Origin of the sequence: Oceanobacillus locisalsi (assembly GCF_042675985.1) — a bacterium.
GTDB lineage: Bacteria > Bacillota > Bacilli > Bacillales > Amphibacillaceae > Oceanobacillus > Oceanobacillus locisalsi.
This window is the reverse complement of the sequence record NZ_JBHTKK010000001.1, coordinates 1-461,373: the sequence shown is the minus strand read 5'-3', so window position 1 is coordinate 461,373 and position 461,373 is coordinate 1. Positions and strand designations below refer to the sequence as shown.

Genomic DNA, 461,373 nt, shown 5'->3' with positions numbered 1-461,373 from the left:
TGGATTCCGCTCTCTTCCAGTCATGGCGGAATTTATATCACCCAAGCCATTGTCGGGTTTATCTTTGTGGCATTGTACTTTGTCTTATTCAGGTGGATTATCGTGAAATTCGATATTGCCTTGCCGGGACGAAAAAATGAAGAGGAGGCTAAATTATATACGAAGGAAGATTACAAGCAAGCGAAACAAGAAGGCGCTCAACAAGAACAAGCTCCTCAATATGAATCCGAATATGAAGAAAAAGCGGTCTACTATTTAGAAGGGCTTGGCGGCAAAGATAATATTCAAGATGTGACAAACTGTGCAACGCGATTGCGTGTCACAGTGAAGGACCCAGACTTGGTTAAAGGGAATGATTACTTTACAAATAATCAGATGGCGCACGGGATAGCGCAAAGCGGGCAAAGTGTACAGGTGATTGTAGGCTTGAGTGTACCGCAAGTGAGAGATTCCTTTGAAACAAAACTTTAAAAATATAGCAGGAGGCGTTATACGATGAAAAAATTTAACATTACGATTGCTGGAGGCGGAAGTACGTTCACACCTGGGATTATCTTAATGCTGATGGATTATCTGGATGAATTCCCAATAGATACGATCAAACTCTATGATAATGATGGGGACAGACAAAAAACGGTTGCGGATGCATGTGAAATTTTACTAAAAGAGCGTGCGCCGGAAGTGAATTTACTGGCAAGTACGAATCCGGAAGAAGCATTTACCAATGTTGATTTTGTGATGGCACATATTCGGGTCGGCAAATATGCGATGCGTGAACAAGATGAGAAAATTCCATTGAAACACGGTGTTGTTGGACAAGAAACATGCGGCCCCGGCGGTATTGCTTACGGCATGCGTTCGATTCCGGGTGTACTGGAACTGGTCGATTATATGGAAACATATTCACCCGACGCTTGGATGCTGAACTATTCTAACCCGGCAGCGATTGTTGCAGAGGCAACACGTAAATTAAGACCAAACTCCAAGATTTTAAACATTTGCGATATGCCGATCGGGATTGAAGAGTTAATTGCCAAAAGCTTAGGTTTATCCTCCCGGAAAGAGATGGAAGTAAATTATTATGGTCTGAACCATTTTGGATGGTGGACAGATATTCGTGATAAAGCAGGAAACAGCCTGATGCCACAGGTAACAGAACATGTCAGCAAGTATGGCTACACGATGGGCGGACAGGATATCCCTGGTGAGGAAGCCAGCTGGAACAGCACATTTAAAAAAGCGAAAGATGTCCAAGCATTAGATGCAGAGACAGTACCTAACACGTATTTGAAATACTATTTCTATCCGGATGCAGAAGTAGCGCATTCCGATAAAAACCATACCCGCGCCAATGAGGTGATGGAAGGCCGTGAGAAGTTTATATTCGGTGAATGTCAGGCAATCATTGATCGTGGAACAGCAAAAGATTCCAAGCTTGAGACCGATGATCATGCTTCTTATATCGTTGATTTGGCAAAGGCAATTGCCTTTAATACAAAAGAACGTATGTTGATGATTGTAGAAAATAATGGTGCTATCGTTAATTTTGATCCGACAGCGATGGTGGAAGTGCCATGTCTCGTTGGCAGCAATGGTCCGGAAAAAACGGTTGTCGGTGAAATTCCAAGATTCCAAAAAAGCTTGATGGAGCAGCAGGTAGGCGTGGAAAAATTAGTCGTAGAAGGGTTTGAAGAGGGATCTTACCAGAAATTATGGCAAGCCCTTACCTTATCTAAAACTGTGCCAAGTGCCAGAGTAGCGAAGGATATTTTGGATGATTTGATTGAAGCGAATCGGGCGTTCTGGCCGGAATTGAAGTAGGTTCGATTAGAAACAAGCAACATGAGTAGAGATGCTTATGTTGCTTGTTTTTTTGTGTCTTATTTTTTGTCGAAAGCAAAAGCTTATTTATCCGAAAATAAAGAATCACACATTAGAAGCCCTTTGCAACACCTCCTAAAATGCGATTCTTATCTTCCATTTCTTGCTTCGGTCTTACTCTCCAGCTACCATCAGCTCTGTCTCTACCTCAGAGAATTGCTTTATAAAGCTTTCTTCTACCTTCTTATCCGTCACAACATAATTCACGTTATCCAAACCTGTAATATTTACTGTAACGTTCTTTCCAAATTTTGAACTGTCGGCAGCTACATAGACTTCGTGAGAAAGGTCAATTATTTTTTTGCGGGCAAGAGCTTCCTCCACATTATAATCTGAAATGCCTTTCTCTATTGTGATGCCACTTGCACAGATAAAGGCTTTTTGAATGTTTAATTGATGAAAGTTAAACAAGTAATCATAGGTTACAACAGACTGTTCATTTTTTCGGACTTTACCCCCGATAACGATCAGTTCGATATGACTATTCATTAATTCGAGTATGACAGGAACAGAATTCGTAATGACTGTCAGATTTCGTTTCTCTTTAATATATTTTGCAATTTGAAAAGTCGTCGATCCACTGTCCAGATAAATGCAGTCACCCTCTTCAATGTGTGCATGACATGTTTTAGCGATGTCCGTTTTTTCATCTAAGTGGTTGATCATTCGTTCTTCCATGGAAATTTCACCGAGCTTTGGCTCTGCTAATTTGACCCCGCCGTATATTTTTTTAATTTTCCCTTGTTTGGCAAGGGCATTAATATCCCTTCGCAGTGTATCTATAGAAATTTCCATCTCTTCCTGAAGTGCCGGCATTCTCATTACTTTTTGCACCATTAGCAAATCAATCATTTTCTTTTGTCTCTCAACTGGAAGCATCTTATCCTCCTCGTGTAACGTTTGATTGGATAAATCTTTATCACGGAGAAGCGCTCATAAAACTCCCGCCTTCAAATAAAGAGAGAGAATTAATTTATTTAGGCAGGGGATAACGGGCGCTAACTCTCTGAATCACTAAGGCTAATTCAGTGGGAGAAAAGCAAAAACTCCCACTGAATGAAGTTTCGTTTATATTCAGTTTACGGATGAACGGCTATATAATCAATTATTTTTACAAATTTCACAATAAAATATGCGTATATTTAAACGTTAATAGATATAAATTATGCATGAATTATGCTTCATATAGTCAAAATTTACATATTCTTAACACGATAAGTGTTTTATCTTAATATTCTTTTTATATGATGGGGGTAACTCAGAGGAGGTGGTCTGTTTGTTGGAATTACAAAACATTGGTAAACAATTCGACCAGAAAGTTGTACTAGAAAATATTGATCTTACTATTAATAACGGTGAAATCGTATCATTGCTTGGTCCGAGTGGAAGTGGAAAGACAACCTTATTAAATATTATCTTGGGCCTGACTAAAATGGACCAGGGGAAAGTTATTTTTAATAACAATGATCTAAGTAATGTAGCGATGAAAAATCGCGGGTTTAATATTGTGTTTCAAGATTATGCGTTATTTCCGCATTTAAATGCTTATGACAACATTGTATATGGCTTACGTAATAAAAAAGATATAGCAACGGATGCTGAAGTTAAAGAATATATTGATTTCTTAGAACTGACACCGCATTTGAAAAAGAAAATTGGCGAGTTATCCGGCGGGCAGAAGCAGCGGGTTGCTTTAGCCCGAACCCTTGTGACGAAGCCGGATGTATTACTTTTAGACGAGCCGCTAAGTGCATTAGACGGGGTGATTAAGGAGTCGATTAAAGAAAGAATCAAGTCGATCGCCAAGGAATTTAATCTGACGACGATCATTGTGACGCATGACCCGGAAGAAGCTTTAACAATATCAGACAAGATCTTGATTATTAATCAGGGAAATATCTCGCAATTTGGAACGCCGTTTGAAATTATGAATCAGCCAAAGAATGATTTTGTGAAGAATTTTATTTTAAGGCAGCTTCATATAAAACGGCAAAATATCTACAACCTGTTTGGTGAAAAGTATGCATAACGCAAGACCGGAGATGCGAATGATCTTTATCATTCTTTTATTGTTATTCGTTACTTTTCTGCTGGCTCCCTTGGCTATATTATTTTTTCGCTCCTTTATAACAGAGGAGGGAATCGGGTTTTCCAATTATGCTGCTGCTTTGTCAAATAGCACATTCATCAGTGCAATAGGCAACAGCATCAAAGTCTCAGGGGCTACCGCTGTTATTACGACGACATTGGCATTTGTCTTAGCTTATGCAGTGAACTGCACGAGAATCTATCGACCTATCAAAGGGGCAGTGAAAATCGGAATCCTTATTCCGATGCTGATTCCTACGATTACGTACGGGTTTGCGATTATGTATACTTTTGGAAATCAAGGCTTATTGACAAATGTGTTTGGCTGGAATTTGTTTGAAATCTATGGATTTAACGGATTACTTATTGGATATGTCATCTATACGCTGCCGGCAGCTTTTCTCTTGATCCATAACGCTTTTCATTATGTGGATAAGAAATTTATCATCGTATCCAAGCTGATGGGCGATGGAACATTCAGAAGCTTTATGAACACGGTTTTTCGTCCCCTGCTGGGTGCTATGGGCGGAGCGTTTGTTTTATCTTTTATTCTCAGCTTCACAGATTTTGGCATACCGGCTTCTTTAGGCGGAACGTATGATGTGGTTGCGACGCAGCTTTATCAAACCATGCTGGGTTCGATTCCAGACTTTAGCCAAGGAGCTGTGATTGCTGTTTGGATGCTTTTCCCGGCGGTGATTGGCGTCATTCTGTTAAATTATCTGGAAAGATTCAATTTTCATTATGATAAGCTCAGTGAAACAGAATTAACATTGAGTAAAGCTCGGGACAGTCTCTTCGGTATGTTATCTGTTGTTTCGTTACTGGCGATGCTTTCCATATTTGTAGTTATGTTTATTGCGCCATTCGTGACAGCTTTTCCATATGATTTACGTTTTACATGGAATCATATCACAGGTGTGTTTCAGTCGAATGATCTGGTTATGGTATATAGAAATTCACTTCTTGTTGCGGTTTTAACTGCAGGATTGGGAACGATTATTGCATACGGGGCAGCACTTCTTAATGCACGTACATCGTTAAAAGGAAAACAAACGGTAGATGTGTTTTCGATGATTACCAACACAGTACCAGGTATGGTTTTAGGATTATCTTATTTATTGCTTTTTAATGACAGCAGTTTAAAAGGAACCTTCCTCATTATTGTGTTGTGTAATATCATGCATTATTTTACAACCCCGTATTTGATGGCGAAGAATGCATTAACAAAAATGAACCCAGGTTGGGAAACATCCGGAGAATTGTTGGGAGATAACTGGATGAAAACAATATACCGCGTTATCCTTCCAAACTCTGTATCTACTGTTTTAGAGATGTTCAGCTACTATTTTATCAATGCGATGGTAACCATCAGCGGTATTATTTTTCTGGTATCTGCGCAGACAAATGTAGTAGCAAGTGAAATTAATGAATTGCAGCACTTTGCCCAGTTCAATGAAATTTTTGTTCTTTCTATGCTTATTTTCTTAACGAACTTAGTTGTTAGAGGCATATCTGAAGTTTTTCAAAAAAAGATAAGCAATGAATAAAAAGCGAGGGGAAACTATGTTAAAAACGATGAAAAAATCCATGGCAGGAGCAGGAATCGGTTTAGCGTTTATTTTAGCGGGATGCGGCGCCCAGAGCAGTGATGATGTGGTCATTTATACCAATGCAGATGAAGAAGCAACCGCAGCAATGGAAACATCCTTGGATGATGCAGGCTATGAAGGGGAGTATATTTTGCAATCGCAAGGAACATCTGAATTAGGAGGCAAACTGCTAGCGGAAGGAGATCAGATTGAAGCGGATGTAGTAACAATGAGCTCCTATTTTCTGGACAGTGCGCAAGAACAAAATGATATGTTTGCAGACTTAACTTTTGAAACAGATGCATTAGAAGGGCATTCCGATTTTTATACCCCTATTTTAGGTAATACAGGCGCTATTTTTGTAAACACGGAAGTACTGAAACAACATGGCTTAGAAGCTCCGGAAAGCATTGCAGATTTAGCAATGCCGGAATACGAAGGACTTGTATCGATACCAAACATTGATGATTCCTCGACAGGGTGGTTGATGGTACAGGCGATTATTGATGAATACGGGGAAGCAGAAGGAAAAGCTATTCTCAAAGATGTAATTGCAAATGTCGGGCCGCACCTGGAAAGTTCCGGATCCGGACCAATCAGCAAGGTGCAGGCAGGAGAAGTAGCTGCAGGGTTCGGGCTCAGACATCAAGCGGTAGCGGCGAAAGATTCTGGAGCACCAATTGACTTTGTAGATCCAACAGAAGGAAATTATTCACTAATAGAAGCTGTCGGAGTTGTGAACAAAGAGGAGAATGATGAAAAATCACAGAAAGCAATGGAAATGGCAGAGGTTATTTCTACGGATGCCAGAGAAGAACTATTAACGTATTATCCAGTAGCACTTTATGAAGGAGAAACTGTGGATGACACACATGAGCCGGCACATGCAAAAACATTTGATCAGACGTTGAGTGTGGAGTTGTTGGAACAACACCAGGAATTTTTCAATTCTGCGAAATAGAGAGTTGAATTCGGTTGTTTCTATAGTGTTGAAGCACTTTTCTATACGTTAAAAAAGGAGCGATATATGTTGGAACAATATAAACTATTAACTCCCGGCCCATTAACAACAACGGATACTGTGAAAGAAAAGATGCTTTTGGACCGTTGTACATGGGACCAGGACTACAAAGAGACCACCCAGAAAATTCGTACACAGCTGCTTCAGCTTGCAAAGGTATCCGAAGATGATTATACGGCTGTTTTGATGCAGGGAAGCGGGACATTCACGGTGGAATCTGTGATGACAACAGCAATGAATAAAAAGGATAAAGCACTTATTATTACGAACGGTACGTATGGAGAGCGCATCGTAAAAATAGCTGATTATATCGGCTTACATTATAAACATTATCAAGTTGCCTACAATGCTTATCCGGATGAATGGGAATTAAAGTCTATTTTAGAGAATGACCGTACGATTACGCATCTGGTAATGGTACATTGTGAAACAACTACAGGAATATGGAATCCGCTGGAAATGATTTCGAGACTCGGAAAGGCGTATGGAAAAACAATTATAGTAGATGCCATGAGCAGTTTTGGCGGAATAGAAATGGATGTTGGTGAACTGGGGATCGATTTCTTAATTAGCAGTGCCAATAAATGTATTCAAGGTGTGCCCGGATTCGGTTTTGTGATTGCGAAACAAGACAAATTGCTGGCGTGTGAAGGGAATGCAGGCAGTTTATCTTTAGATTTATACGATCAGTGGAAGGTTATGCATAAGGATGGAAAATGGCGTTACACCTCCCCGACACATGCAGTGGCAGCATTTTCGAAAGCGGTAGATGAGTTAATTGTAGAAGGGGGTATCCAGGAAAGGTTCCAGCGTTATCAGCGTAATAACCAACTGTTGCGAAAGAAGATGGAACAGCTTGGTTTCCAAGCGTATATACCGGAGGAAAGACAGTCGCCTATTATTACGACATTTCTATTTCCGAATGATATCTTTGTATTTGAAGATTTTTATTATTACGTGAAGGAAAGAGGTTTTGTGCTTTATCCTGGAAAACTGACAGAGCTAAATACATTCCGGATTGGTAATATCGGAGAAGTGTATGAAACAGATATAGAAAGATTATGCAACGTCATTCAAGAATATATGGGAGTGGTGGTTAAATGAAAAAAATTGAAGGCATTATCTTAGATTGGGCAGGAACAACAGTGGATTTTGGCAGCTTTGCCCCTGTACATGCATTTGTAACTGTTTTTAAAAATGCTGGTATAGAAGTAACGATTGACGAGGCAAGAGAACCAATGGGATTGACAAAGATAGATCATGTCCGGGCGATACTGTCGATGCCGCGGATTTCCACGTTGTGGAAAGAGAGGTATGGACAGGAATTCACAGAACATGATGTAGAGAGCTTATATGCCGGATTTGAGTCTGCCCTGCTGGAAACTTTAGCGATCTACACAGATCCCAAGCCAGAGGTCCTGGAAACAATCGAAAAGTTTAGAGAACAAAACTTAAAAATTGGTTCCACCTCCGGGTATACACAAAAAATGATGGATATTGTTGCTCCGGAAGCGGCGAAAAAAGGGTATCAGCCGGATTTTTATATCACAGCCGATGGAACAAGCGGCATGGGAAGACCGTATCCATATATGGTTTATCATAATATGGAAGCTTTGAAATTATCTGCAGCACGGCATGTAGTTAAGGTGGGAGATACGATTCCGGATATAGAAGAAGCATTACATGCAGGCGTTTGGGCTGTTGCTGTTGTGATTGGAAGTTCGGAAATGGGATTGAGTGAAGAGGAATTTCATGCATTGTCGGATGTGGAGCAAGAGGAACGGATTGTGAAGGTGGAGAAGACTTTTATAGAGCACGGAGCTGATTTTACGATTCGGAGTTTTAGGGAATTGTTTGAGGTTTTGGAGGAGATTGATAGGGAGTTGTGAAGACGGAAGTGATATAGGTTTCTAAGATATAAAATCCTATATAACTTTCAAAATAGCTGTGATGTATTAATTTAATAAATCACAGCTATTAATACCAATTCTTCTATGAAAATAATGTATCAGTAACTACTACTTCGAGGTATTATCTATAATATTAGCAATAAACTCACGGTTCAACCATAAACACTGTTTCGTCACAACTTGTCCAGTAGGAAGTGTCACAGTATCTTTTCCATCCCTGCCTTTAGGGCGAACGTGTGCTACGCCATTAAAACCAGCTTTTGGGAAATTATTTTCTTGCCTTGTTCCTTTGCCGTACGCTTTTACTTTTAAGTCTAAACCGATTTCCATTAATCGATTCACTTCATCGTAGATACCTCTCACTTCATTATCAATAATTTGCAAAGGCATATTCCATAACCGGATGCCTTTTAGATATGGAACTCTAGCTGGATTTTCTTTTTTCGTTTCATAAAACTGAAATACCACAAATAAAAACTTGGTTGACATAAATTTTTCACGAACACTGCTTTCTTCCCAATCTTCATGTACCCATTCATCAAAGTGAATATTTTCAAAGGACATATGCTCACGAGGTAAACCATTAGGTTCTAGACGAATGGTTTTAAATTGGATATTAGCTTTAGAAAACTCCTCAATATTATCCAAACGGGTGCCTTTAATCCCTAAAAGTGCACTGATAAGTAAAGCAATAGATGATTTTGCTTTGCCATTATATTCTATTCCTAATTTGTCTGCTATTTCCATATCAGACATTCCTATATAATTTTTAAAGCGATTTTTTAAAATATCTTCAAAGCTTAATTTATGCAGTTCTTCTTTTTTGGTAAAAGAAACTAATTCTTCCTTCTTTATAATCTTTCGAATTAAGGCTGTCATATAGCTTTGTTTTAAAGAATATGCTCGTTGCATTGCTGTTATATCTGAGTAAGGTTGCGGGCGTAACTGTTTATTACTAGCACCTTTTGTACAAGCTCCTAGATAATTTGTATCTCCTTCAGACAATTCATGTGCCTTTCCGGCATTTATTTTATTGATAATCGTTTCCCAATCTTGCTTGATAATTTCTAAATCTGCCTCGGGGAAAGTGAAAAGGAAGCTTTTATATATTTGATAATCCTCACGATCTGTATTAGGAAGCCATTGATACAACATCAATAATAGCTTTTTATTTTTGTTCCAGAAGCTGGAGGTTTCGAAATTATATTGTATTTCTTCCATATAGTTAATAATATTAAGCACTAGTCTTTCTTTAGAAGACACTGTTCCATTTTTATTCATTTTAAATGGAGTGACTTTTAATTCAATGTCAAGTTCTTCAAAATCAGGAGCTGCATTAGAATTTACTTCATATCCAAAGTAGCTTTCTTCAATAATATGACCTAATCCACCCTTGGATTTTGTGTTACTCAGTCTTCCTTTTTGGTCTAAATCTTTAAAACTTTTTCCTTCAGCTGCAATAGCTTTTTCTAATAATTCTTCTTCTGTTTCATAAATCATTATTTTTTCACCTCAAAAAGAACATTAGTTCTGTATTTTATGTTATAATAAATTTAAAACTAAGTAAAAGTTGATCCTCATCATATTTTTTATTATAATTGTTATCATGTATAATGAATACCGAAAGGGTGTATAGCATGTTGAAAATTATGGAGCTCTTTGCTGGTGTTGGTGGATTTCGCCTTGGGCTGGAACAAATAAAAGGCTTTGAAGTAGTATGGGGGAACCAATGGGAACCTTCGAAAAAAAGACAAGATGCTTTTGATTGCTATGCTAAACAATTCAAGGATAAAGGTATACACTCCAACGTAGATATTGCTCATGTAAATGAAACACAATTTATAAATCAAGATATAAATCTAGTGGTTGGCGGCTTCCCGTGTCAAGACTACTCGGTTGCACGCAGTCTATCTGGAGAAAAAGGTTTAGAAGGAAAAAAAGGGGTTTTATTTTGGGAAATTACGAGGCTTGTAAGAGAAATACAACCCAAATATTTACTTTTAGAAAATGTTGATCGCCTACTGAAATCACCTTCTAAACAAAGAGGCAGAGATTTTTCAGTGATGTTGGCAAGTCTTCGAGATTTAAATTATTCTGTTGAATGGCGAGTAATCAATGCAGCAGATTATGGACAAGCTCAAAGACGCAGAAGAGTTTTTATTTTTGCTGTGCATAATAGTACAGCGTATTATAATGGCCTTTTCAAAAAGGAAAATGATTCTATCCTTCATAAAGATGGTTTTTTTGCACCTGTCTTTCCGATTGAAGAAATGTATGTAGATAAGCACCCACCAAGAGAATTTCAATTACCAGAGAACTTATTAGAAGTATCAGATGAATTTTCACAAAAGTATTTGAATGCTGGTATTATGAAGAATGGAGCAGTATACACAGAAGAGGTTATTCCGAAAACAGAATCTTTTACTTCTCTGGGAAGTATTTTACAATCTAATGTAGACGAAAGTTATTATTTAGATGATGCTGCTATTGAGAAATTTCGTTATTTGAAGGGGCCTAAACGAATTGAAAGAACTTCCTCAACAGGACATAGTTACTACTTTTCTGAAGGTGGTATGGCCTTTCCTGATGATGTAGCTAAGCCAGGGAGGACAATGCTAACGAGTGAAGGAACAAATAATCGGAGTACGCATGTTGTAGAAGATCCAGTTACCAAAAGGTTAAGATTTTTAACACCTGTAGAGTGTGAACGTCTTAATGGCTTTCCGGACAATTGGACTGATAATATGACTGAACGAATGCGCTATTTTTGTATGGGAAATGCTTTAGTTGTAGGTTTAATTGAAAGAATGGCTAAGCGTATTAAAGAAATTGAGCAAGAAGAAATAGAACAATTAAAGATTGAGTCGCAGCAATTTAGTTTGTTTGGTTAATAGGTAAATCATATCATTTATAATGAAAGGATTGCCCTCCATCATGGAAGGCAATCCTTTCAAATAGATTATTTTATTCTTTCATTTAATGCATTGATATTTATCACAGTTGGTGGCGATTGTGCTAACGTTCCATCATCAGTGGTCCTGATACAATACATTGTCCTTTTTGGAGTTTGGATAAAGTACTTTCCCAAGAACGTCACTGTTGAACAAGGTTTTATTTGGTGTGGCGATTACAACAAATGTTTTATATTATAAGAATTTATTTGTATAATATAGGTAGCTAAAAAATTAAATCTACTCAGGCAATTAGACAATTAGGTGAAAAGTATAATATAAATTAATCCATGTATAGAATAATTAGATTATAGTATAAAAATTTAGGAGTAATAAAAGTATGGCAGGTTATATTTTTACATTAGATAGTATAGATTCCCTTAAAGAAGTTGCGGAAACAGGTGTATATAGTACAAAATTTAATAATATTCCAGAAAAATATTGGAGTACTCCACATGAAGGTACTTTTGCAGATTACCTTTCGATGAAAAATGGAGATAATGTTTATTTTTTCCACAAAAGGAAAATTTATGGAATAGGAAAGTTAGTTAACATCCATAACAATTGTATTTTTTTGAATTTTCCTGGTGCTGATAAACCTGGAACAACATCTTTTGATATGATTGAGGATAAAATGATTCTTAATGAATCGAAAGAAGACTTGAAGAAAAGATTTTTATGTACATTTAAAGGTGATCCTTACTTATTTAAAAAGGGTGTAGATATGGATGAAGTGTTATCCTCAACTCCCCATGCATTTAAAATGTTGAGAGCATTATGGAAGTTGTCATTTATAAAGATCGATGAAATTGAAAACAAAGCACTTTTTGATTGCGTTCTAAAAGCCAACGAATCCATTGTTAATGGAAAATCAGGTTGCTATCAATATGATAAAAAAGTACATAAAAGAATAAAAGATATATATACAACTAATTATTTAGTCACCTCTAAAAATATTGTTAAATATGCTGAGGAAAATAATAGTATTAAACATGAAATGGCGATTGAAGCGGCTATTATCGATTATATATCTAATAATGATTCTAACAATATTTATGGGACATGGGACTACATCAGTCATCAAGTTATAGCATCTCCGTTTAAGCCGATTGATTATATGGATAAGATGGATGTGTTTGGCTATAGATATATTAAAGGTTATAAAACAATTTCAAAGTATCTAATGATAGAGATAAAAAAAGATGCTGCAAATATCGAAACTATTGATCAAGCTATGAAATATATTGATTGGATAGAACAAGAATATAGTCATGACTATAACATGATTGAAGCTTTTATAGTAGCTTCATATATATCAGAGGAAGTTGTTAAAAAGCGAGATGAAAGCGCAGTACGTTTTTATACAAAAGGAAGAAACCCAGCAGAAACATCACAATGGAAAAACTTACACTTAATAGAGTATCGATATAATAAAAAGAACAATCATATTGTTTTTAAAGAAATCGCTCCCATATAAAAAAGAGTGGAGGTATGTGATTTTAAAATCAGAACACAATTAATCAATATGAACCATTCATATACAACCTTAAATTGAAGCTAAAATAGAAGGATTTAAAAATCGGAATTCGAATATATTTTTTCTTAGACTATTTTCCTCTCAAATAGAAAAATCAGTGAAATTACCAACTCTTGAACTTTAACGAAGAGGTATTTCGGCTATTTTTGCAAAGGTATTTTTATAATAATGAAGAAGACAGTTATGTATAATTAACTACTTTATATGGGAGGGATATAACATGTCCGAAAGCAGTGAAAAATTATTAGTATCATGGAAAGGGCCTAAGACAAAGAAAAATTATTTTGTTGGGGTATTGTCTAAAAGCGATCATGCTTATGAAGTGAATTATAAATTTTTTTATAATAAAGAAGTTGTGTTACAGGCTGAAGAAGAAGGGTTTAGACCATTTGTAGGCTTAAAGGATCTAAACAAGGAATATTATAGTGAAAAATTGTTTTCGGTTTTCGAAAGAAGGTTACCAAATCAAAATCGACATATTTTTAAGAAAATCATTCATGATTATCAACTTCAAAATAGCGATGATGTAACATGGGAATATTTAAAGATTACAAAAGGAAGAACTGCTACAGATAATTTGTCATTCTTGGAGCCGGTATATATGGATCATGATAAGTTAATCTATATCGGCGAAATTGCAGGCTGGTCATATACAAAAAGTAATAATAGTCATTTAGAGGTAAATGCGCCATTGGTTTTACGAAATGATGAAAATAATACGGATGATACAGAAGCAGTTGAAGTTATTAATTCTAATAATGGAAATGCGCGCGTAGGATACATCCCTAAGCCATTCAACAAAGTTTTTAATACGTTATTAAAAAAAGATTATTTTTTATCAGGCTATGTGAGATCAATTGATTCTTATGATGGTAGACCAACCATTGCTGTAGAAAAAAGGGTATTCAGGAAAGACATTGATGCAAAATTAAATTATTTGATTCATATGAAATCTTGACTGCTTATCTATGAAGTCATATATCCTCTCACCTCCGAAACGAAAGGAGTAGAACTGATGAATATTAATGACACAAACATGCTTATCTACCAAACAGAAGAAGGCGATACAAAAATAGATGTCCGTTTAGAAAATGAAACAGTCTGGATGACACAGAAGGCAATTGCTGAGTTGTATCAAACTTTTTCACAAATATAACGCTTCATATAAAAAATATTTATAAGGAAGAAGAATTGAAAGAAGAAGCAACTTGTAAGCATTACTTACAAGTTCAAAATGAAGGCATAAGAAAAGTAGAACGGCAAGCAAAACATTACAACCTCGAAATGATCCTCGCCATTGGCTATCGTGTTCGCTCTCACCGCGGCACCCAGTTTCGTCAGTGGGCTACGGAACGTTTGAATGAATACCTTGTGAAAGGATTTACCATGGATGATGAACGTCTCAAAGATATGGGGAATTTAGGGGAAGACTATTTTGATGAATTGCTTGAAAGAATTCGTGATATCCGTGCATCCGAAAGACGATTCTATCAAAAAATCACAGATATCTATGCAACTTCTGTTGATTATACTCCTAATGCAGACGTGACAAAAGAATTTTTTGCAACGGTGCAGAATAAGCTTCACTTTGCTATTCATGGTCAAACTGCTGCTGAATTGATTAATAGTAGGGCAGATGCAGAGAAAGAGAATATGGGACTTACTACATGGAAAGGAGAAAAGGTTCGTAGACAGGACGTGACGGTGGTCAAAATTATTTGACGGAGAAAGAAATCAAATCGCTAAACCGGATTGTAACCAGATATTTAGATTATGCAGAAGATCAAGCAGAGCGCAAGAAACCAATGTATATGGCGGATTGGAAAAAGAGGCTGGATGCGTTTTTACAATTTGATGAGCGGGAAATTTTGCAGGGAGCTGGTAAAGTAGCAAAGGCCGTAGCTGATCAAACGGCAATAGAAGCATATCAGAAATATAATCAACAACGAATAGACAATGACAGCTATAGTGATTTTGATGCTTTTGTAGATAATAACTATTTAAAGAAATAAATGTTTCCAACCTCACATTTTGGAAGATTGATAAAGAAAGTTTTTATTCCTGCCCCCTTGCCAACCATGTTATAATCATCCCAACAGAAAACTTTATAATAACAGGGAGGAATAGCACACCATGAAGCTAGAACAACGCATGTTAACCCCGTTTGTCAAAGCAAAATACTTATCTGAACCCAACTATAGAAGGTATACAGCAATCATTCATTACTTATACCAGCAGCATGAGTATTATTATGGACCTCCTTCCTTACCCGAGGATATTTATAATGCCATTGTAGAGAATGACTCTCTGCAATTGTTTGAAGATTATACACAGAAACAGATGGAAGAAGACTTGAAGCAGTTAGAAGAATGGGGAAATGTAATTACCCATGCGGATAATGCGCGGGTCAGCAAGATTCAGGATTATAACAAGAGCAGGCTGCGCTATCAATGTGCGGATGAAACGATAGAGATTGAACGGATGCTGGAACGGCTGGATAATTCCATCCGGCAGATTAAGGGTGCGCTGGATTCAAAAATGGTGAGTTCGCTGGCTTCCCTTATTTTGGAGTTCCAAAATAAGGATTTGAAGGCATCCTTGAATAAGGAAGAACGGACGGCATTTCATGAGCTTTGGACGGATGTGATTAATCGTTTTAAAACGCTGCGGGAAGAGGCTTCGGATTATTTGGGGATTATTCAGAGCAGAAATATTGAAGAAGCGATGCAAAATAAAGATATCAGTGCGTTCCGGGAGAAGTTTACCAACTATTTAACGGATTTTATTGTCGCGTTGCAGGAGAATACGATTGTGATTGAGTATGCGTTGAAGGATATTCAGGCACGAAATGTTGTAGAGGATGCGATTAAGCATCTGATTCTGCATCAGAAGGAGAAGCCGCAGCTGGACGAAGAGCTGGAAGATGAGGAGATGGCGGAAATTTTCCGAATGCAGTGGGTTGGTATTCAAAAATGGTTTGTTCCGGATGCGCATGGGGAGCGTTATGTCGACTATTTGCTGAAACAGACGAATGAAACAATTAGTAAATTTATGAAATACTTGGAACAGCTGACGGAGCGGGAACAGCAAATGAAGAGCAGGAAACATGATTTTCTGCACTTGGCAAAGCTGTTTGAGGAAGAGGAAAATTTTGACCATTGCCTGCAGATGTTTGGAGCGGTAACGAATGTAGAAAAACCCCCACATATTTTCTCGGAACGGGAGCAGGAAATTTACCCGGATGAAACGATTTTGGAACAGGGAGTCGAGGAGAAAAATCTGGAGAATGCAAAAACGAGCGGGATTCGCAGGAAAAAGCAGATTGCCCTGATGGAGCCGAGTGAGGAGGACAAGCAGCTGCTGAAAGCCTTAAAGCAGAAAAAAGCGTATGAGGAAGAAGTTTTGGATGCATTTACGCAAAGAGGCAGAGTCGAATTGGCTAATTTGGAAGAAGTGGAAGGATTTATTCTGGATGCAATTCTGAATTGGATCAGTAAGGCAAATGCAGTGAAAGATAGAAGAGAGAAAACGGATAATGGTGTGACGTATCATATTGAAAAAAAGACCAATCAATTAATTACGATTCAGTCAACGGAGGGTGTTTTGACGATGGATGATTATGTGATTGAATTTGAGGTGTCGTAAATATGCAGGATACTGGTCAAAAGCAAGTGAAGGAAGAAGTACAATATGCGATTCGTCAATTACTTGAACGTTTTTGGATTACGCGAGCGGACGATGAAGAATTATATTTCCTTATTGAGGATAATGAGATGGACATTAAATCGTTTTTCCGGGACACCTTTCGTTACCGGCTGATTATCACGCATGAGCTCGCCAAACTGGAGAAAATTCCGGTGAAAACCTATAACTGGATGGGAAACAAAGAGGTGAAAGGCCAATATTCCTTCAAACAACAGCGGGATTTTGTCTTTTTCTTTTGTCTATTGGCATTTATCGAGGGGAAAGGAAGAGATGACCAGTTCTCGCTGCAAAATATTTGTGAGGCGATCCAGGCTTATTATCCGCAATCAGAGGCGCGGGAACCGGTGATTATTACTTGGAAAGAAGGTTCGGGATATAAGAATCGGCTTTCTTTAATTCGCGTGGTGAAATATGCTTTGAAAATGAAGCTGATGATAGAGGTTGACCAAAGTATTGAGGACTTTGCAGGGGATGGGGAGCATGATGTTTTGTTTGAAAGAACACCTTATGTTTCCCAATTTTTACGCCCGTTTAAGGATATTTATGCGCTGGAAAATTATGATGACTTTAAAGCTTCCCTGGCGGAGTTGAATGCAGCCCATGTCGATGGGAAGCACCGGTTTTATCGGCGTTTGTTTTTAGAGCCGGTGGTGTATCATGGAGAGCTGTCGGAAGAAGAACAAGAATATGTAAAAAGATATTATCCTGCGATTGAAAATAATATTTCCAAGTTTACAGGCTATGAATTTGAGCGGTATAAACAAAGCTATCTGCTGGTGAAAACCAAAATGGTGATGGGTGAGGCAGTGCATCCGGCGGAAAACATGTTGTCGAACCTGGTTGTCCGGTTTGCGGGATATTTACTAGAACATCAACAGGACTATACGTTTTCTTTTACCAATACAGTGGAACTTTCCAATCATGAAATAGAACGGATTGCAGCTTTATTAAAAGAGCGGGATGGCAAACAGTGGTCGAAAAGTTTCAAGGAAATGTCGTCGGAACAATTGCGAATTCAAGTGACGGATTATTTATTGAACTGGAATTTTGCAGACAGGTTGGACGATAAAACAATCCGTATCAAAGAAGGGATTTTTCGAGTGGTCGGCACATATACGGAAGCGTCGAAGGAGGAGAGTAAAGCATGAGTGAAACATTGCAGCCAGTTGCCAGATGGCAGATGCATCGTGCGAAATTATTCAGTTTTTGGTACTATCCGGATCAAGAATTTCTGTTTACAGATGGATGCGGCGTATTACGCGGTCATAATGGCAGTGGAAAATCCGTGACAACACAGAGCTTAATTACGGTGCTCTTAGATGGTGATGTCCGAAGTCATAAGTTAGATCCCTTCGGCGGCAGAGAGAGGAATATTACCGATACGGTTTTAGGCGAAGAGGGTTTACTAGGCATAAATGAGCGGATTGGCTATATTCTTCTCGAATTCAAGAAGGAAGGGCAGGAAGTCTATAAGACGATTGGTATGGGCATTGATGCCAGGCGTGGTAAGGCACAAAATAAAGTCTGGTACTTTATTGTCGATAATAAGCGTTTTGGAAATTCGGAAGGTTTCTTGAAGCTGTATAAGGAAGAAATGATGGAAGGCAGCTTAAAGAAAATCCCGTTGAATGAAAATGAATTGCGGAATTTGATTGAAAATGAATATCGATGCGGCAAGATTTTTACGAACCGCAAAGATTATGCGGATAAGGTGAATAAGCATTTATTTGGCTTTGATACCGTGGAAAGTTTTATGGGTCTGATTGATTTGCTGATTCAGATCAGAAGTCCAAAGCTGAGTGATAAAAATAGACCAGAGGGCGTGGCAGAGGTCATTAATGATTCGCTCCCGCAATTGACAGAGGCGGAATTGCGTCCATTAACCGACTCCATTGAGTCCATTGACCGGATTGAAAAGGATTTAAAAGATACGAACCGTGATTTGAAGGCGATGAAGCGGCTGAGTGATGTGTTTATCACCTATAATCAGGTGACCTTAGTGGAAAAAGCAACGGAATATCGGAAAGCAACGCAGGCTTTAAGCCGGTTAAAGGACGAAATAGCGCAAAAAGAATCGGAAATGGCAGAGAAAAATCAGCAATTAACCGATATGGATGCCAAAAGAAGAAAATTAAAGAACCAATCGGACGTGAAAAAAGAAGAATTAAATTCGCTGGGTGTCAAAGATATTGAAGAAGTGGAGGCGCGTAAACAGGAGGCAGAAACCGATTTAGCCGACTGGAAGAAGGAAATCGAGTCGTTAAATAGAAAACTGGAAGATACGATAACGAAAAAGTTGGCGGCACAGAAGAAGAAAGATGAGCTGGAAGCAGCTTTTTACCAATATGAACGCGAATTTCAAGGTTTTATCCAGGAGATGGACCAAATTGCTGTTGAAATGGACTTTTCCAAGCATCAGCAGTATATGACGCATCTTGTTGCAAATAAAGAAAACCAAAGCTATTCTTTTCATGCTTGGAAAAATGAAGCACGTAAATACGGCGACTTTTTAATGAAAATTAAACAGGAGTTGGAAGCGTATGAGAAGAAACGTGCGGAATTAACTCGGATTGATAATGACTTGGGCGATGTGCAAATGAAGATAGATGGGGAACAGGCAACGATTCAAGCGGCAAAAGAAAAAATCGAAGCGGCTGTTATTAACGTGGTAGAGGCCATCCAGTATTGGGCAGATCATGCCACCCACTTGCAGGTTGATGAACAGACGCGGGATACATTGATTGAAAAAGTGGATGATGTTTTTGACCGTTTAACGGAAGAAGACTATCTGAAGCCGCTCAGGCAGCTGTATCAAATTCGAAAAGAAGAAAATCAGCACCAGCAAGTAGCGCTCACCCATGAAATCAAGGTACTGCAAGAAAAAATCACGGCATTGCAGACAGAAATGGCAGATTGGAAAAATAAAGATGAGATTGAGCCGGCATTTGTAGAGAAGAAAAAGAAAGAATGGGATGCATTATCAGAAGCTGGCATTGCTTTTACGCCATTTTACGAGGCATTTGAATTTCATTCGTCCATTGATGAAAAAGCAGCGTTCCATTATCAAAATGCGTTGGCGGAATCAGGTATTCTGTCCGCTGTGATTGTGCAGCCGGAAGATGTGGCGCATGCGAAGAAACTGGCGACAGTGCTGGAATATGGGGAGAAACAGCCTTCCAATTTAACCCAAGCTTTAACAGCAAGTGAACATCCCCATCTGGAAGATGTGCTGACCTCGATTTCCGTAGAAGAAACGGATGGCACATATATCCTGGCAAATGGCGCGTTCCGCAGCGGACAGCTTACTGGAAAGGCCTCCCAATTAGAGGACTTTATTGTTATTGGCAAAGCGGCACGGGAGCGAATTCGTCAGGAAAAAATTCGTCAGCTGACAGCAGAACTGCAGCAATTGCAGGAAGAAGCAGATGATAAAAAGGCGCAGCTCGAATGGGCAAAACAGAAAGCGGAATATACAGAAGCGGAATATATGGATTTTCCTTCCTTGGAATCCATTGCTGCGCCATATACGGAAATGCGCCGGAGTGAGGAGAAAATACAGGAAATCTATGAGCCGCAACGCGAGAGGTTAAGCCAAGCGTACAGTGAAACGGAAGAAGAAAGCAAGCGGATTTTGGCGCAGTTGAAAGCAAAAATGGATTTCAGCTCGCTGGATTTGTCCATCGAAGCTTTTGATAACGAAATGCAATATCAGCGCGATTATGTGCAGGCGCTGAATGACTTGGAAATGGCGTTCACCAATAAAACCAATGTCCGGGTCAATCTGGAGGATTACAAGGAGCGTTGTGCGGAGTACGAAGAACAGGAAGATGATACCCGTGCAGACCTATTGGATGGCAATTCTAAAAAAGAGAAAGCAGAAGAAAGAATCAAAGCGTATGAAAATCGATTGAAGGAAATGGGTTCTGAGGATATTCGCAGGCGTATTACGGAGCTGACACAGGAAATCGATGTCCGTATTCCAAATGAGATGGAGTCGCTGCTAACCGAAGAGACGAATACGAAGCGGGATTTGGAAACAGCGAAAGATTTTATAACAGCCAATAAAGAACATGAAATTCCTTTTCGGACGGTGGTTCAGGAAGCGTGGGAAAAAGAATTCAACGAACATTATAAGCTGGGGTATATTGAACTGGACAGTGATGAGACAGAGCTTGCAGCAGTTGCCAAAGAAATCGAAGCACAGCATGGGTCGATGATAGATAAGAAACGGGAAGAAATTCAAAAAGTGACAAGCCGCTTAAACAAAGTCTTTAACGATCAAAATATCGAGCTGTTCCATTTTGATTTAGCGCTGCAGACAAAGCAATCGGATTATATGCCAGCGTATGATACCGAAGACGATGCGAAAAATGTCGCTTTAAATTTAATGCAAGGGCAAATGGAACGGATTGTGGTTACGGTAAATATTGAAGGAGAGCGCGTGCCGCCAAGATATGCCGTCAAACATTTAACCGAACGTTTGGAACGACTGAATCGCGATGTAAACGAGAAAGACCGTGATTTATATGAGCGGATTTTGGTAAACACGTTAGGAGATACCATCCGCAAAAAAATCAATTATGTGCAGCGCTGGGAAAAAGAAATGAATAAGTTTATGGAGCATGAAAATCTGATTAAATTCCGTCTCGCATGGAAACCAAAAAAACGTGAGAATGAAGAACAGCTCGATACCCTGAAATTAGTTGAGGCGTTGAAGCGAGACAGCCAATGGATTGATGTGAATGAAATCAGCAGCCACTTCCGCTCGAAAATTAAAATTGCCCGTCGCCGTTATGAAAGACAGGAGCAGAAAGAACAAAATTTAAAAGAAATTATGCGTGATGAACTGGATTACCGTAAATGGTTTGAGTTTGAAATCTACTTTACGAAAAAGCATGATAAGGAAAAGAAACTCACGCGAAATACGTATGGAGAATTAAGCGGCGGACAACGTGTGCTGGCGATGGTAACCCCTGTACTTGCGGCGCTTTATGCCAAGTATTCGGAAGCGAGCGAAGAATGTCCGCGCCTCTTCACACTGGACGAGGCATTTTCCCGGGTGGACGAGGACAATATTAATATCATGTTTGCTTATATACGCAAACTGAATTTTAATTACATCTTGAATTCGCAATCACTATGGGGATGCTATGCGTCTGTGCCGTCTCTCAATATTTACGAACTGAGCCGGCCGGAAAATCGTCCGTATGTATTAATCGAATCGTATTATTGGAATGGTCACCAAAAGGTGAGAACCGATGAACTGGAACAGGAGGAAGTTTTCCTTGGCAGTACTTGATGAAATTACAGCTATTTTTAAAGGGGAAAAGGGCTTTGAACGGCTTTTTTCCCTTTTCCTTCAAAAATATAGCAGTTATGAACGCGTGGAGAAAGGGATTTCTGTGGTATTGCAGAATCCGACAGAAGTGGAAAAACGGGCATTGTCTGGATTTATAGGGGCAGATTATTCTAAGAATAAATCCATTCGAATATCTGCTGAAAAAATGGAAAAAGCAATCTTAAAAACAAAATACGGAAAGCAATTGGAGGAAGTCTCTTTTCAGGATATTCTGGAACGCTATCATGGGAAAGTGTTAGTCAGTAATCGTGAAGTAGAAGAAGCTTTTTTAGCAGAAAGGGAGGCGTACTTTCATGCTTTCAAGGAGCAGGCAAACATAGCTTTATTCCTGCGGTTATTGGAGTGGATTACTAACACCAAGTCCAATCGGTTCTATCAGTTATATCAGCATAATCAACAGGAATTGACGGCCGTTTTGAAGCATCTCGAAAAAGCATTTTCGATGTTCCCGTTGGAGGATGATGAATACCTGGCTGTCTTTGCATCAAAAGCTGCAGGGAATCCGCATGCTTTTGATGCCGATGAAAATGAAGGAAAGCTCTTTTTATATGCACTGCAAATCATCTACACGTTTGAAAATGACGACTGGACAATAAAAGATTTAAATGCGGAAGAACGTGCGCAGATGCTGTATCACTACGGTATTATGACGGATGATCTGCTTAATTTTGTCTCTGTTTTTCAACTGGCGGGAAAAAATAAAGATGGAAGCGAAAATGGACTGCTGGCAGGAGCTGTGCAGGAACAGGCTTTTTTCCATTTGCCGTTAAAAGAAGTGGCAAAGTTGGGGGAAGCCCAATCGATTTCTGAAGTGAACCGATTGTTTGTGATTGAAAATTCTAGCGTTGCATCGCATGTAGCCAATGAGTTAATCAAGGATAATGTGGAAGAAACGATTGTTTCCGGAAATGGTCAATTTAAAATCGCCACGTTAAAATTGTTAGATATATTCGTTGCCGGCGGTGGTGTGATTTATTATAGCGGTGATTATGATCCAGAGGGCATTTTGATGGCGTATCGATTGAAGCAGCGGTATGGAGATCAGCTGGTTTATTGGAAATTTGACGTGGATTCTTATTATTTATCGAACCCGGTTAAACTGGTGTCAGAAAGACGGTTGAAGCAGTTGCGAACAGTGGAGGATACTGCGTTAGAGCCGGTTATTCGTACGTTGATGGAAGAGAGGAAGAGCGGGTATCAGGAAAGTGTTTTGATGGAGTTGGTTGGTGATATTAAAATGTGGAAGTAGCAAAAGGTAAGAAAGAGAAACGGAGGAGATTAGCTTATGAAAGCATGGAAAGTAGCACTTATTCCAGGAGACGGTATTGGGCCAGAGGTTGTGGCAGAAGGTGTAAAAGTACTTCAGGCAATTGAAAAAATAGATAGCGGACTTTCCTTTCAGTTTCAACGTTTTCCGTGGGGGTGTGAATATTACTTAGAACATCAAAAAATGATGGCGGATGACGGGATAGAACAATTACAGAATTTTGATGCGATTTATCTTGGAGCAGTGGGATACCCCGGAGTTCCAGATCATATTTCGCTTTGGGATTTATTACTGAAGATTCGTAAGGGCTTTGATCAATATGTGAACCTTCGTCCGGTGCGGTTATTAAATGAAGAACTGACTCCGATTAAAAACAAATCGGAAAAAGATATTGATTTTCTAGTTATCCGGGAAAATAGTGAAGGGGAATATGCCGGTGCCGGGGACTGGTTGTTTAAAGGGAAAAAAGAAGAGGTCGTATTGCAAACGGGCGTTTTTTCCCGAAAAGGAACCGAACGGATTATCCGATATGCTTTTGAAGAAGCACGGAAGCAAAAGAAATCGCTGACAAGTATCAGTAAAGCGAATGCATTGAATTATTCCATGGTTTTTTGGGATGAGGTATTTGAAGAAGTAGGGAAAGAATACCCAGATGTCAAAACGGAATCCTATTTAGTAGACGCGGCTAGTATGTTCTTTGTCATGCAACCGGAACGATTTGAAATCGTAGTAACTTCCAACCTGTTTGGAGATATTTTAACAGATATCGGCGCTGCGATTACAGGTGGAATGGGACTTGCGACTGGAGCAAATGTGAATCCGGAGAAAGAATATCCTTCGATGTTTGAGCCAGTTCATGGATCGGCTCCTGATATTGCCGGGCAAGGGAAGGCGAATCCGCTTGCAGCAATATGGTCTGTTGCACAGATGTTGGAGCATTTTGGAGAGGAGAAATGGGGAAATATCGTTGTTGATACGATCAAAGAGCTAATAAATGAAAATAAAGTACTTACGCCTGATTTAGGCGGGAAACATAGTACTTCTGAGGTTGGGGATTATTTTGTTGAGAAGATGATTGGGATGTTGGGTAGTAACTAGCTGTTCAAGGCGGCTCTTTAAACAGACAAATGGATAAAGATGACATGAGAAGTTATCATTTGCTTTATAAGAATTAAAATATATACGTTTTAACGAGTGTTAGGGAGGGGAGCTATCCCCTCCCTACTCGCATATTTATTTCTCAGGCTGACGGAAAACTTACTTTGGCGCCAGTTCAATTGCCTGTCTTAATGCTTCCAACATGCTTCCTTCATCAACTATTCCTTTACCTGCTATGTCAAAAGCAGTTCCATGGTCGACACTGGTGCGGATAATTGGCAGACCAACTGTTATATTTACACCAGCTTCCAATCCAAGTACCTTGATGGGTCCATGTCCTTGATCATGATACATCGCAACGACAATATCAAAATCTCCGCGTTGAGCTCGGAAAAATAATGTATCTGCCGGTAGAGGACCTTCTACATTAATGCCTTGTTCTTTGGCCAATTGAACTGCTGGAATAATTTTTTCTTCTTCTTCCCCATAGCCAAACAAACCATTTTCACCTGCATGCGGATTGATTCCGCAAACACCGATTTTTGGCTGTTCTATTCCTGCGTCTTTTAGTGTCTTATCTGCTAATTTGATGACATTAAATACACGGTCTGGTTTAATCTTTTGGATGGCATCCAATAAGCCGATATGTGTTGTAACGTGAATCACTTTTAATTTGGGAGAAGACAGCATCATAGAAAAGTCTTCTGTTTGTGTTAAATCAGCAAGAATTTCCGTGTGTCCCGGATACATATGACCGCCTTTTTGTAGTGCCTCCTTATTTAAAGGCGCTGTACAAATCGCTTGTATTTTATTTTTATTTGCTAATTGAATAGCCGCTTCTAAATATTGAAATGCTGCATCACCAGCTACTGGGGATACTTCTCCCACAGCTAAATTTTCCGGAACCAGGTCTAAATCCACACAAGCAATTTCACCGAATGATGTTTGTGATAAGTCATCATCCAGTTTTTTTGGTGTGATGGATATTTTTATATTTAAATCTTTCGCAGCGCGCTGTATTATTTTGGCGTCCCCAATAACAATGGGATGTGCATTCTGATAAACCTCTTTTTCTTGCAAGCTTTTAACGATAACTTCCGGACCGACACCTGCCGGATCTCCCATGGTTATACCTATAATCGGTTTCTTACTCATAAATCTTCTCTCCTTTCAGTTCCATCATAGCGTGATAAATAGAATCTTCTTTCCCGAACGCTCCGGCTTTTGTCACTACCAAACTATTATCTTTACCGATAAGGGATACTAATGGAATCCCGGGTTCAAGCTGTTTGATAAGATGCATCCCAATTGCTCCCAAACTTTGCGTGATAGACTTTGCTGTGTCGCCGCCAGTTAAGACAAAGCGGTCCAGCTTTGGAAGTTGTTCTTTCACATCTACGACCAATTCTGCCATTTTATCAGAGATGATTTCTCCTATTTCATTATTGGCAAATCCTTTTTCCTTTGCCAAATCCTTTACCTTTTTTCGAATATCTTCATTTGAAGGCACATAGAGTACAACATCTTTTTGATGATTAACGATTTCTATACATGTCTTGATATAATCGCTTTTTTCCATTTCCCATTGGCCCTCGAACATTTGCAAAGGATTTAACTCAATACCTTCTATCTCTTTTTGTTGGAGAGCATATTGAATTTGCGCTTGCGTTTTTTCGGATAAACTGCCACAAACAGTCATGGCTGCGCTAGAACCACTATAGTAGGTAGGCTGCTTTTTCTTTTCTATCCCTAAAACTTGCGGAAGAACTTCTGCCAGCCCTGCAGAACCTGCCCAGATAACATGGTTCGTTTCTTTTGAAAACTTCTGTGCTAGTGTCTTTAAATCTTCCTCCGTTTCTGCATCACAACAAACCATTCTAATTTCATCTGCTTTCCATGCAGTAATTTTTTTTCGAAAAGAATCATCATTGCGCTGCAAATCTTCTTTGGTAAGCAGCCCGACTTTTTCTCCTGTTTGTTGCTCAATCAAAGCTGGCAAATAAGCTTCCGTAACGGGATGCATTGGATCTTTTGCAATTTCTGTTTCCGCAAGTAACTGGCCATGAACATAGTGATAACCTTGTTTTGTTGTTCGCCCCATACCGGGAAAAGCAGGGGCAATAACGAGAAAGTCGGGATTCAATATATTGCTCATTGCTTGCAGCTCTTGCCCAATATGGCCTCTTAGAGTTGAGTCCATTTTTTTATAGACATGATTATAATGAAGTTTTTTGATAAAATTAGTTGCTTTTCTTGTAATAGAGACTGCTTGTTCTTTCGATAAGGCTCTTGAGTTTGTATCTATCACAATACCTTCGCTGAGAAGCTTTGTTTGTTCTGGAATTTCAAATAGAACAGAAGTATTAATCCCTTTTTCTGTTAATTGAATGCCGCTATCATTTGCTCCAGTTAAATCATCTGCAATTATAGCGATTTGTTTTACCAATTATAACACCTACTTTATACTATCTGATTCATTTTTGGTTTGCTTTTATATAATGGTCAGGAACCTTAACCCCTTTTTTATCCAGCCGTTTCACTAGAAAACCTACATAAAACGGAAGAAGAATTGCTGTTGTAACAACTGCTGCAGCAACTTGGACAGTTGCTAATTCTACATTGGTTGCAAAGGCTGGACTTGCAGAAGCAATCGCTGTTGGTGTAGCTACCGCATTTCCTGCAGTAGAACCTTCCGCTGCGCCAGCAATTGGATTCCACTTCATTATTTTAAATACGAAGTACCCTGCTGTACCAGTTACAAATACAGTTAATAAACCTAAAATTACACCACCTAAACCACCTTCAATGATGCTGGAAAAATCGATTCCCATTCCTAAAGCAAATGCAAAGAATGGAATAAGCACTGAACTTCCTGATTGGAAGAATTCTCTCAATTCTTCATCTAAGTTCCCTAAAATCATACCGACTAGAATAGGCAGCAATACTGATAAAAAGGAAACAAACGAGAACATCCCTTCAACAAAGCCCATGACACCGAATATCGATAACGCTACCATTGTTAAAAATGGACCATCATTTAGAGCCAATAAGGAATAAGCTGCCCGATCTGTCTTATCTCCATATTGTCCTACGAGTGCAACGTAAAGCCCTCCATTACTATTTGTCATGGCAGCGATAATGGCAATTGGAGCTAAACCAAGCCATAGTCCATTATCTCCCATCATCCAGAATGCAAGCAATCCGACAATTGCGCCTACTACCCATTTTGTGGCCAATAAAGTTGCCCCTTTACCCAGGCTAACCCCTACATTTTTAACGTTAATTTGTGCCCCGGTAAATAGTAAGAATAACGCGATTAAGGTACTGGAACCGTCTACAAACAAAGCCTGCGTAAAGTTCCCAATTCTTAATAAATCTGGAGCAAACGTATTTAATGTTGCAGCAATTAATAATGGTACAACCATCATTCCTCCAGGAATCTTTTCAATCGTTGCTTTTATCTTCATTCTTCCTCCCCCTCTGTATACTTTTGTTTTTATATGAAACAATAAAAATAAAATGAAGCGTTTGCATGATTAATAATAATACTTACTGCATAAAAAAGCAACACTTTTTTATTGATATTTTAATAAAAGCAGAAATGATGCTTTTTTATGTTGCATTATGAAACATATTTGTTTTAGCTTCTTAAAAAAAGAACCATACAACGTTCTAATCTGTTTATAAACAAAGATTAGAACGTTGTATGGTTGCTTGTTAAAATAATATACTTATTTATCATTCAGTTTTCTCCATAAAGTTGTACGATTCATTCCCAGCCTTTTAGCGGTACGTGTCTGGTTATCCTGTTCTTCTTCTAGTACTTTTTGAATCATCTTTTGTTCCATTTCTTCCAAAGTCAACCCGGGCGGTATATAAAAGCCTTTATCATAGGGGCTGTCTTCTTTTTTCATAGTTTCTTCGTTCAACACGTCATTCACATCTTCGGTTTCAATGTAATACCCGACTGCATGAATACTCAATTCTCGCATTGTTTTTTTCAGCTCTACCAAATTTCCCGGCCACTCTAAATGAGTAAGTATTTTGAGAGCATCCGGACGTATTCCCAGTGATTCATTACCAAATTCGGTATGGAATTGGGATAAATAATAAGAAATAAACGCCTCTATATCTTCTTTTCGATTACGCAATGGTTGTGTATGAAAAAAGACCGGATCTATTTTCTCAATCAATGAGAGAAGGATATGTTTCTCCTCTAATAATGACGGCGCCTTACTTTTCGACAAAAAAATGAGTTGGATGGATTCTGGACTCTGATGAAACAACTCAATCAAAAGTTTTTGATTTGTGGCAGATAAACTATCAATGTGTTCAAAAATAATGGTTCCTTTTTGAATAGTATTCCATCTATCTTTTAAGATGCTAAGATCGTTGGAATGCATTATTTCACAGTTCAAAACAAATAAAGGATAATTGTTTTCAAATTTTTGAAAGTGTATGGATTGAGCAATAGCCATTTTACCGGTGCCATATTCGCCTGAAATAAACAAGTTATCATTAGTATTTGAAAATGCATCTATTTTTCTTTTTATATTCTTGGAATAAGCGCTGTTACCGATAATAGGCCGATGGGTCATGTTTGTTATCATGCGAAGAGCGACGGGTTCATCTTGCCTTTTGTATGAACAAAAGTGTATCCCGACCATTTTGGTATTCCCGTCTGCAATAGGGAACAGTTGTAACTCTAAATAGCCATCTTCCCAATTCATACTTACCCATCGTTTTTTATTTAGTAATAGAGCCTCGCGGATGTTTTCATCGAGTTTCTTATCACGAAGCATTTTGTTAATGATTCTTTCTTTCTCTGAGGAAAGATTTGTTAAAAGAATGTTATGTTGCTGATTAATAATAACGATATCCGCTGGAATAGATTTAAGAATTTGCAGGTATTGGTTTGTTTTATATGAAACTTTCTGAAACATATTATATGTTCTTCTTGCCTCATCAAATGCATCAAAAATGGCTTCCTTACCAGATGTAATTAAAAAACCTCGTAAACCGACTTTTTGAGCTTCTTCCACTGTTACTACATCACCAATAACAATCTCATAGTTTTCTTTTTTTAAGTTATTTAATAATAACCGAACTTCATCCCGTTGATGGATAGTGAACATTTTAACATCGTAATCCAAGATATCATTTAACGTTCTTGCGCCACGACATATATTTTCAAATCCGATAAAAGCGACGGTATTTTGCGCGCCTTGTATCAATGTGAAAACGCGCAGCATATCATACCCCGTAATATCAATATGTACGACAGGAATTGAAATATTAACCTCTACTAGACTTGCTGTTCCTCCGCGACTAATAATTAGATCATACCCTTGATTTTCGGCTTCTTTAGCAAGATAAATAGCCTCTTCCAAGTTTGCTACTTTCGTTTCTAATTCAAAATCTTCCGGAATATCTAATTGTTTAATGGCTTGCGCTAGTCCGTTATATGGTGCTATTAACAAAGCTTTAATCATTTCCACACCTACTTTAATACAATCTTAAAAGTTTCATTGTAAAATAAAATACAACAGTTAAAAATAGAAAGTCATCGTGAAAAAACGTATAGTTAAAGTCGATAAAAACACAAAACAATACGGAAGAATTTCACGATGACCCAAGTATATTTTACCACAGAACTACGTACATTTCACTTTAACTGAAATAGGAAAAGGATAAATTTATTGCAGCAAAGCTTGATGGTTAAAAGTTTCTTGTTGAATTTCTATACGAATCTTCTATGGAGCAACTCCTTTATTTATTTTCAAATCAGTTTAGACTGTTCTCTCTGTCATCAGCTCGTCCTATAAAGAAACAGAAGCAAACTCCTCCTCAACCAATTCCTCCAACGAATAAACACGTTGATACGTATCTTTATATTGAATATGTGACGCACGAATTTCCGTTGGCGTCGTAACACCTGCAGCTGCGGAAATACGGAACAGACTTTCACGAAGGGTGACGAGAAAATTCAGTGCCCGATAAGCTTTCTCATCCACAACGAGGGCTTTCTGTAACTTAGAATCGGTTGTTGCTACGCCGACAGGACAACGATTGGTATGGCAAATCTGTGCCATAATACAGCCGACGGTAATCATAAATGCGCGGGCAACTTGAACAAGGTCGGCTCCCATACCGAGGATGACAGCAATCCGATCGGCTGTAAAAAGTTTTCCTGAGGCAATCAATTTAACACGATTGCGAACGCCATACTTTTTTAATGTTTGATTGGTAATAATAACTGCTGATTTGATAGGGAGGCCTACGCTGTCTGCTAGTTCTTGAAAGGTCGCGCCTGTCCCGCCTTCGGATCCATCTACCGTAATGAAATCCGGTCCAGATCCGGTTTCTTTCATATAACCGGCAATCTCTTCTACATCATGCGAGCTGCCAATGACCAATTTAATACCGACCGGAAGTCCGGTATGATTTCGAATCTGCTCAATAAAAGAGAACATCGATGGAACGTCGTCAAACTCGTTAAAACGGTTCGGGCTGTCTACTTCCTGATAAGGAGTTATATTTCGGATGGCAGCGATTTTTTCTGTTACTTTTTCTGCATCCACATGTCCGCCGCGCGTTTTGGCCCCTTGTGCGAGTTTAAGCTCAAACGCTTTGACCTGCGGGATTTCACTTTTTTCTTTTAATAAATCCCAGTCAAAGGAACCTGATTTTGTACGGACACCAAATAGCCCGGGACCGATTTGAGCAACGATATCTGTGTTTCCAGCTAAATGGTAGTCGGACAGTCCTCCTTCGCCTGTGTTCATCCAGGAACCGCCGGCCATACCAATTCCTTTGGATAGAGCGGTAATTGCATTTTCTCCTAACGCGCCATAGCTCATTGCTGACATCCCGACCGGACCTTTCACGCGGAATGGCTCCCTGCAGGAAGGACCAATAACGACGGCATGTTCATCATTTAAGAGCCATGGCTGTATTTTTTGGTCCTTTAATTTTTCTTTACGGCTCAGCAAATTATCTTCTTTCACTTCATAGACTTTCGAATCGATGCCTCTTGTATTATCTGCTTCCAGTTCTTCTTGCTGTTTGGGAAACATGGCATTTTTGATATAAAAATCTGCTTTCTCAAAATCACGGCGGGAACCGAAGCCAATCATATTTTTCTGGTATTTAGCAGGGATAATCACGTCACGGTAATCATCGCGGGAGAATGGTTTGCCGGAAGTGTCTGCGTTAAATAAATATTGTCTCAGCTCCGGGCCGGCTTTTTCCAGGGTATACCTTATTTTGCCGAGCAGGGGATAGTTTCGTAAAACAGCGTGCTGTGACTGTCGTCTGTCCTTCCAATATATGTAGCCGAACAATACGAGCGGGATGATAATAATCGCTATTATCAGCACACTTAACGCCATCAAAATATAAGTCAGTGCAGAAAATTCCATTTTTAAATATCTCCTTTCACATAAACGTATCTATCTGCATGTATAACTCTAAATATGTGCCTATATGGTATATACCCGTTTTGAAAAGGATTACACATAAGAGAGAACTTCTGTCTGATGAAATTTTTGAGCGAGGAAAGGGGGATTGGAAGCACGGAAGCCGGATTTTAAGATGAATTATCGTGGATGGATCTCTTTTTTATAAAGTGGATTATAGTTTGGTTTACGAACATAACATAATCCCTGTCTAGATGTTATAGACAGGGATTATGTTAATTCATTTCTTCCTGTTTATCCTGGCTGTCATACTGGTCCCCAATTAATCAGAACCATGACCATAATAAAGATACTGCCGATAATGTACCAGATTCCCACCAGCGGCAATGCAAATTTCAACCATTTTGTCCAAGGGATACCGGCTATTGCCAAGTTAGCCATTAATACACCGGATAAAGGGGTGATGATATTCGTAAATCCATCCCCGAGTGTGTAAGCTTGTACAGCAACCTGACGCGGGATATCCATTAAGTCGGCGAGTGGTGTCATAATAGGCATCACAATTGCTGCCTGTCCGCTTCCGGAACTCACAATAAGGTTGAAAATACCATTCCCGATAAACATAGCGATTGCTCCCATGACACTGGAAAAGGGCTCTAAAGTAACAGCCATTCCATGCACGACGGTATCAAGTACTTGCCCATCTTCTAAGATGACGACAATCGAACGGGCCATTCCGATAATGAGCGCCCCGTATAATACTTTCCTCGCCCCGTCTATAAATTCTGCTACCATTTCGTTGGACCCCATTTTTGAAATAAGAGCGGTAAGTACTGCTAAGGCAACGAAAATACCAGCCATTTCGTTGATATCCCAACCTAATTGGAAAACGCCATAGACGTAAAAAGCAATACCGGCTACAAGCACGAGTAATACAGTAAGCTGCGTGGATGTCAGCTTTCCATCTACTTCGTCCATGACTCTATCGTCGGCTTTTGGAAATGGATTATCCCGTAAAATACTTTTCTGCGGATCTTTTTTCACACGGTTAGCATACCAGGTTATGTAAGCAATCGTTACACCGACAATAATGACGTACAGCACTAAACGCATAGAAATTCCTGAGAATAAAGGAATCTGGGCAATCTCCTGCGCAAATCCGGTTGTTTGCGGATCTAAAAACCCGACTGCAAAGCCGGAGTAAGCACCTAAATAAATAATGGAAACACCAACAATAGCATCCATTCTCATCGCTCTTGCCAAGATGATACCGACTGGTATAAAAGCAATCGAGGAGTTTGCAATAATTCCCAGACCTCCGAAAATAGAAAAGAGAATGGCGACCATTAAAATTAAAAGCCATTCCCGATTTTGCGTTCGTTTAATAGTTTTCATGATTAAGTTATCAATCGCACCTGTTTTTTCAATAACAGCAAACGTTCCGCCTATGGTCAATACAAGGAATATCAAACCGGCCCCGCCAATTAATCCTTCTTGAATGGAACTGAAAATATCAATAAAATTAACAGGCTGCTGATCGATTTGACTATAGCTGTCCGGCACAATGACTTCCGTGCCATCTTCTGTTGATTCCCGCTCGTAACTCCCAGCCGGTATAATATATGTAAGAATTGCTGCGAGTAACAAAATGGCAAATAAGATAACATATGCATCAGGAAGTTGGAATGTCTTTTTCTTTTTTTGTTTTTCTTGTTGCGGCATAAGACGCCTCCTCTTAAAATCTTAAACTTGAAATTGATTATATTAGAGTTTATACATCAAAGCAATGTTAATAATTAAGAAGACTTGAAAATAAAGGGCATTTTAAAAGCACATCCATCATTATGATGATACGTAAAATAGATTGCCATGATATTTTGGACGTTGTTTATCGAAAATCATATTTATTTGAAAGAGGCAGGAGAAAACAAAAGAGGGAAGTAAAGAAAGTGAAACGATAACAAGAAGCAAGAAAGGGGAATATGATAGAATCGATAGAGATTCAATTTTCGGTGTAAAATATAATAACAGTCAGGTGGTCATCATGCAGAACGATCTTTCCCTTCTTTTTGAAGAACTCCAGGCAATGCGAGACACCTATTTTCATACAGACATTTTCAAGGCATCGATTCATAAGCGGGTTGTACCCGATAAGTGGAGTGTTGCGGAATCCATTTATCATTGTTATTTATTGTTGAAGCTTACGCGGCTGACATCTGTTTGTTATTTACCGGTGGCTCGTGCTTATATGAAGGTCTGCCGGCCTACAGTGAAGCGATATAATGTGGATATGTCCAATATATATCGTGAAAAAACAATGAAAGCACCCTTTATTTTAAAGCCAAAAATGAAGCGGGAATATACGCTTGCAGAGCTGCGGGAGCTGTTGGAAGAAGAGACAGAAAAACTAAAAAGTTGTGTTGCACAACTTACAAAAGAGCAGTGTTACTGGATCAGATATCCCGATCCTGTGCCGGCATATCCAAATGTTGTACAGGTAGTGAAGCTTTTAAGGATTCATGAAGAGCACCATTATACGGTGGTCATGGAAAGGGAGCAGAAATTTAGAGATTAATGACTGAAAATGAAAACTTTGTTCATCGGAAGGAGCTTAAAAATGATCGAATGTATTGTCCAAAATACAACAGACGCAAAGGACGCTGAAAACCTGGGAGCGGACAGATTGGAATTGGTTTCAGTTATCCGCCTCGGTGGCTTGACGCCTGCTTATAGTACAGTCAAAAGTGTACTTAACAGTGTTGAACTACCTGTACAGGTAATGGTCAGGCCTCATAATGAAGGATTTATATACACTTTTGATGATAAAGAAGTGATGAAAAAGGATATTTCCTTCTTAGATGAATTAGGTCATCACCGAATTGTAATCGGCGCTTTAACAAAAGATAAAACCGTTGATACAGCCTTTCTTGAAGATTTATTCAGGGTATTTCCCGACCTGGATGTCACTTTTCACCGTGCTTTTGATGAAATTCGGGATCAAGAAGAAGCTTACCGTACTTTGACAGCTTACCCGAAAAATATCAAAAGAATTTTAACTTCCGGGGGTGCTGAGAATTGTGCTGAAGGCGCGAATTCTCTGCGTATGCTTGTTCAATTACAGCATACATTGCAAGGACCTGTTATTTTACCGGGAAGCGGATTGAATGGAGGTAATATTCGAATATTGCATGGCGTGATTCAAGCGGATGAATATCATTTTGGAAGCGGGGTTAGAAGAAGCCATTCCTTTGACGAAAGGATTGATAAGATGAAAGTAAAAGCTGTCAGAGATATTCTAGATTGAGGGTGTATCTGCATAGAAAATAGCAGTTGATAAGATAGTAGAATATAGAAAAAATAAAGAAGGTTATGTTTGTTAACAATCAACATAATCTTCTTTGAAATTAACGTTATTTTCTTCGTATATTTAATTACACAGCCTTAACTTCCCAACCCTAATGAGAAAAGAATAATAGCAATAAGACAGCTACCAGCGGAACAAGCACAGTCATGGCACCAAATGCAGGATAAGCACTTTTATGCGTCTCCCCAGCTATGGAACGTATGGTTGTTACTGCATATCCGCCATGAGGTAAAGAATCAAGTGTTCCTGATGAAAGAGATACTGTTCTGTGTAAGGCTTCTGCATCTACTCCCATATCTAAATAATGTGGTCCTAAAATTGGTAATGCAATCGTTTGTCCTCCTGAAGATGAGCCTGTTAAGCCGGCAATAACAACGACTGCCACAGCCCCTCCAATTAAAGAATCTCCAGGGAGATCTGTCATAAAATTGACTGCTGATTCGAATGCAGGAGTAGCTTGTGCAACCCCGCCAAAACCAACCACTGCAGAAGTATTTCCGGTAGCGATTAAAGCTCCAGTCGTATCATCTCCTACTGCAGACCAGAAGTTTCTAAAGTATTTGCGATTCAATACCCAAGCAACAATGATACCGCTAAGCAAAGCCAAAATAAGAGCTGATTGTTCTAAGGAATCATGGAAAATAAATGACACGATAAGAACTGCTAATAAAGGAACGAGACTTAAAAATGGATTTGGTAAGTTCGTTCTTTTTTCCTGGTTATCTGTTTCTCTTTCCTTGAAGCTTTCTCCTTTGGAGCAGTTTGTCATGGCGTTATATTATTTCCCCTTTACTTACTAAATTTATGATTTCATGCAAATAATAAGATAGCCAATGGTGATCACATTAATTTTAGTAATCAGAAAAATATAAGGCTATCATAATGTAAGGTGAAATTAAGGATTGTGAAAGGACGTATATACTACGTTACTGTTATTATAAGAAAGGCTGGAAAATCATCAATATAAGATTCAAATTACAATCGTATAAAATGAATAGTAAAAAATAAGATATGGAGGAAAAAAATGAAAAAAAGATTTGGTTTTAAGGAATTGTTTTCTTTAATTAGTATACCTATTCTGTATGGAGGGATTTATCTGACAAATGTCCTTTTCCCAAATCCTATTACAATACAGGTGGCATACTCAGTAATAACGCTTTTACTTTTTATATGTTTGATTATAGCTTTTAGGAAGCTGCTTCGCGCGCAGTGGCGAGAATTCTGTGAAGAAGGAAAATCGAAATGGCTAATCATCATTATCGGTGCAATACTATTGCAAGTTGTGATATCACTGGCAGGATCTATTTTTCCTTCCGTGCAAGGAGAGACGAGTGCCCTTGTTGCCGGCAGGGACTATGACTTCTTAGAAGTTTCCTGGAATTTTTATTTCATTTTGTTATTTGCCAGCATAGGCCCGATTGCTATGGCTTTGATAGAAGATATGGTATTTAAACACACTTTGTTAGAGAAATTATTAAGTAATTCTAAAATTCTTAATATCTTATTGGTTCTGGTTAATAGTGTTCTATTTGGAGCAATACATTATGCTAATTTTGGTAATCGTATAATAAATACAATTCCATTTATGTTTGCAGGATTGTTTTTGAATCTGATTTACCTATGGAAAAGGAATTTATGGCATGTGTTGCTGATTCACTTCTTAAATAATTTTGTATTATCCGGGTTATCAATTATTTTCCTGGGAATTATCAGGATTTTTATATAGCAGCATGATGGTAAACAAAAGCAATTTCAGTCAAAAAGAATGAACGTGAGAAAGTATATAATTCTACGTTAAAGATATTGCAGTGTACGGCGGACGATTTTTACCACTTGTGTAATCTTTTTACCATATTTCGCTGGAGATGCATTTTTATTTTAATCAGAAATACAGGGATTTTTGAACAGGCTCTAATAGGATAATTGTGTAGTTTTATTCCAGTCTGCTTTGAAAATGCTGTTACTAAACAATGATCTATCCATAAATCCTATCTTCCAATATTTCCAACATGACAACACCGCAATTTTATGCCATAATATAGATTAATGAAATACTGGTACCTTTAATTCAGTCCAGAGAGGCTGACAAGGACAGCGCGGACGTAATGACTACTGTATGGATACTACCCTTTGAGAGGGGTGTATTCAAGTATGCATTATTAAAGAAAGCTTCTTGTCAGAAATAGGACAAGGAGCTTTTTTCTTGGTTCTATCTGACTTTTGCCGAAGTCTTTCGGTACCAGTTTCTTATATTTAATATATTGGAGGAATTGGTATGTCACAAACAGATAGAGAGTTTTCATTAGAGGCAGTGCCGCAGACACATCGGAATGGGTTTTGGAAGATTTTAGCGGTAATGCTTTCGCTTAGTTTCTTCTCAGCAAGTATGATGTCGGGAGGAACGTTAGGAACTGGGCTTACTTTTTCCCATTTCATCTGGGTGGTGTTGGCTGGTAACCTGATTCTTGGTCTTTATACGGGATCGCTTGCTTATATTGCTTCCAAGACAGGTTTGTCGACGCATTTATTAGCACGTTATGCATTTGGGGAGAAGGGTTCTTATTTAACTTCCTTTTTGCTCGCATCTACGCAAGTGTGTTGGTTTGGTGTGGGATTAGCGATGTTTGCTATTCCGGTTGCTACAGCAACAGGGTGGAATGTGTATCTGCTTATCGGTATTTTCGGGCTGTTGATGACAGTTTCGGCGATTTTTGGAATGAAAACTTTAACTATATTAGGATTTGTGGCTGTTCCAGCGATTGCTATTTTTGGCAGCTATTCCATGGTTGATTCAGCACATGAAATTGGCGGCATCCAAGGTTTATTTGCTTATGAACCGACGCAGGCAATCAGTATAGGACTGGCTTTAACGATTTGTGTAGGTTCCTTTATCAGCGCGGGCACACTTACTCCTGACTTTGCGCGTTTTGCTAAATCAGGAAAATCAGCTGTAGCAGCAAATATTATTGCGTTCTTCTTGGGAAATTCATTAATGTTTTTATTTGGTGCAGTTGGCGCAATGGCTTTTGGTATCGCGGATATTTCGGATGTGATGTTTTTACAGGGGTTGATGATCCCTGCTATTATCGTATTAGGCTTAAACATTTGGACGACGAATGATAGTGCCTTGTATGCTTCTGGTTTAGGGTTTGCTAATATTACGAAGCTTCCTAAAAAGAAAATTGTTGTGTTCAACGGGATTATCGGGACCATCGCTACAATGTGGCTATACAATAATTTTGTCGGATTTCTAAATGTATTGGGATCTGCATTACCGTCCATCGGGGCGATTATACTAGCAGACTATTATTTGGTCCGCGGCAGAAAATATACGCCTTTTGAAACAACGACGTTTCAATCTGTCAATTGGGTCGCGATTGCGGCTTGGGCAGGAGGCGTGGCGATTGCTAACTTTGTGCCGGGTATCCCGCCGATAAATGCATTAATAGGAACCTCTGTTATTTATGTGATTGGAATGAAATTGTTGCCACAAGAAGAAAAGGTCATCGCACCATTAGAAGAAAGGGTTAGGTAGTCAATGATTATAAAAAATGCAAAGCTAAGAGGAAAAGAAGGAATTTGGCATATTGTTATAGAAAATGGTAAGTTTACCGAGATAACAGAGGAATTACCGCAGTCTGGAGATACAGATATTGTCGATGTAAATGGCTCGCTGGTTCTTCCGCCTTTTATTGAACCGCATATCCATTTAGATACGACGTTAACAGCAGGGGATCCTGCTTGGAATCAGAGCGGGACGTTATTTGAGGGTATTCAGCGCTGGTCTGAACGCAAAGAAACATTAACAATGGAAGATGTGAAAAAGCGATCAAAAACCGCATTGAAATGGCAAATTGCCCAAGGAATTCAGTATGTTCGTACACACGTGGACGTGACCGATCCAGAGCTTACCGCTTTAAAGGCAATGTTGGAAGTGAAGCAGGAAATGGCTCCTTATATAGATATACAATTGGTTGCTTTTCCACAAGAGGGGATTCACTCCTATCCAAATGGAAAAGAGCTCTTGGAAGAAGCATTGAAATTGGGAGCAGATGTGGTTGGCGGCATTCCGCATTTTGAATTTACAAGAGAGTACGGTGTCGATTCAATGCGAGTGGCATTCGATCTTGCGGAGAAATACGATAAATTAGTAGATATTCATTGTGATGAAATCGACGATGAGCAATCCCGATTTGTCGAAGTGGTCGCAAAAGAGGCTTATGAGCGTGGTTGGGGAGAGCGTACAACGGCAAGTCATACCACGGCGATGGGGTCGTATAACGATGCGTATACATCAAAACTCTTCCGTTTGCTGAAGATGTCTCATATTAACTTTGTATCTAATCCGCTTGTCAATATTCATCTTCAAGGACGTTTCGATACGTATCCAAAACGTCGCGGTTTAACGCGGGTCAAAGAAATACAAGAAGCAGGGATGAATATATGCTTTGGTCATGATGATATTTTTGATCCTTGGTATCCGCTGGGAACTGGTAATATGCTGCAAGTATTGCATATGGGGATCCATGCGTCACAACTAATGGGTTATGAGCAAATTGTTAATTCGATTGACCTGGTTACCAAAAACAGTGCTAAAACACTGCATATTGAAGAAGAATATGGCATTGAAGCAGGGAAACCGGCGAATTTCATTGTGTTATCCGCAGATAATGAATACGATGTGATTCGTAAGCAAGCTGTGGTGACCCATTCTTTTAAAAATGGAAAAAGAATCGCTCATACGAAGCCAAGTGAGACATCCGTTTTGTTGAATGATGCAGAAGAGGAAGTAAACTTTGATAGATGAAAAAAGCGCAACCTCCGGAATCCGGAAGGTGCGCTTTTTTAATATCCCAACACCAAACTCCCCAGCATATACACAGAAGAAACAATCGTAATCACCGCTATAAAAATCTTTAACCGCTCCACCGGCACTTTATTAGCGATCCGTGATCCCGTTACGATCCCAATGGTGGTCCCAATCAAGCTAAACAGAATAAAGCCCTGCATATTATCAATACTCGCATACGCGAAATAGCCAAAGATAGATGGAAGAGCAATAATAACAGAGTTTAACAGCCCAACACCGACGGCAGTGCGGATATTGACACCTAAGCTTGCAAGCAATGGCACAACTAAAATCGGACCGCCTGCACCTGTTAAAGCGCAAATTGCTGCAGTCAGTACGCCCAGTAAGATAATCCATACTGGTTGTTTTAACATAAATGATTTGCTATTTTCATCTTCCCTATCTGGTTCTGCTTTGTTTTTCTTAAGTATAATCGAAAGTCCGGCAAATAGAACAAACAAATAAAGCAGCAGTTTTGCCAGCGTTTCGGAAATCAGTACGTTAACTTGCACACCGAGAAAGGCCCCGGGCAGACTGCCGATGCTTAAATAAAGTGCTAATTTGAAATCCATATATTTCAGTTTCCAGTAGGAATAGGCACCGATAACACCTGCGACGAGAAATGCCAGAAAGCTGAGTGCTAAGGAGTCGTAAACGGGCAATCCCAGAAAGCCGACATAAATAATCGGCAGCAAGAAACCGGAGACACCGGATAATCCCACCAATATCCCAATAATTAAATTTGCTATAAATACAATAAAAAACGTTAACATCGAAGCGACCTCAACTCTCTTAAAACTTGGAAGTTTATAAATCGTTTAAACAAGGAGAAGAGCGCTTCAACATGGTGTTAAACCGCTCTACTCCCTGGAAACACGATAACTAAATTTTAGCACGAACGATAAGATCGTCCATAGCTTTTTTACTTTCATATTTAATACGTTCCTCATCCAATGTGAGTACTTCTCTGTTCTTCATTAATATTTGTCCATTCACAATTACATCCGCCACATCTTTACTGTTTGCAGATTCAATTAATGTATTTGTCAGCTGATGTGTCGGTGCAATATGCGGCTGATACATATCGATTAAAATCATATCTGCTTTTTTACCAACTTCTATCGTACCAAACTGTTCATCCTGCAACATAGCTTTTGCACCGCCAAGTGTTGCCATATCCAAAATATTCTTGGATGGCATGACGACTGGATCAAAGATAGGAACGCCCCAGAAGGCACGCATTAACGATTTGAATACTTTCATTTGATCGAATAAGCTCAAACCGGAATGTGCAGCACCGTCTGTTCCTAAACCGATACCGACGCCTTTTTGCATCAGACCGGGAGATTTCGTAAACCCTTTGCCGGCATTACTGATTGGGCAATGAACAACTTTACTGTTATATTGTTGGATAAGCTCCATTTCATGTTCGGATAGAAGGATACTGTGCGCACCTAAGAAGTTTTCATCCAGCACACCTAAGGATTCTAAAAGTTCATATGGGCGCATTTGGAAATTTTCCAAGCAGTAGCTGATTTCATTCGGATATTCATTCATATGTGTCTGCATGCCTGTTCCGTCTGCCTTTGCCATTTCATAAACTTTCTGAATCAATTCAGGTGTGCATGTAATAAGCGAACGTAAGGAATACCAGACGTGGATACGTCCATCTGCCTTGCCGTGATAGGTGTCGAACAAATTTTTGCTTCTTTGGATATTTTCTTCCATAGTTGTTTTCATGGATGCAGGGATAGCGTCACCTGTATCCATCGTTGAACAGGAAAGTGCGCCGCGTAAACCAGAAGATGCTACGGCTTCAGCAACCTTATGCATGTAACTTCCGCCTGCATCAATAAAACCGGTTGTTCCGGCTTTCAGCATTTCCAAGCAGCTTAACTCTGCACTGATGGCTACATCGTCTTCTCGCAGATTACTTTCAAATGGAACCATAATCCGTGTCCAGATCATCGGATATTCATCAGAAATTCGTCCGCGCAACAGATGCTGATTCGTGTGAGTATGTGCATCAATAAGGCCGGGCATGACAAGTTTGCCTTTTCCGTTTAAGATTTCTTTTGCTTGATATATTTGCGTGGTGTTATCTTCTTCAATCGCTATGATTTTTTGGTCTTGAATAACGATATTTTGCCCGTGCTTGATTTCAAAATCAGAGGTTAATATCGAGCAATGCTTTATCAGTAAATCTGTCTTCATTTTCATTCTCCTTTGAAACCACATTGAAAAAGACTGTGTGATCAGCCTTTTTCAAAAGTTAGTTTATTTCTATTATAGTATCCAGGCAACTTGGCCTGTTCCGTTTAAAAAGCGTTTGTCACTGTTAAAAATGCTTGTGCAAAGACGGCTTGCAGCAGGAATGTTCCAGTGAATACAAATACAGCGATAATGACCATTTTCCAGCTTTGGCTCATAAAAGCTTTAAAATCAAGTCCGATTCCTGCCAGTGTACCAACAACGGTAATTGGTGCTGTAAAGGAAATCAATGATGTCCAGTAAATAATCGGTTCGGAAATCGGTGAAATCGGACTGGCTAAGAGTAAGCCGGTTAAAGCAACGTACACAACAGCAGGTATTTTTAACGGAACGAGTTTCGCGATACATATACCGATAAACGCAATGCTGGATAAAATGAGTACACCAGGGATCGATTCTACAATCGAAATATCATTTTGAAAAAAGTTTGCAATAATCGTTGTCAGGACAGATGTAAATAAAAGAGAAATCGTCCAATCTTTCATGCTCATGTTCATTGTGATACCCTGCTTTCTGCTGTTGGCGCATTTTTATAGCTATTTTGACGTCTCATTTTCGGTTCTAACCAGCCATATAATTTATTAACCAGCGGCAGTGAAATAAACAAAGTAAAGTAAATTCCGGTGATTGCTGATAACATATCACTCATTCCGGCCAACATGACGATTTGGTCTGCGTAAGCTGGATAAATGGTTGCCAAGGTACTGGAAGCAGCCGCCATCATCACACCGCTGCCGACACCGCTTGCCATTGCCAGAGCCAGCGGATGGAAGAAGTCAAAAGATGCCACAATACTTGCTAATAAACCGAGATACGTTGTGCCAATCAGAAAACCGATAATATATATAGAAAGGGAGCCCCGGGCTTCGGCGGAGTTCGCTCCGTACTTACTGCAAATGAGTCCATAATCTTTATCGCGGTTGGTTGAACTGGTTGCGCCGATGGCTTCTCTTTTTAAGCCGAGAAATAAAGCGATTGGCAGCGCAAATAGCATCGTTCCAATGGTACCGAACTCTTGAAAAACGAGTGCTGGGCCGACATTGACCAGCTCAGGAAGATTCGATCCTGCCATGACACCGATTTTTGCCATGAACGGGGAAATAGCAACCAAAACAAGCTGTGAAGCTTTTTTCGTTTCTTTCTTTTTAAGGAATCCGAGTACATCTTTTCCGAATATAATACTGATGATAATGGCAAATAGCATCGGATAAAGCACAATCAAAGCAGAACCGACACTGAATTCAATCGTTCCAATAAGTTCGGCGATAAGAACAATTCCAAATGCAATTGCATATAGCCGCCAGTTTTCTTTTAAATGTCCTATAATCGTAGTTTTTTGCTGTGCTTTTTCCATAATGTGTTTTTCCTCCTTAGATGTACTGTCAAATGCGTGCCGATACAAATAAAAAACGCTAGTAAGTTTCTTCTACTAGCGTTTCCAGGGTCGGCATATGAAAAACACAAAAAAGACCAACGTAAACAGGCAGGCGAGCACCCTTCAAAAGTTGCGCTTAGAAGGATGTATTCTATATGCAGAAAAGTGCGTGACAAGCATCCAATTTTCTGACAGCAATAAACACCTAACACCTGTTAAGATGAAAAGATAACATTTTATCTGATTGATCAATTGTGATTTTCCATAGTCAAACCATTTACGGTAGTTTGGTAGAAACTTTTGGACCATATTTCCAAATTTATATGGATAATCAAAACACGAACATTTTTTAATTTATTTCATTTAAATGTTTGTTTATTAGTAATTTACATCAATATGATTAGAATGTCAAAGGATTTTTAAGGGAATTATCGTACTAAAGTGAAGTTTAAGAAATGACTAAAAAACATTTTGGAGAGAAGCGGGGTATGATATACAAAGGCAAGTCCGCTTCTGTCATGTTCGTGAAGTGTAGGAGAACAATCACGCTACTGAAGGACAGAGCGGAACGAACGTATGGCTGCAAAACATATTTCTAATTGACGGGGTGGAAACTTTAAGTTTCTTATTTTGTTATAACCCAGATTTGTAGTAAAGTTATTGTAAGAGAAAAAATTTTCTGAGGAGGATTGGTATGTATAACGAACCTATTTTTTTAGAACCAGTATTGCAGGAACGGATTTGGGGAGGTAATAAGCTGCATACGGAATTTGGCTACGAAACACCTTATTCGCATACCGGAGAAGCGTGGGCGATTTCTGCACATCCCAATGGACCTAGTAAAATTAAAAACGGTCCGCTGAAGGGGCATACGCTCCAGGGAGCGTGGGAAGAGCATGAAGTTTTATTTAACCGGTCCGAAGCTGCCGGCGAAACGTACCCGCTTCTTGTAAAAATTCTGGATGCAAATCAGAATCTCTCCGTGCAGGTGCATCCCGATGATACGTATGCAATGGAAAAAGAGGGAGTTCCCTATGGAAAGACAGAGTGCTGGTATGTGCTGGATGCGGAACCAGGTGCAGAAATAGTCTTCGGCCATCATGCCAGGACGCATGAAGAATTGAGACAAACTATGGCAAATGGGGAGTGGGATACATTGCTAAAACGTGTTCCTGTCACTGCAGGAGACTTTGTTTATGTCCCCAGTGGAACCATTCATGCCATTGGAGCAGGTATTATGATTTTAGAAACACAGCAGAGTTCCGATATTACGTACCGCGTTTATGATTATGACCGGACCGATGAAGATGGGAATGCGAGAAAGCTGCACCTGGAACAAGCTGCTGAGGTGACCAATGTGCCTCATGAAGATCCGAAAAACGAAAGCATTCAAGAAACAATAGAGGATCTGACAGCCCGAAAACTGGTCGAGGAAAGTTATTTTACAGTTTATCACTGGGATTTGAGAGGACAGGCTGTGATAGAAAGAAAAAGCGATTTTCTGCAGGTGAGCGTGATAAAAGGGGAAGCGACCATTCAGACAGATGATCAAACATTTTCTATTGAGAAGGGAACACATTTTATTATTCCGCACACAATCAAGCAATTTTCCTTGGAAGGGGATGCAGAAATGATTGTTTCGCATCCTTAAAAGACCACCAGCTCATACTGGTGGTCTTCGCATCATCTTATATAGGTTCCATATGCCGATTACATCAGGTTAATTGCGTGGAATACAATACCAACGACAAACAAACCAAGAATCATTGTAATTGGTGACACTCTCTTCCGGAGCAGCCACATACAGAGAAGCGTCAGTAATAAACCTGCCAGGCCGGGGATTAAACTGTCTAAGTTGTCTTGTAAGGTCGTAACTTCTGTTTGGGTTAATGCCCGGCCCTCATCTTGTTGTATCAATGCCGACTGAATGCCTTCTGCCCCTGATGGCAAGTTGCCCCAATCAATATAAGCGCCCTCGCCAAGCTGGACTTCCGATACGGTTGGTGTAAAACTTACATCGACCCAGCGGTTTACTAAGGCACCAAGGATGAACATACCGAGAATGGAAGCCCCTTTTGTAATATCCTGCAGCAATCCGCCTGAAAGGTCATCGGTGATCTTTTCACCTGCTTTATAACCGAGTTCCTGTGAATACCATAAGAATCCCATCCGAACCACGTTCCATAAAACGAAGAAAAGAATAGGTCCAAGAATATTTCCGGATACTGCGAGAGAAGCCCCTAAGGAACCGAGAATCGGTCGAAGGGTAAACCAGAAAATGGGATCTCCAATACCGGCTAAAGGACCCATCATGCCGACTTTCACCCCTTGAATGGCCTTGTTTTCAACAGGTGCACCATTTGCGCGCTCTTCTTCCAGCGCTAATGTGACCCCAATAATCGGGGAAGCGACATAAGGATGTGTATTAAAAAATTCTAAGTGACGTTTGAGTGCAGCAGATCGGTCTTCTTTTGTTTTATATAATCTTTTGATTGCGGGAATCATGGAAAATGCCCAGCCGCCGTTTTGCATCCGTTCGTAGTTCCAAGAGCCTTGAAGGAATGTGGAACGCCACCAAATAGCAATACGATCTCTTTTGGATAGTTTGATTTCTTCTTGTGCCATCTTCAAATCCTCCTTCTTTTTAATAATCGTCTATGATATCGCCCAGCGGATCACCGGTGTTTCCGCCTCTGCCGCCAGAACCGCCTTGTTTTGTCAGTGCTATATAAATAAGGGCAAGTGCGACACCAATACCGCCAAAACCTACAAGCGTAATATCCGGAATGGTTGCCAGTACGAAACCAATAGCAAAGAAAGGCCATACTTCTTTAGTAGCCATCATATTGATAACCATGGCGTAACCAACAGCTACGACCATTCCGCCGCCGACTGCCAAACCTTCTGTTAACCAGTCAGGCATTGCTTGAAGCATATCTCTAACAGGAGCTGCACCAATAGCTACAATTAACGCTGCCGGAATGGCAATACGTAACCCTTGCATGCAAATGGCAATCACATGCCACATTTCAATTTTTCTAAAGTTGCCGTCCTTCGCTGCCGCATCCATCAAATGGACAATACCGGTTGCGAGTGTTCGTACGATGATGGTCAATAACAGACCTGCAACAGCTAATGGAATAGCAATGGCGATAGCAGAATTCACACCCGCTGTTCCTTGTCCCCCTAAAACGAGGATAATAGCAGATGCAACGGAGGCCAAGGCTGCATCAGGTGCTACTGCGGCTCCGATATTTGCCCAGCCTAATGCGATAAACTGTAAACTTCCGCCCAAAATAACGCAAGCTGTTACTTCGCCGGTAACCAAACCGATTAACGTACAAGCAACAAGCGGCTGGTGAAACTGGAATTCATCCAAGATGCCTTCAATACCAGCAATAAATGCTACAATAATAATGAGTATGATTTGAATCATCGTCAAATCCATGGTGGTTAATCCTCCTTTTTATCCTATAATCAGGATTACTTCTGTCTGTCTATTTCTGATTGAGCTCTCCTCAAAATATCGTCCATATTGGCTCCATGGTTGTCCGGAACTTTACGTACATCAAACTCTACACCTAATTCTTTAAGCCTTTTGAAAGCATCGATATCATTCTGATCAAATGCCAGCACTTTATCCAGTTGGACCTTACCAGTCGAGTGCGACATGGAACCGACGTTAATCGTATCCAGCGGAACACCGCCTTCCACCGCACGAAGGGCATCTTGCGGATTTTCAAACAGGAGCAAAGCCCGCTGTCCGCCAAAATGCTGATCATCTTTTGCGAGTTCAATCATTTTCTGGATCGGAACCGTATGTGCTTTTATACCTGAAGGAGCAGCTTGTTGAATCAGTTTTTTACGAAGCTCATCCTTTGCTACTGTGTCTGATACAACAATAATACGGGTGGGTGATGTACTTCTTGTCCAGGAGGTGGCTACCTGCCCGTGCAGTAAACGAGAGTCGATACGTGCTAGTACATATTCGAATGACCCTGGAGCGCCTGCACTTGCTCCTGAAGCATCAGCAGCCGGCCCTGCAGCTGTTTCCGGTTCTAACGCTTCCGGTTTTACTTTTACAGCATCTTTCGCTGTGCCGATAATATGAGCAGCTATTTCATGTGCAGTGTTCATGGATAAACGGGATGCATACGATTCAATCACCATTGCCAAGTTCAACCCGGCAACGATAGCCCATTTATCTTCCTTTCCTTCTAGCAAACTGCTGGCCTGGTTGAAAGGAGTTCCGCCCCAAAAATCGACTAAGAATAATACGTCATCTTGATTATCGAAAGAGGCGATTGCTTTTTCCATTTTTGCTCTTACATCATCAGGTCCTTCGCTAGGCATTAAGGTAACGGCTTCAGCATTTTCTTGTTCACCGAAAATCATGGCTGCGGATTGCAAGATGCCGGTAGCAAATTCACCATGCGTAGCAATGATAATTCCTACCATCTTTTTACCTCCTCTTGTTGTGAGAATGATATAACCTTGGTGAGTTTAAAAAGTAATTATTCAACAAATATGAAAGCGATTTCAAAAAAGATTAAAAATAACAAAAGGCATGAATGAAAATGGATTAAATGAAGACAGGGGTATAGTATAGCCCCTTTATGCTTCGTTTAACCACAACCTTTCACTCATGCCTGAATATGTCAGCAGCACGAAAAATAATTGCAAGGCTATCCAAACACTATATTTGAAATCGCCTTCATTTTAACGTAAAAATTACTTTTTCAACTCTCAAATAGATTATAACACGCCAATATTTCCCTTACAATAAGAATTTTTTAATGTGCTCTCTCTGAAGCAGTTTACCAGACAACCTTGATAGAATTGTTCTGAAAAGGCTAAGTTTAAGTGTTTCCATGAGCGCCTCATTATCCTTTTTTAAACACATGCTTGATATTTCGTTTCATGACGTCAAAAGCACTTAGTGATTGCACCATACGAGTTGGGTCAACGTATTCACGAATGGAGCGCAGGACTTTTTTGGAGTTCTTGGAGGAAAATGAAAATGTTCCACTCTGTTTCGTCTGAATAGCGTAACGTGGAACCCATTTTCCTTTGAACATCACAGAAGCAATGACGTAATCTACTTCTTCCCACGGAATTTGAATATACTTGCGAACGTCCCGTTTATTAAAAAATTCAAATCCTTTATCTCCAATCATAACCTTGCCGTAATCAGATATGCCTGTATGCGATGTTGCATTAATAACTAAATCGACTTTTGTATTTATAGACTGGACCATTTTCATCTCCTCCCGTCTTCTTAATGCTAATTATACACGCTTGATAGATGGAAGTAAAAAATACGGAGGACAAAGGTGATATTGCAATACAAATATCATACTGCTAGGATAAATCTAACGATAACAACGGTAAAAGGATGTGGCAGATTTGGATAAACAAACGGTATCAGAATTAACTTCTAAATATGGATTGGATGTAAAAGTGGACACTATCCGCTTTAATGAATCAGGATTGGATTTTCAAGTTGCTTACGCAGAAGATATAAATGGGATGGAATGGGTTTTAAGAATACCCAGACGGGATGACGTGATGGGAAGAACAGTGGATGAGCAGAGCGTGCTCTCCGTTGTTTATAACTATGTATCTTTTCAAGTTCCTGTCTGGACTATTTATGAAAAAGACTTGATTGCTTATAAAAAGCTCGATGGTGTTCCTGCTGGCACGATTGATCCAACTATTCAAAATTATGTCTGGGAAATGGATATTGAGAACATTCCGGAACAATTTCACCAAACACAGGGAGAGGTTCTTGCCTCCTTGCATACGGTTCCTAAAAACGCAGCGGAAAAAGCGGGCGTCCCTGTCTATACAGCAAAAGAAGCGAAGGCGTTGATGGAAGAAAGGATGGAGAAGGTAAAGAAGCGTTTTGGCGTTGCGGATGGCCTTTGGAATCGCTGGCAGACGTGGCTGCATAATGAGGAATTGTGGCCGCAAGAAACAGGACTTATGCATGGCGACCTGCATGCCGGCCACATGATGATTGATGGAGACACGAGGGTAATTGGTTTAATCGATTGGACAGAAGCAAAAGTAACCGATGTTTCCAACGACTTTGTATTTCAATATAAAGCTTTTGGCGAAGAGGCACTGGAAAAACTGATTCATTACTACAAGCAAGCAGGCGGCATTTATTGGCCGAAAATGAAAGAACATGTTATCGAATTGGATGCGGCATATGCAGTTGCTATTGCGGAGTTTGCTATGATTTCCGGTATGGATGAGTATGAACAGATGGCTAAGGAAGCGTTGGGAGTGGCAGAGTAAGATAAAGCCATGATATCAAGTGACATTTCCTTGCCCCCAGTTAAACGCAGGTAAAATATGAAAGTGTTCTCGTTTATCTCTATTTCCACAAGGGAATAGGAAAAGAAACAATAGTTAAAAAGAGGTGCTGTGTAATGGTTCAATTAGGAAACAAATCATTATTTCCCATTGGAATGGGAACCTGGCATATGGGAGATAGCCCGGCAAAACGAAAGCAGGAAATAGAAGCGCTCAGATACGGATTAGAAAAAGGTATTGAGGTGATTGATACTGCTGAAATGTATGGAGAAGGTAATTCGGAAAATCTTATCGGGGAAGCTATTCAAGATGTGAACCGAGAGGATTTTTATCTTATTTCTAAATTTTATCCGTTTCATGCACAGGAGCCAGAGTTGGAGAGGTCGCTTGAAAACTCTTTAAAGCGGTTAGGAACGGACTATCTGGATTTGTATTTACTACATTGGAAAGGCAGCACACCACTTGCGGAGACCATTGAAGCTTTAGAAAAATATGTGAAAGAAGGACGTATAGGCGCTTGGGGTGTTTCCAATTTTGATGCCAGAGATATTGAAGGAATGTGGGAGGTAAGAGGCGGAGAAAATGCTACTGCGAATCAGGTTCTGTATAATATAGCCAGCAGAGGAATCGAATATGATTTACTTCCGCTGCAGAGAAGCAGAGCGCTTCCGACGATTGCTTATTCCCCTGCTGCCCAGGGAGACACAAGAGGTGATAAAATAACCTCAAACAAAGTGTTGCAAGAAATCGCCAAAGAGCATAATGCGACTGTATTTCAAGTGATGCTGGCGTGGACGATTCGCCATGATGATGTTCTGGCGATTCCGCAATCCAGTGATCCAAAGCATATTCAGGAAAATATAGATGCTGCAAGAATCAACTTTTCCGAAGAGGAACTGCAGCAGATAGACAAAGAATTTCCTGCGCCGAAACGAAAGATGCCGCTGGATATTATTTAAGCATCCTATGTTTACTGACTCAAAGTTATTTGGTAAAAAGGAAAAAATTATCCCAATGATGTTTTGATTTATGTGAGACGGGAAGACTGTATATGTAACCAAAAAGATACAACATTTTATAGGAGGCAAATAAGATATGACATTTGTAAAATCTTATACAAACGATGAAATGTTAGAAAAAGACGTTAATAAGCTGAAAGATAACAACATTAACTCAGATAATATTTTTATCCTCTCCCACGATGATGATCGTACGGCGCGCATTGCAAAAAACACAGCAACAGCGGGTGTTGATTATAACAAGCAGGACATTGGAGACGATTTTGAAAAACAAGGTGACGAGTTAAGAGAAAAGCTTCGTGAATTGGGAATCTCTAATGAAGATGCTCATGAATACGAAGAAGATATGGATGAAGGCAAAGTATTCCTGATTGTGAAAGATGACGCAGCGAATAGTGTATTAGGTTAATTTTGTCGGTAAAAGAATCAAATAAAAAATAGTGTATAAGACAAGCTGAGTGCATTTCCCTTTTGGAAAGGGAAATGCACTCAGCTTTTTTATTGATTTCGGGGAATCTGGTGTTTAAAGGCAAGGCAAAACAGGCGCTCGGAAAATGAATTATTTTCTCTTTTTCATCAATCTGCATAAAACAACAAATTAATTTTGAAAGCGATTCGAAATATAATGATGGTAGAAGAAAAATAAGGAGGCGTCGTTATGGCAAATAATTGGTTACATTTAGAGAATAAAGTGGTTATTGTAACAGGCGGTTCATCTGGTATTGGCAGACAAATTGTTCACTCTTTTTTAGAGCAAGAGGCCATTGTATATAATGCAGATTTACAGGATAATTCAATCGATCATTCGCACTATCATTTTAAAGAAACGAATGTGGCGGATGAAGAAGCGGTTCGCAGTACAGTCACTTCTATTTTGGAAGAGCAGTCCCAAATTGATGTATTGGTGAATAATGCAGGTATTAATTTACCAAGACTATTGGTAGATGCTAAAGAAGAAAAGCCGGAATATGAAATAAACAGGAAGGACCTTGACCTCATGCTCGGCGTCAACGTAAAGGGACCGGTTCTCTTCAGTCAAGAAGTATCCCGTTATTTTATCAAAGCACAAAAAGGTGTTATCATCAATATCTCCAGTGAAGCTGGACAAGAAGGATCTGAGGGGCAAAGTGTTTACTCTGCAACCAAAGCAGCTCTGATTGGCTTTACAAGAAGCTGGGCAAAGGAATTAGGAAAACACAATATCCGTGTGGTTGCGATTGCACCGGGAATTTTAGAAGAAACTGGATTAAGAACACAGCAATATGAAGAGGCGCTTGCTTATACAAGAAATACAACCGTGGACCAATTAAATGGGGATTATTCGAAGTCCATCCCAATTCGCCGGGTCGGACAATTGGATGAAGTTGCAGATTTGGCGTGTTACCTAGGTTCTGAGAAGTCAAGCTATATCACTGGAACAACTATTAATATCTCTGGGGGGAAATCAAGAGGTTAATCCCCGGTTGGAATAGGGGAGAGGTTATGGAACTTAATAAGAAGCATTTAAAAATCGTAGAAGTGCTTATCTCAGATGATATTTCAACTGATAAACTTTCCCATATACTGGATATATCGCAACGGACGTTGTCCAATTATGTGACACAAATTAATGATTATTTTGAAGGTGCCTCTCAAATTATGAAGGAACACCATATTCTTTCCATGTTAATCTGTGATGAAAATCAATTTTTTGATCGACTGGATAGTCTGCGGCAAGAAATGAACAGCTATGAGAACGAATTAAAGGATCGCTTTGACACTGTTTTCCACCATCTATTGGATCATCAGAAGAGTACAATCGACGATATTGCCGAGGAATTGTTTCTCAGTAAAAGCGTTGTTAATAATATTGTGTCTGCGTTAAAAGAAAAACTGCAATCTTATGCCGTAGACATCAAAGGCACGCAAAATGTCGGACTGCGGCTGGAAGGTAATGAAATTTCTATTCGTATGGTGATTATTGAACAGTTTCCAGACAGTTATCAAGAGCAGCTGATTTCTGAACAGATTGAACAGCATTTATTCGATTTGAAAAAGAAATATAGATTAGATGAATCTTCTTATGCCAGGTTGAGATTGGCTGTACAAGTCACACTTGCCCGGCTTGAAAATGGCTGCTTTATCGAAGGAGACTTGGATATTGACCAGCAGGTGTTTGAATCCGCAGATTTTAAAAACATGAAAACGCTAAAAGAAGTCATCATCGATAAATATCATTTAGAAAAGCCAAATGAAGAAGTGTTCGTTATTGTTCTTCAGCTTCTGGGACGCAGAGCTTCTATAATCGATGAAATAATGAATGAACATGAGCATTCTATGCTTGAACGTATTATAAAAAATACAATCAAAGATATTAATTATTACTTCACCATTAAAATTGATGAAGCCATGTTTACTAAAGACATTCAACTCCATATCAAATATTTAATAAACCGTTTGATTTTTGGTGTGAAAGTAAATAACAACTTGATGGAGGATGTACAGCAGCGTTTTCCATTTGCTTATGAGTTATCACGGGTTTTAGCTGAAAATATTAAAAAAGAAATTAATATGGATGTGCCAATCAATGAGCTCGGGTTTTTATCCTTATATTTTAGTGTATATCTTGAACAGCTGGAGCAACAAATTAGGGATATTCAATCAGTCGCTATCATTACTAACCAAGGTTTAAGCACTTCGAAGTTATTAGCAACAAATTTACAGAAAATCTTTCATAACCAAATTGCTATTGAGGTGTTTTCTGAAGAGGCACTGGAAAAGGAAGATATTAAGCAATTTGATTTAATTGTTTCCACTGTTTGGACAAATCGTTTATTTAATAAAGTGGTTTATATTGAAAATATACTGGATACGCAATTGCTGAAATTAAAAATCGAACAATTCTTGATTTACAAAGATGTGAAGAATAAAAAGTTGTTCAATCAAAGTGTGCTTGTAGATTTTATTGAAGAAAAAGATTTTTATCACTGGGATACGGTTGATTATTATGAAGATGTTATCCGTTTTTTGGCGGAGGAGTTAATTCGTGAAGGAGCAGTCGACAGCGCATTTACGGAGCGTATTATTGCGCGGGAACAGATGAAATCGACGGTTACAGGGAAATTAGCTTTTCCTCATGTGAGCCATTATGAAAACGGTATTTTTATGAAAGTTGCGCTATTAGATAAACCGTTACGTGATTATCAGAATATCAATATCGTTATTTTATTAGCTACACCGGATCAAGCTGGAAATGAAGCTATTTTGATCAGAGTGTATGAAGAGGTTTTAGCTATGACGACAAATAGTTATCTGCTTGAGAAATTGACAGACCATACGGATTATACGTCGTTTGCATATATCTTGAATCAAGAAATGAGGAAATAACCTATGTTTTTAATCATGTTGATTATTATTTTAGCAGTCGGTTTTGTTGTTCAATATTTACTAGGTTTTGTCCAAATTAAGCATTTTACAAAACATTATACGGAACTTAGAGCAAACGGACGTGTAGCAATTGGCAGACGTCCGGCGATTATCAGGTCAGGAACCCTTGTATTATTCCAATTAAATAATAAAAATGAGATCGAAGAAGCACGTTATATGCAAGGTGTGACTGTATTCTCTAGGTTCAAGCAATTGGCAGGATTAGAAGGTAAGAAGATGAATAAGCTCCAGGAAGAAGACTTCGCTAATTACAATAAACTTTTAAAAGGTGCCATTGTGGACGCAAAGCATACGTTTAACGTGGTACAAGCTGGTGGAGAGATTGAACGCATCCCTTCTCCAATGATGAAAGCAATGAAGAGAGTAAATAATATGTTCACGAAGAAAGGGGTTAAAAAGCATGGAGTTCATAGTTAACATCGCTGAAGGATTTATCAACTTGTTCCAAACAGGGGCGGATACATTTATTGACTGGATGGGGTCAATCGTACCGTTAGTTTTAATGTTGCTTATCGCAATGAATACGTTAATTCAATTAATTGGAGAAAACCGTATTAATACAATTGCTCAAAAGTCATCAGGAAATCCGTTACTAAGGTATATGGTGCTTCCGTTTTTAGGATCGTTTATGCTGGCAAATCCAATGCTGCATTCACTTGGAAGATTTATGCCTGAGAAATATAAACCTAGTTATTTCGCAGCTGCAGGTCAGTTTGCCCATACTAGTAATGGGATTTTCCCTCATATCAACCCGGCAGAGTTATTTATTTTCTTAGGGATTGCTAATGGGGTTCAACAACTTGGCTTGCCTATGGCAGATTTGGCTATCCGTTATTTATTAGTAGGTTTAGTAATGAACTTTATCGGCGGATGGATAACAGACTTTACAACAAGTTATGTAGAAAAACAACAAAAAGTAAAACTCAGCAAAAAAGTGAATATAGAAGGGTAGGTGCAGACCATGAGTGAAAACGTAAAAATAGTTAAAGGTCCTGGTGGTTATGGCGGCCCTTTAGTCATTGGTGTAAGTGGGAAAAAAGACAAATTAATGTATGTAACAGGCGGCCACAAACCGGATATTGTCGATAAAATCGCTGAAATTACTGGAGCTACACCGGTAAATGGTTTTGAAACATCTGTACCAGAAGACGAGATCATGGCAGCTATTATTGATTGCGGCGGTACATTACGGTGCGGCATCTATCCTCAAAAGGGAATCCCGACTATTAATATTATGGCTACAGGGAAAAGTGGTCCATTAAGACAATACATTACAGAAGATATTTATGTATCGAGTGTAGGGGTAGACCAAGTAAGTACAACTAGCGAAAAAGAGAGCGCTTCGAATACAGTTCAACAAGATTCTTCGGATGAAACGGAAAAAGAGGAAGAGACAGAGCAAGAAACAACTTATTCAAAAGATAAAAAAATAATGGAAACAAAAGCAGAACAAGACAATAAGAGTTTGCTTACTAAAATAGGTTTAGCTGCAGGAAAAGTTATTAATACATTCTATCAAGCTGCTCGTGATGCTGTAGAAACGATGCTGCAGACCGTCATTCCTTTTATGGGATTTGTTGCCTTATTAATAGGGATTATTCAAGGTTCCGGTATTGGTGATTTATTTGCAAATATTATGTCGCCACTTGCAGGAAATATCTGGGGCCTGATGGCTATTGGTTTAATCTGTTCTTTACCATTTTTAAGCCCGTTACTTGGACCGGGAGGAGTTATAGGACAAGTATTGGGAACATTAATTGGTGTTGAAATCAGTAAAGGAAATATTCCTCCCAATTTAGCATTACCAGCATTATTTGCCATTAATACGCAAAATGCTGCGGACTTTATCCCTGTTGGGCTGGGTCTTGCAGAAGCAGAGACAAAAACAATTGAAGTCGGCGTACCATCTGTCTTATATTCCAGATTCTTAAACGGTGTGCCAAGGGTGTTTGTCGCGTGGCTGGCAAGCTTTGGCCTGTATAAATAAGTAGATTAATAGATTTAGGAGTGTTCCATTATGTATCAAACAACTATTAAAAGTATTGGAAATGACGCAAAAGCATTTGAAGCAGAAAAAATGATGATTTTATTTGGGGATAATGCACCAAGTGAATTAGCAGATTTTTGTTATGTGATTGATTTAGTATCTGTTGAGGAAGAGGTTACAGCAGGAGATACGTTGAAATTAGATGATGTTTCTTATCAAATCACCAGTGTTGGTGACGCGGTAAGAAAGAACTTAAATGATTTAGGACATATTACATTAAAATTTGACGGAAGTACGGAGCCAGGACAGTCTGGATCGCTTTATTTGGAGGATAAAGAGATTGTTGATGTGAAGCCTGGAAGTACGATTGTGATTGAGAAGCAATAGGTAGTTGAAAAGAGGCCCCCATAAGCGGACAGAAAGGACTGCCGTTTATGGGGGCATTTTATGTATATGTAAAGATGAAATCACTACAAAAACCAGATAATCAACCCTATGACTAAGATAAACGGGGCGTTAAGCAGATAGAAGAAGAATAACTGTATTTTACAGGGGAATATGCGCCATAATGGGGTTTGTTCATCTCCTAATTAATTGATAGTATGTAAAAGTTCGACTGAGAAAATATGCTTTTTCTTAAGTAAAGCATATGAGGCACAGAATATGTGAAAAAATGTACAAAAGGAGATGATCATATGAGATCTGAGATTTCGTCAGATCAAAATCAGAACCAAGGATCAAGCGATGATTACTCATTGGGCAGAGTCCCTGTTCACAAAAGAAACATGGGCTGGTTAAGTATTACGAATATTACATTTGGAATTGCAACAGCTATTTTCTATTTTCAAATGGGAAGTGTGATGGCCCTTCAATTTGGCGCAATTAATGCTATTATATCTGCCACATATGCCATTGTTGTTGCTGGTATCCTTGGAACATTCATTGCATATCTATCTGCTAAGTCTGGTATGAATGTAAACTTATTATCAAGGGGCGGCGGTTTTGGCTATATCGGCGCATCCTTGACCTCTTTTATTTATGCTACTAATTTTATTATGTATTGCGCACTTGAGGGATTGATTCTAGTTGCAGCTGTACACGAATTCTTTCCTGTTATCCCGGAATGGGCTCTGATTCTTTTCTTCGGCACACTTGTTATTCCTTTGAATTGGTTTGGCATTAAGCAATTAGATAAATTACAAAAATGGTCGTTGCCATTATTTTTTATATTTTTACTGGCTGCTATTATTGTAGCAGCAATGAAACCATCTCTTTATGAGGGTAGTTTTTGGACATATATGCCGGAAAATGTGCAGGTTGGTGGAACAGCCTTACTGCTCTGCATCGGAATGCAGCATGGTATTATGGGACTAACACCACTTCTAGCTTCTGATTATGCCCGTTTTCTTAAACCAAAGGACCGAAAAATTGGTATATTTGCTATCGGATTTATTCCGCAAATTTTCTGTTTTGGTGTGATGGGCGGATTGGGAATTTGGTTTGGTGTTCGTTTAGGAGAACCGAATCCAGGTGTATATATTGTTACACTTCTTGGGGTTTGGGGAGCGTTATTCACAATGATTACCCAAGTTAGAATTAATGTGACAAATATTTATAGTGGATCACTATCATTATCCAGTTTCTTTGAAAATATCTTTCACTTTAAACCAGGTAGACGTTTTTGGGTTGTTGTAACAGGTGTAGCAGCAATGGTTTTGATGCTCGCAAAAATTGTAAACCACCTTGATACAGCTATGACATTCCAAGGTGTTTTCTTATTATCTTGGGCGGCAGTTATTGTGACAGATGCTGTATTTGTGAAGCGAATTTTAAAAATTGGTCCTGGATATTATGAGGCGAGACAAGAGAATCTTCATAAATGGAATCCAGTTGGTGTGGCTTCACTTGTCATCGCAAGTGGTCTCGGAACAGTTGCTGCATTAGGTTTTATGGGGGAATTTCTGCAAAGCACGGCAGCATTTTTCGCTGCAGTACTTGCTTCTATCTTAACTGTTGTTATCGCCATGATAACGAAAGGAAAATACTATATTAAAAAAGAAGCGCATGATATTGAAAAAGGAGACTATATAGCTTGATACGTGAAACCTTCTACATGAATTTGTAGAGGGTTTTTTTCGGTGTATGGAAGGACGCCATTTATACAACATAGTTAATAAAATGTATCAGTTTCCGTGGAATATTTTGACACCCTTATGAAGACAAGTATGTATTCACATAATCTAGACACGTATCCATAATATCTTCCTGCATCTTTCCGACAATCATTAACCGTTTTGATCGAGCATCTAAATTTTTTAATTGATGTGTTAGTATAACACCTGTTAAATATTCTTCTCCGTCTTTTTTCTGTATAGAAACCATTGATTCAGGAATTTCTATTTCATAACCAAATCCTCGTTTTGTATTCGTTATTGGGCATAAAGAGACAAATCCAGTATTTGCATTAAAAAGATTCGGGGAAAGAATTAAAGCGTAACGATTACCTTTTATTTCTTTCCCCGATTGCGGTTCAAAATTGATTAGAACGATGTCTCCTCTATCCACTTTTTCAAAGTCTTGTTGTTTTCTCTGATCATCTTTAGACATATTAAAACAGTTCCCTTCCTGCTGGTCCACCAAAATCAATCTCTTCATGACTGTTTTCAGGAGAGCAATGTTGAATAAGGTCTTCTAATGTTGGCTTGTTTTTAATCGGTTCTAAAATAATTTTGTTCCCATCCTCGGTTATATTTATTTGTGTTCCGTTTTCAACCCCATGCTTCTTAGCTATTTTTTGTGGTATTCTTACACCAATGCTGCCGCCCCACTTTTGTGCTGTTGTAGACATGATTATCTCTCCTTTATGCTTGTTTGTACTCATTATATTATCTCCTTTTGAAATAGTATATATTAATATATACTGTTTAGTTCCTATTTATTCATAATCACCAAAATGGATACTATTTCATATTGTTCTCAATACCAATATTGTACAATTTAGCCCTATTTAACTTATAATTACTTATATTCAGTATCCGTTTTGACTAAAATAATCCATAAAAAGAGAGGGTTTCGGATGAATAAAAACCTTTGGCAGCAACTCTCGGATATGAAGGTAAAATATGAGCGATTAGAGAAGGAAAACCAACGACTGAAAGACTTATTAAAAAAACATCAAATCCCCTTTGAACAAAATGAGAACGAACACCCATACAAAGATCAGGAAATCAAACGAAGAATTGAAATATTTAATAGCATATTTATCGGTCGTCAAGATGTTTATGCTCATCGCCAGGAAGAACCTGATGGTGGAGCGAAATATAGCCCTGTCTATGAGAAAAAGGAGGTATCATTTGTTTACGGACATGCGGAGTCTAAGGGTGTTAAAAATACGTATAAACGTCTGACAAATCAAGTTATATATAGCCATCTTAGCGGTGAAGAGGTAGTAGGAATCTACCCACTTTTACGTAATAATACGTGCTGGTTCCTGGCGTTGGATTTCGATAAAAATAATTGGGAAAAAGAATCGCAGGCAGTGATGTCGATATGCCACTTCTATCATATTCCCGCTGCAAGAGAACGTTCAAGGTCAGGAAAGGGATGCCATATTTGGATATTCTTTAGTGAGCAAATATCTGCTGTGAAAGCTCGTAATCTCGGGTATTTCCTGCTGAGAGAGACATTGAAACGTAATCATTGGCAGCAGCTAAATTCCTTTGATCGCATGTTTCCAACACAGGATAGTCACAAGGGAAAAGGGCTTGGAAATTTAATAGCGTTACCATTACAAAAACAGGCGAGAGAAGAAGGAAATAGTGTTTTTATCGATCAAAATTTGAATGTTATTTCTGATCAGTGGCATTTTTTAAGCGGTTTGCATAAATTAGGTGAATCAGCTATAGACGATATTTTAGAAGATAGTGATACCTCTTGGGTAAAGGAAAAGCCTGCAAAAATAGAGGTTGACCCAGAAAGAATACAAGTATCTTTAAAGAATGGCATTTATATAAGGAAAGATAATAAGCCTGAGCGGTTAATGAATGAAATAATAGGTTTAGCCGCGTTTAATAATCCTGAATACTATAAAAAGCGGGCGAAACGTTTATCCACACATGATACACCTAAAATCATTGATTGTTCATGGCAAGATGGAGAAAATATCATTATTCCAAGAGGGTGCCTCCATTCTTTAAAAGATTTACTGGAAAAGAAGTCAATTAGATTATCGATTAGTGACCAATGTGATCAAGGGAAGCCTGTTTCTTGTGATTTTCAAGGTCAAATGACTTTCCAGCAAGAAGAGGCTACACAAGAATTAATGGGAAGTAACAATGGGATCATAGCTGCAACGACAGGATTTGGGAAAACCGTATTAGCTGCGTCATTAATGGCACAACGAGGAGTTAATACGTTAATTATCGTGAATAGAAAACAATTGGTTGAACAATGGAAGGAGAAATTAGCAGTCTTTCTAAATATCAATAAGAAGCAGATTGGTCAAATTGGCGGCGGTAAAAATAAACCTTCTCACTATATAGATATTGCAATGATCCAGAGTTTAAATAAAAATGAAAAAGCGAAAGAAAATTTGAATAAGTATGGTCAAGTCATTGTGGATGAATGTCATCATATTTCAGCGGTAACCTTTGAGGATGTATTAAGACAGGTTACAGCGAAGTATGTCTATGGATTGACAGCAACACCTGCCCGAAAAGATGGTTTGCATCCAATCATGAGTATGCAATGTGGATCGATCATTTATAAAGTTAGTGCAAAGAAACAGGCAAAGGTCCGTCCATTTCGTCATATTTTAATACCAAGATATACAAAATTTAAAAGTGCGATAAAAGAAGCAGATAAAAATACCGTAAATCTTGGTACAGAACTGGTGAAGGATGCAAAAAGGAATGAAATGATTTTTGATGATGTATTGAAAGAACTTGATAAGCGCTCCACACCAATTATTCTCACAGAAAGAATTGAACATGTAGAGATGCTGGAGAAGATGTTTTCTGGATTTGTGAAAAACATTGTTATTTTGAATGGAAATTTATCGGACAAAGAAAAACGGAAACAGCTGGAAAGGTTAAATGAGCTGGTAAATGAAGAGACATTGATTATCGCTACCGGAAAGTATATTGGTGAAGGTTTTGATAACGATCGGCTGGATTGTTTATTTCTTGTGTATCCTTTTTCATACAAAGGAATATTGCAGCAATATGTAGGGCGTCTTCACCGGCTTCATCAAGATAAAACAGAAGTGAAGGTATATGATTATATTGATTATCATGAGCCATTGTTAAAAAATATGTATCAAAATCGGGCTAAAGGTTATCGGGATCTTGGATATAGAGTAATGAAGGATGGAGAAAATGATACGGAGCAGATGGAGTTGTTTTAGGTTACTGCTGCTGTAATAGAAGAAATCTCATGCACTGTATTACTAGATAAATTGGAAAACAAAGTGCTTTTTGTTTTGATTAAAATAGTGTATTATATACTTAGTAAGAAAATCGGATTTTCATACTTTCGGAAGTATGGAAACATTTGAAAGGGGGAATCATATTATGGTAAAAACACTCCAAAAGGAGGAAACCATGAAACCTGAAAAGTTAACACTGAAAAAACGGGGACAAATAACGATTCCTAAAAGTATACGCGATAGTTTAGATTTACATGAGGATGATCAATTAGAAGCTGTAATTGAAGATGGAAAAATTGTCATACAGCCTGTTATTACAATTGCTAAAGATCAAACTTGGTTTTGGTCGCCAGAATGGCAACAAGAAGAACGAGAAGCTGACGAAGATATAAAACACGGACGCGTCAAAACGTTTGATAATGCAGATGATGCAATTGCATATTTACGAGATGATGAGGATTAATCATGTATCAGCTAGATATTACGAATCGATTTAAACGTGCCTATAAAAAATTAGACAATACTGCAAAGAATAATGTTGATGATGCAATTAAAATATTAATGAAAGGTCGTCCGTATCCTAAATCTTTGAGAGTAAAAAAGATGAAAGGCCATCAATTTGTTTTTGAAGCTTCACCAACAATGGGGATACGTATGACTTTTCATTATCAGAACCCTGATTATATTGTTTTACGTAATGTTGGGAATCATGATATTACATTATCTAATCCATAAAAGTTATAATAGTTGTGATAGACAACTCAGCACAGTTTAAGAATAATAATATCTAAAAATACCAAGGAAAGAGTCTAACTTTCATTTCCAATGATAAGAGAGCGCTCTCAAAGGAGCGGGGATTGAATTTGTATGTTAATAATTAATATGTGAGAGGGAGCTTATTGATGTGAAATCAAAAGGCTCCTTTTTAAAAAAGATTGTAAAAGATGTACGTATATTAAAATCTTCTTCATGTACGGTGTATGAATGTACCAATTTCTTAATGCTGTACTGCTGCAACAATATCCCCCTATTTGTCTTTTCCATCCAAATCATCTAAAATGATAACTTGGATTCCATATTCTTTAAAAGCAAAACGATGGTGATAAAAGGAGTAATTATAGATGAGTCATTTAAAAAATAAAGGCTATGCGCGGTATGATTTAATGCAGCAATTAGACTATGAAGGAATCGAAGCAGATTACCAAGCTTTATTAGATTATTTCGAGGACCTTCCTGTCGATGAATATGCAAAAGGATTAAATCGTTACAGAAGATATTCTCGTGCCCTTGTGCTGCCGACATCTGGCCAGATTGAATGGCTTCCGACACTAACGAAAAACGGAGAAGAATATTCCGCGTACTTTCAGGGGAAATTTAATCCGGAGTATACGGGATCATATCGAGAGTTTCCATGTATAGATGAGGAAATACAAGCAAATAAACTGTTAGAAAAAATTATTCTGTTTGATTACCATGAAACATTCTGGAAAGAAGAAGACCGCATTATGCCGATTCATGTTGGCGTGCATTTTGTAAAATTGTATGTAGAGAATGATTCGGATAAAGCTGTTTCTTCTCCAAACTGTTTTCACCAGGATGGGGAGCCGTTTACTTTTGCCCATTTAATCAAACGGGAAAATGTCCAAGGCGGTACAAATGCGATTGGTGTTCCGAAAGCAGCAGGAGAAACGTTTGATACAGTTAATCAGGATGATGTGATAGAAGTGTTTGAGATTACAAAACCTTTGGAGTCCTACGGCGTGGAAGATTCGGCCGTTTCGCACTATGTCAGTCCGATTGAAAAAGGAGGTGCAGAAGAAGCAGGTGTACGCTCTGTTATCTTAATTGATTATCAGCAAACGGTTGTAGCTGATGTAGATGATTAATAAAATATATTCCATATTTGAAAAACGTCATGTAAGGGCAGAAATGTCTGCCTTACATGACGTTTTTATATAGCCCTTGATATTTGAATAGGAACATCTATAATATTATTAAACTTCTAAAGCACCTGAAGAGTAGGAATAAGGAAAACATAACAAGCGAACAATCTATCCACTTATTTTTCAAGTTCCTTTTGCAAAAATGCCAGAACGGAATCTGGTAATGGAATACCTTCCTGTTCTCTTTTTTGAGCAGTATATGTCTCTATTTCACCAGGAACATAAACTCTATCCGTATTGGAAGAAGGAGCAGTTCTTCTTAACTCCTCAATCATTTGGTCCAGACGGGAAGTAAAGATATCGGCGGACACAAATTTAGATGGATCAATTGCCATAAAGAAATGTCCTAATTCCCTGTTTTTATCATATTCCCCATACATTTTAGAAACATGCGGGCCAAAAGCAGCGCCAGTAAGCATAGCAGTGAATATTTCCACAACCATTGCCAGCCCATACCCCTTTGGACCGCCAAAAGGAGATAATGCAACAACTTTACTTGGATCATGGGTAGCTTCCCCGTCGTTGTCGACTCCCCAACCATGAGGAATATTCTCTCCTTTTTCTTTTGCATTTAAGATTTTTCCTAAAGCTACGGTGCTTGTAGCAAAGTCTAATATCACAGGTTCCTCCTCATTTGCCGGGAAACCAAACGCAATTGGATTTGTACCGAAAAAGGGTTCTGCTCCGCCAAAGGGAACAACTACTTTATCTGTGTGCGTCATGGCTATGCCGATTAAGTTACTTTGTGCTGCCTGTTCAACAAAATAGGAGAGAGCACCGCAATGGCTGCTGTTTTTAACTGCTACTGCACCCGTTCCAGCTTCTTTAGCTTGTTTTATTGCTATATCCATTGCTGTTTTCGAGATATAGTGTCCGAATCCATTGTCGCCATCTAAAATACTGGTAGACGGTGATGTTTTTGTTGCTTGCAATTGAGCAGTTGGGTTAATACCGCCGGATTGAATGCGCTTAATATAGTGTTCAACGCGTAAAACACCATGGGAATCAACACCCCTTAAATTTGCGTGAACTAATACATCAGCAATTGCCTCAGCAGCTTCTTCTGTTACCCCGTGTTTTAAAAATATTTGCTTCGTTGTATGTTGCAGTTCGTTACTTAAAATCATAAAAATTTCTCCTTTCTGTTCTGGAAACGCTTAAATTTATACTAGCATACTTGTATGGTAGTGTGGTAGAATAAATTTCAGAAAGGAGAGGGAAAATGTTAAATCGGACTCCATTTAAGCATTCGACAAGGGATTTTGTTTATGATTCTTTAAGAGAATCCATTATGGATTTGGATTTGCCGCCGGGTACAGCGATTTCTGAAAAAGAGATTTCAGAAGAACTAGAGGTCAGTCGTACACCTGTGAGAGAAGCTTTCCTGAGATTAAAGGAAGATGAGCTTTTAACGGTACTTCCACAACGGGGATCATTTGTGGCTTTAATTAACTTAGACCATGTAGAAGAAGCACGGTTTCTGCGGGAACAAGCAGAAGCAGGAATTATACGTTTAGCTTGTGACATATTTCCTGACGAATATCTGAATAAATTAGAAATGAATTTAGGAGAACAGAAGAAAGCTAGAGATAATGATGATGAAAATACCTTATACATTCTTGATAAAGAATTCCATAGATTACTTGCAGAAGGAACAGATAAGCACCGAGTATGGAAAACCATTCAAAAGATGGATACGCATTCAATGCGCCTCCGGAAATTAAGTATTGAATTAAAATTGAATTGGAAGAAACTAGTTGGCCAACACGAGGCAATGGTGGAAGCAATCAAGGAAAAAGATCCGGAAAAGGGAGAAGGTCTAATTCGGGAACATCTGACAATGCTGATATATGATCAAAAAGCATTAAAAGATAGATATCCAGATTATTTCAGTTAACTAAAAAATATAAAGGGGTTACACGTCTATGTTAAAGAGATTGTTTGTATTCAGCTTGCTTACTATCCTTGTTCTCAGCGGGTGCTCATCAATAAAGGAGAGTGCTGCTCAAGAAGATGATGTGACACATTGGAAGATGACACATATTTCCGATGAAAGTCATCTTTGGCATCGCACAGCTGTAAAATTTGCCGATTTAGTAGAAGAAAAAACAGATGGAAAAGTCGTGATTGATATTTTTCCAAATAGTCAATTGGGCAGTGAGGTAGATAATATCAATTCCATCCGCTATGGGGCAACGGATGTAACCATCACGGGAGAGACATTGGAAGTGTGGACTCCAAACGCTATTATGTTAGCGATGCCATATGCATTTGAAAGTCAAGAGCATATGCGGAATGTTATTGAAGGAGATATTGGAGAACAAATTGAAGAAGATATTGAAAAAGATGTTGGATTAACGCCATTGTTTTATATGGAACGCGCTCCAAGAAATTTGACCTCTAATTATCCGATTTCTACACCGGAAGATTTACAAGGATTTAGTATGCGTGTGCCGAATGTGCCATTATTTTTAGATTCTTGGTCATCAGCTGGCGCACAGCCGCAGGTAATCAGCTTAAGTGAGGTATTTACAGGGTTGCAGCAGAGTGTGATTGATGGACAAGAAAATCCGAATGATTTAATTGAAAGTAATGGTTTTTATGAAGTTCAAAACTATTTAAACACTACCGAACATGTTCGTTCCTGGATTTATGTTGTAGCCGGTACAGAACAGATGGAAGCGCTGCCTGAAGATCAGCAGGAAGCTGTGAAAGAGGCGGCAGCAGAAGCAGAACAATATTCACAAGAATTATTTGAAGAAGAAATGGAAATAGTTCGACAAAGTCTGATCGATAATGGCATGGAAATTAACGAAGATGTTGATCAAGAAGCTTTTCGTGAGGCAATGCTACCTGCGTTAGAAGAATATTTTGATGAAGAACAGCTTGAATTGTATCAGGAGATTTTAGATGCTGCTGACGATAACGGGGGTGAAGAGGAATGAATCTGATGCAAAAAGTTGACAAGGTACTTGGTATCGTATCGATGTTGCTGTTTACAGCTTTATTACTTGTCGTTATTATACAGATTTTAAGTCGATATTTTCCGTATGATTTTATATGGACAGAGGAGCTTTCCCGTTATCTATTTGTATATTCGATTGTGACATCTGCACCGCTAGCATTGAGAAAGCAAGAGTTTATAAGAGTAGATTTACTTATTGAGAAGTTACCAGCGCATGTTAGGAAAGTATATGAAAGCGTTGTCGGTGTTTTGATTTTTGTCTTTTCCCTCGTGTTATTTATTTATGCAGTTCAGTTTACCAATCTAGGAACCGATTTTTATGCTCCTACCTTAGGTTTTTCAATGGCATATGCCTATGCGTCAGTTCCGTTACTGGCCATTTTGTTAATGATTTATTCGGTGGTGTCTATTATCGATCAGTTTCGTGATGAGCCACAGAAAGAGAAGGAGGAGCAGTTATGATGGCATTATTGCTTTTTGGGCTATTCTTTTTATTAATTGCTGTTGGCGTTCCCATTGCATTCAGTTTAAGCATATCTTCACTCGTTTATTTAATCGTTGCCGGCGTTCCGTTTACGGTTATTCCTCAAACGATGTTTGCTGGATTAGATTCTTTTGTGATGTTAGCCATTCCTGCTTTTATTCTGGCAGGTAATTTAATGAATGCTGGCGGGATTACGAATCGGATTATTGATTTCGCAAACGCTGTTGTTGGGCATATCCGAGGCGGTTTAGGATTAACAAATGTAGCTTCATCGTTAGGGTTTGCAGGTATTTCTGGAACAGCTTTATCAGATACAGCTAGTATCGGGTCTGTTATGATACCTGCCATGAAGAAACAAGGTTATGGAGCAGGTTTTTCTGCAGCAGTAACTTCCATTTCTTCAACGGTGGGCCCAATGTTACCGCCGTCTTTACCGATGATTATTATAGGTACACTTGCAGGTATTTCTATTGGAGATTTATTCTTAGCCGGAGCTATTCCAGGAGTCCTTTTAGCTTTTGGATTTTTAATTGCTACATATGCTATTTCTGTCAAACGACAGTATCCAAAGGGAGAAAAACAATCTTTTTCCGTGATTGGAAAAACATTTTTTGGTGCGTTTTGGGCGCTATTAATGGTTGTCATTATTCTCTGGGGGATACTTGGAGGTTATTTTACGCCTACAGAAGCAGCTGTTGTTTGCGTAGTTTATGCATTTGTTGTAGGGAAATTTGTTTATAAAGAATTAAAGTTAAAAGAAATTCCAAGCATTTTACTAAGCACGTTACGCTCTACTGCCTCCATTTTGTTACTTGTTGGATTTGCCAATACATTTGGATGGGTTTTAGTAAGTGAAGGCGTACCTCTGCAAATTGCAAATGGCATTTTATCACTGACGGACAATCCGATTATGGTGATTCTATTAATTATTTTATTACTGCTTATTGTCGGAATGTTTATGGAGACAATCGCAGCACTTGTGATTTTGTTCCCGGTACTGCTGCCTGTTGCAGAAAGTATTGGAATGGATCCAATTCATTTTGGAGTTGTTATGGTACTGGCATTGATGATTGGCCTGTCCACACCGCCTTTAGGTGTTTGTTTATTTGTAGCTTCCACATTTGCTAAAATACCAATCACCAGAACAGTAAAAGAATTATTACCTTTCTTTGGTGTGGCAATGCTTGTGTTGATTATAGTTGCATTTGTACCTTCTCTATCATTGTTCTTACCAAGTTTATTTGAATAAAGGATGTGTTGAAATATGAAAGCAATACAAGTTGAAAAACCCGGTCAGTTAGATATTGTAGAAGTGGATAAGCCGGTATTGGAGGATGCACATGATGTTATCGTCAACGTGAAGAATGTTGGTATATGTGGTTCAGATGTTCACATTTATCATGGCAGTAACCCGTTTACGGTTTATCCGAGAATTATAGGTCATGAAGTTTCTGGCATTGTAGAAGAAATCGGAGAAGAAGTAACGTCCTTGCGAGTAGGGGATCTGGTTGCTTTAGAGCCAATTGTTTACTGTGGAGAATGTTATGCTTGCCGGAAAGGGCAGCCGAATGTTTGTGAATCACTAGAAGTATTTGGTGTTCACCGGGACGGCGGAATGAGCGAATGGCTTAAAGCAGGGGAAAAGAATTGGCATAAAGTTTCCAACCAGGTTTCCGAAGAAGCTGCAGCGCTCATTGAACCATTAACTATTGGTGCGCAGGCTACTTTTAGAGGAGAGGTAAAAGAAGGAGAGACGGTCTTTATTATTGGCGCAGGCCCAACAGGGATTGCTTGTCTTTTATTAGCCAAGGAGCGAGGAGCCAAGGTGTTTATTTCGGATTTTAATCAGACGAGATTAGATTACGCTGCTTTCATCGGTGCAGATGTCACCATTCAGCCCAAAGAGGTGGAGGTAGCAGATGAGATTGCGAGATTGACAGATGGCGAACTGGCGAATGTTGTAATTGATGCAGTCGGACTTCCTCAAACGTTCCAACAAGCTGTTGAATCAGCATCGATTGCAGGGACAGTGGTTACATTAGGTTTTAATGAAAATCCATCTTCTATTCCTTCTTTACTTTTAACCAAAAAGGAACTAAAAGTAGTTGGATCGCGATTGCAGACACATCAATTTAAAGGTGTAATTGAAAAAGTGGAAAACGGAAATCTGGATCCAAGCCAGATTGTTTCACACCGTTATCCGATGGAGCAAATCAAGGATGCCTTTGAACTACTGGAGAACAATCCGGAAGCAGTAAGGAAAATTGTACTAACATTTTAGCAGCAGGAGTTGATGGAAAATGAGAATGACATTTAGGTGGTACGGTGAAAATAATGATTCTGTTTCCCTGGCGCAAATTAAACAAATTCCTGGTGTAGAAGGTCTTGTTTGGGCATTACATCATCGTGCGGCAGGAGAAGTTTGGCCGGAGGAAGAAATAAAAGAAGTAAAAAAGCAGGCGGATGCTTACGGTTTTCATTTAGATGTTGTAGAAAGCATTAATGTGCATGAAGACATTAAATTAGGAAGACAGACAAGAGATAAATATATTGAAAACTATAAAACAAGTTTACGTAACGTTGCTAAGGTCGGGGCAAAGGTAGTTTGTTTTAACTTTATGCCGGTTTTTGATTGGACCCGTACAGACTTATATAAAGAATTAGAAGACGGTTCCACTGCTTTGTTTTATGAAACGTCAAAGGTAGACAATATGGATCCGAACGATTTGATTGAACAAATCACGGATTCAGGCTATACGATGCCTGGATGGGAGCCAGAGCGTTTAAAGACGATAAAAGAATCCTTTCAAGCATATGAAGAAGTGGACGAGGAACAATTATGGAAGAATCTGGAGTACTTTTTAGAAGAAGTTCTTCCTGTTGCGGAGGAGGAAGGCGTCAAGTTGGCTATCCATCCGGATGATCCACCTTGGCCAGTGTTTAATCTTCCTCGGCTTATAACAAGTGAACAGGCTTTGGAAAGGTATCTAGCTATTTCAGATAGTCCTTCGCATTGTTTGACGCTTTGCAGTGGTTCATTGGGAGCAAATCCAAATAATGATATTCCGGCTATCATTCGAAAATTTCATGAGCGTATTGCGTTTGCGCATATCCGCAATGTACGCACGTATGAAAATGGAGACTTTATTGAAACATCGCATCGGACACAGGATGGGTCTGTCCCCATTGATGATATTGTCAAAGCTTATCATGAGACAGGCTTTCAAGGCTATGCCCGTCCAGATCATGGCAGACACTTATGGGAAGAAGAATGTCGTCCGGGTTATGGATTATACGATCGGGCTTTAGGTATCATGCACTTATGGGGACTATGGGATGCTTACGAACTAATGAAGAAAGAAAAGGAGTGTGAATCATCTTGTTACCAACATATGAAGGATTAACTGATAAGACAGCTGTTGTCACGGGCGGCAGCGGAGTTCTTTGTCAAGCAATGGCGAAAGAGCTTGCGCGTCAAGGTATGAAAGTGGCTATTTTGAACCGGAATGTAGAAAATGGCCAAAAGATTGTCGATGAAATTAAAGAACAAGGTGGCACGGCAATTGCAGTCGCTTGTGACGTATTAAATGAAGACAATGTCAGGGAAGCATATGAAGTTGTGAAACAGGAATTAGGGGAATGTGATCTGCTTATTAATGGAGCTGGCGGCAACCATCCAGATGCAATTACAGATAAGGAAACATTTGAAGCAGGAGATATAGAAGACAGCACGATAAAATCATTTTTTGATTTGCAATTGAACGGTTTTGATCATGTTTTTCGTCTGAATTTAGTGGGTTCATTAATCCCTACGCAAGTATTTGCGAAAGAAATGACAGAACGGGGAGGGAATATCATTAATATTTCTTCCATGGCGGCACCGGCTCCGATGACCAAAGTGCCGGCTTACAGTGCTGCAAAATCAGGAATTGATAACTTGACCAAATGGTTATCCGTCCATTTTGCTGAAGCGGGCATTCGTATTAATGCCATTGCACCAGGCTTCTTTTTAACAGAACAAAATCGAGGGCTTCTTCTGAATGAAGACGGTTCTTTGTCGGAGCGTGCAGAAAAAATTATTAGCCACACACCACAAAGTCGCTTTGGAAAACCGGAAGATTTATTAGGAACACTACTATGGCTAGCAGATAATAATACGTCTGGATTTGTCACAGGTATTACTGTTCCTGTAGATGGTGGTTTTATGGCGTTTTCAGGTGTTTAGGTTAGGAATGAAAGAAGGCTTGTGATAAATGAAGACATCTTTTATCACAAGCCTTTTTTGCTATTATGAGAAAGAAAAATACTAATTACTTTCTTCTTCAAATAGAGATTGAAAATATGCATAAACCGTATTTTCTTCATCTAATACTTTAAATAATGTTCCATCTTTCTCCGGTGGGACCACTCGGATATATTCGTTGGTAAGATAGAGGTACAGACTATTTTCATCAGAAAGGTGCATTTCTGCAGTATATTCCGGGCTGTTATCGTTATCGGTAATTCGTCCGCCATCATAAATGCGTACATCTTCAATAAGCGTTCTGGTAATCGCATTGGATTGATCCAATACAATTTCCTCTTCATTTTCTGATTGTACGGGCTTATCGCTATTTAAATGGCTGGCATCTGATTCGGTAATCGTGATGGATTCCACATGTCTCCGTTCCCCTTCCACGGTTAATTCGTCTGTTAAAACAATGGGAAGATTTGTTGGCACAGAGGTGAAGGAAATTTTAAAGTAGAAAATAAGTATAAGCAGGGTAACGATTGCAGCAGCTAGGATACTGCTGAAAATAATGTATTTTTTGGGCATGGATTCCGCTCCTTATGAATTGGAAAGTTCAAAAAGAGTTCCATTATAATGACGCATCAAGAGAAGGAGAGATTATACAGAGCATCTCTTCTTTTTTCATATGCATATTATAATATCATCTCATCAATTAGGATGTTACAAAATGAATGATAACATACTATCCATAAGAAGTAGAAAGAGGAAGATGAATGGTTTTCATTTGATATAAAAAGCGTAAAGGTCATGTTTTATTACATCGATGAAAAAATGGAGGAGATGTTTCATATATTATTTTCTAAATACTCACACCCAAACTGGAATATATCACATACCAACATCATAAAGATGTAGAGACACATTTCATCAAGAGTGGGTCTACATCTTTTTTTGCATGGCAACATGTATGGTTTATGCATAAAGAACCTATTTAAACGCAGCAGCACCCGCTTCAGATGAGAAGATTTTTAATGGATGTTTTTGACTCCTTATTTTGTTAGCGCTTTCTTTTAGTGGTGAATGGCATGGATTACATTTGAACAGAGAGGGTGTCATTTCGAATGAAAGCTAAAAACCTGACCAGAAATATCCTTATTGCATTGGTAGCTGGTGCTGTTGTCGGTATGGCTTTGACATTTGCTCCTGAAAGCTTTTTTGGTCCACTGGATAAATACGTATTAGACCCGGTTGGTCAGATATTTATTAATCTCATTATGATGTTAGTTGTGCCTTTAGTGTTTGTATCTATTGTTTTAGGAACAGCAGGGCTTGGTGATCCAGCAAAGTTAGGGAAAATTGGTATATCTACAATTAGTTTCTTTTTAGCAACGACGGCAATTGCAATTACATTAGGACTAACCTTAGCTTATCTGGTGAAACCGGGGAAAGCGGGGATTTTTGATACATCTAATCTTGGTGATTACACCCCAAGTGAAGCACCACCTATCATGGAGACCCTTATCAATATCATTCCGGAGAATCCAATCGCGGCATTGTCTGCTGGAGAAATGCTGCAAATTATTGCGTTTGCCATCTTTATCGGGATTGCTTTAGCTTATTTGAACAATAAGACAAAAGGCATTTATAACTTATTTGAACAGGCAAATGATATCTTAGGATGGCTTGTGATGTTAGTGATGCGATTTGCTCCATATGGGGCGTTTGCGTTAATTGCATCAGCAATCGCCAGTGCTGGATTGGATGCGGTTGGTTCGATGTTAAGTTATTTATTAACGGTTATTGCGGGGCTGATTCTGCATGCTTTTATTATTTATTCATTGGCTATCTGGCTATTAGGACGTGGAAATCCAATCACATTTTATAAAGGTTTCTTCCCTGCGATGACGGTGGCATTCAGTACCTCCAGTTCGAATGCAGCACTTCCGGTATCGATGAAAACCGCACAAGATACCCTTGGAGTAAAGAAAGAGATCAGCAGTTTTGTGCAGCCGCTCGGCGCAACAATCAATATGGATGGCACGGCAATTATGCAGGCTGTTGCAACGGTATTTATCGCCCAGGTATATAATCTGCCGCTGACAATGACAGAACTTTTAATGATAGTGCTTGTTGCCACCCTTGCGAGCGTCGGTACAGCTGGGGTGCCTGGAGTTGGATTAATCATGCTGGCAATGGTGCTGAATCAGGTCGGTCTGCCTGTTGAAGGGATTGCATTAATTATCGGTATCGATCGTATTCTGGATATGTTGAGAACATCTCTGAATATCACTGGAGATGCAGCATGTGCTTATATTTTATCGGAAAGAGAAAAACGGAAAATAACAAGCAAGTGAATGGATGGGAAAAGCGGAACTTTCTTCAGTGGCCTGTTTCAAGAGGAATATTATGGAAAAGCAGCGTAACTCCCTGCTGGGATTACGCTGCTTTTACTTGTAAGATATCGGTTGAAGGGCAGCATCTTATTTACATGAAAAAAGATAGTATGAACCTGACTATATAAAACACGAGGGGAAGGATCGAAATAACGATGCCAATTTTTTTTAACCGAAATAAATAGTATAAAGTTGCTCCCAAAGCCCAGACAGCAATAAGTAAAAAGAAGTCCAGACCAGAAGAATCACTGCCCCCATCAGCAATAGCTCTTCCCATAAAAAAGAAAGATGAGATGATGGTTATAAATCCCGTTATAATAAAATAAAACAAAGACGAGCGATTATTGATTCCTCTTAATTTATTTTCAGAAGTAGACTTCATGAGAAATCCTCTCCTATTCAAGTAATGAATTAAATCTTTATGCAAGATGTTAAGTGCTTTCCTACCTTTAATTGTATACCTGTGAATATGCTTTGTAAATTTATAATGTTTATGCAAATATTTTAAATAAGTCAGTATATAAATACAGAAGTATCTGCCTTCAGGTTTTTCCGTTATATTTGTAGCAGTATTCATAAAGTGTTACGGTCAAGGGGAGAATATTTTCACAGGAGGTTTTTGCTAATGAGTGGCAAGCTAGAAGGAAAAATTGCTATTGTAACTGGGGGAACTGGCGGAATTGGTAAAGCAACTGTAGAATTATTTTTAAAAGAAGGGGCTAAAGTAGCCGCCGTAGATATTAATGAAGAAAAATTGAAAGAACTTGAAAAAGAAGTCCATTCTGAAGACAATCTGGTGACAGTTCAAGCCGATGTCTCAAAAGAAGCAGATGTTAAAAATTATGTGAATACGGTAATGGATAAATTTGGCCGGATTGATATTTTATTTAATAATGCAGGAATTTTAGGAGAAGTGAAGCCTTTCTTAGAACAAACCATTGATAATTTTGATCAGGTTCTTTCGGTTAATGTAAGAGGAAGTGCACTTGGTTTATTAAATGTGCTTCCAGTCATGGCAGAACAAAAATCAGGAAGTGTTATCAATACATCGTCCATTTCTGGTCTGATAGCAACCAATGGTTTTGCTCCATACGATACATCCAAACATGCGGTAAACGGTCTCACTAAAAATGCTGCAAAAGATGTTGCGAAATATGGTGTCAGAGTGAATTCTATACACCCTTCTCAAGTGGATACGGATATGGTGAAAGACGTAGAATCTGGAATTAATGCGGAAGATACGGAAAGCGTAAAATCAGACCTTCAAGCAGCCATCCCAATGGGCAGATATGCTAAACCAGAAGAAGTTGCTAAATTAGCTTTATTCCTGGCATCGGATGATAGCGAATTTATTACCGGATCGCAATATCGAATTGATGGCGGATTAGTATCATAAGAAAATGAAAAAACGATGGGAAGTATATTTTACGCAATTAAGAAGGGGCTTTTGCATAATTAGAATAACCGGTTGTGTAATAGTCCCTTCTTAATTTTTGAAAATTTAATGGTTGGTAATCTAAAACAGATAGATGTAAATAAAGTTAAATTTACAGTTTTTGGAATACAAGCGTAAAAATAGTCCACACCTATGAAAAGGTATGGACTATTTTACGCTTACATACATAACACTACACAAAAAAATATAATTTCCATCAACAATCATATTTTTTACTTGGAATAATAAAGAGATAAACTGATTTTGGCACTTATAAGAATGGCGCTATTGCCACAAAAATAGCTCCGGATAAAGTTATGAAACCGCTGATACCAGTTATAAGAGCGTTCCTTTTTCGTCCGTCCATTAGTGCCTCTACAAATGATATAAAAAAGAAAAGTGGAATAAGAAACAAAAATATAGGAAGTACTACTGGCTGTGGATTATCAATAATAGCTGTATATATAATGAGAGCTACAGCAACTATGCCGACAATTGCTTCTAAAATTTTAAAAACAGTTTTACGTTCGCTTCTTGGTTTTAATTCGTAAAAAATCTATCCAAGAATTTTTAATAATAAATCCCTCCAGATTTACTTCAAGTCTTTTTCTTATAATTCGCTTGCCTTCATTTACAATTACTAAACGAGAATATAGAATTATAATTTTATTTCAATTAGTAGATACAGTTAATAAGTTTGTATTACAAATGCATAAAACTAATTTTGATTTAAATTAATTTTATGCATTTTATTTGCATTTAATAATCGAATAAATTTTATAATTGCTTTTTTTAAAATACAAAGACGAGCGGAATTTTCGAAAGTGTATTTTTTAAAAACCCAAATTATGCAGCTTGTTGTTGCTGAATAAGCTTAGCTTGGATCCGCAGCTAATTTGGAAGCATTATAAACCAAAGTGGGCCTATCAAAATGAACTTTCAAACGCTGAACAAGGACTTGATGTGATTGGGATGGTTAAAAATTTAAAGCAGCGTTATCAGGTAGATGGCAAACATGTCAGTTTAAAAGAACTTTATCGTCTGGCGAAACCGGCAGCTGGCAAGAAAGACATCCTTCGTTTTATTCAAACAACCCAAGCCAATGGTGTGCCTGTCAAAGCCGTATTTGTGCGTAATCGTAATAAAAAGAGCGATTGGCTCGCTATTTTGAGCACGGATTGCACGCTTGGCGATTAAGAAATCATTCGTATTTATGGAATGCGCTGGGATATTGAAGTTTTTCCAAAACAACCAAATCCCTTTTAAATCTACAAAAAGAGTTCCAAAGTCGGTCTTATGATGCCCTGATTAGCCATACAACCATTGTATTTGCAAGGTATATTGTGTTTTCCTGGCAAAACCGTTGTAACACGGATAACCGAACGCTGGGCGGCTTACTCTATGAATTATGTGATGAAATTGATGAACTGGATTGGGTTGTCGTTTTACAGCAATTAATCGAGATTCTTGATGATTCCATCCAGCATACCAATAAAGCAATACAAAAATTAATCAAAAATCAAGTACAGCAGTGGGTGGCAGGTTTACCTAACTATATCAAGGGTTATATGTCTATTTCAGTGTGCGAAAGTTGAGTTATAAATTCTATAAATTTCTGCTATAGGAAATAGTTAGACTCAAAGAATTTATTGGCTGATTATTCTCATATCTTTTTTTATTCTTCACGTATATACAGCAAGTGTTATTATTATAGCTGCAATTAATGTTAAAAAGGTAGATATGCCCGTTACTATCGCATTTCTTTTTCTTTTATCCATAAGACCTTCTACAAAAGATACAGCAAAGAAAAGCGGAATAAGATACATGAAGGAAACAATGAAAATTGCCAGAGGCTGGTCAACTAATAAAGCATATAAAATAATTAAACCTGCTAAAATTAAGATAATTGCATCCAATACCTTAAAAATGGTTTTCCTTTCATTTCTTGGTTTCAACTGAAATAAATATCTCCAGAAGTTTTCATAAGACTCAAGAAACTTTTTCATTATATCCCTCCCACGTAATAAAATTACAGTAAAGTTTACCCTGTTATTTTTCACATTAAACGCTAATATTTTCTTGAAATTATGAATTTTAATTCCCGTGATTATAGCTCTTATAAAAATTCTATGTTAAATGACATATCTATACTTATAAGTTCGGTACTGTCAATAAGTTAGTATCTTTACGCCCCACAGCATTCAATCTTATATACTCCATTTCTCCAATAAAAACCGTGCCGATAAACATTTCCTCCACCTGGACAATGACAATGAGGACATTGATCAAATAAGGGAAAATCATTTTCTTTTCCTCTGTCGGCATATTCTTCTAAGCTGATTTGAAAATCATAGGATATGATCATCCAACTACCCCCGAAGTAATTTGCGAAGAATTTAGTACATTTCTTCAGAGATGTCCAAAGATAAGTCTGGAGGAATTTGAAAATTATACGGCTTTTTTAGAGGAGATAATGTGCTCGTTTACACAAAGAGTTATATGATGATTAAAATAGTGAGGGCTGTTGCATAATCGGTTATCTGATTGCGCAACAGCCCTTAATTAGAATCATAAAGTTTAATCATAAATAATTTACTTTTTATAATATCCTTTTTTCTTCTTTCTATGGTCTTCATAAGTCATTAGGAAAACTGTTATTAAAGTAATAGAGATGGTACCAGAAATTCCATTCCAGTCCCCAGTAATCACTCTTATTAGTGCTAGAAGCACTATACCTCCTGGAATAGAAACTAAAAGATATTTTGAGAAAGTACGTAAATATTTTTTAATAAATATTCACCACCCTAATGGTCTTTATTAAATATATTTTATCATTAATTTCAGGTCATTTTCAAATATCTAAATTATAATAAAACTATGTCTTGGCTTTTCAGCCAAGACATAGTTTTATTATAATAGTCTACCCAAATAGCTTCCATAGAATAAAATTTGGCTTTATGGTTTGTATTTTTCACAAAGTTGTTCACCGGCATACTGAACAAGTCGGCTGATCCCCACCCTTACTAGGGCGGCTTTTAACCCTCCTAAACTAAATGCAACTACAGCAAACCGACTAAGCAAGATTGAGTTACCATACCACAATAGACGACAGCCTGCATAGTTTAAGTCATCTAAGTCAATATTTGTAACTTCTGCTTTCAATAGGTTACTTTGCAATTCTCGGTAGGCTTCGCTTACTTCTTGCGCAATGATTAAACTCACATTATCTAATTCAACTCGTGTATCCTCTACAGTCTCTAATAGTTCTCCGTCCACATCATAGATGTTAACTGTTACCTCGTCAGAATATAATAAACCGCTAAATTCAATTGTTCCGTACCCTAGCAATTCTTCTCCAGTTTGATCAAAATAAGCGTATATGCCTAATAATTCATTGTTTTGAGCTACTCCTGAAATTAAATATATTTCATCTTCTGAATCATCATATGAAAATGAAACTCCAGCAGTTTCTTCATTATTAAGAGAATAGCTGGTTGTGTTCCTATAAGCATTATTACTCTCTAAAATTTCTATTAAATCATTCACTTTGCTATTATTTAATACAGCCGATTCTGAACCGAAAGCATCTAAAGCTGCTTGTATTTCTTCATAATTTAAAGTCTGCGTTGCTTCTATATCCAACGCCACCATAGTATAAGGTCCAACTATTCCATCTATATTGAGGTCAGATGCTTCCTGAAACTGCTCCACGGCATCAACCGTCTCCGTCCCATAACCACCATCCACACTAATAGAGAGGTTAACTTCTTCCTGCTCATTTAACTGCTCCTGAATACGGCGGACATGCGCTCCTTCATCTCCTTCTTGAATTAAAATCGTTTCATATAATTCATCAATTTTATAAAACGTATCTGGTCCGGCAATCCCGTCTACCGTCATAAAGTTAAAATATTGAAAGTCACGTACTCCTTGTTCAGTGGTTGCACCATAATCCCCATCAGCACCGTATGGGGATAAATCTACTGTGAAATACATTAGATCTTCCTGTAATAATTCTACGCCATTACCTGAATCACCTGGACGATAAATAATATCTGCTCTTAATTGTCCTAGCGTTTCCGGTCCTGCAATGCCGTCTACTGTTAATCCTTTTCTTTCTTGGAAACGGCTCACCCAATCCATCGTTTCTGCACCATAAGTTCCATCAATTCCATGTTGCGGCAGAGCACTCGGGTTTTCTCGAACTAATTGTCTTTGCAATGTGGTGATAAACCTTCTTGGCGAACCAGCCTGTACTACTCTGTTATCAATTGTCATTTTTCATTCTCCTCTTTTTTTAGTTTTATTTTTGAGATTTCTAATAAAGTACAAAATATACTATCTGCAACAATGTTCTTTTCTGAAAGCGTTACACCATTGTTATCACCCCCCTTAAAGGCTTTTATATCGAATTTTTGGTAATCTTCTCTTTCATCATTCATTTAGAAATTTGAGGCTTTCACTATATAAAGAGAAATAAAATATAAAAAATTAAACCTCGACCTCAAAAATTTTTCATTCTTTTTAAATGGCAGTTACTTTAAAAATTTTTGAGTGTGGTATACGCCACTTTTTTATTAGTAATTTGAGATGAGATGCTTACTATATAAAGTGAAAAATACATTTAAAAAGTAAACCTACATTTCTAATTTTTTAAATTTTCTCGGGAAATAGTAGTTGAAGGAGTAGAATTCGCTAAAAAGGAAGGTGATTTTGTGCAGGTAATGTCTCTATTTCTCAAGTTGATTGAACTGTCTGGTAATTACAGACGCGGATAGAGGGATTGATAGTTTATTTTTTAAGAAAACAAAAAACTGTCGCACAATCATATAACTGAATGTGCAACAGTTCCTTTTATTGAAAATTGATTTTAAGTTAACCATAGTAGTAATATAAACTCGAAACTGCAATTGCAATGATAGTCGTTCTCTCGAATGGCTCTGATGCAAGATTAAGAGATGGCCAAGGTTTTCGTTACTACAGATGGAAATGAAGAAAAACAACCTCTTTTGAAAAATAATTAAAACGTATAGTAAAGTATCCACAAACAGAGGAAATTTATTTTTCCTTCAAACTAAACCAGCTCTACATATTGTGTGTTCCCAGTAATATAAAGCCCGCTTTTCAAACGATACATCAACGATCCATTAACGGTTAATTCCTCCACAATGGTAAAAACTTCTCCTTTGCTGACGGTAGCATATCTCGCATTCCAATCCGGTTTATCATAAACCCATAAGCTTTCTGCTACAACACGTAGTTGTTGTCCTTCTGCCGGCGGGGGCGTTCCATTATTTTGAATCTCGTTTATAAAAGCTTCCCAAGAGTTTAATAGATTTGCCGGGCAGTTCTTCCCTGTCCAATATTGATGTGTGACGATGTTATTAATTGAAATAGATAAATCATCCATTAGCTGTTGGATTAAAGTAATTGCGTTTCCTTGAGCTTCTGAAAAATCTCCATCTTGATTGACGCAAATTTCAATCCCTATAGAAGTGTGATTTCCTTCTTGACCAGCATGCCATCCGACTTCGTTAAACGGTAAATGTTGTATAGCTTGGCTGTCATCTACAGTGATGTGCCAGGATACTTGTTGCGCTTGAGCGTTTTCTCCTTTTACATACGATGCATGCATTTCTGCATCTGCTCCGATAGAAACATTAGCAGTTTCATGCACCGTGATATGAGAAGGATTGAGACTTGTTTGTGGTCGGTTGGAGTTTGATACTGGAATAATATCTTGTTTTATATCAATCATTATTTGTTCCTCCTTGCTTATGCAGTGTAGTACGTTCTAATTCCCTGATGGCTTCTGTTAAATTATGAATGCGCTTTTCAAATCGGATAAGCAAATAAACAGCAACCAGTGTTGGAAATCCAAAATTGCCTAACAGTATTGCCCAATCTGGTAAGTTATCCATAAATTATTCCTCCTTTGATAGAAAAAGAGGTTTTTCTATGGAAAAAAACAACTTTTAAGGAGAAAAATTTATTTTAATTATTATTAGCTGGAACAATTCTTTTCCAGCATGCTTTCTGTTTCATCTGTGTGATCAAATATTTTTTTGATGGTTACAGAAGCATTTACATTATTTAAAAGCAGGTCATAAATGATATCTTTTTCCATATTGTTGAGGCTGTCATTGTTCAGTAGATTGCTATAGTAGCTTGTCATTTCCCGCGATTTACAATAACATTTCATTAAAATATCAGTGTTCATAGAAAATCTCCTTTTTTCCATTTATAAATAATCTGGTGTTGATAACGCCTAAGAGCAATCTTGGAAAAACCACCAGAATTCAGGGGCTTCTCTAAACTCTACTTCCAGTAGCTTTTCAATAATTTTTAACCGTAATTCTTGTTCTAAGTCATGGCGGTTATGATAAGAAGCATTTCGGGAAGTTTGCTTAATTTTAGAATCAAAATGATTTAATAATTGTTCTATATCCTCTGTTTGGTCTGGAGCCAAATAATTCAGATTTATCATACTACCCCTCCTCTTTAGTTTGAATCGTTTTCTTTAGTTTTTTTAATATGCTTTTATGTTGCTTAGAGATATTTTGCGGAGTCGTATTAACAGATTCGGCAATTTCTTTCATCGTCATATTTTTAAGATATAATTTATCTAGTATGGCCAGCTGCTTGTATGAAAGTAATGTTAGTGCGTTGTGGAGTTTCTCATCTTCAATGTGATTTCTTATTTCATATCCATATGATTGCTCGGCAATATTCTGTGGTGTGGATTCTATAAGATCTTTCATTGTTGTTCCTTCTTGATCATGAATGTCATTATCGAGTACAACAGGGTATCGATCCTGTATTTTTCGCATTTTCTTATCGTAATCAATGCTAAAAAATTTAATCAGTTTGTTGATATAAGCTTCCTTTTGGATATGCTTATAATAGTTTTTAAAAGCTTTATTAACTTTTTCTTTATTAACAGCAGTAGGATATAAAATAGATTGCTTTAAAAGGTCATAATTATTCTCATCTTGGATAAATTTGTTTAATATTGGATTGTTAAACACGTGTGCATATTCATTTAAAAACGTTTCCATTATTTTATCTTCCTTATCTTCTTTCACCATAGATTTATCCCTCCCATAAAGTTCTTATAATAGTTAAAGAGAAAAAACGATCTTCTTTAACAACCATAATAGAACAAATGTTCCTGTTTTTCAAGAGTTGCATTATAAATATATTGTTAATTGAAGATAAAAACTAAATAGATAGGCTTTGAAGACTGAAAAATATTTTGTGAAATTTTAAAAGTATGTTTTGTTTTGAATTTATTTCTCTTTATTAAAGGGGCGTATGAAAATGCAAAGAAAAGGAAGTAATGTATAATTTCTTTTCCCGTATGTTGTAGATTTTTTAGTTTAGGTTATTACATTAACGGAAATATATAATTAACATCCCGGGGCATCAGGGAGATTCACGATTAAAATTGGAATTAAATGAAACCTAAAGCGATATGGTCTGTGATAAGGGTTTGTATGTGTTATTTCTTAGAAGCAATAGTCACATGAAGCCTTATTACTTTGATTATCGCACCTATTAGTATGCTTGTTGTGATATTTAGAGGCGAAATGAACTGAACATAGTCGCAAATGCGAGGGATGGAATTATATGTATCTTATATTGTCTTGGTACAGTTAATTTCACGAAAAAGATCTAAATTCCTTACTCCTTGTTAATTAAATTATATTCTGAATAATATAACGAATAAATGTTGATAAAATTTTTATAATACAATCATATTTTACGAGGTGCCCTATGAAAAAGAATGCTCCCTTCATCGGTTATTCGCTCATTTTTCTTGGAGTTGCTTTCATTGTAGTGGATACGAGTGCCCTATTTCATATGTATTATTTTCATTATGTATTCATCATTGTTGGTGTCGTTATTCTTTTGACATATTATCTAACAACCAGAAAAGAAAAGAGCCTGCTTTGCCGGATTGGATTCCATAAATTTGAACATGTCGGCTGGGATGATGACGTTCCATTTCGTCTGATTTATCGCTGTCAACGATGCGGTTACGAGAAAAAAGTGATAAGAAGTTCAGGTGGAGGCGGACCGTAATATTTCAAGGGAGATATTCCAACTTTCTTTTTCCTCTCATTTATAGAGGCCTTGATAGATGGAAGAAAAAGAAATGCAATGGTAACGAGGATATCGGGATTTATTACATTAATAGGAGCCATATTTGTAGCTATAGCTCCTTTTCTGTAAGGAGATGGTGAAAATGAAATATGTGAACCTTATCAAGTTAGCTACAGTTGGCGCAGTTTTCTTGGTTATTTACTTTTTTGTTTTTGATTATTTAATGGCAGGAGCGATAACGTATAGAGCCATTGTTTTGTCAATAACAGGTATCCTAATATCAAAAGGAGCCAGCTGGATATTTGGATGGATAGAAAAGCAGAGGATGACATATGATTGGTTAGAAGAGCAAAAGAGGACGCACGGTCGGATCTTAGAGAAAATGGAATGAATGTTTGGAGAGAATAATGATGAAGAAATATATGATATCGATAACCCTTATTCTGATATGCAGTGTCACACTCATAGCATGTACTGACGACGAAGATACAGCTGATAATCAAACGAACAATGACCAGGAAAATATGGAAGAAAACAATGAGGATGCACAAAATGAAAATGGTAATCAAACCAACGATAATCAAGATAATATAAATGAAAACGATCGTAATTCAGAAGAAGCTGATGAAAACACTTCAAATAACCCTTCCGATAGCACGAATGATTCGGAAACAGATGGAGATACGGAAGTGAAAGAAGATACAGAAGCAGAGGAGGATGCTTATGACTCCTATGAAAATGGAAGATTCGGATTTTCTGTTGAATATCCATCTACGTTTGAAGCAGATTATATGCCGGAAAACAATGACGGAATCGAAGTAAATGATGATACGGCCACAATTATTGCATCGGGAAGTCATGCTAGTATAACGGAAGAAGGCACTGCTTTTGTGAATGAGGTAGAATCAATTGAGCCTTATTATGAGGGAGAACTGGCAGAGGCAGAAGAGGAAGGGGAATCCATCAGTTATCAAAGACAGGAAGATGATTGGTACGTTGTTTCTTATAATGATGGAACAAATCATATTTATAAAAAATCGATTTTGGGCGATGACTATATAGCGAATCTTGTCATTGAATATCCAGCAGACTTACAAGAAGAGTATGAGCCAATGGTGGAACGGGTTTCTGATACATTTTCCATACCGTAACAGCGGTTTTGTAATGAAAATATAAGTCTGCAGGATGTGAGAGACTCCATGCTATCTTGTATATGGAGTGTTGATAGCAATTTCCTTTTACCGTTCCATACGCTTTCGAATAGCGCTTAAAACGGCTTGGTAATCATTAAAGCAATAATAATCAAAAACAGTGTATTGATCAGATGTTCATAGAAAAATAATCGCTTAGAGAGCGCGGTATATTCTGCAGGAATGGCTTCTCCCTTATGATTATTCAACAATGCTTTGATCGGCTTAGAGCTGGAAACTAATACAGTTGGACCGGAAGCTAGCGCAAGTAAAAAAAGAACCAGACTGGTCCAAAACCATCCTTGCTGGAAAAGGTATGAATTCAAAAATCCCATGCCTAATCCTGTAATAAGTAACAAGGTGCCTCCAATCATAACGAATTGATGCAGTTTATTGCGAATGGCATACGCATGCCGCAGTTCGGTCATGTTAGAAGCTTTTTTAGCAATGGGGGTCATGACAAAACCAGGCCCCATCCCTAAAATGGCAGAAAATATATGTATAAATACGAGAACGTCATAAAATGTCATTCGTGCGAGCCACCTCCAAATACAAATAGCACGCGTTCATCAATGGCAACAGCAGAGCCGTTTTAGAAAGCATGCTTTTGAAGTGTTTTTTGTTTTAGAATAAAACCTGTAATGTACGCGCCTATTAATGCGAGCAGGATTTTTACGGCAATCAGGGGAATTACAAAAATGATGGTAAACGATAAAGATAACCATAAAACTGTTACAGCGGTGATTTTTGCTTTCAATGGAATGCCCTTTCCTGCCCGGTAATTCTTAATATAAGAGCCGAAATATCTATTTTCAAGCAGCCAATGATACAGTCTTTCCGAACTTTTGGCGTAGCATGCCGCTGACAATAATAAAAAGGGCGTCGTCGGTAACAGCGGTAAAATAATACCAATGATCCCCAGACCCAGCGATAAGGAGCCACAGCTGACTAAAAATGCCTTTTTCATCGTAACACCTGCCTTCGCTTGGAATAAAATACTGCTTAAAGCAGCAGTTTATATGCCTTTCCCTAAGAAACCACTTCTATTTTACAATAGAATAGCTGTCTGTGAAGGTGCATAAAATGACTAATTTGTGTAGATTGCAAGCAGAATATTAGAAAAAGAAACAAGGCCTTGCCATAGGGCAAAGCCTTTTCAAATAGTGTTTATCACGGAGAACCGCCCGTAAAACTCCCGCTGAATGAAGTTTCGCTTTATAAAACGGCTTGATTTTCTGTTTCCTGAATCAATTCCGCGATGTCATTTTTCTCATTCATTACGGCAACTTTGGGTGTATGTTCTTTCAGCTCTTCCTGGTTTAACTGCACATAAGAAATAATAATAATCACATCATCAATCTGTACAAGACGGGCTGCTGCACCGTTCAAACAGATTTTTCCGCTTCCACGTTCGCCGGCGATAACATAGGTTTCCAAGCGTGCTCCATTGTTATTATTAACGATAGCGACTTTTTCATTTGGCAGGATATCGACAGCATCTAAAATATCAGCATCAATGGTGATGCTGCCGACATAATTCAAGTTGGCTTCGGTTACTCGTGCACGATGAATCTTACCGTTCATCATTGTTCGAATCATAGCTATCTCCTTTAATGATAATATTATCAATCAACCTGGCTTTGGAAAATTTTACAGCCAGGGATATAAAAATCTGGCCGGTAATCTGCGGCTGTTCTACTAATTCCGGATAACTGTAGACAGCAATATCCTCGACTTCTCCAGAGATGTTTTCCGTAAGGTGCGTATTGATCGTGTTCATTAAAACGGCACTGTTTCTTTCTCCGGCATCATATCTCGCCTTGGCTGTTATCAAACTTTGGTATAAATGAACAGCTTCCTGGCGTTCTTTTTCAGTTAAATAGACATTGCGGGAACTTTTGGCAAGGCCGTCGGATTCCCGGATGGTATCCACACCGATAATGCTGACGGGATGATTAAAATCAGCAACCATTTTTTCAATAATCGCCAGCTGTTGCGCATCTTTCTTACCAAAATAAGCGAAATCGGGACGGATGATATTGAACAGTTTATTAACTACTGTTACAACGCCGTCAAAATGGCCGGGACGTTTTGCGCCTTCCAGTACGTCAGCCATACGGTTGACCTTTAAAGAAATCGCTAATGGATCCGGGTACATTTCTTCTACGCTAGGGTAGAAAATATAATCAACGCCAAGCGGTTCTAACTTTGCCTGATCGCTGTCGATATCTCTGGGATAAGCATCGAAATCTTCATTTGGACCAAATTGCAGCGGGTTCACAAATACACTGACGACGGTAATATCATTGTCTTTCAAGGAGGCATTAACCATCGTTAAATGACCATCATGTAAAGCCCCCATCGTAGGCACCAGGCCGACCTGCTTTTGTGCTTGTTTGAATGTTCGCAGGATAGTTTTCATTTCTTGTATGGTTGTGATACGTTGCGTCATGGGTCTACCTCATCCATAATTTGTTTCTTGTACGTAAATTCGGGTGATGGGAATATGCCGGTCTTTACTTCTTCGCGATAGGTTGTTAATGCATCTACCCCTGTCGTAAAGTCTCCGTAGCGTTTGACAAACTTTGGTTTGCGGTCAACGCCATAGTTTAACACATCATGATAAACAAGAACCTGGCCATCTGTATCTGCGCCGGCGCCAATGCCGATAACAGGGATGGATAATTGTTTGGTAATCGTTGCTGCCAAATCACTTGGAATGGCTTCTAACACCAGCATCACAGCACCGCTTTGTTCTATCAGCTTGGCATCTTCTATTAAAGTCTCGGCGGCTTCTTTTGATGCTGCCTGAAGTTTATAGCCGGTAACACCGAAACTTTGCGGTGTCAGTCCAAGGTGGGCAACAATGGGAATACCGCTTTGTGTGCATCTTTTAATCAATGAGGCAGCATGCGCACCTTCCATTTTCAAAGCGTTGGCGTTGGTTTCTTGGTATAGAGCAACCGCGTTTTCCATATCTGTTTTATCATCGATGCCAACTGTTCCAAATGGCATATCAACGACCATAAATGTATCTGCTGCTCCCCGGCGTACCGCTTTTGCGTGGTGCTTCATATCCTGCAACGTAACCTGCACGGTGCTTTCATAGCCAAGAACCGTCATGCCAAGAGAGTCTCCGACAAGAATACTCTCTATTCCTGCCTGCTCTGCCTGCTTTGCACTTGGATAGTCGTACGCTGTAAGCATTGTCATTTTTTCCCCGTTCCGTTTCATGTTCATGAAATCATGAAGGAAGTTCACTTTTAAATCACCTACTATTTTTATTGTTCTTCTTATTATAAAATTATCTATAACGTTTCACAATGGCAAGTTATTTGTCTGAGAAAAAAGGTGGGGAATAAAAATGGATACATTTGGAGTGATTGGCCCCGGTGCTGTCGGTTCTGTCATCGGCGAATCGTTGCATAACAGCGGTTATCAAGTGACTTTTCTTGGCAGAAGTGCGGGGGAAGTTTTTGTAGAAAGAGCGGACATGCAGGAAACTGCTGCTTTTCCTGTCGAAGCTGTTTCAGAAGTGAAGAAAGCCTTTGATTATGTATTTATCACAATGAAAGGATCACAATTGGAAGGAATCATGCCCTATTTAGATCAGCTGACACATGAAGATACGGTTTGTATTCTTTGTCAGAATGGTTATGGACAGCTGGATACCTTTCCCATTCCGAATGCGTATCAGGCAATTGTCTATATTAGCGGACAGAAGAAAGGGAATGTGGTTACGCATTTTCGTGATCGTATTTTGATTCTGCCTGAGAATGCAGGAACGAAAAAATTAAAAGAAAGTATTGCAGCAAGTAATCTGGAACTTCAATTAAGCTCTGATTATCGTTACGAAGTTTGGTATAAACTGCTCGTTAATGTCGCGATTAACTCCGTCACCGCACTCAGCAGGAATACGGCGCTTATTTTACAGGACGAAAAAATACAGAAGTTGTGTAAAAGATTAATCCGCGAAGGCATCGATATTGCTGCAGCAGAGGGCGTTTATTTTTGGACGGAAATTACAGATGAAATCATGCATATCTATGCAGGGTACCCGCCTTATATGGGGACAAGTATGTATTACGATATGATAAACGAGCAGGAAATGGAAGTTGCTTATATTCAAGGCTATTTATATCAAAAAAGTAAAGCATACAACTTAGATACACCTTGTTTAGATACGGTGTACAGTTTATTACTGGCGAGTGAGATGAAAGAGTGAGGCAAAGAGGCGCGTGAAAAAAGAAAGAATAAAAAAATGGAAATTTTATATTTCTATGTTTTGTTATTTTTTCTCCGTGGTATTAGTAAGACATGATAAATAGGCGGCATCTTCCTATTGATGCTCTTAATCAAACAATAAAAAGGAGAGGAGAAACAAAATGGACGCGCCGGAACATCAGAAGAAAAAAAGCTTGGTAGAAAAAAAGATTGTTATTCCTTCTATTGTTATTATAACGATGATCAGCTTTTTATTTGCTCTGTATACCAGCGAATCCATGGAATTATTGGATAATATTTTTAATACATTAGTGGATACCTTTAAATGGGGGTATTTGTGGTATGCATTTCTTATTGTTATAGCTGCTCTGTTCTTTGCATTTTCTAAATATGGAAGGGTTGTTTTAGGTGATCCTTCCAGGAAACCAAGATATAACTTATTTGAATATGCATCTATTTTAATCGCCATGGGTCTCGGTTCAACTGTCATGCGGACAGGATTGACGCAATGGAGCGAGGTTGCGAATGATCCGCCGTTCGGACTTGATGCTGGATCCATGGAAGCGATTCTTGCCGGGAATTCTTACAGTATGTTTTTATGGACCTTCCAGACCTTTGCTGTCTTTGTTATGGTAGCACCGGCAATGGGGTACCTTTTATACGTCAGGAAGAAGCCAAGAATGCGCATTTCTGAAGCAAGTCGTACCATATTCGGTGATAAATTTACAGACGGCATTGGCGGAATCATTCTTGATGTCCTTTTTTTAGTCAGTATTTTAGCAGGAGGGGCAGTAACATTAGGTCTAGGTACACCGATTGTCACGTATAATCTGGCAGAATTGTTAAATATAGAAGTTACCTTTCCTTTCACACTCATTGTTACATTGGTATGGGTTTTAGGCTTTTCCATCAGTGCTTATGTAGGCATTGATAAAGGAATCAAACGATTGAGTACATGGAATATGTATCTTGCAGGAGCGTTCGCTATCCTTGTGCTTATTATCGGTCCTGGAATCTTTATCATGAATTTCTTTTCAGATTCCTTACGTCATTTATTCTCTAATTATATCAACTTTTCCCTGTATACCAACTCTCTGAACTTAGAGGGCGGGACGCATATTGAAAGCCATACGGTCTTTTGGTTCGCTTATAACGCAACCTGGGCTATGCTTCATGGCGTTTTTGCTGCCATTGTATCCAAAGGCAGAACTATTAAAGAAATGATATTAACGTACTTGATGGCGCCGATGCTGTTGTCTTGGATTGCAACAGGCATTCTTGGCGGATTAAGTGTTCACAGGCAAGTGACGGATACCATACCCGTCCTGGATATTGTTCAAAATCAAGGGATTGAAGCATCTATCCCGGCTGTTTTGAGCTCTCTGCCGATGTCTGCTTTTATTCTTATCTTGTTTACGGTAATTGCAACGATTTTCTTAATCACTACATTGGATTCAACAACCTATACCGTGGCAACCTATATGTCCAATCAGGATATGTCCAAATCGAGCCCGTATAAATCATTACGCATCCTGGTCGCAGGATTGATTACGGTTCTTGCTTTAACACTGATGAGTGTAGGCGGCTTATCTCCGCTGGAAGTGCTCTCGGGATTAATGGGCATACCGATTATTATTATTCAAATTCTGACGGTCTTTGCGGCTAAGAAAATGATGGATGAGGATAGAGCTTGGGTGAAAAATGTGCGGAAAGCAAGGTATGCTACTACGAAGCAAAAGGATTAAAAAAAGGCGCTTCGAAGAGAAAATGTGGCTTTCTAAATAATATGGAGCTTCCGCCAGCAGGTGCGACATGGCCCTGTGTTTCATGGAAGCTCCATTTTTCATAAATGCTAAACATAGCTTGTCCCGTTATGATATTTCTGCGCTCTTAAGATTCCAAATATCCATACATGCTGTGGCTGCTTCGATTCCTTCTGTATATAATGCGATCCCGTTGCTTGCAAGATCCGGATAAATTCGTGTGGAGAGCACTGCCTCACCATCATTTACGAACACTTCGACAGAGCAGGTATCGACAAATATATGAAATGTTACCTCGTCGTTTTTATGCAACAAACGGGCTTTATTAACCGCTTTGTGAGAAAGTTCGCCTGCATGTGTTGTATCGACGATGATTTCATTTGTTGCCAAGTCGTAGGAAACAGTTATCCGCTCTGAACCATCTGTGGATCGGCGTAAGTGTAAACCAGCTTTTCCATGATCTTTATGTTTAGGTAATGTCCATTTGCATGTTAATTCATAGCTATGCTGCAAAAGCTGATCGGTATAAAGCGGATATGTTTCATCTTCTGATAATATCTGTTTATCAAAGTGCGTATGCTTATCCCGAAGTGCAGTCAGCTCTGGAACCGGCTGAGAACGTACATAGCCATCCTTGCCAAGAGAGAGTTCGCGAGGAATTGTCATAGCTCCGGACCATTTGTCGGTCTTGGACGGAAATTCGGTGAAGGGAAAGTCCATCCAGGCGATAAGAATACGCCTCCCTTTCGCATCTTTAAAAGTCTGGGCAGCATAAAAATCGATTCCGTAGTCGATTTCGCGCTGTGATTCTGGAATGAAGATACCTTTGTCATAATCCATGCTGCCGACCATGACTGTACTTTTACCGCGATCTGTATTCATAGGAGAGGTAATCAAAACATACTTGTCTCCTAACGGGAATAAATCTGGACATTCCCACATATTGCCTTGTGTGCCATCACTTTTGGCAGCAATACCTGCATACTCCCAATCTATTAGATTGCTGGACTTATATAATGCTATGGCGCCAGCGCCACCTACAGCTGTTCCCACAACCATATACCAAAGTTCACCGTGTTTCCATACTTTTGGATCGCGGAATTCATCGCTTATTCCTTCCGGGCTTCCATTGATAATGGGATTTGCGGGATGTTTGGTAAAATGTATGCCGTCTGTCGATGTTGCAATAGCTTGTACTTCTTTTGGGTCATGTCCTTCTAAATGCCCCGTATAAAACAGTGTCATGATATCTCCGTTCATAACAGCTGATCCGGAGAAACAGCCCATTTCACTCTTTTTTTCGTCATATTCATAGGGTTCAGAAGGTGCTAAAGCAACCGGTTGATGTTTCCAGTGCACAAGATCAGTGCTTGTCGCATGTCCCCAATGCATGGGCCCCCAATCATAACTGTACGGATTAAATTGATAAAATAAATGGTATATGCCATTGTACTGGATAAGACCATTTGGATCATTTAACCAGCCTGTCGGGGCCATAAAATGATAGTGGAGCCGATAAGAAGCATCCTTCTGTGCATGTTTGGTATCTGTCACTGCCTGATTAGCGCGAGCAAGCTGTTCAGAGTGTGTTTTGTGTTGTGCCATATAGTAAGCCCTCGTTTCATTTTGGTTTTTGATTGGTACAGAAAAGATAGAAACGACTATGAAAATAATCGAGATGATGGTGCCAAAACAAAAAATGTCGTTCTAAAAACGGTATTATCGTATAGTTTACCAATTGCAGATGAAAAAGCAAAACCTCCTGCTGAATGAAGTTTCGTTTTGTGGTAATGTAGCAATATAATTATGTATTCATTTTTAGGTGAGTATGAAGAAAGAGGGATGTATTCATGCAAAAGAAAGTTTACTTGAATCATGATGGCGGTGTAGATGATTTAATCTCGCTGTTTTTATTACTGCAGATGGAAGATGTGGAATTGACCGGCGTCGGCGTTACTCCGGCAGATTGTTATTTGGAACCGGCTGTGTATGCAAGCCGTAAAATTATTGATCGTTTTGGAAAGGGACAGAATGTCGAAGTAGCGGCATCCAGTTCCCGCGGCAAAAACCCATTTCCAAAAGATTGGCGTATGCATGCATTCTTTGTAGATGCTTTACCGATACTAAATGAGTCCGGGAAGATAGAAGCCAAGCTTGCGGAAGCAGAAGCACACGAGCATTTGGTTCATGTGCTTCGTAAGAGTGAGGAGAAAGTGACGCTTGTGTTTGTTGGCCCGCTGACCGATTTAGCCAGAGCTTTGGAAATCGCTCCGGATATTGAGGAGAAAATTGACAAACTCGTCTGGATGGGCGGAACTTTCTTAGAAAACGGGAATGTAGAAGAACCGGAACATGATGGGACCGCAGAATGGAATGCTTTCTGGGATCCGGAAGCGGTGAAAAAAGTATGGGACAGTGCCATCGAGATTGACCTTATCGCTTTAGAAAGCACGAATATGGTTCCATTGACGCCAGATGTCAGAGATAGGTGGGCTGCTGAACGGAAAGATATCGGTATTGATTTCCTTGGTCAGTGCTATGCAATGGTGCCGCCGCTTGTTCATTTTCAAACCAATTCCACTTATTTCTTATGGGATGTTTTAACAACAGCAACGATTGGCAAACCCGATTTGGTAAAGAAAAAAGAAGTGAAAAGCATCGTTTATCCGAATGGCGCGAGTCAAGGGAAAACCGAGATCTCAGAAGATGGACGCCCTGTTCAGTTTGTGTATGAAGTGAAACGGGATGCGTTCTTTGATTATATTACAGGGTTAGCGAGACAGGAGAAATAAGATGAGAAGAGTTATTATTGATACCGATACAGCCGGGGACGATACAATTGCCCTTTTAACAGCCATGCACCATTTTAAAGTAGAAGGGGTAACGATTACCGGCGGGAATGTGGATTTTCATCAAGAGGTGGAAAATGCCCTGTATACGATTCAAGTCGCTCATCCGGAAGAGAAAGTTCCAGTTTATAAAGGTCTTGAGCGTCCGCTGCTTGTAACAGGACAGGAAAAACACCGGACAGTAGAAGACGTGCATGGCGATGATGGCATGGGCGGCGCGCATTTTCCAAAGGCGGAACAGCGCCCGGAAGAAGGACATGCAGTTGATTTTATTATTGAGAAAGTAAAAGAATATCCAGGAGAAGTGAGCTTATTAGCGATTGCGCCGTTGACGAATATTGCGATGGCAATCAAGAAGGATCCCTCTATTATCAAGGATATTCCGCATATTTATATCATGGGCGGGACGAATAATACATTAGGGAATATTACACCTGCAGCGGAGTATAATTTCTATGTGGATCCGGAAGCTGCAAAGCTCGTCCTGCATTCCGGCATTCCGATTACCATGGTTGGCTGGGATATGTGTATCGATTATTCTATCATGGATGATAACGACCATGCGGAAATTGCTGATTTGGAAACAGCAGGCTCTCAATTTTTTATAGATATTAATAAAGTTGTGATGCAATTTAATAAGTCTGTACATCGTCTGAATGGGACGACACATCCCGATACGCTGTTAGTAGCGATTGCGGCAGATGAGCGTATTATGACAGGGGCGCAGGATTATTATGTGGATGTGGAAACAAAAGGGGAGCTTACCAGAGGATATAGTCTGGTGGATATCAATAATCGCCTGGAGCAAGAGCCTAATGTCCGTGTTTGTGAAGCAGTGGATCGTGCGCGGTTTAAGAAGAATCTGTTAGATGTTTTAGGAGCTGTCAAATAAATAACAATGAAAAAGCCAAGTCTGTTTACAAGGACTTGGCTTTTCATCAAAAACAGCAGTTTTAATGAATAAATAAAAAGTAAATGAAGGCCCCAAGCAGGAAGCCAATAATAAACCGGATACCTCTTTTCATCATGATTCTCCTCACTCTGATGTACTGTCTTACTGTTATTGTACTAAAGAAGGCGGATGATGCAAGGATCGTAACGGTTTAGCAGAGTTTATCCCATTAAAATAGCAAAAGCACTATATACAAGCAAGAGACCCATTACCACATTAAAAGTCTTGTGATAGCGAGATAAGAAATTTTGAAGCACCGATCCGAATAGGCTCCAAGTAATCGAACTGCATATACCGATGAGACCGAGGAAAAGACAGAACAGAACATAGCTTATATAGGACTGATAATAAGGTAAAAGAAAGGTAGCCACAACTGTAATCCCATAGAGAATCGCCTTCGGATTAATGAATTGCATCAACGTGCCGATTACAAATAAATTTTTCTGCGCTTTTTCGGAAGATGCTTCGCCGCTTCCTGAACTGGTAAATGTTTTATAAGCCAGATAAAGCATATAAGAAACACCTGCGAATTTTAATGGCGTTTCAATAACAGGGAGAATTTCAATAAGGGCACGGTTGAAAAAGCTGCAAATTAAGGCAATGAGAAAGAAGCCTGCCCCTACGCCTATACAAAAAGAGAGAGTATTTCTAAACCCATAGCGGTTTGCAAAAGAGATAGCCATAAAATTATTTGGCCCGGGTGTAAAGCTGCTGACAAAAACAAAAGTAAGAAAAGGAAAAATAGGCATAGATGTATAACTCCTCCATAATCGATTCAGATTAAGGTTTATTATACATAGTTCAGATCAAAGAATACAACATGTATATTGCTTATTTTCTCAACTTTCGCACCTTAAAAAGTAGCTTCATTTCCAGTGAAACAGGAGTTGATCGTTCCTTTGTTAACTCCCTTGACAAAGAATAGAAGGTAAGGTGTCAAGCTACCGCTGCGACGGATCGTTGTATGTCGGAAAGCAGAGGGCTTGGCCGGAGCGGAAGCTATACACCATACCCTGTTCAAAAATAAAAGATGTTCTGTGTTTTCATGTGTCCGTTTCCTGATTTTTTTACTATTCTCTTTTGATGTATGTTATAATGCATATCAACACATAATTTTGCATGAAAATACATTTGTGATATAATAAATTTTTAGATTTAGGAGGCTTATCATCAAATGTCATTAGAAAAAAATTACGAATCAATCCAAAATGAACTGATTCATATCAGTAATCAATTATATGAAAACCCAGAGCTCGGAGATGAAGAATTTGAATCTATGAAGTTACTGGTTGCTTATTTAAAAAGCCATGATTTTGAAGTGGAAACAGGGGTTGTTGACCGTCCGACTGCTTTCCGCGCAGAATATACAAGCGGTAAACCCGGACCGACGATTGCTTATTTAGCAGAATATGATGCGCTTCCTGGAATCGGACATGGATGCGGTCATAATTTAATTGCTACATTTGCTGTCGGAGCAGGAGTTATCCTTCGTCAGCAGGCAGATGAAATCGGCGGCAAGGTGGTGGTTTTAGGTACACCTGCAGAAGAAACAAGCGGAGCAAAAGTACCGATGAGTGAACAGGGAACATTTGATGATATTGATGTTGCCATGATGGTGCACGGGGCGGATGTATCTTCCGAGAGCGGTCCGATGCTGGCGATGGATGCACTGCAGTTTGATTTTACAGGAAAAGCAGCACATGCAGCGGCTTCCCCAGAGCAAGGGATTAATGCGCTGGATGCGGTAATTCAATTATTTAACGGGATAAACGCGCTTCGTGAACATGTTCCGGATGATGTGCGGATACATGGTATTATCACAAAAGGAGGAGAAGCGGCGGGCATTGTCCCGGCTGAAGCTACTGCACAATTTTATATTCGTGCCAATGAACGGAAACTAGTGGACGGGCTTGGAGAAAAAGTGCGGAATATTGCAGAGGGGGCTTGCTTGATGACAGGGGCTTCTGTAGAAATTTCCAACTATGAGCTGAGCTACGATAATATGATTACAAACCAAAGTTTATCAGAAACCTTTACAAAGCATATGAAAGCTTATAGCTCCAATCCTGTTTATCCGGCTGTTCCGGCAACAGGGTCAGCAGATATGGGGAATGTCAGTCAGGTTGTTCCGTCGATTCATCCCTTTGCCGGATTAAATGAACCGGGACTTGTGTTCCATACGAAGGAATTTGCGGACAAAACGATCACGCCGGATGGGGAAGCGGCGATTCATGATGCTGTTCTAGCATTGGCACATACTGGATACGATATTATCGTCAACAAAGATTTACTACATGCGATTCAAGAAGAATTTGAAAATCGATAAGGGTGACGTCGGTTTATATCTCACTGGAACAGGTAGTTTATTTCTTTCTAAAAGCAGTAAACTGCCTGTTTTTTATTTATCAACTTAGAAAAAAGGAGCGCTTGCCATGAGTGAAAATGTAAGTACGGCGGGTGGAAATGCACAGAAACCGAAGAAAAAATGGGAATTCCCCCATGTTTTTGCGCTTATGTTTGGACTGATTATTATTACAGCAGTACTAACCTATTTTATTCCGGCTGGAGAATATGAGCGGGAAACAACCAATGTGAATGGTACAGAAAGAACCGTTGTTATTAATGATACATACCAAGAAGCAGAAGGAAGCCCTACTGGATTTTTTGAAGTCTTTCAGACCGTTCATAAAGGGATGACGCAAAGTGCAGATATTATTTTCTTTATTTTTATTGTCGGCGGAGCTTTTGGTATTTTAAATGCAACGAAAGCGATTGAAACAGGACTCGCCAATTTATCGATGAAGATGGCAGATAAAGAAATTTATCTGATTCCTGTTATTATGTCCCTGTTTGCATTGGGGGGCGGGACGTTCGGAATGTCAGAAGAAACGATTCCGTTTATTATGATTCTGGTTCCTTTAGCCATTAAATTAGGCTTTGATTCTTTAACCGGTGCTGCAATGGTAATCATCGGTTCTGGTGCAGGATTTACTGCATCCTTTATGAACCCATTTACAGTCGGGGTAGCGCAAGGAATTGCTGAACTTCCTACATTCTCGGGAATGGCTATCCGTCTTGTGATGTGGATTATCTTTGTCACAATCAATATTACGTTTGTAATGCTTTATGCGAGAAAAGTGAAGAAGAATCCGGAAAAGAGCTTGATGTACAAGATTGATAGTGATAGAAAACTAGATAATTTAAGCAGCCAGTATAATAAACTGACAGGGAGACAAAGCATTATTATTGGCTTATTAGTCGCTACAGTTATTATTTTGGCAGTCGGTGTCATTTATTTTGATTGGTTCATTTTGGAGATAGCTTCTCTCTTCTTAATCATGGGAGTGATTGCTGGTTTTGTTGGCAATCTGCGTGTGAATCAGATTGCAGAGTCCTTTATTGAAGGCTGTAAGGATTTGATTGTCGGAGCATTAGTTGTCGGATTCGCTTACGGGATTCTGGTTGTTTTAGAAGAAAGCAATACAATTGATACGATTTTATTCGCGGCATCGAATCTGGTAAGTCAGCTTCCTACAGCTTTTTCAGCGATTGGCATGTATGTGTTTCAGAGTATACTGAACTTTCTGGTGCCATCTGGAAGTGGACAGGCTGCTTTAACAATGCCGATTATGACACCATTATCTGACCTTACAGGAGTAAGCAGACAAACAGCAGTGCTGGCTTTCCAACTGGGGGATGGTATATCTAACTCCATTACACCTACAGCTGGGGTGCTTATGGCTTCGTTGGCAATTGCTAAAATTCCATGGACAACCTGGTTCCGCTGGGTTATTCCGTTGATTCTCCTGTCTTATCTTGTAGGCGGAATTATTCTTACCATCGTTCATATGTTCATTTGGATAGCATAAAAAAAGAAAGGTTATGTGCAGACAGAATAAAATGTCTGTACATAACCTTTTTTGAAGCATTAGGAAATAGAAGCTTCATAGATAGAATCGACAGCTTGTTTCAGCACTGCATCAAATTCTTCCTGAGACTGATGCACATTTAAATCCTGGCTCAGTGCTCTGGAGAAGCTGGCAATAAGTCCTTTGTTATCTTTCAATTTCGTATTGGCATCATCTGTGGAATAACCGCCGGATAGTGCAACAACACGAATTACGTTCGGGTGGTCAATTAATTCTCTATATAAATTATCTTGCGTTGGAATAGATAATTTCAGCATAACTAGTTGATCGGAGTTCAACTGATTTAAATGTTCCAGAATATTTGCTTTCAGAATTTCTTCACTATCTTCTTTAGAAGGACTGTTAATATCTACTTCCGGCTCAATAATTGGTACCAGTCCGGAAGCGATGATTTGTTTTCCGATTTCAAATTGCTGGTCTACCACTTTTTTAATGCCTTCTCTGTTGTCCTCATTTATAACAGAGCGCATTTTTGTGCCGAAAATATTGCGTTCATTAGCGCGGTCTAATGTTTCTTGTAAATCATCAATTGGTTTCATAAGTTGAACGCCGTCTGCTTCTTCTGCCAGTCCTTTGTCCACTTTTAAGAATGGAACGATTCCTTTGTCTTCTGCAAGGTAATCTCCTGTATATTTCCCTTCAATTTTCCGATCCATGGTTTGTTCAAAAAGAATAGCGCCAATAATTTGATCAGAGTTAAAGGAAGGTGACGTAATGATTCTTGTCCGCATTTCGTGGACTAAATCAAACATTTCTTCTTCACCATCATAAGTGTGTTCAGGGATACCATAAGCAGCTAAAGCTTTTGGTGTACTTCCGCCACTTTGATCCAGTGCTGCGATAAATCCTTGTCCATGTTTTACTTTTTCTAATTGATTTTCCTGCATCACTTTCACTCCTTTTTGTATTGAGCCGATATATCGGCTTGTGAAACTGTTTGAAGTAACTCCACCTTCTATTGTAGCACTAAATAATAATAGATTATAGTATTTTGCGTAGAGGAAAGATAGTTTTCATTCTATTCAATTATTAAAATAGGGATTATTATTTTGCTGATAAAGCATATCTTTACTTATTATCACGAGTAATATACAATTTATAGTAAATAAAAAATGCAATTTAAGCAATTTTTACATATTTTAGATATCTATAAATGTTCAGCAATAGTGCACAAGGCTTTTGGAATAAAAAATACTTTGAAGGTGAGGGGGTATTTATGAACATTACCTACCTGCTCTTTTTTCTCTGTATAGTCATTTGTACGCTGATAATAACTTATTGGGCGGCGAGACAAAGTAAAACAACGAATCAGTTTTATATTGCTTCCGGGAGTTTAACAGGCTTGCAAAACGGGATGGCGATTTCAGGGGATTATATTAGTGCAGCTTCCTTTTTAGGCATTGTCGGTACGATTGCAATCAATGGTTTTGATGGATTTTTATATGCTATTGGATTTTTAGTTTCTTATTTAATTGTCTTATTCTTTATTGCGGAGCCGGTACATCGTTTAGGGAGGTATTCATTAGGCGATGTGATTTGTGCACGTTTTCCAAGCTACAAAATGCGGGGAACGATGGCGGTAGGAGCTTTAATTATTTCTGTCTTTTATATGATTCCGCAATTGGTTGCTGCCGGGCTGTTAATTCGTTTACTGCTGAATATCAATTACTCTGCTTCGGTTTTAATTATCGGGATATTGATGACCATTTATGTTGTGTTTGGCGGGATGTTTGCAACAAGCTGGGTACAGATTGTCAAAACAGTGCTGCTTCTATCCGGTACATTTTTGCTTGCACTCATTGTACTTGCGCGGTTTAACTGGAGTGTTCCCAACCTCTTGGAACAGGTTACATTGCGGTCCCCCTTAGGCAATCAATTTTCATTTCCGGGGCATTTATTTAACAATCCTTTGGAAACGATTTCACTTCATCTTGCGTTAGTTTTAGGCACTGCGGGACTTCCGCATATTTTAATCCGTTTATTTACGGTACGGAATACTGTGGAAGTACGTAAATCCCTGCTAACAGCAAGCTGGATTATCGGTGCATTTTATTTGATTGCGCTTGTCTTAGGGTTAGGTACGGTTGCTTTGGTAGGGTTTGAGGAGCTGATGATGCTGGATCCGTTTGGAAATTTAGCTGCGCCATTATTAGCAGAGACGCTGGGAGGAGATTTCTTAATGGCTTTTATCGCAGCGATTGCGTTTACAACGATTGTTGCTGTTGTAGCTGGTTTGGTTATCTCTGCAACAACGGCTTTTTCTCATGATATTTATTTTCACCTTATTAAAAAAGAAAATGTTTCGGAAAAAAAACGTGTACGTGCAGCACGCTGGACAGCATTTTTCATTGGTCTGCTTTCTACCTTGTTTGCGCTTGGGTTACGGAATATGAATGTCACATTTCTGGTTTCTTTAACATTCATTGTAGCGGCATCCAGTAATCTGCCTGTGCTTTTATTTACCATTTACTGGCGACGGTTCAACCAAACCGGCGCTATCACCGGGATGCTGTCTGGTTTAATCGTGTCGCTGGTGCTTTTATTTTTGGGGCCGCATGTGATGAACCCGGATGGCGGATGGATTGCCGTCGATCCGCTGATCCCCCTTTATAATCCGGGGATTATTGCTATTCCTGCTGGATTTTTGGGTGCATATCTGGGGGCCGTGCTTTCACGGGATAAGGAAAGTGCTGTGTCGTTTTCTGCATTTTATCTGCAAGCACAAACAGGTGCCGGTATAAGGAGAGAGCGCCCGTGATGCATTTGACCATTGTTTTATTTGAACGTTTGGGTTTATTACTGGTGATTGCATTTGTTTTAACTCGCATTCCGGGTTTCCGGTCGTTGCTTTACCGTGAATTCCGTTTTAAAATGGCAGGGCTGCACGCATGCGTTTTTGGTTTGTTTGGCATTGCCGGGACATTAACAGGCGTTGTTATCGACAGTGATTTTACGGTGATCAATACCTTTGTCTGGCATGTGGAAGCAGATCAGATGGTGGTCAGTTCCAGTCTGGTTGCTATCGTCATTGCCGGGCTGTTAGGAGGGCCGGTTGTTGGCCTGGGAGCTGGAATTATTGCTGGTACGCATTTATTTTTTCTCGGCGGCATCGGTTTTCTGGCCAATAGTCTTGTTAATCCGCTGACTGGACTGCTTGCTGGGTTTACTGCTCGATTTTTTTCGCAGGAACGTGTTATATCACCGGTCAAAGCTCTTTTTATCGGTATATTTCCGCCTATTTTATTAATGCACTTATTACTTATTTTTGATTCGCAGGACAGAGCAATGATTGAGCTGGTTAATACGATTGGATTGCCTGTTGTATTGTCAAACAGTATTGCCATTGCTATTTTTACTGCCATGATAGCCATTGTGCTCAGGGAACAGGAAAATGAAGCGGCATTTGCAACAAGACAGGCTTTAACTATTGTGGAAGAAGCTTTGCCTTTTTTGAAAGAGGAAACATTTCAAAAGAAAGCGGAAGGAATCGCTGATTTGTTTTACGCCCGCTTGAAGTTGGCTGCGGTGACGGTGACAAATGAAAAAGAAGTGATGGCGCATAAGGGAATGGGGGGAGACCATCATCATATTGGAAATCCGTTAAGAACATCTCTTTCTCAGCGGGCGTTGACATCACAAAACATATTGGTCGCTTATTCAAAAACAGAGATTCAATGTACGCATAAAAATTGTCCGTTGGAATCGGTGATTATTATCCCGATGATAGAAGCGCAGCAAACTATCGGCCTGATTAAATTATATTTTCGTAAACCGCAGCATATTCGTCCGGTGGAGGTCATGCTGGCGGAAGGGCTTTTCCAATTAATTGCAAATCAATTAAAAACGATGAAAGCAGAACGGCTTGAACTGCATACCCGTGATGCAGAATTAAGTAATTTACAAGCTCAGATTAATCCGCATTTTTTATTTAATACGTTGCATATGATTGCTGCTTTGTTTCGGAAAGATCCTGAAAAAGCGAGAGATATCACGATACAATTAGCAAACTTTATGCGATTTAATCTCAAACTGGTATCTACTCATTTGGTTCCGTTAGAAAAGGAAACAGAACATGTCAAAGCATATATTGCGATTATTCAGACGCGCTTTACGGGCAGGATGCACATTCATTTTCTACAGCCGGAAGAAACTGCCCACTTGTTAATTCCGCCGTCAACGATTCAGCCGTTGGTGGAAAACAGTGTCAGACATGGGTTAGAGCATGTTTCAGAGGGAGGAAAAGTAGTAGTAGAGATGGAAAGGAAAGACGGGCGGGTTCTGATAAGCGTCCGGGATAATGGACAGGGATTTCCGGAATCTGTATTACAGCAGGCTGGAGAAGCAGTGTTGACGGAGAAGCAGCATGGCGGAACAGGTTTATATAATGTGAACCAGCGTTTAATGAATTTACTCGGTGAAGAGGCGCGTCTGCATGTGCAGAATTTATCTGCGGGCGGGAGTGAGGTTTATTTCAGTATTCCCTGCCATGAATAATAGAAAGGAAGGTTTTTCTGATGAAAATGCATATCATGATTGCGGAAGATGAGCAATTAGCACGGGAAGAATTAGTCTATTTATTGGAAAGGGAAAAAGACGTCAAACTTTTGCCCAGTGCAGAAACAGGGGATCAGTTGGTTGAACTGTATAAAGAACATGATCCAGATGTGATTTTTTTGGATGTGCATATGCCGGGCATACGCGGTGTAGCCGCTGCAAAGAAAATTATGGAACTTGCTTATATTAAACCGCCATTATTTATTTTTACAACGGCTTACGACGACTATGCGGTAGAAGCTTTTGAAATAGAAGCGGTGGATTATATGCTGAAGCCTTATGATACAGCCAGATTTCAAACAGCTATGCATCGCCTCCGCAAACGAATGCAGCAATCAGTCAGCAGTAAAGGAATGGATGCCAATCAACATATGGCTTCGTCTGCAAAACTTTTGGTTGATGATGAAGACCGAACGATTGTCTTATCTCCGGATGCCATCTATTATGCTGTTCCGCACAAACGGATGCTGGAAATTCATACCGAGGACAGGATAATTTATAGCAAAATGACACTGCAAGAGCTGGAAAAGAAATTGCAAGGACACGCTTTTTTCAGAACTCATCGCAGTTATCTGGTGAATTTAAATCATATCCAGGAGATTACGCCATGGTTTAACGGAGCAAGCAATATCACTTTAAAGGATGAAAAGCAGACTAAAATTCCCGTTAGCCGGACAGCCAGAAAGCATCTATTTGATTTATTTGGCAGCTAAGAAAGCGGATATCCATTCTTAGCTGCCAAAGTGTAATGAAGGTTTTTGCTTAAAACACGGCAACAATAATTGAGCTTGCGAAGGTGTCAACCGCTCATCCCGGGATGACAACCATTCATGCTTTCATTTGAACCGTTGAAGCAAATATCCATACGAGCATAAGCATCATCCTTTATAATGAAGAAAGCGTTTACAAAAAGGATAAAAAAAGGCGAGGGGGAATGCTGGTTTAAGATGACAAATGCAGCTGTTGAGGGTCAATTAGAAGGAAAAAATGGTCATTGAAAGAGAGAAGCTGATGAATGACTCAAAGGAGATGAAAGGTTTTCGGCACGCAGGGAAGAAGCTATTCATCATGTGCAGATGCAAGCGTGGGGCGTGCATCTAAGACTTGGAATCAGGGGGAACTTTTTCTACATGAAGAGCTGGCAGCCTGGAAACCTTTCGTTCCGATTTTCGAGGAGGATGCAGATGGGTGCAGAAAAAGAATATAAGCAGGACCCTGCAAAAGAAGTTGATTATGTACAAGTAACCGAAAGCGCGTCTTTTAAAAAATTGATGCACGATCGAAAAAAATTTATTATCCCTTTAACAATCTTTTTCCTGGTATTTTATTTCTTACTTCCAATTTTAACGTCTTATACAACTTTTTTAAACACACCGGCAATTGGTGATATTTCCTGGGTTTGGCTGTTTGCTTTAGCGCAGTTCGTCATGACGTGGGTTCTGTGCACTGTTTACGTCAAGAAAGCAGCTACCTTTGATAAGCAGGCAAATGAAATTATACGAGAGATAGAAAAAGGAGGAGAGGAACAATGAGTGCAACGGTTATAATCCTTTTTCTTGCTATTGTTCTGCTGACACTGGTTATCACATTTTTTGCTGCAAGAAAAACACAAACGGCCGGAGATTTTTATACTGCCGGCGGAGGACTTACCGGAATGCAAAATGGTTTGGCTATTGCGGGCGATTATTTATCAGCCGCATCTTTTTTAGGAATTGCCGGAGCGATTGCATTATACGGTTTTGATGGATTTTTCTACAGTATTGGTTTCTTAATTGCGTATTTAGTAGTGCTCTTCCTGGTTGCAGAGCCATTGCGTAATCTTGGGAAATATACCTTGGCAGACATGATTAATTCCCGTTTTGATGCAAAGAAAGTTCGGGGAGCAGCAGCACTGAATACCATTACAATCAGTACGTTTTATATGATTGCACAGCTCGTAGGTGCTGGCGCTTTAATACAGCTCCTTTTTGGTATTGATTATTGGATAGCTGTTCTGATTGTTGGTGTCATGATGACGATTTACGTATTATTTGGCGGTATGATTGCGACGAGCTGGGTGCAAATTGTCAAAGCTGTTCTGTTGATGGCTGGAATGGTCGTCATGGCGTTTCTAGTTTTATTAAAATTTAATTTTAATATTGGACAGATGTTTACTGACGTAAAGTCTGTGACAGCGCATGGGGAAGCGTATTTAATGCCTGGTTTGCAATATACTGAGCCGCTCAGCACCATCTCGCTTATGCTGGCATTAGTATTGGGGACGGCGGGATTGCCTCATATTCTCATGCGGTTCTTTACCGTTCGTGACGCTCCGACGGCAAGAAGTTCCGTGGTTATTGCCACATGGGTTATCGGTATTTTCTATGTACTGACATTATTCTTAGGTTTTGGTGCAGCAGCCTTTGTCGGGTTTGAAAATATTTTAGCAGCAAATCCGGGAGGCAATATGGCAGCTCCTTTACTGGCGCAAGTCATAGGCGGCGACATTCTGTTTGCTTTTATATCAGCAGTTGCTTTTGCGACGATTTTAGCCGTCGTGGCAGGACTAGTGCTTTCTGGAGCCTCCGCTTTTGCCCATGATTTATACGGACAGATTATTAGAAAAGGGAAGACGACAGAAAAAGAGCAAGTGTTAGCTGCACGTTATGCTTCTTTGGCTGTATCTGTTCTGTCCATTGTTTTAGCTTTATTTGCGCAATATTTAAATGTTGCGTTCCTTGTTTCATTAGCCTTCTGTATTGCGGCAAGCGCCAATTTACCGGTTATTCTTTACACCATCTATTGGAAAAGATTCAATACAGCAGGGGCTGTGACAGCTATGCTGACTGGTTTACTCTCCGCATTAATTTTAGTGTCGCTCAGCCCGAGTGTATTCTCTCCGGTTGAGGGAGCGGCATTATTTGTAGGAGAGCCAATCTTCCCGCTGACAAACCCGGCGCTTGTTTCGGTTCCGCTTGGTTTCCTGGGAGGATTTTTAGGTACGATGCTATCGAAGGAAACGGATAGGAGACGTTATGCAGAAGTGAAGGTAAAGGCGAATACAGGGTATAAGAGCAGTGGAGTGAGTCATTAAAGAGGGTGAAAAAGAAGCTGTTGCATAATCCGTGAATGGGTTATGCAACAGCTTTTTTGTGTCCATTATATTTTCGTTGATGAAATAAATGTTTGCTGCCATGTAATAGCACATGGCAGCTTTTCCTTTATGGTTGTTTGGAATGTTGCTGGTAACGGTGATTCTCTTATCTTCAACCATCTCCAGAAACAGTTATGAAGGCTTGCTGCTTACAGGAGGATTCGTGGTTATTTTATTTATGTTGACTATTTTTGAACAACTCGAGCGTTATAATCCAATTTCGCTGATTCGTGAAAATATGAACTTCTTGCAGGGTGCTTCCAGTTTAGGAGACTACCTGCCTGCGATGCTTGTTTCTATTTTTTTATCTTTGCTATTTATTTACTTGTCTATCGTTATTTTGAACAAGAAGAAATTATAACAGCAGACCTTGCATCGTTCATACAGTTTACGAAAGTCTTTCTAGCTGTTTGTTCAATGGTTACTATCCAGGGAATAATACCATTCACTAGACGCGTTGTAATAAGTTTTGGAGTATTGATACCGGTTTCATACTAATCTATGGTAAAATAGAACGTATGCGGCAGAAAATCTGCTGTATGCGTAAAATCCTCCTTGAAAGGAGGTGCGCTTTCCCGTGAGCAGAAAGACACGTAGAAAAGAAAAACTTCGAGAAAATTATCACAGGAAAAAGAATATGATTGAAGGTCTAGTCAACCTTTGTAAAATCATATCCCACATCAAAGACTGGTTTTCTTAATTTTCTTCCGTCATGTGATTTCACATGGCGTTTTTTTCATAAAAAAGAGCCGATAGTCAGTCAGCTCTTTTTCACACTTTCCCGTAAGCAGGGAATGTGACACGTATATTTGTTTACACCTTTATTTTAATCCAAACGAAGTCCCCTGTCAATAGGATGATACTCCCTCATTTAAAATAAAGGTTCTATTATATTATTCCCGTTATACCCTTATTTATGCCCTTATTTATATATTTTCAAGAAATAATGAAGCGACAGCAGTTTCTTACTGCTCCAAACATTAATCCATCCGAATCTTAAACATCGTTCCTTCCCCGACTTCACTTTCCATTTCTACATCCCCGCCATGTGCCTGAATAATATCTCTTGAAATGGCCAGCCCAAGTCCGGTGCCGCGTGACGTGGTACTCGTGCCGCGATAATAACGGTCAAAAATCTGGGCCTGTTCCTCTGGTTTAATCCCTTTGCCGTTATCACGGATAATAATCCCATCTTCTTGTACTTCTACAGTGACTTTCACGTCTTCATTATTGTGAATTAATGCATTGATAATAAAGTTGAGTAACGCCCGCTTCATTAGATGCTGATCAATATTCCAGGTTAATGCAGGCGCATTGCTGCTAAAGTCAATATCATGTGCCTGGAATTGCGGGTCATTCAATAAATCAATAATAATTTTTCGAACAAAACCTTCTACTCGTATGTCTTGCAGATGAAGTTCCATTTCCTGATTCCGGAGGCGCATCGTTAAGTTAAAATCATCGAGCAGCTCTTTCATATAGATAGATTGCCGTTCAATAACTTCCGCATACTCCATACGCTCTTCTGCAGAGACATCCGCATTGCTCAGTAATTCTGCATAACCGCGGATGGATGCGAGTGGTGTTTTAATATCATGCGACACATTACTGACCCATTCATTACGCATCTTCTCCAGTTTTTGCCGTTCATTTTCATGTGCCTGCAAGGTTTCAGATACGTCGTTTAAATTGGCAAACACGCGTTTAAATACTCCTGGACGCTTCATTTTTTTCGGCTCAAATTTTCTTTCTTTTAATTCACTAATCCGTTCGATAATGCGTGAAACAGGTTTGGCTAACACCGTACTGAACAGAAATCCGACAATACCAGCGATAATTAAGTCAACCACAATAATAGCTCCTAAGAACTGGGAAGCATACTTGAAAACCTGTTGCGGATCAGCCATAATAATCGTTCGTTGCTGCTGGGACTCCGGGACACCGACGATATAGCTGTATCCCTCAAATTCACTGATAAAGTAGGTGTTCATATCATCATCCATGTATTTATATTTATGAACTAATTCAAGCGGTGTATAGTGTGTAGCAGCACTATCCGGTGCGTATTCATCGGATATAACATTCCCGCCGTCATCCAGTATTTGCAGCCAGGCGCCAAAACGGGCCAGCGCATTTCTCCCTTCCTCTGAGACAGTCGGCGTACCATTTTCCATTGATAAATATTCAGAGAAGCTGCGGGTGAAGTTTTCTCCGGTATCATGTGTAATATCTTCCGGGTTTTCATTCCGTTGCGAAAATAATAATGCAATAAGTATAATACTATTCACAATGCTGACGATAAAGACAATACTAAGAATGGAAATAAGATAGCGAATGGTGAGTTTCCATTTCATGATGCATTTACTCCTTTTTCGAATTCAAAATTGCTGACGGGATGTTTACATGAACCGTTATGGATTAAAACGATACCCCAAACCTTTTACTGTCACAATATAAGCAGGTTCTGACGGGTTCTCTTCAATTTTTTCCCGCAGCCTGCGAATATGCACCATTAACGTGTTATCTGCTCCATAAAATTCTTCGCCCCATACGGTTTCGAATAAGGTTTCCTTGCTTAAAATATGTTTTGGATTGCGCAGAAAGCATGCCATTAAACCGACTTCTTTAGCGGTTAACTCTAGAATTTCGCCATCTTTGCTTATTTCCGTTTCATCCCCATTCATGGTAAAAACACCAATATTTTTGTCTGCTTGAGTTGGTGCGTGGGAACTGACAGCTTCCATGGTATATACTCCTGCCCGGCGCAGCTGTGCTTTGACACGGTAAGCCATTTCTTTTGGACTGAACGGCTTCGTTATATAGTCATCTCCGCCAATAGCCAGTCCAAGTATTTTATCGATTTCATCCGACTTTGCGGATAAAAATAGAATCGGAATACGTGATACTTCCCGGATTTTCCGGCATAAATCATAGCCTTCCCCGTCCGGAAGCATGATATCTAATATAGCCAAATCCGGTTCAAAACTGGTGAATTGCTTCCATCCTTCTTTGATAGACCCCGCTGTAGCAACTTCCGTCATTCCTTCTTTTTGAAGCGCCGTTTTCATGAGCTGACACAGGTCCTGTTCATCATCCACAATTAAAATCTTCGGTTTATCCATATGAAGTTCCCGCCTTTCTTTATTTCTATATCAAATCAGTATGTGTTTATTATTTACGAAAAAGTTGAATTATTACTATCTTAACAGGAATTGTTCAAGTATGAGACAGATTTAAACATTTTGTAAGGTTACATTGATGGCTGTTTAAGGATGAGGGGCTATAGTAAAGATAAAGTAATTCAAAAGAGGTGCAATAATATGGAGCATTTATTAAAAGTAGATAATGTCGAAAAAATATATGGAAAAGGCGCAAATACATTTCAAGCGTTAAAGAATATTTCTTTTACCATCGAGCATGGCGAATTTGTAGGCGTGATGGGGCCGTCTGGAGCAGGGAAATCCACGCTTCTCAATGTACTGGCGACGATTGATGCACCGACAAACGGTGATATTTATGTAGAGGAAGACAATATCGCCAAGATGAAGGAAAATAAATTGGCCGATTTTCGTCGGGACCACTTAGGCTTTATTTTTCAGGACTATAATTTGCTGGATTCGTTAACAGTGCGGGAAAATATTTTGCTTCCGCTTGCTGTTGCTAAAAAACCGGCAAAGGAAATTGAAGCAAAGGTCCAAGCTATTTCCCGTTCATTTGGAATAGAGGAAATATTGAATAAGTACCCATATCAGATTTCAGGCGGACAAAAACAGCGTACAGCTTCCTGCCGCGCTATTATATCCGATCCAAAGCTTATTTTTGCAGATGAACCTACGGGTGCACTTGATTCCAAATCAGCTACCGATTTGTTAGAGAGCTTGAGCAATCTGAATGAAACGCATGAAACGACAGTTATGCTCGTAACACATGATGCATATGCAGCTAGTTTCTGCAGGCGCATTCTGTTTATCAAAGATGGTGCTTTATCGGATGAACTGGTCCGTGGAACATGTACAAGAAAGGAATTTTTCCAGATGATATTAGATGAGTTGGCAGAATTAGGCGGTGATGGGAATGACGTTGTTTGATTTAGCTTTAAAAAATATTCGCAGAAATATGAAAAGCTATGGTTTATATATCGGCGCCACCATTTTCTCGATTATCATTTATTTTACCTTTGCCACGTTGAAGCATAGTGATGATATCAGCGGTTTAGCGGAAACTTCCAAGCAGATGCAGGGCATTATGAGTTCTTCAGCTTTTGTATTAATGATTTTTGTAGCTATTTTTATTCTATATTCGAATTCCTTTTTTATGAAAAGAAGGAAGAAAGAAGTTGCTTTATATTCCTTGTTGGGAGTACGTAAACGAGCTATTGGTTTTCTATTATTTTTTGAGAATATCGTGATTGGAATCATTTCGCTGGTCATTGGTGTCGGGTTGGGATTCTTTCTGTCACAGGCTTTACTATCGCTTTTATTAAAACTGATGGGCTTATCGCTTTCTGTCGGTTTTGCATTTTCCATGCAGGCAGTTATCGAGACAGTACTGGTCTTTTTCCTGATTTTCTTAGTGACTTCTTTAATGGGGTATCGTGTGATTTATCAATTTAAGCTGATTGAATTATTCCATGCTGAGAAAAAAGGAGAAGAACAACCAAAAGCACGGATGATTTCAGCTTTGGTTGGTGTTCTGTCGTTAGTTTTAGCTTACTGGCTGGCGCTGCAGGATTTAATGACTTCATCGGCTTGGCGGGTTTTAGGCTTGGCGATGCCGCTGATAATCATTGGATTAACGATTTTAGGATCATATCTCTTATTTAATAGTGTCCTTGTTTATATTTTAAATATCTTGAAAAGAAGGAAGAAATGGGCTTGGAAAGGGCTTCATCTCATGACATCCTCCCAGCTTCTTTACCGGATTCGCGGAAACGCAAAAACATTAACCATTATTGCGACGTTGAGCGCAACAACGATTACAGCGGGCGGAGCAATATTCGGAACGTATTATAATACGGATAAAAGTGTAGAAGCAGTGGCGCCTTTCTCGTTTATGTGGGAAGGGGAGAAGCAGGATATGGATGCTGATCTGGTAGAGGATGCTGTCGGCTTTGAGGCGAAGGATATCACTGTACCGGGAGAACAATATGATCAGTCCTATTATGTTATTGATGAAGAAACATTTATGAAATTAACAGAAGCGCTCGGTTGGGATATCGATGATCACGAACTGGGCAGAGATGAAGTGATGATGGTTGATCCTTTCTATGATGAACAGATGCAGCAGGGTAGAGAAGAAACTGTTGCTATCGAGGGCGAGGAGAAAAAAATCAATCAGTTTTATCAAGACCCGATTGTAAATACGCCGACATTGCCCGGACCAACTTTGGTATTGGATGATGCGTCATTTCAAGAACTAGATGGAGAAAATGCCACTTATCAAGCAGTGCAGATTGCTGATGAGAAAAACCATTTAGATCTATCGAAGGAATTGGAAGCAAATACTGATACAGAGAGATTCTCCAGTGCAGGACAAAGCTATCAAGATGCGATTGCATCTTCTGGGGCGATGTTATTCGTCGGCAGCTTTTTAGGATTGGTATTTTTAGTGGCTACTGGCAGCATCATTTTCTTTAAAATGATGACAGAAGCAGAAGAGGATAAGGATAAATATACCGTACTATATAAAATCGGTGTCTCCAAAAAAGAAATGAAAAAAACGGTCCGTTATCAGGTCGGCCTGATTTTCCTGGCGCCGCTGGTGTTGGGTTTAATGCATGGAGCTGTGGCACTGATGGCATTTTCCAGTCTGCTGCAAGCGAATTTGCTGGAGCCCGTTATTATTTGGATGGCAGCTTATACGGTGATTTATATTTTATATTATGCGGTGACAGTCAGAGGATTTAATAAAACAATCACACGAAATATTGTACAGGAGGGTTAGAATGAAAAAATTCATTTTTATACTGTTTGGTGTCGTTTTATTTGTAGCAGCCATTGTTGTTTTACTGACCGTAGATTTTAATCGGGCAGGAAAAGATAATGTTTACATTCAAGTGGACGAACCGGCAAGTACAGAAGAGGATAAACTGGACACGGGCGAAATAGCGACTACTTATTGGTATGAGCAGCCGGCTTATACAGAAGATGGGGATGAAATTGAAGTAACATTTTCTGCGCAAAAGGATTTGCGGCAGGGAGCCTATCTCATGCTTTACGTGGATGATGATAATGAAGTTTCTTCGTATGATGAGGTAAGTGAAGAGGAATTGCCGGCTGCGGTGGAAGAAGCACTGTAGTTTGGCAGAAGGGAGCCATATAAGACCCAACAAATTGGTTGGATCTTATATGGCTTTTTGAATCGTTTAGCATATGGTTCTTTACGTCATGAGAGAAACCCGATATGATGAAGAATATATGTGAATAATGAATGCGGGATTAAAGGAGAAGATTTTGTATGAAACCCAAAATCGAGGATGTTGCGAAGGTCGCGGGTGTATCCCCGACAACCGTTTCCCGGGTACTAAACGACAGAGGATATATCAGCGGCAAAACAAAAGATAAAGTATATGCAGCAATGGAAGAAATTAACTATGTGCCCAATGACCTTGCGCGTTCGTTGTATAACAAGCGCAGTTACTTGATTGGTGTGATTGTTCCTTCTACCGGCAACCCATTCTTTGGAGAATTGGTTGCTTATATTGAGAGTATTTGTGATGAAAAAGGGTATAAGGTGCTCCTTTGTAATAGTCTTCATGAAGCAGACAAGGAAAAAAAATATTGGGAAATGCTGCGCCGGAATCAGGTGGATGGGGTGATCGTCGTTACCTATAACCGTGGACTGGTAGACAAGGAACAGCAATTTCCTGCGGTTGCCATTGACCATTATTTATCTGAACATATTCATGTTGTCAGCTCCGATAATTTCCAAGGCGGGGAACTAGCGAGCAGGGAGCTGCTAGAAACAGGTTGCAAAAAGATCATTCATATCAATGGAGATGCCAATTTGGAAACACCGGCCAATAACAGGCAATATGCCTATGAAAGAGTAATGAAAGAAGCAGGCAGGACACCAGAAACGTATCATGTTGTTTCCGATGCTGCCTTCTTAGAAAGTAATATTGGTACTATTCAGCAGCTTTTCGAGGAGCATCCGGATGTAGATGGCATTTTTGCAAGTGACGATTTACTGGCTATACGTACTTTGCAATATGCCGAACATTTAGGATACAAGGTGCCGGAAGATTTGAAGATTGTCGGCTATGATGGAACCAGTCTCATACGGTCGCTTTATCCGAATCTCACCACAATTATTCAGCCAATCTATCAAATAGCTGATGATGCTGTACAAACATTAATTCAGGAGATTGATAATACATCGGATGACAGGAAAGAAAAAACATTTCCAGTTTCGCTTTGGAAAGGGGAAACAACAGGAAGTTTCACGTGAAAAAATGCTTCTTTCCCTATTGTAGAAAAAAGGTGAAATCGTAACTTATATAACTTGAAATTAATATTTTACCTTCTGGCGTTCGCTCCGGCCAACCACTCCGCTTTCCATGGGGACGGCTTCAGCTAACTTGAAAAGAAAACCGCTTTTCAAGTGGATCTTCAGCTCGCCCTGTTCCCATAGGAGTCTCCGTGGTTGGCCTGCGCTCTAGTAGGATGCTGCAGCGCATGAAAGAAATAATATCTTACTAGCGGAGGCGGACCGTTTTGACTCCTGAGGGATCAGCACCCTCTGAAGATCCACTTTTGCCAAGTGCTCTTCTTGGCAAAAGTTAGCTGAAGAGCGTGCCCCTAGGAAAGCAAAACGGTCCGCCGCAGCGGTCGCCTTACACCTTACCTTCTCATCTTTATCAGCAGATGTGTGGAAGAAACGATCTACCCTCGTTCCTATGGAATGGGAGTTACTTTTTAAAGTGCGTAAGTTGAGTAAAGAAAAAAACAAGTTTATTAATTCAATTTATATAGAATGAAAATCTGCTATAATAATTAAACAACAGAAGAAATAAGGAGTGTATCCAAGATGATAGGAGCAATTGAAGCGGGCGGGACAAAGTTTGTGTGCGCAGTGGGGAACCCGGACGGTACGATCATAGATAGCACGGCATTTCCAACAACCACACCGGATGACACATTAGCAAAAGTAGAAGCATTTTTTGCAAAACATCCGATTGAAAAATTGGGAGTAGGTGCATTTGGACCAATTAATTTACGAGCCGGCAGTGAAAATTATGGTATGATTGAAAAGACCCCTAAGATTCCGTGGCGTTATTATCCGCTGATGGAAGAACTTGAAAAACGTTTAAGTGTTCCCGTGGCCATACAAACAGACGTTGTTGTTGCGAGCATGGGCGAATATGAATATGGAATCGGCAAGCATGCCGCAAGTTGTCTTTACATAACAGTAGGTACCGGAATCGGGGCAGGACTTGTCCAGGATGGTAAAGCCTTTCAAGGAAGAAACCATTCGGAAATGGGACATGTTTTATTACAAAAACATCCGGATGATGCATTTGAAGGAGCATGCCCGAGCCACGGCTCTTGTTTGGAAGGACTGGCTGCCGGTCCGGCCATTGAAGCACGCTATGGAATAAAAGGGGCAGAATTAGCGGATGAAGACCATGTTTGGGAATTGGAGGCATATTATCTGGCGCAAGCAATCATGGATTATTTTGTGATTCTTTCTCCAGAAAAAATCATTCTTGGCGGCGGTGTCATGAAACAGGAAAAACTGTATCCGATGATTCGTGAAAAGTTTATGGAACTGTTGAATGATTACATCGAAGTAGAGGATGTAGAGGCGCTAATTGTCGCTCCGGCGTTAAATGATGAGCAAGGTGTGAAGGGCTGTATTGCTTTAGCAGCAAAATCATAAATGATTATCGAGATGGATAAATGGTTGTAGAGACCGCCTTTTATTCATCTCTTTTTATGGCCTAAAAGCAAATTATGAAAATTAATGTCAACCGGTTGACATATCGATAAAAATATAGGATGATTATACGTAAGAAATTGCTGACACCGTTTTCATTGGTTTTCATAAATATATATTAATTGAAAAGAAAGGAAGATTATCATGTTATATCAGGAAAAACACCGGCCGCAACTGCATTTTACACCAAAAGAGAATTGGATCAATGATCCGAATGGTCTTGTTTATTACGAAGGAGAGTATCATTTATTTTATCAATACAATCCGCATGGCAGTGATCATGCCAATATGAATTGGGGGCATGCCACAAGTACAGACTTGTATCACTGGGAGGAACTTGGCGTTGCGATAGCTCCGGATGAATTAGGAACGATTTTTTCCGGATCGGCAGTAGCCGATAAACATAATACCAGTGGCTTGTTTGAAAGCGATACCGGCGGATTGGTTGCTATTTATACACAGGATGGCAAAAGTCAGCAGCAAAGTATTGCCTATAGTACAGATAAAGGAAGAACATGGACAAAATATGAAGGGAATCCAGTAATTCCGAATACAAAAATAAAAGATTTCCGTGACCCAAAAGTGTCCTGGCATGAGGACAGCAAGCAGTGGGTGATGGTATTAGCATGCGGAGATCATATGCAATTTTATGGTTCACCGAATTTAATTGATTGGACTTACCTATCCTCATTTGGGAAAGAATATCCTTCCCATATTGGCGTTTGGGAATGTCCTGATTTGCTTTATTTACCAGTGGAGAACCGTTCAAAAAAAGAATGGGTACTTATTGTAAGCATCAATGCAGACGGGCCAAATGGCGGTTCAGCAGTTTACTATTTTACAGGAAACTTTGACGGCAAGGAATTTCATCCAAATGAAAAGCCGGAAGATGCATTAAAATGGGCTGATGCCGGAAAAGATTTTTACGCCGCTGTCACCTGGGATAATACAGAAGATACATACTGGATTGGCTGGATGAATAATTGGCAGTATGCAGGCGTTTCTCCGGTATCTCCTTGGCGCAGTGCTATGAGCCTGGCCCGGAAACTGTCATTATATGAAAAAGATGGCGACCTACTATTAAGACAGGAAGTAATTACGGCAGAGGGCAACGAAGAAGCTATTTCCTTCCCAGGCGCGACGATTGCATCTGGCGAGAAAGAAAGCTATGCAATTAGTGATACAGCTGAGATAGATTTGCAACTTGCAAAAACGACAGGCAGCAGCGAATGGGGCGTGACATTTACGACAGATCAGGGCGAAGCTTTTCGGTTGGAGATAGACCAACAGTCCAATGCTTATACATTCTATCGGAATCAAGGCATCACTGACTTCTCGGAAGATTTTCCGGCAGAAGTGAAAGGAAGTCTGCATAAAAAAGAAGTGAAAACCTTGAAAGCAATTGTTGACAAATCTTCTATCGAAATCTTTTTAAATGATGGTTTATTTACAGCGACGAATACGATTTATCCAGAAGGTACGATAACACAACTGGAATTATTCGCAGTGAATGAAGCAGTGCAGGTAGAAAATATCACATGGTCAAAATTACATTCTATTTGGTAATAATTAGTTGTGCGGGGGTGGATAAGCTCCCCGCACGTTTAAAAGATTTTTATACAGGTATAAAGAAAGGGTCTTATAAACATGGATTTTTTAAAGAATAGTAAATATTGGTTTTCATCGGGGTATCTATTTTTCTTCTTTATCACGTGGTCTATCTGGTGGTCATTTTATGCGATTTGGTTGAATAACAGTCTTGGATTAACGGGAACGCAGGTCGGAACCATTTATTCCTTTAATTCCTTCTTTTCACTGTTTTTCATGATACTATATGGATATGCACAGGATAAACTGGGAACGAAGAAAAATCTTGTCTGGTTACAAAGTGTTGTTCTGGTTCTGATTGCACCATTCGTTATTTATGTGTATGAACCATTACTATTAAATCACTTTTACGTAGGAGCAATCCTCGGTGCTATTTACTTAGGTGCCGGTTTTATTGCCGGAGCAGGATTTTTGGAATCCTTTACAGAAAAACTCAGCCGAAAATATGATTTTGAATTTGGGAAAGCACGTATGTGGGGCTCGTTAGGTTATGCCGTTTCCGCAATTGGTGCAGGGGCGTTAATGAGTATTAATCCGCATATTAACTTCTGGATTGCATCCGGAACAGGAATTATCTTTCTTCTGATTAATGTATTTTTCAAAGTAGAAGTTTCTCAGACAGAAGAAAAAAGCGTTTCCAATATATCGATGAAAGATATCCGCTTTCTGTTTTCGAATAAAGTCTTTTGGTTTTTAATTATTTATCTGTTCGGAACAGTCTGTATTTATACAGTGTACGATCAGCAGCTGTTCCCAGTGTACTTTGTTGACCTGTTCTCTGGAGCAGAGGCAGACGGGAATACGGTTTATGGTATTCTGAACTCTGTGCAGGTATTTGTCGAAGCGATTTTCTTATTCCTGGCGCCGTTTATTGTAAACAAAGTCGGGATTAAACGTTCGCTTGTATTGGCAGGAAGTATCATGGCTTTCCGCATCATTGGTTCTGCGATGGTAACAGGTGGATTTGGTATTTCCTTTATGAAAATGCTGCACGCAGTCGAATTACCGATTTTATTAATTGCCGTGTTTAAATATATAGCTGCAAACTTTGATGTACGGCTATCGGCAACCGTTTATCTCATCGGTTTTAAAGTTTCCAGTGAAATCGGTGTTATTATCTTCTCTGCATTTGTCGGCTGGATTTATGATTTGACCAACTATGAAACGACCTTTTATATCTTAGGTTCCATTGTTGTCATATTTGTTATCTTCTCGATTTTTGCATTGAATAACAATGATAAAGAGCAGAAAATAGATCAGCATGAATATGCGATGGCGAAAGAGTAAAGAACAAAAGCGCAAAGCGCCTGCTTAAAAACGTAGAGACTGGAGCGGCGTAACTGAGATAAAGGAATCACGGTGAGGTGACGAACCGATGATGACCTTCACCCGCGGGGCACGACGGACACGACGTCCTAGTATCGACGTTGGTCACAGGACGTGACCGTTCTTAGTCGATGAAAGTGCGACTTTAGCTCTGTCTGCGCCTATCGGCTTGCCAATCGCTAAGTCTTCTTTATCGTAGGGCACTCACGTGTTGGCTCCTAGTTTTTGGCGCTTGGAGCTGGACGTGGCCGTTTATCTGTAACCAGTTATCCACAAGCAATTAATTTTATGATTTCCTAGATAATGAAAAAGGCAATGAGCTGCTTCTACGGTTCATTGCCTTTTTTTCCATACATAAAATGATAGAGACGAAAAGAAGCGCATCCTGCGTTGTTTAGGTACGCTTTGCTTTCTTTACCCCGAGTAGAAAACAATCATTCGGGGAGTTTGCTTTCAAGTACTTCTTTTAAAACAAGCGCGTGATTATGTTCTTTATCCTTGGCGGCATATAGTAAGATAAGGTGCTGGTCTTTCTGCAACGCTTGAAGTTCAGCTAACTTCTTTAATTTTTCGTCATCATGCAGCAATTCCTCTTTGTAAGCTGCTTTAAAATCTGGAAATTTTTCAGGATCATGGTTAAACCATTTTCGCAATGAGGGCGTAGGAGTTATTTCTTTTGCCCATTCATCTAAGTTGGCATCTTTTTTGGATATCCCGCGAGGCCATACTAAATCAACTAATACACGATATCCTTCCTCGCCGGATTTTTCATAAATACGTTGTAGTGTGATAGACATTGTCAATCCTGCCTTTCCAATGATTTATTGTTGTTATTACTATAGCGTGGACATTGTTCCAACTCTATTATACTATTTCCCCGGAAATAATATAGTTAAAACGAAAGCAGGTCTATTTGTTTCGATTAGTAATAGATCTAAACAGGAACGTACTTTGCGGGAAACGTTTACAAAACACGGAGGTTATGTCACTATGTTAGTATACAAGTATTCATCGATACATAAAGGAGATATGCAGCATGAAAACATTTTATCCGAATAAGCAACTGAGTAAAGAATCGAAAGGCGAGCAAGTCCTGGCAGAGCTTAGGATGCGAATTATCTCGCGTGAAGTAAAAGCAGGAACGGTTCTTTCTGAGAATCAATTGGGAGCTTTATTTGAGGTTAGCCGTTCTCCGGTTCGTGAAGCGCTGCGTGTCTTGGCCAGTGAAAATCTTGTCCGCCCGGAGCGGATGGGCGCTTTTGTTGTAGGTATCTCTGAGAAAAATATTGAAGAAATTTATGATGTTCGTTTAATGGTAGAATCGTTTACGTTTGAACGTCTTTTGAAAATGCAGACGGATGCATTGGTTCAAGAGTTGAAAAAGATGCTGGAAATGATGAAGATTGCGATTAAATATCAAGATGTCGATGAGTTTTCCTCGCTGGATATCGCCTTTCATGAAACCATCATCAAATCCATCAATCATCACCATATTATGATGCTGTGGAATAACTTAAAGCCTGTGCTGGAGTGTCTGATTATTTTATCGATGCGTTATCGAATGATGACGGATGAAACAGATTTCGAACGGATTCTTGCTAATCATGAACTTATTGTGGAAGCAATTGATAAAAAAGAAAAGGATTTGGTGAGCTTAGCTTTTGAGCGAAACTTTCACGATGTGCAAAATCAAGTAGAGCCAATTTGGACAGATGAAGAAATGATGAAGGTCGTCAGGGAGTATAGTATGAAAAAATAAGCTATTTTTCACCAAAATAGCTTATTTTCGTTGCTTTCAAGCGGTATTATTGTGAACCATTTTTCCATCACGCATTTCAACGACATGATCTACAAAGTCCAGCATATCTGTATCATGGGTGACCATTAAAACAGTGATATTGCGTTCCTTCGAGAGCTTTTGTATCAATTGCATTACTTCTTCGGAACGTTTCGAATCAAGACTGGCAGTCGGTTCATCGGCAAAGAGCACCCTAGGGCTATGAATAATCGCCCTTGCTACAGCGACACGCTGCTTTTCTCCTCCAGATAAGGACGCGGGGTAAGCGTCTTTTCGTTTCCACATATCGACAAGCTCTAAAACCTGTTTGATTTCTTTTTTCTGTGCTTGCTTGGAAAGCGGAGATTCGGCAGTCTCCAGCATTAAATCCAGCTGTTCCTGCACGGTTAAGAAAGGAACAAGATGCGCAAATTGAAAAATAAAACCAAACTGTTTTGCCCGAATTTGACGTAGCTCTTCATTGCGCATGGCAGACAGCTCCTGCTGCTCGAAGGAAATCTGTCCGCCAGAAGCTGTCTGCAGTCCGGCAGCGATGGTCAGCAATGTACTCTTGCCAGAGCCGGAAGCGCCGGTTAAAGCAGTCATTTTTCCTTCCGGCAGTGTGATATCAATGCCTTTTAATATCTTTTCTTCTACTTCTCCATGCACGAATGTTTTTTCTACGTTCTTCATTGTAAATAAATCCATTTTACATCTCTCCTTGCTGTATAGCCTGCATTGGTTCAACTCGTTTGATTTGGATACCAGACAATGTTGCGCCGATAAAGCCGATGATGATAAAAACGAGCGAGAGCAGTCCTGTTACCGGCCAGGTTAAATGAAACGGCATCCCGCTTGGCGCCAGCAATTGGAAAGATTGACTGATGATAATGGATAATAGGAGGGAGATCACAGAGATAATCAACATCTGTGCCCACATCATTTGAAACAGTTTGCCTGTTTTCACACCAATTGCTTTTAAAATCCCATAAATGCCAAGTTTTTGCACATTAATCATGTAGAAAAAGATGGCGAATAACATCCCGCTGATAACGAGCAGAAAGATAACAATCATATCGAGTGACATCTGTTCCGCACTATAGCTTGGAATTGTATTTAAAAAATCGCTATTTGAAAAAGCTTGCAGCTCTTCAAAGGCTGGTGCTTCATTTGCGCCTTGTATATCGGAATCTGCGATAAAAGCCATTTGCATCGTATCCGTATGGAAAAAGGTACTAAAATTATTCGGGTTAATAAATGCCGCAGCTGAGTGACTGAATTTTTCATGATCGACAAATCCGGCTACAGTCAATGGCTGCTCCCATTGTTCATTGGTGATTTCATCGCCGACCGCTACTCCTTCTTCTTCAAGCGAAGCATCTAACATCACTTCGCCAGCGTCGACTTCTGGTAAGTCCATATTGTCTGTTGACGCTACATAAGCAACGCTGCGCTGTTTATCAGATGTGTCGATAAAGTTCCCCATTTGAATGGAGAAGAAAGCTGCTTCAGGCTGTGCTTCTGTTATTTCTTGCTGCTGCTCTTCTGACAGACTGGAGAAGTTATATGTTTCATCGGCATCTTCTTCCATATAAAACGTGCCATCCGGCAAATTTTTAATCAGCGAGGCATTATCTTGTGAAAGTCCGTTTGCCAGTCCGGATATAATAAAGGTTAATAAACTGATTAGAAAAATAATGGAGCCGAGGATGGTGTAACGTAATTTATTTTTCTTCATTTCTTTCCATGCCATATTCATTTTGTTTTCCCTCCTGCATCTTTCTTATATTCAGAAGTATATCGTGGGAATATGAACACAGTATGAACAGAAAATGTCATAAGGAGATGTTTTCACAGAAAAAGCGTCGAAACCCTTCACTGCATGTGATTTTGTTTTATAAAAGATGGTGTTTCAACGTGAGGGAGGAAGGGGGGATTTTTAGTATAAAGTAAAATGTGCGTAAAAAAAATAGTCGATTGATTCAACTTGTTTGGAATGCAAACATCATCAGCGGATAGAAACTGCAAGTTAAATTATATCGACTATGTTTTATTTAAAAAATTAGCTAGAGTGGTCTCCTGCAATAAACCATTAACTGGTCTGTCCCTGAACAAATTTAACAGGTAATTGATAAAGCTTATCCAATTCTGCATTTGCATGATTTATCCGTTTCATCAGCAAATCAATTAAAAGGTCGACAAATTGATCCATTGGCTGCAGGACGGTCGAAAGCTGCGGAAAATAGTTTTGGATAAATGTAGTACCATCATACCCAATTACTTTTAAATCTCCAGGAATCTCAAGCCCTAATTCCTGTGCTTTATTGAGCACTAAAATAGCTGTTAAATCGTCTGTGCAAAATATACTGTCTATATCTTTTCTGGACAAAATCTGCCGGATTTCCGTAGATTTCAGAAAAGGAGAATGATCAGGAGGAAAATGATAAACGATAGGTTCTAAATCACGCTCTTTTAAGACAGAGAGATAGCCTTCCAGCCTTTGATTGGTCGGGGAATTCGATTCGTTCGTCCCTGTGAGTATAGCAATCTTTCTTCCGCCTCTTTGATAGAGGTGCTCGGTTGCCAGCCGCCCGCCTTGATAGCTGTCACTGGAGACAATGGGAATGCCTTCTGCCAGATAACGGTCAAACGAGATAATAGGCAATTCCACATTTTGATATTCTGGAATTCCCAGATTATGCGCTCCTGCAATAATACCATCTACTTTGTTTGCAGCGAGCATCTTCAAGTAGTCCCGTTCTTTTTCTTTGTTGTCGGCACTGTCACAAAGAATCGTTTTATAACCTTTTTCGAATAGTTTTGTCTCTATTTTCGATGCTAATTCGCCAAAAAAGGGGTGAGATACAGTGGGGAATATCAGACCGATTAATTGTGTATCTTTTCCTTGCAGCGAACGGGCCATTGAATTAGGCTGATAGTTTAGTTCTTCCATGGCTTTATGCACCTTATCAATGGTTTTCTGACTAAGGTAGCCATAGTGATTAATCACCCGTGAAACCGTCGTTGCAGAAACGCCTGCCTTTTTCGCTACATCTGTCAATTTAACTCCCATGATGCTCTCACCCTTTACTTATTACTCATTCACTTCACGCAAGGTCCAGAAATCTCCATTATAATTACCTGTAAATCCCTGAAGAAAAATGCCAGTCTGCTGAGGGTTCTTCACGAAGATTCGGCTGGTCATGACACGATAACCATCATTAACAAAAACTTCGCAGACAGAACGATCTGCAAAAATATGCAATGTCAGTTTGTCCTGGCTTTTTAGTGCAGCTGTTCTGATTGAACCATAGGATTCCCCAAAAGAGATACCAACCTTACTGCGATCCATGCTTATTGTATCATGTTTTGCGTCAAATGAAATCTTCAGACTGTCTTTGTTCTGCTTATCAGCGAATAGATATAGTGCACCTGAGACACTGGCATCTAATTCAAGCTTTAACTCATACACATTTTTTTCAGGAGTATGTAATAACTTATCCTCTTCTTGTACAACACCTTGTAGTACTTTATGATTCTGACGTAATTCTTGCATTTCAGCCACAGGATTTTGATACAAGTGCTGCTCTTTCATGGTAAGTTCTTTTACGATACTCAAACAATGTGCCCAACCTTCTGTAAAACTTGGATAATCTATCTCAGGCAATCCAACCCAGCTGACACTGAGAGCACGACCATCCGGTGCATTAAATGCTTGTGTCGCATAGACATCAAATCCTTCATCGAGATTGACTAAACCAGATGGATTTTCAATAGAAACGGTCTCTTTATCAAATGATGAACCAATAACGTACATATTAGGGTAGATATTTTCGTAGGATGAAATATTTTTGTCTAATCCCTGTGGACAGAATAAGAACACGGGCTGATTATGAAGAAAGACCAGATTAGGACATTCGACCATAAACCCCATTTCTTCTGTAGTATAATCCAGCTCGCCAAGCAACTCCCAATCGATTAGGTTTTTGCTCTGGTAAGCTAATACGGCTCCTTTTTCCTCTTCTGTTTGTGCTCCAATCAACATCATATAGTGATCTTGATATCGAAATACTTGAGGATCACGAAACTCATGTGTGTAACCGGATGGCGGGCTGGTGATTAATGGATTCTCGATTTTCTCTACTTGCATTTCGGAGTTCATCCAAGCGCCGAGTTGATAGGAAAGGCGCTCCCAGTTCGCACTCCTTACATTTCCTGTATACATCAGAAAGAGCTTGTCCTCTGCCGGTATTGCGGATCCAGAATATGCGCCGTGGCTGTCATAAGCAGAATCGGGCAATAAAGCGTAATCATCCTGTTTCCAGTCAACTAAATTATCAGACACCATATGGTACCAGGACTTCACACCATGCACAGGTCCAAATGGGTAAGCCTGATAAAATAAATGCCATTTTCCATTATAAAAGGAGAAACCATTTGGATCATTTAATAACCCTGTTTTCGGTTGGATATGAAATGCCTGTTTCCAGTCTGATTTCTGGAGTTTTGCTGCAAGTATTTCTTGATAGGCGGCAGACCATTGGTGATAAGGTTTATAACGCAGCGGCGTTGTCCATTCTGTTATTAATTCCATACTTTCAACCCCTTTATTTTATGAGATGTAATTATATAAAACATATGCAATAATAAAACATATGTCAAACGTATAACATTATAATAGTATTTTATAACAGGATTTTATTAATATCAAATGAACTTTATGATAAACGATTGACATATTATATGATTATTTGTATGATGTAAAAAACGGATACGAGGGAGGAAGGAATCATGGATCACAAGCAAGTTGCAGAAGATATTCTAAAAATGCTTGGTGAAGATAATATTCAAGCTGCTGCTCATTGTGCAACTCGTTTACGATTAGTTTTAAAAGATGATAAAAATATTGATCAGCAAGGGCTCGATAATCATCCGGATATTAAAGGAACATTTAAACAAAATGGCCAATTTCAAATTATTATCGGACCTGGCGATGTGAATAAAGTATATAAAGAATTAACCGACGCAACAGGAATTGAAGAGGTATCTAAGGACGATTTGAAAGCGATGTCAGAAAATCAGAAAAAACCGAATCCTGTGATGTCATTTATTAAACTGCTATCTGACATTTTTGTGCCGATTATTCCAGCGTTAGTGGCTGGCGGTTTATTGATGGCTTTAAATAATGTGTTGACGTCTCCAGATTTATTCGGTCCAGAGTCTGTAGTGGAGATGTTTCCTGCCATAGAGGACGTAGCCAGTATTATTAATTTGCTATCTTCTGCGCCATTTGCTTTTTTGCCAATTCTGATTGGTTACTCTGCCACGAAACGATTTGGCGGTAACCCATACTTAGGTGCTGCAATGGCTATGGCCATGGTTATGCCTGAATTGGTTGATGGTTATGAGGTTGCCAATTCGATTGAAGACGGAACCATGAGTTACTGGAATATCTTTGGGCTGGATGTGGCTCAGGCTGGTTACCAAGGTTCTGTATTACCAGTATTAGCTGTATCATGGATTTTAGCGAACATAGAGAAATTCTTCCATAAACGGATGGCTAACGCATTTGATTTTACCTTTACACCAATGCTTGCGGTAATTATTACAGGTTTTTTAACATTTATTTTCGTAGGACCTGTGATGCGTTCCTTATCTGATGGATTAACAGAAGGCCTTGTTTGGTTATACCAGACTACAGGAGGATTTGGTTTAGGGATATTCGGGACATTCTATTCGGCTATTGTGATAACCGGTTTGCATCAAAGTTTCCCGACTATTGAGACCATGCTGCTTGCTGATGTAGAAACGACTGGCGGTTCCTTTATCTTCCCGGTGGCATCCATGGCAAACGTCGCACAAGGTGCAGCCTGTCTGGCAGTATTCTTTGTCACAAGGAGTCAAAAACAAAAAGGTCTCGCCTCTTCTGCAAGTGTATCTGCACTGCTTGGCGTAACAGAACCGGCAATTTTTGGTGTGAATTTAAAACTGAAATTCCCGTTTATTTGCGGAATGATTGGAGCAGGAATTGCTTCAGCATTTATAGGCTTTTTCCATGTACTTGCCGTGGCAATGGGACCAGCAAGTGTGATTGGTTTTATTTCAATAGCGCCTCATTCTATTCCAATGTTTTTAATTGGTATTGTTATCAGTATGGCGGTTGCTTTCACACTAACCTTTATCTATGGAAAGCGTAAATTAGCTGCGCCAGAAAATGATAAGAGCCCGGAAGAATCAGCTGATGAAACAAATCCAGCAGCTCCATCTGGACAAGCAGAAGAAGTAACGATTCATTCTCCAATTTCTGGAAAAGTAATCCCTTTACAAGATGTTGACGATCAAGTGTTTTCTACGGAAATGATGGGCAAAGGGATAGCGATTTATCCAGAAAAACAGCAAATCATAGCTCCTGCCGATGGAACGGTTACAGTGACGTACGACTCCAAGCATGCTTATGGAATTCATACTGTACAAGGAGCAGACATCTTGATTCATATCGGTATTGATACAGTCAATCTGAATGGGGAAGGTTTTGATTCTCAAGTAAGCCAGGATCAACAAGTGAAAAAAGGTGATGTATTAGGAACGTGTAACATCGATGAAATTGAAAAAGCTGGTTATGACCCTACGGTGATGGTTATTATCACAAATACAGGTGATTATGCTGAAGTCGCTCCGGCAGCTCAAGGAGAAGTTGTAGAAGGAAAAGAACTGTTGCGGTTAATTTCTTTTGATCCTTCATAATTCCCTGTCATGTTCCATGAAGGAAAAGCATCTAACTCTGTAAAAAAGTTAGATGCTTTATTCATTGCATAGGAAATTATAGAGCGTCCGAGCGTAGGTCTTATTCTATAATGGGTGGGAACCCCATCAGGAAAGAGTTAGCCACTCACCTGTAGCGAGTCTTGGAGGATAGGAGGTAACTGCTATCTTTAAGCGTAGACAGCAAGCTAGCGGGCCGAAAACGAATACGCTGAAGGGATAGAGCCCCGAAAACCTACAAATGGGAAAGCTGATGATGTTATAATCTCAGAAAGCAATATCTATGAATCGGTATGGCGAGATGAAGTAGATTTCCCCGGGGTCTGAGACCTTGGCACGCTAGACATCGTTAGAATATGGCAACTCGGGAGGTCCTATGGTGTCTTTCCAAAAGGGAGAGTATGGCGGACAAGTGATAAGAAAGCAAGGAAGCCAAAAGCACGATAGGAAGTCGGATGGCAGCATAGTACCGAAGAAACTGGGTAATGCCGGTGGAGGGAAGGCAATAGCCACTTCGATATCGCTCTTCTTAGGGACACAGGAACTACACACGGAGGTAGGAAAGAAATGACAACAAAACTAGGAAGAATAGCAGAATTAGCGAGGAAGCATCCAGAAATGCAGTTTACATCACTCGCCCACTTATTGAGCGAAGAAGAGCTGAAGAGATGTCACCACGGATTAGCTGGAAACAAGGCAACAGGGATTGATAAACAAACGAAATCGGAATACGCCGAGGAGCTTCGAACGAATATAGCGAATCTCGTACAAAGATTGAAACAGAAACAATATCGACCTCAGCCGGCGAAACGTGTATACATCGACAAAAGTGGTTCAAAGAAGAAAAGACCTTTAGGAATCCCATCGTATGAAGATAAAATCGTCCAGCGTAGACTGGCAGAAATCTTAAACAGTATCTATGAACAGGATTTTCTGGACAGTTCCTTTGGATTTCGACCAGGAAGGAATTGCCATGATGCGTTGAAGATACTAAATGTATATCTGGAAAACCGCTATACGAATTATGTCGTAGATGCGGATATCAAAGGTTTCTTCGATAACGTAGACCACAAATGGATGATGGAGTTTCTCCGACACCGCATCAAAGACCCAAGTTTCTTGAGAATCATTGGAAGATTTCTAAAAGCAGGGTACATGGAGGACGGAAAACACCGTCAATCGGATTTCGGTGCTCCTCAAGGTGGGAACATATCGCCAATATTGGCAAATATATACCTTCACTATGTCTTGGATTTATGGTTTGAGAAAGTGGTAAGAAAACAATGTAAAGGACAGGCATACATGGTGAGATATGCGGATGATTTTGTGTGCTGTTTCCAATATCAAAAGGATGCACAGCATTTCTATCGTGCATTAAAGCAACGATTGAAGAAATTTAATCTGGAGATAGCAGAAGACAAAACGAAAATCCTTCCCTTTGGTCGGTTCGCGAAAGAAAATGCCAAGCGAAAGGGAATATCAAAGCCGGGTACGTTTGACTTTCTGGGTTTCACGCATTATTGCAGTCAGAGCAGAGACGGAAAGCGATTTCGTGTCAAACGGAAAACCAGCAAAAAGAAGGTGCAGTCCAAGCTTACCAAGTGCAAGGAATGGTTGAAAACCAATAGAAATAAAGGAGCGGACTACATCATGGATAGATTAAAGCGCTCCCTCATAGGCTACTACAATTATTATTGTATCACAGATAATGTGGAGATAGTGGATACGTATCGTCATCAAGTCATCAGACTATTGTTTAAGTGGCTTAATCGCAGAAGTCAAAAGAAATCATTTGACTGGGAGAAGTTTGAATTATTTCTGAGGAAGTTCCCGTTACCTAAACCAAGAGTGAAAGTAAATATTTATAATCTGAGACAAGAACTGAGTTATATTCTGTAAATGATAACGAAGAGGAGCCGTGTGCGGTAGTTCCGCTCGCACGGTTCTGAGAGGGGGGCGGAGCACAATCCTGTGGGGAAAGGCTCCCTCCTACTCGACGAATTATTGCCTTGTGGATAACTATTTATAGTAAAACAGCCACGTCCAGCTCCGAGCGCCAAAAACTAGGAGATTTCACGTCGCGCCCTACGATAAAGAAGACTTGGCGATTGGCAAGCCGTCAGGCGCAGACAGAGTTAAAGTCGCACTTATGCCCTGCGGGTGAAAGTCAACATCGGTTCGTCACCTCCCCGTGTTTCCTTTATCTCAGTTGCGCCGCTCCAATCTCTACGTTTTTAAACAGGCGCTCTGCGCTTTTGTTTTGCAAATTATTATCTTTCTAGCGGTAATGTCACAGTAAAAATCGTTCCATCAGCTTCTTGATTTGAGCGGACAGTAATGGTACCTTCGTGCAATTCGACAATCGTAGCCACAATGGATAAGCCTAATCCTGTTCCTTTGACGCTTCTGGTACGTGAGGCATCTGCCCGGTAAAAACGGTCAAAAATACGTTCTGCTTCTTCGTCCGATATGCCGATGCCGGTATCTGTAAAAGTGATGAAGCAGTACTCGTCTGTGTAAGTAAGCTGGATATCAATACTGCCGCCTTCCTGGTTATATTTTAGCGCATTGGAAAGCAGGTTATCCCATACCGTATTTAATAAAGAGGGATCAGCGTAAATTTCTAAGTCAGGAAGTGTATAGCTCAACATGATTTCTTTCTCCTGAATCAGCCATTGATAGCTTTTTAACAGATTTTGAAGCTGATTGCTGATAGAAAAATGTTTCCTTTTTACAATATGCTGATTTTGATCAAGCGAAGTGAGAAGCAGAAGCTGGTCTGTCATCGTGGACAGTCTGCTGATTTCTTCGTTAATAATGGTTTTATATTGCTGCTTATCTTCTTCTAATGTTTCCTTGTCCCCGAGTAAATTCGTATATCCCTTAATGTTGGATAAAGGAGATTGGATATCATGGGAAATATTTGATATAAATTCCTTGCGCATCTGGTCATTTTCCACAATTTGTTGTGCCATCTGTGTAAAACTTGTGGATAACTCTCCCAATTCATCTTTCCGCTTCGTGTTTAACATATTTGCTTGAAAATCACCTTTCGCCAGCTGTTTGGTAGCTTGGCTGAGCCGGGAAATAGGCTTGACCAGATAATTGGTGCTGAAGAGCACAAATAAAATACTTAAGACAATGGTCAAGACAAATAGTACGCCTAGTAATAAATGGATTTCATTAAACAGCAGCTTGATATCGGGACGGATGAATAGCGCGTAAGAAGTATCCTGATAAGTTACAGGGACGCCAATCGCATTTTTTAATTCATTTGCAAAGAACCCTGTTACAAAGGTTTGTCTCGGGAAATCAGCCATGCCATGAAAGACTTCTCCATCCAGTACTTCCTGTATGTCGCTATCGGTTAGATTATTTTCCCGGAAATCTGCTCCGAAGAATTGTTCTTGGCCGTTGTTATCCACAAGGTACAGTTGATAACCGACATCCGCCATGTTTGATAAGTAGTCATTTATACTGACTTCCGGATTATTTTCAATAAAAGCAGCCATTTCTAAAGCAATTTCCGTGTTCTTTTCATCATTTTGAGGTTTCAGGGAATATTGGTAATACGTGTTTGATACGAGAAAGGCAATCACACCGCTAAGAAGCATAATGCCAATCGTGACAGCAGCAAATTTAACATAAAGGGATCGCATCATGCTGTTGTCTCCAAGCAATATCCGACACCGCGGACGGTTTTAATAGAAAAAGCAGCGGTTTGGGAAGCAAACCGTTTTCGCAGACGTTTAATATGCACATCTACGGTCCGTTCCTCACCTTCATAATCCATTCCCCAGATTTTCTCAATGAGCTGCGCACGTGTGAATACATGTTGTGGATAAGTTGCTAATAATGCTAATAATTCGAACTCCTTTAGAGGGAGTAAGAGGGTTTTATCCCCAAGCTTTACTTCATAACTGTCCAAATTGATCTCCGTTTGTCCCAATCGTATGATGTGTGTATCCGTTTCTTGATGATAGCGGCGCAACAGTGCATGAATACGGAAGCTGAGTTCGCGGGGCTCAAACGGTTTTACTAAATAATCATCTGTTCCTGCCAGAAAGCCTTCTTCCTTATCCTCAATTTGTCCCTTGGCTGTGAGTAAAATGATGGGAATATCATATTGTTTACGAATTTCTTTTGTCAGCTGAAACCCATCCATAAACGGCATCATCACATCAACAATGGCTAAATCACAAGCTGTCTTTTTTAATATGGTTAAAGCCTCCGTGCCGTCCTTTGCTTCAAAAACGAGGAAGCCTTCCTTTTCCAGTTGAATACGAACCAGCTGAAGGATATGGGTATCATCATCAACAATTAATATATTTTGCATGTAGGTAATCTCCATTCACAATAAATATTACTTAAGTTAAGCTTACAGCAGATGATAGGAAGCTGCCAATTATTCTGCTGATGCTGCCTTATGAACCGGTACGAAACGAATATGCCAATAAATCAGTCCTATTCCCAGCAGAACACTGCTAACAGAAAAGACAGGCATTCCTAAGAGGCCAAATTTCAAGTATCCGAAAAGCATCCCAATAACCAATAGAATAGGGGAACTTAGACGCAGGACGCTTGTTTCCAAGGATTTTCGCAGCATCGATTCCTTCCAGGGGAACAGTTCGATAAAGGAATTAAACCGGAAGCCGAGCCAGCCTGTTTTGGTAATATCCACAATGATGTAAATGGAAGCAAGCCAAAATAAGTACCCAGTCCAATGCGGTGCAGATACGATCAGTACCGCAATTAAGAGCGATGTGAGCTGGACAAGTGGCATCAGTACGGGTAAATTACGAAAGAAAGATTTGAAGTACGCATCGGTAAATATCATCTCATTGCTTTGCTTTTGGAACATAACCTGTGAGTTTTTCCAGAGCCGTACAGGTTTTGCAGAAGGCAGCTTGTATCCTTGCTGTCTGGTGTTAGCCAGTAAAAGATTGGCCCATTTTCCTCTTACCTGTTCATCCATTTCCGCGATTTTTAAAAAATGGGTTCCGTTGTAAGCAAGTTTATTGGTTATAACAGCAATAACAATCATATTAATAATTATCCACAATATCCACAGAAAATAAAGAGTTAAGATAATCCATGACAAACTTATCCACAGAACAAGAAGAATCATGGACGATAGTGTTCGTAATATAAAAGAAGGAATATAAATGTTTGCATATTTTCTCCATACTGTTACCAAACCAACACCGGTGAGGTAGTAAATCCATAGGTATCCTAATGATAATAAAGATAGAGAGAATAACTCGCTTAAAAAGGGTGCAGTTAAGACAAATAACAGTGTTGCGGTAAATAACATAATACTGATGGAATAAAGGATGCCATACTGGGAGATCCGTCGCAATAAAGGAATATTTCTGCTTATGAAAAGCTGATCTGCCAGATAGGTGAATAACTTTATATGATAAAATAAAAAGCTGATTGCCAATAAAATCATCCAGCCATACCAGCCGATGAATCTTAAAATAACGGGAATATCCTGCAGCCATTCCATATAGAAAAATGCTCCAATGGCAATTCCCGGAATCAATAGATAGATAAATAATGTCCAATCCAATACGAGTTTACTGGCTTCCCACATATTTTTATAATCAGACTGGAGCCGTTTGAAGAACAGTGTACGTGCAGTTCCATTCATAACGTATCCTCCTCCAGCAGTTCATAAAAACAATCTAATAGAGAAGTGTCTGCCGATTGATTTGTCGCTTCCTGTAATGCCTGTAAAGGTCCTTGGAAGATAGCATTCCCTTCTTTTAACAGAATAAAACGATCACAGAGTTTCTCTGCAGAATCAAGAACATGCGTAGACATTAACAAAGCTGCTCCACGCGCTTTCTCCTGATACAGCAGGTTGATCAGATGTTTGGTTGCGATAGGGTCTAAACCGATAAAAGGTTCATCAATGATATAAATATCCGCTTTTGTCATAAAGATGAGACAAATCAATGTTTTTTGCCGCATCCCTTTGGAAAAATGAATGGGAAGCTCATGTTCCTTGCCGGTAAGAGAGAATTTTTTAAGAAGATCATTTGCCCGCGGCTCCCAAACGGTTGCGGGCATTTCATAAGACGTCGCTGCAAGCCGCAGATGCTCCCAGAGCGTAAGGCGATCATAGAGAATCGGTTCCTCGGGGATATATGCCAACTGTTTGCCTTCTTCTAATGCAATGTTTCCATGGAAATGTTCGATGGTGCCAATGATGGACTTAATGGTCGTACTTTTCCCAGCGCCGTTTGCTCCAATTAGACCAACGATTTCGCCGGGGGTGATGGTAAAATCAATATCTTTCAGGTAATGTTCTTTTTGCTGATATCCTGCTGAATCGATATGTACCTGTAGCATGGAATCCGCCTCCGTAAATTATAGAATATGTCTGGATTTATGTATGTTGGTCCGCTTTATATTAGATATACGATAAAGAGGAAGAAAAGTTTCGTTATAGAAGAAACACTGCCTTTTAAAACCTGCTTTCCTTTATTTGTTTGCTTTCAAGTATGCATCTCTATTAAGATAGATATAATAGGAATAATTTGAAAATTAGTACGTAAGGAGGATCCTAGAATGGCAACATTTGAAGAATTTATGGAGATTGATTTACGTGTAGGTACCGTATTACATGCAGAAACGCTCGAAAAAGCGCGTGTACCGGCGATTAAATTGCGGATAGATTTTGGAGAAGAGATTGGTGAAAAACAATCTTCTGCGCAAATTACGAAACGCTATACACCTGAAGAAGTGATCGGACGCCAGGTTGTGGCGGTTGTTAACTTTCCGCCGCGCAGAATTGCCGGTTTTAAATCAGAGGTTCTTGTGGTTGGCGGCGTGGAAGAAGAGGGCGATGTGGTTTTGCTGCGTCCGGATGAACAGGTGGCGAATGGAACGAGAATTTCGTAAAAGATACTGGCTCTGATATGTATGTTAAGAACAGCAAGGAGGAGAGGTTATGTTTACAAAAAAACAACTCATCCTAGGTGGCTGTTTAGTAGCAATTGCTGCTATTCTAAATGCTGCAGTAGGGTTCTCGGAATTTGTAAATACCGCTGTTCTAGGTTTCTTCCCTCTTTTAGGCTGCTGGTTTTGGTATGATAACTATCGGCAAAAAGAAACCGAAAAAAATAACAAACGTGAATAAATCAAGTCAAATAAACAAAGAACAGTCCATTCATCTTCCTTTTTTGAAAGATAATGGACTGTTCTTATTATCTTAACTCATTCACCAGCTGTTTTACTCTTCCAGCCAATAAAATAATGTCTTTTTCAAATATGTAGGTTAAAAAGAGAGGGCAGCGTTTTCCGATTTGTTATTCACGCCCGGACTCCCCGCCAAAACACTTTCCACATAGCTTCCCCATGACTTTCAATGACATCCATATCATAATAGCTTGTTTCATACGATAACCCGTCCAATAATCCATAAAAAGCACGTGCAGTTTCTGCCGGGGTAACCTCTTCAGAAATAGCTCCGGCTTCCTGTGCTGTGGTGATTTCCTCTTTAAATGCAGATCTTGCCTGTTCTTCGCTGTCACGTAATAACGCCAAAACCCTGTCCTCGAATCCTTTTGGAGGGTAGGAAGAAAAACGATTGTAAAATTCGATGCTGCTGTCGTGATTGGCCATATCCTTCACATGTGCTTGAAAAGAGAGATACAGCTTTTCCTTGGTTGATTGACCTTCATTTTCAAAGGTGGACTTCACAAACTGCACGTAATCTGCAGCGATTTTTGTGGTTACATCAAAAAACAAAGCTTCTTTACTGTCGTAATGTGCGTAGAGGGAAGACTTTTGCAGACCGACTCGATCAGCAATCTTTGTCATAGAAGTGCCATTATAACCAAGTGTTGCAAAAAGTTCCATTCCTTCAAGTAAAATTTTTTCTTTCGTATGCATGATAATTCCCCTTTGACAAAGTAGTAATAGTAGGATAAAATCTCTTTTGGAAACGAACGGTCGGTAGGTTCTGTTATTTCTTATTATAATGCATGTCATATAAAAAATAAATACAAAACTTTTTTAAGTAGCACTGCTTCGTTTCATCATAAAGAAGTTGGAGGAAGATACTATGGGAGTACAACCTTTATTTAAAAACCGTATATTTGTGTTGCTGTTTATCGCTGGTATTTTTGGCGTTGTCAGCTTCAGCATGTTTTTGACAACCACGACATGGTTTGTAATCAGTGACAGCGGCTCAGCAAGCTCGTTAGGACTTGTATTAATTGCTGCAACTGTTCCGAGGATTATGATGATGATTTTCGGAGGAATGGTAGCGGATCGTTATAAAAAGACAACAATTATGTTTGTAACGAATTTTATGCAGGCTGTTCTGCTGTTTCTGTTATTTATATTTGTTAGTAATGATGTACTCTCTATAGGATTGCTTTTATGCATTGCCGCCGGTTTTGGAATGCTGGATGCTTTCTTTGGACCAGCCAGTTCCTCGATGATTCCTAAAATTGTTGCGAAGAGCCAGCTCCAGCGGGCCAATGCTTTGTTCCAGGGTGTGGACCAAATTTCATTTGTAGCGGGGCCGATTGTTGCTGGGATATTGATGGAATCCATCGGCGTCAGCGGAAGTTATTTTATAGCGATGGTGTTAGCTTTGCTTTCCGCAGTGATTATTTATCCGCGCTTCATTAAAGAAGCCCCTGTTGCATTGCAGGAGAAACAAAAGCCAATAACAGAAATCAAGCAAGGTCTCGCGTATATTCGCAATTCAAATTTTCTGATGACAGGACTCATTGTGTTAATCACACTGAATTTTTTCGTGTTCGGAACGTTGAATATCGCCATTCCATTTCTAGTGGAAAATTACGGGGGAACACCGCTTAATTTGAGTTATATGGAAGCCAGCCTCGGAATTGGTTTAGTGGCCGGTACAGGAATACTCAGCTCTGTCTTAGTGAAGAAGAAGGGGAAAACCTCTCTATTTGGATTATTGGGAGCATTAATTGCTTACATCATTTTTGCGATTGCTCCTAATTTAACGATGCTGACAATCGTAGTTTTCTTTATCGGGTTCTCTATGTCATTTGTATTTATTCCATTCTTTACGGCTGCCCAGGAGCAGGCGGAAGACTATATTATGGGGAGGGTAATGAGTATTATCTTTCTTGCTATGAATGGCTTCGATCCCATTTCTTATGCGCTTGTTTCCGGATTATCTGCAGCAAATATTCCAATTCAAGCCATCCTGTTAAGCTTTGCCGCCATTGGTTTGATTATTACAGCAGTGTTATTCAGTAAAGCACACACGTATAAAAATATGTAGACTGCACCCCTCTTATGTGGCATCAAACATCACATAAGAGGTTTTTTCTATACAGTCATTTCGGATTGGTACCTGCGCCATTTTCCAATAAAAAGAATAGCCAGGGTAAGGATATTAAGAAAAATCAGCTGCCCATATTTCAGTGAAGCAATGAGCTGTTGAATAAATGCTTCTTCTAACAGCATTTTTCCAGCTGTCCAGGCAAGCAATCCCGCTCCGATATAAATAATAATGGGAAACCGTTCGATCAATTTTAGAATTAATTCGCTGGCTGTTAAGATAATCGGGATACTTAAAATAATACCGGCAATAATTAATAATAAGTCACTATCAGCGATGGCAGCGATAGCCAATACATTATCCAGACTCATAATGACATCTGCAAAAATAATAATTGTGATGGCTTCCCGTAAAGAATTACCGCTTTTCATCTGACTATGGTCTTGCTTGTCTACTAATAATTTATATGCGACATATAACAGAAGACATCCGCCGATAAACTGAATAAAGGGCAATTGCAGTAAATAAATCATAATAAACACAAAGAGAATCCGAAGCCCAATAGCGCCAAATGTTCCCCAGCGAATAGCTCGTCCCTGGAGATGTTCCGGAAGATTTCGGCTTGCCATCGCAATCACAATGGCATTATCTCCGCTTAATAAAATATTGATAAGGAGAATCTGTCCGACTGTCTGTATAAACTCCAACCTATCTCTCCTTTCCCCATCAAGTCATTGGTTCAGTATATGAGCTTGTACTGAAAATCAGAACTGGAGAGAGGAAATAATGGAGAACAGGCAGAGGACACATGAAGGAGTCGTGGATACATGAAAAAATCCCTTGCTCTGTTTAAGAAAAACAAGGGATTTTTACGATATGCATATACATATTGGGAAGTCTGTCTCTTCGAAATCGCTGAAATGATGCGAAAAAATAAAAATAAATGCGGCTGAAATAAAAGATTACATCGGAGATTTTAAACTTCCCTGTCATTTGAAAATTATGTAAATAAATGAAAATGAAAGATAAAAACAAAGCCCGGTGAGAAACTAACTATCATAACGAAGGCGGGCATAAATCCCGTTTCGTCTATCTAAATCCAGTTTTAAACCTGCATAAGGATCAGCATGGAGATTGTCTTTAATCCATTCTCTTAATGCAGTAATAATTTGCTTGGTAATTAATTCCTGTTTTCCGGATGGCGTTATGATTTCTGCTGAAACACCGGAATAATCGTCATAAAATAATTCTACTTGCACATTATCCGGCTCTATTTGTTGTTTTTCACCAATGTATACACATATAGCAAGCACAATATCCTCTTCAGGAATAATAAGTTTTTGCATACCCCAAATTCCTCCTGCATATAGTTGAAAGGCTACACTTTTGTCAGCCTCTAGTAATAATGCCAATTGCATTCTATTCTACTATAAACTCCCTATAAGCATGAAGTAAGAAGTGCTTATTTAGGAAGTTTCGCATATATATTATATCACTGTCTCTGTTTCATGCACGAATGAGAGTGATGATAAAATAAAAACAGCTGTACTTAACTCGTAACAGCTGCTTCTATAATGGAAAAGGATGCTTGCTGGCAATCGATTTGAGCCAACCTTCCATAAGGAATAAGTGCTTTTGGTTCGGTATGTCCGAAAGAAACATTATATAGGACAGGAAGATCTGTCAGCCCGTTCTCTGCTAAAACGGATAATATCACTTCTTTATACGCTTCATAATGCACCTCTCCATAAGGTTTGGCAAAAATCATTCCATTTGCTTGCTGGAGTATCCCTTGGGCTGCATAATTTCTGAGCCATCTTTTTATTAATTCAGGGTCTGACTTTTCTTCCGATGTTTCCAAAAAGAGAATGCTATTCTCCCATGCTTCCGGCTGCGGCCAGATGATAGTTCCTTTCGCAAACTCAAGCACTTCGATACAGCCGCCAATAAGGTTTCCTGTGACGATCCCATTTCCTTGCAGGAGTTCATAACCTTGGTCAGGAAGCATTCTCCTGGCAATGTTTTTATTAGAAATATCCCATTCGAGAAATTCACTAGTCCATTTTTCCGGCGCGGGAATATCATCGACTGCTTTCGCTTGGAAAAGCGTGTTTTGAATGGCCTTCACCGTATAATCATCCATCGCCACATTTTCTGCAAAATCAGTCATGATTGCTGGTCCGTAAAAGGAGGATAGGCCTGCATGAAAGCAGAATAAATGAGCAATCGTCGTATCAGAAAATCCCATAAAAATCTTGGGATTTTGTCGGATAATCTCAAAATCTATATAAGGAAGAAGACGAATACTGTCATCCCCGCCAATAGTAGAGATGATTGCTTTGATTTCAGGATCAGCGAATGCCGTCATGAGATCTTCAGCGCGTGCCTCGGGATGCTCATCGATATACGTTTCTCCTTTTAAACTGTTAGGCATTGGAACGACTTCGATCCCAAATACGGTTTCTAAGCGTTCCACACCTTGCTGGTAGCGCCACCTTAAGGAGGGCTCGCCTGCTCCTCCCCAGGAGAGGCTGACAGTTGCTACTTTATCTCCGGGAGATAATTTTGGCGGCTTGATCAACATATAACATGCTCCTTTCTTTGTGATTTATAAATACTTATTCGATATACACAGATAAAATCCTTTATTTTTGCAACAACGTATTTGATGTCCTAGTTTTTTGATGCGGAATGATTTCATTCGTACCATCCTTTTGTTTTAGGATTGCTTTACGCTTACATATACTTATGATAATCTGAAAGGGATAAACAAAATACGCAAAGAATCCACTAGGGGTGCTGACAAAGCTGAGAGAGGCAAATGGCCTTGACCCTTATTAACCTGATCTAGTTTGTACTAGCGGAGGGAAGTGGTCGGGATATGCCTATAGGCAATGAACCAACCTTTTCTGCCGCTTTCTATATCAGGAGGCGGCTTTTTTGCGTGCAATCAAAGAAGGAGGAGCGCATATAATATGACATTCACAGAACGTATCCGTCAGTCTGCAGATTCGATTTGGGAAAAAAGTCATCAACATCCATTTGTACAGGGAATTGGTAATGGGACACTTGATATCGAGGCATTTAAATTTTACATGTGTCAGGATTACAAGTATTTAATCGAGTACTCCAAAGTAATCGCGATGGGGACAGTGCTTGCCAAAGATTTAGATACAATGTCCGGATTTGCTAAATCACTCGATGAGACCTTGAATTTTGAAATGGATCTTCACCGTCAATATGCCGAACGTCTCGGGATTTCAAAAGAAGCGTTGGAAGCTACCGTGCCTGGTCCTGTAACGCTCGCCTACAGCAGCAATATGCTTGCAGAAGCGCAGAAAGGTTCTTTAGCATCCTTGATTGCGGCCATTTTACCATGTGCCTGGAGTTATTATGAAATTGGACTAGAGCTGGCAAAAAAGCCTGGTGCCCTGGAACATGAACAGTACGGAGAATGGGTGAAAATGTACAGCTCTGATGAGTTTGGTTCTATTGGCAAGTGGCTGATAGAAAAATTGGACGAACTGGCAAAAGGGTGTACGGAAGCAGAGCTAGATGATTTAGAAGCTATTTTTCTAAATACGAGCCGCTATGAATATATGTTTTGGGACATGGCATATAATCGCGAAAGCTGGCCAGTGTAACCCGGTTGATTAGTTGTTCAGCTGATTGAATGATTAGAAATGATATGAGAAAGTAAAGGGGAGGTGTTTTGACATTGTGATTCATGCAGGATATCGATGTAAAGACACGCTCAAAACCAAGAAGGTAAATAGTAAAATCAAGGAAAGTTGGCGATTCAGATGAACAATACAGAGAACCCCTCCCGTATTTTAGCTAAAAGAATGGTAATTGGGATTGGTTTTGCCATTTTGTTGAGCGGTATATTGAGTAAACTCTTTTCATTTTTATTTTAAAATTGGAAAAGCATATTCATGTCGTTTTGCATGAAGGAAAGAAAATACAAATAAATTGCTGTCTTTCTTTGTAAGCGATGTTATTCAGTCAGATAAAATTCAAAAAAGTAAAAAAGTTGGATAGACAATACATGGATTCATGGTAAAATAAAGAAAAAGTACGGAAGTCGGGTGAGAAAGATGAAGCTTTGGTGGAGAAGAATAGCAGTTGTATTTATAACGATTTTAACGTTAGGAATTTACTCACCGACCAATCTGCTGGAAGTAGATGCAGATAAACGGAGTGACAGCAATATATCTTCTTCATCAGATATCGAAACAGCATCTGTCCTTAAAGAGACCACCCAATCCTATATTGTTGAAGATGCTAGACAAGCCTATCTGAAGCATCTTCAAAAAGAAGCAAAAGCATTGAGTCTGGAGAAGTTTGGACCCAAAATTACGGATAAGGTAGAGGGAGAATTTGCTGCGGTTATTTTTCCGCAAATGGAAACCATGCTGGCTGATCTTGTTGAACATGCTGAGGCATATCAAGACATAGCTATTACCGAGAAACCTTCAAAAGGTTATGGAGAACGAATGTTTAATGTTTCCAATAGCCATTCGGGTGAAACGTTGGTAAAGTTCCATGTCCGCCGTGAAAACAGACCGCTAGAAGGGCATTATTTTCATTTTCATTATCACCTGAATGCAGACGGATTTCAAAAGCATTATCCGATCGGGGATATTTATTGGGACAGAAATACTCCGCCAAAATGGAAGGCTTGAGAACAGAAGCCTGTAAATAGGTATAAAAGGAAAGACAAGGAAGCACTGCAGCACACTTCCTTGTCTTTCCTTTCTTTCTTTATAGAGGATGTTCCAAAAGTCCGATACAAATAACTCGCCTATTTATCGGGTTTTGGAACATGTACTTATAGCAATTTATTCGTTTCTTCTAAGAAAGCTCCAATCTTCCGGTCAAAAACAACTAAATCTGCGTAGTCATCTAAAGGTGTTTTTTCTTGATTGACAATGACAAGTTTGGCACCGTGTTGTTTTGCGATTTCCGGAAATTGATTGGCTGGTGTGACGGATAGCGAGGATCCTAATACAATAAATAAATCAGCTTTTTTAGCATGTTCAAAAGCAGCTGAAAAAGCATCCTCGGGCAGCATTTCCCCAAATAATACAATAGAAGGTCTGAGTATTCCGCCACAAGAACAATAATAATCTTCATTTATATAAGCAGAGCTATCATAGACTTTCTCACAGCTCTGGCAATGCAACTTTTGCAGGGTTCCATGAAGTTCATGAACGTGTTTACTTCCTGCACCTTGATGAAAGCCATCGACATTTTGTGTAATGATTGCCTGGACAAGTCCATTGTTCTCCCAATCGGCTAGAACATGATGTCCTTGATGCGGGCCGACTTCTGTAACACCAAGAACCCGCTCCCGGTAAAATTCGATAAAGTCTTCTACGTGATGATTTAACGCATCTAAACTGGCGATTTTGCTTGGATCTTTCTTTCGCCAAAGCCCCCGGTTGGTAGAGCGGAAATCAGGCAGTCCGCTTTCTGTAGACATTCCTGCACCAGTAAAAATAACGGTGTGATTGGAATCTTTTAACCATTCATGAAGCATCGAGACCCCTCCTCTTCTATATATTTTCTATTATACAGGTTGTAGCGGTGAGATGCGACTAATATTGACAGGAAAAATAGAATATGGTATTCATGTAATAGAGGTTTAGCACTCTGCGTTAGAGAGTGCTAAAAACAGGAAAAGGAGAGAGACATAATGGTAAAGCACGAGTTTAAAGCAGAATCGCAGAAGTTACTGGATATGGTTATCCATTCCATCTATTCACAGCGGGAGATTTTCTTACGTGAATTAATCTCCAACGCCAGTGATGCCATTGACAAAATTTATTATAAAGCCTTAACAGATGATTCCTTAACATTCGATCAAAGCAATTACTATATCAAACTGATTCCTAATAAAGAAAATCGAACGCTGACGGTATTGGACACAGGGGTCGGAATGACCAAAGAGGAACTGGAAGACAACCTTGGTGTCATTGCAAAAAGCGGCTCCCAAACCTTTAAATCGGAAAACGAAATTAAAGACGGTTATGATATTATCGGTCAATTTGGTGTCGGTTTTTATGCAGCGTTTATGGTTGCTGATAAGGTAACGGTACTTACACGCTCCATTGACAGTGAAGAAGGATATAAATGGGTTTCCCAAGGCACAGACGGCTATACGATTACGCCGATTGACCGTGAGCAGGTTGGAACAGAAATTATCCTTGAATTAAAAGAGAACCAGGAAGAAGAAAACTACGACGAATTTTTAGAAGAAGCCACATTAAAACAGATCATCAAGAAATACTCTGACTTTATCCGCTATCCGATTAAAATGGATGTTACGGAAAGCAAGCTGAAAGAAGGCACGGAAGATGAATATGAAGACGTGGTAGAAGAACAAACCATTAATACCATGGTTCCTATCTGGAAGAAGCGTAAGAGTGAATTAACAGATGAGGATTATATAAATTTCTATCAGGAAAAACGGTACGGATTCGATCAGCCATTGCGTCATATCCATATTAACGTCGATGGATCAGTCCGCTATAATGCTATTCTGTTTATTCCGGAACAGCCGCCATTTAACTACTACACCAGAGAATATGAGAAAGGTTTGGAGCTCTATTCAAATGGCGTATTAATTATGGAAAAATGTGCTGATTTACTGCCGGATTACTTCAGTTTTGTAAAAGGAATGGTGGATTCCGAAGATCTATCTTTAAATATTTCCAGGGAAATGTTGCAGCATGATCGTCAGCTGAAAATTATTGAAAAAAATATCCGTAAGAAAGTCAAACAGCAGCTGCTCAGTATGCTTCGTGATGAACGGGACAAGTATGAAACCTTCTTTAAAGCATTTGGCCAGCAAATCAAATTTGGTGTTTACAGTGACTTCGGCCAGCATAAAGAAGAATTGCAGGACCTGCTTTTATTCTACTCTTCCACAGAGAAGAAGCTGGTAACGTTAGAAGAATATGTTTCACGTATGCCGGAAGATCAAAAATATATTTATTATGCTTCGGGTGATTCCAATGATCGTATTGAAAAGCTGCCACAAACGGAAATTGTTGCGGATAAAGGCTATGAAATTCTTTATTTCACAGATGAAGTGGATGAATTTGCGATTAAAATGATGACACAATATCAGGATAAAGAATTCCGCTCTGTGTCTAGCGGCGATCTTGGTATTGAAGAGGAAGAAAAAGAAGAAGAGAAGGAAGAAACAGAAAGTCATCAAGCATTATTCCAAGCAATGAAAGAAGTTCTTGGTGATAAAGTAAAAGATGTACGAGCTTCCAAGCGCCTGAAATCTTATCCGGTGGTGCTGTCTGCAGATGGCGAAATTTCCTTGGAAATGGAGAAAATTATTAACGCCATGCCGGATAATCAGCAGATTCAAGCCGACAAAGTACTGGAAATCAATGTCGATCACAACATTTTTAACGCATTAGAAGAAGCACAAGGAAATGATCAGGATAAATTAGAATTATATACCAACCTGCTTTATAACCAGGCGTTATTAATTGAAGGACTTCCGATTGAGGATCCGGTGGCATTTACAAAAGATATGAGCAAAATTATGGTTTGATGAAAGAAACATCGTGTAAGAGACTGTTCTCTTACACGATGTTTTTATATCGCATCTACCAATCTGATAGCATCTCGAAATAACAGCAATATTTTTAGAAATTTTCACATTTCCAGGTTATGAAATGACAGGATTGGGGAATACAATGATTGAGTCGGAAAAAATAAATAAGAAAGAATAGGAAACACTAAAACGAAAGCAACAGGCTGTCTGCCATACAATCGTCACATTTCACAAAAAAAGTGACACGATGTCATGAAAAATATTGACTAATGACACTGTGTCATATACGATATAATTATAGACATGACAATGTGTCACATTTGGTTTTGGAGGAGCAAGAATATGCCTACATCAACATTTTTTAATTTAAACGACTCAAAACGGGCGACATTATTGCAGGCAGTTGAAAAAGAATTTGCAAGAGCTCCGTTATCGCAAGCCTCCATTGCGAATATTGTTAAGCTTGCAGGTGTTTCAAGAGGAAGTTTTTATCAGTATTTTGATGGCAAAGAAGATGCTTTTTTTTATTTATTAAAGCTTCATACAGATAAACGCCGCACTTTTTTTTTGAACCAGTTAAAGGAAACGAATGGCGACTTGATGGCGTCTATGGATAAAATTTTCCGGTTAACACTGACAGAGTTGTCGAAAGAAAAGCAACTGCAGTTTTTAAAGAACGCCATATTGAATGTCACACATGAAATTGAGGATTCATTTACGGAATTGTTTTTAGGTAAGCATGATGAAGTAGATGCCATGAATCAAGTGAAAGATTTGGTTGATTTTAATAAATTGAATATTGATAGTAAACAGGAGTTTTTCCATGTTATGCAAATTTTAACCTCTGTCACATTTCGAAATATTGTCGATCAGCTGACCAGGAATCTTTCTTGTGAGGAAGCTGTAGAGAACTTTCGCATCGAAATGAACCTGTTAAGTAAAGGTTTAAAAAATGATTGAAAGAAAGATACTAACTAAAAAATGGGGTATGATTAATGACAGTTACGATTTATGGTGCAGCATGTTCATCAACAAGGAAAGCAAAACAATGGTTTACAAAAAATGGAATTGAATATACAGAACGAAATGTCATTAGAGAACCGCTGACAGTAATGGAATTGCAAAATATTCTACGCATGACTGTCGAAGGAACAGATGAAATCATTTCAACACGTTCTAAGATTTATAAAGATTTAGATCTGGATATTGAAGCATTGCCGCTGCAGGAACTGCTGGAAATCATTCAGGAATATCCGCGTCTTTTGCGCAGCCCGATTATGGTGGATGCCAAACGATTACAGGTAGGTTATCATGAAGAAGATATCCGTCAGTTTTTACCTCGGCATACGAGAGAAAATCAATGGCTGCAATGGAGAAAGAATCATCTGCGTGTTGCAGAAAGTTAATCGGGAAATGCTTGTTCAAGCGCGTTGGTTCAGTTTTGAGATAAATATACTCGAAGAACGATTCATTAACGGGAGGGGACAATGCAATTTATTGCCAAACAGCCGTATATAAAAGTGGTCCGTGAAGTGAAAGTATTAGAACAAAAGGATACCGAAGAACAGCGCTATATGTACCTTTATGAAGACAAGATTGTTACAAAATACAGAGAATTTCCGTTGGAGAATGTAATGGATATTTCTTACCGCCTTACCGGAGAAAAGGGCATGTTGTATTTGCATACGCTTAAGGGTGTTTTTGCCTATATTATCACTTCTTCGCCAGAGCAGTTTATTGCTGCATTTAAAGAACGGACATACCGTACTACCCACCGAAATTAGTATAAAGATAAAAGAACAGCTCGAAGTTTGAAAAGACAATTGCTTTCGGGCTATTTCTTCTGCTCCCCAATGTTACCCGGACGGTTTTTCTAAGATTCCTCCGCAAATTCCGGGAAATAATATACCCGCGCTTTTATTTGCTCTGTCCCCCTCCTGCGACAGCCGAGATATGATTCAAAAATGCAGACAGGGGTATAGGTAGGCAAATAACCAAAATTCGTCCTATTTTTTTCATTGTGCATAAGCTGATGTTAGAGGTGATGGAAATGGTATATCTGAATCAGCAAAAACGCATTTATGCAGAGGATATAAAAGGTGTTTCACCTAATCAAGAAACATTTGTTTATGCACATGCAAGTGAAAGAGAACAGAAACAACTGGAGATGCAGAAAGAATCTGCAGAAGTATTGCAGCAGCTTCAGCGGGATGTTTTTGCCAAAAACCAGCAGCTGGAACGGATTGCGAAAAGGTTAACGGAAATGGATAAAAATAAAAAGTATCAGCAGCAGGGACAAGAAAAAGTATTACAACAGTTAGATGGATTGGATGAACAGATAAGAAATGAAAATAGGCAGATTATAGAAATCATGACCATACAGAAGAGTACCAAATCTGAGGCTGCTGGCATGCAACAGAATCAGCTGGCTATGCAGGAAAAGCTTGAAAAAATAGATGCAGCACAAGCTTCTATTCTGAGCAAAATGGAGAAACAAGAACAGGTCTTAGCGGACATCCAGCATCAATCCGATCAAAAAGAACAAGATATGGTTTTGCTTCAGGAAAGGGTAGAGAAACAGGAAGCATGGCTCGATAAATTACTGCGTCAGGTACAGGATTTGCGCGGAATTATTTATGAGCGTGCCGATGAAATCATCCAAAAGGTGGAAAATAGTATTCAGTTGTTTGGAAGTAAGTGGAACGTTATCCAGCGGAATGATACGAAGTCTTCCAAAGAAACGATAAAAAAGTGAGCTGTCTTATAAAAGGCAGCTCACTTTTTGCATGGTACTAATCTGTTTTATGTGTATGGTCATCCGTTGTTTTTTCCTGTTCGATATCCTGAGGGATTGTTTCTGCGTCAAATTCTGTAAAGGCTGCATCTTCTTCTGGTGTCGCAGCAAAAAACGTCCCGCCTGATACGTCTTTGACATTGTGTACAACGACAAATGCATTGGCGTCCACTTCTCGGACAATGCGTTTCAGTGCTAAGAGACGATAACTAGGTACGATGATGTAAAGTATAAAGTGCTGTCGTTCCGTATAGGAGCCGGATCCGTTGATAAAGGTGGCGCTGGATGACATGACGGTGTTAATATCATGAGCTATTTTTTTAAATTCCGGTGAAATAATCGTAACGGCTTTTTTCGAATCAAATCCGCCGATAACATAATCACTGGCCACTTTACCGATAAATAATGCAATAATCGTATACAAGGTATAGAGCGGACCGATGATAAAAACCCCGGCTAACACGATTATCGCATCCATGATAAAGGTGGTAAGCACGACATTCCATTCATAACGTTGAGCGAGCAGCCGGGCTATGGTTGATGTTCCTCCAATGGAACTGCCTGCCTGAATGATTAAACCGAAACCGACTCCCATTGTAATCCCCGCAAAAATAGCAGCTACCAAAGAATCGCCAAGAGGCTCTGTTACTATGTTTTCCGTTAAGAAGATAAATAAAGACAAGAGCGGCACATTCACCATAGTCTTGATAACGATACCTTTAGGAAGAAATTTAAAACTGACCAGCTGTAATAGGATAAAAGCAACCATCGTCACAATACCGGGGGACCACCCAAGCGAATAAAAGAGTAACAGAGCAATCCCTAAAATGCCTCCGTCTGCGATTTGGTTCGGCATTGCGAATATGGTAGTCGCCAGCGCGCAAAAAATTGTTCCGATGAGCGCAAGAACGATTTGTTTCATTTTCTCAACCTCCCAACAATAATAATAGTTTTCCCGAATAATAGAATCATAAGCATTTTTGCTTCAAGTGTAAAGAAATGAAGACGGAATAGCACCCTTTATCGCTGCATAACTGGCCGGGAACGGGGCTGCGCATACCAATGCAGTCAGGTTAATGAATTTTATAAAATTTACTCAACTTACGCAGCTAAGAATAAGTATATAAACCTTGCTGTTCCAGGATGAACATGAACTCTATTATCATGCTTGCCTTTGGTTAAAGCGTCCTTCTATTTTTGGAACAGGGTATGGTGTATAGCTTCCGCTCCGGCCAAGCCCTCCGCTTTCCGACGCAGCGATAGCATATCAGCGGTTATATTAACTTGACAACATTGGTTGATTACTCACCCTGCCATAAATCATCGTAGCGGTTGTATAAATCGACAACTAAATGAAAATTCACTTTATGAAATAGAGCTCGAGGTGCAGAATGAACGCTGCTTTTTTATAAAATACTGCAGCCTTGTGCTGAATATGCATGCTCGTGAGAATGCTACCCAATAAAGAACGGAAATGATAAAATGGAGAATGATTTATAAAAAATATATCGTATATATCAAGCAATTTTGACAGTTAAGGTGGGAATAACATGATAACGACCAGTTTTCGTGATACGTGGGCAGAAGTATCCTTGCAAGCTTTCGCATATAATGTAAATCAGTTTAAACAGCATATTCGTAAAAAAACCAGACTGATGGCTGTGGTGAAAGCAGATGGATATGGCCATGGTGCTGTGCCAATGGCGGAAGAGGCGTTGGCTAATGGAGCGGAGTATCTCGGAGTTGCTTTTCTGGATGAAGCAGTGACCTTGAGAGAAGCGGGAATTACTGCGCCAATATTGCTATTAGGTTATACAGCTCCTCATGCCGTTCGTACAGCCATAGAGCAGGACGTCACGCTGACGGTTTACTCGGAAGAGAGCATTGAAGCCATTTGTCAGGCTGCAGAATCCTTACAGAAAAAAGCGAAAGTCCATCTGAAAATAGATACAGGCATGACACGAATCGGCGTTCGTACAGCAGAAGAGGCTGTTGCTCTTTTCCAGGCGCTGGACCAGGAAGAAATAGAGGTTGAAGGAATTTACACGCATTTTGCCGAAGCAGATAATGGGGAATCAAGTGCCTATACGTACCAGCAATTTGAAAGTTTCCAGCATATTTATAACGCAGTAGAAGCAAAAGGATACTCGATTCCGATAAAGCATTGCTGCAATAGTGCCGGGACGATTTCCTATCCGGAAATGCATCTCGATATGGTACGTGTTGGTGTCAGTTTGTACGGCCTCTATCCAGAATCGCATTTAAAAAACATACTGTCGCTAAAACAGGTAATGAGTTTAAAAACAAAACCTGTATTGATTAAAAATGTTCCGGCCGGCCAATCTATCAGTTACGGAAGAACATATACAACCACAAAGGAAACAAAGGTCGCCACGCTGCCTATCGGGTATGCGGATGGTTTTTCTCGTCTTTTATCCAACCAGGGACATGTCACTGTCCGCGGAAAAGAATGCCTGATTGTCGGGCGTATTTGTATGGATCAGAGCATGGTGGATGTTTCCGAGGTAGCGGATATCCATGATAATGATACCATAACCATTTTCGGCGAACCGAGTGAAGGGTATATTTCATTGGAGACGGTTGCAGAACAAATGCAAACCATTCATTATGAAACGGTTTGTTTAATTGGTAAACGCGTACCAAGAAAATATGTCAAGTGACCATTAAGAACAGGAAGGATATCATATGACCCCTTTTACACAAGAAGTCATCAAAATTATACAGCAAATATCGCCCGGACAAGTCATGACGTATGGTCAAATTGCCCGGGAGGCCGGAAATCCGCGGGCGGCAAGACAGGTCGTCCGGGTACTCCATTCTATGAGCAAAAAGCATCACTTGCCCTGGCATCGCGTAATCAATGCAAAAGGACAACTGGCCATTCCAAATGAAGAGGCAAATTGGGAGCAGCATACTCGTCTGGAAGCCGAGGGTGTAAGGGTGAGTTCCAAGGGGTATGTCGATTTAAAGACGTATCAGTTTATTCCAAGTTGAAGTGCCTTGTTCTTTCCGGATAGTCGAGCCGGCTTCTAAGCATCTAACTGTATTTCTGATGAGGAACTAGGTATAATAGAAAGAAATAACTGTATTGAGAAAGGTTCTCGGTCCTATATATGTATGTTTTATCAGGTTTTTAGGGCATGAGAGGAGCCTGCAGTTATTCGAAGTATATTTTATTTACTCGGGCAGGCAGAGTGAATCCGTATTCCTCTGTTCCGGGACAGGGAAACAAGTCAGAAAGTGAATTTTTGAATATATATAGAATAAAAGAACACATAGGGGGATGCTTCGTGAAAATAGTTGGTATTTCCGGTTCGACAGTAGGGTCCAAAACAAGGATAGCTGTGGAACATGTATTGAAATATATAGAAAAAGAGCATACAGAGACGGAAGTGGAACTGCTTGACTTGAAGGATTATGATATCGTATTTAGTGATGGTCGTTCCTATAGCGATTATACGGGAGATACGAAAATCTTCCTTGAAAAAATCATGGAAGCTGACGGTATCTTGATTGGAACGCCTGTTTTTCAAGCATCTATCCCGGGAACGTTAAAAAATGTATTTGATCTGCTGCCAGTAGATGCATTTAAAAATAAAATGATTGCTATTACCGCTACCGCAGGGACAACGAAACATTATCTTGTTCCGGAGCAGCATTTAAAACCGATTTTGCATTATATGCATGCGTGGGTTATCCCCAAATATGTATTTGTGGAAGAAAAAGATTACACGAATCATGTCATTACCAATCAGAATGTGATTGACCGCTTAAATAAATTAGCAGATGATTTGATTCATTATGTCGATTTTTCACAGAAACATCCGGAGATCACACCATCCCTGTAAGAAGAGCCTTTCTGTTTAGCAGCTTTTGTGAACAGAAAGGCTTTTTTGCTGTTTTAAAATGCTGATAATGTCACCAAGCCATTCCTTTTTGCGAAGTATCGAGGGTGAACAGACTGTGGGCAATCAGAAATTGGGCACTGTAATAAGTCAGCATCATTACTTCATGTGCGCCGGTAAATCCGGTTATAAATGTACTCCAGGCAAGTATACTGTCGGAAATAATAAAGAGAATGCTGCCCAGAATAGCCCAGCGGTTCCCTGTCATGATTGCTGTAAAACTCATCAGCACAAGGATGACCGTGTAAGCAATAACCGGAATGATATAAGCTGTCTCCCCGCCAGCGTGGAGATGGTTCAGCAGCTGATAATCAATCCAAATAGCAAAAAGAATAAGCGGTATGGCAGAGAGGCTTTTCGGCAAAGAAAAGCGCCATTTTTTAATAAAGCCAATGATGTAAAAGATATGACCAATAAAAAACGCAGTCCATCCTATAAAGAACCATTGCAGCGTTGCATCTCCGATTAATCCAAACGCAATCCCGCCGATAATCCAGTAATGCACAGCCTTCCGTATCGGCATAGATTGTTCAAAAGCATAAATCAGAATAAGCACCATCGGAATCACTTTAAAGAAAATACTGAATGCCAATGGTTCAGATGGGGAAATAAATATATAGACAAATCCCGTCGTGAGTATCAATATGGGCAAACGATAGAGCATCAAAGCAGCCTCATTCCCTTCATTCATCAGGTTGAAATATTCAGACACCTTAATTTTATCATAGTAAAAAAAAGCTTATATAACAAATTTTTAGACAGGTGAAAGTATACTTTTTAGGAAGAAGGCGACAAAGAAAACCTGAACACGTTCTATGAAAGAACTCGCATTCAGGCTTCTTCATGGTTTGCTTCTATTGATTATTGTCTATTCCCTTTTATCTAATGCTGTATCGCTTTTTTTCTTCTTCAAATAATAGGCGCTCATCAGAGAGGCAATCGGAATAACCAGGGCGATTCCAAGTCCCGAAATAAGGATTCCAAGCATTTCATCATTAAATACTTTGGCATTTATAATATCGCCAAAAGAGTAATCTAAATCCTTAAACCAGATGAGCAGCCCCATGTACCCTCCGAAAAAGGCGAAAAATAGTGTGTTTGTGCTTGTACCGAGAATATCGCGCCCGATCCGGATACCAGCTAAGAATAAATGCTTTCTGGAAATTTCCGGATTCTGCTCATGAATTTCACGCATAGGAGAGGTAATAGAAATAGCCGTATCTACAATTGCTCCAATCGTGCTCATAATAATAACCGCTGTAGCGATTTGGATGAAATTCAAACCAATATGCACATTGAAAGCTGTTATTTCTCCAGACTCTTCTTCTCCAAGTCCATAAATCATCGATTGTTCGGTTAAAATAATGATAAAAAAGATCAAGATAACCATTGTCGCAATGGTCGATAAAAATGCGAGCATTGTTTTATTATTTACCTGATTAATGAAGAACAAGCTGACTGCACTGATAAAAGCACATGCGATAAGCGTAATAATTATTGGGTTTCCAGTTGGATCATTCATGACAAAAACAGCCATCAGCACAATAATAAAATTGATAAAGAGGGCAGCGAAAGACCGTATGCCCTTTGCACCCCCGACCCAAGCCATTAAAGCAAATAATATGATTGCCAATAATAAAAGTACATTCATAATTTAGCCTGCTTTCTCCGGATAAAGAAAATGGAAATATAGATTGTAATCGGAATCGTCAGTACAATACCGATTCCGCCGACTAAAGCACGTGTTAATTCAAGGGAAAGGTTCATCGAAATGGTGAAGCCAAGCGGTGCTGCATTTTTTAAATAAATTAACAGCATCGGTATGGACCCGCTGACGTATGCGAAAAATAAAATGTTGGTCATGGTACCCATAATATCTTTCCCGACTTCATAACCTGCTTTTTTTAATGTTTTTAAATCAATCCGGTTGTTTTTCTCAAACATCTCGAACATGGAAGCTGATAAAGTAATAGCAACATCCATTACAGCTCCTAAGGAGCCAATCAGTAACCCTGCCATGAATATGGTTTCGGGGTTCCTGGTTAAGAAGGCCATTTCTTCATAACGAAGCCCTTGTTCGCCGGTAAAATGAAGGGCTGCATAAGCAATCACCAATGAAACCACTGTACCAATCAAAGTAGCTAGAATCGCTGTATAGGTTTTTTCGTTAAATCCTGTCGCCATTAATAAGGAAAGCACGGTGAAAATAATAATGCTGATAGCGGTAATAACAGAAAGCCCGATACTCGGGTGCTGTATATAAATATCCAATGCAAATGAAAGAATAACTGCATTAACAAGCAGACTCAGCGCAGATAAAGCACCTCGGGACTTGCCGACTGCTAATAAAACAATCAGAAATATCCATGCGGTTAACACGAAATATTTATCTCGTTTAACATCTTCTGTTGCTTCGCCATCCGGAGTCAGAAATATCTCATCTCCTGCAGATAACTCATAATCCAATGCCAGAGACTGGGTATATTCATTATCAAATGCAGTTACTTCCCCTCTATCCGGCCCGTTTTTAATTTCTCCTTCAATTTGCTGTACGACACGCTCGTCTTCATTGCCGTTGACATCTGTTTGATTTTCTCTCGATGTTTCTTGAACATCGGTTATGTGAACGATTGTTTTATCATATAATTCATAATTATTGTTGATAAAAATCATTGACGCGATAAATCCAATCAGTAATAGACAGACGGTAATATATTCGGATCTTGTCCGATTTTTTAACCATGCCTTCAATGTAATCACTCCAAAGATAGGATTGTCCTATTCGTATTTCCGAAAACATATACTATAATAACACTTTTAATGAAAAGGGGACACGCTGATTAACAAAAAATTTTCGTGAACAATACCAAATGAGAATGATAACACAAAAATAATCTCGTTTCTTTGTGAGGGGGAGAAAACAACATGACTTGTTTCCTTCGTATGTATAAAAAGGCTATTTGTATGTCTTGATGTCAAAAGCGTTGGATATTTATCTCTGGTTCATGCTATGATTTTTCCAATACTTTTGACAAAAAGGAGTCTAGTTGTGTGAAAAACATGATTAAAAAATAAGAAAGCAATCGAATATGACACATGAAATATTGTCTAAGCTTTGTGGCGTTGCCAGGCAAACAATTAATCATTAGAGCTGGCTTTTAAAATATCCAGAGCGCTTAATAAAAATGTAGAAGAGGTGTTTATGTATGACGACATTTCATAAAGGGTATCGGATTATGATGAAAGATATTAAAAAAGAAGGGACTCCTATTCTAAGAAAGCGGCTGGATCCGGTGAGTCTTCCTGTCTGTGGATAGAGAGATACATGGGCATGTACCTCGGTATGAGCGAATAAAGGTCCAGGCTTATGATATCGAGGGAGAAAAGCATACCTATACTTTCAAAGGATATAGTGCTATTCTGGTGCAGCATGAAATGGATCATCTGAACGGGATTATGTTTTTTGACCGTATTAATGAAAAAACAACCTTTTTTGAATTTGCAGCAGGGTTAAAGCTTTCTTCGCAAAGGAGTTATATTACAATGAATAGACTTACTGCAATATTACAAACCGAATATAGTGTTCACCCAATTCACATCCACCCCAAACAAGGCGGATGGGCATCGCTTGCCTTTGAGGTAAAAGCAAAAGATGCTATTTACTTTTTAAAAGTATATGAAAAAAGCCGGGCCTCCACCCCAAAATTAACCGCAATGATAGATCAGTACGTTCCTATTGTTGCATGGTTAGAACAGAACAGTCGTTTGAAAGGAAAAGTCCCTGTCCCGTTAAAGACAAGGGAAGGGAATGACAAATGTGAAGATGAGGAAAATATATATCTTTTGTATCCTTTTATTCAAGGACAAACAATTGGTGAAAAAGATTTAACAGAACAGCAGGTGGAAGCATTTGCACATATGATTGCCACACTCCATTCATTTGGTGAGGAAATCCCGTTTCCCACGGAAGATCTCACAGAGCATTTTGAAGTCTCCTTTGCAAGAGAAATAGAAGAGGTGATGTATGGCAATACAGAGCAACTTCCAGCAGAATTGTATTCCTTTCTAAGTGAAAACTGTGAAAAGATAGGGACGTGGATTAAAGCTATAAAAGAGTTGTCAGAAAAACTGCAATCTGCTTCATTAGATAAGGTGCTATGTCATACGGATCTGCATCATTGGAATTTGATGCAGGCGGATGAATTGTTGTTAATTGATTGGGAAGGGCTGAAATTGGCTCCTGCTGAAGCTGATATCATGTTTTTAGCAGATAAGTCTTACTTTAAGCAATTTATGGAAATCTATCTTTCCTATCATAAAAATTATCATATCGATGAAGATGCGCTTGCTTTCTATCAGCTAAGAAGAAAACTGGAGGATATGTGGGAATTTATCGAGCAGTTGCTATATGATGCATTGGATATACATGAAAAAGAAGAAGTTATTCATCATATGAAAAATGTGATAGAAGATGACTTCTTTAATAAATGGATTTAACCTGCTCTAAAAAGGGAATAAACAAACATATTTGTAATGAAGACAGAGGGAAGTGAAGACATGTTTTTAGCTTGGAATGAAATCAAGAATAACAAGCTGCGTTTTACATTGGTGATTGGTGTATTGGTACTTATTTCTTATCTTGTTTTCTTTTTATCAGGATTGGCAAATGGATTGGAGCAATTAAACCGGGAAGCTGTTGATAAATGGGAAGCGGATGGAATCATTCTGACAGAAGAATCCGATTTGCGATTGCAGCAGTCTGTTTTATCGGAGGATGATTTTGATGGAACTGGAGCGGATGAATATACCGCGTTGTCTCAATTAAGCGCGATTGCCAGTAACGGCGATAAAAAAGAAAATGTATTTATCTTTGCTGTAGATATAGATTCCTTTATCATGCCAAATGTTACAAAAGGGCAGGCTTTTGCAGATGAGGGTCAGGTAATAGCGGATGACACCTTACAAGAAGAAGGCTTTGAAATCGGTGATGAAGTTTCTCTATCTTCCACAGATGAAACGTTAGAAATCGCAGGATTTACGGATAATGCCCGATTTAATGCAGCGCCCGTCCTGTTTACTGATCAGGATACGCTGGAGACAATCCAATATGGGGAAATGGCGGAAAGTACGGAGGATGCAGTAAATGCCTTTGTTATTCGTACGGATAACTTACATCAAGTAGAAGCAGATGAAGCGTTACAGGTCGTTGATACAGAAACGTTTATAGAGAATTTACCGGGCTATACGGAACAGAATGTAACGTTAACCTTAATGATTTATTTTCTATTTATTATATCTGCAGTAGTACTGGCAATTTTTCTTTATGTACTTACCATTCAAAAGATAAGTATTTTTGGTGTAATGAAGGCACAGGGAGTCTCCTCCAAATATTTGGCCGGTTCTGTAGTCGCGCAAACATTTTTACTCGCTTTAGCAGGTGTGATCATTGGATTGGTCCTGGCTGTTATAACAGGTTTGTTTTTACCAGCGGCTGTACCAGTGGCCTTTCATTATTCTGAAATGCTGATATATGGACTCATCCTGATTGCTGTTTCGATCATTGGTGCGTTTATCTCTGTACAGACAATTGTACGAATTGATCCGCTAAAAGCGATAGGGGGGTAAAGAAATATGGCTATTTTAGAATTGAAAAAAGTACAGAAAACCTTTGGGTCGGGCAGAACAAAAGTAGAAGCAATGAAAGAAACGGATTTTGAAGCGGAAAAAGGAGAATTGATTGCTGTTATTGGTCCCTCCGGCTCCGGGAAAAGTACATTTTTAACCCTTGCCGGCGGGCTGCAGACGCCGACAGAAGGAGAAGTAAGACTTAATGGAACAGCTTTGACAGATGTAAAGGAGAAACATCGTGCTGCATTAAGGTTGAAAGAAGTCGGCTTTGTTTTACAGGCATCCAATCTTGTCCCTTATTTAAATGTTGGGCAGCAAATGCAATTGTTGGATAAGGTGAAGAAAGGAAATATGCAAAAAGAGGAAGCAGAAGAACTTTATCAGTCTCTGGGGATTGATCATTTAATCCGTAACTTTCCGAAAGATTTATCGGGCGGAGAAAAACAGCGGGTTGCTATTGCCAAAGCACTCTATACCAATCCAAGTATTATCTTAGCCGATGAACCAACTGCATCACTCGATTCTGACCGTGCGTTTGAAGTGATGCATATGCTGAAAAGAATTACAAAAGAAAGGCAGACAGCAACGATTGTGGTGACGCATGATACGCGATTGATTGATGATTGCGATAAAGTCTATCAAATGACAGATGGTACAATGGCATTGCAAGAAAGTGCGCATCATAGGGTATAGTGATGGCAATACAGTTGAAATATCTGGAAAAAGGGATGGGTTTTTAGTAAATTACTCAACTTTCGCACTTTAAAAAGTAACTTCTCTCCCACAGGAACAGGGGTCGATCGTTTCTTCTATACATCTGTTGACAAAGGTTAGCAGGTAAGGTGTAAGGCTACCGCTGCGGCGGACCGTTTTGCTTTCCGACGTACAGGACGTACTAGTGCAGACGTTGCAACAGGACGTTGCGACTTTAGTCTGCCTAGGGGCACGCTCTTCAGCTAACTTTTGCCAAGAAGAGCGCTTGGCAAAAGTGGATCTTCAGATGGTGCTGATCCCTCAGGAGTCAAAACGGTCCGCCTCCGCTAGTGGGATGTTCAATACGGTTGAAATTGCTGACCAAATACAAGTTAGATCAGACAGAACACATTTTTCGTGGTGCATGGTAAAAATGTTCAGCAATCAGTCCTTTCTGTGCATGCAAGCTATGCTTGACATGAACAATCCATGTTGTAATGATTTGAACTGCTAAATCAACCATTTGAAACACCAGAATAATTGTTTATTTAGGCTGAAAAGTGATTACTTCATCGAACTTCAGCAAGATGTTATTTCTTCCAAACGCTGTAGCATCCTATTAGAGTGCAGGCCAACCATGGAGACTCCTATGGGAACAGGGCGAGCTGAAGATTCACTTGAAAAGCGGTTTTCTTTTCAAGTTAGCTGAAGCCGTCCCCATGGAAAGCGGAGTGGTTGGCCGGAGCGGAAGCTATACACCATATCCTGTTCAAAAAATAAAAAGATGATTGAAATCAAAGCAAGCATGATAATAGAAATCATGTTCATCCTGGTACAGCAAGAGTTATATGCTTATTCTTAGGTGCGTAAGTCGAGTAAATTAAAAATCCCATCCCTTTTGTAAAATCAATTTGTTTTCGGTGCTTTCCGGATAATAATTTGCCAATGAGGTCCGGTTTCTACATGGTACGCATTGGCAAAGGACCCCTGATTAATAGCTACCCCCAGATTATCTAATGAATTCACATACAATAAAGGTTCGCCCAGCCGAATTTCCGCAAAGGAATGTCTGTATGTCATAATATTTTTATATACTTGCTGCCGGTTATTGGCAATCGTAACTTCAAATGCATCTCCAGGCGCCACATTCATTTCTTGAAACAGTTCTCTGCTGATATTGGTCCATAGATTCCCAAAACGAATATCTAAAATATCGATATTACCGTAGACGGTATCATCTTCTTCTATATAGGCTTCTGGTTTTGTTAATTCCACAATATTATCAATATCAATGGCATTACCAACTTCTTCAAAGGTAATCGTACCTGAAGCCAGCCTTGCTCCGGTATATGCATAAATATCCCGGCCGTGGAAAGTATAGGATTCACCGGATCTGGGGAGCCGGTTTGTTTTCTCATCAATGATTCTCGCTTCCTTAATCCCGATATCTTTTTTTATATGCGTCAATGTTCCATTATCTGGCGTCACGATGTATTGATTATGCACTGTTTTCACAACAACGCTCAGCCTGGCAGTTCCTACTCCCGGATCAACCACGGAGATAAAAACAGTCTCTTCCGGCCAATACGGCAGCGTTTGATAGAGGCGGTAAGAACCTTCCCAAATATTATACTGCGGAATATCATGTGTCAGATCGAATACCCGAAGGTTTGAATCGACGGAGAGCGCCACACCATACATAGCGCTGACTGCCCCGTCGCTAAGACCAAAATCTGTTTGAATGACTAAATTTTTCCCCATTTCAACATTCCTCCTTATTATCTGTTGTTTGCAATTTCCTTGATGTTTATCTGATATTATCAAGAGACTAAAAAACCACGCCCATATCGAATAAACGATAAGGACGTGGTTGGGATTACGTGGTACCACCTTATTTTACTGTATGCTCACACATACAGCCTCTTCAAGTACGAAAGCATGAAGCTATTATACTGTGGTATGGATAACGAGTACCAAATCTCGTCGGAACCTACTCATATCGATGGATACTTTCAACACGAAGCTCGGAGGCCATTGTTCGGGTTCTTATTTTTACTTCTTTTCAGCGGCCGAAGTTCTCTGTGAAAAAATAGTTGAACCTTACTTTCCCTCTTCCACGCTTTTGATAAATGATAAATGCGAATTATTGTCATTATAAAAAATAAAAAAATAAAAAGCAAGTATTTTTAGTAAAGGGCAAAAGTTACAATCATCGGCTCTATGTAATCTATTGCTGTCGTTTTAAAATTTGACTGCTAAAAGCTATATCTGTGCATAGGATAATAAGAGAAACAAATAATTATTTTCGTCCGTGCAACAGGCAGGACAAGCATAGCAAAAGTGGACAATGCAGTTATGATAGATAAGCGTCTATTTGCGTTTCAAGCTATACAGCCTCCAAATATAATTTACATACTCTTTACATTAACAGCAAACTATATTAATAATTCGTCTCTATAATTCAAATTAAGGACTAGGAGAAAAGACGTCCAAAAAATGATAACCAATCTAAGGGGGCACTTTGATGAGCTTTAAACGGTTTACTTTATTCTTTTTTGTTGCTGCTGTCCTGTTTCTGGCAGCATGCGGTTCGGGTGATGCAGATGGTGCAAGTGATTCTGACGCTGATAATAACGAGGAGTTATCAGGTAATATTGCCATTGATGGTTCTGGTACAGTTTACCCGTTGATGGCACGTTTAGCGGAAGATTATATGATAAATGAACAGCAGGGTGTTTCGGTAGAAGTCAGTCGCGCCGGAACCAGCGCAGGATTTGAAAAGTTTTTAGCTGAGAATGGGACAGATTTTAATGATGCTTCCAGGGAAATAAAAGAGGAAGAACAAGCGCAAGCAGATGAATTGGGCATGGAAGTTCAGGAATTAAAAGTGGCATTAGATGGTTTAACCATTGTGACTCATCCAGATAACGACTGGGCAACGGAATTAACACCAGAGCAGGTACAAGGGATCTTCGTGGGTGAATATACAAAGTGGTCAGATATTGATGCATCCTGGCCGGATGAAGCTATCCAAACGTACGGTCCAAATGAAAATCATGGGACTTATGAATTCTTCTATGAAGAGATTTTAGAAGAGCAGGATTTAGTAGATGGGGTTGATCTTCAACAAGATTATTCTACATTGGTAACGTTGGTTTCCGAAGATAAGAATGCGATTGGTTTCTTCGGCTTCGGTTACTATCAAAGTAATCAAGATGCGATTAACGCCGTATCGATTGATTTTGGAGAAGGAGCAGTAGAACCTTCCCTGGATACAATTGCAGAAGATGGACCTTATGCCGATTACACACGTCCGGTATTCACATACTTGAATGTAAACCAAGCCCAAGAAAAACCGGAAGTGCTTGATTATGCAAAATATGTTATAGAAAATATCAATAATGTTGCCGGCGAAACAGGATTCGCACCAATTCCGGAAGAAGAAGTGGAGTCGCAGCTGGAAACGTTAGAAGGAATCGAATAAACAAACTGACAGATGAGCGGTGAGGTTTCACTTCTCATCTGCCTGTTATTTCACAGATGCAACATCAAAAATATAAAGACCGATCGTTAGCAGGATTTGACGATACAGTATGTTTTTCCAAAAGAATGAAAGGTGGCTTTAGAATCATGGCTGCAAATAATAAAAACCGTCTGTCTGTCAGTGAAATGATTGAACAACAAAAAGAGAAGCAGAAAATCTTTCATGCATTAGAGCGCTTCATACCAGTTCTGTTATTATTAATTGCTTCCATATCGGTTCTGACAACGGTTGGTATTGTTTATACGTTGTTTGCCGAATCGGTTGCATTTTTCCGGAATGTGCCAATTCTCGATTTCTTTACAGGGACGGTATTAAAACCGTTAAGTCAAAATCCGGAATTTGGTGTTCTTCCACTATTAAATGGAACCATTATTTCGACTGTCATAGCTATGCTGGTAGCTGGGCCGATTGGAATGATGTCGGCCATTTATTTAAGTGAATATGCCCCAGACAATGTGCGGAGAGTATTGAAACCATTATTAGAAATCTTGGCTGGCGTGCCGACGATTGTATATGGATTCTTTGCATTTACGTTTATAACGCCTTTATTGCGCATGATTTTTCCGTCCGTTGAAGCGACGAACATTCTCAGTCCGGGACTTATTATGGGTGTGATGATTATTCCCATGATTGCTTCTTTGTCTGAAGATGCGATGTCTTCTGTTCCGAATTCTATTAGAGAAGGGGCTTTAGCACTTGGATCAACGAAACTGGAGACAACGTTTAAGGTAGTTATACCAGCAGCTTTATCCGGAATTGTAGCATCTTTTGTACTCGGTATTTCCCGGGCAATAGGGGAAACGATGATTGTAGCGATTGCCAGCGGAAGCTCAAAGAATTTCTCCTTCGATATCACACAGTCGATGCAGACAATGACAGCTTATATTGTAGAAGTTGCTGGAGGAGAAGCAGCAGCAGGAACAACCATTTATTACAGTCTGTATGCCGTGGCATTAACTCTATTTGTTTTTACACTCATTATGAATCTATTAGCAAAATATATTTCACGGAAGTTTAGAGAGGAGTACTGAGATGACAACGAGATATATGGATGCTGTGCTTGTGGAGAAGCGTATGTCATCCCGTGTACGGAAAAATACAGGCTTTAGAGGCCTTTTCTTTGCCTCCACCTTATTTGGGCTGGTGGTATTGGTTGTATTGCTTGTCCGTATTTTTACGCAGGGAATAGCGTATATCAATATGGATTTCCTGATGAATCATTTGTCAACTGATGCGAGCAGAGCGGGGATTATGGGAGCTATTTTAGGAACAGCATGGCTGATGGTGGTGGTTGTTCCAGTAACCATGGTTATTGGAGTAGGAACCGCTATTTATCTCGAACTTTATGCGAAAAAAGGGAAACTGCATGCTATTATCGCCACCAATATTTCTAATTTGGCGGGTGTTCCATCGATTGTATATGGGTTATTAGGTTTGACATTGTTTGTGCGTGCGTTGGAATTCGGCAATGTTATCTTGGCGGGCGGATTAACCTTGTCATTGCTTGTTCTGCCAATTGTCATTGTAGCGGCTCAAGAAGCGTTACGGGCAGTACCAGGAAGTTTGAGTGAAGCATCCTACGGTATGGGAGCAACCAAGTGGCAGACTGTTCGCCGTATCATTTTACCAGCCGCGTTACCTGGCATTTTAACAGGGGCAATTCTGGCATTATCCCGGGCAATAGGAGAGACGGCTCCATTAACTGTACTCGGTATTCCCGCTTTATTAATTCCATTTCCATCCGGTGTTTTTGATACATTTACAGCCTTGCCGATGCAGGTATATTATTGGACGATTGATTCATCTCTGGTAGCAGAATATGCGAATTTAGCAGCGGCGACGATTATTGTATTGTTGCTTTTACTGTTTTTGTTGAACTCAATTGCTATTTTGATTCGGAATAAATTTCAAACACGTTATTAAATAGAATGATAGAAAAGTAATTTATACAAAAGAAAGGAGACGATTTGATGAGTACAGTAATGGAGAAAAAGATAAATTTAAAGCTGGTAAGAGACCATTATGAAAAGGAACCGGCAGAACCGAAAGAAGTTGTTTATGACACCAAGGGCTTAAATTTATGGTATGGGGAGACGCATGCTTTAAAAAATATTCATATGGACATCAGAGAAAAAGAGGTTACTGCTATTATTGGGCCGTCGGGGTGCGGGAAGTCCACCTACTTGAAGACATTAAACCGTATGGTGGAGCTGGTTCCAACGGTGAAAACATCTGGCGAGATAACTTATAAGGGCAAAAATATATTAGATAGATCTTTCCGGGTGGAAGATTTGCGTACCAAGGTTGGCATGGTATTTCAAAAGCCGAATCCATTTCCGAAATCCATCTATGAAAATATTGCGTATGGCCCTAAAATCCACGGCATAAAAAACAAGAAGGTACTGAATGAGATTGTTGAAAAGAGCTTGCGCGGTGCGTTTATCTGGGATGAAGTGAAAGATAGGCTCCAGGATAATGCATACGGGTTATCCGGGGGACAGCAGCAGCGTTTATGTATTGCCCGCTGCTTGGCGATTGAACCGAATGTGATTTTAATGGATGAACCTACGTCAGCATTAGATCCGAAATCAACATTGCGAATTGAAGAACTTATACAGGAATTGAAGAAGGATTATGCGATTGTTATTGTCACGCATAATATGCAGCAGGCAGCGCGTATTTCGGATAAAACAGCTTTCTTCCTACATGGAGAAATTGTAGAATATGATAAAACAAACCGTATCTTTAATCATCCGAGGGATGAACGTACGGGGGATTATATTTCCGGACGATTTGGCTGAGTGAATAAACACCAACAGAGAATGACTTGTAAGGGTCATTCTTTTTTGACGTTTTAAAATAAGTCAGATATGTTTGGATATTTTTTGAAAGGGAACATAAAAAAATAGATGAATGATAGAGAAAGGGGTTGTGAGAAATGAACGTAGTAGTTATCGGAGCAAACGGACAAATTGGAAAGCATCTTGTCAAGCAGCTTCATGAACATGATCAACATGAAGTAACAGCAATGGTTCGGAAAGAAGGACAGAAAAAAGAGTTGGAAGATAGAGGCATTCATGCTGTTTTGGCAGATTTAGAAGGCAGTACGTCTGATTTGGAAACGGCTATAGAAGGTGCAGATGCTGTTATATTTACAGCTGGATCAGGCGGAAAAACCGGTCCGGATAAAACATTGCTGATTGACTTGGATGGTGCTACGAAATCGATGGAAGCAGCAAAAAATGTCAACGCCAATCGCTTTGTTATGGTAAGTGCTATACAGGCCCATAACCGCGACAGCTGGGGAGATAGTCCGATTAAGCCATATATGGTGGCGAAACATTTTGCAGATAAGACACTCATGCACAGCGGCCTTGATTATACAATCGTCCGTCCGGGCGGATTACAAAATGAACCCGGAACAGGAAAAGTTCTCGTAGGTGAAAACCTGGAACGAGGCAACATCCCGCGCGAAGATGTGGCAGCTACTATTATTGAAGCCCTCGAAGCAAAAAATACGTATGAAAAAGGCTTTGATTTAACAGTTGGAGAAGATACTATCCATGAAGCAGTAAAGAAAATTTAAACGGTTATTTCATTTCTGTATAGATACGGGTGTTTAATAAAGTTATAAACGAACAGAAAGACGTTCTTTTTAGAAAGAGCGTCTTTTTACATAAAAATATACATTCTCATTCAGTTGTAAAAGGATATTTTTTTTAGAATAAGTACGGAAACAGGTTCAGATTGATACTTCCAAAAAACAAATAGAAAACCAGAAATTCCCCGCAGTGGCAGTCCAGAAAAAGTATTCCTCAAAAAAATAAAAAAAGTTTCAAATACCCCTTGCATTATTATACATAATGATGCATAATAATTCGATAACAGCATATTTACGAGAGGGGATTTTTTAAGTGGCAAAAAACAAGATTGTTTTAGCTTATTCTGGAGGATTAGATACATCTGTAGCGGTGAAGTGGCTGCAGGATAAATATAACTATGATGTAATTGCAGTAGCGCTGGATGTAGGGGAAGGAAAAGACTTGGAATTCGTAAAGCAAAAAGCACTGGATGTCGGAGCAATCAAATCGTATGTGATTGATGCCAAAAAGCTTTATTCCGATGAATATGTATTGCCGGCATTGCAGGCTAATCTGCTTTATGAAGGAAAATATCCGTTAATTTCTGCATTATCTCGTCCATTGATCGCCAAAATATTGGTGGATATTGCAGAAGAAGAGGGAGCTGTCGCAGTCGCACATGGGTGTACTGGTAAAGGTAATGATCAAGTGCGTTTCGACGTCGCATTTACAGCGTTAAACCCGGATTTACAGATTGTTGCACCAGTTCGTGAATGGGCTATGTCCAGAGAAGAAGAAATTGAATATGCAAAAGCGCACGAAATTCCGATTCCGATTAAAAAAGACAGCCCATACAGCATTGACGAGAACTTATGGGGAAGAAGCAACGAATGCGGTATTTTAGAAGATCCATGGGAAGAAGCGCCAAAAGATGCCTTTGATTTAACGCAAGATCCTGTGGATGCTCCGAATGAACCGCAAACAGTTCAAATTACGTTTGAACAAGGAAAGCCGGTTTCATTAGATGGGGAAAAATTGGACTTGGATGAATTGATTCTTGCCTTGAATGAAATTGCGGGCAAACATGGTGTTGGCAGAATCGACCATGTAGAAAACCGTTTAGTCGGCATCAAATCAAGAGAGATTTATGAGGCGCCGGCTGCAATGACACTAATCAGTGCACATCAGGAGCTGGAAGCATTAACTTTACCGCGTGAAGTAGCAGAGTTTAAGCCGATTGTTGAGCAGAAGCTGTCTCAGGCTGTTTATTACGGCTTGTGGTATTCTCCATTAACAGAAGCATTGCAGGCGTTTATTGAGAAAACACAGAAGCATGTATCCGGCACCGTGAAAGTAAAACTGTATAAAGGTCATGCACAGGTTGTCGGAAGAGAATCAGCCAGCTCACTCTATGATTTTGATTTAGCTACGTATAATAAAGCAGATGCGTTTGATCATGAAGCAGCTTTAGGATTTATTAAATTATGGGGACTGCCGACACAAGTACATTCTGCAGTGAACGGTCCTCAAGGCAACAAATCCATTGAGAAAGTTAAATTAGAGGTGAAGGAAGCTGTGAAACCGTGAAATTATGGGGTGGAAGATTTACAAAACCTACGAATGAACTAGTCGACGAGTATGCCTCGTCGATTCGTTTTGACCAGAAATTAGCGAAATATGATGTGAAAGGCAGTCTGGCTCACGTTGCTATGCTGAAAAAATGTGATATTATTTCGGCTGATGATGCGGACCAGATTACAGCAGGTCTGAAAAAGGTTCTCAGCAAGATTGAGGCTGGAGAAGCTGAACTGTCAGAGACGGATGAAGATATTCATATGAATGTGGAGCGGCTCCTGATTGAAGAAATAGGACAAGTGGGAGGTAAGCTTCACACCGGCCGCAGCAGAAACGATCAGGTAGCATTGGATATGCGCTTGTATGTCAGAGAAGCCGTTTCTGAGTTGATTGTACTGTTGAAGTCGGTGCAGCAGGCGCTTATTGGCCAAGCGAAGACGAATATAGATGTGATTATGCCTGGATATACGCATTTGCAGCGTGCACAGCCGGTCTTATTTGCGCACCATATGATGGCATATGTATTTATGTTTCAGCGCGATGTAGAACGTCTGGAGGACAGTTTGAAGCGGGTGAATAAGTCGCCATTAGGTTCCGGTGCGCTTGCAGGTACAACTTTCCCGGTTGATCGTGAATTTGTCGCTCAGGAGCTCGATTTCGATGGGATTTGTGATAACAGTCTGGATGCGGTCAGTGATCGTGATTTTGTAGTAGAATTCCTGTCAAACGGATCGTTAATCGGTACGCATTTATCGCGTCTTTGTGAAGAACTGGTACAGTGGTCAAGCGCAGAATTTCATTTTATCGAGCTGGATGATTCCTATACAACTGGAAGCAGCATGATGCCGCAGAAGAAAAATCCGGATGTAGCAGAGCTTGTCCGCGGGAAAACCGGGCGTCTTTACGGTAATTTGATCAGCATGCTGACGACGTTAAAAGGTTTGCCGCTCGCATATAATAAAGACATGCAGGAAGATAAAGAAGGTATGTTTGATTCTCATGAAACATTGAAAGGCGTCCTGCAGCTTTTTGCCGGAATGATTGAATCCATGGAAGTCGATAAAGAAAGTATGTATAAAGCGGTAACGAATGATTATTCCAATGCCACGGACTTAGCGGATTATCTGGTGAATAAAGGGCTTACGTTCCGTGAATCGCATGCAGTGGTCGGACAGGTTGTTTTAAACTGTATTCAAGCTGACGTTTATCTGTTGGATTTGAGCTTGGAAGAGTTTCAACAGTATTCGGCTGTTATAGAAGAAGATATTTTTGAAGCATTACAGCCGGAAACCGTTGTAAATGCCAGAGCAGCTGCCGGCGGTACAGCAAAACAAAGTGTTTTAGCACAAATTGATAAAGCAGAGAAATTACTGGAATCGTCTGATGCAGATAAGGTATAGTGAATAGGAAAGAAAAATGATTGAAGCTCTTACCCGGGTTTCAATCATTTTATTATGGAGAATTAGATAGAAGGTGTAAAAAAGCTGAAAATGGGAATATAAAGAGAGTGTGCAGATAAGCAGGAAATGGGTTTTAGGATTAAAAGCCGTACTCCTTATTAGCTTTTTGACAGCTTTATTTTATTGAAAAGGCGGTTAGATATCATGAAATTAATTGCATCAGATATGGACGGAACTTTACTTAATGAAAACGGTGAAATAAGTGAAGCCAATGTGAAAGCAATAAAACAAGCAATCAATCAAGGAATTGAGTTTATTGTAGCAACTGGAAGATCTTTTCAAGCTGCAAATATTCCGCTTCAAGCTGCCGGAATTACTTGTCCTATAGTCAGCTTGAACGGTGCAGTCACATACCAAGAGAATGAAAAAATAATAAATAGTATTCCTATGGATAAATCGGTTGCTGCGCGTATCGCTGATGAATGCAGTAAATTGGGCATGTATGTGGAACTGTTTACCAATAAAGGTGTTCTTTCAGAAAGCCGAGAACATTTCTTAGAAGTGCTTATGGACATTATGCGTCCATCAAATCCGGATGTTTCCGAGCAGGAAATGCGTGAAACAGTAGAGCAGCGTTTTCAGCTGGAGCAGGTTTCTTTTGTGGAACACTTGCAATCGGCGTTACAAGACGAACATACCGAAATCTATAAAATTCTGACGTTTGCTTTTGAAGAAAAGCAACTGGAAGATGCCAAGAAAAAGCTCCGTGATGAGACAGGTGCTGTCATCACTTCTTCAGGAGAAACAAACCTGGAATTTAACCATCCGAAAGCACAGAAAGGACTAGCGATTCAAAAATATATTGAGAATGAAGGCTGGTCGATGGAAGATATCATGGCAATCGGGGACAATTGGAACGATGCCAGCATGCTGGAAATGGCCGGTCGCGGTGTGGCAATGAAAAATGCTGCTGACCAGATTAAGAATCTGTGTCAGTATGAAACAGTAACGAATGAAGAAGATGGTGTCGCAAAAGCAATTGAAGACATGTTGGAAGACTTGGATAAATAAAGATGCCGGGCTGGCAATGAAGCAGCCCGGCATCTTTATTTTTATACGTATCATTTATGATTAATGGCGTTTGCTTAACCATAATACACCAGATTTAGCAAGTCTCGGAAGCAAGCCTGTCATTGGCTGTTTGGCCATGTTTCCAAAGCCGTCTGATTTGCCTAAAGAGCCCAACGTTCCTTTTAATTTTAACTGTTTAGGCTGTTTAGGTTGTTTTCCGTTTAAAATCGCAAGCAGAATTTCTGCGATTTGTTCCCCTTGCAGTCCGGCAAGCTGAGCGCTTGGTGAGAATTCACTCGATGCACAATCCCCTAAAACATAGACGGATGGATCTTCTGGTACCTGATAAAAGTCATTGATAACAACTTTGCCATGACTGTCTTTTTCATACGGCAGAGCTCGTACCAGCCAATTGGGCTGCACACCTGCTGTCCAGATTGTGACGTCATTTAAGTAGCATACACCGTTATTGCATACGCCGTCTTTCTCTACATATTCCACTGTTGAATGATGGATGACGTCTACTTGATTTTCAGCCATCCAATTTTCTACATAGGTTTGAATTTTACTATCCAGCGGTTTGAGCACCGTATCCCCCCGGTCCAGCAAACGGATATTTAAATCCGGTCTGCTTTCACGAATTTCCGAAGCGACCTCAATACCGCTTAATCCGGCGCCGATAACAGATACTTTACCATAAGCTTTTAAATTTCCGATTGCAACACCTGCTTTTCGGGCTTTTGCAAAGGTTTGAACGCTTTCTGTATATTCTTCAGCTCCAGTAATTCCATGATAATTGTCCTCGCAGCCTAATCCGATAACTAAATAATCGTAAGGAACAATGGAATCTTCATCTTGAATCAAAATTTGTTTATTGGCTGTATCAATTTTCGTAATTTCCCGGAAGATGTACCTCACACGGGAATCATCAGGGAAATCAACGCGGACATCATGGTCTGCAGAAGTTCCCGCGGCAATAGCATAGAACTCCGTTTTTAATGAGCGAAAAGGATTACGGTCAATAACTGTAATATGTATATCATCGGATAATGTTTGGCTGAGAAGGCCGAGCAGTGTTTTAATACCGCCATATCCGCCTCCGACAAGAACAACTCTCTTCATTGTTTACACCCCTTATTTGATTTGAAACATTTTCTCCAGATACAAGCGTAACAAATTATGAAGGCGATGTCATCAAGATTGAAGCTGTAGTATACGAACATGAAAAAGGATAATTTATTCGCAAAAATCAATTTATTGAAAGGAATAATGAATTTTAGAAGGAAAAATGAATAGCTTGCCAGTTTTTTAGAAATAATGGTACGATTAAGGGTGCTTTTATAAAATGAAACGAATCAACCGTGTTTTCATAGATAAAAAAAGAAAAGGAGTTGTATATGGCAGGAATGAAATCTATCCCATTTACAGTAGCAAAGAACGAACAATTTTTTGATCGCCTGGGAGATTATATAGGCGATGTTTTTTATGATATTTTACCAGAACAAGGTTTTGAATTGCGGGATGAACAAATTTATATGGCGTTTCAGCTGGAACAGGCTTTTAAAAATAAAAAAACGATTTTTGCGGAAGCAGGGGTCGGAACAGGCAAGACGATTGTTTATCTTTTATATGCTATTTGCTATGCCCGTTATCAGCGAAAACCGGTTATTATTTCCTGTGCGGATGAAACATTGATTGAACAGCTGGTTAAAGAAGGCGGAGACATTGATAAGCTGGAAAAAACGCTGGGATTAGAAGTGGATGTCCGTTTGGCCAAAGCACGTGAGAACTACTTGTGTATGAAGAAATTAGATCCTTTGGCTGAATATACAGAAGATGAAGAAATTCTCGACGTCTACGATGCTGTTCCAGACTTTGTTTTTGATCAAGGCATCTCGATGCAATCTTTTTATCCTTATGGAGACCGTAAAGATTACCCTTGGCTTTCAGATAAGCAATGGGAACAAATCGGATGGGATCCTTTAAAGCAATGTGCAACATGTGAATTCAGACATCGCAGTGCCCAGACATTGCATCGCGAATACTATCGCCATGCCCAGGATTTGATTATCTGTTCCCATGATTTTTATATGGAGCACGTCTGGACGAAGGATTCACGGATTAGAGAAGGACAATTGCCGCTGCTTCCGGAAGCAAGTGCGGTTGTTTTTGATGAAGGTCACTTATTGGAATTTGCCGCGCAAAAAGGATTAACCTACCGTTTTAACTACCGGAATCTTACTAACGTTTTAACAGGATACCAAGGTCAGGATGTTCGGGAAGACTCTCTGCAGTTAGCGGAAGATATTATGGCGCTCCATGATGACTGGTTTGACTATATTTCGGAGATAGCTGTCCATGTGGAAGGCTCCAGCCGTCTGGAAATCCCGCAAGATAAAAAAATGAGAGAGATGGCTGAGCGGTTAGAGAAAATGGTTCAGAAATTATTAGAAGAGCTTGTTTTTGATGCAGAGCTGTTTACCATTGATGCATATCATACCAAAATTATAGAAGAGTATTTGGAATTCTTTGCGTATGGGTTGTCGATTTTCTTGAAAGATGACGAGGGAGTTTACTGGTTAGAAGAAGATGGCGATGAAACGAGCCTGGTTATCATGCCGAGGCTGGTTGGAAATGTTCTCCGGGAAGAGGTATTCCAGAAAGATATACCATTTGTGTTTTCTTCAGCAACGCTTTCCCAAAATGGAGATTTCTCCTACCTTGCGAAGAGTCTGGGTGTAGATTCGTACAGCTCATTTTCTGTCGCATCGCCATTTGATTATGAAGAAGTCCGTACAATCAATGAACATAGTTATACGGATGATATAGAAAAATATGAAGGGATTGCGAAACAGCTTCAGGATAATGAAGGACACAGCTTGATTTTATTTCGTTCCGAGGAAGAAATGCAGGCATTTCGGAAATGGGCTGATGAACGGGAATGGTCCTTTGACTTTATATTTGAAGGCGATAATGAAATTAGTAAAATTGTTCGTGCCTTTCAGCTTAACAAATCTTCCGTTCTATGTGCACACCATTTATGGGAAGGACTGGATGTACCGGGTGATTCATTAACGCAGGTTATTATTGCATCCCTGCCATACCCGCCGGATGATCCTGTTTTTAAAGCCAAACGAAAACATGCAGAAGACCCATATGCAGAAATTGATTTGCCATATATGCAGCTTCGTTTAAAACAAGGGATCGGCCGTTTGATTCGTACGGAGCATGATAAAGGAATCGTTCATATTTGGAAACAAGATGCATTGTAAAAAAGCTCTGTCCAGTATTTTATAGCTGGACAGAGCTTTTTATATAAATGAAACCAAATCCTTTGTTTATCCGTATAAAACAGGTGAGGAGAAACGGTAACACAAGGGGGGATGGCCGATGAAGAAAAGCCTCATCACAGCTTTATTTTCACTATTAATTCTATTGTATGCCTGTTCAGATGATACATTTACCATCGACCAAGTACAAATCGATGCACAAATAAATGATAATGGAACCATATCTGTCCAGGAGCTATTTACTTATACGTTTGATGGGTCATTTGAAGGGGTGACAAGGACGATTAAGTCCGATGCAAGTGAATTTCATGCTTATTTAGCAGATAGTGCTGATTTTGATAGTGAGATGACGGTATTGGAAACAGAAGAAGATGATGGTACACAGATGGTTTATTCTGACTCGGATAATGAGACGAAGACGTTTCTGTATGAATACCGTATTTCATCAGATTCTGTCACAAAGTATCAGGATATAGCAGACATCACCTATGCCTTTTTTGATGAATCAAACGAAACAGATTTACATAATGTTTCCTTTACTGTGCACACACCGGTGAACGAGGCAAATGGGATGCACAGCTTTTTAAAGGATGATTCGGGAGGTTCATTGGAAGAGACAGCAAGCGGTATTCATTATACCAATGATTTTGTGACAGAAGGAGATGACGTTACATTCCGCATGCTATTTCCTGCTGGACAATTGGCGGCAATGGAGGTAGATAAGGATGATATGATGGAGACTTCAATCCTTCAAGAAGAAGCAGAATTGGCAGCCAAAGAAACGGAATTAGATGAAAAAACCAATGCTATTTCACCTTATATTTGGGGTGCTGCAGGTTTCTTCATTCTCGTAGCAATGGTGCTCTTTTTTAAACATCCTAACCGATATCGCGGACGAAAAGATTCGACATTATTTATCAATGCTGTTGAAAACACAGATCCGCTTTTATTGAGTTATCTCCATCGAATGCATGCAATTGATATACATGGAATAAACGCTGCATTGTTTTCTTTGCGCCGGAGAGGGGTTATCTCTTTAACAGAAGCGGATTCGGCAATCTATAACGGACAGAAAACATACCGATATACATGGGAAAAGGAAAATGCCCAGGTCAGCGAAGCAGATGGCATTTTACGTGATTGGTTATTCACAGAAAAGGATGAGAAGGGAAGTTATTTTCTTTTGGAATCTATCCAGGATGATGAAAATGTATCTGAAAAAGAGCGCCAGAAAAAAGCAGAGCAAATGCAAAAACAATTTCAATATTGGAGCAATGCGGCGCAAAAAGAAGTGCAGAAGCCGTTGAATAAATACCGGTTTGGTTTTTATACTGTTTTGTCTATATTAGCTACGATACTCGTATCCATTCTGTACTATTATCATATAACAGTCCAGCCGATTACCGATACGACTCAGCTGGTGCTGATGATTTTATTAGTTGTGTTTACAGGATTGAATCTTTTCTTTAAACGGCAGAAGTTTATATTGCCAGCACTTTATTTGTACGCAATTTTTACTTCACTGATTCTGTTTACTTTAAATAGCGGAACGGTCTGGTCTATTCTTTTCTTCGCGGTTGCCGGGGCGGTTGTATTGTGTACTCCGGCCAGTTATTGGGAGAAGGAAGTGAAGTTGTTAAAGTATGCTATCGGTCAAGCAGCCTGGATGTATAAACATGATAAATACCCTGTAAGTACCGATGTATCTCTATTACAGAAGAGGGTAGAAAATGCTATTATATTGGGTCAAGGAAAAGTCTTTGAAGAGAAGTATATGAACGACCGGGCAATCGCTCCATTAGTACTGACTTTGCCTGTTTTGCCAGCCGCTGCTTCTTTCGATGCGAGTCATATCTGGATGTATAATGTGTCTGCTGCTTCTTCTCCATCATCAAGTTCGAGCACTCCGACAGGCGGAGGAGGAGCCGGCGCTTTTTAGTCTTAGCTGGCAGAGTCTGTTTAAAAGGACCGTTATACGTTTTTTTCAAGCGTATTAACGGTCTCTTTCATGTGTAATTAAACTGATGAAGTGCGTCAGAACCTTGGCCGTCAGTCCCCAGATAGTTTTGTCATCATATTGGTAGAAGAGTTCTTCCAGGGTCCGGACGCGCCATTCATAATCCTCACCGCCGACGATAAGATGATAAGGGAAGTTATCTTCAGGCTTTATTTCCACGTGGACCTTATATTTTTGTGGCGCATTTTCTAAAAAGAAGGAAAGCGGGACGGTGAAAATATGGTCTACTTCATCCGGGTTGGGCAGGATATTTTCAATGGTCTTCAACTTTCCGATAAAAGGGTAGATGATTCTCCCTAAATCATTCACGATATAATCGAGTGGAATAGGGTCAGATATATCCTGCTCCGTAATGCCGAGTTCTTCTGTAGTTTCTCGAATAGCGGTGTGGGCAGGGTGCTTGTCCTCTTGATCGAATCGGCCGCCGGGAAAACAAACATCTCCGGGCTGACTTCTTAAGTTCATGGAACGGATTTCAAACAGGATGTGTGTTTCTCCATTTATCTCTATTAAAGGGATAAGGACAGAAGACTGTTTAAAATGCTTATGTCCCATTAATGCCGGCGTACGATCCCTTAGCTCATTTAGAATATTCTCAATCTGCATACCGTAACCTTCCTCTCCGTCATTGTTGCAGTGTAACTAACTAGGGCTGGGACGGGGCTTACTCGTCCTGTCAAAAACCATTGCAGCCCCATCGAATCCTATTGAATAACTTTTGTAATACTGCCGCTTCAAGAAATATAAGAAACTTGTTATTCCTAAGCGGAAGACAGGGCAGCAAGTCACGGCTCGATGCGTTCCGCTAACCTTTAACCTTCAGCGGGGGTTGAAAAGATTCACCGCACGGAAGGTAGTTCCACTTTGTGCTATCCTCTATTTTATTATGCTTTTCGATTACTGTCATGTATATCGATTAGGAGTTATCTGCATCACTTCTCTGTAAAAAGGTATGTAAGGAAGTTGACACTTATTCTTATAGATAAGAAGATAAGATACAAGACAGGTCATAAATAGAATCATTAAAAGGAGAGGTGTGAAAAAGATGAAACATGCGATTTATCAAATGGATATTGTACCCGGGGATCCGGAGAGTAACAGAAAACGTATCAAAGAATGGCTGGCAACCCAGGTGGAACAGGAAAAGCCAGATGTGGTTGTGCTCCCGGAAATGTGGACAACAGCATATACGTTGGAGCAGCTGGAGGACATCGCTGATTTAGATGGAGAGCCGACACGAAGCTTTTTAAAGGATTTAGCCAAACAACATCGTGTGCATATTATCGGCGGGTCTTTTGCTAATAAAGTAGATGGCGCCATCTATAACACAGCGCTCGTTGTTAATAATGCCGGAGAAGAGGTATATACGTATGATAAAATTCATCTGGTTCCAATGTTAAATGAACCGGCGTATTTAGCAGGCGGAAACAAACAAGCACATGTATTTGAACTCGATGGTGTGAAAATGGGGTTACTTATTTGCTTTGATCTCCGCTTTCCGGAATTAGCCAGGGAATTAGCCCTCGCTGGAGCAGAAGTCATTTATACAGTAGCCGAATGGCCCTCTGCACGTAAGGATCATTGGAAGGCGCTCCAACTGGCACGGGCAATCGAGAATCAGTGCTATGTTATTTCCAGTAATCGGATTGGCGACTATGATGGCGTTTTATTTTGTGGCACCTCGTTAGTGATTGATCCGTGGGGAACTATCATCAAAGAAGGGTCAGAAAAAAACGAAGAAACATTGGTAGAGACCATTACTGTTTCCAATGTTGACCGGATACGTAAGGAAGTCCCTGTATTTGCAAGCAGAGTCCCTGAATTGTATAAGGGATGGCAACAATAAAAAAGACTCCGTTATCGGTGCAGTCTCCCGAAATACAGAAAGTACAATCTGAATTTCGGGGGCAGCGCCGTTGCGGGAGTCTTTTTTAATGAATGGATTTCGTAATATTTGGCGGTTCTTTTAACTCGCCTGTACAAACGTTCTCTGTAATATGAACTTGCGATGTTTTTCCTTTATTGTTAATGAATTTAAAGACGCCATTATTAAAGTCTGTTCCAATTTCTTTGTAGAAAATCCCCTCGTATAAGTTGTGCTTGGAGCGAGTGAATTTCAAACGATATTGTCCAGGCACTTCACTGTCTTCTTGTATAAATCCACGTACCCCTTTTTCATAAATCGTGTCATCTGTACTTTTCAATGTCCGGTCCACAGAAACAATGTGAAGATCGATAAATGAAATTTCCCGGAGAAGTACGTTGACAAAAGAGCCTTTTGTAATTTCTTCCCAGCGATTTTGTGCGCTTTGCCCAACAATAATTTGGGTAATATTATATTTGTGCGCTACTTCTTTAATGGCTCTGACAGACCGTTTTTCTTTATCACGAATAATGAATTCTTCTACATCCAATTCTTCACACAGTTCTTTCCAATGCTCGACAAAACCTGATTTTTCTGCATCAAATTCGTCATAAGGAAGGGCATCTACTGTTAAAACATACAACGGACAATCCATGATTTGTGCCAGTTTATGTCCCCGGCGGATAAGGCGTTCGCCATTAGGTCCATAATAAACACATACTAAAATACTTTCGTCCATACGACCTCTGATCTTTTTCATCGTTTCTACCGCACCTTTCTTTTATAATCATTCACTTTTTGTTTCGTTTTAAACCATCTATATTTATCCGAATAGGAACCGAATTGTTTTATTATTATTTGACCTGAAAATTGAAGGATTAAACCTTCTTAATTTACCGTTTTGTAAGGAATTCGCATCCTTTAAACCGTATCATTTTAACATGTAATTTCAGATTCGTATAGTATCAGAGGAAAAATAATTGTTTTCCCATGTTTTTTGCTCGGAAATTTCCCGGCACAGCAAGGATTTTCTTTCGTTGCTAAAGTATTTGATTTTCGGGGATAGATATAAAATACTTTGAACACGCACTTGAAATGAAAATATTATACGTATATCACAACGTCAGACATGCAAACACAGTTGATTTTTTGTATAATGTTTATGTGTGGTTATGAAAAATTCATGTTTAGTGTGTGCTCCAGCAACGTTTATAAAACGAAAATGTATTCTGTGATATTTTCTAGTTTCTTTCACAGAATGAGTCTGAGTGATTCAGGGAGTGAATGTTGCTGAACTCCGGCCAAAATGAGCGTGATTGTATTCTCTGTCAGGAGGCGGGAGTTTTTACAGACAGTTCTCCATGATAAAAATATCATATTAAATTATTGACATGCTGTTTTTATCTGACTTTTTGAACAACCATTATAACACCTCGTCATGCCTTTGTTTTACTGCAAGAAAGGCTTATTGTTTTACCACGTATTTTCACAGTATGAATGTCCACGTATTTCTTTTTAATTAAGGGAAATGTTAACCGCGGAAGGAAAATGCGCATTGCACATTCAGAATGACTAAAGCTTTCATTTAGTGAAAAGCACCCGCTGGATCAAATTCTTTGTAACCAAAGTGAAATTTCATCTTTTATTCCACGCCATGACGCTTTGGGCGGTTTTAAAATATCCGTTATCATTAGATTAGCATTTTATGTGCAAAATAACCATTGTGTTGGCTGCATTTGTTTTCATAGGCAGTTAATGAATCACACACTTACATGAATAGAATGTGTGCAAATTTTCACCATAAGAACACACTACAAGAAACAATGAAGTGATAGGAGGTTCCCGTTTGTCAACTTTAGTACTGGCTATTTTTCTACCTTTTTTAGCTGCCGTCATGATACCTTTTTTATATAAATATGTGCAAAAAATCCACGTCGGCTGGTTTGTTATCCTTGTACCAACTGCTTTATTCATTTTTCTTGCTTCCTTTATTCCTGCGATTTCCGGCGGTGAAGTAATTGAGCAGACAATGCGTTGGATTCCAAGTTATGGAATAGATTTAACGGCTTATTTGGATGGGCTCAGTTTAACATTTGCATTGTTAATCACAGGAGTTGGAGCACTTGTCATCCTTTATTCGATTTATTACCTGTCACTGAAGGAACCAATTGGTACGTTCTATACATACCTTATGCTTTTCATGGGGGCAATGTTAGGTATTGTAATGTCCGATAACATGCTGGTTTTATATGTGTTTTGGGAATTAACAAGTATTTCCTCCTTCCTGTTAATCGCATTCTGGTACCAGAGGAAACGTTCCAGAGAAGGTGCCAAAAAATCATTAATTATTACAGTTGCCGGTGGTATTTCTATGCTGGTCGGTTTTATCATGGTTGGTACCATGGCGGGGACCTGGAGTATTCGGGAAGTCATTGCCAATGTAAGCATGATCAGTGGGGATGCTTTATTTATACCGGCTATGCTGCTCGTGCTGCTGGGAGCTTTTACAAAATCAGCACAGTTTCCCTTCCATATCTGGCTACCGGATGCCATGGAGGCACCAACGCCGGTCAGCGCTTATTTGCACTCGGCAACGATGGTAAAAGCAGGTATCTACCTGGTAGCCCGCTTTACGCCTGTCTTTGGAGGCGAAGCAGTCTGGTTCTGGGCTGTTACAGGCGTCGGGATATTCACCCTTTTCTGGGGTTCCTTTAATGCGGTCCGTCAAACAGACTTAAAGGCGCTGCTGGCTTATTCTACTATCAGTCAGCTGGGAATGATTATGAGTATGTTCGGCATGGGATCTGCTGCACTTTATATGGGGTATTCAAGTGAATCAGTGGTATACACAGGAGCCACTTTTGCAGCATTATTCCATTTAGTGAACCACTCTACGTTTAAAGGCGCCTTGTTTATGATTGTTGGTGTAGTGGACCATAGTGTAGGTACCAGGGATATTCGCCGTTTGGGCGGTCTTATTACGCTGATGCCAGTCACATTTACGATTGCCACCATTGGAAGTATGTCGATGGCAGGATTACCGCCATTTAACGGTTTCCTGAGTAAAGAATTGTTTTTCATATCCTCTCGGGATATTGCAGAAGCCAGTTTTTTCGGTTTAGGAACATGGGGGATGGCTATTCCGATTGTCGCCTGGGTAGCAAGTGTATTTACGTTTGTTTATGCCATGGTATTTGTGGTAAGAACGTTCCTTGGGCCATATAAAGAAGAGAAATTAGAACATCCGGCGCATGAACCGAAACCGGGTATGCTGGTTTCGCCAATTATATTAGGATTGCTTGTTATTGCTATCTTCTTTATACCGAATGTGATTGGTAACCATTTAATTACACCGGCTATGAGTGGTATTTTCCCGACATTTGCTGCAGAAGGCGAAGATTTAGGGACATACATTCATGCTTGGCATGGATTCGAGCCGGAGTTATTTATGACCATTGGGGTTGTTCTGTTTGGGGTCTTCTTGTTCCTTACCAGAAGATACTGGTCAGGAGTATACAAATTGTTTCCGGAAAAATGGTCTATTAATGTATTTTATGGTTTCGTTTTAGATCAGATGGAAGATAAATCCACAGTGATTACAAATAAATATATGACGCGCTATTTACGTGACTATATGATATATATATTTGTCTTTTTTATTTTAGCAATTGGCGGGACATTCATTATCACCGGAGCTTATCAATTTACGCTGCCGGAGAATGCTGCCATTTCCGGGTTTGAGTGGCTTATTGTACTGGCTATGATGACATCCGGAATAGCGATTCTATCTGCCAAATCAAGGCTGACTGTTATCGTTTTAAATAGTATTTTAGGTTTTGGGATAGCACTCCTTTTTGCTTTGTTCCGGGCACCGGATTTGGCTTTAACGCAAACGGTTATTGAAGCAGTTACAACTGTTTTATTCCTGGTGGCTTACTATTTCCTTCCTGAAATGGAGAAAGAAGATGCTTCTAAAAAAACGAAGAGCGTCAATTTGCTGATTGCGATTGGAGTGGGACTTGTATTTACTGTTGTTGCACTGGCAGTTCAAGGGAATAAAGCATTTGATTCTATTTCCAGCTTTTTTGAGAATTCCTATGAGCTTGCCGGCGGAAGAAACATGGTAAATGCCATCTTAGGTGATTTCCGTGCATTGGATACAATGTTAGAGGTGATTGTCCTCTTGATTGCGGGGATTGGTATTTATACAATGATTCGGGTAAGAACAGCCAAGAAGGAGAGTGATCAGATTGAAGATAAATAACGTCATTCTCCGTACAGTGGCAAAACTTGTTTTCTTTATTATATTGACGCTGGCAGTATATTTATTTTTTGCAGGACACAATGGCCCGGGAGGCGGGTTTAGCGGTGGGCTGGTACTTGCTTCCGCCCTGGTATTGTTGTTTATTGTATATGATATCGAAACCATTGAGAAAGGGTTGCCCATTGATTTTAAATTGGTAGCTGCTTTTGGAGCATTTTTATCCGTGGGGACAGGATTTGGAGCATTAGTGTTTGGAGAAAACTTTTTAACACAAGCTTTTGACTACTTTGATATTCCCTTTTTCGGTGAAATAGAATTGACAACTGTTACGCTTTTTGAAGCAGGTGTCGCGCTGGCAGTTGTCGGTGTTGTTGTAACAATCTTATTAAGTATTAGTGAGGATGAGTAATTATGGAAACGTTAGTAACCATCCTGGCAGGTGTATTAGTAACCGTAGCAACATATCTGTTGCTGTCGAAAAATATCATCCGGGTTATCATTGGAACGGCGATTTTAACGCATGCAGCCCACCTTACTATTATGACGGTTTCCGGATTAAAAAACGGTGCAGCGCCGATTGTCGGAGAAGGAGAGCCGGTAGACGCGCTTCCGCAGGCGTTAATTTTAACCTCTATCGTTATCGGTTTTGCGGTAACTGCAGTTTCTCTCGTACTTGCTTATCGAACCTATCAAGAAGTTGGAACAGATAAATTAGATAAGCTGAAGGGGGATCCGGATGAATAATTTAATTATTATGCCAATGATGCTTCCTGTTTTAACTGGTATTGTTCTTTTATTTTTAAAGCCTTATGTGAAGGTGCAGCGGACGCTGTCATTACTCGTTTTCGGAGCAAATATTGGTATAAGTATGTATGTACTGCATCTGATTCAGCAAAATGGTGTGATGCGCCTTGATTTCGGCGGTTGGGACCCGCCATTTGGAATTTTATTTGTTGCGGACAGTTTTTCAATGCTGCTGGTATTAACAGCGAGTATTGTTGCCGCCGTGTGTGTTATTTATTCTTTTTCTTCGGTGGACGCACAGTTTGAAAAGAATTATTACTATTCGTTTGTTCTTTTTCTTATAGCCGGAGTCAATGGTTCCTTTCTGACAGGAGATGTTTTTAACCTTTTTGTAAACTTTGAAATTATGTTGCTTGCTTCTTACGTACTGATAACATTTGGCGGTAAGAAACGGCAGCTTCGTGAGTCGATAAAATATGTCATTATCAATGTTGTCTCTTCCTGGATTTTTCTTGTAGCTATTGCTTATCTGTACGGAGCGGTCGGAACTTTAAATATGGCGCATATAGCAGAACGCGTTGCAGAAAACGGACAGACTCCTACAATAACGGTCATCAGTGTTGTATTCTTAACAGTATTTGCATTGAAAGCAGGTCTGTTTCTATACATCTGGCTTCCTGGATCTTATTCCGTTCCTATTACACCAGTTGCGGCGATGTTCGGTGCATTGCTGACAAAGGTTGGAATTTATGCGATGTTTCGTATGTTTACGCTGATCTTTAATCAAGAGCAGCAATTTACGCATACGTTGATTGGTATTTTGGCAGGTTTGACGTTAATTGGCGGAAGTATTGGCGCTGTTGCCTACAGAGACCTCAGGCTCATCGCTGCTTACAATGTTGTTATAGCAGTCGGGTTTATTCTGGTTGGTTTAGCTGTGTCGACGCCGGCTGCCATAGAAGGGTCTATTTATTACCTGATTCACGATATCATTATCAAAGCACTACTCTTTTTACTGATAGGTACGATGATTGCAGTAACCGGGCAAACGAAATTGAATGAAATCAGCGGACTGATTAAAAACCATCCGCTGCTTGGGTGGTTATTCTTCTTGACCATGTTATCTCTGGCCGGAATACCGCCGCTCAGTGGCTTTATCGGCAAAGTGCTGATTGGCGAAGGAGCAGTAGAAGGCGGGGCATATGTATTATTAGCTCTGGCATTTATTTCGAGTATTTTCGTTCTATACTCTCTCTTGCGTGTGTTCCTGACAAGTTTCTGGGGAGAAACAATTATCAGTAAAGACGAAGAAGTGCCTGTGAAAAAAGGGTGGATTGTTTCAACTTGTCTATTAGCTCTTGGAACGATTGCTTTAGGATTAGGAGCTGAACCGATATCCATTTATATTCAGGATGCGTCAGAGACATTATTAAATCCGCAAATCTATATCGATGCCGTATTCGGAGATAATTAACCTGCCGTTTGAATGGATATACTTTTGAATGCATATACGGATTCTGGGGCATTTTTTCTAATAAACAAGGTGGTGAGTACGGAATGCCGGCACAGTTTTTATTAAATTTTTTTATTGCAGTATTATGGACACTGATTAGTGATGAATCAGAACTGCGATTCACAACATTTGTAGCAGGATATATTGTTGGTATTGGTATCGTGTTTTTAATGCACCGATTTTTTGGAGATCGATTTTATCTTGCGCGTTTTTTTGCATTAATAAAGCTCCTGTTTATCTTTACCAGAGAGCTCATTATGTCTTCTAAACTTGTTCTCGGGCAAATTTTAAAACCAAAACTTACGATTAAGCCGGGGTTGTTTAAATATGAAACCGTTCTGCGAGGAGATTGGGAAATTACGACATTGGCATTGTTGTTAACATTGACACCGGGTTCTGTTGTGATAGAAGTAACAGAGGAAGGGGATGCCTTTTACATTCATGCGATGGATGTGGAAGAATCCAAAGAGATCTTGCTGCGGTCGATCGATTCGTTTGAAAAAGCGATTATGGGGGTGACGCGCTAATGGTTCAAGGAATGTTGACAGCCGCCTTGGTGTTTTATGGTATAGCAATTGCTATTAGTGTGTTACGTGTCATTATTGGCCCGAGCCTGCCTGACCGAATTGTTGCTTTAGATATGGTTGGTGTGACACTGGTTTCTTCTATTGCCGTTGTGTCCGTTATGCTGACAACAACTGCATTTTTAGAAGTGATATTAATTATAGCTATTTTGGCGTTTATCAGTACGATTGCCTTCTCCAAATATATTGAGAGGGGGGACATTATTGAATATCGACGCGACGATTGAGTTTATTGCTGCGCTATTTATGCTTGCCGGGTCGATCATGGCCTTAATCAGTGCGATAGGAATCATTCGTCTGCCAGATGTGTTCACACGATCTCACGCAGGTACGAAGAGTTCTACGCTTGCCGTTTTATTAACGCTTCTCGGTGCTTTTATTTACTTTGCTTCGAACCAGGGCATCTATAGTGTCCGTCTGCTGCTCGGAATTGCTTTTGTGTTTTTAACAGCTCCAGTTGCGGGGCACCTTATTACACGTGCGGCCTACCGGGCCAACGTGAAAATGGCTGACACTACAGTAGAAGATGAATTGAAAGAAGTCACAGATAAAGTACAAGAAGAAGCACAGAAAGAGCGCAGTGAATCAGGCGAAATCATTATGGAAGAAGAAAAGAAAGCAGACAAAGAGCATTCCAGTTAGGATGCTCTTTGTTTATATATGGAGGCAAATTGTGCATACTTTTAATATGAAGATAGGTTTTTAAGTATGTTTTAGAGGGTAGGTACAAAGTAGGGAAGTACGTAGGGGGTTAAAAAATGGTAAAACCAATGGTACAAGATAAAGGAGTGGACCATACAATCGACTTTTTAAAGGACGGTTATTATTATTTTTCCAAACGAATGAATGAATATCAAGAAGATGCAGTGAACTCTCGTATATTTGGAAGGAAACTGGTGATGCTGCGTGCAAGTGAAGCTGCAGAGTTAGTAAATGATGCGACCAAGTTTAAAGCGGAAAAAAGCATTTCTGAACTGTCTACCAGTTTACTGAAGGAAGAAAATGGCGTATTTTATCTGGCTGACATTGATGACCATCAAGAAAAAGGATGGTTTGAGGAAGCTTTCTCTATAGAAAAGCGTGAAGAGCTGGAGTCGATTTTTAGACAGCGTTGGGAAGAAAGAATGGAGTCGTGGAAAAGAAGTCCATCTATTGATTTTATGACGGAAATGGAAGAGATGTGGGTTATTGCTGTTTGTAACTGGATTGGAATTCCAATTCGTGCAAATAATCTAAATCAGCGGACTACAGATATTCAAGAGTTTGTTCAATTATTTTCAAAGTATGGGTTAAATCGCTTGAAAAGAAACCAGGCGAAAAACAGGATAGAAAAGTGGCTTGTCTTTTTAGTTCGTCAGCTGCGGGCAGGAAGAATTCACGTAGATGAGGAAAAGATACTTTATCACCTTTCTTGGTATGAAGATGCAGCAGGTTATATTTTACCTGCTAAAGAAGTGGTGCAGGAATTATTATTACTTATCCGGGCTTTTGTAGCTTCCAGCAGATGGGTTGTTTTCAGTCAGGCGGCACTTCTGCATCATCCGGAATTAAAAGAAAGACTGCAAAGAGACAAGGGGTATGTAGATTGTTTTATGTATGAGGTTATCCGTTATTATTCGGTTGTTCCGTTTTCTGTAGCGAAGACAAAACAACAATTTTTCTGGAAGGATATGTTCTTTCCTAAAAATCAGCTGGTATTATTTGATATATATGGGACCAATCATCATACTGAATTATGGGCCGATCCGGATAACTTTCAACCAGAACGATTTTTGGGCAGGCTGCCCGGCATGACAACAAACACATCAGATGCAGCACAGGAAAGCATCACCATGCAGTTAATGCGAATCAGCTTATCGTACCTTTTGCGGACAGATTGGGTGATGTCAGATCAGCCATTAAACAGCCAGGGAAGTGAAATCCCGGCAAGGCCTAAAAATGGGATGCGTTTAGAGTTTTACCATGAAACTTTCTATGAAGATATGTAAGAGGAGAATGGGCCTGATCTCTATAAATTATTTATAGAGGATGTTTAAAAAGTCCAATAAAAATGACACGGCAGGAAAAGGAACTTCTACTAAGAACGCCCACGTTGGTGTGGCGGGCGTAGAAGCCACCGCATCCTGCGGAAGTGCGTTAACTAGCAAATTCCAATGGGGCTGCGGTTACTCGTTCCATCGAAGAGCTTTTGCGATTACTCGCCCCACCAAAACCGTTACTCACGTATTATGAAGCACGAAGGAACTTCTGTTTTGTCCACGTCCTGTGGACAAAACAGAAGTCATCACAACACGCGTAAGTCCGTTTGGAATTTGCTAGTCGCTTTGAGCTTCCGACGCACACGATGTGCTAGTGTCGGCGCCTGAGACAACGGTTTTAATGGGGTGAGTAAGCGCAACCCCAGGACGTTGCGAACTTAGCCGACTTGGTCCTTTTTATCGAACTTTTGAACACGCACTTATAGAGATCAAGGCGCCTTATTTATTCACTCATCAAATCGCCTACAATAGAGTAGGAGTATAGACGTGCTTTGACATCATAAATTTGTGAGGTAATGATTATTTCATCTGCATCGGTTTCTTGACGGAAAGCTTCCAGCCCTTTGCGGACTGTTTCTTTATTTCCGATAATCGTTGTTTTTGGATCCAGGGATTCTTGAACAGCAGCTTTTTCTGCAGGAGTCCAGACGGCATCCATATTTTCAACAGGAGGCTGCAATTTCATTTCTTTCCCTTTTCGCAGATTTAAAAATTGCATCTGATGGGATGTTGCCAGATATTCAGCTTCTTCATCTGTATCAGCTGCAATAACATTAACACCAACCATTGCATATGGCTTTTCGAGCGCTTCAGACGGTTGGAAACGATCGCGATAAAGGTTTAATGCAGGAACGGTATATGCTGGTGCGAAATGACTGGCAAAGGAAAATGGCAACCCTTTTTCAGCAGCTAAACGCGCACTGAAATCACTGGAACCAAGTAACCAAATCGGAATATTCAAGCCTTGTCCAGGTATTGCTTTGACACGGGATACAGGGTTGGTTGAAAAATAGTCCTGCAGTTCATTCACTTGCATTGGAAATTCTTCCGGTCCGCCTTGCAGTGTACGACGCAAAGCAAAAGCAGTTGCTTGGTCGCTTCCCGGTGCACGGCCGAGCCCCAAGTCTATACGATTGGGATAAAGAGACTCTAGTGTACCAAACTGTTCAGCAATAACAAGGCTGGCATGGTTTGGAAGCATGACGCCGCCTGAACCAACACGTATCGAATTGGTGTGTCCGGCAATGTGACCGATTAATAAAGAGGTAGCAGAACTTGAGATTCCTTTCATGTTATGGTGTTCCGCAAACCAATAGCGATAGAACCCAAGTTTTTCAACATGCTGTGCTAAACGGACACTTTCCTGAAATGCCTGTCTGGCGTCTCCTTCTTCGATAATTGGTGCAAGATCGAGAACAGATAAAGGTATATTTTGAAATGTTTTGTATGAATGTGTATCCATTAAATCCCTCCTTACCTAATGAAAATAATAACGGTTTCTTGCCGCAGCGTCCAATGTTTGGACTTATAGATTAGCAAAGAACAGTTTATGGAACACAATAATGTTGGAAGAGCTTCTTTGGAAGTAATTGATATAGACAAAAGCAGAGATGTTTTTAAAAGAAATGAAGCGAAAACGATTTGCTAACCTGGCCGGAATCAAGTAAGATAGAAAAAGTAGTAAAAATGGAAATGAGGGTACATTGATGAGCAATTCATCTATCTATGGATTAACATATGAACAATTGCAGTCGTGGTTAATGGAACATGGTGAAAAACGTTTCCGTGCTGAACAAGTATGGAACTGGTTATATAAAAAACGGATTAGCCGTTTTGAGGATATGAATAATGTGAATCAGTCAACAATTGAATTGTTGAAAGAAAACTTTGTCTTGCACACAATGGATGTAGAACTTCGCCAGGAATCAAAAGACGGAACGATTAAATTTTTATTCAAACTGGCAGACGGCAATGTGATTGAAACGGTTCTGATGCGTTTTAATTATGGACTCTCCGTTTGTGTGACGACACAGGTAGGATGTAATATCGGCTGTTCTTTCTGTGCAAGCGGCTTATTGCGTAAAAGCCGTGATTTAGACAGTGGTGAGATCGTGGAACAAATTATGAATGTACAAAAACATTTGGATGATCGCCGAGAAGAGGACAGAGTCAGCCATATTGTAGTAATGGGAATCGGCGAACCGCTGGATAACTACAAGAATCTAATGGAATTCTTATATATTGTGAATGATGACCGCGGATTGAATATCGGCGCGCGTCATATTACAGTGTCAACAAGCGGAATAGCACACAAAATGTATGATTTTGCTGATGATCCGATTCAAGTAAATCTGGCAATTTCAATACATGCTCCAAATAATGAACTGCGTACACAGATTATGAAAATTAACCGAGCTTTCCCAATTGAAAAATTGATGAAGGCAGTAGATTATTATCTGGAGAAAAAGAATCGTCGTATTACGTACGAGTATATTATGCTGCATGATGTCAATGACCATAAGAAGGAAGCCATTGAACTCGCTGACTTAATCCGGGACCATCGTCATCTGGCTTATGTAAATCTGATTCCTTACAATACAGTTGACGAACACATTGATTATCAACGCAGCAGTACAGAAAATATCCAGGCTTTTTATGAAACCTTAAAAGCAGAGGGTATACAATGCGGCGTCCGTTGGGAAAATGGTGCGGATATTGATGCAGCTTGCGGACAATTACGCAGTAAACAAATCAAAAAGACAAAAGCAGTTTAATGAATAGATGAAAAACGGGAGAGGCTTACTCAAGAATGGGTTGGCTTCTTTCTTTATGGGAGGGCTATAATGAATACTTCTGTTGTAATCAGAGAAATTGAACCAAAAGATGATAAACAGGTAGAGACGATAATTAAACGTTCATTAGAAAAATACCATTTAGACCATGAAGGAACAGCTTATACCGATCCGCAGCTTTCCCGGCTCAGTGCCTACTACCAAGCTCGTCCGCTGGATAAGTATTGGGTTATAGAGCAGGATGGGGAAGTAGTTGGCGGCATAGGTATAGGCGTTTATAATGAACAGGCGTCTATTTGCGAATTGCAGAAGCTATATTTGGCTTCCAAAGCCCAGGGAAGGGGTTTATCCCGTGAACTGATGAAAAAGGCTCTGAATTATGCTTCTGTCCATTTTAAACAGTGCTATTTAGAAACAAGACATGAATTAAAAACAGCTAATCGTCTGTATGAGAAATATGGCTTTCAATTATTAAGTAAACCGCTGAAAGGGAGCGGACATAGTGCAATGAATCGCTGGTATATGAAAGATTTATCGCAGTATAACTGGCTGTAAGGTGTCTGCAGCTAAAACGGCAGGGTACTAACGTGCCTATACACTTCAAAACAGTCCCCTGATCTTGCTGTGAAAAAGAGTTTCCACTAAAAATACGGGTGTATATTCTCTTAACTATTTATGGACATATTGCGAGGCTGCAGAGCACTTCGTCAAGCCAGCCTCTATCCTTAAAAAGATCTCCTGTATGCTTGTCTGTTCCACTTCTTTTAGACGTTATTAGAACCAATCCGATTTGTTATTTATGCTTCTTATCTCCACTTACTCGGAGTCTCTCTCTTTCGATGTTCACTATCACATTAGCAAGGTAAGCATTGAACACATGTTTATAAACCTATATATTGTCTTCGTCATACTCTACAGCAACAACCATTTTACTTCTTCATCCCCAGGAAGAAGTATTTTCCTTCTATTTTCATATGCTGCCTTCACCTCGAAAGAATTAAGTTTTTACCATCGAGAACTCTGTAACAAACCCTTTGAATTTATAACCTAAATAAGTAACTAGTATAAACTATTAAAAATCGATTTTTATGATAGAAATAAGTCGATAAATTCTCCAAAAAACAATGTTTCGTTTTTTGTATACATGAAAACAATAATGTACACAAATTGAACAATAAATGTTTACATGTATACAAATGCGTGTAAGCATTGTATTTAAAGTATTTTTAAATGTGTACAAAAAAACAAACATGTAAACAATTGCTGAAATACTTGAGAAATAAACAGGATACGTTTATGCTGAATCTATAACTGATTGAATCTATCTTTATAAAAATCATCAGTTATTATAAAATGGAAGTCTTAAAAGATTATTATTCATTTTTGTTTTTATAGAGAACGAACAAAAAGATTAGCAGCTTTTTGAAAACGTCCTTTATACAAGATACGTAAAATTTGAAAGGAGAATGGAAATGACAAAATCTAGAATTGCAGCAATTGACGTCGGAAATGACGCATTAAAAGGAAACTATGGAAAATTAGAAAACGAATACTACATACCGAATGTAGTCGCTCCTGATTTAGAGGATAGACCGGTCATCGGAATTGAAGAACTCGATACAAAGGAAGTATTGGATAATATTCATATCCGTATCCACTCTCCTGCCCTATCTGAAAATAACATTGTATATAGAGTGGGAAATCTGGCTACAAAAACAACAAACTCAGAGGAACTGGATCCGGGAAGCAGTAAATCAGAAGAGGACCAGACATTAGTGATGTTACTTGCTTCTTTAGCTTTAGATGCTGTATCAAGTGAAGCATTTAAAGAGAAAAATGGCGTTTACGATGCGCTGTATACCCTAGGTACCGGTTTACCGCTCAGAGAAGTAAAAGAAGGAAAAGATGTAGGCTACCGTTCTCGTTTGTTGAGTTCCGTACATCAGGTGGAATTTTTAGTAACGCCAAAACATCAAGGGAAAAAAGTTAATATTAAATTTGATGAAGTGAAAGTGTACCCGGAAGGATTTGCAGCATATGTCAATTTAATAATGGATAACGACTTAAAAGTTATCAACAAGGAATTAATTGACAAACAAATTTTAATTCAAGATATCGGCGGGTTATCCACAGATATTGCTGTTATTCGCAATAGAAATGTGGATGACGATAAAGCTCAAGGATTTAATATCGGTGTATCTGAATCGCTGGAACAAATTCGCGAAGAAATCCGAACCAGACATGGCGTAGAGCTTGATAGCAGAAGAGATGTTGTCGATATTATCACCCGAAAGAATGACCGTAATCATATTATGGTAAAAGGCAGCCGCACCAATGTACATGATATAACAGACCACATCCTGCTGGAGATTGCTAAGAAAGAATACCGCTACTTACGGAATGTATGGAGCAAGAATTCGCAGACAGAGATTTGCTATTTTGTCGGCGGCGGCTCTGCCGTTCTGAAAGATTATATTAAAGCAATCAACAATAAAATGGATGGCTATAACATTGAATTCTTTGAAGATGAGAGTGAAAGCATCTGGATGATGGCAAATGCATACTATAAGTTAATTACCGATTTTGTACAAAAGAATGAAAAGAACGAAGAGAACAAAAAGGAAGAGAAGGTAGAGAAGGAAGAGAACACAACGAAAGCGAAATAAGGTGATCCTATGGGAAAGCAGATCGAAAGAGGACAGACAATCACATTTCGTATTCCTTCAGATACGCCTGATTACTTACTGAGACAACTGCAGCAATTGAAGGAAACGGAAAGGAGAAATTTCTCCAGCAAAATTGCAAGTTTTGTCTTAAAAGGTGTCAATGAAATGACTGTGAAAGAAAGGGAGACGGTCACTATCCCGCTTCCCGGAAAATTGACAAAGGAGCAAAAAAGCTGGCTAAAGCATGAACACTCGGAAGCTCTGGTAGGGACGATTTTGTATCAAATATTATCAGATCCGATGCGGGCAACAGCACTATTAACTTCGATGAACTCCGGCACAGCGGATATATTTAAAGAAGTGGAAGAACCGCCGGAAGAACCTCCAGAAGAAATAGAAACTGCTTCCAAACACGTGCAGGAAGAACCGCAGTCAGATTGGGGTATCATGGACGATTTAAATGCAGATGATTTAAACCTGCACCCTGACGGAGAAGATGATAAGGAAGAGGAAGAAGACCAGGATCCATTGGGCGACTTCTTCTCCAGTATGAATAAATAAGGAAAGGCTGTTTCCGATAATGACGGGAGCAGCCTTTCTTTTTTGAAAAAAATATGTTGATATACATACAAATTTGGGGATAATTCTGTGGAAATCTAAAGGATAACTTTTATTTTATCCACTCCCTGTCCACAGAGCTTTTTGTGGATAAAAAAAGGCTATAAAAAATAGCATCTAAATACTTTTATTTCTATTAAATTCAGCTATAATTGAAACTTGAGTTTAATCATAAAGAGAAATAATTTACGGAATGATTTCATGTTTGAATGACAACTGCAGAAGCAATCATTTTTCTAGTTGTCAGAAATAAGACTGCTGCAGTAAAAGAGCGTATATTGTCAAAAATAGGGTCCGTTAAAAGAAACTATATTGATCTAAAATCTTGCGTAGTCAAAAAAACTATGATATTGTTTAATACAAGATATAGGTAAAAACGAAATAATTTGATACTATATATTGTGTCTTGCTGGAACAACAACTTTATTGCTGTAATGACGAACCCTACTATAAACAGATATGCTCCACCAATAGATTGTATGCGAAATGGAGTAATCATCTATATATGGTATAGCTGACGGATTGCGTCTATAAAAATAATTCATTCGGCAAATTTGTCTCACAAGGCATTTATTATTTGGAGAACAGACGGTAAAGTTATTCTGTTGGTACATAATTATTTTTTAAATAATTGATTTGAAATAGACATAAATCATTACAGGAGGAGTAAAAATGACCATCACCATTTATCCGACATCTATTCAAGAAAAAATTAATCATGCAGCAGAAGGTTTAAATATAGACGCTGATGCCTGGATTCAAAAAGTAGACAAACAGACACAGAATGTTACTTCCACTAAAAAAGTGAATGACATCATGATTCAGACTGCTCTTGAAAATATAGATGAAGTAAATCCGGACTGGACTTATGCAGCTGCCCGGATCTATGTAGGGAATTTATATAAAGAAGCTGCAGTAAACCGCAGTTATGACGGAACTGAAAAATATGGTTCTTTCTATAATTTGGTTAAAATGTTGACAGATGAAGGTATCTATACAACTTCTTTTCTGGAAAAATACACGAAAGAAGAAATGGAGCAAATTGGCAGCTTGATTGAACCGGACAGAGATTTGTTATTTAACTATTTAGGTATTTATACAATTGCTACACGCTATTTAGCAACAGATCACCAAAAACGTGTATTTGAGCTTCCTCAGGAACGCTGGTTGATTATTGCGATGCATTTAATGCAGGATGAGCCAAAAAATAAACGGCTGGAATATATTGAAGAATCTTATTGGGCATTAAGTAATTTGTATATGACTGTGGCTACTCCGACATTAACTAATGCTGGGAAAACGCACGGCCAGCTGTCCAGCTGTTTTATCGATACAGTGGATGACAGCCTGCAAGCCATTTATGACAGCAATACCGATATTGCGAAGCTTTCTAAAAACGGCGGCGGAATTGGTGTTTATATGGGCAAAATTCGTGCACGGGGCAGTTCGATTAAAGGGTTTGAAGGAATGTCCAGCGGCGTTGTGCCTTGGATTAAACAATTAAATAATACAGCGGTTAGTGTGGATCAGCTCGGTACCCGCAAAGGTGCGATTGCAATTTATTTAGATATATGGCACCGCGATATTGAATCCTTCCTGGATTTAAAACTGAATAACGGGGATGACCGCATGCGTGCCCATGACATCTTTACAGGTGTATGTCTGCCGGATTACTTTATGGAACAGGTTGAAAACCGCGGAGATTGGTATTTATTTGATCCGCATGAAGTACGTCAGGTTATGGGTTATTCTTTAGAGGACTTTTATGATGAAGAAAAAGGAAATGGTTCTTGGCGTCAGAAATATGAAGAATGCGTAGCAAATGAAGATTTAACCAAAGAAAAAGTACCGGCAATTGAACTGATGAAACGTTTGATGCGTTCGCAATTAGAATCCGGCACACCATTTATGTTCTATCGTGATGAAGTAAACCGTCAGAATGCAAATTCGCATGAAGGTTTGATTTATTGCTCTAACCTTTGTACAGAAATCACACAAAATCAATCGCCGACTGAATTTGTGGAAGAGTTCTTAGAGAACGAAAACACGATTGTAAGAAAATATCAGTCTGGAGATTATGTAGTTTGTAATTTGAGCTCCGTGAACCTTGGAAGAGCTGTTTCCAATGATGTATTAGAGCGTCTGATTCCGATTCAGGTAAGAATGCTGGATAATGTGATTGATATCAACACATTACCAATTATGCAGGCGACGATTACAAATCATAAATATCGCGCAATAGGTCTCGGTACATTTGGATGGCATCATCTTCTTGCATTAAAAGGCATTGGCTGGGAGACAGAAGAAGCTGTTCAATATGCAGATGAGCTTTATGAACAAATTGCTTATTTAACCATTAAAAGCAGTATGGAATTAAGTAAAGAAAAAGGTGCTTATTCCGTTTATGAAGGCAGTAAATGGAGCACAGGTGCTTATTTTGACCAGAAAGGCTACACAAGCCCTGAATGGACTGCTTTGAAAGAAGATGTAAAAGAGAATGGTATCCGTAACGGTTATTTAATGGCTGTTGCACCGAACTCTACAACCGCGATGATTGCGGGCTCTACAGCAAGTATTGATCCGATCTTCCAAGTATTTTACCATGAAGAGAAGAAAGATTTTAAAATACCTGTAACAGCTCCGGGATTAGATCATAACACGTATAATATCTACCGCCGTTCTGCATATATTGTAGACCAGCGTTATTCTGTCAGTCAGAATGCAAAACGTCAGCGTCATATTGATCAGAGTTTATCATTTAATATTTATGTACCGAATACAATTCGCGCATCTGTATTACTGGACTTACATTTACAGGCATGGAGAGAAGGGCTGAAAACAACGTATTATGTCCGTTCTACATCCAATGATGTTGAAGAGTGTGAGTGGTGTCAGAGTTGAGGGCTCTTATCGCATATTTGAGCTACAGCGGTAATACAGAAGAAACAGCTGCGTATATCGGGGATTATTTAAATAAAGAGGGAATAACAGTTGAGTGGCATCGAATCGGAATCGATGCGCTCAACGACCCTGCAATGTATGACCTTGTTTTTCTGGGAACGTTCACGTGGGACAAAGGTGCCACCCCTGATGAGGTAAAAGATTTTGTTTTAGAAATAGGATATAAACCGGAAAATATGGTTATTTTCGGAACCGGCGAAACACAATTTGGCGGGGATGAATTATTCTGCAAAGCTGCTGAGAAGCTGGCTGATTTTTACGGAAGCAGTTATCCGGTCCTTAAAATTGAACAATCCCCCCGGGGTTCCCAAGAAAGTAAGGTTGAACAATGGCTGGAAGGAGTATTAAATTATGCAAAAAGTAACGCTTGAACGTGCTAAAACGTTAGAGCCCCGTTTTCCAAATAAATCTACAGGTTTATTCGGAGGCGAATCAAGTGGCATTCTGAATTGGAATGATATTGCTTATCCGCATTGGTATAAAATTTATAAAAAGCTTATCGGAAATTACTGGCAAGCAGATGAAATAAATATGTCCAGTGATGTCAAACAGTTTCCTTCTTTAACCGAGGAAGAACAGGATGCTTATTTAAAAATAATCGGGCTGTTATCGACATTGGACGGTCCGCAGACAAGAACAGCATTGTTAATTTCACTTTATGCAACGGATGCCTCTGTACAGTCTATCATGGCAGTGATAGCCCAGCAGGAAGCCGTGCATAATGAAAGTTATTCTTATGTGCTATCGTCCGTTGTTTCTTGGAATGAACAGAATGAATCTTTCCAATTAGGCAGAAAAGATGAATTGCTGTTAAAACGGAATGAACTGCTGACAGAGCAATATAATGCATTTGTGGAAAATCCGACAATAGAAAATATCCTGAAAACAATGGTATACACGTCTCTGTTAGAAGGAATGTTTTTCTATTCCGGATTTGCTTTCTTCTACCATTTGGCAAGACAAAATAAAATGGTGGGAACATCGACAATGATCAGTTATATCAACCGTGATGAGCTGGAACACGGTCGCTTTATTACAGAGCTGTTCCGTGCAACACTGGCTGAAAATCCGGAATATAATAATCGCGAATTCATCCAGTGGATTTATGACCATTTCCAAAAATCCGTTGAGATGGAAATAGAATGGTCTCATTACGTGCTTGCAGACATTGACGGCATTGATATGGACGAATTGGATGGCTATGTCAAATATAGAGCGAATAAAATGTTGCGTATGATGGGATTAGAAGAACTTTATCCAGAAAATGTGGAAAACCCAATGAAATGGATCCGTGCTTATGTGGATAATGTGGATGGAACAAAAACAGATTTCTTTGAACAAAAATCACGTCAATATACGAAAACAAGTGATTTAAACGGCTTTGATGACTTGTAAAAGTAAGCATAAAAGGCAAGTATAAAGTAAAACGTCCTGCAGGAGAAGCGGTAAGAATACGCAACCTGCAGGACGTTTTATAATGTAACCGAACAGTGAAAAGCTTCTTTTTCAACTTGTGGATAAAGTGTTGATCAGTACACATAATAAGCTGATAATTCTGGATAAACATAAGTCTTATACACAAATTTAATCATCTAATGTGGATAATTCGCCGGTGACAGCATCAACAACATGCCCTCCGCTCGTTACTTTCCCATATAACTGGTATGTTTTCGTCTGCTGATTATAGACATATACAGGTTCTGTTTCAACCTGCTTCGATAAAAGTTCCGCAGCCGTTGTGGCATCAGCTTGCACGATCTCGGCGTCTTCAAAGGATTCAAATGCTTCTAATAATGGTGTGGAGTTCATATAGTTTTCTACTTGTAATGTTTTAGGATTAATCCACAGGAGTAAGGTAGGGTAAATCACCTTTGCTCCAGTTGTGGCTGCTTCCAAATTTGCCAATAAATAGCCCTGTTCCCGTTTTATAGAAGATAAACGCCATAGCCCGCTGTCGTCCGGAAACTCCATCCGCAGCATCTTGATAATCTCTTTTACTGCTTTCTCTAATGTATCATCCGAAATGGGACGATTATTATCCTGAATCGCATTCCGATCAAAAGCTTCCTCTTCTGTAAATCTGTATTTTAAATCGATTTCTTTTCTTTCAAATTTCTCCACAGAAGGCTCTTCCCAAGTTAGAATATCATCCAGTGCTCTGTAAGAAAGGTTATTCTCTACTTCATTAAAATAGATAATCGAATTTGGATTTTGATTTGGAACAAGGAAACTGGATATGGCATAGTAGGGCTTCCAGGACGCAGTTAACTCATCAGGAATTTCCATTACTTTACAATGTTGTTCTGCTAAAGGTTGTATGATTTCATCAACTAAATTAAAAGGTTCCCATTCAATTTGGGATTCATCGGCAAATATTCCATTCACGGAAAAACTGAATAATTGTCCATCTTCATGAAAGAAAATGTCAATGGTTCCTCCGGGAAAGAGTCTGATATTATCCACAGCTGCGTGAAAAGTTATTCGTTCTTTTGATTCATCTATCAGTTTAAACTGTCTGCCGTATTCTAATCCTGTCTGATCTTCAATCCACTCAATAACAGCTTCCATGTTATCCACCTGTGGAAAAACATCAGCGGACAATGTATTTTTTTCCTCTGCAAATACAACATGTTTTAATTTTTTTGTATCAAGTTCCACAGCTATTTCGACGGTTCCGGATGGATTTATATCTGCTTCTTTTTCTGTTCCGTTTGGCAGCCAGGTCATTTTTAAATCAATCTGATTTTCCGCATGTTGAAGGAAATCATAGCTTTCCAGGTAAAAATCATCTAATTGAAATTGTTCGCGTGTTGTGTCTATTATTTCTTGTGTAGCAGGATGCATATCTCCACCTCGCTTTTGAGTTTTAGAATGATTAAAGTATAACACGCTGCTGCATCTTTCTAAAGAAATGCATGAACAGAAAGAAAACGGCTTCGAATAAGAGTCGAAGCCGTTTCGCTATTAGTTATTTAAATAATTAATAAGACCGTTAGTAATTGCACGAGCTGCACTAGATTGATAGTCCGAAGTCTGTACAACCGTTATATCATTTGGGTTTGTAATATAACCAAGTTCAATCAGTACAGATGGCGCATTGGTTTCTTCAAGTACTTTATAACCAGCCTGCTGTGTCCCTCTTGATGGTAAGGAAACAGTAGAAGACAGAGTGCTGTTTAGTGAGTTTGCTAAATCAGTATCGCTGTCAGAGTTATAATAAGTTGTTACACCGCTTACCGGGACAGCGGAGAAGCTATCATAATGTAAGCTGATAAAAGCATCCGTATTATTGCTGTTGCTAATTTGCACTCTTTCAGCCAATGAAACAAAATAATCACTGCTTCTCGTCATTATTACATTAGCACCAGCTTCTTCAAGGTGTTGAACCACATAATCAGCTGTTGATGTGACAACATCTTTTTCATAGACATTATTTAATCCGATTGCTCCCGGATCTGATCCTCCGTGACCAGGATCAATAACAATGTTATACCCGGATAGAGAGCCGGAACTGCCGGTTTGTGTTTGAGCAGCTTCTACAGATGGAGCAGTATTTTCTGTAGTTTCTTCTTCATTCCCATTTCCATCTGCCGTTAACCAAGATGCGATCCAGCCTGTTTCTCCGTCACCCAAAGAAATTTCCAGCCAATCTCCGGAAGTGGAATGGACATCAAAAGAATCTCCTTGATAAGCGTAGGATATAATCGTGTCTGATGTATCCGGACCGGAACGGACATAAATGCTGTCTGCTGAAACAGTCACTTCTCCGTTCGCATCTGCAGCATCTTCTGACGTTGTTTCGCTATCTGCTTCCAGCGTTTCTGTTTCAACGGCCGACTGTTCCTGATCGGTATTGTCAGTTGCAATAAGGTGGTGTTTTGCAATCCAAACAGGTTCACCGCCGTAATACGTTTGCACCCAACCATGCTGTTCGTTAAAAGCATTTACTTTATCTCCTTGTGTAAACTGTCCGACAAGAGAAGCGTTATCAGATGGTTCGCTTCGAATGTTTAAAACAGGAGAACTTACTTCATAACTGTTACTATTTGCAAAACTTAAACTAGGTAAGAAAAAACTGATTATCAATAATAGTGCGGCTAATAGATAAACTTTTTTAAACTTCTTTTCCATTGAATCCTCCTCTAGGTGACTAAAATGAATGACATGATTGGATATTAATAGAATAGCCTAAACATAGAAGAGTTTAAACCTGCAAGCACAAAAATAATCGAAAAAGACTAGTGCTGGATATGTTTTTAGGATTAAATAGTTATTTTTGGTAACAAAGGAGGATAAATGATTTTTATTGTGCAATAAGGACAACCATTTTGTCATCTTAGAGAGGGGGGGAGGTTTCATTTCTTATCCGCAGATGACAGCAATGTGGAAGCAGCTTTTAAGGCCCTTTTATCATTCCGGATATCTCCCGGTTTGCTGGCTTTTCCAATAACATAGCCTGCAAAATGCATTTTATAAAAGTCGCATATATACTGGAATTGCTGAATCAGCGGCAATCCTTTAATAAATGGATTATCCCCCCCGACGATAATCACATACACTTTTTTTTGAGACAGCTTCTCTCTGAAATCAGGATAATCAGCATCTCTCAAAATTTGCGACCAGCGATCAATAAATAGTTTCATTAACGCAGACATACTATACCAGTAAATCGGCGTAGCGAAAACAATGGTTTCATGCTCTAATAGCTGATCAATCAGTTTCGTATGATCATCATTTACCGGTGTAAAACCGTCTGTATCATGTCTTTGGTCAATGATTGGATAAATTGTATAATCGCGTAAATAAACATGGGTGCCCTGATTTTCAGATACAGCTTCGTAAGTCAATATTTCGGTGTTGCTGTTCTTGCGTGTGGATCCATGGAAAACAATAATGCTCATAAACATCCTCCTTCTATAATGAAGAGACAGGAGATAAGTGATAGCAGCTTGTATTCATCCTCATAGTCTGTCTGCATTCTGCTCTTACTTAAAAAAGCAATATGGTAAAGGATATGTGTGCATTTAGCCGTGTATGCATCATCTCAAAAAAGCCGCAGAAGAAAGCAACTTTCTGCTTTCTTCTGCGGCTTTTGTATATTTTTCCTGTTTAAGCTTGGAACCAAATAATACAAGTGTATTTTCGGCTCTACATACGAATCCATTTCCAAATTTCTTTCGGTGTTGCATTTTTTCCATATAAAAGAATACCTACTTTAAAAATCTTTCCTGCCAGTTTCATAAATATATAGATACTCAGTGCAATAACCGCGATAGAAATGATAATCTCCATCCAGGGCCAACTATCTAACAGGGTCAGCCGGATAAGTAATGTTAACGGTGCTGTAAACGAGATATATGTGCTCACAGTGGCAAATATCCCCTCTGGATTGCTGATAACCGGTCCAATAACCGCAAACTGCAGGAATGGCAGCATCATGACAAGTCCTTGCAGATTACCTGCACTGGAAATATCAGACATGGTCGCACCAACCCCTACAAAAATAGATGCAAACATTAGATAGCTCAAGAGAGCAATCAATACAAAGAAAATCGTTCTCGGTACAAGCAGATTTTCTACAATCGGAATATCTGTCTGCCAAATAGTGAATGGCAGTAAGATAACGATAAAGACAGCGACTTGGATAAGACCTAACAGAAAGTACCCGATGATTTTGCCTTGCATCAACTCAGAAGGTGTTAAAGAGGACAAAATAATTTCTGCAATCTTATCTTTTTTCTCTTGAGATGCGCTTTGGAAAATAGCCATCCCTGTAAAGGTAATAGAAAGCATAATGATACCAGCAAAGAGACCGGGGATAATAGTTTCCCAAGGATTTTCTAAACCAATCAGTGAATTTTCTTCTATACTGGAGGGAGTTTCTCCCTCGCCTTGATCTGTACCTTCTACAAAGGTGATCGGTTCAAGCAGCTGATTTATCTCTTGTTGGCTGAGACCGGATGCTTCTGCTTTTATCATCTGTAAAGGAGCAGTCAGGGCCTGTAATTGCCCGGGAAATAACGGGTCAGCTTCTTCACTCGTGTAAGTAGCAATCCGATTCTCTTCCAAAGATTGTTCATTAATAAATAAATATGCTGTATAAGGTTCGTTGACTTCGGTGATTTCTGACTTAAGCGTATCGGTACGCTGCACATCCCATCCAAAATTCTGTTCGCTGTTGATGGTTTCAATTTCTTCAAAAAAGCCAATATTTTCATTCACGTATACAGTCATATTTTCATCTGTATCCGCATTGTCATCTGAACCTGAAAATAAAGAACCTAAAACGAAAAATAAAATAAATATCGCTGGTGTGATGAATAAACCAATGATAAATGTTTTGTTTTTAAGATTCCGTTTTAATTCCCATCTTGCTACTTTCAAGGAATTATGCATGCTGTATCCCTCCTCCCTGAGAAATGAAATGTTGATCTGTGGCAATATCGATAAAAATTTCATGCAGAGAGATACGGTTAATATGTAACTCTTGTACATCTAACGTATCAGGCAATTGCTTTAACCATTGATGCGGTATAACTTCTTTTTGCAGATGAAGAATGGAATGATTGCCGCTATACTCAATTCGGTCAACTTCTGGAATTTTTTCTAACAGAGCAGGCGGGTTCTCTCCTTGCAAAATACATTTGAAATTGGCATATTGCTTTTTTACATCATCTAATGTGCCGTAGATCACTTTTTGACCATGCTGCATCATAAAAAGGCGATCGCACATTTGCTCCACCAGATTCATTTGATGGGAAGAAAGAAGAATGGCCGTGCCATTTGCTGCTAAAGAAGCAATTTCTTCTTTGAAAATTTCCTGGCTGACCGGATCCAGCCCGGAAAAAGGTTCATCAAGAATCAGCAACTCCGGTTCATGGAGGATGGAACCAATAAATTGAACTTTTTGACTCATTCCTTTAGAGAGCTCTTCTACGGAGGTATTTTCTTTTCCTTCTAAATCAAATTTCTTCAAATATGTTAAAACGCGTTCTTTCGCTTTATCTAAAGGATAATCCTTCAGGTCTGCAAGATATAAGAGGATGTCCATTACCTTTACGTCCTTATAAAGACCTCTTTCTTCAGGAAGGTAACCGATTTTTGATTTCGGAATAGCTTTTCCTTTCTGCTGATGAAAATGAATTTCTCCGCTATCAGGATACATAATACCCATGATATTGCGAATCGTTGTAGACTTACCCGCGCCGTTCGGGCCGAGGATAGCCATAATTTCGCCACGGTACACTTCGAAAGAAATGTCTTTTAGAGCTTCTTTATCTTTAAAAGATTTATTCAGACTATCAACTGTTAATAAAGTGTTCACGTAAATATCTCCTTTCTCATCACAAGATAAATTAAGACGTTACTGTATCTGTTCATTCTTCACTTATAGAATGAACCTGCAGCTTCTATTTCCGGCTATACTGGGTTGTATGAATGCATGCAATAACCGTTTTTGTTCGGTAAATACCGATTGAAAAATAAAATAAATACCGCATATCCGGTATAGAAACGGAAAATTCTTCTTACTTTATTGTACGAAACAATTGTGTGTATGGTTTCAAAAAAGTTTGATTATTCCTGTTGATTTTAGATGATATAGGCAAGATTTCTCAGAAAGCCATTGAGAAATACTCGTTTTAAAATACAGATATTACCTTCAACTTTTGTACACATAATGTGAATTATTTCACAAAAAATATTTACTTATAAAATACTGCATGGTATTATAAAAGTGTAATAAAGGATATCCTCTATAAACAAATGTGAAATGTTGAACAAATTATAAAGTTATTAATTTATTAAATAAGGGGAGAGAGTAAACATGATGAATTTTTTAAGAACGAACAAATATATTGCGGGTCTTTGGGTAGTTATTCGACTTTATCTTGGTTTTAGATGGTTAACTTCCGGTTGGGGAAAGATTGCAGGCGGAGAATTTGATGCAGGTGGATATTTGCAAGGAGCTCTAGGAAATCCGGATGTACAGGGATGGTGGGCATCATTTCTGGAAACTGTAGCGATTCCGAACGCTGGCATCTTTTCTGTAGTTGTTATGTGGGGAGAGGTACTGGTTGGACTTGGACTTATTTTAGGTATTTTCACAAACCTTGCTGCATTAATGGGGGTTGTTATGAACTTCTCTTTCTTACTTAGCGGAACGTTCTCTACCAATCCGCAAATGGCTATCTTAGGAATCTTCATAGCTATTGCCGGTGCGAATGCTGGAAGATATGGCTTGGATCGCTGGGTAATACCTTATCTGAAAGGAACTTGGAACCAGCGTGTAAAAAAAGAGAAACAAAGTGAAAGTTATGTTGCTTGAAACAAGCTGATGAATGATATAGAAAGTAAAAATAAGTAGAGGAGAACGGCAGGAGACCCGTTCTTCTCTACTTATTTTTTATGCACATCCTTCCATGTGAATTCTTTTCATGTTATTTACCGTAAAACTCCTGTATAATAATGTAGTGATGACAAAATGAAAGAAGGTTGTTTGTAATGTCAGCTCAGGCGCAAGCAGACTCGCAAAATGATAAGATTTTTTCGCGAGATTTTCTATATATTTGGATAGCGAACTTTTTTATTTTCTTAGGTTTTCAAATGACTATCCCTACGATACCGCTGTTTGTAAAAGATCTTGGCGGCAGTGATCAGATGGTGGGCATCATTGTTGGTATTTTTACATTTTCCGCTTTATTAATACGCCCTTATGCCGGCCATGCGCTGGAAAGCAAGGGAAGAGGATTCGTTTATTTGATCGGTTTAGGGATTTTTGTTCTGTCTGTAGGCGCTTTTGCATTTACAGCAAGTATTTTATTTTTAATTATTATTCGGATTATCCAGGGCGTCGGCTGGGGATTTTCGACGACAGCCGGCGGGACAATAGCAACAGACTTGATACCGCCTCGTAAAAGAGGAGAAGGGATGGGGTATTTCGGTTTATCCGGAAATATTGCTCTATCTTTCGGACCGAGTTTAGGCTTAACGTTAGCTGTCCTGATTTCCTATCAGCAATTATTCTTATTATGCGCGCTCGGCGGCGTCATTGCCTTTCTTTTTGCTACACGTATCCGCTATAAAAAAGTCGATCCGGCACATCTGACAAAAGTGGCGCGTTTTGACGTATTGGAGAAAAATGCATTACAGCCATCGATTTTATTATTTTTTATTACTTTTGCTTTCGGCGGAATAGCTACATTTTTGCCGTTGCATGCGATAGAAAGAGGCGTAGAAGGGATTCAGCTTTATTTCTTTATTTTTGCTGTATTTATCATGGTTTCTCGTCTTTTTTCGGGCAGGCTATATGATAGGAAAGGCCATAAATTCATTTTTCTTCCGGCCGTTATGCTTATCTTCCTGTCCATGCTTTTGTTAGCATGGCTGCCAAGTACAATGATTTTATTAACAGCGGCTGCTTTATTCGGTCTCGGGTTTGGAGCGGTTCAACCGGCATTACAAGCCTGGGCTGTCAACCGCGCTCCTGCAGACCGGAAAGGAATGGCGAACGCGACCTTCTTCTCCTGTTTTGATTTGGGGGTAGGAATAGGTGCTATTTTGTTCGGCCAAATTGCAGCAGCTTTTAACTATACATCTATTTATTTAACAGCAGCAGTCTCTATCATTATTTCGATGCTGATTTATATATTTACTGCCCTAGGAAAATCATCTGATAATGAAAAGGTGGGTTAACTGGTTTGAAACAAATAAAGGATATCAACATAAAAAATGCATTTCCTGATAAATTTTATCGTCGTGGGTTACATTATTATCAGCATAATAATGTGCACGATCTGATATATGACCATAACAGTGACGTATGGACGGCTACGGTACAAGGGACAGAAGATTATTTTGTGGAAATAAATACAAATGATCTGCAGGACGGATCGATTGATATGCAATGTGATTGTCCAGCATTTGACACGTTTGGTTATTGTAAGCATATTATAGCGACGTTACTGGCAATCCAGCGTTTTGAAAGAGACGATGTCAGACCAAAAGTGAACAATTATCGGCTGAACCGGTTTATGGAAGCTATCCGGGGCACAAGAAGCGTAACGGAAAATACTTCTTACCAAGAGCCGGTCCAGGTGGAATATATTTTAAGCTGGTCTTATCTGAAACATCTGCAGATTGAATGGAAAATAGGCGAGAAGCATCTGTACGTTGTGAAAAATGCAACTGATTTCTTGGAAAATTATTTTAAGAAAAGAGAGCATTACTTCTCTAAAAAATTTACATTTCAGCCGGAGAAGCATGTCATAGATGAAGCGGATCAAGAAATATTTGAGATGTTGTATCAAGTAAGCAAGAGTGCAGAAATATATGATGCATATGGTTATACAAAGAGGAACAATGAAAGGTACTTGACTATCCCGCCAGTGCTTGCCAAAAACTTATTGCATAAATTAAAAGAACGGAAAACGGTTGTGAAAACACAACGGCAGGAATATAAAGACATACAGATTATTGATGGGGAGCTGCCTTTTCAGTTTGACGTGATGAAAAATGATCAGCGTATATCGCTCCGGCTGCAACAAGGAAATGCCATGACCTTTTTCCCGAATTATGATTTGTTATTTTTGGATGGTGTTTTTTATTTTCCAAAAAGAGAACAAATTCCTGTATTAGAAGAGTTGGAAATGTTTCGTTTAGAAAATATTTACTTCGATGTTCCGACAGACCAGACAGATACGTTCCTCTCGGAGGTCATGCCTGCGTTGGAAACGGTGGGCGAGGTGCAGCTGGATGAACAGATCGCAGAAGAAGTTATTAAAGAACCGCTCAAAGCGAGATGTTATTTAGAGTTACAGGATGATGTGGTTATTGGAAGACTGGAGTACCATTATGGCACACATGTGATTGATCCATTTCAAGGGAAAAAAGACACTGATGTAATGTTGATCCGCGATGTCGATAAAGAACAGCTTATCATGCAGCATATCGAGGAAGCAGATTTTAGATATAACGGCAGAGAACTTTATATGTCCGTGGATGATGAAGAGGGTTTATACCATTTCTTGTATAAGATTTTGCCTGCTTTGAATCAGGACGTGGAATTGTTTCTATCCAGTGAATTTAAGAAAATGTTATTTGATTATGAACCGCAGCCAAGTACCAGCGTCCAGATGGAAAGTCAAAATAATTTATTGGAAATTGGCTTTTCTATTGATGGGGTAGATGATAACGAGATTAATCGCGTCCTGCAGGCGGTGATTGAAAAGAAACGTTATTTCCGTCTGGACTCTGGGCAGATGCTGGATTTGGATACAGAAGAATTTGCTTCGATTCAGCAGTTTTTTGACGGATTGGGAATGGATAAGGAAGATGTGCAGAACGGGCAGGTGCAGATGCCTGCATATCGCGGCGCTCAGCTGGATGAACTGCTCGATACGAAGAAACAGTATGACTCGCATTTCCGGGATTTATTAAGTCATTTGAAGTCTCCGGAAGAGCAGGTGTATGAACTTCCAGACAATCTGCAGGCGTCTTTGCGTACGTATCAGAAGGTTGGTTACCAGTGGTTTAAATCGTTAAGTGCGTATCAATTCGGCGGTATTTTGGCAGATGATATGGGACTTGGAAAGACATTGCAGGCCATTGCGTATATTACGTCGGAATCAGAAGGAAATCCGGTCGGTCCGCATTTGATTGTTGTACCGTCTTCTGTCGTGTATAACTGGAAAAATGAGCTGGAGAAATTTGCCCCGCATTTAACATCGGTTATTTTAACTGGACAGCCGGCAGAAAGGCATGAACGTATGGAAAGTTCAAAGGAGAAGGATGTCTGGATTACTTCGTATGCGACATTACGCCAGGATGTGGAATACTATCAAGATACCACTTTCCAGACACTATTGCTGGATGAGGCGCAGTATATTAAAAACTATCAGACAAAAACATCGAAAGCGATCCGCACTCTGCAAGCAACCCGGCGCTTTGCATTAAGCGGCACACCAATTGAAAATTCAATCGGAGAGCTTTGGTCTATTTTCCAGGTGATTTTACCCGGCCTGATGCCGGATCAAAAGACATTTAAACAAATGGATTCCAGCAAAGTTTCCGCAATTACCAAACCGTTTATTTTACGGCGCCTGAAACGGGATGTGCTGAAAGAGCTGCCGGAGAAAATTGAGTCGGTTCATATTTCTGAGTTAACAGACGATCAGAAGGACTTGTATGTCGGCTACTTGCGAAAATTGCAGCAGGAAGCGGCGACATCGATGCAAGAAGATTCCTTCCAGCAGAACCGGATGAAAATCTTAGCCGGCCTGACAAGGCTGCGTCAGATTTGCTGTCATCCTTCGACATTCGTAGAGAATTATGAAGGCAAATCCGGCAAGCTGGAGCAATTGATGGAAACGGTGGATACGGCAGTGAATAACGGGAAGCGGCTGCTGATTTTCTCCCAGTTCACAAGCATGCTGGAAATCATCAGCGGGCGATTGGAAGAAGCAGGGTACGATTACTTTTATTTATCCGGCGACACACCTTCCAAAAACCGTGTCGACATGAGCGAGAAATTTAATAACGGGGAAAAGGGCATTTTCCTGATTTCCTTGAAAGCCGGCGGCACCGGTTTGAATCTGACCGGTGCAGATACGGTTATTTTATATGATTTATGGTGGAATCCGGCTGTAGAAGATCAGGCTACCGGCAGAGCGCATCGATTCGGCCAGAAAAACGTTGTGCAGGTTATTCGCCTGGTGACAGAAGGGACCATTGAAGAAAAGATATATGAACTGCAGCAGCAGAAGCGCGAATTAATTGATCAGGTCATTCAGCCGGGAGAGACGATGCTTTCTTCCTTGAGTGAAGATGATATTAAAGAGTTGTTGAGTTTGTAGGGGTAAAACAAAAAGACGGTTTTTCTGCCGTCTTTTTGTTTTACTGTATTTATTGATTTAGAATAAACAGTTTTCTCGGTCTTCCTTTGGTGTATTGCCTTTCTTTTCCGGACATTTTGATAATATCACAGGACAGCAATTTTTGAACCGTCCGTTCGGCACTGCGCTTGCTGATCCGGTAAAAAGCAGAGATGTCGTGAGATGAAAAGGGCTCATTATTCCGTTCCACGATAAATTGAATGAAAAGATAGGCCAGTTCATTGTTCAGACGAGCCTGATGTACCAGTGCATGAAGTAATTTATTTGTATCAATGTTTTTATGCCGGCCGATCGGACCGATTGTTTCCTGATACGTATTAACGAGATAACTGATGCTGGATGGTTCACTTTGACAGGCTTCCAAGGCCGTATAAGCATTTTTTTGGGAAGCGAGCGGGTTCACACCTAAACCGAATGCCATACCAACCGGGCATCCTGCAAGTTCTTCCAGTTCATAAAGAAGCGGGAAGTTACGATAGCTTTCCTTCAGCACTTGAATCAGTTTCCCTGTTCCAATGATAAAATAACGATTATCTTTATCCTGTACAAGCATCGCATCATATGTTTGACAAAAATCGTCCAGACGGTTTCGGATGTTTGTATGTATTTGCAGATAGACAGATGCAGGTATTGTTTCTTTGAAAAAGAAGATTCCTGTGATAACAGAATAAGATACCGTATTTTGGGTTTCCCATGTCTGTACAACTTTTTCCAGTGTTCGAAAAATATGTTTATCCAGAATTTGTATACGCTGCACAGGCAATTTCTCATGTAAAAGTGTGCGATAAACATCATTTCTAGAGGTGAGGATAACATCTGTTTTTTGCTGGAAGAATAATTCCTTATGAAAAGCAGTTACTTCCTGACCGCTTAATAGATTATTCTTGTTGTAGCTGGTTGTGATTAACGTGTATTCTGTCGCTTCTATATCGTGCTTGAAATCAGAAGCTTGTATATCTTCCGGATAGTCTATTGACAGGCACTTTTTCTCAGAAAATTTCCCTGCATGTAAAACAGAGGATAAAATGCTATATGCATCATAATCGATATAAAGGATTGTTTGTTTGTACTTTTGGTGCGCATACGTATAATCCGTGAAAAGAAGTATGTCACACATCATAGCTCCCGCTGTCTGGTTCAGCATATCGTCTGCATCAGAAGAGATAAAAGGGAGAACGTCAATAGATGGAAGCTGTTTTGCTATTTCTTGTACCCTCTGCACAATTGTTTTTTCTCCAAAAACGCCTAGTTTGATATCCATTGATTTCCCCCTTACGCCAATATGTATTTTTTTGAAAAGGAAACATGGCTGCTTAATTTTTCAAATATTGATAGATACGGGCTCCCGCTGCCAGATGAAATTGCTGTCCTTGTCCGTTGTTTGTCCATCTGTCTGTAAGCACGACAGCCTTGAACAATCGATCCGCTGTTTGAAAGATAGCAGCATCATGTTCTGCTTCATTCAGCTCTCCCGTTTTATGACATGTTTGGATGTTTGGGTCATAAGAAGAGAAGGCCGTTAATTTACTGTTTAATTGCTGATTTCCCAAAATCGTTAAAATCTGCTCCCGGGAGTGCTGTGACAGAATATGATTGGGCTCTGTAAATAAATGAAGCAGATGCATGACATCTAAGCAGCTTGTCTTATTTTCGAGACCGAGCTTTTTAGCCTCTTCATCCATCAATTTCCGCTCTAACACCGTGTGTTTACAGCCTATTTGTTGAATAAATACATGCAAGTTCTCCCATCCGATGTAATCAATCAGTGCATTTGTTGCGGTATTATCTGAAACAATAATCATTAATTCAAGCAGCTGCTGATACGTATAAGTCTGTTTCTCGGATAAACAGGAGATAATCCCTGCTCCTCCTGCCGCATCAGAAGGGGATATATATACTTGTTTGGATAAATCAAGATGTCCCCTTTCTGTTTTGCAATAAGCGGCAGCAAGAATAAACAGTTTTATAATACTGGCTGCACGCAGCTCTTCTTTGTGATTAAAAGCAATTTCTTCTTCACCGGATTGCATCAGATAGCTAACTTTCACTGGAGGTAACGGCTTGATGGAGTCAATAGCGTTTTTTAATAGGTTAAGTGATAACATTTTATCACCTCGTTGTAATAATAGATAATTATAATATTAGGGATATTCAAAAAATAGTCAAGCAATACAATTGAACCTCTCATGACTGAAGTCACGAGATTCTTGGGAATAGAGTTTACTTGCAAGCATATTTCTTTACTCACAGCGGTTTCTCTTATTTACCAAGCTATCTCCGCAGTTCCTGCGGTTCTTGTTATTTTTACACGAAGAATTTTATTCGTAATCCCTCCGCTAAAATATTTTTGCTGGCGTTTACATATCTGTCATGGGGTGTATGACAATGAGGACATGTCCAATGTCGTATATCCAACGATTTTTTGCCATCTTGATGTCCGCACTCCGAACAAAGTTGACTGGACGGGAACCATCTGCTTATCTTCATGATTTCTCGTCCGTACCAATCCGCCTTATATTCTAATTTCGCAACAAAACTGGACCAAGATACGTCAGTTATGCTTTTTGCCAGTTTACGATTTCGCAACATCCCTTTTGTGTTTAAATCCTCCATACAGATTATCCTGTCGATACTTCACGCACCAAACCAAATGGTATTGAATCGAATAGACATATCCGCGTCCGTAATATACTTCAGACATACAAAAACACCTCTGCATACATTTTAATATATGCCATTGTTATAATGTACTTTTAAAGGAGACATATACGATAATTTATTTAAACATATGTTGGTTGTTTAACATAGCTGAAACGATATCACAAACGAAGCTGATTCATCTACACGACTAAAGTCGAGCGTATTCTCAGCTTCTCAATAAAAAACCTGAATCGGCAGGATGAACGACTTTTTAAGAAGCGGAGCACATATATTATAAATAAGAATCGGTAAAATTTTTTCATATTTGAAAATGTAATCGCTTCCTGTTTTAAGAATAATTTGACGGATATGTTACTTATATTGTAAAATTATTTCAAGCACGTAACTTTATTGTAATAAGGGGGATTTTAGATGAAGAAGAAGTGGTTAAGCCCGCTCGCACTTATTTTTGCAGTATTGTTATTATTGGCAGCTTGTGGCGGCGGCGATGACGGCAACGGAGATGATGGCGGAGCTGAAGCTGGAGATGCCAGTACAGATCCGGAAATGATTCAAATTGCTACCGGCGGCACAAGTGGAACGTATTATCCGCTTGGAGGGGAAATGGCTTCCATTATTTCTGACAATACAGATGTATCCGCAGATGCTATCTCTTCCAATGCTTCTGCAGAAAATGTACTGTCTTTAGAAAATGGGGATGTAGAAATTGCTTTTGTACAAACAGATGTAGTAGCGCATGGCGTTGAAGGGATTAATGCTTTTGATGAACCTGTAGAGAATGTACAGGCAATGGGGTCTTTATACCCGGAGACGATTCAAATCGTAACAACAGATGGCGCTGGAATTGAATCGGTAGAAGATCTGGAAGGAAAGACTGTCTCTGTCGGTGCGCCTGGTTCAGGAACATATATTAACGCAGAGCAGATTTTGGAAGTTCATGATATGACCATCGATGATATTGATGCGCAGAACCTGGATTTCGGTGAATCTACCGGCGGCATTCAAGATGGCAATATCGATGCTGCATTTATCACAGCTGGAACGCCGACTGGTGCAGTGGAAGGCTTGGCTGCTTCTGTAGATGTTTCTATTGTTCCGATTGCTCAGGATAAAATTGATGAACTTACGGATGCATACCCTTATTATGCAGCGGATACGATTGAAGAAGGCACGTATAGTTTGAGTGAAGATGTGGAAACGGTTGCGGTATTGGCAGCCTTAGCAGTGAATAGTTCCTTATCGGAAGACCTTGTCTATGAAATGACAAAATCTATCTATGATAACGCTGAGGGAATGGCGCACGATAAAGCATCCTTTATCACACTGGATTCAGCGTTAGAAGGAATTGATATCGAGGTGCATCCAGGTGCACAGAGATACTTTGATGAAGAGGGTATTGAATAATTAAAAAAAGCCGGCACCACCCGGAAAACACAGGGATAGGCTGCCGGCTATTTTTAAAGCGCAGCTTGTAAAATTAGGTGATGTTCCTATGCGGAGAAAGTGGGTGCAATTCCTCCTTTTATTCCTTTTGATTGGAGGAGGGATTGGATTTGGCGTGAATTATCCGATTCAGACAGCGTTAGTTTTTAACGACGGGGAATCAGGAGAATTGACGGCTTTTTTACCTTTAAAAGAAAATGATTATTTCTCGATTACATTCACTCACTCGATTCATTTAACAGATGTTGTGGAGAAATATAGCGTAACAGAGGATTTGATGATTGAGCAATACGAGATTATTTATGAAGAGTTTGGCATTGGTATGCCGAATAATGCAGGCGACGGGGAAGAATTTGTTTATGAGGATGGAAAATACCATATAAAAAATATGGAAAACCGATTTGAGTCGTTGAATATTCGTAACGGGGAAGTTGTTTCCAATCATCGTCTGGCATGGACAGACCAAGACCATAAAGATACCAGAGCGTGTTGTGAAGTTCCATTTAATGATTACTTTGAACCCGGAGATTGGTATAAAGTAAAGATGGATGAGATAACATTGCTGGATTATTGGAAAGGAGAGAGGATCAGTGAGTGAAAAAGAGAAAGATCAACTTACAGAACAAGAACAACAGGAATTGTTGGAGAAATATGATGCAGAATCCAAAACCAGAAATTTAAAGGGCAAACTGGCTCATATTGTCTTTTTAGGTTTAATTGCCTTTTCCATTTTTCAATTGTATACCGGGATTTTTGGTCAATTGACTGCTTATATTCAACGAACCATTCACTTAGGTTTTGCACTTTCCCTTATTTTCTTACTATTTCCGGCTGTCCGTGGGATGAGAAAGGATAAAATTCCCTGGTACGATTATATTCTCATGCTGTTATCCATTCTTGTTTGCGGTTACTGGCCGGTATATTATGATACATTAGTGCAGCAGTTTGGCGGAATTTCTGGCATGCAAATGGTTGTCGGAGGTCTCGGGATTCTGCTTGTATTAGAGGCAGCGAGACGTGCAGTAGGACTGCCGATTACCATCATTGCACTATTCTTTCTTTGTTATGCCCTTCTTGGACCAAATATACCGGGAATGTTTGCACATGCAGGTCTATCGTTGGAACAGCTTATTCAATCGATGTTTTTTACAACGGAAGGTATTCTGGGTACACCTTTGCAGGTATCGTCTACATATATATTCTTATTCCTTTTATTCGGTGCATTTTTAGTACAGACAGGGGTAGGGAATTATTTTAATGATTTAGCGATATCGATAGCCGGAAAAAGGGTGGGAGGACCTGCGAAAGTAGCAATTTTTTCTAGTGCGTTAAATGGAACCATTTCAGGAAGTTCCGTTGCGAATACTGTTACAACAGGTTCTTATACCATTCCTATGATGAAAAAGCTGGGATATCGAAAGAATTTTGCGGGGGCCGTAGAAGCGGCTTCTTCTACAGGCGGCCAGATTATGCCGCCGATTATGGGGGCTGCCGCCTTTTTGATGATTGAATTTGCAGGGGAAAGCTATTGGAATATCGCCAAAGCAGCTGCTATTCCGGCGGCATTATACTTTGCTGGTATTTGGATTATGACCCATCTCGAAGCAAAACGGACAGGGTTAATCGGGTTACCGGATGAGGAGATTCCGAGTAAAAAATCCGTTTTGAAAAAGCTTCATCTATTGCTGCCGATTGTAGCCATTGTTTATTTCTTATTTATCGGCGTGAGTGTAGAGAGGGCTGCTATTTATGGGATTGTAACGACGATTCTTGTCAGCCTCTTCCGAAAAGATACGAGAATTACGCCGGCTAAATTTATTGTTGCCTTAGAGCAAGGGGCCAGAACAGCATTAGGTGTTGCTGCTGCGACAGCATGTGCCGGTATTATTGTCGGTGTAGTGACAAGAACAGGTTTAGGCCTGAAACTGGGGAACAGCTTAGTATCGATTGCAGGTACCATTGCTACTTCACCGGAAATCCAGTTGATGCTGACATTGGTATTTACGATGATTACCTCGATTATTATCGGCATGGGTTCGCCGACAACAGCAAACTATATTATTACATCAACAATTGCTTTACCAGCCATTGTTGCATTGAATGATAATCTGGATGTAGCGATTCCAATTTTAGCTGCGCATATGTTTGTATTCTATTTTGGCATTGTGGCAGACATTACGCCTCCGGTGGCATTAGCTGCCTTTGCGGCGACCGGGATTTCCGGGGGAGAACCAATACGTACAGGAGGCAATGCTGCAAGGTTAGCTATTGCCGCATTTATTATTCCATATATGTTTGTATTGAACCCGACCCTGCTGATGATAGACGCTACCGTATTTGAGATTATATTTTCCTTTTTTACAGCTATCCTTGGAATGATAGCGATTGGTGCTGGTATGATTGGATACTGGTATCGCAGAATCAGATGGTTTGAGCGTATTTTAGCTATTGCAACCGGCCTGATGCTGATTTATCCGGAGGGGTACTCCGATACCATTGGTTTTGTATTGTTTGCTATTCAGTTAGTGATTCAATTTATGTCAAGAGATAAAAATACACAACGCAGTAAAACGCAAGTAAGTTAACGGAAATAACAAAAGGGGAAGAAGTTCTTTAAGACAAGAGCTTCTTCTTTTTTACTTCAAAAAAAGCTAAGTACCCATATATAGATTTTTAATTGCAGAGAAATGTTCGTAAAACCTCCCCCTGCATGAAGGGTCGTTTTATAATATAATTGTAAGGAATGAAAAAAACAGGAGTGCAAATGAATGGCTAAGAAATATGATTTTACAGAAGGAAGTATTGGCAAAAGCCTTTTTTATTTTTCAGGACCAATTCTTTTGGCAAACCTGTTGCAAACATCGTATCAATTTGTAGACAGTCTTTGGGTTGGAAACCTGCTTGGTGCGAATGCTTTAGGTGCTGTTGCCATCTCAGGGAGTATTTTATTTGTTGTGCTCTCGTTTATTATTGGTTTAAATAATGCTGCGTTAACGATTTTATCTCAGCAAAAGGGGAAGCAGAATGAAGAAGGATTAAAGCGTTATTTGAATGCTTTTGTCGTTCTTATGACAAGTATTGCGCTTGTACTTGGCGTATCGGGAACGATTTTTGCTGAAGTGCTGCTGCATTTATTAGGAACACCGGAAGTGATGGTAGCTGATGCCGCTACGTACCTACGAATCAATTTTATTGGGATTCTTTTATTATTTGGCTACAATTTTATCAGTACGGTGCTGCGTTCCATCGGGGACAGCAAGACGCCGCTTTATTTTGTGACAACAGCTGTATTACTGAATACCGTCCTGGATCCGCTGTTTATTCACGTATTTGGCTGGGGAATCACAGGTGCGGGCTATGCTACAGTAATATCGCAAGGTTTTTCCTTTTTAATTGGACTCTTTTATATTTTGAAAAAAGATTTAGCGCCATTTACGATACCGAGCTTGCCAAAATGGAAAGAAATTAGATTAATACTGCATATTGGCATTCCTTCCAGCCTGCAGATGGCCGTTATTTCTGCCGGGGCAGCGGCAATTATCGGTGTAGTGGCTGGACACGGAGAAGCAGTTGTTTCTGGTTACAGTGCAGCACAGCGTTTGGACAGTTTATTAATGCTGCCTGCACATGCTTTAAGTATTGCTATTTCCAGTATGGCAGGTCAGAATATCGGTGCGCAAAATTGGACAAGAGTCAGAGATGTGGCAAAGTACGGGGTGATTTATAATTTTGTTATTATGTTACTTATCGGCATTATCGTAGCCATTTTTGCTGAATTTGGTGTAAAATTATTTATCCAAGATGAAGCTTCTGTCCAGTTTGGAACCTTATACCTTCAGATTGTTGCATTATGTTATCCGTTCTTAGGGATCAATTTTATCTTGAACGGTGTTGTTCGCGCAGCAGGAGCAATGTACCCGATTTTGATATTAAATATTATTTCGTTTTGGATTCTGCGTTATCCCCTGGCTGCTTTGTTCTCCCGTCTGTTCGGTGAAATCGGTATTGCAGTCGGTGTGGGAGCAAGCTTTATTCTCAGCAGTATTGCAGCTGTTCTATATTATCGATTTGGAAAATGGAGAGAGAAGAACCTGTTTGCAGAGGCTTAAACAAGGAGGCTAATAGATGATCTGGTTCATCGGCTGTTTATCCGGTTTTATTCTAGGAGGATTCTTCTATATTTTTCAGCAATGGACAGCAATTCCTGTCTATACCTTGCTGATGAATGTTGATTATTTCCCTGTACTGGGTAAAATGTATTTGCCGGGTTGGATAGAGTTTTCCTTTCATCTGGTTGTTTCCGTGATTATTGTTTGGGTAATCTATTATGTGTTAAAAAAGAAACATCTGGAGCATAAGCTGATACCTTATTTATTTTGTAATGTCGCAATAGGCCTGTTTATTTTTCCTACAACGATGTTATCGAACAGAACTCCGGAAATAGACAATACAGGAGCATGGCTTATTTGGATTGCAGGACATATCGTATATGGCTTTTCCATATGGGGGATGCTGAGGACAGTTGAATGGTTAAAGGAGAAAAAAGGATGAAACGAAGAAGATTGCGTCATATAAAAGAATTGCTGAAATATATAGGAGTTATCGGATTTGTTTTTGTATTTATTTTTCTTTTCCTGTCTTTGCTGGTGGATAATATGAGTGACAGAGCAAATCAGGAGTCTGGAGAGTCTTACCCATCTTTAAGCCAACAAATGTGGGAGTACCAGCCGCTTGTTGAAAAGTATGCCAAACAGCACGGGGTTGAAGAACAGACCAATACAATTCTTGCCATCATGATGCAGGAGTCAGGCGGAAATGGGGCAGATCCGATGCAATCTTCCGAGAGTTTATGCGGTGAAATAGGTTGTATTGATGATCCGGAAGAATCTATTGAGCAAGGGGTCTCTTTTTATGCCTGGATCTATCAGCAGGCAGAAGAGGATGCAGCATTAGCGGTGCAAGCTTATAATTTTGGTCCGGGTTTTATTGATTATATACAGGAAACGGATGAAAATTATTCGGAAGAAGCTGCGATTGCGTATTCGCAGCAAATGTATGAAGAGGCAGGAAAAGAAAGTTCTATTTATGCCTGCCGCAGAGAGGAAGCGGAGGAATTGGACGCTTGTTATGGGGATATTTACTATGTTTCTTCTGTAATGTCCTATAAGGAAGCGATAGAAATAGAACAAGAAAATTGATATGATGACAGTATGAAAAATAATTCTCGTATTGAATTATTTTCTACATACAAAAGGTTGTCATATCTGTTTGCGTGAAAAAGGGGAATATTATCCAAGCTATTTTCAGGGTAATTAACTGATGATTATGACAATGATATGTATTCTAAAAATAAGGTGGAGGATTGATTTATATGAAAGCTATTCAAACAAGTAATGCACCAGCAGCAATTGGACCCTACTCTCAAGCAATTGAGGCGGGCGATTTTCTTTATATTTCCGGGCAAATTCCCATTAATCCGGAAACAAGTGATGTAGTGGAAGGAATTGAAGCACAAACCAAACAAGTATTAGCGAATTTACAAGCTATTTTGGATGAAGCAGGTTTGAGCTTTGCAAATGCAGTGAAATTCACGATTTTCTTAAATTCCATGGAAGATTTCGCTACCGTTAACGATATTTATGGCGCTGCATTGACAGAACCTTATCCGGCACGTGCTTGTGTGGAAGTAAGCCGTCTTCCTAAAGACGTTCTTGTAGAAATGGATCTTGTTGCATATCGTAAAGCATGATTGCCAGAAGTGCTATGGTTATTGCCTTTCCAAGAAAGGTTATACAAAAAGAAGAGCTTGCCGTTATTCATAAACGGCAAGCTCTTCTTTTATCTGCAAACGTATTTTATCAAGACATTCTTCGGCTGTCTTGCCAAATACACGTTTATTATTTACTAAGGCATATGGCCGAACGGCGCATAAACCACAATAAGACAAGCATTCATTCGTCAGAACCGATACTTCGGGGAACTCTTCCTCCAAAATCGATTCAATATCTATGGTAGTAATAACATTCCCGTCACATATTTCTACGACAACGATACCCATTGCTATCACTTTCTTTCTAAAAAATTGCTTCGTTAGTCAGTTTTAGCATAATTACAGATACAAATCAATTTTTTTACCTGGAGACCGACGAATGGGAATGGGTGCGTTTCGTATTTGGTTCATGTTCATAGCGTAACCAGGCAACAAGCATGATAAAGCCGCAAAGTATGAGCAGCAGACTTGTTGTTAAAAAGACAGATGAGAATCCCCAGGTTGCTGCAATCGTACCGCCGAGCATAGGCCCGATGATGTTGCCGAAAAAGCGTAAACTGGTGTCATAGCCAAGTACTTCTCCTTGTGTCGAAAGTGGCGCTTCTTGACGTATATAAGCGACACGGATAGGGATAACCCCTCCAAGGAACAGACCGAGCATGAACCGTAAAGTGACTAACTGCCAAATATCCGTGATAAACATTCCTGGCAGGTAGACCAGACCGGATGCGAATAACATAATAATCAATATTTTGGTATAACCATATTTATCTCCAATTCTTCCCCAGCGTCTGGTCATTAAGAGGTTTCCCACCCCTGTTGCGGAGAAGGCAATACCTGCAAAGAATGCGAGATTGACCGGTCCATGAATTTTTTCCACAAATAAAGATAAAATCGGCTGGACACTAAAGTGCGCAATCTGAACAAGAGCTGACATCAGCAGCACAATTACTAAGATTGGTTTATGCATGATGTGTTGCAATAATTCTTTGCTGGAGAATTTTTTGGTATCCGCTTCTTCTGATGAAAATTTAACTTTCATCTCTTTTACGCCAAATGTGACGAGCAATCCGGAGATGAAAATGGTTCCGGCAACCCATTTAAAAGTACTGGCGTATCCGAATATATCGGCTAATACACCGCCTAATAACGGTCCCATCAATTGGCCGGTAATGGTACCGGTCTGCAAAGTGCCTAGCACTCTTCCGGCCACTTCTTTTGGCGTTTGAGTTGAAATAAACGCTTGGGACATCGGGATAAACCCGGTTACAACTCCCATTAACAGGCGCAAAATAAATAATTGCCATACAGCGGTAGCAAAGCCCATTAAAAATACGGAAATCCCAATACCGAACGCTGACATAATCAGCAGTCGTTTTCGGCCGAAGCGGTCTCCGACTCTTCCCCAAACAGGCGCAAATATAAATGCAGTGATAAAGGTAACAGCAAAAGTTAATCCAGACCACGTCTGCACATAAGAGTCAGAGAAATTTCCCATCGACTGAATATACAAAGAAATAAAAGGTACTACCATTGTCATACTGCCGCTAATGAAAAAATTAGCAAACCACATAATCGCTAAGTTCCGTTTTACTCCTGCATGTGTATCAATAACGTTCAAACCTTCTTTCTTTTTACTTTCAAAAACTGCAGTTTCCCATAAACCTGTGTAAGATGATTCGGGTTCTTCAATACATGTGAAAAAGGCATAAGTTCTTAAAACCCATACCTTCACTATGACAATCTGCAGCCGTCCGTTTAAATACTTTCTTGAATGAAACGATAATCTTCTCAGTTATTTCCTGATCATCCAACAGAGGGTTCGGAAATACACAGAAAATCCGTTTCATTTAATTCGCTACTCCAAATATACATGAATACGAATTAAAAGAAAAGCTATCTGCTCAAAAAAATAATTCTTTAATAATCACTGGTTTACCAAGGACATGTATCATGCTTGTTTTTCGTTAAAGCGTCCTTCTATTTGTGAATAGGGTATGGTGTATAGCTTCCGCTCCGGCCAACCACTACGCTTTCCGACGTACAACTCTTTTCGATGGGACGAGTAAGCGCAGCAACGGTTTTAATAGACCGAGTAATCGCAGGTCTCAATGTTGTCAGGTTAATATGACCGCTACGGAAAAACACTACGCTTTCCGTGGGCTTGTCCTCAGCCTCCTCGGAAAAAAGAAGTTCGCTTTTTTCCTGCGGGGTCTTCACACTGCGCATTCCCACAGGAGTCTCCGTGTTTTTCCTTCGCTAGTTAGCTTTCATGTTATCTGCTAGTAGCAACTATGATTTTTTGAAATTTTATTAACCTGACAACATTGGTAAGCGCAGTCCCAACCCCAGGAGTCACGGTTTTAGCCTGCAAACCACTTAGGAGTCTGCGTGGTTGGCCTGCGCTCTAATAGGATGCTACAGCGTTTGGAAGAAATAACATCCAGATGAAGTGAGATGAATAATCGCTTTTTAGCATGAATACACAATCATTCTGGTGTTTCCAATGGTTGATTTAGCAGTTCAAATCATGACAGTATAAATCGTTCATATCAAGAATAGCTTTCATGCATAGAAAAGAATGTTAGCTGAACATCTTTACCATACACCATGAAAAATGTGTTCTGTCTAATCTAACTTTTTTGTTCATCTTTTTCATGCATAGAAAATCTCTCTAGCGGAGGCGGACCGTTTTGACTCCTGAGGGATCAGCACCATCTGAAGATGCCCTTTTGCCAAGCGATCTTCTTGGCAAAAGTTAGCTGAAGAGCGTGCCCCTAGGAAAGCAAAACGGTCCGCCGCAGCGGTCATCTTACCCTCTACCCTCACCTCCTTATCTTCAAATGTATAAAAAACGATTTCCCCCTGTTCTATAGTAAGGAAGTTACTTTAAAAGTCCGTAAGTTGAGTTATCAATACATCTAGAATGAAGTATCAAAATTAATTGTTTAAAAACATGTCATCCTTTTTTCAAAGCGTTATAATAGATAGCGATAGTTGCTCATACCAAATATCAAAAGTAAGAGAAGCACTCTTACGGAAAAAAAGACTTGTGGTAATAAGTCAAGAGAAAATCCATAAAAAATGAAAGTGATTATGGAGTTTCAAAGGAAAAAAAGACGCACTGAACTAAACCCGCACCGTCATAGGAACGATTGTTCGGGTTGGTTGAAAGGATTCAAAAGCAGTTATTTGCTTTTGAGTTACACGCTCCTTTTTGGCGTGTAGAGTTGGTGGTTGCGTAGTAGCACATCCACCAGACGCACTAATTTTCTTGCAGTCATGACAAGGGCTCTTTTGTGTTGAAATTTCGGAACTTCTTTATACTTCTTTAAGTAAAACTCACGATAGGCGGGTTCATTTCGTTGGACCGAGTTGGCAGCTTCAACTAAGTAATAACGAAGATACTGATTTCCCGACATGACGCGTGGTGTTCGTTCCGATTCATGGTCGCCTGATTGCGATTTTTTCCAGAATAGACCGGCGTATTTGGCTATCTGCGCTTGTGTTTCAAATCGATCAATTTGACCGATTTCAGCGATAATACCTGCCGCGTAAACCGAACCAATACCCGGTACACTTTTCAAGCATTGTCCTTCTGGAATAATGTCAAATAGGGATTCAATTCCTTTGTCTAACTCTTTGACCTGTTTTTTCAGTGTTTGAATCAGTTTGGCATAGGTGGCCAATACAATGTCAATGGAGTCCTGTACGACCTTGCCTAAACGATAGGAATCACGAATCGCCTTTTGGATGGATTTCGCTACTTTTTCCGGCTGACGAAAGCGGCCTTTTCCTTTCTCTTGGAGGAACGCAGCCAGTTCTTCCAGTTCCATATGAGCGATATCATCCAAGGAAAAGGATTCGGCAAACAACTCCATCATGGTCGAACCAAAAACAGAAGTATCGACTTCATTGGTCAATGTATTGCACTTGTAATAGAGATTTTCAAGGAAATGCTGCTTACACTCGGTCAGTTGTTGAATAACTTGATAACGAGAACGTGTTAAACGCTGAAGGGCAACATATTTTTCTTCCTTGATAATCGTTTTATTATAGCGTCCAAACCGAAGAAAGTCGGCAATCCGAAACGCATCGATTTTATCGGTTTTATCTTCTTCAAATAAGCCTTTAAACCGATGGATCGCCTTTGGATTTTGAACAACCACTTCCACCCCAATTCGTTTTAAATCGGCATCGTTATCTAAGAGATGCGCAGGGTGAAAGCTATACACAGATGTGGATTCCATGCCGACAATGATTTTTTCGTAATGGGATTGTCCATTAAAAGTTAAGATGTTTTCTTTAATCTGGTTCGCACCATGGATATCGTTTGGAAAAGTCGTTTCTTTTAAACGTGTGTCTTCGCTGTCCAGAAAACACACATCAAGTTTTTTAGAGCTTACATCAATACCTACAAATAAATTCACGGAAAGGACCTCCTTTCATTTAATTTTGGAATAAGCTTGGATACTGCGGGATATCCCTAGAAACAATGGTCTGGCAACAGCCTCGCGTATGAGTATTCAAAAGGTGCGTCTCTAAAAGCTGCCCCAATGTCCACTAACATTGGTATAGAAATACACCGATACAGCTTGTGTGTTTGCAGTACAACCATTGTCTGGGTCACAGTCTTTAATCGTAGTCGAACTACAGGAGGAAACAGCATATTCCCAGTTGGATCCATTCCAATTTCTATTATCCAGGGATATCCCCCAGTATCCAAGCCAAAGGTATTGAGTAATTTATTACCACATTTTCTTGGTGAACAAGAAGTAATAATTACCTTGAAAGTAATGCATTTATTTAGTTATCAAAGAGCAATTTTTTGTTCTTAAATATATAATACGAGGAGTAAACAATATGAATAAAACGTTCGTATCCGTGTGGAAGTACGTTGCGCTAAGCTGCCTGTTATTTTTCAGTATTATATTGCCTGTTTCTGCAGCTTCCAATACAACGATTATCTATGGGGAAAAGCTTAGCGAAGACCAGCGGGAAGAAGTCAGGAAAACGCTGGATATAGCAGAGGATGACACATATGAAGAACATGATGTTACTGGACAGGATTATGCTGATTTTATAGATGGAAATCCAAATGCAAATATGTATTCATCTGCAGGAATTACATTAGAATCAAGTGGAACCGGATTGGATGTAAATATTTTAACACCGGATAATATAACCGAAGTATCCAGAGAAATGTACATGAACGCTTTACTAACAGCAGGAGCGGAAAATGCTACGGTAGACGTTGTATCACCTGTTCAGGTATCTGGCCATTCTGCATTAACAGGGATTTATAAAGCCTATGATGTAGAAGGAGAAGATTTAGAACCGGAACGGATGGAGTTAGCAAATGATGAACTAGAAGTAGCAACAGATTTAGCTGATAATGAAGATGTCAGTGATGAAGATGTAAGTACCCTGTTAACAGAAATCAAAAAAATGATTGCCGAACAAAATCCGGCTACAAGAGAAGAAGTAGAGCAAATTGTTAATGAGCAGCTTAATAATCTGGAGATTCAATTGAATGACGCTGATCGGGAAATGCTGATTGACCTGGTGAATAAAATGCGAGATTTAGACATTGACTTTGGAGCGATGAGAGATCAGTTAGAGGATATTACAAATGATCTTGTCGAAAGAGCAGAAGATTTAGGTTTAGACAGAGGATTTTGGGAGCGAGTGGCGAACTTTTTTAGTGATATCTTCCGTTCTATTGCAAACTTTTTTGGTGGATAATTGTATACTGACAGGCATTGACGAAGAGTTCTCTAATCATAGAGAGCTCTTTTTAAATATTACAGAGGCAAGCAGTTGAAGTGGGAATGTCATAATGCATCCGTTTTCCCGCGTTTCTATAACAAACGTGTTACAAATGTAATAGTAAACAAGTGAAGTGTAATGATTGTCATTGACACTTAACTCCTTTGTAACTGTATTCTTTCATCTCGTATGATAGGATAGTCATTGTGAAAAAACATAAGGAGGTTATCAGATGAGAAAACTCGTAGCAGCGCTATCTGCTGGATTAATTTTAACAGGTGCAGCTGCAACAACAGTTTCCGCTGACGCAAATGAACACAAGGTAGAATCAGGAGAGAGCTTATGGAAGATTGCGGCTCAATATGATACAAGCGTGCAAAACTTACTTGATATAAATAACCTTAAATCAGAGGTGATTCACCCGAAAGATGTTATTAAGGTAAGTGAATCCGATGGTGAAGATGGGGAAGAAACAGTATACACAGTAGAAAAAGGGGACACCCTTTCAGCTATTGCAAAAGAATTTGATGTATCTGTTGATAATATTAAAGAATGGAACAACCTTTCATCTGATGTTATCGTAGTTGGTAATGAATTATCTATTAACGGAGCATCAGCTGAAGAGCCAGCGACAGAAGAAGAATCTTCAGAGGAACCAGCTGAAGAGCCAGCAACAGAAGAAGAATCTTCAGAGGAACCAGCTGAAGAACCAGCAACAGAAGAAGAATCTTCAGAGGAACCAGCTGAAGAACCAGCGACAGAAGAAGAATCTTCAGAGGAACCGGCTGAAGAGCCAGCAACAGAAGAAGAATCTTCAGAAGAACCAGCTGAAGAAGCAACAGTAGAACAAACTTCAAATGAAGATACTTCTGATTCAGAATCAGAAGAACAATCTTCCAATAATGGCTCTCCAGAAGGCGAAACACTTTCTGTAGAAGCAACTGCATATACAGCAGACTGTAATGGATGTTCTGGAGTGACTGCAACTGGGAAAGACTTAAATGCAGATCCTAATGCTAACGTAATTGCAGTAGATCCAAACGTTATTCCACTTGGAAGTGAAGTTTATGTAGAAGGCTATGGTCATGCAACTGCTGCTGATACTGGCGGTGCGATCAACGGAAACAAAATCGATCTTCACGTACCTTCTCAAGGAGAAGCTGAAGAATTTGGCAGACAACAAGTTGACGTAACAATCGTTGAATAAATGAAATAATAAAAATAGCTTAAGAGTCTCGTATACTCTTAAGCTATTTTTTTATATCTGCAAGTTTTATAGCAAAGTGATTGAAATACATAAGTGTTTAGCTGTCGTAAACCATCATCTATTTTCGATCTCTTTAGCAAAAAGTCCAAGGAGAATGTTCTGTTTTTTATTACCTTCTTAATTGTGGATTTCAGTGGTAGTGGAAGCCGGGCTTTGTTCAATTTCTTCATTATTATCGTTATGAGCATTTGAATAGCCTAAAGCCCCTACTGCTGCAATGACAAAAATGAACAAAGTAAGTAGAATCTTTCGCATGGTTCTGTACAACCCTCCATCGTATCTTAAATAATATGCAACTATCTAAGTATAGGATAATGTAAGCATCTTGGCTAGCAGGAAAAACAATTATTTTCATATATGTTCGTTAATTCTGTGAATAATAGGGGAGCGATATTTGTATGTTATAATTGAAAGGGGTTACAAAATGAAGTGATTTAAGGGAGGATGATACGAATGACCAGCCAAAATTTGGATCAATTTTTGGAATCGAATATCTCTGATTTAAAAGAAAAGGGTCTGTATAACGAAATTGATACCTTAGAAGGGGCAAATGGCCCGGAAATTATAATAGAAGGAAAAAAACTGCTTAACCTGTCTTCCAATAATTATTTGGGTCTTGCAACGCATCAAGATTTAAAAGATGTGGCAAAGCAAGCAATTGATTCGTATGGTGTTGGAGCCGGGGCAGTCCGTACCATTAATGGAACCCTTGATTTGCATATAGAATTGGAAAAGAAAATTGCTGCTTTTAAAGGAACCGAAGCAGCGATTGCTTACCAATCCGGGTTTAATTGTAATATGGCAGCGATTTCAGCTGTGATGGACAAAAATGATGCGATTCTTTCGGATGCTTTAAATCATGCTTCTATTATTGACGGCTGCCGTTTATCCAAAGCAAAAATAATTCGGTATGAACATTCAGATATGGCTGATTTACGAGCGAAAGTCGAAGAAGCGACAGGGTCAGGAGCATATAATAAAGTAATGGTTATTACGGATGGAGTTTTCTCCATGGATGGTGATATCGCAAAGCTTCCGGAGATTGTGGATATTGCTGAAGAATTTGATTTAATTACTTATGTCGATGATGCGCACGGTTCCGGCGTTACTGGAGATGGAGCAGGAACCGTAAAACACTTTGGTCTGCAGAAGAAAGTAGATTTTCAAATGGGGACATTGTCCAAAGCCATTGGTGTAATTGGCGGCTATGTAGCGGGAAAACAATCTTTGATTGATTGGCTGAAAGTCCGTTCCCGTCCATTTTTATTTTCTACAGCTGTTTCCCCTGCAGATGCGGCAGCAAGCACCAAAGCAATTGACATGTTAATGAAAAGCACCGAACTGAATAAAAAGCTGTGGGAGAACGGTGATTACTTGAAGAAAGGGTTAAAAGCGCTTGGCTTTGCTATTGGAAACAGTGAAACACCGATTACGCCTTGTATTATCGGTGATGAAAAACAAGCACAAACATTTAGTAAGCGCTTGCGTGAAGAAGGGGTTTATGCGAAGGCTATTGTATTTCCAACAGTTCCCCAAGGAACCGGCCGCGTCCGCAATATGCCGACAGCAGCACATACAAAGGAAATGTTGGATCGCGCTATCCGCATTTATGAAAAAATCGGTAAAGAAATGAAACTCATTTAAAAGAAAAGGTATGTTCATTATTTTTTGAACGACCTCTAAGGGGAGTTTTCTGAGATGAAAAAAATTTTAATAACCGGTGCTTTAGGGCAAATCGGCTCAGAATTAACGGAGAAGCTTCGTAGCACGCATGGGGAAGATAATATCATTGCTTCGGATATTCGCAGGCCGGAAAATCCGTCCGGAATATTTGAAGAAGTTGACGTGACAAGGGAAAAAGAAATTTATGAGATCGCTAAAAAATACAATGTTGACACGATTATTCATTTGGCCGCACTCTTATCAGCAAAGGCAGAGGCTTTCCCAAAGGTAGCGTGGGAAATTAATATGGGCGGACTTGTCAACGCTCTGGAAGCTGCGAAGGAATTAAATTTAAAATTTTTCACCCCAAGTTCTATTGGTGCATTTGGTCCGAGTACGCCGAAAAATAATACGCCGCAGGATACATTACAGCGTCCGACAACGATGTACGGAGTAAATAAAGTAGCTGGGGAACTTCTTTGTGATTACTATTACTCCAGGTTTAGAGTAGATACAAGAGGTGTCCGTTTCCCCGGTTTAATTTCTTATGTAACAGCTCCAGGCGGCGGCACTACTGATTATGCGGTGGAAGTATATTACGAAGCTGTTCGGAATAGGGTGTATACCTCTTACATTGCAAAAGGAACACATATGGATATAATGTATATGCCGGATGCATTGGATGCGATTATTCAGTTGATGGAGGCAGACCCCGCCAAGTTAAAGCATCGTAATGCCTTTAATATTACAGCGATGTCTGCTGCGCCAGAGCATTTTACAGCGGCAATCCGAAAGCATCTTCCTGATTTTAAAATGGATTATCAAGTAGATCCTGTCCGACAAGGGATTGCAGAGAGCTGGCCAGACCGGATCAACACGGATGCAGCCAGAGAAGAATGGGGATTTGAACCGGTATATGATATGGATGGTATGACTTCAGATATGCTGGAAAAAGTACGTGAGAAACTGAAGAAGAATAGCGCATGAAAAAATGGTGCGGTAAATCGCTATGATTCACCGCACCATTTTTAAGAAACAAAGGCTGTTATTACGCTGTTGTGTACATCTCATTTACTTGCTTTTGCAGCTTGTTATCCTGTACATATTCATCATAAGACATTTCTTTATCCACAATGCCATTCGGAGTTATTTCCATAATCCGGTTTGCAATACTGTTGATAAATTCATGGTCATGCGAAGTAAAGATAATCGAACCTTTGAATTGAACAAGCCCGTTATTCAGTGACTGGATAGATTCAAGGTCAAGGTGGTTTGTCGGCTCATCGAAAATAAGTACATTTGCTTTGGAGAGCATCATTTTAGAAAGCATACAGCGTACTTTTTCTCCCCCGGAAAGCACATTTGCTTTTTTCTTCGCTTGCTCTCCGGAAAACAGCATTCTGCCTAAGAAACCGCGCAAGAATGTTTCTGTTTCATCTTCAGGAGAGTATTGACGCAGCCAATCTACCAAGTTTAAATCCACGCCATCAAAGAACTCGGAATTATCTTTTGGAAAATAGGATTGGGAAGTAGTAATTCCCCATTTATAAGAACCTTCATCCGGCTCTAATTCTCCAGCAATAATTTGCAATAAGGTTGTATTGGCGATATCATTCTTGCCGACGAGTGCTACTTTATCGTTTGGTCTGAGAGTGAAGTTCACGTTATCTAACACTTTTACGCCATTAACGGTTTTTGATAAGTTTGATACCTGCAGCAGATCATTTCCAATCTCACGTTCCGGATTAAAGGCGATATACGGATATTTTCTGGAAGACGGTTTAATATCATCCAGTGTAATATTCTCCAGTGTTTTTTTACGAGAAGTTGCCTGCTTGGATTTAGATGCATTTGCACTGAAGCGGGCAATAAATTCTTTCAGCTCTTTGATTTTTTCTTCTTTTTTCTTATTCGATTCTTGTGCCATGCGGGAAGCAAGTTGGCTTGATTCATACCAGAAATCATAGTTCCCGACATAAAGCTGAATTTTTCCGTAATCAACATCTGCAATTTGCGTACACACTTTATTTAAAAAGTGACGGTCGTGTGATACAACGATAACGGTATTTTCAAATTGTATCAGGAACTCTTCCAGCCATTGAATAGCTTGGATATCTAATCCGTTGGTCGGCTCATCAAGAAGAAGAATATCCGGATTGCCGAATAAAGCTTGTGCCAGTAATACTTTTACTTTTTGTTCTTCTGGAATTTCTGCCATTTTTAAATCATGGATAGATTCATCGACGCCGAGGCCTTTCAGCAGGACAGCAGCATCAGATTCTGCTTCCCAACCGTTCATTTCTGCAAATTCCCCTTCGAGCTCAGCAGCACGGATGCCGTCTTCTTCACTAAAGTCAGATTTCATATAAATTGCGTCTTTTTCTTGCTTGACCTGATATAAACGGTCATGACCCATTAATACGGTTTCCAGAACAGGGTGTGACTCATAGGCGAAGTGATCCTGTTTTAGGACTGCCAGCCGTTGACCTGGAGTAATGGATACATTACCGGATTGCGGTTCAATTTCACCGGAAAGAATCTTCAGGAAAGTTGATTTTCCTGCTCCGTTTGCACCAATCACACCATAACAATTTCCCGGCGTGAATTTTAAATTAACATCTTCAAAAAGTTTCTTATCACCATATCGTAAACTAACATTGGTTACAGTTAACATTGTATATATTGCCTCCAATAAAATGAAACTTCATTCAGCGGCTATTTTGTTTTCCTGCCACCGAATGTTGGTTGAATAAATCAAGGTATGAGCATTCATTCGTTACCGCTTGTGCAACGTTTTTTCTCTCTGTTGTGAAGCGGTAAATTTATAGACTTTTACACCATGAAAAAATCATTATCAGAATTAGTTTACGTTATTTGAAGACATAATGCAAGGTAAGAGGGTTAAATCATTGAATTCTATCTTAGTATAAGCAAGAACGATATAGACCTGAAGACGTAGCTGGAAATATGACGCTGGGTTATTATCTGTAAAGGAGATAACAGGTAATATAAAGATAAGCTGAAAAAACGGAATCAACGGAATAAGATATGCATTGTCATGATTATCCTGTGCCAAATCTGATGGAAAAGAATAATCGAGAGTATAAGAATAATCCAGCAGATATGGATACCAAATCAATTCATTTTCATATAATAAATCATCGGAACAGGCTAAATAAATAAGAAATGCTTGAAATACGGGAAAATTTTCAAATTCGTGTCACCCATGAAACTTATTTCCATTTTATACGTAATGAAAAATGATAGAAAAGCTTCCGGAATAAAATCAGGCACGCAGATGCTTGCTATCTAAATATAACGTTATTTTTCAGGTCAGCTATTGTATATGAAAAAGCTTTTGTATATATTAATAAAAAGGGTATGTCCGAGGAGGGGGGACAATGAGATGAAAAGCAGGACGGTTTATTTGCTGTTTACGGATACAGGCAGTTATCTGTCACGATTGATTCATCTGTATACCCGGGAGCCTTTAAACCATGTTTCGATTGCTTTAGATAGAGAATTGACAGAAGTTTATAGCTTTGGAAGAAAACAGCCTAATAATCCATTTATCGGTGGTTTTGTGAAAGAGGATATTTCCTCACCCTTTTTAAACCAGGCCAGATGTGAAATTTATGAGCTGGAAGTGAGCAGGAAAGAATATGAATGTATTCAATCCTTTATTAAACATATAGAAATAGACAAAGAGAAGTATCGTTATAATTTTATTGGGCTGATCGGAATTATGATGAAAATAAAAATCACACGTGAGACAGCCTTTTTCTGCTCGCAGTTTGTAGCTACGATATTACAAAACGTAACAAGTCTTCCATTAACAAAAGATCCTTACTTTACCACACCGGAGGACATTCGGAGTACTCCGAGTTTAAAGCTTGTTTATGAAGGAGTATTGCTACATTATAAAGATATGGATTCTTTATCGGAAACGGAACAGCCATCATTATCTTATATTTCTAATTTGTAACTGGACGGTAAAGAATCCTAAATAAAGAAAAAGCACAAGCGCTTGATAAGGCGTTTGTGCTTTTTCTTGTCCTTTATTCAAACAAGTTTTGCATGGCGTCCATGCTAACATCTTGAATGCCGAGAGTTTCATAAGGGACAACAAGTTTCATGGTAATATTATTTGCTTCCAAATCCATATGCTGTACAGCAACATCAAAATTACCCTCTAAATCCATATCTGTTACAGCTACATAAATTTCCTGACTGTCCGGATCAATGGTTACCCATTCAGGCATTGGCAAAAATCGATCCATATATTCCATGATTTTTTTGTTTGGCAGCTCTAAAAGTCCGACAGAGATAGATTTTTGCTGTAATACCAGATCACCATTTGCCTGTTCTATTGGTTCAAGACGAACCGATAGGGGAACGGTGGAGGAGAAGACAGGAAGTTCTCCCATAAGATGGACATCCTCTTCCAGTAAAATACGATAGTGATGGTCCGACCCCTCCAGCAATTTTTCAACATAAGCATTGACTAAATTATTTAAATTCTGTTTGGTGGTCTGAATATAAAACTCCGAACTTTCTTGTTCATCTATTGTGGACTTTGGAGGAAATGCATTATTGGAAACCGGCCAAAAAACCAATGCCAGCAGCAAAAGTAAGATGACGCCATTCAAGATAAGAAGGGCGAGGAAACCGGCTTTCCATTTATTCTTTATTGTAAATCGTTTGTTGTTTGCTCTCATTGTCGTTTTCATCCCAACTTAATTAAAATATTCCAGAATGCGCTCAGCCATTACATAGTATCCGTCATAATTAGGGTGAAAATTATCATCCGCAAATAAATTTACCGTTGTATCATCGAATAAATCGTCAATTGGTACAAAGGTGCTGTTCTCATTTTGGCTGACAATTTCTCTTCCTGTATCATTCCAGTTCAGGACAATTTGATCTAATTCCGGAATGTCTTCAAAATAATTTTTAAAAGGGTTAAATATGCCTAATAGATAAATAGAAGCGTCATCATTGACAGAACGAATTTCGTCAAATATATCATTTAATCGGTCTTCATAAAAGCTTTGTTCTTCATTAAAATAATTGATTTCTAAATCCATGATATTTTCTTTTAATACGTGCATAATATCGTTTGCCCCGATGGTCATAATGACAATATCCGCTTCTTCCAGGGCATCCGTAATTTCTGGTTCTTCTTCCAGTCTTTTTAACAGTTGATCAGAACGGTTTCCACGTTTGCCAAAGTTCGTAAAATGGATATCCGTATCAAACGCTTGGAGTGTTCTGTCTAATATACCTACATAGCCGCCCTGGTTAGTACTATCTCCTACACCTTGCGTAAGTGAATCTCCTAGTGTAACGATTTCCACATCTTCATCGGAAGCAAAATCAAATGTATTCTCCAAGTCTTCATCAACAGCTATAGGGCCGCTTTCCTGTTCAGCGTTATTCCCCATAACTTCTTCACTCTCGTCTTCTGTTTCTTCTTCATCGTCGGTTTCTTCAGGCGTAATTTGTTCTCTCAGCGCATCTTCTCTTTCCCGTTGTTCTGAGTTTAATTGGAAATAAGGGAGCTGTAAAATAGCAATAACTGCAATTATAACAACAAGAAGGGAGCTAATAAGAATAAGCCATTTCTTTTTTGTCATCTTCATTATCACACCTACGTGTTCTTTTCTTCTAGTTTATGTGGAAACCAGTAAAATTACCTATGAATTTGAAAGGAAATTAAATTTCTATATAAGTTGAAGTAAAGATTTTGCCTTCTGGCATTCGCTCCGGAAAAACACTACGCTTTCCATGGGGACGGCTTCAGCTAACTTGAAAAGAAACCCGCTTTTCAAGTGGATCTTCAGCCCGCCCTGTTCCCATAGGAGTCTCCGTGTTTTTCCTCCGCTGATTACAGCATATAACAACATAATTAATGAATGATAACGTTAGAAAAATTAAAAAGATAGATTTAATAATTCAACTTATATAACTGTATATTTATATTCCTATTTTAATCAAGGATAATAAATAATAAACAAGTGAAATGAAAAACGTCTTCTAAATTTTATACTAGAAGACGTCACTGAGTTTTTATTATAACATAAAGTAAAACGTTATTCAGTGGTGGAGTTCTATCCTTTCGCTGAATGTTTGTTGAACGAATCAGACCAGTTACATTGCGATAAATATACCCATCTTTTTTCCATATGGTGTTCGATAGAAAAAAGATGGGTAGGATAACTTTTTATAATTAGCGTCCGGAACTGCGTAATGCTAAAGCGAGTTCTGTCGGATGCACGTTGGAAAGAATAAATATTTCAGATGTGACATCAGGATTTGATTTGGTAAATAAGATGGTTCCCTTATAATCTGCATTTTCTTCTGGTGCCGGTTTTCCTTCCTGCAGCCAAATCGCATCAGCGTGAGTCAGGAGTTCTGTTGTCACCTCATCTATATTTGCTGCCGGGATAACCTCATAGCCTAATTTATACAGAGGAACAATTTCTTCATCTGCAATACCGACTGTAATAATCCGCTTTTTACGAACACCTTCACTGCGGTCAAATGGAGATTGCAATAAATTTTGCACCGCTATTTCTTCAGCAGATTGCTGATTGCCCAATGATTTTCCTGTCGCTTTACCAATGGCTTGATCCAAGTCAGCTACAATATCATCGAATGCTTCCAGACCGACTGATAAACGGACCAACTCTTCCGGCGTGCCGCTTTTTGCTAACTCTTCGGCTGTTAGCTGCTGGTGTGTCGTAGAAGCTGGGTTGATAATCAGTGATTTTGCATCCCCGACATTGGCAACATGAGACCAGAGTTCTGCATTATCAATTAAAGCACGGCCTGCATCACGGCCGCCTTCAATACCGAACGTAATAACGGAGCCAAAGCCGCCTTTTAAATATTTCTTAGCAAGCTGGTGGGATGGATGGGACTCTAACCCCGGGTAGTTAATCCATTCTACTGCAGGGTGATTTTCCAGATAAGCGGCCAGTTTTTCCGCATTTTCATTATGCCGCTTGATTCGCAGATGCAATGTTTCCAATCCTTGCAGTAATAAAAAGGCGCTTTGCGGACTGAGTGCAGGACCAATATCACGTAATAACTGAACACGCAATTTCGTAATAAAAGCAGCTGCACCCAAATCCGCATATTTTAATCCATTGTAGCTCTCGTCCGGTTCGATAAAGTCAGGGAATTTCTCATTGTTCCAGTCAAATCTTCCGCTGTCTACAACAATGCCGCCAATCGTTGTACCATGCCCGCCGATCCATTTTGTGGCAGAGTGAACGACAATATCTGCACCCCAAGTCAGCGGTTTGGCAACATAAGGAGCAAACGTATTATCTATAATTAAAGGAATGCCATGATTGTGTGCAATATCAGCTACTGTTTCGACATCAAAAATATACAGGCTCGGATTGGTGATGATTTCACCAAAGATAGCTTTGGTTTTATCCGTAATCGCAGCTTCAATGGCTTTTGGATCGGTACCGTCTACGAATTTTACATCGATTCCATATCGAGGAAGCGTGTTGGCAAATAAATTATACGTTCCGCCGTACAGATTGCTGTCTGTAATAATTTCGTCTCCAGCGCGTGTAATATTTAAGATGGTCATCGTAATGGCAGCCATTCCCGAGGATACGCCTAAAGCACCGACACCGTCTTCTAATTGCGCTATCCGCTGCTCCAGCACATCTACCGTCGGATTCATAATACGGGTATAAATGTTTCCCGGTTCAGATAATCCGAATAGATTTTGCGCATGCTCTGTGTCACGGAATACATAAGAAGTCGTTTGATAGATAGGTACTGCACGAGCTCCGGTAGCAGGATCCGGAACTTGTCCTCCATGTAATAAAATCGTTTCGTCCTGCTGTACTCGGTTATTTGACATTGTATTTCCTCCCTTTTTTTGAACACACTTTTCAACAAAAATGAGCTCCCTTCTAAAATGAAGAGAGCTCTTATAAATAACTTTGAACTCTCTCTTATCTTTCAGACGATGTATCTGTAGGATGTAGCACCTGATACTTCAAGTTGCCGGGCTTCCCAGGGCCTAGTCCCTCCACCGCTCTTCATAAGAGATTCTGCTAAATATTTTGAAATTACTAGCGAGTATATAGTTTTGCAGATTAAAAGTCAAGTATTTTACTAGGGATTCAAAAAGGAAGATTCCTTGTTGGAGAAACCTTCCTTTTCTGCTGCCTGCTTCATAGAAGCTATGCAGTTATCTTCTTCTTTTCTTTTTTTCGCGGTGTATCCCGATAAATACTTACCATATAGATAACAAGGGCAAACCAAATCAGTGCAAAGGTAATCATATGGTGCACCGTAAATGTCTCATTATATAAGAACACGCCTAAGAAGAACATAATCGTCGGGGCGACATATTGCAAAAAGCCGACCATTGCCAATGGAATGCGTTTGGCACCTGCAGCAAATAGCAGTAAAGGTACTGCGGTAACGACACCAGCCCCGATGAGTAAAAGGTTATCCGGCGCAAAGAAAGGTGAAAAAGTAAATGATCCTTCCAACGGGATAAAGATTAAATATAGCAAAGCGATTGGTGCAACGACGAGTGTTTCAATTGTCAATCCGTACATAGCATGCAGGTTGACCGTCTTTTTAATCAGCCCGTAAAAACCAAAAGTGAGCGCTAATAACAGCGAAATCCAAGGGAACACACCGTAACTCAGTGTTAAATAAAGTACCCCGATTCCTGCAAGGATGAACGATAAGACTTGTCCCTTTGTTGTCTTTTCTTTCAATACAAAAACCGCTAATAAAATGCTGATTAAAGGGTTGATATAATAGCCTAAGCTAGCTTGCAGCACATGTCCATGCTGTACCGAAAAAATAAATAGAAACCAATTGATAGATATTACAATAGAAGCTGTCACAATAGCGATGGTTTTCTTTTTATCTTTTTTCAGCTCCTGGACAGTTTCCATCAGATGACGCCAATTACCTGTCACCAACACTAAGAAAACCATAAACACTAAACTCCAGACAATCCGGTGGGCAAGCACCTCACCAGCTGGAACGTGTTCAAGAAACTTCCAATAAATCGGGAAGATTCCCCATAATAAATAAGCAAGAAAGGTGATAACCGCTCCTTGTTTTAAAGATTTATCCTCCATGATACATTCCTGCCTTCTGAAAATAATGAAACGAAAATTAGGTTCAACACCAAAATCAACTATTGGAATATAAGATTAAATATGGTATGTACATCTAGCTAGCGTAGTGTTTTTCAGAGCGGTCACTAACGCATATAACGACATTTAGTTTATCAATCCTTTATTTTAGTGAAGAGTCTAAAATCAATACTAAAACTTTATAAGAAAGGAAGCAATGATTTTCGAAATAAATTAAAACAAATTTCTGAAACGGAAACATTCCCAACAGCGCAAGAATACTTTATCATAAAGGGAGAGGCACATCAGCATGTATCATCTTTATCAAGGATGGGAGAGAATATAAATGGGGAAACAGTTTAAACATATGGAAACGGCAATGATTCATGAAGGATATGATTCAAAAGCGCTTCTGGGCAGTTTGACGCCGCCGCTTTTTCAAACATCTACATTCACTTTTGATACCGCAGAACAAGGCGCAGCCCGCTTTGCAGGAGAAGAAGAGGGGCATGTCTATACCCGTGTCAGCAATCCAACCGTACAAATTCTGGAGCAAAAACTGGCAGCACTGGAAAAGGCGGAAAAAGGATTAGCTTTTGCTTCGGGGATGGCTGCAATATCTGCTGTATTAATTGCACTTACCAAAGCAAATGACCATATCATCTGCTCTTCCGGATTATATGGTTGTACCTACGGGCTGTTGTCGATGATGGATGAAAAATATAATATTCAAACAGACTACGTAGCAATGACGGATGCTCAAAGCATAGAGGATAACATTCGTCCGGAAACAAAGGTTATTTATATTGAAACACCGATTAATCCAACCATGGAAGTAATCGACCTGGAACTGGTTATCGGTATTGCTAAAAAACATGATATTTTAGTGGTGGTGGATAATACATTTTCTACACCGTATTTACAGCGTCCGTTAGAATTGGGAGCAGATGTGGTGGTACATAGTGCTACCAAATATTTAAGCGGACATGGCGATGTGATTGCAGGGTTGGCAGCAGGGGAACAAACATTGATAGACCAAATTGCTGCAACGACGCAAAAAGATATCGGCGGAGTGCTTTCCCCTTTTGATGCCTGGCTTGTTATTCGCGGGCTTAAGACATTACCGCTCCGAATGGATAGACATGCTGAAAATGCTTCGCAAATTGCAGAAAAATTAAAGCAGCATTCACAGGTGAAACAGGTATTTTATCCGGGCGATCCGGAAAATAGCGGCTATGCTATTATGAAAAAACAAATGAAATCCGGCGGTGGTACGCTTTCTTTTGAAATAAAAGGGGGAAAAGCGGAAGCTCAGGCATTTCTCAATAAATTGGAATTAATAAAAATCGCTGTCAGCCTTGGCGATACAGAAACATTAATTCAACATCCCGCTACAATGACACACGCTGTTATTCCTGATGAGCAGCGTCAAAAAATGGGAGTCACAGATACTTTAGTACGATTATCCGTCGGGATTGAGGGATGGCAGGATCTTTGGGAAGATTTGAATCAGGCTTTGACGTAGGGGGTAGAAAGCCATTCTTCCCCTTTACGTCATAAGGGTTCCTTATTTCATAGAGTAAAATGTGAGTCAGCGGGGTATAGCATATAATGGGAAGTAGAACTATGTCGTCCCCGCTGAACGAAGTGCCGTTTTGTGCTATGATTAGGTGTGACTTCCCTTTATTGGAGAAGAAGTGATAGGAGCAGGATATATGGGGTTATATTCAATAATTATCGGTTTGATGTTTGTTATAAATATTGCGCTGGCTATATCTATTATTTTTCTAGAGAGGAAGGATCCAACCTCTTCTTGGGCATGGGTAATGGTTCTATTATTTATCCCGGTTATCGGGTTTATTTTGTATTTAATTTTTGGACGGCCCATCAGCAGGAGTCATATATTTGAATGGGACCAGCGCAGCCGAATGGATGTAAAGAAAGCTGTACAAAAACAGATTCGTTCCATCGAAGACGATACATTTCGGTTAAATCATGAAGATTTAAGAAAACATCTTGATTTAGTCTATTTACATCTTCGCAATGGGGAGGCTGTATATACAGAAAATAATGGTGTGGATATTTTTACGGATGGTCATGAAAAATTTGAAGCGCTTTTAGAAGATATTGGCCGGGCTAAACAGCACGTTCATGTGCAATATTATATTATGCGGAATGACGGGCTCGGGGACAGACTTGCTAATGCCTTGATAAAAAAGGCAAAAGAAGGTGTATGTGTAAGACTTTTATATGATGATATGGGCTCCAGATCATTGAAAAAAAGCTACATAAAAAGGCTGAGGGAAGCAGGAGTTCTGGTGGAAGCATTTTTCCCTTCCAGGTTTATTATTAATTTTAAAATTAACTACCGGAACCATCGGAAATTAACGATTATTGATGGAGAAACCGGTTATATTGGCGGTTTTAATGTCGGGGATGAATATTTAGGACTGAAAAGCAAAATGGGGTATTGGCGTGATACCCATCTCCGGGTAAAAGGAGATGCTGTTCAGAGTATGCAGACACGCTTTGTATTGGATTGGAATCAGGCTTCCAAACACCAGATTTCTTATGAGGAAGAACATTTTCAGACGGTTTCTGGAGGGGAGATTGGCATGCAGATTGTCTCCAGCGGGCCAGATTCTGAATATGAACAAATCAAAAATGGGTATATGAAGATGATTATGGAAGCGGAAGAGTATATCTATATACAGACTCCTTACTTTATACCCGATGAAAGCTTGCGTGACGCTATTCGTATTGCCGTTTTATCCGGCGTAGATGTAAAAATTATGATCCCCAATAAACCCGATCACCCCTTTGTCTATTGGGCAACGATGTATTATTGCGGGGATTTGCTTAACGCAGGTGCAGAAATTTTTGTTTACCAGAATGGATTTTTACATGCAAAAACAATTATTGTGGATGGGAATATAGCCTCAGTCGGTACGGCAAATATTGATGTAAGAAGCTTCCGTCTTAATTTTGAGGTGAATGCATTTTTATATGATGTTGCGGTTGTCGAGCGATTAATTGAAGAGTTTAACAATGATTTGGCACATTCCACACAAATGACGAAAAAATTATATGAAAAACGTTCTATCGGCATTCGTCTGAAAGAATCGATATCACGTTTAATTTCGCCCGTATTGTGAAATGAAACGGGAAAGTGTCTCTGACACCAAACAACAATAAGAGAAATACTATATCTTTATAAAACAGCAAAGCAGGAGGAAAAAGAGATGAATGCAAAACCATGTTCCGCTTCAGTAGCACTAAAAACAACCCATGTACTTCCGCCGGATACGAATCAGTATGGTACTTTGTTTGGCGGGAAATTAATGGCGCATCTGGATGACATTGGCGCAATTGCGGCAGTAAAGCATGCAAATAGTCCAGTCGTTACCGCGTCTACAGATTCTGTCGATTTTTTGGCCCCCGTCAAAGGAGGGCACTATATTTCTATCGAAGCCTTTGTGACATGGACGCACCATACGTCTATGGAAGTATTTATCCGGGCAATTACAGAAGATATCCGTACAGGGACAAGAACAGCCTGTACAACGGCTTTTATGACTTTTGTTGCCATTGATGAAAGTGGAAAACCGATCGAAGTGCCGCCCGTCTATCCGGAAACAGACGATGAAAAGATGCTTCATGAAAGTGCACCGCTTCGTGCCAGCCGTCGAGCGGATCGTAAAAAGCAGTCCAAACAGCTCGCAGAATCATTTGGCACGGTTTATCGGACAGAAAAATAAGGAAGATTATAGAAAAACCGTGTACCAGTATTTTGCTTCTGGTACACGGTTTTTACGTTAAGCCTTGTCACGATAGGAATACCAATTGGTGATACCATAGCTATCTGCTGTATGCAGTTCTCTGATAACAAAATGACGTCCGGCGTTTTTATTTAAAATGGCCATATCAAGGGTGGCAAGGGACTGCTTACGATGAAGCAGATGTTGTTTTTGCTTTAGCGATTGAATTCTGCGGTGATGGATGATAGCAGTATCTTTGCTAAAACTCCGCGCCTGGACCGTTATCTGCTGCTCATCCATGGTATATCCTGCTGATTTAAATGATGCAAATCCCATGATTCCGCCAGCCAGCATAATGATGGCAGGTATCCAGATGTACGGTAAAAAGAAAATCCCGACAATAATGACAGCCAGCAATGGCATCTTGATGGACCGCCATACATAATAAGGTAAAGCTCTTTTCGGAGGATGGGTTAATTTCCTTGCAGCATATTTATACTCCGGCAGGAATTCTTCCAGAAAAGCTGCAAATGCTTTTTTACGCAGCAACGGAAAAATAATTGTGTTGGCCTCCTGACTATTATTCATGTTGGCGCTGGCAATCTCCACATATGGCCTGGCAAACCCGAGTAATTGATGAATAGGTGTTTCCTTTATGCCGACCGCTTGTATTCGTTTCAACGGAATTGTTGTTTGTTTCTTCTCTAATAGACCTCTTGTAATAAACAATTCTTTTTCATAACGCGTAATCGTAAATTTCCAATCTTTAATCACTGTATAGAGAATACTCAAAAACCATAAAAACAGGATAACAAGGATGGCAAAAATAATAATCATTTGTATGCCGAGTGAGAGTGCCAAGCGCATGGTATCATCATAAAATTGGTCCGGAATCAATGCTTCCACTTGAGAAAAAGCGGCGACGAAAAGTCCGATTAAAATTCCGAAGCTGGCTGAAGTGGAACCGGTAATAAACAGCGCCTGAAGCGTGATGGTTTTTTTAGGCAGGCTGGATTCATCCAGTTCATTTTGTTCGTTTTCAACTGCTTCCGATATTTCCGGAGAAGCGGTTTCTGAAACTTCCTTATTATATTTTAATGCATCATGCAGCATACGTCCGTCTTCCATATGGACAGCAGATAACGCTGCATCCGTAGAGGGATTATTGCCTGCTGTTTCGATGGCAACCTTTGTTAATCCGAAAATACGATGAATCACATTTTGGGATAAATCGATAGACTGGATGCGATGTTTCGATATGGTACGTTTCTTACGGACGATAATTCCCCGTTCAATACGTATCTGGTCCTCTTCTAATTGATAAGTGAAACGAAACCAAGATAAAACACTGGATAAAATAATTAAAGCACTGACAACGGCTATACCAATGACCAGATAAAACAGACCGCCATCACTGATGATAAGAACGGCAGCTGGCAAGATACCAAGGATAGATTGTTTTAAGATACGAATAATATCAAAAAGAATCGCAGCAGGATGCAGTCGTTTCGGTTCAGACATCATCTTGTTCCACCCTCGCTAATTCAGAAATTTGATCGCGCAGATTGGACGCTTCTTCTTCCGATAATGCAGGTATCTGATGCGTTGTTGCTGCTGTTGATATTTCCAAGGTTGCCAGCTTATAATTCTTTAAAATCGGGCCTTGCTGCGTATCGACATGCTGCACACGAATCATTGGTACAATCGTCCGTGTCACAATAAGTATCCCATGCTGTATGTAAATTTCCTGATCATAAACTTGATAACGCCATCTGCGCCATCTTAATTTTGGGATAAAAAATGCTGTCACTGCCCACTCTGCTATGGTAAGAACAGCCAGGATGAATACAATCCAGATTGACAGAAAATCGAACATGTTATAGACAATAATGGCCACAATAGTAATGAGCAAAGGGAGAAGCGCATAGATATGTGCTGTGAGCTGCCACGCTTTGATCGCATCGGTGGCAATTTTTACGTTAGGCTGTTCCCGCATAGTTTTCCGCTCCTTGTGTTTAGGATAGTTCTATCATACAACAAATGGGGGACGTTAAGAAAGAAGTAAGAAAAAACGCAAGAACATCCAAACGTATGGATGCATCGGTTCATCATACATTTGGATGTTCTATTTTGGATGGGCGTTAACAGCTGGTTTACTCCATTTCTTTCCCTGTTATTTCATCTGTTGTGATATATTCTTCCGCCCAGCGCTGAATATCTGTTATTACAGGTTCAAGTGCTTTTCCTTTTTCGGATAAAGTATATTCAATCCGAACAGGGAATTCTGAATAAATATTGCGTTTGACTATACCTTCTTTTTCTAACAACTTTAACCGGTCAGATAGCAACCGGCCGCTGATTGGAAGATCAGTCTCCATTTCCGAGAAACGTTTTGCTCCCTTTAGTAATTCAAAAAGAATAAGTCCGACCCAGCGTGTGCTTAACAAGACCATTGCTTTTTCAAAACGTGGACATAATTGAGTCATTGTTCTACCCCCATAGAACCATCGTGTATTTCATCATGCGTGACAGACGCATTGGTTACGAAAAGTAATCTAATAATAGGATATCATAAATAGGAAAGACAGTAAATGCAAGCCGCAATGTTGGGAGCAGGAGTGATTATTTTTGGAAATATTTTAAGCAGTGTGAAATAATAAAGGATGAAGTATTACGAAGGAAATAAAAGTGTGTGAATATGGGAGGTATATAGGAATGGTTCAGATAAAAGAACAAGAAAAGTATGCAGAATTAACATTGAAAAAAGGGGTTAATTTACAAGAAGGACAGGCAGTTATGATTAATGCCCCGATTGAAGGAGCTGCATTTACAAGGATCGTAGCTCGTAAAGCATATGAAATGGGTGCGAAAGATGTCCATATTAACTGGGTGGATGATGAACTGAGTTTGCTAAAATATGAGAATGCACCAGATGAAGTCATTGCAACATATCCGGAATGGAAAGTGAAACTGCATGATACCTTTGCAGAGGACGGGGCCGCAGTGGTAAATATCCGTTCCACCAATCCGGATTTGTTAAAAGATATTGACCCTTCCCGTGTGGCAAAAGCGACAAAAGCAGCTGCGGAAGCCATGGTTAATTTCCGTAAATATACAATGAATGACCGTATTCCATGGACGATTATTTCTATTCCTTCCAAAGACTGGGCGAAAAAAATATTCCCGGATAAATCCGAAGAAGATGCCGTTTCCAGTCTTTGGGAGGCGATTTTGAAAATTGTCCGTGTGGATCAGGATGACCCTGTGGCAGCTTGGGACGATCATAATGAAACTTTAAGAATAGCCAGGGAAGTTCTTAATAAGAAGAGCTACCAGAAGTTGATTTTTAAAGCTCCTGGTACAGACTTAGAAATAGAATTACCGGAAGGACATATTTGGAAAGGCGGTTCAGCTCAAGCAGAAACAGGCGTAACGTTTAATCCGAATATGCCGACAGAAGAGGTTTTCTCCATGCCGCATAAATATGGGGTGAACGGAACTGTATCCAGCACCAAACCTTTAAACTATGGAGGCAGCTTAATTGATAACTTCTCTTTAACGTTTCAAGACGGAAAAGTGGTTGATTATCAGGCAGAACAAGGAGAAGAAGTCTTGAAACATTTACTCGATTCAGATGAAGGGGCACGCAGGCTTGGAGAAGTTGCGCTAGTACCGGATGAATCGCCAATATCCCAATCTGGACTTATTTTTTACAACACCTTATTTGATGAAAATGCATCTTGCCACATTGCGCTTGGGAAAGCTTACCCGACGAATTTAAAAGGCGGTGCTGCGATGGATTTAGATGAATTGGACAAACATGGCGTAAACGACAGCCTGGTCCATGTCGACTTTATGATCGGCTCGGATAAAATGGACATTGACGGTATTACCAAAGACGGCAAATCAGAGCCTGTGTTCCGTAATGGCGCTTGGGCACTGGATATAAAGTAATCCAACAAACGAATAAATTAAAAAAGGGCCGCAAGATTAACTGCATCTTGCGGCCCTTTTAAAATTGTTAAGAGCTTTCCTTCACCATAAATTTATCATTCTTCACCAGCACTGCTTTAATTTTCCGATAAGTATAATCTTCGGGCAAAGCCTCTTTCAGCTCTTTTAATCCAGTTGCATCCATTTCTTCATGTTTGGATAAAACGGCGTCTTCTTCCTCCGTATTAAAAAATAAGCTCCAATTAAGCGTATACCCTTTCTGGGAGGCCTGAAAGATATGCGACTCTATCGTTCGTTCTTTTAAATCACGTATAGAAGCAATTTCGCGAATCGTTTTCCCTTTTTGCAGAAGCTCATATGATATTTGGTAAGATGGCCGGTCATCGGCATCTTTGGCTTTTCCTGCTTTTTGATAATGAATCGCTGTAGGGGCTTTGTAATCGGGATTTTGTTCTTTCCAATCTGCAACAGCTTCCAGGAAAGCTTCTCCGTATAGTTCGTATTTCTTTTGGCCTACGCCTTTTAACCGCAAGAATGCATCTTTATCCTCTGGAAGATAGCGGGCTATTTCTTTTAATGTCATATCTGAAAATAAAACATAAGGAGGCAGGTTAAGCTCCTGAGACATCGTTCTTCTTAATTGGCGCAACACTTCAAATAGATCTGCGCTGTAATCTGTTTCGCTGACACGGGGCACGTCCTGGATAAACATTGTTACCTTTTCTTTTCCGGTCAGGATATCCATTGATTTCTGGTTCAATTTTAAAGTGGGAAATTGTCCCTCTTCTGCGGATAAATATTCTTCCGCGATTAAAAAGTGGATTCTTTCTGTGATTTCCTTTTCAGTATATTTGGATAAAATACCATAAGTAGACAATTTTGATAAACCGAACTGCACCAGCTTTTTATCTTTGGAACCTTTTAAGACTTTAGCTGTCATGGAAGCCCCGAAACGTTCCCGCATCCGCTTTACACAGGATAGAATCATTTGTGCTTCTTCGGTAATATCCTCTAATTCTCCCTGTTTCAGGCAATTGCTGCAACGCCCGCAGGACACAGAAGCAGAACCGGAGTCCATTTGGAAGTAATTCAAAATATAACGGTATAAGCAATTTTGTGTCCGGCAGTAATTCACCATCTTGTTCAATTTATGATATTCCCGCTGCATGCCTTCTTCATCTAAGTCAGATTTCTCAATCAGGAATTTTTGCGTATGAATATCTTGCGGGGAAAACAATAATACACAATTACTAGGCTCTCCATCACGTCCTGCTCTGCCAGCTTCCTGATAGTACGACTCCATATTCATCGGGATAGCATAATGGATAATGAAGCGGACATTGGATTTATCAATGCCCATTCCGAATGCAGTGGTAGCAACCATCAACTCAGCCTGGTCATAAATAAATGCCGTTTGTGCAGCTTGTCTTTCTTTTTCGGATAAACCGCCATGGTATTTGGAAACAGCATAACCTTTCTCTTTTAGGACATCATAGACATATTCCACCTGCTTCCGCGTGGCCGCATAAATAATACCGACTTCTCCTTGATGTTTTTTCAGATAGGAAAGAATATAATCTATTTTGTTTACTCCTTTTTCAATAAAAAAGGAAAGGTTTTTTCTTTCAAAACCGGTATGTACGGTATTTACCGGTTGGATATGCAAAAGGGTCTGAATATCATCAATGACTTCGGGAGTAGCTGTGGCTGTCAGTCCCATCAAAACCGGATTACCGCCAATTTCTTGAAGGGTCGGGACAACAGAACGATAGCTCGGGCGGAAATCATGTCCCCATTGAGAAATACAATGTGCTTCATCAAAAGCAATTAATGAAATATGTGTTTGTTGCAAAGCATGAACAAAAGCATCGGATTCAAACCGTTCTGGAGCAACATAAACAAATTGATACCTGTTTTGTCGCATATCCATAAGGCGCTGATATTGCTCAGCTGCGGAAATGGAGCTGTTAATGTAAGTTGCGGCTACACCCAGTGCATGTAATCCGTCAACTTGATCCTTCATCAGGGAAATAAGCGGCGATATAATAATTGCTGTTCCATTCATCGCAATTCCAGGAACTTGATAGCAAAGGGATTTACCGCCGCCTGTAGGCATCACAGCAAGCGTATTTTGACATTGGTCAATATGATCAATAACCTCGGCCTGCCCGGGACGAAAATTGGAATAACCGAAGTAATTTTGTAAAATATGTAAGTGTTTTTCCATAGGTAAAGCTCCCTTTTAACAGTGAATTGGGACGGTAACGAATCATCCCGTCGGAAAAATAAGTGTTTTAATACTTAACTATATAACTTGAAATTAATATTTTCCTTCCTGACACTCGCTACGGAAAAACACTACGCTTTCCATGGGCTTGTCCTCAGCCTCCTCGAAAAAGAAGACCGCTTTTTCTGCGGGGTCTTCCCACTACGCTTTCCCATAGGAGTCTCCGTGTTTTTCCTTCGCTAGTTATGATGCTTAATTCTAAAATAAATGGCTTCATTTTTTAGCACAAAAGACAGATTTATTAATTCAATTTATATATACAGAAAATCATGCGTACGTCATTATACTCTACCTACCATCCTAGAATGTTTTATCTGGAAAGTAAAGTAAGAAAAAATCAAAAACCCCTGTAAAAACACTGCCATAAAAGGAATGATTCCAGGAGTGATATATTTTTTTCTATATATGACATCATATGAATTTACATTTTCTCGCTACATCTATAAAATGTGCTATATCTTTTTGAAAAGGAGGGGGATATATGGTTCCTTCTTTACTCTTTGAATTCATGCTAATTGGTTTATTAGGTGTCGCCTCTCAATGGTTTGCATGGCGTTTTCGTATGCCGGCAATCGTTGTAATGGCGGTGACAGGACTGCTTATTGGTCCAGTTTTTGGATTAATTAACCCAGAACAGGATTTCGGAAATGTGTACAGTCCGCTAATTTCTGTTGCTGTAGCTATAATATTATTTGAAGGAAGTTTAAATTTAAATTTCCGGGAATTACGTGGAATTGGAAGACCTGTTTTTCGAATTTCTACGATAGGTGCATTTATTGCATGGATTTTAGGATCGCTGACGGCACATTATGTTGCTGGGCTGTCCTGGGCGGTTGCTTTTGTCATTGGCGGTTTATTCGTCGTAACCGGGCCGACCGTCATTATGCCGCTATTACGTCAGGCAAAATTAAAAGCACGTCCTGCAAAGGTTTTGAAATGGGAAGGAATTATTGTTGACCCTATCGGTGCATTGCTTGCTGTATTCGCTTTTGAAATTATTACATTTATGACAGCAGCTAATCCAGATGTATCTCAAATCCTGTTGTTTTTTGCAGGGTCTATTTTTGCTGTCTTTTTAGGATGGGCATTAGGACGCGGACTTGGCTGGATGTTTGAGATGGGGCATGTCCCGGAATTTTTAAAATCTCCTACAGTCGTCGTCGTTGTTTTGTTCTGTTTTACAATTGCAGATGTCGTCATGCATGAGACGGGGCTTTTATCTGTAACGGCGATGGGGATTACGCTAGCAAATATGGGCATTAGTTCTGTTTCTGATATGCGTCACTTTAAGGAAAATATATCTGTATTGCTGACATCGACTATTTTTATTATGTTGACTGCTTCCTTGGAAGTGGATACGATTATACAGATTTTTAATCCGCATATTATCGGTTATGTGCTATTGATGATGTTTGCTGTTCGTCCGCTGTCTATTTTCTTATCAACCATTGGTACAAAACTCAGCTTCAATGAAAAATTATTGGTTGGCTGGATTGCACCGCGGGGGATTGTAGCATTAACTGTTTCCGGGTATTTTGCAGGTGTCTTGACAGAGGCTGGCTATGAAGATGCTTCCATTTTAACGGCGCTGACCTTTGCACTGGTTATTTTCACAGTTGTCGCACATGGCTTTTCAATCGGTTGGCTTTCTAAAAAGTTAAACTTGTCAAATAAAGGTAACCCTGGCGCACTGATTGTCGGAAGCAATCCATTTACAGTGCAATTAGCTAAATCATTGAAAGAAGCAAACTATCCGTCCATTATTGTTGATTCTTCATGGGAAAATCTTTCCCTGGCAAGAAATGAAGGCTTGGATTTTTATCATGGAAGTATGTTGTCAGAGCAGACAGAGCATCATTTGGATACCATTCCATATGAATATTTATTAACGCTAACGCATGACAAAGCTTATAATTCATTGTTATGCACAACATTTATTCCTGAATATGGAAGGACGAATGTATTTAAAGTCAGTCCATTCACAACTTTTGAAGATAACGGATATTCATCAGGTTTGGTATCGCAAGTAGGCGGCCGGATTCTGTTTAATAAGAAATTCTCTCTGGAGGATTTAATTGAAAAAGCAGAGAATGGATTTACTGTCAGACAAACAACACTGAGCAATAAATTTACATTTAAAGACTATAAACAGTCTAAAGATCCAGAAACAGTATATTTATTCTTAATCAAACCTTCTGGCCAACTGAAATTTTTCTCTGAAGAAATGCGTACCGTACCCGCAGCCGGAGATAAAATTGTCAGCTTGACCAAAGAAAAAGAAACAGACAGCAATGCTGGTGAAGAATAAACTAATCAAAAAGACCCGCGAAATCAATATGCGGGTCTTTTTTGATTAGTTATGTTGCTCCAATTCTTTTCTTATTTCCGCAATTTCCTCTTCTAAACGGACCAATTGCGCTTCTGCAGAGGAGACACGCCCTTTAACGAATTCTAGCTTATCTAAATCCCCTTGGATTCGTGTATAATCTGACTTTAATTCATCTAATTTTTGTTCCAGTTCGCCTTTTGTTTGCAAGAAAACTCCTCCTTAAATTAAAGCATCGTCCTTACTACTCTTGGAATCTGCATAGGTTTGATAAAAATGAACGACAATCGTACGGATAACTGCATATATAGGAATAGCAAATATAATTCCTAAAAACCCGGCAATACTGCCTGCAGCTAAAATGGCCGTAATAACTGTTAATGGATGTAAACTGAGTGTTTGTCCCATCACATTTGGTGTAATCAGGTTACTTTCAATTTGCTGAGCAACAAGCATAATAATCGAAACCCATAATAAGTTCATCGGATCTTGAAATCCGCCGACTAATAAAGCCGGTGCAACTGCAATAAAAGGACCTAAAAATGGTATGACATTCATCAGCATTCCAAATAATGCAAGTACGACGGCATATTCTAACCCAATAGCTAAATAACCAATTAATAATAAAATGCCGACAGCAAAACTCACTAACAACTGCCCTTGAATAAAGGAGGACAATACATGGTTAATTTTACTTAGTAACCCATGCAGATTAGCTGCTTTCTTTTTGCTGAAAAATTGCAGTATAAATGGTACAAGTTTCTCTCCGTCTTTCAACATAAAGAAGAGGAAGAACGGAATCAGGATAATACCGGCAACAATGCTGACTAATTGGCCGATGAAGGTGCCTAAAAATCCAAAAACATTGTTTAAGACGCTCTCAATATGTCCGGGAATGTCATTTGCAAAGTTGTTGATGGCATTGATAACTTGATCCGGCACAAGCGCAATATTACTTTGCCAGTAATTAATCCATCCTTCAACCATATTAACCATTCCTGGAATACTTTCCATCAGGCGTTCAAACTGATCGCGGGCAATTGGCCAAATAAATAAAATAAATAATGCAATCGCACCGATAATTACCAGGAACACAAGAAATATGGATAAAATTTTCGGTATTTTCATTTTTAAAAACAGATTCATCACCGGCCTGGTCAGGTAATAAAGAATACCTGCACCAATAATTGGAAGCGCTACGGAACCAATTAATTGCAGAACAGGTGTGAAAATGAAATGAGTTATGGAAATGAGAAAAATTAATGTAAATAAGCAGATGAAAAAGATAAAAAATTGAAACCAACGTTTCTGCGTCATTCAATCACACTACTTTCTTTCTATTGATATGGTTTATTTTACATTAACCGAAAAAAGAAATCTATAAACATCTTTAGTAAATTTTTGAATAAAACTGCCGGTGTACTAGAAGTAGAGGTCGTACCAAAGTTGTATGCCGTGAATAACAAGCTGCTTGAAAAAAGTATTGACAAAGTTCATAAATAAGGTTTTAATGAAGTATACTTTATTAACGGAATAGAATATTTCCTGAAGGGGAGTAGCTGTACACGTAAAGTCGTCATTACGAGATGTTCTTATCTCCGGCTTTATGTGGCAACCGGGATGTTGTTAGCGAGACCTTTACCGAGTGCAGGTAGAGGTCTATTTTTATGGCCTTTTCTGCAAAAAACATGTAGAAAAGGAGAAAACATCATGGGAACAGAATTATTACTTGAGTATTTATGGGTCTTGCTGGTTTTAGTTGCATTAGAAGGCTTATTAGCAGCTGATAATGCTCTTGTTCTAGCAATTATGGTAAGACACCTTCCTGAAAAACAAAGGAAAAAAGCATTATTTTATGGATTGGCGGGGGCATTTGTATTTCGTTTTGCTTCACTGTTTGTGATCTCGCTGCTTGTTGAGTTCTGGTTAGTGCAGGCATTTGGTGCCTTCTATCTATTAGCTATTTCTGCAAAAAATCTCTATGACCGATTTAAAAAGAAAGAACCGGATAAGCCGGAAACCCAAAGGCAAACCAAAGAAAAAGCGGCTGCAGGAGAAAATCAAGTGGCTGAACAAGCTTCAAGAAAACAATTTTGGCTGACTGTTTTGAAGGTGGAACTTGCAGATATCGCCTTTGCTGTCGATTCCATTTTAGCGGCAGTTGCCTTAGCAGTCGCATTACCTCCAACCGGTTTTGGCGAAATGGGAAGCTTGGACACAGGCCAATTCGCTGTTATATTTGCCGGGGGAATGATTGGTTTGATTATTATGCGGTTTGCTGCGAATATCTTTGTCGGTCTTTTGCATAAACGGCCGACATTGGAAATAGCTGCCTTTCTGATTGTTGGCTGGGTCGGCGTAAAACTGGCTGTCATGGTATTAGCAAATCCGGATTTAGCCATTATTCCGGAGCATTTCCCTCACTCTAACGCCTGGAAAATTTCTTTCTATGTGATTCTAGTAGGAATTGCGCTGACCGGCTGGTTCGCATCCAGTCCAAACCTAAAAAGAAATAAAGAACCATCCAGATAAACTATGAAAAAGTTGTGCTGCAATCCATATGGTTCAGCACAACTTTTTTCTTTTGAGATGAAAACTCAACTTTCACATTTTAAAAGTAACTTTCTTTCCATAGGAACAGAAGTTGGTCGTTTCTTCCATACATTTGCTGACAAAGATGAGAAGGTAAAGTGTAAGGCTACCGCTGCGGCGGACTGTTTTGCTTTCCGACGTACAACGGTTTTGATGGGGCGAGTAAGCGCAGCCCCAGCTCCAGTGGGAAGACCCCGCAGGAAAAAGGGAATTTCTTTTTTTACCCGCGGGGCACGACGGACACGACGTCCTAGTATCGACGTTGGTCACAAGACGTGACCGTTCTTAGTCGATGAAAGAGCGACTTTAGCTCTGTCTACGCCTGACTGCTTGCCAATCGCTAAGCCTCCTTTAGCGAGGAGGAGTGAGATCAGGGCCCATGGAAAGCGGAGGGCTTGGCCGGAGCGGAAGCTGTACACCGTACCCTGTTCAAAAAAAAGAAGGAGGCTTTAATGAAAAGCAAGCATGATGTTTATGTTCATCCTGAAACAGCAAGGTTTATATGCTTCTTCTCAGGTAGCAAAAGTTGAGCTTAAAAGATTCAATTTTTTGTAAAAACCTATTTGATACGTCATAATAAGGAAAAAGAAAAATGGAAAAACAGGAGTGATTCGGATGACATTACACCACTTTCATTTAAAAGGCGAATGGCAAGGTGGACGTAACAGTGAAGGCTATATAGATGCGGGAAATTTACAGACCCAAATATCTATCCCTCCGGAAATGGACGGTCCTGGTATTGGCACAAATCCCGATGAAATGCTGCTTGGAGCGGCCGCTACATGTTATATTATTTCATTGGCAGCCATGCTTGAACGATCTGAAATTCCGGTTGCTGCGATGGGAATAACTTCTGAAGGAATGGTAGACGTAACGGAAGGGATTTTCACATATGAAAAAATTATTCATCGTCCCAATATAACATTAAACAAAGAAGTAAATGAAAAGCAAATGCGTTTAACGAGCAAGTATATTGAAAAGGCAGAGAAAGCATGTATGATTTCAAGGGCTTTAGAAGGAAATGTTCAAATAGAGGTTATTCCTGTTGTGCAAGTAGAAGAATAAGCAATTATCATTAGCAGAGATGAATCATCCTGTTAACATAACTTCTAGTGAAGCATGATTTCATTATGTTACATTTTTGCGGTACACTAACAAAATGATTACAAAACGATAAAAATTAGTCTTTAGGGAAGATTTTTTAAATAGAAATGGGTAAAGTAGAGTATGTGACATAAAATGTAACTTCATTTATGCTTATGAAAACATGTGTATAGATAAGAGGGATACGATGGAACGAAATGCATTCTTTGATAATGCGAAAGTATTTTTAATTTTCCTCGTTGTTTTTGGTCATTTGATTCAGCCTTTTATCAGTGATTCAAAGTCGACGGAAGCAATTTATATATGGATATATACCTTTCACATGCCAGCATTTATTTTATTGGCTGGGTTCTTTGCGAAAGGTTCAGGAAATAAAAAATATATATGGAACTTAATGAAGAAGTTAATCATTCCGTATTTTATTTTTCAGACGTTATATACGATATATTATTTCTTCATAGGTAAAGCAGATTGGCAGACAGGGGTTTTCTACCCGCAATGGTCTCTCTGGTTTCTGTTTAGTCTGTTCAGCTGGCATATTCTGCTTGTACTGTTCAAAAAAATTCCGGCAGGCTGGAGTATTACGTTGTCGATATTTATAGGAATTATTGTCGGTTATTTTGGAGAAATCGGGCATTCATTCAGTTTATCAAGAACTTTTGTGTTTTTCCCGTTCTTTTTAATCGGCTACTGGTTAACCGTTAATCAGGTGATGCTGGTAAAAACGCGTAAAGTAAAACTGGCTTCCATTGCTGTGATGGTAACGATGTTTGCGCTCATTTATGTATTTCCGGTAATAGATACCGGCTGGCTGCTTGCTTCCAAATCTTATAGCAGTTTAGGTGTGGAAAGCTTTGGAGGCCTGGTTCGGTTATTTGTTTATGTGATTGCAGCTGTAATGACCGTCAGTATCTTAGCATGGATCCCTAAACGAAATATGGGCTGGATAACCAAACTTGGAACAAGAACACTCTATGTTTACCTGCTCCATGGATTTATTATTCAATTTCTGCGTGAATTTGACTTATTAGCGGTAAATCACTGGTTTGACGTTGTCGGCATTGCCGGACTGGCAGCGCTGATTGTCGTTATGCTGTCCAGTAAACCTGTTTTAACCATCTCCCAACCGTTTATTGAGGGAAGTCTGGCAAAAATCAAGTCCTTCTTTAATCATCGGCATAAGGGAACATCTTCTTAAAATCAGTTGCTATAGAAAAATGCGGAGCTCCTTTTTCGGACTCCGCATTTTTAATATCTTATTTACTCAACTTACGCACTTTAAAAAGTAACTTCCCTCCCACAGGAACAGGGGTCGATCGTTTCTTCTATACATCTGTTGACAAAGGTTAGCAGATAAGGTGTAAGGTCGACCGCTGCGGCGGACCGTTTTGCTTTCCGACGTACAACTCTTTTCGATGGGGCGAGTAAGCGCAGCCCCAGGACGTACTAGTGCAGACGTTGCAACAACGGTTTTAATGGGGTGAGTAATCGCAACCCCAGGACGTTGCGACTTTAGTCTGCCTAGGGGCACGCTCTTCAGCTAACTTTTGCCAAGAAGATCGCTTGGCAAAAGTGGATCTTCAGAGGGTGCTGATCCCTCAGGAGTCAAAACGGTCCGCCTCCGCTAGTGGGATGTTCTATGCATGAAATAGCTGAATAAATAAACGTAGATCAGACAGAACACATTTTTCGTGGTGCATGGTAAAAATGTTCTGCAATCAGTTGTGCATACAAACTATGCTCGATATGAACGATCCATGCTGTCATGATTTAAACTGCTAAATCAACCATTGGAAATACCAGAATGATTGATTTAGCTGATTAGCGATTATTTCATCTCATTTCATCAGGATGTTATTTCTTCCAAATGCTGTAGCATCCTATCAGAGCGCAGGCCAACCATGTAGACTCTCATGGAAAGCGAAGGGCTTGGCCGGAGCGGAAGCTATACAGCCTATCTTGTTCAAAAATACAAGGATGCTCTAAAGAAAAGCAAGCATGATAATAGAAATCATGTTCATCCTGGTACAGCAAGAGTTATATGCGTATTCTTAGGTGCGAAAGTCGAGTTATTTAAAATAAAATATGGGCAATAATCGTGATAATTGGAAGCGTAATGACAGTACGCATTAAAAAGATAATAACTAGGTGACGGAAGGCTACAGGAATTTTTGTCCCTAAAATCAATCCGCCAACTTCGGACATGAAAATAAGCTGTGTCACCGATAATGCGGCGATAATAAATCTTGTTATTTCTGCCTCGACCCCTGTAATTAAAATAGCAGGGAGGAACATGTCTGCAAAGCCGATTAACAGCGTTTCAGATGCCTCTTGAGCAAACGGAATTTGCATCAGCTCTAAAATAGGAACAAACGGCATTCCGAGCCACTGGAATAAAGGTGTATATTCTGCAATAATGACAGCAATTGTTCCGAAAGCCATCACAACCGGAGTGACAGCAAACCACATATCCAAAATATTTTTTCCGCCATCTACAAAGAAGGTACGGAAACTTGTTTCTTTCTCTGCTCGTTTAACAGCATTTTTAAATCCGAAAGTAAATACATTATCAGAAGCAGGGATGATTTCATCTTCGCTTCTTTCTTTGCCATTTATATAGGTGTTAGACATTCTGGATAGCGGCGGAATACGCGGCATGATAAAAGCTGCAACTCCCCCTGCAATCAAGATAGTAAAATAAAACGGTAAAAACATGGCATCTAAATTTACTTCTTGTAAAATAACTAATGAAAACGTAATTGATACAACAGAGAAGGTTGTACTGATAATAGCTGCTTCCCGTTTGGTATAATGGCCTTCTTCATATTGTTTATTTGTCAGCAAGACACCGATTGTGGCATCGCCAACCCAAGAAGCCAAGCTGTCTACCGAAGCTCTGCCCGGAAGACGGAATAAAGGCCGCATGATTTTTCGCATAATACCGCCAAAAAACTCCAGCAATCCAAAGTTGGTTAAAAATGGAAGGAACAGGCCGGCAAACAAGAATGTAGCAAATAATGTATGCAACAGGCTGTCCAACAGCATACCGCCAGTGTCTTCACTATAAACAAATTCCGGTCCAATCTGGAAATACACCATGACGGCAAAAACAGCAGCTAATATACGTGTGATTGTCCAGAACCATGTTGTATATAATAAATGATGCAGAAATGGAAATTTACGGAAAGATGATGCACCAGCTAATTTGGCGAAAATGGTACCTGCAGCAGTTAATATAATGACAATCATCATGATTAGGGACAGATGATTGTCCAAAGTACTTTGTAACAGTTCCGCTAAAAAGGCAATAGGTATGGTAAAGCCGTCTTCTGTCGGTAATGGATATAAGAAAAGAAATAAACCGATGAGAGACGGAATAATAAATTTTATAATATGGCGAAAGGAATAAGGTTCCATTAATTTTCCTCCTCAAAACAAACTAAAATATATGACTGTATGATTATACAATTGAACGTAATTTTATTCAATAGGAAATATGAGACAATGATTGAATATAGTATGTATCGGGTACATAAAATTATAGCAGTAAAAAATAGATGCCAAAATCATTTACGTGGCAGCGAAATGTTTTATATAATAAAATAACAGGAAAGGCTGGTTTTATTCTATGCAAATAAAAAATGAATAGAACTTTCTTATTTCACGCATTGTAAAGGTGAAAGGTTCATCCCATGTCAAGCGGACCATCATAAAAGCATACTATTAGGAGGTATAAATGATGAGTGATTATTTACGAAAAGGATTTTTACTGGGATTAGGCGCTGCAGTAAGCGGAAAAGAAAAATTTGAACAAAAAGTAAAAGAATTAGTAGAAAAAAATGAATTAACACAGGAACAGGCAAGAACTGTTTTAGATAATTTTATGGAAAAAGGCAGCAGCAAAAAAGATGAATGGGATGAAAAAAGCAGAGAGAAGAAGAAAGATCTGGCAAGAGAAACCGGCATTGCAACAACAGAAGAAATTGATGAATTACAGGCCAGAGTAAGTGTGCTTGAAGAAAAGCTGGGAGTTTCTTCAGAAGAAAATGAAGCAGAAGTATCCGCAGAAAAAGAATAGGAAGTTGACGAAAGAGCAAGACGCTTATCCTGATTAAGGAAGTGTTTTGCTCTTTTTAAACGGGAAAGGAGAAAATCCAAATGGCTCATATTCACGGTGCTGTCGTTGATAATCAAACGAGGTGTACGCATTATCATCATCTCCATGATATTATTGCTATTCAATTTAAATGCTGTCATAAATATTATTCATGCTATCAGTGTCATCAGGAATTTGAAAATCATGACATCGCTGTATGGGAAAAACACGAATTTGATACCTTAGCAGTATTATGCGGCGTTTGTAAAACAGAACACACAATTAATCAATATTTGAACACAAATCAATGCTTGCATTGTAAATCTCTGTTTAACGAGGGCTGTAAATACCATTATCATTTGTATTTTGATTATGCAGCTGTTTGTGACAAATCATAGGCAGATACGTTTTTTTCTTCACAAACAGCTTGTCATTTTATCATTTTTCCGTTAGTATCTTATGTAAGTACCTGGTACTAATTATGAAAAAAGGAAGAGAAACATGTATTATACAGCTGCATATCTATTAAAAGTAATATTAAGTATCTTTGGACGAGTCAACGTATTTCAGAAAGAAAAACTTCCGAAATCTGACGGATATATTATTGCATGTACACATACAGGATGGGTTGATATTTTGTGGTTAGGCGTCAGCTTATTGCCGACAAAAGTTCACTACATGGCGAAAAAGGAACTATTTCAGTCCGGTCCTTTAGGGTGGCTTATGAAAAAATTGAATGCCTTTCCCGTAGATCGGGATAACCCAGGACCCAGCACCATTAAAGTACCGCGTAAACTTTTAAAAGATGGAAACATTATTGGTATTTTTCCCAGTGGTACGAGAACAACCAATCAGGTCCCATTAAAACGCGGAGCTGTTACGATTGCTGCTTACAGCAAGGCACCGATTGTTCCGGCAGCTTATGTTGGGCCAAATAATTTTAAAGAACTTATTCGGTTTAAAAAACCAAAAATTATTTTTGGAGATCCCATCTATTTGTCGGAGAACATCCCTCGAAAAGAGGCAATGGAAGAGATGATGGGAGTAATGAATGACGAGCTGTATGCTTTACAAGCCACTTTAGAAGACAAAATTTGAAATATTCTCCTATTGAAGATAAAAAAAGACAATGCTATAATAACTCTATCATTTACTGCACAGTATAGGTATAGGAGGAGTTTTCAAGAATGAAAAACTTTTTTCATCTTTATCATCAAACGTCTACACAACTAGGAAGGGAACTAGAAGAAGCTGAGATTACGTTTTTGAAATGGATGTATGAACGCTATACAGTGGAGGAAATATCAAGAAGAAAAGTAATGGAAAATCGTATATCAAGATAAAGAGCAGAAAGGCGAACATCGTCTAAAGCTCTTTTTTTATGAGGTGAGAAAGGCTATCTATCGCATGAATATGCTATAATGCATAGTGGATGCTACATAAAGGAGGGGTTACATGGCTGTAAGCAATGAAATAATCATTAATAAAATGATTCGTGAGCTGGAAGAAGCCAGAACAAAAGCCCATCAGCAAGATCAGGTCAAAAAACATATGGAGAATATCCATTTATTAAGTGAACTATTTATCTCAGGAAGTGCTGTTTCCGATATAGAAGACCAAAGGATGGAACCGGTGCAGGTAAACATGGCGGAAACAGAAGAAACGATTTCAGAAGCGGAAATGAAAGCAATGCTCGGCAAGCAGTCCACTGGAAAAGCAGACACGTCAGAGAAGAAATTACGTGAAGGTGACGCCAATGGAGATTCGATATTCGATTTTTAGGCTATACAAGGGTAAGGGAATAATACTTTTTGAAAACAAGTACCTAAATAAGATATAAGCATGATTGGAGATGAGGAATGATGAAATTATTTTTAATCATTGGAGCTGTCTTAGGCTTTTTGGCAGTTGCTTTTGGGGCCTTTGCAGCCCATGGTCTGGAAGGAAGATTATCCGAAAATGCCTTAACAAATTGGGGAAAAGCGGTAGATTATCAAATGTTCCATACGGTGGCCATTGTTGCTGTGGCACTTCTTTTAGGAAGATTTGAGGGAAGCAGCCTGTTTGCATCGAGCGGCTGGCTGTTTTTAGCAGGTGTTGTCCTATTTTCAGGAAGTTTATACCTGTATGCTTTAACCGGAGTCAAAACGCTTGCGATGATCACTCCATTTGGAGGACTGTCCTTTTTAGTAGGCTGGGTTTTATTAGGAATCGGAGCAATGAAATTACTATAAAGTCATGCGTTTTAGCCTTTGCATTACATTGTTTGAGGTTAAAACGCTTTTCATTTCAAGTAAAAGAAAAGCGAAGTTATAAATAAAAACAGCAACATTGCCCGGAGTGCCTGTTTGATTCCATCCGAACCTCTGCGGGTATGAAGCAGAATCAAAGCATGGCTAAACATGCTGCCGATAAACAGATAACAAGCAAGAAATAAAAAGAGCACCCATCCTGTTATCCAGGCAAGAACACCGATAAACAGTCCGGCAATCATCGCAAGGACTTCCATGCGTATGAATTTTTCCAGGGGATGTTTCATTGTCATCTCCTCACAATACGGTTAATGAGTTATGTAAGAAAAGCGTAGACAACAAGGGGTGTCTACGCTCTATTCTTTGCTTCAAATTATTATCTGGAGTTACAGCTGGCTCATTACTGCTGATTACTAAACGGGTAATCATAATTAATTTCTTCATCGAACAAAACATAATCTAAATAGACCATCAACAATAAGAAACGCCGGTTGGAATTTTCCTCTCGGATGAGAATGTGATCCCGTCCAGCCTCTTCAATATATCCGCGGAATGCGGTCGGCTCTTGGCCTTCAAATGTCAGATAAAAGGTACCCAGTTTTCCGCGGTTCAGACGTAAGATATTTTCAATATACGATTGCTGATTGACAAACTGAGCGGCATTCGCGCCATTTCCTCCATTCCCCCCATTCCCGTTGTTTGGCAGGGGGTATTGTCTATATGGATAAGCTGGATAAAAACTTCCCGTTGTTGCAGGATAGTAATAGTATGGATTCGGGTAGGCCGGCTGTTGATTATTTATCGGCTGATTCGGATTTATTTGATCACTCATTATTCCACTCTCCTTTTCGATAAAGAAACGCATTTTATTTCCCCAAAAACCTTTCTACCGGTATGTGACAGAACATTTTCCTTTGACCATATTACTGGCCAGAACAAGCTCCTTCAGACATAAAACCAAAGCAAATTCGAAGCTGGATAAGTTAATAAATGCCCGCTTCATCATGAGCAACAATTGCCATAGATCAACCTCATTTCTTGAAAAAATCTTCAGTGTAAGCTCATTAATGATATGTATGTAGGAGAGAGTATCTTCATGATACATTTTTGTATAAAAAAAGAGACCTTTTACAGTCTCTTTTTAATAAGCATTATGATAATGCGAGATAATCACCGAGTTCATCGGTTGCTAAGTAATTCCCCATGATGAAGTCACCAAACTCGGCATATTTTGTTGTTACTTCATCAAAGCGCATTTCATAAACAATTTTTTTAAATTGTAACGGGTCATGAGCAAATAAGGTAACGCCCCATTCCCATTCGTCCAGACCAATGGATCCGGTAATGATTTCTTTGACTTTCCCGGCATATTGACGTCCGGTCATGCCATGCTCATAAAGTAAACGGGTGCGTTCCTCTTTATCAATTGTAAACCAGTTTGCGTCAGAATCACGGCGTCTGGACATTGGGTAGAAACAAGCGTGCTCCCATTTTGGCATGGTTGGTTTTAAACGTTCTTTAACGTAGGGGGAAAGTTCCCGGTCATCGCCGGCTTTCATCGGGTCATGCATCGTCATTTCAATAATAGACACATAGGAATAGCCCGGAATTAAGAAATCACCTAAAACAGTTTTATTAATAGCTGTTTTGATTTCTTCCAGCTCGTCCATGGTTTCACGTAAGAAAATAAACATCAGGTCAGCCTTATTGCCAACAACTTTGAAGATATTATGGCTGCCTTCTTTATTTTCTTCTACGGTTTCCCATTGTTTGATAAGTTCTTGAAACTCATTTATCGCTTGATTTCTTTCGTCTTCAGAGATGGATTTCCAAGCTGTCCAATCAAAATGACGTGTGTCATGTAATGCGGACCAGCCGTCTACAGTTACTACAGGTTCTGCCATCGTTTATACACTCCTTCATAAATGAAATTCGGACTCTATATCAACTATAGCATAACCAAAGGGTGGGAATCATATAAAAAACGGCACAAAATCATGTTATCTCTTGTATTGTCAAGGGTTTGTCAAAATTGGAAAAGATTCAAAGAAGCATCTTAAAAATCAGCAGATACTGCTGGCTGGCTGAGGGGAACAAGTGTAATCCTTTTCATTGTTTGTTCAGGGTTCAAGGCTTTATTTGTACGGTTAAATAAGATATTATGAAAGAGAATAGGAAGGTAGAATAAACCGTTTTTTAAGCAAAAATCAGCAACGATTCATGAAATGTTTCAACGATACGAGGAGGTTTCATCATGGGATTATTTGAACAATTAACAGAAAAAGTAAAAAGAAATAACAAACGCATTGTATTTCCTGAAGGTTTGGATGAGCGTGTACTGACAGCAGCTGGACGATTAGCTGAAGACGGTGTGCTGACACCTGTTGTCATTGGTAATAAACAGGAAGTGGAAAAGAAAGCTGCTGATCATCATATACAAACAGATGGACTGGAAATTGTTGATCCTGCAAACGATGAAGGCTTTCAAGAAATGGTAGATGCTTTTGTAGAAAGAAGAAAAGGGAAAGCTACGGAAGAAGGTGCGAAAAAAATACTGTTAGATGAAAATTATTTTGGTACCATGCTGGTTTATTTAAATAAAGCAGACGGTCTTGTCAGCGGTGCTGCGCATTCCACAGCGGATACAGTGCGCCCGGCACTGCAAATTATTAAGACCAAAGATGGCGTGCAGAAAACTTCCGGCGTCTTCATTATGGTGAAAGGAGAAGAAAAGTATGTCTTTGCGGATTGTGCCATCAATATTACGCCCGACAGCAATGATTTAGCAGAAATTGCAGTAGAGAGTGCTAAAACAGGTTCTTTATTTGATGTCGATCCTCGTGTTGCCATGCTTAGCTTCTCAACTGCCGGTTCTGCGAAATCACCGGAGACAGAAAAGGTGACGGATGCTTTAAGCCTGGCAAAAGAAAAAGATCCATCTCTGGTTATTGACGGAGAATTTCAATTTGATGCAGCATTTGTGCCGAGCGTTGCAGAGAAAAAAGCACCCGATTCCGTGATTCAAGGAGATGCCAATGTATTTGTATTCCCAAGTCTGGAAGCGGGGAATATTGGCTATAAAATTGCACAGCGCTTGGGCGGTTTTGAAGCAGTAGGTCCGGTTCTGCAAGGATTGAACAAACCGGTCAATGATTTATCCAGAGGCTGCAGCGCAGAAGATGTGTACAACCTGGCATTGATTACAGCAGCCCAAGCAACAGCAGAATAATTCAAGTGTAAAAAACCAGCCTGATCAGATGCATTAACTGCGTCAGGCTGGTTTTTATACATTTGGAACATTCTATTATAAATGTTCATTCCGTTTTATCATTTGCTGATACCTTTTATCAAAATGCTTTTGCTCTGTTTCTTGCATTGGGATGGTAATCATTTCTTCCGTTAAACCCTCTAGCGTATTTACGACCCGTTGTTTCGCTTCTTCCACGGTTAAAGATACGCCCAATAATTCAGAGAGAGAAGCCATCACATCTGGATTCACCTCGGGGTAAGTAAACGTTGTTTCTTTATTTTGCTTTGCAATATGGTAAAAATCTCGGATTAAAGAAGCACGCGCTTGGCTGTTTCCTTCAATGTCTAAATAGATTTGTACGGAAATTCCTTTTTTGACACGGCGTTGTGAAATTCCAGCAAACTTTTTCCCGTCAATACTTAAATCGTAATCTCCTGGGCAGTAAGAACCCACAATTTCATAAGCTTCAATAGCGTCGGTTACATCCGCAAACATGGCTTGCACAAAGCGGACCATGGCCTCGTAACAGTCATAGATCGACAACTTGTCTGCTCCAGGGATAATAAGGGAAATATTGAGCACACCCTCATCCAGTGCAACGGCGAGCCCTCCCGAATTACGAACAATTCCCCGGTGATGATTTTTATCAAGAAAAGCCATTCCATCCGTGATATGAGGGAGACGAGAATCCGGAATACCTAAAACAATGGTATCTGCATGTACCCATAAACGGACAACAGGAGGCGACGTTTCCTCACTGACCGATATAGCCAGTGCATCATCTACAGCGAAGGAGGCGAGGGCTGTATTCGGTTTACCTGCAACTGTATTTTCTGTCGAGTGGTCTATATATCGAAATGTGTTGTGGCGAATAATTTCTTTCCAATTTTTCATCTGTACTATCCTAAACCTTTCATCAGTTTCCTAACTATATTATAATATAATTAAAGCATATATGGAAAAAAGCATAAAACGTTTCATCAAAGACAGACAGAAATAGATGAAATATGTTCCGAAAAAGGCAGAGGATTTTTTTCGGAATGGACGGATGGAGATAAAGAAATGGCATATAAAGATGAACAATTAACAGAAGAAAAGGTATTTAAAGATCCGGTTCACCGGTACATCCATGTGCGCGACCGAGTCATCTGGGATTTGATTGCTACACCGGAATTTCAGAGACTGCGCCGGGTAAAACAGCTGGGTACGACCAATTTGACTTTTCATGGAGCAGAGCACAGCCGTTTTAGTCATTCCTTAGGAGTCTATGAAATTGTCAGAAGGATTACTGCTAATTTTGCAGACTGGGAAAGGTGGGACAGGGAGCAGCGTGTGCTGTGTCTTTGTGCTGCTTTATTACATGATTTAGGTCATGGGCCGTTCTCCCATTCTTTTGAGAAAGTGTTTAAGTTGGACCATGAGCAGTTTACACAGCAGATTATTCTAGGAGACACAAAGGTTAATGCCGTTTTACAAAAAGTATCTGCTGATTTTCCGAAGAAAGTAGCAGAAGTGATTGCCAAAACGTATTCGGACAAGCTTGTGGTAAGCTTGATATCCAGCCAAATTGATGCGGACCGTATGGATTACCTGCAGCGGGATGCTTATTTTACTGGAGTGAGTTATGGCCATTTTGACATGGAACGAATTTTGCGTGTGATGCGGCCGATGGATGATCAGGTTGTCATCAAATCAACTGGCATGCATGCAGTCGAGGACTATATTATGAGCCGCTATCAAATGTACTGGCAGGTTTATTTTCACCCTGTCACGCGAAGTGCAGAGGTTATTTTGTCCAAAATCTTCCAACGGGCAAAGAGATTACATGAAGATGGGACCTATCAATTCCAGCAGGAGCCGACACACTTTATTTCTTTTTTTGAAGAAAAGGTGAAGCTTTCCGATTATTTGAAGCTGGATGATATGATTGTATACTATTATTTTCAGCAATGGCAGGAAGAAAAGGACGAGATATTAGCTGATTTAAGCTACCGGTTTATTAATCGGCATTTATTTAAATATGTGGAATATAATCCTGACCCGCAGATTAATGCAGGCATGGAACTTTACCAGCTGTTTAAAAAGGCAGGAATTAATCCAGATTATTATTTAGTAGTAGATTCCTCATCTGATTTGCCGTATGATTTTTACCGGCCTGGCGAAGAGGAAGAACGCCTGCCCATTCATCTTTTAATGCCGGATGGCGGTTTGAAAGAGTTATCCCGTCATTCGGATATTGTCGAGTCGATTTCCGGTAAAAAACGAACGGATCATAAATTATATTTTCCTAAGGACAGCATTCAGCGGATAGAAGATACGGATTTGAAGAAACGTATTTTAGATATATTGTACGGGAAGGAATGACTATTTGTGTTAGACAATCATGCGAAACTGCTCTATTTTTTCTCTCAAGCCAAACAAGTGACAGGAAGAAAGAAGTTACAAAAAATGATTTATATTTTGCAGCAAAACCGTGTTCCCTTTGAAGAGAAATACCAATTCCATTTTTATGGACCTTATTCAGAGGAATTAACTTTACGCGTGGAGGAGCTTTGTAACTTACATTTTCTACATGAGGAAAAGGAAGAGAAAAGCAACTACCATCAATATCATTACACGATGACGGAGGACGGCCAAACTTTTTTAAACCAATTTGAAGTGAACATGCCGGATATACAAGATCAAATCAATGATTTACAACATTGCAGTGCCCGCTTTTTGGAGCTGGTCTCGACGATGTTATATTTCTCGTATTTGTCAAAAGAGGAAATCATTGATAAGGTGCATACTGTAAAGGCGAAGTTGAAATATACCGAGGAAGAAATGGATGAAGCATTCCGTTTTGTTGAGGGACTGCAGCATAAGTCTTCTCACTAAAAAAGCTGTTTAGTACGTGATAGAATGAAAACAAGTCTAAATGAGGCCAGGAGGGGAATACAATGACAGATGAAAATAAAAAGAAGAATACGTTTACAATTATAAAAGATGACTCTACCGATGGGCATGGCGGTTATGGAGCTGGAACAGTCAGCCTTGAAAACATGTCCTCGATTATTGTAGATCCGAATGAAGAAAAAGCATATGTTGATATGGATGCCATGCATGCGAGAAGTTCTGTAGAGCGCCGCGTGAAATGGATAAGAGATCGAGAGGAAGTTCAGGGCGGAAAACTTTATTGGATCGTCTGGGTAACGGTGGAAAAAGGAGAAGATGGTCCTTACTATGCTGGCGTTGCTGGCAGTGAAATCCGCGTAAACCGGGAAATTAAACGGGCTTATAAATCCATGGCAGAACATGTGAAGCATATGGAGAAATCGTTAAAAGGAAAAATCATTGTGGAGCATATGGATGACCCTTCCAAAAAATTATTAGGCGATTTCTTAAAAGAATTTAAACCAGAAATGTGGGAAAACTCAACGCAAGAGCTGAAGGAGCAATTAGATATCTAAATTGTGAATGAATTATGAACATATTTAGAAATTCTTGTACTTTACGTAAATCCTTTGTACACTATGAGTACATGGACTGAACTCATGTTTACTAGGACAAAAAAGCGGTCCGTATCGATCAATTCGATACGGACCGCTTTTTTGTGCTTGTCTAGGAAACTATAAAATTAATTGCTTGTGGATAACTGGTTACAGATAAATGGCCACGTCCAGCTCCAAGCGCCAAAAACTAGGAGCCAACACGTGAGTGCCCTACGATAAGTCATCATCGGTTCGTCACCTCACCGTGATTCCTTTATCTCAGTTACGCCGCTCCAGTCTCTACGTTTTTAAGCAGGCGCTTTGCGCTTTTGTTCTGCTAAAATAAGGAATCATACCATTTTTCCAGAATCCCTTTGTCTTCTGTATTTTCTATGTCCTCATCCCGCTGGTCGACATCTTCGTTATGGCAGTACCCAATCGGTTCGGTGCCTTTTTCATAAAACATAATCCTGCTTTTTTCACAATGGGTATCTGCTCGTAAACCACTGGCAGGGTCAATAGGCAGTCCAACTACCCCGGAAGGCATCGGGAAAACATTTTTGCCGTCTTCGTCAATATTCTCCATATAACGTGCCCATATCTCTTTCGAAAAAGCCGTTTCAGATACATTTGTCATTTCCCGGTGGTCATCGTACCCGACCCATATTCCGGTAGATATTACCGGGCTGTAGCCAACCATCCAGCTGTCAAAATCCGTCGTTCCGGATTTCCCGGCATAAATATCAGACAACTGGCTTTGCAGGCTTGCCCCGGTTACGCTGGTATAGCTGTTTAATGTTTCATCAAACATGCCGGTAAGAAGCTGGGTCAGTATAAAAGCTTTCTTTTCGTCCAGGACAGGTTTTCCTTCTTGCTTGGTATGTGTGTAAAGTGTTTTTCCATCTGCGTCCGTTATTTTTTCAATAAGATAGGGTGTGACTGCTTTGCCGCCATTGGCCAGCCGTGCATAAGCATTGGTAAGTTCAACGACAGAAACAGAAGAAGTTCCGAGTGCCAGGGAAGGGACATTCTTTAAATCACTTTCAATCCCGAATTTTTCAGCTGTTTTTAAAAACCGCTCTCCGCCAACATAAAGAGCCGTTTTGACAGCATAAATATTATCCGATAAAGCAATTGCTTCCGCAAGCGTAATGGGCGCATCTGCATAATAACTGTTGAAATTACTTGGTTTGTAAGTAGAACCGTCTTCCAGTTCAAATGTTGTTGCTTCACTGGTTAATGTCGTGCTGGGTGTATAGCCATTTTCCAATGCCGCATAATACAAAATCGGCTTGAAACTAGATCCAGGCATCCGTTTGGCATCCATGGCCCGGTTATAACTGCTCTTTTGATAATCGGTTCCGCCTAACATGGCTGCAATTTCCCCGGTCTGCGGGACAATAGAAATACCGGCTGCTTCTAGGTCACTTTCTTCATCTATGGTCCTGGAAGCTGCAAGTTCCATTTCTTGCTGGTAAGCGCTATGCAGCGTTGTATGAAGCTGGTAACCGCCCAGCTTGATTTCTTCTACATCCTTATCCAAAATGGCAGCTGCTTCTTTTAATGCTTCCTCCTTAAAAAAAGATGCTTCATCTTCTGCTGGTTCTTCCTGCTGATACGATAATGTTTCATCTATTGCAGCTGCGTACTCTTTCTCGGTAATCATTTCATTTTCGAGCATTCTCTTAAGAATAAGATGTTGTCTGTTCGTCGCATTTTCTAAATGATTAAGTGGCGAGTAGTAAGTTGGGCCTTTTGGAATTCCTGCCAGCATACTCGCTTCTGCTAAAGTTAACTGATAAGCGGGTTTTCCAAAGAAATAATTGCTGGCTGCTTCAATCCCGTGGGCTCCATGTCCGTAATAAATGGTATTCATATAACCTTCTAAAATTTCTTCCTTGGAATAAAACATTTCTAAACGAATCGCATAGAAAGCTTCTTGCAACTTGCGTGACCACGTTTTGTCTGCCGATAAATAAAGGTTTCTGGCGTATTGCTGTGTAATCGTGCTGGCCCCCTCTTTTAAAGAGCCGGAAATAACATTATTCCATAATGATTTCGCAATACGGAAGAAATCCAATCCATGATGATCAAAAAAACGATTATCTTCAATCACCATCGTTGCCTGAATCGCTGAATCATCGATATCTTCTAAAGAAACCCACTCATAAGAATCTCCGAACGTATCTTCAATCACCTCTCCATCCCGGTCATAATAGACAGCAGGTGTTTGCTTGCTGAGACTCGGGGGCCCCATGAGATAGGCTAACAAATAGATAGCTAATACACCGGCGATAATCAACAATACAATACCGCCGAGGAATTTATAGATTAGACGCATCTCTTTTAATGATTTCATCCTTTATCTTCTCCAAAATAAATATGTCTTTTCAAAATGATGTTACTGGAGCTTTATTCTCTTTATTTATTATGGAAAAAGAAAGGCTTTTATAAACGTATAAGTTTTTAGGTAGCAAGAGTATTGCTTATCATGGTGTTTTAAAGATATAATAAAAACACTATAATTATAAAAATGGAAACATATTAAAGGAGCACTTATGCAACAGCAATCGGAACAAGTCAATATAAAGCTGCAGACATCGATTTATGATGTGGATTCTGGTGAGCAGGAAACACAGGAACAAACCTTTACAGGAGAATGGATGAAAAAAGGCAATATCGATGTGCTGAAATATGAAGAAACAAATGAAGAAGCAGGAACCATTCAAAATACCGTGATGATACGACCGGAACGTGTTTCCATCAAGCGTACAGGGGCCATCCGAATGAACCAGCAATTTCAATTAGGCCAAAAAACGGAAAATATCTATCAGCATATGCATGGCAATATGCATATGGAAACTTATTCGGAATCTATTACATTTCAAGAAGACACCATGCCACGCGTGCTTAATATAAAATATACAATGGTAATAAATGGACAAATGGAACGCAAGCATCAGCTCAAGCTTCAATTTTCAACAAAATAAGCAAGGATTTTCCCCTATATTGTCGTGTTCCTTAAACGATCTACGGGGATTGAAATAAACAAGGAGGAAATAACATAATGAACGTATTAGCACAAACAGAAGAGACATTAAAGCAGCAAATTCATACAGCGGTGCTTGCTGCAGGACTCGCCGAAGAGGATACGATTCCGTCAATTATTTTAGAAAAACCAAAAGACAAAGCACACGGCGACTTTGCCACCAATATCGCGATGCAGCTGGCACGGATCGCGAAAAAACCTCCGCGCCAGATTGCGGATGATATTATAGCAAAATTAGATAAACAGGCAGCATCGGTAGAAACAGTCGATATTGCCGGACCTGGTTTTATTAATTTCTATATGAAGCAGGATTTCCTGGGAGAAGTGATTGAAACGGTGCTGGAAGCAGGAGATGCTTACGGAACTTCCCGTGATGGCAATGGAGAAAAAGTACAGGTGGAATTTGTTTCTGTTAACCCGACCGGGGACCTTCACTTAGGCCATGCCCGAAATGCTGCTTTTGGAGATGTTCTATGTAATCTTTTTGCAGCTGCCGGTTATGAAGTGGAAAGAGAATATTATATTAACGATGCCGGAAATCAGATCAATAACTTGGGCTTATCGGTAGAAGCACGGTATCTGCAGGAAGTAGGACAGTCTGTAGATATGCCGGAAGACGGCTATCATGGACAGGCTATCATTGATATCGCCAAAGCGCTTGTGCAAGAAGAAGGAAGTGAATGGACAGAAGAACCTCATGAAAAGCGTTTGGATTACTTTAAAGAATATGGTTTAAAGGCTTCTTTACGTAATATTGAAAATGATTTAAAAGATTTCCGTGTAGAATTTGACAGCTGGTTCTCAGAGCGCTCGCTTTATGAAAACAATCAGATTAGTGATGCGCTGCAAGTACTGGAAGATGGCGGCTATACGTATGAAAAAGACGGGGCATTGTGGTTTAAGACGACTGCCTTTGATGATGATAAGGACCGTGTACTTATCAAACAGGACGGAGCGTATACGTATTTAACACCAGATATTGCTTATCATAAAAATAAATTAGACCGCGGTTTTGATCAAATTATTAACGTCTGGGGTGCAGACCACCACGGGTATATCCCGAGAATGAGCGCTGCATTGGAGGCTTTAGGTTATCCAGTTGATAAATTCTCCGTGAGAATTATTCAAATGGTAAATCTGTTTGAAGGCGGCGAAAAGGTGAAAATGAGTAAACGTACCGGCAGAGCGGTATCTTTACGAGAGTTGATGGATGAAGTAGGTATTGATGCTGTCCGGTATTATTTCGTAGCGCGTTCGAATGATTCCCAGCTAGATTTCGATATGGACCTTGCTAAGTCCCAATCGAATGATAATCCGGTTTATTATGTGCAGTATGCGCACGCACGTATCTGTACAATGATCGAACAGGCAAAAAACAAAGGCTTTGCAACAGATGCTGCCTTTGACGCTACTTTATTAACTGCGGAAAAAGAACTGGATCTTCTTAAAAAAGTAGGAGAGCTGCCGCAAGTAATTGCAGAAGCGGCAGAAAAACAAATGCCGCATAAAGTCACGCAGTATGTATTCGATTTGGCGACAACGCTGCACAGCTTCTACAATGCAGAGAAAGTGCTGGATGCAGATAACCTGGAACGCACCAGCGCAAGAATTGCTTTAATGAAAGCAGTGCGTCAAACATTAGCAAATGGATTGGATATTTTAGGTGTAACTGCACCGGTAAAAATGTAATATATTTAACTTTCGCAGCTAAGAATAAGCATATAAACCTCGATGTTTCAGGATGAACAGGATCTCTATTATCCTGCTTGCTTTGAGTTAAATTATCCTGCTATTTTTTGAACAGGGGATGGTGTATAATTTCCGCTCCGGCCAAGCCCTCCGCTTTCCGCCGCAGCGGTCATCTTACACTTTACCTTCTCCTCTTTGTCAACAGATGTATAGAAGAAATGATCAATCCCTGTTCCTATGGAATGGAAGTTACTGTTTAAAGGGCGAAAGTTAAGTAATGATAGAAAAAGAATCTAAAAACCTGCAAAGAAGGCTGATTTCTCTGCAGGTTTTTTTCGTGTTCGCAGTCTTTTTGACACCGCTACATTTCCCGGTACTCCCCGCATGTGTTCATCTTTATGTTCGCTTTTCTCTTATTTGCAGAATTTTACGCACCCTTGACGCTCTATCTCATATACTATATAATCCTTATAAGTTTAGTTGTAATTAATTTTTAATGTGAAGGAGGAGGGTCTCGATGAAAGTGAATCTGGAACAGGTCAATAAAAGCTTTCCCAAAGGTAAAAATGATTCGCTTCATGTCTTGCAAGATATCGATTTAAAGATTGAAGCAGGCGAATTTGTTTCTTTACTTGGGCCTTCCGGCTGTGGAAAGTCCACTATCTTAAATTTAATTGCCGGTCTGGACAGTCCGACATCCGGAGAAGTGTATATGAATGATAAAAAAGTTAAAGGCCCCGGTACGGATCGTGTCGTTGTTTTTCAGCAGGGCGGTTTATTTCCATGGATGAACGTTATGGACAATGTTACATATGGGCTGCTTTTGAAAAAGATGAGCAAAAAAGAAGCAGAAGAAAAAGCAATGGAAGGGCTTCGCATGGTGCACCTCGGAAATTTTGCGCAATCTTTCCCGCATGAGTTATCCGGTGGAATGAAACAGCGGGTTGCTATTGCACGTGCGCTTGTGATGGACCCCGATGTACTTTTAATGGATGAACCATTCGCAGCATTGGATGAACAGACGCGGATTATTTTACATCAGGAACTTCAGGAAATTTGGCAAAAAACTGGGAAAACTATTTTGTTTATTACCCATAATATCCGCGAAGCACTGATACTTTCGGAGCGGGTACTGCTTATGAGTACGAGACCGGGCGCGATCAAAAAATCATTCAGGGTACAGGCGGCGCGGCCCCGAAATCCTTCAGACAGTGTGATTGTAGACTTGGAAAAACGTGTGATGAGCGAATTGGAAGAAGAGATGGAGAAAGTGTTGAAGGAGGAGTTCGGAGATGATTACCGTCTTAAGACGAGTGATATTCGTGATCGTGATCGTGACTATATGGGAGATCATATCTAAATCCAACCTATTTCCTACCTTTATGTTTCCGCCATTATTGATTCCGAATGATCCGGGCGGTGTCACTGTATTCAGTACATTGGTGAACGGGCTGATTTCGGGTCAGATACTTGGAGCCACGGGGATAACACTTGGAAGGCTGCTGCTCGGTTTTTCTATAGCGGTAGTTTTAGGACTTATTTTTGGATTTTTGATTGCCCGTTATAAATGGGTGGATGACACGCTTGGTTTTTTTGTAACCGCATTGCAGTCGATTCCGAGTATCGTCTGGTTTCCGCTGGCGATTGTATGGTTTGGGCTTGGAAATGTAGCAATTTTATTTATTGTCACAATTGGTGCGACATGGACGATGACAGTGAATGCAAGTACCGGATTTAAAAATGTACCCAGTCTTTATTTAAATGCAGCACGGACCTTAGGGTCATCGGGAATGCACCTTGCACGAACCGTGGTTCTTCCGGCATCTGTTCCGCACATCATTTCCGGTCTTCGGGTAGCTTGGGCCTTTGCATGGAGAGCAATTATGGCTGGGGAGCTGCTCGGCAGTGATGGCGGTCTTGGATACCTTTTGGATATGGGACGCTCATTACAATCCATGGACTTGGTACTCTCTATTATGATTGTTATTGGTGTCGTCGGAACGATTATGGATAACCAGGTATTTCTTAGAATGGAGCGGTCTGTCGCAAGAAAATGGGGGATTGGAACTTGATGGAGAGGATGAAAAATATGAAAAAGCGATTCGTTGGTTTAGGTATATTTCTTTTATTTGTCATCGCAGGTTGCGGATCAGAAGAAAATGCGGATGAAATACACATTGGATATTTTCCAAATTTTACACATATTACGACAGTTGTTGCCTTAGAAAATGGCTATTTTGAAGAAGAACTTGGGGAAGATGTGAATATTGAAACATCTACATTCCCTAACGGCAGCGCTTTTATGGAAGCGATGTCCACCCAAGACATTGACATTGGTACGGTTGGACCATCTCCGGCAACCACAACGTATTTACGAAACCCGGAGCATGAAATCATTGCCGGAGCTGTAAATGGCGGAGCTGTACTTGCAACGCGCGAGGGCTCGGGTATTGAAAGTGTGGAAGACCTGGATGGAATGAGTGTAGCGATCCCGACTATCGGATCCACCCAGGATATCATGTTACGAGCCGTATTAAGTGAAGTGGGGCTGGCAGTAGAAGACGATGGCGGAACGGTAAGTATGGTACCGCAAGCGCCTGCTGATACATCTACGTTGTTCCAGCAGGAAGATGTGGATGCTGCGGCTACGCAAGAACCATGGGGTGTATATTTGGAAAATCAGGTAGATGCCGACATTCTTCTTGATGAAGAAGAATTTGCATGGGGCACTGAATCAACGACAACGGTGGTTACTGCTCGGCAAGCATTTACAGAAGGAAATGAAGAGTTAACACAGGCCTATTTACGAGCCCATGCACGGGCGGTTGAATTTATTGAAGAAAATCAGGAAGAAGCCGTTGAACTATTTGTGAATCATATCGAAGAAGCGACAGGTAACGAGCTTGATTATGAAGAGACACTGGAAGCAAGTAACCGTCTTAACCCGACATATGAAATCAATGAAGAAGTGCTGCAAGAAATGGCGACCATCAGTTATGAAGCAGGATATACGCAATCGGACGATATTGAAGGGCTGGTTAATCAGACGTTTATAGAAAATGCATTAGAAGAATAGCACAGTAAAAAAGAACTCTTGCCGTGATTGTCGAGGGTTCTTTTTTATGGCTACAGGAGGATGATATTAAAAATTATTAATATTTCCTCTAAACAGGTTGACTGAATGTTCATTCATGTTTAAAGTAGAGATAGAATTATTTTTTGCACATAAGTGAAAACGCTATCAATTTATCGCAGTGTAACTGGCTGGGACTGGGACTGCGCTTACCAATGTTGTCAGGTTAATGAATTTTGTGAAATTTACTCAAATTATGCGCTTAAGAATAAGCATATAATCTTTGCTGTTCCAGGATAAACATGCTCTCTATTATTATGCTTGCTTTTGGTTAGAGCCTCCTTCTGTTTTTTGAACAAGATATGGTGTACAGCTTCCGCTCCGGCCAACCACTACGCTTTCCGACGTACAACGGTTTTTGATGGGGCGAGTAACCGCAGTCCCAGGACGTACTAGTGCAGACGTTGCAACAACGGTTTTAATGGGGTGAGTAAGCGCAACCCCAGGACGTTGCGTTCTTAGTCTGCCATGGGGACGGCTTCAGCTAACTTGAAAAGAAACCCGCTTTTCAAGTGGATCTTCAGCTCGCCCTGTTCCCACGACGGACAGGACGTCCTAGTGTCGGCCGTTGGTCACAGGACGTGACCGGTTTTAGCCGACTAGGAGTCTACGTGGTTGGCCTGCGCTCTAATGGGATGCTACAGCTTTTGGAAGAAATAACATCCTAATGGAGCTAAATGATTTTATTTGTTCAACTATTTCATGTATAGAACATCCCACTAGCGGAGGCGGACCGTTTTGACTCCTGAAAGGAAAGCGGAAAGCGTCGTTTAAAAACGTAACAACTGCGCCCCCGATCTTTGGGGGTGGTTCGACCTTGGTCGAACTTCCATCGCTTACGAGATAAAGGAATCACCGTGAGTTTACGAACGGATGATGACTTTCACCCGCGGGGCATAAGTGCGGCTTTAGCTCTGTCTGCGCCTGTCGGCTTGCCAATCGCTAAGTCTTCTTTATCGTAGGGCGCTCTCGGGAAGTTGTCTAGTTTTTGACGCTTGTAGCTGGACGAGGGATCAGCACCATCTGAAGATCCACTTTTGCCAAGTGCACTTCTTGGCAAAAGTTAGCTGAAGAGCGTGCCCCTAGGAAAGCAAAACGGTCCGACGCAGCGGTTATACTAACCTGACAACATTGAGACCTGCGATTACTCGGTCTATTAAAACCGCTGCTGCGCTTACTCGTCCCATCGAAGGGCATTATAAGACTTCCGCTTCAAGAATGGAGAAGAATCGAAAATTCGAAGTGGGAGATCCAACAGTCAGTAATGGCCCGATTGGTTCCGGCCTGAAGGAAGTTTCACTTTATATTATACTATTAAAGAGGGGGAAGTCGTCTTGGATACATTTCTGATGATTAATTGGGTTGCATTTTTAGTCGTAACATTCTATGCACTGTTCCTGTTTGCGAAAGTGATTGCAACACGGGTTGCTTATATCAGACTTGGTAAAAAATCAGAGTTTGATGGCGAGATAAAGTTAAGAATCCAGCGTATTATAAAAAATGTATTTGGACAATCGAAACTGTTAAAAGATAAAAAATCCGGTACGATCCACGTCATGATGTTTTATGGCTTTATCCTGGTGCAATTTGGAGCAATTGATATGTTTATCAAAGGGCTTTCACCGGGAAATCACTTACCGTTCGGGATGTTCTACCCTGGATTTGTCTTTTTTCAAGAACTAGTTACATTAATGATTCTGGTGGCCGTCGTATGGGCTTTTTATCGTCGTTATATGGAGAAGCTCGTCCGTTTAAAAAGAGGACTGAAAGCAGGTCTTGTCCTCATTTTTATCGGGACATTGATGCTTTCTGTGCTGTTCGGAAATGGAATGGCGCTCGTATGGCAGGGGCATGAACTGACATGGACAGAGCCGGTTGCCAGTGTGTTAGCCGGATTATTCGGCTGGGCTTCCGCGAATACAGCCATGGTCTTATTCTATATCGCCTGGTGGGTACATACGATAACATTGCTTACTTTCTTAGTGTATGTGCCACAATCCAAACACGCACACTTAATTGCTGCGCCGATTAATGTATTCTTGACGAAAAGAGTACCTGGTAAATTAGAAAAGATAGATTTTGATTTAGAGGATATGGATGAAGAAAATGAAGAAGAAATCGCTTTTGGTGTCGGAAAAGTAGAAGATTTCAAGCAGCATCAAATGATTGATTTCTATGCTTGCGTGGAATGCGGGCGCTGTACCGATGTTTGCCCGGCATCTGGAACAGGAAAAATGCTTTCGCCAATGGATATTATGATTAAAGTTCGTGATCATTTAACCGAAAAAGGCGCATCGATTACCGGTAAGTCCGCTTGGGTACCTTCTTATGCTTTTTCAGGAACTGCCGGCAATCAAGCTTCTGCAAGCAATGAAGCAGCTGCATCCGTGCAAAGCATGAGCTTGATTGGCGATGTGATTACAGAAGAAGAGCTGGCTGGATGTACAACGTGCCGTAACTGTGAAGATGCTTGTCCTGTCAACAATGAACATGTCGGTACAATTATTGATATGCGCCGCTATTTAGTCATGACAGAAGGGAAAATGGATTCTGAAATCCAGCGTGCTGTTATGAATATCGAGCGTCAAGGAAATCCGTGGGGGTTATCGAAGAAAGATCGCATCAAATGGCGTGAAGAAGATGAATCCGCTTATATTCCGACAATAAAAGAACTGAAAAAAGAAGACAAAGACTTTGAGTATTTATTCTGGGTAAGTTCCATGGGATCCTTTGACAGCCGGAGTCAGAAAATTGCGCTCAGTTTTGCAAAATTGATGAATCAAGCTGGTGTCAGCTTTGCGATTTTAGGAAATACAGAAGCAAACTCCGGTGACATAGCCAGACGGATTGGCAATGAATTTTTATTCCAGGAAATTGCTGAAAAAAATATTAAACAGTTTACAAAGAATGACGTCACGAAAATTGTCACGATTGATCCGCACGCGTACAATATATTTAAGAATGAATACCCTGACTTTGGTTTTGAAGCGGAGGTATATCATCATACGCAGCTGCTTTATGACCTTGTCATGTCAGGAAAGCTGGATCCGCAGAAGCCAATTAATGAAAAATTGACTTACCATGACTCCTGCTATTTAGGAAGATATAATGGCGTTTATGATCCGCCGAGAGAAATTTTGAAAGCTATTCCAGGGCTGGAGTTAGTGGAAATGGATCGCAGCCGTGAAAATGGGATGTGCTGCGGTGCAGGCGGCGGCTTAATGTGGACGGAAGAAACAACAGGAAACCGGATTAATGTAGCACGTACAGAACAGGCGCTGCAAGTGCAGCCGTCAATGATTTCCAGTGCATGTCCTTACTGCTTAACAATGTTGAGTGATGGGACAAAAGCAAAAGAAGTAGAAGAAGATATCGGTACAATGGATGTAGCTGAAATTTTGGCACTATCTGTTTTAGAAGAAAATGACGCGAAAACCGCATAAAAGGATAGAGAGGATTCTTTTCCTCTCTATGCTTTCTGTCGTTCATTGAACGAGCGTTCGTTCAAAGTATAGAGGAGGCTATTAATGATGAGAAAATCTGTGATTGTTTCTGGGGCACGAACCCCTTTTGGAAAATTTGGAGGAGCGCTAACGCCATTAACCGCAGTGAATCTGGGTGCAAAAGCCATCAAGGCAGCCTTAGAAAGGGCGGGGCTTGATGGCGCAGATATCGATGAAGTGATTATGGGAAGCGTCCTGCAAGGCGGACAGGGGCAAATTCCGTCCAGGCAGGCTGCTGTCGAAGCAGGTCTCCCCTGGGAGGTAAAAACAGAAACCATTAATAAGGTATGTGCCTCCGGATTGCGCAGTGTAACGTTAGCAGATCAATTGATTCGCTTAGGGGAAGAAGATGTCATCGTTGCCGGCGGAATGGAGAGCATGAGCAACGCGCCATATTTCCTGCCGGACGCCAGATGGGGCAACCGTATGGGCGATAAAACGGCAAAAGATTTAATGATTCATGACGGACTTACCTGCACCTTTACAGGCAATCATATGGGGAGCTATGGCAATGACACAGCGGCTGCTTTTGATGTGACACGAGAACGCCAAGATGAATGGGCTGCCCGGAGTCAGCAGCTGGCGGTAGAGGCCATTGAGTCAGGAAAGTTTGCAGATGAAATTGTTCCCGTAGAAATTCCTGTCCGTAAAGGAGATCCGATGGTTGTCAGCGATGATGAAACACCGAGAAAAGGAACCACGGTTGAGAAACTGGCTGCACTGAAGCCTGCATTTGATAAGGACGGCACCATTACAGCAGGAAATGCACCAGGTGTGAATGACGGGGCGAGTGCCGTTGTAGTGATGTCCGATGAAAGAGCGAAAGAATTGAATAAAGCGCCCTTGGCAACCATACTAGGTCATGCGGAAGTAGCAGTGGAAGCAAAAGACTTTCCGCAAACCCCGGGGTTAGTGATTAATCGTCTGTTAGAAAAAACAGGTGTAGCTAAAGAAGAAATCGACCTTTATGAAATCAATGAAGCCTTTGCGGTAGTTGCGCTGGCAAGCGGACAAATAGCAGATATTGATGAAGAAAAAATCAATGTCAACGGAGGAGCTGTAGCGCTGGGACATCCTATTGGTGCAAGCGGTAATCGTATTATTTTAACATTGATTCATGAATTAAAACGCCGCGGGGGTGGAAAAGGAATTGCAGCAATTTGCAGCGGCGGCGGCCAAGGAGATGCAATGTTGATTGAAGTACCAGCAAACTAATTGTGTATGATGAAACAATCTTGAAAAGGAGTGTATTATCATGACTGTAAAAGAAGTAATGGTTATTGGAGCAGGACAAATGGGTGCAGGAATTGCACTCGTCTTTGCCCGTTCCGGCTATCAGGTGAAGCTGTATGATACGGATATTGAAGCATTGAAAAGAGGAAGACAGTATGTGGAACAGATACTCGAGAAGGATATGGCAAAAGGCAAAATTGAAGCGGATACCAAGAGCGAGGCGCTGGACCGCCTGCAGCCTGTAGTTGATTTGGAAGCGGATCCGATTACAGCAGATTTTATTATCGAGGCTGTAGTGGAGAAGATGGACGTAAAAAAGGAAGTATTTCGCAAGCTGGATGAACTCGCACCAGCGCATTCCTTGTTTGCGACAAACACCTCCTCCCTGGCAATTACGGAGATGGCAGCTGTTACGAATAGAGCAGAGCAATTTATTGGTATGCATTTTATGAATCCAGTTCCTGTTATGAAGCTGGTTGAAATCATTCGCGGTTTAGAAACAAGTGAAGACACTTGTCAAACTGTGAAAGAATTGACAGAAGCATTAGGTAAACAAGGTGTGGAAGTGAAAGATTTTCCAGGCTTTGTTTCCAATCGGTTATTGATGCCGATGATCAACGAAGCAGTTTATACCGTTTTTGAAGGAATTTCTAGCATTGAGGATGTAGACCAGGTTATGAAATTAGGGATGAATCATCGGATGGGACCGCTTGAACTTGCCGATTTTATAGGTCTGGATACGTGTGTATCGATTATGGAAATTCTTCATGAAGGCTTTGGAGACAGCAAGTATAGTCCGTGTCCACTCCTGAGACAGTATGTGCAAGCTGGAAGACTTGGGAAGAAGGCAGGCAGAGGCTTTTACACTTACAACGACTAAAGGAGTGTACACGTTGATTACCACACAAACAGAAGAACAGAAAATGTTAGTGAAAATGGTTCAGGACTTTGCTCAAGACGAGATTGCGAAAGAAGTAGAGCGAATGGAAGAAAGAGATCGCTTTCCTGAAGAAATCATAAAAAAGATGGGGAATCTCGGTTTGATGGGAATTCCCGTCCCCGAGGAATACGGAGGAGCCGGAATGGATTTCGGCTCCTATATACGGGTTATTCATGAACTGTCAAAAGTAAGCGCTACCATAGGGGTTATATTATCGGTACACACATCTGTCGGCACCAATCCGATTCTTTATTTCGGAACCGAGGAGCAGAAACAGAAATACATTCCCAAACTCGCTTCTGGGGAATACCTTGGTGCGTTTGCTTTAACAGAGGCGAATTCAGGCTCCGATGCAAGCGGTTTAAAAACAACTGCTAAACTGGTAGATGATATGTATGTATTGAATGGCTCCAAAGTATTTATTACTAATGGGGAATATGCGGATACCTTTATTACATTTGCCAGAACAAGTGAAGAAAGAGATGGCATCAGTGCTTTTATTGTTGAAAAAGATAGTCCGGGTCTGTCCATCGGAAAAAATGAAAAGAAAATGGGATTAAAAGGTTCGAGCACGGTGGAATTAACCTTTGAGCAATGCCGTATTCCTAAGGAGAACTTGCTGGGAAGGGAAGGGGAAGGCTTTAATATTGCGATGGCGAACTTAAATATTGGGCGGATCGGGATTGCGGCTCAGGGACTTGGAATTGCCGAAGCAGCTTTAGATTATGCTGTTTCTTATGCAAAGGAAAGAGAACAATTTGGCAAGCCGATTGCAGCCAATCAGGGAATTTCTTTTAAACTGGCTGAGATGGCAACCAATGTAGAAGCGGCAAAACTATTAACCTATCAGGCTGCTCAACGGATTGAAATGCAGCAAACTTGTATTAAGGAGACGTCCATGGCGAAGCTGACAGCGACAAAAACAGCGATGCAAAATGCGATTGAGGCCGTCCAGATTTATGGCGGTTACGGCTATACCAAGGAATATCCGGTAGAAAGGCTATTTCGTGATGCGAAAGTGACGGAAATTTATGAAGGAACGAATGAAATTCAGCGTATTGTGATATCCAAAGAACTTTTGAAGGAGAGATAGGAATGGACTTTCAATTATCGGAAGAACAGGAAATGCTGCGGAAAATGGTCCGTGATTTTGCAGAAAATGAAGTGGAACCCACAGCGGCAGAAAGAGATGAAGAAGAGCGGTTTGACAGAGCAATTTTTGATCAGATGGCAGCGCTTGGTTTAACAGGTATCCCCTGGCCAGAAGAATACGGCGGAATTGGATCGGATTATCTGAGTTATTGCATTGCAGTAGAAGAATTGTCACGTGTCTGTGCTTCTACCGGCGTTACACTCTCTGCCCATTTATCTTTGGCAAGCTGGCCGATTTATCAATACGGAAATGAAGCGCAAAAGCAAAACTTTCTGCAGCGCCTTGCAGCGGGCGAAGCTTTGGGGGCTTATGCCTTATCCGAGCCAGGAGCAGGCAGTGATGTTGTTTCCATGAAAACAACAGCTAAAAAGGATGGCACGGATTATATATTGAATGGCAGCAAAGTGTGGATAACCAATGGCGGTGTGGCGGATATTTATATCGTATTTGCAAAAACAGATGCGGACAGGGAGCATAAAGGTATTACGGCATTTATCGTTGAAAAAGGAACAGAGGGATTTACATTTGGCAAAAAAGAAAAGAAACTTGGCATTCGTTCCTCTCCAACTACCGAGCTAATCTTTGAAAATTGCAGGGTTCCTGCTGCAAATGTGCTGGGTGAGGAAGGGGAAGGCTTTAAAATTGCTATGTCAACTTTAGATGGAGGCAGGAATGGCATTGCCGCCCAAGCTTTAGGAATTGCGCAGGGCGCACTGGACGCTGCGGCAGCTTATGCGAAGGAAAGAGAACAGTTCGGCAAACCGATTGCAGCCAATCAAGGTATCTCTTTCAAGCTGGCGGACATGGCAACGGAGATTGAGGCTGCCCGTCTGTTAACTTATCAGGCAGCATGGCTGGAATCAGCAGGAAAATCGTACGGGAAAGCGTCGGCAATGTCCAAATTATTTGCAGGAGACGCAGCGATGCGCATTACTGTAGAAGCAGTTCAAATCTTCGGCGGTTATGGATATACAAAAGACTATCCGGTAGAACGCTATATGCGTGATGCGAAAATTACACAAATTTATGAGGGGACAAATGAAATTCAGCGTCTGGTTATCGGCCGGATGGTAACAAAGTAAAATGGTAACGAAAGGAGGTCAGGAGATGAGTGAAGATCAGATCCGTTCTTCCGTCAAAAACCAAGAACTCGTTATGCGGCGCAGGAAACAGATTATTGAGGGTGCTATGCGGCTGTTTCAAGAAAAAGGCTTTCATCGGACCACAACAAGAGAAATCGCGAAAGAATCCGGATTCAGTATAGGCACATTATATGAATATATTCGAACGAAAGAGGATGTGCTTTTTCTCGTCTGTGAATTTGTACATGACCAAGTACGCGACCAGTTAAAAGCAACAATTTCTATAGAAAAACCGACGAAGGAAAACTTGCGTCAGGCAATCCGAGACTATCTGTACTTTATGGACACGATACAGCCAGAGATTTTAATGCTCTATCAAGAAACCAAATCATTAAACAAAGAAAAGCGTCAATTTGTACTTGAGCAGGAACAGAAGGTTGTCAGCATGATGGAGGAGTTGCTGAACGTTTGTTTACAAGAACAGCGCAGTTCGAAAGAAATTCATTTTCTGGCAAACCATATTGTCGTCAGCGGGCATATGTGGTGTTTTCGCCGCTGGCTTATCCAAAAAGAATTCACCATTGATGAATATGTAGAATTGCAAATGAAACAAGTGGATTGTTGGCTGTAAATAGAGGGGAAATAAGAAGGTTTGCTATTGCGAAAGCGAACAAAGAGGGGGATTAGCATGACAGAAGAACGTTATTCACCAACGTATTCAATTCGTTTTGTAACCGCTTCCAGTCTTTTTGATGGCCATGATGCGTCAATAAATATTATGCGGCGTATTTTGCAAGCCAGCGGCGCGGAGGTGATTCATCTAGGACATAACCGTTCGGTAGAAGAAATCGTTTATGCAGCTATTCAGGAGGATGTCCAAGGGATTGCTATCTCATCGTATCAGGGCGGCCATGTAGAATATTTTAAATATATGATCGACCTGCTGAAACAACTAGATGCATCACATATTCAAGTATTAGGAGGCGGCGGAGGGACGATTCTTCCACGTGAAATCAAAGAACTTCATGATTATGGAGTTGCATGGCTGTTTTCCCCGGAAGACGGGAGAAAATATGGTCTGCAGGGGATGATTGACCGGATGCTGGAAAAATGTGATTTTCTTCCTCCGCTAGACATGGAAAAAGATTTCGAGCAGTTAAAAGAAGGAAATCGGTTAGCAATTGGTAAATTTATCACCTTGATGGAAAATGGCGAAGAAAACACGAAGAAGCAGGTACTGGAAAAAATCGCAGAACATCCAAAACAGAAAACACCGGCCCTTGGAATTACTGGAACAGGCGGATCTGGGAAAAGTTCATTGACTGATGAATTGATTCGCAGGTTTTTGAATGAAATTCCAGACCGGAAAGTAGCTATTCTATCTATTGATCCATCCAAGCGAAAAACCGGAGGAGCGTTACTTGGAGACCGGATTCGTATGAACGCAATCTTTTCAGAACGGGTGTATATGCGCTCGCTTGCAACCAGAAATTCTGGAACAGAGCTTTCGGACGCTATTCGGGAGGCGATAGATGTCGTACGTGCATCAGACTACGACCTGATTATTGTCGAAACGAGCGGTATTGGACAGGGAGATGCAGCGATTACAGATATTACGGATTTGTCGATGTATGTGATGACAGCAGAGTTTGGAGCACCTACACAATTAGAGAAGATAGATATGATTGATTATGCTGATTTTATTGTGATTAATAAATTTGAGCAAAAGGGATCAGAGGACGCGCTTAATCAAGTCCGGAAACAATACGAACGCAGTCATATGTTATTTCATGAGGACAAAAGCCAATTTCCTGTCTTCGGCACGATAGCAAGCCAATTTAATGATGAAGGGACAAACGCTTTATTTGCTTCCTTGATTGATCGGATAAATACAGATTTTGAATGGGAAGCAGAAGTTCCGTTTAAGCGCCATGTCATTTCTGAAAAGAAAAATCAAATCATCACCAATGAACGCAGACATTATTTGCAGGAGATTGCTTCCTATGTTCGAAATTATGATAAGCGCGCCGAAAAGCAGCAGAAAATTGCTTCTAAGCTCTATCGGTTAACAGGAGCTAAAGAGGAAGCGGGAGAGGAAGCAGCTGCTTCATTGGATCAAATGATTACCACTTATGAGCAGCAATTAGATGGGAATGCCATACAGTTATTGGAGAATTGGGAGCAGCTAAAGGAGAGTTACCTTGGCGATACATTCACATTTAAAGTCAGAGATAAAGAGATAATGATGGATTTGACAACAGAGTCTCTTTCCGGCTTAAAGATTCCGAAAATTGCGCTGCCCAAATATCAGGATTGGGGAGATCGTCTCTATTGGTTAATGCGAGAAAACGTTCCAGGTGCTTTTCCTTATACTGCAGGTGTCTTTCCGTTTAAACGAGAAGGGGAAGACCCGACGAGGCAATTTGCCGGTGAAGGGACACCAGAGCGTACGAATCGCCGTTTCCATTATCTATCGAAAGGGGAGGAAGCGAAACGGCTCTCTACCGCATTTGATTCCGTGACTTTATATGGAGAAGATCCTGCGGAACGACCGGATATTTACGGAAAAGTAGGAAACAGCGGTGTGAATATTTGTACATTGAATGATATGAAAAAGCTCTACAGCGGCTTTGATTTAACCAATCCATTAACATCTGTTTCCATGACAATCAATGGTCCGGCACCGATTATTTTAGCAATGTATTTTAATACCGCCATTGACCAGCAGGTCGATACGTTTACCGAGGAACATGGACGCCCGCCGACAAGTGAGGAATTCGGCCAAATTCAGGCAGCTACTGTCTCCGTTATTAGAGGAACCGTACAGGCGGACATTTTAAAGGAAGACCAGGGGCAGAATACTTGTATTTTTTCTACCGAATTTGCCCTGCGGATGATGGGAGATATTCAAGCGTATTTTATCGAAAATAAAGTACGTAATTATTATTCTGTCTCGATATCCGGGTATCATATTGCAGAAGCTGGCGCTAATCCGATTACTCAGCTGGCGTTCACTTTAGCAAACGGGTTTACTTATGTTGAGTATTATTTAAGCCGGGGAATGGATATTGATAAGTTTGCACCTAACCTTTCTTTCTTCTTCTCCAATGGGCTGGATCCGGAATATACCGTAATCGGCCGGGTGGCAAGAAGAATCTGGGCAATTACGATGAAGGAAAAGTACGGTGCCAATGAACGCAGTCAAAAGCTGAAGTACCATGTACAGACATCAGGGCGTTCTTTGCACGCACAGGAAATTGACTTCAATGATATTCGTACCACATTACAAGCGTTGCTGGCTATTCAAGATAATACCAATTCCTTGCACACCAATGCATATGATGAAGCGATTACGACCCCGACAGAAGAATCTGTCCGCCGGGCGATGGCCATTCAGATGATTATTAATAAAGAGTTTGGGCTGGCGAAAAACGAAAATTCCATGCAGGGTGCCTTCATTGTGGAAGAATTAACAGACCTTGTGCAGGAAGCGGTGCTGCAGGAATTTGAACAGATGAATGACCGCGGCGGTGTACTGGGTGCAATGGAACGCCAATATCAGCGCGGGAAAATTCAAGAGGAGTCCCTTTATTATGAAGGAAAGAAACATTCGGGAGCCCTGCCGATTGTAGGGGTAAATACGTATTTAAATCCTAACCCGACGTCAGAAGAAGACATTGATTCGATGGAACTTGCCCGGGCAACAGAAGAGGAGAAAATGCACCAAATTAAAGAACTGCGCCGTTTTCAATCGGAGCATAAAGAGGATGTAGAAGAAGCTTTGAAACGATTGAAGCAGACAGCCGTAACCGATGAAAATATCTTCGCAGAATTATTACACACTGTCCGCTATGCCAGCCTTGGCGAGATTACCAAAGCACTTTATGAAGTCGGCGGGCAGTACCGTCGGAATATGTAATAGTTTGGATCAGTAATAAAATGGAAATAGAGATTTGTGTTCCTTGAAAATATAAGAAACATCATACTTTTTAATCGCATCATAAACTGCGCAATTTTTACTGGATAATTGCATTTAAATATGTTTATAATGTAAGATAGACTTATTGTGACGAAATAAGATATATCTGCCTAACTGTGAGCATAAATAGTATGATTATATTTTTAAAAGGAGTGCATGAACGTGAGTGTGAAAGAGATGACACAGGAACAAATCGACGAAATATCTATGATTGAATTAGGTTCCCTCATTTTACAAGAAGAAAATAAAGCAATCCCGTTTCAGGATTTGTTTTCTAAAATAGCAGATTTAAAAAACTTATCAGAAGAAAAAAAAGAAAATTCAATTGCACAATTTTACACAGATATGAATTTGGATGGACGCTATTTAACCTTAGGATCCGGTGTCTGGGGATTAAAAAGCTGGTATCCGGTAGAACAGGCTGAAGAAGAAATTACGGAAGAACCGAAAAAACGGAAGAAAAAGAAAAAAGCGCCGGCTGAAGAAACAGCAGACGTTCAAGAAGATTTAGATGTAACAGATGAAGACATTGATAGTATAATGGATGACTTCGGTGAGGATACCTCTGAAGGTGCAGAAGAAGACACGGACCTGGAGGAAATTGAAGATGAAGTAGACGGTGTTATTGGGAAAGACGATTTGGATGAATTAGATTATGAAGATGATAATGAGCGTTAATGATTTGTTATATACAGTAAATCATTCATAAGTAATATAACAGTTAGTTAAGTTGAGAAAAAACTATAAAAAAGCTGGAACAAGAGCAGAGAAGCAAACTTGTTCCAGCTTTTTTATAGATAATCATTTTTTCTAAAAAATCTAAACAGTTCTTATAGTTTTTCAGGATAAAACGTTGTAAAATAGACTTAGAAACAATTACATAAAATAAAAATAGGTGATTTTTTTAAAATCATAAAGGGAAGTTGGTGTAAATCCAACGCGGTCCCGCCACTGTAAATGCGAGCGAGCAGAGCTAGCCACTGTACAAATATGTATGGGAAGGATCTGTAAGTGATGACCATGAGCCAGGATACCTGTCTATTTTTATCTCAGTGCCAATCTACGAGGATAGTAAGGTGAAGCAGTATTTCTGAATCTTTCTGACATCTTCATTTGCCGTGGAGATGTTTTTTTAATAGTTTTTTAGCTTGCAGGGTCAGGTATATGCCATGGACAAACTGCCTGTTAAAACTATTTGATTTCCGGGAAATTCAGTAACGTACGCGTATTAAATGAAAACCATTTCACTTTTGCGTCCTCTATGATATGCATTGGCTGAGCATGTAAAACCTATTAAAATCAAGGGGGGAAAACAAAGTGAAAAAATTTTTACGTGTACTATTATTAGCACTGTTAGCAGGGTTTTTAATTGGATGCAGTGATAGTAATGACAATGCAGATGATGATGCATCAAATGATGAGACAGCAAATGAAGAATCAGCTTCAGAGGAAGAAAATGGAGATGATTCCGCCTATCCGTTAACCATAACAGACGCAACAGATAATGAAGTTACGCTAGAGGAGGAACCGGAGCGCATTGTTTCATTAATGCCGAGCAACACAGAAATTACATTTGCTTTAGATCAGGGAGATAAGATTGTTGGTGTTACCGATAATGATACCTATCCGGAAGAAGTTTCCGATATTGATTCGGTTGGCAGCATGGAATTTAATGTAGAAGCAATTATTGGCCTTGATCCGGATGTTGTGTTAGCGCATGAATCCCTGGTTGCTTCAGCACAGGAAGCATTTGAGCAATTAGCCGATGCAGATGTTGACGTATTTACCGTTGCAGATGCAACAGACGTGGATACAACGTATGAAACGATTGAAAATATTGGACAAGTTGTAGGCGCGGAAGAAGAAGCAGAACAATTGGTTTCAGATATGCAGGCTGACTTTGCGGAATTAGAAGAAATGACTTCAGAGGTAGCAGAAGAAGATCGTCAATCCGTCTTCTTTGAGATCTCTCCTTCACCAGAGATCTTTACGGCCGGTCAGAATACATTCCTGGATGAGTTATTGCAGATTATAAACGCAGATAATGCAGCTGGGGATCAAGAAGGATGGGTGGAGATGGATGTTGAAGCTATTATAGAATTAAATCCGGAAGTTATTATTTCAACCTATGGTTCTTATGTAGATGATCCGATTGGTGAAGTGACTTCAAGAGATGGATTTGCGGATGTAGATGCGGTTGCAAATGAGAGAATTTATGATGTAGATTCGGATACTGTATCCCGCCCGGGGCCACGCCTTATTGATGGTGCTGAAGAAATTGCAGAAGCAGTCTATCCGGAGCTTTTTGATGAAGAGTAACTTATTGAAATATGCGCTTTCGATAGCGTTTTTAATCAGTGCAATGCTGATTGCAATCTCGGTTGGCAGTGTAGCTGTCCCGATACCTGAAATCATTAAAATTATCGGATCAGAAGTGTTTCATTTGACTATCGGGGATAAAGTTGATTCGATGTACATCAGTATTGTATATGATATTCGCCTGCCGCGCGTTATTCTGGCAGGTCTTGTGGGGGCCTCTCTTGCGATTGCTGGAGCGGCCTTCCAAGGTTTATTGCGAAACCCTTTAGCGGATCCGTATATTCTCGGTGTATCCTCGGGTGCATCTGTCGGTGCAGTATCCACTTTATTTTTTAATATCTCTATCCCTTTTTTAGGAATGTATACGTTGCCATTTATAAGTATTCTTGCAGCTTTAGCAACGATTATGATTGTCCTCTTTTTTGCAAAGAAGATTGATAAAACAATGCGTGTGGAGTCTATTATTCTTACAGGAATTATTTTCAGCGCCTTTTTGGGGTCAATTATTTCTTTAATTATTGCCTTAACCGGCGAAGAATTACAGCAAATTATGGGCTGGCTCTTAGGGAGTGTATCCATGCGGGGCTGGAGATATGTTGGCATCATTTTACCGTTCTTACTGATTGGCGGTCTATTATTGCTAATAAATACACGGGAATTAAATGCAATGTCACTTGGAGAAGATCGTGCACAGCATTTAGGAGTCGACGTGGGAAAACGGAAAATGCTTATCTTGGCTTCAGGTTCGATTTTAACAGGAGCGGCAGTAGCTGTTTCTGGTACGATTGGTTTTGTCGGTCTGGTTATCCCGCATTTAACGAGAAAGCTTTGGGGACCGGATCATATACATCTTCTGCCATTGTCCATGATTACGGGAGCAGGCTTTCTTATCCTGACGGATTTATTATCCCGCACCATTATCTCCCCGCAGGTTCTGCCTGTAGGAGTGATTACAGCACTAGTGGGCGCTCCTGTATTTGCGATGATTTTAATTAAACAGAGAAAAGGAAGGTAAAAAGATGCTTAACGTAGAAAACGTATCTGGCGGTTATGACGGGGAGAGAATCGTAAAAAACATTCATTTTACTGTTGAAAAAGGGGAATTCTTCGGGATTCTGGGACCCAATGGCAGCGGGAAAACCACATTACTGAAGATGATGAGCGGTTTATTGGAATTGCAGCAGGGTGAAGTAAAGATTGACGAGACGAATATTTCCGCTTTAACGAAAAAGCAGCTGGCGAAGAAAGTTGCCGTTTTGCCTCAATTATCGCCGCAAGTTTTTCCGTACACCGTGAAAGAAACGGTTTCACTTGGCAGATATGCACATCATCGCGGTTTTTTTCAGACGTGGACGGACGAAGATGAAAACATTGTACAAGAGGTTATGAAACAAACCAATATTAGTCATTTTCAGGATAACTCTGTGATGGAACATTCCGGCGGGGAACAACAGAGAATTTTTTTAGCACAGGCGCTCGTGCAGCAGCCGGAAATCCTGCTGCTCGATGAACCGACCAATCATTTAGATTTAGCGTATCAAAAGGAATTGCTTGATTTACTGAGAAAACGCGCCAATGAAGAAGGGCTGACCGTTGTTGCAATTTTACATGATTTAAATCTTGCAAGTCTTTATTGTGACAGACTTCTGTTAATGGAGAAAGGAGAAGCAAGTGCGATTGCGAATCCGAATGATGTACTTTCAGAAGATTTGATTAATCATGTCTATCATACGGAGGTCATTAAACAGCCGCATTCCAAAATTGCAAAGCCGCAGCTTCATTTAATGCCGGGGAAGAAAAGTGAGAGAGAGGGAGAGCAAGTGAGAATGGATGAATCCTTATTGTCTATTAGTCCGGAACGTATTGTATTGCAATCTGAGCAGCCGATGAAAACAGTATCTTCCGGTGTGGTGGGAGCAGGGATCGGCTGGTACAGTAATTTTGTGAACAGACATGTTGATGCAAATTATAATTGTACGGATCATCGGGAGGAAATGCGGACGTATTTAACACATCATGGATTTCACGTTTCCCAAACGGTTGGAATGATGACAGCTGTTGCGTTAGAGGATAACAGTCACCGTGTGTATGAGGGAGATGGTTTCTCTGTCATGATTGTTGTGACAGCAGGCATGGGGAATGCTGTAGACAGTACGCGCATGAACTCACCGGTAGCTGGTCCGGTCAAACCGGGCACCATTAATACATGGATTTTTGTCAATGGAAAATTAACCGATGAAGCCTATATTCAGGCGATGATTACCGCAACAGAAGCCAAGGCACAGGTACTGCGTGATTGTCATATTCTTGATACAGTTACCAAAAAGCAGGCTACGGGAACATCCACAGACAGCATATTAGTTGCAGCGACGCAACAGGGAAAAGAGCTCGATTATGCTGGGACAGCAACGGAACTTGGACATATAATCGGGAAAGGCGTTTATCAAGAAATGAAGCAGTCGATAGAGCGTTATGTTAAGAGGAAAGAAAAACATGATCATTTATCATTTAATTAGTATCACACTGGCAGTAATTATGGATCGTTTTATTGGGGATCCGCCCAATTGGCCGCATCCAGTACGTTGGATGGGAAGTTTTATTGCGAGACTGGAAAAACGTTTGAATCATGGAAGGTATCAAAAATGGAAAGGGATTGCCCTTCTGTTTGCAGTAGCGATAACCGTTCTTGCGATTAGTCTCCTGATAAGCTGGGGAGCGTATCAGCTTCATCCTGCTGCTGGAATTTTGGCAGAAGCATGTCTGATTGCAACGACAATAGCACAAAAGGATTTAGGAACGGCGGCACGGCGCGTTTATGAACCGTTAGCGTCAGGAGATATGGAGCAAGCCCATTATCAGGTTTCGATGATTGTTGGCAGAGATACAGAAGCGCTTGAAGAAGAAGAGATAACCCGCGCCACGGTAGAAACGGTAGCTGAAAGTATTGGAGACGGAATTACTTCTCCGCTTTTTTGGGCACTTATTGGAGGCGCTCCGCTGGCAATTTTGTACCGGGAAGTGAACACCTGTGATTCGATGATTGGACATAAAAATGAACAATATCAGCATTTTGGCTGGGCATCAGCAAAGTTCGATGATGTATTAAATTGGGTTCCCAGCAGGGTCACAAGTTTTTTGATGATGTTCACCAACCGTATACCATATCTAAAAAGAAAAGAAGCTTTAAAACGTTGGCGGGAAGATGCCAGGAAACATCCGAGTCCGAATAGCGGATTTTTTGAGGCTGCTGTTGCTTTATTCCTCGGAGTACAGCTTGGCGGGATTAATTATTACAAAGGGATTAAATCCGAGAGGGCACATATGGGAATAAGAAAACGCCCATTAGAAAAGGATGATATTTTACATACAATAAAAATCATGCAGCGCGCCGTGCTTACGTTCGTTATTATCTTATGGATTGGAGATGGCTTCCTTGCAGCTGCCGGCACATGGTTCTAACACAAAATATGTATATAAATCATTAGGAATGAAACAACCGGAACAAATCATTGATTTCAGTGTAAATATTAATCCGTTAGGTGCACCAGAAGTGTTACGGGAAAAATGGGATGAATGGTTTGCGGTGATTAATGATTATCCTGATCCATATGCGAACGATCTTATGGAACAGCTTGCCGTACAAGAAAATATACCAGTCACACATCTGCTTGCAGGAAATGGGGCTGCGGAAATCATCACGTTGATTGCCAGATATTTAGCGGGAAGCAGAGTAGCTGTTATTCATCCAGCCTTTTCAGAATATGCAACCGCCTGTGAGAATGAAGACTGTGACGTCATTCCGATTGTGCTCTCTGAGCCGGATTGGAATTTAGATGCTGCTGCATTAGAAAACCAGCTTCAGGGAGTAAAAGCAGTATTTCTGTGTAATCCCAATAATCCAACCGGCATGCATTATCAGCGGGAAACGGTAGAAGCATTCATGGAAATTTGTAAAAAAACCAATACGCTTTGTGTTATTGATGAAGCTTTTTATGATTTTTTACCCGAACCAGTGACGTATATAAAAACCGTGCTGCATCAAGAGCATGTGTTAATTATTCGCTCCCTGACAAAAATGTACAGCATTGCCGGATTACGTCTCGGTTTTCTTGCAGGAAACCCTGCATTGCTGCAAAAGATTAGTAAATCAAAGCCGCATTGGAGTGTAAACGCTTTGGCGATGAAAGCAGGTGTTGCCTGTTTACAGGACAGATCCCATGTTACAGAAACAAGGAAATTTGTCGAAGCTGAACGAACAGCCATCTTTAAAGAGCTTAAGGAACTTGGTTTTGAGTATAGCTTATCCCGGTTGAATTTTTATTTATTAAGAGACCCTGCATTACCGGTACAGAAACAATTATTTCAATATCTGCTAAAACAGGGACTGGTACTGCGCCACACAGAAAACTTTCCAGGGATTGAAGGCAAATGGCTCCGTGTAGCGGTAAAGCAGCCGGAAGCAAATAAAAAACTGCTGGAGGCGTTAACTGTATGGAAACAGGAGAATTGATTTTTATTACAGGAGGCGTCCGCAGTGGAAAAAGTGCTTTTGCAGAGCAATTAGCAATCAGGCGTGCCCAGAAAACAGACAGCAATCTTCATTACGTTGCGTGCGGTATCCCATCTGATAAAGAGATGCAGGAACGCATTCAACGTCATCAACAGGACCGGGAACAATCTGGATTTTCGTGGAGAACGTGGGAACAGCCCGTTTATTTATCACCTGTCGCTAATCAGTTTACAACGCAGGATGTGATTTTATTAGATTGTGTGACGACACTTTTAAATAACTATTTATTTCAAGAAAAAGTACATCATGAAAATACCGTGTTAGAACTGGTGAGAGCGGATATAGCCGCACTTTGTGAGCATGCGGGCAAGGTAATTGTTGTTTCCAATGAAGTATTACAGGATATGCCTTATGAGGAAGAGTTTACACAGAATTATCAAAGAATATTAGGAAATGTGCATCAGCAGATTGTAAAGAGAGCGGATCTGGCTGTTTTAATCGAAAGCGGGATACCGGTTGTGAAGAAAGGGAGATTGAAATGAAAGGAATCATGCTTCAAGGAACTGCTTCCCATGTCGGAAAAAGTATAATTACGACAGCTATTTGTCGAATGCTCGCAAGACAAGGATTTCCAATTTCTCCCTTTAAAGCACAAAATATGTCGAGTCATCATGTAACGCTTGACACGGGTCAGGAGCTGGCTATTTCGCAATATGAACAAGCACAAGCAGCAAAACGAAAAGCAGAGCCTTGGATGAACCCTGTCCTGTTGAAACCGTTGAAAAACATGCAGACAGAAGTATTTTTTGATGGGGAGTTACAGGGGATTATAACGGGTGCGAAATTTAAAGCTATGTATTATCAAGAAGCGCTTCAAAAGATTAAACAAGGGTTAATCCAGGCAGAGGGTAGCAGTGATTTTATAATTATTGAAGGTGCCGGAAGTCCTGTGGAGATGAATTTAAAAGAACGTGATTTATCCAATATGGCAATTGCGGAGTTAGCTGACGTCCCGGTTCTTTTAGTAGCCGATATCGAAAGAGGGGGTGTTTTTGCCAGTATTGTCGGTACACTTGCTTTACTTACGGAAAAGGAACGTGCACGCGTGAAAGGAATCATTATTAATAAATTTACAGGTCATTCCTCTCTTTTTGTGGAAGGTGTAGAATGGCTGGAAAATAATACGGGTATTCCGGTAGTGGGGGTTCTTCCGTTTATTCAACATCAGCTGAATGAAGAGGATAGTCTTGATGGGGGGAACCGGCCTTTTCAACCCAATTTGACAAGTAAAGAAGCAGATTTTGAGAAACTTGCAAACCATTTTGAAGCAAATATCGATCGGGAAAAACTGCTGGAAATAATGAGGGGAACAGATTAATGTTACACAGCATCTGCTTGTTTGTTACAGGAATTCTTGTCAATCTGCAGTTTTTTACGAGTATCCCGATTAAAAAACAATTTTCTCTCAATCCGCATCAGCTAACGTATGCACTTCAAACATTTCCGCTATTAGGTTTGCTTCAGGGAAGCATCTATGCTGCTTTTTTATATGTATTACAAAGTTTCACACCCTTTACCGATTTGATCATAACATTATTTCTTTGGCTTTTACTAATTATGCTTTCAGGCGGTATTCATCTGGACGGCTGGATCGATACAAGTGACGCTTATTTCTCCTACAAGTCTCCGGAAAAGAGACTGGAAATTATGAAAGACCCGAGGGTAGGAGCCTTTGGGGTATTATCGGTCATTGTTTTCTTGTTTACCAGATTTATCGTTCTTTATGAACTTATGCAAGCTGGAGAAACGACAATTCTTCTTTTTATAGTACTTATTCCGTTTTTTGGGAAAATGCTGCTTGGTGTATTTCTGCAAATGCTCCCTCCAGCCAGGAAAGACGGGATGGCGAGTTTCTTTCAACAAGGTAAGAGCAATTTTATTTGCCTAATATATATGATTTATCTAGCGATGATCGGTATCTTCATTTTCTGGATGCAAGTGGATTTACTGCCTGCTTATTTCCTGTTTATTGTAGTGACACTGCTAACAAGTATAGTTATTGCTAAATGGATCATAAAAAATTTCGATGGCATAACAGGAGATACATTAGGTGCAAGTTCAGAGGGGATGGAATTGATACTATGGCTGACATTATTACTATTACATTACTGCGCCATGGTGTAACAAAGGCGAATCAGGAAAAAAGATACCTTGGCTGGACGGACGTGCCGCTTCTATCCGAAGAAATAGAAAGGTTAAAAGCGGCTCAAGATTTTGGAAAGCAGTTTGACTTATGTGCAACCAGTGATTTATTACGTGCTAAGCAAACAGCTGCCCTGCTTTGTCCAAAGCAGGAAAAAATAGAAATAAAGAATTTTAGAGAAATGCATTTTGGTGCATGGGAAATGAAAACCTATGAAGATTTGAAAAATGATCGACGTTACCGGGCATGGATTGACGATCCGGAAAGCATTGCACCCCCAACCGGAGAAAGTTTTCAGGAAATGAAGCAGCGAATCAATGCGGGCTTTCGGCAATTAAGACATCAGATTAATAAAAGACAAAGTGAAGATACATTGCTTACAGCACATGGTGGAGTCATCCGCCATTTATTAATAAAATGGACGAGAGAGCAGAAGTCATTTTTTGAATGGAAAGTACCGCATAAAAAAGGAATCCGCTTAACATGGGAAATAGATGACTGGAAGGATGAGCGAAAATGCATTTCGTTACAGGAGGTGCCTTTAACGGAAAAAGAAAATGGGTGAAGCAGTATTATCCTGCTGATACAACATGGTTTTCAGCAATGGAATATGACAGGTGGCCGGTCCCGGATGAAAATGTACATTCCATGGTTATTTTTGAAGGGCTGGAAGCATGGATAAGCAAAGAAATAAATACAGAATTATCCGCGGACAGACTGTTAGACCGGAATATTAAAAAGGTAAAGAAATGGTTGGAATGGGAACAAAACGAGGAAAATCACAGGCTTGTATTGATTGGAACAGATATTTCAAAAGGAATTGTACCAATGGAAAAAGACAAACGTCTGCAGCGAGACGTTACCGGCTGGTTCTATCAAAAGTTAGTGGAGCAGGCAGATCGGGTGGATCTAATTTGGTATGGCATTTCCGAAACAATAAAAAATAAAGGGAGAGATTAGAATGAGACTTTACACACGAACAGGGGACAAAGGACAAACAGCGCTAATTGGCGGGAAAACAAGCAAAGATGACGTGCGTGTAGAAGCATATGGTTCAATCGATGAAATCAATTCCTTTGTCGGCTGGACGATTTCCTGCCTGAACCAGGATGGGTTTGAAGATATTATAGAAGACCTGGTAAAAATTCAGCATGAGTTATTTGATTGCGGAACAGAGCTTTCCAATGTTTCCAAGAAGGAACGCCCTCATCAGCTGACAGAAGAGATAATTACCTACCTGGAAGAGCGGATGGATCAATTAATTGATGAAGCACCAGACCTTGAACGTTTTATTTTGCCGGGCGGTTCCATGGCGGCATCTGCACTCCACGTTGCAAGAACAGTGACAAGAAGAGCGGAAAGACAAATGGTGACACTTTACCATGGAGCGGAAGAAATAAACCCCATTCCATTAAAATATATTAACCGTCTCTCCGATTACTTTTTCGCAGCTGCACGTGTTGTGAATGCACGTCTGGAAGTGGCGGATGTGGAATACGAGCGGAGTGCGAGAGTATTTCGCGGCAGTCACAAGAAAAAAGAGAAGTAAACATCAATGACCAATGCAGTTATTTTGCCGTTTGAGGCAAACAAAGAATTAGTGATTACGACAGATAATAGTGGAGCGATTGGGGAAAAAGAAGCCGACATAGTGAAAACTTCTAATCAAATCGTCGGGAAATTTGCTTGCCGTGTTGTACTGATGGAATGCCTGGCGGAAGTTGCCGAACCTGTTGCGGTGATTATGCAAAACTTTACGGGGGATACAGCCTGGCAGGATTATGAATCAGGCGTTCGTGAAGAGCTTGCTGAAGCCGGGTTTGCGGAACTGCCAATTACCGGAAGCACGGAAAGCAACTTTCCAGCCTTGCAATCTGGTCTTGGATTAACATTGATAGGAAAAAGAAAACAGAGAGATAGGTACCAATGGACAGGTGAGGAAAGTTTTGCGGTGGTAGGTACACCATATGTTGGTAATGATGTACTTGAGCATAAGGAGCATCTACCAAGCGCTTCTCTTTTGAAAAAATATGTTCAAACAACAGGAGTCAAAGCTGTTATACCCGTTGGTTCCAAAGGGATTGCAAAAACATTCCGGCTATGGACAGGCAGGGATGCAGAACTGGAATCAACCATGGATTTACAAACATCAGCAGGTCCTGCAACATGTTTTATAATTGCTTATAGCAAAGAGAGCGCAGAGGAGGCAGAACAGCTTGCAGGCAGTCTTTTTCATCCATTAATTGTATCCAATCGCTGAAAAGAAGACATGTCTATTTTCGGAGTTAGTTGGGTTAATGCATAACTAGGGGGACAAGAAATTCAAAGAGATTTAAAATTTAATTATTCATGGAATAAAGAATATCCAAAGAAATTTGTTTTCGTGCATAGATATAGATGCCTTCTTACTTTATAGAAATACGTGTCTTGAATAAATCCCCCTATGAAAAATAATCCGTTTACTATATAATAAAATTAACAAACTTTATATGGAAATTATTTTGGTTCATTTACAATGCTGTGAATGATTAAAAAGGAATCAGGTGTAAATCCTGAACGGTCCGGCCACTGTGAATGGTAGGTTTGCTCTGTATTGCCACTGGATAATCCCGGGAAGGCGGAGCAGATAATAGCCATGAGTCAGGAGACTTGCCAAAGTAATATGCACAGCTGCCTTCTGGGAAAAGGAGATGCATACTAGTAATTCAATGAAATACAAATTGAATTTTATTAGCTGCTCTCAACTAAAGACAGGTGAGGGTTTTTTTAATGTGTATAGAGCGGTAAGTAATAGGTATCACGCTTATCGTCGTTGCTTACTTTGGTTTGCGCGAAACCAAAAGTTTGTTAACCATTTGGAGCATTGCGGCGCAGCAATCTCTCTAAAGCCTTACATTCGTCGTAAGGATGGATAACGTTACAAAGAAGTAACCGAACGGACAGGTCATTACAAAGAAGTAATACCTGCAATGATGGAAGGTTTACTCCAAAGAAGTGGCAGATCTTCCTGTTTTTATTTATAAGAAACTCTATAAGTTAAAATTGACAAGGTTAACAGATTAATAGTACACTACAGGTAACACAAAGACGTGTCGTTTAAAAGCAGGGGAGCTTTACAGAATGATATATTCTGTAGAGTTTTCCTGTCTTTTTTTATGTCAAAAAATGAGGAGGAGTTTTCTTGAAAAAGGTTGCTTTTCAAACAGATATTTATTATGGAAAGAATGCATTAGATTATTTGAAAACGGTTCATGAACAGCGGATTTTCATTGTTTTGGATCCATTTCTTCAAGAGACGAAAATCCTTAAAAAAATAGAAAATTATCTTTCAACGGGAAATAATACGTGGCAATTATTTGCAGAGGTGGTACCGGATCCACCGATTGAAAATGTTACTGCTGGTGTAGAAGCGATGAGAGACTTTGAGCCTGATTTTGTTATTACAATTGGCGGGGGTTCTGCAATGGATGCTGCAAAAGCGATAAAAGATATCGCTAAGAAGGTTTACGCTATGAAAGAACTGCCGCTTCTTGCTATTCCAACTACGAGTGGTACTGGTTCGGAAGTAACTTCCTATTCGGTGATCACGGATCAAAATAAAGGGGTGAAGTATCCATTAACCGCGGATTCTTTAATTCCAGAAACAACCATTTTAGACGTCGTGCTTGTGAAAACTGTTCCTAAGTCAATTGTAGCAGATACAGGGATGGATGCTTTAACCCATGCTGTAGAGGCTTATGCAGCTAAAAATGCGAATGATTTTTCAGATGCCATGGCGGAAAAAGCGATTCGATTACTTTTTGATTATCTGCCAAAATCTTATCAGAATGAAGAGGATGAAGAGGCGAAAGAAAAGGTTCATCATGCATCGACATTAGCAGGTTTTGCATTTAATACAGCTGGTTTGGGAATTAATCATAGTATTGCACATGCCTCAGGAGCAAGATTTCATATTCCGCATGGTCGGCTGAATGCGATTTTACTCCCATCTGTTATTGCGTTTAATGCCGGTGTTCATCAAAATGATAATCAGCATTTAACTCCGGCAGCAGGCAGGTATGCATCACTTGCCCGATTATTGAATCTTCCTGCAACGAATCAAGCAAGCGGAGTAAGAAGCTTTATCAAAGAAGTGGAGAAGCTTCGAAAAAAATTAGATATCCCTGCTAATTTAAAGGCCTATCAATTGGAGTACAACGATGAGATAGAAAGAGAAATTGTGGATGCTTCCTTAAACGACAGCTGTACAAGTATGAATCCGGTAGAACCAACATATCAGGATATTGCAGCTATTTTAAAAAAGATAAGATAATTATCAGGCTAAGTCGAATAGAAAATAAGCTTGCAAGAAAGTGCTTTCAAATATATAATGATGGTAGAAGCACAATGGGGTGCGTAAGAAATGAAATGAATGCAATTCGTTGATGATAAAGCAAAGGGGCTTTGAAAAGGATGAATCTTTTTCGGGGTCCCTTTTGGCTTTTTTAGGCTATTAGATAGAGATGAGACTTTCCCTAAGTGTCATTGAATTATACTGCTAAGGAGTATGGATATGAATGCAAAAATTGTGATAGTCGACGATGAACCTATTACAAAGATGGATTTACAGGAACTTTTGGAGGAAGCTGGATACGATGTCGTAGGGCAAGCTTCTGACGGGTTTGAGGCAATCGATGTTTGTCAGGAACAACGCCCGGATTTAGTCATTATGGATATAAAAATGCCTGTATTAGACGGACTAAAGGCAAGCAAAAAAATTATGTATGATAAAATTGCCGGCGGAATATTGCTGCTGACTGCTTTTTATGATGAAACATTTGTAAAAAAAGCAAGAGAGATCGGAGCACTTGGATATTTAGTAAAACCGCTGGATGAAAAATCTTTTATTCCAACAGTTGAAATGTGCCTGTCTAGAGCAGAAAAAATCCAATCTCTGGAGAAACAAGTAGAAGAAGTATCTCAAAAGCTGGAAGACCGGAAAATTATTGATATTGCTAAGGGTTTATTAATGAAGGAAAGAAATCTGGATGAGCAGGAGGCTTATAAGCTCTTGCGTAAAATGAGTATGGATGGAAGGAAGTCTATCAGTGAAGTTGCCAGGACGATAGCAATAGTATATGAATAAACAAAAAAATAAAATTATGGAATTATGCAAGAAGTATACAGACATGACAGAGGAAGAAATCGCAATTATCTATCAGAAATCGCAGGCACTGGATGAATTAGCTGCTATCTTTGATTGTGATATTTTCATCGATGTTCCTTTAAAGAATAGTACTGCATCTATTGTCATTTATCATGTACTTCCTGTCTCCAAAGGATCTCTTTATGAGCAATCTCCTGTAGGTCAGCCGGCAATGAAGATGAATGAGCCCGGGGTTTGGAAGGTCTCTCGAACTGGAGGAAAGTTAAAAGGATATAAAGCGTTTACGCAGGAGAACGTATTTATTCGGCAAAATATATATGCTATTGAATACCAGGATAAGATCCTTGGTACCTATATTATGGAAGAGCCTTTTCATGAAATGCAAGATGATACGGCAGAAGAGCAAAATGATTATATGGTTATGACAGCACGATTAAATAACTATATTGACGACGCAATCTACTTTTTTGATGCTTCCAGCAAACTTATTTTTCAAAATGAAAAAGCAGATAGTATTTTAAAGGATAGTCTGCAAGATGAAGTTTATTATAATCAGTTATTTGGTGATCAAATTCCTTATAGTGAACTTGTATTAAGCGATAAAAATACAGTGATGAAGGAAATTGAGCTTGCTGATAAGTTTTATATGATGAAGCAAATTATTTTAGAAGATGATAAGTTAGAATTTGCAATTATTTTAAGGGATATCACACAATTGAAAAATAAAGAAGCAGAGATCATCTCTAAGACAGAGGCAATAAGAGAAACGCATCATCGTATAAAAAATAATTTGCAGACGATGGCATCTCTTCTTCGAATGGAGAAAAGAAGAAGCAATAATGAAGAGATTAAACATATTCTATCAGACAATATGAACCGAGTTATGTCCATTGCTGCAACACATGATATTTTAGCAAGACAGCTTGGGGACGAGGTTGAGTTAAGTGAGGTCATTAAATTTATTGTGAATAATATGCATCGAAGCTATATGCTGTTAAATAATCTTGAATTAAGCCTTGATGCAGAAGAATCAATTATTGTCAGAAGTGAAATTGCAACTTCTGTATCCCTTATTGTGAATGAACTTGTACAAAACAGCTATAATCATGCTTTCGCAGGAAGAAACAGCGGGAAGTTAAAAGTATCTTTGAAAAAGCAGGGAGATACAGTGATTATTACTGTTGCAGATAATGGAATTGGTTTTTCCATTGATGAAATAAAAAAGAACAGTTTGGGATTAGTTATTGTTCAAAATTATGTGAAAGACAAGCTAAAGGGAACGATTCAATTTAACCGCCTGAAAAGAGGAATGGAAGTTGTCATTCAATTTAAACAAACACTATACGATGATGTATAAGTGGATCCGGAAGCAATGAAGCTTAAGGTATAAAGAAGATTGCTGTGCGCAATTTTTTATGCTTTAAGCTTTATTGCTTTTTTTAATATGCCTAAAAAGAAGGGAGGTGGGGAAATGGCTGAAGATGTTTTAAGTGTCGGAATCGATATTGGGACGTCCACCACACAGCTTGTATTCTCGCACCTGACAATAGAAAATACGGCATCTGCATTTAATGCTCCAAGAATTGTGATTATAGATAAGAAAGTCGTTTATAAGAGTGACATTATTGATACACCTCTTCTAGAAGGAAAACAAATTGATCAAAATCAGATTGAGCAGTTTGTAGCGAAAGAATATCAGAAAGCTGAGATTGCGAAAGAAACGATCCAAACAGGTGCTGTCATTATTACTGGAGAAACAGCTAGAAAAGAAAATGCCGAAGAGGTTTTACAAGGATTAAGCGGCTATGCCGGAGATTTTGTTGTTGCAACTGCCGGGCCTGATTTAGAGAGTATTATTGCAGCAAAAGGGGCTGGACTGCATCATTATTCCAAAGAGCATGCCGGCAAGCTGGTCAACCTCGATGTGGGTGGCGGAACAAGCAATATTGCTGTGATGGAAAGAGGCAATATCGTCGACACAGGATGTTTAGATATCGGCGGCAGATTGGTCAAAGTAAATAAGGAAACAAAGAAAATTGAATATATTTCAGAAAAGATTCAAGCGTTAATTGACGAAAATGACTGGCCGATTTATATAGGAGAACAGGCTACAGAGAAACTGCTCGAGCCATTAATTGAGCGGATGGTACAGCTTCTGGAGGAAAGTGTTGATGTTCGTAACCCAACAAAAGCTTTTTTCAATATCGTGACACATAAAGGAATTAAAAATACTGCAGATATGTCACATATTTCATTCACAGGAGGAGTAGCTGAGGCTATCTATCGATCGTCAGAAGGTGACGTGTTCAGATATGGAGATATTGGTATTCTGTTGGGAACAGCAATCAGGAAATCTGCATTAACACAACAGTTGACACTGGTAGAACCGAAAGAATTAATACGAGCTACTGTTGTTGGAGCCGGATCGCATACAACAGAAATTAGTGGGAGCACAATTCATTATTCTCAAAATAAATTTCCTATTAAAAATATCCCAGTTATAAAGATTTCCGATGAAGTCATTAATCATGGTGACGCTATTGAAGGTTATGTAGAGGAAAACGTAAGCAGGTTTCAATTAGAAGAAGAAAAGCAGCGAGTAGCGTTATCTTTTTCAGGCAGAGAAGTATCAAGTTTTAAAGATATTACAAAGGTAGCTGAAAAAATAGCGCAAGGTGCTAGGAGTTATCTTGATTTAGGACTTCCGCTCATTGTCATTGTAGAGAAGGATATTGGAAAGGTACTTGGGCAGACACTTTATACCATGCTTGGTAAAGATCTGGAAATCATTTGTATTGATAGTGTTTTTGTAGAGGATGGAGATTATATTGACATTGGACATCCGCTTGCAGAAGGGAGTGTGTTGCCCGTCGTAATTAAAACACTCGTATTTAATTAGTATTGTCAATTTTGAGAGGAGGATAAGTATGATTTTAAGCACTGTGTTATTTGGAAGAAACTATCAATTTAAATCTGTTAACGAAGTCATGGCAAAAGCAAATGAAGAAAAATCGGGCGATGTGATGGCTGGGATTGCGGCAGAATCAGCAGAAGAACGCGTTGCTGCCAAGGTTGTTTTAGCAAATTTAACATTGGAGGATTTGCGGGATAATCCAGCTATTCCTTATGAGCAAGATGAAGTGACACGAATCATTCAAGATGGTTTAAATAAAAAAATCTATGATTCTATCAAGCGATGGACTGTTCAGGAGCTTCGTGAAAAATTACTTGATTACAATACATCAGGAAATGATATTAGAAGAATTTCAAGAGGGCTAACTTCAGAAATGGTAGCTGCTGTAACAAAGCTGATGTCCAATTTAGACTTGATTATGGCAGGAAATAAAATAACCGTTACAGCTCATTGCAATACAACGATTGGCTTGGAAGGAACTTTGTCAGCAAGATTACAGCCGAACCATCCATCTGATAATGAGGATGGAATTGTCGCATCTATTTTAGAAGGCCTTTCTTATGGTTCAGGCGACGCTGTTATTGGATTAAATCCAGTAGATGACACTTTAGAAAGTGTGAAGCGGATGTTCCATCGTTTAGAGGAAGTAAAAAATAAATATGCGATTCCTACGCAAAATAGCGTGCTTGCCCATGTTACCACACAAATGCAGGCTATTCGAGAAGGAGCACCTGCTGATCTTATCTTCCAATCGATTGCTGGCTCGGAAAAAGGAAATACAGCCTTTGGAATAAGCGGAGAATTGATTGCTGAGGCAAGAGAGCTTGCTTTGCGAGAAGGAACTGCTGCCGGGCCTAATGTCATGTATTTTGAAACAGGACAAGGTGCTGAATTATCTTCTGACGCGCATCATGGCGTAGATCAACTCACATTAGAAGCCAGATGCTACGGATTTGGTAAAACTTATGAACCTTTCTTGGTAAATACCGTTGTAGGGTTCATTGGACCAGAATACTTATATGATTCGAAGCAAGTTATTCGAGCTGGGTTAGAAGATCATTTTATGGGCAAACTTTCTGGGTTACCAATGGGTGTGGATGTTTGTTACACCAACCATATGAAAGCAGATCAGGATGACATGGAGCTGTTAGGTACATTACTTGCTCAAGCAGGGGTTAATTTCTTAATTACAGCTCCGCATGGAGATGATGTCATGCTCAATTATCAAAGCCTTGGTTATCATGAAATTCAAACATTGCGCGAGTTGTTACGGTTAAAACCGATTAAGGAGTTTGAAGAATGGTTGCAAAAAATGAATGTTATTGATCTTTCTGGAAGGTTGACGGTTCAAGCAGGAGACGCATCATTATTCTTAGTGTGAGGAGGGCAAAGAATGGCAACAGATACAGAATTAAAAACATTGATTGAAAAAATTGTTCGGGAAATGGCTGGAGAAATTAATTCTTCTGAGGGGCATGCTTTAAAAACACAGTCAGAAAGAAGTACTAACCAGACGAGCAGTGATGAAGTTTTGCCAGATATATCTGAAATATTAATAAAGAAAGAACTTCTTGTACCAGAACCGGCAGATGAAGAAGGCTATTTGGATATGAAAGATAAAACGCCTGCACGTTTAGGTGTATGGCGGAGTGGAACACGCTATATGACATCCAGTTCATTACGATTTAAAGCAGATCACGCAGCTGCCCAGGATGCTGTTTTCTCTTATGTGAACGAGGATTTTGTAAAGGATAATAATCTATATCCTATTGCAACGGTGTGCCAAGATAAGGATGAGTATGTTACTCGCCCAGACTTGGGAAGACAATTTACAGACGAAGTAAAAGAAAAAATCAAAACGCATTGCGGAAACCCTAAAGTACAAATCGTTGTAGGAGATGGTTTGAGTTCTGCTTCTATTGAAGCCAATCTGGAAAATACATTACCTGCTATTAAACAAGGACTGAAACTTCACGGCATAGAGGCGACTAATGATTTATTTATTAAACACTGTCGTGTGCCAGCGATGGATGTTGTTGGCGAAATGACCGAAGCGGAAGTTGTTTGTTTACTTGTTGGAGAACGTCCGGGGCTAGTAACAGCAGAATCAATGAGTGCTTACATCGCCTACAAGCCAACTGTTGGTATGCCAGAAGCAAGGCGTACTGTTATATCCAATATTCATGAGGGCGGAACACCTCCAGTGGAAGCGGGAGCGCATATTGCAGAATTAATAAAGAAAATGATTGATAAAAAGGCTTCTGGTCTTGATCTGAATAAGGTATAAAGGATCCCGCCTTTTTGAACACAAATGGCAGGAAACATTCAAAAGACGATAAAGCATAGAAACGGAGGGTTTACCATGAAGGGTGATGCGCTTTATGCACAGGTCTTGGGTGTGAAGCTGATTTCAAATGTAGATGCTCATTTAGCAGACGAACTAAAATTACTCCCTGATCAGCGGAGTATCGGAATTTTAACAGGTGATACAGATGATGTCGTCTACACGGCATTAGATGAAGCAACAAAGAAAGCGGCTGTAGAGGTTGTTTATGCAGAATCGATGTATGCTGGTGCAGATAATGCCACAACCAAATTAACTGGAGAAGTTATTGGCATTTTGGCAGGCTATAATCCCGAGGAAGTAAAAAGCGGATTGGATGCTGCACTGTCTTATATAGAGCATGACGCTTATTTTGTCAGTGCCAATGAAGATGATTCGATTCCTTACTTTGCACATTTGGTATCACGGACGGGAACATTCCTTTCCAAACAAGCAAATATCGCAGAAGGAGAAGCAATTTCATATTTAATTGCTCCTCCATTAGAAGCTGTCTACGCATTAGATATGGCCTTGAAGTCAGCGGCTGTAAAGTTGGTTGCATTCTTTGGACCGCCATCCGAAACAAACTTTGGAGGCGCCTTATTAACTGGAAGTCAATCTGCCTGCCAAGCTGCCTGTGAAGCATTTGCAAGTGCAGTAAATGATGTGGCAGATAATCCAAAAGGATATTAGGTGAGTTAAATGGAAGCATTAGGACTAATTGAAACTAGGGGATTGTTAAGTTCAATAGTTGCAGCAGATGCAGCTGTGAAGGCGGCAGACGTGAAACTTTTAGATACAGAAATTATCAAAGGCGGGCTGGTCACTGTTCAGTTGTTGGGAGATGTTGCTGCTGTTCAAGCTGCTGTAGAAGCTGGTGAACATACGATTACTTCTTTCCAAACATTGATTTCTGTACACGTTATTCCGAGAATGCATCATGAAACCAGTACCATTTTAAAAAAACTTCCGCAAACAGCACTGGCCCCTGCGCTGAAAACAACACAAGTGGAAAAAGCTGAAACAGAAGAACAACAGTCTAATCACACAACTGTAGCTTATGAACATCCTATCCACGACTTTGATCAAGAACATTTGGAAAAGATGACGGTACTTCAATTACGACAGCTTGTCAGAGAAAATAATGTGAGTTTGCTAGACGCAACAAAAAATATAAAGTATGCAAGAAAAAGTGAACTGATTCAGGCACTATTAACAGAAGATAATAATAAATAGGTTTATTAATTAAAGGAGGAATTTATAATGCAAACAAATGCGTTAGGAATGGTAGAGACAAAAGGTTTAGTTGGAGCAGTAGAAGCAGCCGATGCCATGGTGAAGGCAGCGAATGTAACGTTGGTTGGGAAAGAACAGATTGGAGCAGGATTAGTAACGGTACTTGTCAGAGGAGATGTTGGTGCCGTGAAAGCAGCAACAGATGCTGGAGGAGCAGCAGCTGATCGTGTTGGAGAGTTGGTATCCGTTCATGTTATTCCTCGTCCGCATGCGGAAGTTAGTGCGATTCTTCCAAAGGAATTAGGAGAGGCTTAGATTTTAGAAATCTAGAAGTAGCTGATCGAGAGAATTGAGGTGAGAGAGTTGGACGAGCTACTTATAAAAACGATAGAAGAAGCAGTAAAAAAAGAAATGTTGAATCAATCCTTAGTTGAAATTGAATCGTCAGGAAGACATGTCCATTTAAATAGAGAAGCGATTGATTATCTGTTTGGTACAGGCTATCAACTAACAAAAGTAAAAGAATTATCCCAACCTGGACAGTTTGCTTGTAAAGAAAGAATAACAATTAAAGGTCCTAAGGGGAAAATTGAAAATGTAGTCATTTTAGGTCCTGAAAGAAGTGCCTCTCAAGTTGAAGTATCTAAGACAGACACGGTTGTTTTAGGGGGCGATATTCCCATCAGAGAAAGTGGAGATATTGATGAAACACCAGGAATCACACTAATTCATGGAGATAAGGAGCTTCACTTGGATAAAGGGCTCATTGTCGCTAAGCGGCATATCCATGTCGCTTTACATGATGCGGCAAAACTTCAGGTGGAGCATAACGAAATTGTGCAGGTGAAAGTATTTGGCGAGCGATCCCTTATATTTGATGATGTTGTTATCCGTGTACACCCTAACTATCAGACTTACATGCACATTGATTTTGATGAAGCGAATACCTGTGGTTTTCAGCGGGGAGCACTGGGTAAGATTATTAAGAAAAATAGAGGAGAAACAGATTCAAATATAAATACAGTAGTGATCTCAAAAGAAGATTGCTCTGTACCAGAGCCTGATACGGAGTTTTTAGAAAAGAAGGTTATTACAGAAAGAGATGTACAGAAATTCTTAATGCAAAAAAAGAAAAAACTTCTTATCCCACAAAATAGTATTATAACACCGTTGGCAGGAGATTATGCGAAAAAGCATACAATAATAATTCAACGATGTGAGGAGAATGAGGTATGATCATTGGCGATGTGATGGGCTCTGTGTGGGCGACTAGAAAAGATGAAAGATTAAACGGTTTGAAATTATTAATTGTAAAACCAATCTATAATGATGATCTAGCCTCTACTTTTGTTGCCGCAGATATAGCTGGTGCAGGAGTAGGAGATACCGTTTTAGTTACAAGAGGAAGCAGTGCACGGTCAGTCTTTGGAAAAGAAAGGTTGCCTATTGATTCCGTTATTGTAGGAGTAGTTGATTCGATTGATATGAATCAAAAGGAATAGAAATCACTGGGGTTTAGGAGGGAAGAGGTATGGGGATTAATGAGATCGTAATCTATATTATGGTCATTTTTATGGTAGTCGGTGCACTTGATAAAATATTTAAAAATAAGTTAGGTCTGGGAGATAAATTTGATGAAGGAATTATGGCAATGGGGGCTTTGGCACTTGCGATGGTTGGTATTATCGTTATGGCTCCTGTCTTAGCAAATGTGCTAAGTCCTATAATTGTTCCGATTTATACCGCACTTGGTGCGGATCCGGCCATGTTTGCTGGAAGTTTATTAGCTATTGATATGGGAGGTTTGCAACTGGCTCAAGAACTTGGCCAAAGTCAGGATGCAGCGATGTTCTCGGGAATTGTGCTGGGGGCAATGATGGGAGCGACTATTGTTTTCTCTATTCCTGTATCTTTAGGAATTATTAAAAAAGAAGATCAGCGTTATCTCGCTACAGGGATGTTAGCAGGCTTTATCGCTATTCCGTTTGGAGCAATTGTTGGCGGATTAGTTGCTGGATTTTCCTTCTCCATGGTTATCATGAATTTAATTCCGATTTTTATCTTAGCAATACTTGTGATTTTAGGTCTTTGGAAAATACCAAATCAAATGATTAAGGGTTTTACAATTTTTGGTTATGGTGTTGTGGTCGTTGCTACAGCAGGATTGGCAATTGGAATCATTGATGTTTTGACAGGAATTACAGTAATTCCTGGAATTGCTCCTTTAGAAGAAGGGATACAAGTAGTTGGAAGTATTGCGATTGTGCTTGCTGGAGCATTTGTCATGGTAGAAGTAATAACCCGTGTATTTAAGAAACCGTTAATGGGTATGGGTAAAATGTTAGGGATGAATGATGTTGCTGCTGCTGGCATGGTTGCAACCTTAGCGAATAACATTGCTATGTTTAACTTGATGAAAGATATGGATAATCGTGGAAAGGTAATTAATGTAGCCTTCTCTGTGCCGGCAGCATTTGTTTTAGGAGATCATTTAGGTTTTGCTGCTGGAGTAGCTAGGGAAATGATTTTCCCAATGATTATCGGTAAGTTTGCTGGAGGAATTATCGCGATTGTTATCGCGATTGTAATTGCAAATGCTATTTTAGGAAAAAGTGAAGAAAAAACAAATAAATTAAACAAAACAGCCACTTAAAAGATATGAAAACAACTTTCCTATCGAGTAAAAGGAAAGGAAAGAGGGAGAGCATATGGAAGAGAAAAAAAGATTTATTCAAGAATTTGTCCCTGGGAAACAGGTAACGTTAAGCCATTTAATAGCTAATCCTTTCGAGGATATGTTTGATAAATTAGGTGTCCAAAGAGCGGGAGCTTTAGGGATATTAACATTGACTCCAAGTGAGACAGTGATTATAGCTGGAGATCGCGCAACCAAGGCAGCAAATATTGATATCGGCTTTCTTGATCGATTTACTGGTAGCCTGGTGATTGTTGGCAGTGTCTCTGAAGTAGAAACAGCGTTAAATGACGTCAATCAATTTTTAGAAGAAATCTTACATTATACTCCTGCAACTCTTACAAAATCTTAAAATTTTGAGGGGAGGAAATATTAATGCCATTGAAAAATCGAGCCATGATTTTAGGTGGAATTGATGCTGGAAAGACGACATTAAAAGAAGCACTTTTTGGCAGAGAGAGGCAGCCTAAAAAAATAAAAACACAGTCTTTAATATATGAAGATTGGATTGTTGATACACCGGGTGAATATACAGAGAACCCCTTACATTATCGGAGTATTATGGCAACCTCCCTTGAGATAACGCATGTATTATTTGTGCAAGATGCAACGAATGAAAAAACAATTTTTGCACCTGGATTCAGTTTAGGGATTAATAAATTGCCCATTGGTATCGTTACAAAAGCAGACGCAAGTGAAGCAAATATAGAACGAGCAATCCATTTATTAAAAAAGGCTATCGTCAAGGGACCAATTGTGATTACATCTGCCTATACAGAGGAAGGTATAGATGTTATTCCTCCTCTTGTGGAGTGTCAGTCAATAGATGAAATGAGAGAATATGTTACCAAAAACCCATCTGAGAATCTAATTTTCTATGAAAATGCTAAAACCTAAAGGTAACAGCAAGGTAGGAAGGAGAAATAAGATGGATAAAGAATTTGTAGAAAAAGTAACGAAAATGGTTGTCACCGTCTTAGAAGAAATGAAAGAAGAAAATTTCGATAAACAAACAACAGTTAAAATATGGCCTCATGAAAGTCCGCCTCCAGCTCCTGTAGAACAAAAGGTAGAAGAGGTGGAATATAAGAGGGATGAGGTTATTGTCCTTAAGCCATATACAGAGGGAAATTAGGTAAGAAAGGAGTGCTACGATTGACATTAGATAAAGATTTATCCTCTATTCAAGAGATGCGGGATACAGTGAAAAAAGCGAGCAGAGCACAGCAAGAATTTATGCAATTCTCGCAATGGAAAATTGATTCTATTGTGAAAGCAATCGCGACAGCTGCTTTCAATCAATCTAAAGAGTTAGCGCAACTGGCAGTAGAAGAAACAGGGATGGGAGTAGCAGAACACAAGCTTTTGAAAAATCAAGTTGGCTCAAAAGATGTTTATGAATCGATTAAAGATGAAAAAACGATTGGGGTTATTCATGAGGATAAAGAAAATAAAATAACGGAAATCGCTTATCCTTATGGTGTAGTAGCTGCAATTATTCCGACAACCAATCCAACTTCTACAGCAATGTTTAAGACACTAACAGCTTTAAAGTCAGGAAATGCGATTGTTGTCAGCCCACATCCACGTGCTAAAAAATGTACTGTTGAAACACTGAAGGTTTGTATGCAGGCTGCATTAGAAGAAGGTGCACCAGAAGGACTAATTGGCTGGATTTCGGAACCTAGTATGGAAGCAACAAATCAATTAATGACGCATCCAGATGTGAATTTAATTCTATCAACTGGCGGAGGAGGGCTTGTTAAAGCAGCCTATAGTTCAGGAAAGCCTGCATATGGAGTAGGACCTGGAAATGTTCCAGTGTACATTGAGAAATCAGCAAATGTTGAGAAGAGTGTCCAGATGGTTGTAGATAGTAAAACTTTTGACCATGGAACCATTTGTGCAACAGAGCAATCAATTGTTGTAGATCAGGCAATTCAAGAACAAGTAAAAAAAGAATTGCAAAAGAATGGTTCCTATTTTTGTAACCCTGAAGAGAAAAAGAAAATGGAGCAGATTATTTCCATTGAGCCAGGTAAGGTAAATCCAGATATTGTTGGAAAGTCAGCGTTAAAAATTGCTGAATTAGCGGGGTTAGATATTCCGAGTGATACGAGACTCTTAATAGCTGAAGAGGACCAAGTAGGGAAGAATGTTCCTTTTTCTCTGGAAAAGCTAGCTCCGGTATTTGCATTGTATACAGCACAAAATTCGAATGATGCAAAAGAAAGGTGTTTAGAACTGTTAAATTTGGGAGGAAGAGGCCATTCTTTCTCCATTCATACAGAAGATGATCATCTCGTCCGTGAATTTGGTAAGGCAATGCCAGTCTCTAGAGTAATCGTAAATACGCTGTCATCGATAGGTGCAGTAGGAGCTACAACGGCATTAGCGCCTTCCATGACTTTAGGTTGTGGAGCATATGGTGGAAATATCAGTTCCGAAAATATAACTGCACGTCACCTTTATAATGTAAAACGAATTGCTTACGGTGTGAAGGAAGCTGATATTCCTCAACCTGGAAAAACAGCCGATACGAAAGCAGAACCAAGTAAACAAGTAGAGAGTTTAACGAAAGAAGCAGTTGAAAAATCTGGGGTAGCTACTGAAGGTATTGATAAAACAAAGATAGAACAACTTGTAAAAGAGATTTTAAAAGAATATCAAAATCAATCATAATTTAAGGAGGAATTTAAAATGGGTAAAGTAAATGGTGCACTAGGAATGGTAGAAACAAAAGGATTAGTAGGAGCAATTGAAGCAGCAGATGCGATGGTAAAGGCTGCGAATGTGAATTTGATCGGGAAGGAACAAATTGGTGCAGGTTTAGTAACTGTCCTTGTTAGTGGAGATGTAGGGGCAGTAAAGGCAGCTACCGATGCTGGAAGTGAAGCAGCAAATCGTGTTGGAGAATTATTATCTGTGCACGTCATTCCACGTCCGCATAGTGAATTATCTGATATTCTTCCAGATTAATAGAGGGAATAGGTGCTTCCATAAGGGAGTACCTAACTTCTTTGAATCTATAAAAAGAAAGAAATACATAACAAGGAGGGATTTACATTGACTTTTAAACGAAGAAAATTTGCAGTAATCGGTGCTGGATTCACTGGCGCAACAACAGCTTTTTTATTGGCTCAAAAAGAGTTAGGGGATGTTGTTTTAGTAGATATTCCTGACCAGGAAAACCCAACAAAAGGAAAAGCTTTAGATATGTTAGAGTCAGGACCTGTAGAAAGGTTTAATGGGAAAGTTATTGGCACATCAGATTATGAAGATATAAAAGGTGCTGATATGGTAATTATTACTGCAGGAATTGCCAGAAAACCAGGGATGAGCCGTGATGATCTTGTCGCAATTAATGCTGATATTATGGTGGATATATCGAAGAAAATTGTCCGCTATGCTCCAGAAAGCTACATTTTAGTATTAAGCAATCCTGTAGATGCGATGACGTATACTTGCTTTAAAACGACTGGATTTCCAAAGAATCGGGTAATTGGTCAATCCGGTGTATTAGATACTGCACGTTTTAACACATTTGTGGCAGAAGCGTTAGAGCTTTCTGTAGAGGATGTAACTGGATTTGTACTTGGCGGCCATGGAGACAGCATGGTTCCGTTAATACGCTATTCCAATGTAGGCGGTATACCAATCAGCAATTTATTGCCAAAGGAAAAGCTGGATGCGATTGTGGAACGAACTCGAAAAGGCGGAGGAGAAATTGTAAATCTTCTCGGTAATGGAAGTGCTTATTATGCTCCCGCTGCCTCCCTGGTTGAAATGGCAGAGGCAATTGTAAAGGATAAAAAGCGTATATTGCCATCCATTGCTTTCTTAGAAGGGGAATACGGCTACAGTGATATTTATTTAGGAGTACCGACAGTTCTCGGAGGAAAAGGAATTGAAAGTGTCATCGAGCTTCCGTTAACAGAAGAAGAACAGCAGCAGTTAAACCAATCAGCAGATGATGTAAAGCAGGTTATTGCTTCACTTTCATTGAATAAATAAAAAGAGGATAGAAGTATGTTTTTATTCGAATAACAAATCTTTATGGAAATGTTTAGCTACATTAATACTAATGAGCAGTACGTAATTAGCGCAATTCAAATTTTGGTGTGCACAGTGTTTGCTTTTACCATAGAATGTTGTTTTATTTGATTTAAAAATGCTTTATATAAAAAATTTATTTTATATAAAATTAAAGGAAAATATCAGAAATATATATATATTTCAATGAAAATGTAGCATTTCTTTTTTTAGAGTAAAATGACAAAAGGAGGTGTAGCAAAAACTCACTTGACATTTACATAGACTAACAGTAGAATTTTTATTGGGCTCTTTGAATATAATCGCAAAGCGTTTCCCCTGAGAGATAAGAGGGGGAAACGCTTTTCTTATTAGATAGGAAAACAACAGTAAAATCGTCTTCTTGTGATAACTTTTTTGATTTATGCAGAAAATAGCAGGAAGACAACCTAATAAATCAGTGGACAACATAACATAAAGAAAGAAGGATGAGGACAAGTGACAAAGTATATTTTTGTAACTGGCGGCGTGGTATCATCGCTCGGAAAAGGGATTACAGCAGCATCATTAGGACGTTTATTAAAAAATCGCGGGTTAAAAGTAACCATTCAAAAATTTGATCCTTATATCAACGTAGATCCAGGGACAATGAGTCCTTATCAGCACGGTGAAGTGTTTGTTACAGAAGATGGTGCTGAAACGGATTTAGACTTGGGACACTATGAACGTTTTATCGATATTAACTTGAATAAATACAGCAATATTACGACAGGTAAAGTATACTCGAGCGTTATCCGCAAAGAACGTCATGGAGACTATCTTGGCGGAACAGTACAGGTTATTCCGCATATTACCAATGAAATTAAAGACCAGGTATTCCGTGCTGGAGAAGCTACGGGTGCAGATGTTGTTATTACAGAAATTGGCGGAACTGTCGGTGATATTGAATCCCTGCCATTTTTGGAAGCTATCCGCCAAATTAAAAGTGATGTAGGCCGGGATAGCGTCATGTATATTCATTGCACACTTGTTCCTTACATTAAAGCTGCCGGTGAAGTGAAAACAAAGCCGACACAGCACAGTGTGAAAGAATTACGTTCTCTTGGTATCCAGCCGGACGTCATTGTTTTACGGACTGAAATGGCTATCACGAAAGAAATGAAAGAAAAGATTGCTCTATTCTGTGACATTAATGAGAAGTCCGTTATTGAAATGCTGGATGCAGATACACTCTATCAAGTGCCGATTTCTCTGCAAGAACAAAATATGGATCAGATTGTCTGTGATCACTTTGGGTTAGATTGCCAGGATGCAGATATGGAGGACTGGAATGAACTGATAAACAGAGTCCGTCATTTATCGAAAAAAGTGGAAATTGGTTTAGTTGGTAAATACGTAGAACTGCCAGATGCTTATCTTTCTGTTGTCGAATCATTAAAACATGCGGGCTATGATTTTGATGCCAATGTCAATGTGCATTGGATCAATTCGGAACAGCTGTCTGAAGAAGAAATTGAAGCGGCTTTGACTAAAGTGGATGGTATTATTGTTCCTGGCGGATTTGGTAACCGTGGTATTGACGGAAAAATCCAGGCAATTCGTTACGCCCGTGAAAATAATATTCCGTTCTTTGGAATCTGCTTAGGAATGCAGCTGGCGACCGTTGAATTTGCGCGAAATGTAGTTGGACTGGAAGGAGCGCATTCTGCAGAAATTAACCCTGGAACACCATATCCAATTATTGATTTGCTTCCGGAGCAAAAAGATATTGAAGACTTGGGAGGTACGCTGCGTCTCGGATTGTATCCATGTCATTTAACAGAAGGAACAAAAACCAAAGCAGCTTATGAAAATGTGGAAGTGGTTGAAGAAAGACACCGCCATCGTTATGAATTTAATAATGTGTATCGGGAACAAATGGCTGACAAAGGGTTGATTTTCTCTGGTACAAGCCCGGATGGACGCCTTGTGGAAACCATTGAAATTGAAGATCATCCTTGGTTTGTTGCATGTCAATTCCACCCAGAGTTCACATCCCGCCCGACCAGATCACAAGGTCTGTTCAAAGGGTTTATTGGAGCAGCAGTAGAAAACCAAAAATAATAAGTCAAAAGAAAGGAAGGAATATTCGTCTCGCAGGTGAATATTCCTTTTTTCTACCTTTTTTCTTATATGAAGAAAATGATGGATTTGTCATTTTTAAGCAGGAGTTTAAATGGATACTATCGAATTTTAAATATTAGACAAAAAGTTAAACATATTTATATCGGAGGGCAGATTATGAATCAATCAATACTGATTGTTGATGACCAAATAGGAATTCGTATGTTGCTTCAAGAAGTCTTTGAGATGGCAGGCTATTCTACTTCTCTTGCACAGAACGGAAAAGAAGCGGTTGAGCATTTATCAGAATCCCCCTGCGATTTAGTAGTTCTGGATTATCATATCCCTGTTTACAACGGAAATATGGTTTTGCAAAAAATGAAGCAGATGAGGATAGATACAAAAGCTGTTGTCATAACTGGATTACCGGAAGTTGCAAAAAAAGAACTAGGGGAAAACTTACCTGAGAAAATTATTTCGAAACCTTTTAATGTTGCAAAACTGCGCAATACTGTTGAAGAAATTTTAAAGAAAGCAGAATGAATCGCTGTTACTTTGTTGCGATAAAGTCATGAAATTGGTATTCTTATAGTGTAATGAATATTGTCAGAGATTCATGCGGAAATGAAGGAGGAACATGGTATGCCTTTAGTATCAATGAAAGAAATGCTCGAAAAAGGGAAAGAAAATGGATATGCAGTAGGTCAATTTAATATTAATAACCTGGAATATATCCAAGGTATTCTCCAAGCAGCTCAGGAAGAACAATCGCCAGTTATTCTCGGTGTTTCTGAGGGTGCCGCGAAATATATGGGCGGCTATAATGTCGTCGTTGCTATGGTGACATCTTTAATGGATTCCTATGGGACAACAGCTCCAGTCGCCATTCATTTAGATCACGGATCTAGCTTCAAAAACTGTGCAGAAGCGATTCATGCAGGATTTACCTCTGTGATGATTGATGGCTCTCATGGACCAATTGAAGAAAATATCGCAGTAACTGAGAAAGTGGTTGAGCTTGCTCATATCCATGGTGTATCTGTCGAGGCAGAAGTTGGTACTGTAGGCGGGGAAGAAGATGGCGTTATCGGCGGAATTAACTATGCCGATAAAGTTGAGTGTGAGCGTCTTGTTAAAGAAGCTGGAGTAGATTGCTTAGCTCCTGCGCTCGGTTCTGTCCATGGTCAATATCAAGGAGAGCCGAACTTAGGATTTACAGAAATGAAAGAAATCCTGGATATCGTCAATGTACCATTAGTGCTTCATGGCGGTACCGGCATTCCGACAAATGATATTCAAAAAGCTATATCTCTGGGTACAGCTAAAATTAACGTGAATACAGAAAATCAGATTTCTCAAACAAAAGCAATCCGCGAAACATTGGCTCAAAAGCCAGATTTATATGACCCGCGTAAATATTTGGGACCAGGAACAGCAGCGATTAAAGAAACAGTTATCGGCAAAATGCGTGAATTTGGTTCTTCTAATAAAGCATAATTGATTTTATAAAAAATATGTGTTAAAAAAGGCTAATAAGAAGAATTTCACCAATGTTTCCTTGGTGAAGCGATAGAAACCATTTATAAAGATATAAAAGATATATGTAGTAAAAGCTGTACCAGAGGTACAGCTTTTACTACAATAAATCTCAGGGAGGTAATCATAATGAAATTTTTCGTCGATACAGCTAATCTTGAAAACATTAAAGAGGCAAATAAACTTGGAATCCTGGCCGGTGTAACAACAAACCCGAGTCTTGTAGCAAAAGAAGGCGTTTCTTTCCATGACCGTCTTCGTGAAATTACAGATGAGGTTTCCGGTTCTGTCAGTGCAGAGGTTGTTTCAGAAGACGCACAAGGCATGGTTGAAGAAGGAAAAGAACTAGCAGCTATTGCACCGAATATTACTGTAAAAGTACCTATGACACTTGAAGGCCTGAAAGCGGTTAAAATCTTCAGTGAATTAAATATTAAAACGAATGTAACGCTGATTTTTAATGCAAACCAAGCATTGCTGGCTGCAAGAGCAGGTGCGTCTTATGTATCCCCATTCTTAGGAAGACTGGATGATATTGGACAAGATGGCATGGAATTGATAGCAAATATTGCGGCGATTTTTGACCGTCATCATATCCAGACCGAAATTATTGCTGCTTCTATCCGTCATCCCATTCATGTCACTGATGCTGCATTAAACGGTGCGCACATTGCAACGATTCCGTTCAATGTTCTATCAACATTGGTAAAACATCCATTAACAGATCAAGGAATCGAAAAATTCTTGGCAGATTGGGAAAATCAAAAATAATTGCATAGAACTGGAAAAACAACAGACAATAAGAAAAGAGTTCACGTTTAGAAATGAAGCAGCTTTTCTCATAGCATGAGTGTCCGTCATTCCCCTGTTAAATGTTTTTACGGGGGAAGATACGGCCACTGTTTTTCCTGATTAACTGAAGCAGACATGCAGCGGGAAGAACCTCCGGCTGCGTCAGGCTTCATTTGCTAATACAACTTGTAGAGTGATACTCCACTTCCACAGGAACGAGGTTTTTACATGCAAAAGTTATTAATTGAAGGTGGACATGAACTATCCGGAGAAGTTCACATCAGCGGCGCTAAGAACAGTGCAGTCGCATTATTACCGGCATCTATACTTGCTGATTCCACAGTGACGATTGAAGGATTGCCGAATATTTCTGATGTGGATACATTAGGGGAACTGTTGGAAGAAATTGGCGGTTCGGTATCCCGGGACGGGCAGGACATGACAATCCATCCAGAGAAAATGGTTGCTATGCCATTACCAAATGGAAGAGTCAAAAAATTACGGGCATCTTATTACTTTATGGGTGCTATGCTTGGGAAATTTAATAAAGCAGTGATTGGCTTGCCTGGTGGATGCTATTTAGGTCCGCGCCCGATTGATCAGCATATTAAAGGTTTTGAAGCACTTGGTGCAGAAGTGACAAATGAGCAGGGTGCTATCTATTTACGTGCAAATGAGCTTCGCGGTGCACGCATTTATCTGGATGTTGTCAGTGTCGGTGCGACCATCAATATTATGCTTGCAGCCGTAAAGGCAAAGGGACAAACAATTATTGAAAATGCTGCTAAAGAGCCTGAAATAATTGATGTGGCAACTTTATTAACCAATATGGGTGCGAAAATTAAAGGTGTTGGAACAGATGTTATCCGTATTGATGGGGTTTCTTCCTTGCATGGCTGTACGCATACTATTATTCCTGACCGTATTGAAGCAGGCACGTATGCAATTGCAGCGGCAGCAATGGGGAAAGAAGTTGTCATTGATAATGTCATCCCGCAGCATATGGAGTCGCTGATTGCAAAATTACGGGAAATGAATATTGATATCGAGTCACATAACGACCAATTGTATGTTGCCCGATCAAATCCGTTAAACAGTGTGGATATTAAAACATTGGTCTACCCAGGTTTTCCGACCGATCTGCAGCAGCCATTTACAACGCTGCTGACCCAGGCAGGACATTCCGGAGTGATTAATGACACCATTTACTCTGCGCGCTTGAAGCATATCGATGAGCTTCGCCGGATGAATGCGGAAATAAAGGTAGAGGGCGGCTCTGTCATTGTTTCCGGTCCGACGCAATTAGAAGGCGCCAAAGTAAAAGCAAGTGACCTTCGTGCCGGAGCATCTCTGGTGATAGCCGGGTTACTGGCAGATGGCGTGACGGAAATTACCGGTCTGGATCATATTGACCGCGGTTATGAGAATTTAACGGCTAAGCTCTCTTCACTTGGCGCAAACATTTGGAGAGAAGAAATGACGGAATCAGAGATTTATCAAGATCAAAATACCTAAAAGAGGATGTTAAAAAGCATCATAAAATAAGGCGCTTCCTCAAAATAAGGTACCAGTTTTTGATAGTCGGCCATTTTTATATGCTTTTTAATTGTCTTCTTGAGGGAAGGTATCATAAAAGAGAAGTTCCCTTCTTTCTCTTTTGTGATATCGCTTTTGAGGATAGTTAGATTATCCGTTAACTGCTTTACAAGGATATATCTTTTTTCCTCTTCTAAAAGATATAATCTGTCCTCAAGTAACTTCAATAAAACTGGAAAGCCTGCATGATAGAATATCTTATCATTTCAGATGATTCAGATAAGCCATAGCTATCATGTGATAAAATTCCTCTATTTTTGACAAAAAAGTCTATTGAATCTTAAATTGTAAAAGAGTATGATAATAGATGTTTAATAAACTTAATAACTTCATTAAAAGACTGACAGTAAAATAGAAAAGAAAATGCATATTGCGGAAATACCGCATTCAGAAGCAGACGGCTAACGTTATTGTTATGGCAGCAAACGCATCAGCTGTAACGTTTGTTGTTTAAGCGTTTGTGGGCTTTTTGAACATCCTCTAAAGGAGCTTTTCGTTCAAAACATGGATAATGTCTGTTACCTTCAGACTTCTGCTATAGCTTCCAATTACTTCTCTTGAACAAGGTAAGTCTTCTCAGTATTCTTCCATGTATAGGGTTAATCTGTTTGAAATACTGTTATATCATATTTTAAAGAAATTAGAACAGGCGTGGTGATTTAATGGCAACACTGACAATCTCTAGCTTAGAGACAATGACATTAAAGGAAATTTATGCACTTGCAAAAGATTATAAAATTTCTTATTATGCAAAGCTGACAAAGAAAGAGTTAATTTTTGCAATATTAAAAGCGCAGGCAGAAAAAGACGGATTCCTATTTATGGATGGAATTTTAGAGATTATTCCATCTGAAGGCTTTGGATTCCTGCGTCCTATTAATTATTCTCCAAGTGCAGAGGACATCTATATTTCCGCTTCTCAAATCCGGCGGTTTGATTTAAGAAATGGAGATAAAGTATCTGGGAAGGTACGTCCGCCGAAAGAGAATGAGCGTTATTATGGTTTGCTGCATGTTGATGCAGTGAATGATGAAGACCCGGATTCTTCCAAAGAGCGTGTCCATTTCCCAGCTTTAACGGCACTTTATCCAAATAGACCTATCCAATTAGAGACAGAAACAAAACAATTATCAACCCGGATTATGGATTTAATGACACCGGTTGGCTTTGGTCAGCGGGGTTTAATTGTTGCGCCGCCAAAAGCTGGTAAGACAATGTTGATTAAGGAAATCGCAAACAGCATCTCCCAGAATCATCCGCATGCCAAACTGATTATCCTGCTGGTGGATGAGCGCCCGGAAGAAGTAACGGATATTGAACGTTCTGTAGGCTCCGATGTAGATGTAGTTTCGTCTACATTTGATGAAGTGCCGGAAAGTCATATTAAAGTATCTGAGCTTGTTTTAGAACGTGCTATGCGGCTTGTAGAACATAAGCGTGATGTGATTGTTTTGATGGATAGTATCACCCGCTTGGCCCGTGCATATAACTTGGTGATTCCTCCCAGCGGACGTACCTTATCAGGTGGTATTGATCCCGCAGCATTCCACCGTCCAAAACGTTTCTTCGGAGCAGCAAGAAATATTGAGGAAGGCGGAAGCTTTACCATTTTAGCGACAACGCTGGTAGATACAGGTTCGCGTATGGATGATGTCATTTATGAAGAGTTTAAAGGAACCGGAAATATGGAGCTGCATTTAAATCGTCATCTTGCAGACCGCCGCATTTTCCCTGCCATCGATATTTTACGTTCTGGAACCAGAAAAGAAGAACTCCTGGTGGAGAAAGCCCATTTAGATAAAATGTGGCTGCTGCGTAAAACGATGCAGGATTCCAATGATTTCTTGGACCGCTTCTTAAAACGCTTGAAAAATTCCAAGAATAACGAAGAATTTCTGCAGACAATGGACGAAGAAATGAAGCGAAAAGGGATGAATAATCGTCAATAAAGTCAGATGGAATACCATCCACCTTTTCTTTTATTGATAACTGCTATTGCAATTCATTCGATAGACTGTTATAATCTTTTTATGTGAGTTTAGGTAGGGTGCATTCTATTGCATCACGAACGACTCTTCGAATAACTCTGTTTCCAAGGGATTCAGGGCAAAAAGGAGTAGAAGAACATGAAACAAGATATTCATCCAGAGTACAGAAAAGTCGTTTTTCTGGACACTAGTACGAATTACAAGTTCTTAAGCGGATCTACAAGAGAATCAGACGAAACAATTGAGTGGGAAGACGGCAACACATACCCGCTGTTAAAAGTTGAAATCAGCTCTGATTCCCATCCATTCTACACTGGCAAGCAAAAAGCTGATAAAGTCGGCGGCCGTGTGGATCGCTTCAAGAAAAAATATAACCTTAACTAATTATCTGATGGACCGCAACCCGGTTCCAAAAGATTTTGTAAGGAATGAATTAGAAAAGACAGGCAAAATGTCTCATTTTGCCTGTCTTTTACTTTCCAGGCAAGTGAATGAAGGTGTATGATAGGTACGTGATATTTTGTCATGTCTTCAAATAAAGTAAGAACATATATGTGCTCTTTTTGAATGTCCTTTTTAAAAAGAGTTTTCATCTGCGTATACTTATATATTTATTCGCGAGAGGAGTTTCTCCAAATGCAAATTATGAAGCGGAACGGCTGGGTTGAATTAATTTGCGGCAGCATGTTTTCCGGAAAATCAGAAGAATTAATACGCCGTGTCAGAAGAGCAACGTTTGCCCATTTACATGTATGTGTGTTTAAACCGGCAATCGATACCCGCTATGATGAAACAGCAGTTGTTTCTCATGATGGTACAACGACGATTGCAAAATCCATCCGGGATGCGACAGAAATTTTAGAGGAAATAGAAGCAATTGAACCGGCTATTGATATCGTGGCGATTGATGAGGTGCAATTCTTTGAGAATAATGTGATTGATGTGATTGAAGCGCTCGTTCACAGAGATATTCGTGTGATTGTTGCCGGTTTAGATATGGATTTTCGGGGAGTTCCTTTTGAGCCGGTACCACAGCTTCTGGCCTTATCGGAATCGATAACCAAATTAAATGCTATCTGTCCGGTGTGCGGATCGCCGGCAAGCAGAACGCAGCGTTTAATTGATGGAAAACCGGCATCCTATGATGACCCTGTTATTATGGTCGGAGCTTCGGAATCTTATGAGCCGCGCTGCCGCCACCATCACGAAGTCCCGAACCGCCCAAAAGCCAATGTAACAAATGAAGCAGAAAAACAAACGAATCGTTAATATACAAAATGCCGGCGTCTTCTTCGCCGGTATTTTTTAGCAGGAAATAACTCTTTGGATCACTCCTCTGCATACTAAAATGAATGAGGGGGCATTTGAATCTTTTACAAAGCCCGCAGGCAGTTATGAACATAGAAATGTTACCATTCGAACAAAATAGGGAATGGAATGCTGAAAGTGCAATTTCTTTCGTATCAAATGTGCAATTGACCTTGATTCTTGCTTATAATATAATAAGACTGTTATAGAGAAAGAGGTGTATTCTCGTGTTAGATCGTTTACAGACACTGGAAGATCGGTATAATAAATTAAATGAAATGTTAAGTGACCCGGAAGTAATCAGTGATACCCAAAAGCTGCAAGCGTATTCGAAAGAGCAGGCCGGGCTGGAAGATGTTGTCCAGACTTACCGTAAGTATAAAGAAGTCACATCGCAACTGACAGATGCGAAAGAAATGCTGGATGATGAATCGGATGAAGAGATGCTGGAAATGACGAAAGCGGAAATCTCCACATTATCTCCTCAAAAGGAAGAGCTGGAGGAACAGCTGAAGATTCTGCTGCTTCCTAAAGACCCGAATGATGATAAGAACGTTTTTATGGAAATTCGCGGTGCTGCAGGTGGCGATGAAGCTGCTTTATTTGCTGGGGATTTATATCGGATGTATTCACGTTACGCTGAATCACAGGGCTGGAAAATTGACATTATGGAAGCCAGTTCCACAGGTGTCGGCGGTTATAAAGAGATTATCTTTATGATTGATGGCGCAGACGTTTACTCGAAGTTGAAGTATGAAAATGGTGCGCATCGTGTGCAGCGTGTTCCGGAAACAGAATCTGGCGGGCGTATTCATACTTCTACGGCAACCGTTGCTGTGCTCCCTGAAGCAGAAGAAGTAGAAGTAGATGTACATGAAAAGGATATTCGTGTGGATACCTTTGCTTCCAGCGGGCCGGGCGGTCAGAGTGTAAATACAACGATGTCAGCAGTCCGTTTAACGCATGAGCCGACCGGAATGGTGGTTTCCATCCAGGATGAAAAATCACAGATAAAAAACAAGGAAAAAGCAATGAAAGTATTGCGCGCCCGCATTTATGATCAAGTGCAGCAGGAAGCACAGGCGGAATATGATGAAAACCGTAAATCAGCGGTTGGCACAGGGGATCGTTCAGAACGTATTCGTACGTACAACTTCCCGCAAAACCGGGTGACTGATCACCGCATCGGTTTAACAATCCAAAAGCTGGATCAGATTATGCAAGGCAAACTGGATGAATTTATCGAGGCGCTGCTTATGGAAGAGCAAGCGCAAAAATTAGAACAGATTGGGGAATAACGCATGTCCCAGACAAAAATTTACGAAGTCCTTCAATGGGCTTCTCTTTTTTTAGAAAAAGCGGATAGAGAACCGAAAGTGGCTGAATTATTAATACAGCATCATTTAGGATTATCCAGGCAGGAATGGCTGTTTGCTTTACGTGATCCGATGCCAGAAGATAAACAGGAGCAAATAACGGCAGATATTAAAAAGCACGCGGAAACCGGAATTCCTGTACAGCATTTGACTGGACATGAAGCATTTTACGGCCGTTCCTTTCAAGTGAATAAGAACGTTTTAATACCGCGTCCAGAAACGGAAGAACTTGTGCTGGCAGTAAAAGAACATGTCGGTTTGAAATCAGAACCTGTACGAATTGCGGATATTGGAACAGGCAGTGGTGTTATTGCGATTACACTGGCGCTGGAATTAGAGCATGCAGCAGTATTTGCGACAGATATCTCAGCCGAAGCTCTGCAAGTGGCTGAGCAAAATGCCCGTCAATTAAAAGCAGATGTTACTTTTCGGCAAGGAGATTTTTTAACTCCCCTGCTGGATGAAGTTGATCCGCTTGATGTGATTGTTTCCAATCCTCCTTACATTGCTACATCTGACATTCAGGAGTTAAGCGATACAGTCCGTGATTTTGATCCGGAACTGGCTCTATTTGCAGAAGCAGAGGGTATGGCTGCATACTATAAAATGATTGAGCAAATGAAACAGATGCCTTTAAAGCCTTATACGTTGCTGGCTTTTGAAATTGGCTATACACAGGGGAAACTTGTGAAGCAGCATATTGAGCTGACATTCCCTGAAAGCCATGTGGAAATCAAACAGGATATAAACGGAAAAGACCGGATTGTCTTGGCAACCATTTTTAGTTAATGTCTTCATGCCCAACATAACAACATATTATACCCTGATTTCAAATATATATTTCTATAAATCTTGTATAAGCAGAAATCTCCTTGTCCAGACTATTTCATAAATAGGTGGAAGGGAGATTTTTTTATGAGAAAAGTTTGGTTTGCTATAGGACTTTTATTTTTATTATTATCTATTATTCCCGTTATTAGTGTAGCAAAAGAAATGCAAAATAAAGAGCTCGACTATCAAGTTATCCCGGACGAGGCGATCAGGCTGCGTATTTTGGCAAACAGTGATAGCCAGCGAGATCAGGATATCAAACATAAAGTTCGTGATGAAGTCAATGCGGTCATTACCGAATGGGTTGAAGATATAGATGACATTGAAGAGGCAAGGCAGCTGATTAATGACAGGCTCCCTGAATTAGAAACAGTGGTTACGGACATACTGGAAAAAGAAAACAATGGCCAAGATTTTCAACTGGAATATCGGGAGGATGTTTCCTTTCCTGCAAAATTATATGGAAACTATCTTTATCCGGAAGGGGAATATGAAGCGATATTAGTCACAATAGGAGAAGGTTCTGGTGCGAACTGGTGGTGCGTCTTGTTTCCGCCATTATGCTTTTTAGATTTCTTTAACGGTACATCGGTAGCGGAGGAAGAAGAAGCACAAGCACAAGCGCAGGCAGAAACAGAAGAGGAAGAAGTGGAAGTAGAATTCTTTCTATTTAAATGGTTAGGGTTGTCATAGTTTTGTTTAGGAAGACATACGCTTGTAGTAAAGGGAACTTGATGGAATATCCACAGTAAGCGGATGGCGTGAATCAGGTTGAAATCTAACGAATGGAGGATGACAAAATGCAAATCTACCAAGTCAAAGAAGCGAAACTAGAGCTGATGGAGGAATTTATTCAAAAGAATGAAGGGCTTTCCGGCAAAAAATTGACAAAAGATAGTTATGTGGTAGAGATAAACGGAAATATTGAAGGCTGTTTTAACCTGTATATGGTCGATGACACAACGTATTGGCTGAAACAATTGTATTTAACGAAAGAGCATATCCAAAAACTGTTTGTAGTTTTCGAAACGGTGTTGGTAATTTCCCGAAAAAATAATATAAAATGTGTATATGTGCATAATCAGAGCCCAGTTGTGGATATCTTATTGGAGTCTTTACAATTCAAAAGAGAAAGCGATGTCACTTTTAAAAATATAAATTCAGAAAAGAATGGGAATTGGTGGGCATATCAGGTTTCTTAGTCAGTTAAACATGACAAATTCCTATTATAAACACCATGATATTTATTTCTGTTTGTCAAGAGATAATTATGCACACTATTCACAAGAGGTTGTGCATAATTAGGGGATATATGTGTGCAAATAAAATTTTGTGGATAAAATCTGTGAATAATGTGCATAAGTGGATGGAATTCGCCATTTTTTGCGTTTCTATGATGTATCAACTACAATAGAAACGTAGAAAAGAGGGAAAGTTATGCACACGAAAGTATGGAAAATGAACACAGAAAACATCATAGATACAGATTTAAAGGAAGCAGCGGATATTTTGCAAGCAGGAGAGGTGGTTGCTTTTCCTACAGAAACGGTATATGGACTTGGTGCAGATGCAACGAATGAAGCAGCTGTACGTAAAATATTTGAAGCAAAAGGGCGCCCGCAAGATAACCCGTTGATCGCTCATGTTGCGTCAATAGAACAATTAGAGAGACTTGTCACTTTTATTCCGAACTATGTGTATACGCTAGTTAAAGCTTTTTCACCGGGTCCTTTAACATATATTTTGCCTGCGGGCGATGATTGTGCAGCTAATGTCAAAGCAGGTTTATCCACAATCGGGATGCGAATTCCCAGCCATCCTATTGCATTGGCTTTTATTCAAGCAACGGGAAAGCCGGTAGCAGCCCCAAGTGCCAACGTGTCCGGAAAGCCCAGTCCAACTGCTGCTGACCATGTCTATGAAGATTTAAACGGACGAATCAGCGGTTTGATTGACGGGGGACAGACTGGTGTTGGTTTGGAATCAACTGTTATCGATTGTACGGGAGATATCCCGATTATTTTGCGTCCCGGCGGAGTGACGAAAGAACAGCTGGAGATCGTGACAGGCAATTCCGTCATGGTGGATCCGGGGCTTGTCGCATCTTCGGAAGACCGCCCAAAAGCGCCAGGTATGAAATATAAACACTATGCACCAGAAGTGCCGCTTTATTTATTTACAGGTTCCAGCCAAGCATTTCGGAAGTTTGTGGATAAGGAAAAACGAGCAGGTAACAGGATAGGTATTCTTGTTTCCAATCAGACTGCCGTTGTTCTTGCAGAGGATATGTATATGCATCAACTTGGAAAAACCATTGAAGAAGTGGCGTCATCATTATATGATGGATTACGCTTTTTCAAGCAGGCAAATGTGGATAAGATCATTTGTGAAACTTTTTCAGAAGAAGGAATCGGCCAGGCTGTGATGAATCGTCTGCGAAAAGCAGCAGATGGTGTCATAGAGGAATAAAGGATAGTTTTCATCTCCTGTTAGACTTTATAAACGATAGTAAAATAATATAGCACGGAGCAGCGTATTTCCAGAGCAGCAGATATATAATGTAAAAACATTCATATCGTGTCCTTATAAAGCATAAGTTGTACAAGCATGCTTTAAAGGGGGATGTATGGATGTTTTTTTCAATCGAATTACTTTCATTAGCCTTGCTTGCAGTCGGTTTAAGCATGGACGCTTTCTCCATCAGCCTAGGCCTGGGGATGAATAAGATACGCTTGAAGCGGATTGCGGTGATCGGGCTGGTAATCGGCAGTTTCCATATGCTTTTCCCAATGGCAGGCATGCTGCTTGGACATGCTTTATCAGAGCAAGTAGGACAGTGGACAGCCATAGCTTCAGGAATTCTGTTATTTTTTATTGGCGCCCATATGTTTTTCTCTGCTTTTCGCATATCGGATGAATATCGATGGCAGCCGGCTGGTATCGGATTATGGATATTGGCAGGCAGTGTCAGTCTGGACAGTTTTACAGTTGGTTTTAGTCTTGGTATCTCAGGTGTAACCATCGTTATTACCCTCCTTATTTTTGGAGTCGTAAGCTGTTTATTAACCTGGGCGGGTTTGTTATTAGGCAGACATCTGCAAGGATTCCTGGGTACTTATAGTGAAATACTTGGAGGGCTTATTCTTTCTTGTTTTGGCATCTATATGTTATTCAGCTGATGAGAGAAGCTTTATTGTCTGTGAAAATGTTTCTCCGGATATAAATAATAAAATAACCTGTATTCGTAAAGTAGTGCGGATATTTCTCCATTCGTGATATGATAAAAGAAAATATGTTTACAAGGACGATAAATAGGAGGATATACCTATGAATGTGCTATTTGTATGTACAGGAAACACATGTCGCAGTCCGATGGCTGAAGCGATGTTAAAAAATCGTGCAGAAACAGATATACAAGTGAAGTCTTGCGGCATTTCAGCGATGCCGGGAGCACAGATGAGCAGCCAGACAAAAGAAGTATTAAGACAACAAGGAATTGACATGCCTCACGAAGCAACGCCAATCAATGATTCTCTCGTACAGTGGGCAGATTGGATTCTGACCATGACTGCTTCCCATAAAGAAACACTCTGGTTCCGATATCCCGAAAACAGAAAAAAGCTCTATACACTTAAAGAATTTGCCCTGCATGCCGATAAACAAATATGGAACCAATTAGAAAAAGCCTATGCAGATTTGGAAGAAAAGAAAAGGCGCTATTCAGAACAATCTGATTCAGAAATGGACGCGGCGGGGCAAAGCGTGTATGAAGTCTGCCGCGAAGAAATGGAAACTATTCATCATTTAAAAAGACAGCTGACCCATTCGGATATTGCTGATCCGATTGGAGGTTTGGCTCTGGACTACTTAAGGACAGAGCAGGAAATTGAAGCATGTTTGAACCAATGGTTATCCCCATAAACCATGTTTCTAAACGATGCATCTTGCAAACGTGCACGGAACAAGAGGGTTGGGACATCTTCTTGAGCGTAAATATACACCGTATTCCATGTAAGTGATGGAATGTCCGTAAATGAAGAAAAAAATAGACCCTGGATTTCATAGCGCTTATTCCAGGGTCTTTCCGTTTATAAAAAACCATTTCCGCTGCTTAGAGCTTGCTATAATAATATGAAACATATTGGAGAGTGGGCATTGTGATGGGAAAAAGATATCGATTCAGTCTGAGATTAAAACTTGTTGTATTTACCACCTTGTTAGCACTAATTACATACTCAACAAGTGCTTTCTTTATTTACATTTTATTTGACTATATACGTTCCTGGATGCATGTAACCCAGCAAACTTTTGTGATTTCTACCTTGCTGGCCGGTGTGATATGGTCGGGTATTCTAGCTTTTTTCGCTGCAAGATGGATTACAAACCCGCTGCAAAAGCTGGAAAAGATTACAGGAGAAGCTGCGAAGGGTAATTTGGAAGTACGGGCGGAAATTCCGAAATCAGATGATGAGATGAAATCATTATCAGTTGCTGTGAACAGTATGCTCGAAAGTTTAAGTAAAATGGTGAAAAATATTGATCAGCACTTTGAGGAAACAAATCGGACGGTTCACCAGTTGAAGGAAGCATCGAATACGGCAACAAAACATGCTGCTGCTATTGGTGATTCTGTCAGTGAAATATCCGATGGGGCGGAAAATGCATCTCGCGCGACACAGGAAACGGTCGGATCGATTGAAGTGGCAACAGATTTAGCCAATGAAGTGCAAAATAAAGCGGAGACATCCAAAACACAGTCTCATGCCATGATCGATATGCTGGAAGAGGGACAACATGTAGTGAAGCAGTTGGTGGATGGGATGAATCGTATCGCAGTGGAACAAGAAGTGTCTTTGGAAGATGTGAATCATTTACGCCAAAGTACGATGGAAGTGGAAGGGATCATTACTTTGGTTGGAGAGGTTGCAGAGCAAACCAACTTACTGGCGCTGAATGCTTCTATTGAAGCTGCGCGGGCAGGAGAACATGGAAAAGGTTTTGCAGTTGTTGCGGAAGAGGTGCGGAAACTGGCTGATCAAAGTGGAAAAGCAGTAAACGATATTTCCGAGCTGCTGCTTTCGATTCAAACAGATGTCAAACAGCTGGCTGAAAAAATTAATATCAACGCTAAATCCGCGCGGGAGGAAGTGGGCCGCGGTGAAAACACGAATCGTACCATTACAGAAATGGGGACAACGGTAACGGAGACAGCTTCGCAGGTGGATAAGATTTACGAATTGGTGGAACAGCAGCTGCAATCAATTCAAAATACAGCAAACCAATCACAGGAAGTAGCGGCTATTGCAGAAGAAACATCTGCCGGTACGCAGGAAGTTCACGCCGCGATTCAAGAACAAATTGGCACCATGGAACAAGTCGATGAGTTAGCGGGACAGATGGAAGAACATGCCGGGAATTTAAGAGAGCATATTAAACAATTTAACGTGAAGGAAGAAATGGAGACTTTCGGTGTGATGTCCATGAGGCGTTTCGATAGCAGCGGGAACGATTTAGATGAAAACAAGCATCAAGATGTATCGTCATTTTAAAAAAATCATGGTATGCTAGAGATGATTCTATTATTTGTTGCTGTGTCAAATGAATGTACAGAAGAATGATAGGTATGCGTATAAAAAAGCCGACAAACAAAGCGTAAGGGTGTGTCATGATGATAGCTGAAGAGTTAGAACAAGTTATAAATCAATGGCTGGCCATAAACAGTCCGCAAAAAGATGAAATTGTTGTCATTGGCTGTTCAACAAGTGAGGTAGCTGGTCAGCCTATTGGAACAAGCGGAAGTACGGATATTGCCAAAAGCCTTTATGAACAGATGACGAAATTTCAAAAGCAGACAGGCGTCCATCTTGCTTTTCAATGTTGTGAACATTTGAATCGCGCTCTTGTTGTAGATTGGCAGACAGCTGTCCAATATAAACTGGAGGAAGTTACTGCTGTGCCCGTTCCGGAAGCAGGAGGTTCCATGGCAAGTTATGCTTACAGACAAATGGAACATCCGGTTGTTGTGGAAAGTATCCAAGCCCATGCCGGAATGGATATTGGTGAAACAATGATTGGCATGCATTTAAAGTCGGTACCTGTGCCGCTGAAATTGGAACAGCGCACCATTGGCCATGCCAGAGTCAGAGCAGCCCGGACCCGCCCGAAATTAATTGGCGGTCAACGGGCATTCTATGGCGAAAATACAGGCAGGTAATGTATTTCTTCTCATTTGAACAACAAATAATTATAAAATGACATTTCATTCAGCGGGCGTTTGTGGAGGCATAAACGTTTTCAATACGCGAGGGAGCGTCATCTCCAGCCCGAGATTCATGACGCTGCGAGCTTCGTATGCTTCTTTCTTCTCCCGCTGAAAGTTAGTTGAGTGACTCAGAGAGCTAATTCACCTGATGTCCCGCCTAAATCCATTTATTTGTATGCTTTATTTTAAGGCGGGAGTTTCTCGGGTGAAGCTCCATGATAAATTTTCACCTATATAGGAGGCTGTGCAGTAATGATGGAATATGTAAAACAAGCAGATAATGAAGTTTTTCAGGCGATGATGCAAGAGAAGGAGCGTCAGCATGATAAAATTGAGCTGATTGCTTCTGAAAACTTTGTATCCAAACCGGTGATGGATGCGATGGGTTCTATACTCACCAATAAATATGCGGAAGGTTATCCGGATAAACGCTACTACGGCGGCTGTGAGTATGTTGATATTGTAGAGGATATTGCCAGAGAACGGGCGAAGGAAATATTCGGCGCGGACCATGCCAATGTACAGCCTCACTCCGGTTCTCAAGCGAATATGGCAGTATATTTCACTTTTCTGGATCCTGGTGATACGGTATTAGGTATGAATTTAAATCATGGCGGGCATTTAACACATGGAAGCCCGGTTAACTTCAGCGGCGGTTTGTACAACTTTGTTGACTATGGCGTAGATAAAGAGACAGAGCAGCTGGATTATGATGCTGTGCTTGAAAAAGCAAAAGAAGTAAAACCAAAACTGATTGTTGCCGGCGCGAGTGCGTATTCACGAAGCATTGATTTTAAGAAATTCCGAGAGATTGCAGATGCAGTTGGTGCTTATCTGATGGTGGATATGGCCCATATCGCCGGATTGGTTGCAACAGGTCACCATGCAAATCCGGTTCCATATTCTGATTTTGTCACCACTACAACGCATAAAACATTACGCGGACCGCGCGGCGGTATGATTCTCTGTAAAGAGGAGTATGCGAAGAAGATTGATAAAGCCATCTTCCCGGGTATTCAAGGCGGCCCTTTAATGCATATCATTGCAGCCAAAGCTGTTTCTTTTAAAGAAGTCTTATCCGATGATTTTAAAACCTATTCCGGAAACATCGTCGATAATGCGAAAGCACTTGGAGAAGCATTGCAAAAAGAAGGTATCCGAATTGTTTCCGGCGGTACAGATAATCATTTATTATTATTAGATGTGACACCATTGAATTTGACAGGAAAAGCTGCTGAAAAAGCGCTGGATGATATTGGTGTGACAACGAATAAAAATACAATTCCTTTTGATACAGAAAGCCCATTTGTTACAAGCGGCGTGCGTATCGGAACAGCAGCTGTAACCACACGCGGATTCGGTATAGAGGAAATGAAAGAAATTGCTGCCATTATCTCTCTTACACTTAAAAATTTAGAAGATGAAGCTAAATTAAATGAAGCAAAAGAACGTGTACAGACACTAACAGATAAATTCCCGCTTTATAAATAAGATAGAGTGAAAGATATCCCCATTGTGGATAAAAAAAACGATAACAAATAAAGCAATTACTCAACTTTCGCACCTTAAAAAGTAGTTTCATTTCCAGAGAAATAGGAGTTGATCGTTCCTTTGTTAACTCCCTTGACAAGAATAGAAGGTAAGGTGTAAGGCTACCGCTGCGGCGGACCGTTTTGCTTTCCTAGGGGCACGCTCTTCAGCTAACTTTTGCCAAGAAGAGCGCTTGGCAAAAGTGGATCTTCAGATGGTGCTGATCCCTCAGGAGTCAAAACGGTCCGCCTCCGCTAGCGAGATTTTCTATGCATGAAAAAGATGAACAAAAAAGTTAGATCAGACAGAACAAATTTTTCGAGCTGCGTGGTAAAAAATAATCAGCAATCATTCCTTTCTGTGCATGAAAGTCATTATTCATCTAACTTCATCAGGTTGTTATTTCTGCTAAGCGCTGTAGCGTCCTATTAGAGCGCAGGCCAACCACGGAGATTCCTAGTCGGCTAAGACCGGTCACGTCCTGTGACCAACGGCCGACACTAGGACGTCCTGGGACTGCGCTTACTCGCCCCATCAAAACCGTTGTACGTCGGAAAGCGAAGGGCTTGGCCGGAGCGGCGCTATGCACAATCACCAATTCCAAAATGGCCGGATATTTAACTAAAAGCAAGCATGACAATGGAGATCATGTTCATCCTGAGATAGCAAGATATATATGCTTATTCTTAGGTGCGAAAGTTGAGGCAATTAAAAATCCGCAGCGCAGTTATAAACTGTTTTGCGGATTTTTAATTACAATCAGCTTGATTTCTCCTCGAAACAGCGAGATAATAAAAAGAGACTTTTCATCAAAATCTATGGTTTATATTATTCCATAAATAAGTTAACCAAACGAACTAGCGGCTGCTATTATCAAAAATATAGTCATTTGCACCAATCGATTTTGGTGTTGAGCCAAAAAGGAAATTATAATTTTTGCAATAAACTATTATTCATTTCATGAAGCAGATTAGCTTGAAAGAACACGTGATTTTCAGTACAATTTGAACGATATATAAATTGAAGGAGTGATCCTGGCGTGAGTAATGTATTTGTATTTGATCATCCGTTAATTCAACATAAATTAACGTATATTCGTGATAAAAATACGGGAACAAAAGAATTTCGCGAGCTTGTAGATGAAGTAGCGATGTTAATGGCATTTGAAATTACAAGAGATTTACCGACATCTGATGTAGAAGTAGAGACACCAGTAAAGACTTCCAATTCCAAAGTATTAGCTGGCAAAAAGGTCGGACTGGTACCGATTCTTCGCGCAGGTTTAGGGATGGTAGACGGCGTACGTAAACTGATTCCGGCAGCAAAAGTCGGCCATGTTGGTTTATATCGTGATCCGGAAACATTGAAACCGGTCGAATACTATGTGAAGTTGCCAAATGATATCGAAGAACGTGAATTGATTGTTATTGACCCGATGCTGGCAACAGGCGGATCAGCAATTGACGCCATCGGTGCTTTGAAAAAACGCGGTGCGAAAAATGTCCGTTTAATGTGTCTTGTAGCTGCACCAGAAGGCGTGAAAGCAGTACAGGAAGAACACCCGGATGTAGATATTTACTTAGCAGCTCTCGACGATAAACTGGATGACCACGGCTATATTGTACCTGGCCTTGGCGACGCAGGAGACCGTCTATTTGGAACCAAATAAGAACACAAGAAACAGACTGGATATCACATCCGGTCTGTTTTTGTTTAAAGAATCAAAAAGTATACCATTTTGCAACGGTTTTAATAGACCGAGTAATCGCAGGTCTCAATGGTGTCAGGTTAATATGACCGCTGCAGAAACACACTACGCTTTCCGCCGTCTTACCAAACCACCCCCAAAGATCGGGGGACGCAGTTGTTACGTTTTTAAACGACGCTTTCCGCTTTCCTTTCAGGAGTCAAAACGGTCCGCCTCCGCTAGCAAGTTATTCTATACGATTGACATAGCTGAACAAATACAAGTAGATCAGACAAAACACATTTTTCGTGGTGCATGGTAAAAATGTTCAGCAATCATTCCATTCTGTGCATAGAAGCTATACACTATATCCTGTTCAAAAAATAGCAGGATGATTGAACGAAAAGCAAGCATGATAATAGAGATTATGTTCATTCTGGAACAGCAAGGTTTATATGCTTATTCTTCGGTGCGAAAGTTGAGTGAAATGTTAATAATTTTGCTTTTTCTTTATTTGAATAAAATAACTTTTTTCCACGAAAACTACGCTGTAAAGGTGGAGATGTTATGTGGAAAAAAGTGCTGTGTTTATGGATGGTTTGCATGATTTTAACACTGATACCAACCGTGCAGGATGCGTTTGCTGAAGATAAAAAACAAACACTCATTATAGAAGTAGAAGGGGACCCTGAAAAAGTAAAAAAAGAAATCGAGACGTACCATCCGTTTGTTGAAGTTGTAGCTGTATACGATATTGTTTTTGAAGGACTTGCTGTTGAAGGGAAAACAGAACAATTGGCCGAACTGGGTTCGATTGAACAAGTGAAAACACTTCATCAGGAACAAACGTATGAAACACAGCCTTACCATGCAGAAAAAGCGGAAACAGTAGAAAAAATGGACCCGTCCGCCTCAGAACCTTATGATATAAATCCAACCGATTTTACCGGAAAAGGTGTCAAAGTAGGTGTTATTGATACAGGAATTGATTATGATCATCCGGATTTGCAAAAAAATTATCAAGGCGGTTATGACCTGGTTGATTTTGACGATGACCCTATGGAAACCATGCCCGAAGAAGGACCCCCTACGGAACACGGGACGCATGTTTCCGGAATTATTGCCGGCAATGGGGATATAAAAGGAGTCGCCCCAGATGCGGAATTATATGCTTACCGCGCCCTGGGCCCAGGTGGATCCGGTTCTTCCGTTCAAGTATTAGCGGCATTGGAAAAAGCCATAGAAGACGAGATGGATATTATCAATCTGTCGCTTGGGAATGATGTCAATATTCCAGATTACCCAACAAGTATGGCTGTGAACCGTGCCAGGGAATTGGGCATTATCGTGGTGATTGCCAATGGCAACAGCGGTCCGGATGCATGGACAGTCGGTTCTCCGGCAACAGCAGACCATTCCGTTTCTGTAGGAGCATCGACAACGCCGCAGAAAGAACCGGTACTAACAGATACATTTGAAGAACAAGAGATTCCTTTGCTCGAAGCAATTGGATCCCCGGCGTGGGAGTTAGACAATGATTACCAGCTTATCGATATGGACAATATGGAACAGGGACAGTCCTTGCATGGAAAAATTGCCCTAACAAGACGAAAAGAAATTCCCTTTTTTGAATTGGCATTACAAGCAGAAAGCATGGGAGCAGAAGGGTTAATTGTTTATAATTCGGAAGCTGGACCGTTACAGGTATCTGTAGACAATAACCGCCAGCCTGTAAATATTCCCGTTGCTTCTATTCAAAAAGAAGAGGGCGAGTGGCTGCAGTCGCAAATAAATAAAGGAAACTATTTTATCGATTCTGTACAAAAAGACAATAAGATTACCATTGCACCATTTAGTTCGAGAGGGCCAGTTACCGTCCAATGGAATATTAAGCCAGATGTTTCAGCACCTGGAGCAACGGTTTGGAGCACAGTTCCGGGAGGGTATCAAGCAATGAACGGAACAAGTATGGCCTCTCCGCATGTAGCTGGAGCATTTGCCGTTCTAAAAGAAGCGCATCCGGATTGGACGGATGAGCAGCTGGTAGGAGCTCTGAAAACAACAGCGCAGCCTTTTGAAGAAGAGAAACAGCCCTTAAATGCAACGACACAGGGCATGGGGCTGATTCAGTTGGGAGCTGCTGCTGATCCAACTACCATCATACATGATCCACAACTGGAGTTCGGTAAGCTAAATCATTATCAGGAAGCGTTTGCTGAAACAGTTACGATCGAAAATAAAACAGATAAGGAACAGACCTATTATTTTGAAACACCAGAGCGGAAAGACGGCTTCGTCTGGGATATTCCGCAATCTTTTACAGTGGATCCGCAAGCAAAAAAAGAAATAACGATAAAGCTTTCGATGAACCGGGACCGTCTGGAGAAAGGCGTTCATGAAGACTGGCTGACACTGAGAGAAGGGGAAAGAAACTACGATTTGCCTTACATTATTGTTAATCAGGAAGCTGACCAGCCAAAGACAGCAGGGTTTGAATTTTATCTGGAACCTTTTGAAAATGCGGATTATAAATACCAGTTCTATGTAACGGAATCCGTGAAAAAGATGGATGTCAGTTTATACAACCCGGAAACTTTTCTGTTTGAAAGAAAGCTGCTGGAAGAAACGGAATTGGATGAAGGGATGCACGAAGGCGTTCTTAGCCGAGAAGAAGCTGGAGCACCTGGATATTATCTGGCGTTTATCACAGCACAACTTGAAAATGGAGAGTTTGAACAAATGGAAACAATGATTTTGATTGAATGAAAATATACCTGGATTTTCATCCGTTCGGTATAGTAAAAAAGACACGTTCACAAAACTGTCATTTATTGTTGGAAGCATTTGTGAATTCGTTTCCTTGAGAAGCCTTTCACAAATGCTTTTTCATGGGCAATGAAACCGCTCGAAGGTGCATTATTACAGTTTTAAAAATACATTGAACATTATGTGATAGTCGTTGACAACTCTTACAGGCGTATTGTACACTTACGTAGTGTGGAGAAAAGGGAGAGCAGTATTAGCCCATTGAAAAATTGATGCTTTCTGAAAGCTTGCGAAATGCATTTCTCTGCCTTTTATACATAAGATGCAATGTTATGTAACACCTCCGCATCTAAGACTACAAGTAGTATTACCCAGCAAGAAGATCCCCAACTTGATTGAAAACGAAAACGGATGCAAATTCATGTTTCTGACAGTAATTTCTAAGTTGACGGGCATTAGGAGTGGAACAGCATTGATGTCTAATTTTGATAATATGGTTATCCGTCAGCGAAAATGGATGTTTTACTGGTTGGCAATCTTAGTACTTTGCGCTGGATTTCTACCACAAACCCGAATTTTTCTCGGCTTAATCTTAGGTAGTAGTGTTAGTTTTTATAACTTGTGGTTATTGCAGTACAAGTCCAATCAACTTGGAAAGACGGTTGCAGCAGGAGAAAATACTAGAAGCGGTTTAGGTACATTTTCCAGAATGACTGCTGCTGTTCTGGCTGTTGTTATCGCTATGCAGTTTGAGGAATACTTTCATTTATACGCAGTTATTTTTGGAATTATCTCTTCTTATGTGATAATGGCACTAGATATCATTTTCTATCAGATTATCATACGTAATCGACAACGGGATAAATCGTTCTAATATTCCATGTTGATGAGGGTTTTGACCATCTTCTACAAATAGTTTTAGTAAAGGGGTGATAATTTTGGATCACGAAAATCCGATAGTTCATGATGTCTTTGGGATACCAGGTGCGGATTTAAACCTTGCCAACCTTTTAATGACTTTTATTGTGTCACTCATTGTGTTTGTTTTTTGTGTGTGGGGAAGCAAAAAATTGCAAATGAAACCGACAGGGATGCAGAACTTTATGGAATGGGCAGTAGAGTTTGTCAAAGGCATCATAAAAGACAATATGGATTGGAAAACAGGAAGATTATTTCTTCCGCTAGGGTTAACACTTATTTTTTATATCTTAGTAAGTAACCTGGTAGGTGTAGCTACTGTCGGGGTAGTTGGACATGATTTATGGTGGAAATCCCCGACTGCAGATCCAGTGATGACATTGACATTGTCTGTAATGGTTATTTTATTAACGCATTACTATGGCATAAAACTACGGGGAACCAAATCATACTTAAAAACATTCGTAAGTCCCGTACCGCTTATGTTGCCATTTAAAATTGTTGAAGAATTCACAAACACCTTAACGTTAGGTCTTCGTTTATTCGGAAATATTTATGCAGGTGAAATCTTATTAGGCCTACTGATTGGGATGGCAACATCATCCGTATTCGGGTTTTTAGGAGCAGCACTTCCAACACTGGCTTGGATGGGCTTCAAACTCTTTATCGGTACTATTCAAGTTTATGTATTTGTTATGTTAACAATGGTGTATATGTCTCACAAAGTGAGCGCAGACCATTAAATAAAATAATAATTTATTTTTTTACACATAAAAAGGAGGAAATTATTCATGGGAGCTTTAGCAGCAGCAATCGCAATTGGACTAGCAGCACTAGGTGCAGGTCTTGGTAACGGTATGATCGTAAGTAGAACAGTAGAAGGGATTGCCCGTCAACCAGAATTAAGAGGTCCGCTTCAAGGAACAATGTTTATCGGGGTTGCATTGGTTGAGGCGATTCCAATCATCGCAGCGGTTATTGCATTTATGGTAATGTAATTCGTTCCTAATTTTTCAGAAATATAATGGCGAAGTTTATCTCAGGGAGAATCTTCGCCATTCCTTTATGCAAGAATAGCAGTTCAGAAAAATAATACGAAATTTTCATGCTTTATATATGAAATAGAGAAGGAAGCTTCTCTATTTATAGCGATAACGTCTTAGCGAAAGGAGTGGAATTCATGCATTCATATACTGATTTATTGATACTTGGAGCTGATATCGGTGGCCTGCAATGGGTAGATATGCTCGTTCAGCTTTTCTTCTTCATTGTACTCCTGGCATTATTGAAAAAATTCGCTTGGGGCCCATTGATGAATATGATGGAAAAACGTGAACAATATGTAGCGAATGAAATCGAAGAAGCTGAAAAAAGTAGAGCTGATGCAGAAAAAGCTTCTCAAGATGCAACGGAGCAACTCAATCAAGTGAGAGCAGAAGCTCAAAAAATGATTGAAGATGCAAAAGCAGCAGGCCAAAAGCAAGAAGAGCAAATTATTGCGTCTGCCAAGGAAGAAGCAGAGCGTATTAAAGAAGCTGCCCAAGCAGATATTCAAAATGAAAAAGAGAGAGCTATCGAAGCGCTGCAAGATAAAGTGGCGTCTCTATCTGTATTAATTGCAAGTAAAGTGATTGAGAAAGAGTTAGACGAGCAAGATCAGGAGAACCTGATTAACGAATACATTAAAGAGGTAGGAGAAGAGCGATGAGTAATGAAGTAGTTGCAAAACGATACGCTGATGCTCTTTTCAGACTTGGCAGTGAACAACAAAAAACAGAACAGCTTGCAGCAGACTTTAAAGTTGTCAAGCCTGTTTTTCAAAACGATAAGAAATTAGCTGAATTCCTGACACATCCAAAAATTGATCTGGCAACAAAGAAACAACTTGTCGTAGATGCATTTCAAGGAGTGGACGAAACCGTTTTGAACACCCTTCAATTACTGGTGGACCGTCATCGCACATCGATTATTCCAGCCATTATTGACGAATACCTTATTCTCGTAAATGATGCAAAAGGAATGGCAGATGCTACCGTATATTCGACAAGACATTTATCGGATGATGAAAAGACTCAACTAGAGCGTTCTTTTGCTGCCCGATTAGGAAAAAGCGCCGTTCAATTTAACAATATCGTTGATCCGTCGATTCTTGGAGGAATCAAGATTCGTGTTGGAAACACGATTTATGATGGGACAGTCAAAGGGAAGTTGAATCGAATCTCCCGTAGAATTGTGTCTGCTAATTAAATGATGATAGGGGTGAAATGGTATGAGCATTAATGCTGAAGAAATTAGTACGCTGATAAAAAAGCAAATTGAAAATTTTGATTCAGACATAGAAGTTACTGATGTTGGAACAGTTATTGAAGTCGGGGATGGAATTGCACGTGCACACGGACTGGATAATGCGATGGCAGGAGAACTGCTGGAATTTCCTAACGGAGTCATGGGCCTCGCTCAAAACTTAGAGGAAAGCAATGTGGGTATTGTTATTCTTGGTCCTTTCGAAGGTATTAAAGAAGGAGATGAAGTTCGCCGTACCGGCCGCATCATGCAAGTACCGGCTGGAGAGGAACTTTTAGGACGCGTGGTGAACCCGCTGGGACAGCCGATTGATGGACAAGGTGCGATTGAAACATCCAATACACGTCCTATCGAAGCACAGGCACCAGGCGTAATGGATCGTAAATCTGTTGATGAACCGCTGCAAACAGGTCTAAAAGCGATTGACGCACTTGTGCCAATTGGACGAGGACAACGTGAGTTAATCATTGGTGACCGCCAAACAGGAAAAACAACTGTTGCAGTGGATACGATCTTGAATCAGGGCGACCAAGATATGATTTGTATCTATGTCGCAATCGGTCAAAAAGAATCCACTGTCCGTTCGACGGTAGAAACATTCCGTAAGCATGGAGCACTGGATTATACCATTGTGGTCACTGCAGGTGCATCAGACCCGGCTCCATTACTATACTTAGCGCCATATGCCGGAGTGGCTATGGGCGAAGAGTTTATGTATAACGGCAAACACGTACTTGTTGTGTATGATGACTTATCCAAACAAGCGGTTGCTTACCGTGAACTTTCTCTGTTACTTCGCCGCCCGCCAGGCCGTGAAGCATTCCCGGGAGACGTATTCTACTTACATTCCCGTTTATTAGAACGTGCAGCAAAATTAAATGATTCAAAAGGCGGCGGATCGTTAACAGCCTTGCCTTTCGTTGAAACACAGGCAGGAGATATCTCCGCATATATCCCGACCAACGTTATTTCGATTACAGATGGTCAGATTTTCTTACAATCCGATCTGTTCTTCTCCGGAGTGCGTCCGGCGATTAACCCAGGTCTGTCTGTATCCCGTGTCGGCGGTTCTGCGCAGATCAAAGCCATGAAAAAAGTTGCAGGTACACTGCGTCTGGACTTGGCATCATTCCGTGAGCTGGAAGCATTCTCCCAATTCGGTTCTGATTTGGATAAAGCAACCCAAGCGAAACTGAGCCGTGGACAACGTACAGTAGAAATATTAAAGCAGGGACTTCATAAACCAATGCCGGTTGAAAAACAGGTAGCTTCTATTTATGCCTTAACAAGAGGATTCTTAGATGATATTCCTGTAGAAGATGTTCTGCGTTTTGAAGAAGAAATGGGTATCTGGCTGGAGCATAATAAAAAAGAGCTGCTAACCAGTATCCGTGAGACAGAAAAACTTCCAGATGAAGAAGAATTCAGCGGAGCTATCGAAAGCTTTAAGAAAACATTCTTGCCATCTGATAAGTAAGATGTCCTGTAAATTCAAAAAAAGTAATTGTCACCAAGCTTGAAGGTGACAGGTTAAATGACACGTAAGCAGTAAGAAAGGATACCTTTTTTAACTGCCAAAATAAAATGGGCCGAAAAAACAATATTCGGCCCGCATTCCTTATAGGAAAGTGTGGTGAAAAGTTTGGCATCACTTAGAGAATTAAAAGGAAGAATTGACTCTACTAAGAAGACAAAACAAATCACCGGAGCAATGGAACTTGTGTCTGCATCCAAAATGTCCAAAGCAGAACAAAATGCGAAAGGCTTTGTTCCTTATGCAGAAAAATTGCAGGAAGTAGTCAGCAGCATTGCCAATTCTAATACAGATTCAGATCATCCGATGCTGAATAAGCGAGAAGTAAAGAAAACGGGTTACCTCATTATTACTTCCGATCGTGGACTGGTAGGAGCTTATAACAGTCATATTTTAAGAAGCCTGGTAAGTAAGCTGGATGAAAATCATGCTTCAAAAGACGAATATACGATTATTGTTATTGGAAGAAAAGGATATGATTTTTGCCGTAAACGTGGACTTCCCGTTGCGCAAAGTGTCTTAGGTATGTCAGACCATCCTGCATTTGCTGATGTAAAAAACATTGCTTCGGAAGCAGTACAAATGTATGCAGATAAGGAAATTGATGAGCTGCATGTGATTTATAATCATTATGTAAGTGCCATTTCCCAAGTAGTCACAGATAAACAGCTCCTCCCGATTGAACATATAGAGGGACAAGAGACTGCTGCGTCAGACTATGAATTTGAGCCGAACCAGGAGGATATTCTGGAAGTGCTTTTACCGCAATATGCTGAAAGTCTGATCTTTGAAGCATTACTTGACGGAAAAGCAAGTGAGCACGCTGCAAGTATGACAGCGATGCGCAGTGCAACAGATAATGCAAATGAATTAATCGATGATTTAGAACTATCATACAACCGTGCACGCCAGGCAGCTATTACGCAAGAAATTACGGAAATTGTCGGCGGCGTTGCAGCACTTGAATAAAAGGTATATAAGTTAACGTTAGGAGGGGAACAGATGACGAAAGGACGTGTAACACAGCTGATGGGACCAGTCGTTGACGTACGTTTTGAAGACGGCGAGCTTCCTGCTGTAAATAATGCATTAGTCGTACACAATAAACAATCAGGTGAAGAATTAACATTGGAAGTAGCGCTTCATCTTGGTGATCATAGTGTCCGAGCCATTGCGATGTCCTCAACAGATGGTTTCCAGCGTGGAACAGAAGTAGAAGATTCAGGCCAGCCCATTTCTGTCCCTGTTGGAGATGTTACATTAGGACGCGTATTTAACGTTTTAGGTGAAAACATTGATTTAGATGAAGCCCTGCCAGAAGGTATCCGTTTAGACCCTATTCATCGTCAGGCGCCGGCTTTCGATACTTTGTCTACAGAAACTGAGATTTTAGAAACCGGAATTAAAGTGGTTGACTTGCTTGCACCTTATACCAGAGGCGGTAAAATCGGTCTCTTTGGCGGAGCTGGTGTAGGTAAGACGGTATTGATTCAGGAATTAATCAATAACATCGCACAAGAACATGGCGGTATTTCTGTATTTGCGGGTGTAGGAGAACGTACTCGTGAAGGAAATGACCTTTATTATGAAATGAGCGATTCCGGGGTTATCTCCAAAACAGCGATGGTCTTCGGACAAATGAACGAACCGCCAGGCGCGCGTATGCGTGTTGCATTAACCGGATTGACAATGGCAGAATATTTCCGTGATGAGCAAGGGCAGGACGTATTGTTATTTATCGATAACATTTTCCGTTTCACCCAAGCTGGTATGGAGGTATCCGCACTTCTTGGACGTATGCCTTCAGCTGTTGGTTATCAACCGACACTCGCAACGGAAATGGGTCAATTGCAGGAGCGTATTACAACAACCGATAAAGGTTCTGTAACGTCTATCCAGGCGATTTATGTTCCAGCGGATGACTATACCGACCCGGCGCCGGCAACTGCTTTCGCGCACTTGGACGCAACGACTAACTTAGACCGTAAGCTTTCCGAGCAAGGTATTTACCCTGCCGTGGACCCGTTGGCATCTACTTCCCGTGCATTGGATCCGGTAGTAGTAGGAGAAGAACATTACAAAGTTGCCACAGAAGTGCAGCAGACACTTCAAAAATACCGTGAATTGCAGGACATTATTGCAATCCTTGGTATGGATGAGCTGAGTGATGAGGACAAGCTGGTTGTTTCCCGTGCACGCCGTATCCAATTCTTCTTATCGCAAAACTTCCACGTAGCTGAGCAGTTCACTGGACAGCAAGGTTCGTATGTTCCGGTAAATGAAACCATTCAAGGTTTTAAAGAAATTCTTGAAGGAAAGCATGATGACATTCCAGAAGATGCTTTCCGTCTTGTCGGACGTATCGAAGAAGTTGTGGAGAAAGCTAACGTTTCGGAATAATACACAGCTGGGAATGATGCATTCCAATAGCACCTTTCATATGATGATTGGTTTTATGCATCATTCTTATCCGCTTTTTAGCTAGCTGTAGGAGGGGTAAACATTGAGTACATTAGAAGTAAGTGTCGTCACTCCTGAAGGTCCGATTCTGGAGGATACCTATGATATGGTTGTCTGTAAAGCGGATACTGGAGAAATTGGTATCCTGCCAAAGCATATTCCGCTTGTTTCTCCGTTACAAATCAGTATTGCCCGCTTGAAAAAAGGGAACGATACAGCGGAAATTGCCATTAGCGGTGGTTTTATGGAAGTGCAGCCAGATAAAGTGACTATCCTGGCTCAGTCCGCTGAAACTGCTGATCATATCGATGTTCTGCGTGCAAGAGAAGCCAAAGAACGTGCCGAGAAACGACTTCAGGATAAAAGCGATACAGTTGACAGAATCCGTGCTGAACATGCATTAAAACGGGCAATTAACCGTCTGGAAATCAAATCATAAAAGAACCGATTAACATAACCCCCTGCTTCCACTCCTGTTGGACAGATAGGGGGTTATGTTATTTATAAAAAGGTACCCATACCGACATGAAATCGGAAAAAATAGACAAAGCTTGTCAGGCAATAAAAATTAGTAGAAAGCTGTTATCATTTCCCGGGAAATGTTTGAATAGAAAATAACATTCGACAACATAGGTTGAAAATTGTATTCAGAAAGGAGATTGCCATGTTTTCAGCAGCCCAATTAGCGCTAATCAGTATTTTCTCTCATCTCATGTTTATTTATCTGACATGGAAAGTAGTTACAGCTATCCGTATTGAAACGATATTTAAAAAAGGAAGATCCGCAGAAGCCAGGGTTTTTCTTCTGTTTATTACCATTATGATTGGTACAGGTGTAAGCAGATTCTTCCTGGATATATTGCAATGGTCCAGCGATTTAATGTATCTTTTTTCTTCTATAAATGTATGGATATAAAACCTTCTGTCAAAACTGAGATTAATAGATTTGACAGGAGGTTTTTTTCATGTTTCATAGAATCTTTTCCCGTACCCATTTCCCGATGGCGCAAACAACAAAATCCAATCTTGTATTCCCCGGTACTGTTCTAAACAACAAGCAACTTTTTTTCGTATTACTTCTTACCTGCTTTATGATGAACCAAGCTTTCAGTCAACCTTATCAGCATGATGAAATGCAAGATTTAGGTGCATTTGCAGAAGAGCATGACCTTCCTATTCAATCTTGGGAAGTGACAATGAAAGAAGAAATGGAAATGGAACAGGCTGAACAACTTATTCAGAACCTGAAAGCACAGCATACGGTACAGAAGGAAAACAATGACAATGGAGTAAAATATACGTTCAAAGATAGTCACAAGAAGGGTTCCTTTGACGTATTATATAATGTGATTCTTCCTTTGGATCAAAGCAATCCGGCAGAAGTCATTATTGTGCTGCAGGGAGAAGACTGGGATAAACAAATAAGTCAAAAGTATGAAAAAGAAAAACAAGCTATACAAAAGAATTATTTAACAAAAGATTCACAAGTATATACTTGTCTATTTGTACAAGGTAGTGATATAATTAATCACGATGAAATTTTAAATATAGCAATAAAATATTTCAATATAAAGCATATATCGACTAAACATGACAATTTAGAAAATTCTAGGATTGAAAAAAGTACATACGGGTATACACATTCATGGGAGCAATTTTATTTCATGGAAGATGACCCAAAAAATGTGCATATGACTACTGTTGCTGATCGTCACGGGGAAAAGAGTTTTGTGATAGGAACACCTATCTTGATACATGAATATTAATATTAGGGAAATTAGATTCTGAAGGGGATTTATGACATGGAAAAAATCATCGTTGGTGGCGGACAGAAGTTGGAAGGCACTGTGCGTGTTGAAGGTGCCAAAAACGCGGTTCTGCCTGTACTTGCTGCTAGCTTAATTGCTAGTGAAGGAAGAAGTGTTATCAAAGAAGTACCAGTATTAGCAGACGTTTATACAATTAATGAAGTACTCCGCAACTTAAATGCCGATGTGGAATTTGATTCAAACGAAAAAGCTGTGAAGATTGATGCTTCTGAAAGATTGGAGACAGAAGCCCCATTTGAATATGTAAGGAAAATGCGTGCATCCGTGCTTGTTCTGGGACCGTTATTAGCCCGCTATGGACACGCAAAGGTTGCTATGCCTGGCGGATGTGCAATTGGTTCACGTCCGATTGATTTGCATTTAAAAGGTTTCGAAGCAATGGGAGCTGAAATTCATGTGGGTAATGGCTTTGTAGAAGCGACAGCACCGGGCCGTTTGCAAGGTGCGAAAATTTATTTAGATATGCCGAGTGTAGGAGCTACAGAAAACATTATGATGGCTGCTGCTTTAGCAGATGGGAAAACTGTTATTGAAAATGCTGCTAAAGAGCCTGAGATTGTTGACTTAGCTAACTATTTAAATAAAATGGGCGCAAGAATCGTTGGAGCCGGTACAGAAACTATCCGGATCAACGGTGTTGAAAAACTCTATGGAGCAGAACATAACATGATTCCAGATCGTATTGAAGCAGGAACCTTTATGGTTGCAGCAGCAATTACGAACGGAAATATACTAATCGAAAATGCTGTACGTGAACATTTAAGCTCGGTTGTTTCAAAACTGGAAGAAATGAACGTGCAAGTGATTGACGAAGATGAAGGACTGCGGGTAATTGGTTCTGATAGAATTGCATCTACAGACATTAAGACATTGCCGCATCCCGGTTTCCCGACAGATATGCAATCGCAAATGATGGCGTTGATGCTATGTGCAAAAGGAACGAGTGTTATAACCGAAACGGTATTTGAGAACCGTTTTATGCATGTTGAAGAATTTCGCCGTATGAATGCGAACATTAAAATTGAAGGCCGCAGTGTCATTATTGAAGGTCTGTCTAAACTACAGGGTGCAGAAGTTGCAGCAACTGATTTACGCGCAGCAGCAGCACTGATTTTAGCAGGACTTGTCAGTGACGGCCATACCCGGGTAACGGAGTTAAAACACTTGGATCGCGGATATGTAGACATTGTAATGAAATTGGCCAATCTCGGCGCCGACATAAAACGCGTAGATGAAAATGGTGTCGTTATTCAACCATTAGGCGTGGAAGAAACTGTCGAATTAAATGAATATATCACTGAATAATTTTATACTACTCTATTACAAAAAGGTGTACCTCTAACAGGTGCATCTTTTTTTATTGGTTGAGTAAAACTGTAGAAAATTACTGAACACATACAGATATAAAGATATTCAAACTCAACTCTTGTGCGCTTTAAAAAGTAGCTTTCTTTCCATAGGAATAGGGGGATGATCGTTTCTTCTATACGTCTGCAGATAAGAAGGTAAGGTGTAAGATGACCGCTACGGAAAAACACTCCGCTTTCCGTGGGCTTGTCCTCAGCCTCCTCGAAAAAAAGAAGTTCGCTTTTTTCCTGCGGGGTCTTCACACTGCGCATTCCCACAGGAGTCTCCGTATTTTTCCTCCGCTAGTTAGCTTTCATGCTATTTGCTAGTAGCAACTATAATATTTTGAAAATTCATTAACCTGACAACATTGGTAACCGCAGTCCCAACCCCAGGACGTTGCGACTTTAGTCTGCCTAAGGGCACGCTCTTCAGCTAACTTTTGCCAAGAAGAGCGCTTGGCAAAAGGGCATCTTCAGAGGGTGCTGATCCCTCAGGAGTCAAAACGGTCCGCCTCCGCTAGTGGGATGTTCTATACATGAAATAGATGAACAAATAAAAGTAGGTCAGACAGAACAGATTTTTCGTGGTGCGTGGTAAAAATGTTTAGCAATCATTCTTTTCTGTGTATGAAAGCATTCTCGATATGAGTGATCCATGCTGTTAAGCAACTGAAACACCAAAATGATTGTTTATTGAGGCTGAAAAGCGATTATTTCATCTCACTTCATCAAGATGTTGTTTCTCCCAAGAGCTGTAGCATCCTATTAGAGCGCAGGCCAACCACGTAGACTCCTATGGGAAAGCGAAGTGGGAAGACCCCGCAGAAAAAGCGATCTTCTTTTTCGAGGAGGCTGAGCGCAAGCCCATGGAAAGCGGAGTGGTTGGCCGGAGCGGAAGCTACACACTATACTATGTTCAAAATATAAATTTAAAAAAGACAAACGCTTTTATGTATGCCTTTCCAAAATTTCTCTTTTCACTTTTTGTAAAACATGATATATTTAAGAAAATTACTAATATTTCAATTGGGTGATGAAAATGAAAATATATATGTCCGTTGATATGGAAGGGATAACAGGATTGCCGGATGCTTCATTTGTGGATAGGGGTAAGCAAAATTATGAAAGAGCTCGAAAAATCATGACAGATGAAGCAAATTACGTTATTCAAGCTGCATTTGATTACGGCGCAGAAGAAGTCCTGGTAAATGACAGCCATTCCAAGATGAACAATTTACTGATTGATGAAATCCATCCGGATGCATTACTGATAACCGGAGAAGTCAAGCCATTTTCAATGATGCAAGGGTTGAACGATACATATAGCGGTGCTTTCTTTATAGGCTATCACACCAGAGCCGGACAACACGGGGTGATGTCGCATTCCATGGTGCATGCAGTCCGCAACTTCTATATCAATGATCATTGTATCGGGGAGATGGGCATGAATGCTTACCTTGCTGGATATTACGGCGTCCCTGTTTTATTGACATCTGGGGACAATCAGGCAGCTGCAGAAGCTGAAAAATTAATTCCGTATGTGACTACTGCCGTTGTGAAAGAAACGATTTCCAGGTCATCTGTAAAGAGCTTAACACCTAAAAAAGCTGGTCAACTGCTTACAGAAAAAGTGAAAATGGCGCTGGATAACCGCCATCTTACAGAACCTCTCATACCGCCTGAAAAACCGGAATTGACCATTGAATTCAATAACAGCGGACAGGCAGAATGGGCAAATTTAATGCCCGGAACAAAGTGGATTCCCGGCACAACCAAAGTCCGTTTCCAAGCCAAAGATATGAAAGAAGCCTACCAAGCGATGCTGGTAATGACGGAATTAGCAGCACTGACAACATTTTCTTAACATGGTAATGAATATAAAAAAACAAACATAATTATCTGTAATAACAAGCCAGTGAAACGAGCTAGTGACGGTTTTTCTGGAACAGTTGCTACCATCAAAATATAGTCATTTATCACCCATAGATTTTGGTGAAAAGTCTATTTAAAAATAGATTTATTTGAAACCAATCAGCACAAAAAAATAAAACACCTCCAGCAGTATCTTATTTACCTGAGTAATTCCCTGTTAAGCTTACTAGTATGCTTTCAAGTGAAACTTATGACATGAAAAATGAAAAGATAAAGAGGTGAAACATATGCTGAAATATATTCTCAAACGTTTATTGATTATGATTATCACACTCTGGGTCATCATTACACTTACCTTTGTATTAATGGTCAATATACCCGGCTCTCCTTTTAATACCGACCAATCTTCCAATGAGACCGTCCAAGCCAACCTGGAAGCTCATTATAATTTAGACCAGCCTTACTACATACAATACCTGCTCTACATGAAATCGATTGTTACATTTGAATTTGGACCTTCGATTAAACAACCAAATCAGACGGTAAACGATCTTTTATCACGTGGATTTCCGATTTCTTTTGAATTGGGGATTATTACCATAGCTTTAGCAGTCGTTTCCGGCGTGTTAGTTGGAATTATTGCTGCACTCCGGCATAACGGATTTCTGGATTATGTAACCATGGGGCTTGCTGTATTGGGCATCTCCATCCCGAACTTTATTTTAGCAACCATTCTTATTCAGCAGTTGGCAGTGAATTTAGATATATTTCCGACCGCAACATGGAGAAGTCCAGCCCATATGGTGCTTCCGGTCCTTGCGCTTGCAACCGGTCCGATGGCAATTATTGCCCGTTTGACACGTTCTACGATGCTGGAGGTACTGACACAGGATTACATTAAAATGGCAAAAGCAAAGGGGCTCTCTCCTTGGAAAGTTGTTTTCAAACATGCACTCCGAAATGCATTAATGCCGGTTGTCACGATTATGGGAACACTCTTTGCCGGGATTTTGACAGGAACATTTGTCATTGAGCAAATTTTCGCTATTCCAGGAATGGGAAGATACTTTGTAGAAAGTATAAACCAGCGTGACTATCCGGTTATTATGGGAACGACAGTTTTTTACAGCGCCTTCTTAATTATCATGCTTTTTCTCGTGGATATCATTTACGGCATCCTTGATCCGCGCATTAAAATGCAGCAGAAAGGGGGCAAATAACGATGAAATCAAAGAAAGAAATGGCGTATCATACAGCCCCTTCCGATATACCGGATGAATGGTTTGCTTGGAAGGAACGGGACACGGAGAAGATGGAAGAAGTATCCCGCCCTTCATTATCTTATTGGCAGGACGTGTGGCGACGATTGGGAAAGAATAAGATGGCCATGCTTGGATTGATTTTTTTGGTACTGCTTACGGTGATGGCGATTATTGGACCGATGATATCCCCTTATGAAGTGAATAGGCAAAGCCTTCCGAACCAATTTCAGCCGCCGTCAATAGCGCATTGGTTTGGCACAGATAATGCCGGAAGAGATGTGTTTACGCGTACATGGTATGGGGCTCGTATCTCCTTGTTTGTCGGTTTGGTAGCTGCTTTCATCGATGTCACGATTGGCATTATCTGGGGAGGCATTTCCGGTTATAAAGGCGGCCGTACAGATAATGTTATGATGCGGATGATTGAAGTATTATACGGATTGCCTTACCTGTTAGTTGTTATTTTACTGTTGGTTGTGCTTGGACCGAGTCTCGGCACCATTATTCTGGCGTTAACGATTACCGGCTGGGTAGGAATGGCCCGGATTGTACGGGGGCAGGTACTGCAAATAAAAAACTATGAATTTGTGCTTGCTTCCAAGTCCTTTGGCACGAAAACATCCCGGATTATCCGGAAAAATCTGCTGCCCAATACAATGGGACCGATTATTGTACAAATGACATTAACCGTTCCGACCGCCATTTTTGCGGAAGCATTCCTGAGTTTTATCGGTCTTGGTATCCAGGCGCCATTTGCCAGCTGGGGGGTCATGGCGAATGATTCGTTAGGCGCTATTTTATCCGGAAATTGGTGGACCTTGTTCTTCCCTGCATTCTTTATCTCTTTTACCATGTTTGCTTTTAACGTCTTAGGGGATGGACTGCAGGATGCATTGGATCCGAAATTAAGAAAGTAGGTGGGCAACTTGGAAAGAATACTCGAAGTAAACGACTTACATGTGACATTTAAAACGTATGGAGGCACTATCCAAGCTGTTCGGGGCGTTAATTTTCACTTGGATAAAGGAGAAACGCTGGCCATTGTCGGAGAATCCGGCTGCGGGAAAAGTGTTACTTCCAATGCGATTATGGGCCTGATTCCGAATCCGCCGGGGAAAATTGCAGCCGAATCGATTATTTTTAAAGGCCAGGATTTGACCGCATGTTCCGAGAAAACAATGCGATCCATTCGCGGTGTAGATATTTCCATGATTTTTCAAGATCCAATGACCGCATTGAATCCGACTTTAACGATTGGAACGCAGTTGATGGAAGGGTTAAAAGAACATAAGAAGATGACAGGTACTGGGGCAAAGTCAAAAGCAGTGGAAATGCTGGAACTGGTAGGTATTCCAAATCCGGAGGAGCGCTTAAAGCAATATCCGCATCAATTTAGCGGAGGGATGCGTCAGCGGATCGTGATTGCCATTGCCTTGATTTGTGATCCAGATTTATTGATAGCGGATGAGCCGACGACGGCCTTGGATGTGACTATTCAAGCTCAAGTTTTGGAGTTATTTGCAACTATCCAGAAGCGGACCGGGGTATCGATTATTTTAATCACCCATGATCTCGGTGTTGTCGCCAAGATAGCAGACCGCATTGTGGTGATGTATGCAGGGAAAATCATTGAATCCGGGAACAAACGGGAAATATTCTATGAACCGGAGCATCCATATACACAAGGACTGCTTCATTCTGTTCCCCGGCTGGATGCCAAAGAAGCATTACAACCGATTGCCGGAACACCGCCTGATTTATTCTCACCTCCCAAAGGATGCCCGTTTACAGCAAGATGTCCTTTTGCGATGGAGGTGTGTGATAAAGTTTATCCCGCTCCGGAAAAAATCAGTGCCACCCATTATGTGGATTGCTGGTTGCAAGATGAGCGGGCTAAGCGGCTTTTAGCTGCTGAAAGTTTACAAACTTAAAAAGGGGGCAATACCATGCGTAACAAAAAGTTTTTATGGGTGCTGCTGGCGCTGTTAACGGCATTTATTCTTGCAGCATGTACAGCGAATGAAGATGCCGGGGAAGCGCCGGAGGAAGATACGGGTGCAGCTGAAGAGGACAGTGGAGAAGATGGAGCTGTGGGAGGAACACCAGATTTGGATGGGAAGACCTTATATATTAATAATGGGCAGGAGCCGACTTCATTTGACCCATCCGTAGGTTTTGATCAGCTCTCTTGGGATCCTTTGAACAACTTGATGGAAGGGCTAACCCGTTTAGATGAGAATGCAGAAGCAGCGGAAGGCGTGGCAGAAAGCTGGGATATTTCAGATGACCAATTGACCTATACATTTCATTTACGAGACGATGCCAATTGGTCTAATGGCGATCCGGTTGTAGCGGAAGATTTTGTTTATGCCTGGAAACATATGCTGGATCCTGAAACTGCATCGTCTGCAGCATTTTTAGCATATTATATTGAAGGCGGAGAGGAATACAACAGCGGGGAAGGGTCAGCCGATGATGTGAATATCACAACGGTTGATGATAAAACCTTGGAAGTCGTTTTGAAACAGCCGACAGGATTCTTCTTGGATTTACTGACCAATCCGGCATTTTTCCCAGTCAATCATCAGGTGGCAGAAGAAACTTCCGATTGGTATGCCGATGCAGATACGTTTGTAGCGAACGGCCCGTTTATGCTGGAATCCTGGGAGCATGATAATGAGATGATTTTTGCAAAGAACCCCGAGTATTGGGATGCAGATACAGTGAACCTGGATTATGTTCATGTTTCCATGGTGAATAACACGAATACACAATATCAAATGTTTGAAACAGGGGAATTAGATGTAGCTGGAGATGCTGTAGGGATTCCTCCAGAGATGTCCGATGAATTGATTGAGGGAGATAATGTATATATCGGCGAAAATGGCGGATTGGAATTCTATCGTTTTAACGTGACAGAAGAACCGTTCCAGAATAAGAAGATCAGACAGGCGTTTTCTTATGCGATTAACCGGGATGATATTGCAGAATTCGTTGTAAAACAGGGTGTCGAGCCGGCATATGGGTTTGTGTCGCCAGGATTTACAGCGCCAGATGGAAGGGACTTCCGGGAAGAAAACGGCGATTTGGTTGCATTTGATCCGGAACAGGCACAGGAACTGCTGGAAGAAGGCATGGAAGAAGAAGGGTACGATGAACTTCCTCCGGTTGTTTTAACATATAGTACGGATGATACCAATCAGGCTGTTGCAGAAACCATGCAGGATATGTTCAGTGAACATTTAGGTGTGGACGTTACCCTGGAGAATCAGGAATGGAATGTGTTTGCGGATGCCCAGCAAAACCTGGAATTACTATTCTCCAGAAGCTCTTTTCTCAATGACTACAGTGACCCTGTCAACTTCTTGGAAAGCTTTATAACAGATTCATATATGAACCGTACCGGATTTGAAAACGAGGAATATGATGAGCTGATTCAAAACGGAAAAAGTGAAACCGATGAAGAAGCGCGTTATGAATATCTCTATGAAGCAGAAAGAATGCTGGCAGAGGAAATGATTGCTACACCAATCCGTTATTATAATCAAGTCGTTTTAGAAGCAGATGGGGTAGAAGGAATTCTGCGTCATCCAGTAGGCTACTTTGATTTGAAATATGCAGATAAGTCAGAGTAAGAAGGGAAAACAAGATAGGCTCCTCATTGCATGGGCCTATCTTGTTTTTAACAAAGGGAGGTCGTATGCATGCTTTCGCATCGTCTAAAGCCGGGAGACACGATCGGAATCATTGCTCCAGCCGGTCCGGTCGATAAACATAAGCTGGAAAAATCATTTGCTTTCTTTGAAAATATGGGACTGAGGATAAAGCTGGGTGCACATATTTATGATCAATACGGTTATTTAGCAGGAAAAGATACCAATCGTCTGGCTGATTTTCATCAAATGGTCGCTGACAGGAGTGTCAAAGCAATTATCTTTGCAAAAGGCGGCTATGGGACAGGACGTTTCGTGGATAAAATAGATATGGAACTCATACAAAGGAACCCGAAAATTATCTGGGGATACAGCGATATTACATGTTTACATACAGCCATTCGTCAGGCAACCGGCTTGGTTACGTTTCATGGTCCAATGCCAGTATCGGATATTATCAAAAATGAGTTTGACCCGGTCTCCGCCCAATTGTTCAAGCAATTATTTGACCCGACGAATTTAATTTATTCTGAAAGTATTTCACCGCTTACGGTGTATCGGGAAGGAGAGGCAACCGGAAAAATAGTGGGCGGGAATCTGTCTCTCCTTGTACAGACACTTGGCACGCCTTATGAAATTAGTACCAAGGATAAACTGCTGCTTATAGAAGATATTGGCGAGGAACCGTATCGAATAGACGGCATGATGAATCAGCTGCGTTTAGCCGGAAAACTGAAAGATGCTGCCGGAATCGTCATTGGTGATTTTGCGGAAGCGGAACCGGAACGCCCCCCTTCCTTACGTCTGGAAGATATCTGGAAGCATTATATCAGAAATTATAAAAAGCCGGTCATTGCAGGCTTTCGAATTGGGCATTGTTTCCCGCATTTTTCGATTCCTTTAGGCGTCAAGGCAACGTTATCCACCAGGACGAAAACACTGCAGCTGACACCGGGCGTCCAATGACCAGCCCGCATTAGAAAGGAAGGTTCCATATGAAAGTGGTTGATCTCGCACTTTATCACAGCTCCATTCCGTTACACACCCCTTTTAAAACAGCGTTACGGACAGTGACAGTTGCTGAAAGTATCGTGGTGAAAATAACATGTGATAATGGCATCACCGGCTGGGGAGAGGCACCGCCGACACATGTTATCACAGGAGACAGTCTGGCAAGTATGCATTATGCGATAGATAACATTATCCGTCCTGCTGTCATAGGTGCGGATGTATTTTCTTATGCCAGTATTTTCGAACAGATAGAGACAGCAATAGTGCGTAATACAAGTGCCAAAGCTGCTGTGGATATGGCGATATACGATTGTCTGGCACAAGCAGCAAAGCAGCCCTTATATCAATATTTGGGCGGGTACCGTTCCCGTCTGGAAAATGATTATACGGTCAGTGTGAATGCGATTGCCCAGATGCAGCAGGATGCCAAATTATATCAAGCAAACGGCTTCCGGATTTTAAAGGTGAAAGTGGGTAAAGATACGGCTGAAAAGGATATCGAACGGGTTGCAGCTGTCAGAGAAGCGGCAGGAGAGGGCGTTCGGATCCGGCTGGATGCCAATCAAGGCTGGACAGCGAAAGCAGCTGTGCAGGCAATTACGCGAATGGAAGAGATGGGGTTACAGATCGAATTGGTGGAACAGCCTGTTGCAGCACATGATATCAAAGGTTTGAAGTACATTACAGACCATACAGCAACTCCTATTATGGCGGACGAATCCGTATTTTCACCGCAAGATGCCCTTCAGGTGTTGGAAGCAGGTGCAGCAGATATGATAAATATTAAATTAATGAAAGCCGGCGGAATCCACCAGGCGTTAAAAATCGCTAATCTGGCACAGCATTTCGGTGTTGCTTGCATGGCAGGAAGCATGATAGAGACCAAGCTGGGCATTACAGCAGCGGCCCATTTTGCAGCCAGCCACCCAGCAGTAACGCATTTTGATTTTGATGCACCGCTGATGCTGGCAGATGACGTATTAGAAGGCGGGATCCATTACGAAGGTAAAGGGAACCAAATCACATTTCCGAGTCAATCCGGCCTCGGAATACAATCCGTCAAAGAATCATACTTGCATGTCATTGATAAGGAAAGGAGCTGGTAAGATGCAGGAAATGTTTGAGAAACTGCCGGAAAAATTTCATGTAACGAATGTACAGGCAGCGACCATTTGGACGAATCCGCAGGCCCCGAGGCCGGCAGATGAAGCAGGCATATCGAACCCGACAGATATTGCAAATTGGGTGAACAGCCTGACCTATGAACAATCCCTGGCATTATGTGATGATAATTTGGTACAGTCACAGACATTATACGGCGAACCAGTGGTTGTTCTTGAGGAATCCGAAGCGTGGGCACAGATGATTGCTCCTTTTCAGGCATCAAAAAAAGATCCAAGAGGATATCCGGGGTATATTCCCAGCAGCCAGCTGACTCCTGTGACGAAAAAGGAATGGCTTCAGCAGAAATATAGTGTGGTGACAACGGCAGATGCATGGCTGGAAGATACGGACAAAAGCAAAATCATGCAGCTCAGTTACTTAACCATCCTTCCTTATACAGGGGAAAATGGTACGCATGTTCATGTGCAGACGCCATCTGGCCGAAAACAAATCGTCAAAGAAAAAACAGCTATTGTTTCAGATGGAGCAAGCTTTTCTTCGGGCAGTGGAACCGATATTGTGACGGCGGTGCTTCCATTCATCGGGCTGGATTATTTCTGGGGCGGCATGAGCTCTTTTGGTTATGACTGTTCTGGTCTCGCTTATGCAGCACATAAAGCAAATGGCTATTGGATTGCCCGGGACGCGGGAGACCAGGCAGCTGCGGGAAAGGAGATTGCTATAGATGCAATAGAACCGGGAGATTTACTTTTCTTTGCTTACCAGGAAGGAAAAGGGAGAATTCACCATGTCGGCATCTATCAGGGGGAAGGAAACATGCTTCATTCCCCACAAACCGGAAAAGGAGTGGAAATCACGTCTTTACAAGGAACCGTATACGAAAAAGAGTTATGCGTAGCCAGAAGGTATTGGAGGTGAGGAAATGGACGATAAAATATTGGAAGTAAAAAACCTGATGAAATATTTTGATGTCGGCAAAAAAGGTTTTTTAAAAGCTGTGCAGGATGTATCTTTTCACATTTATAAAGGCGAAACGTATGGTTTAGTTGGAGAATCCGGCTGCGGCAAATCTACTATCGGCCGCACTATTCTCGGATTATATGATAAAACAGGCGGCGATGTCTGGTTTAACGATGAAAATGTCCATGAGCTGAGCGATAAGGAACAATTCGCTCTATACCGGAAAATGCAGATGATTTTTCAAGATCCATACGCTTCACTGAACCCGCGCTCTACAATCAGAGAAATCATCTCAGAACCATTGGAGGTACACGGCATATTTAAGAAGAAAAAAGATCAGATGAACCGTGTATATGAATTATTAGAAGAAGTTGGACTGAGCCGGGATCATGTGAACCGTTATCCGCATGAATTCAGCGGCGGCCAGCGTCAGCGAATCGGCATTGCCAGAGCACTGGCACTAGATCCGGACTTTATCATTGCAGATGAGCCGATTTCTGCATTAGATGTTTCTGTGCAGGCACAAGTGGTAAATTTGATGAAGCGGCTGCAGAAGGAAAAAGGGCTGACCTTCTTATTTATTGCCCATGATTTGTCCATGGTGAAGCAATTTTCAGACCGGATCGGGGTGATGTATTTAGGCCATCTGGTAGAAGAAACAAGCGGCGAATTACTCTATGAAAATCCACTACATCCCTATACAAAAGCGCTCCTATCAGCCATCCCGATTCCGGATCCGGATATGGAAGAAAAAAGGGAGCGGATTATTTTAGAAGGGGAATTACCAAGTCCAATGAACCCGCCCTCCGGCTGTGTATTTCGGACGAGATGCCCGATGGCGATGGACATATGCAAAGACGTCTATCCGGTGTGGCAGGAGATAGAACCCGGACATCGCGTCGCCTGCCACCTTTATGATAAACATTATAAAGACAGTCCGACAACCGGCCCTCAGCGGACACAGGAATTTGTGGAAGAAGAAATACAATTTTAAGAAAAAAAACCATAGAGCGCTTCTAAAAAATGATCTGCGCTTCTATGGTTTTTTGGATACATAAACGTTCTCCTCATATTTTTTCTAAAGAAAAGGTCTAAATTGCCTGTAAAATGTATAGATTTAATAGTAGGCATGATAGATAGACAGTTTTAAGAAAAGGAGGAGGAACGTGCGTAATCGAAAATATAAACATAAAAATGCGGCCATTCATAAGAAAATGAAGCAATTAAAGCAGAAAAACAGCGTATCCAAACCATCTTTACAGAAAATCGTACCTATTTCCAACCGTAAATCAGCGTATTATAAAAATCAGCGCCCATCTCCTTGGAAGCAGATAATAATAGGTGTTTTTGCGACGATGATTATTTTTATTCTTGCTGTTCCGGCAATGGTAGTACAAATCTCCAAAACGGATAATCAAATCCGTGCAGGTACAGAAGTTGTAAACACTGCAGAAGAAACAGAAAATCCCGAGGAAGCAAATGAAACAAACGAAACTAACGAAGCAGAAGGAGAATCCCAAGAAGCAGCATCTGGAGACGAGGCTGTAGAAGTCGGCACTTCACCATTCGATGTTTCTGTTATGCGTGTAAGCAATGAAGAAGTGGAAGATATCCCGGTAGAGCAATATGTTGCGGGTGTCGTATCCTCGGAAATGCCGTCAGAATTTGAAATGGAGGCATTAAAAGCACAGGCAGTTGCTGCGAGGACATTTACTGTAAACTTTTTATTAAACGGCGAGAAAAATGATAACTATGATGTAACGGATACAACCCAGCACCAAGTATATAAAAATGACCAAGAACTGCAGGAACAGTGGGGAGCAGAATATCATGAGAAAATGAACAAAATTAATCAGGCTGTAAAAGAAACGGAAGGGCAGGTTATTACCTACAATAGTGCGCCGATAACAGCTTCTTTCTTCTCCACAAGCAATGGTTATACGGAAAACTCTGAGGATTATTGGGAAGGTGAAGTTGCCTACTTACGCAGTGTAGAGAGCCCTTGGGATGAAGCATCGCCAGAATTCTCCCAGCAAACAACGCTGACAGTAGCAGAAGTATCCGAGGCTTTAGAAATTCCGCTCCAGGATGATAAGGCAATCCCAATGGAAATCAGTCATACAGACAGCGGCAGGGTAGAGGAAATAACCGTTGCCGGGAGTACATTTAGCGGACCAGACTTTCGCGATAAACTGGGATTGAGATCCAGTGACTTTACCATTGAACAGAGTGACAGTCATCTGATTTTTACAACGCAAGGCTACGGGCACGGTGTCGGCATGAGCCAATTCGGTGCAAATGGCATGGCAGCGGAAGGAAAAAAATATGATGAAATTATCCACCATTACTATACGGATGTAGAAATCAGTCAGATAGGGGAAATAGCACCAACCCTCGTTTCCAACTAAACGGGGGTTTTTACATGCCTGATGATTTGACGATAAAGGGAATGAAAATATTGTATATCTTTTTAAATAAAAGGAAGACAGAAGCAGATTATCGATAGATAGCCTATAGTACAACATATTATTTTTTACTTATTCCTCTATCGAAATCCGCTGAACGCCAGTAAGGCTATTATTTCTGCCTTCTCATTTGGTCTATTAAACCTCTATTTAAACGTTGGGAACAGCCTTTGTTATGAAAATCAAAAAATTTTTTCATAGCTATGTATATAATTCTCTTTTTCTGCTCACAATGGTTGCAGAGGTGATGAAAATGAAAGAGGAATTCAAAGGCCCAAAAAATAAATGGAGCCAAATTTTCCGTAAGAAATGGTTTTTCCCAGCTTTGTATTTAAGTATTGCAGCTGTTTTATTAGGGTCAGTCATTTGGTATCAAAATGCAGGATCTGATGTTTCAGAACCGGCTGATCAAAGAGACGGAGAGGAAGATTATCTTCCAGTTATGAATGAGGAAGATTCTGCCCCAGTAGTCGATCAGCAGGAATTGGTAGGAATGCCGCTTGAAAACACAGATGAAGCAGAAATCGTAACTAAATTTTTTGATTACAACGCAGAACAAGAAGACAGAGAAAATGCACTCGTACTTTACAACAATCGTTACTATCAAAGTACAGGAGTGGACATTGCAGCAGCAGATGCAGAAACATTTGATGTCTTAGCTTCCATCAGTGGTACCGTTGAAGAAGTGAAGGAAGACCCGTTACTCGGCAATGTGATAGTTTTATCTCACAGCGAAGACTTAAAAACGTATTATGCTAGTATGGAAGACGTGGCTGTATCCGTGAGTGATCAAGTAGCGCAAGGAGACACGCTTGGAACAGCTGGTAAAAACTTGTTTGGCAAAGATAATGGCACACACTTGCATTTCGAAATTCGTAAAGACGGCACAGAAGTCAATCCGGAAAGTTACTTCGAACAGCCGGCATCGAGTATTGCCGTAGAAGAAAGTGCGGAAGAAGATGAAGCAGTAAGTGATGAACCAACCTCAGAAGAGCCGACTTCAGGTGAAGAAACAACGGAGTCTGAAGAAGGTGCTGAAGATACAGAAGAAGATGCAGAACAAGATACAGAAGAAGATGCTCCAAGTGAAGATGAAGAAATCGATGTGGAGTTAGACGACTCAGAAGAATAATAGAAAGCTGCCTGGGAAAAAGCTGAAAATCCGGTAATGCATTGGATGCATTGTCGGATTTTTTTCATTTTTTGAAAAAATACACCTTGTCCCCATAATTATTTGTACAAAACTTAAGCATAAAGAGGCGCTTTTTTTAATATGATGATATTACAAACCATGCAATCGAACTGTCTGAGGTGAAAACCATGTGAATTAGAAGTATCCTTCATCAAAAGTGGACCCTTAAAAATTTTATATACTAATGACTACATAAAAATAGTCAACCGCTTATTTATAAGTCCTATCCCAAAACATACACCCTGTCCAAGCGACACCTCGGAATTACAACTTAGGGGGGCGAACGGTGTGCATGATTACATCAAAGAAAGGACAATCAAAATAGGGAGGCACGTTGTCGAAACAAGAAAAACAGTCCGAACCATTGCAAAAGAATTCGGCGTATCGAAAAGTACAGTTCATAAAGATTTGACAGAACGGCTTCCGGAAATAAATCCAAAACTTGCACTGGAAGTAAAAGAAATCTTGGAGTACCATAAAGCAATCCGCCATTTACGCGGAGGAGAAGCAACCAGAAAAAAATATAAAACGCCGAAAGAGGAAGCGCTGTTAAAAGAAGCAAAAATTACACAGCAATTTTTATCTTCTTCCGGCAGGCCGAAAGCGCAAGGCAGTTAAAAATATATTTACATCGTTTTTATATGTATTATTATCTTTTTAAAAGCAGTATACCTTCATAAAAAAGGTTTTACTGCTTTTTATTATGCTAGCTCAACTTATGGACTTTAAAAAGTAACTTTCTTCCCATGGGAACAGGAGTTGTTTCTTTCTTTCGTGCATCTGGAGACATGGTGACAAAGAGAAGAGGTGAAGGTAAGGTGAAAGGCGACCGCTACGTCGGAAAGCGGAATGTTTTTCCGTAGCGGTCATTATCCTCTAAATTTAGTTGATTTTGATGAGGAGCTCTGATGAAGCCAAATAAGTTGGCTGTGAATAGTAACAATCCCCTCATTAAAAAATCAAAAAAAACTTATTTTCATACAGTTAATTACCGTGATTTGTGGTAAAATAATATACTAGTAGCATTTTGTCTTAGGACGGTGCAAGATAGTAACGCTAGGAGGATTTAGATTCATGTTTTCCAGAGATATTGGGATTGATCTTGGTACCGCAAATGTATTGATACACGTAAAAGGAAAAGGAATTGTTTTAAATGAACCATCTGTTGTCGCGATGGATAAGAATACGAATCGGGTACTCGAGGTGGGAGAAGAAGCTCGTCGTATGGTTGGACGCACACCAGGGAATATAGAAGCACTGCGCCCGCTGAAAGACGGTGTTATCGCTGATTTTGATGTAACGGAAGCAATGTTAAGATATTTTATAAATAAAATTAATGTAAAAGGTGTTTTATCGAAGCCAAGAATGTTGATTTGCTGCCCTACAAATATTACCAAAGTGGAGCAAAAAGCAATTAAAGAAGCGGCGGAAAAGTCTGGCGGAAAACGCATATACTTAGAAGAAGAGCCGAAAGTAGCTGCAGTTGGTGCCGGAATGGATATTTATCAGCCGAGCGGAAATATGGTCGTTGATATCGGCGGCGGTACAACGGATGTAGCTGTGTTGTCTATGGGCGGTATTGTTACTTCCCAATCCATTAAAATGGCCGGAGATAAGTTCGATTGGGATATTCTGCAATATATTAAAAAAGAATATAAACTGCTTATTGGTGAACGGACAGCAGAAGATATAAAAATCAATGTAGCAACCGTATTTCCGGGCTCACGCCATGAATCCATGGATATCAGAGGCCGTGATATGGTATCCGGACTGCCAAGAACAATAACGATTGAATCTGAAGAAATACAGAAGGCGTTAGTGGAATCTGCGGAGCTTATCGTTCAAGCTGCTAAACAAGTTCTAGAGCAAACCCCTCCAGAACTGTCTGCAGATATTATTGACAGAGGGGTTATTCTGACCGGTGGCGGCGCAATGCTGCACGGCGTGGATAAATTATTAGCGGAAGAATTGAAGGTTCCTATCTTCACTGCAGAGGATCCAATGGATTGTGTCGCCAAAGGAACAGGAATCATGCTTGAAAATATTGATAAACTTGAAAAAAGAAGCGTGAATTGATCGCAGGAACTGGCAGAATAAGTGATTTTTTCTTATACTGCCAGCCCTGATTTCAATCGTTTGGATGATTAGGAGGGAGCTTTGTGTTAAGAGGTTTATATGGAGCGGCGAGCGGAATGATAACACAGCAGCGGCAACAGGAAGCATTATCTAATAATATTGCCAATGCGAATACGCCGGGATACAAATCGGATCAGACGGCAATTCGGGCTTTTCCGGAATTATTGGTTCAGCAAAGCGGCGGTCAGAACACCATCCCCACAACACAAGGAGGATTTAATATTCCCGGATCCCGTCAATTAGGCGGAATGAATACAGGAGTATATGTGCAAGAGACGATTCCTCGTTTTTCCCAGGGAGATATCGCGGAATCAGGAATGCCGACAGATGTTGCGATTCAGCAAAACGAAGTCCCTGATGAAAATGGAGCCATTTTCTTCGCCGTTCAAAACGAGGATGGGGATGTCCGTTATACACGAAATGGGAATTTCACAATAGATGCAGACGGTTATCTTGTGAATGGACAAGGATATTATGTTTTAGATGAGGACGGCGAAAATATTCAAACAGACGGAAACGTTGATACTATCACCCCGGAAGGCGTTATTCCGACAGCAGACGGAGAGGTAACACTCGGTATGCAGTATGTAGCGGACGTCAATACCTTGACCAAGGAAGGCAATGACCTTTTCGAGGGGGATGCCGAAGCGGTGCCCGCAGAAGCTGCATATACATTACAGCAGGGCGCGTTGGAACAATCCAATGTAAATACGGAACAAGCGATGACTGATATGATGAACGCGTATCGCTTATTTGAGAGTAATCAACGCGTTTTACGGGTATATGATGAAAGTCTGGGCAAAGCCGTTACAGAAGTTGGCCGATTAACTTAAGGAGGAATATAAGATGTCACGCATGATGAATCAAGCAGCAGTAACCATGAACCAGATCCAGAACAAACTGGACGTTATCGGCAATAATATTTCCAATAACAATACAACGGGATATAAAAGCAGACAAACCGAATTTTCCTCCTTGTTAAGCCAGCAAATCGATAATTTAAATGCCCCGGAAAATGTGGAGGGCAGGTTGACTCCTGACGGCATTCGTGTCGGAACTGGAGCAGGATTAGGCCCCATTCAGTTAAATCAGCTGCAGGGCAGTACGACGGAGACAGATCGGGCTTTGGATGCTGCGTTGACAGAAGAGAACACATTTTTTCAAGTGAACCGGACAGAGAATGGGCAGGAAGAAACAGTCTATACAAGAGACGGTTCTTTTTTCCTTTCGCCAATTGAAGGAGACACGGTAGCCTTGACAACTGCAGATGGTCACCCTATTATCGGTAACGACGGCCCCATAGAAATTCAAGACGGCTTTGATGCGATTGAATTAAATGATCAGGGGCAACTGATCGTAAAAAGAGGGGATGAGCAGGCAGCAGAAGCGAAACTGGCTATTGCGGAAGCGATACGGCCCAGCGCTTTAGAAGCAGAAGGAGATAATTTTTTCACAGTCTCCGCAGAAGCGGATATGGATGAAATCATGCAAGCATATGAGGGAGAAGACGCTGTGATAAACCCGAAGGCATTGGAACAATCCAATGTGGACTTATCGCAGGCAATGACCGATATGACTGCAGCTCAGCGGCTTTATCAGCTTAATTCACGCTCTATTAGCATGGGAGACCAAATGTCTGGATTAGTAAATACGATTCGCTCGTAAACCTCCACGACTGCTGGTGTTTCGTAAGTTATATATCGTTTGTGTTCAAGAAGCAGGCTTCACGCTTATCACCTTTTTGGACAGCTATTTGTAAGGAGTTACAGAAATGACTAAAAATCCATCTTCACAGCATACCTCACACAAACCTGAACAAGCATCAGCTGCAGTCAGTGAGGAACAAGCAGGACAACAAGAAACTTCCAGAAAGACAGAAAAGAAAGAAAAGCAACAGCGTAAATGGGAAGCGAAACGCAAAAGGCCCAGGTTACGTATCTTTCCAATCTGGTTACGGATTATCGTTATTTTAATATTTGCTACAGCGGCTTTCATTATTGGATTAATGATTGGGTTTGCGGTACTTGGCGATGGTTCTCCGCTGGATGTTTTACGCTTAGAGACGTGGCAGCATATTATTGATATTGTGAATAAAACAGAGTAAAACATATTCGAAGATGGACGGGTATGTTTTCTGCGTTTATAGGGTTTTTTAATGAAGTTAGGATGAATTTGTACATACATAAAGGAGTTGAACAAGAATGGATATTCAACAAATTAAGGAAGTACTTCCGCATCGTTATCCGTTTTTATTAGTAGATCAAGTAAAGGAAATAGAGGAAGGCCAAAAAGTGACAGCTATCAAAAATGTCACTGCAAATGAACCTTTTTTCCCGGGTCACTTCCCTGATTATCCGGTTATGCCGGGCGTCCTTATTTTAGAAGCCCTTGCCCAAACCGGAGCAATTGCTGTTTTAGGCATCGAGGAGAACAAAGGCAAAATCGGATTGTTGGCAGGCGTAGACAAATGCCGCTTCAAACAACAAGTAACACCGGGAGATCAGCTGGAACTTACCGTCGAAATTATCCGTATGAAAGGACCTATCGGCAAAGGGAAAGGTACAGCAACCGTTAATGGGAAGGTAGCTTGTGAAGCAGAAATCACCTTTGCGATCCAATAATTCAAGTGATAAAGGCAGAGACAGCGTCTATATCGTATGAGTTCTCGTGTTCCCAGCAGCCAATTAGAATGAAGAACCAATAAATTTCCTAAATGAATAGAAAGAAAATAATGTATGATTCCTCCTTTCCAGGACAACCTAATCACGAACAATAGGTTATTGCAGAAGGGAGGAATTTTTATGAATAAAGTACTTTTAAAAGTTGGTGCTTCTGCCTTGGCTCTTACATTGATGGCCGGATGCGGTACATCCAATGATAATAATGAGCCAGCAGATGAAAATCCAAACATGGATCAAGAAGAAAGACAAGATAACATGAACGAAGAAACCAATGATCAAAGTGACCGTAATGACCCAATGGATGAAGATAACTTGGATGAACAAGAAAAAAATCAACGCGACAATAATAACTAATCCCACGTAAACCACAAAGAAGAAGGTCAGATAATCTCCCCGATTATTCCCTTCTTCTTTTTTATGAATGGTACATATATAAATGATTATTTCGAACAGCAGAACAAGTTTCTGACGGTTTTTTCGAAATAATTATACTAAAAATAATAATTTTGAAACAAATGATGTATCACCTTCGTACTACAAAAAGGAATAATAATATTTGAACAAGAGCCAGTATAATCTGGATAAAAGATGGAAGGAGTCAATGCACACTCATGAAAAAAAGTATTGGAGCAATCGGATTCATTTTTATCCTGCTTATTTTAGCGGCATGTACAGAAGACGACAATGAAGCCGCAGAAGAAACGCAGGAAGAAGGGGTGACTTCTGTACAAACAGATGATGTTAAAGAAGGAGACCTGACACGGGAAAGAACATTTCATGCCTGGCTAGAAGCTTCCGAGACGACCCCGGTGATGATAGAACAGCCATTGGAAGTAGATACGTTAGAAGTGAATGTTGGTGATACAATAGAAGAGGATGAAACAATTGCTACATTGACGATGGATGGTGATTCACAATCTGTAGATGCACCAGAAGCCGGGGAGATTATTCAAATCCAGGCAGAGGAAGGAGAAAATATCGATCCGGAAGAGCCTTTTATTATGATTGCTGATACGGATGAGTGGAAAGCAGTCGGAAACGCATCTGAAAGCATACTTAACCTTTTCAATATAGAAGATGAAGTGACTGTCACAGTTAGTGGAGAAGAAAAAACAGCGACGATAACTAACATCGACCGGGTGCCGGATGATACCGGGTTATACCCTGTGACAGCTACATTTGAAGCAGGAGATACATCCCTTGTTTCCGGAGCAGTCGCTAAAATAGCAGTGAACGAAACCGTAGAATCAGATACGCTTCTTGTCCCGACAGAAGCCGTTGTAGAAAATGCAGGAGAATCTTTCGTATTTGTGGTAACAGAGGAAGGAACGGTAGAAGAGCGGGAGATTTCTGTGGTTGCCATGCAATCGCAGCAAACAGCGATAGAAGGAGATATGGAAGCAGAAGAAGAGATTGTCATAACAGGACAATCCGGATTAGAAGACGGCGATGCTGTTGAAGTAGTGAAAGGGGAATAGATTGTGAAGCAGCTTATAAGAACTTCAGTAAAACGACCAATCGGCGTCATCATGATTATATTAGCTGTTCTTGCATTAGGGTTCATGTCCCTGCGTAATCTTGCGGTCGATCTTTTCCCTGAAATCGATTTGCCGGTAGCCGTTGTTGCGACAAACTACCAAGATGCAGCGCCTGAAGATGTTCAGAATACCATTAGCAGACCGCTTGAATCAGCTGTGAGTTCCGTAGAAGGAATAGATACTGTTCAATCGCAGTCGCAATCCGGTTCGTCTATGGTGATGATGATGTTTCAAAATGGCACAGATTTAGATCAGGCTTTACTAGATGTAAGAGAGCAAGTGGACCAAGTGCAAGGAATGCTGCCTGAAGAAGCAGGTGATCCGAGTATTCTCCGTTTCAGTCCGGATTCTCTCCCAGTTATGTACTTGGGGCTGACAGGGGATGATTTAGCACAATTGACGGAAATAGCAGATCAGCAAATCGTTCCTTTCTTTGAAAGACAAGAAGGAGTAGCCTCTGTCACGATTGAAGGGGGCTTGGAAAGAGAGATACAGATTGAATTAGATGAGGCAAGTCTGGAACAGTATGACCTGACGCCACAGACGGTCATGGATACACTTGGAAGTGCCAATAGTTCTTCTTCTATCGGGACGGTGGAACAAGGGAATCAGGATTTACAAATTCGCGTGACCGGTGAATTTGAAACCATAGAAGATATTGAAAATACACAGATACAGTCTGAATCAGGCGGTGTTGTTCACATTTCCGATATTGCTACCGTAGAAGATGATTTTAAAGAAGCATCCTCGGAAACGATGGTAAATGGCGAGCATGCTATTGTCCTTTCTGTAATGAAACAAACAGATGCCAACACAGTAGAAGTGGCCAATAATATAGCGGATGCGATGCCGGGAGTTACGGAAGATTTGCCGGAAGGGCTCGGTCTCAATACCATTATTGATACATCCGACTTTATCGAGATGTCTATCGATTCGATTATCAATAATATTCTCATCGGCGGGGCTATCGCCTTTATCATTCTGCTCCTGTTCTTAAAGAGCGTCCGTGCGACCATTGTGATTGGTTTATCCATACCGATTGCGATCATTGCCACCTTTGTATTGATGTATTTTACAGGTCAGACATTGAACGTGCTCTCTTTAGGCGGGCTAGCGCTTGGGATCGGTATGATGCTCGATTCTTCAATTATTATACTGGAGAATATTTTCTCCTACCGGAGGAGAGGCTATAGTTTATTTGAAGCGGCAACCAAAGGATCGATTGAGCTGGCACCGGCTGTTATTGCTTCGACAACAACAACATTAGTCGTGTTTTTGCCAATCATCTTTGTAGAAGGAATGTCATCGGACTTATTTACACCGCTGGCATTGGCAGTATCTTTCTCATTGATTGCCTCTTTGGTCGTTGCAATCACGTTAGTACCGATGTTTTCTTCTAAACTATTAGCAAATGTGATGGAAGGTTCCGGAAAGAGATATTGGTTTGAGCGGTTCTTGAATTGGCTGCGGAATCGTTATAGCGGCGGGCTGAAGAAAGTTCTCAAATTCAGAAAAACAACAGTGCTTGTCACCCTGGCAGCGATTATTGGAAGCTTATTCCTGATTCCGAGAATTGGAATGGAATTTATGCCTTCTGCCGATCAGGGCCAAGGACAAATTACGGTGGAAACTCCGCCGGGAATCAGCTTAGATTATACGATTGATATAACAGAACAAGTCGATGCTATTTTGGCTGATTATGAAGCATATATGGATGTCAGCTATGTCACTGTCGGATCAGCAGATATGACAGGAAGTATGAATCAGTCCACCTATACGATGCAATTATTGCCGGCAACAGAACGAGATCGGTCTACCGACGAAATCATGTTGGAAATCGATGAACGTGTCCAACATATCGCCGGTGCAGATATTACAGCTTCTTCCATGGATGGCGGCATGCAGATGGGAGACCCGGTGACCATTCAATTAAATGGACCTGAAAATGATACGTTGATAGACCTGTCGGAACAGGTACTTACGGAAATAGAAGCAATTGACGGCGTGACCAACACCTCTTCGGCCGCAGAAGACGGTATTCCACAAATGGAGATTCATGTTGATGAAGATCTTGCTTCCAGCTATGGTCTGACGGAAGCACAGATTACAAACCAGCTGGAAATGAAATTCTCCGGCCAAGTTGTCGGTCAATATCGCGAAGAAGGCCAGGAAATCGATATGACGCTTTCTTATCCGGAAGAAGAACGGACAAGTATAGAAGATTTGCTGGACACAACCATGCAATCCCCATCCGGAGCTGCGGTTCCATTAGAAGAGCTTGTAGAAATCGAACAAGTTGAAGGGCCGCAAACGCTCTTAAGGGAAAACCAACAGGCACAGATGAATGTGAGTTCCGGCGTCGTAGGCCGAGATTTGGGAAGTGTTGTAACTGATATTGAAACAACACTCGACCAAATGCCTTTCCCGGAAGGTTATTCGTACAGCATAGGCGGTCAAGCAGAAGATATGGAAGAAGCTTTTATCGAACTCGGGCTGGCGCTTATATTCTCAATTTTCTTAGTGTATATCGTACTTGCGGTACAATTTGAGAACCTGCTGCAGCCATTTATCATTATGTTTGCATTGCCAACTACCATTATTGGTGTCATTTGCGGATTATTTATGACAAATATCCCTCTCAGTGTCGCCGGATTTATCGGTCTCATTATGCTTGCTGGTATCGTGGTAAATAACTCGATTGTGCTCGTAGACTATATCAATATTCTGCGCAGGCGCGGGATGGACCAGATGGAGGCTATTATAGAAGCAGGACGCTCCAGACTGCGCCCGATTCTGATGACATCCCTCACGACGATTTTGGCGATGATTCCATTAGGATTAGGGATCGGTGAAGGAGCGGAACTTCAGCAGCCATTAGCTGTTACCATTATTTTTGGATTAACTGTTTCTAGTATCTTTACGTTATTCTTTGTTCCGGTTATTTATCTTATCTTTGATAATATGACGAAGAAAGTAACGGGGAGAAGAAGGCGGAAGAAAGCGACTAAGGCAGAAAAATAAAGGAAAACGCGATACAGTAGAGATTTTCAGCATGAAAATGTATTTGATAAGTTGCATTACAATTCATTTCAAAGTCTTTCAGGAAGAAGAAACGCTTTCTGAAAGGCTTTTTTTATCTGGCTTACATCATCTTAAATAAATTTTGAAAAAAGTTGTTGCATTTTTAAAAAGATGCCTATATAATACATAAACAAGAAAACGTTTTCCGTTATGTGTATCCATTATATAATGGAAATCTATTATTTTTTTAACAAAAAGGAAAACGTTTTCCGGTGTATACACAATTATGGGAGGGCTTTCAATGAAAAAATTATATGGAATTACGACAGCGATGGTAACACCATTTACAGATGAAGGACAGATAGATTTAGAGAAAACAAAAGATGTGACCGATTTTCTAATCAATAAGGGAGTGGATTGTCTTTTTCCGCTTGGTACAACAGGGGAAATGAATAAGTTGAGTGTAGAAGAAAGAAAGCTTGTTGCAGAAACAATTGTTAAACAAGCAAATAATCGTGTCACTGTTTTTATACAGACAGGAGCACAAACACAGGAAGACACCATCGAACTGGCACAGCATGCAAAACGTATCGGTGCTGATGGTATCGGCGTGGTAACCCCGTATTTCCTAGGTACCAATGATGCAGAGATGGAAGAATTTTATGTAACAGTTGCGAAAAGCGTTCCATCTGATTTTCCGATTTATTTATATAATATCCCGCAAGCGTCTGCTAATGAATTATTACCAGAGGTGGCGCAGCGCATCGCAGATAGAACAGAGAATGTGATTGGTATTAAATACAGCTATCCGGATTTTGTCCGATTATCGGAGTATCTCCATATCAATAACGGTGATTTTTCAGTGTTAACAGGAACAGACAGGCTGCTTTTGCCAGCACTTGCAATGGGATGTGACGGGACAGTATCCGGTGTTTCCAGTGCATATCCGGAACCTTTTGTTGCTACATATCAAGCATATCAGGAAGGGGATATAGAAAGTGCCCGAAAATATCAGAAAGAAGCTGCAGCCTATTGTGTCGCGCTGAAAGGCGGAGCAAATATGTCGTACTTTAAAGAAGCGTTAAAACATCGGGGAGTAGATGCTGGAGTAATGAAAAAACCACAGTTGGATCTTCATCAGAAGGATATTGCTTCTTTAACAGATGAATTGAAATCACTTGAAAGACATTCAGCAACGATTCAAGTATAATTCACTGTGTTGAATACACAGATGGAGGCTTGAATAGAGATGAAAAAAATAACAATCAGAGAAGTTGCTAAGGAAGCCAATGTAGCTATCAGTACGGTTTCGAAAGCGTTAAATAACACAGGATATGTCAGTGAAAGTACAGCTAAACGTGTCCAGGATGCTGTTTTTAAACTCCGTTATCAAGTGAATGCAAACGCACGCAGTTTAAAAGCGGAGCGAACAAATAAAATAGGGTTGATTGTTTCCTATATAAATAATCCTTATTTAATGTCCATTGCCAAAGAGATTGAAGAAACAATTCGTTCCATAGGCTGCCATATGATTTTAATGAGCCATAATGATGATACAAAACAGGAAAGTGAACTGATCCAGCTTATTTTAGAACAGCAAGTAGATGGTTTGGTATTGGTCCCAACAGGAGGAAACAAAGCGTTAATTGAAGATGTACAAGAACGTGGAATTCCAGTTATTGCAGTGGATAGACTAGCTGATGGCGTTGTAACCGATAGTATTGAAGATGATAATTACTATGGTTCCTATGAAGCTATTTCTTATTTAAATAAGCTGGGTCATCATAAAATTGCGCTTTTATATGGGCATCGAAATCATTCTAATGGTCGCGGACGGTACCAAGGTGCAGTAGATGCAATGGAAGAGCTGGGAAATCCGGTCGATGAAAGATATATCCGTCAAGGCTGGTTCCACGAAGAAGAGGCATACCGGGAAACGAAGGAAATGCTATTACTTCATGAGCCGCCAACAGCTATATACAGTTGTAATAATACGATGACAAAAGGTGCTTTAAGGGCGCTTATCGAGCAAGACCTCAAAGTTCCCGAGGATATGTCTATCATCGCATTTGGTGATAGAGAACAATGGGAATTAATCACTCCTAAGCTTACATTGATTACGCAGCCGATGAAGCGAATTGGTACGGAGGCAGCAAGTTTATTGAAGAATCGGCTGACATTAAAAGAAGTTTATGAACCGAAGCAGATTGTAATTAAACCGAAATTGGAGATTGGAGAAAGTTGTGCGCGTTTAAATACAAATAAAGAGGGATGATAATGAACAGTATGTATAAAGTTTTAATCGGATTACTGAGTATTGTGTTCCTTGTAGGGTGCAGTACAACAACGCAAGAAAGTATCGAAAATTACCCGGATGAACAAATTAGTTTAGTTGTGCCTTTTGATACAGGGGGCGCCTCTGATATGGTTTCCAGGGCAGTGGCTATGGAAATGGAAAACGAATTGGGCGTTCCCGTTGTGATTATTAATAAAACAGGAGGTTCAGGAGCGATCGGTGTCTATGATGTAATGGCATCATCTCCTGATGGTTACAGAATTGGTTATGTACCGGTGGAATTATCCATGTATGAAAGTCTGGAAATTGCTGATGTTCCACCAGAAGAATTTGAATATCTTAGTCGGATTATGACGATACCGCCTGCGATTACTGTACCGGCTGATGCACCGTACGATACGTTGGAAGAATTTCTTGACTATGCGGAGGAACATCCGGGAGAAATCCAAATAGGGAATTCCGGAACGGGTTCTATATGGCATATTGCCGCAGCTGCCTTGGCTCAAGAAACAGGAACTTCTTTTAATTATGTCCCGTTTGAGGGAGCTGCTCCAGCAGTCAGTTCACTACTCGGCGGTCACATCGATGCCGTTTCTGTAAGCCCGTCTGAAGTTAGGGCAGGTATAGACGGTGAGGATTTAAAGGTGCTTGCTGTTATGGGAGAAGAGCGAGATCCGCTTATACCTGATGTTCCCACCCTTCAAGAAGAAGGGATTGATCTTACATTAGGAGCTTGGGGAGGATTCGTTGCACCAAAAGATACACCACAGGAAATTGTAGATGCATTAGATCATGCAATTGAACAAAGTATGGAATCGGATACATTCAAGCGGTTGGCAGAAACGAACGGGCTGACCCCTGCGTATTTATCCAATGAAGATTTTAAGGATTTTGTTTTGGGAGAATACGATTTTTACAATGAATTTATTCCAACAATTCAGATGGAATAATGTATTGGCAAAAATGATAGATGAGGGGAGGAAATATAATGAAAAAAGCCAATCTGATATTTAATGCTATATTATTTGTGGCGATTGTTTACTTATTCGTTTTAACTTTCTTTTTCCCGACTCGTTTTGGAATAGAGGATTCAGGACCGGCAATTTTCCCAAGATTCGCACTTATTGGTCTGTCCATTCTTTTGCTGATAGATACAATATCTACTATTCGAAAAAATGGTAATATTCCTTTATTTACACAAGAAGAGAAAAAGAAATTAGTCCGGTTTATGTTGTTATTAGCGACCATTTTTGTTTTTGTACTTCTATTAGGCAAAATAAATTTTATTATTCTATCCTTAATCAGTTTGTTTATCGTTAGTACCATTTTTAAACTCAAATGGATGACATCAGTGATGACGTCTGTAGTATTAACCTTGTTTATTTATTTTGTTTTTGTTGAAGGGTTAAATATTGTTCTTTAGGAGGTGTTTATGTGGATACAATCATTCAATTATTTCAACCGAGTGTGATTCTCTTTATGATACTTGGATCTGTACTGGGGTTATTTATCGGAGCCCTTCCCGGATTGACAGCAACGATGGGCGTAGCTGTTTTAACACCGCTTACGTTTTGGCTGGAACCGGCAGACGGACTGGCTATGTTGATTGCCATTTACTGTACAGCCATTTTTGCAGGGGATATACCAGCTATTCTAGTAAATACCCCGGGGACTCCTGCTTCTGTTGTAACGACATTTGATGGATATAAATTGACGCAGAAAGGAAAAGAAGGGATAGCGCTCGGTATTAATGCCATCTATTCCGGATTAGGCGGTCTTGTAAGTGTGCTGTTCTTAATCGTTGCTTCCGTGCCGATATCGCGATTTGCGCTTAGCTTTGGACCAGCAGAATATTTTTCCCTGGCGGTATTTGGTTTATCCATTATGATTAGCGTTGCTTCCAAATCAATTATAAAAGGTCTCATCTCGGGATTTATCGGCCTGTTTATTATTACAATTGGTTTGGACCCGATAATGAACATTCCGCGCTTTACATATGGCTATCCTCCGTTATTGGAAGGTTTTTCTTTCATTCCGGTAATGATTGGTTTATTCGGTTTAGGGGAAGTATTCAGCCAAATGTTGGGCAAAAAAGAGAATATTAAAGTAGAGAAAAGAAAAGTAGGACGAATTATCCCTACAAAAGCAGAAAGAAAAGAAGTACGGCGACCGTTTCTAGTCTCTTCTGTTTTAGCAACATTTATTGGTGCTATTCCTGGAGCAGGAGGAGATATTGCATCGATGATTTCCTGGAACCAGAATAAAAATATGTCAAAAGGAAAGAAAAAAGAGGAATATGGGAACGGCTCCCTTGGAGGAGTAACATCAGCTACCGTATCAAACAATGCTGTAATCGGTGGAGCTTTTACAACGATGATGACATTGGGGCTTCCTGGTGATGCAGTAACTGCCATATTGATCGGATCATTAATGATGTACGGTCTTGACCCCGGTCCGGCTTTGTTTACAGATAATATTGAAATGGTGCATTTGATCTTCGGGCTTTTGATCATTGCTAATATTTTAGTGATTGTCATCGGTTTATTAGGATCGAATTTATTTTCACGCATCATGCTTATTAAACAGGAAATTATCTGGGTAGCAATTATTATTTTCTGTGTCATTGGGTCTTACGCAATTAACAATTCCTACTTCGATGTGTGGGTTATGGTAATAGCAGGAATAGCCGGTTTCCTATTTAAGAAACTCGACATTCCATTAGGACCGCTTATTTTAGCGTTGATACTTGGACCTATGGCGGAATCAAACTTCCGCAGAGCACTGGTTATCAGCCAGGGGGATGGGATGATGATTTTTCTAACGAGTCCAATTGCTCTCATTTTATTGACTGTTGCAGCTGTTTCCATTGTTATACCGATTATACGCAAATTAAAAGCAAAAGAATCTTTGTAATCAAACATGAAAGAAAGGGCTTCTTTAGGAAATATATTCTTTCAATAAAGGACAACCATCGTATTAAGATCAGTTGATTCATAAAACAATCCTGAACCATGCCGGTGGATATACTTTCTATCAATAAAAGGTTACCTATTAAAACATAATTGGAGGAGAACATAATGAAAAAATTTATTAATAAACCAGAGAATGTTGTAAGCGAAATGTTAGAAGGATTATTAACAGCTCATTCTGATTTATTGAAATCGGTTGAGAATAATCCAAAAAATCTTGCCAGAAAAGATGCACCCGTACAAGATAAAGTTGCTATTGTTTCCGGAGGGGGTTCTGGACATTTACCTCTGTTCCTAGGCTATATCGGAAAAGGCATGCTCGACGGAGTAGCAGTAGGAGAAATCTTTGCTTCTCCAAGTTCCAAACAAATATTTGATATTACAAAAGAAGTAAACAGCGGAAAAGGCGTTCTTTATTTATACGGAAATTACGGCGGCGACGTTATGAATTTTGATATGGCTTCCGAAATGGCGGAAATGGAAGACATTGAAACTGCTACAGTCATCGGTACAGATGATGTTGCCTCTATGCCAAAAGGACAAGAAAATCAGCGAAGAGGGGTAGCAGGATTATTTTATCTATATAAATTGGCAGGCGCTAAAGCGGAAGAAGGAGCTTCTTTAGAGGAAGTAGCAGAAGTAGCGAAACGAGCCAACCAATCTGTCAGAACAATGGGTGTAGGGCTGAGCCCATGTATATTGCCAGAAGTAGGGAAACCGTCCTTCACAATAGAAGAAGGACAAATGGAAATTGGTATGGGAATTCACGGGGAGCCCGGCTATTATAAAGGAGAAATACAGACTGCTGATGAAGTTGCTGAGACCATTGTTTCCAATATTTCCAGTGATTTAGCATTAGAAGCAGGAAATGAAGTTTCTGTTTTAGTCAATGGTCTTGGAGCGACTCCGTTAGAAGAGCAGTATATCATTTTTCGCAAGGTGAGCAATATATTCCAAGAAAAGAATATTACGATTGATAAAGTATATATAGGCGAATATGCAACTTCTATGGAGATGGCTGGTTTATCAATCTCTGTGTTGAAATTAGATGATGAACTGAAGAGGCTTTTAAATACACCTTACACGACACCTTTCCATGTTCAAGTTTAAGAGAGGAGATGATGAAAAATGGGACGTAAATTAGATGTGCAGGATATGAAAAATATATTTGTAGAAATACAAACCATTATGGAAGAACAGAAAGATTATCTATGTGAATTAGATGGAGCACTTGGCGATGGAGACATTGGCTTGACGGTGACAAAGGGATTTAAATCTATTGCAGAAGAAACAGGAAACATGGATGTAACAGATATCGGATTGTTTGTGAAAAAGAGCGGGTTTACTTTAGCTGAGGTAGTGCCTTCAACTATTGGAACCATTCTTGCGTCAGCGCTGATGCAAGCTGGAAAAGCATTAAAAGAGAAAGAAGAACTGGATACGTCCGATGTTGCTTTGTTTTTTAAAGGTATGATTGAAGGTATTCGCAAACGAGGGAAGGCTGAATTAGGAGATAAGACGATTTTAGATGCTTTATATCCTGCAGTAGATGCATTAGAGGAATCCGCTAACCAGGAACTTTCACTCGAGGAAGCGGCAAGTGCTGCTTACCAAAAGGCAATGGATGGTGCTGAAAATACAAAAAATCTGCAATCGAAACATGGAAGAGCAGAACGCTATTTTGAAAAGTCTATTGGACATCAGGACCCTGGTGCAACAGTTGGAGCACTTGTTGTAAAAGGATTTGATGTGTACTTGAATAAAGGTTAACAAAATCTATGAGGGGGCACCAAAGACGCAGACTTATTAATAAATAATCCAGAAGCGTTTTAATCGCATAAAACAAGGGAATTAGCCGTGACATCACAGCTTTCCCTTGTTTTTTGTTTGTAAACAGGAATGAACATTGCTATGTTTATAGGTATATCTTACATGAACAGTTGATGAATAAAATATTTAAGCAAGATTTTTATGCAGTAAATGTGGTAATTTCGGGTAGAATAGAAGAGGGGATATAAGTTATGATGAAAAAGAAATTCAAGATAAGATGGTAGCTGCCATATAGAAAACAAGAAATATATAGATGAACACTTTCATTATTTCGTGCTCGTGTTTGTTCGAAATCGGGTATGATAAAGAAAAAGAGCAGAAGAAAGAAGGTAGATAAAATGATAATATCTCAAGTGATGCAATTAATAACAGGTATATTTGAAGGTTTATTAGGAATCCCGCTTTTTGGCGGAGCGTATATTATGGGATCCGGATACACACCGTTGTTTGTTATGTTAATTCTTCATATTATTACATTATTCCTCGCCAGTCGTGATGGACGGTGGATAGCAGGCAGTGTTTTAGGAATTGTGACAAGCATTCTTGGCTTTATTCCTTTCGTAGGTATGGTGCTGCATTGGATTACTTGTATTGTCTTAATTATATCCGTCTTCCAGCCGAAAAGGTATTAAGCAAATCAAAAACCATCCTGCTTGAATAAAAGCAAGGATGGTTTTTTGAGTAGAAGGAAACCGATCACCTCGGTGAAAGTTTCGGTTTCCAACGATCCTACTTATTCAGGCCACCAATGGAAACCGTCTTTTTCTAATAAATCGTCTGAAGCTTTTGGGCCCATTGAACCGGATGCGTAATTTGGGAAATCCGGTTTTTCATTAGACCAGTTTGCTAAAATACGATCCACAAACTCCCAAGACAACGCGACTTCATCCCAATGTGTAAAGTTGGTTGCATCGCCGATCATGCTGTCATAAAGCAGTTTTTCATAAGCTTCTGGTGTATTGATACCGGAAGCGGCATCCTGATGATAAGCAAGTTGAATAGGCTCTGTTAAATTACCATTTCCTGTTTTCTTGGCATTCAGATGCAGGGTTATCCCTTCATTCGGTTGAATATTGATAACAAGCAGGTTCGGATTACGTAAATCATCTTTTTTATGATATAGGTTCATAGGAATGTCTTTAAATTCTACGACAATTTTCGTTGATTTTTCTTTCATCCGTTTTCCAGTACGGATATAGAAAGGGACACCTGCCCAGCGATAGTTATCAATAACCAGCTTTCCTGCAACAAACGTTTCCGTAGCAGAGTCTTTTAAAGCATCAGCTTCTTCTTGATAACCAATAACTTTTTCGCCGTCTATTTCTCCAGGACCATATTGTCCGCGGACAAAATAATTACTGACTTTATCGGCTTCAATGGTTCGTAATGCACGTAATACTTTAATTTTTTCTGAACGAATTTCCTCTGTGCTCAGATTAATAGGAGGTTCCATTGCAAGCAAGGCTACCATTTGCAGCATATGATTCTGGATCATATCCCGGGTCGCACCGGATTTATCATAATAATGTGCACGCTCTTCTACACCAAGCGTCTCACTGCTGGTTACTTGAATATTATTGATAAACTGGTTATTCCATAAGTGCTCAAAGATACCATTTGCAAAACGGATAACCTCAATATTTTGGACCATTTCTTTTCCAAGATAATGGTCGATACGGTAGATTTGATTTTCACTAAAAGCAGCTTGCAACTCTTGATTCAATTTCTTAGCAGATGGCAAATCATGCCCGAATGGTTTTTCAATTACTAATCGTGTCCAGCCGGACGTTTCTTTTAATCCATGATCTTTCAGCTGATTAGCAATGGTGCCAAAGAAGTCAGGAGCCATAGCTAAATAGAACAGGCGGTTACCTTCTGTATGGTATTCCCGTTCCAATGATTCTACCATAAATTTCAATTCGTTATAAGAATCCGTTGATGTAACATCGAACGATTTATAGTAAAAATGCGAAGTGAATTCGGATACGTCTTCATCTTCATCAACGAGCCCTTGAATAGACTGTTCTACTTTTTCACGGATGACATCATTGTCCCATCCGCGTCGGGCCAGACCGATAACAGCAAAATTCTCATCTAATTTACCACTTTTATAAAGACGGTAAATGGACGGATATAATTTACGGTTTGCCAAATCGCCAGTTGCTCCAAAAATCACAATAGTTGCTTTTGGTTGTATAGTTTCACTCATGATTAGATTCCTCAATTCTTTAGTTTCTGTAAAGATGTTCAATGCACTGATTCAGCAGCTGTTAAAAAATCACTGCATGTTATATCCGTAAAGGATTTTACGGATTGCGGATTTTAAATGAACTTTTGAATAAGCCATCAAACATTAAAATTCCCTAAAGATAGAAGGGGATTAATCATTAACTTTACAGAATGAGCAGTGGCTTTGTCAATTTATTCACCTTAAAAAAGAGGGTAATATATGCATTTTTCTGAAATTAACAGAAGTTAAAAAGAGAGTTTTCACGTCGGCATCAATGCAGCAGAGTTATCTTTAAAATATAGGCAGTTCTCTTTTTAAAATAAAACTGGCTTTATTTTGAAATGATTGGTAAAATAAAAACAATTCAAATAAAGGAAGTGTTCTATTGTTTACAGCACCCGTTATATTAGAAGAAAAAGCAGATTACATGAAACATGATCGGCTGACGAAAAAGCTGATACAAACGTTTTTGAAGAATTTATCGAAGGATTTTTCCCCGACCTTCACCCCTACATTGATTTCTCCAACGTCACATTCCTTGAACAGGAAGTCTACCTGGACTACATCGAAGGCTCCAAAAAGGAAATTGACGTGCTTGCCGAAGTGAAGTTGCATCACGAGGATAAAATTCTCCATATTCACACCGAAGCACAATTCACCCATGAAGCAAATTTCCCTGAAAGAATGTTTCTCTACTTTGCTTACCTCTATGCAAAACACCGCAAACCAATTCAACCTATCGCCGTTTTGAGTTATAATAGGAAACAAGAAGAACCGACGCAATTCAAAGTCGATACACCTACCCAAGAAGTACTCCAATTTAACTTTTTACAATTACAATTAAGAAAGAAAAACTGGAAAGAATATATTCAATCAGACAACCCGGCTGCAGCCGCATTGCTTAGTCAGATGGGCTATGAAGAACATGAGCGTGTCCAAGTAAAGCTGGAATTTCTGCGCATGATTACCCGGATGACAATCAATCCGGCGCAAATGGAGTTCCTATATGGTTATTTCGAGACTTATTTAAAACTAAACAAAGAGGAGGAGGAACAAATGATGGAGAAAATGGAAAACTTGCCGGAAGAGGAAAAAGAAATGGTCATGCAGCTGCCGAATTCTTATTTTGAGAGAGGAAAAGAGGAAGGCTTAGAGGAAGGAAGAAAAGAAATCGCCTTAGAATTGCTGGAAAAGGGGATGTCTGTCACGCAGATAGCGGAAATTACGAAACTAACAGAAGGAACAGTGAAAGAGCTTGCAGACAAATGATCCCGCAATTCGCCTGTTAGGAGGAAATAAAACAAGGAAGCCGCTTTAAATAGAAACCGGGTTCCTTATTTCCCTGGATATAATAACACTCTTATATCTGGGGAAACGCACTGTCTCTCCATCACAGCTTCTTCTGGTGCAGCTTCATGCTGATTTGATTAATAACTTGGGAAAACATTAAACCGATGGCGATACCTCCGGCCAAAAGCATTACCTGCGCTGAGAGCTGGATTGCCGTATTATAGTCATTTTCAACAAAGTTCCGCATGGCATTATAGGCAACACCGCCGGGCACAAGAGGGATAATACCAGATACAGTAAAAATAATAATCGGGCGTTTCAAGATACGTGAACACAGTTGACTGAGAATAGAAACAAGAACCGCTGCAAATGTGGTTGCAGCAACAATATCAACACCAAATTCCCTCAATGTGTATAATAGAATCCAGCCAGACATACCGACAAGACCGCATGGAATCAATGATTTTTTAGGGGCATTAAACAAGACGCCAAAGCCTGCAGATGCAATAAAACTGGCTGCAAGTTGGACAATAATTTCGAACATGTGACACGATCCCTCCATTCTAAGGTGTCGCTAAAAGTGTTGGTGCATGGCGGGACTTTTGAACACCCTTTTAAAGTAACTGTTAAACCGGAAAGAACCCGTAAACCATTGCGATGCCAGCTCCGATTGCCACAGCTGTAAGCAGCGATTCAACCCCTTTGGAAACGCCGGAAACAAGGTGGCCGGCCATTAAATCGCGAATTGCATTTGTAATCGGAAGTCCGGGGACAAGCGGCATGACAGCGCCAATAATAATCATTTCCAGACTGGCACCGAAGCCAAGCAGAAAGCAGGAGGCAGCGGATAATCCAATGAAGGAAGCCCCGATAAATTCTGCAAGAAAACGAATCTCAATCATTTTATCGAAAAGCGCCATTGCTAAGTAACCGATGCTGCCGGCAAGACAAGCCGGTAAAAAGTCCGGCCATGTGCCGCCGAACATAAGAGCGAAACAACCGCTCACCAACGAAGCTGCAAGTACCTGGAAACTTAAAGAAAAAGTCGGTACATTATTTTCCAAGGTTTCCAATTTGCTATAAGCTTTTTCCAAGGGAATCTGATGGGCGACAATTTCCCGGGAGAGTTGATTCACATTATCAATTTTATGTAAATCGGTAGCTCGCTTCGTAATTCTTAAGAAATAACTGTTGGATGTATATTCAGGTGAGAAATGCAGCCCGGTTAAGGTCGCATAACTTTGCGGATGTTCGACACCATAAGCCCGTGCAATTCGGTCCATGGTATCCTCGACCCGGTAGGTCTCCGCACCGGCAGCCAGCATAATTTTTCCAGCTAATAAACAAATTTTTTCCACTGTAACGGTTTGTCTTTCCAAAAGATAATCCCTCCTTCCGATTCTCCATGCATGATGTCAATTTTTTCTATTTTATTACAGTATTCCCGTTATGCCAATAGGCACGGTGCCGATCAGGATGGGCTAATAGTTAATAGGAAAAAACAATCCGGACATCTCCTGTTAAGAAGATGTGATGTACTATTGAATGTACCATAACCTTATCTTTATTAAAAGCTCTATTTGTTCTATGTTTAATCAGGGAAAAACCTTGCTATGAAAGTTTCCTGAAGAATAATTGGATAAATCATTGCGCAATCTAGGAAGAGTCCTATATAATTTAAAGGAGTCGACATGAAAGCGTGTCGAAAATCAAGAATATATGAAAGAAACGTTATGATTTGTGCAAAAAAATCATGCTATTACTGCTGCTGAGCAATCAGGAGTATACGAACTGTGAGATTTAGGAGAATACGATGCTTAACTATATAGATTTAACGATAGCCTTCTTCATATCTGCTGTCACGGCTTTGCTGGTTACGTTTCCAGTAAAGAAGCTGGCAGTGAGAATAGGAGCAATGGATAAACCAAATCACCGGAAAATACATCAGAGCGTCACACCGAGATTGGGAGGATTGGCCATTTTTATCGGTGCTTTATTCGGTATGCTCTATTTGCAGCCAAGGCATGTCTTTATCGATGAAATTTTGATTGGTTCGCTTATCATATTAATCACCGGCGCATTAGATGATAAGTATACGATACGTCCGCTAATCAAACTATCCGGACAGGTTATTGCTGCAGGCCTGCTGATTTATGCTGGTCTGATTATTGAACGTATTACCATTCCGCTCTTAGGTGTCGTAGAGCTCGGTTTTTTAGGTCCGGTACTGACTTTCTTCTGGATTATCGGCATTACCAATGCCATTAATTTAATTGACGGGCTGGACGGGCTGGCCACCGGTGTGACAACGATTGCCATGATTAGTATTTTCGCCATGGCGCTTGTTGACACGCAGGTGCTTGTTGCTTATTTATGTATTTCCTTTATTGGCGCAAATATCGGGTTTTTATACCATAATTTTTATCCGGCCAAGATATATATGGGGGACACGGGATCGAATTTGCTGGGGTATATTATTGCGATTATTTCTATCTTAGGCTTATTTAAAAATATTACCTTCTTCAGCTTTATTATTCCTATTGTAATTCTGGCTGTCCCAATCTTTGATACACTGGTTGCGATGATTCGCCGCATGTATAACAAGGAAGGTATCATGACAGCAGACCGCCGCCATATCCATTATCAATTAATCGACGCCGGCTATAGTCACCGCAAAACAGTCGTGATTATTTATCTGTTTAGCGGACTATTCGGGGTAATCGGGATACTTTTTTCCGAAGCGGATTTAGCGATTTCCCTTCTCTTTACAGCGGTGATGATTGCTTTATTACATATTTTTGCGGAACTGGCCGGCCTGGTGATGGGCGGAAGAAGACCGGTTGTGACGATGCTGAGACGCATCAAAGCATTTTTATTTAAACCGTTTAAAAAAAGAAAGAAATCAAGAAAAAGCAGTGACTCATGAATGCATGTCACTGCTTTTTTGATGACTGTATGTTTTTACAGGCTCCAGTATTGGAAACCTTCTGCTTCTAAAGCCTCTCTGCCGTAAGCTCCTTTAACATCGACGAATACTTTATTATTGGTCCGGTACATGGACAGATAGTCACTTGGCTGATATTCGCTGTATTCACGGTGTGGTACAGCTAAAACAACCGCGTCTAAATCGGTTAACGCCTCGTCAGAAACCAAATCAAATCCAAATACTTCTTTGACTTCTTCCGGCTCTGCTTTTGGATCGTGCACAAGCACATCTACGCCATATTCAGCTAACTCATCTACAATATCGTTGACCTTGGTATTACGCACATCCGCCACATTTTCTTTGAAAGTCAGCCCGAGAATGGCCACACGTGCTCCGTCAACCCGCATTTTGGCTGTAATCATTTTCTTGATGATGCTGCTGGCAATATATCTGCCCATGTCATCATTAATTTTTCTTCCGGCTAAAATAATTTGCGAATGATAGCCGAGCTGTTCTGCTCTATAAGTGAAATAATAAGGGTCCACGCCAATGCAATGTCCGCCGACAAGACCTGGTGTGAATTTCAAGAAGTTCCACTTTGTACCAGCTGCCTCCAGCACATCTTTCGTATCGATATCCATTTTATTAAAGACCATAGAAAGTTCATTCATAAAGGCAATATTAATATCGCGCTGGGAATTCTCAATCACTTTGGCTGCTTCCGCTACTTTAATCGACTTCGCTTCAAAAACACCAGCTTGAATAATGGAACCATATAAAGCAGATATTTCTTGTAATGCTTCCTCATCTGATCCGGATACAATTTTTTGAATCGTCACCAGGGTATTGACCTTATCGCCTGGGTTAATCCGTTCCGGAGAATAGCCCACTTTAAAGTCTTGGCCGAATGCCAGCTGGGAATTTTCCTCTAAAATAGGAATACAAATTTCTTCTGTCGTTCCAGGGTAAACCGTTGACTCATAGACAACGATGGAATCTTTGGAAAGATGCCTTCCGACTGTTTCGCTTGCGGAAATCACCGGTTGTAAATTCGGTGTTTTATCCGAGTTAATCGGTGTAGGCACAGCGACGATATGAAAAGTACATTCGCTGATATCGCTGGGTGCACTTGTGAATGTTAAGGTTGTCTCTTGTAACGCTTCGTCGCCGACCTCATCTGTGACATCGTTGCCTTGTCGATACTGTGCTACTTTTGCTTCATTCAGGTCAAAACCGACCACATCATATTTTTTGGCTAATTCCACTGCGAGGGGCAGTCCTACATAACCGAGACCAATGACAGAAACTTTTGCTTGTCTATCTTGAATTTGTTGAAATAGATTCATTTGTCTAGCCTGCCTTTTTATATAAATTCATGCAACATATTGCTGGTTACATCATCGTTGATACCTTACATAAGCTATATCGTAAAAAATCTTACTCAATTCATATTATACAATTATTCATTTTCGATGTATAGTAAATGGTAGTAGAAGAACATAATGAAGGATCAACAAAAACACACTGGAGGTGTACGGAATGACAGTTAAAAAAGCTATTATTCCAGCTGCAGGACTGGGAACGAGATTTTTACCTGCAACAAAAGCCCAGCCAAAGGAAATGCTCCCGATTGTCGATAAACCGACGATTCAATATATTGTGGAAGAAGCGGCAGCCTCCGGAATAGAGGATGTCATTATTATTTCCGGAAGAGGCAAGCGTGCCATTGAGGACCATTTTGATAAATCCTATGAATTAGAAGAAAAACTGGAACAAAAACAGGATCTGGAGACTTTGGAAGAAGTCAGAAGCATCTCCGGACTTGCGAACATTCACTATATCCGCCAAAAAGAACCGCTGGGACTCGGGCATGCCATTGGCTGTGCCAGTGCATTCATCGGCAATGAACCCTTCGCTGTCTTGCTCGGGGATGATATAGTAGTGTCGGAAAAACCGTGCCTGAAACAGCTGATTGATGTTTACGAGGAATATCATACAACTGTGATAGGAGCCCACACTGTTCCATGGGAAAATATCTCGAAATACGGTGTCATTGATCCGAAAAATAAAGAAGCGGCGACAGGCAGAACGCGTTTTGTACATGATTTTGTGGAAAAACCGGCAGCAGCAGAAGCGCCGTCGAACTTGGCGATTATGGGTAGATATATTTTAACGCCGGAAATCTTCTCTATCTTACAAACGCTCCCGCCAGGAAAGGATAACGAAATTCAGTTGACCGATGCATTAAAAGAACTGAACCGGAAGCAGGAAGTTGTTGCTTACAATTTTGAAGGCAGACGGTATGACGTGGGGAATAAGTTTGGATTTATACAAGCAACCATTGATTTTGCGCTGGATAGAGATGATTTGAAAGATAGCGTGATGGCGTATATGAAAGCGAAAATAGAGGAAGAAGAATAGGAAGGAGAGAATGCAGGCTGGATGGGAGGTCTGCATTTTTTATGTATGGGAAGCACTCAATTCCAAATAAGAAGGTGGCCTTAAGGAGTGGATGATATTAAAGTCATTATGTTCGATGACAGATTGGAAATTAATAGTTCAGGGAAATAGCCGAGTATAGTTAATGTTAGTAATATTCAAGAAGTCAGGTATTCTAGAAACCCCAAAATGGCCAGAGCATAAACAGAGATGGGATGGGTTAGAGAACTTGGAGAAGGTGTGAAAAGGATTTATGAAGAGATGGAGAAGTACTTTTTAGACCACCCTATTTATGAAGAACAACAACAATCGGTTAGATTAACACTTAAAAATAATATTGTTATGAGAAGAATAAGACTTCTAATAAAAGTCGCAACTTCTATAAATGGTCCCAACCAATTTTATAAGATATTAAAAAGTAACTAAGGTCTAAAGTTAAGTCTCAAAGGTCTAACTCCACAATCCCAATAAGTTCTCCATACTAATGAAACAAAGCCCTTCATCCCTTTGTTTCATTTTTAATAGCTTATCAACTGCCATCAAGCCTTTTTTCATAAAATATTCACTGTCGAAAATTTATTTATCTGCACCCCTATGTTATAATGCTTCTGGGTAAAATATCGATGAATTACTTTGCAGAGGGATGAAATACATGGGGGAAAAGAAAAAAATATTTTTCTTTATATATCAGTTGGGGTCCGGCGGTGCGGCGCGAACGATGCTGAATCTGTTAAATAACATGGATTTAGATCAGTTTGAACCGACCTTGATCACCTTGAATTATGAAGGGGATTATGAAAAATACTTAAAAGAAGAAATTACTTTTATCAAACTGCCGACCAGAAGATTGCGTTCGGGAATTATTCCTTTTTCCAAGCTTATTAAAAAGGAAAAACCTGCTATTGTCTTCAGTACCATTCCTAACTATAACCTCATTGCCATTGCAGCAAGACTGCTGTCCGGTCACAAAGCAAAGAATATTGTCCGGGAAGCAGCGTTATTAGGAACAGAAGGAAAGTTTAATGCGAACCTGAAATTATATGGATTAGCCTACCGGTTTTCGAAAAAAGTCGTCGCCCTTTCAGAAGGGGTACGGCAAAACATCATTCAAAACTACAAAGTACATCCGAAAAAAGTAGAGGTTATCTATAACCCCGTCGATATCGAAAATATAGAAACTTTGATGAAGCAAGGTGAAATTGCCGAGGAATATCAATCTATATTTCATAACCCGAGAGAAAAAGTAATTATTACAGCAGGGCGTCTGGTAGATGATAAAGACCAGGCGACGTTGATTCGTGCTTTTGCAACAGTACGAGAGAATATTGAAGCGAATCTCATCATTCTCGGTGAAGGAGAACTGGAAGAGAATCTAAAAAACGAAGTCAAAGCATGGAATCTGGAACACGCTGTATATTTTGCAGGCTTTCAGGAAAATCCATATGTTTACTTTCATCATGCGGACCTTTTTGTATTATCCTCCAAAAGAGAAGGGTTCGGGCATGTGCTGACAGAAGCACTTGCGACAAGGGTTCCGATTATCTCCACAGATGCCAGGCCAGGCGCAGCTGAAGTTCTGGACGAAGGCAGATACGGTGTGATGACATCAGTTGGAGATGCAGATGCACTTGCTGCACAAATGGAAGATGTTTTAAACTGGGATAATGAAAAAAGAACCCGCGTCACGGAAAAAGGATGGGAAAGAGCAGCTTCTTTCCGTGCAGAAAAGATTGTTAAAGAATATGAGATGCTCTTTAATCAAACGATTGATCAATAGAGGAAGTTCAAAAAATCCAATAAAAATGACACGGCGAATTTCTGCGTTGACGAGCTTTTTCCGATACTCACGTATTATAAAGCATAGAGGAACTTCTACTAAGAACGCCCACGTCGTGTGGGCAACGCAGAAGTCACCACATCCTGTGGAAGCCCGTTCGTAAAAAGCTCATCGCCTTGAACTTCTTGGTCCTATTTATCGGCCTTTTTGAACACACATCAATAACAAGGAATAACCAAAATAGAGAGGACAGCTGCAATGAATGAAGGAAAACGTGTTGTTCATTTAACGACAGTACATCATCCTCATGATCCGAGAATTTATCATAAGGAATGTAAATCATTAAAAAAAGCTGGATTCGATGTATACTTAATTGCGAAAGAAACAGAAGCAGGCGTAGACAAAGAGAGCGGCATCAAGCATATTCCCATCAAAGATTATACAAGCAGATGGGATCGGATGACCAAAGGCGCCTGTATCCTTTACAAACAAGCGAAGAAATTACGTGCAGATGTTTATCATTTTCACGATCCGGAACTGCTGCCAGTCGCATGGCTGCTTAAAAATAACCGGAATCATGTGATTTATGATATTCATGAAGATTACATCACAAGCATGCAGCAAAAGGAGTATTTACCAAAACCGGTCCGTAAACTTGTTGCGAGAGCATATAAGAAAATGGAACAGTTTTTCACTAAAAAGATGGAATTGATCCTCGCTGAAAAGTATTATAAGGATATTTATCCGGACGGTGATTGTGTGTTAAATTATCCAATGGTAAATACAGCCTTTTTAGAGCATCAACGTGAAGGGCAAATGGAAGATAAACTCATTTATACAGGGAATGTAACAGATGTGCGGGGCGCATTTCTGCATGCAAAATTGCCTTTAATAGATGAGCAAATTACCATGCATTATATCGGGAAATGCTCAACAGCATTTGCTGATGAAATTTACCGTATCGCCGGCGACCAGTCAGACCGGATCCATATCAAAGGAGTGGACCAATACATTCCGAAAGAAGAAATTGAACAAGCTTATCTGGAGCATAATTGGCTGGCAGGGGTTGCGATTTTTCCGGAAACGGAGCATTATATGAAGAAAGAATTAACCAAGTTCTTTGAATATATGAATGCCGGCATTCCGATTATTTGTTCCAATTTTCCTGTCTGGAAGGATTTTATTGACCAGTATCAATGTGGCATCACCGTTGACCCGCATAATGATCAGGAAATCAAAGATGCACTGGACTATGTAAGGAATCACCCTAAGGCTGCAAAGAAAATGGGCGAAAATGGTAAAAAAGCTGTCCAGGAGAAATTGAACTGGGGTGCGGAAGAAACGAAACTGATAAACATCTATCAGCATTTATTGAACAAATAGGATAAGGTAAAGTGGGTGAACAGCTTGGAAGATAGAAAACCAATCATCTCTGTTATTACGCCAACCTATAATTCCGAACGCTTTATTGCCGAAACAATTGAATCGGTACAGGCTCAGAACTTTTCGGAATGGGAAATGAACATTGTTGATGATTGCTCGACAGACCGGACGGCAGAAATAGTGAAAAGCTATGCTGAAAAAGATAATCGCATTCATTTAACCGTATTAACAGAAAATCAAGGTTCGGCCATCTCGCGTAACACAGCAATGGATCAGGCGAAAGGGCGTTATTTTGCCTTTTTGGACAGCGATGACTTGTGGCTGCCGGAAAAATTGGAAAAACAGCTCGCCTTTATGCAGGATAACGGAGCCGCCTTTTCCTTCACACAATATGTGCGTATGAATGAGGATGGCACAGATACCGGTGCAATCAGCACAGCGCCGGCGACTGTCATGTATGAAGACCTGATGAAGCGCTGCGTTATAGGGTGCTTGACGGTGATGCTGGACCGTGAAAGAATTGGCGAACGGCGTATGGTCAATATCCGCACCAGACAAGACTATGCTTTCTGGCTGGAGATTACAAAAGCCGGTTATTTTGCTTACGGCCTTCCAGAAGTGCTGGCCAGATATCGTCTGGTAGGAAACTCCATTTCCAGTAACAAATGGCAAGCAGCAAAACGAAACTGGTATGTATTTCGGGAAGTGGAACAACAGCCCCTTCCTCAAACCCTATACTACTTCTCTCATTACATAGCCCGCTCTCTAAGGGACTTACTGAAATGGAATGCGAAGAAGTAGGAAGTATTTTATATTTAAAAGGTGAAAATATAGTTGGTATTTCAGTGTGATAGTGTCAAGTTATATTAACGCAGTTTTATTAGAGGGATTGTGATTACCAATATAATTAGGTGAAAAACTAACTAGCGTAGTGTTTTTTCGTAGCGGTAGCTATTCATCTCACCTATATTTTTAATGTATAATACCAACAATGCACAGGAAACCTTCTAATAAGGAAACCTGACAAATAAATGATGAAAAAAGCCCTTTCCATAAGGACAACCACAATATGTCCACGATGGAAAGCATTGAAACAATTAGGCGGTGTCAAATTATAATGAAAAACTATATACAAGAGATTTTACGGAGAAAAGATTTACTATTCTACCTCGTAAAGTCCGGACTCAAAGCGGAGCACCGAAACAGCTACCTCGGTTACTTCTGGTGGCTGCTCGATCCGTTATTAAACGTACTCGTATTTTACTTTTTAGTCGTCATTATCTTAGATCGCGGCGGAGAAAATTTTGGTTTATTCCTGGTCGTCGGTTTAGTTGTCTGGAGATGGGTGTCAACCAGCATGAATTCAGCTTCTAAATCGATTTTAAGGTACAGTTCGATTATTAATCAGGTATACTTGCCGAAATCCATATTTCCTATATCCTTTACACTGACGCAGTTATTTAACTTTGGATTTGGATTAATTGTCATTGCAGGATTTCTGATAGGATATGGTGTTTTTCCGGATTGGCATATTATCTATTTGCCGATTCTAATTATAATACAGCTGACGTTCCAACTGATGCTGGGACTTGTGTTAGGCTATATCACGGTATTTGTACGGGATATCGACAACTTGCTCAGTTACGTGACGAGGTTGTTTTTCTACGCGTCACCAATTATTTGGGAAGGCGGGCGTCTGCCGCCTGAATACAGTTTCTTTGTCGATATTAATCCGATAGCTGTGATGGTAACATCCTATCGCGATATTTTGATGTATCATCAGACACCGGATTTTCTGGGACTGGGAATCATTTTCGTTGCCAGCTTAGCAATCAGTGTCTACATGATTTATTATTATAGTAAGAACGAACACAAGATTATTAAAGCACTCTAGTTCACCATGCACAACTCCCTCTCTCTTTTCAGGGAGAGGGTTTTACAGAATGCAGGAGCAGTTTTTTAACCAGAAATAAAAGCTATTGTGCTATAAAAGAGGTTTTATTATGTCCAATCATGATAATGAAATAATCGATAAACAATCTAAGGAAGAAGTTGTAAAGTCGGAAAATATTGCGGTGTCTTTTCATGATAATCGGCATGCAGATGATTTAAAATCGACTATGATCAACATTTTCCGAAAGAAAGAAAATAAGAAAAAGGCAGAGAGGGTATGGCCGTTAAAAGATATTACTTTTACCGGCTACCAGGGAGAGATTTTAGGCATTATCGGGTCAAACGGTGCCGGAAAAACGACACTGAGCAAAATTATTACCGGTATTCTGGAACAGGATGCAGGAGCCATGCATGTGGATGGGAATGTTACAGCCCTCTTTTCCTTTGGCATGGGCTTTAACAAAGAACTGACCGGAAGAGAAAATGTCTATTTAAACGGCATGATGCTTGGCATTAAAAAGCAGTTAATCCATGATTATATTGAAGATATTCATGAATTCTCCGAGATTGGCCAGTTCTTTGACCAGCCGATGAAGTATTATTCCAGCGGGATGAAGGCGCGACTCGGTTTCAGTGTCGCATCGCATCTGCAGCCGGAAATTCTTATTCTGGATGAGGCATTAAATACGGGCGACGTGAAATTTGGAAAGAAGGCAGCCGAGAAACTGAAGCAACTGGTTGCCAACGCTAAAATGGTGGTTATTGTGACGCATAGTTTGCGTTACGCGCAAAATAACTGTGACCGGCTAATCTGGATTGATAATGGCTACGTCAAAGAAATCGGAGAGCCAAAGACGGTCATTGAGCATTATAAAGCAACCGTTCCGCCCGTAGCGCGTCAAAACAGGCAAAAGCGCAGTTTAAATGTTACCAAGACAGAAACCACAGTCAGTGACAAGTCGATTCTTAAAGCGGAAGATGTCGGTGTATTTTTCAAACTTCAAAATAAAAAAGAAAAATACTGGGCGTTAAGACATGTCAACTTTGACATCAAAGAAGGCGAAGTTGTCGGGATTATCGGACATAATGGCGCCGGAAAAAGTACGCTTTGCAAAACGATTACTAATATATTAAGACCAGATGAGGGAAATCTGACTGTCAATGGACAGACATCCTCTCTGCTTGGTTATGGAACAGGCTTTAACGCCCAATTGACAGGTACGGATAATATTTATTTAAATGCGATGCTGCTGGGGATTCCAAGAGAGCGTGTAGATGAAAAGTACGATGAAATCATTGAATTCTCAGGGATAAAGAAAGCCATCGATAAGCCCGTGAAGCATTACTCATCTGGCATGAAATCACGGCTCGGCTTTAGTATTGCAGCTATTTTAAAACCAGATGTATTTATTGTGGACGAGGCTCTGTCAACAGGCGACCTCGCTTTCCAAGAAAAAGCCAGCGTACGTATCCAAGAGATGATGGACCACGCCAAAGCAGTCATCATCGTTTCCCATAGCATGGGCTTCGTAGAAAAAGTATGTACAAGAGGCATCTGGATGGAACAAGGACAAGTCAAATTTGACGGATCTGCAGAAGAAGCAGTCGCCAAATACCGCGAAGCAATGGGCGTTCAGAAAAAGCCCCAGCAGAAAAAAGCAAACACAGCACAACCAGCTAACACAGAAAATGAACAGCGTGTACAACAAAAATAAAGGATCAGAGAAAAAAATGGTGGTGTCATCATGGCAGGAGTTATCAAAAAAATAGTGGCAGAACCGGTAGACTGGTTTATCTACTCGGTTTTAGGAGAGAAGCAGCGGAAGTCGCTCTTAAACCTCTTAAGCACCCGGCAAAAAGATACAATTAAACGGGTCCTGCTCGGAAAAAAAGAAGCAGAGAGACAGCGACTGAAGCAAATAAAGTACCATTTATACGATTTGGGCTTTATCGAAAAAGGGCTGGAAGATTTAGAAGCCTATATCGACGAGGCGAATGACCCATCCTTAAAAAGAACAGCAGCCTGGGAAAAAGTACTTTGGCATGCCAATCAATATCATGAAAAAGACGCTGCAATTGCACTCGAGTATATGCCGCTTGCAGAAACAGGCGAACTTCAGCCCGATCAGCAGCGGCGGATTGCCATTATCAAAGCAGAACTGCTTGATGCTATCGGCAAGCGTGAGGACGCATGGCATGTGTTAACAGAAGCTTTAAATACAGGAGAGCATGCCGATATTTATCTCGGTTTAGCGAACTTGGAAGCAGCGATAACCGATCGATTTGTGTATATGAATAAAGCTTTCTCTCTATATAATCTGGATAACATTGCCACAGATGAAACGGGCCAGTATGACGGACTCCATACGCTGAAAACACAAGATGATACCCATGATGGACCGCTTATCTCTGTAATTATCCCCGCCTATGATGCCGGGGATGGGATTCGAGTAGCCATCGAGTCCATGCTTCATCAGACATGGCAGAACATCGAACTGCTGATTGTTGATGATCACAGCCCGGATCATACGTTAGAGATTGTGCAGGAATATGCTGAAAAAGACAGCCGGGTTAAAGTGTTGCAGACACCGCAAAACAGCGGCCCTTATATTGCCAGAAACATTGCCCTGGAAGCAGCATCGGGTGAATTTGTAACAGTGAACGATTCTGATGACTGGTCGCATGCTTCCAAATTAGAGATACAGGCGAAGCATTTAGCAGCCAATACGGACGTCATTGCTAATACCTCGGAACATGCACGAATGACAGAAGATATGAAGTTGTACCGCCGGGGGACGCCTGGAAAATACATTTTCCCGAATATGTCGTCGATTATGTTTCGCAGGAAGCAGGTTATAGAGAAACTGGGTTTCTGGGACAGCGTACGTTTTGCAGCCGATGGTGAATTTAAACGCCGCTTATTAAAAAGTTTCGGCACACGAGCTTATGTAGATGTTGCATCCGGTCCGTTATCCCTGCCGCGCCAAGCTGTGACCTCATTAACAGGAAGCTCAGCGTTTGGCTATAACGGCTTCTTTATGGGAGTGCGCAAAGAGTATGTGGAATCGTTGGAATACCACCATCAGCAGGCGGAACATCTCCGCTATCCGTATCCGATGACCGTGCGCCCGTTCCCGGTTCCAGAACCGATGTGGCCGGTTAAAGAAGAGAAGACAGACGGTGTCCGGGAGTTTGACCTTGTCATTGCCGGGGATTTCCGAGCATTGAATGAGGGCGATTGGAACGTATTTAACTACTGTATAGATTCACAAGCTCATCGCATCGGGCTGATCCTGATCAATGCGTATGATTTTACCCTTCCGAAAAAAATAGCAGATACGGTCCGGGAGCAAATGGACGGAGACCGTCTGCAGATGCTTGTTTACGGAGAAAAGATTGCTGCTAAAAAAGTGGTATGCATCAACCCGGTCATGTATCAATATCAACAGAAGTACTTGCCGAATCTGACTGCGGAGGCGCTGGATGTTGTGCTGACAGCAGTACCTGACGAAGCAGAAAGCTTGAACAACGCGGCGCAGCATGTGGAAAACTACTTTGGCCAGACGGGTGTATGGCTTCCGGCGAATGAACAGATACAAAAAGACATCGAACAGGTTATTGCAGCATCGGAGATCCAACACGTATATGCTGACCGTTCATGGGGAAAGAGTTGTCTTACAAATGAAACAACCAATTGATAAAACAGAACTCCGCACACGTCTTGCACACGCTGACGAGGAGATAGACATAAAAAGAAAAGAAGAAGCCGCATTAAAGGAGACTTATAGACACTATAAGTCTGCCTTTTTGTATGCAGCATCCTTGAAACAAAAGGCAGCCGGATGGAAAAAAGGCAGCGTTTCCCTGGCAAAAGCCATTCCTTCTTATGCGCTGGGGCGGAGAAATATCAAAAAACTCTACAGTAAATCCTACAAACAAAAAGACGCAAGCAACCAGCTGAAAGCAATCAAGCATTACTTGTATGACCTGGGCTTTGAAGAACATGCCCTTCGTGATTTGCAGGAGATGTTATACCATTCCAACAATAAATATCTGATCAAAGCAGCAGCATGGGAGCTTGGATTTTGGTTCGTCAATAAACAGACGCCGGCCAGCGCTAGTCAGGCTATTGCCTATTTAGAGACCGCGCTGGAAGAAGAAACGGATACCGGCGTGCGCCGTCGGATTATTATTCTCCTCGCCGAAGCGTATAAAATACTGGAACAACATTCCAAAGGCATGCAGCTGATAAAAGATGCCCTTCATCAGGACAAGCATCCGGATTTATTACTGGCACTGGCTAATCTGTGCTCAGATCAGGATGACCGTATCTTTTGGATCAATGAAGTCTTACGCGCTTATCAGCTGGAGCCGCTGTTGATCAATGATACAATCGCAGGCGATGATCTCTATGATCAACTGGACACCGACCCGATTCAGATAAAAGAGGAGCAGGAAGAGCAGCCGAAAATAACGGTTATCATTCCGGCGTACCGTTCGGAATCGGGTATTTCTGTTGCATTACGGTCATTGACCAAACAAACCTGGACCAACCTGGAAATCATCGTGGTGGATGACTGCAGTCCGGACGATACGGCCGCTGTTGTCCAAACATGGAAAGAGCAGGACGACCGGATTCAGCTTTTGCAGACAGAAACCAATTCGGGTCCGTATGCAGCTCGAAATATCGCATTGAATCAAGCAATCGGGGAATTGGTGACCATTAACGATGCGGACGATTGGTCTCACCCTCGAAAAATAGAAATACAGGCACGTCATCTGCTGCAAAATCCGTCTGTCATTGCCAATACATCAGAGCATGCCAGACTGACAGAAGACTTATTTTTGTACCGCAGAGGCATGCCGGGGAAATATATTTTTTCCAATATGTCCTCGATTATGTTTCGCAGACGTCCTGTTTTAGAGAAGGTCGGCTATTGGGACAAAGTGCGCTTTGCCGCAGACAGTGAATTTAAAAAACGACTGGCGCTCACTTTTGGAACGGAGAAAGTACAAGATCTTTCTACCGGACCGCTTTCCTTCCCGATGCAGTCCTCCGGATCGTTAACGGGCAGCTCTTCCTTTGGATATAACGGCTTTTTAATGGGAGCGCGCAAGGAATATGCAGAAGCGCATAACCGGATGCACCAGCAAGCAGACAGTCTCTATTTTCCTTATCTGGAGCAAGCCCGTCCTTTCCCGGTACCCAAACCGATGCTGGAGAAAGGAGCGCTGCATCAGGTTGATGTAGCCTATATCGCCGATTTTCGTCACGATGACAAGGAGATATGGAAAGAAATCACTATCTTAAAGGAAGCCGGTCTTACCGTCGGCCTCATCCAACGCGGCATATATGACCTAAAACAAAGCAAGTTTATTCATGAACACGTCAGAAAGCACCTTGACGGCGAGCAAGTGCGCATGCTTGTGTACGGAGAAAAGGCAGAAGCACAACTGACTATCATTAAAAATCCGCTGATTTTCCAGGATAAGCAGCGTTATGTGCCAGAGCTGCAAAGCCCTGCAGCCAAAGTCATTATCGATCAAGTGCCGGCAAAAAATAATACAGCATACAGCATGCGCCGTGCTGCGATGAGGCTGCACCGTTATCTGGGACATGCCGCAACATGGTATCCGGCCAATACAGCTGTCAGGGAACAGCTAATTGAAGAACAAAGCCATACCATCCGCTATTATCCCGTAGCAGCTTCCAATTGGACGAATGAAAAACAGGCATTTATCAACATGCTGCAGGACAATTTTGTAATTCCAAGCAAACCGGGTGCCGTTCCCGACAAGAAACAGAAGGAAGGAGGGCAAGAACATGGCAGAGGATAAATCGTATGAAGCATTAATCGATGAACTGATTGAAAAAGAAGCACAGCTCGATCATACGAAAGCAAGTATCGCCAAAACAGACAAGCAAATTCAAAAAATCATGCAAAGCAACACGTATCAAAAGACTGCTTCTGTCCGCAAACTCCTTCCTTCCGGGAAAGAAAAAGATCATTATATTGCGTATTTAGAAGAACAGCTCAACCACCATCAATCAGAAAATGTATTGCTGAAGGAACAGTTATTGGAAGCACAGCAAGAATTGGAGCAATTGGATTACGATACACTTTGGCGCCATATCAAAGAGAAGAAAGATACCGGCCAGATCATTACCGAATTAGATAAACGTATTGAGCAGAAAAAGGTGGAAGACCATCATTTCCGCTATATACTGGAAGCGGCAGCACGTCAATTCCAGCAGGAAGAACCCGCTTTTAAACAGCGTATTTTCACCAAGGTGCTGGAAGGAGCAAAAGAACATGCCTCCGAATTCATGGCACGCGCAGGACTGACAGAAGATCCCGTACAACTTTCAGAGGTTGCCTCCTACCGTGCCTGCATGAATATGCGTGTCCGGCAGTACCAGCTGGCAGGCTCGCTCCCGGAATATACGCTGGATGATAAACCATCTGCCTACAGGTTTATACAAAAATTAGGCATGCGCACACCGCACAGTCCGGAAGAAATATATACGATCGATACACTGCCGGAAAAAGAAAATATCGTCATCAAGCCTGCAGATGGAGCTGGAGGACGTGGCGTTTACATTGTATATGGTTCTAGTGATATAATAAGTGTAAAGACAGGAGAAGCACTATCCAACTGGTCGCTGCTGAAGCACCGGATGGAAAAAGACCTTCTGGAAAATAAAGTCGCACAGGATGCCTGGCGCATCGAGGAATTAATCCTGGAAGATACAGACACAGACCAGAAAGTATCCGGACGCGATGTGAAATTTTATTGTTTTTATGGCAAGGTCGGCGTTATTTTGGAAATCATCCGGACGCCGGAAATAAAATACTGCTGGTGGGACGGGCAGGGGGAACGCATCCAAACCGGCAAATATGATGACAAAGCTTTCCATGGCAAAGGCGTCTCCCAGGAAGAAATCGACATGGCAGAACAAATCAGCAGTCAGATTCCCAGCCCATTTATGCGCATTGATTTCTTAAGGTCGGAAGATGGTCTTATTTTTGGAGAATTTACGCCAAAACCGGGCAATTATGAAGCATTTAATGATAAAATAGATACGTATTTAGGAAACTTATTTATCGAAGCACAGGCAAAATTGGATAAAGACTTGCTTCAGGGGAAGCAATTTGAGATATTTAAAGAAGCGTAAGAGAAAGACAAAGCATGAAAATGGATAAATCAGGAGGATCAGGGCATGAGTGAGAATAATGCCGAATGGCTAGCGCATTTGTCATCAGAAGTCATTTCTGATGTACACGGAAGTTTATTAGATGCATACGTTATTGCATTGGAAGGATGGCGCAGAGGTCTAAAACTAAGGTGGCACGTGGAAAACTCGGAAAAATTTAGCGAGATGGTTACATGGTATACAGACAGACCGGGACAATTATTTTCATTAAGTTCAGCGAACCGCACACATTATTTTTTCCGTTCCAGAGGCGATAAAGTAACCAACGAAGCTGTTTATATCGGAAAAGATAAGGGAAACTCTTTAAAGCATTTAAAAGAGCATGGAGTAGCTGTGCCAAATGGAAAAATATTCAACGGCGACGACAGCAAAGAAGCCATTAAGGAATTTGCAGAAGAGATAGGCTTTCCCGTTGTCTTAAAACCCAAAGACGGCAGCTTCGGCCGCGGCGTCTTTGTCAACATTACCAGCGCAGCAGAGTTAGAAGCTTGTTTGGATTACACCAAAGAACTGGGAACAACAGAAGATATCATTGTGGAGCAGCATATCGCCGGAAAGGATTACCGCATTTACGTTGTGGGAAATGAAGTTGTCGGAGCAATGCATCGTGAGCCGCCAAATGTGGTCGGAGATGGTGTACATACGTTGGAACAGCTGATTGAACGGAAAAATGCAGAGCGGGAAGAGAACCCGCGTCTGGTGAGCTGTCCGATTGCAGTAAGCGATGAGTTAACAGACTTTATTGCCAGAGAAGGGCGAACACTCACATCCGTTCCTGAAAAGGATGAGCTGGTCTATTTAAACTTCAAGGGCAATATCTCCCTCGGCGGCGATCCGATTGATGTATTGGACGACCTGTCGGATGAAGTGAAAGACACAGCCTTACGAGCGATGCAATCTATGGAAGGACTGGCCCATGGAGCAGTTGACTTAATGGTCAATGAAGCAGATAACCAGGCTTATGTGATCGAATTGAACCCGACCGCACAATTGGGCGGATTATTATATCCTATCAAAGGGAAATCACGGGATATTCCGAAAGCCATTATGGATTATTACTTCCCGGAAACAAAAGAAAACAAGGTGACACAAATCAATACCTTCTTTGATTTTCACGACGTATTGGACCCGCTCCAAAACCGGGACGCCACAGTGACAACCGTCACCCCATGCCCGCAGCAGAAAGTCTATATGAAGAAATATATTGTTGTTGGTGATGTTTTAGATATGGGCTACCATCGCGGTCTTCGCAAGCAGGCTTTCGAACGCGAACTGCATGGGTATATCATGACCAAGGAAATTGGAGATATCGAAATTGTGGTTGCCGGCATAGACCCGGAAATGGTAGAAGACTTCAAGCACGGTATCTGGGAAGATGAAGAACGGGCAACCGTTATGGAAGTATTGGAAGAAGAAGTAGATGAAGCGGTAAAAGTCGGTTTTGAAATCAAAACAGACCTGAAAACGCAACTGGAAGAATTGAAATGGTACAAACGCGAATTGGAAGAAACCGAGCTTGCGCTGAAAAAAGCGGAATTAAGACGGAGAAAACATTATGAAAGTCTTTCTTGGAAGGCAACTTCGCCGATTCGTGCGGTTGGCTCTGTTTTCAAGAAGTTTAAAGGCTAAAGAGTAAAGGATCAGCGGATTATAACAGGAGGATATGAACATGAAAGATAATCAGTTAGGGATAAGTCTTCCGCATCTGAATAATGACATGGTAAGAAATGCGAGAAAAACACGTCTCGATGCGTTTGCTGTAGCATTAGAAGGATGGCGAAGAGGCCTCAAACTAAAATGGTATACGAAGGATTCCGAGCACTTTGAAAATATGATCATTTTTGGAGTGAATCCGCCCGGCCGTCTATTTTCATTAACTTCAGAAAAGCAGACACATTACTTCTTCCGGACAAGAGGCGATTTGGTTTCCAGTGAGGCAGTAGAGGTCGGTTCAGAGAAAGATGATACCAAAATTTATCTCGGCAATGCAGGCGTCCCTGTACCAAAAGGAAAAGGCTTTGAAGCAGAAGCAACCAATGAAGAAATCATCGCATTCGCAGAGTCTGTCGGTTATCCCATGGTTTTAAAACCGAGTAATGCAAGTCTCGGCAATGGGGTTGTAACCAATATAAAAAATCAGGAACAATTATTGAAAGCCATCCATTATGTCCGGCGCGAATTAGAGTATGAAGAAGTCGTGCTGGAACAATACGTCAGCGGAAAAGAATACCGCGTCTATGTTGTAGGAGATGAAGTCATCGCTGCATACAATCGTGTCCCTGCCAACATTATGGGAGACGGAGAACACACGATTGAACAATTAATCGATATTAAAAATGCAGTACGAAGAAAAAATGCACGTCTTAACAGCTGTCTGATTCATATGGATGTAGAAATTCTGGAATTTATCCAGGAAGCAGGCTATACCCTAGAGAGCGTTCCTGAAAAAGGAGAAGTCATTTACTTACGCGAAAAAACCAACGTATCCTCCGGCGGCGATCCAGTAGACGTCACCGACACCATGCCGGAAGAATATAAGCAAATTGCGATTAAAGCGTTAAAAGCAATAGACGATTTTCCGCAGGGCGGTGTAGATATCATTGTCAATGACCGCAGTGACGTAAGAGGAGAAGCAGTGGTGATTGAATTAAACCCGACTGCACAAATCGGCGGCGCGCTGTTCCCGATTGAAGGAAAATCAAGAGATATACCGAAAGCTATTATTGATTATTATTTTCCAGAAACCAAAGGAAGAGTGGACACGACCAATTCAAGAGTGTCCTTTGATTTGATTAATGTTCTTGAACCTCTGGAAAACAGAGCAGCGGTGGAAGTGGAAGTTGCGCCGGCGCCAATCGGCGATCTGTATATTCAAAAATATATTGTCAACGGAAATGTGCAACGATACAATTTCCACAAATGGCTTAAGAGACAAGCAATTGCGAACGATCTCCATGGCTATGTCAAGAGTGTCGTGTTTGATGAAATTGAAGTCGTGGTTGCCGGAACAGATAAAAAAGCCGTAGACGACTTTCGAGAAGTCATTAAAGGCTATCCACAAGGCTCAGAAGTAACCCGTATAAAAGCAGAAGATTACGATGGCTTTGTAACGGTAGGCTTTGAAATTACGGAGAAATATAATACAAATGACATCAAATCCGTGCAGCATGCTTTACGCAGAATGGATAAAGACCTGCAGGAGCTCAGGAAGAAAAAGGATAGAGCAGAGAAAGATGTTAAACATATTTTGAATAGTACTTCCTGGAAGGTTACGGAGTCTATGCGGAAGTTAGGGTCGAAGGTGAAGGATAAAAAGTAAATCAATAATCGTATAACAATTATCAAAAAAGTGACTTTCTACTTGAAATGTAGAAAGTCACTTTTAAGTTTAATGGAGTTTATTACTGTTATTAAGTTTCAGACAGATCATTGACTATATTATTTAACCGAGTTACTTCTTCTTTTAATTTGTTATTTTCACTCTTTATTTTCCTGTGCTCACTTTGTAATTTTGATAATGCCGAACTGCTATTTCGATTTTTCTTTTTAGCTCGTTCTTTGCTGACATGTTGTGTTATTTCATCAGTTAACTCTCCAAATATGGGCTTTTGAGATACTAACTGATACATCCATGTTGCGCCTCTAAAATTCATTTCCAAGAATAATGGTTCTTCATCTTCCGTAATTATAATATCCCAGGAAACAAAATCATGATGAAGTACATCCTTATGTAGTTCTTTAACAAAATCTATATACTGATTATATTTTGGCAGAGATCCCATTTCTGAAAACTTAAAACCAGTTGAAGGATGTTCATCTAATACTTCTAAATTTTTATTTATAGCAAAATCTCTAAATTCACCATTGTCTTTAATACCTACACGTATACCGCCTGCTCCAGAATTATCTCGTACATCATTATTAGTACCTATTTTGGCATAAGCTAATAAAAAGTGTATTTCGTTTTTCCATCTTAAGGTAACCATTCTTAAGGTATTTACAGATGATGGATGAGGTCTTGCCGTTATTTCATGTTGTTTAATTGCTTCTTGAATCATAAAATCGTATCCAAAAGCTTTTTCAAATTTATCTAAGGAGATTACTTCGTCTTGAAAGTAATACTTACCTTCTTTATATGTTAATTTCGATATACCAATTCCGTTATCAGCGTTACTTTTCTTAATTATTAAATCTTCCTTCATATTTTCTATAATAGGAATCACTTCATCAGGTTGAAGAGGGTTATTTTGGCTATCATAATAGTAGCCTCTTATTCTTTTAATAATTGCCCCTACTTTTTTGGAAGTACTGATTAACTTATCATAGATATTTTTATCACTATAGCCGACTCTGATATTCATATCATTAAAATAAGGAATGAATTCATTCCATAATTGCTTTGATGGAACAATTTTTTCTTCCTTTTTACCAGTAAGGTTCTGGAAAGCAATATGAAGCAAGGGATCAATTTCTTTTCCGTAATTTGAGAGCCAATAGTCTTGTATTTCCTTTACATAGTTTTCATCAATTTGTTCAAGTAAACCAGCTTTAGAGTACCTTTCAAAACCTTTTGATTTAGTATTTATACCTAGTGACTTATAATAATCCAAATTTTCCATTTTTATTCTCCTTGTTAATTAAGAATATTTTCCGTTTTTTCTTTTAATTTTAAAAAAGATATTTTACTTTGTACATTATTTATATTCATCCAAGATTACCTTTCGTTTACCATAAAACTAAATTGATAGTAACATGTCTATTTTAATATTTAGAATACAAACATATGCATTTTCACTGCTAATCTAACGCTCTATAATAAACACTTCATAATAAAACGATACTAGGAGAGTAAGAACTAATAATCTACAAATGTATTTCCTGGCTGAAAGTATAGAAACATATTAATCCGCTATTACTCCTTTGTACTTAAATGAAATGTAAGATGCAAAAATGTGTAAAATAATAATTATAGAGCTTAAATCATTGTATTATAAATTTTAAATAAAGTAAAGTTGATAAAACGGTAGTATATGATTCAAAAATATATTAAGATATATTTAGCAGATTATGGTGAAAAAGGGGATTTAATAGATGATAATTGGTTTTATGCGCAATCCTAAACGACCAATTGCATTAGCGAAACTTATTTCGTTGATAGCAAAACCTAAAGGAATGGAAGTATTATATTTTTGTGCGGATGATGTAAATATAAATACAAATAAAATAAACGGTTTTATTTTTGTAGGAGATAAATGGCGCAGGATAGAAACGGAAATTCCGAAGATTATTGATGTTAGTTATTTTTGTTTAAAACATTCAAAGGTAATAAGACACCTAGAGAAACATGCATTTCTTACTGCCAGTAATAAAAATCGTATATCAAAAGAAAAACTTCAATATAAATTGGCAGAGGATCCGGAATTCGAAGAAAATGTTATTCCTTCTGCAGCCTGTTCCTCTATTCATACTTTTGAACAATTCCTTACACGTTATAAAAATATAGTTGTCAAGCCTATCAGTAGTCAAAGAGGAGTAGGAGTATATAAAATTTCTGTGAATAATGCGAGGAAAATTACAATTGGTTATAATAAAACATCAGAGGAAATAGCTTATGAAGAACTTGAAGATTTTTATAATAATAAATTAAAAGATAAAAAGCATGTTATGCAGAAATATGTAGCTTCTAGCACCCCGCAAGGAGATCCTTTTGATTGTAGAGTGCATTTAGAAAAAAATGGTCAAGGGAAATGGGTAATCGCTAAGAAATATATAAGAATAGGTATTGGACAGAAAATAATATCAAATGTTAATCAAGGAGGAGGAGTAGCCGACGCAAAAGTATTTTTAAAAGCGAACAACCAACCTGATATTGCAAAGAAAATGTTAACTGAGTTAGATCAATTAGGATTAAAACTTGCTAACAAAATGGAGGAATTAAGAGGCGTAGAATTGGCTAATCTAGGACTTGATATAGGTATAGAAAATGATGGAAGCCTGTATGTGTTTGAGGCTAATACAGCTCCAGATATTTCTAGGTTAAAAGCAGAAGTAGCAATGTATAGAACAGATTACTATAAATATTTGATTGAACATAAAGCTTAAATTAGATGGCATATAATATAGGACTATTCCATTCGTATATCTCGTGTTAGTCAGGTAATATCCAATGGTATAAAGTGTATTAAACAATAGATGAACGATAGAAAAGTTAAAATTAAAATTAAAATATAGTTATACAGAGGAAGTCATAAGCAACCTGAGATTCTCCTTTTAGCAGGCAGAGAAATAATAAAAAGCCTCTCCTACTATAAAAGGGGTATTTATTATGTGTCTTTTAGAAATATTCTGTTCTGATGAGTATGATATGTAGCTGGTATCACAAACCAAGTTTTTAAGAAAAAATTCCTTGACCGATCAAGAAAATATAATAAATTTTAAAGAGTCTGAGAAGCTTATAGCTATTTGCGAATCACCATGGCTATTCAGGACAAGCACGAGAAACACCATAGCTTGAAAAGCAATTTAAAAGATACATTTTGAGACATTAAACTTATTTCAGTATCGGTAAAGAAATTTGCGACAGTATCATTCGTTGTCTATAAAGTTATTAGCCACTATAACGATAACGAGCTGGTTATGAAAATAATGCATGCAGTGCTCAAAGTAAATCAGATTCCAATGCTTTTCGCTTAGTAATCACAATTATTCATATACCTCGCGAGAATATCACTTGGTGACAACAGAAGTCGGAATGACATGCAGTACGTCTCGATGTTGGAAAATGCGCCTGAAGAAAACTTTTGAGGTATTTACGCGAGTCTTGTATATAATGGGAGAATTTCCTAGAAGAAAGCAACAGTCTGAAATCATTAGAATACCGATATCAGACTGTTGCATAGAATTTTTGTTTTTATATTTACTTGACAAAATATAGTTCCACCTGTGGAATAAGTAAAGATTGTTTATGACTTGCATTTATATCCTTATTTTTTCTTCTTCCCAGTCAATGCCCGAATTGGTTTCGTGAATTTCCAAGAATTGCTTTCTTCCATTTGCTGCAAGCGTTTCTTTAACTGTTTATTTTGCTGTTTAGTTAATTCCAACGTCTGCTCTTCTTGTTCGTATTTTGCTAGACGCGTAACCATATTTTGATATTCTGATTCTAATATAGCATAATCCTTAATGTATTTATCTAATGTATTTTTATCTGTATTATCATTTTTTTCGTTTAATGATTCAATATAAAAACCATGCATTATAGGGCTTCTACGTTCCTTTTCCTCCAACTTGGCAGTTTTCTTTCTTAGTTTCAAATGTTGTTTAAGTCTAGCATAAAAGTCATTGATACGTTTCTGGCTTGAACCAACAACAACTGAGATGTCTCCATTATTTAAAGGTTTAATGTAACCATTAATACCAGCGAGATAGGCTAACTGCCTTACTCTTTCTGCGAAGGCTTCAGTATAATTACAATTGCTAATCAAATAGCGAGTTAATTTTAATCCCTGTTTTGGTAATTCTGGTAATTGTAATTCCTTCACCTTTTTGTTAAAGCAGACATCATATATATAATCAAAATCTAAATAGAATTTTTGAGCTCTTTTTCGATCATAGTTAATAGACTCAGGAAAGTAAAAATCGATTATGTCAGAAGATACATCTTTACCTTGTCCTTTTACTGGAATGAGATGCTGTCTAATACTAGCACGTGAATTTATTTCAATAATAACACCAGTATCATTTTCTTCATCAATCATAATATCTACACCGCATTGTGGCAGGTTTTCGAAAGCACTCGCAGCATTTATGGCTGTTTCTTTAATATGATCTGAAATTTTGTCAGTCATATCAATAGATTCGCCACCAGCAGAAATATTATTTTTTGATTTAATATATATGAATTCTCCCTCTGGAATTACAGAGTCCAAATTATATCCTTTTCGATGTAGCAAAGTATTTACTTCATCATCTATTTTAATAGAACTCTCTGGAAGAGAAGGAAGTTTTGCACGCTCTATATTTTTTTGATTGATTAATTGCTTGACTGTACTTTTGCCGTCACCAATTACGTTTGCTTTTATCCTTTTGTATGCTGCAGAAACTTTGTTGCCAATAACGTAGATTCGGTAATCTTCCCCTTCAAAATATTTCTCCAATATAACCTGAGGAGACTGTAATTTTCTTCTAACGTACTCTAGTGCTTCAACTAATTCTTCTTCCGATTGAATTCCGGCAATAACTCCGTCTCCACCTTGGCCGTCAGTCGGTTTTATCACAACAGGATAACCTAATTTTGAAGCATAGTTTATTATTTCAGAATCACTAACATGAGCCTCAAAATCTTTCCCGCCAGGTGTGGGTATGTTATTTTTTTCTAGAATATTTTTTGTTGTTACTTTATTTATGACTGATTTTACAGCTTCTTTAGAGACTAAATTTCCGCGTGTAACAGTAAAATGGTATACTTTATCAATATCACTAATACTATAACTAGCTATGATTTTCCCTGGGGCTTGAGTTATAAAGCGGAAAGAAACTTTTAACCCCCTTCTCCAAGCTTCTAATACTATACTATAAGTGCTTAGCATATAGCTATTTGCTCTTCTTGGTATTGGATGATTTAAACTATCTATAAATCGATTTTGCTCCATCGTGTAAATCTCCTATCGTAAATTCGCTAAAATATTATTCTTATTATAACATATATTTGATTTTAGTCTATTAATCGGGAAAGGAGAGAGAGTATTCTATCATTGGATATAATAAGCTATAAAAGTCTTTAAAAAAGAGAAAAACAATAGGTTAAAGAAATTAACATATATAGAAGCTGATAGTGGTAAGTAGCAAGATAATCTAATCAAATATTAAAAAAATGGTTGTTCACTAAGGTGTCTGCTAATTCTTTTTTATGAATGATTCAGGATTAAAAAAAGAATGATTACTTGTAAGGAAATTTTAATAGTTTTACTAAAGTTGTTTTGTTAAAATTGTAAATTACTAAGAATAACGGACACAAAGGTGATTTGGGATTCGTATTTCTTTTGCTATAAACTGAGGTTTAAATCATATCTCTTTTATTGAGATTTAGGTAAAATCAAAAGAAAGCGGTAAAATATAGGGATTGGAAGGAAATTTTATTTTTCGATGATAAAACACACCAAAAAGGAGAATGACTATGCAAGCTCAAGAAGTAAAACTTTTAAAAACACTGAATACAGATGTTGTTAAAGATATAACTGGTTTTCAATTATGTTCTTATCTAGTAGCTTTAGAGGGATGGAGAAGAGGTCTGGAATTAAAATGGTATAGAGATGAAACAAATCTTTGTAAATTAGATACAAATAATAAAAGCACTCACGGGAAATTCTTTTCTTTAAGCAATGGTAATAAATTGCATTACTTCTTCCGTTCAAGAGGAGATAAAGTAACTAATAAAACAGTGAAAATTTGTAAAAACAAGGAAGATACAAAAGCGCTTTTCAAACAAAGTAATGTGCCTATCCCAAGGGGAAAGACTTTAGAAACTGATGAAAATATCATAAATTATGCTAATGAAATTGGATATCCTGTCATTATTAAACCAACAAGTGGTAGTATGGGACAGGGTGTATATACAAATATATCTAATGAAGATGAGCTAATTGGTATCCTTAAAGAACTAAGATCAAAATATTCCTTTCATGAGTATATAGTGGAAAAACACTATGATGGTAATGAATATAGAATTTATGTTGTTGATGATAAGGCAATCGGTGCGACTAATCGAATCCCTGCCAATATTGTTGGAGATGGGGTGAATACAGTAGAGAAATTAATTGAGATAAAAAATAATGAAAGAAAAAAGAATCCATATTTAGCACGAAAACCGATAAAAGTGGATTATGAAGTTACTTATATGCTTGAAAGAGCTGGTTATAAATTAGATAGTATTCCGGAAAAAAATGAGGAGCTTTTTCTAAGGGAAAAAAGTAATTTATCTGCTGGTGGAGATCCTATTGAGGCTACTGATGAACTATCAGATGAAGTGAAACAAATTGCTGTAGATGCTCTAAAAGCACTTCCTTCTATACCGCATGCTGGGGTGGACATTATTGTGGATCCTGCCGATAATCGTAAAGGAGTTGTATTAGAAGCAAATGCAACAGCAGAGATTGGTTTTCATTTATTCCCACTAGTAGGAGAAGCAAGAGATGTTGCAGGTGCAATAATAGATTACTATTTTCCAGAAACAATCGAAAAAAATAAATCCTCTTTTTATTTTGATTATCTTAGTATGTTAGAACCTTTAAAGAAAAATGCAGTAGATGAAATAAAGGCTATTCAAACACCGATGGAAGAAATGCATGCTAAAAAGTATATAGTAACTGGAAAAGTAATTAAGGTAAGTTATATGTCATATATAAAACGGGAAGCACTTCGTAACAACATCTTTGGTTATATAAAGAAATTAAGTAACAATCAGGTAGAAATACTTGCTTTGGGCAGCGATAAAGAAATAGTAGATGGATTTTACAGATTTGTGAAAAAAGGATCTAAAAAATCTGTTATTAAAAATATTGAAGAACAAGATTTAATTCATAGTGATGAACCTAGAAAAACAGGTTTTCAAATAATAACATCATAGAATGAAAGCAGGTATTCAGATGTATGAAGTCGGTATTATGACAAATTTTAATAAGCCTGCAAAACTAGCAGGGATTACTTCATTTAAGCACAGTCATATGGAATTGAAATAATATATATGCAGCCTAGCGACATAAATATTAATGAGAAAAAAGTATCTGGAAAAATACTTGTGAAAAATGAATGGATTAATAAAGAAACGGAAATTCCACCTTTTATTGATGTTGTTCCGTATTGCTTTAAAAAAGAAAACAAAGAAGTAATGGATTTTTTGAAGCGACAAACATTGTTGTCTGATAATAGGGATAATATTGTCACGAAGGAAAAGCTTCAGAATTTATTAAGTAGGGATAGTGAATTTGCACACTTAATGATTCCTACGTGTAAAATTAAAACATTTGAAGATTTGATTTATTATATCGGTACGTATGATAAAGTAGTATTGAAACCAGGAAGAGGGCTGAGAGGTAAAAATATTTATATTCTTGAAAAGATGGGTGAAAATTCTTTCAAAATAGGTTTTAAGAAAAACCAATGGAATGTAAATCTAAATTCACTTAAAGATTTTTTTGAAGATGCTATAAAAGGGAATTACTATATTCTGCAAAAATATGTTACATCAAGAACTCCTCAGGGGGACCCTTTTGATTGCAGGGTTCATGTTGAAAAAAGCAGCTCTGGTGAATGGTCTGTTGCAAAAATCTATGTGAGGATAGGAATTGGACAGTCTGTTATTTCTAATGTCAACCAAGGTGGCGGGATAAGTGATCCCAAAGAGTTTTTAAAAGCTAACTTTGAGAATGATTGGAAGGGCATTTATAATAATTTAAGTAGTTTAGGTAAGAAAATTGCTAAAAAAATGGAAAGTTTAAGAGGGACGCATATTATGTCCCTTGGGATGGATATTGGAATTGATGAAAATGGAAAGCTATATTTATTTGAAGTAAATGATGGACCCAGTACAAAAGCTTTGATACATGAAGTAGCATTTCATCGCAGTAACTATTATTTATATATATTGAAGAATAAATTTAATTACTCAGTAATAGAACCTGTAAACATGATTGAAGCAAAACAAACTGAGATTAATGAATTAAAACATGAAGTCAAACAATTAAAAGAAATAGTTTTAAAAAAAGAAAAAAAGCTGAATCAAATATTAAACAGCAGGTCTTGGAAATTAACTGGCTTTCTTAGAAAAACGAAGAAGTTTATGACAAAAGGTTAATAAAATTAAATGAAAAAATTAGTGATCGCGTTGGTGCTGTATTCGAACGGCTGTAATTACTGAGTTATTCATAGACTAAAAGGGACTTTTCAAAAGCACTCTAAATGTAAAAAGGCTAAATCTCTCTGATATGAAGTAGAAGGATGACCCTCATCCTTCTACTTAACTATTTAAGATTGGTAACGTCTAGTACGATAAGAAAGATTTTCTCCAGTTAAAACAGGCGCATAACTAAGCTCGACCTTTCGTTGTTCAAAATACGCCATGGATGTTTCATAAAAGAGATATATCATAGCCATGCCGTACTTCATAATTTCATTATCGCTTAAAGGAGCATCTAGCCCATTGTTTTGTTGCATTGGTCTTACAATTTCTGTTATATACGAAAGTGTATAGGGCGTATGTGGATTGTTTTTATCCCTCATATACCTTCTTGATAATCCTCTCAGTAGTTGATCAAAACCATCCCACTTCACAACAGGCTGACTAGCATAAAGTTCTAAAGAATCAGCAAATAAGTTCCTAATTTTCTCTGTTTCGTATTGACCGTTTCCAACAATAAGATTTAATCCGTTACTCCCATCCATTCCATTACCAAATAAATGGATATCCAAAAATGCAAATGGCTCAAACATATCCATTATTGCTTTTACATTTCTAGATTCAGCTTGAGAGAAATCATCAAAATCTCTATTCAAATCAACACCATTGACATTAGTCCTGCCAACATTGTTTCCTTCAGCATGTGAAGTCCTGTCAAAACCATAAGGATTGACAACAGGAATATAAATAATATGGAAACTTTGTAATAACTTAGCTCGAAATGATTTATCTCTAAACGTATTATCCCTTAATTGCTCCATAAACCTCATGCTATATAAAGCTCCCATCCATTCTGTGCCATGCATGCTGGCTATCACAAGAATAGATGGTTTATTTGAATTACCCATTTCAATCATGTACATGTCATAATTTTCGCTCTCATCCATACCAATATTACGCACGCTATTAAATTGCATTATTCTTTGAACGATTTGTGAATAAGAAGGGAGGCTAAGGCTGTCAGAAAAATCATATGGTATTCTAATCATGTGCCCCCCTCCTATACTTCTCTATAGATTACTTTGTATGTTACGGTGTGATTTTCTGTCGGTTCATCATTATGCTTAAATGCAAGTCTAGACCCTCCAGGAAGAATCATAGGTGTTTTAAGATTTATTTTAAATTCACCATTACTAGAATCATAAGCTATAACTTCAAAATTCGAATGCCCGTCATTAGAAATTCTTAAAGGTGTAGCTACCCATCTTGACCCATTAGGGTTTATAGTTTGGAATAATTGCCCCTCATAATCATAATTAGCTCTAGATTGATCAATATTTAATGTTGGATAAATATTCTGGCTTGAAGTTGAGTATTCTATAAAGTCAATTACAATGTCAGTTTCCCACTCTTCATAAACAACATGAGTAGAATTATCAACGAAAGATACATTCAGTTCATTTTTTAGAATTACTTGATTTCCAACCATTATTATCTCCCCTTTGCATATGATGTTACCATACATATCTTTACATCTGAAAAATACCATTTTTAAATATTGTCTGTCAATTCAAAAAAGCGCACCTGATAAGACTATTGATAGATTTAATTTGTGGATTCATGCTCCGTTTAAAAAGATGACTCAGGTTAAGAGGGGTCAAGTTATCTAAAAAGAAAGAAGAATTCACCTATCAAAGGGTGTAAATTATGAAATCATTGTCAAAATGAAGGACATAAAACCTGGAAATATTGACTTAAGATAGATAAAATAACATATTTATGTTTGTAAATCTGTATGTTAGCGTTAGGATGTGTTTCTTTTAATTTAAGAAACTATCGATTATTGTCGATATAATTAATGTACATAAAAATAAGGAGGTTCACAGTTTGAGAAAAAAATGGATTCTTCTTTTAGCTATTGCTTTGTTGATTATTTCACCATTTTCTTCAGTGAGTGAAACATATGCAATGAGTAATAATCAACATAAGGAAGGTCAACAAAGCGATAACCATATAGAAGAAGAGAACAACATAATAGATATTGAACAACAGGATGCTTCGCCAGCAGAAGAAGCATTACAATTGGGTGATGAGGATGAAATCATTCAAGAACTAAAAGAAGACTTAACAGAGCTTGGGTTTGCTTCACTAAAAAAACCAACAGAATATTTTGGATTACATACAGAGGAATCTCTAAAGAAATTTCAAGCATTCTATGATAAAGAAGTTACAGGAATAGCAGATGAAGATACTCTATTAACAATAGATAATATTTTAGCTGAAGATTCATTTGAGCGTGAAGAACATATAGAGTTTAGTAAACCTGAGGAGTTTGTAACGGAAGAGGAAGAATCTGAAGAAAGCTCCGAATCAGAAGGAGCAGAAAATACAGAGGAAGAATCTGAAGAAAGCTCCGAATCAGAAGGAGCAGAAAATACAGAGGAAGAATCTGAAGAAAGCTCCGAATCAGAAGGAGCAGAAAACACAGAAGAAGAATCCGGCGAAAGCTCCGAATCAGAAGGAGCAGAAAATACAGAGGAAGAATCTGAAGAAAGCTCCGAATCAGAAGGAGCAGAAAACACAGAAGAAGAATCCGGCGAAAGCTCCGAATCAGAAGGAGCAGAAAACACAGAAGAAGAATCCGGCGAAAGTTCCGAATCAGAAGGGGCAGAAAATACAGAGGAAGAATCTGAAGAAAGCTCCGAATCAGAAGGGGCAGAAAACACAGAAGAAGAATCTGAAGAAAGCTCCGAATCAGAAGGGGCAGAAAACACAGAAGAAGAATCTGAAGAAAGCTCCGAATCAGAAGGGGCAGAAAATACAGAGGAAGAATCTGAAGAAAGCTCCGAATCAGAAGGGGCAGAAAACACAGAAGAAGAATCTGAAGAAAGCTCCGAATCAGAAGGAGCAGAAAACACAGAAGAAGAATCGGGCGAAAGCTCTGAATCAGAAGGAACAGAAAATACAGAAGAAGAATCCGATGAAAGCTCCGGGTCAGAGAGTGTGTTTTCTGTAAATGGTATTTATACCAAAGGAGATAGAGATCCAGAAATCGCAGAAATAAAAGAACAATTTAATGCAATAGGATTTGGGGGAATTACCGTCACGGAGTATTACGGCGATTATTTTGAAGGGAAAGTGGAAGAATTCCAAGAGTATTATGGACTCTCGGTTAACGGGACCCTTGATCAAGCAACGAAGGATCAAGTAGACAGTGTTTATAATAGTCCTTTTCAAAGAGGAGAGCGTCACGATGATATTCCGGATATAAAAGAAAAATTAAACAGTTTAGGCTATAGTGGTATTAGTGTAACTAGACTGTTTGGAGAGTACACCGAACAAAAAGTTGAGGAGTTCCAAAGAGATCATGGGTTACAAGTAAATGGGATTGTAGATGAAGTAACATTGGCTAAACTGGATGAACAAGTTCCTTATACTAAAGGAAATCGGTCCCCAGAAATTGCAGAAATAAAAGAACAATTTAATGCAATAGGATTTGGAGGAATTACCGTTACGGAGTATTACGGCGATTATTTTGAAGGGAAAGTGGAAGAATTCCAAGAGTATTATGGACTCTCGGTTAACGGGACCCTTGATCAAGCAACAAGGGATCAAGTAGACAGTGTTTATAATAGTCCTTTTCAAAGAGGAGAGCGTCACGATGATATTCCGGATATAAAAGAAAAATTAAACAGTTTAGGCTATAGCGGCATTAGTGTAACCAGACTGTTTGGAGAGTACACCGAGCAAAAAGTTGAGGAGTTCCAAAGAGATCATGGGTTACGTGTAAATGGGATTGTAGATGAAGTAACATTGGCTAAACTGGATGAACAAGTTCCTTATACTAAAGGAGATCGGTCCCCAGAAATCGCAGAAATAAAAGAGCAATTTAATGCAATAGGATTTGGGGGAATTACCGTCACGGAGTATTACGGCGATTATTTTGAAGGGAAAGTGGAAGAATTCCAAGAGTATTATGGACTCTCGGTTAACGGGACTCTTGATCAAGCAACAAGGGATCAAGTAGACAGTGTTTATAATAGTCCTTTTCAAAGAGGAGAGCGTCACGATGATATTCCGGATATAAAAGAAAAATTAAACAGTTTAGGCTATAGCGGCATTAGTGTAACCAGACTGTTTGGAGAGTACACCGAACAAAAAGTTGAGGAGTTCCAAAGAGATCATGGGTTACGTGTAAATGGGATTGTAGATGAAGTAACTTTAAGCCATCTAAACCAAGCTTATGATGAGCTATCTACTGTAAAAATCTTTCTTGACCCAGGTCATGGAGCACATGATCCAGGCGGTCAAGGATATGGGTTAAACGAGAAAGATGTTGTATTAGATATTGCCTTGGAAACAGAGCGGATACTCACCAGTAAGTATCAAGGCGTTGAAGTTGAAATGTCCAGAAGAACAGACACCTTTGTTGAATTAGAAGAACGTGCAAATCACGCAAATAGCTGGGGAGCGGACTACTTTATAAGTTTTCATAATAATGCTTTTGATGGTTCAACTGGTGGATTTGAATCTTACATTTACAACGGTAACGTCTCGCAGGAAACAAGAGATAAACAAAATGACATTCATTCATATATTTCTTCACGCATAAATGTTTCTGACAGAGGACAAAAGTCTGCGAACCTAAGTGTTCTGCGTAATACAAATATGCCGGCGATTCTTATCGAATATTTGTTTATCGATAATTTCACAGAAAATGCTTTGTTAAAAAGCGACAACTACAAAAACCAATTAGCACAATATACTGCAGATGCGATTGCAGATTCTTATGATTTGGAAAGACAATAAAAAAGCACTGTATGTATACATGAAATAATAAAAGAGGGTTTTCCCACAGGTTAAAACATGGGAAATCCTCTTTTTTAGTAGGATAAGAAAGTATAACATTTTGCATCATTTCATTCTAAATCAGGAACAGCTATGTCCAGCTCCAAGCGCCAAAAACTAGGAGATTTCACGTCACGCCCTACGATAAGTCATCATCGGTTCGTTACCTCACCGTGATTCCTTTATCTCAGTTGTGCCGCTCCAATCTCTACGTTTTTAAGAGGGCGCTTTGCGCTTTTCGTTCTGTGTTTTCTTTGGAATAAAGATGGCCTATATGGATGTAACCTATTTAGCTTCCTTTCAATATAGCGCAATAAGCAGAAGATTGCCGTAAATGAACAACAACAGGCATCGGTTAAAAAGAAATCATATATCTATTAGATTCGTGCGTTTGTTTATAACAAAAGAAATATGTGATGGGCTGTGCTATTCTCCTGCCTGTTGTTGAAGGTAATGATAGTAATCAACTTTAAGATTAATAATCTCTGCTTCACCAAATTCCATGCCGGGAGCAGCATTAACTTCATAAATATAGATTTGCTCATCCTTATCAATACCGATGTCAATCCCAAGACAGGACGTTTGTTTTTGATAAAGTGCTTCAATTTTCGGAGGGAGACATTCTGCTATATAGTTAAAATCTGCTTTGATATTTTCCCAACTAGCGGGATAGTGAAATTGAATAAATGGAATCAATTTTTGCACGCCTCCACCTTGTGCTACATTAGAAACAACTTTATTATTAGAGCCGATACGAACCAGATAAATTGCCACTGCCCATTTTCCTTCCGCATCTTTTTCTAAACGTATGCGGCAATCATAAGGATCTCCTGTAGCAGTTAGAGATTGGATATATTGCTGTGCCAGATATACCTGATCAGTTATTATATCCTCTATATGAGCTTTCAGTTCTTCTGCAGGAAGCACCTTTTCCTCGTTTTTGAAAGAAAGACGGTAAGACTTGTCATCTATCTTATGGATTAAATATACTCCATTTCCTTTGTGTCCGGATCGCGGTTTAAGAATAGCTTTATCGTATTTTTTAATGAATTTTAGAAAATCATCAAAATCAGTAACTTGAATGGTATCTGGCAAATATTTTGCAAACTCGCCATCTTCCATCAACGTATTATAAACTTTTTGTTTTGTCCCGAACCCTTTTGGGTTTAGCAGCGTACTTTTCTTTTTTAGAAAAGTAATAACATCTTTATATTTATAGCAATAACTATTCAAGTCTATATAGGGAGGAGCAGGAAGTTCCACCTGACGCCAAACATTGTTTTGAAGTATAAGTCCATTAATGACCTCATTACCCACATCTACATCTTTTGGATGACTATAGATTAAATCAATATTGTAGTACTTAGCAGCTTTTGCCAACAATTTGACGTATTTAGGCGGTTTCTTGAAGACTCTCATATAACATATATACATTTCAGGTTCCTCCTGTTACTTCTTTAAGTTGTAAATCAGTTAACCTTAAAAAGAAAATAGCATAATCAACGGTTTAAGTAAAATTTCATTTCTAATTAATTTTGTTGGAAATGAAATTCCTGGCAGCCTAGTTAGTGTTTCACGTTAAATAATAATTATTTACTCAAATTATTTATACTGTTGGAAACGACAACTACAAACTATAGCAAATGCGCTTATCGATTATTATAACTTGAATAGCTAGTAAAGAAGCATTGCGTGTAACAACTATACGAAAAGAGGACTTCCCACATTTAAATATGGGAAAATCCTTTTTTTAATGATTTTTCTTTGGAATGGAAATGGCGTAAATGGATTCAATTAACTGATTTAACTTTCCTTCAACCCGGTGCAATAAATAGAAGGTGACCGCAGCTGGGAAACCGACATCCGTTAACAGAGAAATCCATGCTTCCATAAGATTCACCACCTTTTTAGGACAAATCTCACAAGAACAAGCGTTTAGACAAGAAGGTTTCTGGTATAAGACAATACCGTGAGGAGGGCTTCCTCACGGGCTAATGTCTTATAAAAAATTATAATTCAATGTCTTCCACAATACGTTCAACGATACGGGCGCTGTGAATTTCAGTTAGTTCCCCGCCTGTGGAATAAAGAGCATTTTCCTGAAGGATTGTCTCCATTGTATCTTGGATCGTTTCAGGATCCGCTGGTTCTACAGGGTTGTCTAATGAATAGGTAACAACGCGGCCTTCTTCATTTAGAAATTTCAACTCCAATTTTCTCAAGTTTTTCACCTCCTTTCGTGAACTACTTTTAGCCTAGGCTTCTTCTTCAAAAATGTCTGAAACATCACGACGGCTGATACCGTAGAGTTCGTGCTGCTGAACAGATGCAAATGCGTTTGCTGTCTGGAATAACTGTTCAGCAGTAGCTTCTGTTTTAACATTATTGAATCGTTTGTTCTTCAAAATAGACTCTCCAGACACTGGATCGATTCCTTCATTCAGCGTCAACTGCAAAACAGATTCATTTAATTGAGCGACTGCCATGCTTATCACCTCCTTTCACCCCTATAGTTCGTGTGCCAATGACAAAAAGGGGCAGGATGGCAAGAAAATATATTTGCTTATTAGGACTTATAACTTATATAAGCGTCTGTATGACAATATTGAACATTTCATGAACGTTTAATAGATCGAAGCGATTACAAAATAAAAGTTATATTAAAGAAATGATTAAGTATTGCCGATAGATAATTAGAGAGATAGAATAGCATATAGGAGGTGGAAAGATTTGAGAAAAAAGTGGTTTCCTTTCTTTCTTATCATTTTATTGGTAGCATCACCATTTACTTCTGTAAGTGAAGTGTATGGGATGAGTGACCCTTCGAAAGAAGATGAAGAAAAAAATGATCAAGAGGATAGGAATAAAGAATCAGACGATGAACAGGATTCTTCCACGGGTGAAGATGTGTCAGATGAAATAAAACTTGAAATAGGCGAGGATTCAGAAGAGGTTCAAGAACTGAAAGAAGATTTAACAGAGCTTGGATTTGCTGCATTAGAAAAACCAACAACTTATTTTGGCCTACATACGGAAGAAGCTGTAAAAGCCTTTCAAACGTTTTATGAATTGGAAGACACGGGAATTGCAGATGAAGACACACTACTAACAATAGAATACATTTTATCAGACGATTCATTCGACCGTGAAGAGCACTTAGAGTTCAGTAAACCTGAGGAATTTGTAACGGAAGAGGAAGAAGTTGAGGAATTGCCGGAAGCGGAAGAAATCGAAGAAGGTACGGAATCAGCAGAAGTAGAAGAAAGCACTGAAGAAGAAATCGAAGAAGGTACGGAATCAGCAGAAGTAGAAGAAAGCACTGAAGAAGAAACCGAAGAAGGTGCGGAATCAGAAGAAGTAGAAGAAAGCACTGAAGAAGAAACCGAAGAAGGTGCGGAATCAGAAGAAGTAGAAGAAAGCACTGAAGAAGAAACCGAAGAAGGTGCGGAAACAGAAGAAACAGAAGAAAGCACTGGAAAAGGAACCGAAGAAGGTGCGGAAACAGAAGAAACAGAAGAAAGCACTGGAGAAGGAACCGAAGAAGGTGCAGAAACAGAAGAAAGCACTGGAGAAGGAACCGAAGAAGGTGCGGAAACAGAAGAAGCAGATGAGAGTGCTGGAGAAGGAACCGGAGAAGGTGCGGAAACAGAAGAAGCAGATGAGAGTGCTGGAGAAGGAACCGAAGAAGGTGCAGAAACAGAAGAAAGCACTGAAAAAGGAACCGGAGAAGGCACAGAATCAGAACAAAATCAGCAAGATAGTATACAGAATTTTTCTAGAGCTACTGTATTTTCCGTTAACGGCACTTATGAAAAAGGAGACAGACATTCGGACATCAGCGATTACAAAAAGAAATTCAATGCGACTGGATTTCGAGGGATCACTGTTACGAACTATTATGGAGACTACTTTGAAGGGCAAGTCAAGAAGTTTCAGGAGTACTATGGATTGTCAGTCAACGGAAAAATTGATCAAGCAACGAAGGATCAATTAGACAGTGTCTACAATAGTCCCTTCAAAAAAGGGGAGCGTCATGATGATACACCGGATATAAAACGTAAACTAAATAACTTAGGTTACAGCGGCATCAGTGTGACAAAACTTTTTGGGTCATATACAGAACAAAAAGTAAAGGATTTCCAAAGAGACCAAGGCTTACAGGTAAGTGGAATCGTAGACGAAGTAACATTGGCTGAATTGAATAAACTGGCTCCAAAAGATACTTATGAAAAAGGAGACAGGCATTCGGACATCAGCGATTTCAAAAAGAAATTCAATGCGACCGGATTCCGAGGGATCACTGTTACGAACTATTATGGAGACTACTTTGAAGGGCAAGTCAAGAAATTTCAGAAGTACTATGGGTTGTCAGTCAACGGAAAAATTGATCAAGCAACGAAGAATCAATTAGACAGTGTTTATAATAGCTCTTTTCAAAGAGGAGAACGTCACGATGATATTCCGGATATAAAAGAAAAATTAAACAGTTTAGGCTATAGTGGTATTAGTGTAACCAGGCTGTTTGGAGAGTACACCGAACAAAAAGTAAAGGACTTCCAAAGAGACCAAGGTTTACAGGTAAGTGGAATCGTGGACGAAGTAACATTGGCTGAATTGAATAAACTGGCTCCAAAAGACACTTATGAAAAAGGAGACAGGCATTCGGAAATCAGCGATTTTAAAGAGAAATTCAATGCCATCGGGTTCCGAGGAATCACTGTTACGAACTATTATGGAGACTACTTTGAAGGGCAAGTCAAGAAGTTTCAGGAGTACTATGGGCTGTCAGTCAATGGAAAAATTGATCAAGCAACGAAGGATCAATTAGACGGTGTTTATAATAGTCCTTTTCAAAGAGGAGAACGTCATGATGATACACTGGATATAAAACGCAAACTAAATAATTTAGGTTACAGCGGCATCAGTGTGACGAAACTGTTTGGAGAGTACACCGAACAAAAAGTAAAGAACTTCCAAAGAGACCAAGGCTTACAGGTAAGTGGAATCGTGGACGAAGTAACATTGGCTGAATTGAATAAACTGGCTCCAAAAGACACTTATGAAAAAGGAGACAGGCATTCGGAAATCAGCGATTTTAAAGAGAAATTCAATGCCATCGGGTTCCGAGGAATCACTGTTACGAACTATTATGGAGACTACTTTGAAGGGCAAGTCAAGAAGTTTCAGGAGTACTATGGGCTGTCAGTCAATGGAAAAATTGATCAAGCAACGAAGGATCAATTAGACAGTGTCTACAATAGTCCCTTCCAAAAAGGGGAGCGTCATGATGATACACCGGATATAAAACGTAAACTAAATAACTTAGGTTATAGCGGCATCAGTGTGACAAAATTTTTTGGGTCATATACAGAACAAAAAGTAAAGGATTTCCAAAGAGACCAAGGTTTACAGGTAAGTGGAATCGTGGACGAAGTAACATTGGCTGAATTGAATAAACTGGCTCCAAAAGACACTTATGAAAAAGGAGACAGGCATTCGGACATCAGTGATTTCAAAGAGAAATTAAATGCCATCGGATTTGGAGGCATTACTGTAACGAATTATTATGGCTCTTATTTCGAAGGGCAAGTAAAAAAATTCCAAAACTACTTTGACCTGAGTGCAAATGGAAAAATAGACAAAGCAACCAAAGAAAAATTAGACAGCGTCTATAACTGTCCATTCCAAAAAGGGAAACGTCATAGTGATTTAATATCAATTAAAGAGAACTTAAATACGCTTGGCTACGGAGGAATCACTGTCACTACCTACTTCGGAACCTACATGGAAAGCCAAGTAAAACAATTCCAAAGAGACAATAACCTAAGAGTTAATGGTATCGTTGACGAAAAAACCCTAGCTGCTCTCGACGAAGCAATTAGTAACCGCTGGGTTGTGAACCATGAATCTTATAACGTAACGCTAAATCAAGCATTAAACACACAAATGAACCAACTGCAGCAGACGGATAAGTACCGAAATGATGCTGCGTATGTGCATAAGAATTATGTAAATGGTTCAAACACAACGACTGCTAACGTCAATGTCCGTTCTTCGGCAAGTAATTCCAGTCATATTTATGGACAGCTAAGCCAAGGGACACGTGTTACAATCCTTGGATCTTCAGGTAACTGGTACAGAATCAGTTATGAATCTTGGAGAAATCCGACAAGAAGTGATGTTCGCAGTTATCTAAATCCGGAGAATAATGACATCTTCCAGCATTTAGACTTGACCAGCAGTGTGGGTGTCACACCATCTTCTCTGAACAACGATATTTTAAATGGGAAAGGAATTCTTGGTGGAAAAGGACAGGCCTTTATAACAGCAGGAAGCCGGCATGATGTAAATGAAATCTATTTAATTTCGCATGCGTTGTTGGAAACAGGGAATGGAAGTTCCGCATTAGCAACAGGGATTGAAGTCGGGTTAAACAGCAGTGGAAATCCAGTGGTTGCCACCTCGTCCAATCGAAGCAGCCTTCGAAATATCAGAACGACTTATAATATTTATGGTATCGGTGCTGTAGACAGCAATCCTCGTAATGGCGGAGCTGTCAGAGCTTACGAGGAAGGATGGTTCTCGCCGGAGCAAGCGATTATTGGCGGAGCTGAATTTATTGGAAACAGTTATATTCACAATTCATATGATCAAAATACGTTGTATAAAATGAGATGGAATCCTGCAAACCCTGGATATCCGCAATATGCAACAGATATTGGCTGGGCAGTGAAGCAAGTTCCAAGTATTAAAAGATTATATGATATGCTGGATAATCCGGTATTCAACTTTAACATTACACAATATCGTTAAAATACCTGAAATGAAGACACTCGAGCGCTATTGAAACAGCGCCCGGGTGTTTTTTGCTTTTTTATATAACAAATAGCGTCGAATTATGATATGATGAACGAAAGAAAGGGTAATAGAATATAAAGGAAATCCATTGCTAGAATAATAGAAGTAGGTGAAGTACTATGTGGAGTGCAGTGGAATTGCTGATTGCGTTCGCTATCGCACTTTTGACAGCAATCATCACGACACCGATTATTATATACGTTTCCAAAAAGTTCAATCTGGTAGATCAGCCAGATCAGAGAAAACAACACCAAAAGGCTGTAGCAAGTATTGGCGGACTAGGAATATTTTTCGGTATCGCTGCTGGATTCTTCTATTTACAACCGGAACATCCACAGATGACAGCGATTATTATCGGTGCCATTATTATGCTGTTGACAGGGTTTATGGATGATATTTTCGACCTTCGTCCTGGCACCAAGCTTTTAGGACAAGTATCCGCTGCTTCGGTGGTAGCGTATTCCGGATTGGTTATTGAGAAATTGACATTGCCTTTTATAGGCACTGTATTTTTAGGTGAATATGTCGGCATTGCCCTCACGATTTTCTGGATTATTGCTGCTGCTAATGCCATTAATCTGATTGATGGATTGGATGGATTGGCAGGCGGAGTATCAACGATTGCTTTTATCAGTATCTTGATTATGGCTATCATGGATTACCGTGTTATCGTCGTTGGGCTATGTGTCCTGTTAATCGGCGCTACCCTCGGATTTCTGGTATTCAATTTTCACCCGGCGAAAATCTTTATGGGAGACACCGGAGCGTTGTTCTTAGGCTATTCCATTGCCATTATATCGATGCTTGGTCTGTTCAAAAATGTAGCCTTCTTCAGCTTTGTGATTCCGATTATTGTTATTGCACTTCCTGTGTTTGATACGCTCCTTGCGATTATCCGCCGTATTCATAACAGACAAGGCATTTCGGAAGCAGATCGACAACATATTCATTACAGGTTATTAAGAAACGGTTATTCTCATAGAGAATCTGTATGGATTATCTATGCGTTCAGCATGTTCTTCGGGGCCATGGCGATTGTCTTTAACAACGCCCAGCTGATGACGTCCTTAGCGATATTTTGCGTAGTCATTCTTGGGATTCACTTTTTCTCAATTGTTTGCGGAATCCGTTCGGGCGGCTTGGTTCTTTCTTTCATAAACAAAAAAGATGAAGTGGATAAACGAAGATAAAGATAATGGAACAATTCCGTTTGCTTTGTGGAAGCAAAAATCGAAAAGGTCTAACACGAAAAACTCTCAAGGATTGTTTTGAAAACGCCTTGAGAGTTTTTTATGAAACCTATTCTTACTCGACTGTCCCAGGGAACATACCGTCAATGACTTTCGCAACCACTTCACGCTTTTCACCTTCCCAAGGGAAATGATGCATGGTCAGCATGGCATGCGCATTGATTTCTAAGATATGGTATTCATCTCCTTGAATTAATACATCGACACCACAGACACGCAGCCCGGGAATAGCAAGCATTGCTTTCCGGATGGTTGTTTTAAGTTCTGGTGATATATCATCTGTCACATCAACAGCGTCGCCGCCGGTAGAAACGTTTGAATTATTTCTGAGATAAGACTGTCTGTCCTTTTTCTGGAACATCGTTAAAAGTCAATCCCTGCTTTTTTAAGACGCGTTCACTTTCTTCTCCCATATCCAATTTTTTATGAAGGGGATTTTTCCGCTGGGCACGCTGCTCATTCTTATAAATAATAAGCTGCTCCATATTTTTCACACCGTCACCGACCACATTGGCAGAGACTCTTTTGGCGACTGCTACTACCTCATTTTTTACGAACGTGAAACGATATTCTTCTCCTTCAACAAACTGTTCAATTAAAATTTCATTGCGCACCTCGGCAATCTTCTCAAAACACGCTTTAAATTCTTCATACGTATCTATTTGTACAAAGACAAGCTTACCCATGATACCGTCATTTGGTTTGAGTACAACAGGAAGAATATCTTCTGCCCATTTCCAGGCCCTGTCAACTTGATGTTTGAAAAAGACGGCATTTTCGGGAGCACTATACCCCAAACCTCGTAAAAAATTACTCGTCGCATTTTTATATTTGGTAAGTTTCACGGCCAGCCTAGTGTTATAAGCAGGCGATATTCTGCCTCTGCGGATGATGTAACTCTTCTTGCCATCTGTCATTTTAAATCGTTTCTTCGGCAGGATTTCAAATGTAATCCCGCGACGATAAGCTTCCTCTGCCAGCATTCTGTTCGATGTACTTAACCCTCGTCCGGTTGTTTCTTTGATATTCATGTTGGAGCACCTCGTTAACTATTTTGTTCTAATTATATCATATGAAGTAAAAATAAGAGACGAGTGAACGAGGGGATAATGGGTATTAAAAAAGTTTCAGCTGTCCGATTAATTTTGTATTTATTCAGAAAAATGATATACTGTAGTTACAAAGCAGGATCCCTTGCGCAGAGAGTTTCCGTGATAAATCAATGCAGAGGTGGTATAGTTGAGTGAGCAGAATGAATCGTCCTCATGATAAATTATTTAAAGAAACATTTGGAGATTTAGATGTAACAACAAACTTTATGCATCACTATTTACCAGAAGAAATCTTGGACATCATAGATATCGACACACTCGCACCACAAAATGGAAGCTTTATTGAATCAGAATTGAAGGATTCTTATTCGGATTTGCTGTTTCATGTACAAATGGGAGACGAAGAAGGTTATCTTTACTTTTTATTTGAGCATAAAACGAAACTTCCTTCCGTGGGTACTTTTGTTCTTCCCACGGAAGGTTAGTTGAGTGAATCAGGGAGTTAGCGTCCGTTAACTTCCGCTTAAATAGACTTGTTTATTCTCTGTCTTAAAGCGGAAGTTTTACGGACGCTTCTCCGTGGAAAGAGTTACCCGGCCAAAGATATTGCTTTTTAGCTTTTAGGGTATATGCAGCAAATTTGGGGGCAACATGTAAAGAAAGAGAAAGCTGAAACAATACCGATTATCATCCCCATTCTTTTTTACCATGGAGAACAGAAATGGGAAGAAACGAAAACGATAAGTGACTGGGTAGGCGGTTATCATAAATTTCCATTATCTATCCAGAAATACGTTCCCGATTATGATTTTATGTATTATAATTTTTCGCTTCATGGTGATGAAGAAGTAAAAGGAAACCCGAAGCTGCAGGCATATTTGGAGTTATCCAAGCATATTTTCATCAAAGATATGGAAACATTTCTGGAAGTCATGATGATTGTGGATGAATTGTTAAATGAAAACGATCCATCCTATTTTGACACAGTGATGATTTATATATTAAGTATCCGCGATGATTTGCCTGTAGATACAGTAAAGGAGCGATTGACCATCGAAGGGAGGAAACGATTTATGTCTATTGCTGAAAAGATAAGAAAAGAAGAAAAAATAATGATAGCTAAAAAGTTACTTCTCTTAAAGCTGGATGAAAAGCAAATTATGGAAGCAACTGATTTAACGAAAGAGGAATTAAAACAAATCAAAAAAGAACTGGATTCATGATATAGCATAAAAAATCCTCTCCTTTTGAAAGTCAGTGAACAAAACATGGCGGTTACTCCAATATTGGAGTAACCGCCATGTTTTGTTTGTAGGAAAACTCCTTTTATAAATTGAGGAAACTTTATTTTAAGAAAAGGATAAAATATAATCAAACGTTTGATGAACAGAAAAAATCCATTCGCGCTCCGTTTTCAACAACACACATACCTCAACGAATAAATCGAAAAGCTTCCCCGGATTTTAACCAGGGAAGCTTTCTATCTAAATTGGATTTCCATATTCATCTGTTTCTTGTTGCGAAGGATCCTCCTGATAAGGTTCCTCTTCGTACGTCTCGCCTTGATCTTCTTGATAAGGATCTTCTTCCTGATAGGTTTCACCCTGATCTTCTTGATAAGGTTCCTCTTGGTAAGTTTCCCCTTGATCTTCCTGGTACGGATCCTCTTCTTGATAGGTTTCACCCTGGTCTTCCTGAGAAGGGTCTTCTTGTCCTTCATAAGAATCTTCTCCAGCAGGGTCTTCTGCATTTGGTTCTTCATTCATTTCGTTATCTTCGGATTCTGAATCAATGATTTCCAAATGCTCTTGCAGCATCGTTTTGGTCTCTTCTAATGCAGGTTCATCCAGTAACCAGTAGTATGCAGAACCGGCAGGCTGATAGTCACTGCCTTCCAATGTGAAATCTTCAATGTTAAGACCATCCGTCGCAAAAGTGATGAAAGTCATCATTTCTTTGAATGACATATTGGTATTCATATTATCGCCGACTGCTGCAATCAAGTCATCGTATTGGAATACTGAACCAAGCGATGTAGCTTTATTCGCAACGGCATTTACCACTTCCATTTGCCGTTTGCCGCGCTCGATATCATTATCCAGTTTACGGGTACGCGCGAATGCTAAGGCTTCTTCTCCGTTAACGGATTGTTCTCCTGGCTGAAGATGGATAGCATCTCGTTGATCCATAGAATCAGACTCTTCAAATTCATACGGTACTTCGACATCAATGCCGCCAATCGCATCCACTACATCAACAAATGCATGGAAATTCACACGTACATAATAATCGACCGGAATATCCATCATATTTTCGACCGTTTCAATGGTTGCTTTCGGACCGCCAACCGCATGAGCGTGTGTAATTTTATCTTCGCGGCCCATTTCCGGGATATAGGTGTACGTATCACGTGGAATGCTGACTAACTTCACACTATTTTCATCTTTGTTAAAAGTGGCCAGCATCAATGAATCGGACCGGGATGAATCTGCGTTGCCGCGATGATCATTTTCATCGACCCCGATAATAAGCATCGATACATTATCAATATCTGGATCTACTTCAAAATCCCGCAAGTCTGATTTTTCACGGCCGTCATCTTCATAAGAATCACTGACCGCATTATTTGCTTTCACATATAAATAACTCCCATAACCAACAACACTCAGTAAAGCAAGGCCGATAACAAGCAGGGTGACGACAACACCTTTTCGGAGTTTACGTTTTTTTCGCGTCACTCTCCGCCCTCGCATATTTTTTTGTTTCACCATGATAAATCTCCTTTTATATAGAAAGCTTGGCAAGGTTTCCTGCCTTGTTAAAATAATTTGCTATCATTTCTATGTGACCATTTTGTTGCACTGTTTCCATTTTGAAAACTGCGCTTGCACGCTGCTCTCAAAAAACAGGAACAATAATGTTATGTTTTCCTAATTTATCAGAAATATCGACAGATTTCTTGAATAAGCCCATTTCATTTTACTATGGATCAAACCATTAGTAAATTTACAATTCCATTACATCTGATTTGTTCGGAGAAGGAGATATGACATGCCTATCTATGTTGCTTGAAAAGCCCAGTGCATGCGAAATCAGCTGAAGCGTCATTCCCATTGTTCAGCAGTCGTCTCTTAAATTATCCTTAATAATCGTGGAAGAGATGCCGAATGTACGGGGCAGATAGATAACTTCGCAATAAGCACGCAGTTCATCAAATTTACCTTTCCAATCATTTCCCATCACAAAGGTGTTAACGTCATAGGTTAAAATATCCTCTTTTTTTTGCTCCCAGTTTTTCTCCGGGATCACTTTATCAACATAGCGTACGGATTCAAGAATGATTTTCCGGTCTTCATAGGAATAAAAAGATTGCTTATGTTTAAGTATATTAAAATCATCGGTGGATAATCCTACAATAAGATAATCACCCATTTCTTTCGCACGTTTTAATAAATGAACATGACCGACATGCAGTAAATCAAACGTTCCATAAGTGATAATAGTACGTATCATTTCCACCTCCTAAAAGCGTATTAACGTAATCGTAACATAAGAAAAGGGGAAAGAATAAACGCGACTGCGAAAAATATGTTTTTTTGTTTTTTGAAGCGGGAAAGAGGGAGTATAAGTCTGCATATAACTGGTGTAAAAGATAAGAACTAAGAGGAGTAGGTAAGCATTCTTTTTTGACTATAATAGTAACTGGCCGGGACCTCAACAGCTCCTCAGCCAATTAACTATAAATAGATATATAATAGCGATGTTAAACAAATGCTTTTGGAGCACGTTCAGCAGTTTGTTCCAGCAAATAAGTGTAATAATCCGTACGTAATTTTGTTACTTCTTCTTGTAATAAAGAGGTGTCCGGAGCGCTGTTAGCTTCAAAGAGAAACAGATTTTGATTCTCGTCTATTCCAATATCCAGACCGAGTGTTACTAACTCTCTTTTGCGCACATTTTCTGTGTAATTTGCCGCATTTAATGCGAACGTATTGATATGCTCGTCGACCGCTGGCGCATCGTTTTCAAATTTTAATTTTAAAAACATGCCGACATCAAACATATTGCCTTCTTGCTGCACATTGGAAGCAACTTGCTGCCCCGTGCCGATGCGGATATATTTTTTAGCGATGACCCATTCGCCGTTTTTGTTTTTCTCCAAATGAACACGGCAGTCAAATGGATCGCCCAGATGTGTTCTGGAAGGGATATATTTTTGCACAATAAATTTATCTTTAGAAATGATATTTTGGAAGTAAGCAAACGTCTCTTGTAAATTCATTTTTTGGCTTGATTTCTGATAGCCAATCATAAACTCATCTTTATTGATTTGTGAAATTTTATAAATCTTTTGTCCTAATTGGCTGTAGATTGGTTTCACCACGACCTCGCCATATTTGAATAAAAAACCCCTGATAACCGAGAAAGTCTTACACCGGGATGTAGGAATCGCATAGGTTTGTAAGTACGCATCCTTTTCCATGATTTGTTGCACGCTCTCTTTGGAGATTTTATTTTTCCCATCTTCGGTTAAATAAGCGTGCTTTTGCAAGTATTCAATGGTATGTCTAAACTTCAAACAAAACGCAGAAACGTCGATGGTATTTGGTATATGTGTCTGTATTTCTTCCCAATGATCTCCTTTTAGAATCATTCCCGATGTTGTATGGTCGTCTTCGTTAATATTGCTTGGATGCATATAGAGTATGTCGATCCCTTTAGATTTTGCTTGGATGGATATATTTCTGGCGAATGGCGTTGGCTCTCTAAAGGGCTGCATTAGTCCTACTAACATGGAATTGTGTCTCCTTCCAGTTTATTCGTTCTCCTGTTTGTCTGGTAACAATTTTACCATATTATAAAATAATTTGAAGGCAAAAAGAGAAAAAAGAATAAGAATCACATTTTTGTCAAGTTTGAATGTGTCCTAATTTAATTATAGGGTATCCCCGCTACGGAAAAACACTACGCTTTCCGTGGGCTTGTCCTCAACCTCCTTTAAAGAAGACTTGCTGATTGGCAAGCCGTCAGGCGCTGACAGAAGCAAAGTCGCACTTTCATCGACTAAGAACGGTCACGTCCTGTGACCAACGTCGATACTAATGTTGTCAGGTTAGTATAACCGCTGCGGCGGACCGTTTTGCTTTCCTAGGGGCACGCTCTTCAGCTAACTTTTGCCAAGAAGAGCACTTGGCAAAAGTGGATCTTCAGATGGTGCTGATCCCTCGTCCAGCTACAAGCGTCAAAAACTAGACAACTTCCCGAGAGCGCCCTACGATAAGTCATCATCCGTTCGTAAACTCACGGTGATTCCTTTATCTCAGTTGCTTCGGTCCAGTTGTTACGTTTTTAAACGACGCTTTCCGCTTTCCTTTCAGGAGTCAAAACGGTCCGCCTCCGCTAGTGGGATGTTCTATACATGAAATAGTTGAGCAAATAAAATCATTTAGCTCCATTAAGATGTTATTTCTTCCAAACGCTGTAGCATCCCATCAGAGCGCAGGCCAACCACGTAGACTCCTAGTCGGCTAAAACCGGTCACGTCCTGTGACCAACGGCCGACACTAGGACGTCCTGTCCGTCGTGGGAACAGGGCGAGCTGAAGATCCACTTGAAAAGCGGGTTTCTTTTCAAGTTAGCTGAAGCCGTCCCCATGGCAGACTAAGAACGCAACGTCCTGGGGTTGCGATTACTCACCCCACCGAAAACATTTGTTGCAACGTCTGCACTAGTACGTCCTGGGACTGCGGTTACTCGCCCCATCAAAAACCGTTGTACGTCGGAAAGCGGAGTGGTTGGCCGGAGCGGAAGCTATACACCATATCTTGTTCAAAAAATAGAAGGAGGCTCTAACCAAAAGCAAGCATAATAATAGAGAGTATGTTTATCCTGGAAGAGCAAGGATTATATACTTATTCTTAAGCGCATAATTTGAGTAAATTTCACAAAATTCATTAACCTGACAACATTGACGTCGATACTAGGACGTCGTGTCCGTCGTGCCCCGCGGGTAGAAAAAAGAAGTTCACTTTTTTCTGCGGGGTCTTCACACTTCGCATTCCCACAGGAGTCTCCGTGTTTTTCCTTCGCTAAATAGTTGTTATAAGCACCATTCCATCATTGATGATATCACGTAAATTTCATTCAGTAAGGTGAGTTGGGCTGCTTTGTCACAGTAAAAGAGGAAGAACTTGTTTGATTCTCCCTCTACTGTTTATTTATCTGTTTTTGTTTTTAGTAAATACTGATAATAGTCTGTTCGCAACATAGCGATTTCACCAAGTAAGTTTGTTGTTACAGGGGCGTCGTTTGCATCAAATATAAAGATATCGCCATTGTGGTCGATTCCTAAATCGATACTGAGTGTTGCTAATGTTGTTTCTCGAATGGATTCTATTTTTGCTGCGAGTTGAAGGCCGCATTCTTTGACTTGTTCTTGTTTTATTTCTGCCTCACTACCGTACTTCAATTTCATAAATATATCGGTATCCATCATTCCGCCGCCTTTTTTCCAATTGGTTGTCAAGGTTTGGTTCAGGCCGATGCGAATTTGATTACTGATAATACGCCAATTTCCATGGCCGGTTTTTTCAAAATGGATGCGCCAGTCGAATGCATTTCCTTCTGGCGTTACGGAATCGATATACTTTTGCACAATATAATCTTTTATCAGAATTTCGTTATCGCAAAAAGTGATCAGTTCCTCGTAAGAGACTTCGACGGACGTATTTTGATAGTCCAAAATATACTGTTCCGGACGTACCTTTGTCACTTTATATACACCATCTGCCTGATTATTGTGCACTGGTCGTAAAACAATAGCTGTATATTCTTCAAGAAATGTCTCTATGTCCGAAAAGGAAGCACACTGTCTTGTAGGTATCGTGAATGTTTGATAATCATCATCTTCTTGCAGCTGTTCTTGCAGGGAAAGTTTAGATATCCGATTTCGCCCATTCTCTGTTAAGTGAGCATGTTTTCTTAAGTGTTTGATCACTTTCTTGTGTTTTAAACAATTGGAATTCACATCAATGATTCGAGGAATCTTTGCTTTTATGGACTTCCATTTACCGTCTTTATAAAGTAACCCTTTAATTCTGCTTTTATTGACGTCCACATCTTTCGGGCTGAAATAGAAAATATCCACCCCTTTTGACTGTCCTACTGAAGCAATAAGGTCTGCTAATTGCTGCGGTTTTTTATAATTACGTAAATACCCAATTCTCATCGTTTCCTTGCCTCCAAATTCTATGATGCGATATAACCTTTGTTATGATAAAACTTACGCATGAAAATACGATATATATATAACTTGAAATTAATATTTTTCCTTCTGACGCTCGCTACGGAAAAACACTACGCTTTCCATGGGCCCTGAGCTCAGCCTCCTCGATAAAGGAGACTTAGCGACTGGCAAGCCGTCAGGCGCAGACAGAGCTGAAGTCGCTCTTATGCCCCGCGGGTAAAAAAAGAAGTTCACTTTTTTCCTGCGGGGTCTTCCCACTGCGCTTTCCCATAGGAGTCTCCGCGTTTTTCCTCCGCTAGTTACTGTGCTTAATCCTAAGATAAATGACTTCATTTTTAAGCACAAAAGGCAGTTTTATTAATTCAATTTATATAGCATTAATTATTATAATGGATACATGTAAAAATTCAATGGATTGTCCTTTTTAGGAGATGTTCCTTACATGTGTTTTTTCGGAAAAGGTCTCGTATGCTGCTTGACCAAATAAGCATAATAATCTGTGCGCAGCTGAGCGACTTTTTCTTCCAGTAAAGAAGTATCGGGCGCGCTGATTGCTTCAAAGAGGAAGAGATTTTTATCTTGGTCTATACCGATATCAAAACCTAGTGTTACCAATTCTTTTTTTCGCGTCTTCTCTATCTTTTTGGCAATATGTAATGCCATCGTATCAAGATGATTTTCAACGGCGGGAGCATCTTCGAAAAATTTCAATTTTAAAAACATGCTCGCATCAAAGGTGACAACACCTTGCTGGCTGTTGGGAGAAACAAGCTGGCCCGTGCCGACACGGATGTATTTTTGAACAATCGTCCATTTGCCTTCCTTGTTTTTTTCTACATGAATCCGGCAGTTAAACGGTTCTCCCTGTTCGGTTTTGGAAGGAATATATTTTTGAACAATATAGCTGTGGTTCGAAATCATATCTTGAAAATACGAGAAAGTTTCTTTCAGCGTCAGTTTTACTTTAGACTTCTGATGGCTGACTACGAACGTATCTGTATCTACTTGCTCAATTTTATATATGTTTTCTCCAGGTGAACTATAGATAGGTCTGACGACAACTTTATTGTATTTTAACAAGAAGCCTTTAATAATGGAGAATGTCTTGCACCGGGATGTAGGAATGGCATACGTTTGCAGCTGTTGATCCTTATGCAGCATTTCCTGTACATTTTCCTTGGAGATGCGATGCTTCCCATCCTCGGTTAAGTAGGCATGTTGTTGCAGATATTTGATTTTTCTTTTGGCCTTTAAGCAAAATACCGAAACATCAATAATTTCCGGAAGATCTTTCTCTACATTTTCCCAGGTATCCCCGTGCAACATCAGTCCTGACACCGTATTATCTTCTTCATCTACAGCACTTGGGTTGATATACAGGATGTCGATCCCTTTGGATTGTGCTTGAATCGCTATTTGTTTAGCTAAATCGGTTGGTTGTTTGAAAGGCTGCATTAATCCTACTAACATGGAATTATTTCTCCTCCTGTTCACTCATTCGAATCTTAATTATCTAGCAACAATTTTACCACAATTTCTATGGTTATAAAGTGTCATTTTCAACAAAATAGGCAGAAAGATGTATTTTTGAGCGAGATGAAAGGTTATTTAGGGAAAATAGCTGTTTTATACGCATGAAAAATAGCCTGGCAGCTGTAACAGGCAAGGTAAAAGACAATCAAAAAAGCGAGTGCCTTCCATGTTGATGGAACACACTCGCTTATATTTTTAATAGAAACGTTTATAGCTGTCGAAATGGGAACTCCAATAAGGATTATCCAGAGAAGTGATTGTCACACCAGTGGATGTACCTGCATGAAGGAATTGATTATTGCCAAGATAGATTCCCATATGAGAAGGACCGGATTTATACGTTCCAGAGAAGAACACTAAATCTCCTCTTTGCGGATTGCTGACAGTCTGCGAACGATCATAATAGCCTTCTACGTTTGTGCGCGGAATGTCTTTACCAGCTTGGTTGAAAGCATAATAGATAAAACCGCTGCAATCAAACCCGCTTGGTGTCGTGCCGCCCCATACATACGGTGTACCTTGCTGGCTTTTACCGCCGGAGATAAGCTGATCTACATCATAATCTGCGCTTGCAGAAGAGCTGCTGCCGGAATTGCTATTGGATCCGCTGTTGGAACTACTATTAGAACCACTGTTAGAAGATCCGGAGTTAGAGCTGCTAGAGCCGTTTACTTTTAATGTCTGGCCGGCAATAATCAAATCAGATGATAGATTATTGATAGATTTCAAGTTAGAAACCGTTGTTCCTTGCTGGCTCGCAATTTTAGAAAGGCTGTCGCCGGACTTCACCGTATACGTGCTGGATGAAGAATTGCTGGAGCCGGAAGAACTGGAACCAGAGCTTGAGTTAGAACTGGAGCTGCTAGAGTTCGAACTGCTGGAACTGCCGCTGCTGCTCACCTGTAATGTATTTCCAGGATAAATTAATGTAGTGGATAAATCGTTCCAATTCATTAAGTTGTTTAAAGAAACACCATGCTGGCTTGCGATGCCGCTTAATGTATCCCCAGATTTAACAGTGTATGTACTTCCGCTGCTGGAATTGCTTGAACCGGAATTAGAGCTTGAACTGGAGCTGGAACCAGAATTCGAGCTGGAAGATCCGGATGTTGTTAGTACCTGATTTGGGAAAATGGTATCCGATGATAGGTTATTAAGGGATTTTAATTTGGAAACGGAAGTCCCCTGATTTTGAGCGATTGTCCATAAGTTGTCACCGCTCTTTACTTTGTAAGATGCTGCATCAGCACTGTCTGTAGCCACCAGAGCAGATGCGATAGCTGCAGATGCTGTAACAGAAAAAATGATTTTTTTGTTTGCCATGTGTTCGTTTTCCTCCTTAGATAAAATAGAATGGTTGGATTTTTGCAGAAATGATTGCCTCGGATTTGTGAGGAGACCAAAGAGGGAAACTAAAGGAAATACCATTATCGAAATCGTGTATCTCTAAAGCCCTGTCTGTACGTGTACTGTTTCATTGTAAATAAAAAATGTCTACATTAGTACATAACAATCTTGGTACAAGTACAAATTCCGCAAATTCAATGTAAGATGTATTGCATACTCCTGTATGTTGATGTATTACTATCGTGAGAGTATCGTTTGCTTGTTTGAAAGGAAGTATTATTGGATTATCCAGGATGATCACCAAGAAACGACAAACAATGACAGCGGCAATCGCTGCAACAGATCAAGGTTAGTATGTAACTGCAGGCAGTATGAGAAGTACTGCGCATTTCTATAGATGTCTCTGTGTGTTCTGTTGTCCGTCCGCTTTCTGCCACTTCATTCATTAATTGGTAGATTTTACTGTCAACCTGAAAAATAATCCAATAAATACATCTTCATAGAATTATATCGTTTTATAGATAATATTGGTAGGTCTAATAGATATTTGTAACAACTTTGTAATGTTATGAAAAGAAGGACTATAGACCTGTTTCGGAGGAGAAGCACATCTAAAAATAAATAAAAAGCCGTCGTGCTGCAGAATGAAAGGTATACAATTAATCGGAAAGACCTGGATAAAAGTTATTAATATGCTTGGGAAATTTTACAAATTATAAAAATGATCATAGATTGATGCCAGATTTGTAGATTTTAAGAAAATAGATTTCGCATAATCTTATCATTTCCCGGGAAATATCAACAAAATATACATGGAGGCAGGAAATAGCGTTATAATAGAAGAAACAGATAGTATCATTCGAAACGGAGGAGTTTATGATGGGACAGTCAACGCTACTTATAAAAAACATTCAGGAAGTTTATCTGCCTCAGGAAGTGATGGAAAACGCAGCGGTTTTGATAGAGGACGGAAAAATAACACGCATTTTTACGCAAAATGAAGCGGCTGCAATCACATTCGATGGGAAAATCATGGATGCAGCGAATACACTGACATTACTGCCGGGATTTATCGATGGCCATATTCATGGCGGCTATGGTGTGGATGTGATGGATGCTAGGCCTGAAACATTGCAGACACTTGCAGATCACCTGCCGTCAGAAGGGACGACGAGTTATCTGGCAACAACCATTACGCAATCCGACGAAGAAATCAGCAATGCGTTAAAAAATGTTGCTGCCTGGACAGCGGGCGAGCAAAAACAGGGGGCAGATCTGGTTGGTGTGCATTTGGAAGGGCCATTTGTAGAAGCTTCCAAAGCAGGCGCCCAGCCGCAGCAGTATATAACCGAGCCGGACGCAGGGAAATTTCAGGCGTGGCAAAAGGATGCAGACAGCCAAATACGAACCATCACCATCGCGCCAGAACATGATAAAACCGGTGCATTTATCCAAACACTCAATCAATCCGGAGTGAATGTATCTGCCGGCCATACAGATGCATCTTTTCAACAGATCAAAGATGCTGTCGAAGCAGGAGTGAAGCAGCTCACGCATCTATGTAATGCGATGAATGGGATCCATCATCGAGATATTGGCGCGGTAGGAGCAGCATTTCAATTGAAAGACTTACATGCTGAATTGATAGCGGACGGCATTCATGTTGTGCCAGAAATGATGCAGCTTATTTATAATAATGTCGGATCCGACCGAATCATTCTGATTACAGATTCGATGCGCGCCAAAGGCTTACCGGAAGGAACCTATGAACTGGGCGGACAGCCTGTAATTGTAAAAAATGGACAGGCTAACCTAGAGAACGGCTCCTTGGCAGGAAGTATTTTGACGATGATAGATGCAGTGAAAAATATGCTGAAGCTGGACGGGGTGACATTACAAGATATCGTGAAAATGACCGCAGAAAATCCGGCCCGGCAAGTTGGTATTTTTGGTAGAAAAGGGAGTATTGAAGTCGGGAAAGATGCGGATCTTGTTTTATTAAATGATGCAATGGATATTGCTTATACGATTTGCAGGGGAGAAGTGGTTTATCAGAGCGGGATATAGAAATGGCTTCGGTACTATATAGAAGCAATTAGTATAAATCGGATAATAAACCTACCTTTTATGCCTGAAAATAGTGGGATTTATTTTAGGATTTAACACAGTAAGCAGTGTAGTGTTTTTCTGTGGCTAGTGCTAAGAAGATAGAATGTTAATTTCAACTTATATAGAAGCAGCCGAATCTATCATTCTCTGTAATAAGACAAAGCTGTGGAAGTCGAAAAATTTGTAACTGATTTGTAAAAAAAGAGTTCAAACTTGACAAGCGAATAATTGACAACGCTTTCTTTGCGAAAAAGCAAAAACTTTATAAAAAAACGTCTGGAAAAATACATGTGATATGATATAATTCAATCTATGGCAAAAATATCCTAAGTTTTTTTGTGTAGTTTCAACATATTATGAAAAATGAACCACCTGGAAATTGATTGGGTATTTTCCAGAATGATAATAGGTTCGATAAAGAAATGATTTTAGATGATAACATGACAAAAAATGCATTTCATACGTTATGGAGGTAAGGAAATGGAAGAAACGATATCTTTAAAGGAGATAGCCGAGGTTATCAAGAAGCGATTCGTACTTATTCTGACATTTATTTTAGGTGCGGCGCTTATTGCTGCAGTGGTCAGCTATTTTATATTAACCCCGCAATATGAAAACAGTTCGCAGTTTATTGTAAACCAGACGCAACAAGAGGAAGATGCTGGACAGTTTACGGAACAAGATTTACGGACAAACGTTGAAATTATAAATACATATAATGTGATTATTAGCAGTCCGGCTATTTTAGATCCGGTTATTAATGAACTAGGGTTGGATTTAACAACGGAACAGCTATCGGATAAAATCACTGTCAGCAGTGAAGAAGATTCCCAGGTTGTTACGGTAACAGCTACAGATGAAGATCCAGTACAAGCTGTGAATATCGCGAACACAACGGTAGAAATATTCCAAGAAGAGATTCCATCGATTATGAATGTGGATAATGTGGCGATTTTAACAGAAGCAGAACTAGCCGAAAATCCATCGCCGGTTTCGCCTAATCCAATCTTAAATATTGCGATTGGCATTGTGCTCGGCGCAATGGCAGGTGTTGGTCTTGCATTTTTACTAGAGTATCTCGACAATACCATCAAAACAGAACAAGACATTACCAAACAATTCGACGTGCCGGTGCTCGGCGTTATCTCACATATGGATGAAAAAGACATCCAGGCACATCAGCGCTCCAATTTAGAGCAAACAGAAGCAGCAGGGAGGAGGGGTATGAATGGCTCGAAAAAAACAATTTAATGTAGGAAGTAAGATGCGGCATTTAATTGCGAATACCAATCCCCGTTCTCCGATAGCTGAACAATACCGTACGGTGAGAACGAATTTACAGTTTGCATCTGTGGACAATGAAGTATCCAGCATGCTGATCACTTCCGCAGGTCCGGCAGAAGGAAAGTCAATGACAACGGCTAATCTGGCTGTGGTTTATGCGCAGCAAGGGAAAAAAGTACTCTTAGTGGACGCGGATTTACGTAAGCCGACTATGCACTATACGTTTCGTTTAGACAATTTACGCGGGTTAAGCAATATCTTAATCGGTGAAACAAACATCGAGGATACCGTAGAAAAATCGGATATCCAAAATTTAGATGTCATTTCCTGCGGCCCGATTCCGCCAAACCCTTCTGAATTGTTAGGTTCAAGAAGAATGCAGGCTTTTGTAGAATCTGCAAAACAACAATATGACCTGGTTATCTTTGATATGCCGCCGGTCCTTGCCGTTGCGGATGCCAAAATCCTGTCTAATCATGTAGACGGTGTGCTTTTAGTTGTCCGCAGTAAAAAGACAGAGAATGAAGCGGCAAAAGAAGCATTAGAATCGTTGGAATCTGTCCATGCGAATGTGCTCGGCGTGGTCTTAAATGGTCGAGATAAAAAAGAAGTCAATTATTATTATTACTATGGTAATTAGAATATAAAAAGAGCTTTTAAAAAAGAGCTCTTTTTAGTGCAGTTTTTATAGGAACTTTTGTGTAGAAGCAAAAGTCGTTTTTTCAGTATTATGTATCATAATATTATATGCGAGCGGTGTTGTCAGAAAGTAGATTATGATAAAGTGGGTATTAAGGTATAATTCAAAAAAACAAAGTAAAACTTAGGGCGTTGTTCCGTTTCACTTGTTGACGTTAGGAGGGAAATTGATGATAGATATACACACACATATTTTGCCAGGTATCGATGATGGTGCAAAAAATGAAGAGGATAGTATTGCCATGGCGAAACAGGCTGTGGAACAAGGTATCCATACGGTTATTGCGACACCGCATCACTATAATGGGGCATATTTCAATGACAAATCATCCATTCTTCGTAATGTTTCTATCTTGAATGAATTATTCCAGAATGAGGGCATTCCTCTTGAAGTATTACCCGGTCAGGAAACGAGAATATATGGTGAGTTGTTGGACGGGCTCGATAATGACGATATGCTTCCTTTAAATGAAACCAAATTTTTGTTTATTGAATTTCCGTCTTCGAGTGTCCCGCAATATGCTAAACAAATGCTTTTTGATATTCAAATGAAAGAAATAACGCCTATTATTGTTCATCCAGAACGTAATTTAGAATTGCTGGAAAATCCGCAACTCTTATACGATTTTGTGAAAAATGGGGCACTGACTCAAGTTACAGCAGCCAGCCTAATCGGTAAATTCGGCAAAGACATCAAGAAATACGCAGAGCAGCTGATTGAATGCAATCAAACGCATTTTATCGCATCCGATGCCCATAACATCAAGTCACGCAGATTTGTGATGGATGAAGCTTTTGAAGCAGTGAAAAAGAAATACGGTACAGACTTTGTCTATTTATTTCAAGAGAATAGTCAACTGCTGGTTAATAATAAAAATGTCAACCGGATGAAACCCAGTTTACCAAAGAAAAAGAAATTTTTGGGCTTATTTTAAGCAAGGAAAACTATATGATTTCTATACAAATACGCGTTTGAAAGGAAGGGAGATTCTCCCATGACCTATAAAAAAAGATTGGCGCTGCTGATATTCTTAGATTCACTGATCGTAACATCATCGGTCTTTCTCGCATTTTGGATGGTGTACCCGGCCTATCCGGATAGTTTATTAATGGATGAGCTTTGGATAAGTGCGGTTGCTTTTTTGATTTTCCATCATATATTTGCCTTTATTTTCAAGTTATATAATAAAGTCTGGTCTTATGCCAGTGTGAGAGAGTTAATAGCCATTGTAAAAGCTGTTACGCTGACTATTTTATCTGTCGGTGTTGTGCAGTTTTTTGTTAATGATGGCATTTACCGGCGTGCACTTGTCATCACGTGGCTTCTACATATTGTTCTTATCGGCGGATTCCGTTTTATATGGAGACTGACAAGAGACCACTTTATTCACAAGAAAGGCGATAATCAAAAACGGACATTAATCATCGGTGCCGGTGCTGCCGGAGTGATGATTGCCCGCCAGCTGCAAAATGAAAGTGATACAGCTGAACTTTATCCTGTCGGGTTTATTGATGATGATTTGACCAAACAGAAGATGGAGATTCTCAGCATCCCCGTTGTCGGCATGTCCAAAGACATCCCGGAAATGGTCACCAATATGGATGTGGAGCATATTGTGATTGCGATTCCTTCCTTACATAACGGGGCATTAAAAGAACTGATTCATCTGTGTAATGAAACAGGCGTTTCTGTACAAATGCTTCCCAAGATTGAAGATTTAATGACAGGCAAAATTTCAGTCAGCAACCTGAAAAATGTCGAAGTAGAAGATCTATTGGGAAGAGCACCCGTAAAATTAGATATTGGTGCTATTTCCGAGTATGTCACAGGTACCACAGTGATGGTAACGGGAGCTGGCGGATCGATAGGTTCAGAGATTTGCCGGCAATTAATGCGGTTCTCACCAAGGAAGCTATTACTGGTCGGACATGGAGAATTTAGCATTTATCATATTGATATGGAACTAAAAACGACGTTGGAACAGCAGGATACCGAAATTATTCCGGTTATCGGCGATGTGCAGGATAAAGAGCGGATGTTCCAAATTGTGCAAGAATACCAGCCGGCGATTATTTATCATGCAGCTGCACATAAGCACGTTCCTTTAATGGAATATAATCCGCATGAAGCTGTAAAAAACAATGTTATTGGCACGAAAAATGTCGCCGAAGCTGCGGATACATTTGGTGTAGCCAAGTTTGTAATGGTTTCTACGGATAAAGCAGTCAACCCAACCAATGTGATGGGAGCAAGCAAGCGGATAGCGGAAATGATTGTACAAGGGCTTGCCCAGCACAGTACGACGAAATTTGTCGCTGTCCGGTTCGGGAACGTACTTGGCAGCCGGGGTAGTGTGATTCCGTTGTTTAAGAAACAAATTGCTGCAGGTGGACCAGTTACCGTAACACATGAAGAAATGACAAGATATTTCATGACCATTCCAGAAGCATCTCGTTTGGTCATTCAGGCCGGGACTCTCGCCAAGGGCGGGGAAATTTTTGTGCTGGATATGGGAGAACCTGTCAAAATATCCGACTTAGCAAAGAATTTAATCAAATTATCTGGTTTTACAGAAGCAGACATTCCGATTCAATATTCCGGTTTACGTCCGGGAGAGAAGATGTATGAAGAACTTTTGAATGAAGATGAAGTATTTCCGGATCAAGTCTATGAAAAAATATACGTAGGCCGTACGGTGGAAGTGGATAAACAGTTGATTGTTGATTTATTAGATAAGCATGAGGATTATAATAATACTGAATTGAAGGACAAAATGATGAAGATTGTGTTTGCCGAACGTCGTGTACTTGAGGCGATGAAAGCATGAAAGTAGAAAATGGTTAATAATCTTGAAAGCTATTAAAACATTAATCTCGGTGATAGGACTGGCAACAAGGTCTTCTGCGGCAGTAAAAAACTAAGTGAGAAAAGAACCTTTTATAATTAACCAAGTATAAAGAATTAATAACTATATGAAATAAAAGAACTTTGGGAAAGGAAGTTTTTATTGTGTCTAAACGTATTTTTCTTTCTTCACCGCATATGAGTGAAGAAGGCTATGAACAACAATATGTACAAGAAGCATTTGATACAAATTGGATTGCCCCATTAGGGACGAATGTCAATGAATTTGAAAATGAATTAGCAGCTAAAGTTGGAGTCCAATCTGCAGCAGCTTTATCTTCGGGAACTGCAGCAATTCATCTTGCTTTGAAAGCAGCTGAAGTTGGAGAAGGCGATATTGTTTTCTGTACTTCGTTAACCTTTTCAGCTACTGCAAATCCAATTATGTATCAGAATGCAACGCCTGTTTTTATCGATAGTGATGAAAAAACATGGAATATGAATCCGGAAGCACTGGAAGAAGCATTTCAAAAATATCCGGAAGTAAAAGCAGTTATTGTTGTTCATCTGTATGGTTTGTCTGCTGATATGGATCGCATTATGGAAGTTTGTAATAAACATAATGTGGTAGTGGTAGAGGATGCTGCTGAATCATTAGGCGGTTATTATAAGGGACAACATACTGGGACATTCGGAGATTATGGTGTTTTCTCATTCAACGGGAACAAAATTATTACAACTTCCGGCGGCGGTATGCTCGTTTCCAATAATGAAGAAAAAATTGCGAAGGCTCGTTTTTGGGCAACCCAATCACGAGATCAGGCTCGCCACTATCAGCACAGCGAATTAGGATATAACTATCGAATGAGTAATGTAACAGCTGGAATTGGCCGGGGGCAATTAAAGGTATTAGATCAGCGTGCAGCAAAGAAAAAGTACATACATGATTTTTATAAGCGTGAATTAGGACATTTAGAAGGTATTACATTTATGCCGGCAAATGAGTGGGATAGACCGAATTACTGGCTGAGCGCCATTCAATTAACTGGAGAGGTGAGGCCGGTTGATATTTTTGAGGCTCTAGAAAAAGAGAATATTGAATCTCGACCTGTATGGAAACCAATGCATATGCAGCCGTTTTTTGAGGGATATGATTTTGTTGGTAAGGGTACTTCTGAGCAGTTGTTTGAGAATGGTGTTTGTTTACCTAGTGATACGAAGATGACGGATGAGGAATTACTACGTGTTAGCAATGTTATTAAGGGTTTATTTTTAAGATAATGAAATAATTTACTTGTGAGGAAATATACTGAGTTTTAAACAAAGACTTTGGCATACATTGAGATTATGTTTAATTCGTTCAGGAATGAAAAGAGCGGGATATGCAAAACAAAAAAATATTTATGGGAGCATAGGGGAAAATGTAATGATTATGCCAAGAAAAATACCCTTATATCCTGAATTAATAAAAATTCATAATAATGTAAGGGTAGCATCAAATGTCACTTTTGTTACTCATGATTGGTATTCACAGAATGTTGAATAATAAATATACAGAAAAGGAATTTGCTGAAAAAATAGGTTGTATTGAAATACAAGATAACGTGTTTGTTGGATCAGATACGAAAATTATGTATGATGTAAGAATTGATTCAAATGTTGTTATCGCTTCTGGGAGTATTGTAACAAAAGACATACCATCAAATACTACAGTAGCTGGAATCCCAGCAAAACCTATTGGGAAGTTTGATGAATATGTTGAGAAAAGAAGGTTAGAAAAAGATTCACATCCCATTAGGCTAAGGCCAAAAAATCAGCATGTAGAAAAAGAGTTGGCGGATATTGTGTGGGAAAAGTTTGAAAGCCAAAGGAAGTAGAATAGTACTAATAAAAGAGAAATGATAAGGTGAAATAAATGTATAATAAAACATTTAAAAGAATGTTAGATTTAATCTTAGCTCTAGTTTTAACTGTTCCTCTTGGTATAATAGGAGTTATTGTAGCAATTGCAATAAAGTTGGATAGTAAAGGATCTGTATTTTTCAAACAAGAGAGAGCAGGAAAAGATGGCGAAGTATTTAAAGTTTATAAGTTTAGAACTATGATAGAAAACGCAGTAAATGTAGGTTCAGGTTTGAGTACATTTGAAGGTGATCCAAGAGTAACAAGAGTAGGTTCACTTCTTCGAAAAACCAGTCTTGATGAAATTCCTCAACTTATTAATGTAATTAAAGGTGAAATGAGTTTCGTAGGTCCAAGGCCACCAGTACCATATCATCCTAAGAAATACGAAGACTATTCTATAAATGAGAAGAAAAGATTTGCTGTTCGTCCTGGGATTACAGGTTATGCACAAGTGAAGGGAAGGAACTCGTTAACTTGGGCAGAAAGATTTGTTTATGACAATGAGTATGTTGATAAGCAAAGTTCATGGTTAGATTTAAAAATTGTATTACTAACATTTTATAAAATTATAAAAAGTGAAAATATCCATGGACCAAATAGAAAAAAGAAGAAGTAAATTATTGGAGATGAATTTAAAAGGAGAGGTTTAAGTGTTACATAATAGAAAAACATATATTAGACTAATGGAAGAATCAGATGTTCAACATAAAGTAGATTGGTTTAATGATGAAGATGTTAGAAAAACATTGAATGTAGACTTTCCGATTTCTGCAATTGGAACAAAAAAATGGTTACATTCAGTGTCTGCTAACAATACTAGATGTGATTTCATTATCTGTTCAAAAGAAGATAATATGCCAATTGGTTACGTTGGGCTTGTAAATATTGATTATAAAAATTCCAAAGCAGAATCGTATCTGGGTGTTGGGAACAAAAAATATTGGGGGAAAGGTCATGCCTCAGAGGCGCGAAGATTAATATTAGATTATGCATTTGAACACTTAGCTTTAAATAAAGTTTATTCCTATGTTTGGGTGGAAAATGAAAAAATGAAACATATCAATCAAAAGGTAGGATTTCAAATAGAGGGTACTTTGAGGAATGATATATGTTATAACGGTGTTTTTCGAGATAAACACATCATGGGTGTATTAAGAAAAGAATATAAAAAATAATAAGCTGATAAATAGTTTAATGTTGTTAGTTTGAAAGGGTAATGGCATGAATATTTTAGTTTCGAGTGCAGGAAGAAGAGTAAAGATTGTGCAATATTTAAAAGAGCATTTAGATAAAATTAATGGAAAAGTAATTGCGGTGGATTGTGACGAAAAAGCACCTGCTCTTTATTTTGCTGATGAGAAGGATATTGTACCGAGAGTTGATAATGAACATTATTTAGAGGAATTAATGAACATTTGTAGAAAATATAAGGTTGATGCAATTCTTTCGTTAATTGATCCAGAATTAGAAATGTTAGCAGCTAATAGAAAGTTTTTTGATGAACTTGATATTAAGTTAATTCTATCTTCATTTGAAATGTTAACAATAGGATATGATAAGCAAGCAACTTATAACTATCTACTTGAAAAAGGTATTCCGAGCGTCCCAACATTTAGTAATGTAAAGAGTGTGGAAGAAAAAATTGATAGCAACCTTCTTAATTTTCCTTTTATAGTAAAGCCTCAAAAAGGAAGTGCTAGTATAGGTATTAAAGTAGCCAACAATTTAGAAGAGTTGAATAAGCTATTTGAGGAAGAGGATAATTTAATTATTCAACCATTTTATAAAGATAAAGAATTTGGTATTGATGTGTATGTAGATTTAATAGATGGACATTTAGTAGATTTTTTTATTAAAGAGAAAATTTGTATGCGTTCCGGCGAAACAGACAAATCAATTGCGATTCATAGTCGAGAAATTTCATCATTAATTGAAAATTTTGTAGCAAAGACCGATTTCAGAGGTCAGATTGATATTGATTGTTTTGAATACGAAGGTAAATATTATATTTCCGAAATTAACCCACGTTTTGGCGGTGGCTATCCACATGCACATGAGGCAGGAGTCAATTTTATGAAATATATTATTCAAAACATGAATAATAGTGTGAACAAAAAATATACTTCTTATAATTATGAAGCAGGAAATATTATGATGAAGTATGATAATGTAAAATTAATTTGATTGTTTGTTGCTAAAACACAAAGAGGTGTCATAATGTTTTTATTTCCATATTTAAGAGAGAAAAGTATGCAGCCTAAGTTAAATAAAGAAATAGATTTTTATAGAAATCAATCGGTTGATACTATTTCAAACTATCAATTGACAAAATTTAATGAGCTTTGGCAAGGTATCCAAAATAATGTACCCTACTTTAAAAGACTAGTAGAAAGTAATGATTTACCACGACAAATTAAAGGATGGACAGATTTTCAAAAAATCCCGATTAATTCAAGATCATATTTAAAAGAAAATGTGAATGACTTTTCCGATTACTCTAGGGAACCTGACTTTTGGATTAGTACAGGCGGATCAACTGGTAATCCTTTAAATTTTCCGAGCTGGAAGGAAGAATCAGTTAACTATGAACCTAGTCTATGGTATGCAAGGAGTTTCTATGATATAAAGAGGTCTGATCGGATGTTCAGATTATGGGGACACTCTCATGTGTTAGGCAACGGGCTAGCTAAATATAAAAAGATAATTAAATTTAAAATGGGACATCCATTAATTGGATTTAAAAGATTTTCCGCATATGATTTATCGGAGACTCAATTAAAAATTGCTGGAGAAGAAATTTTGAAATTCAAACCCAATTATATTATTGGATATAGTAAAGCTTTGCAATTACTGGCAAGGGCAAATATGGATAAAAAAAATGATTTTCAAAAATTAAATCTTAAGGCAGTCATTGGAGCAGCAGAAGGATTTGACAAAGAAGAAGATAAAAATTTTATTGGAGAAATTTTCGGGTGTCCAGTAGGATTAGAATATGCATCAATGGAAACTAAATTATTAGCCCATACTCATCCAGATGGTAGTTATAAAGTGATTTGGAAAAATAACTTAGTGGAATGTGTAGATGATAATGGGAATCCTGCACAAGAAGGGCGAATTTTGGTAACTAGCCTTTACCCTAGAGCTTTTCCATTGGTTAGGTATGAATTAGGTGATCTTATTTCAGGTGCTTTAAAAAATAAAAATAGTGTATATGCTTTTTCGCAAGTAAAAGGAAGAGATAATGACTTTTTAATGATTGACGAGAATACACCCATTCATTCAGAAGGTATTACACATGCGATAAAACTTTCCGATAAAATAACAGCATATCAAATTAGGTATACACCTGAAAATATGTATACTATCTATGTTAAATCCAACTCAAATTTAACAGAACATGATTTTAATGAGATTCGTTCTCGATTAAAAAAAATTGATTCTCGTTTATCAGATTTAAATATAAAACAAGTTAATCAATTAAAGCAAACTGTTGCAGGAAAAACAAAATGGTTAATAGAAGAGTGATGTTGTTATGAGCGATAAAATAGATTTCATTATCCCATGGGTTGACGGGAATGACCCGGAGTGGATAAAGGAAAAAAATAAATATGATAATAAAGCCTCTAATGATAGTAGGGAAGTTAGATACCGGGATTGGGATAATCTTCAATATTGGTTTAGAGGAGTCGAAGAATTTGCTCCTTGGGTAAATAAGATACACTTTATTACCTGGGGACATGTTCCGGAATGGTTAAATGTTGATCATCCTAAATTAAATATTGTTAAACATACTGATTATATACCTGAAAAATACTTACCAACATTTAGTTCTCATGTAATAGAATTAAATTTCCATAGAATTGATGAACTAGCTGAGCATTTCGTATACTTTAATGATGATACTTTTATTATTGATAATGTTAGTGAAGAAGATTTTTTTAAAAACAATTTACCACGTGATATTGCAGTAATAAAACCTATTATAAATACTTTTCGAGAATCTACAGGAGCTATTGCATCTAATAATATGGAAATAATTAACACTAAATATAATAAGAATACAGCTATTAAAAATAATCTTTCAAAATGGTTTTCTCCATCTTATAAAAAACATTTAATTAGTACAGTTTTAATGATGCCATTCCACCAATTCGCAGGCTTTTTAAATCCTCATTTGCCTAATTCATATTTGAAGAAAACTTTTAAAGAGCTTTGGAATGAGGAAGATGAAGTATTAGATAAAACTTGTCAGAATAAATTTCGAGATGGTAGAGATGTAAATCAGTGGTTGTTCAGATATAAACAGCTAGTTGAAGGTCAATTTCTTCCTAGATCAGCCGATATTGGTAGAACATATAATTTAATAAATGATAATTCAGAAGTGGAAAGCTCAATCATGGAAAAAAAATATAAAATTATTTGTATAAATGATAATGATAAAGAAGTAATTGAAGATATAGGTAAAGTTAAAAGTGAAATAAATAATGCTTTTCAAAAAATATTACCTAATAAATCTAGTTTCGAAAAATAAATTAAGTTAATGTGAGTGGAGAAAAATGCAAAAAATCTCAAAAAGTAATTATGAAATGTATAATATTCAAAATAAGAGTAAAGGTATTAATTTTTCAGAGCTAGCCCTATTAATATTTGTGTTTTATATATTTACGCAAGGGTGGTTATTTTACTTAATCATTCAAAATAATTTTATAGAAATTACCGTATTATTGGTGGTTACATCAATCTTATTCTTCAAGTCATTAATTAATAATTTTTCGGTTTTAACCTTCACATTATTAGATGCTCTATGGGTTTTTTCAATCGCAGTTATACTTGTATTGATTAGTATGTCTGGTTTCAAAGAAAATGATGTCTTAATATTTATGTATGTATTTGGATTATTATTTTTGTTATTAGCTAAAACTAATATCAATAACTTTGATACTTCATTTATAGTTATTAAGTATGCTGCAATAGTTTATGCATTAAGTTCAATTTTTCATTATTTTTTTACTGAAACTTATCATTCTCTAATATTTCCTTATATCCCAAGTACTGCCCAACAAAGAGTGTTGGAGTTAGTTAATTTAGATTATTTCGCAGGACTAGGACTTTCACAACCTTCTTTGGCAGCAGGACCAATGATAATGGGGATAGGTGTGACTTTAGCGCAGCTAAATTCTGGAGAAAAACAAAATAAAAAATGGAATATAATAATAATAATATTATTAATTATCACTTTATTAATTGCTGGAAAAAGATCTGTGCTAATATGGGGAGGTATATCAGTTGTCATTACTCAATTATTATTGGCATCAGGTAAGAAAAAAGTATTGAAGATATTAAAATATAGCTCTATTGGTCTGATTTTAGTAGGTATAACATACGTTTTTTGGGAGTTTTTGCAGTCCTTACCTATTTTGTCTAAGGTTGTAGAATCTATTCAAGGAATAGATTCAGGAGAAGATGTAACAAATGGTAGAATTGTTTTATATCAACGTGCATGGGAATTATTTTTAGAAAATCCTATATTTGGAATTGGTTGGGGACAATTTGTGGAAGTTACATCAGGATTGTTAGCAAGAGATTTAGTAGTACACAATGTATATCTACAATTGCTATCTGAAACTGGATTAATTGGTTTCATAATAATTATAATTCCAATTATTTATGGGTATATTTTAACAATAAAATGCTATAAAGGAATTAAAAACACCACTTTTATCAGCGTGAAATGGAAAACAGGTCTGGTTTTTTCAATTTATTATCAAACTTTTTTCTTGCTGTATTGCTTTACAGAAAATCCTTTTTATAATGTTGTATATCTTTTTATGTTCTTCTTTTGTTTAGCAATAGTAAATAGTTTTATTGTATTGAAAATAAGAAAATCAGAGTATTATGAGGTGTAAATATGTCAAGCAAAGTAGGAATTGTAACTTTAAATGGATATGTAAATTATGGAAATAGATTACAAAATTATGCTTTACAAGAGATTATTAAAACATATGATTATAATGTGGAAACAGTGTGGGTTGAAATTAAACGAAATAATGCAAAAGATATTCCTGTATCAACTAAAGTTAAGAATATATTATTCTCTTCGCCAAAAAAGAATTTTGAAAGGGTTCAATCTAAAATAGTAGGCAAATTATATAAAAACGAATTAGATAGGAAAAGAAACAAGAATTTCTATGAGTTTTCAAATAGTTACATTGTGGAAACTTCTTATAAATTAGTAGAAAATAATGTTCCAGATAATTTAGATGATGAATTTGATTATTTTGTAGTCGGTAGTGACCAAGTATGGAACCCTATTTTTAGAAAAGATAATCCGCTATACTTTTTGCGATTTGCATCAAAACATAAAAGAATATCTTATGCACCAAGCTTTGGAATGAATTATATTCCTGATAAGTATAAGGATAAATATGCAAAATGGCTAAGTGAGATGGATAAACTTTCTGCAAGAGAAGAGGCAGGAGCAAAAATTATAAAAGAATTAACTGAAAGAGATGTGCCCGTTCTAGTAGATCCGACGCTACTTTTAACTAGAGAAAAATGGTTAAATATTTCTGAAAAACCAAAAGCATATCCAAATGATAAATATTTATTGACTTATTTCTTAGGGGATATAGATAAAAAGAAAAAAAAGATGATAAAAGAGATTTCCGAAAGAAATGATTTAAAAGTAATAAATCTAGCTCAAGCTAAAGATAAAGAAGTATATTTATCTGATCCTAGCGAATTTATTTACTTTATTAATAATGCGGACTTATTTATTACAGATTCGTTCCATGGAGTGGTATTTTCTATTTTGCTTGAAACGCCATTTATAATAACAGACAGAAGTAGTAAATTTCCATCTATGAGTTCAAGGATTGAAACATTATTATCAATGTTTAATTTCACACAGCGCCATATTAATAATATGAATATATCAAATGATAATGATTTATTTAGTGTAGATTTTTCGCATGTTGAAGAGATTTTGCAGAATGAAAGAGAGAAGTCTAGAGAGTATTTGTTTGAAGCATTAAGTTTAAAATAAAGGAATGTAATTGAAAGAAGTTGTTTAAATTGAATCAATTAAAAATGGGCGCTATGTTGTCATACTTATCAATATTTATATCTATTTTACTAGCCCTATTATATACGCCTTTCATGATAAGAATTCTAGGACAAGCAGAATATGGACTATATTCTTTAATTGGTTCCATAGCTGCTTATTTTAGTGTAATGGACTTAGGGTTAGGAAATGCGCTTGTTAGATACAGTGCTAGAAATCGTGAGATTGGTAATAGCTATTCTGCCTCAAAGTTAAATGGGTTATTTTTAATGTTGTACACGGTCATTGGATTAATTACTATTCTAGTGGGGGTGGGTGTATATAATAGCGTAGATGTTATTTTTGGAAATGGGTTATCAGGTGAAGATATCCATAAAGCAAAAATAATGATTGTTATTTTAATTATTAACTTTGCCCTATCTTTTCCATTATCTATATTTAACTCGATTTTACGTGCACATGAAAAATTTGTTATTGATAAAACAGTTTCAATTATACGTATTGTTTTAGGCCCTCTTTTAATCCTTCCAATTATTTATGTGGGTTATGGGGCCGTATCTATGGTAGTTATTACAACATCAGTTAACTTATCGTGTTTATTGTTTACCATGATTTACTGCTTTAAAAAGTTAAATGTTAGTTTCTACTTTGGAAAAATGGATATGAGATTAACTCGAGAAATTTTAGGATATTCATTTTTAGTGTTTTTAGGAGTAGTAGTAGATCAAATTTATTGGCAAACAGATCAAATTATCTTAGGAGCAGTAAGTGGGACTGTTCCAGTTGCGGTTTATGCGATTGCCATGCTATTTGTAAAACTTTATAAACAATTTTCTACTGCGATAAGTGGGCTATTATTGCCTAGAATTTCAATGATGGTAGCTAAAAATGTAGAGAATAAAGAACTTTCAAACCTAATGATTAAATATGGTAGAATACAGTATTTTATTATTACATTAATTTTATGTGGATATATATTATATGGAAAAGAATTTATATCTTATTGGGCAGGCCCAGGGTATGATCAGACATATTACATAGGTCTAATTATATTAATACCATTAACAATACCTTTAATACAAAATATAGGTGTTAATATACTATATGCCAAAAGTCTCCAAGGATTTAGAGCTACAGTATTAATAATTATAGCTATATTGAATATATTCGTTTCAATTCCAATAGCAAAAGAACACGGCGGCGTTGGAGTAGCTGTAATTACAGCATTAACAATTCTTTTAGGTAATGTAATAGTAATGAATATTTACTATCAAAAGAAGATAGGGTTAGATATGTTAAACTTCTGGAAAAATATTCTTGCAGCTACACTACCCATAGTACTTTCCTTGGTAGTAGGATATTTTATTTCAATGCTGTTTGTACAAGAGTCAATATTTTATTTAGGGATTAAAATAGTTGTTTATACATGTATCCATGCTCTATTCATTTACTTCATAGGATTTAATTCATATGAAAAACAATTAATAAAGTCAATAATAGCAAGAGTTAAAACTAGAATTATGTGATTATAGCAATATCTTAATTTTAAAAGCTTATATTAGGAAGGATAGTATATGAATAATATAGAAAAATTAATGAATACAGTTATTGAAAATGATTACTGCATTGGTTGTGGAGCCTGTGCTAGTTTGGAGGGTTCTCCATTTGAGATTAAGTTTAATGAAAACGGAGAATATAAGGCGTTCCTAAAGGATGCAGATACAAATAACATTGAAATCAATAATATAAATGAAGTATGTCCTTTTTCAAATGATAGTAAGAATGAAACAGAAATTGGTGAAAACTTATTTAAAGATTTTGGAGCATCATTTAATAAATATACAGGATACTATTTAAATAATTATGCCGGTTATGTTACAGAAAGTTCTTATCGTGATAATGGTTCTTCAGGTGGAATGGGTAGTTGGATAGCTGTACAATTATTAGAACAAGACTTAGTTGATTCTATTATTCATGTAAGGGAAAGTTCTGAAGAAAGTGATGCATTATTTGAGTATCAAGTTTCGACGAACAAAAAAGATTTTTTATCTGGCACAAAATCTAAATACTATCCAATTGAGTTGTCTCAAGTTATGAGTTATGTAAAAAATAACGATGGCAGATACGCGATTATTGGTATCCCATGTTTTATTAAATCAGTTAGACTATTGTCTGATACAAATAGTTTAATCAAACAGAGAATTAAATATTGTATTGGTTTAGTTTGTGGTCATTTAAAAAGTGACTTCTTTGCTAAAGCCCAAGGGTGGCAAATTGGAATTCACCCGAATGACCTTACTTCAATTGACTTTAGAGTTAAGTTAGATGGAAGAAATGCTAATGACTATGGAGTAGAAGCTAAAGGGATTGTAAACAATGAAGAACTATCCTTAACTAAAGCTCGGCAGGATCTCTATACAACAAATTGGGGGCAAGGGCATTTTAAATATAATGCATGTGAATTTTGTGATGATGTACTTTCAGAAACTGCAGATGTTACAGTTGGAGATGCTTGGCTCCCTGAGTATAAACATGATAGTAATGGAACTAATATTGTAGTTGTAAGAAACCCTGATATTGAAGATATAATAGAGCAAGGAATTGTAAATCAAAAACTTCAATTAGACCGTTTAACTGCTGATAAAATATATGAATCTCAAGCTGGAGGTTTTAGACAACGAAGAGATGGTTTAGCATACAGACTTTATTTGAAAGACCAAAAGGGCGAATGGAGACCTAATAAAAGAGTAGAATCTTCGAATAATCTTAATAAAAACAGAAAAAAAGTTTATGCCAAGAGAATGGAGCTTTCTCAAGAGAGCTTTGAAGCATTCAAATATGCAAAAGCAAAAGGAAGTTTTGATTTCTATATAAAGCGTATGGAAAAGCCAATAAAAGAATATAATAATATTATTAACCCATCTTTTATTAGAAAAATTATTAATAGGTTGTTTTGATATAAAGGCGATTAGTGGGTCATTCAGCATAAAATAGTCCATACTTGCACTAGTTTGGGCTATTTTATATTTATTTCTCGTTGATTTTATTAACAATCGAATTTTTAATAAGATACATTTAAATTCTATTATTAACATTAGATATACTCTAAAAAAGTTTTTGCAATAAGTATAATTGAGATATTTATTGGTTAATTATAAAATGAATATTCTAATTTAAAAGTGAGTATGGCATTCAATATGTACCAGCCTTGCATTCTTTTTACCACTAAATGCGGAGAGTTTTACCAACTGTTGCGGAAGTCTTTACCACTGAAGAAGCACTTACCAACCACAGTGTCAACTGCTTGCCCTTTACCGCCGTGCCAATTCTAAGCTCTGCTGGGAGGGGACGGGGCCCCGCCAGCAGAGCTTAGAATTGATTGTCCGTGGTACGCTATTGATGCGGATAGAGCCATAAAAGGCTTCTTTTTTGCTATCCGCTATGAAGTTCACTACCACGGACACAAACAAGGTCAAGGGTGGTGGGATTGTTGCTGTATCAATAATTAAACTACTAAATTACTCTATGGCAGAAGCAGTTCAACTACCATGACAATTCTTTTTTTCGTGTGTGGTAAAGTGCTCCGCAATAAGTGGTACAGTCCTTCGCAAAAGGTGGTAAAAAAGATCGCACAAGTGGTAAAAATCATCCGCCGTACTCAATTTAAAGAAAAGCTAAATTAAAAATTCTCTTTATGACATCATGTTTATTTAAACCTTCACTATCATGTTCCCTATTCTCGAAAGTATTTAAAAAATAATGTAACATTAGCAAGAAGAAGTATATAATGAATTAAGATAGTACTCAATATAAGTCTTGAAAAGAGCATCGGAGGGAGAAGTTCTTGAAAAACCTAGCAGTAGCCGGCACAGGCTACGTCGGCCTCGTAACCGGCGTTTGCATGGCAGAAAACGGACATAACGTGACATGTGTAGACATAGACGAACAAAAAGTAAAAAACATGCGAGAAGGTATTTCTCCAATCTATGAAGCAGGATTAGAAGAATTAATGAGCAAAAATATAGCGGCAGGAAGATTGCATTTTACTACAGACTACCAAGTTGCATATAAAGAGGCGGATGCTGTATTTATTGGTGTAGGTACACCTGAAAAAGAAGACGGATCCGCGAATTTGCAATATGTAGAAACCGTTGCAAAACAAATTGCGGAGTCCGTTGAAAATGATTGTTTAGTTGTTGTGAAATCAACCGTACCAATTGGCACAAATGATAACCTAGAAAAGCTTATTGGTGATTCACTTGTGCATAATGTAAGAGTCGAGGTGGCATCGAACCCGGAATTTCTTGCACAAGGTACAGCGGTGAGAGATACATTGGAAGCGGCCCGTATTGTTATTGGTACGGAGAGTGAATGGGCAGAAAACCTCTTAACAGAGATTTATACATCATTTAACCTTCCAATTGTATCTGTGAACCGCCGTTCTGCTGAAATGATTAAATATGCTTCGAATGATTTTCTCGCTTTAAAAATTTCTTATATGAATGATATTGCTAACCTTTGTGAGCTGGTTGGCGCAGATATTCAAGATGTTGCTGAAGGTATGAGCTATGATGATCGGATTGGCAATAAATTTTTAAACGCTGGTATTGGTTACGGAGGATCCTGCTTCCCGAAAGATACAAGTGCTTTAGAGTTCCTTGCTAGACAGTATGGATATGATCTGCGAACCATGCAAGCAACGATCGGTATTAATAATGAGCAAAAGTTGAAGCTGTATGAAAAAGCAAAACAGCGATTAACTTCATTTGAAAGCCTCAAGATAGCGGTGCTTGGCTTAACCTTCAAACCAGGTACTGATGACCTTCGTGAAGCACCATCCCTTGCAAATGTCCCGTTGCTTTTAGAACAAGGTGCAGATATTTATGCATATGACCCAATCGGAGTGGAGAACTTCAAGCAATTTTATGCAGAGGGAAGTCATGGACAAGGGAATATCACTTATGTAGACAGCCCAGAAAACGCATTAGAAGGAGCTGCTGTATGTCTTATTTTCACAGAGTGGGGAGAGATTAGAGCAGTAATGCCAAGTCAATATAAAGAGCTTATGCAGTCTCCGTTGGTGTTTGACGGCAGGAATATTTATGATCTTCAGGAGATGGCTGATAAAGGCGTGGAGTATCATTCGATTGGCAGGCCGACAGTTAAGGACTAATAAATAAGTTAGCTTCGGCAAATTGAATTAATAAATGTATTACCAGCAACAAGCTATTAAATATAGCTGTCGAATTTCATTGTAATACCATAGAATGAAATTCGACAGTTTTTTTCATTTTGAATGGTACAAAGGTCTGTAAACATGTTATCATAGCTTTAAGTTTTAAAAAATTTAGATTTGCTGAATAATACGATAGATTTTTATAGAAGCGTAAAAATTTAAGTTGTACATAAATGTTCAAAGGATAGATAGCATGAGAATAAAAAAGATGAGAATGGCAATTGATTTCTACAAATACTTAATTTTCTTAAATTATAGGCAAAGTGTTGAATTATTGATTAACCTTACTATATTTATGATTTCTTTTATCTCCTTTTTATATAATACCCTTTTTACGGTTGCGGGAGAATATAATAGTGGCTGGCTTCTTTTTTTAATTGTGCTTTATTCTTTCTTTAATATTGTGTGGAACTTATTGGAGAAATGGAAGGAGATTCAAGCTTTTAAAGGAAAAAATAAAGATATCATCATGAAATCGAAGTCCATATTGGTCAAAGACGATAAAGCCGTGCAACTCAGTGATATTCATGCAGAAAGACGGGGAGAAATCCAATTTGAAAATATGGAGTTAAATAGACCGCGAGACAATCAGCAAGAATCTGTTATCTATTCTAAAGAGATTAATCATTACTTATGGGATCGTGATTTCACCATCGAAAAAGACACCATCAAAGAGAAGAAAATCAAGCAATTCATCAAGAAGAATCGAGAAATCATCACTCCCTTTTTCCAGTACAAATATTATGACTCCAAAAAGAATAACCATTTCTTTTTTAACGAGTCGAAGCTTTCAATGTCCAGTGAAATCAATCCAAAGAATGACTATATTAATCTCTGTAAGAGCAACTATTATCATTCTTATTTAACAAATGAAATATCCACATCAACACTCCAGCGAGTAGAAGATGCAACAATTATTTATGATGCATCCAATTTTTATCCCTGCGAACACAAAAAGTTGGATAAGGAAAATGATATCACTTACTTGCAGCCAATGGATAAATGCGAGATGAGTAATCACATCGGAATATCTACTTTGGCCGTAACAAGAGATAATAACCTTGTTATCAGAAAGCAGGGTATCAATACACAGCAAAATAAAAATCAATATGTACCTACTGGCAGCGGCTCCGCTGATTGGTCAGACATAAAAAATAATTCACTGCATGACACGTTGATTCACGCCATGAACAGGGAACTCTGGGAAGAGAATGGCGGAAAGAGTTTAAAAGTTCCCATGAACAAATTTGGAGATACCAAAGTATTGGGCTATTTTAGATGGCTGCGCCGAGGCGGCAAACCTGAGTTTGCCGGAATTACAAAGCTGCATGTTTCAATGAATCAATTAACCCCTGATAATTCGGAGTTTATTGACATAACAAATAAAGCGGATACGGATACGTTTTATTTGAATAGTGTGGATGATGTCCCGGAAAAGATTAAGCAGATACAGGAGATGGAGAATCTTTCTATTCCTTTGCAGATGTGTTTGGTTTTTGTTTTGGATTATTACGAGGAATGTCGGGAGGAGTTGGAGGAGTTTTTGGGGTTGTGATGGTTGTTTTTTCGGTACTTCAAATTACTTGCCCAGTTCAAAAACTTTCATCTATGAAATTCAATAAGGATTAATCATTTAATTTATTAGGTTAGAGATAAAGGTATCTTAAATATAGAAAGGTTGAGAAAATGAAAAACAGGGGTAAAATTGCAGATGGCTCAAAGGCAGGATTCGGCCTTGTTACCGATTCTCTTTTAGATGTAGGAGCTGATATGGGGGCAGAAGCAGCAAAAGAGTCAATTACCAGTTTAGCAGGTGAGTTATTTTTAGATGGAATGAGTTCATTTGTTCCAGGGGTAAGCGGTGCTGTTTCTACCTATAAAAGGAAGCGAGCAGAGAAAAATCTAACAGAACTAGTGTATCATCTTCATAAAAGCCATGATAAATTGATTGAGAATTTAAGTAAACAAACAGAGGAAAACCAAGAAAAACTAGATAAATTACTTCATTTCATATTAGAAATAGTAGTGGATGAATATCAAGAAGAAAAAATTGAATATATGGTAAATGGCTATATTCACTTAACTGAGCATGAAGAAATCACATCTGATTTTGTGATGCATTATTATGATATGTTAAAACAATTACGTATGGTTGATATTGCTGTTTTACGTTTGTATTGTAAAAAGTACTATCTATATGATAGTGAGGAAGCTCAAGAAACATTTCAAAGTGTGATGGAGAAACATGGGATGTCCTATGAGCAATATAATTCTGTTAGGGAAACTCTTAAAAGAAATGGTTTATTAGAACTGGAAATAAAAGATGATGTCGATAAAGATATGACTAAGTTAGAAGAGGGAATTAATAAGATTGTTAGTTATATAGGGCATATAAATAGCAATAAAAAGAGTAGTCCTCCAAGAATAGCAAAAGTGGACATAAAACAAAAATCTAAAGAAAGAATTAAATTAAGTAAGTTTGGCAGGAACTTTTATGAGTTTTTTGGTGAGATTTAAACAACATCATAAGAAAAAGTTAACAGTTTATCAGCTTACTTCTGATAAATGGTGTATGAATTGATAACAGATATTCTATTGAAAATCCAGATGTTTATATTCAAAGCAACGTCAACGGCTTTTCCGATCGCTTAGAGGCATACCGTTACTATCCAGTAGATTATTTAATATACATTAATGGTACATACATCTAATCATTTGTATGACGTTCCGGCAACCAGACTGACTACGTTTTTTCACTGTCTACAGTCCGATGGGATGGCCAGACACGGTCTATGTCGGATTTACCAATAAAAATCATTTAAGTATCCTTTCGCACCACTAACAATGAATTCTAAACTTCGCTGGAAGGGCATTAACCCTTTCGGCGAATACTAAGGAGTGCCGCCTTCAAGGCTAAACAGTTATTACTGTAGTAGATCGGTTCTTATTTTGTTACTAATCACAGTCACTAATTAATGTTTGTTTTTTTAATGGAGGAATCCTTATTAATAATAATACTATAGATAAACTAGAGAAAATGAAATTAGCAATACTTATTGAATATGATGCATATGGAACAGTAGGAGCTAGTAAAATTGAAGAAACTTTAAATGAAACCAATTACAAGAACTATATTGAAAGTCGTTTAATTATTAAAAAGTTAGCTGAAGAAAAAGATGTAGATGTTCCTTCTTTCATACAAGAATCTAGAACAGTAAATGAAGCTGTTGATTCTATAATCCAAGATGCTGAACACAATTATGTTTCAGATTCAGCAATAAAAGGCTATATTAGCCGTTCAATCAATGAGTTTATTGACTATATAGAAGAAAAAAATGTTGATGTTCAAATTCTACATGTGAAAGCAAATGTTCCTGTTGAATTAACCTATCAAAACATATTGGACTCAATTGAAAAATGTGAATATCGAATTAATACTGGCGATTATTCAGGGGCAGTAACAAGTGCTAAGACATTAGTTGAGGGTGTATGTAAAGAAATATTAGAGAATTTTCCTGATGTGGAAGTACCAAATAATATTAAACTACCAGCTCTATTCAATCTTGTTCGTGAAAACTTATCACTTAATCCAGGAAATCCTAATTTAAATCAATCTCTCAAACAAGTACTTTCAGGATTAATAAGTGTTGTAAGTGGCATAACTGAAGTACGTAATTATTATGGTGATTCTCATCTCTCAGAAAATATCTTAAAAGAACATCATGCTCTAGTGGTAGTTAATGCTGCTAAAACTTTGGTGAATTTCTTATTTGGTACTTACAGTTATCAACTCAACAAAGGAAAGTTAGAAGTAAGGTAATATTTTATTATAGATATGGATGATTTTTATGATAATAAATTAGGGTGTGAACAAGTATGCTTTCTCTTGAGGAGTACATTTCAAAAAGAAAAAAGGAAGATCTCATTAATGAATTTGATATTGAGTCAAAATCTCAAAATATGCAAATATGTATGAACTATATATTTGAATATTTTAATCAATATCTTGATGAGTCGAAAATGGATGATAAGACTATGTTAAATAAAGAACGACTAAAAAAGTATAAAAACACGCTTCGGCATTTTGATACTGAGGTTCAGGAATGGTTAGTTGGAATTTATGATGATTACGACAAGCAACTAAAACGTTCGATTGCTAGTTACCTTAAAAAAGATGACTTATTTTATCTATATAACACTGATAAAGAATTTCGGAGTATTTCTTATGATTGCTATGCTCATCTTATAAAGAAGAATCATTTTCTCAAAGAGCAGACAGAAATGCTTTTTCTTTTTATCAAAGATTATCATCGAATTCAAAGCAATCCAAAAGGTGACTTTGAAAACATCTATATATCAGAAGAAGTAAAAGAGTGGATTAATAGGACGTGGAATAAATATCAAGTAAATTTGCCTGCCTTTGCTTCAAATTATGTTGATCACTTTTTTGATAATCAAGAAAGTTGGGATGAAAAGCATAGAATCAGAAGTAAAGATAGTTGGCGGAAATATGAGTATGACTATAAACAGAAGAATAATTTATTTAACATTAATTCGTTATATAGAAGAATATCTCATAAGTCATTCATAAAAGGAAAGAAACAATATTTTGAAATATTATTAATGTATTATTGGCTTCATGAAATTGAGGGCGATGAAGATTATTGGCAAGAATATATAAATAAAGTACTACCTTCATGATTAATGAAACAAGTTAGTTGTAACTGCTGAGAAGAATTGAACACCATTTATGATTTTTGCTAAATTAGACTGAGCATGGCATTCGATATGTACCAGCCCTGTAATCTTTTTTACCATCAAATGCGAAGAGTTCTACCACTTTTTGCTGAATCAAAGATGGGAATGTTACATTCATTAAAGACATTGCAGATAAAGAACGCATCATGAGTCTATTTGAAGCATACAAGCCATCTGTGGTCGTGAACCTTGCTGCACAAGCAGGCGTGAGATATTCGATTGAGAATCCAGACGTTTATATTCAAAGCAACGTCAACGGCTTTTTCAATATCTTAGAAGCATGCCGTTACTACCCAGTCGATCATTTGATTTACGCATCCTCCAGCTCCGTATATGGCGCAAATAAAAAAGTGCCATTTGAGGAAACGGACTTTGTAGACAATCCCGTATCTCTGTATGCATCTACAAAGAAGTCGAATGAATTAATGGCTCATACATATAGCCATTTGTATGACATCCCGGCAACCGGGCTGCGTTTCTTTACCGTCTATGGACCAATGGGAAGGCCAGATATGGCTTATTTCGGATTTACGGATAAATTCTTTAACGATGAGCCGATTCAAATCTACAATAACGGCGATTTCGAGAATGATCTATATCGTGACTTTACGTACATTGATGATATTGTAGAGGGGATTGAACGGTTGGTTAGCCATGCTCCGATTGGAGAGAATGGTGATGTGAAGCATAAGGTATTTAATATTGGAAATAACAGTCCGGAGAAGCTGATGACTTTTATTAATACGCTGGAGAAATGTATTGGGAAGTCGTTAGGGAGAGAGGTTGCGTTCAATAAGCAGTTTGAACCGATTAAGCCTGGTGATGTTCCCGCGACTTATGCGTCTACGGAGCAGTTGCAGAAGGCTGTTGGGTTTAAGCCGGAGACTTCGATTGAGGAAGGATTGCAGCGGTTTACGGATTGGTATGTTGGGTATTATGGGTTGAAGGGATGAATTATAGAAACACTCCAGAGATTCAGTGTGAGAATTTTTGGAGTGTTTTTGTGCTTAATATTTTTAAAAGTGTACAAGCAATTATTTATACTTATTCAAATTAGAGATAATTATTTCTTGTATATACATAAAAAAATTAGTATTTTAATACTAGGGTAAATAGAATTAGTATGTTATGGTAGTAATATATTATTCATAATGATATACAAGGAGACATCGAATATGAAAACAACTATTGATTTATCTGAGCAAGGAAATATATTTTCAGATTCAGAACTAAAAAATTTTAAAAATAAAAATTTTATTTATGGGAAAAACGGGACAGGAAAATCAACATTATGCGAACTAATACGAGAGCAAAAAGCCGAAGATTTTGATGTGAGGATTTTCCAAGGATTTGAAAGCGTTATAGGAGAGAATGAGAAATTAAATGCAGTTGTATTAGGCGAAGAAAATAAAAAGATTCAAAAACAAGTTGATGAAAAAACTGAAAATGTTCTAAAAGCTGCTTCACAGAAAAATGAAAAGCAAAATATACTAGATAGCTTAATTGGTGTTGAAGGTATTAAGAAAAATCAACTTTTACATAATTTTGAAATAGCAAAAAGTGAATTTGAACAAAAAGATAGAGAAATTAGTCGGTTTTACAAAGAATCTGCTACAGAATTGACTAAACAATTTAATTTGGGTAGATCTTATAATAAAAATCATTTTGAAATGGATATCCCGAATTCTGGAAAACTATCTGATGAAGAAAAAGAAGAACTAACAAAAATTTCACATGAAAATGAAAAAAAACAAATTTTTGCAAGGTCCCTTCCTGAATTAAAATTAGAAGACTATTTAACATCTACAAACGAGATATTACATAAAAAGGTAAAAGCAAAGATTGTAATTCCAGAGCTAGAAAACAGTCCCGAAAATCAATCATTTGCTGAAAAGGGATTACAAATCCACGAAAAAATTGATTATTGCGTTTTTTGTGGAGGAGAGGTTACAAACAAGCGAAGAGGTGAACTAGAAACTTATTTTAAAGCAGATGAGGTTTTGTACTTACAAGAAAGAATAGAGAAAGGTATTTCTAAAATAGATACGGCAATTGAAGAAATTGAAAAAGTAGAACTTTTAGAGCAGGGACAATTTTATTCTAAATATAGTGTTAAAGAATTGAATCAGCATTTAAAAGATAAAAAACAAGAATATGTAGACTTTTTGTTAGAGTGTAAGAATCAATTAGAAGAAAAAAATAAAAATTTATTTGAAGGTAGTAATCTTTTGGAATTAGAATTGCCGGAAAATTTTTCTGCCATTCAAACGGATATAGACGATTTAATTAAGAAGAATAATGAATTCACAAAAAATATAGAAAATAACAAAGAAAATTCAAAAAAAAGATTGCGGTTGCACTTTGTTGCAGAAAAATGCGAAGAGGCCAAACATGAAAGATTACAAGGAGAAAAACTATCCTTAGAAAAAAAGAGAGATGAAGCAAAAAAAATCTTGGATAAAGAAAAAAATCAAATTTTTGCAGAAAAAGAAGAGATAGAAAAGCAGATTACAGCTGAAAATTTAGAAATCAAGAGGTTACAGGAAACAATAAAAAATCCAGAAATTATTGTTCGAAAAATAAACGAAAAGATATCGAAATCTGGGAAACATAATCTAGAGTTGAAATATATTGAGTCAGAAAAACATTACCAAATTCTTAACAGTAATGGATCAACTAGAAAAATAAATGAAATTTCAACAGGAGAAAAGAATATAATCTCGTTTCTATATTTTATAGAGAGTCTAAATAGCTTTGATTTAGATACGGGAAAACCTAAAATAATTATTTTTGATGATCCAATGAGCTCAAATGATGACACTATGCAGTATTTAATTATTTCAGAAATAGAAAAATTGTATAAAAGAAAGAATTTATACGAACACTTTATACTGCTTACTCATAACTCACATTTTTATCTAAAAGTAACACATAATAGAAAAAATAGAAGAGACAAAGAGAATGCGTATAAAGTTGATAACTTTATACGCATGAGCAGCGATGGCGTGTCAACTGTTTTTATGTATCTAGAGAATAAAGATGAAGATTTTAAGACACAATACGGAAGCTTGTGGAAAGAATTGAAATTCCTATATGATCATGATAAAAAAGATTTCATGTGTAATACCATTAGAAGAATAATTGAAACATATATGGTATTTAATGGAGTTCCTGGAAATAAAAATGCGGAAAGTAAAATGTTATTTAATACAAATTCTCATTTTTCAGAAGTAGGTGACTTAGAAACCGACACCAATGGGTATACAAGAGAACAAATTATTGATTTTTTGAAACAGTATTTCCAACAAAATAATGCGGAGAAGCATTTTAATAATTATTGGAAAAAATAAGTGCCATTTTCACTTAACAGTTATACAAAATCTATGATCAACAAATTACTACAGAATACAGTAACTTATATTTTCATGACATTTAAAAAAAGGGGAGAACAATGAAGTCTACCAAACTCATTGCTTATTATAAGCGTATACTTCAAGAACATGAAAAAAATCATATCAATAAAAAAAGTATAAACGATGGTCTATTATATTTTACATCTTGTTAATATTTATTCCAGTGCTTACTGGTACCGTCAATAAGTTTGTGTAAATTTGTAGGATATCCTCTCTATTGGGATGTATTTTCAGACACCTTCCCTGGGTACCTGGGGAAGGTGTCTGAAAATTAGCTTGTTTCTTCCCTATTCCCCGTAGCGTTCTTCAAACATATCTTGTAATGCTTGATAAGCGGTTGCGAGTCCTCTTAACTTACGTTCTCCCCATCGTTTGTTATAATCTGTTACTTGAAGGTACACGATTTTTTCCGTTGCTTGATCACTTGGAAAACTATTCATCGTTTTCGTACGCTTCTTGATTTCTTTCATGGTTCGTTCAATGATATTTGTCGTGTAGATGACACGCTGTATAGAAGAAGGGTAATCCAAAAAGGTAAGGAGAACATCCAAATCTTCTTCCCAAGTCTTGACGACTTTGGAATATTTGGTTTCCCAGACTTCTTTAAACGTTTGAAATCGTTCTTTTGCTTCTGCTTTTGTACTCAACATTATTTGGCGGTAAGTGGTAAATAGTATGTCAGAGGTGGTACATTTCGATGGCTGTAATCATTTTTTGACAGGTGCCTTATCTCGTGTTTTAAAATGGTTTGCATTAATGGCAATGACTTCATCGGCAATAACCCCTTCTGTGATAGCTACCAGCGTTACGCTTTCAAAAGATTTCTCTAAAATATCCGATTCACTTAGTTTCGTTATCAGACGGGAATAGGCAGCTTCTGATGGGATAGCGTCGGAAACTAGAAGTAAGCGTAAAATAGCCCACACCTATTAAAAGGTATGGACTATTGTTATGATTTATTTAGATTGATTGGGAACACGACATTCCTCAGGAAGAGTCGGTGACCAAGGTAAGAGGTGAGCTAATTTTTC

Annotated in this window: 405 protein-coding genes, 9 pseudogenes, 5 riboswitches and 1 other annotated feature (1 of these 420 only partly in view); of the genes and pseudogenes, 298 read left to right on the top strand and 116 right to left on the bottom strand. The window is 39.5% G+C overall.

Annotation, left to right across the window (positions count from 1 at the left end; genetic code table 11):
• Window positions 1-471, top strand: the 3' end of a protein-coding gene (locus ACFQ19_RS02070; RefSeq protein WP_379590267.1) for an alpha-glucoside-specific PTS transporter subunit IIBC. 1,110 nt of this gene lie to the left of the window's left edge; the window shows 471 of its 1,581 coding nt (coding positions 1,111-1,581); its start codon lies beyond the left edge, outside the window; the stop codon is at window positions 469-471.
• A 24-nt stretch (window positions 472-495) separates the two neighbouring features.
• Complete coding sequence (locus ACFQ19_RS02065) at window positions 496-1,821, top strand: 6-phospho-alpha-glucosidase (RefSeq protein ID WP_379590265.1); 1,326 nt, start codon at window positions 496-498, stop codon at window positions 1,819-1,821.
• A 174-nt stretch (window positions 1,822-1,995) separates the two neighbouring features.
• Here the strand turns inward: ACFQ19_RS02065 and ACFQ19_RS02060 are convergent, their stop codons facing one another.
• Window positions 1,996-2,760 carry a DeoR/GlpR family DNA-binding transcription regulator gene (locus tag ACFQ19_RS02060; RefSeq protein WP_379590264.1) on the bottom strand — a complete coding sequence of 255 codons (765 nt, stop codon included), beginning with the start codon at window positions 2,758-2,760 and terminating at the stop codon, window positions 1,996-1,998.
• Window positions 2,761-3,157: 397 nt separating this feature from the next.
• Between ACFQ19_RS02060 and ACFQ19_RS02055 the strand changes: the two genes are divergently transcribed.
• From ACFQ19_RS02055 to phnX, 5 genes are all read left to right on the top strand, one after another.
• Complete coding sequence (locus ACFQ19_RS02055) at window positions 3,158-3,910, top strand: ABC transporter ATP-binding protein (RefSeq protein ID WP_379590263.1); 753 nt, start codon at window positions 3,158-3,160, stop codon at window positions 3,908-3,910.
• Window positions 3,911-3,923: 13 nt separating this feature from the next.
• Entirely contained in the window at window positions 3,924-5,519 is a 1,596-nt protein-coding gene (locus tag ACFQ19_RS02050) for an ABC transporter permease subunit (protein WP_379590311.1), read from the top strand.
• Window positions 5,520-5,535: 16 nt separating this feature from the next.
• Window positions 5,536-6,522, top strand: coding sequence for an extracellular solute-binding protein (locus tag ACFQ19_RS02045; RefSeq protein ID WP_379590261.1), 987 nt, complete (start codon window positions 5,536-5,538; stop codon window positions 6,520-6,522).
• 69 nt (window positions 6,523-6,591) lie between these two features.
• Window positions 6,592-7,686 carry a 2-aminoethylphosphonate--pyruvate transaminase gene (phnW, locus tag ACFQ19_RS02040; RefSeq protein WP_379590260.1) on the top strand — a complete coding sequence of 365 codons (1,095 nt, stop codon included), beginning with the start codon at window positions 6,592-6,594 and terminating at the stop codon, window positions 7,684-7,686.
• Complete coding sequence (gene phnX / locus ACFQ19_RS02035) at window positions 7,683-8,471, top strand: phosphonoacetaldehyde hydrolase (protein ID WP_379590258.1); 789 nt, start codon at window positions 7,683-7,685, stop codon at window positions 8,469-8,471. The genes phnW and phnX overlap by 4 nt, the downstream gene beginning before the upstream one ends.
• 129 nt (window positions 8,472-8,600) lie before the next feature.
• On the opposite strand, the gene ACFQ19_RS02030 is transcribed toward phnX, so the two are convergent.
• Window positions 8,601-9,992: a Sau3AI family type II restriction endonuclease gene (locus ACFQ19_RS02030; RefSeq protein ID WP_379590257.1), complete on the bottom strand. Its 1,392-nt coding sequence runs from the start codon at window positions 9,990-9,992 to the stop codon at window positions 8,601-8,603.
• Window positions 9,993-10,129: 137 nt separating this feature from the next.
• Between ACFQ19_RS02030 and dcm the strand changes: the two genes are divergently transcribed.
• The 10 genes and pseudogenes from dcm (at window position 10,130) to ACFQ19_RS01980 (ending at window position 24,409) form a co-directional block, all read left to right on the top strand.
• On the top strand, window positions 10,130-11,383 hold the full coding sequence (gene dcm / locus ACFQ19_RS02025; protein ID WP_379590256.1) for a DNA (cytosine-5-)-methyltransferase: 1,254 nt from the start codon (window positions 10,130-10,132) through the stop codon (window positions 11,381-11,383).
• Window positions 11,384-11,783: 400 nt separating this feature from the next.
• Complete coding sequence (locus ACFQ19_RS02020) at window positions 11,784-12,920, top strand: hypothetical protein (protein WP_379590255.1); 1,137 nt, start codon at window positions 11,784-11,786, stop codon at window positions 12,918-12,920.
• A gap of 280 nt (window positions 12,921-13,200) precedes the next feature.
• Window positions 13,201-13,938 (top strand): HIRAN domain-containing protein, encoded by a 738-nt coding sequence (locus ACFQ19_RS02015; protein WP_379590254.1) that lies wholly within the window; start codon window positions 13,201-13,203, stop codon window positions 13,936-13,938.
• Window positions 13,939-13,995: 57 nt separating this feature from the next.
• Window positions 13,996-14,136: a hypothetical protein gene (locus ACFQ19_RS02010; RefSeq protein WP_379590253.1), complete on the top strand. Its 141-nt coding sequence runs from the start codon at window positions 13,996-13,998 to the stop codon at window positions 14,134-14,136.
• Between the two features lie 35 nt (window positions 14,137-14,171).
• Window positions 14,172-14,992 (top strand): annotated as a pseudogene (locus ACFQ19_RS02005) (virulence RhuM family protein).
• Window positions 14,993-15,113: 121 nt separating this feature from the next.
• Window positions 15,114-16,625 carry a TIGR02677 family protein gene (locus ACFQ19_RS02000; protein WP_379590252.1) on the top strand — a complete coding sequence of 504 codons (1,512 nt, stop codon included), beginning with the start codon at window positions 15,114-15,116 and terminating at the stop codon, window positions 16,623-16,625.
• Window positions 16,626-16,627: 2 nt separating this feature from the next.
• Window positions 16,628-17,833 carry a TIGR02678 family protein gene (locus ACFQ19_RS01995; protein WP_379590251.1) on the top strand — a complete coding sequence of 402 codons (1,206 nt, stop codon included), beginning with the start codon at window positions 16,628-16,630 and terminating at the stop codon, window positions 17,831-17,833.
• Complete coding sequence (locus tag ACFQ19_RS01990; RefSeq protein ID WP_379590250.1) at window positions 17,830-21,984, top strand: TIGR02680 family protein; 4,155 nt, start codon at window positions 17,830-17,832, stop codon at window positions 21,982-21,984. The genes ACFQ19_RS01995 and ACFQ19_RS01990 overlap by 4 nt, the downstream gene beginning before the upstream one ends.
• Window positions 21,971-23,293, top strand: a complete 1,323-nt coding sequence (locus ACFQ19_RS01985) for a TIGR02679 domain-containing protein (RefSeq protein ID WP_379590249.1) — start codon at window positions 21,971-21,973, stop codon at window positions 23,291-23,293. The genes ACFQ19_RS01990 and ACFQ19_RS01985 overlap by 14 nt, the downstream gene beginning before the upstream one ends.
• A 36-nt stretch (window positions 23,294-23,329) precedes the next feature.
• The gene (locus tag ACFQ19_RS01980; RefSeq protein WP_379590248.1) at window positions 23,330-24,409 is read left to right on the top strand and encodes a tartrate dehydrogenase; all 1,080 of its coding nucleotides are present in this window, start codon (window positions 23,330-23,332) and stop codon (window positions 24,407-24,409) included.
• 159 nt (window positions 24,410-24,568) lie between these two features.
• Here ACFQ19_RS01980 and pdxA read toward each other — a convergent pair whose 3' ends face one another.
• The 6 genes from pdxA to ACFQ19_RS01950 all read right to left on the bottom strand — a co-directional run bounded on the left by pdxA (window position 24,569) and on the right by ACFQ19_RS01950 (window position 33,549).
• Window positions 24,569-25,564, bottom strand: a complete 996-nt coding sequence (gene pdxA / locus ACFQ19_RS01975) for a 4-hydroxythreonine-4-phosphate dehydrogenase PdxA (protein ID WP_379590247.1) — start codon at window positions 25,562-25,564, stop codon at window positions 24,569-24,571.
• Entirely contained in the window at window positions 25,557-26,855 is a 1,299-nt protein-coding gene (locus ACFQ19_RS01970) for a four-carbon acid sugar kinase family protein (protein ID WP_379590246.1), read from the bottom strand. The genes pdxA and ACFQ19_RS01970 overlap by 8 nt, the downstream gene beginning before the upstream one ends.
• A 28-nt stretch (window positions 26,856-26,883) precedes the next feature.
• Window positions 26,884-27,876: a 2-keto-3-deoxygluconate permease gene (locus tag ACFQ19_RS01965; protein ID WP_379590245.1), complete on the bottom strand. Its 993-nt coding sequence runs from the start codon at window positions 27,874-27,876 to the stop codon at window positions 26,884-26,886.
• A gap of 264 nt (window positions 27,877-28,140) precedes the next feature.
• On the bottom strand, window positions 28,141-29,901 hold the full coding sequence (locus ACFQ19_RS01960) for a sigma-54-dependent Fis family transcriptional regulator (RefSeq protein WP_379590244.1): 1,761 nt from the start codon (window positions 29,899-29,901) through the stop codon (window positions 28,141-28,143).
• Between the two features lie 327 nt (window positions 29,902-30,228).
• On the bottom strand, window positions 30,229-31,830 hold the full coding sequence (locus ACFQ19_RS01955) for an FMN-binding glutamate synthase family protein (RefSeq protein WP_379590243.1): 1,602 nt from the start codon (window positions 31,828-31,830) through the stop codon (window positions 30,229-30,231).
• 303 nt (window positions 31,831-32,133) lie between these two features.
• Complete coding sequence (locus ACFQ19_RS01950) at window positions 32,134-33,549, bottom strand: YfcC family protein (protein WP_379590242.1); 1,416 nt, start codon at window positions 33,547-33,549, stop codon at window positions 32,134-32,136.
• A 322-nt stretch (window positions 33,550-33,871) separates the two neighbouring features.
• Here ACFQ19_RS01950 and ACFQ19_RS01945 point away from each other — a divergent pair, with 322 nt between their 5' ends.
• Together ACFQ19_RS01945 and ACFQ19_RS01940 are read left to right on the top strand one after the other, a co-directional pair.
• Window positions 33,872-34,402, top strand: coding sequence for a DinB family protein (locus ACFQ19_RS01945; protein ID WP_379590241.1), 531 nt, complete (start codon window positions 33,872-33,874; stop codon window positions 34,400-34,402).
• A 42-nt stretch (window positions 34,403-34,444) separates the two neighbouring features.
• Window positions 34,445-35,131, top strand: coding sequence for a copper homeostasis protein CutC (locus ACFQ19_RS01940; protein ID WP_379590240.1), 687 nt, complete (start codon window positions 34,445-34,447; stop codon window positions 35,129-35,131).
• A 137-nt stretch (window positions 35,132-35,268) separates the two neighbouring features.
• Here ACFQ19_RS01940 and ACFQ19_RS01935 read toward each other — a convergent pair.
• Window positions 35,269-35,948, bottom strand: a pseudogene (locus ACFQ19_RS01935) (GntP family permease); the annotation flags it as partial.
• 267 nt (window positions 35,949-36,215) lie between these two features.
• On the opposite strand from ACFQ19_RS01935, the gene ACFQ19_RS01930 reads away from it, so the two are divergent.
• The 3 genes from ACFQ19_RS01930 to ACFQ19_RS01920 all read left to right on the top strand — a co-directional run bounded on the left by ACFQ19_RS01930 (window position 36,216) and on the right by ACFQ19_RS01920 (window position 39,998).
• Window positions 36,216-36,917, top strand: a complete 702-nt coding sequence (locus ACFQ19_RS01930) for a CPBP family intramembrane glutamic endopeptidase (protein ID WP_379590239.1) — start codon at window positions 36,216-36,218, stop codon at window positions 36,915-36,917.
• A 549-nt stretch (window positions 36,918-37,466) separates the two neighbouring features.
• Window positions 37,467-38,726: a cytosine permease gene (gene codB, locus ACFQ19_RS01925; RefSeq protein WP_379590238.1), complete on the top strand. Its 1,260-nt coding sequence runs from the start codon at window positions 37,467-37,469 to the stop codon at window positions 38,724-38,726.
• Between the two features lie 3 nt (window positions 38,727-38,729).
• A complete protein-coding gene (locus ACFQ19_RS01920; RefSeq protein ID WP_379590237.1) occupies window positions 38,730-39,998 on the top strand; it encodes a cytosine deaminase in 1,269 nt (422 codons plus the stop codon).
• 38 nt (window positions 39,999-40,036) lie between these two features.
• Here ACFQ19_RS01920 and ACFQ19_RS01915 read toward each other — a convergent pair whose 3' ends face one another.
• The 4 genes from ACFQ19_RS01915 to ACFQ19_RS01900 form a co-directional block, all read right to left on the bottom strand.
• Entirely contained in the window at window positions 40,037-40,813 is a 777-nt protein-coding gene (locus ACFQ19_RS01915; protein WP_379590236.1) for a sulfite exporter TauE/SafE family protein, read from the bottom strand.
• A gap of 109 nt (window positions 40,814-40,922) precedes the next feature.
• Window positions 40,923-42,254, bottom strand: coding sequence for an amidohydrolase family protein (locus ACFQ19_RS01910; RefSeq protein WP_379590235.1), 1,332 nt, complete (start codon window positions 42,252-42,254; stop codon window positions 40,923-40,925).
• Window positions 42,255-42,358: 104 nt separating this feature from the next.
• The gene (locus ACFQ19_RS01905) at window positions 42,359-42,808 is read right to left on the bottom strand and encodes a hypothetical protein (RefSeq protein ID WP_379590234.1); all 450 of its coding nucleotides are present in this window, start codon (window positions 42,806-42,808) and stop codon (window positions 42,359-42,361) included.
• A complete protein-coding gene (locus ACFQ19_RS01900) occupies window positions 42,805-43,665 on the bottom strand; it encodes a DUF3100 domain-containing protein (RefSeq protein WP_379590233.1) in 861 nt (286 codons plus the stop codon). The genes ACFQ19_RS01905 and ACFQ19_RS01900 overlap by 4 nt, the downstream gene beginning before the upstream one ends.
• 266 nt (window positions 43,666-43,931) lie before the next feature.
• A riboswitch (purine riboswitch) is annotated at window positions 43,932-44,033 on the bottom strand.
• 347 nt (window positions 44,034-44,380) lie between these two features.
• On the opposite strand from ACFQ19_RS01900, the gene manA reads away from it, so the two are divergent.
• A complete protein-coding gene (gene manA, locus ACFQ19_RS01895) occupies window positions 44,381-45,337 on the top strand; it encodes a mannose-6-phosphate isomerase, class I (RefSeq protein WP_379590232.1) in 957 nt (318 codons plus the stop codon).
• Between the two features lie 59 nt (window positions 45,338-45,396).
• Here manA and ACFQ19_RS01890 read toward each other — a convergent pair whose 3' ends face one another.
• The 4 genes from ACFQ19_RS01890 to ACFQ19_RS01875 form a co-directional block, all read right to left on the bottom strand.
• Window positions 45,397-46,311: a PTS system mannose/fructose/sorbose family transporter subunit IID gene (locus ACFQ19_RS01890; RefSeq protein WP_379590231.1), complete on the bottom strand. Its 915-nt coding sequence runs from the start codon at window positions 46,309-46,311 to the stop codon at window positions 45,397-45,399.
• 19 nt (window positions 46,312-46,330) lie between these two features.
• The gene (locus ACFQ19_RS01885; RefSeq protein ID WP_379590310.1) at window positions 46,331-47,128 is read right to left on the bottom strand and encodes a PTS mannose/fructose/sorbose transporter subunit IIC; all 798 of its coding nucleotides are present in this window, start codon (window positions 47,126-47,128) and stop codon (window positions 46,331-46,333) included.
• 41 nt (window positions 47,129-47,169) lie between these two features.
• Window positions 47,170-48,144 carry a mannose/fructose/sorbose PTS transporter subunit IIA gene (locus ACFQ19_RS01880; protein ID WP_379590229.1) on the bottom strand — a complete coding sequence of 325 codons (975 nt, stop codon included), beginning with the start codon at window positions 48,142-48,144 and terminating at the stop codon, window positions 47,170-47,172.
• 425 nt (window positions 48,145-48,569) lie between these two features.
• Window positions 48,570-48,944 carry a DUF956 family protein gene (locus tag ACFQ19_RS01875; protein WP_379590228.1) on the bottom strand — a complete coding sequence of 125 codons (375 nt, stop codon included), beginning with the start codon at window positions 48,942-48,944 and terminating at the stop codon, window positions 48,570-48,572.
• A 148-nt stretch (window positions 48,945-49,092) separates the two neighbouring features.
• Between ACFQ19_RS01875 and ACFQ19_RS01870 the strand changes: the two genes are divergently transcribed.
• The 10 genes from ACFQ19_RS01870 to ACFQ19_RS01825 all read left to right on the top strand — a co-directional run bounded on the left by ACFQ19_RS01870 (window position 49,093) and on the right by ACFQ19_RS01825 (window position 58,535).
• On the top strand, window positions 49,093-49,989 hold the full coding sequence (locus ACFQ19_RS01870; protein WP_379590227.1) for a macrolide 2'-phosphotransferase: 897 nt from the start codon (window positions 49,093-49,095) through the stop codon (window positions 49,987-49,989).
• A 134-nt stretch (window positions 49,990-50,123) separates the two neighbouring features.
• Window positions 50,124-50,966, top strand: coding sequence for an aldo/keto reductase (locus tag ACFQ19_RS01865; RefSeq protein ID WP_379590226.1), 843 nt, complete (start codon window positions 50,124-50,126; stop codon window positions 50,964-50,966).
• Between the two features lie 136 nt (window positions 50,967-51,102).
• Window positions 51,103-51,435, top strand: coding sequence for a general stress protein (locus ACFQ19_RS01860; protein WP_379590225.1), 333 nt, complete (start codon window positions 51,103-51,105; stop codon window positions 51,433-51,435).
• A gap of 249 nt (window positions 51,436-51,684) precedes the next feature.
• Window positions 51,685-52,482 (top strand): SDR family oxidoreductase, encoded by a 798-nt coding sequence (locus tag ACFQ19_RS01855; RefSeq protein WP_379590224.1) that lies wholly within the window; start codon window positions 51,685-51,687, stop codon window positions 52,480-52,482.
• A gap of 26 nt (window positions 52,483-52,508) precedes the next feature.
• On the top strand, window positions 52,509-54,392 hold the full coding sequence (locus tag ACFQ19_RS01850; protein ID WP_379590223.1) for a BglG family transcription antiterminator: 1,884 nt from the start codon (window positions 52,509-52,511) through the stop codon (window positions 54,390-54,392).
• Window positions 54,393-54,395: 3 nt separating this feature from the next.
• Window positions 54,396-54,869: a transcriptional regulator GutM gene (locus tag ACFQ19_RS01845; protein ID WP_379590222.1), complete on the top strand. Its 474-nt coding sequence runs from the start codon at window positions 54,396-54,398 to the stop codon at window positions 54,867-54,869.
• The gene (gene srlA / locus ACFQ19_RS01840; RefSeq protein ID WP_379590221.1) at window positions 54,853-55,404 is read left to right on the top strand and encodes a PTS glucitol/sorbitol transporter subunit IIC; all 552 of its coding nucleotides are present in this window, start codon (window positions 54,853-54,855) and stop codon (window positions 55,402-55,404) included. The genes ACFQ19_RS01845 and srlA overlap by 17 nt, the downstream gene beginning before the upstream one ends.
• Before the next feature lie 9 nt (window positions 55,405-55,413).
• Complete coding sequence (gene srlE / locus ACFQ19_RS01835; RefSeq protein WP_379590220.1) at window positions 55,414-56,439, top strand: PTS glucitol/sorbitol transporter subunit IIB; 1,026 nt, start codon at window positions 55,414-55,416, stop codon at window positions 56,437-56,439.
• A 30-nt stretch (window positions 56,440-56,469) separates the two neighbouring features.
• Complete coding sequence (locus tag ACFQ19_RS01830; RefSeq protein ID WP_379590219.1) at window positions 56,470-56,826, top strand: PTS glucitol/sorbitol transporter subunit IIA; 357 nt, start codon at window positions 56,470-56,472, stop codon at window positions 56,824-56,826.
• Between the two features lie 308 nt (window positions 56,827-57,134).
• Window positions 57,135-58,535 (top strand): purine-cytosine permease family protein, encoded by a 1,401-nt coding sequence (locus ACFQ19_RS01825; protein WP_379590218.1) that lies wholly within the window; start codon window positions 57,135-57,137, stop codon window positions 58,533-58,535.
• 115 nt (window positions 58,536-58,650) lie between these two features.
• Here the strand turns inward: ACFQ19_RS01825 and ACFQ19_RS01820 are convergent, their stop codons facing one another.
• Both ACFQ19_RS01820 and ACFQ19_RS01815 read right to left on the bottom strand, forming a co-directional pair.
• Window positions 58,651-59,046 (bottom strand): type II toxin-antitoxin system PemK/MazF family toxin, encoded by a 396-nt coding sequence (locus ACFQ19_RS01820; protein ID WP_379590217.1) that lies wholly within the window; start codon window positions 59,044-59,046, stop codon window positions 58,651-58,653.
• 1 nt (window position 59,047) lies between these two features.
• Entirely contained in the window at window positions 59,048-59,287 is a 240-nt protein-coding gene (locus ACFQ19_RS01815; RefSeq protein WP_379590216.1) for an AbrB/MazE/SpoVT family DNA-binding domain-containing protein, read from the bottom strand.
• A 228-nt stretch (window positions 59,288-59,515) separates the two neighbouring features.
• Here ACFQ19_RS01815 and ACFQ19_RS01810 point away from each other — a divergent pair, with 228 nt between their 5' ends.
• From ACFQ19_RS01810 to ACFQ19_RS01795, 4 genes are all read left to right on the top strand, one after another.
• Window positions 59,516-61,843: a TOTE conflict system archaeo-eukaryotic primase domain-containing protein gene (locus ACFQ19_RS01810; RefSeq protein ID WP_379590215.1), complete on the top strand. Its 2,328-nt coding sequence runs from the start codon at window positions 59,516-59,518 to the stop codon at window positions 61,841-61,843.
• 166 nt (window positions 61,844-62,009) lie between these two features.
• A complete protein-coding gene (locus tag ACFQ19_RS01805) occupies window positions 62,010-62,327 on the top strand; it encodes an AbrB/MazE/SpoVT family DNA-binding domain-containing protein (protein WP_379590214.1) in 318 nt (105 codons plus the stop codon).
• Between the two features lie 2 nt (window positions 62,328-62,329).
• The gene (locus ACFQ19_RS01800; protein ID WP_379590213.1) at window positions 62,330-62,599 is read left to right on the top strand and encodes a cytotoxin; all 270 of its coding nucleotides are present in this window, start codon (window positions 62,330-62,332) and stop codon (window positions 62,597-62,599) included.
• A 386-nt stretch (window positions 62,600-62,985) separates the two neighbouring features.
• A complete protein-coding gene (locus ACFQ19_RS01795; RefSeq protein WP_379590212.1) occupies window positions 62,986-63,750 on the top strand; it encodes a 2OG-Fe dioxygenase family protein in 765 nt (254 codons plus the stop codon).
• Window positions 63,751-63,923: 173 nt separating this feature from the next.
• Here the strand turns inward: ACFQ19_RS01795 and allD are convergent, their stop codons facing one another.
• Window positions 63,924-64,934, bottom strand: a complete 1,011-nt coding sequence (gene allD, locus ACFQ19_RS01790) for an ureidoglycolate dehydrogenase (RefSeq protein ID WP_379590211.1) — start codon at window positions 64,932-64,934, stop codon at window positions 63,924-63,926.
• A 95-nt stretch (window positions 64,935-65,029) separates the two neighbouring features.
• On the opposite strand from allD, the gene ACFQ19_RS01785 reads away from it, so the two are divergent.
• Genes ACFQ19_RS01785 through ACFQ19_RS01755 form a run of 7 tightly spaced genes read left to right on the top strand, consistent with a single transcriptional unit; the run spans window position 65,030 to window position 71,481 of the window.
• A complete protein-coding gene (locus ACFQ19_RS01785) occupies window positions 65,030-65,704 on the top strand; it encodes a GntR family transcriptional regulator (RefSeq protein WP_379590210.1) in 675 nt (224 codons plus the stop codon).
• Between the two features lie 28 nt (window positions 65,705-65,732).
• Window positions 65,733-66,752, top strand: coding sequence for a TRAP transporter substrate-binding protein (locus ACFQ19_RS01780; RefSeq protein ID WP_379590209.1), 1,020 nt, complete (start codon window positions 65,733-65,735; stop codon window positions 66,750-66,752).
• 5 nt (window positions 66,753-66,757) lie between these two features.
• The gene (locus ACFQ19_RS01775) at window positions 66,758-67,234 is read left to right on the top strand and encodes a TRAP transporter small permease (protein ID WP_379590208.1); all 477 of its coding nucleotides are present in this window, start codon (window positions 66,758-66,760) and stop codon (window positions 67,232-67,234) included.
• A complete protein-coding gene (locus ACFQ19_RS01770; RefSeq protein ID WP_379590207.1) occupies window positions 67,231-68,505 on the top strand; it encodes a TRAP transporter large permease in 1,275 nt (424 codons plus the stop codon). Before ACFQ19_RS01775 ends, ACFQ19_RS01770 begins: the two co-directional genes overlap by 4 nt.
• A gap of 15 nt (window positions 68,506-68,520) precedes the next feature.
• Window positions 68,521-69,537, top strand: coding sequence for a zinc-binding alcohol dehydrogenase family protein (locus tag ACFQ19_RS01765; protein WP_379590205.1), 1,017 nt, complete (start codon window positions 68,521-68,523; stop codon window positions 69,535-69,537).
• 19 nt (window positions 69,538-69,556) lie between these two features.
• Window positions 69,557-70,660: a mannonate dehydratase gene (gene uxuA, locus ACFQ19_RS01760; protein ID WP_379590203.1), complete on the top strand. Its 1,104-nt coding sequence runs from the start codon at window positions 69,557-69,559 to the stop codon at window positions 70,658-70,660.
• The gene (locus tag ACFQ19_RS01755; protein WP_379590202.1) at window positions 70,636-71,481 is read left to right on the top strand and encodes an SDR family oxidoreductase; all 846 of its coding nucleotides are present in this window, start codon (window positions 70,636-70,638) and stop codon (window positions 71,479-71,481) included. Before uxuA ends, ACFQ19_RS01755 begins: the two co-directional genes overlap by 25 nt.
• An 81-nt stretch (window positions 71,482-71,562) precedes the next feature.
• Here the strand turns inward: ACFQ19_RS01755 and ACFQ19_RS01750 are convergent, their stop codons facing one another.
• Window positions 71,563-72,072 (bottom strand): hypothetical protein, encoded by a 510-nt coding sequence (locus tag ACFQ19_RS01750; protein ID WP_379590201.1) that lies wholly within the window; start codon window positions 72,070-72,072, stop codon window positions 71,563-71,565.
• A gap of 536 nt (window positions 72,073-72,608) precedes the next feature.
• Between ACFQ19_RS01750 and ACFQ19_RS01745 the strand changes: the two genes are divergently transcribed.
• On the top strand, window positions 72,609-73,841 hold the full coding sequence (locus ACFQ19_RS01745) for a dicarboxylate/amino acid:cation symporter (protein WP_379590199.1): 1,233 nt from the start codon (window positions 72,609-72,611) through the stop codon (window positions 73,839-73,841).
• 130 nt (window positions 73,842-73,971) lie between these two features.
• On the opposite strand, the gene ACFQ19_RS01740 is transcribed toward ACFQ19_RS01745, so the two are convergent.
• The gene (locus ACFQ19_RS01740; RefSeq protein WP_379590198.1) at window positions 73,972-74,262 is read right to left on the bottom strand and encodes a hypothetical protein; all 291 of its coding nucleotides are present in this window, start codon (window positions 74,260-74,262) and stop codon (window positions 73,972-73,974) included.
• Between the two features lie 243 nt (window positions 74,263-74,505).
• Here ACFQ19_RS01740 and ACFQ19_RS01735 point away from each other — a divergent pair, with 243 nt between their 5' ends.
• Window positions 74,506-75,276: an SDR family NAD(P)-dependent oxidoreductase gene (locus ACFQ19_RS01735; protein WP_379590197.1), complete on the top strand. Its 771-nt coding sequence runs from the start codon at window positions 74,506-74,508 to the stop codon at window positions 75,274-75,276.
• A 987-nt stretch (window positions 75,277-76,263) separates the two neighbouring features.
• Window positions 76,264-76,910, top strand: a pseudogene (locus tag ACFQ19_RS01730) (IS4 family transposase); the annotation flags it as partial.
• An 87-nt stretch (window positions 76,911-76,997) separates the two neighbouring features.
• Here the strand turns inward: ACFQ19_RS01730 and ACFQ19_RS01725 are convergent.
• The 9 genes from ACFQ19_RS01725 to ACFQ19_RS01685 form a co-directional block, all read right to left on the bottom strand.
• Window positions 76,998-77,321: a hypothetical protein gene (locus ACFQ19_RS01725; protein ID WP_379590196.1), complete on the bottom strand. Its 324-nt coding sequence runs from the start codon at window positions 77,319-77,321 to the stop codon at window positions 76,998-77,000.
• 145 nt (window positions 77,322-77,466) lie between these two features.
• Complete coding sequence (locus ACFQ19_RS01720) at window positions 77,467-77,619, bottom strand: hypothetical protein (protein ID WP_379590195.1); 153 nt, start codon at window positions 77,617-77,619, stop codon at window positions 77,467-77,469.
• A gap of 651 nt (window positions 77,620-78,270) precedes the next feature.
• A complete protein-coding gene (locus ACFQ19_RS01715) occupies window positions 78,271-79,593 on the bottom strand; it encodes a peptidoglycan-binding domain-containing protein (protein WP_379590194.1) in 1,323 nt (440 codons plus the stop codon).
• Window positions 79,590-79,757, bottom strand: coding sequence for a hypothetical protein (locus ACFQ19_RS01710; protein ID WP_379590193.1), 168 nt, complete (start codon window positions 79,755-79,757; stop codon window positions 79,590-79,592). Before ACFQ19_RS01710 ends, ACFQ19_RS01715 begins: the two co-directional genes overlap by 4 nt.
• Window positions 79,758-80,389: 632 nt before the next feature.
• Entirely contained in the window at window positions 80,390-81,073 is a 684-nt protein-coding gene (locus tag ACFQ19_RS01705) for an N-acetylmuramoyl-L-alanine amidase (RefSeq protein ID WP_379590192.1), read from the bottom strand.
• Window positions 81,066-81,236: a YvrJ family protein gene (locus tag ACFQ19_RS01700; protein WP_379590191.1), complete on the bottom strand. Its 171-nt coding sequence runs from the start codon at window positions 81,234-81,236 to the stop codon at window positions 81,066-81,068. The genes ACFQ19_RS01705 and ACFQ19_RS01700 overlap by 8 nt, the downstream gene beginning before the upstream one ends.
• An 83-nt stretch (window positions 81,237-81,319) precedes the next feature.
• Window positions 81,320-81,535 (bottom strand): hypothetical protein, encoded by a 216-nt coding sequence (locus ACFQ19_RS01695; protein WP_379590189.1) that lies wholly within the window; start codon window positions 81,533-81,535, stop codon window positions 81,320-81,322.
• A 48-nt stretch (window positions 81,536-81,583) separates the two neighbouring features.
• A complete protein-coding gene (locus tag ACFQ19_RS01690) occupies window positions 81,584-81,802 on the bottom strand; it encodes a helix-turn-helix domain-containing protein (RefSeq protein WP_379590188.1) in 219 nt (72 codons plus the stop codon).
• 1 nt (window position 81,803) lies between these two features.
• Complete coding sequence (locus tag ACFQ19_RS01685) at window positions 81,804-82,403, bottom strand: sigma-70 family RNA polymerase sigma factor (RefSeq protein WP_379590186.1); 600 nt, start codon at window positions 82,401-82,403, stop codon at window positions 81,804-81,806.
• Between the two features lie 688 nt (window positions 82,404-83,091).
• Here ACFQ19_RS01685 and ACFQ19_RS01680 point away from each other — a divergent pair.
• From ACFQ19_RS01680 to ACFQ19_RS01670, 3 genes are all read left to right on the top strand, one after another.
• Window positions 83,092-83,400, top strand: a complete 309-nt coding sequence (locus ACFQ19_RS01680; RefSeq protein WP_379590185.1) for a hypothetical protein — start codon at window positions 83,092-83,094, stop codon at window positions 83,398-83,400.
• 163 nt (window positions 83,401-83,563) lie between these two features.
• Window positions 83,564-83,812, top strand: a complete 249-nt coding sequence (locus tag ACFQ19_RS01675) for a hypothetical protein (protein ID WP_379590184.1) — start codon at window positions 83,564-83,566, stop codon at window positions 83,810-83,812.
• A 19-nt stretch (window positions 83,813-83,831) separates the two neighbouring features.
• Window positions 83,832-84,572: a hypothetical protein gene (locus tag ACFQ19_RS01670; RefSeq protein ID WP_379590183.1), complete on the top strand. Its 741-nt coding sequence runs from the start codon at window positions 83,832-83,834 to the stop codon at window positions 84,570-84,572.
• A 116-nt stretch (window positions 84,573-84,688) separates the two neighbouring features.
• On the opposite strand, the gene ACFQ19_RS01665 is transcribed toward ACFQ19_RS01670, so the two are convergent.
• From ACFQ19_RS01665 to panB, 5 genes are all read right to left on the bottom strand, one after another.
• Window positions 84,689-85,141, bottom strand: a complete 453-nt coding sequence (locus ACFQ19_RS01665; protein WP_379590182.1) for a DUF2269 family protein — start codon at window positions 85,139-85,141, stop codon at window positions 84,689-84,691.
• 62 nt (window positions 85,142-85,203) lie between these two features.
• Window positions 85,204-85,578, bottom strand: coding sequence for a YbaN family protein (locus ACFQ19_RS01660; protein ID WP_379590180.1), 375 nt, complete (start codon window positions 85,576-85,578; stop codon window positions 85,204-85,206).
• A 248-nt stretch (window positions 85,579-85,826) separates the two neighbouring features.
• Window positions 85,827-86,210, bottom strand: coding sequence for an aspartate 1-decarboxylase (panD, locus tag ACFQ19_RS01655; protein WP_379590179.1), 384 nt, complete (start codon window positions 86,208-86,210; stop codon window positions 85,827-85,829).
• On the bottom strand, window positions 86,185-87,063 hold the full coding sequence (gene panC / locus ACFQ19_RS01650; RefSeq protein WP_379590178.1) for a pantoate--beta-alanine ligase: 879 nt from the start codon (window positions 87,061-87,063) through the stop codon (window positions 86,185-86,187). The genes panD and panC overlap by 26 nt, the downstream gene beginning before the upstream one ends.
• Window positions 87,060-87,851, bottom strand: a complete 792-nt coding sequence (gene panB, locus ACFQ19_RS01645; protein ID WP_379590309.1) for a 3-methyl-2-oxobutanoate hydroxymethyltransferase — start codon at window positions 87,849-87,851, stop codon at window positions 87,060-87,062. Before panB ends, panC begins: the two co-directional genes overlap by 4 nt.
• Window positions 87,852-87,975: 124 nt before the next feature.
• Between panB and ACFQ19_RS01640 the strand changes: the two genes are divergently transcribed.
• Both ACFQ19_RS01640 and ACFQ19_RS01635 read left to right on the top strand, forming a co-directional pair.
• Complete coding sequence (locus ACFQ19_RS01640) at window positions 87,976-88,836, top strand: oxidoreductase (protein WP_379590177.1); 861 nt, start codon at window positions 87,976-87,978, stop codon at window positions 88,834-88,836.
• Window positions 88,837-88,996: 160 nt separating this feature from the next.
• Window positions 88,997-90,580, top strand: a complete 1,584-nt coding sequence (locus ACFQ19_RS01635) for a BCCT family transporter (RefSeq protein ID WP_379590176.1) — start codon at window positions 88,997-88,999, stop codon at window positions 90,578-90,580.
• A gap of 126 nt (window positions 90,581-90,706) precedes the next feature.
• On the opposite strand, the gene ACFQ19_RS01630 is transcribed toward ACFQ19_RS01635, so the two are convergent.
• Window positions 90,707-92,203, bottom strand: coding sequence for a glycoside hydrolase family 32 protein (locus tag ACFQ19_RS01630; RefSeq protein WP_379590175.1), 1,497 nt, complete (start codon window positions 92,201-92,203; stop codon window positions 90,707-90,709).
• Between the two features lie 245 nt (window positions 92,204-92,448).
• Between ACFQ19_RS01630 and ACFQ19_RS01625 the strand changes: the two genes are divergently transcribed.
• Window positions 92,449-93,390 (top strand): nucleoside hydrolase, encoded by a 942-nt coding sequence (locus ACFQ19_RS01625; RefSeq protein ID WP_379590174.1) that lies wholly within the window; start codon window positions 92,449-92,451, stop codon window positions 93,388-93,390.
• A gap of 1 nt (window position 93,391) precedes the next feature.
• Window positions 93,392-94,339 carry a nucleoside hydrolase gene (locus tag ACFQ19_RS01620; RefSeq protein WP_379590173.1) on the top strand — a complete coding sequence of 316 codons (948 nt, stop codon included), beginning with the start codon at window positions 93,392-93,394 and terminating at the stop codon, window positions 94,337-94,339.
• 221 nt (window positions 94,340-94,560) lie between these two features.
• On the opposite strand, the gene ACFQ19_RS01615 is transcribed toward ACFQ19_RS01620, so the two are convergent.
• Window positions 94,561-95,148, bottom strand: a complete 588-nt coding sequence (locus ACFQ19_RS01615) for a LysE family translocator (protein ID WP_379590172.1) — start codon at window positions 95,146-95,148, stop codon at window positions 94,561-94,563.
• A gap of 425 nt (window positions 95,149-95,573) precedes the next feature.
• Here ACFQ19_RS01615 and ACFQ19_RS01610 point away from each other — a divergent pair, with 425 nt between their 5' ends.
• Window positions 95,574-96,725 carry a M20 family metallopeptidase gene (locus ACFQ19_RS01610; RefSeq protein ID WP_379590171.1) on the top strand — a complete coding sequence of 384 codons (1,152 nt, stop codon included), beginning with the start codon at window positions 95,574-95,576 and terminating at the stop codon, window positions 96,723-96,725.
• 106 nt (window positions 96,726-96,831) lie between these two features.
• Window positions 96,832-98,268, top strand: a complete 1,437-nt coding sequence (locus ACFQ19_RS01605; protein ID WP_379590170.1) for a YfcC family protein — start codon at window positions 96,832-96,834, stop codon at window positions 98,266-98,268.
• A 59-nt stretch (window positions 98,269-98,327) separates the two neighbouring features.
• Here the strand turns inward: ACFQ19_RS01605 and ACFQ19_RS01600 are convergent, their stop codons facing one another.
• The gene (locus ACFQ19_RS01600; protein WP_379590169.1) at window positions 98,328-99,215 is read right to left on the bottom strand and encodes a fructose bisphosphate aldolase; all 888 of its coding nucleotides are present in this window, start codon (window positions 99,213-99,215) and stop codon (window positions 98,328-98,330) included.
• Between the two features lie 329 nt (window positions 99,216-99,544).
• Between ACFQ19_RS01600 and ACFQ19_RS01595 the strand changes: the two genes are divergently transcribed.
• The 6 genes from ACFQ19_RS01595 to ACFQ19_RS01570 all read left to right on the top strand — a co-directional run bounded on the left by ACFQ19_RS01595 (window position 99,545) and on the right by ACFQ19_RS01570 (window position 106,376).
• A complete protein-coding gene (locus tag ACFQ19_RS01595; protein WP_379590168.1) occupies window positions 99,545-101,086 on the top strand; it encodes a solute symporter family protein in 1,542 nt (513 codons plus the stop codon).
• Window positions 101,086-102,822 carry a LytS/YhcK type 5TM receptor domain-containing protein gene (locus ACFQ19_RS01590; RefSeq protein WP_379590308.1) on the top strand — a complete coding sequence of 579 codons (1,737 nt, stop codon included), beginning with the start codon at window positions 101,086-101,088 and terminating at the stop codon, window positions 102,820-102,822. Before ACFQ19_RS01595 ends, ACFQ19_RS01590 begins: the two co-directional genes overlap by 1 nt.
• Window positions 102,823-102,842: 20 nt before the next feature.
• Window positions 102,843-103,595, top strand: a complete 753-nt coding sequence (locus ACFQ19_RS01585) for a LytR/AlgR family response regulator transcription factor (RefSeq protein WP_379590167.1) — start codon at window positions 102,843-102,845, stop codon at window positions 103,593-103,595.
• A 471-nt stretch (window positions 103,596-104,066) separates the two neighbouring features.
• Entirely contained in the window at window positions 104,067-104,414 is a 348-nt protein-coding gene (locus ACFQ19_RS01580) for a DUF485 domain-containing protein (RefSeq protein ID WP_379590166.1), read from the top strand.
• Window positions 104,411-105,955 carry a solute symporter family protein gene (locus ACFQ19_RS01575; RefSeq protein ID WP_379590165.1) on the top strand — a complete coding sequence of 515 codons (1,545 nt, stop codon included), beginning with the start codon at window positions 104,411-104,413 and terminating at the stop codon, window positions 105,953-105,955. Before ACFQ19_RS01580 ends, ACFQ19_RS01575 begins: the two co-directional genes overlap by 4 nt.
• Before the next feature lie 142 nt (window positions 105,956-106,097).
• Window positions 106,098-106,376, top strand: coding sequence for a hypothetical protein (locus ACFQ19_RS01570; protein ID WP_379590164.1), 279 nt, complete (start codon window positions 106,098-106,100; stop codon window positions 106,374-106,376).
• Between the two features lie 619 nt (window positions 106,377-106,995).
• On the opposite strand, the gene ACFQ19_RS01565 is transcribed toward ACFQ19_RS01570, so the two are convergent.
• On the bottom strand, window positions 106,996-108,369 hold the full coding sequence (locus ACFQ19_RS01565) for a sensor histidine kinase (RefSeq protein ID WP_379590163.1): 1,374 nt from the start codon (window positions 108,367-108,369) through the stop codon (window positions 106,996-106,998).
• 57 nt (window positions 108,370-108,426) lie between these two features.
• Complete coding sequence (locus tag ACFQ19_RS01560; protein ID WP_379590162.1) at window positions 108,427-109,137, bottom strand: response regulator transcription factor; 711 nt, start codon at window positions 109,135-109,137, stop codon at window positions 108,427-108,429.
• 198 nt (window positions 109,138-109,335) lie between these two features.
• On the opposite strand from ACFQ19_RS01560, the gene ACFQ19_RS01555 reads away from it, so the two are divergent.
• The 7 genes from ACFQ19_RS01555 to ACFQ19_RS01525 all read left to right on the top strand — a co-directional run bounded on the left by ACFQ19_RS01555 (window position 109,336) and on the right by ACFQ19_RS01525 (window position 117,847).
• Window positions 109,336-110,103: an ABC transporter ATP-binding protein gene (locus ACFQ19_RS01555; RefSeq protein WP_379590161.1), complete on the top strand. Its 768-nt coding sequence runs from the start codon at window positions 109,336-109,338 to the stop codon at window positions 110,101-110,103.
• Window positions 110,090-111,958, top strand: coding sequence for an FtsX-like permease family protein (locus tag ACFQ19_RS01550; protein WP_379590160.1), 1,869 nt, complete (start codon window positions 110,090-110,092; stop codon window positions 111,956-111,958). The genes ACFQ19_RS01555 and ACFQ19_RS01550 overlap by 14 nt, the downstream gene beginning before the upstream one ends.
• A gap of 1 nt (window position 111,959) precedes the next feature.
• A complete protein-coding gene (locus ACFQ19_RS01545) occupies window positions 111,960-112,313 on the top strand; it encodes a YxeA family protein (protein WP_379590159.1) in 354 nt (117 codons plus the stop codon).
• Between the two features lie 158 nt (window positions 112,314-112,471).
• The gene (locus tag ACFQ19_RS01540; RefSeq protein ID WP_379590158.1) at window positions 112,472-113,464 is read left to right on the top strand and encodes a LacI family DNA-binding transcriptional regulator; all 993 of its coding nucleotides are present in this window, start codon (window positions 112,472-112,474) and stop codon (window positions 113,462-113,464) included.
• A gap of 579 nt (window positions 113,465-114,043) precedes the next feature.
• The gene (locus tag ACFQ19_RS01535; RefSeq protein ID WP_379590157.1) at window positions 114,044-114,895 is read left to right on the top strand and encodes an ROK family protein; all 852 of its coding nucleotides are present in this window, start codon (window positions 114,044-114,046) and stop codon (window positions 114,893-114,895) included.
• Window positions 114,896-115,096: 201 nt separating this feature from the next.
• Window positions 115,097-116,518 carry a glycoside hydrolase family 32 protein gene (locus tag ACFQ19_RS01530; RefSeq protein ID WP_379590156.1) on the top strand — a complete coding sequence of 474 codons (1,422 nt, stop codon included), beginning with the start codon at window positions 115,097-115,099 and terminating at the stop codon, window positions 116,516-116,518.
• Between the two features lie 81 nt (window positions 116,519-116,599).
• Window positions 116,600-117,847, top strand: a complete 1,248-nt coding sequence (locus tag ACFQ19_RS01525; RefSeq protein WP_379590155.1) for an oligosaccharide MFS transporter — start codon at window positions 116,600-116,602, stop codon at window positions 117,845-117,847.
• Between the two features lie 473 nt (window positions 117,848-118,320).
• Here ACFQ19_RS01525 and ACFQ19_RS01520 read toward each other — a convergent pair whose 3' ends face one another.
• On the bottom strand, window positions 118,321-118,683 hold the full coding sequence (locus tag ACFQ19_RS01520) for a DUF488 domain-containing protein (protein ID WP_379590154.1): 363 nt from the start codon (window positions 118,681-118,683) through the stop codon (window positions 118,321-118,323).
• A 239-nt stretch (window positions 118,684-118,922) separates the two neighbouring features.
• On the opposite strand from ACFQ19_RS01520, the gene ACFQ19_RS01515 reads away from it, so the two are divergent.
• Entirely contained in the window at window positions 118,923-119,645 is a 723-nt protein-coding gene (locus ACFQ19_RS01515; RefSeq protein ID WP_379590153.1) for a GntR family transcriptional regulator, read from the top strand.
• Window positions 119,646-119,681: 36 nt separating this feature from the next.
• On the opposite strand, the gene ACFQ19_RS01510 is transcribed toward ACFQ19_RS01515, so the two are convergent.
• The 4 genes from ACFQ19_RS01510 to ACFQ19_RS01495 all read right to left on the bottom strand — a co-directional run bounded on the left by ACFQ19_RS01510 (window position 119,682) and on the right by ACFQ19_RS01495 (window position 124,257).
• Window positions 119,682-120,371, bottom strand: a complete 690-nt coding sequence (locus ACFQ19_RS01510) for an ABC transporter ATP-binding protein (RefSeq protein WP_379590152.1) — start codon at window positions 120,369-120,371, stop codon at window positions 119,682-119,684.
• Between the two features lies 1 nt (window position 120,372).
• Window positions 120,373-121,422: an FtsX-like permease family protein gene (locus ACFQ19_RS01505; RefSeq protein ID WP_379590151.1), complete on the bottom strand. Its 1,050-nt coding sequence runs from the start codon at window positions 121,420-121,422 to the stop codon at window positions 120,373-120,375.
• A 333-nt stretch (window positions 121,423-121,755) separates the two neighbouring features.
• On the bottom strand, window positions 121,756-122,736 hold the full coding sequence (locus ACFQ19_RS01500; protein WP_379590149.1) for a LacI family DNA-binding transcriptional regulator: 981 nt from the start codon (window positions 122,734-122,736) through the stop codon (window positions 121,756-121,758).
• A 21-nt stretch (window positions 122,737-122,757) separates the two neighbouring features.
• The gene (locus ACFQ19_RS01495; protein WP_379590148.1) at window positions 122,758-124,257 is read right to left on the bottom strand and encodes a sucrose-6-phosphate hydrolase; all 1,500 of its coding nucleotides are present in this window, start codon (window positions 124,255-124,257) and stop codon (window positions 122,758-122,760) included.
• A gap of 197 nt (window positions 124,258-124,454) precedes the next feature.
• Between ACFQ19_RS01495 and ACFQ19_RS01490 the strand changes: the two genes are divergently transcribed.
• From ACFQ19_RS01490 to ltrA, 3 genes are all read left to right on the top strand, one after another.
• Window positions 124,455-126,407 carry a sucrose-specific PTS transporter subunit IIBC gene (locus ACFQ19_RS01490; RefSeq protein WP_379590146.1) on the top strand — a complete coding sequence of 651 codons (1,953 nt, stop codon included), beginning with the start codon at window positions 124,455-124,457 and terminating at the stop codon, window positions 126,405-126,407.
• Between the two features lie 397 nt (window positions 126,408-126,804).
• Window positions 126,805-126,996, top strand: coding sequence for a hypothetical protein (locus ACFQ19_RS01485; protein WP_379590144.1), 192 nt, complete (start codon window positions 126,805-126,807; stop codon window positions 126,994-126,996).
• Window positions 126,993-128,324 (top strand): group II intron reverse transcriptase/maturase, encoded by a 1,332-nt coding sequence (gene ltrA, locus ACFQ19_RS01480; protein ID WP_379590143.1) that lies wholly within the window; start codon window positions 126,993-126,995, stop codon window positions 128,322-128,324. Before ACFQ19_RS01485 ends, ltrA begins: the two co-directional genes overlap by 4 nt.
• A gap of 371 nt (window positions 128,325-128,695) precedes the next feature.
• Here the strand turns inward: ltrA and ACFQ19_RS01475 are convergent, their stop codons facing one another.
• From ACFQ19_RS01475 to ACFQ19_RS01460, 4 genes are all read right to left on the bottom strand, one after another.
• The gene (locus ACFQ19_RS01475; protein WP_379590142.1) at window positions 128,696-130,087 is read right to left on the bottom strand and encodes a sensor histidine kinase; all 1,392 of its coding nucleotides are present in this window, start codon (window positions 130,085-130,087) and stop codon (window positions 128,696-128,698) included.
• Complete coding sequence (locus ACFQ19_RS01470; RefSeq protein WP_379590141.1) at window positions 130,084-130,761, bottom strand: response regulator transcription factor; 678 nt, start codon at window positions 130,759-130,761, stop codon at window positions 130,084-130,086. Before ACFQ19_RS01470 ends, ACFQ19_RS01475 begins: the two co-directional genes overlap by 4 nt.
• Window positions 130,762-130,830: 69 nt before the next feature.
• Complete coding sequence (locus tag ACFQ19_RS01465; RefSeq protein ID WP_379590140.1) at window positions 130,831-132,078, bottom strand: ABC transporter permease; 1,248 nt, start codon at window positions 132,076-132,078, stop codon at window positions 130,831-130,833.
• Window positions 132,075-132,782 (bottom strand): ABC transporter ATP-binding protein, encoded by a 708-nt coding sequence (locus ACFQ19_RS01460; RefSeq protein ID WP_379590139.1) that lies wholly within the window; start codon window positions 132,780-132,782, stop codon window positions 132,075-132,077. Before ACFQ19_RS01460 ends, ACFQ19_RS01465 begins: the two co-directional genes overlap by 4 nt.
• 219 nt (window positions 132,783-133,001) lie before the next feature.
• On the opposite strand from ACFQ19_RS01460, the gene csaA reads away from it, so the two are divergent.
• A complete protein-coding gene (gene csaA, locus ACFQ19_RS01455) occupies window positions 133,002-133,334 on the top strand; it encodes a chaperone CsaA (RefSeq protein ID WP_379590137.1) in 333 nt (110 codons plus the stop codon).
• A 49-nt stretch (window positions 133,335-133,383) separates the two neighbouring features.
• Window positions 133,384-133,572: a hypothetical protein gene (locus ACFQ19_RS01450; protein ID WP_379590135.1), complete on the top strand. Its 189-nt coding sequence runs from the start codon at window positions 133,384-133,386 to the stop codon at window positions 133,570-133,572.
• A gap of 173 nt (window positions 133,573-133,745) precedes the next feature.
• Here the strand turns inward: ACFQ19_RS01450 and ACFQ19_RS01445 are convergent, their stop codons facing one another.
• Complete coding sequence (locus ACFQ19_RS01445; RefSeq protein ID WP_379590134.1) at window positions 133,746-134,327, bottom strand: TetR/AcrR family transcriptional regulator; 582 nt, start codon at window positions 134,325-134,327, stop codon at window positions 133,746-133,748.
• Between the two features lie 172 nt (window positions 134,328-134,499).
• Between ACFQ19_RS01445 and ACFQ19_RS01440 the strand changes: the two genes are divergently transcribed.
• Window positions 134,500-135,705 carry an MFS transporter gene (locus ACFQ19_RS01440; protein WP_379590132.1) on the top strand — a complete coding sequence of 402 codons (1,206 nt, stop codon included), beginning with the start codon at window positions 134,500-134,502 and terminating at the stop codon, window positions 135,703-135,705.
• A 47-nt stretch (window positions 135,706-135,752) separates the two neighbouring features.
• On the opposite strand, the gene ACFQ19_RS01435 is transcribed toward ACFQ19_RS01440, so the two are convergent.
• The 3 genes from ACFQ19_RS01435 to ACFQ19_RS01425 form a co-directional block, all read right to left on the bottom strand.
• Window positions 135,753-136,412, bottom strand: a complete 660-nt coding sequence (locus ACFQ19_RS01435; RefSeq protein WP_379590131.1) for a TerC family protein — start codon at window positions 136,410-136,412, stop codon at window positions 135,753-135,755.
• Between the two features lie 342 nt (window positions 136,413-136,754).
• Window positions 136,755-137,051: a DUF2653 family protein gene (locus tag ACFQ19_RS01430; RefSeq protein WP_379590130.1), complete on the bottom strand. Its 297-nt coding sequence runs from the start codon at window positions 137,049-137,051 to the stop codon at window positions 136,755-136,757.
• A gap of 203 nt (window positions 137,052-137,254) precedes the next feature.
• Window positions 137,255-138,289 (bottom strand): S66 family peptidase, encoded by a 1,035-nt coding sequence (locus ACFQ19_RS01425; protein WP_379590128.1) that lies wholly within the window; start codon window positions 138,287-138,289, stop codon window positions 137,255-137,257.
• 198 nt (window positions 138,290-138,487) lie between these two features.
• Window positions 138,488-138,591, top strand: a riboswitch (TPP riboswitch).
• An 89-nt stretch (window positions 138,592-138,680) separates the two neighbouring features.
• Here ACFQ19_RS01425 and tenA point away from each other — a divergent pair.
• Complete coding sequence (tenA, locus tag ACFQ19_RS01420) at window positions 138,681-139,349, top strand: thiaminase II (RefSeq protein WP_379590127.1); 669 nt, start codon at window positions 138,681-138,683, stop codon at window positions 139,347-139,349.
• Window positions 139,350-139,802: 453 nt separating this feature from the next.
• The gene (locus tag ACFQ19_RS01415; protein WP_379590126.1) at window positions 139,803-140,390 is read left to right on the top strand and encodes a YpjP family protein; all 588 of its coding nucleotides are present in this window, start codon (window positions 139,803-139,805) and stop codon (window positions 140,388-140,390) included.
• A 146-nt stretch (window positions 140,391-140,536) separates the two neighbouring features.
• Here the strand turns inward: ACFQ19_RS01415 and ACFQ19_RS01410 are convergent, their stop codons facing one another.
• Window positions 140,537-141,247: an NAD-dependent protein deacylase gene (locus tag ACFQ19_RS01410; RefSeq protein WP_379590125.1), complete on the bottom strand. Its 711-nt coding sequence runs from the start codon at window positions 141,245-141,247 to the stop codon at window positions 140,537-140,539.
• 156 nt (window positions 141,248-141,403) lie between these two features.
• Here ACFQ19_RS01410 and htpG point away from each other — a divergent pair, with 156 nt between their 5' ends.
• The 5 genes from htpG (at window position 141,404) to ACFQ19_RS01385 (ending at window position 146,039) form a co-directional block, all read left to right on the top strand.
• Window positions 141,404-143,281 carry a molecular chaperone HtpG gene (gene htpG, locus ACFQ19_RS01405; RefSeq protein WP_379590124.1) on the top strand — a complete coding sequence of 626 codons (1,878 nt, stop codon included), beginning with the start codon at window positions 141,404-141,406 and terminating at the stop codon, window positions 143,279-143,281.
• A 345-nt stretch (window positions 143,282-143,626) separates the two neighbouring features.
• Window positions 143,627-144,244 (top strand): TetR/AcrR family transcriptional regulator, encoded by a 618-nt coding sequence (locus ACFQ19_RS01400; RefSeq protein WP_379590122.1) that lies wholly within the window; start codon window positions 143,627-143,629, stop codon window positions 144,242-144,244.
• A gap of 35 nt (window positions 144,245-144,279) precedes the next feature.
• Window positions 144,280-144,690: a Spx/MgsR family RNA polymerase-binding regulatory protein gene (locus ACFQ19_RS01395; RefSeq protein WP_379590121.1), complete on the top strand. Its 411-nt coding sequence runs from the start codon at window positions 144,280-144,282 to the stop codon at window positions 144,688-144,690.
• Window positions 144,691-144,771: 81 nt separating this feature from the next.
• Complete coding sequence (locus ACFQ19_RS01390) at window positions 144,772-145,068, top strand: hypothetical protein (protein ID WP_379590120.1); 297 nt, start codon at window positions 144,772-144,774, stop codon at window positions 145,066-145,068.
• 266 nt (window positions 145,069-145,334) lie between these two features.
• Complete coding sequence (locus ACFQ19_RS01385; RefSeq protein WP_379590118.1) at window positions 145,335-146,039, top strand: hypothetical protein; 705 nt, start codon at window positions 145,335-145,337, stop codon at window positions 146,037-146,039.
• Between the two features lie 37 nt (window positions 146,040-146,076).
• On the opposite strand, the gene ACFQ19_RS01380 is transcribed toward ACFQ19_RS01385, so the two are convergent.
• A complete protein-coding gene (locus ACFQ19_RS01380) occupies window positions 146,077-147,000 on the bottom strand; it encodes a YitT family protein (protein ID WP_379590116.1) in 924 nt (307 codons plus the stop codon).
• 628 nt (window positions 147,001-147,628) lie between these two features.
• Here ACFQ19_RS01380 and alr point away from each other — a divergent pair.
• From alr to ACFQ19_RS01365, 3 genes are all read left to right on the top strand, one after another.
• A complete protein-coding gene (alr, locus tag ACFQ19_RS01375) occupies window positions 147,629-148,759 on the top strand; it encodes an alanine racemase (RefSeq protein WP_379590115.1) in 1,131 nt (376 codons plus the stop codon).
• A 25-nt stretch (window positions 148,760-148,784) separates the two neighbouring features.
• On the top strand, window positions 148,785-149,093 hold the full coding sequence (locus ACFQ19_RS01370) for an MGMT family protein (RefSeq protein WP_379590114.1): 309 nt from the start codon (window positions 148,785-148,787) through the stop codon (window positions 149,091-149,093).
• Between the two features lie 296 nt (window positions 149,094-149,389).
• Window positions 149,390-149,947 (top strand): NADPH-dependent FMN reductase, encoded by a 558-nt coding sequence (locus tag ACFQ19_RS01365; protein ID WP_379590113.1) that lies wholly within the window; start codon window positions 149,390-149,392, stop codon window positions 149,945-149,947.
• A 70-nt stretch (window positions 149,948-150,017) separates the two neighbouring features.
• On the opposite strand, the gene ACFQ19_RS01360 is transcribed toward ACFQ19_RS01365, so the two are convergent.
• From ACFQ19_RS01360 to ACFQ19_RS01350, 3 genes are all read right to left on the bottom strand, one after another.
• Window positions 150,018-150,668: a lysoplasmalogenase gene (locus ACFQ19_RS01360; RefSeq protein WP_379590112.1), complete on the bottom strand. Its 651-nt coding sequence runs from the start codon at window positions 150,666-150,668 to the stop codon at window positions 150,018-150,020.
• Between the two features lie 204 nt (window positions 150,669-150,872).
• On the bottom strand, window positions 150,873-151,655 hold the full coding sequence (locus tag ACFQ19_RS01355) for a YibE/F family protein (protein ID WP_379590111.1): 783 nt from the start codon (window positions 151,653-151,655) through the stop codon (window positions 150,873-150,875).
• Window positions 151,652-152,764, bottom strand: coding sequence for a YibE/F family protein (locus ACFQ19_RS01350; RefSeq protein ID WP_379590110.1), 1,113 nt, complete (start codon window positions 152,762-152,764; stop codon window positions 151,652-151,654). The genes ACFQ19_RS01355 and ACFQ19_RS01350 overlap by 4 nt, the downstream gene beginning before the upstream one ends.
• A gap of 543 nt (window positions 152,765-153,307) precedes the next feature.
• On the opposite strand from ACFQ19_RS01350, the pseudogene ACFQ19_RS01345 reads away from it, so the two are divergent.
• From ACFQ19_RS01345 to ACFQ19_RS01330, 4 genes and pseudogenes are all read left to right on the top strand, one after another.
• Window positions 153,308-153,496: pseudogene (locus ACFQ19_RS01345) on the top strand (peptide deformylase); the annotation flags it as partial.
• A gap of 51 nt (window positions 153,497-153,547) precedes the next feature.
• Window positions 153,548-154,501 (top strand): aminoglycoside phosphotransferase family protein, encoded by a 954-nt coding sequence (locus ACFQ19_RS01340; RefSeq protein ID WP_379590307.1) that lies wholly within the window; start codon window positions 153,548-153,550, stop codon window positions 154,499-154,501.
• Window positions 154,502-154,561: 60 nt separating this feature from the next.
• Window positions 154,562-155,629 carry an ABC transporter permease gene (locus tag ACFQ19_RS01335; protein ID WP_379590109.1) on the top strand — a complete coding sequence of 356 codons (1,068 nt, stop codon included), beginning with the start codon at window positions 154,562-154,564 and terminating at the stop codon, window positions 155,627-155,629.
• Window positions 155,630-155,635: 6 nt separating this feature from the next.
• Window positions 155,636-156,325, top strand: coding sequence for an ABC transporter ATP-binding protein (locus ACFQ19_RS01330; RefSeq protein WP_379590108.1), 690 nt, complete (start codon window positions 155,636-155,638; stop codon window positions 156,323-156,325).
• A gap of 906 nt (window positions 156,326-157,231) precedes the next feature.
• On the opposite strand, the gene ACFQ19_RS01325 is transcribed toward ACFQ19_RS01330, so the two are convergent.
• Window positions 157,232-158,086 (bottom strand): SAM hydrolase/SAM-dependent halogenase family protein, encoded by an 855-nt coding sequence (locus ACFQ19_RS01325; RefSeq protein WP_379590107.1) that lies wholly within the window; start codon window positions 158,084-158,086, stop codon window positions 157,232-157,234.
• A 96-nt stretch (window positions 158,087-158,182) separates the two neighbouring features.
• Window positions 158,183-158,451: a binding site (T-box leader), on the bottom strand.
• A 398-nt stretch (window positions 158,452-158,849) separates the two neighbouring features.
• Between ACFQ19_RS01325 and ACFQ19_RS01320 the strand changes: the two genes are divergently transcribed.
• From ACFQ19_RS01320 to ACFQ19_RS01285, 8 genes are all read left to right on the top strand, one after another.
• On the top strand, window positions 158,850-159,809 hold the full coding sequence (locus ACFQ19_RS01320) for a PstS family phosphate ABC transporter substrate-binding protein (RefSeq protein ID WP_379590106.1): 960 nt from the start codon (window positions 158,850-158,852) through the stop codon (window positions 159,807-159,809).
• 146 nt (window positions 159,810-159,955) lie between these two features.
• A complete protein-coding gene (gene pstC, locus ACFQ19_RS01315) occupies window positions 159,956-160,900 on the top strand; it encodes a phosphate ABC transporter permease subunit PstC (protein WP_379590105.1) in 945 nt (314 codons plus the stop codon).
• Between the two features lies 1 nt (window position 160,901).
• The gene (gene pstA / locus ACFQ19_RS01310) at window positions 160,902-161,792 is read left to right on the top strand and encodes a phosphate ABC transporter permease PstA (RefSeq protein WP_379590104.1); all 891 of its coding nucleotides are present in this window, start codon (window positions 160,902-160,904) and stop codon (window positions 161,790-161,792) included.
• A 59-nt stretch (window positions 161,793-161,851) separates the two neighbouring features.
• Window positions 161,852-162,670, top strand: coding sequence for a phosphate ABC transporter ATP-binding protein PstB (gene pstB / locus ACFQ19_RS01305; protein WP_379590306.1), 819 nt, complete (start codon window positions 161,852-161,854; stop codon window positions 162,668-162,670).
• Between the two features lie 137 nt (window positions 162,671-162,807).
• Window positions 162,808-163,455 (top strand): SDR family oxidoreductase, encoded by a 648-nt coding sequence (locus ACFQ19_RS01300; protein ID WP_379590103.1) that lies wholly within the window; start codon window positions 162,808-162,810, stop codon window positions 163,453-163,455.
• A gap of 328 nt (window positions 163,456-163,783) precedes the next feature.
• A complete protein-coding gene (locus ACFQ19_RS01295) occupies window positions 163,784-165,037 on the top strand; it encodes an argininosuccinate synthase (RefSeq protein WP_379590101.1) in 1,254 nt (417 codons plus the stop codon).
• The gene (gene argH / locus ACFQ19_RS01290; protein ID WP_379590100.1) at window positions 165,034-166,425 is read left to right on the top strand and encodes an argininosuccinate lyase; all 1,392 of its coding nucleotides are present in this window, start codon (window positions 165,034-165,036) and stop codon (window positions 166,423-166,425) included. Before ACFQ19_RS01295 ends, argH begins: the two co-directional genes overlap by 4 nt.
• Window positions 166,426-166,629: 204 nt before the next feature.
• On the top strand, window positions 166,630-167,496 hold the full coding sequence (locus ACFQ19_RS01285; protein WP_379590099.1) for a Cof-type HAD-IIB family hydrolase: 867 nt from the start codon (window positions 166,630-166,632) through the stop codon (window positions 167,494-167,496).
• A 60-nt stretch (window positions 167,497-167,556) separates the two neighbouring features.
• On the opposite strand, the gene ACFQ19_RS01280 is transcribed toward ACFQ19_RS01285, so the two are convergent.
• Complete coding sequence (locus tag ACFQ19_RS01280; RefSeq protein WP_379590097.1) at window positions 167,557-168,618, bottom strand: NAD(P)/FAD-dependent oxidoreductase; 1,062 nt, start codon at window positions 168,616-168,618, stop codon at window positions 167,557-167,559.
• A 275-nt stretch (window positions 168,619-168,893) separates the two neighbouring features.
• Here ACFQ19_RS01280 and ACFQ19_RS01275 point away from each other — a divergent pair, with 275 nt between their 5' ends.
• Together ACFQ19_RS01275 and ACFQ19_RS01270 are read left to right on the top strand one after the other, a co-directional pair.
• The gene (locus tag ACFQ19_RS01275) at window positions 168,894-170,768 is read left to right on the top strand and encodes an ATP-dependent DNA helicase (RefSeq protein ID WP_379590095.1); all 1,875 of its coding nucleotides are present in this window, start codon (window positions 168,894-168,896) and stop codon (window positions 170,766-170,768) included.
• Between the two features lie 118 nt (window positions 170,769-170,886).
• A complete protein-coding gene (locus ACFQ19_RS01270) occupies window positions 170,887-172,725 on the top strand; it encodes a DUF2207 domain-containing protein (protein WP_379590094.1) in 1,839 nt (612 codons plus the stop codon).
• Between the two features lie 54 nt (window positions 172,726-172,779).
• Here the strand turns inward: ACFQ19_RS01270 and ACFQ19_RS01265 are convergent, their stop codons facing one another.
• Window positions 172,780-173,409, bottom strand: coding sequence for an NUDIX hydrolase (locus tag ACFQ19_RS01265; RefSeq protein ID WP_379590092.1), 630 nt, complete (start codon window positions 173,407-173,409; stop codon window positions 172,780-172,782).
• 439 nt (window positions 173,410-173,848) lie between these two features.
• Between ACFQ19_RS01265 and ACFQ19_RS01260 the strand changes: the two genes are divergently transcribed.
• Complete coding sequence (locus ACFQ19_RS01260) at window positions 173,849-174,649, top strand: carbon-nitrogen family hydrolase (RefSeq protein WP_379590091.1); 801 nt, start codon at window positions 173,849-173,851, stop codon at window positions 174,647-174,649.
• A gap of 85 nt (window positions 174,650-174,734) precedes the next feature.
• On the opposite strand, the gene ACFQ19_RS01255 is transcribed toward ACFQ19_RS01260, so the two are convergent.
• Window positions 174,735-175,427, bottom strand: coding sequence for a universal stress protein (locus ACFQ19_RS01255; protein WP_379590090.1), 693 nt, complete (start codon window positions 175,425-175,427; stop codon window positions 174,735-174,737).
• A 1,086-nt stretch (window positions 175,428-176,513) separates the two neighbouring features.
• Between ACFQ19_RS01255 and ACFQ19_RS01250 the strand changes: the two genes are divergently transcribed.
• The 8 genes from ACFQ19_RS01250 (at window position 176,514) to ACFQ19_RS01215 (ending at window position 183,760) form a co-directional block, all read left to right on the top strand.
• Complete coding sequence (locus ACFQ19_RS01250; protein ID WP_379590089.1) at window positions 176,514-178,931, top strand: Na+/H+ antiporter subunit A; 2,418 nt, start codon at window positions 176,514-176,516, stop codon at window positions 178,929-178,931.
• A complete protein-coding gene (locus tag ACFQ19_RS01245; protein ID WP_379590088.1) occupies window positions 178,918-179,340 on the top strand; it encodes a Na(+)/H(+) antiporter subunit B in 423 nt (140 codons plus the stop codon). Before ACFQ19_RS01250 ends, ACFQ19_RS01245 begins: the two co-directional genes overlap by 14 nt.
• A gap of 2 nt (window positions 179,341-179,342) precedes the next feature.
• Window positions 179,343-179,675 (top strand): Na(+)/H(+) antiporter subunit C, encoded by a 333-nt coding sequence (locus ACFQ19_RS01240; protein ID WP_379590086.1) that lies wholly within the window; start codon window positions 179,343-179,345, stop codon window positions 179,673-179,675.
• Window positions 179,668-181,149: a Na+/H+ antiporter subunit D gene (locus ACFQ19_RS01235; RefSeq protein WP_379590084.1), complete on the top strand. Its 1,482-nt coding sequence runs from the start codon at window positions 179,668-179,670 to the stop codon at window positions 181,147-181,149. The genes ACFQ19_RS01240 and ACFQ19_RS01235 overlap by 8 nt, the downstream gene beginning before the upstream one ends.
• An 83-nt stretch (window positions 181,150-181,232) precedes the next feature.
• Window positions 181,233-181,715 carry a Na+/H+ antiporter subunit E gene (locus ACFQ19_RS01230; protein ID WP_379590082.1) on the top strand — a complete coding sequence of 161 codons (483 nt, stop codon included), beginning with the start codon at window positions 181,233-181,235 and terminating at the stop codon, window positions 181,713-181,715.
• Window positions 181,715-181,999 carry a Na(+)/H(+) antiporter subunit F1 gene (locus ACFQ19_RS01225; RefSeq protein ID WP_379590081.1) on the top strand — a complete coding sequence of 95 codons (285 nt, stop codon included), beginning with the start codon at window positions 181,715-181,717 and terminating at the stop codon, window positions 181,997-181,999. The genes ACFQ19_RS01230 and ACFQ19_RS01225 overlap by 1 nt, the downstream gene beginning before the upstream one ends.
• A gap of 19 nt (window positions 182,000-182,018) precedes the next feature.
• A complete protein-coding gene (locus tag ACFQ19_RS01220) occupies window positions 182,019-182,414 on the top strand; it encodes a Na+/H+ antiporter subunit G (RefSeq protein WP_379590305.1) in 396 nt (131 codons plus the stop codon).
• 116 nt (window positions 182,415-182,530) lie between these two features.
• Window positions 182,531-183,760: a cytochrome P450 gene (locus tag ACFQ19_RS01215; RefSeq protein WP_379590080.1), complete on the top strand. Its 1,230-nt coding sequence runs from the start codon at window positions 182,531-182,533 to the stop codon at window positions 183,758-183,760.
• A 493-nt stretch (window positions 183,761-184,253) separates the two neighbouring features.
• Here the strand turns inward: ACFQ19_RS01215 and ACFQ19_RS01210 are convergent, their stop codons facing one another.
• Window positions 184,254-185,273, bottom strand: coding sequence for an LLM class flavin-dependent oxidoreductase (locus tag ACFQ19_RS01210; protein WP_379590079.1), 1,020 nt, complete (start codon window positions 185,271-185,273; stop codon window positions 184,254-184,256).
• Window positions 185,274-185,517: 244 nt separating this feature from the next.
• Between ACFQ19_RS01210 and rlmN the strand changes: the two genes are divergently transcribed.
• From rlmN to ACFQ19_RS01175, 7 genes are all read left to right on the top strand, one after another.
• Entirely contained in the window at window positions 185,518-186,585 is a 1,068-nt protein-coding gene (gene rlmN / locus ACFQ19_RS01205; RefSeq protein ID WP_379590077.1) for a 23S rRNA (adenine(2503)-C(2))-methyltransferase RlmN, read from the top strand.
• A 69-nt stretch (window positions 186,586-186,654) separates the two neighbouring features.
• Window positions 186,655-187,158 carry a GNAT family N-acetyltransferase gene (locus ACFQ19_RS01200; RefSeq protein ID WP_379590076.1) on the top strand — a complete coding sequence of 168 codons (504 nt, stop codon included), beginning with the start codon at window positions 186,655-186,657 and terminating at the stop codon, window positions 187,156-187,158.
• A gap of 917 nt (window positions 187,159-188,075) precedes the next feature.
• On the top strand, window positions 188,076-189,269 hold the full coding sequence (locus tag ACFQ19_RS01195) for an Alp7A family actin-like protein (RefSeq protein WP_379590075.1): 1,194 nt from the start codon (window positions 188,076-188,078) through the stop codon (window positions 189,267-189,269).
• A gap of 9 nt (window positions 189,270-189,278) precedes the next feature.
• A complete protein-coding gene (locus ACFQ19_RS01190; protein WP_379590073.1) occupies window positions 189,279-189,830 on the top strand; it encodes a hypothetical protein in 552 nt (183 codons plus the stop codon).
• Window positions 189,831-190,559: 729 nt separating this feature from the next.
• On the top strand, window positions 190,560-192,788 hold the full coding sequence (locus tag ACFQ19_RS01185) for a ribonucleoside-diphosphate reductase subunit alpha (RefSeq protein ID WP_379590072.1): 2,229 nt from the start codon (window positions 190,560-190,562) through the stop codon (window positions 192,786-192,788).
• A complete protein-coding gene (locus ACFQ19_RS01180; RefSeq protein ID WP_379590071.1) occupies window positions 192,773-193,219 on the top strand; it encodes a flavodoxin in 447 nt (148 codons plus the stop codon). Before ACFQ19_RS01185 ends, ACFQ19_RS01180 begins: the two co-directional genes overlap by 16 nt.
• Window positions 193,200-194,243, top strand: a complete 1,044-nt coding sequence (locus ACFQ19_RS01175; protein WP_379590070.1) for a ribonucleotide-diphosphate reductase subunit beta — start codon at window positions 193,200-193,202, stop codon at window positions 194,241-194,243. The genes ACFQ19_RS01180 and ACFQ19_RS01175 overlap by 20 nt, the downstream gene beginning before the upstream one ends.
• A 189-nt stretch (window positions 194,244-194,432) precedes the next feature.
• Here ACFQ19_RS01175 and ACFQ19_RS01170 read toward each other — a convergent pair whose 3' ends face one another.
• From ACFQ19_RS01170 to ACFQ19_RS01150, 5 genes are all read right to left on the bottom strand, one after another.
• The gene (locus tag ACFQ19_RS01170) at window positions 194,433-195,692 is read right to left on the bottom strand and encodes a hypothetical protein (RefSeq protein WP_379590069.1); all 1,260 of its coding nucleotides are present in this window, start codon (window positions 195,690-195,692) and stop codon (window positions 194,433-194,435) included.
• Between the two features lie 120 nt (window positions 195,693-195,812).
• Window positions 195,813-196,979 carry an N-acetylmuramoyl-L-alanine amidase gene (locus tag ACFQ19_RS01165; protein ID WP_379590068.1) on the bottom strand — a complete coding sequence of 389 codons (1,167 nt, stop codon included), beginning with the start codon at window positions 196,977-196,979 and terminating at the stop codon, window positions 195,813-195,815.
• Window positions 196,980-197,203: 224 nt separating this feature from the next.
• Window positions 197,204-197,749, bottom strand: a complete 546-nt coding sequence (locus tag ACFQ19_RS01160; protein ID WP_379590067.1) for a flavodoxin family protein — start codon at window positions 197,747-197,749, stop codon at window positions 197,204-197,206.
• Between the two features lie 247 nt (window positions 197,750-197,996).
• Entirely contained in the window at window positions 197,997-199,244 is a 1,248-nt protein-coding gene (locus ACFQ19_RS01155) for an ABC transporter permease (RefSeq protein WP_379590066.1), read from the bottom strand.
• On the bottom strand, window positions 199,237-200,172 hold the full coding sequence (locus ACFQ19_RS01150; RefSeq protein ID WP_379590065.1) for an ABC transporter ATP-binding protein: 936 nt from the start codon (window positions 200,170-200,172) through the stop codon (window positions 199,237-199,239). The genes ACFQ19_RS01155 and ACFQ19_RS01150 overlap by 8 nt, the downstream gene beginning before the upstream one ends.
• A gap of 501 nt (window positions 200,173-200,673) precedes the next feature.
• Between ACFQ19_RS01150 and ACFQ19_RS01145 the strand changes: the two genes are divergently transcribed.
• The 3 genes from ACFQ19_RS01145 to ACFQ19_RS01135 all read left to right on the top strand — a co-directional run bounded on the left by ACFQ19_RS01145 (window position 200,674) and on the right by ACFQ19_RS01135 (window position 205,699).
• Window positions 200,674-201,174: a DoxX family protein gene (locus tag ACFQ19_RS01145; RefSeq protein ID WP_379590064.1), complete on the top strand. Its 501-nt coding sequence runs from the start codon at window positions 200,674-200,676 to the stop codon at window positions 201,172-201,174.
• A gap of 176 nt (window positions 201,175-201,350) precedes the next feature.
• Window positions 201,351-202,541, top strand: a complete 1,191-nt coding sequence (locus tag ACFQ19_RS01140; RefSeq protein WP_379590063.1) for an MFS transporter — start codon at window positions 201,351-201,353, stop codon at window positions 202,539-202,541.
• A gap of 5 nt (window positions 202,542-202,546) precedes the next feature.
• Window positions 202,547-205,699 carry an SNF2 helicase associated domain-containing protein gene (locus tag ACFQ19_RS01135; RefSeq protein WP_379590062.1) on the top strand — a complete coding sequence of 1,051 codons (3,153 nt, stop codon included), beginning with the start codon at window positions 202,547-202,549 and terminating at the stop codon, window positions 205,697-205,699.
• A gap of 49 nt (window positions 205,700-205,748) precedes the next feature.
• Here ACFQ19_RS01135 and ACFQ19_RS01130 read toward each other — a convergent pair whose 3' ends face one another.
• The 4 genes and pseudogenes from ACFQ19_RS01130 to ACFQ19_RS01115 form a co-directional block, all read right to left on the bottom strand.
• A complete protein-coding gene (locus ACFQ19_RS01130; RefSeq protein ID WP_379590060.1) occupies window positions 205,749-206,999 on the bottom strand; it encodes a hypothetical protein in 1,251 nt (416 codons plus the stop codon).
• Window positions 207,000-207,051: 52 nt separating this feature from the next.
• The gene (locus ACFQ19_RS01125) at window positions 207,052-207,843 is read right to left on the bottom strand and encodes a serine hydrolase (RefSeq protein WP_379590059.1); all 792 of its coding nucleotides are present in this window, start codon (window positions 207,841-207,843) and stop codon (window positions 207,052-207,054) included.
• Window positions 207,844-208,042: 199 nt separating this feature from the next.
• Window positions 208,043-208,327, bottom strand: a complete 285-nt coding sequence (locus tag ACFQ19_RS01120; RefSeq protein WP_379590304.1) for an RNA-guided endonuclease TnpB family protein — start codon at window positions 208,325-208,327, stop codon at window positions 208,043-208,045.
• A gap of 19 nt (window positions 208,328-208,346) precedes the next feature.
• Window positions 208,347-208,439 (bottom strand): annotated as a pseudogene (locus ACFQ19_RS01115) (IS200/IS605 family transposase); the annotation flags it as partial.
• Between the two features lie 371 nt (window positions 208,440-208,810).
• On the opposite strand from ACFQ19_RS01115, the gene ACFQ19_RS01110 reads away from it, so the two are divergent.
• The 7 genes from ACFQ19_RS01110 (at window position 208,811) to ACFQ19_RS01080 (ending at window position 215,591) form a co-directional block, all read left to right on the top strand.
• Complete coding sequence (locus ACFQ19_RS01110) at window positions 208,811-209,803, top strand: TAXI family TRAP transporter solute-binding subunit (protein WP_379590057.1); 993 nt, start codon at window positions 208,811-208,813, stop codon at window positions 209,801-209,803.
• Window positions 209,804-209,891: 88 nt separating this feature from the next.
• Window positions 209,892-210,440 carry a DUF1850 domain-containing protein gene (locus ACFQ19_RS01105; RefSeq protein WP_379590056.1) on the top strand — a complete coding sequence of 183 codons (549 nt, stop codon included), beginning with the start codon at window positions 209,892-209,894 and terminating at the stop codon, window positions 210,438-210,440.
• Window positions 210,433-212,427 carry a TRAP transporter permease gene (locus ACFQ19_RS01100; RefSeq protein ID WP_379590055.1) on the top strand — a complete coding sequence of 665 codons (1,995 nt, stop codon included), beginning with the start codon at window positions 210,433-210,435 and terminating at the stop codon, window positions 212,425-212,427. The genes ACFQ19_RS01105 and ACFQ19_RS01100 overlap by 8 nt, the downstream gene beginning before the upstream one ends.
• A gap of 183 nt (window positions 212,428-212,610) precedes the next feature.
• Window positions 212,611-213,951, top strand: coding sequence for an MATE family efflux transporter (locus ACFQ19_RS01095; RefSeq protein ID WP_379590053.1), 1,341 nt, complete (start codon window positions 212,611-212,613; stop codon window positions 213,949-213,951).
• Between the two features lie 16 nt (window positions 213,952-213,967).
• Entirely contained in the window at window positions 213,968-214,393 is a 426-nt protein-coding gene (locus ACFQ19_RS01090) for a hypothetical protein (protein ID WP_379590052.1), read from the top strand.
• The gene (locus tag ACFQ19_RS01085; protein WP_379590051.1) at window positions 214,390-215,040 is read left to right on the top strand and encodes a lysozyme family protein; all 651 of its coding nucleotides are present in this window, start codon (window positions 214,390-214,392) and stop codon (window positions 215,038-215,040) included. The genes ACFQ19_RS01090 and ACFQ19_RS01085 overlap by 4 nt, the downstream gene beginning before the upstream one ends.
• A gap of 173 nt (window positions 215,041-215,213) precedes the next feature.
• Window positions 215,214-215,591: a RidA family protein gene (locus ACFQ19_RS01080; RefSeq protein ID WP_379590050.1), complete on the top strand. Its 378-nt coding sequence runs from the start codon at window positions 215,214-215,216 to the stop codon at window positions 215,589-215,591.
• 63 nt (window positions 215,592-215,654) lie between these two features.
• Here the strand turns inward: ACFQ19_RS01080 and ACFQ19_RS01075 are convergent, their stop codons facing one another.
• The 3 genes from ACFQ19_RS01075 to ACFQ19_RS01065 form a co-directional block, all read right to left on the bottom strand.
• On the bottom strand, window positions 215,655-215,900 hold the full coding sequence (locus tag ACFQ19_RS01075; RefSeq protein ID WP_379590048.1) for a DUF1450 domain-containing protein: 246 nt from the start codon (window positions 215,898-215,900) through the stop codon (window positions 215,655-215,657).
• 73 nt (window positions 215,901-215,973) lie between these two features.
• Window positions 215,974-217,407 carry an MFS transporter gene (locus ACFQ19_RS01070; protein WP_379590302.1) on the bottom strand — a complete coding sequence of 478 codons (1,434 nt, stop codon included), beginning with the start codon at window positions 217,405-217,407 and terminating at the stop codon, window positions 215,974-215,976.
• A 1,408-nt stretch (window positions 217,408-218,815) separates the two neighbouring features.
• Window positions 218,816-220,042 (bottom strand): IS110 family transposase, encoded by a 1,227-nt coding sequence (locus ACFQ19_RS01065; protein WP_379590047.1) that lies wholly within the window; start codon window positions 220,040-220,042, stop codon window positions 218,816-218,818.
• Window positions 220,043-220,475: 433 nt separating this feature from the next.
• Between ACFQ19_RS01065 and ACFQ19_RS01060 the strand changes: the two genes are divergently transcribed.
• Window positions 220,476-221,357 carry a DUF1002 domain-containing protein gene (locus tag ACFQ19_RS01060; RefSeq protein WP_379590045.1) on the top strand — a complete coding sequence of 294 codons (882 nt, stop codon included), beginning with the start codon at window positions 220,476-220,478 and terminating at the stop codon, window positions 221,355-221,357.
• Between the two features lie 256 nt (window positions 221,358-221,613).
• The gene (locus tag ACFQ19_RS01055; RefSeq protein WP_379590044.1) at window positions 221,614-222,588 is read left to right on the top strand and encodes a 3D domain-containing protein; all 975 of its coding nucleotides are present in this window, start codon (window positions 221,614-221,616) and stop codon (window positions 222,586-222,588) included.
• 177 nt (window positions 222,589-222,765) lie between these two features.
• On the opposite strand, the gene ACFQ19_RS01050 is transcribed toward ACFQ19_RS01055, so the two are convergent.
• Window positions 222,766-222,903 carry a hypothetical protein gene (locus ACFQ19_RS01050; protein ID WP_379590043.1) on the bottom strand — a complete coding sequence of 46 codons (138 nt, stop codon included), beginning with the start codon at window positions 222,901-222,903 and terminating at the stop codon, window positions 222,766-222,768.
• 198 nt (window positions 222,904-223,101) lie between these two features.
• On the opposite strand from ACFQ19_RS01050, the gene ACFQ19_RS01045 reads away from it, so the two are divergent.
• A complete protein-coding gene (locus tag ACFQ19_RS01045; protein WP_379590042.1) occupies window positions 223,102-224,292 on the top strand; it encodes a glycine C-acetyltransferase in 1,191 nt (396 codons plus the stop codon).
• A 54-nt stretch (window positions 224,293-224,346) separates the two neighbouring features.
• Window positions 224,347-225,297 carry an NAD-dependent epimerase/dehydratase family protein gene (locus ACFQ19_RS01040; RefSeq protein WP_379590040.1) on the top strand — a complete coding sequence of 317 codons (951 nt, stop codon included), beginning with the start codon at window positions 224,347-224,349 and terminating at the stop codon, window positions 225,295-225,297.
• 61 nt (window positions 225,298-225,358) lie between these two features.
• Here the strand turns inward: ACFQ19_RS01040 and ACFQ19_RS01035 are convergent, their stop codons facing one another.
• The gene (locus ACFQ19_RS01035) at window positions 225,359-226,984 is read right to left on the bottom strand and encodes an ABC-F family ATP-binding cassette domain-containing protein (RefSeq protein ID WP_379590039.1); all 1,626 of its coding nucleotides are present in this window, start codon (window positions 226,982-226,984) and stop codon (window positions 225,359-225,361) included.
• A 732-nt stretch (window positions 226,985-227,716) separates the two neighbouring features.
• Between ACFQ19_RS01035 and ACFQ19_RS01030 the strand changes: the two genes are divergently transcribed.
• On the top strand, window positions 227,717-228,295 hold the full coding sequence (locus ACFQ19_RS01030; protein WP_379590038.1) for a hypothetical protein: 579 nt from the start codon (window positions 227,717-227,719) through the stop codon (window positions 228,293-228,295).
• A gap of 73 nt (window positions 228,296-228,368) precedes the next feature.
• Here the strand turns inward: ACFQ19_RS01030 and ACFQ19_RS01025 are convergent, their stop codons facing one another.
• From ACFQ19_RS01025 to rarD, 4 genes are all read right to left on the bottom strand, one after another.
• Complete coding sequence (locus ACFQ19_RS01025; protein WP_379590036.1) at window positions 228,369-229,028, bottom strand: YpmS family protein; 660 nt, start codon at window positions 229,026-229,028, stop codon at window positions 228,369-228,371.
• A gap of 18 nt (window positions 229,029-229,046) precedes the next feature.
• Window positions 229,047-229,946, bottom strand: coding sequence for an SGNH/GDSL hydrolase family protein (locus ACFQ19_RS01020; RefSeq protein ID WP_379590034.1), 900 nt, complete (start codon window positions 229,944-229,946; stop codon window positions 229,047-229,049).
• 593 nt (window positions 229,947-230,539) lie between these two features.
• Window positions 230,540-232,198, bottom strand: coding sequence for an O-acetylhomoserine aminocarboxypropyltransferase/cysteine synthase family protein (locus tag ACFQ19_RS01015; RefSeq protein WP_379590033.1), 1,659 nt, complete (start codon window positions 232,196-232,198; stop codon window positions 230,540-230,542).
• 91 nt (window positions 232,199-232,289) lie between these two features.
• Window positions 232,290-232,388, bottom strand: a riboswitch (SAM riboswitch).
• 135 nt (window positions 232,389-232,523) lie between these two features.
• Complete coding sequence (gene rarD, locus ACFQ19_RS01010; protein WP_379590032.1) at window positions 232,524-233,444, bottom strand: EamA family transporter RarD; 921 nt, start codon at window positions 233,442-233,444, stop codon at window positions 232,524-232,526.
• A 343-nt stretch (window positions 233,445-233,787) separates the two neighbouring features.
• Between rarD and megL the strand changes: the two genes are divergently transcribed.
• The 3 genes from megL to ACFQ19_RS00995 all read left to right on the top strand — a co-directional run bounded on the left by megL (window position 233,788) and on the right by ACFQ19_RS00995 (window position 237,199).
• A complete protein-coding gene (gene megL / locus ACFQ19_RS01005; RefSeq protein WP_379590031.1) occupies window positions 233,788-234,966 on the top strand; it encodes a methionine gamma-lyase in 1,179 nt (392 codons plus the stop codon).
• Window positions 234,967-235,156: 190 nt separating this feature from the next.
• Complete coding sequence (gene cls, locus ACFQ19_RS01000; protein WP_379590029.1) at window positions 235,157-236,596, top strand: cardiolipin synthase; 1,440 nt, start codon at window positions 235,157-235,159, stop codon at window positions 236,594-236,596.
• Between the two features lie 87 nt (window positions 236,597-236,683).
• Window positions 236,684-237,199 carry an acyl-CoA thioesterase gene (locus tag ACFQ19_RS00995; protein ID WP_379590028.1) on the top strand — a complete coding sequence of 172 codons (516 nt, stop codon included), beginning with the start codon at window positions 236,684-236,686 and terminating at the stop codon, window positions 237,197-237,199.
• Between the two features lie 57 nt (window positions 237,200-237,256).
• On the opposite strand, the gene ACFQ19_RS00990 is transcribed toward ACFQ19_RS00995, so the two are convergent.
• From ACFQ19_RS00990 to ACFQ19_RS00980, 3 genes are all read right to left on the bottom strand, one after another.
• Window positions 237,257-238,720 carry a PH domain-containing protein gene (locus ACFQ19_RS00990; RefSeq protein ID WP_379590026.1) on the bottom strand — a complete coding sequence of 488 codons (1,464 nt, stop codon included), beginning with the start codon at window positions 238,718-238,720 and terminating at the stop codon, window positions 237,257-237,259.
• Window positions 238,713-239,195, bottom strand: coding sequence for a PH domain-containing protein (locus ACFQ19_RS00985; protein ID WP_379590025.1), 483 nt, complete (start codon window positions 239,193-239,195; stop codon window positions 238,713-238,715). Before ACFQ19_RS00985 ends, ACFQ19_RS00990 begins: the two co-directional genes overlap by 8 nt.
• Before the next feature lie 157 nt (window positions 239,196-239,352).
• A complete protein-coding gene (locus ACFQ19_RS00980) occupies window positions 239,353-239,685 on the bottom strand; it encodes a winged helix-turn-helix transcriptional regulator (protein WP_379590023.1) in 333 nt (110 codons plus the stop codon).
• Between the two features lie 229 nt (window positions 239,686-239,914).
• On the opposite strand from ACFQ19_RS00980, the gene ACFQ19_RS00975 reads away from it, so the two are divergent.
• On the top strand, window positions 239,915-241,153 hold the full coding sequence (locus tag ACFQ19_RS00975; RefSeq protein ID WP_379590022.1) for an aminopeptidase: 1,239 nt from the start codon (window positions 239,915-239,917) through the stop codon (window positions 241,151-241,153).
• A 67-nt stretch (window positions 241,154-241,220) separates the two neighbouring features.
• Here the strand turns inward: ACFQ19_RS00975 and recQ are convergent, their stop codons facing one another.
• Window positions 241,221-243,380 (bottom strand): DNA helicase RecQ, encoded by a 2,160-nt coding sequence (recQ, locus tag ACFQ19_RS00970; RefSeq protein WP_379590020.1) that lies wholly within the window; start codon window positions 243,378-243,380, stop codon window positions 241,221-241,223.
• 541 nt (window positions 243,381-243,921) lie between these two features.
• Here recQ and ACFQ19_RS00965 point away from each other — a divergent pair.
• Entirely contained in the window at window positions 243,922-245,748 is a 1,827-nt protein-coding gene (locus ACFQ19_RS00965; protein ID WP_379590019.1) for a cation:proton antiporter, read from the top strand.
• Between the two features lie 45 nt (window positions 245,749-245,793).
• On the opposite strand, the gene ACFQ19_RS00960 is transcribed toward ACFQ19_RS00965, so the two are convergent.
• Window positions 245,794-245,976, bottom strand: coding sequence for an SE1832 family protein (locus ACFQ19_RS00960; protein ID WP_379590017.1), 183 nt, complete (start codon window positions 245,974-245,976; stop codon window positions 245,794-245,796).
• A 12-nt stretch (window positions 245,977-245,988) separates the two neighbouring features.
• Complete coding sequence (locus tag ACFQ19_RS00955; protein WP_379590016.1) at window positions 245,989-247,083, bottom strand: AI-2E family transporter; 1,095 nt, start codon at window positions 247,081-247,083, stop codon at window positions 245,989-245,991.
• Between the two features lie 393 nt (window positions 247,084-247,476).
• Here ACFQ19_RS00955 and ACFQ19_RS00950 point away from each other — a divergent pair, with 393 nt between their 5' ends.
• The 3 genes from ACFQ19_RS00950 (at window position 247,477) to ACFQ19_RS00940 (ending at window position 250,660) form a co-directional block, all read left to right on the top strand.
• Complete coding sequence (locus ACFQ19_RS00950; protein WP_379590015.1) at window positions 247,477-248,298, top strand: TerC family protein; 822 nt, start codon at window positions 247,477-247,479, stop codon at window positions 248,296-248,298.
• Between the two features lie 675 nt (window positions 248,299-248,973).
• Window positions 248,974-249,423: an OsmC family protein gene (locus ACFQ19_RS00945; protein ID WP_379590014.1), complete on the top strand. Its 450-nt coding sequence runs from the start codon at window positions 248,974-248,976 to the stop codon at window positions 249,421-249,423.
• Between the two features lie 226 nt (window positions 249,424-249,649).
• Window positions 249,650-250,660, top strand: coding sequence for an acyltransferase family protein (locus ACFQ19_RS00940; RefSeq protein WP_379590012.1), 1,011 nt, complete (start codon window positions 249,650-249,652; stop codon window positions 250,658-250,660).
• An 875-nt stretch (window positions 250,661-251,535) separates the two neighbouring features.
• Here ACFQ19_RS00940 and ACFQ19_RS00935 read toward each other — a convergent pair.
• Window positions 251,536-252,879 carry a YjiH family protein gene (locus ACFQ19_RS00935; protein ID WP_379590010.1) on the bottom strand — a complete coding sequence of 448 codons (1,344 nt, stop codon included), beginning with the start codon at window positions 252,877-252,879 and terminating at the stop codon, window positions 251,536-251,538.
• Between the two features lie 322 nt (window positions 252,880-253,201).
• Here ACFQ19_RS00935 and ACFQ19_RS00930 point away from each other — a divergent pair, with 322 nt between their 5' ends.
• The 6 genes from ACFQ19_RS00930 to ACFQ19_RS00905 all read left to right on the top strand — a co-directional run bounded on the left by ACFQ19_RS00930 (window position 253,202) and on the right by ACFQ19_RS00905 (window position 255,792).
• Window positions 253,202-253,540: a phasin family protein gene (locus tag ACFQ19_RS00930; RefSeq protein WP_379590008.1), complete on the top strand. Its 339-nt coding sequence runs from the start codon at window positions 253,202-253,204 to the stop codon at window positions 253,538-253,540.
• An 80-nt stretch (window positions 253,541-253,620) separates the two neighbouring features.
• Entirely contained in the window at window positions 253,621-253,956 is a 336-nt protein-coding gene (locus ACFQ19_RS00925) for a CHY zinc finger protein (RefSeq protein WP_379590007.1), read from the top strand.
• Between the two features lie 103 nt (window positions 253,957-254,059).
• Window positions 254,060-254,656, top strand: coding sequence for a lysophospholipid acyltransferase family protein (locus ACFQ19_RS00920; RefSeq protein ID WP_379590006.1), 597 nt, complete (start codon window positions 254,060-254,062; stop codon window positions 254,654-254,656).
• Window positions 254,657-254,745: 89 nt separating this feature from the next.
• Window positions 254,746-254,901: a hypothetical protein gene (locus ACFQ19_RS00915; protein WP_379590004.1), complete on the top strand. Its 156-nt coding sequence runs from the start codon at window positions 254,746-254,748 to the stop codon at window positions 254,899-254,901.
• A gap of 112 nt (window positions 254,902-255,013) precedes the next feature.
• Window positions 255,014-255,340: a YwdI family protein gene (locus tag ACFQ19_RS00910; RefSeq protein WP_379590003.1), complete on the top strand. Its 327-nt coding sequence runs from the start codon at window positions 255,014-255,016 to the stop codon at window positions 255,338-255,340.
• Window positions 255,341-255,420: 80 nt separating this feature from the next.
• A complete protein-coding gene (locus ACFQ19_RS00905; RefSeq protein ID WP_379590300.1) occupies window positions 255,421-255,792 on the top strand; it encodes a DUF423 domain-containing protein in 372 nt (123 codons plus the stop codon).
• A gap of 50 nt (window positions 255,793-255,842) precedes the next feature.
• On the opposite strand, the gene ACFQ19_RS00900 is transcribed toward ACFQ19_RS00905, so the two are convergent.
• The 3 genes from ACFQ19_RS00900 to hemQ all read right to left on the bottom strand — a co-directional run bounded on the left by ACFQ19_RS00900 (window position 255,843) and on the right by hemQ (window position 257,714).
• Window positions 255,843-256,097, bottom strand: coding sequence for a hypothetical protein (locus tag ACFQ19_RS00900; RefSeq protein WP_379590001.1), 255 nt, complete (start codon window positions 256,095-256,097; stop codon window positions 255,843-255,845).
• Window positions 256,098-256,210: 113 nt separating this feature from the next.
• Window positions 256,211-256,642, bottom strand: coding sequence for a spore coat protein GerQ (gene gerQ, locus ACFQ19_RS00895; protein WP_379590000.1), 432 nt, complete (start codon window positions 256,640-256,642; stop codon window positions 256,211-256,213).
• A 319-nt stretch (window positions 256,643-256,961) separates the two neighbouring features.
• Window positions 256,962-257,714 carry a hydrogen peroxide-dependent heme synthase gene (gene hemQ, locus ACFQ19_RS00890; protein WP_379589999.1) on the bottom strand — a complete coding sequence of 251 codons (753 nt, stop codon included), beginning with the start codon at window positions 257,712-257,714 and terminating at the stop codon, window positions 256,962-256,964.
• 350 nt (window positions 257,715-258,064) lie between these two features.
• On the opposite strand from hemQ, the gene pta reads away from it, so the two are divergent.
• Window positions 258,065-259,039 carry a phosphate acetyltransferase gene (pta, locus tag ACFQ19_RS00885; protein WP_379589998.1) on the top strand — a complete coding sequence of 325 codons (975 nt, stop codon included), beginning with the start codon at window positions 258,065-258,067 and terminating at the stop codon, window positions 259,037-259,039.
• Between the two features lie 75 nt (window positions 259,040-259,114).
• Here the strand turns inward: pta and ACFQ19_RS00880 are convergent, their stop codons facing one another.
• A complete protein-coding gene (locus tag ACFQ19_RS00880; protein WP_379589997.1) occupies window positions 259,115-259,954 on the bottom strand; it encodes a lipoate--protein ligase family protein in 840 nt (279 codons plus the stop codon).
• A 168-nt stretch (window positions 259,955-260,122) separates the two neighbouring features.
• On the opposite strand from ACFQ19_RS00880, the gene ACFQ19_RS00875 reads away from it, so the two are divergent.
• The 3 genes from ACFQ19_RS00875 (at window position 260,123) to ACFQ19_RS00865 (ending at window position 262,509) form a co-directional block, all read left to right on the top strand.
• Entirely contained in the window at window positions 260,123-261,424 is a 1,302-nt protein-coding gene (locus ACFQ19_RS00875) for an HD domain-containing protein (RefSeq protein ID WP_379589995.1), read from the top strand.
• A gap of 6 nt (window positions 261,425-261,430) precedes the next feature.
• The gene (locus ACFQ19_RS00870; protein WP_379589994.1) at window positions 261,431-261,937 is read left to right on the top strand and encodes a YwgA family protein; all 507 of its coding nucleotides are present in this window, start codon (window positions 261,431-261,433) and stop codon (window positions 261,935-261,937) included.
• 62 nt (window positions 261,938-261,999) lie between these two features.
• Complete coding sequence (locus ACFQ19_RS00865) at window positions 262,000-262,509, top strand: YwhD family protein (protein WP_379589993.1); 510 nt, start codon at window positions 262,000-262,002, stop codon at window positions 262,507-262,509.
• A 358-nt stretch (window positions 262,510-262,867) separates the two neighbouring features.
• On the opposite strand, the gene ACFQ19_RS00860 is transcribed toward ACFQ19_RS00865, so the two are convergent.
• On the bottom strand, window positions 262,868-264,889 hold the full coding sequence (locus ACFQ19_RS00860; protein ID WP_379589992.1) for a transglycosylase domain-containing protein: 2,022 nt from the start codon (window positions 264,887-264,889) through the stop codon (window positions 262,868-262,870).
• A 199-nt stretch (window positions 264,890-265,088) separates the two neighbouring features.
• On the opposite strand from ACFQ19_RS00860, the gene ACFQ19_RS00855 reads away from it, so the two are divergent.
• From ACFQ19_RS00855 to ACFQ19_RS00345, 103 genes and pseudogenes are all read left to right on the top strand, one after another.
• Window positions 265,089-265,520 carry a DUF1934 domain-containing protein gene (locus ACFQ19_RS00855; protein WP_379589991.1) on the top strand — a complete coding sequence of 144 codons (432 nt, stop codon included), beginning with the start codon at window positions 265,089-265,091 and terminating at the stop codon, window positions 265,518-265,520.
• Window positions 265,521-265,597: 77 nt separating this feature from the next.
• On the top strand, window positions 265,598-267,268 hold the full coding sequence (gene argS, locus ACFQ19_RS00850; protein WP_379589989.1) for an arginine--tRNA ligase: 1,671 nt from the start codon (window positions 265,598-265,600) through the stop codon (window positions 267,266-267,268).
• Between the two features lie 517 nt (window positions 267,269-267,785).
• Window positions 267,786-268,628, top strand: coding sequence for an ABC transporter ATP-binding protein (locus ACFQ19_RS00845; RefSeq protein WP_379589988.1), 843 nt, complete (start codon window positions 267,786-267,788; stop codon window positions 268,626-268,628).
• On the top strand, window positions 268,561-269,340 hold the full coding sequence (locus ACFQ19_RS00840) for an ABC transporter permease (RefSeq protein WP_379589987.1): 780 nt from the start codon (window positions 268,561-268,563) through the stop codon (window positions 269,338-269,340). The genes ACFQ19_RS00845 and ACFQ19_RS00840 overlap by 68 nt, the downstream gene beginning before the upstream one ends.
• Window positions 269,341-269,357: 17 nt before the next feature.
• Window positions 269,358-270,344 (top strand): ABC transporter substrate-binding protein, encoded by a 987-nt coding sequence (locus tag ACFQ19_RS00835; protein ID WP_379589985.1) that lies wholly within the window; start codon window positions 269,358-269,360, stop codon window positions 270,342-270,344.
• A 1,391-nt stretch (window positions 270,345-271,735) separates the two neighbouring features.
• Window positions 271,736-273,844, top strand: coding sequence for a (Fe-S)-binding protein (locus tag ACFQ19_RS00830; RefSeq protein WP_379589983.1), 2,109 nt, complete (start codon window positions 271,736-271,738; stop codon window positions 273,842-273,844).
• A gap of 87 nt (window positions 273,845-273,931) precedes the next feature.
• Window positions 273,932-275,119 (top strand): acetyl-CoA C-acetyltransferase, encoded by a 1,188-nt coding sequence (locus ACFQ19_RS00825; protein WP_379590299.1) that lies wholly within the window; start codon window positions 273,932-273,934, stop codon window positions 275,117-275,119.
• A 40-nt stretch (window positions 275,120-275,159) separates the two neighbouring features.
• Window positions 275,160-276,017, top strand: a complete 858-nt coding sequence (locus tag ACFQ19_RS00820; RefSeq protein WP_379589981.1) for a 3-hydroxyacyl-CoA dehydrogenase family protein — start codon at window positions 275,160-275,162, stop codon at window positions 276,015-276,017.
• A 13-nt stretch (window positions 276,018-276,030) separates the two neighbouring features.
• The gene (locus tag ACFQ19_RS00815) at window positions 276,031-277,170 is read left to right on the top strand and encodes an acyl-CoA dehydrogenase (RefSeq protein WP_379589980.1); all 1,140 of its coding nucleotides are present in this window, start codon (window positions 276,031-276,033) and stop codon (window positions 277,168-277,170) included.
• 2 nt (window positions 277,171-277,172) lie between these two features.
• Entirely contained in the window at window positions 277,173-278,312 is a 1,140-nt protein-coding gene (locus tag ACFQ19_RS00810) for an acyl-CoA dehydrogenase (protein ID WP_379589978.1), read from the top strand.
• 25 nt (window positions 278,313-278,337) lie between these two features.
• Window positions 278,338-278,943 (top strand): TetR/AcrR family transcriptional regulator, encoded by a 606-nt coding sequence (locus ACFQ19_RS00805; RefSeq protein ID WP_379589976.1) that lies wholly within the window; start codon window positions 278,338-278,340, stop codon window positions 278,941-278,943.
• Window positions 278,944-279,000: 57 nt separating this feature from the next.
• On the top strand, window positions 279,001-282,231 hold the full coding sequence (icmF, locus tag ACFQ19_RS00800) for a fused isobutyryl-CoA mutase/GTPase IcmF (protein WP_379589975.1): 3,231 nt from the start codon (window positions 279,001-279,003) through the stop codon (window positions 282,229-282,231).
• Between the two features lie 216 nt (window positions 282,232-282,447).
• Complete coding sequence (rpoE, locus tag ACFQ19_RS00795) at window positions 282,448-282,969, top strand: DNA-directed RNA polymerase subunit delta (protein ID WP_379589974.1); 522 nt, start codon at window positions 282,448-282,450, stop codon at window positions 282,967-282,969.
• A gap of 198 nt (window positions 282,970-283,167) precedes the next feature.
• Window positions 283,168-283,347, top strand: a riboswitch (cobalamin riboswitch).
• A gap of 261 nt (window positions 283,348-283,608) precedes the next feature.
• The gene (locus ACFQ19_RS00790) at window positions 283,609-284,610 is read left to right on the top strand and encodes an ABC transporter substrate-binding protein (protein ID WP_379589973.1); all 1,002 of its coding nucleotides are present in this window, start codon (window positions 283,609-283,611) and stop codon (window positions 284,608-284,610) included.
• Window positions 284,570-285,625, top strand: a complete 1,056-nt coding sequence (locus ACFQ19_RS00785; RefSeq protein ID WP_379589972.1) for a FecCD family ABC transporter permease — start codon at window positions 284,570-284,572, stop codon at window positions 285,623-285,625. Before ACFQ19_RS00790 ends, ACFQ19_RS00785 begins: the two co-directional genes overlap by 41 nt.
• Before the next feature lie 4 nt (window positions 285,626-285,629).
• Complete coding sequence (locus ACFQ19_RS00780) at window positions 285,630-287,126, top strand: adenosylcobinamide amidohydrolase (protein ID WP_379589971.1); 1,497 nt, start codon at window positions 285,630-285,632, stop codon at window positions 287,124-287,126.
• Window positions 287,104-288,069 carry an adenosylcobinamide-phosphate synthase CbiB gene (gene cbiB, locus ACFQ19_RS00775; RefSeq protein WP_379589970.1) on the top strand — a complete coding sequence of 322 codons (966 nt, stop codon included), beginning with the start codon at window positions 287,104-287,106 and terminating at the stop codon, window positions 288,067-288,069. The genes ACFQ19_RS00780 and cbiB overlap by 23 nt, the downstream gene beginning before the upstream one ends.
• A complete protein-coding gene (gene cobD, locus ACFQ19_RS00770; RefSeq protein ID WP_379589968.1) occupies window positions 288,044-289,120 on the top strand; it encodes a threonine-phosphate decarboxylase CobD in 1,077 nt (358 codons plus the stop codon). Before cbiB ends, cobD begins: the two co-directional genes overlap by 26 nt.
• Complete coding sequence (locus ACFQ19_RS00765; protein ID WP_379589967.1) at window positions 289,102-289,662, top strand: bifunctional adenosylcobinamide kinase/adenosylcobinamide-phosphate guanylyltransferase; 561 nt, start codon at window positions 289,102-289,104, stop codon at window positions 289,660-289,662. The genes cobD and ACFQ19_RS00765 overlap by 19 nt, the downstream gene beginning before the upstream one ends.
• Window positions 289,659-290,498 carry a cobyric acid synthase gene (locus ACFQ19_RS00760; RefSeq protein WP_379589966.1) on the top strand — a complete coding sequence of 280 codons (840 nt, stop codon included), beginning with the start codon at window positions 289,659-289,661 and terminating at the stop codon, window positions 290,496-290,498. The genes ACFQ19_RS00765 and ACFQ19_RS00760 overlap by 4 nt, the downstream gene beginning before the upstream one ends.
• A complete protein-coding gene (gene cobS / locus ACFQ19_RS00755; RefSeq protein ID WP_379589965.1) occupies window positions 290,498-291,304 on the top strand; it encodes an adenosylcobinamide-GDP ribazoletransferase in 807 nt (268 codons plus the stop codon). The genes ACFQ19_RS00760 and cobS overlap by 1 nt, the downstream gene beginning before the upstream one ends.
• Complete coding sequence (locus ACFQ19_RS00750; protein ID WP_379589964.1) at window positions 291,262-291,888, top strand: histidine phosphatase family protein; 627 nt, start codon at window positions 291,262-291,264, stop codon at window positions 291,886-291,888. Before cobS ends, ACFQ19_RS00750 begins: the two co-directional genes overlap by 43 nt.
• Entirely contained in the window at window positions 291,840-292,283 is a 444-nt protein-coding gene (locus ACFQ19_RS00745; protein ID WP_379589962.1) for a bifunctional adenosylcobinamide kinase/adenosylcobinamide-phosphate guanylyltransferase, read from the top strand. The genes ACFQ19_RS00750 and ACFQ19_RS00745 overlap by 49 nt, the downstream gene beginning before the upstream one ends.
• 1 nt (window position 292,284) lies before the next feature.
• Window positions 292,285-292,872: a cob(I)yrinic acid a,c-diamide adenosyltransferase gene (locus ACFQ19_RS00740; protein WP_379589961.1), complete on the top strand. Its 588-nt coding sequence runs from the start codon at window positions 292,285-292,287 to the stop codon at window positions 292,870-292,872.
• Window positions 292,873-292,878: 6 nt separating this feature from the next.
• On the top strand, window positions 292,879-293,583 hold the full coding sequence (locus ACFQ19_RS00735) for a hypothetical protein (RefSeq protein ID WP_379589959.1): 705 nt from the start codon (window positions 292,879-292,881) through the stop codon (window positions 293,581-293,583).
• 225 nt (window positions 293,584-293,808) lie between these two features.
• Window positions 293,809-293,994, top strand: a riboswitch (cobalamin riboswitch).
• Window positions 293,995-294,504: 510 nt separating this feature from the next.
• Window positions 294,505-295,635, top strand: coding sequence for a 1-propanol dehydrogenase PduQ (locus tag ACFQ19_RS00730; protein ID WP_379589958.1), 1,131 nt, complete (start codon window positions 294,505-294,507; stop codon window positions 295,633-295,635).
• A 240-nt stretch (window positions 295,636-295,875) separates the two neighbouring features.
• On the top strand, window positions 295,876-296,448 hold the full coding sequence (locus ACFQ19_RS00725; RefSeq protein WP_379589956.1) for an ANTAR domain-containing response regulator: 573 nt from the start codon (window positions 295,876-295,878) through the stop codon (window positions 296,446-296,448).
• Complete coding sequence (locus ACFQ19_RS00720) at window positions 296,441-297,826, top strand: histidine kinase N-terminal domain-containing protein (RefSeq protein ID WP_379589954.1); 1,386 nt, start codon at window positions 296,441-296,443, stop codon at window positions 297,824-297,826. Before ACFQ19_RS00725 ends, ACFQ19_RS00720 begins: the two co-directional genes overlap by 8 nt.
• 114 nt (window positions 297,827-297,940) lie before the next feature.
• Window positions 297,941-299,368: an ethanolamine ammonia-lyase reactivating factor EutA gene (eutA, locus tag ACFQ19_RS00715; RefSeq protein ID WP_379589953.1), complete on the top strand. Its 1,428-nt coding sequence runs from the start codon at window positions 297,941-297,943 to the stop codon at window positions 299,366-299,368.
• A 28-nt stretch (window positions 299,369-299,396) separates the two neighbouring features.
• A complete protein-coding gene (locus ACFQ19_RS00710) occupies window positions 299,397-300,764 on the top strand; it encodes an ethanolamine ammonia-lyase subunit EutB (protein WP_379589951.1) in 1,368 nt (455 codons plus the stop codon).
• Between the two features lie 12 nt (window positions 300,765-300,776).
• A complete protein-coding gene (gene eutC / locus ACFQ19_RS00705; RefSeq protein WP_379589949.1) occupies window positions 300,777-301,670 on the top strand; it encodes an ethanolamine ammonia-lyase subunit EutC in 894 nt (297 codons plus the stop codon).
• A gap of 75 nt (window positions 301,671-301,745) precedes the next feature.
• A complete protein-coding gene (gene eutL, locus ACFQ19_RS00700) occupies window positions 301,746-302,399 on the top strand; it encodes an ethanolamine utilization microcompartment protein EutL (RefSeq protein WP_379589948.1) in 654 nt (217 codons plus the stop codon).
• A gap of 9 nt (window positions 302,400-302,408) precedes the next feature.
• A complete protein-coding gene (locus tag ACFQ19_RS00695; RefSeq protein WP_379589947.1) occupies window positions 302,409-302,942 on the top strand; it encodes a BMC domain-containing protein in 534 nt (177 codons plus the stop codon).
• Window positions 302,943-302,966: 24 nt separating this feature from the next.
• Window positions 302,967-303,257: a BMC domain-containing protein gene (locus ACFQ19_RS00690; protein WP_379590298.1), complete on the top strand. Its 291-nt coding sequence runs from the start codon at window positions 302,967-302,969 to the stop codon at window positions 303,255-303,257.
• Window positions 303,258-303,353: 96 nt separating this feature from the next.
• A pseudogene (pduL, locus tag ACFQ19_RS00685) lies at window positions 303,354-303,944 on the top strand (phosphate propanoyltransferase); the annotation flags it as partial.
• 230 nt (window positions 303,945-304,174) lie between these two features.
• Complete coding sequence (locus tag ACFQ19_RS00680; RefSeq protein WP_379589946.1) at window positions 304,175-304,444, top strand: EutN/CcmL family microcompartment protein; 270 nt, start codon at window positions 304,175-304,177, stop codon at window positions 304,442-304,444.
• Between the two features lie 29 nt (window positions 304,445-304,473).
• Complete coding sequence (gene eutH, locus ACFQ19_RS00675; protein WP_379589945.1) at window positions 304,474-305,595, top strand: ethanolamine utilization protein EutH; 1,122 nt, start codon at window positions 304,474-304,476, stop codon at window positions 305,593-305,595.
• A gap of 55 nt (window positions 305,596-305,650) precedes the next feature.
• The gene (gene eutS, locus ACFQ19_RS00670; protein ID WP_379589944.1) at window positions 305,651-305,989 is read left to right on the top strand and encodes an ethanolamine utilization microcompartment protein EutS; all 339 of its coding nucleotides are present in this window, start codon (window positions 305,651-305,653) and stop codon (window positions 305,987-305,989) included.
• A gap of 23 nt (window positions 305,990-306,012) precedes the next feature.
• Window positions 306,013-306,534 carry a EutP/PduV family microcompartment system protein gene (locus tag ACFQ19_RS00665; protein ID WP_379589943.1) on the top strand — a complete coding sequence of 174 codons (522 nt, stop codon included), beginning with the start codon at window positions 306,013-306,015 and terminating at the stop codon, window positions 306,532-306,534.
• Between the two features lie 31 nt (window positions 306,535-306,565).
• Window positions 306,566-306,772 carry a hypothetical protein gene (locus tag ACFQ19_RS00660; RefSeq protein WP_379589942.1) on the top strand — a complete coding sequence of 69 codons (207 nt, stop codon included), beginning with the start codon at window positions 306,566-306,568 and terminating at the stop codon, window positions 306,770-306,772.
• 20 nt (window positions 306,773-306,792) lie between these two features.
• Window positions 306,793-308,319, top strand: a complete 1,527-nt coding sequence (locus tag ACFQ19_RS00655; protein ID WP_379589941.1) for an acetaldehyde dehydrogenase (acetylating) — start codon at window positions 306,793-306,795, stop codon at window positions 308,317-308,319.
• Window positions 308,320-308,337: 18 nt separating this feature from the next.
• Complete coding sequence (locus ACFQ19_RS00650) at window positions 308,338-308,616, top strand: BMC domain-containing protein (RefSeq protein WP_040983042.1); 279 nt, start codon at window positions 308,338-308,340, stop codon at window positions 308,614-308,616.
• Window positions 308,617-308,703: 87 nt separating this feature from the next.
• The gene (mdh, locus tag ACFQ19_RS00645; protein WP_379589940.1) at window positions 308,704-309,651 is read left to right on the top strand and encodes a malate dehydrogenase; all 948 of its coding nucleotides are present in this window, start codon (window positions 308,704-308,706) and stop codon (window positions 309,649-309,651) included.
• 516 nt (window positions 309,652-310,167) lie between these two features.
• Window positions 310,168-311,772 carry a CTP synthase gene (locus tag ACFQ19_RS00640; protein WP_379589939.1) on the top strand — a complete coding sequence of 535 codons (1,605 nt, stop codon included), beginning with the start codon at window positions 310,168-310,170 and terminating at the stop codon, window positions 311,770-311,772.
• A 177-nt stretch (window positions 311,773-311,949) separates the two neighbouring features.
• The gene (locus ACFQ19_RS00635) at window positions 311,950-312,315 is read left to right on the top strand and encodes a response regulator (protein WP_379589937.1); all 366 of its coding nucleotides are present in this window, start codon (window positions 311,950-311,952) and stop codon (window positions 312,313-312,315) included.
• Between the two features lie 99 nt (window positions 312,316-312,414).
• A complete protein-coding gene (gene fba, locus ACFQ19_RS00630; protein WP_379589936.1) occupies window positions 312,415-313,269 on the top strand; it encodes a class II fructose-1,6-bisphosphate aldolase in 855 nt (284 codons plus the stop codon).
• 168 nt (window positions 313,270-313,437) lie between these two features.
• Entirely contained in the window at window positions 313,438-314,079 is a 642-nt protein-coding gene (gene fsa / locus ACFQ19_RS00625) for a fructose-6-phosphate aldolase (protein ID WP_379589934.1), read from the top strand.
• 249 nt (window positions 314,080-314,328) lie between these two features.
• Window positions 314,329-315,615, top strand: a complete 1,287-nt coding sequence (locus ACFQ19_RS00620; RefSeq protein ID WP_379589933.1) for a UDP-N-acetylglucosamine 1-carboxyvinyltransferase — start codon at window positions 314,329-314,331, stop codon at window positions 315,613-315,615.
• Between the two features lie 743 nt (window positions 315,616-316,358).
• Window positions 316,359-317,645 carry a transcription termination factor Rho gene (gene rho, locus ACFQ19_RS00615; RefSeq protein WP_379589931.1) on the top strand — a complete coding sequence of 429 codons (1,287 nt, stop codon included), beginning with the start codon at window positions 316,359-316,361 and terminating at the stop codon, window positions 317,643-317,645.
• A gap of 177 nt (window positions 317,646-317,822) precedes the next feature.
• On the top strand, window positions 317,823-318,068 hold the full coding sequence (locus ACFQ19_RS00610) for a type B 50S ribosomal protein L31 (RefSeq protein ID WP_379589929.1): 246 nt from the start codon (window positions 317,823-317,825) through the stop codon (window positions 318,066-318,068).
• A 252-nt stretch (window positions 318,069-318,320) separates the two neighbouring features.
• Complete coding sequence (locus ACFQ19_RS00605) at window positions 318,321-318,953, top strand: thymidine kinase (protein ID WP_379589928.1); 633 nt, start codon at window positions 318,321-318,323, stop codon at window positions 318,951-318,953.
• A gap of 266 nt (window positions 318,954-319,219) precedes the next feature.
• Complete coding sequence (gene prfA / locus ACFQ19_RS00600; protein ID WP_379589927.1) at window positions 319,220-320,290, top strand: peptide chain release factor 1; 1,071 nt, start codon at window positions 319,220-319,222, stop codon at window positions 320,288-320,290.
• A gap of 3 nt (window positions 320,291-320,293) precedes the next feature.
• Window positions 320,294-321,157, top strand: coding sequence for a peptide chain release factor N(5)-glutamine methyltransferase (gene prmC, locus ACFQ19_RS00595; RefSeq protein WP_379589925.1), 864 nt, complete (start codon window positions 320,294-320,296; stop codon window positions 321,155-321,157).
• A gap of 126 nt (window positions 321,158-321,283) precedes the next feature.
• On the top strand, window positions 321,284-321,892 hold the full coding sequence (spoIIR, locus tag ACFQ19_RS00590; protein WP_379589924.1) for a stage II sporulation protein R: 609 nt from the start codon (window positions 321,284-321,286) through the stop codon (window positions 321,890-321,892).
• 107 nt (window positions 321,893-321,999) lie between these two features.
• Window positions 322,000-322,401 (top strand): hypothetical protein, encoded by a 402-nt coding sequence (locus ACFQ19_RS00585; RefSeq protein ID WP_379589923.1) that lies wholly within the window; start codon window positions 322,000-322,002, stop codon window positions 322,399-322,401.
• A 235-nt stretch (window positions 322,402-322,636) separates the two neighbouring features.
• Entirely contained in the window at window positions 322,637-323,668 is a 1,032-nt protein-coding gene (locus ACFQ19_RS00580) for an L-threonylcarbamoyladenylate synthase (protein ID WP_379589922.1), read from the top strand.
• Between the two features lie 161 nt (window positions 323,669-323,829).
• The gene (locus tag ACFQ19_RS00575; protein WP_379589921.1) at window positions 323,830-324,378 is read left to right on the top strand and encodes a manganese efflux pump MntP; all 549 of its coding nucleotides are present in this window, start codon (window positions 323,830-323,832) and stop codon (window positions 324,376-324,378) included.
• Between the two features lie 148 nt (window positions 324,379-324,526).
• Window positions 324,527-325,120, top strand: coding sequence for a low molecular weight protein arginine phosphatase (locus ACFQ19_RS00570; RefSeq protein ID WP_379589920.1), 594 nt, complete (start codon window positions 324,527-324,529; stop codon window positions 325,118-325,120).
• A gap of 239 nt (window positions 325,121-325,359) precedes the next feature.
• Window positions 325,360-326,748 carry a methyl-accepting chemotaxis protein gene (locus tag ACFQ19_RS00565; protein ID WP_379590297.1) on the top strand — a complete coding sequence of 463 codons (1,389 nt, stop codon included), beginning with the start codon at window positions 325,360-325,362 and terminating at the stop codon, window positions 326,746-326,748.
• A gap of 116 nt (window positions 326,749-326,864) precedes the next feature.
• The gene (locus tag ACFQ19_RS00560; protein WP_379589919.1) at window positions 326,865-327,413 is read left to right on the top strand and encodes a TIGR01440 family protein; all 549 of its coding nucleotides are present in this window, start codon (window positions 326,865-326,867) and stop codon (window positions 327,411-327,413) included.
• Window positions 327,414-327,716: 303 nt separating this feature from the next.
• A complete protein-coding gene (locus ACFQ19_RS00555; RefSeq protein ID WP_379590296.1) occupies window positions 327,717-328,952 on the top strand; it encodes a serine hydroxymethyltransferase in 1,236 nt (411 codons plus the stop codon).
• A gap of 1,078 nt (window positions 328,953-330,030) precedes the next feature.
• Window positions 330,031-330,660, top strand: a complete 630-nt coding sequence (upp, locus tag ACFQ19_RS00550; RefSeq protein ID WP_379589917.1) for a uracil phosphoribosyltransferase — start codon at window positions 330,031-330,033, stop codon at window positions 330,658-330,660.
• A 585-nt stretch (window positions 330,661-331,245) separates the two neighbouring features.
• Window positions 331,246-333,444, top strand: coding sequence for a S8 family serine peptidase (locus ACFQ19_RS00545; protein WP_379589916.1), 2,199 nt, complete (start codon window positions 331,246-331,248; stop codon window positions 333,442-333,444).
• A 475-nt stretch (window positions 333,445-333,919) separates the two neighbouring features.
• Window positions 333,920-334,318 carry an ATP synthase subunit I gene (locus ACFQ19_RS00540; protein WP_379589915.1) on the top strand — a complete coding sequence of 133 codons (399 nt, stop codon included), beginning with the start codon at window positions 333,920-333,922 and terminating at the stop codon, window positions 334,316-334,318.
• 64 nt (window positions 334,319-334,382) lie between these two features.
• Window positions 334,383-335,105 (top strand): F0F1 ATP synthase subunit A, encoded by a 723-nt coding sequence (gene atpB / locus ACFQ19_RS00535; protein ID WP_379589914.1) that lies wholly within the window; start codon window positions 334,383-334,385, stop codon window positions 335,103-335,105.
• 48 nt (window positions 335,106-335,153) lie between these two features.
• Entirely contained in the window at window positions 335,154-335,360 is a 207-nt protein-coding gene (gene atpE / locus ACFQ19_RS00530) for a F0F1 ATP synthase subunit C (protein ID WP_379589913.1), read from the top strand.
• Window positions 335,361-335,542: 182 nt separating this feature from the next.
• Window positions 335,543-336,070, top strand: a complete 528-nt coding sequence (locus tag ACFQ19_RS00525) for a F0F1 ATP synthase subunit B (RefSeq protein ID WP_379589912.1) — start codon at window positions 335,543-335,545, stop codon at window positions 336,068-336,070.
• Window positions 336,067-336,609, top strand: coding sequence for a F0F1 ATP synthase subunit delta (locus tag ACFQ19_RS00520; protein WP_379589911.1), 543 nt, complete (start codon window positions 336,067-336,069; stop codon window positions 336,607-336,609). The genes ACFQ19_RS00525 and ACFQ19_RS00520 overlap by 4 nt, the downstream gene beginning before the upstream one ends.
• 22 nt (window positions 336,610-336,631) lie before the next feature.
• A complete protein-coding gene (gene atpA / locus ACFQ19_RS00515; protein ID WP_379589909.1) occupies window positions 336,632-338,143 on the top strand; it encodes a F0F1 ATP synthase subunit alpha in 1,512 nt (503 codons plus the stop codon).
• Between the two features lie 165 nt (window positions 338,144-338,308).
• Complete coding sequence (atpG, locus tag ACFQ19_RS00510; RefSeq protein WP_379589908.1) at window positions 338,309-339,169, top strand: ATP synthase F1 subunit gamma; 861 nt, start codon at window positions 338,309-338,311, stop codon at window positions 339,167-339,169.
• A gap of 33 nt (window positions 339,170-339,202) precedes the next feature.
• Complete coding sequence (atpD, locus tag ACFQ19_RS00505) at window positions 339,203-340,600, top strand: F0F1 ATP synthase subunit beta (protein WP_379589906.1); 1,398 nt, start codon at window positions 339,203-339,205, stop codon at window positions 340,598-340,600.
• 103 nt (window positions 340,601-340,703) lie between these two features.
• Window positions 340,704-341,099 carry a F0F1 ATP synthase subunit epsilon gene (locus tag ACFQ19_RS00500; protein ID WP_379589905.1) on the top strand — a complete coding sequence of 132 codons (396 nt, stop codon included), beginning with the start codon at window positions 340,704-340,706 and terminating at the stop codon, window positions 341,097-341,099.
• 225 nt (window positions 341,100-341,324) lie between these two features.
• Entirely contained in the window at window positions 341,325-341,576 is a 252-nt protein-coding gene (locus ACFQ19_RS00495; protein ID WP_379589904.1) for a DUF1146 family protein, read from the top strand.
• A gap of 49 nt (window positions 341,577-341,625) precedes the next feature.
• Window positions 341,626-342,426 carry a YwmB family TATA-box binding protein gene (locus ACFQ19_RS00490; RefSeq protein ID WP_379589903.1) on the top strand — a complete coding sequence of 267 codons (801 nt, stop codon included), beginning with the start codon at window positions 341,626-341,628 and terminating at the stop codon, window positions 342,424-342,426.
• Window positions 342,427-342,462: 36 nt separating this feature from the next.
• Complete coding sequence (gene murA, locus ACFQ19_RS00485) at window positions 342,463-343,794, top strand: UDP-N-acetylglucosamine 1-carboxyvinyltransferase (protein WP_379589902.1); 1,332 nt, start codon at window positions 342,463-342,465, stop codon at window positions 343,792-343,794.
• Window positions 343,795-344,877: 1,083 nt separating this feature from the next.
• A complete protein-coding gene (locus ACFQ19_RS00480; protein WP_379589901.1) occupies window positions 344,878-345,702 on the top strand; it encodes a M55 family metallopeptidase in 825 nt (274 codons plus the stop codon).
• A 295-nt stretch (window positions 345,703-345,997) separates the two neighbouring features.
• Window positions 345,998-346,930, top strand: a complete 933-nt coding sequence (locus tag ACFQ19_RS00475; protein WP_379589900.1) for an ABC transporter permease — start codon at window positions 345,998-346,000, stop codon at window positions 346,928-346,930.
• A 2-nt stretch (window positions 346,931-346,932) separates the two neighbouring features.
• The gene (locus ACFQ19_RS00470) at window positions 346,933-347,889 is read left to right on the top strand and encodes an ABC transporter permease (RefSeq protein WP_379589899.1); all 957 of its coding nucleotides are present in this window, start codon (window positions 346,933-346,935) and stop codon (window positions 347,887-347,889) included.
• A 9-nt stretch (window positions 347,890-347,898) separates the two neighbouring features.
• Window positions 347,899-348,903, top strand: a complete 1,005-nt coding sequence (locus tag ACFQ19_RS00465) for an ABC transporter ATP-binding protein (protein WP_379589897.1) — start codon at window positions 347,899-347,901, stop codon at window positions 348,901-348,903.
• Between the two features lie 15 nt (window positions 348,904-348,918).
• Window positions 348,919-350,607, top strand: a complete 1,689-nt coding sequence (locus ACFQ19_RS00460; protein WP_379589895.1) for a peptide ABC transporter substrate-binding protein — start codon at window positions 348,919-348,921, stop codon at window positions 350,605-350,607.
• A gap of 69 nt (window positions 350,608-350,676) precedes the next feature.
• Complete coding sequence (locus ACFQ19_RS00455; RefSeq protein WP_379589893.1) at window positions 350,677-351,591, top strand: S66 peptidase family protein; 915 nt, start codon at window positions 350,677-350,679, stop codon at window positions 351,589-351,591.
• A 29-nt stretch (window positions 351,592-351,620) separates the two neighbouring features.
• On the top strand, window positions 351,621-352,742 hold the full coding sequence (locus tag ACFQ19_RS00450; RefSeq protein ID WP_379589892.1) for a dipeptide epimerase: 1,122 nt from the start codon (window positions 351,621-351,623) through the stop codon (window positions 352,740-352,742).
• 1 nt (window position 352,743) lies between these two features.
• On the top strand, window positions 352,744-353,679 hold the full coding sequence (locus tag ACFQ19_RS00445; protein WP_379589891.1) for a C40 family peptidase: 936 nt from the start codon (window positions 352,744-352,746) through the stop codon (window positions 353,677-353,679).
• 4 nt (window positions 353,680-353,683) lie between these two features.
• Window positions 353,684-354,715 (top strand): ABC transporter ATP-binding protein, encoded by a 1,032-nt coding sequence (locus ACFQ19_RS00440; protein WP_379589890.1) that lies wholly within the window; start codon window positions 353,684-353,686, stop codon window positions 354,713-354,715.
• 172 nt (window positions 354,716-354,887) lie between these two features.
• Entirely contained in the window at window positions 354,888-356,129 is a 1,242-nt protein-coding gene (gene spoIID, locus ACFQ19_RS00435; protein ID WP_379589889.1) for a stage II sporulation protein D, read from the top strand.
• Window positions 356,130-356,439: 310 nt separating this feature from the next.
• Window positions 356,440-357,318: a peptidoglycan DD-metalloendopeptidase family protein gene (locus ACFQ19_RS00430; RefSeq protein ID WP_379589888.1), complete on the top strand. Its 879-nt coding sequence runs from the start codon at window positions 356,440-356,442 to the stop codon at window positions 357,316-357,318.
• A 348-nt stretch (window positions 357,319-357,666) separates the two neighbouring features.
• Window positions 357,667-357,996: a sporulation transcriptional regulator SpoIIID gene (gene spoIIID, locus ACFQ19_RS00425; protein ID WP_379589886.1), complete on the top strand. Its 330-nt coding sequence runs from the start codon at window positions 357,667-357,669 to the stop codon at window positions 357,994-357,996.
• A 456-nt stretch (window positions 357,997-358,452) separates the two neighbouring features.
• Window positions 358,453-359,454 carry a rod shape-determining protein gene (gene mreB, locus ACFQ19_RS00420; RefSeq protein ID WP_379589885.1) on the top strand — a complete coding sequence of 334 codons (1,002 nt, stop codon included), beginning with the start codon at window positions 358,453-358,455 and terminating at the stop codon, window positions 359,452-359,454.
• An 83-nt stretch (window positions 359,455-359,537) separates the two neighbouring features.
• Complete coding sequence (locus ACFQ19_RS00415; protein WP_379589884.1) at window positions 359,538-360,347, top strand: flagellar hook-basal body protein; 810 nt, start codon at window positions 359,538-359,540, stop codon at window positions 360,345-360,347.
• A 13-nt stretch (window positions 360,348-360,360) separates the two neighbouring features.
• A complete protein-coding gene (locus ACFQ19_RS00410; RefSeq protein ID WP_379589882.1) occupies window positions 360,361-361,179 on the top strand; it encodes a flagellar hook-basal body protein in 819 nt (272 codons plus the stop codon).
• A gap of 106 nt (window positions 361,180-361,285) precedes the next feature.
• Window positions 361,286-361,618, top strand: coding sequence for a DNA-directed RNA polymerase subunit beta (locus ACFQ19_RS00405; protein WP_379589881.1), 333 nt, complete (start codon window positions 361,286-361,288; stop codon window positions 361,616-361,618).
• A gap of 97 nt (window positions 361,619-361,715) precedes the next feature.
• On the top strand, window positions 361,716-362,135 hold the full coding sequence (gene fabZ / locus ACFQ19_RS00400) for a 3-hydroxyacyl-ACP dehydratase FabZ (RefSeq protein ID WP_379589880.1): 420 nt from the start codon (window positions 361,716-361,718) through the stop codon (window positions 362,133-362,135).
• A 180-nt stretch (window positions 362,136-362,315) separates the two neighbouring features.
• The gene (locus tag ACFQ19_RS00395) at window positions 362,316-362,549 is read left to right on the top strand and encodes a hypothetical protein (protein WP_379589879.1); all 234 of its coding nucleotides are present in this window, start codon (window positions 362,316-362,318) and stop codon (window positions 362,547-362,549) included.
• A gap of 257 nt (window positions 362,550-362,806) precedes the next feature.
• Entirely contained in the window at window positions 362,807-363,673 is an 867-nt protein-coding gene (locus ACFQ19_RS00390; RefSeq protein ID WP_379589878.1) for an efflux RND transporter periplasmic adaptor subunit, read from the top strand.
• A 3-nt stretch (window positions 363,674-363,676) separates the two neighbouring features.
• The gene (locus tag ACFQ19_RS00385; protein ID WP_379589877.1) at window positions 363,677-366,754 is read left to right on the top strand and encodes an efflux RND transporter permease subunit; all 3,078 of its coding nucleotides are present in this window, start codon (window positions 363,677-363,679) and stop codon (window positions 366,752-366,754) included.
• A 301-nt stretch (window positions 366,755-367,055) separates the two neighbouring features.
• Entirely contained in the window at window positions 367,056-367,964 is a 909-nt protein-coding gene (locus ACFQ19_RS00380) for a dihydrodipicolinate synthase family protein (protein WP_379589876.1), read from the top strand.
• A 39-nt stretch (window positions 367,965-368,003) separates the two neighbouring features.
• Complete coding sequence (locus ACFQ19_RS00375) at window positions 368,004-369,029, top strand: LacI family DNA-binding transcriptional regulator (protein WP_379589875.1); 1,026 nt, start codon at window positions 368,004-368,006, stop codon at window positions 369,027-369,029.
• A gap of 2 nt (window positions 369,030-369,031) precedes the next feature.
• Window positions 369,032-370,000, top strand: a complete 969-nt coding sequence (locus ACFQ19_RS00370) for a tripartite tricarboxylate transporter substrate binding protein (protein ID WP_379589873.1) — start codon at window positions 369,032-369,034, stop codon at window positions 369,998-370,000.
• Between the two features lie 38 nt (window positions 370,001-370,038).
• A complete protein-coding gene (locus tag ACFQ19_RS00365; RefSeq protein ID WP_379589871.1) occupies window positions 370,039-370,473 on the top strand; it encodes a tripartite tricarboxylate transporter TctB family protein in 435 nt (144 codons plus the stop codon).
• 11 nt (window positions 370,474-370,484) lie between these two features.
• The gene (locus ACFQ19_RS00360; protein ID WP_379589870.1) at window positions 370,485-371,963 is read left to right on the top strand and encodes a tripartite tricarboxylate transporter permease; all 1,479 of its coding nucleotides are present in this window, start codon (window positions 370,485-370,487) and stop codon (window positions 371,961-371,963) included.
• A gap of 164 nt (window positions 371,964-372,127) precedes the next feature.
• Complete coding sequence (locus tag ACFQ19_RS00355) at window positions 372,128-373,129, top strand: dihydroxyacetone kinase subunit DhaK (protein WP_379589869.1); 1,002 nt, start codon at window positions 372,128-372,130, stop codon at window positions 373,127-373,129.
• An 18-nt stretch (window positions 373,130-373,147) separates the two neighbouring features.
• Window positions 373,148-373,789: a dihydroxyacetone kinase subunit DhaL gene (dhaL, locus tag ACFQ19_RS00350; protein WP_379589868.1), complete on the top strand. Its 642-nt coding sequence runs from the start codon at window positions 373,148-373,150 to the stop codon at window positions 373,787-373,789.
• Window positions 373,790-374,187: 398 nt separating this feature from the next.
• Window positions 374,188-374,481 (top strand): hypothetical protein, encoded by a 294-nt coding sequence (locus ACFQ19_RS00345; protein ID WP_379589867.1) that lies wholly within the window; start codon window positions 374,188-374,190, stop codon window positions 374,479-374,481.
• 101 nt (window positions 374,482-374,582) lie between these two features.
• Here ACFQ19_RS00345 and zwf read toward each other — a convergent pair whose 3' ends face one another.
• Window positions 374,583-376,058 (bottom strand): glucose-6-phosphate dehydrogenase, encoded by a 1,476-nt coding sequence (zwf, locus tag ACFQ19_RS00340; protein ID WP_379589866.1) that lies wholly within the window; start codon window positions 376,056-376,058, stop codon window positions 374,583-374,585.
• A gap of 612 nt (window positions 376,059-376,670) precedes the next feature.
• Here zwf and ACFQ19_RS00335 point away from each other — a divergent pair.
• On the top strand, window positions 376,671-377,348 hold the full coding sequence (locus ACFQ19_RS00335; protein WP_379589864.1) for a DUF4351 domain-containing protein: 678 nt from the start codon (window positions 376,671-376,673) through the stop codon (window positions 377,346-377,348).
• A gap of 121 nt (window positions 377,349-377,469) precedes the next feature.
• On the opposite strand, the gene ACFQ19_RS00330 is transcribed toward ACFQ19_RS00335, so the two are convergent.
• Complete coding sequence (locus ACFQ19_RS00330) at window positions 377,470-377,913, bottom strand: threonine/serine exporter family protein (RefSeq protein WP_379589863.1); 444 nt, start codon at window positions 377,911-377,913, stop codon at window positions 377,470-377,472.
• Window positions 377,914-377,995: 82 nt separating this feature from the next.
• A complete protein-coding gene (locus ACFQ19_RS00325) occupies window positions 377,996-378,748 on the bottom strand; it encodes a threonine/serine exporter family protein (protein ID WP_379589862.1) in 753 nt (250 codons plus the stop codon).
• Between the two features lie 434 nt (window positions 378,749-379,182).
• On the opposite strand from ACFQ19_RS00325, the gene ACFQ19_RS00320 reads away from it, so the two are divergent.
• Window positions 379,183-380,295 (top strand): glycosyltransferase family 4 protein, encoded by a 1,113-nt coding sequence (locus ACFQ19_RS00320; protein WP_379589861.1) that lies wholly within the window; start codon window positions 379,183-379,185, stop codon window positions 380,293-380,295.
• 35 nt (window positions 380,296-380,330) lie between these two features.
• Here ACFQ19_RS00320 and ACFQ19_RS00315 read toward each other — a convergent pair whose 3' ends face one another.
• Entirely contained in the window at window positions 380,331-381,641 is a 1,311-nt protein-coding gene (locus tag ACFQ19_RS00315) for a nucleotide sugar dehydrogenase (RefSeq protein WP_379589860.1), read from the bottom strand.
• 193 nt (window positions 381,642-381,834) lie between these two features.
• Between ACFQ19_RS00315 and galU the strand changes: the two genes are divergently transcribed.
• The 12 genes from galU (at window position 381,835) to ACFQ19_RS00255 (ending at window position 398,322) form a co-directional block, all read left to right on the top strand.
• Window positions 381,835-382,716: a UTP--glucose-1-phosphate uridylyltransferase GalU gene (galU, locus tag ACFQ19_RS00310; protein ID WP_379589859.1), complete on the top strand. Its 882-nt coding sequence runs from the start codon at window positions 381,835-381,837 to the stop codon at window positions 382,714-382,716.
• A 228-nt stretch (window positions 382,717-382,944) separates the two neighbouring features.
• A complete protein-coding gene (locus tag ACFQ19_RS00305) occupies window positions 382,945-383,160 on the top strand; it encodes a hypothetical protein (RefSeq protein WP_379589858.1) in 216 nt (71 codons plus the stop codon).
• A 226-nt stretch (window positions 383,161-383,386) separates the two neighbouring features.
• Window positions 383,387-384,511, top strand: a complete 1,125-nt coding sequence (locus tag ACFQ19_RS00300) for a glycosyltransferase (protein ID WP_379589857.1) — start codon at window positions 383,387-383,389, stop codon at window positions 384,509-384,511.
• A 258-nt stretch (window positions 384,512-384,769) separates the two neighbouring features.
• Window positions 384,770-385,894, top strand: coding sequence for a glycosyltransferase (locus ACFQ19_RS00295; RefSeq protein WP_379589856.1), 1,125 nt, complete (start codon window positions 384,770-384,772; stop codon window positions 385,892-385,894).
• 24 nt (window positions 385,895-385,918) lie between these two features.
• Entirely contained in the window at window positions 385,919-386,695 is a 777-nt protein-coding gene (locus ACFQ19_RS00290) for a glycosyltransferase family 2 protein (RefSeq protein ID WP_379589855.1), read from the top strand.
• A gap of 316 nt (window positions 386,696-387,011) precedes the next feature.
• Window positions 387,012-387,788: an ABC transporter permease gene (locus tag ACFQ19_RS00285; RefSeq protein WP_379589853.1), complete on the top strand. Its 777-nt coding sequence runs from the start codon at window positions 387,012-387,014 to the stop codon at window positions 387,786-387,788.
• A gap of 109 nt (window positions 387,789-387,897) precedes the next feature.
• Window positions 387,898-389,502 (top strand): ABC transporter ATP-binding protein, encoded by a 1,605-nt coding sequence (locus tag ACFQ19_RS00280; RefSeq protein ID WP_379589852.1) that lies wholly within the window; start codon window positions 387,898-387,900, stop codon window positions 389,500-389,502.
• 30 nt (window positions 389,503-389,532) lie between these two features.
• Window positions 389,533-391,485 (top strand): glycosyltransferase family 2 protein, encoded by a 1,953-nt coding sequence (locus ACFQ19_RS00275; RefSeq protein WP_379589851.1) that lies wholly within the window; start codon window positions 389,533-389,535, stop codon window positions 391,483-391,485.
• The gene (locus tag ACFQ19_RS00270; RefSeq protein WP_379589849.1) at window positions 391,469-393,625 is read left to right on the top strand and encodes a glycosyltransferase family 2 protein; all 2,157 of its coding nucleotides are present in this window, start codon (window positions 391,469-391,471) and stop codon (window positions 393,623-393,625) included. Before ACFQ19_RS00275 ends, ACFQ19_RS00270 begins: the two co-directional genes overlap by 17 nt.
• The gene (locus tag ACFQ19_RS00265) at window positions 393,612-394,964 is read left to right on the top strand and encodes an ATP-grasp fold amidoligase family protein (protein ID WP_379589848.1); all 1,353 of its coding nucleotides are present in this window, start codon (window positions 393,612-393,614) and stop codon (window positions 394,962-394,964) included. Before ACFQ19_RS00270 ends, ACFQ19_RS00265 begins: the two co-directional genes overlap by 14 nt.
• Window positions 394,965-395,009: 45 nt before the next feature.
• On the top strand, window positions 395,010-396,632 hold the full coding sequence (locus ACFQ19_RS00260; protein WP_379589846.1) for an acylphosphatase: 1,623 nt from the start codon (window positions 395,010-395,012) through the stop codon (window positions 396,630-396,632).
• Between the two features lie 40 nt (window positions 396,633-396,672).
• Entirely contained in the window at window positions 396,673-398,322 is a 1,650-nt protein-coding gene (locus ACFQ19_RS00255; protein ID WP_379589845.1) for an acylphosphatase, read from the top strand.
• Window positions 398,323-398,413: 91 nt separating this feature from the next.
• On the opposite strand, the gene ACFQ19_RS00250 is transcribed toward ACFQ19_RS00255, so the two are convergent.
• Window positions 398,414-399,622 carry a sugar-transfer associated ATP-grasp domain-containing protein gene (locus ACFQ19_RS00250; RefSeq protein WP_379589844.1) on the bottom strand — a complete coding sequence of 403 codons (1,209 nt, stop codon included), beginning with the start codon at window positions 399,620-399,622 and terminating at the stop codon, window positions 398,414-398,416.
• A 472-nt stretch (window positions 399,623-400,094) separates the two neighbouring features.
• Here ACFQ19_RS00250 and ACFQ19_RS00245 point away from each other — a divergent pair, with 472 nt between their 5' ends.
• Window positions 400,095-401,105 carry a YheC/YheD family protein gene (locus ACFQ19_RS00245; RefSeq protein ID WP_379589843.1) on the top strand — a complete coding sequence of 337 codons (1,011 nt, stop codon included), beginning with the start codon at window positions 400,095-400,097 and terminating at the stop codon, window positions 401,103-401,105.
• Window positions 401,106-401,986: 881 nt separating this feature from the next.
• Here the strand turns inward: ACFQ19_RS00245 and ACFQ19_RS00240 are convergent.
• Window positions 401,987-403,654: an ATP-binding protein gene (locus tag ACFQ19_RS00240; RefSeq protein ID WP_379589842.1), complete on the bottom strand. Its 1,668-nt coding sequence runs from the start codon at window positions 403,652-403,654 to the stop codon at window positions 401,987-401,989.
• Window positions 403,655-404,178: 524 nt separating this feature from the next.
• Between ACFQ19_RS00240 and ACFQ19_RS00235 the strand changes: the two genes are divergently transcribed.
• Together ACFQ19_RS00235 and ACFQ19_RS00230 are read left to right on the top strand one after the other, a co-directional pair.
• Window positions 404,179-405,627 carry an acylphosphatase gene (locus tag ACFQ19_RS00235; protein ID WP_379589841.1) on the top strand — a complete coding sequence of 483 codons (1,449 nt, stop codon included), beginning with the start codon at window positions 404,179-404,181 and terminating at the stop codon, window positions 405,625-405,627.
• Window positions 405,628-405,798: 171 nt separating this feature from the next.
• Complete coding sequence (locus tag ACFQ19_RS00230) at window positions 405,799-406,854, top strand: YheC/YheD family protein (RefSeq protein ID WP_379589840.1); 1,056 nt, start codon at window positions 405,799-405,801, stop codon at window positions 406,852-406,854.
• 170 nt (window positions 406,855-407,024) lie between these two features.
• Here the strand turns inward: ACFQ19_RS00230 and ACFQ19_RS00225 are convergent, their stop codons facing one another.
• Window positions 407,025-407,945 carry a DUF2817 domain-containing protein gene (locus ACFQ19_RS00225; RefSeq protein WP_379589838.1) on the bottom strand — a complete coding sequence of 307 codons (921 nt, stop codon included), beginning with the start codon at window positions 407,943-407,945 and terminating at the stop codon, window positions 407,025-407,027.
• Window positions 407,946-407,956: 11 nt separating this feature from the next.
• Window positions 407,957-408,385: a hypothetical protein gene (locus ACFQ19_RS00220; RefSeq protein ID WP_379589837.1), complete on the bottom strand. Its 429-nt coding sequence runs from the start codon at window positions 408,383-408,385 to the stop codon at window positions 407,957-407,959.
• A 398-nt stretch (window positions 408,386-408,783) separates the two neighbouring features.
• Between ACFQ19_RS00220 and ACFQ19_RS00215 the strand changes: the two genes are divergently transcribed.
• On the top strand, window positions 408,784-411,705 hold the full coding sequence (locus tag ACFQ19_RS00215) for a peptidoglycan-binding protein (protein ID WP_379589835.1): 2,922 nt from the start codon (window positions 408,784-408,786) through the stop codon (window positions 411,703-411,705).
• Window positions 411,706-412,170: 465 nt separating this feature from the next.
• On the opposite strand, the gene ACFQ19_RS00210 is transcribed toward ACFQ19_RS00215, so the two are convergent.
• From ACFQ19_RS00210 to ACFQ19_RS00195, 4 genes are all read right to left on the bottom strand, one after another.
• Window positions 412,171-413,178 (bottom strand): YheC/YheD family protein, encoded by a 1,008-nt coding sequence (locus tag ACFQ19_RS00210; RefSeq protein ID WP_379589834.1) that lies wholly within the window; start codon window positions 413,176-413,178, stop codon window positions 412,171-412,173.
• A gap of 316 nt (window positions 413,179-413,494) precedes the next feature.
• Window positions 413,495-413,635 (bottom strand): YvrJ family protein, encoded by a 141-nt coding sequence (locus tag ACFQ19_RS00205; protein ID WP_379589833.1) that lies wholly within the window; start codon window positions 413,633-413,635, stop codon window positions 413,495-413,497.
• Window positions 413,636-413,753: 118 nt separating this feature from the next.
• Window positions 413,754-413,966, bottom strand: a complete 213-nt coding sequence (locus ACFQ19_RS00200) for a DUF2922 domain-containing protein (RefSeq protein WP_379589832.1) — start codon at window positions 413,964-413,966, stop codon at window positions 413,754-413,756.
• 33 nt (window positions 413,967-413,999) lie between these two features.
• Window positions 414,000-414,230 (bottom strand): DUF1659 domain-containing protein, encoded by a 231-nt coding sequence (locus ACFQ19_RS00195; protein ID WP_379589831.1) that lies wholly within the window; start codon window positions 414,228-414,230, stop codon window positions 414,000-414,002.
• A gap of 244 nt (window positions 414,231-414,474) precedes the next feature.
• Between ACFQ19_RS00195 and ACFQ19_RS00190 the strand changes: the two genes are divergently transcribed.
• Together ACFQ19_RS00190 and ACFQ19_RS00185 are read left to right on the top strand one after the other, a co-directional pair.
• Complete coding sequence (locus ACFQ19_RS00190) at window positions 414,475-418,557, top strand: peptidoglycan-binding protein (RefSeq protein WP_379589830.1); 4,083 nt, start codon at window positions 414,475-414,477, stop codon at window positions 418,555-418,557.
• 164 nt (window positions 418,558-418,721) lie between these two features.
• On the top strand, window positions 418,722-419,792 hold the full coding sequence (locus ACFQ19_RS00185) for an MraY family glycosyltransferase (protein ID WP_379589828.1): 1,071 nt from the start codon (window positions 418,722-418,724) through the stop codon (window positions 419,790-419,792).
• Window positions 419,793-419,907: 115 nt separating this feature from the next.
• Here the strand turns inward: ACFQ19_RS00185 and ACFQ19_RS00180 are convergent, their stop codons facing one another.
• Both ACFQ19_RS00180 and ACFQ19_RS00175 read right to left on the bottom strand, forming a co-directional pair.
• Window positions 419,908-420,213: a hypothetical protein gene (locus tag ACFQ19_RS00180; RefSeq protein ID WP_379589826.1), complete on the bottom strand. Its 306-nt coding sequence runs from the start codon at window positions 420,211-420,213 to the stop codon at window positions 419,908-419,910.
• Entirely contained in the window at window positions 420,173-420,883 is a 711-nt protein-coding gene (locus ACFQ19_RS00175; RefSeq protein WP_379589825.1) for a hypothetical protein, read from the bottom strand. Before ACFQ19_RS00175 ends, ACFQ19_RS00180 begins: the two co-directional genes overlap by 41 nt.
• Before the next feature lie 221 nt (window positions 420,884-421,104).
• Here ACFQ19_RS00175 and ACFQ19_RS00170 point away from each other — a divergent pair, with 221 nt between their 5' ends.
• Window positions 421,105-421,389, top strand: coding sequence for an Rpn family recombination-promoting nuclease/putative transposase (locus ACFQ19_RS00170; RefSeq protein WP_379590295.1), 285 nt, complete (start codon window positions 421,105-421,107; stop codon window positions 421,387-421,389).
• 144 nt (window positions 421,390-421,533) lie between these two features.
• Window positions 421,534-422,127, top strand: a complete 594-nt coding sequence (locus ACFQ19_RS00165) for an Rpn family recombination-promoting nuclease/putative transposase (RefSeq protein WP_379589824.1) — start codon at window positions 421,534-421,536, stop codon at window positions 422,125-422,127.
• Between the two features lie 261 nt (window positions 422,128-422,388).
• Here the strand turns inward: ACFQ19_RS00165 and ACFQ19_RS00160 are convergent, their stop codons facing one another.
• From ACFQ19_RS00160 to ACFQ19_RS00135, 6 genes are all read right to left on the bottom strand, one after another.
• The gene (locus ACFQ19_RS00160; protein WP_379589823.1) at window positions 422,389-423,675 is read right to left on the bottom strand and encodes an LCP family protein; all 1,287 of its coding nucleotides are present in this window, start codon (window positions 423,673-423,675) and stop codon (window positions 422,389-422,391) included.
• 346 nt (window positions 423,676-424,021) lie between these two features.
• Window positions 424,022-424,414: a glycerol-3-phosphate cytidylyltransferase gene (gene tagD / locus ACFQ19_RS00155; RefSeq protein ID WP_379590294.1), complete on the bottom strand. Its 393-nt coding sequence runs from the start codon at window positions 424,412-424,414 to the stop codon at window positions 424,022-424,024.
• Window positions 424,415-424,667: 253 nt separating this feature from the next.
• Complete coding sequence (locus ACFQ19_RS00150) at window positions 424,668-425,699, bottom strand: YheC/YheD family protein (protein ID WP_379589822.1); 1,032 nt, start codon at window positions 425,697-425,699, stop codon at window positions 424,668-424,670.
• A gap of 1,419 nt (window positions 425,700-427,118) precedes the next feature.
• Window positions 427,119-428,132 carry a YheC/YheD family protein gene (locus tag ACFQ19_RS00145; protein WP_379589821.1) on the bottom strand — a complete coding sequence of 338 codons (1,014 nt, stop codon included), beginning with the start codon at window positions 428,130-428,132 and terminating at the stop codon, window positions 427,119-427,121.
• 456 nt (window positions 428,133-428,588) lie between these two features.
• Window positions 428,589-429,620: a YheC/YheD family protein gene (locus ACFQ19_RS00140; protein ID WP_379589820.1), complete on the bottom strand. Its 1,032-nt coding sequence runs from the start codon at window positions 429,618-429,620 to the stop codon at window positions 428,589-428,591.
• Between the two features lie 258 nt (window positions 429,621-429,878).
• Window positions 429,879-431,006, bottom strand: coding sequence for a C40 family peptidase (locus tag ACFQ19_RS00135; RefSeq protein ID WP_379589819.1), 1,128 nt, complete (start codon window positions 431,004-431,006; stop codon window positions 429,879-429,881).
• Window positions 431,007-431,909: 903 nt separating this feature from the next.
• On the opposite strand from ACFQ19_RS00135, the gene nagA reads away from it, so the two are divergent.
• The 24 genes and pseudogenes from nagA to ACFQ19_RS00015 all read left to right on the top strand — a co-directional run bounded on the left by nagA (window position 431,910) and on the right by ACFQ19_RS00015 (window position 460,279).
• Window positions 431,910-433,097: an N-acetylglucosamine-6-phosphate deacetylase gene (gene nagA, locus ACFQ19_RS00130; RefSeq protein ID WP_379589818.1), complete on the top strand. Its 1,188-nt coding sequence runs from the start codon at window positions 431,910-431,912 to the stop codon at window positions 433,095-433,097.
• A 522-nt stretch (window positions 433,098-433,619) separates the two neighbouring features.
• Complete coding sequence (locus tag ACFQ19_RS00125) at window positions 433,620-434,390, top strand: YveK family protein (protein WP_379589817.1); 771 nt, start codon at window positions 433,620-433,622, stop codon at window positions 434,388-434,390.
• Window positions 434,368-435,063, top strand: coding sequence for a CpsD/CapB family tyrosine-protein kinase (locus ACFQ19_RS00120; protein WP_379589815.1), 696 nt, complete (start codon window positions 434,368-434,370; stop codon window positions 435,061-435,063). Before ACFQ19_RS00125 ends, ACFQ19_RS00120 begins: the two co-directional genes overlap by 23 nt.
• Before the next feature lie 229 nt (window positions 435,064-435,292).
• Window positions 435,293-436,057, top strand: a complete 765-nt coding sequence (locus tag ACFQ19_RS00115) for a tyrosine-protein phosphatase (protein WP_379589814.1) — start codon at window positions 435,293-435,295, stop codon at window positions 436,055-436,057.
• Between the two features lie 60 nt (window positions 436,058-436,117).
• The gene (locus tag ACFQ19_RS00110; RefSeq protein ID WP_379589813.1) at window positions 436,118-437,950 is read left to right on the top strand and encodes a polysaccharide biosynthesis protein; all 1,833 of its coding nucleotides are present in this window, start codon (window positions 436,118-436,120) and stop codon (window positions 437,948-437,950) included.
• 182 nt (window positions 437,951-438,132) lie between these two features.
• A complete protein-coding gene (locus tag ACFQ19_RS00105; RefSeq protein ID WP_379589812.1) occupies window positions 438,133-439,248 on the top strand; it encodes a DegT/DnrJ/EryC1/StrS family aminotransferase in 1,116 nt (371 codons plus the stop codon).
• A gap of 218 nt (window positions 439,249-439,466) precedes the next feature.
• Window positions 439,467-439,844, top strand: coding sequence for an acyltransferase (locus ACFQ19_RS00100; protein ID WP_379589811.1), 378 nt, complete (start codon window positions 439,467-439,469; stop codon window positions 439,842-439,844).
• Window positions 439,845-439,882: 38 nt separating this feature from the next.
• Window positions 439,883-440,488, top strand: a complete 606-nt coding sequence (locus tag ACFQ19_RS00095) for a sugar transferase (RefSeq protein ID WP_379589810.1) — start codon at window positions 439,883-439,885, stop codon at window positions 440,486-440,488.
• Window positions 440,489-440,522: 34 nt separating this feature from the next.
• Window positions 440,523-441,047 (top strand): GNAT family N-acetyltransferase, encoded by a 525-nt coding sequence (locus tag ACFQ19_RS00090; protein ID WP_379589809.1) that lies wholly within the window; start codon window positions 440,523-440,525, stop codon window positions 441,045-441,047.
• 46 nt (window positions 441,048-441,093) lie between these two features.
• Window positions 441,094-442,056 (top strand): ATP-grasp domain-containing protein, encoded by a 963-nt coding sequence (locus ACFQ19_RS00085; protein WP_379589807.1) that lies wholly within the window; start codon window positions 441,094-441,096, stop codon window positions 442,054-442,056.
• Window positions 442,057-442,089: 33 nt separating this feature from the next.
• On the top strand, window positions 442,090-443,397 hold the full coding sequence (locus ACFQ19_RS00080; RefSeq protein ID WP_379589806.1) for a hypothetical protein: 1,308 nt from the start codon (window positions 442,090-442,092) through the stop codon (window positions 443,395-443,397).
• A 7-nt stretch (window positions 443,398-443,404) separates the two neighbouring features.
• Window positions 443,405-444,403 (top strand): Stealth CR1 domain-containing protein, encoded by a 999-nt coding sequence (locus ACFQ19_RS00075; RefSeq protein ID WP_379589805.1) that lies wholly within the window; start codon window positions 443,405-443,407, stop codon window positions 444,401-444,403.
• A gap of 25 nt (window positions 444,404-444,428) precedes the next feature.
• Complete coding sequence (locus ACFQ19_RS00070) at window positions 444,429-445,778, top strand: O-antigen ligase family protein (RefSeq protein ID WP_379589804.1); 1,350 nt, start codon at window positions 444,429-444,431, stop codon at window positions 445,776-445,778.
• A 2-nt stretch (window positions 445,779-445,780) separates the two neighbouring features.
• Window positions 445,781-446,917, top strand: coding sequence for a polysaccharide pyruvyl transferase family protein (locus tag ACFQ19_RS00065; RefSeq protein WP_379589803.1), 1,137 nt, complete (start codon window positions 445,781-445,783; stop codon window positions 446,915-446,917).
• A gap of 29 nt (window positions 446,918-446,946) precedes the next feature.
• Complete coding sequence (locus tag ACFQ19_RS00060; protein ID WP_379589802.1) at window positions 446,947-448,461, top strand: oligosaccharide flippase family protein; 1,515 nt, start codon at window positions 446,947-446,949, stop codon at window positions 448,459-448,461.
• Window positions 448,462-448,509: 48 nt separating this feature from the next.
• A complete protein-coding gene (locus ACFQ19_RS00055) occupies window positions 448,510-449,892 on the top strand; it encodes a Coenzyme F420 hydrogenase/dehydrogenase, beta subunit C-terminal domain (RefSeq protein WP_379589801.1) in 1,383 nt (460 codons plus the stop codon).
• Between the two features lie 887 nt (window positions 449,893-450,779).
• Window positions 450,780-452,108 carry a UDP-glucose dehydrogenase family protein gene (locus tag ACFQ19_RS00050; protein ID WP_379589800.1) on the top strand — a complete coding sequence of 443 codons (1,329 nt, stop codon included), beginning with the start codon at window positions 450,780-450,782 and terminating at the stop codon, window positions 452,106-452,108.
• A gap of 256 nt (window positions 452,109-452,364) precedes the next feature.
• On the top strand, window positions 452,365-453,726 hold the full coding sequence (locus tag ACFQ19_RS00045) for a hypothetical protein (protein ID WP_379589799.1): 1,362 nt from the start codon (window positions 452,365-452,367) through the stop codon (window positions 453,724-453,726).
• 131 nt (window positions 453,727-453,857) lie between these two features.
• On the top strand, window positions 453,858-454,688 hold the full coding sequence (locus ACFQ19_RS00040) for a hypothetical protein (RefSeq protein WP_379589797.1): 831 nt from the start codon (window positions 453,858-453,860) through the stop codon (window positions 454,686-454,688).
• Between the two features lie 68 nt (window positions 454,689-454,756).
• Window positions 454,757-454,983 (top strand): annotated as a pseudogene (locus ACFQ19_RS00035) (NAD-dependent epimerase); the annotation flags it as partial.
• Window positions 454,984-455,208: 225 nt separating this feature from the next.
• Window positions 455,209-455,991: an abortive infection family protein gene (locus tag ACFQ19_RS00030; protein ID WP_379589796.1), complete on the top strand. Its 783-nt coding sequence runs from the start codon at window positions 455,209-455,211 to the stop codon at window positions 455,989-455,991.
• Window positions 455,992-456,047: 56 nt separating this feature from the next.
• Entirely contained in the window at window positions 456,048-456,872 is an 825-nt protein-coding gene (locus ACFQ19_RS00025; protein ID WP_379589795.1) for a hypothetical protein, read from the top strand.
• 161 nt (window positions 456,873-457,033) lie between these two features.
• Window positions 457,034-457,882: pseudogene (locus ACFQ19_RS00020) on the top strand (GDP-mannose 4,6-dehydratase); the annotation flags it as partial.
• Between the two features lie 222 nt (window positions 457,883-458,104).
• Window positions 458,105-460,279, top strand: a complete 2,175-nt coding sequence (locus tag ACFQ19_RS00015) for an AAA family ATPase (protein ID WP_379589794.1) — start codon at window positions 458,105-458,107, stop codon at window positions 460,277-460,279.
• 350 nt (window positions 460,280-460,629) lie between these two features.
• On the opposite strand, the gene ACFQ19_RS00010 is transcribed toward ACFQ19_RS00015, so the two are convergent.
• Both ACFQ19_RS00010 and ACFQ19_RS00005 read right to left on the bottom strand, forming a co-directional pair.
• Complete coding sequence (locus ACFQ19_RS00010) at window positions 460,630-461,019, bottom strand: transposase (protein WP_379590293.1); 390 nt, start codon at window positions 461,017-461,019, stop codon at window positions 460,630-460,632.
• Window positions 461,020-461,052: 33 nt separating this feature from the next.
• Window positions 461,053-461,244: pseudogene (locus tag ACFQ19_RS00005) on the bottom strand (IS5/IS1182 family transposase); the annotation flags it as partial.
• Window positions 461,245-461,373 lie beyond the last annotated feature (129 nt).

What these genes read in the sequence shown, in the direction of transcription:
- galU (WP_379589859.1), top strand. Translation starts at nt 381,835, where the DNA reads ATGACAGTTAAAAAAGCTATTATTCCAGCTGCAGGACTGGGAACGAGA.
- ACFQ19_RS01185 (WP_379590072.1), top strand. Translation starts at nt 190,560, where the DNA reads ATGACCATCACCATTTATCCGACATCTATTCAAGAAAAAATTAATCAT.
- ACFQ19_RS01860 (WP_379590225.1), top strand. Translation starts at nt 51,103, where the DNA reads ATGACATTTGTAAAATCTTATACAAACGATGAAATGTTAGAAAAAGAC.
- ACFQ19_RS01380 (WP_379590116.1), bottom strand. Translation starts at nt 147,000, where the DNA reads ATGAAACAAATCGTTCTTGCGCTCATCGGAACAATTTTTTGCGCGCTG.
- ACFQ19_RS00135 (WP_379589819.1), bottom strand. Translation starts at nt 431,006, where the DNA reads ATGGCAAACAAAAAAATCATTTTTTCTGTTACAGCATCTGCAGCTATC.
- ACFQ19_RS00475 (WP_379589900.1), top strand. Translation starts at nt 345,998, where the DNA reads ATGCTGAAATATATTCTCAAACGTTTATTGATTATGATTATCACACTC.
- ACFQ19_RS00300 (WP_379589857.1), top strand. Translation starts at nt 383,387, where the DNA reads ATGGGGGAAAAGAAAAAAATATTTTTCTTTATATATCAGTTGGGGTCC.
- manA (WP_379590232.1), top strand. Translation starts at nt 44,381, where the DNA reads ATGTATAACGAACCTATTTTTTTAGAACCAGTATTGCAGGAACGGATT.
- ACFQ19_RS01030 (WP_379590038.1), top strand. Translation starts at nt 227,717, where the DNA reads ATGAAAAGCAGGACGGTTTATTTGCTGTTTACGGATACAGGCAGTTAT.
- ACFQ19_RS00990 (WP_379590026.1), bottom strand. Translation starts at nt 238,720, where the DNA reads ATGTCTGAACCGAAACGACTGCATCCTGCTGCGATTCTTTTTGATATT.
- ACFQ19_RS00905 (WP_379590300.1), top strand. Translation starts at nt 255,421, where the DNA reads ATGAAATTATTTTTAATCATTGGAGCTGTCTTAGGCTTTTTGGCAGTT.
- ACFQ19_RS01815 (WP_379590216.1), bottom strand. Translation starts at nt 59,287, where the DNA reads ATGTCTACAACAGCACAAAAGTGGGGCGGCAGCATTGGTGTAAGAATA.
- ACFQ19_RS01640 (WP_379590177.1), top strand. Translation starts at nt 87,976, where the DNA reads ATGGATACATTTGGAGTGATTGGCCCCGGTGCTGTCGGTTCTGTCATC.
- ACFQ19_RS01720 (WP_379590195.1), bottom strand. Translation starts at nt 77,619, where the DNA reads ATGATTTTCCCTTATTTGATCAATGTCCTCATTGTCATTGTCCAGGTG.
- ACFQ19_RS00560 (WP_379589919.1), top strand. Translation starts at nt 326,865, where the DNA reads ATGATGATAGCTGAAGAGTTAGAACAAGTTATAAATCAATGGCTGGCC.
- ACFQ19_RS01950 (WP_379590242.1), bottom strand. Translation starts at nt 33,549, where the DNA reads ATGCCGCAACAAGAAAAACAAAAAAAGAAAAAGACATTCCAACTTCCT.
- ACFQ19_RS01635 (WP_379590176.1), top strand. Translation starts at nt 88,997, where the DNA reads ATGGACGCGCCGGAACATCAGAAGAAAAAAAGCTTGGTAGAAAAAAAG.
- ACFQ19_RS01470 (WP_379590141.1), bottom strand. Translation starts at nt 130,761, where the DNA reads ATGCAAAATATATTAATTGTTGATGATGATACCCATATCCTTCAGCTG.
- ACFQ19_RS01700 (WP_379590191.1), bottom strand. Translation starts at nt 81,236, where the DNA reads ATGGATAACTTACCAGATTGGGCAATACTGTTAGGCAATTTTGGATTT.
- ACFQ19_RS00160 (WP_379589823.1), bottom strand. Translation starts at nt 423,675, where the DNA reads ATGGTGAAACAAAAAAATATGCGAGGGCGGAGAGTGACGCGAAAAAAA.
- ACFQ19_RS01680 (WP_379590185.1), top strand. Translation starts at nt 83,092, where the DNA reads ATGAAAAAGAATGCTCCCTTCATCGGTTATTCGCTCATTTTTCTTGGA.
- ACFQ19_RS00070 (WP_379589804.1), top strand. Translation starts at nt 444,429, where the DNA reads ATGCAAAAAATCTCAAAAAGTAATTATGAAATGTATAATATTCAAAAT.
- ACFQ19_RS00665 (WP_379589943.1), top strand. Translation starts at nt 306,013, where the DNA reads ATGCCATTGAAAAATCGAGCCATGATTTTAGGTGGAATTGATGCTGGA.
- ACFQ19_RS00680 (WP_379589946.1), top strand. Translation starts at nt 304,175, where the DNA reads ATGATCATTGGCGATGTGATGGGCTCTGTGTGGGCGACTAGAAAAGAT.
- ACFQ19_RS01550 (WP_379590160.1), top strand. Translation starts at nt 110,090, where the DNA reads ATGACGTTGTTTGATTTAGCTTTAAAAAATATTCGCAGAAATATGAAA.
- ACFQ19_RS02020 (WP_379590255.1), top strand. Translation starts at nt 11,784, where the DNA reads ATGGCAGGTTATATTTTTACATTAGATAGTATAGATTCCCTTAAAGAA.
- pdxA (WP_379590247.1), bottom strand. Translation starts at nt 25,564, where the DNA reads ATGAGTAAGAAACCGATTATAGGTATAACCATGGGAGATCCGGCAGGT.
- ACFQ19_RS00495 (WP_379589904.1), top strand. Translation starts at nt 341,325, where the DNA reads ATGTTTTCAGCAGCCCAATTAGCGCTAATCAGTATTTTCTCTCATCTC.
- ACFQ19_RS01155 (WP_379590066.1), bottom strand. Translation starts at nt 199,244, where the DNA reads ATGCATAATTCCTTGAAAGTAGCAAGATGGGAATTAAAACGGAATCTT.
- ACFQ19_RS01825 (WP_379590218.1), top strand. Translation starts at nt 57,135, where the DNA reads ATGAGATCTGAGATTTCGTCAGATCAAAATCAGAACCAAGGATCAAGC.
- ACFQ19_RS01450 (WP_379590135.1), top strand. Translation starts at nt 133,384, where the DNA reads ATGTTTACAAAAAAACAACTCATCCTAGGTGGCTGTTTAGTAGCAATT.
- ACFQ19_RS01715 (WP_379590194.1), bottom strand. Translation starts at nt 79,593, where the DNA reads ATGACAATTGATAACAGAGTAGTACAGGCTGGTTCGCCAAGAAGGTTT.
- ACFQ19_RS01430 (WP_379590130.1), bottom strand. Translation starts at nt 137,051, where the DNA reads ATGCAAAAACTTATTATTCCTGAAGAGGATATTGTGCTTGCTATATGT.
- ACFQ19_RS01410 (WP_379590125.1), bottom strand. Translation starts at nt 141,247, where the DNA reads ATGCTTCATGAATGGTTAAAAGATTCCAATCACACCGTTATTTTTACT.
- ACFQ19_RS00025 (WP_379589795.1), top strand. Translation starts at nt 456,048, where the DNA reads ATGCTTTCTCTTGAGGAGTACATTTCAAAAAGAAAAAAGGAAGATCTC.
- ACFQ19_RS01515 (WP_379590153.1), top strand. Translation starts at nt 118,923, where the DNA reads ATGAAAACATTTTATCCGAATAAGCAACTGAGTAAAGAATCGAAAGGC.
- ACFQ19_RS00915 (WP_379590004.1), top strand. Translation starts at nt 254,746, where the DNA reads ATGAAAAACTTTTTTCATCTTTATCATCAAACGTCTACACAACTAGGA.
- ACFQ19_RS01810 (WP_379590215.1), top strand. Translation starts at nt 59,516, where the DNA reads ATGAATAAAAACCTTTGGCAGCAACTCTCGGATATGAAGGTAAAATAT.
- ACFQ19_RS00725 (WP_379589956.1), top strand. Translation starts at nt 295,876, where the DNA reads ATGAATGCAAAAATTGTGATAGTCGACGATGAACCTATTACAAAGATG.
- ACFQ19_RS01210 (WP_379590079.1), bottom strand. Translation starts at nt 185,273, where the DNA reads ATGGATACACATTCATACAAAACATTTCAAAATATACCTTTATCTGTT.
- ACFQ19_RS01075 (WP_379590048.1), bottom strand. Translation starts at nt 215,900, where the DNA reads ATGGGTATCGTTGTCGTAGAAATATGTGACGGGAATGTTATTACTACC.
- ACFQ19_RS00925 (WP_379590007.1), top strand. Translation starts at nt 253,621, where the DNA reads ATGGCTCATATTCACGGTGCTGTCGTTGATAATCAAACGAGGTGTACG.
- ACFQ19_RS00470 (WP_379589899.1), top strand. Translation starts at nt 346,933, where the DNA reads ATGAAATCAAAGAAAGAAATGGCGTATCATACAGCCCCTTCCGATATA.
- ACFQ19_RS01190 (WP_379590073.1), top strand. Translation starts at nt 189,279, where the DNA reads ATGGGAAAGCAGATCGAAAGAGGACAGACAATCACATTTCGTATTCCT.
- ACFQ19_RS01445 (WP_379590134.1), bottom strand. Translation starts at nt 134,327, where the DNA reads ATGCATACGAAAGAAAAAATTTTACTTGAAGGAATGGAACTTTTTGCA.
- ACFQ19_RS02050 (WP_379590311.1), top strand. Translation starts at nt 3,924, where the DNA reads ATGCGAATGATCTTTATCATTCTTTTATTGTTATTCGTTACTTTTCTG.
- fsa (WP_379589934.1), top strand. Translation starts at nt 313,438, where the DNA reads ATGAAATTTTTCGTCGATACAGCTAATCTTGAAAACATTAAAGAGGCA.
- allD (WP_379590211.1), bottom strand. Translation starts at nt 64,934, where the DNA reads ATGATTTTAAGTAACGAACTGCAACATACAACGAAGCAAATATTTTTA.
- ACFQ19_RS01665 (WP_379590182.1), bottom strand. Translation starts at nt 85,141, where the DNA reads ATGACATTTTATGACGTTCTCGTATTTATACATATATTTTCTGCCATT.
- ACFQ19_RS00145 (WP_379589821.1), bottom strand. Translation starts at nt 428,132, where the DNA reads ATGAGAATTGGGTATTTACGTAATTATAAAAAACCGCAGCAATTAGCA.
- dcm (WP_379590256.1), top strand. Translation starts at nt 10,130, where the DNA reads ATGTTGAAAATTATGGAGCTCTTTGCTGGTGTTGGTGGATTTCGCCTT.
- zwf (WP_379589866.1), bottom strand. Translation starts at nt 376,058, where the DNA reads ATGAGTGAAACTATACAACCAAAAGCAACTATTGTGATTTTTGGAGCA.
- ACFQ19_RS01615 (WP_379590172.1), bottom strand. Translation starts at nt 95,148, where the DNA reads ATGCCTATTTTTCCTTTTCTTACTTTTGTTTTTGTCAGCAGCTTTACA.
- ACFQ19_RS00170 (WP_379590295.1), top strand. Translation starts at nt 421,105, where the DNA reads ATGAATCGTCCTCATGATAAATTATTTAAAGAAACATTTGGAGATTTA.
- ACFQ19_RS00345 (WP_379589867.1), top strand. Translation starts at nt 374,188, where the DNA reads ATGATAATATCTCAAGTGATGCAATTAATAACAGGTATATTTGAAGGT.
- ACFQ19_RS01225 (WP_379590081.1), top strand. Translation starts at nt 181,715, where the DNA reads ATGGTTCAAGGAATGTTGACAGCCGCCTTGGTGTTTTATGGTATAGCA.
- ACFQ19_RS01930 (WP_379590239.1), top strand. Translation starts at nt 36,216, where the DNA reads ATGAAAAAAAGATTTGGTTTTAAGGAATTGTTTTCTTTAATTAGTATA.
- ACFQ19_RS01130 (WP_379590060.1), bottom strand. Translation starts at nt 206,999, where the DNA reads ATGGATATCAAACTAGGCGTTTTTGGAGAAAAAACAATTGTGCAGAGG.
- ACFQ19_RS00285 (WP_379589853.1), top strand. Translation starts at nt 387,012, where the DNA reads ATGAAAAACTATATACAAGAGATTTTACGGAGAAAAGATTTACTATTC.
- ACFQ19_RS01520 (WP_379590154.1), bottom strand. Translation starts at nt 118,683, where the DNA reads ATGTCTATCACACTACAACGTATTTATGAAAAATCCGGCGAGGAAGGA.
- ACFQ19_RS00100 (WP_379589811.1), top strand. Translation starts at nt 439,467, where the DNA reads ATGTCACTTTTGTTACTCATGATTGGTATTCACAGAATGTTGAATAAT.
- ACFQ19_RS00185 (WP_379589828.1), top strand. Translation starts at nt 418,722, where the DNA reads ATGTGGAGTGCAGTGGAATTGCTGATTGCGTTCGCTATCGCACTTTTG.
- ACFQ19_RS01415 (WP_379590126.1), top strand. Translation starts at nt 139,803, where the DNA reads ATGAAGCTTTGGTGGAGAAGAATAGCAGTTGTATTTATAACGATTTTA.
- ACFQ19_RS00660 (WP_379589942.1), top strand. Translation starts at nt 306,566, where the DNA reads ATGGATAAAGAATTTGTAGAAAAAGTAACGAAAATGGTTGTCACCGTC.
- ACFQ19_RS00955 (WP_379590016.1), bottom strand. Translation starts at nt 247,083, where the DNA reads ATGACGCAGAAACGTTGGTTTCAATTTTTTATCTTTTTCATCTGCTTA.
- ACFQ19_RS01300 (WP_379590103.1), top strand. Translation starts at nt 162,808, where the DNA reads ATGAACGTAGTAGTTATCGGAGCAAACGGACAAATTGGAAAGCATCTT.
- ACFQ19_RS01890 (WP_379590231.1), bottom strand. Translation starts at nt 46,311, where the DNA reads ATGGCACAAGAAGAAATCAAACTATCCAAAAGAGATCGTATTGCTATT.
- ACFQ19_RS00150 (WP_379589822.1), bottom strand. Translation starts at nt 425,699, where the DNA reads ATGTTAGTAGGACTAATGCAGCCCTTTAGAGAGCCAACGCCATTCGCC.
- ltrA (WP_379590143.1), top strand. Translation starts at nt 126,993, where the DNA reads ATGACAACAAAACTAGGAAGAATAGCAGAATTAGCGAGGAAGCATCCA.
- ACFQ19_RS01270 (WP_379590094.1), top strand. Translation starts at nt 170,887, where the DNA reads ATGAAGAAAAGCCTCATCACAGCTTTATTTTCACTATTAATTCTATTG.
- ACFQ19_RS00490 (WP_379589903.1), top strand. Translation starts at nt 341,626, where the DNA reads ATGTTTCATAGAATCTTTTCCCGTACCCATTTCCCGATGGCGCAAACA.
- ACFQ19_RS00065 (WP_379589803.1), top strand. Translation starts at nt 445,781, where the DNA reads ATGTCAAGCAAAGTAGGAATTGTAACTTTAAATGGATATGTAAATTAT.
- ACFQ19_RS00845 (WP_379589988.1), top strand. Translation starts at nt 267,786, where the DNA reads ATGAAAGTGAATCTGGAACAGGTCAATAAAAGCTTTCCCAAAGGTAAA.
- ACFQ19_RS00520 (WP_379589911.1), top strand. Translation starts at nt 336,067, where the DNA reads ATGAGTAATGAAGTAGTTGCAAAACGATACGCTGATGCTCTTTTCAGA.
- fba (WP_379589936.1), top strand. Translation starts at nt 312,415, where the DNA reads ATGCCTTTAGTATCAATGAAAGAAATGCTCGAAAAAGGGAAAGAAAAT.
- fabZ (WP_379589880.1), top strand. Translation starts at nt 361,716, where the DNA reads ATGGATATTCAACAAATTAAGGAAGTACTTCCGCATCGTTATCCGTTT.
- ACFQ19_RS01240 (WP_379590086.1), top strand. Translation starts at nt 179,343, where the DNA reads ATGGAAACGTTAGTAACCATCCTGGCAGGTGTATTAGTAACCGTAGCA.
- ACFQ19_RS01050 (WP_379590043.1), bottom strand. Translation starts at nt 222,903, where the DNA reads ATGCGAAAGATTCTACTTACTTTGTTCATTTTTGTCATTGCAGCAGTA.
- tenA (WP_379590127.1), top strand. Translation starts at nt 138,681, where the DNA reads ATGACATTCACAGAACGTATCCGTCAGTCTGCAGATTCGATTTGGGAA.
- ACFQ19_RS01660 (WP_379590180.1), bottom strand. Translation starts at nt 85,578, where the DNA reads ATGAAAAAGGCATTTTTAGTCAGCTGTGGCTCCTTATCGCTGGGTCTG.
- ACFQ19_RS01605 (WP_379590170.1), top strand. Translation starts at nt 96,832, where the DNA reads ATGAGTGAAAATGTAAGTACGGCGGGTGGAAATGCACAGAAACCGAAG.
- ACFQ19_RS01610 (WP_379590171.1), top strand. Translation starts at nt 95,574, where the DNA reads ATGTCATTAGAAAAAAATTACGAATCAATCCAAAATGAACTGATTCAT.
- ACFQ19_RS00875 (WP_379589995.1), top strand. Translation starts at nt 260,123, where the DNA reads ATGGCATATAAAGATGAACAATTAACAGAAGAAAAGGTATTTAAAGAT.
- ACFQ19_RS00900 (WP_379590001.1), bottom strand. Translation starts at nt 256,097, where the DNA reads ATGAAACATCCCCTGGAAAAATTCATACGCATGGAAGTCCTTGCGATG.
- ACFQ19_RS02065 (WP_379590265.1), top strand. Translation starts at nt 496, where the DNA reads ATGAAAAAATTTAACATTACGATTGCTGGAGGCGGAAGTACGTTCACA.
- ACFQ19_RS01355 (WP_379590111.1), bottom strand. Translation starts at nt 151,655, where the DNA reads ATGAATGTACTTTTATTATTGGCAATCATATTATTTGCTTTAATGGCT.
- ACFQ19_RS00805 (WP_379589976.1), top strand. Translation starts at nt 278,338, where the DNA reads ATGAGTGAAGATCAGATCCGTTCTTCCGTCAAAAACCAAGAACTCGTT.
- cls (WP_379590029.1), top strand. Translation starts at nt 235,157, where the DNA reads ATGGGGTTATATTCAATAATTATCGGTTTGATGTTTGTTATAAATATT.
- ACFQ19_RS01540 (WP_379590158.1), top strand. Translation starts at nt 112,472, where the DNA reads ATGAAACCCAAAATCGAGGATGTTGCGAAGGTCGCGGGTGTATCCCCG.
- ACFQ19_RS00015 (WP_379589794.1), top strand. Translation starts at nt 458,105, where the DNA reads ATGAAAACAACTATTGATTTATCTGAGCAAGGAAATATATTTTCAGAT.
- ACFQ19_RS00075 (WP_379589805.1), top strand. Translation starts at nt 443,405, where the DNA reads ATGAGCGATAAAATAGATTTCATTATCCCATGGGTTGACGGGAATGAC.
- ACFQ19_RS00175 (WP_379589825.1), bottom strand. Translation starts at nt 420,883, where the DNA reads ATGAATATCAAAGAAACAACCGGACGAGGGTTAAGTACATCGAACAGA.
- atpE (WP_379589913.1), top strand. Translation starts at nt 335,154, where the DNA reads ATGGGAGCTTTAGCAGCAGCAATCGCAATTGGACTAGCAGCACTAGGT.
- uxuA (WP_379590203.1), top strand. Translation starts at nt 69,557, where the DNA reads ATGAGAATGACATTTAGGTGGTACGGTGAAAATAATGATTCTGTTTCC.
- ACFQ19_RS00040 (WP_379589797.1), top strand. Translation starts at nt 453,858, where the DNA reads ATGAAAAACAGGGGTAAAATTGCAGATGGCTCAAAGGCAGGATTCGGC.
- ACFQ19_RS01175 (WP_379590070.1), top strand. Translation starts at nt 193,200, where the DNA reads ATGCAAAAAGTAACGCTTGAACGTGCTAAAACGTTAGAGCCCCGTTTT.
- ACFQ19_RS01110 (WP_379590057.1), top strand. Translation starts at nt 208,811, where the DNA reads ATGAAGAAGAAGTGGTTAAGCCCGCTCGCACTTATTTTTGCAGTATTG.
- ACFQ19_RS00330 (WP_379589863.1), bottom strand. Translation starts at nt 377,913, where the DNA reads ATGTTCGAAATTATTGTCCAACTTGCAGCCAGTTTTATTGCATCTGCA.
- ACFQ19_RS01820 (WP_379590217.1), bottom strand. Translation starts at nt 59,046, where the DNA reads ATGTCTAAAGATGATCAGAGAAAACAACAAGACTTTGAAAAAGTGGAT.
- ACFQ19_RS00430 (WP_379589888.1), top strand. Translation starts at nt 356,440, where the DNA reads ATGAAAGAGGAATTCAAAGGCCCAAAAAATAAATGGAGCCAAATTTTC.
- ACFQ19_RS00525 (WP_379589912.1), top strand. Translation starts at nt 335,543, where the DNA reads ATGCATTCATATACTGATTTATTGATACTTGGAGCTGATATCGGTGGC.
- ACFQ19_RS01340 (WP_379590307.1), top strand. Translation starts at nt 153,548, where the DNA reads ATGAATAGACTTACTGCAATATTACAAACCGAATATAGTGTTCACCCA.
- ACFQ19_RS01275 (WP_379590095.1), top strand. Translation starts at nt 168,894, where the DNA reads ATGGCAGGAATGAAATCTATCCCATTTACAGTAGCAAAGAACGAACAA.
- ACFQ19_RS00235 (WP_379589841.1), top strand. Translation starts at nt 404,179, where the DNA reads ATGCAAGCTCAAGAAGTAAAACTTTTAAAAACACTGAATACAGATGTT.
- ACFQ19_RS01765 (WP_379590205.1), top strand. Translation starts at nt 68,521, where the DNA reads ATGAAAGCAATACAAGTTGAAAAACCCGGTCAGTTAGATATTGTAGAA.
- ACFQ19_RS01570 (WP_379590164.1), top strand. Translation starts at nt 106,098, where the DNA reads ATGTTGCTGGTAACGGTGATTCTCTTATCTTCAACCATCTCCAGAAAC.
- ACFQ19_RS00225 (WP_379589838.1), bottom strand. Translation starts at nt 407,945, where the DNA reads ATGATTAGAATACCATATGATTTTTCTGACAGCCTTAGCCTCCCTTCT.
- ACFQ19_RS01060 (WP_379590045.1), top strand. Translation starts at nt 220,476, where the DNA reads ATGAATAAAACGTTCGTATCCGTGTGGAAGTACGTTGCGCTAAGCTGC.
- ACFQ19_RS00410 (WP_379589882.1), top strand. Translation starts at nt 360,361, where the DNA reads ATGTCACGCATGATGAATCAAGCAGCAGTAACCATGAACCAGATCCAG.
- ACFQ19_RS01025 (WP_379590036.1), bottom strand. Translation starts at nt 229,028, where the DNA reads ATGAGAGCAAACAACAAACGATTTACAATAAAGAATAAATGGAAAGCC.
- ACFQ19_RS01770 (WP_379590207.1), top strand. Translation starts at nt 67,231, where the DNA reads ATGATGGCATTATTGCTTTTTGGGCTATTCTTTTTATTAATTGCTGTT.
- ACFQ19_RS01705 (WP_379590192.1), bottom strand. Translation starts at nt 81,073, where the DNA reads ATGATTGATATAAAACAAGATATTATTCCAGTATCAAACTCCAACCGA.
- ACFQ19_RS00620 (WP_379589933.1), top strand. Translation starts at nt 314,329, where the DNA reads ATGCAAAAGTTATTAATTGAAGGTGGACATGAACTATCCGGAGAAGTT.
- eutH (WP_379589945.1), top strand. Translation starts at nt 304,474, where the DNA reads ATGGGGATTAATGAGATCGTAATCTATATTATGGTCATTTTTATGGTA.
- ACFQ19_RS00140 (WP_379589820.1), bottom strand. Translation starts at nt 429,620, where the DNA reads ATGTTAGTAGGATTAATGCAGCCTTTCAAACAACCAACCGATTTAGCT.
- ACFQ19_RS00390 (WP_379589878.1), top strand. Translation starts at nt 362,807, where the DNA reads ATGAAAAAAAGTATTGGAGCAATCGGATTCATTTTTATCCTGCTTATT.
- ACFQ19_RS01160 (WP_379590067.1), bottom strand. Translation starts at nt 197,749, where the DNA reads ATGAGCATTATTGTTTTCCATGGATCCACACGCAAGAACAGCAACACC.
- ACFQ19_RS01565 (WP_379590163.1), bottom strand. Translation starts at nt 108,369, where the DNA reads ATGAAATGGAAACTCACCATTCGCTATCTTATTTCCATTCTTAGTATT.
- ACFQ19_RS00860 (WP_379589992.1), bottom strand. Translation starts at nt 264,889, where the DNA reads ATGAAATCATTAAAAGAGATGCGTCTAATCTATAAATTCCTCGGCGGT.
- ACFQ19_RS00580 (WP_379589922.1), top strand. Translation starts at nt 322,637, where the DNA reads ATGCACACGAAAGTATGGAAAATGAACACAGAAAACATCATAGATACA.
- ACFQ19_RS00740 (WP_379589961.1), top strand. Translation starts at nt 292,285, where the DNA reads ATGAGACTTTACACACGAACAGGGGACAAAGGACAAACAGCGCTAATT.
- ACFQ19_RS00370 (WP_379589873.1), top strand. Translation starts at nt 369,032, where the DNA reads ATGAACAGTATGTATAAAGTTTTAATCGGATTACTGAGTATTGTGTTC.
- ACFQ19_RS01015 (WP_379590033.1), bottom strand. Translation starts at nt 232,198, where the DNA reads ATGTCAAATAACCGAGTACAGCAGGACGAAACGATTTTATTACATGGA.
- ACFQ19_RS01035 (WP_379590039.1), bottom strand. Translation starts at nt 226,984, where the DNA reads ATGTTAACTGTAACCAATGTTAGTTTACGATATGGTGATAAGAAACTT.
- rlmN (WP_379590077.1), top strand. Translation starts at nt 185,518, where the DNA reads ATGAGCAATTCATCTATCTATGGATTAACATATGAACAATTGCAGTCG.
- ACFQ19_RS01120 (WP_379590304.1), bottom strand. Translation starts at nt 208,327, where the DNA reads ATGTTGCGAAATCGTAAACTGGCAAAAAGCATAACTGACGTATCTTGG.
- ACFQ19_RS01955 (WP_379590243.1), bottom strand. Translation starts at nt 31,830, where the DNA reads ATGGAATTTTCTGCACTGACTTATATTTTGATGGCGTTAAGTGTGCTG.
- ACFQ19_RS00710 (WP_379589951.1), top strand. Translation starts at nt 299,397, where the DNA reads ATGATTTTAAGCACTGTGTTATTTGGAAGAAACTATCAATTTAAATCT.
- ACFQ19_RS01800 (WP_379590213.1), top strand. Translation starts at nt 62,330, where the DNA reads ATGTATCAGCTAGATATTACGAATCGATTTAAACGTGCCTATAAAAAA.
- ACFQ19_RS01690 (WP_379590188.1), bottom strand. Translation starts at nt 81,802, where the DNA reads ATGATAAATCTGAATTATTTGGCTCCAGACCAAACAGAGGATATAGAA.
- ACFQ19_RS01805 (WP_379590214.1), top strand. Translation starts at nt 62,010, where the DNA reads ATGGTAAAAACACTCCAAAAGGAGGAAACCATGAAACCTGAAAAGTTA.
- ACFQ19_RS00365 (WP_379589871.1), top strand. Translation starts at nt 370,039, where the DNA reads ATGAAAAAAGCCAATCTGATATTTAATGCTATATTATTTGTGGCGATT.
- ACFQ19_RS00565 (WP_379590297.1), top strand. Translation starts at nt 325,360, where the DNA reads ATGGGAAAAAGATATCGATTCAGTCTGAGATTAAAACTTGTTGTATTT.
- ACFQ19_RS00480 (WP_379589901.1), top strand. Translation starts at nt 344,878, where the DNA reads ATGAAAATATATATGTCCGTTGATATGGAAGGGATAACAGGATTGCCG.
- ACFQ19_RS00760 (WP_379589966.1), top strand. Translation starts at nt 289,659, where the DNA reads ATGAAAGGAATCATGCTTCAAGGAACTGCTTCCCATGTCGGAAAAAGT.
- ACFQ19_RS01880 (WP_379590229.1), bottom strand. Translation starts at nt 48,144, where the DNA reads ATGGTAGGAATTATCATTGCTACGCATGGTGAATTTGCTACCGGCATC.
- ACFQ19_RS00255 (WP_379589845.1), top strand. Translation starts at nt 396,673, where the DNA reads ATGAAAGATAATCAGTTAGGGATAAGTCTTCCGCATCTGAATAATGAC.
- ACFQ19_RS02010 (WP_379590253.1), top strand. Translation starts at nt 13,996, where the DNA reads ATGAATATTAATGACACAAACATGCTTATCTACCAAACAGAAGAAGGC.
- ACFQ19_RS01945 (WP_379590241.1), top strand. Translation starts at nt 33,872, where the DNA reads ATGCAGAACGATCTTTCCCTTCTTTTTGAAGAACTCCAGGCAATGCGA.
- ACFQ19_RS00835 (WP_379589985.1), top strand. Translation starts at nt 269,358, where the DNA reads ATGAAAAAGCGATTCGTTGGTTTAGGTATATTTCTTTTATTTGTCATC.
- ACFQ19_RS01795 (WP_379590212.1), top strand. Translation starts at nt 62,986, where the DNA reads ATGAGTCATTTAAAAAATAAAGGCTATGCGCGGTATGATTTAATGCAG.
- ACFQ19_RS00120 (WP_379589815.1), top strand. Translation starts at nt 434,368, where the DNA reads ATGGCTCGAAAAAAACAATTTAATGTAGGAAGTAAGATGCGGCATTTA.
- ACFQ19_RS00205 (WP_379589833.1), bottom strand. Translation starts at nt 413,635, where the DNA reads ATGGAAGCATGGATTTCTCTGTTAACGGATGTCGGTTTCCCAGCTGCG.
- ACFQ19_RS00820 (WP_379589981.1), top strand. Translation starts at nt 275,160, where the DNA reads ATGACTGTAAAAGAAGTAATGGTTATTGGAGCAGGACAAATGGGTGCA.
- ACFQ19_RS01735 (WP_379590197.1), top strand. Translation starts at nt 74,506, where the DNA reads ATGAGTGGCAAGCTAGAAGGAAAAATTGCTATTGTAACTGGGGGAACT.
- ACFQ19_RS00780 (WP_379589971.1), top strand. Translation starts at nt 285,630, where the DNA reads ATGCTTAACGTAGAAAACGTATCTGGCGGTTATGACGGGGAGAGAATC.
- ACFQ19_RS01055 (WP_379590044.1), top strand. Translation starts at nt 221,614, where the DNA reads ATGAGAAAACTCGTAGCAGCGCTATCTGCTGGATTAATTTTAACAGGT.
- ACFQ19_RS01465 (WP_379590140.1), bottom strand. Translation starts at nt 132,078, where the DNA reads ATGAATGGAACTGCACGTACACTGTTCTTCAAACGGCTCCAGTCTGAT.
- ACFQ19_RS01530 (WP_379590156.1), top strand. Translation starts at nt 115,097, where the DNA reads ATGTTATATCAGGAAAAACACCGGCCGCAACTGCATTTTACACCAAAA.
- pstB (WP_379590306.1), top strand. Translation starts at nt 161,852, where the DNA reads ATGGAGAAAAAGATAAATTTAAAGCTGGTAAGAGACCATTATGAAAAG.
- panC (WP_379590178.1), bottom strand. Translation starts at nt 87,063, where the DNA reads ATGACGCAACGTATCACAACCATACAAGAAATGAAAACTATCCTGCGA.
- ACFQ19_RS00765 (WP_379589967.1), top strand. Translation starts at nt 289,102, where the DNA reads ATGGAAACAGGAGAATTGATTTTTATTACAGGAGGCGTCCGCAGTGGA.
- atpA (WP_379589909.1), top strand. Translation starts at nt 336,632, where the DNA reads ATGAGCATTAATGCTGAAGAAATTAGTACGCTGATAAAAAAGCAAATT.
- panD (WP_379590179.1), bottom strand. Translation starts at nt 86,210, where the DNA reads ATGATTCGAACAATGATGAACGGTAAGATTCATCGTGCACGAGTAACC.
- ACFQ19_RS01940 (WP_379590240.1), top strand. Translation starts at nt 34,445, where the DNA reads ATGATCGAATGTATTGTCCAAAATACAACAGACGCAAAGGACGCTGAA.
- ACFQ19_RS00085 (WP_379589807.1), top strand. Translation starts at nt 441,094, where the DNA reads ATGAATATTTTAGTTTCGAGTGCAGGAAGAAGAGTAAAGATTGTGCAA.
- ACFQ19_RS01535 (WP_379590157.1), top strand. Translation starts at nt 114,044, where the DNA reads ATGATAGGAGCAATTGAAGCGGGCGGGACAAAGTTTGTGTGCGCAGTG.
- ACFQ19_RS00265 (WP_379589848.1), top strand. Translation starts at nt 393,612, where the DNA reads ATGGCAGAGGATAAATCGTATGAAGCATTAATCGATGAACTGATTGAA.
- panB (WP_379590309.1), bottom strand. Translation starts at nt 87,851, where the DNA reads ATGAACATGAAACGGAACGGGGAAAAAATGACAATGCTTACAGCGTAC.
- ACFQ19_RS01525 (WP_379590155.1), top strand. Translation starts at nt 116,600, where the DNA reads ATGGATTTTTTAAAGAATAGTAAATATTGGTTTTCATCGGGGTATCTA.
- ACFQ19_RS01960 (WP_379590244.1), bottom strand. Translation starts at nt 29,901, where the DNA reads ATGATTAAAGCTTTGTTAATAGCACCATATAACGGACTAGCGCAAGCC.
- nagA (WP_379589818.1), top strand. Translation starts at nt 431,910, where the DNA reads ATGGGACAGTCAACGCTACTTATAAAAAACATTCAGGAAGTTTATCTG.
- ACFQ19_RS01785 (WP_379590210.1), top strand. Translation starts at nt 65,030, where the DNA reads ATGTTAAATCGGACTCCATTTAAGCATTCGACAAGGGATTTTGTTTAT.
- ACFQ19_RS00110 (WP_379589813.1), top strand. Translation starts at nt 436,118, where the DNA reads ATGACCTATAAAAAAAGATTGGCGCTGCTGATATTCTTAGATTCACTG.
- ACFQ19_RS00840 (WP_379589987.1), top strand. Translation starts at nt 268,561, where the DNA reads ATGATTACCGTCTTAAGACGAGTGATATTCGTGATCGTGATCGTGACT.
- atpD (WP_379589906.1), top strand. Translation starts at nt 339,203, where the DNA reads ATGACGAAAGGACGTGTAACACAGCTGATGGGACCAGTCGTTGACGTA.
- ACFQ19_RS01165 (WP_379590068.1), bottom strand. Translation starts at nt 196,979, where the DNA reads ATGGAAAAGAAGTTTAAAAAAGTTTATCTATTAGCCGCACTATTATTG.
- ACFQ19_RS01775 (WP_379590208.1), top strand. Translation starts at nt 66,758, where the DNA reads ATGCAAAAAGTTGACAAGGTACTTGGTATCGTATCGATGTTGCTGTTT.
- ACFQ19_RS00855 (WP_379589991.1), top strand. Translation starts at nt 265,089, where the DNA reads ATGCAACAGCAATCGGAACAAGTCAATATAAAGCTGCAGACATCGATT.
- ACFQ19_RS00460 (WP_379589895.1), top strand. Translation starts at nt 348,919, where the DNA reads ATGCGTAACAAAAAGTTTTTATGGGTGCTGCTGGCGCTGTTAACGGCA.
- ACFQ19_RS01215 (WP_379590080.1), top strand. Translation starts at nt 182,531, where the DNA reads ATGGTAAAACCAATGGTACAAGATAAAGGAGTGGACCATACAATCGAC.
- ACFQ19_RS01855 (WP_379590224.1), top strand. Translation starts at nt 51,685, where the DNA reads ATGGCAAATAATTGGTTACATTTAGAGAATAAAGTGGTTATTGTAACA.
- ACFQ19_RS01500 (WP_379590149.1), bottom strand. Translation starts at nt 122,736, where the DNA reads ATGGGAGTTAAATTGACAGATGTAGCGAAAAAGGCAGGCGTTTCTGCA.
- rho (WP_379589931.1), top strand. Translation starts at nt 316,359, where the DNA reads ATGGCAACACTGACAATCTCTAGCTTAGAGACAATGACATTAAAGGAA.
- ACFQ19_RS01965 (WP_379590245.1), bottom strand. Translation starts at nt 27,876, where the DNA reads ATGAAGATAAAAGCAACGATTGAAAAGATTCCTGGAGGAATGATGGTT.
- ACFQ19_RS01505 (WP_379590151.1), bottom strand. Translation starts at nt 121,422, where the DNA reads ATGAATATGGCATGGAAAGAAATGAAGAAAAATAAATTACGTTACACC.
- cobS (WP_379589965.1), top strand. Translation starts at nt 290,498, where the DNA reads ATGTTACACAGCATCTGCTTGTTTGTTACAGGAATTCTTGTCAATCTG.
- ACFQ19_RS00380 (WP_379589876.1), top strand. Translation starts at nt 367,056, where the DNA reads ATGAAAAAATTATATGGAATTACGACAGCGATGGTAACACCATTTACA.
- srlA (WP_379590221.1), top strand. Translation starts at nt 54,853, where the DNA reads ATGGAGTTCATAGTTAACATCGCTGAAGGATTTATCAACTTGTTCCAA.
- ACFQ19_RS00115 (WP_379589814.1), top strand. Translation starts at nt 435,293, where the DNA reads ATGATAGATATACACACACATATTTTGCCAGGTATCGATGATGGTGCA.
- ACFQ19_RS01830 (WP_379590219.1), top strand. Translation starts at nt 56,470, where the DNA reads ATGTATCAAACAACTATTAAAAGTATTGGAAATGACGCAAAAGCATTT.
- ACFQ19_RS00695 (WP_379589947.1), top strand. Translation starts at nt 302,409, where the DNA reads ATGGAAGCATTAGGACTAATTGAAACTAGGGGATTGTTAAGTTCAATA.
- ACFQ19_RS00575 (WP_379589921.1), top strand. Translation starts at nt 323,830, where the DNA reads ATGTTTTTTTCAATCGAATTACTTTCATTAGCCTTGCTTGCAGTCGGT.
- ACFQ19_RS01360 (WP_379590112.1), bottom strand. Translation starts at nt 150,668, where the DNA reads ATGCTCTATCGTTTGCCCATATTGATACTCACGACGGGATTTGTCTAT.
- ACFQ19_RS01080 (WP_379590050.1), top strand. Translation starts at nt 215,214, where the DNA reads ATGAAAGCTATTCAAACAAGTAATGCACCAGCAGCAATTGGACCCTAC.
- ACFQ19_RS00320 (WP_379589861.1), top strand. Translation starts at nt 379,183, where the DNA reads ATGCTTAACTATATAGATTTAACGATAGCCTTCTTCATATCTGCTGTC.
- ACFQ19_RS00950 (WP_379590015.1), top strand. Translation starts at nt 247,477, where the DNA reads ATGGGAACAGAATTATTACTTGAGTATTTATGGGTCTTGCTGGTTTTA.
- ACFQ19_RS00280 (WP_379589852.1), top strand. Translation starts at nt 387,898, where the DNA reads ATGTCCAATCATGATAATGAAATAATCGATAAACAATCTAAGGAAGAA.
- ACFQ19_RS00980 (WP_379590023.1), bottom strand. Translation starts at nt 239,685, where the DNA reads ATGACTCAATTATGTCCACGTTTTGAAAAAGCAATGGTCTTGTTAAGC.
- ACFQ19_RS01320 (WP_379590106.1), top strand. Translation starts at nt 158,850, where the DNA reads ATGAGCTTTAAACGGTTTACTTTATTCTTTTTTGTTGCTGCTGTCCTG.
- ACFQ19_RS00745 (WP_379589962.1), top strand. Translation starts at nt 291,840, where the DNA reads ATGCATTTCGTTACAGGAGGTGCCTTTAACGGAAAAAGAAAATGGGTG.
- ACFQ19_RS01400 (WP_379590122.1), top strand. Translation starts at nt 143,627, where the DNA reads ATGCCTACATCAACATTTTTTAATTTAAACGACTCAAAACGGGCGACA.
- hemQ (WP_379589999.1), bottom strand. Translation starts at nt 257,714, where the DNA reads ATGGCAGAACCTGTAGTAACTGTAGACGGCTGGTCCGCATTACATGAC.
- ACFQ19_RS00570 (WP_379589920.1), top strand. Translation starts at nt 324,527, where the DNA reads ATGAATGTGCTATTTGTATGTACAGGAAACACATGTCGCAGTCCGATG.
- ACFQ19_RS02030 (WP_379590257.1), bottom strand. Translation starts at nt 9,992, where the DNA reads ATGATTTATGAAACAGAAGAAGAATTATTAGAAAAAGCTATTGCAGCT.
- ACFQ19_RS01170 (WP_379590069.1), bottom strand. Translation starts at nt 195,692, where the DNA reads ATGCATCCTGCTACACAAGAAATAATAGACACAACACGCGAACAATTT.
- megL (WP_379590031.1), top strand. Translation starts at nt 233,788, where the DNA reads ATGGGGAAACAGTTTAAACATATGGAAACGGCAATGATTCATGAAGGA.
- ACFQ19_RS01595 (WP_379590168.1), top strand. Translation starts at nt 99,545, where the DNA reads ATGAACATTACCTACCTGCTCTTTTTTCTCTGTATAGTCATTTGTACG.
- ACFQ19_RS01385 (WP_379590118.1), top strand. Translation starts at nt 145,335, where the DNA reads ATGGTATATCTGAATCAGCAAAAACGCATTTATGCAGAGGATATAAAA.
- ACFQ19_RS01230 (WP_379590082.1), top strand. Translation starts at nt 181,233, where the DNA reads ATGCCGGCACAGTTTTTATTAAATTTTTTTATTGCAGTATTATGGACA.
- ACFQ19_RS01575 (WP_379590165.1), top strand. Translation starts at nt 104,411, where the DNA reads ATGAGTGCAACGGTTATAATCCTTTTTCTTGCTATTGTTCTGCTGACA.
- ACFQ19_RS01285 (WP_379590099.1), top strand. Translation starts at nt 166,630, where the DNA reads ATGAAATTAATTGCATCAGATATGGACGGAACTTTACTTAATGAAAAC.
- ACFQ19_RS01560 (WP_379590162.1), bottom strand. Translation starts at nt 109,137, where the DNA reads ATGGATAAACCGAAGATTTTAATTGTGGATGATGAACAGGACCTGTGT.
- ACFQ19_RS01195 (WP_379590075.1), top strand. Translation starts at nt 188,076, where the DNA reads ATGACAAAATCTAGAATTGCAGCAATTGACGTCGGAAATGACGCATTA.
- ACFQ19_RS00880 (WP_379589997.1), bottom strand. Translation starts at nt 259,954, where the DNA reads ATGAAAAATTGGAAAGAAATTATTCGCCACAACACATTTCGATATATA.
- icmF (WP_379589975.1), top strand. Translation starts at nt 279,001, where the DNA reads ATGACAGAAGAACGTTATTCACCAACGTATTCAATTCGTTTTGTAACC.
- pta (WP_379589998.1), top strand. Translation starts at nt 258,065, where the DNA reads ATGGGATTATTTGAACAATTAACAGAAAAAGTAAAAAGAAATAACAAA.
- alr (WP_379590115.1), top strand. Translation starts at nt 147,629, where the DNA reads ATGATAACGACCAGTTTTCGTGATACGTGGGCAGAAGTATCCTTGCAA.
- ACFQ19_RS01905 (WP_379590234.1), bottom strand. Translation starts at nt 42,808, where the DNA reads ATGAACATGAGCATGAAAGATTGGACGATTTCTCTTTTATTTACATCT.
- ACFQ19_RS00450 (WP_379589892.1), top strand. Translation starts at nt 351,621, where the DNA reads ATGAAAGTGGTTGATCTCGCACTTTATCACAGCTCCATTCCGTTACAC.
- ACFQ19_RS00245 (WP_379589843.1), top strand. Translation starts at nt 400,095, where the DNA reads ATGATAATTGGTTTTATGCGCAATCCTAAACGACCAATTGCATTAGCG.
- ACFQ19_RS00375 (WP_379589875.1), top strand. Translation starts at nt 368,004, where the DNA reads ATGAAAAAAATAACAATCAGAGAAGTTGCTAAGGAAGCCAATGTAGCT.
- srlE (WP_379590220.1), top strand. Translation starts at nt 55,414, where the DNA reads ATGAGTGAAAACGTAAAAATAGTTAAAGGTCCTGGTGGTTATGGCGGC.
- ACFQ19_RS01440 (WP_379590132.1), top strand. Translation starts at nt 134,500, where the DNA reads ATGGGAGTACAACCTTTATTTAAAAACCGTATATTTGTGTTGCTGTTT.
- ACFQ19_RS00260 (WP_379589846.1), top strand. Translation starts at nt 395,010, where the DNA reads ATGAGTGAGAATAATGCCGAATGGCTAGCGCATTTGTCATCAGAAGTC.
- ACFQ19_RS01995 (WP_379590251.1), top strand. Translation starts at nt 16,628, where the DNA reads ATGCAGGATACTGGTCAAAAGCAAGTGAAGGAAGAAGTACAATATGCG.
- ACFQ19_RS01915 (WP_379590236.1), bottom strand. Translation starts at nt 40,813, where the DNA reads ATGTTAACGTTTTTTATTGTATTTATAGCAAATTTAATTATTGGGATA.
- ACFQ19_RS00995 (WP_379590028.1), top strand. Translation starts at nt 236,684, where the DNA reads ATGAATGCAAAACCATGTTCCGCTTCAGTAGCACTAAAAACAACCCAT.
- phnX (WP_379590258.1), top strand. Translation starts at nt 7,683, where the DNA reads ATGAAAAAAATTGAAGGCATTATCTTAGATTGGGCAGGAACAACAGTG.
- ACFQ19_RS00315 (WP_379589860.1), bottom strand. Translation starts at nt 381,641, where the DNA reads ATGAATCTATTTCAACAAATTCAAGATAGACAAGCAAAAGTTTCTGTC.
- ACFQ19_RS01085 (WP_379590051.1), top strand. Translation starts at nt 214,390, where the DNA reads ATGAAACGAAGAAGATTGCGTCATATAAAAGAATTGCTGAAATATATA.
- ACFQ19_RS01625 (WP_379590174.1), top strand. Translation starts at nt 92,449, where the DNA reads ATGCAAAAGAAAGTTTACTTGAATCATGATGGCGGTGTAGATGATTTA.
- ACFQ19_RS01685 (WP_379590186.1), bottom strand. Translation starts at nt 82,403, where the DNA reads ATGGTGAAAGAAGATAAGGAAGATAAAATAATGGAAACGTTTTTAAAT.
- ACFQ19_RS00720 (WP_379589954.1), top strand. Translation starts at nt 296,441, where the DNA reads ATGAATAAACAAAAAAATAAAATTATGGAATTATGCAAGAAGTATACA.
- ACFQ19_RS00210 (WP_379589834.1), bottom strand. Translation starts at nt 413,178, where the DNA reads ATGTATATATGTTATATGAGAGTCTTCAAGAAACCGCCTAAATACGTC.
- ACFQ19_RS00030 (WP_379589796.1), top strand. Translation starts at nt 455,209, where the DNA reads ATGAAATTAGCAATACTTATTGAATATGATGCATATGGAACAGTAGGA.
- ACFQ19_RS01200 (WP_379590076.1), top strand. Translation starts at nt 186,655, where the DNA reads ATGAATACTTCTGTTGTAATCAGAGAAATTGAACCAAAAGATGATAAA.
- dhaL (WP_379589868.1), top strand. Translation starts at nt 373,148, where the DNA reads ATGGGACGTAAATTAGATGTGCAGGATATGAAAAATATATTTGTAGAA.
- ACFQ19_RS00975 (WP_379590022.1), top strand. Translation starts at nt 239,915, where the DNA reads ATGGTTCAGATAAAAGAACAAGAAAAGTATGCAGAATTAACATTGAAA.
- ACFQ19_RS01235 (WP_379590084.1), top strand. Translation starts at nt 179,668, where the DNA reads ATGAATAATTTAATTATTATGCCAATGATGCTTCCTGTTTTAACTGGT.
- ACFQ19_RS00810 (WP_379589978.1), top strand. Translation starts at nt 277,173, where the DNA reads ATGGACTTTCAATTATCGGAAGAACAGGAAATGCTGCGGAAAATGGTC.
- ACFQ19_RS00180 (WP_379589826.1), bottom strand. Translation starts at nt 420,213, where the DNA reads ATGTTCCAGAAAAAGGACAGACAGTCTTATCTCAGAAATAATTCAAAC.
- ACFQ19_RS00080 (WP_379589806.1), top strand. Translation starts at nt 442,090, where the DNA reads ATGTTTTTATTTCCATATTTAAGAGAGAAAAGTATGCAGCCTAAGTTA.
- ACFQ19_RS00735 (WP_379589959.1), top strand. Translation starts at nt 292,879, where the DNA reads ATGACCAATGCAGTTATTTTGCCGTTTGAGGCAAACAAAGAATTAGTG.
- ACFQ19_RS00055 (WP_379589801.1), top strand. Translation starts at nt 448,510, where the DNA reads ATGAATAATATAGAAAAATTAATGAATACAGTTATTGAAAATGATTAC.
- ACFQ19_RS00305 (WP_379589858.1), top strand. Translation starts at nt 382,945, where the DNA reads ATGGGATGGGTTAGAGAACTTGGAGAAGGTGTGAAAAGGATTTATGAA.
- ACFQ19_RS01325 (WP_379590107.1), bottom strand. Translation starts at nt 158,086, where the DNA reads ATGGGGAAAAATTTAGTCATTCAAACAGATTTTGGTCTTAGCGACGGG.
- ACFQ19_RS01740 (WP_379590198.1), bottom strand. Translation starts at nt 74,262, where the DNA reads ATGAAGTCTACTTCTGAAAATAAATTAAGAGGAATCAATAATCGCTCG.
- mreB (WP_379589885.1), top strand. Translation starts at nt 358,453, where the DNA reads ATGTTTTCCAGAGATATTGGGATTGATCTTGGTACCGCAAATGTATTG.
- ACFQ19_RS00555 (WP_379590296.1), top strand. Translation starts at nt 327,717, where the DNA reads ATGGAATATGTAAAACAAGCAGATAATGAAGTTTTTCAGGCGATGATG.
- ACFQ19_RS01040 (WP_379590040.1), top strand. Translation starts at nt 224,347, where the DNA reads ATGAAAAAAATTTTAATAACCGGTGCTTTAGGGCAAATCGGCTCAGAA.
- htpG (WP_379590124.1), top strand. Translation starts at nt 141,404, where the DNA reads ATGGTAAAGCACGAGTTTAAAGCAGAATCGCAGAAGTTACTGGATATG.
- ACFQ19_RS00985 (WP_379590025.1), bottom strand. Translation starts at nt 239,195, where the DNA reads ATGCGGGAACAGCCTAACGTAAAAATTGCCACCGATGCGATCAAAGCG.
- ACFQ19_RS01750 (WP_379590201.1), bottom strand. Translation starts at nt 72,072, where the DNA reads ATGCCCAAAAAATACATTATTTTCAGCAGTATCCTAGCTGCTGCAATC.
- eutL (WP_379589948.1), top strand. Translation starts at nt 301,746, where the DNA reads ATGAAGGGTGATGCGCTTTATGCACAGGTCTTGGGTGTGAAGCTGATT.
- ACFQ19_RS00940 (WP_379590012.1), top strand. Translation starts at nt 249,650, where the DNA reads ATGGAACGAAATGCATTCTTTGATAATGCGAAAGTATTTTTAATTTTC.
- argS (WP_379589989.1), top strand. Translation starts at nt 265,598, where the DNA reads ATGAACGTATTAGCACAAACAGAAGAGACATTAAAGCAGCAAATTCAT.
- ACFQ19_RS01980 (WP_379590248.1), top strand. Translation starts at nt 23,330, where the DNA reads ATGAAAGCATGGAAAGTAGCACTTATTCCAGGAGACGGTATTGGGCCA.
- ACFQ19_RS01600 (WP_379590169.1), bottom strand. Translation starts at nt 99,215, where the DNA reads ATGCAGGAAAATCAATTAGAAAAAGTAAAACATGGACAAGGATTTATC.
- ACFQ19_RS00825 (WP_379590299.1), top strand. Translation starts at nt 273,932, where the DNA reads ATGAGAAAATCTGTGATTGTTTCTGGGGCACGAACCCCTTTTGGAAAA.
- ACFQ19_RS01045 (WP_379590042.1), top strand. Translation starts at nt 223,102, where the DNA reads ATGACCAGCCAAAATTTGGATCAATTTTTGGAATCGAATATCTCTGAT.
- ACFQ19_RS00250 (WP_379589844.1), bottom strand. Translation starts at nt 399,622, where the DNA reads ATGGAAAATTTGGATTATTATAAGTCACTAGGTATAAATACTAAATCA.
- ACFQ19_RS00455 (WP_379589893.1), top strand. Translation starts at nt 350,677, where the DNA reads ATGCTTTCGCATCGTCTAAAGCCGGGAGACACGATCGGAATCATTGCT.
- ACFQ19_RS01845 (WP_379590222.1), top strand. Translation starts at nt 54,396, where the DNA reads ATGTTTTTAATCATGTTGATTATTATTTTAGCAGTCGGTTTTGTTGTT.
- murA (WP_379589902.1), top strand. Translation starts at nt 342,463, where the DNA reads ATGGAAAAAATCATCGTTGGTGGCGGACAGAAGTTGGAAGGCACTGTG.
- ACFQ19_RS01095 (WP_379590053.1), top strand. Translation starts at nt 212,611, where the DNA reads ATGGCTAAGAAATATGATTTTACAGAAGGAAGTATTGGCAAAAGCCTT.
- ACFQ19_RS01490 (WP_379590146.1), top strand. Translation starts at nt 124,455, where the DNA reads ATGGATCACAAGCAAGTTGCAGAAGATATTCTAAAAATGCTTGGTGAA.
- ACFQ19_RS01330 (WP_379590108.1), top strand. Translation starts at nt 155,636, where the DNA reads ATGGCTATTTTAGAATTGAAAAAAGTACAGAAAACCTTTGGGTCGGGC.
- ACFQ19_RS01260 (WP_379590091.1), top strand. Translation starts at nt 173,849, where the DNA reads ATGAAACATGCGATTTATCAAATGGATATTGTACCCGGGGATCCGGAG.
- ACFQ19_RS00395 (WP_379589879.1), top strand. Translation starts at nt 362,316, where the DNA reads ATGAATAAAGTACTTTTAAAAGTTGGTGCTTCTGCCTTGGCTCTTACA.
- ACFQ19_RS00355 (WP_379589869.1), top strand. Translation starts at nt 372,128, where the DNA reads ATGAAAAAATTTATTAATAAACCAGAGAATGTTGTAAGCGAAATGTTA.
- ACFQ19_RS01745 (WP_379590199.1), top strand. Translation starts at nt 72,609, where the DNA reads ATGAAAGCTAAAAACCTGACCAGAAATATCCTTATTGCATTGGTAGCT.
- ACFQ19_RS01395 (WP_379590121.1), top strand. Translation starts at nt 144,280, where the DNA reads ATGACAGTTACGATTTATGGTGCAGCATGTTCATCAACAAGGAAAGCA.
- ACFQ19_RS00125 (WP_379589817.1), top strand. Translation starts at nt 433,620, where the DNA reads ATGGAAGAAACGATATCTTTAAAGGAGATAGCCGAGGTTATCAAGAAG.
- ACFQ19_RS01875 (WP_379590228.1), bottom strand. Translation starts at nt 48,944, where the DNA reads ATGGTCCAGTCTATAAATACAAAAGTCGATTTAGTTATTAATGCAACA.
- ACFQ19_RS01850 (WP_379590223.1), top strand. Translation starts at nt 52,509, where the DNA reads ATGGAACTTAATAAGAAGCATTTAAAAATCGTAGAAGTGCTTATCTCA.
- ACFQ19_RS01220 (WP_379590305.1), top strand. Translation starts at nt 182,019, where the DNA reads ATGCTTGCCGGGTCGATCATGGCCTTAATCAGTGCGATAGGAATCATT.
- ACFQ19_RS00275 (WP_379589851.1), top strand. Translation starts at nt 389,533, where the DNA reads ATGGCAGGAGTTATCAAAAAAATAGTGGCAGAACCGGTAGACTGGTTT.
- ACFQ19_RS01585 (WP_379590167.1), top strand. Translation starts at nt 102,843, where the DNA reads ATGAAAATGCATATCATGATTGCGGAAGATGAGCAATTAGCACGGGAA.
- ACFQ19_RS02060 (WP_379590264.1), bottom strand. Translation starts at nt 2,760, where the DNA reads ATGCTTCCAGTTGAGAGACAAAAGAAAATGATTGATTTGCTAATGGTG.
- recQ (WP_379590020.1), bottom strand. Translation starts at nt 243,380, where the DNA reads ATGGAAAAACACTTACATATTTTACAAAATTACTTCGGTTATTCCAAT.
- ACFQ19_RS01475 (WP_379590142.1), bottom strand. Translation starts at nt 130,087, where the DNA reads ATGATGCGATCCCTTTATGTTAAATTTGCTGCTGTCACGATTGGCATT.
- ACFQ19_RS01545 (WP_379590159.1), top strand. Translation starts at nt 111,960, where the DNA reads ATGAAAAAATTCATTTTTATACTGTTTGGTGTCGTTTTATTTGTAGCA.
- ACFQ19_RS01390 (WP_379590120.1), top strand. Translation starts at nt 144,772, where the DNA reads ATGCAATTTATTGCCAAACAGCCGTATATAAAAGTGGTCCGTGAAGTG.
- ACFQ19_RS01090 (WP_379590052.1), top strand. Translation starts at nt 213,968, where the DNA reads ATGATCTGGTTCATCGGCTGTTTATCCGGTTTTATTCTAGGAGGATTC.
- ACFQ19_RS01555 (WP_379590161.1), top strand. Translation starts at nt 109,336, where the DNA reads ATGGAGCATTTATTAAAAGTAGATAATGTCGAAAAAATATATGGAAAA.
- ACFQ19_RS01370 (WP_379590114.1), top strand. Translation starts at nt 148,785, where the DNA reads ATGACCCCTTTTACACAAGAAGTCATCAAAATTATACAGCAAATATCG.
- eutS (WP_379589944.1), top strand. Translation starts at nt 305,651, where the DNA reads ATGGAAGAGAAAAAAAGATTTATTCAAGAATTTGTCCCTGGGAAACAG.
- ACFQ19_RS02015 (WP_379590254.1), top strand. Translation starts at nt 13,201, where the DNA reads ATGTCCGAAAGCAGTGAAAAATTATTAGTATCATGGAAAGGGCCTAAG.
- ACFQ19_RS00405 (WP_379589881.1), top strand. Translation starts at nt 361,286, where the DNA reads ATGACTAAAAATCCATCTTCACAGCATACCTCACACAAACCTGAACAA.
- ACFQ19_RS00295 (WP_379589856.1), top strand. Translation starts at nt 384,770, where the DNA reads ATGAATGAAGGAAAACGTGTTGTTCATTTAACGACAGTACATCATCCT.
- ACFQ19_RS01125 (WP_379590059.1), bottom strand. Translation starts at nt 207,843, where the DNA reads ATGTTATCACTTAACCTATTAAAAAACGCTATTGACTCCATCAAGCCG.
- ACFQ19_RS01580 (WP_379590166.1), top strand. Translation starts at nt 104,067, where the DNA reads ATGGGTGCAGAAAAAGAATATAAGCAGGACCCTGCAAAAGAAGTTGAT.
- ACFQ19_RS00910 (WP_379590003.1), top strand. Translation starts at nt 255,014, where the DNA reads ATGGCTGTAAGCAATGAAATAATCATTAATAAAATGATTCGTGAGCTG.
- ACFQ19_RS00865 (WP_379589993.1), top strand. Translation starts at nt 262,000, where the DNA reads ATGACAGATGAAAATAAAAAGAAGAATACGTTTACAATTATAAAAGAT.
- ACFQ19_RS01280 (WP_379590097.1), bottom strand. Translation starts at nt 168,618, where the DNA reads ATGAAGAGAGTTGTTCTTGTCGGAGGCGGATATGGCGGTATTAAAACA.
- ACFQ19_RS00650 (WP_040983042.1), top strand. Translation starts at nt 308,338, where the DNA reads ATGGGTAAAGTAAATGGTGCACTAGGAATGGTAGAAACAAAAGGATTA.
- ACFQ19_RS00585 (WP_379589923.1), top strand. Translation starts at nt 322,000, where the DNA reads ATGCAAATCTACCAAGTCAAAGAAGCGAAACTAGAGCTGATGGAGGAA.
- ACFQ19_RS01425 (WP_379590128.1), bottom strand. Translation starts at nt 138,289, where the DNA reads ATGTTGATCAAGCCGCCAAAATTATCTCCCGGAGATAAAGTAGCAACT.
- ACFQ19_RS01670 (WP_379590183.1), top strand. Translation starts at nt 83,832, where the DNA reads ATGAAGAAATATATGATATCGATAACCCTTATTCTGATATGCAGTGTC.
- ACFQ19_RS00440 (WP_379589890.1), top strand. Translation starts at nt 353,684, where the DNA reads ATGGACGATAAAATATTGGAAGTAAAAAACCTGATGAAATATTTTGAT.
- ACFQ19_RS02045 (WP_379590261.1), top strand. Translation starts at nt 5,536, where the DNA reads ATGTTAAAAACGATGAAAAAATCCATGGCAGGAGCAGGAATCGGTTTA.
- rpoE (WP_379589974.1), top strand. Translation starts at nt 282,448, where the DNA reads ATGAACGTGAGTGTGAAAGAGATGACACAGGAACAAATCGACGAAATA.
- ACFQ19_RS01335 (WP_379590109.1), top strand. Translation starts at nt 154,562, where the DNA reads ATGTTTTTAGCTTGGAATGAAATCAAGAATAACAAGCTGCGTTTTACA.
- ACFQ19_RS01630 (WP_379590175.1), bottom strand. Translation starts at nt 92,203, where the DNA reads ATGGCACAACACAAAACACACTCTGAACAGCTTGCTCGCGCTAATCAG.
- rarD (WP_379590032.1), bottom strand. Translation starts at nt 233,444, where the DNA reads ATGGAGGATAAATCTTTAAAACAAGGAGCGGTTATCACCTTTCTTGCT.
- ACFQ19_RS01725 (WP_379590196.1), bottom strand. Translation starts at nt 77,321, where the DNA reads ATGAAAAAGTTTCTTGAGTCTTATGAAAACTTCTGGAGATATTTATTT.
- ACFQ19_RS00605 (WP_379589928.1), top strand. Translation starts at nt 318,321, where the DNA reads ATGCAAATTATGAAGCGGAACGGCTGGGTTGAATTAATTTGCGGCAGC.
- ACFQ19_RS00220 (WP_379589837.1), bottom strand. Translation starts at nt 408,385, where the DNA reads ATGGTTGGAAATCAAGTAATTCTAAAAAATGAACTGAATGTATCTTTC.
- eutA (WP_379589953.1), top strand. Translation starts at nt 297,941, where the DNA reads ATGGCTGAAGATGTTTTAAGTGTCGGAATCGATATTGGGACGTCCACC.
- ACFQ19_RS00545 (WP_379589916.1), top strand. Translation starts at nt 331,246, where the DNA reads ATGTGGAAAAAAGTGCTGTGTTTATGGATGGTTTGCATGATTTTAACA.
- csaA (WP_379590137.1), top strand. Translation starts at nt 133,002, where the DNA reads ATGGCAACATTTGAAGAATTTATGGAGATTGATTTACGTGTAGGTACC.
- ACFQ19_RS00945 (WP_379590014.1), top strand. Translation starts at nt 248,974, where the DNA reads ATGACATTACACCACTTTCATTTAAAAGGCGAATGGCAAGGTGGACGT.
- ACFQ19_RS01495 (WP_379590148.1), bottom strand. Translation starts at nt 124,257, where the DNA reads ATGGAATTAATAACAGAATGGACAACGCCGCTGCGTTATAAACCTTAT.
- ACFQ19_RS01510 (WP_379590152.1), bottom strand. Translation starts at nt 120,371, where the DNA reads ATGGATTTATTTACAATGAAGAACGTAGAAAAAACATTCGTGCATGGA.
- spoIIR (WP_379589924.1), top strand. Translation starts at nt 321,284, where the DNA reads ATGAGAAAAGTTTGGTTTGCTATAGGACTTTTATTTTTATTATTATCT.
- ACFQ19_RS01910 (WP_379590235.1), bottom strand. Translation starts at nt 42,254, where the DNA reads ATGAAGACAGATTTACTGATAAAGCATTGCTCGATATTAACCTCTGAT.
- ACFQ19_RS01145 (WP_379590064.1), top strand. Translation starts at nt 200,674, where the DNA reads ATGATGAATTTTTTAAGAACGAACAAATATATTGCGGGTCTTTGGGTA.
- pstC (WP_379590105.1), top strand. Translation starts at nt 159,956, where the DNA reads ATGGCTGCAAATAATAAAAACCGTCTGTCTGTCAGTGAAATGATTGAA.
- ACFQ19_RS01780 (WP_379590209.1), top strand. Translation starts at nt 65,733, where the DNA reads ATGTTAAAGAGATTGTTTGTATTCAGCTTGCTTACTATCCTTGTTCTC.
- ACFQ19_RS00445 (WP_379589891.1), top strand. Translation starts at nt 352,744, where the DNA reads ATGCAGGAAATGTTTGAGAAACTGCCGGAAAAATTTCATGTAACGAAT.
- ACFQ19_RS01140 (WP_379590063.1), top strand. Translation starts at nt 201,351, where the DNA reads ATGTCAGCTCAGGCGCAAGCAGACTCGCAAAATGATAAGATTTTTTCG.
- ACFQ19_RS01460 (WP_379590139.1), bottom strand. Translation starts at nt 132,782, where the DNA reads ATGCTACAGGTACATATCGATTCAGCAGGATATCAGCAAAAAGAACAT.
- eutC (WP_379589949.1), top strand. Translation starts at nt 300,777, where the DNA reads ATGGCAACAGATACAGAATTAAAAACATTGATTGAAAAAATTGTTCGG.
- codB (WP_379590238.1), top strand. Translation starts at nt 37,467, where the DNA reads ATGTCACAAACAGATAGAGAGTTTTCATTAGAGGCAGTGCCGCAGACA.
- ACFQ19_RS01695 (WP_379590189.1), bottom strand. Translation starts at nt 81,535, where the DNA reads ATGAACACTGATATTTTAATGAAATGTTATTGTAAATCGCGGGAAATG.
- ACFQ19_RS00965 (WP_379590019.1), top strand. Translation starts at nt 243,922, where the DNA reads ATGGTTCCTTCTTTACTCTTTGAATTCATGCTAATTGGTTTATTAGGT.
- ACFQ19_RS01590 (WP_379590308.1), top strand. Translation starts at nt 101,086, where the DNA reads ATGCATTTGACCATTGTTTTATTTGAACGTTTGGGTTTATTACTGGTG.
- ACFQ19_RS00095 (WP_379589810.1), top strand. Translation starts at nt 439,883, where the DNA reads ATGTATAATAAAACATTTAAAAGAATGTTAGATTTAATCTTAGCTCTA.
- ACFQ19_RS01105 (WP_379590056.1), top strand. Translation starts at nt 209,892, where the DNA reads ATGCGGAGAAAGTGGGTGCAATTCCTCCTTTTATTCCTTTTGATTGGA.
- ACFQ19_RS01675 (WP_379590184.1), top strand. Translation starts at nt 83,564, where the DNA reads ATGAAATATGTGAACCTTATCAAGTTAGCTACAGTTGGCGCAGTTTTC.
- gerQ (WP_379590000.1), bottom strand. Translation starts at nt 256,642, where the DNA reads ATGAGTGATCAAATAAATCCGAATCAGCCGATAAATAATCAACAGCCG.
- ACFQ19_RS01920 (WP_379590237.1), top strand. Translation starts at nt 38,730, where the DNA reads ATGATTATAAAAAATGCAAAGCTAAGAGGAAAAGAAGGAATTTGGCAT.
- ACFQ19_RS00610 (WP_379589929.1), top strand. Translation starts at nt 317,823, where the DNA reads ATGAAACAAGATATTCATCCAGAGTACAGAAAAGTCGTTTTTCTGGAC.
- ACFQ19_RS00240 (WP_379589842.1), bottom strand. Translation starts at nt 403,654, where the DNA reads ATGGAGCAAAATCGATTTATAGATAGTTTAAATCATCCAATACCAAGA.
- ACFQ19_RS00540 (WP_379589915.1), top strand. Translation starts at nt 333,920, where the DNA reads ATGTCTAATTTTGATAATATGGTTATCCGTCAGCGAAAATGGATGTTT.
- ACFQ19_RS00635 (WP_379589937.1), top strand. Translation starts at nt 311,950, where the DNA reads ATGAATCAATCAATACTGATTGTTGATGACCAAATAGGAATTCGTATG.
- ACFQ19_RS01020 (WP_379590034.1), bottom strand. Translation starts at nt 229,946, where the DNA reads ATGACAAAAAAGAAATGGCTTATTCTTATTAGCTCCCTTCTTGTTGTT.
- ACFQ19_RS01990 (WP_379590250.1), top strand. Translation starts at nt 17,830, where the DNA reads ATGAGTGAAACATTGCAGCCAGTTGCCAGATGGCAGATGCATCGTGCG.
- ACFQ19_RS01865 (WP_379590226.1), top strand. Translation starts at nt 50,124, where the DNA reads ATGGTTCAATTAGGAAACAAATCATTATTTCCCATTGGAATGGGAACC.
- ACFQ19_RS01265 (WP_379590092.1), bottom strand. Translation starts at nt 173,409, where the DNA reads ATGCAGATTGAGAATATTCTAAATGAGCTAAGGGATCGTACGCCGGCA.
- ACFQ19_RS02000 (WP_379590252.1), top strand. Translation starts at nt 15,114, where the DNA reads ATGAAGCTAGAACAACGCATGTTAACCCCGTTTGTCAAAGCAAAATAC.
- ACFQ19_RS00930 (WP_379590008.1), top strand. Translation starts at nt 253,202, where the DNA reads ATGAGTGATTATTTACGAAAAGGATTTTTACTGGGATTAGGCGCTGCA.
- prmC (WP_379589925.1), top strand. Translation starts at nt 320,294, where the DNA reads ATGTCCCAGACAAAAATTTACGAAGTCCTTCAATGGGCTTCTCTTTTT.
- ACFQ19_RS01620 (WP_379590173.1), top strand. Translation starts at nt 93,392, where the DNA reads ATGAGAAGAGTTATTATTGATACCGATACAGCCGGGGACGATACAATT.
- ACFQ19_RS00195 (WP_379589831.1), bottom strand. Translation starts at nt 414,230, where the DNA reads ATGGCAGTCGCTCAATTAAATGAATCTGTTTTGCAGTTGACGCTGAAT.
- ACFQ19_RS01900 (WP_379590233.1), bottom strand. Translation starts at nt 43,665, where the DNA reads ATGGAAAAAGCACAGCAAAAAACTACGATTATAGGACATTTAAAAGAA.
- cbiB (WP_379589970.1), top strand. Translation starts at nt 287,104, where the DNA reads ATGATCATTTATCATTTAATTAGTATCACACTGGCAGTAATTATGGAT.
- ACFQ19_RS00045 (WP_379589799.1), top strand. Translation starts at nt 452,365, where the DNA reads ATGAGAATAAAAAAGATGAGAATGGCAATTGATTTCTACAAATACTTA.
- pstA (WP_379590104.1), top strand. Translation starts at nt 160,902, where the DNA reads ATGACAACGAGATATATGGATGCTGTGCTTGTGGAGAAGCGTATGTCA.
- ACFQ19_RS00165 (WP_379589824.1), top strand. Translation starts at nt 421,534, where the DNA reads ATGCAGCAAATTTGGGGGCAACATGTAAAGAAAGAGAAAGCTGAAACA.
- ACFQ19_RS00935 (WP_379590010.1), bottom strand. Translation starts at nt 252,879, where the DNA reads ATGGAACCTTATTCCTTTCGCCATATTATAAAATTTATTATTCCGTCT.
- ACFQ19_RS00270 (WP_379589849.1), top strand. Translation starts at nt 391,469, where the DNA reads ATGAAACAACCAATTGATAAAACAGAACTCCGCACACGTCTTGCACAC.
- ACFQ19_RS01255 (WP_379590090.1), bottom strand. Translation starts at nt 175,427, where the DNA reads ATGAAAAAGATCAGAGGTCGTATGGACGAAAGTATTTTAGTATGTGTT.
- ACFQ19_RS01710 (WP_379590193.1), bottom strand. Translation starts at nt 79,757, where the DNA reads ATGAATGATGAAAGAGAAGATTACCAAAAATTCGATATAAAAGCCTTT.
- ACFQ19_RS00750 (WP_379589964.1), top strand. Translation starts at nt 291,262, where the DNA reads ATGGCTGACATTATTACTATTACATTACTGCGCCATGGTGTAACAAAG.
- ACFQ19_RS00920 (WP_379590006.1), top strand. Translation starts at nt 254,060, where the DNA reads ATGTATTATACAGCTGCATATCTATTAAAAGTAATATTAAGTATCTTT.